We start from the raw sequence: 461,373 nt of genomic DNA, 5'->3' as shown, positions 1-461,373 counted from the left end.
TCCCGCCTTCTTGTGCTTCGGTCCCTCCCGCGCCACGCCCACCACAGTGGCCGCGCCCGTACCGGCCGCCGTCACCGAAGCCGCCGTCGTCGCCGCCACGGGAGGTACGGCGGACGTCGACGCGAGCACCGGCCGGGACACCGATTCCGTCATGTGCTGCCCTCTCTCGCCCCTGGGGCCGGGAGGCGCCGGCGGATCCGGCGGGGCGGGGTCCCCGCGCCGGAGGGGCGCCTCCCGGCAGGCCGACTCACTTCTGGAGCTGTCCTGCGATGGACTTCATCGTCTGCTCGCCCGACTGCTGGCCGTTCACGGCCTGGATCCCGTACTGGAAGAAGAGCTGCTGGAGTTGATCGCTCTGCTTGTTCCCGGGCAGCGGAGTCGACGTCTTCTGCGCCGCCTTGAGGACGGTCTCGACACCCTTGATGTTCGCGTTGTCGTACCACGCCTGCTGCGCCGCCGTACGGCCGGGGAAGGCACGCCCCTGCTCCGCGAGACCCGTCAGCACCTTCTGGCTCGTCATCGTCTTGACCGCCTGGAAGGCCTGGTCGGGATACTTGCACTGCTTGGAGACACCGAATCCGGAGCCCGCCGAGTAGGTGGACGGAGTGGTGCCGGCCTTGCCGACGGGTATCGTCGTGACCCCGATGTCGAAATTGGCCTTCCCCTTACGGTCGAGCAGCGACCAGGGGCCGTCGGGGTACATGGCGACCTTCTTGGCCACGAAGTCGTTGCCCGCGTCCGAGGTGTCCGAACTCGCCTGGGTGGCCCAGCCCTTCTTCACCAGCGATCCCAGCCAGTCGAACCCCTTGGCGAACTTGGGGTCCGACGTGTCGAGCGTGCCGTCTTCCTTGATGACGCGGCCCCCGTTGTAGCCGAGGATCATCGACTCGAGGTTCATGTCCGCGATCGTCGAGCCGAGCATCGTCTTCCCCGCGGCCTTGAACTTCGCCGCGGCGGCCTCGAACTGCTTCACCGTCCAGCCCGGCTCGGGTGCCTTCGCGCCCACCTGTTTGAAGAGGTCCTTGTTGTAGAACAGCAGCATCGGGCCGGTGTCGTAGGGCAGGGCGTAGATCTTCCCGTCGACCTTCAGGGCGTCGAGCGCGGTGGTGTCGAACTGCGACAGGTCGACACCCGCCTTCTTCGCGAGGGAGTCGAGCGGCAGGAGGACGTCGGTGTAGTTCGCCGCGCGGAGGCTCTGCATGCTGACGATGCACGGCGCGCTTCCCGCACTGAGCTGCGTGCGGAGCTTGGTGAAGTAATCCTCGAAAGGCGCACCCTGAATGGTGATTTTCGCGCCGCCGTCCTTCTTGACCGCGTCGGCGACCTTCTGCCAGGCCGCCTTGTCCGCCGATCCGGCGATCCACATCGACCAGGTGAGCTTGTCCTTCGACTGGCCCGATGTGCCGCCGCCGGAGGAGCATCCCGACAAAGTGAGACCCAATGCGGCGGCAGCCGCGGTGGCACTTACGAGGAGTCGTCTTTTCATAGCAGTGTCCACTTCAGTTTTCGTGCTCACATGGACGTACTCCGGCAGCACGAAATGCGCGTGCGGATGCTGGAGAGAAAGCCGCGGATCGCGGCAGGAGTGGAGGAGTGACGTGCTAGGGAATTCAGATGTGGAATAAGACAGGCGCAGGGCATCCGGCGGCCGTCTCATACTGCGCTCGCGGCGTGCAGAAACAGAAGTCCCTGACCGTCACTGTTGTGATCCGACCCACTGTGACTCCTTCGGCCGGTCCCTCTTACCAGGACGCATCGGCATCAGAACATCCGATGTATTGGGGTGTCAAGGCGTCGTACAGCCCTATTTCCTCGACATTCACCCCCTCAGCGGGGAGTCAGAGTTTGGATGTCTCCTCAGGAGTGTCGGAACATCCGATGTGTCGCCGTCCGGGACGTATCAGCCCAGCAGCCGCCGCTCGGTGGCGACGGCGACCGCGCCCGCCCGGGTGTCCACGCCCAGCTTGCCGTAGATCCGCCCCAGGTGGGTCTTCACCGTGGCCTCGCTGATGAACAGGGCGCGGGCGATCTCCCGGTTTCCCAGCCCGCGGGCGAGCTGCTGGAGGATGTCCCGCTCACGCTCGGAGAGGGCGGGGCGGGGCGTGCGCATCTGCGCCATCAGCCGGTCGGCGACCGGGGCGGACAGCGCGGTGCGCCCGGCCGCCGCGTTCCGTATCGCCGCGAACAGCTCCTCCGGCCGCTCCGCCTTGAGCAGATAGCCGGTGGCTCCCGCCTCGATGGCCCGGGCGATGTCCGCGTCGGTGTCGAACATGGTGAGCACCAGCACCCGCGGGGCCGGTTGCTCCGGCGCCGATCCGGCGCCGGAGGCCAGTCGGCGGATGGCCTCCACACCGTCCATGCCGTCCCCGAGCTGCAGATCCATGAGCACCACATCGGGCCGTACGCGCGCGGCCATGGCAAGCGCCTCCTCGCCGCTTCCCGCCTCGCCGACCACCTCGATGCCCGCGGTGCTGGACAGCAGCGCGAGCAACCCGGCGCGCACCACGGCGTGGTCGTCGCACAGCAGCAGCCGGATGGGCGGGGTGGCGTCGGTCGGGGTCATGGTGCGGCGGTCCTCCGTGGGCGGGTGTGCGGGACGTCAGGGGGCGGGGGTGGCGAGGGGAACGGCCGCCGATACGACGGTGCCCTCCCCCCGGGTGGATTCGACGGTGAGCGTGCCCCCCAGCTGGCGTGCGCGCACCCGCATGGCGGGCAGCCCGTGGCCCCGCTCCCGGCCGCTGTCCGGGGCCGCGGGGCTCTCGGGGCCCTGGGGGCGCTGGGGGTCGAAGCCGCGGCCGTTGTCGGCGATGTCCAGGGAGATCTGGTCGTCCAGCCAGGTCAGGGTCAGCGCGGCGCGGGTCGCCCAGGCGTGTTCCCGCACGTTGGCCAGGGCGCCCTGGGCGATGCGCAGCAGCGCGGCCTCGATCCGCTCCGGCACCGGGCCCGGCACCCCGTCGAGGTGGAAGCCGACGGTAAGCCCGTTGCCGCACTCCCGGTCGGCGAGCGTGCGCAGGGCCTCGGCGAGGGTGCGGTCGGCGAGGTCGGCGGGGGTCAGGTCGTGGACGAAGCGGCGGGCCTCGGTGAGGCTGTGGGACGCGATCCCGGCCGCGTCCCGCATATGGCGGCGGGCGGCACCGGGGTCCGTCTCCCAGGTGCGGTCGGCGGCCTGGAGCAGCATCCGCTGGCTGGACAGGCCCTGCGCGAGGGTGTCGTGGATCTCGCTCGCCAGCCGCTGCCGTTCCGCGAGGATGCCCGCGCGCCGCTCGGTGGCGGCCAGGTCGCGGCGGGTGCGGACCAGGTCGTCGATCAGCACGCGCTGCCGGGCCGCCTGCCGCTGCAGATGGACCAGCACGGCGGTGGCGACCGCGCTGATGGCCAGCGGGGCGATCACCACATTCGGGTTGAGCCCTTCGTGGGACAGCCGCAGCTCGGTGGCGACGACCAGCGCGGTGAGCACGGCCGCCAGCGGCACCGCGGTGCGCACGGGCAGCGTCTGCAGTCCGGTGAACAGCAGCGGCATGGCGCACCAGGTGGCGCTCGGGGCGAGGGCGAGCAGCCCGGCCCAGACCACCGACACCGCCCCCAGCCAGGCCAGATGCCGTGTGCTCGGCCGGGCGCCGGGGCGTGGCGCGGGGGCCAGGAGCCGCCCGGCCACATACAGCAACCCGAAGGCGGCGAACAGGGCGACGGCATATCCGGTGTGCGTCCGGTCGTGATCGCGGGTCAGGAAGCGGATCAGTGAGGAGCCGAGCAGCAGGAGGAACGCCCCGTCCATGACCGACCGGAGCCACCGGGCGTCCGGATCGGCCCACTCGCCCTCCCCCGTGGGAGCCTTCCACATCGCCGCCGCACCTCTCACTTCCGTCGCACACGTCCCCGCGGTCAGTCCTATTACGGGTCACCGCGCTCCGCATCATCCGATCGGCTGACCCCGTCATCGCCCGAACCGCCTCCGGCCGGTGGCCGGTCCGCCGACGCCGACGGCCGTCACCCGCACGGATGCTTCATCCCAGGGGCCGCGACACACATCCCGCGTCCCCGGGAAAGGATCTTTCATGCCGGCCAAGAACGTCACCGTCAACCGCGCCAGCCTCGGCCACCGCGTCTCCTACGCGCTCCGCCACCCCGAGCGCGTACCGCGCCATCTGGTGCGGGCCACCCGGGACGCGTGGCTGCGCCACCGCTATCCGGACCACGTCTCGTACTACCGCGCCGTGATGCGCTCCGACACCCGCGCCAACGCGGACGCGGCGGTCGGCGGCCGTACCCGGGAGCGGTGGCTGGCGCTGGGCGCGATGCAGTTCGACTACCTGCTGAAGCACGGGCTGCGCCCCGAGCACCGCATACTGGAGATCGGCTGTGGCAATCTGCGCGCGGGATGGCGCTTCATCCGGCACCTCGAACCCGGCCACTACTACGGCGTCGACATCTCCCCCGACATCCTGATCGCCGCGCAGGACACCCTGGTCCACACCGACCTCCAGGACCGGCTTCCCACCCTCACCCCCGTCCGCGACCTCACCCTGCGCTTCCTGCCCGAGGCGCACTTCGACGTCGTCCACGCCCACAGCGTGTTCTCCCACTCCCCGCTGCCGGTCATCGACGAGTGCCTGGCCAACGTCGGCCGGGTCCTGGCGCCGGGCGGCTGGTTCGACTTCACCTTCGACCGCACCGAGGGCAAGGAGCACCAAGTGCTGAGGGAGGACTTCTACTACCGCACCGAAACCCTCATCGACCTCGCCCGGAAACACGGTCTGGCGGCCCGCTTCATGGAGGACTGGGAGGAACTCCCGCACGGCCAGTCCAAGATCCGCGTCACCCACGGCGGCTGAGCCCGCCGACCGTCACACGCCGACGTGGATGTGGGCAGCCCACAGCAGAGGAAGCCGGGGGTACGCCTGCCGCATGCGGTGGGCGGCCCGGTGGACCACCCCGGCGATGTCACGGTCCTCGGGCGGGCGGCGCAGCAGTTCGGTGTAGATCGTCCGGGCCACCTTCGGGGCCGCCCGGTCATTGATCGTCCAGAGTGTGCCGATGACATGCGGAAATCCGGCGAGCTGGAAGGCCGCCGAGATGTGCACGGCCTCGTCCATCATCTGGCGCCCCGGCTGTGTGGTGCCACAGGCGGAGAGGAAGGCGAGCTCGGCGTGGGGCAGGCGGAGGGCGGAGAGGCGGCGGACGTCGAACGGCTTGTCCTGGTGGTCATGGAGGAGCAGAAGGCTGCTGGAGGGGTCGTCGAAGCGGCTCTGGGCGTGGCAGGCGAAATGGGCCCAGGTGGCTTCCCGGAGTGCGGTGGCGACCCGGTCGTGGGTGGCTTCGGGGCCGGTCAGGACGGTGGCGTCGGGGAGCAGGCCGGTGAGCAGACCGGCCTCGTCGTGGGTGCCGGGCAGGTCGTCGGCGCCCGGGGTGCGGGGCATCGACACGACGAGCTGACGGTGCCGTGCGGCGCGCTCGCCTGTGCCGCGGCGGCCGCGGACGTGGGTGAGGGCTCGGAGGGTGGGGGTGTACGAGGAGATGACCCGGTCGAGGACAGTCCGGCCCGCGGTGTGGTGGTGGCCCGCGGCGTGCAGCGGCAGGTAGCTGAGCGGACCGACCGGCGACCACCACAGTCGTGGCCAGGTGTCCTGCGGGCCGGGTGACCGGGTGAATTCCAGTGCCGTCAATACGGGTTCGGCGATCGTGTCCCACAGCCGGCCCAGGATCGTTTCGAGGGCGTGATTGGCGACGCGCTGGCTCACGTCCAGCGTGCCCACGAAGACGTTCACCCACTCGACGACATCCTCGAGTGTGAGGTCCGGCAGCGGGATGTGCCGCACCCCCGCCGGGGTCAGGGCGAGCGCATCGCACCGCTGCTGGCTGACGTTGACGAGGACGACAGGGCCGGCCCGTCCGGCGTCCCTGAGCTGCGAAAGCGTCGGGGGCAGCAGGAACGACCCGAAGCCGGGCAGTGCCCGAATCTCCTCGATCAGCGCCTCCAGCTCGCGGGCGTGCTCATGCCGTCGCTCGCTTGGCCACTTGTCCTCAGTTTCGAGTTCGGCGCTGAGCCACTGGAAGCGGTCGGCGAGCCCCGGGTCCCGTTCCCGGAGGGCGCTCAGCGCGGTGCGGGCCGACAGGGCACGGTCGAGCAGCACGCCCCTCCCCTGTTCCAACAGGGTCACCGCGCGCTCCGGGTCTCCCGCCTCCAAGGCGCAGGCGGCGGCGTTCGCGGCCAGACCGCTGAAGCGGGTGAGCCAGTGCTCGGCATCGCTGCGCCCCAGGAACTGGGTGACGAGCAGGGGCAGCAGCCCGACCGCCGTCGCGTATCCCGTCAGCGCCTGCTCGGCACGTCCCGCCGACATCGCCAGCCGCCCGGCGTGCAGACCCGCCTCGACGCGTATCGCCGTGGCCGCGCTCGGCGCCGTGGCCGTGGCCAGGTAGGCCTCGATGGCTTCAGTGAGCGTCCCGGGGTTGGCGGATACCTTGTGCAGGGCTGCCAGGGCCCGGCCCAGCGTGAACAGTTGCCGGGCCCGCTGGGGTTCCGTTGAGGCGAGCGCCAGCGTACGGCGCAACACCTCCACGGCCTCCTCGGCCGACGGGCGGTCGCCGGTGCGCTCGCAGCGCACCAGGAGCGGGACGGCGAGGTTCATCAGCAAGCGGGAGTCGAGGCCCGCGGCTCGGCGCGCGATGTCGATGGCCTCGTCCAGGACCGCCGGATCGTCCTTCTCGTGCTCGACGAATGTGACCAGCGCGGCACAGAGATTGGTGAAATGTCTCTCCTCGTCCGGGTTGGCGGCCACGTTCTCCCTGCCGAGGGCGATGGCCTCCTCGATGAGGCTTCGGTCCCGTGACCTCTCGTACTTCAGGCGGAGCGCCAGGGCGAGTCCGGACAGCAGGTCGGGGCCCCGCCCGCTGCCGGGCGCCAGGTTGCGACGGCACAGGGCAATGGCCTCGTCCAGGGTTTCCAGATCGCCCGTGTGCTCATACCAGTCGCGCAACCCGTCGACCTGATTGACGATCCGTCGTCCCCGGTCCGGGTGGTCGGCCGGGGTCTCGGTCACCGCCCGGTGTCCCACGGCGATGGCCTGGTGCAGAACCTCCCGGGTGCCGTACTGGTCGTAGCTCAGCAGGAGCGCGTAGCTGAGCATGGCCAGATGTTGCACCATCCGCGTATGTCCCTCGGGTGTCCGGTCGACGGCCTCCCGGAAGACCTGCACGGCCTCGTCGAGCGCGGGCAGTTCGTCCGTGGCCTCGAACCAGCTCTGGAGCGCGCCGCCGAGGACCCCGAGGCGGTGGGGCCTCCGGGGGTCCTCGGCCGGGGTGGCGCCCACCGCGCGCCGGCCCACCTCGATCGCCTCCGCGAGCAGGTCCTTGTCCTCGGTGCGTTCGTAGGACGTCTTGAGCGAGGACGCCAGGTTCGACAGATACAGCGGATGGGCGAGGTGGTCCTCCCCGGTGAGTGCGACCGCCCGGCGCGCCGTCCGCAATGCCTCGGCTTCCGCTGCGTCATCCCCGGTCCGGTCGGCCCATTCGTGCAGCGCGGCACCGAGGTTGGACAGATACATCACCAGCTGGGGATCGTCCAGGGCCGTCACATCCACCGAGCGACGTCCGGTGGCGATGGCCTCTTCGAGGAAGGTGGTGTCTCCGATGCGCCGGAAGGCGTCCAGCAAGGCATTGCAGAGGTTGCTCAGCGTCATGGGGGATCGGGGGTCGGCGGCGATCGACCGGCGCCCTCTGTCGATCGCCTCGTGGAGGGCGCTCAGCTCCCCGGTCCGCAGATACCAGTCGCGGAACACACTGCCGAGCTGGGACTGTACGGCCGCCCACCCGGCGTGGCCGAGCGGCAGCGCGTCCACCGCGTGCCGGGTCGCCTCCACCGATTCCCACAGCGGGCTCGGGTCCTCGACGTGGTCGAACGCGCTCAACAGCAGCGTGACCAGCAAGATCACCTTGTTCGCATAGCCCGGGTGGTCGGGAGACATCCGGGACACCGCGTCGCGCAGATCGCTCAGCGCCTGGGCGATCCGCCCCGGTTCCAGATCCGCCAGGAGATGACGGAGTTCCGTATCGCTGAACTCATCCCACTCGTCGGGCGACTCCGGCTCGAAGACGGAACACAGCGCTTCCGGCACGCCCTGCGGGTCCGCCTCGTACACCGGGCGCAGCAGCTCCTCGGCCAGGCGCAGCTCCGACTCGTCGTCCAGCAGTCCGTACCGGTGCCAGAACAACCAGCCCACGGCGCACCGTACTTCGAGGTCGCTCCCGGGGTCGTCGCTCGCGGCGAACAGCTCGGCCATCTCACGTTTGGCGTCGGCGCCCAGGACTTCCTGCGGGTCCGCGGTGGCGGCGTACCGGTCCAGCCGGGCGCGCAGCGCCGTCAGCAGCTCTGATCTCACGGTCCGATGATGGCCGACCAGGCATGCGCCCACCGTGGCCCCGACGGTGGGCGGCGGCAACCTACGATCGCGGATCGATCAACTGCACGACCGGCCTCCCGGCCGCCGGGCGCAGGGAAAATACTCACCGTCATCCCATTTCGCCCCAATGCCAGTAGGTTGGGGGCATGGGAGTGTCGGAGAGGGGCCGGGTCCCGGCGGAGTTGCGCGAGGACGCCGTGGCGGCTCTCGCGGCGGTCGCCGGGCTCGTACTGTCGCGTGCGGACTGGGTGCATGTGGAGCGCGCGCTGGGGGCGTTGGAGGCGGCCGTGCGGGCCGGGGACGCACGGGCGCTGGGCGCGGTGACGGGACAGTTGGAGCTGGTGGGGCCGTCGCGGGTGCGGCTGCGCGCGGGCGAGGAGGGCGACGGGCGCGAGCCCGCGCCACCCGATGTCCTGGACCGGCTCAACCGCTTGGTGCACGCCCTGCGGAGCGAGGCCGAGGACGACGATCGCGCGGAGGGCGCACCGGCCGGTGGTGACGCTCACTGACCAGTCGCTCGTCGTCCACCTGTTCGTGGCCACGACCGGACCGCGCCGGAGCGCGTCGTACCGGCGGCTGCGGGAGGTGTGGGCGGCGTGCGGGTCGCATCTGGGCATGACGCACTCCGTCGCCGCGACGGGGCTGCCGGACACGCTCCCCGAGGAGCTGGGCGAGCTGCCGGCGACCGGGGCGGTGGCGGCGCGGCGGGACCGTGCGGGGCTGGCCCAGGCGGTCCTGCGGCGCCACCACGATCTGCTGTGTCTGTCGGTGGCGCTGTCGCCCGCCGCCGGTGAACACGGCTCGTGGGACGCCTGGGACCGGCAGTGGACGCGGGTCGCCGGGCAGGACCGGGACCAGGAGCGGGAGTGGGTGGTCGGCGAGGCGCGGCTGTACGTGGCCTACCGCGAGGTGGCGGGCGGCGCCGCGCCGGTGGGCGTGCGGGAGCTGACGGAGGCGATACGCGCCGAACTGCCCCTGCCGCTCGGGCCGGGCGTCGCGGTGGCCCGCCCCGAGGTCACCCTGTGGGAGGCCACCAGTGACTCCGCCACCCGGCCGTCGCGGCGCTTCGTCGCGGTGGCGGACGACAGTGGCGACGCGCCCCGGGACACCGAGCACTGGCTGTGGAGCCAGGGCGGTGACGCACCGCCACCGTTCGCCCGCTATCTGGCGGACGCGGCCAAGCTGCGGTACGAGATGCGGGTGCACGCCGCGCACGGCAGCGATCTCGCCTCTCCGGCGGGGGCGGTCGTGGACGGTGCCCTCGCGGCCCTGGACCGCGGCACCGCAGACGACAACGGGCCAGACGACGGGCAGGCGCACGACCGTGGCGAGGAACTCGCCCGGTGGCGCACCAGACTGCTGGCGCTCACCGCGGGTTCCGCGGGCCTCACCCAGTGGGTCACCAGGGTCAGGGAGATGCGTACCACCGTGCGGATCGCCGAGTCCAACATGCGCGCCCAGCGGGACGCAGCGGGCGTCCCCGAGGGCGGCCACGGCCCGTTCGCCGAAGACCTCGCGCTGGCCGGGTGGTTCGTCCAGCGGCTGTCCGACGGGCTGGTCTATCTGGAGGCGGATCGGGAACGCGCACGGGACGCGCTGACGGCCCTGACGGTCGAGGCGGAACACGCCCTCCAGCGCCGCCGGGAGCTGACGCAAGCCCAGGAGGCCGCGGCGCAGCAGCGGCAGAGCAAGGTCAATCTGCTGCAGAGCGCGTTCCTCGGCGCGGTCCTGATGGTGCTCGCCGCGATCCAGACCTTCGCCTACAAAGTCCCGTTCCTGCCGCCGCCCGCGGTGCCCGCTCTGATCGCCCTGCTCGGTGCGCTCGCCCTGCTGCTGGCCACGCTGGTGCTGTGGCTGGCCACCCCGCCGGAGAGCCGGGCGCCGGCCCGGCTCGGCTCGCTGCTCACCGGGCTGGTCGGCGCCACGGCCGGATGGCTGGCCAGCACAGTGGCCGTGCACGCGGCGACCGGCCGGGCCGCACCGGCCCTGCTGACCTGGGCCGTGGCGCTTCCGGCGTTCGGCTGCGGATGGCTGGTCATGCGACGGCGGCTGCGCGCGGACGACGCGCCCTGAGGCTCAGCCGGACACGGCTCCGGCCGCGCGCCGCCGCCGGATCAGGGTGACGCCGAGGACGCCGGCCAGCGCGCCACCGAGGGCGTAGGCGGTCAGCACCGCCAGGTTGGCGGCGATGCCGTGGCCGGAGAAGTACATGACGTGGCGTACGGCGTGGGTGGCGGCGCCGTTGGGGAGCGCCGGGCTGAGCGCCCGCCAGAACGGGGGCAGCAGCTCAGGGCCGTAGGCGCCACCGGCGCTGGGGTTGCCGAGGACCACGAACAGCAGCACCGTGACGCCGATTCCCAGGACGCCGAAGAGCACCTGGAAGGCGATCGTCATGGCGGCGGCACCGAAGACGACCAGGGCTCCGATCGCCGACAGGGCGAGGAAGTGTCCGTTCAGGGCGCCGAGCAACGGCCCCACGATCGCCGCGCCGCCCAGGCCGGACAGCACCGCGTACGGCACGGCCGCCAGCAGTCGCCGCCCGGCGCCGCGCGCGGTGGCCGGGCGGGCGCCGAGGGACACGCCCAGCAGCGCGGCGAACAGATAGCCGCCCACCGTCCAGCCCACCACCAGGTAGAAGCTGCTCAAGCCCCGGGCGTCACCCGCCTGCGCGGGGAACGCGTCGACGACGTTCGCGGTGCGGGCCTGGGTCTTCTCGGCCTTCTCGATCACCGTTTCCAGCGCGCTCGCCGTGGAGGCGCCACCGGCACCGGCCACCAGGAGGGTGTCGGTGTGGGATGCGGGCTTCACGATCAGCGCGCCGCTGATCTCCCCCGTACGCAGCCGCTCGCGGGCCGTTGCCTCGTCGGTGGCGGTGGCCTTCAGCGGGTGGCCGGGTATCCCGTTGAGCTTCTCCACCACGTCCGGGGCCATCCGCTGCGGCGCGGCGACCGCGATCGGGATGCGATGCGGCTGGGGATGGTGGAACGCTCCCACGTAACTCAGGACGAATCCCAGTTGCAGCAGCAGCGCGCCGACGAGCATCGCCGCGATGCGCGGCGGGACCGCGCCACGCAGCCGGGCCCACCATCCTCGGGGCGTCGCGCCCTCCTCCTTCGGCCGCACCGCGTCCGGCTCCGCGCTCCGCGTCGCCCGGGTCTCCGCGTGGTCCGTATCCACCTGACTCACTGATCCGCACTTCCTCAATCACCGATGGGTTCGATACATCACTGTATCGGATACACGAGTGTATCGAACTAGGATGGGGCCCATGACGGAAGCCAGTAACAGCGCACTCGACCGCCGGGCGCTGCGCAGCGGACGCCGCGCGGACGGCACACCCACGCGCGTCACCCGGCGGCGGGCCGAGACCCGGGAACGTCTGCTGGCCGCGGCGCTCACGGTCTTCGCGGAGCGCGGCTTCGGCCGCGTGGGAATCGAGGAGGTCTGCGAGGCCGCCGGGTACACGCGCGGCGCCTTCTACTCCAATTTCGACAGCCTCGACGAGCTGTTCTTCGCCCTCTACGAGCGGCAGGCCGCGCTCGTCACGGCCCAGGTGCACCACGCGCTGGACGGCGCCACCCCCGACGAAGGGCTCCCGGCGCTGCTGGACCGGGTGGTGGGCGCGCTGCTCATCGACCGCACCTGGGTGCTGGTACGCACCGACTTCATGCTGTACGCGGCGCGCAACCCGGACACCGCGGCGGCCCTGATCCGGCATCGTGAGGCGTTGCGCGAAACGCTCCAGCCGATCGTGACCGCCTACGTCGACCCCGACACCATGCCGCCCGGGCTGCGCGACCCCGAGTCCCTGACGGCGGCGGTCCTCACCATCCACGACGCCGCGGCGGGCCGGCTGCTGCTCGATCCGGACCTCGACGCCCTGCGGACCTGGCTGCGCGACATGCTCACCGCGCTTCTCACCCCCCGGCGCTGAGCAGGGGGTGCGGGTGCGGCGGGTGGCGAGCGCGCTCGCCACCCGCCACCTGTGGTGTCAGCCCCGGGCCGCCGCGCGGCGGCCCGCGCGGGTGATGAGCACCGCGCCGATGACCATCAGCAGCCCCACGCCCGCCGCGCCGAGGCCGATCGTCACCAGATCCGTCTCCAGGGGCGGATGCTGGGTCTTCGGCGTACCGTCCGGGGTGGCCAGATGCTCCTTGCCCGTGTACTTCACGGGGCCCGTCCCGTCGGCGGGCGGCTTCGAGGAGCCCTGGACGGCGGCAGCCGCGTCGATCGGCCCGTACCCGACCAGCGCGTTGCGCCCGCCGGCCGGGTGGTGCGCCGTCTTGGTCAGCAGGGTGCGGACCTGGGCCGGGGTCAGCTTGTCGTTGTGCGACAGCATCAGGGCCACCACGCCCGAGGTGAGCGCCGCCGCGGGCGAGGTGCCGTCGACCGGCTCGTAGCCGCCCGTGTTCTTCGCGCTCATGATGGCCACGCCCGGCGCGGCCACCGCGTTGTACGTCCGTACCGTGGAGAAGTCGGCGCGGCTGCCGTTCTGCTGGGTGGCGGCCACGGCGATCACGCCCGGATAACCCGCCGGGTACGAGGCGTCGTTGAACATGTCGCCCTCGTTCCCCGCCGAGGCGATGACCGGAATGCCCTTCTGGGCCGCCCGGGCCAGGGCGTCGACCTCGTCCTCGTCGACGCTGTCGCCGAACATCTCGCCACCCAGCGACATGGAGATCACATCGGCGCCATGGTCCACCGCGTAGTCGATGCCCTGGCTGGTCGGGCTCACTCCCTGCCGGATGTCCCCGCCGTGGTCCTTCTTGTCGTCGATCACCCGGACCGACAGGATGCTCGCCTTCGGGGCCACCTTGAGGACGTCCGAGGCCATCGCGGTGCCATGGCCGCCCCAGCGCGGATCGCCGGGCTGCAGACCGTCCTTGAGGAAGTCGGGGCCGGTGGTCACCTTGCCGTGGAGCGCCACATGGTTGGTCATGACGCCGCTGTCCAGGACCGCGACCTTGATGCCCTCGCCCTGCGCGGTGCCCTGCGCCGAGGCGAGGCCGAGCGCCTTCGCCTCCCAGCTGGTGGGGGTGGGATTGGCGGCGGCCGCGGGCGGTGCGGCCGCCACACCCAGCAGCGAGCCGAGGACGAGCGCGGTCGTGGCCGTGGTGAGGCGCGCGGTGGTGTGTCGCCGGACGCTCATGAGATCCCCTCCGTCAGCAGGTCGAAGTAGTGGACCTTCAGGGCGTCGACGAGGCCGTCGGCTGCGCCCCGCCACGGGGCCCGGTCCTGCTTGGCGTCGATGCTGTACTTGCCCCACTCACCCGGCAGCTCGCCCGCCTTACGACCGTCGACCGCACCGGCGGAGGCCACCAGCGCGTACGGCAGGCCGCTGACCGGCTGCCCCGCCGAGCCGTTGGCCCGCGCGTCGCTCCACTTGGCCGCGATCGTGCCGGGGACGGCGTACGCCCTCACACCCGGCCCCGGGTTGTCCTTCTCCTTCTCGGCGTCGAAGAACGTGCTCATCTCCGTGCTCATGGACTCGCTCTCCGGCAGGACGATCAGCGCCACGGTCGCGACCGTGTTGCCCGTCGGGTCCACATAGGTGGCGCGCAGGACGGCCTTGCAGCCGAGCTTCTCCGCCTGGGTCGCGGTGGCTCCGCTCAGCCCGTCGTCACAACCGGTCTTCTCGGATATCCCGATGCGGTGCCACTGGGCGCGCTCGCGGTCGGGCGTCCGGGCCTCGCCGGTGCCCTGCCTGGGCGCGACGAAGTCCGGGAAGAGCTTGTCCGCGGGCTCGTTGCGCCACATCGACGCGCCGTACGCGGTGCGGTTGGGGATGTTCTGGCCGGCGTTCGAGTAGGCGTGCGCGGTCAGCGCGCCACCGCCCAGCATCGCGAGCCCGCCGACGATGCCGAGGAAGGCACTGAGGCAGGTGCGCCCGGTGTTCTTCTTCGGTGGCGCGGGCGGCGGCGATTGCGGGGCGGACATGGCGCCGTACGGTGCGCCGTGGGGCCCTTGCGCGCCGTACGGCGTCCCCTGCGCGCCGTACGGCGCGCCCTGGGCCCCCTGCCAGCCCTGCTGGGGGCCGGGCGGCGGGGACGGTGGCATGGGCGGTGGGGGTGGCATGGGCGCTTGGCCCTGCCGGGGCTGGTGTCCGTAGGGCCCGGCGTTGCCAGGGCCTTCGGGCGGCGGCGGATACGACATGGGCTCCCCTCCTCGGTGTCGGCGTCCGGCGAGCGGGCGCAGATCGGCAGAGGAGAGATCTCCAACGGCACACGCCCCCGCACGTGCAGAGGTGAACACTACAGAGCGTGGCTGGAAATGAAGCAACCGGCCCCCGGGCGGACGACCGGAACGACACCACCCGGGCGTTATGCCCGGCGGAAGACGGTGAGGGAGTGGCCGACCTCGTCGACCGGGCGGCTGTGCTCGATCAGCGCCGCCAGCCGCCCCCGCGCCCCGGCGACCGAGGAGTCCGAGACGACGAGCAGCCCGTGCACCCGGCCCGGGGACACCCTGCGCGGATCGTGGGCGTGGATGCCGTACGCGGACGGCACACCGCTGCCCTTGTAGACCAGCCACACCCGCTCGTCCCGGTAGCGCCCCCGGAGGCGGTCGGCCAGTCGCCCCAGGTCCTGGCCCCAGTCGACGTTCGAGTCGTGCAGGTACCGATGGGTCCTGGCGGGACCGCCGAACGCCTCGTTGGCGTAGGGCAGGTAGTACGGAAAGGCCCGCAGCGAGCTGACCGCCACGCAGGCCACCAGGACCGCCGTCACGCCGAGGGCCCCTCGCCACCGGAGGGTGACCAGCCCGGCCGCGGCGACCGCCAGGAACATGGGCAGGAAGAGCGCGTACCGCACGCCGAGGTCGCGGGCGCCGTTCATGGCCACGGCCAGCAGCACGGCCGCGGGCACCAGGACGTACGGCGCCGCGGGCCGCAGCCGGGGCGCCGCCACCATCGCGACGGCACCGGCGGCCCACAGCGCGAGCATGCCCAGCGGCGTCTTCACCAGCAGTGCGGCGGGCAGGTAGTACCAGAGCGAGCCGTGGTACTGGTGGCCGAACAGGAAGCCGCGCCACAGCTCGTTCTCGAATCCGAACTGGATGCGCATCCCGTCGCGGAACGGCTCGGGGACCGGCAGCAGGTCGACCGCGAGCCCGCGCAAGCCATGGACGGCGGGCACATGGCCGGGCGTGGTCCAGCGCAACCGCGGGTCCACGGCGAGATACGCGGCCCACACCACGGCGAGCGCGACCAGCGCCATGCCCACCGCGCCCGCCACGCCCCGCGCCAGGATCCGGGCTGTGCCGCGCCGTCCTGTGCCACGCCACCCCGTGCCGGGTGTCCGGCGGGCGTACGCGTAACTCAGCACCGCCAGCGGCATCAGCACCGGAACCGCCGGCAGCGCGCTCATCTTGGTGGCCACGGCCGCGCCGAGCGCCGCCCCGGCGAGCGGCAGGTGGCGTAACGGGCGGCGGCGCGCCCGCCACAGCAGCCACACCGAGGTCAGCAGGAAACCGGCCATCGGTACGTCGAGCGTGGCGAGCGAACCGTGCGCGATGACATCGGGCGAGAACGCGTACAGCGCGAGCGCCGCCACCCCGCCCACGGGGCCGGTCAGCTCCCTTGCGAACGCGAAGACGACCAGCCCGAACAACAGCGTGAGCACGATCACCGGCAGCCGCGCCCACAGCATCACCTGCCATGGGTCGTTGCCCGATTCGTACAGCAGACGCCGCCCCAGCGCCCCCTGGTCCCCGGCGAAACCGGGAGCCAGGCGGGGGTGGGCGAACAGCAGCCCGGCGGCGATGACGAGCTTGCCCAGCGGCGGGTGTTCGGGGTTGAACCGCAGGCTGTGTTCCTGCAGATAGGTCTTCGCCGTCCCCACGTACACCGGCTCGTCGATGGTCGGCGTCTGCTCCACGGCCGCGGTCACCATCGCGGCGGCCATCTGCGCGAGCAGCACGGCCACCACGACGGCGACGGCCACGGCCAGGCGGCGCCGCCGCGGCTCCCGGACCCGCGGCTCCACGGCCCGCGCCACCGGACTCACGGCCGCCCTGGTCACCCTGTCGAGGACACCTGCCACGTGCATGGCACCCGACCATAAGGGTGCGCATCCGCGAACGGGCCCAGGAACGTGAACTCAGCGCGTTCCGCAAAAAGCGCGCGGGGCGGTGGGCCTCGGTGGGACTAGCGGGCCGTGCCGAAGTCCTGCGTCCAGTAGTCGCCGTGCTGGGCGAGACCGACGCCGATCTCCTTGAAGTCGCAGTTCAGGATGTTGGCCTTGTGACCGGAGCTGTTCATCCAGCCCTCCATCACGCTCTTGGCCGAGCTGTAGCCGTAGGCGACGTTCTCACCGTAGGTGCTCCACGAGTAGCCCGCCTTCTCGATCCGGTCGCCGGGGGACGACCCGTCGGAGCCGGTGTGCGACATGTCGCTGTGCTCGGCCATGTCCTTGCTGTGGGCCTCGGCGGCCGCGGTGAGCTTCGCGTTCACCTTCACCGGCGAGCACCCCACCTTGGCGCGCTCGCTGTTGACCAGCTCCACGACCTGCTCCTCGGCACCGGCCGCCGCGGACGACGGGGAGGCGGCGGCCTTGGTGGCGGGGGCGGTGGTGGCCGGGGCCTTGGACTTCGCCGCCGCCGGGGCGGTGGCGGACAGGGTCGTGGCGGGGGCGCCGGTCGTGTGGGCTCTCGGCGTGGCGGAGGACGACCGCGACGCCCGCGCCGCCCCCTTCGCCTTCTTCGCCCGGTTCGCCGACGCCGTCTTCTCCGCTTTCTCTGCGTCCCAGTGGTGGCTCTTCTTCTCGTGCCACCGCTGCCCGTGCTCCTGCCCCGCGGAGGCGGAGGTCTCGACACCACGGGCCTCGTCGCCCTTGTCGCCCGGCCCGTTCAGACACGCCATCGCGACCGACGGCACACCCACTGCGGCCACGGCGACGGCGGCGACGACCATCTTCCGGTGGTGCGTCTTCGTGGTCCGGTGCTTGCTCATGCGTGACCCTCACTCGGTAGTCGCGGCACGCCCTCCCCGTGTACGGCCGACTCTGTGCGCGGCGATGCCAGAACTGCCGAGGCGCGGTGTGGGCCGTCAGTCTTGGCGCCGCGGCAAGGCAATGCAACAAATGTTCGCTACTACCGGGTGTCGTAGTGGGGACGGAGCTTGCGAAGGGGCGCCGAGGTGTGCTGTGCAGGTCACGTGAAGGGAATGTGACGGTGACCCATCGTCAGAAACCCCTGTGACCTTAAGGCTGAACATAACACCGGCCCCGCGGCGAACACGGATACGACATGTCGGCAAGAGCCGAAAAGTCTCCGATTTCCCCGAGCGGGTATCTACTATTGCGCCCCGTTCGTTCTGGGGGCCGGTGTGACTGTTGTCATGAGGTGTGACGCGCTCAGTCGGATGTGATCCGGGCGGCCACACAGGGGTCCTCGTTGCGGAAGCCGAGGCGGGTGTAGAGCCGTTCGGCGGGGGCGTTGTCGGCGAGCTGCCACAGGGTGCAGAACCCGTGGCGGCGTACCGCGTACCGGGTCAGCCACGACGTCAGCGCCGCGCCCAGCCCCTGACCGCGCTGGGCGAGGTCCGTCGCGACGGACGCCATCAGCGGAGCCCCGCTGTCCCGCAGGCTGCTCAGGGCGCCACAGGCCACCAGTCGCCCCTGCTCGTCGCGGATTCCGCACCACAGGGTCACGTCCGTGGAGCCGGGGCCGGTCGAGTGGGCGGGGCTGTGTTCGCCGAGGAAGGCGAGCAGCTCGTCGTGGTGGCTCTTGTCGAGGACGACCACGCGCTCCTCTCCCCGCTGCACGGGCGGCTCCTCCAGCGTCCAGCGGAACACCCACTCGACGACGTCGTTCACCGGCAAATGGCGGGCGACCAGGGCCTCGGTGCCGCGCGGCCCGGTGAACTCCCGCACCTTCTCTGGGCGGCGCTGCGCGGCGCGCAGGACGAGCCCGGCGGCCGGCTCCGGGCCGCCCACGGTCCACACATGCCCACGGACATCGTCGAGCCACGCCGCGGCACCATTGCCCGACCAGCTGAAACGGCCGGCCGGTCGCTGCCGCGCCGCGCCGAAACGCAGCAGCGCGGAGCCGGGTCGCAACTCCAGGCCCTGGCTGAACAGGTCCGTGGTCCGGGGAGGAAGAGTCGTTGCCAGCATCGCTCTCAGGAAGGACGTAGTAGGGGACGGCGACAGCCCGGACACGCGCGGGCGCGCCCGGAGACTGTCCTGCTGAGGTAGGGGGAGCCCGTCGGCGGCTGCGCGCGCGGGCGCGCCCGGCCGAGCGGGGCGGTCCACTGTCGCATACGGTCCCCGGCCCGGGGCAAATCGGCAGCCGCCCCCACCAGGGGTTCGTCCGATCGCCGGGGACGTGTCCCCCGCCGTTCAGGACACCGACGCCGCGCGTCCCCTGCCCGGGGCGGGGTCGACTGCCCATGGCGCGGCGCGCCGCCGCGCCTCCACGCCTCCGCACCGCGGGCCCGGCTCAGCGCTCCGCCCCCGGCTCACCGCTCCGGCGAAACGGCAGCGTCGTCCTGCGGCTCGGACAGCCCGGCCCCCAGCCCCTCCGGCAGGGGCCCGGTGTGCACCACGCCCAGCCGCTGGGTCGCCCGGGTCAGCGCCACGTACAGGTCGCTCGTCCCGAACTCCGCCGGCTCGGCCACGATCACCGTGTCGAACTCGAGCCCCTTGGCCTGCCGCGGGTCCAGCAGCACCACCGGGCTGGTGAGGTCCGGGGACCGCCCGGCGGACACGTCCGGGAGCACGGCCGCGAGGGCATCGTGGTGGCCGGCCTGGGCGATCACCGCGAGACGGCCCTCCGTCCCCGACTCCCGCGCCACGGCGTCGGCCACCGCGCCCGGCAGGTCGGCGGTGTGCCGCGCCCACGGACGTACGCCGGTGGCGCGGATCGAGCGCGGCGGTTCGAAGTCGGGGTCCGCGGTCCGGGCCACCTCCGCCGCGACCGCCATGATCTCGGCCGGGGTGCGGTAGTTGACACCGAGCCGGGTGTGTTCCCAGCGGTCCTCGACGTACGGGGCGAGAATCGAGGCCCAGGAGCCGCAGCCACCCGGCTCCGCCGTCTGCGCGGGGTCGCCGACCAGCGTCATGGAACGGGTCGGGGAGCGACGCATCAGCAGCCGCCACGCCATCGGGGACAGCTCCTGCGCCTCGTCCACGATGATGTGGCCGAAGGCCCAGGTGCGGTCGGCGGCGGCGCGTTCGGCGGCGCTGCGGTGGTCGGCCTCCTCGTTCCGGTCGGCCAGGCGTTCCGCGTCGATGAGGTTGTGGGCGGCCAGCACCTCCGACTCGTCGTCGTCGCGGTCCTCGAACTCCTGGGTGCGGGAGCCGTAGGAGAGGTCGAGCACGCCCTGCGCGTACTCGATGCGCTCCAGCCGCTCCCCCTCGGCGGCGGCGCGGGCCGCCGAGTCGTCCTCGCCGAGCAGCTCGGCGGCCTCGTCCAGCAGCGGCACGTCCGCCGGGGTCCACGCGCCGCCGGTACGACGGATCGCGGCGGCGTCGGCGTCGGACACGTGGACGGGGTCGGTGAGGAAGTCCGCGACGAGCCCCTCCGGGGTGAGTTCCGGCCACAGCTCGTCGATGGCGGCGTGCACCTCGGAGCTGGCCGCGATCGCCTTGCCGAGCTGGGCGATGTCGTCCGGGCCGAGGAGGTTCGGGCCGCCGTACGGGTCCGCGCCGATCCGGTCGGTGAGCTGGGCGGTCAGCCCGTCGATGACACTGAACGCGAAATGCGGGCGGGCCAGGTTGTGCGGCAGCCGGGTCTCGCGTGCGCGCCACCGCGCGTCGCTCGCGATGTCCGCGTCCAGGACCAGGTCACCGTCGTCGTGGTCGATCACGATCGCCGGGTCGGGCAGCACCTGCCGGTCCCGTACGAAGCGGGCCAGGGCGTCCGCCATGGTGGCGCGGCCCTTGGCCTCGGCGGCCGCCGGGGTGTCGGTGCCGGTGGCCGTCACCCCGGGGTACAGCTCGCCGAGCGTGGCGAGCAGCACACCGGTCTCGCCGAGCGCGGGCAGCACCTCGCCGATGTAGCCGAGGAAAGCGGGGTTGGGCCCCAGGACCAGCACGGCGCGGCGGGCCAGCAGCTCGCGCTGCGCGTACAGCAGATAGGCGGCGCGGTGCAGCGCGACCACGGTCTTCCCGGTGCCGGGGCCGCCCTCGACGACGAGCACGCCGTGGTGCGGGGCGCGGATGATCCGGTCCTGCTCGGCCTGGATGGTCTGCACGATGTCGTGCATCCGGCCGGTACGGGCCGAGTCGAGCGCGGCGAGCAGCACGGCGTCCGCGTCGCTGTTCTCGTGCCCGGTCCGCACGGTGTCGGACAGGTCCAGGATCTCGTCGTGCAGGGCCGTGACCTGCCCGCGCTCGGTGGTGATGTGCCGCCGGCGGCGCAGCCCCATCGGGGTGTGCCCGGTCGCCAGGTAGAACGGGCGCGCCACATCGGCCCGCCAGTCGATGACCAGCGGGGTGCGTTCCGCGTCGTCGCGCCGGATGCCGATGCGCCCGATGTGATGGTCGCGGCCGTCACGGAACGCCAGCCGCCCGAAGCACAGCCCCCGCTCCCCCGCGTCGAACGCGGCGAGCAGCCCGGACCGCTCGGCCACCAGCACATCGCGCTCCAGCCGCGCCTGGAAATTCCGCCCCTCCATCGACAGGGCGTCACTCACCGCCTCCTCGGCCCCGGCCCGCAGCTCGGCGAGACGCGCATGGAGCAGGGCGATGAATTCCTGTTCCTGACGCAATTCCGCGTTTGACAATTCAACTCCCACTGGATATGATGACTTCATCAAGCTTTTGTGTATCTTTGATGTGCACAGGCACACAAATTACCAATATACGCAGCGGAATCCCCTGGTCGTCAAGGTGACCGGGGGTTTTCTTTTTGCCCCGACGATCGTCAACCGCGTGGCGCAGGAAGGGCTATTCCCTCATCAGCAATGGCGCCATCGAAGCAAAGGCCATTGGTGGTAGGGGAATTGTGGACGGGCAAGCGTTCGTCCCCCCTGACGCCACGAAGCCGGCAGCCCCCTCGCCGAAAGGGCTGCCGGTCCAGTCGTCTGCCCACCCCGATCGCCCGGGGGTCTACGCCTGGCCGGCAGCCTCGAGGACCTCGCGGAGTTGGGAGCGGGCCGTGACGCCCAGTTTGGGGAAGCTGCGGTAGAGGTGGGAGCCCACGGTCCGGGGAGAGAGGAAGAGGCGCTCGCCGATCTCGCGGTTGCTCAGGCCCTTGGCGGCGAGGCGGATGATGTGCTGCTGCTGGGGTGTGAGGGAGGTCAGGGCGTCCGGGGCGGCGGGGGCCGGGTCGACGCCGGCGGCGCGGAGCTCGGCCTGGGCGCGGTCGGTCCAGGGGTGGGCGCCGAGGCGGCGGAAGGTTTCCAGGGCGGTGTGCAGGTGCGGGCGGGCGTCGGTGATGCGGTGGGCGCGGCGCAGCCATTCCGCGTGGTCCAGGAGGATCTGGGCGCGTTCGAAGGGCCATTGACGGCCCGCCGAGTCGGCCAGGGCCGAGTGGAAATGTGGTTCCGCCCGGGAGGGGTCGAGCAGGGCGTGGGCGCGGTGGATCAGTGCGCGCATCCGGGGTGAGGGGTCGTCGGCGAGCCGCTTCTCGGTGCGTTCCACGATGACGGCGGCCTCCGCGTGGTGGCCGGTGCGTACGGCCGCGGCGGCGAGTTCGGCGAGGCCGGCGTGGGAGCACGCGTAGTGGACGGGGTCGCCGTCGGCGGTGAACAGCAGGCGGAACTGTTCGTACGCGGTGCTCTGGTCGCCCTCGGCGACGGCGGCCATGCCCAGCGCCCAGCGGGCGCGGACGGCGACCGCGCGGCTGCGGTGCGGGTCGACCAGGGACAGGGCGGCCGACGCGGCGGTGCGGGCCTCGGCGGTCCGCCCGGTCAGGGCCAGCGGGGCGGCTTCGAGGGACCGTACGGCGGCCTCGAGGTGGGGCAGCCCGGCGACGGAGGAGGCGCTGTTCGCGGCGGCGAGCCGGGCCTGCGCCCAGAGCCCGTGGTCCAGGTATGCCCACCCCGCGGTGCAGCCGAGACCGGTGGGCAGGGTGCCGCGCAGCCGCCAGCGGTCGAGGGCGTCGTCGAAGATCCGTACCGCGAGAGCCGTCTCGTCGAGCAGCCACGCCATCGCGCCGAGCGAGTTGAGCAGCGCCGGGTCGCCGTCCGCCGCCTCCACCAGGGCCGGGAGCGCCGCCACCCGTTCGGAGCGGGCCTCCGTGGGGTCGGTCACGGTGAGCGTCCAGGGGTCGCCCTGCGCCCGTGCCCGTACGGCGAGGCGGTGGTCCTCGTCGCCCGAGTAGAAACCGGCCACGGACGCCAGGACGACGGCCGTCCGGCGCAGCCGGGGGTCCTCCGCCGCCCGTGTCAGCAATGTCAGCGCGGTGTCGTGCTCGGCGCTCAGGGTGAGCACCTGCCCGACCCGCAGCGACGCCTCGGCCACCAGCGCCGGGTCGTCGGTGAGCGCCCGCGCCCGCGCGGCGAGTTCGCGCACCCAGTGGGGCTGACCGGTGGCGACGGCCTCGCGGGCGGCCGCCACCAGGCGGCGGGCGCGGGCGTGCGGTGCGGGGCTCAGCTCGGCGGCGCGTTCCAGCGCGGTGACGGCGGCGGTGTACCCGCCGCGGGTCCGGGCCCGGCCCGCGGACTCCTCCAGCGCGGCGGCGATCTCCTCGTCCGGGCCCTCCGCGGCGGCGGCCAGATGCCAGGCGCGGCGGTCGGGTTCCCCGGTGAGTGACGCGGCGAGGTCGCGGTGCGCCCGGCGCCGGGCGGCCAGCGGTACGGAGTGGTAGATCGCGGACCGGATCAGCGGATGCCGGAAGCGGGCCCGCCGGGTGTCGCCGCCGCCGGTGATCCGGAGCAGCCCGGCGGCCTCGGCCGGGGCCAGCGCCTCCACGCGGCCCGCCACGGCCCGTTCGTCGGCGGCGACCAGGAGCAGGGCGTGGCGGGTGTCAGGGGGGAGGGCGTCGAGGTCGGCGGCGTAGAGCCGCATCAGGCGGTCGGTGGGCGGCAGGAGGTCTTCGCCGGTGGGGTCCGAGGAATGCGTGGCGTCCGTACCGGGCGCCCCGTACGCCCGGGCCAGTTCGACCAGGGCCAGCGGATTTCCGGCGGCCTGGTCGAGGATGCGCATCCGGCGGCTGCCGGTGGGCGGTGACGGCTGCCGGTCCAGCAGTTGGACCGCGGCGGAGGCGTCCAGTGGGCCCAGCGGGAGCGTGGGGAATCCGGAGAACGCCGCCGGGGCCGCCGCGCCCGTCGTGTCCCGGGTCCCCGCGACCACGGCGAGGGGTTCGTCGTCGATGCGCCGTGCGGCGAAGGCCAGCGTCTCCAGCGAGCCGGTGTCGATCCACTGCAGATCGTCGACCACCACGAGCAGGGGCGACCGCTGGGCAAGCTCGGAGAGCAGGGCGAGCAGCGCGACGCCGAGGAGCAGCCGGTCGGGAGGGGTGGCGCGGTTGCGGTCGGCCGCGGGGACGGCGGCTCCGGGACCGACGCCCCGATCGCCGGTGGCCCCGGCACCCGTCTCCCCGCGACCGGTGGCTTCAGGGCCGTTACCCCCGCCTCCGGTCGCATCGACGCCGGCGCCCGCGGCACCGGTGGCACCGCCGCTCGCGGCACCGGCGCCCGGGTCCTCGACCCCGATCGCGCCCAGCAGCGCCGACCGCTGGCGGGCGGGCAGGCGGGCGGTGTCGTCGAGCACCGGCCGCAGCAGCTGGTGCAGTCCGGCGAACGGCAGGTTCGCCTCGCTCTCGCTGCCCGCCATCCGCAGCACCCGGCCCCGGTGCCGGTCCGCGGCCAGACCGAGCAGGGTGCTCTTGCCCGCGCCCGGTTCTCCCGTCACGATCAGCACGCCGCGGGTCACACCGAGCACGGCCGCGCTCTCGCTCTCCCTTCCGACCATGGTCATCACCCGACTGTATCGGCCGGTGCAGTCATGTGACGGATTCCGCCGGCCCCGGGCCGGGGAGCAGGCTGGACGCATGGACACCATGACGCTTGGCGACGTCGACATCACCCGCGTGGTCGAGCTGCCCCCGAAGGGCCTCGCCCGCGACATCATCTTTCCCGACATCCCCATGGAGCACTGGCACGCGAACGAGAGCTGGCTGGCGCCCGCGTTCCTGGACCTGGCCGCCGACGAGGTGCGCACGATGATCCAGACCTGGGTGCTGCGCAGCGAGGGCCGGACCATCCTCATCGACACCGGTATCGGCAACGGCCGCGAGCGGCCGCACATGCCGTTCTTCCACCGCCTGAACACCGACTTCCTCGGCGAGCTGGCCGCGGCCGGGGTGCGGCCGGAGGACGTCGACACGGTGATCTGCACGCATGTGCACGGGGACCACGTCGGCTGGAACACCACGCTGGTCGACGGCGAGTGGCGGCCGACCTTCCCGAACGCGGAGTACGTGATCGCACGCGCCGACTTCGACTACTGGAACCCGGAGAACGGTCACAGGACCCGCTCGGGCTCGCGCATGGCCAACGTGTTCGAGGACAGCGTGGCCCCGGTCCACCAGGCGGGGCAGACCGTGCTGTGGGAGGGCGAGCACTACGACATCGACGCCCAGCTGCGCCTCGAAGCCGCCCCCGGCCACACGCCCGGCTCCGCCGTCGTACGGCTGCGGTCGGGCACGGACCGGGCGCTGTTCGCGGGCGACCTGCTGCACAGCCCGTTGCAGTTCGTCGAGCCCGACGACTGCCCCTGCTTCGACGAGGACGAGGAGCGCGCCCGGATCACCAGGCGCCGGGTGCTGGAGTCGGCCGCCGACGAGGGCGCCCTGCTGTTCCCCGCGCACTTCCCCGGCGCGGGCGCGGCCGAAGTGCGGCGCGACGGCGAGCGGTTCGCGGTGAAGGAGTGGGCGACATGGCGGTGAAGGTCTTCCGTAACATCCCGTACGCCGCCGCCCCGACCGGTGCCGCGCGGTTCGCGGCGCCGACGCCGGTGGACGGCGTACCCGGGCACGACGGACCGGGTCCGACCGCCCCGGCACCGGCCCGGCGGTTCTCGCTGGACCTGAGCCCGGTGCTGGGTTCGGGCTGGGTGCGCGGCGATGACTATCTGACCCTCAACATCTGGGCGCCGGAGGAAGGGGCCGGTGGCAACGCACCGGTCATGGTCTTCGTCCACGGCGGCGGCTTCGTGTCCGGCACCGGCCAGGCGCCGCTGTACGACGGGACGTCCTTCGCCCGTGACGGCGTCGTCCTGGTCACCCTCAACTACCGGCTCGGCGCGCCCGGCTGGCTCGATCTGCCGGACGCGCCGCGCAACCGGGGCCTGCTGGACGTGATCGCCGCGCTGCGGTGGGTCCGCAAGCACATCGCGGAGTACGGCGGGGATCCGGACCGGGTCACGGTATTCGGGCAGTCGGCGGGCGCGATGCTGGTCAGCACGCTGCTGGTGACGCCCGAGGCGGCCGGGCTGTTCCGGCGCGCCATCAGCCAGAGCGGCGGGCTGGACACAGTGACGGGCGAACAGGCGGCGGAGAAGACCCGGGCGCTGGCCGGCCTGCTGGGCGTTCCGGCGACGGTGGCGGGATTCGCCGAGGTCACCGACGAACGGCTGGTGTCCGCGGTGGAACAACTGCCCGATACCGGGGCACGGCTGACTCCGTTCCGGCCGGTGCTGGACGAGGTACCCGAGGCGTCCCCGGTGGACCTGATGGTGGGCACGAACACCCAGGAATCGCTGCTGTATCAGCTGCCACGGCTGAGTGCGGGCATCGACGCGATGTTCCGGGACGCCAGTCAGCGGCTGGTGTCCCTGCACGGCAAGGCGTACACGTACGAATTCGACTGGCGGGACGGCCCGTTCGGCGCCTGCCACACCGCGGAACTCCCGTTCGTGTTCGACAACACCGGCCTGCCCGCCCTCCGTACGCCGGACGGGCTGCTCGGGCCGGATGTGCCGCCGTCGCTCGCCGCGGAGATGCACGGCGCGTGGGTGCGCTTCGCCACGACCGGGGATCCCGGCTGGTCGGGGACGCATAGGTTCGGTGAGAGAGCCGCGGTGGCTCAGTAGCCGCGGCGGACGTTGTCCACGGCCGCCTCGTCGCGCCGCCGGTCCCGCCGCAGCCGTTCGGCCGCCAGCTCGGCGAGCGCGTCGTCGAGGGCGGCGAGCACACGCGCCACCGCGTCGTCGGACACCTTCGGGGCCTCCCCGGTCCCCTCGCCGCCCGGATCGCGGATGCCGATGGCTTCCGTCAGGGCGGCGAGGACCGGCTCGTCCGACCGCTCGCGGTTCGCCGCCCGGCGGCGGGCTTCGGTGTCGACCAGGACCAGTTCGCGGGTCCAGAACACCTTCCAGCGGCGGTTGCGCTGCCGGACGAGCTGCCCGTCCGCCTCCAGCGCGGACAGATAGTCCGCGGACAGCCCGCGGCCCCTGCGCCACAGCCAGTCGCCGATGGACTCGTACGGCGCCTCCCGGACGAGCGACGAGGCGGCCTGGTGCAGCAGCGGGTCGGCGGGCGCGCCCGCGGGCCCCGGCACGATGCGCTCGCCGTCCAGCCCGATCTCCTGGGCGCCCAGGAGGTCGATCAGCTCTGCCGCGGCGAGCGCGAGCGACAGATCGCCCCGCTCCACCATGCGGCTGGGCTCCGCGTCCATGGTGACGATCAACAGGTCCCGCGGTGTGGTCATGAAAGGGCTCCCTGTCACGGTGACCGTTACGACCAGTGTCCTCCCCGTGTCGTACGGATGCATCCTTCCAGGTCGGGACTTGGCTTACGCCACCTGGTGATCGAGACTGTGATCATGCACATGGAACTGGGGTCGGTCCAGGAGTACGTCGTCAAGACCGACCCGGGGGCGGTGGCCCGGGCGCGGGCCTCGTTGCTGCGCGCCCTGCCGCGGACCGCGTGGGCCGGCTTGATCGGCACCGTGTGCGTGCTCCTGCTCTTGGGCGGCGCCTTCTCTCTCGTCTTCGCCTCCGGTGCCGATTCCACCTTCGGCACCGAGCTGGTCCTGGTGCTCGTCCTGTCCGGGGCACTGCTCCAACTGCGCGAGGGCAAGCGCCGGTTCGCCGCGATCCGGCGGCTCAGGCAGACCTGGGCGGTGAAGGAGATCTCCCCGGTCGCGATGCGGGTGACCGGGGAGGGCCTGTGGTGTGTCCTCGACGCGGCGCCCGAGCCCGTATTCCTCCCCTGGGCCGCGGTCACGCATCTCCAGGTGAAGAAGCGTGAACGCCTCAGCGTGCTGATGGTGGCGCTCGTCCCCGATGCCGCCACCGCTCCCGGAGTCACCGGGCTGGACCAGCCCGAGGTCCGGAGCCGCACGCAGCGGAACCGGAAGGGCGTATCGCGGCTGCACCTCGCCGTCTTCCCGCTCCTCCGCCACCCGGTCAGCGAGACCGAGATCGATCGGGCGCTCGGCCATTTCTCGGGCGGTCGCGTGCGCGTCCGCTGACACCATCCGGCTCTCCCCCGTATTCGCGGGGTGCGCGCTCCATGGTGAGCGGGGTGCGGTGAGCGGGAGCCTGCTCACCATGCGTTTACGAATGGTCCGCACCGCCGTCGTCGGTGCACTCGCCACCGCGGTCGCCGTCACGGGACACCTCGCCTCCCCACAGACCGCCTCCGCCGACACCGACCCCCTGCGTCCGTTCACCACCCAGCGCCCGCACTGGACGGCATGCCATCATCCGGAGCTGGACCGGGCCGGGGCCCGCTGCGCCACGATCCGGGTGCCACTGGACTACCGGAAGCCCGGCGGGCGCACCCTGACCGTCGGCTTCTCCCGTATCAAGGCCACCGACACGGAGCACCGCATCGGTCTGATGATGCACAACTCCGGTGGCCCCGGCGGCACCACGCTGGACATGCCACTGCTCGACGCGCCCGCCATGGGCAAGGAGCTGGCCGCCCGGTACGACCTGATCGGCATGGATCCGCGCGGAGTCGGCCGCAGCAGCCCGCTGCGCTGCGGTACCTCCGGGCACTGGCTGCGCTCCGCCGGGTACGACGCCGCGGGGTTCCGGGCCCAGGCCCGTTACGAGGCCGACCTGGTCCGGAGCTGTCAGCGGACGTACGGCAAGGGCCTGTCGTATCTGCGACACTTCACGACCCGGAACACCGCCCGCGACATGGATGTGCTGCGCGCCGTGCTGGGTGAGCCGAGGACGTCGTACTTCGGCATCTCGTACGGCACCTATCTGGGAGCGGTGTACGCGAAGATGTTCCCGGGCCGCACCGACCGGCTGCTGCTGGACAGTGCGATGGACCCGGCGCGCTACCACGTGCAGGCGTTCCACGACGCGACCGCGGCCAATGAGGAGTTGCTGGACACCTGGGCGGCGTGGGCGGCCCGCCGGAGCGACACCTACGGTCTGGGCGACACCGCCGCCAAGGCCCGGGCCACGGTGGAGCGCATCGCCTGGCAGGCCGCCCGCACGCCCCTGCGGGTCGGCCGCTACACGGCCGACGGCCGGCAAGTGCCCCAGATACTGGCCGCGCTGCTGTTCGACGACCGGCGGTTCGCCGACGCCTCGGAGAACATCCGGGTGCTGTACGACGCGGCTGCCGGGCGCCCGGTCGAGCCCACCGAGTGGCTGGCCTCGGAGCTCGGTCCGCCGGACGACGAGGCGGAGGTGCAGAACTCGCTCCAACTGGCCCTGTTGTGCGGAGACGCGACGGCGCCGCACGACCTGTCCTGGTACCGGCGCAACGTCGAGCGCAGCCGGGCCGAGGCGCCGCTGTACGGCCCGCTGTTCAACGGCGTGAACCCATGCGCCTTCTGGCCGAACGCGCCGGTGGAGCCGCCGGTGCGGAGCGGCAACGCCGCACCCGGACTGATCGTGCAGGCCACCGGCGATCCGCGGACCAGCTACAGCAATGGGCAGGGGCTGCACCGGCGGATGCCGAACTCCCGCCTGATCACCCTGGAGGCCGGGGTGCACGGCGTGTACGGCCTGTATCCGAACCGCTGTGTGTACGGCCAGGTCAACGACTATCTGCGGACCGGGGAGCTGCCCGCGCGGGACACGGTCTGCCGGAAGGACCGGCCGGGTGGGTGAGCCGGTGTCCGGCCGCCCCGCCAACGGCCGTTGCGTTGCCCACAGTTACGCGGACCCGCGAGTAACCGGCCGTGGCGGGCGGCCTACGATCCTTGCGGAGAGGCGCCGCGATCGCCACGGATCGCGCCCGGAGACGGAGGAGAACGCCACGTGAGCGCGCAAGGGGTAGCACCCCAGACCGGGAGCGGGCCGGAGCCCCCCAACACCCCGCTCAACCAGGGACGACCGCACAGCGCCCGGATGTACGACTACTTCCTGGGCGGCAAGGACAACTACGTCGCCGACCGCCAGGCCGCAGCCAAGGTGCTCACGCTGTGGCCGGGGGTCATGGTCGCGGCGCGCACCAACCGGGCGTTCATGCAGCGCGCGGTCCGGTTCCTCGCCGCCGAGCGCGGCATCCGTCAGTTCCTCGACATCGGCACCGGCATCCCCACCCGGCCCAATCTGCACGAGGTGGCCCAGTCGGTGGCACCGGAGTGCCGGGTCGTGTACGCCGACAACGACCCGATCGTGCTGGCTCACGCGCAGACGCTGCTCACCAGCCATCCCGAGGGGCGCACGGCGTATGTCGACGCGAATGTCGCCGACCCCGACACGATCCTCTCCTCCCCCGGCGTCACCGAGGTGCTGGACCTGTCCCAGCCGGTGGCACTGAGTCTGTGCGCGCTGCTGCACTTCGTGCCGGACGAGTGGGAGCCGCAGGGAATCGTGCGGAAGCTGGTCGACGCGCTCGCGCCCGGTTCATACCTCATCCTCAGCCACATCACCCCGGACTTCGATCCCGAGGCCACCCAGCGCACCGTGCAGATCTACCACAGCGGCGGCATCGAGGGGAAAATCCGCACCCGGGACGAGGTGGAGCGGTTCTTCACCGATCTGGAGCTGGTCGAGCCCGGCCTGGTGGTGCCGCATCGCTGGCGCACCGACCTGGCCACCGGGGACCCGGGGGTGGAGACCGGCGATGTGACCGACGAGGAGGTGTCCTTCTGGGCGGGTGTCGCCCGTAAGCCGTAGGGCATGGCCGGCGGCCGGTTCCCCGTTCCTGTCCCGTCGCCCCTCGCTTGAGGGGATTTACGTCAAGTCACTGTGCGTGCCTTCCCGGTTCGCTACTGTGACGACATGAGCGCCAGGAACGTGGACCCCGCCGACGAGTGGCCGCTGCCTCCGCCCTGGATGTGGGGGTGCGGCAAGTGCACCGAGCTGTACCGGGCGATGAAACAGGCCCCCAAACTGGTGGACGCCGCGCTGGAGGAGCTGGGCCCGGGGGTGGACTGCGATCCCCACGACTCCATCGTGTCGACCCAGATCCGGCTCGCGCGGCACATCGCCACCCGCCATGTCGCGGAGCTGCCCGAGGCCGACGCGGAGTGCGAGAGGTGCGTGTCGGACGCGTCCGGCAGCCTTCCCGCCGTGCTCGCCCTGGAGCACCGCGCCCGCCATCTCTTCGCCCCGCCCAGCATCGTCGGCATGCTCTAGGCATCCCCTCAGCCTTCCGGCCGCCCTGCGGCTTCCCTGAGCTGTGACATTCTGGTGGGTGGGTGCCCTGCCACTCCTGGGCGGCGCGGTCCGGCATCGCCGGATACGGCACCCCTGCCCCCGCCGCCCGTGTTCCGGGGACTTCCACCTGCCCGTACCTGCGGCACGGAGGGGAGGCAGACGGGAACATGCCCCATGATGCCGGTCCGATGTCCCCGGCGCCGGAACCCACCGGAAGGGAGCGGGTTCTGGCGTTCGCCGGGGTCTCGCTGGCGGCCGTCTACGTACTGGGCGAGGGAAGCGACGGCCTGCGGCTGGTCGAGACCGCGAAGGCGGCCGGGGCCACCGCGGCTCCGCATGCGCTGCCGGAGCACTACACGCTGTCCGACCGCTCCCCCGCCGCCGATGCCCTGTGCACCGGCCGGCCCCTGTGGCTGGACTCGGCGGCGCTCGCCGCCTATCAGCAGGACGGGGCGGCGAAGCGGTGGCCCGGCGCCTCGCTGGGCGCGCTGCCGCTCGGCGGCGAGGGCAGCCGGCTGGGCTGCCTGCTCATCGTGGGCAGCGCCGCGGACGGCTTCGAGACGGAGCAGCGTGGCTTTCTGCTGCGCTACGCCGACGCCATCGCCACCCGGCTCCGCGCGGCCGGTGCGTCCCGCCCCGCGCTCCGCACCGGGGCGACCACGCTGCTGGGTCCCGCGCTGCGGAGTCTGCGCGTGGGATCGTTCGTCCTGCTGCCCGGCGCCGGTCTGATCGAGGCGGACGCGACCCTGCTCGACCTGGTCGGCATCGCCCCGGACGACTTCGACGGCACGGTGGACACGCTGCTCGCGCGCACCGTGCCGGAGGACCTGCCCGCGCTGCTGTCGGTCGTCGAGCCGACCGCGCAGGTGGCCGGGGACCGCGAGTTGGAGTTCCGGGTCCGCCGTTCGACCGGCGAGGTGCGCTGGCTCCGGCTGAGCTGCCGGGTGGGGACCGACGCTGCGGGCCGGCCGGAGCGCGTCGTGGGCGTGGTCACCAGCGCCGCCGCGCTGCGCCCGCGCGCCGACGACGTGTCCAGGGTGCAGTGGCTGACGACCGCGCTCGACAACGCGATGACGGTACGGGACGTGAGCCGGGTGGTGGTCGCGGCGCTGGGCGAGCCGCTGGGAGCGGACCGGGTGGCGCTCGCCGAGCTGCAGGCGGACCGGCTGGTGGTGGTGGGGCTCGATCCGCCGCAGGCCGACGCGTGGCCGGAGCTGTGGCGTTCGGAGTGGCATTCCGAGTGGCCCGACGCGTCGCTGCACGCCCTGCCGAGCCTGCGGGCCGCACTGCGGGAGGGCCGACCAAGGCTGTGGCCCGCGGGTGCGGCGCTGGAGCCGGCGCTCGCGGGCATCGGCCCCGGGGGGCTGGCCGTGCTGCCGCTTCCGGCCCATGGGCAGGTGGCGGGGGTGTGCCTGATCGGCTGGGACGCTCCGCATCCGTTCGGCCCGGAGGAGCGGTCGCTGCTCACCGCGACCGCGGGGCTGGTCGGCCAGACCCTGATGCGGGCGCACGCCTACGACGCCGAGCAGGAGCTGGCCACGATGCTCCAGCGCTCCCTGCTGCCGCGCAGCCTGCCGCCGCTGCCCGGCGGGGTGGCCGTGGCCCGCTATCTGCCCGCGATGCGGGGACTCCAGGTGGGTGGCGACTGGTACGACGTCATCGCGCTCTCCGAGAGCCGGGTGGCGCTGGTCATCGGCGATGTGCAGGGGCACAGCGCGGCCGCGGCGACGATCATGGGCCAGATGCGGACGGCGGTCCGCGCGTACGCCGTGGAGGGGCATCCGCCGGATGTGGTGGTGTCCCACGCCAACCGGCTGCTCGTGGGCATGGAGGCGGACCTGTTCGCCACCTGCGCCTATGTCGAGCTGGACATGGAGGAGGGCAACGCCTGGTTCGTCCGGGCCGGGCATCTGGCGCCGCTGGTGCGCCGCCCGGACGGCACCACCGAGGAAGTGGTGGTCGAGGGCGGGCTGCCGCTGGGGATCGTCGCGGACGCGGAGTTCCCCATGACGGCGGAGCCGCTGGCCCCGGGCACGGTGCTCGCACTGCTCACGGACGGTCTGGTCGAGTCCTCGAGTCTGCATCTGGACGAGGGCATGCGCCGGATGCGCGGCGCGCTGGCCACCGCTCCCGCCGATCTCGGCCGGATGGCCGACGCGCTGCTCGCGGTGGCGGACCGGCGGGACGACGACGTGGCGCTGCTGCTCCTGCGGTACGACGGCATGCGGGTCCGGCCCATCCGGGCCGGCTGGCTGGTGTGGCGGCTGCCCGACGCGGTGATGCACGCCCGCCGTTTCACCGCGCGCACGCTGCGCTCGTGGGGCCTGGCGGACCAGGGCGATGTGACGCTGCTGGTCGTCTCCGAACTGGTCACCAACGCGCTGATGCACACCCACGGCACGGTCCGCCTCGACCTCACGTACGCCGTGGACCGGCTGCGCGTCGCGGTGACCGACTCCTCTCCCCGGGCGCCCGCCAAGCCGGTGATCACGGACTGGGAGGCGACTGGTGGCCGGGGTCTGCTGCTGGTCGAGGCGCTGTCGGCGGCCTGGGGCTCCGTACCGGTCGGCGGCGGCAAGCAGGTGTGGAGCGAGATCGTCGTGCCCCGCCGTGATACCGGTGAGACCGATCCCCGTGTCGGCGAACCCGGCGATGCCGGGCCCGGTGACACCGAGCCCGGGCCCCGCGTCCGGCAAGGGGGTGCGTGACATGAGGATGTCCCGTACGCGCAGCGCCGTCGCCGCCGTGGCCGCGGGACTGCTGGCCGCGTCCCTGGCCGCTTGCGGAGAGGACGGCGGGGCGCAGCACGGGAACAGCTTCACCGTCGGCCTGCTGCTGCCGAGCCAGCAGATCACCCGGTACGAGAGCGCCGACCGGCCGCTGATCGAGAAGCGGGTGAAGGAGCTGTGCCCCGGCTGCACCGTGGACCACGCCAACGCGGGCGACGACGTGGCGAACCAGCAGCGGCAGATGAACTCCATGATCACCAAGGGGGTGGGGGCGCTGATCCTCGACGCGGTCGACGCCAAGGCGCTGCGCTCCTCCGTGCAGGCGGCGCACAAGGCCGGCATCCCGGTCATCGCCTACGACCGGCTCGCCGAGGGCCCGATCTCGGGCTTCGCCTCGTTCAACGGCGGACAGGTCGGCAGGCTCCAGGCCACGGCGCTCCTGAACGCCATGCGGGCCGAGGGGGGCGGCCACCAGATCGTCATGCTGAACGGCGATCCGAGCAGCCCCAACGCGGTCTGGTTCAAGAAGGGCGCGCTGTCCGTCCTCAAGGACAAGGTGAGGATCGGAAAGTCGTACGACGTCATCGAGTACCGGCCGGACAACGCGTACGCCCACATGGCGGCCGCCATCACCGCGCTGAGCCCGCACCGGATCGGCGGTGTCCTGGCGGTCAACGACAGCGTCGCCGCCGGTGCCATCTCGGCCCTCAAGTCCGCGCGGGTCAGGCCGGTGCCGCCGGTCACCGGCCAGGACGCCGACCTCGACGCCGTGCAGCGCATCGTCAGCGGCGACCAGTACATGACCGTCTACAAGCCCTTCAAGGGCGAGGCGCACGCCGCCGCCGCCATGGCCGTCGCCCTGGCGCGGGGCCAGAGCCTGCGCTCCATCGCCCGGACCACGGTCGACAACTCCACCACCGAGAACATCCCGGCCTCCCTGCTCACCCCGATCGCCGTGACGACCGCCAACATCAAGAAGACCCTGGTCAAGGACGGTGTGTACACGATCGGGCAGATCTGCACACCCAAGCTACGGCCCGCCTGCGACAAGGCCGGCCTCACCCGCTGACGGAGGTGATTTCCCGTGCCGGCTCCGCCCCTGCTGGCGCTGCGCGGCGTCTCCAAGCGCTTCGGCGGCGTCCAGGCGCTGGTCGATGTCGACCTGCAGATCCGCGCCGGTGAGGTCGTCGCCCTGGTCGGCGACAACGGCGCCGGCAAGTCCACCCTGGTCAAGGTGATCGCCGGGGTCGGCCCCGCCGACCAGGGCGTCATCGAGTGGGAGGGCCACACCGTCCAGATCAAACGGCCGCATGACGCGCAGGCGCTGGGCATCGCCGCCGTCTACCAGGACCTCGCGATGTGCGAGAGCCTCGACGTCGTCGGCAATCTCTTCCTCGGCCGCGAGGTGCACCACGCCGGCATCCTCGACGAGGTGGAGATGGAGCGGCGGGCCCGCGAACTGATGCACACGCTGTCCATCCGCATCCCCGATGTGCGGGCGCCCGTCGCCATCCTGTCCGGCGGCCAGCGGCAGGCCGTCGCGATCTCCCGCTCGCTGCTGGGCGCGCCGAAGGTCCTGCTGCTCGACGAGCCCACCGCGGCTCTCGGCGTCGAGCAGACCAGCCAGCTCCTGGACCTCATCGAGGAGCTGCGCGACCGCGGCCTCGGCGTGCTCCTCATCAGCCACAACATGGGTGACATCAAGGCCGTCGCGGACCGGGTCGCGGTGCTGCGCCTGGGCCGTAACAACGGGCTCTTCGAGGTGCCCACCACCACCCAGGAACGCATCATCTCCTCCATCACCGGCGCCGCCGACAACGCCGTGGCCCACCGCACGACGGATGAGGAGGGGGCATGGCCGTAGGACAGAACATCCGGGGGTACGCCGACGCGGTCCGGCACCGGCTGCGCGGCGGCGAGGTGGCCCGGCGCGGGCTGCGGGTCGGCGAGCGCGGCCCGCTCCTGGTCGTCCTCGGCCTCATGGTGATCTGGCTCGTCTTCCAGAGCCTGAACGCCAATTTCCTCTCGCCGCGCAATCTGTCCGACCTCAGCGTGGACATCGCCGCCACCGGCCTGGTCGCGGTGGGCATCGTGTTCGTGCTGCTGATCGGGGAGATCGACCTGTCGGTGGGCTCGGTGAGCGGGCTGGCGGGCGCCGCGTTCGCCGTGCTGAACGTGTACCTCGGCATGCCGGAGTGGCTCGCCATCATCGTGGCGGTGGCCGCGGGGACCGCCGTGGGCGCCGTGCACGGGTTCTTCTTCGCCCGGGTCGGGGTGCCCGCGTTCGTGGTGACCCTCGCGGGGCTGCTGGCCTGGAACGGGCTGACCCTCTACCTGCTGGGCGCGAGCGGCACGATCAACATCGACGAGAGCGGTCTGGTCGCCGCGCTGACCAGCCTCTACTTCAGTGGCGGCATCATCGCGTACGGGCTGGCCGCGCTCGGCACGGCCGGGTACTTCCTGGCCGCGCGGCGGACCCGGCGGCGGCGCAGGGACGCCGGGATGCCGTACCGGCCGCTGACCGAGATCGGGGTGCGCACGGGCGTCCTGGCGGTGCTCACGTTCGCCACCGCCCATATGCTCGGCCGGTTCCAGGGCGTGCCACTCGCCCTGCTGATCTTCCTGGCCGTCGTCGTCGGGTCGGATCTGGTGCTGCGCCGCACCCGCACCGGCCGGAAGGTGTTCGCGGTGGGAGGCGGTGTCGAGGCGGCGCGCCGAGCCGGGGTGGACGTGGCGCGGGTGCGGATCGCGATGTTCATGGTGTCGGGGACGCTGGCGGCGGTCGGCGGCCTGTTCGTGGCCTCGGGGCTGACCTCGGCGAGCCCCACGACGGCCCGCGCGGCGGGCTCCGGCATGCTGCTGATCAATGCGGTGGCCGCGGCGGTCATCGGCGGCACCAGCATGTTCGGCGGGCGCGGCTCGGCCTGGTCGGCGCTGCTCGGTGCGCTGGTCATCCAGTCGATCGCCTCGGGCATGGCGCTGCTGGGCATCCAGGACGCCGTCCAGTTCATGGTCACCGGCGGGGTGCTGCTGGCCGCCGTGGCCGCGGACTCACTCACCCGGCGGGCGGCGCGGGCGCGCGGCCCCACCTGATGGTCGTCACGGTCCGGGCGTGACGCTATGCTGCACATGAGCTTCCCATTTTCGGGCAAGCCAGGCATTTTGCCAAGTGTTCTGGAAGGATCCGATGCGCTCACCGTGACCATCGGAGTGCGATGAAACGTCTTCTCCTCACCCGCGCGGCCACCGCGGCCGCGCTCGCCGCGGCTCTGGTGGTCTCCGGCTGCCAGCACGCCGGCGTGCGGTCCTCCCGAGAGGGGAAGGAGAGCATCCGCGTGCTCGCCGTCAAAAATCCCCAGATGGTGACCCTGAAGCAGTACACGAAGAAGTACTTCACCTCGCGGACCGGCATCACCGTCGACTACACCTTGCTTCCGGAGAACGAGGCGCGGAACCGGATGAACAAGGAGTTCGCCCGGCAGGACGCGAAGTACGACGTGGCGAGCGTGAGCGCGTACGAGGTGCCGACGTACTCCAGGAACCACTGGCTCGCCCCGCTGGATTCCTACGAGAAGGCGGACAAGACCTTCGACCAGAAGGACATCTTCCCCAGCCTGATCAGGGCCGTGACCGGCGCCGACGGCAAGATCTACGCGGAGCCCTTCTACGGCGAGGGCTCCTTCCTGATGTACCGCAAGGACCTCTTCCGCAAGACCGGGCTGACCATGCCGCGCCATCCGACCTGGAAGCAGGTCGCCTCGCTCGCGGCGAAGATCGACGGCACCGACGGTGCGAGCGGCATCTGCCTGCGCGGCCTGCCCGGCTGGGGCCAGAACCTCGCCCCCATCAACACCGTGATCAACACCTTCGGCGGCTCCTGGTACGACATGCAGTGGAACGCCCGGCTCACCTCGCCGGAGTTCACGAAGGCGATTCGGTTCTATGTCGACCTGGTGCGCAAGTACGGCGAGCCCGGCGCCGCGCGCAGCGGCGTCCTCGAGATCCTCGCCGACTTCTCCCAGGGCAAATGCGCCATGATGTACGACGCCAGCTCACTGGCGACCTCGATCGAGGCCGACGGCTCCTCGGTCAAGGGGAAGGTCGGTTACGTTCCCGCCCCGCACGAGGAAACCCGCCGGGCCGGCTGGCTGTGGACCTGGGCCTGGGGCATCGAGAACGCGTCCAAGAAGAAGGACGCCGCCTGGAAGTTCATCTCCTGGGCCTCCTCCAAGCAGTACCAGGCGCAGATCGGCGACACCCTCGGCTGGAGCGAGGCCCCGTCCGGCAGCCGGCAGTCGCTCTACTCCAATCCCAACTACCAGCGTGCGGCGGCTGCTTGGTACCGGCAGGAGTACGCGGCGGTGAAGGACTCCGCCGACCCCAGGAACCCGGGTGTCGGCCCGCGCCCCTACCAGGGCATCTCGTTCGTCGGCATCCCCCAGTTCGCCGACCTCGGCAACAAGGTCTCCGCGCAGATCAGCGCGGCCATCGCCGGGAAGAAGTCGGTGCGCGAGGCCCTCCAGATCTCCCAGAAGCTCGCCCAGGACGCGGTGGCGGGCTACCGCACCAGCTGACCGCCTTCAGCGCACACCGCTACTCGGTGACCGACCAGCACGGCATCACACCGGCGATGTGGCAGGCCATGAAGTAGAGGGGGATCGGGGGCGTGTACGGGGAGTCGCCCTCGGGGAGGTGGACGAGGCGGGGATTACGGGACGCCCTGACCGTGCGCGGACTGCTCGGCGGGCCCACGTACGCCCCGACCGAGTAGCTGGTGACGGCCGGCCACACCAGCCCGATGTGCGATCCGGCGGGCACGATCCACCACCAGCGCTCATCGCACGCGAACACACAGCCGATGCCGGGCAGCCGGTCCATGACCCGCTTCCCGTCCTCCGCGCACATCCCGACCGCGTCGTAGCCCAGCCCGGCCGACAGGCCCGCGGGGAGCACCAGCCGAACGCGGCGCGTGCCGCGCGGAAGCCCCGGCGGGCCGCTCGCGGCATGCGCGGACTTCTTCCGCGGCATGTGAGCCGAAGGCAGGGGGAGGGTGGGGGGAACCACGATCGGTCGCCTTTCGTCTGCCTGCGCACTATGGGCAGCGCCGGTCCTGCACTGCCCGGTGCCTACCGACGTACACACGCGAACGTTCCGCCGACAGGGGGCCGTGAATCGGTCCGACCCGTCCGACGTTTCCCCCGGCACCGCGGGCCCAACGGCCGCGGAGTCACACATCGGTGACGGCATGTCCACTGTGACATCTGCCATGAACGAGTTGCAAGAGGTAACTTGAAATTTGCAAGTCGTAGGATGCAGGTGCGGCGGCGATGGATGATCGTGACAGACTGCGACCCTGGAACTCGGCGTGAGGAGGCAGGGAGTGGCGGCGGAATCCGCATGGGGCGGCGCTCCCTCCGTCCTCCGCATGATCCTCGGCAAGCAGCTGGAGGAACTGCGGACCCGGACCGGGCTCAGCTACGACGCGGCGGGCGCTGCGATCGGAGTCAGCCACTCGACCATCCGCAGGATGGAAGCCGCGAAAGTGGCCCGGCTCCGGCTCGCGGACGTCGAGAAACTGCTCCAGACGTACGGCGTGACGGACCAGCACGAGATCGACACCTTTCTGAAGTCGGTCCGCGAGGCCAACAAGCGCGGCTGGTGGCACGTCTACCGCGATGTGATGCCGGACTGGTTCGCCGCCTATCTGAGCCTGGAACAGGCGGCGCTCCAGATCCGCGCGTACGAGCCGCAGTTCGTCCATGGCCTGCTGCAGACCGAGGACTACGCCCGCGCCCTGATCAGTTCGGGCAATCCGCATGTCCCCGCCGAGGCCACCGAACGCAGGATCGCGCTGCGCATGCGGCGCCAGGAGCTGCTGTCCCGCGAGTCCCCTCCCCGGCTGTGGGTGGTGATGGACGAGACCGTGCTGCGGTGGCCGGTCGGGGGCGCGGCCGTGATGCGCGCCCAGATCGACCATCTGATCGCGGTGAACAGGCTTCCGCATGTGACCCTGCAGATCATGCCGTTCAACAACGGCCCGCATCCGGCGATGCCGGCCGGCGCGTTCCACGTCTTCCGGTTCCGGGCCGCCGAGTTGCCTGACATCGTCTATCTCGGCGGGCTGGTCGGAGCGGTCTACCTGGACAAGCCTGACGACGCGGTGGTGTACCGCGAGGCACTGGACCGGGTGAGCGCCCAGTCGGCGCCCGCCCAGAAGACCGAGGCCCTGCTCGGCGAGATCCGCAAGGAGCTGTGACGGGGCCTGGACATGTGACCGACGTTTCAATGGGAGGGGCGGGCGTTGCGCGACAACGGATGGCCGGCCGAACGGATTGACACCGATAACGCACATTCGGCGCGGATCTACGACTACATCATTGGTGGCAAGGACTATTACCCCGCCGACAAGGAGGCGGGCGACGCCATGGCCCGGGAGTGGCCGGCCCTGCCGATCCACATGCGGGCCAACCGCGACTTCATGAACCGGGCCGTGCGCTATCTGGCGGAGGAGGCGGGCATCCGGCAGTTCCTCGACATCGGAACCGGCATCCCCACCTCCCCCAACCTGCATGAGATCGCCCAGGCGGTCGCCCCGGACTCCCGGGTCGTGTACGTGGACAACGACCCGATCGTCCTCACCCTGTCCCAGGGCCTGCTCTCCAGCACGCCCGAGGGGAAGACCACGTACGTCGAGGCGGACATGCGCGACCCCGCCGCCATCCTGAACGCACCGGAGCTGCGGGACACCCTCGACCTCGGCAAGCCGGTCGCCCTGACGGTGATCGCGATCGTCCACTTCGTCCTCGACGAGGACGACGCCTACGGGATCGTGAACCGGCTCCTGGAACCGCTGCCCTCGGGCAGCTATCTGGCGATGTCCGTCGGCACCGCCGACTTCGCGCCGGAGGAGGTGGGCCGCGTGGCCCACGAGTACGCGGCGCGCGGCATGCCCATGCGGCTGCGCACCGAGGCCGAGGCCGCGCAGTTCTTCGACGGGCTCGACCTGGTCGAGCCCGGTGTCGCCCAGGTCCACAGGTGGCGTCCGGACGCCAGGAGCACCGAGGGCATCAAGGACGAGGACATCGCCATGTACGGGGCGGTCGCCCGCAAGCCGTAGCCAGGCCCGTCCTCGGCGTCCCTCAATTCTCGGCGTCGCGGACGAGCAGCGCGACCCGGACGGGGTCCGCCTGCCCGCCGTCACCCGTCGCCTACTCGATGAGGCGGCGGGTGACGGCGGGCGACAGCACCGGATCCCCGGCGGGAGCGGTGATGGTCGTCCTCGGGCTCATCGTGGGACGGCCCCGTGGCCGACTACAGCTGACGGCGCACCAACTCGTGCAGTTTTCCGCCCGGTTGGGCCATCAGCTCGGCCGGGGCACCCTGTTCGACGACCCGGCCCTCCTCCATGACGAGCACGCGGTCGGCGTCCATGACGGTCGACAGCCGGTGGGCGATCACCAGCCGGCTGGCGTTGAGGCGGCGAGTGCTCTCGATGACGATGCGCTGGGTCTCGTTGTCGAGGGCGCTGGTGGCCTCGTCGAAGAAGAGGATGCGCGGCCGGCGGATGAGCGCTTGGGCGATCATCAGGCGCTGGCGCTGGCCGCCGGAGATGGCGCCGCTGCCGGAGATCATCGTGTGGAGCCCCATGGGCATCTGGCGGATGTCCTCGGCCAGGCCCGCGAGTTCGGCGGCCGCCATGGCCTCCTCGGGGGTGAACGGCTCGGCGCCGCGGATGCAGTCGAGCACGGTGCCGCCCAGCGGCTGCGCGTTCTGGAGCACCACCCCGCACTGGCGGCGCACGGCGGCCTGGTCGAGGGCGGCGAGGTCCTGGCCGTCGTAGAGCACACTGCCGGACACCGGCCGCTCGAAGCCGATGAGGAGCCGCAGCAGGGTGGACTTGCCGCAGCCGCTGGGGCCGACGACGGCCACGAACTCGCCCGGCCGGACCTCCAGGGACACGTCGTCGAGGACCAGCGGCCCGTCCGCGCCGTACCGGAAGGTGACGTTCCTGGCCTGGAGGGCGCCGGAGAGGGGGCCGGGCTGGGCGCTGCCGCCGCGCACCTCGGGCGGCTCGTCCAGGATCGGCTTGACCTCCTCGAACATGGGCAGGACGGCGACCACCGACACCAGGGAGTTGGTGAGCTGGGTGACGGAGGTCAGCAGCATGGTGACGGAGGTGTTGAACGTCAGGAAGCCGCCCGCCGACATGCTGCCCCGGGCCGGACCGGCCAGCAGCAGGAACACGGTGAGCGAGCACAGCGGAAGGTAGACCGCGTCGAGGACCTGGGTGAGGTTCTTGATGCGCCCGGTGCGCTGGTGCAGGTCACGGGACTTGGCGAAGCCGCGGGCCCAGTCCGCGTAGGCGTAGTTCTCGGCCGCGGCGACCCGCAGCTTGGGCAGTCCGCGCAGGGTCTGGAACGCCTGGTTGTTGAGCTTGTTCTCGGTCTCGACAAGCCGTCGCTGCCAGCGCACCTGCCACAGGCCCATGGCGAGGAAGATGCCGCAGATGACCAGCAGCATGGCCAGCACGGCGAGCGCGAGCGGCACGCTGAAGAACATCAGCAGCGCGAGGTTCATCGCACCGACCGTGCCCGCCTGGAGCACCACCGGGGCGGTGCCGGACAGCACCCGCCGCATGGTGCTGATGCCCATCGCCGCGCTGGCCAACTCGCCGGTGGAGCGCTCGGCGAAGAACGTGGTGGGCAGCCGCAGCAGCCGGTCCCAGACGGCGGGCTGGAGGGTGCTCTCCAGCCGCCCCTCCAGCCGCAGCAGGGACAGGTTCTGGACCAGCAGGAAGGACGCGGCGACGACACTGGAGATGATCAGCGCCAGGGCGATCTGGACGATGGGGTCCTTCTCGGCGCGGGGCACGAACGTACCGAGCACCTGGCCGGTGGCGACCGGCACCAGCGCGCCGAGCGCCACCGTCACCAGCCCGGCGGCGCACAGGCTGCGCAGGTCCGGCGCGGCACCGCGGGCGGTGAAGCGCAGCAGCCGCCACATCGTCATCGGCCGCTCGGGAAGGGGACGGTAGAACATCACGGCGCGCGGCTCGAACTCCTCCGCGGTGCCACGGCCGATGCGTATGCGCAGGCCCGAGGCCGGGTTGACGGCCTCGTACCGGCCGCGCCGCCACAGCAGCGCCACCGGCGCCCCGGACAGGGCGCGGTAGCCCACCAGGGGCCCGGCGTCCTCGCGCCACCAGCGGCCCTCCAGCCGGACGGCGCGGGTGCGGATGCGGGCGTGGGCCGCGATGCGCTCCACGGGATCAGTGCGGTCGTCGGCCACGGGGCCCTTGGGCGGTTCGGCGAGGGTGATCCCGGCGGCGTCCGCCACGGCCCGGCAGACCGCGTACACGGCGTCGTCGGTGCTGTCGTCCGAGGCGCCGGGCGCCTGCCGCCGGCCTCCGATGGACGCGACGAGCGCCTCGTCGGCGCGCGAGCGGACGTTCTCACCGGCCCGGATCCCGGCGGCCGTCCGGTCCGCGTGGGCCCGCTCCAGGGTGTCGATCCAGCGGTCCACGGCGGTGCCGAGCCGGTACTGCTGGTTGACCATCCGCTGCCACAGCGCGCCGTCGATCAGCAGGTCCCCGGCGGCCTGGGCGCTGTACTCGGCGCCGTAGCGCACGCTGCCGGGCGGCACCGGGAGCCACAGCAGGTCCTCGTCGGCCGCCTCCTCGCCGTACTGCGCTCCCCCGTCCAGCGGGGCCTGGAACAGCACGCCGAGGCTGCGGCTGACGCCGAGCGCCACGGCGTGCTCCAGCGGCGTCGGCGCCACGTTGTCGTACGCGGTGTCGTACGCGGCTTCGGGGTTGCCGTACGCGTCGTACGCTTCCGGCCGGTACAGCTCGCGCAGCGGGATGCGGCGGACCGCGCAGTCCTGCGAGGGCCGCCCCAGCAGGGTGTGGCGCGGGCCCTCGACGGGCCCGGGGAGCGCGGCGCCCGTCTCCAGGCGGCCGAGGAAGTGCCACTGCCCCTCCTCGGCGGCGTCGACCGCGAAGAGGTCCAGGGCGCCTTGGACGACGAGCCAGAGCACCTGCGGGCCCTCCAGCGGGAGGCTGCGCAGTCCGGCGCCGTCGACCGGGGTGCCGAGGGCGCCGAGCGCCCGCACCACCGCGTCTCCGCCGCCCGCGTCCATGGCCTCGGCCGCAGGCGGGTGTACGGACGCCATGTCAGTGCTCCTTCATCAGCTCGGCGTACGGGCCTCCGGCGACCGCGAGGTCCTCGTGTCGTCCGCGTTCCACGATCGTGCCGCGGTCCAGGACCAGGATTTCGTCGCTGTCCCGGACGGTGCTCAGCCGGTGGGCGATCACCACGCACGCGCAGCCGCGGCGGCGCAGGCTGTCCATGACGGTCTGCTCGGTCTGCGCGTCCAGGGCGCTGGTCACCTCGTCCAGGACCAGCACGCTGGGGCGGCGGACCAGGGCCCGGGCGATCTCCAGCCGCTGCCGCTGTCCGCCCGAGAAGTTGCGGCCGTCCTGCTCGACCCGGCAGTGGATCCCGCCGGGGCGGCGGGCGATGACGTCGTCGTAGAGGGCCGCGTCCCGCAGGGCGGCCACCACCGCGTCGTCCGGGATCGACGGGTCCCACAGCGCCACGTTGTCCCGCACGGTCCCCTCGAACAGGAAGACGTCCTGGTCGACGAAGGACACGGAGGAGGCGAGGCGGCCGCGGGGGATGTCCTCCAGCCGCTGCCCGTCGATGCGGATGGCCCCCTCCCACGGGCTGTAGAGGCCGGACACCAGCCGGGACACGGTGGACTTGCCGCTGCCGGAGCCGCCGACCAGCGCCACCTGACGGCCGGGGCCCACGGACAGCGAGAAGCCGCGCAGCAGCGGTTCGTCCAGCGGGTTGTAGCCGAAGGTGATGTCCTCCAGGGTCACATGGCCGGTGAGGCGGCGGGCGTCGTCGGCGTCCGGCTGTCCCTCGTCGCGGGTGTGGAGGCTGTCCGCGGGGAAGCGCTCCACGTCCTTGAGCCGGGCCACGTCGGCGGAGAAGTCCTGGATGCGTCCGGCCACGCCGTTCAGCCGGGTGATGGGCGCGGTGAAGCGGGTGACCAGCGCCTGGAAGGCGACCAGCAGCCCGATCGAGAGATGGCCCTCGACGGCCCGCAGCCCGCCGATCCACAGGATGAGCGCGCTGTTGAGGGTGGCGAGGGTGGGCGCCACCACGCCCAGCGCCGCGCTCGGCACGCCGAGGCGCTGCTGTTCCTCCAGGGTGATGGCGTGCTGACCGGCCCAGCGGCGGAAGTAGCCGTTCTCGCCACCGGTGGCCTTCATCGTCTCGATGAGCTGGAGCCCGGTGTACGCGGTGGTGGTCAGCCGCGCGGTGTCGGCGCGCAGCTTCTGGGTCCTGGTGGCGCGCAGCCGTATCACGATGCGCATCGCGACCACGTTGAGCAGCGCCAGACCGACGCCCACCAGGGTGAGCTGGGGGTCGTACGTCCACAGCAGCACCGCGTACAGGACCACCACGATCCCGTCGACGGCCGCCGCGGCGAGGTCGCGGGCGAGGGTTTCGGCGACGGTGTCGTTGGAGCGCAGCCGCTGCACCAGGTCGGCGGGGCTGCGCTGGGCGAAGAACGTGACGGGCAGCCGCAGCAGATGGCGCAGGAAGCGTGCGCTGCCGAGGGTGGAGGAGATGATGCGTCCGCGCAGCAGATTCGCCTGCTGGACGCCGGTCAGCACCGCGGTCAGCACCACCGCCACGGCCATGGAGGCGAACAGCGGTGGCAGCATCGAGGTCTGGCCGCCGACGATGAAGGTGTCGATGAAGGTGCGGCTGAGCGCGGGCACCGCGGCGCCCACCGCCACCAGCAGCAGGCTGGCCAGCAGCGAGGCCAGCAGGGTGCCGGCCGTGCCGCGCAGCCGCGCGGGCAGGGCGTCCAGGACGCCGGGGCGGCGGCCGCCGCGGCGGAAGGAGTCATCGGGTTCGAAGACCAGGCAGATCCCGGTGAAGCTCGCCCCGAACTCCTCGGTGGTGACGAAGCGGCGCCCCTTGTCGGGGTCGTTGATGTGGACGCCGCGCTTGCCGAACCGCCGCCCCATGCCGTCGTAGACGACGTAGTGGTTGAACTCCCAGAACAGGATCGCCGGGGCCTGAACCTCCGCCAGCGCATCCGGCTCCATCTGCATGCCCTTGGCGCGCAGCCCGTAACTGCGGGCGGCCTTCAGCAGATTGCTGGCGCGCGACCCGTCGCGGGAGACGCCGCAGGCGATCCGCAGCTCCTCCAGCGGTACGTGGCGTCCGTAGTGGGCGAGCACCATGGCCAGCGACGCGGCGCCGCACTCCAGCGCCTCCATCTGGAGCACGGTGGGGGTGCGTACGGTCCGCCGCCGCGGCTTCTTCGGGCCGCTCCCGCGCCGCGGGGCGCGCCGCCGTCCGCGGGCCGGTTCGGGGCGGCGGCGCCCGCTGGTCCCGGCGGGTGCGGGACGGGGCGGTCCGCCGCTCCCGTCCGACGAGTCGGTCGAGTTCGTCGGGTTCGTCGCGGTCACGGGAGCAGCCAATCGACGGGGTGCTTGGCGGCCAGATGGATGGTGCCGGTGGTCAGGGTCATGGAGCCGAGGGCGAACGGCGGTCCCTTCGGCGAGGACCAGCGGTAGCCGGAGCGGGTGTCCGACGACCGGTCGAGGCGTACCGCCACCGCGACCGGCGGACCCTTCTTCGAGAACTCCTCGCCGAGCTGTGCGCTGCCGAGGAAGGAGCCGATCTGCTGGCGCGACTGGGCGGTCCGGCCGATGGCCTGTACGTGGCCGCGCAGCACGCCGTATGTCCGGGAGGGCGCCGACTGCACGCCGAGGTCGACCGCGGCGCCCGCGGGGACCGAAGCGGCCCGGTCCGCCGGTACGTACAGGGTCGCGGTCAGCGGGTCGCGGGAGTTGCGGACGCGCTCCACGGAGGCGACATCCGCGCCGGTGTTCAGGACGGAGCCGATCGAGACGGACAGGGTGGTGAGCCGGCCTGCGGCGAGGGCGCGCACGGCCGTGCTGCCGCCGTCGGGGGCACGGACCTTCACCAGCGGGGCGCCCGCGCGCACCATGCTGCCCTCCTCGGCGAGCACGGCGGTGACCTGTCCCCTCACCGGGCTCTGCAGCACATAGCTGCCCTGGCCGTGGGTGAGGATGCCGGAGGCGCCCAGGGTGTCCGCCACGGTGCCGGTCACGGCCCAGACGGCGGCCGCGGCCATCACGACGAGGGTGACCGTCAGCGCGAGCCAGCCCTGGGGACGGGCGTAGCGGACCGGCAGGTCGATGTCGTCTGCCGACTGCATCTTGGAAAGGGCCTGCTGGCGGAACTGCACGGGAGTCTTTCCTCAACCGGCCGGGGGGCACGAGGGAACGGGTGGGATGCGCGGCCCGGCGGCCTGGTGCGACGGGGCCGGGGAACCGCGCATGCCCCGGACCAGGCAGGCCCGGGGCATGGGGAGCGATCGGCTCAGAGACCGGCGACCGTGCCGACGATGCCGGAGGTGTTCAGGCCGGTGGCGCCGTCGACGGTGCCGGTGACGGTGCCCACGGCGCCGGTGACCGGGCCGGTGACCGGGCCGGTGACGGACTGCACGGTGCCCAGGGCGTCGCCCACAGCGCCGAGACCGCCGGCCACGTTGTCCAGCTCAGCGTCGGAGATCTCCTGGGTCGCGACCTTGGGTGCGTTGTTCATTACTGCGTCTCCCTTGGATACATATCTCTAAATGAGCCTGTAACGGCCGGTGGTTGCCGAAGGGTGTTCGGCTCCTCCACCGGCCACCGCGGCTACGTTCCCGCACTTCCCGGTAACCGGGCTCCGGGGAACGTCTCGGCGCGAAAGGATGTAACCACGCCGGCTGGCCACGTTCGAATCGAGCTAGATCCGGAACTACGCATTCCGACAACTTTCCGATCACATGGCGTGCACCCGTGTCCACGTGACCGGCACCGCCTCCCCACACGATGGTCACCACTCGCGCCGTACCGCCCTCCGTCTCCGCGCGGAAATCGCACATTCCCGGGCGGAGCCGGCGCACACCGGGCCCGCGTGGTGCCGAGGCGTGCGCTACACACGGCTTCTGTGGAATGGATGTGCCGATCACTTGAAGACCTGTCGACGTCCGGTCGCATTTCGCGCCCGACGGAGGATCTCCGATCCGCCACGTGTGGCGGGCCGCTCCGGGGGTACCCGTTTACAACTCCTATGCCTACGCACATGCCGAACCGAGGAGTCGCCGACAGAGGAGTCGCCGTGAAAATTGGCGTATCGACCTTCGTCACCGACCAGGGCATCGGGCCCGCGGCCCTGGGGCGGGCTCTCGAGGAGCGGGGGTTCGACTCGCTCTTCATCGCCGAGCACACCCACATCCCGGTGGAACGCCGCTCGCCCTATCCCGGCGGTGGCGAGCTGCCGGAGATCTACTACCGCACCCTCGACCCGTTCGTCACACTGAGCACCATCGCCGGGGTCACCACACGGCTGCGCTTGGGCACCGGGGTCGCCCTGGTGTCACAGCGGGACCCGATCATCACGGCGCAGGAAGTGGCCTCCCTCGACCTGGTCTCCGGCGGACGGGCCGTCTTCGGGGTGGGCGTCGGCTGGAACCGCGAGGAGATGGAGAACCACGGGACCGACCCGTCCACGCGCGGCCGTCTGGTGAACGAGCGGCTGGAGGCGATCCGCGAGTTGTGGACGAAGGAGAAGGCGGAGTACCACGGCGAGTTCGTGGACTTCGACCCCGTCTACCAGTGGCCCAAGCCCGTACAGCGCCCGTATCCGCCGATCTACGTGGGCGGCGGCGAGTCCGCGTTCCCCCGGATCGCCGCCCTGGGGGACGCCTGGCTGGCGGGCGGCACGCCACCCGGCACCCTGGGCCCGCAGATCGAGCGGCTGCGGAAGGTGGCGGGCCGGGACGTGCCGGTGACGGTGTACGGGGTGCCCGGCGGCACTCCCGGCACCCTCGAGGCGCTGGAGGGGTATCAGCGGCTCGGCGTGGAGCGGGTGCTGCTGTACCTGCCGACGAAGCCGGAGGGGGAGACGCTCGCCCACCTCGACGCGATGGCCTCTCTCGCCGAACGATTCGGTGATGGCGCGGTCGGCGCCGTTCCCGCACGCGGCGCGCCGCCCGCTCGGTGTCCGCCGCCGGCGCCGTCTGCGCCTCCTCCGCCAGTGCGCTGGTCAGCCCCCGGTGGCGCACGGGTCCGCGAGCCGGTCCAGCATCGGCCCAGGCCACGGCGGTCGCCGCCGCGGCCACCGGGCTGGTATTCGCCGGCGAGCCGGGGCCCTGGGGGGCGAGACCGACCGTCAGGGCCACCGCCAGCGGCACCGCCCACACCACCACGCCCGATCCGCGACCGCCACTTCCTCGTATGCGCCGCCAACCGTCCACGCGACTGTCGCCGCCGAGCGGGCACTGGTTGCCGGGTCATCGTGACGTGTTCACCGCGCGGCGCGGCGGGGCGCTCCCATCTTGGGCAGCGGCGCCGCGTGCAGCGGCATCGTGCGCCAGCGCGCCGTGAACGTCCCGTCGGCGGCCGAACACGTCACGTCGAGGTGGTGCGGGGTCTCCAGGAACGCGATGTCGGCCACGAACGTGTCCGGATCCGTCCAGCCGCCGCACGCCGCCGTCGGGACCCGCCCGTCCGCGCCCTCCTCGACCGTCCATCCCTGGGCCCCGAGCCGCACTTCGAGCCGGGACGCGCCCTCCGCCAGGGAGGCGGCCCACGCATCGTCGCCGTCGGCGGTGACCGTCACCTCCGTCAGCGTGGGCTGGTCCGCGCAGCTCCCGCCCGCCGGGGTGAAAGTCATGGGCCCACCCCCGGCTCCCGCCGGAGAGGTGAACTTCTCAAAGGGGGCCGGCAGTTGGAGGCCGTCGAGTCGCCGTCGCAGGGCCGCGTCGTCGTCCTGGCGGTGGTCGAGGGGCGCGGGGCCGAACGCCGGGAGCAGATGCCGCCACGCGGCCTCCAGCACCGCCTGCATGTCCTCGGTGTCCGCGGTCATGGCGACCACCGCGTCGTGTTCGGGCAGCACCAGGCAGAACTGCCCGTAGGCCCCGTCGCCACGGTAGCCGTGACGGGATCGCCAGAACTGGAATCCGTACCCCTGCTGCCAGTCGGACACCGCGCCCTCCGCGGTGCCGTCCGCGTTGTCGATCTGCGCCCGGGTCGCCTCTGCCACCCAGGACGCGGGCAGCAGTTGGCGGCCCTCCCAGACCCCGTTGCCGAGGTACAGCAGGCCCAGCCGGGCGAGGGCGTCCGTGGTGGCATACATGCCGCTGAAGCCGAGGTCGCGGCCGGGCGGACGTTGGATCCAGGCCGTCTCGCCGATCCCCAGCGGGTCGAACAGCCGCGGCCGCAGATAGTCGGTGAGCGACTGCCCGGTCACGCGCTGGACGATCGCGGCGAGGCTGTACGTGGCGGGCTGGTTGTAGGCGAAGACGGTGCCCGGGTCGCGGTCGGGCGGGGTCAGCAGGAACCCGCGCACCGGCTCGGCCGGGTCGCGGGCGAACGCCTGCTCCCGGGTCTCGGCCAGATGCCCGCTGGCCATGGCCGCGACGTGCCGTACGAGCATGGCCCGGCTACGCGGGTCGGTGATGTCGCCCTCGAACTCGGGGAAGTAGGAGATCACCGGGTCGTCGAGGCTCATCAGCCCCTCGGCCACCGCGAATCCGGCCGCCGTCGAGGTGAAGCTCTTGCTGATGGAGTAGAGCAGATGCGGCCGGTCCGCGGTGTACGGCGCCCACCAGCCCGAGGCGACCACATGGCCATGACGCACGATCATCAGGCTGTGCGGCTCGATGCCGGGCGCCGCCTCCAGCGCGTCGAGGAACGCGCCGACACCTCGCGCGTCCACGCCCTGCGCGGCAGGTGTGCTCTCGGGCAGGGGGTGAGCACTCCGAGCACTCATCGCGCCTCATCCTCCAAATGCGGTGGGTCGTGCACGGCCGGTAGTGCTGCGATCATGGACGAAGAAGCCGCACCGCGCCAGAGTGCCTTCCGGCCCCCTGGAGACCTGGCTGCTCAGACCGGCGGCGCCGTGGGCAGTGCCTCCGCCGCCCCCGTCCCGAGGTGCGCGACGCCCGAGCGCACCGCCCACGCGAACACACCGAGCGCGAGGGCGCCCACCGCGACCGTGTCGTACGGCGCCGACAGACGGCCCGAACCGCCGAAGCTGCCGAGCCACGACAGCAGGGTCAGCGCGGCGAGGTGGAACACCAGCCACGCGCCGTGCCGCAGCTCGCCGAGTCCCCCGGTGCCGCCACGCCGCTGGAGCAGGAACAGCGGGACCCCGGCCAGGACGAGCGGCAGGGCGAGCCGCAGGTCGTCCCAGCCGGACCAGAACACGAACTCGCTGGCCACGACGAAGCTGAGGGGAGCGATCCAGCGCACCCCCGCCACCTGCCCTTCCGCCCGGGGCACTCCCCGCTCCCGGTCGTGTGCCCGGAACACCGCGACGGCCACCGCCGAGGCCGCGTAGATGAGCAGATACATGTCCCCCATCACGCTCACGATGTCCTGCCAGCCACCGAACGGCAGCATGAAGATCACGATGACCGCGAGGTTGAGCAGCAGCGCGCGGTGTGCCATGCCGGAGCGGGGGTCGATGCGCATGAAGAAGCGCGGCAGCAGGCCGTTCTTGGCCAGGGCGTAGGTGTGCCGGGCGTTGATCGCCACCCCGACGTAGGCGGAACCGCCCGGGGAGATCACGGCGTCGGCGTACAGCAGCGTGGCCAGCCAGTGCAGATTGAGGATGAGGGCGAGCTGGCCGAACGGCGACTCGAAGTTGACTCCCTGCCAGCCGTCGCCCAGCGCGGAGTCCGGCACCGTGTAGAGGAACGCCAGCTGGAGCCCGAGGTAGACCAGCACGGCCAGGCCGATCCCGGTGAGCACCGCGGCCGGTACGGAACGGCGCGGATTGCGGGCCTCGCCGGAGAAGTCCAGCGGGGCCTGGAAGCCGTTGACGGAGTACACGATGCCACCGCCGGCGAGGGCGGTGAGGCACGCCGCGTAGCCGTACGGTGCGAAGCCGCCGTGTTCGGTGAGGCGCCCGGAGTGGGTGCCCGACAGGAACAGCGCGACGACGGTGACGACGGGGACGATGACCTTGAACACCGACACCAGGTTGTTGAGCCGGGCGAATATCCGCACGGCGAACCAGTTGAGCGCGGTGAGCAGCACGCTCAGTCCGACGGCCACGCCGAGGCCCGGGAGGGTGAGGCGGCCGCCGTCGTAGAGCCCCGGCAGATAGTGCGCGGCGTACTGCATGATCGCGCTGATTTCCGCGGCCGTGCCGCCCACGGACAGCACGACGGACCAGCCGACCATCGTGCCGACCAGCCGCCCGCTCGCGTACAGCGGCCACCGCACGGTGCCTCCGCCCTCCGGGCGGGTGGCGCCCAGCTCCACCATGACCAGGGCGATCAGGGCGCACAGCGCCCCCGCGGCGATCCAGGACAGCAACGCGGCGGGTCCGGCGGTCTGGGCGGCGTACAGGGCCGCGAACAGCCAGCCGGACCCGAGGATGTTGGAGAACCCGATCGCGGTCAGGCCCCAGAAGCCGAGGTCCTTGTGGAGTCTGCGCTCCTCGGCGAGGACCGCCGGGGCGGCGATGGACTCCACCGGCTGGTTCTGCGGCACGTGGCACGTCTCCTCGGGTAGTGCGTAACCTGGCGAAGCCCCCAGGGTGCCACGGCCGCCGCCGTGCCTCAGTGGGTGGTGCGGCGCCGTGCCCTGAGCGGGACGTAGACGAGGAGCGCCGCGAGGAAGGCGGCGTAGTACGCGAGGTCGGCGCCGTGCAGCGCGGCGGCCACCGGGCCCGTGTAGAGGCTGGTGTCCATGAACGGCACCGCCGCGGCGAAGGCGGCGCCGAACGCCAGCAGGGCGGGCCACCACGGCTGCGGGCGGGCGCTCTCGGCGGCCAGGTCGACCGGCGCGCCGCCCCGGGTCCGGGCGCGGACGAACCAGTCGACGGCCACGATCGCGACGAAGCCGGGAATCCAGTAGCCGACGAACAGCAGCACGTTCTGGAAGCGGGCGGTGGTGTCGGCGGCGTGCATCCACAGCACCAGCGGGAAGCCGAGCGCGGCGGCGAGGGCCGCGGCCAGGGGGCGGGGGATGCGAACACCGGCGGTCTGCAGGGCCAGTGAGCCGCTGTAGTCGTTCATGGCGTTGCTGCACAGGGCGGCCAGCGCCACGGCCAGCAGTCCGAACGCGCCGAGCGCCCCGCCGCCCAGGGCCGTATCGACGCCACGGGCGGTCTGGTCGGTGAAGACGGAGGCTCCCCACAGCCCGAGCGCCTGGACGGCCACGAAGGACACGGTGACGCCGAGCAGAGTGCACCAGAACATGCCGACCCGGGAGGTGGCGCGGGGCAGATAGCGGCTGAAGTCGCTGGCGTACGGCGCCCACGACAGCGCCAGGCTCAGGGCGATCGTGCTGGTCAGGACGAAGGCGCCGAGGCGGTCGGCGCCGTGGGCCGATCCGGTGGCGGCGGGGTGGACGCCGCCCTGCAACTTGACGGCCAGGGCGGCGAACGCGGCAGCGAGGACGAAGGTCATCAGCTTCTGCATCCGGTGGATGGCCTCGTAGCCGAGCACCCCGAGCGCTCCCTGGGCGGCCATCATGATCAGCACACCCAGCCAGAACGGCAGGCCGCACAGCCGGGCCAGGGCGTCACCGCCGAACAGGCCGATGAGCGCGTCCCAGGCGACCGAGGACAGCCACTGCAGAACACCCGGCACGGCGACCCCCCGGCCGAAGGCCAGCCGCGCCAGCGGCAGCTGCCCGGCCCCGGTCAGACTGCCCCAGGTGCCCAGATACGCGGTGGGCACGGCGCCGATGAGGGTGCCCAGGACGACGGCGGCCAGCGCGGTGGCGAAGTCCAGGCCGAGGGAGATCCCGACGGTGCCGGTGAACACACCGGTCATGGTCAGGTTCGGGGCGAACCACACGGTGAACAGGCGCCCCGGCCCGCCGTAGCGGTGGCTCTCCGGAACCGGCGCGATACCGCGCGCCTCGACGCGCAGATCGCCGGGCGCGGTGGGCATCCGCCCGTCGAAGACGGATTCCGCGCCGGTGGGTGCCGGGTCGGTGGCAGCATGCGGCAAACGCATCGATGACATCCCTCCGCCAGTGCTAACTGGTTCAGGTTCGACGGGTGTGATCTCAGCCCCGCGTGGGGCACCCCGTGTCGGTTGGAGCGCCCCCAGGCTAACCCCTCGCCGCGTGGACCCGGTCCTGGGGACGGGTCCGGGCCGGCAGCGCGTCCAGGAACAGCGCCCCGGCCAGCAGCGCGGCGCTTCCGCGGGGCGCGATGCCCGTCTCGCGCAGCTCGGCGTCCAGGGTGGCGAGGGCGGCGGCGCCCCGGGCCGTCGCGGTGCCGCCCGCCTCCAGCACACCGCGCGCCCCGTCCTGCACCCGCCGGAGGGCGGGCGGGCCCGCCCGGTACAGCGGCCCGGTGTCCTGGAGGGTGCTCATCACGGTGAGCAGCGCGTCGAGCCGCGCCTGTGTCTCGGTGGCGCCCGCGGCCCGCGCCGTCGCCAGGGCGTCCAGGGCGCGGCGTACGTGCGGGAAGGCGGCCCGCGCCTCGCCGCGCGCACCCGCCGCGCCATAGGTGGCGGACACCTGCGAGCCCGCCGAGGGCTTGCGCGGGGCGCCGCGGTCGGTGTGGGCGGCGAGCTGCCGGGCGGTGGCGGTCAGCTCCCGGGGCGCGGCGCCGGGTTCCAGGGCGGCGGCCGCCACCAGCAGCCCCAGCACCCACAGCGCCCCGTGGTGCAGGCGTCCGGTGACCGGGCCGCCACCGGCCCGCGCCATGGTCCACTCGGCGCAGCGGCCGATGGCGCCCAGCTCCTCGCGGAGCGCCCGCGTCGGCTCGCCGGGGCGGCGGGCGGCGGCCGCCATGGCGGCGAACCCGGGCGCCAGCGACTTGGCCGACCAGCGCAGCGCGAGCAGATCGGTGCCGGTGGCGCGGGCCTGGAGGTCACGGGTGTCCGCGAGGCCCGGTTTGGGGGTCAGCTCCGCCTGGGAGATCAGGGCTCGTACGGCGGTCTGCGCCAGTGCCTCGTCCGTGGAGCGCGTCGTGGGCATGCCCGGAGAGTAAGCGGCGAACCTTTCCCGGACCTGGGTCGTTCCTGTGATCCCGCTGTGTGCTCAATGCGATTCCCTGGCGACGAAGGATCCGCGGGTGCCGACGAGGAAGTCCAGGCCCGCGCCGCGGTCGGCCTGTTCGACGTGGTCGCGGTAGATCTGCTCCCATCCACCGGTGGCCGGTGGCGCGGCGGCGGTCACCGGTTGCCGTGCGGCGAGTTCCTCGTCCGGTACGTCCAGCCGCAAGTGCCGCCGCTCGACGTCCAGTTCTATCCGGTCGCCGGTGCGCACCAGCCCCAGCGGGCCGCCCGCCGCTGACTCGGGCGCGATGTGCAGGACAACGGTGCCGAAGGCGGTTCCGCTCATCCGGGCGTCGCTGATCCGCACCATGTCCCGCACTCCGGCCCGCAGCACCGCGGGCGGCAGCGGCATGTTCCCCACCTCGGGCATGCCGGGGTAGCCGCGCGGTCCGCAGCCGCGCAGGACCAGCACATCGGAGGCGTCGACCTCCAGGTCCGGGTCGTCGATCCGGGCCTTGAAGTCCTCGATCCCGTCGAACACCACGGCGCGGCCCCGGTGGCGCAGCAGTCCCGGTGTCGCGGCGGCCGGCTTGATGACGGCTCCGTCGGGACAGAGGTTGCCACGGAGCACGGCGAGCCCGGCGCCGTGGGCGATCGGGTCCTCCGCGGTGCGGACGACGGTGAGGTCGGCGCTGGACCGGCCGGACAGCTGCTCGGTGAGGGAGCGGCCGGAGACGGTGACGGCGGGTTCCAGGTGGTCCCTGATCTCCCCGAGGACGGCGTCCAGGCCGCCGGCGCGGTGGAAGTCCTCCATGAGGTGGGATCCGGCGGGCTGCACGTCGGCGAGCAGGGGTATGCCACGGCCCGCGCGGTCGATGTCGTCCAGGCCGAAGTCCGCCCCGACCCGGCGGGCGAGGGCCAGCAGATGGACGACCGCGTTGGTGGAGCCGCCGATGGCTGCCACCGCGCGCACCGCGTTCCGCAGCGCCTCCGCGGTCAGGACGGCGCTGGGCCGCAGGTCCTCGCGCACCATGTCGACGATGCGGTTGCCCGCCGCGTGGGACAGCTCCAGCAGTCGGCTGTCGGGCGCGGGGAGCCCCGCGTTGCCGGGCAGGGTCATGCCCAGCGCCTCGGCGGCGCACGCCATGGTGGACGCCGTGCCCATGGTGTTGCAGTGCCCCCGGCTGCGGATCATCGCCGACTCGGCCCGGCGCAGCTCCGAGCGCTCCATCCGCCCGGCCCTTACCTCCTCGCTCAGCTCCCACACCCCCGTGCCGCAGCCCAGCGGGCGCCCCTTCCACGAGCCGTTCAGCATGGGACCGCCGGTGACCATCAGGGTGGGCAGGTCGACCGACGCGGCCCCCAGGAGCAGGGACGGTACGGTCTTGTCGCAGCCGCCGAGCAGGATCACACCGTCGACGGGGTTGGCCCGGATGAGTTCCTCGGTCACCATCGCGGCGAGGTCGCGGAAGAACATCGCGGTCGGGCGGAGCAGGGTCTCCCCCAGCGACGGCACCGGAAGCTCCAGCGGCACCCCGCCGGACTCCCACACCCCCCGTTTCACATGGTCGGCGATTTCGCGGAAGTGGCTGTTGCAGGGCGTGAGTTCGGACCAGGTGTTGCAGATGACGATCTGCGGGCGTCCGTCGAAGGCGTGGTCGGGGAGTCCGCGCCGCATCCAGGCACGGTGGATGAACGCGTCGCGGGTCTCACCCTCGTACCACTGCCGCGACCGGTGCGTGCCACTCATACGAACCTTCCGATCTCTCGACGATTCGTGCGGAGGAACGCTGCCCACCGCAGAGGGGTTTCAGGCCCCCTTCAGGCCCGGCGGTGGGCGTCCTCCAGGTAGTGCAGCACGGCGGCCACGCGCCGGTCGGTGCGGTCGGTGGGGGCCAGTCCGAGCTTGGCGAAGATGCTACGGATGTGCGTGTGGACGGCGCCCTCGGTGACGACGAGCCGCTCGGCGACGGCGGTGTTGCCGAGCCCTTCGGCCATCAGGGCCAGGACGTCGCGTTCGCGGGGGCTGAGCCGGTCCAGCCGGGTGTCGGGCCGGGTGCGGGCGAAGAGCTGCGCGACGACCTCGGGGTCGATGGCGGTGCCGCCGTCCGCCACCCGGTGCAGCGCGGTCAGGAACTCCTCGACCCGGCCGACCCGCTCCTTGAGCAGGTAGCCGAGCCGGGCGCTGCCGTCGGCGAGCAGGTCGGTGGCGAAGGCCTGCTCGACGTAGGCGGACAGTACGAGGACAGCCAGGTCGGGGCGGCGGCGCCGGGCCTCCACGGCCGCGGCGATCCCCTGCCGATCGCACTGCCGGAGCGGGCCAGGGTGCCGGCCGGTCTCGTCGGCCGGGTGGCGAAGCTGCCCGGCGTGGCCGAGGCGGTCGGCGACCGGAGCTTCCCCGCCGCCGTCATCACCCGGGAGGGGAAGACCGTACCGGCGGACGACGATCCGCGCGTGACCGGACACGGGTGGTCCTCGACCGCGCTGCCGGCGCGGCCCCGTATCACCGGCACGCCCCCGGCCGGTCCGCACGACGTGGCCCTGGACCGCCGCACGGCCGCGGCCGCGGGGGCAGGTCCCGGCGACCGCGTCACGGTGACCGCCGCGGGGCGCTCGGCGCGCTACCGGGTGTCGGCCGTGGTCGGCGCCGCCGGAAGCGGCCTGTGGTTCGCCGACGCCACGGCGGCGAAGCTGTCCGGCGGATCGGGTTCCGGGTCCGGCTCCGTCGACCTGATCGCGGTACGGGCGAAGCCGGACGCCGGTGGCTCGGTCGCCACCGAGGTCCGCCGCCTGGCCGGGGACGACGGGCTGACGGTGTCCACCGGGGCGGACCGGGGTGACGCCGAGGCGCCCGGCACGACCGCAGCCCGCTCCCTGCTGCCCACCCTGGCGGAGTCGCTGGCCGGGGTCACGCTGCTGGTGGTCGGATTCATCGTGGGCGGCGCGCTGTCGGTGTCGATCGCTGCCCAGCGGCGCGAACTCGCCCTGATGCGGGCCGTCGGCGCGACGCCACGGCAGATCCGCCGCCTCGCCGGGGCCCAGGCCGCCATCATCGCGGTCACCGTGGCCGTGCCCGGTGCCGCCCTCGGCTATCCGCTGGCCGAGCGGTTCCGGCAGTTGCTGGTCTCCCACGGGATGCTCCCGGACGCGCTACCGCTCACCCGCAGCCCGCTGCCCGCGATCGCGGCCGTGCTGCTGCTGGTCGGCGTCGTGTGGGTGGCGGCCCGGTGCGCCGCGTGGCGTACATCGCGCCGGCCGGCCACCGAGGCGGTCGCCGAGTCGCGCAGCGAACCCCGGGCGCCCTCGAAGGTGCGCACCCAGGCCGGTCTGGCGCTGATCGCCACGGGCACCGGGGCCTCGGTCACTCCCCTGCTGGCCCGGTCGCAGGCCGGGGCGGCGGCCACCGCGCTGGCCGGTCTCATCGCGGCGATCGGACTCGCCCTGGCCGGTCCCGCCCTGGTCGGCGGCGTCGGCCGGCTGCTGGAGAGAAGGCTTACCGAGAAGGCCACGGCACCGACCTGGCTGGCCGTGGCCAACAGCCCTGGGTACGCGCTGCGTTCCGCGGCGGCCATCAGCACCCTCGCGATGGCCGTGGTGTTCACCCTCACCTACACCCTGACCCAGACCACGGTGCGGGCGGCCACCTCCGGTGACCTCCGCGACGCCACCCGGGCGCAGCTCGGGTTGAGCGCGCCCGGACTCGGGGGCGTGCCGGGCGATGTGCTTCCCGCGCTGCGGGACACTCCGGGCGTACGGGCGGCGGCCCCGGTCACCTCGACCACCGTCGTATGGCCGTACCGGCTGCTGGGGGAACCCGAGGTGGACAGCGGTTCCGCGCTGGTGCTGGACGCGCAGGCGCCGGGTGTCCTCGACCTGGACGTGCGTGACGGCCGTCTGGCGAAGCTCACGGGCGACACCGTCGCCGTCTCCACCGATGTGGCCGGGTCCCGCGGCGCGCCCGTGGGCGGCCGGGTGGATCTGCTGCTCGGCGACGGCGCCCGGGTCACCGCCCGGGTGGTGGCCAGGTACGCGCGCGGCCTCGGTTTCGGCCCCGTAGTGCTCTCCAGGGACCTGGCCGCCGGACACACCACGGCGGGCCTCGACCAGAGCATTCTGATCCGTACCGACGGCAGCGAGGAGGCCCGCCACCGGGTGGCCGCGCCCCCGCCGCCCGTCTCCGCGTGGCCGGCCGGTGCGCCGCCGCTGCCGTCGTCGGCCACCGACACCTCCAGCTCCTCCGGGGCGCCGGGGCGCAGCGTGACCCGCACCTCCACCCGGGCGGCTCCGGCGGCGTGTTTGCGGATGTTGGTCAGGGACTCCTGCACCAGGCGGTGGACCGCGGTGGTGATCTCGGGCGGCAGCGGGCGGCCGGTGATCCGCGGGTCGAGGGTCAGTTCGGCGGCGGGGCCCGCCGCGGAGAAGTCCCGGGTGAGGGCGCGCAGTCCGGCCAGGCCGCCGGTGGGGCTGGTGGCGGCGGGCGTGGAGGGGGCCCGCAGGCTGGAGACCATGGCGCGCATCGACCCGAGCGCCTGCGATCCGGCCCGCTCGATGTGGGCGAGCATCTGGTCCAGGTCCTCCGGGGACTGGGTGTGGCCGACGGCGGCGGTGAAGCGCGCGGCCTTGGTCCGGGCGACGATCGCGGTGACGTGGTGCGCCACGAAGTCGTGCAACTCCCGTGCGTGTTCGAGGCGTTGTTCCTGGAGGATGGCCTCGCGCCGCCGGAATCGCAGCGCGTCGTACAGGCGCAGGCACAGCCCCAGCACCATCATGAACGGCACACAGGCCACGATCACGGCGACCATGCCGTTGAGGTGTTCCCCCCGTTCGGCGATCCGCAGCGGAAGGAGGGCGGTGGCGGTGCTGCGCACGGTCGAGCCCTCGACGGCCTCCTCGCTGCGCCGCCGCAACACCATCGGCGTGGCCGTCACGGTGTGCGGTGCGCTGCTGCTCGGTGCCGCGACCGGCGAAACGAACATCCTCTTCATCGCCGTACCCGTCCTGCTCATCGGCCTGATCGTACTGACTCCGCTGCTCGGCCTGGGCGTCACCGGGCTGCTGCGCTCCCCTCTGATCAGGCTGGCGGGAATCCACGGCAAGCTCGCCGTGGAGAACGCCCGCCGCAACCCACGGCGCACGGCGGCCACCGCGGCCACCCTCATGGTCGGTCTGGCCATGGTCACCGCGGTCACGGTGGCCGTCGCCTCGCTGAACCGCATGGACGAACAGGAGGTCGACAGCACCATGACCTCGGACCTGCGCATCACGGCCGTCGACTTCGCGGAGGTCGGCGACGACACCGCCGCGCGGGTCGCACGGCTCGCCGACGCGGAGGCCGTCACCCCGATCGCCGACACCTACTTCGACCTGTCCGGCCACGACTCCCTGCCGGTCACCGCCGTCAATCCCGCCACGGTGGAACAGCTGACGCCGATCACTGTCCGGAAGGGTTCGCTGGCCCGCCTCGGCCACGGCATCGCCGTCACCGAGGCGACGGCCGCCGCCCGTGGCTGGCGGCTCGGCTCCCGCGTCACCGGCGCCTTCACCGGCACCGGCGAGCGGACCGGCCTGCCCGTCGTCGCGCTCTACGACGGCCCGGAGAATCTGACACCCGCCCTCGTCGCCGACAGGTCCCTGCCGCGCACGGGCGGCGCCACGCACCGGCCCTCCGTCGATGCAGTGCTGGTCAAGGCCGCCCCCGGCCGTACGGACGCGCTCCGGGAGGAGATCCGGCGCACCCTGGACAACCCCGCGCTCGTGGTCGAGGACCGCGCCGACGCACGGGAGGCGGTCACCGCCAGGTCGGCCCCGTTCCTGAACATCATGTACGCCATGCTCGGCGTCACCGTGCTGATCGGCGCCCACGGAGTGGTGAACACCATGGGCATGGCCGTCTTCGAACGTGACCGGGAGATCGGCATGCTCCGCGCCATCGGCCTGGACCGCCGGGGCGTGGCCTCCGTCCTGCGCATCGAATCGGTGACCATCTCCCTCCTCGGCTCCGCGCTCGGTATCGCCGTCGGCAGCGTCATCGGTGCGGTGGCCGTCCTCGGCCAGGAGGGTGTCCCCCCTGGTCATCCCGTGGGACAGGACGGCCCTCTTCTTCGTCGCGGCCGCCGTGATCGGTATGCTCGCCTCCCTGTGGCCGGGGCGCCAGGCCGCGCGGGTGCCGATGTTGAAGGCCATCGCCACGGACGCTTCATGGAGTGTGCGGACGTATCCTGAAATCTGAGGTACCGCGACCGGTGAGCGCGGGAGGTTGCGATGACCGCCGACGAGAGGACCGTCGCCGAGAGCCTACGTCCCTGCAAGGCGGACACGCCCCGGTATCTGCCCATCGCGGAGCACGGCCTGATCGGCGATCTGCGGACGGCCGCGCTCGTCGGGACGAACGGCACGATCGACTGGTACTGCCCCACCCGCTTCGACGCGCCCAGCGTCTTCGCGTCGATCCTGGACGCCGACCGCGGCGGTGCGTTCGAGCTGGCCCCGGACATGCCCGCCCGGACGAAGCAGTTCTACTTCCCCGACACCAACATCCTCATCACCCGCTTCTTCGCGGACGACGGTGTCGCCGAGGTCCAGGACTTCATGCCCGTCGAGGACGACTCCCGCGAGGCCGACCGGCACCGGCTGATCCGCCGGGTGCTGTGCGTCCGCGGTTCGCTGCCGTTCACCGCACGGGTGGCGCCCCGCTTCGACTACGGGCGGCAGACGCACACCGTGAGCGTCCGGCAGGGCCACCTCACGGTGTTCGACTCCCCGGATCTGTCCCTCGCGCTGACGTCCAGCGTCACGGTGGAGTCCGACGGTCCCGACGCGGTGTCCTCGTTCAAGCTGGTCGAGGGCGAGGCCGCGGTCTTCGCACTCGACCGGATCGGCGGCGCGGTGCGGCCGCGGTCCTGTCCGCTGACCGAGGCGGAGGACCTGTTCAACGCCACGGTGCGGTACTGGCGCCGCTGGCTCTCGCAGTCCCGCTACCGCGGACGGTGGCGGGAGATGGTGCACCGCTCGGCGCTCACCCTCAAGCTGCTCACCTACGCGCCGACCGGCGCCATCGTGGCGGCGCCGACGGCGAGCCTGCCCGAGCAGATCGGCGGGGAACGCAACTGGGACTATCGTTACGTGTGGATCCGCGATGCCGCGTTCTGCATCTATGCGCTGCTGCGGCTGGGTTTCACCGACGAGGCCGAGGCTTTCGTGCGCTTCCTTTCCGAGGACATCCGGCTGCGGGACGGCCCCGGCGGGCCGTTGCAGATCATGTACCGCATCGACGGCCGCAGCGACCTCACCGAGCACGAACTCTCCCATCTGGAAGGCCATCTGGGCTCGGCCCCGGTCCGGTCCGGCAACGCGGCCGTCGGCCAGCTCCAACTGGACATCTACGGTGCGCTGGTGGACTCCCTCTATCTCTATGACAAATGGGGAAAGCCGCTGGCCAGCGACCACTGGGACGGAGTCTGCGAACTGGTCGACTGGGTCTGCGATCACTGGGACCAGCCGGACATGAGCGTCTGGGAGACCCGCGCCGGACCCCAGTGCTTCCTGTACTCGCGGCTGATGTGCTGGGTCGCGATCGAGCGGGCCATGCGCATCGCCACTCACCGCGGTCTGCCCGCGAACATGCCCCGCTGGTCGCGGGCCCGCGACCAGATCTACCGCCGGATCATGCGGCACGGCTGGTCCGCCCGGCGGCAGGCGTTCGTGCAGCACGAGGGCACCGATGTGCTCGACGCCTCCGTGCTGATGATGCCGCTGGCCAAGTTCATCTCCCCCACCGACCCCAAGTGGCTGTCCACCCTGGACGCGCTGGGCGAGGAGCTGGTGTCCGACTCGCTGGTCTACCGCTACGACCCCCAGGCCAGCCCGGACGGGCTGCGCGGTGAGGAGGGCACCTTCTCGATCTGCTCGTTCTGGTACGTCGAGGCGCTGTCCCGGGCGGGGCGGCTGGACGAGGCGCGGCTCGCGTTCGAGAAGATGCTGACGTACGCCAACCACTGCGGGCTGTACGCGGAGGAGATCGGCCGCACCGGTGAGCAGATCGGCAACTTCCCACAGGCGTTCACCCATCTCGCGCTCATCAGCGCCGCGTTCAACCTCGACCGTGCCCTGGGCTGACCCGGGGGTCGGCCCAGGTGGCTCAGGCGTTGGGGTCGAAGGGGATGCCGGACGGCTTGGCCTTCTGGAGGTGGGCGGCGAAGTTGCCGTCCTTGAGGCCGAAGTTGGCGCTGCCGAAATCGGCCTGGCTCAGCTTGTCGCGCAGGCCCGCGGGGTAGCCGTTCCAGCCGACCAGGGTGGGGAACTGCCAGGTGTGGTGGTCGTTCTCCGGCGGTTCGTCATTGGTGTTCGCGAGACGGAACGCGTGGGTGCTCAGCCCGTCCTTGTGATAGACGATCTTCGGGTGGTTTCCGTCCCACCGGACCTTGTCACCGCTGTAGGTGGTGAACCCGCCGTGGGCGGAGGTGGAGACGTACTGGGCCTGGTTGTTCCGCACCCACACCACGACATGTTCCCAGTCGTGGCGGTGTCCGCCGATCGACGCCTGGTCCTTCTCGAAGTAGAGGCCGTACATGACCGCGCACCAGCCGTTGTTGCACTTCGAGCGCGCGTACCCGTTGGTGTTGTCGAGGTCCGGGGCGTCGTGGCACTGCCCGTTGGGCGCCCCGGACGGGTTGAGCCCGCCGTTCAGCGTGCCGTCGGGGCCGATGGCGGGAGTGGGATAGCAGCCGTCCGTGTCGTAGTCGTAGGCCGGCTGGAACGTCCGCTCCAGCGCGTCCGCGTTGCCGGGCAGGGCCTTCGGCGGGTCGGCGAGAGCGCTTCCGGGTAAGGCGACAACCAGGGCGATGGCGCTGCCGAGAACGAACGAGACCTTGCGGATGCGCGAGCTTCTGGGCACTGCGTCCTCCTGGTTGACCTCGTGCCGCACAGGCGAAGATGTCGACCAGGAGACTACGTCAACTTGCTTTGGATGAGGGGCCGTTCAGGGCCGCCGGGGCGGGATGGGCTGTTCCGTCCAGATGCACTTGCCGTCGGCGGTGTAGCGCGTCCCCCAGCGCTGGGAGAGCGCGGCGACCAGTTGCAGACCGCGTCCTCCCTCGTCCATTTCGGCGGCCCGGCGGATCCGGGGTGTCGTGGCGCTGCCGTCCGACACCTCGCAGACGAGTGACCGGCCGCGGATCAGGCGCAGCCGGACGGGCCCCTTCGCATGCCGGACGACGTTGCCCACCAGTTCACTGGCGAGGAGTTCGGTGCTCATGACCAGCCCGTCGAGATGCCACTCCTCCAGTCGGCCGCGGACATGGTCGCGCGCGAGAGAGGCCGCCACCGGCTCGTCGGGGAGCCGCCAGACGGCGATGTTCTCGGGGGCGGTGCGGTGCAGCCGGGCGAGGAGCACGGCGGTGTCGTCCGCGGTCACCTGTTGGGCGGGCAGCAGGGCGCCGAGGAGGGTGTCGCAGAGGTGGTCGAGCCGCCTGCGATCCGCGCCGTGGTCCTCGCCCGGACCGCAGGCCGGGGGGCGGGGATGGCCGGGAACCGCGAGGCGCCGTCCGAGGTCGGTGGTGAAGACCCGGGAGCACTCGGCTATACCGGCGTCGATGTCGCGGGTGGCCGACTCGACCAGGCCGTCGGTGTACAGCATCAGCAGGCTGTGGCCGGGCAGCCGCAGTTCGGCCGTGCTGAACGGGGGTTCGGCGGCGCCCAGGGGCGGGTCGGGCTCGATGTCCAGGCACTCCACGGTTCCGTCGGGTCCTACCAGGAGCGGCGGGGGATGTCCGGCGCGCGCCATGGAGCAGACCCCGGACACCGGGTCGTAGACGGCGTACAGGCAGGTGGCGAACGAGTCGTCGTCGAGCTCGCTGACGATGTCGTTGAGGCGGGCGAGGACCTCCTCCGGGGGCAGCTCCAGGTTGGCCAGCGTGTGCACGGCGGTGCGCAGCCGTCCCATGGTGGCGGCCTCGGCCAGCCCGTGGCCCATCACATCGCCGATGACGAGCGCCACCCGCTCCGCGGACAGCGGGATGATGTCATACCAGTCGCCGCCGACCTCCGTACCGCTGGTTGCCGGCAGATATCGTACGGCCGCGGTGACGGCGGACGGCGCGGGCAGGTCCTGGGGCAGCAGACCGCGCTGGAGCGCCTGGGCGCGGGCGTGCTCGGCGTCGTAGAGGCGGGCCCGGGCCAGGGAGTGGGCGACCATGCCGCTGAGGGCGGTCAGCAGGGTGCGCTCGTCGCCGCTGAAGCGGTGGGGTTCGGCGAAGGCGACGACGCACACGCCGTTGGGCTCGCCGGAGGCGATCAGGGGCAGGATGGCCCAGGCGTTCTTCTCCGCCAGGGCCGGGTAGTCGGCGAGGCTCGGGGCCAGTTCGACGTACTTCGCGGCCGAGGCGATGAAGCGGGCATGGCGCGAGGCGACCGCGTCGTTGAGGAGCGGGTGGCCGTTTGCCGCCGGGATACCGTCGATCTTGTGCAGGAACGCCTGCGGATATCCGACGGCCCCGACCACGTGCAGCCGCTCGCCCTCCAGCACCTGGATCAGCAGGCCCGAGGCGCCGAACGGGGCCAGCATGTGGGTGGCGGCCACGTCGACGACGTCCTGGGTGGTCACCGCCTCGGCGAGCGCGCCGGTCAGTCCGCGGATCCGCGCGGCCTGCTCGGCGGCGGACCGTTCGGCCGCCTCCCGCCGCGCCACCCGGTTGCGGGTGTCGGTGACATCGGTGAGGTAGGCGGTCAGCCCGTCGGGCACGGGGACCAGCCGTATGTGGTACCAGCGGCCGTCGGTGGGCCACTGGATGTCGAATCCCGTCGGTGTGCCGTCGAGGGCGGCGTGCCGACAGCGGGCCTCCAGGTCGGGGACCAGGCCCGCGGGGCCGTCCCAGAGCGGCCCGCCGAGCACGTCCACGGATGGGCCGGCGAGGCGCTCGGCGGCGACGTTGAGGAAGGTGATCCGCCACTCCCGGTTCACCGCCCAGAACGCGTCGCTCATGAAGCGCAGCGCCTGCCCCACGGACTCCCGCGCGATGCGGCTCTCGGTGGTGTCCCACACCCGGCCGATCATGCGCACGGGTTCGCCGTGCCCGTCGAGCGCCAGATGGGCGCGGCTCTGGACCCAGCCGGTGGTGCCGTCCGGGCGGCACACCCGGTACTCGGCCTCGTATACGCCGTGCCCGTTCAGCGCCTCCTGCGTGGCGGCCATGACCCGCGGCACGTCCTCGGGGTGGATCAGGCCGACCCAGCTCTCGATGCGGCGCTCATAGTCCTGCGGTATGCCCAGGAGGCGCAGCCCTGCCGCGTCCCAGACCATCTCGCCGGTGCGGATGTCCCACTCCCAGGAACCGACCCTGTCCGCCACCAGGGCCTGGCGGACCCCGGAGCCGACCGGCTGCTCCTGCCACCAGGGATGGCCACGGCCTGGCCCGGGAGCGGGTCGCGACAGCCGCCCGGAGGCCCAGCGGGCCATCTCCAGCAGGAAGCCGCGCTGCTCCGCGGTGGGCGCGCCGGGCCCGGTGAACACGGACAGCGCGCCCACGGCGTCGTCCCCGGCGAGAAGAGGGACGGCGGCCACCATGGTCGCCCCGGGGAGGCTCCCATACGTGTGCGTACGGACACGCTGGGCGTCCGGGCGGTGTGCGTCCGGAACGCGTCCGTCGGCGGCGGGCATCCAGACGAACGCGCCGTCCTGTACGGCCCGGGCGGGGGCGAGCGCGGGATCGTCCTCCCGGATCTCCTCCCACCCCTGGAGGGCGGACCGGGGCAGTCCTCCGGCGAGCACCAGACGGAGTTCGTGGCTGCCCGCGGGCCCGCACGACCAGTGCACCGCCCCGGCGATACCGCCCAGCTCGGACACCGCCTGCGTCAGCGCGTGCTCCATCACCTCGCGGTCCGTGAGCTGGACACCGACCGTCGAGAGCAAGGAAAGCCGCTCGTCGCACCAGGTACGCACGGGACCCACCGGATCCGTCGACATATCGGCATATACCCTAAAGCGTGCTCGTGGCGCGATCGAGGGACATGAAGCGATCCATACCGAATTATTAGTGTCCGGTCGGCTATGCCGAACGCCCCGGCCACGCCGAACGCTCCCGCCGGCGGTTCACAGAGGCGGTTCACAGAGCGGACCGGCTGCCTGGTGCCGCGCCCCGACGGCCGTCACAGTGTTCGCCATCGGCGCGCGCCTTCGCTTCCTCGCGTCCGCTTCCGTCCGATGGAACAGGCAGGTCACACATGACGGACTCCTTGCTGCGCGGCTATGTGCCCAGCCCCTTCGGGCAGCTGCACTACGTCGAATCGGGCACGGGCGAGCCGGTGCTGATGCTTCATCAGACGCCGCGTTCATGGACCGAGTACCTGGATGTGCTGCCGCTGGTCGGGGCCGTGCACCGGGGAATCGCCATGGACACACTCGGCTACGGCGCCTCGGCGAAGCCCGAGGAGCCCCATACGATCGAGCGCTTCGCCGACGCCGCAGGGGCGCTCATCGAGGCGCTGGGCCTGGAGCGATTCCATCTGGTGGGGCACCACACCGGCGGCCTCGTCGCGGTGGAGCTGGCCGCGCGCTACCAGGACCGGGTCTCCAGCCTGCTGCTCTCCGCCACGCCCTTCGTGGACGACGAGAAGCGGCGCACCGCCGACCGGCGCAAGCCGGTCGACCATGTGGATCCCCGGCCCGACGGTTCCCATCTGCTGGAGCTGTGGAACCGGCGGCGCGGCTTCTACCGGGAAGGGCAGGAGGCCGCGCTGCACCGCTATGTGATCGACGCGGTGACGGTGCTGGACCGGGTGGAGGAGGGGCACCTGGCGGTCCGCCGCTATCCGATGGAGCCGCGTCTGCCGCACATCACCGCGCGGACGCTCGCGGTGTGCGCCACCGAGGACCACTACTCGCTGCCCGGCCTGGAGAAATTCGCCGCGGCGCTCGGCTGCGACACGCGGGTCATCCCGGCGGGCACGTCCCCGCACCGGAGCAGCTGCCCGAGGCGTACGCCAAGGTCATCACGGAGTGGGTGACGGGCGGCTGACCCGGGGCGCCCCGCGTGATGAGTCCCGGTCCCAGGTGTCCGCCGTGACCCCGCGCTCGCGGAGCACCGCTTTGCGGATCTTGCCGGTCGCGGTGAGCGGCAGTTCGGGGACGATGTCGACGTACCGGGGCACGGCGAACGGCGGAAGCCCGTCCTCGCAGTGGCGTACCAGGTCCCGCGGGTCCAGCACCCGGCCCGGCCGGACCGTCACCGCCACCATGACCTCGTCCTCGGCCAGCTCCGACGCCACCGGGAAGGCCGCTGCCCCGGCCACCGCGGGGTGGGTGCGGACCGCCGATTCCACCTCCGCCGACGAGATGTTCTCACCGCGCCGGCGGATGACGTCCTTGATGCGGTCGACGAAGCGGAACCACCCGTCGGGTTCCCGGATCACCCGGTCGCCGGTGTCGGGCGCCGGGGGCTCGGCGTCTCCCAGGTAGCCGGTGCAGAAGGCGAACGGCTGGTGGCTGCGGACGACCAATTCGCCCGCCGTGCCGTCCGCGACGGGGGCGAGCAGGTCGTCCACCACGCGCGCGGAGAAGCCGTCGCGCACGGTGCCGATGTAGCCGGGGCGGTGGCGGGCGGGGGTCGACCCGATGACGAGATTGGTCTCCGTGGAGCCGAATCCGTCCACCAGGGTGACGCCGAAACGGGACAGGAACGGCTGGTACGCCGGGCCCGGGGTGGCCGGGGACAGGCCGCGCCAGGCCCGGTGCGCACGGTCGTGGGGGCCGGGCGGCCGGGCCAGCAGCATGGGCACCATGGCGCCGAGCAGATACACGGCGGTGGCACCTGCCTCGGCCGCCTGGCCCCAGTACGCGCGCGCGGAGAACCGGCGCCCGAGCGTGTACGCGGCGCCCACGGTCATGGCGTGGGCCAGGGCGTTGAGGGCGTTGGTGTGGAACAGCGGCAGACAGGTGTGGAGCACGTCGTCGGAGGTGAGGCGCAGGGAGTCCGCGACGTTGCGGCCCCACCACACGAACTGGGCGTGGGGGCAGCGCACACCGCGCGAGGCGCCCGTGGTGCCCGAGGTGAACAGGATGGCGGCGGTGTCCGCGGGTCCCACCTGCGCGGGCGGGAGCGCCCCCGTCCGGCCGGGGGCCGGGACGCCGTCGCCGCCGATGGTCCACACCGGGCCCCGGTAACCCGCCGTCGTGACGCGCCCCGTGTACTCCTCCTCGGCGAGCAGGAAGGACGGCTCGGCCTCGCGCAGGACGTGCCGCAGGCCCTCGCCGCGCAGACCGGTGTTGAGCGGCACCAGCACCGCGCCGAGCCAGGCACAGCCGAGGATCAGATCGACGAACTCGACGCGGTTGCCGGACATGACCGCGATCCGGTCGCCCGGGCGGCAGCCGCGCGCGGCGAGCGCTCCCGCCATGGTTGCCGCCGCCTCGCGGGACTGCCGGTAGGTGAGGGTCACCCCGTCCACCCGCAGGAACACCCGGTCGCCGAACGCCCCGGCGGCGGCGTCGAGGAGAGCGGGAAGCGTCATCGCCGTGCTCACCGGTGCGGTCACCGCAGGACTCCCGCGTCGCGCAGCCGCTCGATGCGTTCCGGCGTCAGTCCGGCCACCTCGCGCAGCACGGTGTCGGTGTCGGCACCGAGTACGGGTGCGGGCCTGCGGAGGGAGCCCGGGGTGCGGGTGAGGTGGATCGGCAGGCCTTCGTGGAGGAAGGCGCCCGCGACCGGGTGTTCGGCGCGCACATAGAAGCCGCGCGCCCGCAACTTCGGGTCGTGCTCCACGAGTTCCCGGCCGTCCTGCACCACTCCGGCCGGTACGCCCCGTTCCTGGAGCAGTTCGGCCGCGGCGTCGGCGGGCATGGCGCGTGCCCAACCGGCGAGCGCGCCGTCCACCGGAACGCCGGTCGGCGCCTCGGCGTTCATCCGGCACAGCAGGGCCGAGACGTGGCACCCCGATCCGCGCTTCCTGTTCCAGGAGGGCGGCGGCCCGGTGATGGACATGGGACCGTATACTTCGCCCTTCTCGTCAACCTACTGGGCCCGGTTCGACATCTGGGACACGGACCTGCCCTACGTGGAGGACTACGGCACCGGCGGCACGCTGTCCCTGGCGAACCCGAACCACTTCGACGGCCAGCACCTGCGAACGCCCCGAGCCCCACTTCTCCGTCTGGGCGGTCGTCAGGAACACGACGACGTAGGTGAGCGCCAACGGCATGTGAATGCCCAGCAGATGAATGCCGATGGCGGTGCGGCCGAACCCGACTATGCTGATCACGCGCCGACAGCAGGAGAGAGCAGGCCACTTCGGTGGCGGGAAAGGGGAGGGCATGTCCAAGCCCGTGCGCGCGGCCATCGGAGGCCGACGGATCACATGCATTTTCTGCCAGAGCGATCTTTTCCGGAACCGCCGGGTGAAGCTGAACAGCACCGGGATGGAGCTCATGAACCTCGCCTGGGCCAATGAGTCCGCGATCGGGCTGATCTGCTGGGACTGCGGCTATCTCCATCTCTTCGCGAACGAGGACATCGAGCTGTACAAGGTGAAGAAGGGTGAGGTGTGACCCCTCATACCTGATGGATGGCCAGCTTGAACTCGGCGAGCACCAGCCTCACCGAGGAGCGGCTGTTGTGCGAGACCATCAGCGCCAGCGGCGTCCCCGGATGCACGAAGATCTCGTGGTGCTTGGTGAAGCACTGCACGCCGGGGCTCGGGGGCCGATGGTCGGTGGCGGTCGAGTCCGCGCCGGTCGACAGCCCGAGCGGATCCCGTACGAAGCGGTCCCGTAATTCGCTATAGCCCCCGGCCTCCCACTGGATCATCGCCGTCAGCGCGCCCCATCCGCCGGCCGATGGCCAGATCAGCCCCGCGCGGTCGTCGGTACGCCAGTTCTTGATCCTGTACCCGTCGGGCTGGACCACCTGATGCATGCCCAGCGCGTCATAGGACTCGGCGGTGCCGAAGGGGAAGCGCACCACGCGATACCCGCCGGGCGGGATCACCTGCGGCTCGGCGACGATCAACGAACAGATCTGCACGGCCACGACGCCTCCAACGGGTCGGCCGGGGCGAGCCCCGGGGTGTGCGGGGTGGTCCTGGAACTCGGGCCAGTCTGCGTCCGCACGTGCCACCTGTCCATGAACCCCGTCAAACAGACCGACGAGCCGTTTTTTCCGGGCCGTTGACGTAAGTGCTTGACGCGTGCATGCAGTTCTGTATGCACCCTCAGGACGGCCCACTCAGCCGGGCCGAACTCGGCCAACACACCGGGCTGTCCCCGGACGACGCTGTACGACATCGTCGCCGAGCTGATCGACAGCGGCGCGATCGTCGCCACCGCACCCGAATCGGCCCCGCGCAGGCGGGGACGGCCGGTGGAGACGCTGACGCTCAACCCGCGTGCGGGGCACGTCATCGGCATCGACTTCGCCCGCCGCGCGGTGCGGGTATCCGCGGTCAACGTCGCACACGAGGTCATCGGATCGGCCGGGAAGTCACATGAGCCGGGGCTGCCCTGGGAGAAGCCGATCGCCCTGGCCGAGCGCCTGGTCGGGACGTTGGCCGAGGGCACCCTGCGGCTGGGCGCGCTGAACGCCATCGGGGTGGGCGTGGTCGGTCCGGTCGGCGATCCGGAATCCGGGTCCGGCGCCGCGCACGCCACCGCCGACCTGCCCGCCACCGACCTGCCCGCGCTGCTGCGCAAACAGTTCGAGACTCCGGCCCTGGTGGACAACAACACCCGGCTCGCTGCACCGCACCGCGTACGGGCTGTCCGGCGAATTCGGCCACATCACGGCCGCACCGGGCGGCCGGCCATGTTCGTGCGGCGGGCTGGAGACGGTCGGCACCCATGTCGGCACCGTACTGGCCGCGGTGTGCAACGCGGTCGGCCCCGGAGTGATCGTGCTCGGCGGCGCGCTGGCCGCGGCCTGCGCGCCGCTCTTCGAGCCGGTCGGACGGGCGCTCACCGCGCACCTGATGCCACTCGCCCGGGACCACGTGGACCTGCGTCCGGCGGCGCTCGGCCAGGCCGGCGGCGCCCTGGGCGGTATCGCCCTCGTCCTGCGCGAGTCCCCCCTGCTCAGCCGATCGCCGGCCCGCAGCCGGGCCGGAGAGGAGGACCCATGAACCCCGTGAGGCGCGACCGCTACGTCAAGCTGGTGCACGCCGTCCTCCCGCTGAGCCCGACGGGGCGCTGACGCACGTCACCGAGTTCGTGAAGGAGGGCGAGCGTCCGACCACCACACCGCCGACCCCTCCGGACCGGCCTGGCCGGAATGAACACCGCGGGCGCCACGGCACGCTTCGCCTATGTGCACACCTACGCGGCCGACCGCTGAAACCGGAAGTGCACCAGGTCTTTACAACGATGTAAGCGGGTGATGGCATACCCCTGCCTGCTGAACCGCTCTTCCGCGCCCCGGAGTTGCCCATGCCTCGCCCCGGCATACCGCCGCCCGATATCCCGAACGATGTTCCACGAGCCGAATACCCGCGTCCCGGGTTCGTCCGCGAGGATTGGCTGAACCTCAACGGCACCTGGCAGTTCGCCTTCGATCCCGGCGACAGCGGCCTCGAACGCGAACTGATTCACCAGGAGTTGAGCGGGCGGATCCGCGTCCCGTTCTGTCCGGAGTCCGAGCTGTCGGGGATCGGGGACACCGACTTCCACCCCGCCGTCTGGTACCGGCGCCACGTCCGGGTCCCGGCGTCCTGGGCCGGGCGGCGGGTGCTGCTGCACTTCGGGGCGGTCGACCACGACGCCACGGTGTGGGCCGACGGGCGCGAAGTGGCCCGGCACAGCGGCGGGTTCACCTCCTTCACCGCCGATCTCGGCGATGTGGCGGGCACGGCCGGGGGCGAGGCCGGGGTGGTGGTCGTCGTACGGGCCAGGGACGCCCGGCACGGTCCGCAGGCGCGCGGCAAGCAGGCCACCGAGTACGCCAACAGTGACTGCCACTACACCCGCACCACCGGGATCTGGCAGACGGTGTGGATGGAGCCGGTGCCCGAGGTGCACCTGCGAAGGCCCCGGATCACCCCCGACCTCGGCTCCGGGGCGTTCCACCTCGAACTGCCGCTCAGCGCCAACCGCCCCGGCCACCGGATCACGGCCCGGGTGAGCGACGCGGACGGCGCCACGGTGGCCGAGGCGTCGGTGCGGGCCGACTTCGACCTGGCACCCCGTCTGGTGCTCACGCTACCCGAGGAGGGCGTCCGGCCGTGGGCACCTGAGGACCCGCATCTGTACCGGTTCCGGATCGAGCTGCGGGACGCCGACGGGTCGGCAGTCGACCGCGCCGAGTGCACCGCCGGACTGCGGTCGGTGGCCATCGACGGCAAGAGGCTGCTGCTCAACGGCCGCCCCGTCTTTCAGCGGCTCGTCCTCGACCAGGGCTGGTACCCGGACGGGCTGATGACCGCGCCGGACGACGCCGCCCTGGTCCGCGACATCGAACTGTCGCTGGCCGCAGGCTTCAACGGGGCCCGGCTGCACCAGAAGGTGTTCGAGGAGCGGTTCCTGCACCACGCGGACCGGCTGGGCTATCTGGTGTGGGGCGAGTTCGGCGACTGGGGGGCCGGTACGGGGCGTACCGGCCGGGACAACCAGCAGCCGACCGCCGGTTTCGTCGCCCAGTGGCTGGAGGCCGTGGAGCGGGACTACTCGCATCCGTCGATCGTCGGCTGGTGCCCGCTCAACGAGACGCACCAGGAACTCCACGACCGGCAGACCGTCCTGGACGACGTCACCCGGGCCATGTTCCTGGCCACCAAGGCCGCCGACACCTCCCGTCCGGTGCTGGACGCCTCCGGCTACTCCCATCGCGTGGCCGAGACCGACGTCTACGACTCACACAGCTACGAGCAGGACCCGCAGGCGTTCCGCCGCCGGATGGCGGGGCTGGACAAGGACGATCCGTACGTCAACCCCGACACCGGCGCGGTGTGGTCACTGCCGTACCGCGGTCAACCGTACTTCTGCAGCGAGTTCGGCGGCATCTGGTGGAATCCGGAGGAGGCCGCGGCCGCCGCCGGCGACGACCGCGAGGTGTCCTGGGGGTATGGGCGGCGGCCGAGGAACGAGGAGGAGTTCCACGAGCGCTTCGCCGGGCTGACCGCGGCGCTGCTGGACGACCCCCGGATGTTCGGCTACTGCTACACCCAGCTCACCGATGTGTTCCAGGAACAGAACGGCGTCTACCGCTTCGACCGCGGCCACAAGCTGGACGTGGCGCGGGTGCGCGCCGCCCAACTGCGCCCCGCCGCCTTCGAGCGCCCGTCCGGCGAGGAGGAACGATGACCGGTCCGACCAGGCGTGGCCTGCTGAGAGGGGCGGTGTACGGCGCGGGAGCGGCCGCCGCCGCCTCCGCACTCAGCGGCTGTGGTTCGATCGCCGGGAGCGTGACGAGCCCGGACGAGATCCGTTACTGGAACCTGTTCACGGGCCCGGACGGCGAGCTGATGAAGTCCCTGACGCGGGACATCGAGAAGCGCGTACCGGGTCTCAAGGTCAGGACGACGGTGCTGGAGTGGGGTCCGCCGTACTACACCAAGCTGGCGATGGCCTCGGCCGGCGGCCGCTCGCCGGATGTGGCCATCATGCACCTCACCCGGCTGGCGGGCTACGCCCCGGGCGGTCTGCTCAACCCGTGGGACATGGACCTGCTGGCCGAGTTCGGCCTGAAGCGGGACGACCTCAACGCCACGCTCGTCAAGCGGAGCCTGTACCAGGGCACCCCGTACGCGATCCCGCTGGACACCCACCCCTTCGTCGTCTTCTTCGACCGGGACGTCATGGACAAGGCGGGCCTGCTCACCGGCGAAGGGCAGCTCGTGCCCTTCGAATCGCCGCGGCACGCCCTGGAGCTGATGGACAAGCTCCGCCGGTCCGGCGGCAAGCTCGGGCCGGTCTTCGGCCACGCCAACGACCCGGCCATGAGCTGGCGGATGTTCTGGACGCTGTTCAGCCAGACCGGCGCCACCTTCGACCTCACGGGCGAGCGGGCCGAGATCGACGAGGACACCGCCGTCGAGGTGGTGCGGTTCATGGCCGAGCTGGCGCGCGACAGCCGCACCATGGACGTCCCCACGGCCATCGCCGCCTTCGCCAACGGCCGGTCACCGATGATCTTCTCGGGCGAGTGGGACATGGCCACCTACCGGTCGACCCTGAAGGACAGGCTGGGCGGCGCCCCCATCCCCACCTTCTACGACCGTCCGGCGGGCGCGGCCGACAGCCACGCGCTGGTGCTGCCGCACCAGGAGAACCCGGATCCGGAGCGCCGGCGGCGCACCCACCAGTTCGTCGCCGAGCTGGTCAGGTCGGGGCTGAAATGGGCGGCGGCAGGTCATATCCCGGCGTACACACCGGCCGTGTCGTCCGCGGCGTACGCACGCTTGCGCCCGCAGTCCGAGTACGCGGGCGCCGCGAAGCAGCTCGCGCTCGACCCGCCGGTGTGGTTCGCGGGCTCCGGCTCGGACTTCCAGACCCGGATGTCCCAGGCGCTCGATCCCGCTATCGGCGGTTCGTCCCCGGCGAAGGCGGTGCGCACGATGGTCTCCCAGATCAACACCCTGCTGGCCCAGCCGAATCCGGCCTGATGGCGAGAGAAACGCAACGGAAAGGGAGCATCGTCATGACGCCACGGTCCCCGGGCGCCAGGGGCGCCACCGGCTGGCTCTTCGCCACCCCGTTCCTGGTGTTCTTCGGCCTCTTCCTCGTCGTGCCGCTCGGCATCGGCCTGTGGATGAGTTTCACCGACGCCGGCCTGACCGGGGCCGGTGGCAGCACCTTCGTCGGCCTGGACAACTTCACCGAGGCGCTTGGCGACGGCCAGGTGTGGCAGACCCTCGGCAACACGGTCCGGTTCACCGTCCTGTCCACCGTCCCCCTCGTGGCGCTGGCCCTCGTGATGGCCCTGCTGGTGTACACGGGGGTGCCGGGGCAGTGGCTGTGGCGGCTGTCCTTCTTCGCCTCGCATCTGCTGCCGGTCGCGGTGGTCTACCAGATCTGGAACATGCTGTACCAGCCGGACCGGGGGATGCTCAATGGTCTGCTGGGCGCGGTCGGCCTCGACGGGATCGGCTGGCTGACGGACGAGAAGTACGCGATGTGGTCCATGGCGCTGGTCACCCTGTGGTGGACGGTCGGCTTCAACTTCCTGCTCTATCTGGCCGCGCTGCAGGCCATCCCCGACCACCTCTACGAGGCGGCCGCGCTCGACGGCGCCGGGGCGTGGCGCCGGCTGTGGTCGGTCACGCTGCCGCAGCTGCGCCGGACCACCGGGCTGATCGCGGTGTTGCAGGTGATGGCGTCGCTGAAGGTGTTCGACCAGATCTACCTGCTGACCAGGGGCGGCCCGGACGGCTCCACCCGGCCGATCCTGGAGTACATCTACGACACCGGCTTCACCAACTACCGGCTGGGCTACGCCTCGGCGATCTCGTACGTGTTCTTCGGAGTCATCGTCATCCTCTCGCTCGCCCAGTTGAAGATCTTCTCGCGCAGGGAGGACTGATCGCGCCATGGCCCCCGAGACACTTTCACCCCGTAGCCCGAGCAAGCCGCGCTCGACCATGCCCCGGGAGGTGGCCCGGCGGCGGCGCGCCGGCGGCGGCCGGGCCTGGCACCCCACGCTCGGGGCGGGCCCCCTCCCCCGTGTGCTGACGCTGCTGGCGCTGGTGCTGATGGCGGTGGCCTGGCTGGTGCCGTTCGGCTGGGGCGTGGACACCTCGTTCAAGTCGGAGGTCGACGCGAGCGCGTCGGGCGTCGACTGGCTCCCCGACGCGGGCTTCACCCTCGACGCCTACCGGACCATCTTCGGCCAGGGCAACCTCCCGGTGTGGGCGGTGAACAGCGTGGTGATCGCCGTGGGCGTCACGGCGCTCACCGTGGGCGTCTCGGCGATGGCGGCGTACGCCTTCTCGTGCACCCTCTTCCGCGGCCGCCGGGTGCTGTTCGCCGTCACCGTCGCCTCGATCATGGTGCCGCCGCAGATCCTGATCGTGCCGCTGTTCCGGCAGATGCTCGCGATGAACCTCGTCGACACCTACGCGGCGGTGATCCTGCCGCAGGTGGTGGCGCCCGCGATGGTGTTCATCCTCAAGAAGTTCTTCGACGGCATTCCGCGTGAGCTGGAGGAGGCAGCCCGGATCGACGGGGCGGGCACCTTCAGGGTGTTCTGGAACGTGGTGCTGCCGCTGTCCCGGCCGATCCTGGCAGCAGTGGCCATCTTCGTGTTCATCAACACCTGGAACAACTTCCTGTGGCCGTTCATCAGCACCAGCGATCCGCAGCTGATGACGCTGCCGGTGGGGCTGTCGACCGTGAAGGACTCCACCGGGCTGCGGAACGCCCAGGAGTCGGCGGCCTCGGTCCTCGGGTCACTGCCGCTGCTGGTCGTCTTCATGCTGTTCCAGCGCCGCATCGTGAAGTCGGTGGCCACCACCGGTCTGGGAGGTCAGTGACCGTACATCGCGCCGCCGCCCTCGGTGGACTCGCGGATGCACAGCGTGTGCCCGACGACGACCTCCCGGGGCGGCCTGCCCGGCGCGTCGATCCGCTCCAGCAGCAGACTGACGGCGTGCCGGGCGATCGCGCCCTTGTCCGGTGCGACCGTGCTCAGGCTGGGCGTGCTGTAGTGGGTGGCCTCGATGTCGTCGAAGCCCATCACGGCCACGTCCTCCGGGACCCGCAGCCCGCGCTCGTACAGGGTACGCAGCGCGCCGAGCGCGAGCGCGTCGTTGAAGCAGAACACGGCGTCCGGTGGTTCGGCCTCGTCCAGCAGCGCGTCCATCGCCCGTGCGCCCTCGCGCAGGTGGTAGCGGGGTGTTTCGTGCTCCAGCCGGGGGTCCAGCGGCAGCCCGGCCGCCTCCAGCGCCTGGCGGTAGCCGGTCCTGCGCAGCAGCGGTGTGCCGATGTACGGCTCGGGCTGCGGGCCGATGGCGGCGATCCGGCGGCGGCCGCCGCGGATCAGATGGGTCACCGCCTCCCGGGCGGCGGCCACGTTGTCGATGACCACATGGTCGGTGAGGCCGCCGCTGGGCCGCTCGCCGATGAGCACGAGCGGCACGGCGCCGAAATGGCCCGCGAGCGCGCTGCCGTGCAGGGCGAGCGGGCTGACCACCAGTCCGTCCACGATCCTGTCGCCGAGGCCGTCGATGACGGACGCCTCCCGGTCCCGGTCGCCGAGGGTCTGCTCGATGATCAGGGTGCGGCCGTGTTCCTCGGCCGTGGTGAGGAAGTGCCGCCCGAGTTCGGCGAAGTACGGGACGTCCAGCTCCGGCAGGACCAGCGCGATCATGCCGGTGCTGCCCCGACGCAGATTGCGGGCGGCCCGGTTGGGCCGGTAGCCGAGCTGCCGGACGGCCCGCTGGACCCGTTCCCGGGTCGCGGGCGACACATGCGCGAAGCCGTTGATGACGTTGGACACGGTCTTCGGGGAGACCCCGGCGAGCGCCGCCACGTCCTTGACGGTGGCGCTCCGGGCCGCGCCCGCACGCGTCTCGCCCGGTGACGCCTCACTCTTCGCGGTCTGCTGGTTCGCGGCGGTCACCGGGCGATCCTAGGCGCTGCGGCTGGCGGACGGTACCGACAGCCCCCGCAGGGCTGCCGGGCCCAGGCAAAGGTGGACCGCGTAGCCGATCGGGACGAGGTAGAGGAAGACGAAGCCGAGCTGGAAAGGCACCGTGAAGGCGGCCCCCTTCCAGGGCTGGGAGCGGATCATGCGGGCCCTCGGCTCTTGACGCTGATGCCGCGGACTTCAGGTCTGCCACCGTCCACTTCTGCATGTGGGCCGGCAGGTCGATGACCTTCTGCTGCTTGTTTCAGGACCTTGGCCCAGCCGCTCTGGAGTTCGGTGAACATCGCGGTCCAGTCCGAGCCGAAGACCCGGTGGGTGGTGCCCGGCCGGGGTCCTGGCGGGCTCGCCGGTGAAGGCGTACCAGTGTGCCCCGGCCTGCATCGCGAGGACTTCGAGCGTGCTCGGGTCCTCGCCCGCGTAGTTGGTGATGTGGATGCCGCGCTTCTTCAGCGCCTCGCAAGCCGCGATGAAGTCGCAACGGCGGCGCGGGCAAGCGGAGGGAACGATGCGTTGCGGAAAACGGTTACGACAGTGATGCGTCGGGGTGGTTGGTCAGGAACGGGGGGCCGACGGCTGGACGGAGTTGCGTACGACGACATGGGTGCCCAGCACCAGATGGTCGCCGTCGCCGCCCGCACGGCGCCCCGCGCCGCCCTCGCGCCGGTCGGCCACCGCGCGCAGCGCGGCCCGCCCCATCTCCTCGTACGGCACATGAACGGTCGTCAGCTGCGGGGTGAGCTGGGAGGCCAGCGGGATGTCGTCGTAGCCGACGATGGAGATGTCCTCGGGCACCCTGAGCCCCGAGGCACGCAGGGCCTGCATGGCGCCCGCGGCGACCACGTCGGTCCCCGCCAGCACCGCGGTGAAGTCCGCCTCGCGCCGCAGGCTTTCCTGGACCGCCTCGTACCCGTGGCCGTAGTCGTACGGGCCGTGGAGCACCATACCCGGGTCGAACGGGACGCCGTACGCCTCGAAGGCCCGCCGTGCGCCCCGCAACCTGCCCTGGGCGGTGGTGAGTTCGGCGGGTCCCGGCAGCACGAGGACACGCTGGTGCCCGGCGGACAGCAGGTGGCTCGCCATGGCGTAGGCCCCGCCCTCGTTGTCGTAGTCGACCGTGGTGGCCGCCACGTCGCCCTCCAGCGGCGGCCTGCCGACCAGGACGAGGCGCGATCCGGCCGCGTCGAGGGAGCGGGCGAAGCGGGCCATCCTCAGCTGGTACTCGTCGTAGTCGTACGCGCCGCCGAGCAGGACCACGGCGGCGACGCCCTGCTGGCGCATCAGGTTCACCAGCGCGAGTTCCCGCTCCGGGTCGTCTCCGGTGGTGCCGACCAGCGAGAGCCAGCCGCGCAGCGTGGCCGCGCCCTCGACCCCCTTGGCCACGTGAGCGAAGGCGGCGCCGGTGATGTTGTTGATGAGGATGGCCACGGTGGGCGTGCCGCCGCCGGCCAGCGAGCGGGCGTGGGCGTTGGTGACGTAGTCCAGGTCCCGTACGACCTTCATCACCCGGCGGCGCAGCTCGTCCGACACCGGATAGTTGCCGGACAGGACGCGCGAGACGCTGGCGACGGACACGCCCGCGCGCTCCGCCACGTCGCGAATGGTGGCCCGTCCGGCGCCACCCGACGCCTTGCGCTCGCTCACCGTACCGGCTCCTTCACCGTAGCGACTTCCCCACGGGCCGGGCCGGGTCCCGCCCCGCACCGGCGCGGAAACCGTATCCCATCGTCACTCCGCGGGGCCGGGCCGCCGGTGCGGGTGTCAGGCGACGCGGGTCAGGTCCGCATGCCGCACCTCGTGGGCCAACGGCAGCCCCGCCACCATGCGTTCCAGCTCGTCGGCGACGACGCGGCCGAGGCGGGCCAGCTCGTTGCCGAGCGACCCGGCGATGTGCGGGGTGAGGAACACGTTGGGCAGCGTGTACAGCGGGGACCCGGGAGGCAGCGGTTCGGGGTCGGTGACGTCCAGCACCGCGCTCAGGCGGCCCGCGACCAGCTCGTCGGTGAGGGCACGGGTGTCGACCAGCGCGCCCCGGGAGGTGTTGATCAGCACGCCGCCGTCCCTGATGAGGGCGAGCCGTTCGCGGTCCAGCATGCGGTGGGTCTCGGGGATGTCGGGGGCGTGCAGGCTCACGATGTCGCTGCGGCGCAGCAGGTCCTCCAGCGGCAGCGGTTCGGCGCCGAGCGCGGCGGCCTCGGTGGCGTCCACGTAGGGGTCGTACAGCGAGACGTCGAAGTCGAACGGCCGCAGCAGTTCCAGCAGTCGGCGGCCCACCCGTGAGGCGCCGATGACGCCCACCCGGCGGCCGAGGTTGCCGGTGGCCGCGGTGTCGGCGGGGGTCGGGCGGGCGTGGGTGTCCCGGAAGCGTTCACGGTGCGCGAAGGCGTCCTTGCCCGCGAGCAGGATCGTGGCGAGGGTGTATTCCGCGACCGGCAGCGCGTTGCCGGTGACCGCGCTGGAGACGGTGATTCCGCAGTCCCACAGGGCGTCGCCGATCAGCGAGCGGACCGAGCCCGCGGCATGCAGGACGGTGCGCAGTTTGGGCGCCGCTGCGAGGGCGTCGGCGTCGAGGCGGGGGCAGCCCCAGCCGGTGATGAGCACCTCGGCCCGTGCCAGCGCGAGGGCGGCGGCGGGGTCGCCGAGGTCCCGTACGACGAGCGCGGTGTCGATCTCGGCCACCTGCCGCAGCCGCTCCATGAGCGGCGGCGGGAAGAGCAGGGGCAGGTGCACGGGGTTCATGGCGAACACGGCTCGCGGCGGCTGAGCAGTGGGCATGACTCTCCTGAGGCGCCGGGGAAACGGTTTCAGAAAGCGTCTTCTAACGTAGATCTGACGGGGAGGCGGGTCAATCGGCAGGCCGGACGCCGTCGAGGCAATCTCTGCGGTGTCGACCCTTGCCCAGGTTGCTGCGCGTGGACGCTCCCGGGCAGGACCGCGGGGCTGCGTGCTGCGACATTGCGACCTCGGTCCCCCGGCGGTGCTCGATCCGGAAGGGGTAGGCAGGCCACCCCAACCGTGCTATCAAAGTACAACCAAACGATCAACCCATGGCTTCCCGACGTTGACGCGGATGATTGTTCTTTGATTGCACGACCCACGGTTGAGTGGGTCGCTGTGCGCGGAAGGCAAGGTCCCCAAGCATGAAGATCGTGATCGTGGGCTGCGGCGAGGTCGGTCTGGCCTACGCCGAGAAGGCCCTGCAGCTCAGTTCTGCTCCGCACCTGGAGTTGCTCGATCCCGCTCCGGCATCTGCGGCGGTGGCTTTTGCCGACGGGCGGGGCCTGTCACTGCACCGCGAGACCGGGCAATGGCTGAGCGGGGCGGAGCTGGTGCTGCTGGCCACCCCGGGCGGTGCGCTCCAGCCAGTGCTCGACTCGCTGCTGCCTCATCTCCCTGCCGGTGCCGTGATCGCCGACCTGAGCACCGCCTCCGCGGACGCCAAGCGGGACGCCGCCTCTCGCTGCGCACAAACCTCCGCACGCTACGTCGACATCGCCATCACCGGGTCGGTGGCGGTCAGCAGGGCCGCCACCCCTCTGCTCTACGCGGGCGAGACGATCCCAGAACTCCTCGGCCTGTTCCGGGAACTCGGCGCCCCGGTCACGGTGCTGGACGACAGCCGCCCCGGGGACGCGATGCGAGTGAAACTCCTGCGCTCGGTGCTGATGAAGGGGCTGGAGGCGCTGGCCGTGGAGTGCCTGCCGGCTGCCCGTGCCTACGGCGTGCTCGACCAGCTCTGGGCCGCTCTGCAGGACGTGGACCGCACGGGCTTCACCAACCTGCTACAGGCCATGACCCGCACCCACCCGAGGCACGCCGCCCGCCGCGAGTACGAGGTCGCGCAGGCTGCTGAGCAGCTTGAGCAGATCGGCTACCCGAGCGCGATGACCCGCGCCACCGAGCAGCGCTTTGCGCTGACCCGGGCGGCTGCCGACTCCTCCGTCCCCGAGGACGACACCGTCGACGCAGCGATCGACTGGATCACCGCGACCCGCTCGAACACGCTCTGATCCGTGCCTCCCTCAGCCCGGCCCCCACCTTCCTCATCCACCTCTTCAGCGGAGAGTCATGTCCACGGTCCCCAACGTGTTGACGACGGCGGGCCTGTTCTCGATCGGCTACTTCCTCTTCGAAGTGCCCAGCAACATGCTCATGCGCAAGGTCGGCGCCAGGCGCTGGATCGCCCGCATCCTCTTCAGCTGGGGCGCCCGCGTGGTTGCCCAGTTCATGGTGGCTCTCCCGGTGGCCACCCTGATCGCCGGACCGCTGTCCGGCCTCATCCTCGACCACGTCCACTGGTTCGCGACGCCGAAGCCACACTGCGCGCGCCCACCGACACCGACCACGACCGCACCCCCACGCCTACCCCTGCCGCCGACACCTCCCGCCAGCCGATCCCGAAGGACCGACGTGACCCTCATCCAGGCTCCCCGTCCCCCTCAGCAAGTCCTCACCCGTCTCGGCGAACTCGGCGCCGCAACCGTCTATGAGGCCAACGGCCAGACCGGCGCCCTGGACTCCGGTCTCAAGCCGCTCGACGCCAGCCGCACGCTGGTCGGCACCGCCGTCACCGTCGACCTGGCACCCGCCGACAACTGGTACATCCACGTCGCACTCCTCCAGGCCGGCCCCGGCGATGTCCTCGTCGTCAACGCCCAGGGCTACACCGAAGCAGGGCCCTGGGGCGACGTCCTGACCTGCGCGGCCCAGGAGCGAGGGCTGGCCGGACTCGTCATCGACGGTGCCGTCCGCGACAGCCGCGACATCATCGAGACCGGCTTCCCGGTCTTCGCCCGCGGTCTGTCCATCAAGGGCACCAGCAAGGCCGTCCCCGGCCAGGTCAACATTCCCGTCACCGTCGGAGGCGTCCTCATCCAACCCGGCGACGTGATCCTCGGAGACGCCGACGGCCTCGTCCGCATCGCCGCCGACCGGACCGAGCACGCCCTGTCCGCCTCCGAAGCGCGTGCCGCCAAGGAAGCTGACTTCCGCGACCGCATCCGCGCCGGTGAATCCACCCTTGACCTGCTCGGACTCCCTCACCCGGGCACTACGGAGGCAAGCAGGTAGTCGGCTAGTCTTGCCGGGAGCAACCGGTACGAGGAGGCGAACAGGATTGGGGCGGCCGGCAGACGCGATTTACCTCGCTCTCAAATCCTCCATCCAGACCGGCCGGCTCGCCCCCGGCGAGCACCTCGTCGAAGAAAACCTCCGCGCCGAGTACGGCGTCAGCCGCACCCCGGTCCGCAACGCCCTGCGCCGACTCAGCGAGGACGGCCTCGTCACCATCGAGACCAACCGCGGCGCCTTCGTGGCCTCCTGGACCGACAGCGACGCCACCGAAGTCATGGCGATCCGCTCCATGCTCGAGCCGTACGCCGCCCAACTCGCCGCCGAACGCCGCACCGACTCACAGCTCACCGAGCTCTACACCCTGTGCGACCGGATGGAAGCCTGCGCCACAGAGCAAGCCCCTGACTTCCGCGATGAACTAGCACACAGCAACCACGACTTTCATCTCCTCGTGCTGCAATGTGCCGCCTCACCTCGCCTGTACGGCATCGCCGCCAACCTCGCCCGCGCGCCGATGATGCTGGGCTCCTTCCAGCTCTACAACAGTCACCAACTCGGGCGCAGCCTCCAGGACCACCGCGAACTGACCAACGCCATCGCCCTGCGCGATGCCGCCGCCGCGCGCGCCGTCATGGAGGCCCACCTGCGGCTGTCCTACCTGGCACTGACCGCAGCGCCTGCGCCGCAGTACGAGCGGGAGTGAGGAATCCGCACTCGGGGTCGCAGCGGGTGCACACCGCCATCTCCGCCGCGAGCCGCGGCCAGGTCCGGCCGATCTGGGACCTGCTGTATTACCACTACGACCGCCGCCGCGGCCTGGACGTGCCGTACATCAAGGCCATCGCCGAGAGCGTCCGGCCGGAGGGCGGCGGCGGTGACTACGGCTCGGCCGGCGGCGGCTTCGACCAGACCGGCTTCGGCACCCTGCCGTACGCGAGGTCACCACATGCATCGCGACCCGGCCCGGCGACCCTCGTGGCCGGGCCGGTTCACCTCGTGGCTACCCTGAGTTCCCGAGCTGGGCCCTCCTCACTGCTGACGGCGCCTGAGCCACGACGACGACAGCGAACAGGAGAAGGCCCGACATGCACCCCCGTGACCTCATTTCCTCACGCAGCGCCCTGCTCCGATGGGGACGCCGCGCGGCCCTCGGCCTGGGGCTGGTGGTCTCGGGTCTGGTGGCGCTCATCACGCTCGGTGCGATCGTTCCGGCCTTTCCCGTCCTCGGCTATTACGCGACCACCTGGGTCGGGCCCCGGCCGCTGTGGTACGTGGTCTTCGGCTTGGTCATCGCCGTGGGCGCGGTGGTGGCATGGCGGCGCGGGAAGCGCAGGACAGCGGTGTGGACCACGGCCACCTCGGCGGTCACCGCCATCGGCGCGGCCACCGTGCTGATCACGCAGTTGCTCTACGCCCACTCCCAGAACGTGCCGGTGGCCGCCGCCGACATCCTGGCCGTCGGCCAGCCCACGGCGCCGCCGGACCACGTGATCAGCTTCGACCGCGTCGAGGGCCGCACGCTCAGGGCCGGGCTGTGGACGCCGCGCGCGGAAGATCAGCAGGGCGACAAGCCCGTGGTGGTGTGGATCCACGGCGGCGGGTTCACCACCGGCAGCCGGTACCAGCGGGCGGGCGACTACCGCTGGCTCGCGAACCTCGGCTACCCCGTCCTGTCCATCGACTACCGGCTCACGCCGCCACCGCGCTGGAGGGACGCCTCCGACGACGTCGTCTGCGCCATGTCCCGGCTCGCCAGGCTGGCCCGCCCGTACGGCGTCGACACCTCCCGCACGGTGCTGGTGGGCGGCTCCGCGGGCGGGAGCCTCGCGCTGAACGTCGCGTACGGGCTGAAAACCGGCCGTATCGCCAGCAGCTGCACCGCACGGCTGCCCGCACCGCCGGTCGCCGTCGCCGGGTTCTACCCCGCCGCGGACCTCAAGGGCACCTGGCAGGACAACGGCCTCCTCGGCTACGGACGCGAGATCACCGAGGAGTACACCGGCGGCACCCCCGCCCAGTACCCCGAGCGCTACGCTTACGCCTCCGCCATCAACCGCGTCCGCCCCGGGCTGATGCCCTCCCTCCTGGTCACCGGCGCCTCCGACCACCTCATCCGGGAGCCCCGGGTCCGCGGGCTCGCCGACCGGCTGCGGCAGGCCCATGACGACGTCCGGTTCAACGCCATCCCCTACAGCGACCACGCCTTCGACGACGCGTACTACAGCATCGCCGGCACGGTCGGCCGCCACCTCCTCCTGCGTTTCCTGAACGGCATCGCGTCCCCCTAGTCAGGGAGTCCCGCCGCTGCCCCGGGCGTCGTGCTCGGCAGGGTCGTGTACGGGACGCTCCAGCACCCCGGCCGGCCAGTCGGCGTCGAGGCGCGGGCCGGCCGGCGGGCGGTGAGCCCGATCCGTCGTCGGCGGAGTAGGTCGCGCCCAGCAGGTCGTCGGTCCGGATTCCGGGAAAGAGGTCGGCCGCCTGCCGGGGATCGAGCATCGTCATATCGACGCCGGGAGACCGCTGTAGTTCCGCGTTCTTCTCGAAGACGCGGAGGGTGGCGGGGTCCGGGATCAGGAAAAGGTAACCGTGCCGCCGGAAATGCATCGGCGCCCCGGTCATTTCCTCGAAGTCGCGTCAGAACGGGAGCGAGCGGCGCACCAGCTCGCTATTCACGCGCATCGAGAACTGCTGCCGGATAAATCCAGACCGACCGCCCGGCGATCGGCAGACAGACAGTAATGACATCGGATTTAAGGCTTTTGATCACTTCGGGCGTTCCCGCCCGTGTGCCGCCCGGGAACCTCGACAATGTGCGCATGGCCGAACACTGGAAGCGAAAACTGGACCGGCTCCACGCGGATCTGGTGCGGCGCGACGACCCCGCCGCCTGGGTGACCGAAGCCGACGCCGTGGACGCGTCCTCCCGCTATCCGCATCTCGCACTCCGCGGACCCGTCTTCGGCCTGGCCATACAGGATCCCGCCGCCGGGGAGCACTGGCGGCTGGTGAGGCCGGTGACCAGCGGCATGCCCCAGGAGGCGCGGGACGAGCTGAACTCGCTCCTGTGGTTCAGGGCCAAGGACGACACCGACGACCCCGCCGTCCGCCGGGAGTTGCTGGCGGCGGTCGCCCGGCTCGAGAAGGAGCCGCTCAACGAGGTGACCGTGCTCGGCGTGCGCTACCGGATCGTGCGCGGGGACGAGTTCGCCCGCACCGGCGAGCACAACCTGGAGCCGCCACGGCCCACCGACCCCGAACCGTCGCTCATCTCCTGGGACGGACGGCACGAGGTCCGGTCGCCCGACACCGGGTTCGTGCTGGACCCCGAGCAGGACGAGGCCGGGCTGATGGCGGCCGCCATGAAGCTGGCGCTGAGCACCTTCGCCTACACCGGAGCGCGCTTCCCCGCCGTCGTCCGCAAGCACTCCGAGCGGGCCGTCACCACCCACCCCGACATCGTCCTGCTGCCCGTCGGCTTCGGCGTGGCCGAGCGTGCCGGGCAGCGGTGGCGGCCGCAGGGCGCCCTGATGCCCACGCCGCACGACGCGCGGCGGCTGCTCTACCAGGGGATGGCCGAGATGTGGCCGCTGCTCTACGAGTACGGCGAGAGCAAGCGGGCGGTGTACGCGCGGGCGGCCGAGGAGTTCAGACGCGCCCGCCGGGCCGACGAGGCCCAGGTGGAGGGCCGCCTGTTCCGGATCTGCCGCATCGAGCGGATGGTGCGCAGCGGCCCCGACGGGCCGGAGCCGCCACGCCCCTCGGACCTCGACAACTATGGCCCCATGAAGATGCACCCGACCATGGACGAGCACGGCACCATCCTCGACAGCGACTGAACGCCCATGGCGCGCCACCCCCGCCGGTGGCCGGTCAGGGCCACCGGCGGGGGCGCCGTCATCGGGTGTCCCGCCGTTGGCGTCGACGGGTCCGCCTGGTCAGACCGCCGCGGGGCGGGGTTCGGGCACCGCCGGTGCCAGCCGGCCCGTGCGGTGCAGTCCGAAGAGCGCCGCCGCGCAGGCCAGGCCGAGCGCGAGCAGCACGATCCACGGGACGGCGGGCATGCCCGCTTCGCGTGCCGCGTCCAGCGACGCGCCGGTGAGCAGGTTCCCGAGGGTGATGCCGACCCCGCAGATGGTGTTGTAGAGCCCGTAATGGGTGGCGACCAGCCGCTCCCCCGAGAGCCGGACGATGGTGTCCATCTCGAACGGGTAGGCGATCATCGTGCCCAGCGCCAGCAGGAACGCGGCGAGCGCGGGCGGCACGGCCGCGAGGACCCATCGGCCGGGGCCGCCGTCCGGTACCGGCAGCGCGGTCGCCACCAGCAGTGGCAGGAACGCCACTCCCATGAGAGCCAGCCCCCAGCCCAGGGCGCGGCCGGGCGCCATGCGGGCCTTGCACCACCCGGTCACCCGGGTCTGGCCCACGATGGTGCTCAAGCCCGAGACGGCGAAGAGCAGCGCCACCGCCGCGGTGCCGAACTCCCCCTCGCCGCCGAGCCGTCGTACCTCCAGCGGCAGGGCCAGATAGACCTGGAAGGACAGCACGTACGAGCCGATCATGGCGAGGGAGAACAGCAGGAACGGCCGGTTCGCCATGATCCCGCGCCACTGCGCGAGCACCCGCTCACGGCCCTCCCGCCCGGGGGCCTGGCCGTCATCGGCGCGGCGGGCGGGCAACGACCGGATCTGGACGACGCTCAACAGGGCGAAGATCGCGGCCGAGACCAGGCAGGTGACCTGGAAGTCGACGCCCGTCAGCACCATGCCCACCAGCGGGCCGAGCAGGATGCCGGCCTGGTAGAAGATGTTGAACAGGGCGAACGCCTCCACCCGGCGCTCCCCCGCGTCCGCGGCCAGATAGGCCCTGACCGCCGGGTTGAACAGGGCCCCGGCGAGTCCGGTGGCCGCCGAGGCGGCCAGCAGCGCGGGCAGCGACTCCACGAGTCCGAGCGTCGCGAAACCGGCGGTGCGCAGCACGCATCCCGCCACGATCAGCGGCTTGTAGCCGAACCGGTCGGCCAGGGCGCCGCCGATCAGGAACATGCCCTGCTGGCTGAAGTTCCGTACGCCCAGGACGAGTCCGACCAGCCATCCGGCGAGCCCGAGGGTCCCGGACAGATGCGCGGCGAGATAGGGCATGAGCATGTAGAAGCCGAGGTTGATGGTGAACTGGTTCACCATCAACAGCTGGACGCTGCGCTCGTACGACCGAACCTGGGTGAATGTCGCCCTCATCGGGCGGCCTCCGGTGCGGCGGGAGCGGTCGAAGCGGCCGGGGCGCTCGGGTCGAGCGGGTCGACCACGGTGGTGCAGCGGGTCCAGCGGGCCACTTCCCGCTCGCCGGGGTGTCCCATCGTGTCCGGTTCGGGAGCGGGCGGCTGGTCCAGCAGGCCGTTGGCGGCGCAGTAGTCGTCGTTGTAGACCGTGTCCAGATACCGCTGCGGACCGTCCGGGAACACCGCCACGATCCGGGCGTCCGAGGGGTGGGTACGGGCCAGCCACCCGGCGACCAGCGCGACCGCGCCCACGCTCCAGCCGCCGGTGGCGTAGTGCGACGACGCCAGTTGGCGGCACGTCCACACGGCCTCGTGCGGGGCGACCCAGTGCACCTCGCTGAAGTTCTCGTAGGCGACGTTGCGGGGGTAGATGCTCGACCCCAGGCCGCGCATCAGCCGGGTGCGGGCGGGCTGCCCGAAGATGGTCGAACCGACCGTGTCCACCCCGACCACCGTGATCTCGGGGTAGAGCTGGCGCAGCACACGGGAGACGCCCGCGGAGTGTCCACCGGTGCCCACGCTGCACACCAGGATGTCGATGTGGCCTAACCGGGAGGCCAGTTCGAGGGCGAGCGGGGTGTAGGCGGCGGTGTTGTCGGGGTTGTTGTACTGGTCGGGGCACCAGGAACCGGCGTTCCGGGCCAGGAGTTCGGTCACCCGGTCGCGGCGGGCCTGCTGCCACCCGCCCTCCGGATGCGGTTCGGTGACCATGTCGACCCAGGCTCCGTAGGCGGTCAGCAGCCGGGTCATCGACGGTTCCAGACCGGGGTCGGTGACGAGGGTGACGGGATGGCCGTACACCAGCCCGGCCAGGGCGAGGCCGAGGCCCAGCGTGCCGCTGGTCGACTCGACGATCGCGCCGCCGGGACGCAGGTCTCCGCGGGCGCGCGCCCGCTCGACCATGTGCAGACCGGGCCGGTCCTTGATGCCGCCGGGGTTGAAGCCCTCCAGCTTGGCCCAGAAGCCGCGGCCCGCCGGGGCCAGGGGCTCGGACACCCGCAGGACGGGCGTGTTGCCGACCAGTTCGGACAGGCCGGGGACGGTGGGGGTGGCGTCGTTGAGGGTCAGAGATCGCATCTGTCCGCTTTCGGTGGTTGATGGCTCTTCGGATGCTCATCTCGGGCACGGTGCAGCGGCGTGGGCATGCACCGATCCGCGTCCGGTCGCCGAGGGGCGGCGGCCGGGGCGCGGGCCACGACGGCAACCTCTATATGCGCCACCGACTGGTCGAGCAGAGAGTGGATCTGACCGTCGGCGCGCGCGGCGCGAGCGCGCGCGTGTGGTCCGGATCCGCCACCAGGAACACGGTCCGGCAGACCTCGGCGGCGGAGGAGGCGGGGAGGGCCCATGCCGACGGCTGCGCGGCCCGGACGGACGTTTCATGGGGCACCGGCGCGCAGTGCTCGGGACCCGTCGGAGCGTCCGCGGATGGCGCCGCCACCTGCGGACCCGCGGTGTGTGCCGCACCGCCCCTGTGGCCGAGGCAGGTGGTGCCGGTCAGCAGCAGTGCGCACAGGACGAACGTCAGGAGACGGCGAGGCCACAACGGGCCACGGGCGGCCCGGGGATGGGGGCGTGAGACAGGGATCGGCACGGTATCTCCGCACGGCGGCCGCCCTCCCGCCGCGCGGGACGGGAGGTGGCGAACTGGAGTCGGCAAGGAAACGGAAGACGGGCGCCGGTGGGGGGGGCGCGGGACACGTCGCGCCGCACACCGCACCACGGTGACAGCGGTCACCGGAAACGTCGCGGAGGCGTCGACCAGGTCCGATACCGACCCGTACTAGATGCGCAGAACCACGGTCCGCTGGAAGTCGGGCGGCATGGACCCCGCCGCCCGGGTCGCGGCCGGATGCGAGGACGCCGTGAGCCCCGCACCACCGGGCATGCCCTCGGCCGGGAGAGCCGGACAGGGGGCGGCAAGCTCGGGCCCCTGCTCCGGCTGCGCGAGAACGCATTCGTGCGCGGAATGGGCCGCCACGTCGTCGTGATGCTGCCCGGCGGGCGCGGACTCCGTACCCTCGGCTCCCGCGCTCTCCTCCGGGGCCCCGTCGTGCGCGGCGGACGCCACCAAGACGGATGCGCAGCCGGTCAGATGGCCGGATACCGCTTCGGCGCTCACCGCGTGCAGGGAGACGAAGCCGAGCAGGAGCGCGGCCAGGCACAGCAAACGCAGCGGGCTCGCCACCACGCGAGCCCACCGGATGCCGAAACGCGACCGGGCCGTGACCATGCGGTGATCCTAAGCGCTTCGCATGGCTACGCTGCGATACCACTCGGAAACATGTCGTCAACAAGCCAGACACGACCCACCCGCGCCGCGCACCTCTCCAGGTGGCGGCCGAAATCCCCGGAACTGACATCCGAACGACCAGGGGGATTGCGCTCGACCACGGATGGCCGGAACATGATCCTCCCCGCGTGGAGCGCGGGCGCATGACGCCGCAAGATCTCGCCGCTGTCGGCTGACCGAAGAGAGATGTTATAAATACCGACATGAGCAGTTTTGCTCGTATGCTCCGAGGTCGAATACGGACACTGCTACGGGTATCGAGCGTCGCCGGACAGGTCTTCGTCCTCCAGGTCCTTCTGACGCTCGTCCTGGTCTCCATGGCGGTGGTGGCGCTTGCCCTGGAGGCCCGCAGCCACGCCACGGGTGAGGCCCGTCAGCGGTCCCTGGCCGTCGCCACCACGTTCGCGGGGTCGCCCGGGATCGCCCGGGCCATGGCCGGTGATCATCCGACGTCGCTGCTCCAGCCCCGCGCCGAGGAGGTGCGCAAGCGCACCGGCGTCGACAGCGTCGTGGTCTTCGACCGGCACGGAATGCGGCTCACCCACCCCGAGACGGCGTTGATCGGCAAGCGGATCATCGGCCCCGAGTCGGTGGTGCGGCAGGAGCTGGCCGGAAAGACGATCGCCCAGACCTTCCGGGCCAGCCAGGGCCCCTCCGTGATCTCGGCGGTCCCCGTCACCACGGCCGACGGCACCCTGGCCGGCGGGGTATCGGTCGGGGTCCGGATCGAGAGCGTGAACAACGCGGTGGACCGCCAGCTGCCGCTGCTGCTCGGCGCCGGCGGCGGAGCCCTCACCCTGGCGACGGCCGGGACGGCACTGGCCAGCAGGCGGCTGCGGCGGCAGACCCACGGCCTCGGGCCGGCCGAGATGACGCGCATGTACGCCCACCACGACGCGGTGCTGCACTCGGTCCGCGAAGGCGTGCTGATCATGGACGCCGACGGGCGGCTGATGCTGGTCAACGACGAGGCCCGGCGGCTGCTCCAGCTGACCTCCGACACCGACGGGCGGCAGGCCACCGACCTCGGCCTCGAACCGCGGCTGGCCCGGCTGCTGGCCGCGGGGCAGCCCGTCACCGACGAGGTGCACGCCGCCGGGAGCCGGCTGCTGGCCGTCAACCTCCGCCCCACCGACCGGGCGGGCGGACCCGCCGGGAGCGTGGCGACGCTGCGGGACACCACCGAGCTGCGCACGCTGTCCGGCCGGGCCGAGGCGGCGAGCGAGCGGCTGCGGCTGCTGTACGAGGCCGGTGTACGGATCGGCTCCACCCTGGAGCTGACCGCCACCGCGGAGGAGCTGGTGGAGGTGGCCGTCCCCCGGTTCGCCGACATCGCCACCGTCGAACTGCTGGAACCGGTCCTGCGGGGCGAGGAACCGGCGGCGTCGCACGGCGTACTGCACCGCACGGCGGTCGGCGGCGTACGTCCCGAGCACCCCCTCTTCCGCTCGGGCGAGAAGGCCGTCCATCCGCCGTCCTCGCCGCAGCGCCGGGCGCTGGAGAGCGGACAGGCCGTCCTGGGCGCCGATCTGAGCGACACCGCCGAGTGGCCCGCCGGATACGAGGCCGAGGCCGGGCGCCTGCTCGACCAGGGCATCCACTCGCTGATCACGGTCCCGCTGCGCTTCCGCGACGTCCCCCTGGGCGTGGCCACCTTCTGCCGGACACGGCCGAGCGGACCGTTCGACGACGAGGACCTGGTGATCGCCGGGGAGCTGGCCGCGCGCACCGCGGTGTGCGTCGACAACGCGCGCCGCTACACCCGCGAGCACACCATGGTCACCACCCTGCAGCGCAATCTGCTGCCCGGCGCACTGCCCGACCAGGACGCCGTGGAGGTGGCCTCCCACTATCTGCCCGCGCGGGCCGGGGTGGGCGGGGACTGGTTCGACGTGCTCCCGCTCCCCGGAGCCCGGGTCGCCCTCGTCGTCGGGGACGTGGCCGGACAGGGCCTGCACGCGGCGGCCACCATGGGCCGGCTGCGCACCGCGGTGCAGAACTTCTCGGCCCTGGACCTGCCTCCCGACGAGGTCCTCGCCCTCCTGGACGAGCTGGTCGCCCGGCTCGACCTGGAGCGCGAGACAGACCCCGACAGCGTGCGCATCACCGGCGCCACCTGCCTGTACGCGATCTACGACCCGGTCTCCGCCCGGTGCAGCGTGGCCCGGGCCGGTCACCCGGGGCCCGTACTGGCCTGCCCGGACGGCACCGTCCTCGCCCCCGACGTACCGGCCTCCCCGCCGCTGGGCCTGGGCGGGGAACCCTTCGAGGCGGCCGACCTGCCGGTGCCCGAGGGCACCCGGCTGGTCCTCTACACCAACGGACTCCTCGCAAGCCACGACCGGGACCAGGACACCGGCCTGGACCTCCTGTGCCGCACCCTCGCCGCCGCCCCGGATCTCGGCCCCGGCGAAACCAGCCAGGAACTGTTCACGACCGTGCTCCCGGCCCGTCCGACCGATGACGCCGCCCTGCTGGTGGCCCGCACCCACGTGCTCGGCCCGGAGAACGTGGCCGAGTGGGAGGTGCCCTCCGACCCGGCGGCGGTCGCCCCGCTCCGCGCCGCCTGCGCCCAGCGGATACGGGACTGGGAGCTGGGCGACACCGTCGACACCGCCGAACTGGTCATCAGCGAGCTGGTCACCAACGCCCTGCGGTACGGCGCCCCTCCCGTACGGATACGGCTGCTGCGCGGCCGCAGCCTGATCTGCGAGGTGTCCGACGGCAGCAACACCTCGCCCCATCTGCGGCGGGCCGGTCTGACCGACGAGGGCGGCCGGGGCCTGTTCCTGGTCTCGCAGCTCGCCTGGCGCTGGGGCACGCGCTACACCGCGCACGGAAAGGTCATCTGGGCCGAGCAGACGCCGCCCGGCCCCGGCGGATGACCGTGTGCGCGCCCGCTCCGGCCTCGAAGATCACAGTGAGAAGCCGCGGCTGATCCGGCGTATTGAAGGGCGAGGGGGACCCACCCTCGACGCTCTTCCACGCCGGAGGTACCCCACCCGTGACCCTCACCAAAGCTCCCCCGGCCCGGGACGGCCGCCGGGACGACGCGGACGATCCCCGGGCCCCGCGGTTCAACTCCTCCCTCGTCCTGACCCTGCTGCTGGTCCTGGTGGTGGCGGCGCAGGGGCCGGTCCGCGGGGCGCTGTCCGCGCCGGTGATGCAGAGCTGGATGACGGTGTTCGTGGCGGTGGTCGTCCAGGCCCTGCCGTTCCTCGTCCTCGGTGTGCTGCTGTCGGCCGTCATCGCGGTGTTCGTGCCGCCGTCGTTCTTCGCCCGCGCGCTGCCCGGGAAGCCCGCCCTCGCGGTGCCGGTTGCCGGGGTGGCCGGGGCGGTGCTGCCCGGCTGCGAATGCGCCTCCGTACCGGTGGCCGGGGCACTCGTACGACGGGGTGTCACCCCGGCGGCCGCGCTGGCGTTCCTGCTGTCCGCCCCCGCCATCAACCCGATCGTGCTGACCGCCACGGCCGTCGCGTTTCCCGGCCAACCGCGGATGGTCCTCGCCCGGTTCGTGGCGAGCCTGCTCGTGGCGTGTGTGATGGGCTGGCTGTGGCAGCGGCTGGGCCGCACCGACTGGATGCGGCCACCGGCCCACCCGTCGGTCGACGGCCTCGGCAAGCGTGCCGCGTTCTGGGGATCCATCCGGCACGACGTGATGCACGCCGGCGGGTTCCTGGTCGTGGGCGCGATGACCGCGGCCACCCTCAAGGCCGTGGTGCCCGCGAGTTGGCTGCACACGGCGGCCGGCAACCCCGTGGTGGCGATCCTCGCCCTGGGGCTCCTCGCGGTGGTGTTGTCGATCTGCTCCGAGGCCGACGCGTTCGTGGCCGCGTCGCTGTCGCAGTTCTCGCTCACCGCCCGGCTTGCGTTCCTCGTGGTGGGGCCGATGATCGACCTGAAGCTGTTCGCCATGCAGGCGGGGACGTTCGGCCGCGGGTTCGCGCTGCGGTTCGCCCCCGCCACCTTCGCCGTGGCCGTCCTGGTGTCCGCGCTGACCGGGGCGGTGCTGCTGTGAACCGGCAGGCCCAGGCGGCCGTGCTGTTCCTCCTCGGCGTGGCGGTGCTGCACGCCGGGCTCACCGACCTCTATCTGCGTTACGTGAAGGCCGGGTTGCGCCCGTTGCTGCTCGCGGCCGGTGTCGTCCTGATCGGCACCGCCCTCGCCACCGCCTGGTACGAACGGCGGCAGCGGCGCGAACGGCCCGGCGCGGAGCACGGAGATGGCCACGGCCATCGCGAACCGTGCGTGTCCTGGCTGCTGGTGCTGCCCCTGTTCGCCCTCATCCTGGTCGCCCCGCCCGCGCTGGGCTCCTACAGCGCCATGCACGCGGGCACGGCCCTGCAACGGCCGCCCTGGGGCTTCCCCACCCTCCCCGCCCGCGACCCGATCGCCCTCAACGTGGCCGACTACGCGGGCCGCGCGGTCTACGACCACGGCCGCTCCCTCCGCGGCCGGAACGTCAAGATCACCGGCTTTGTCGCCCTCGACCGCCGTGGCGCGCCCTATCTCGTGCGCATGGCCCTCAACTGCTGCGCCGCCGACGCACTGCCCGTCAAGGTCGGCCTGTCCGGGCGGACTCCCCCGGTCCTGCGGCCCGACACCTGGCTCGAGGTCACCGGCACCTACACCGGCAAGCGCACCAAGGACCCGGTGGGCGGCGGTGTCATCCCGTACCTCGACGTCCGCCGCGCCACACCGGTCCCGGCCCCGCGCGACCCGTACGACGAGAGCTGGAACGGCTGAACCGCCGTCTCGGGCGCGGTCGGGCCGGTGCGGATACGGGGCCCTCAGCGTATGGCCGCGGGGAATCCGCGGATGAGGTCGGCCGCCTTCTCCGCGGCCATGATGACGGGGGCGTTGGTGTTCCCCCTCGGCACCGTCGGGAACACCGACGCGTCGACGACCCGCAGCCCCTCCACGTCGAACACCCGCAGTTCGGGGTCGACCACGGAGCCGATGGCACACGTCGATGTCGGGTGGTAGAGCGTCTGCCCGACCCGCTGTGAGAAGGCCAGCAGGTCCGCGTCGGAGTCCGAGTCCGGCACGTCGAACGGCCCGGTGGTGATCCCGGCCAACGCGTCCTGTGCCGCGATCCGCAGGGCGAGGCGGACCCCCTGGACCATGCAGTACTGGTCCTCGGCCGTCATGAGGTAGTTGTGCGTGATCCGGGGTTCGGCATCCGGCGTTGCGGAGCCCAGCGTCACCCGGCCGCGGCTGGTCGGGGCGAGTACGCACGGGCCCAGCGCGAAACCGTGCTCGGTGGCGGGGCCGAGCCCCTGCTGGTGGAAGAGCACCGGAGCCATGTGGAACTGCACATCCGGGGCGTCCAGTCCGTCCCGGCTGCGGAAGAAGCCACCGGCCTCGCCGATGTTGCACGTCAGCGGGCCGCGCCCCTCGTTCGCCAGCAGCGCGGCGTTCTCCGGGGTCTCGGCGGTCATCAGCGATTCGACATCGGTACGGAAGTTCAGCAGGGCCATGTAGTGGTCCTGCAGGCCCTCCCCCACCGGGAGGTCGCGCACCACATCGACGCCGAAGGCCGACAGCGTGGCGGCGGGCCCGATCCCGGACAGCATCAGCAGCTTCGGGGACTCGTAGGCGCCCGCGGACACGATCACCTCGCGCTCGGCGCGGATCACCTCGACCGCGCCGCCGCGTTCCACCTCCACTCCCCCGGCCCGGTCGCCCTCGATCAGCACGCGGTGGGCCAGGGCCCGCGAGTACACGGTGAGGTTCGGCCGCCCCAGGACGGGGCGCAGATAGGCGGTGGCCGCGCTGCAGCGCATGCCGGCGCGCTGGGTCAGCTGAAATCGCCCGACGCCGAACTGCGTCGCACCGTTGAAGTCCTCGTTGCGCGGGTGTCCGGCCTGCTCGGCGGCCTCGATGTACGCGGTGGCGAGCGCGTGGCGGGACCTGCTGTCGCTGACGGCGAGCGGCCCGCCCACCGAGTGGTACGCGTCCTCGCCACGCTCGTTGTCCTCCGCGCGCCGGAAGTACGGCAGCACATCGGCGTAGGACCAGCCGGTGGCCCCGGCGGCGGCCCAGCCGTCGTAGTCGGCCCGGTTGCCGCGTATGTAGATCATCGCGTTGATCGAGCTGGAGCCGCCCAGCACCTTGCCGCGGGGCAGATAGGTCTGCCGGCCACCGAGCCCCGGTTCCGGTCCCGAGTGGAGATCCCAGTCGACCTCGCTCTTGAACAACTTGGCGAAGGCGGCGGGAACGTGGATCTCCTGCGCCGTGTCGGGACCTCCCGCCTCGATCAGTGCCACGCGGACCTCGGGGTCCTCCGACAACCGGGCCGCCAGCACACACCCCGCGGATCCGGCGCCGACGATGACGTAGTCGTGAGTGTTCATCCCTTTTCCTTTGACCGAGAACTGCGCGGACTGTGGGCCCCCCATTGTCCTGGCGCGCATCATGTGGGGTTCACCCAGGGGGATCTGACGCCAGATCAGGACGTCCCGGCTTCTTGCCCATAAAGCCCTCCGCTGACACACTCCTGCACAGTAAGCGCTTACCGGAACGAGTACACCGGTCGGGCGGGCCTGCGCCACGACGGCGACCGGATCGCCCTGGTGTGCCGCACCGCGGACGAGGGCGCCTGCGAGGTGGACGCCTCCCCACCGGTGCCGCTGGGGAGGGGGCGTGCCGCGGTGCGGCGGAGTTCGACTGGTTCCGGGTGGGCCCGGCTCTCTGACCAGCATGGTGCGGGCTGCCCGATCTCGACCATTTTCGGCCATGTCACTTTAAGCCGAGTACGGCCCGATCACCCCTGGCGGTCGGGCCGCTTGGCACATTTTTTCTCGAGAAATTGCAGGTCGGGCACGGAAGACGGCAGAGAGGTGAATCAATTGGCCGTGAGGGGGAGCCGAGACGGCCGAGACCTGCGAGGCTGTCTGGATGCAAACCCTTTACAGAAGACTGCTGAATGTGCTTCCCCGGCTCGGAGTGCAGGTGCTCGACCTCGGATCGGGCACGTCGGTGCTCTCCCGGCGCGGCAAGCGGAACCGTGTCACCGTGGGGCGGGAGGCCGATCTGGTGACGCGCGGCAGCAGCCGTTACGCGGTGACGCGGGTGCGGCCGGACACCTGGGTGGTGGCACGCGGTCGTGGCGACCCGGCCCCGACATGGACGAACGTCCGGCTCGGTGACACCGGCGCCCACCTGCTCTACGACGCGAAGGCCTCCGACGAACGCTCGCTCCAGCTGGCGGCCGCCGCCTATCTGTGCGGCCACCATGTGGCCGGGCTGCTGGAGAAATACGAGGTGAACTGCGTCTTCGACGTGGGGGCCAACGCCGGTCAGTACGGCAGGCGCCTGCGCGGGCTCGGATATACGGGCAGAATCGTTTCCTTCGAGCCCACCGAGGAGGCGTTCGCGAAGCTGGAGAAGGCCGCCGCGGACGACCCCGAGTGGTGGGTGTTCCCCTTCGCCCTCGGACGCGAGGAGGCCACCCAGTCCATGCACGTGGGCTGGGCCACCATGAACTCCCTGCTCCCCGCCAGCGACTACGGCAAGGACCGCTACCGGCGGTTCGCGAAGGACCGCACGGAGGAGATCGAGATCCGCAGGCTGGACAGCGTGATGGACAAGGCGCTGGCCGGTCTCACCGACCCCCGCCCCTACCTGAAGATGGACACCCAGGGGTACGACCTGGAGGTGTTCGCGGGCGCCGGGGAACGGATCGCGGAGTTCGTGGGGTTGCAGTCGGAGGTGGCGGCCCTGCGGCTCTACGAGGGCAGCCCGGAGATGAGTGAGGCCATCGCCGCGTACGAGAAGAGCGGCTTCGGGATCACGGGCATGTACCCGGTGACCCGCGAGGACACCACGGGACGCGTGGTGGAGTTCGACTGCGTCATGATGCGCGGGGACGCCGCCCCCAAGTGAGGTGACCCGCCTGTACGGGGCCGGTGCGTCCGGCTCCGTGCGGGCGACTTCGGCTGACGACACGGCGCGTCGCATAGGGTGACACCGTGAGGAAGTCCATGCCGCTGCCGACACTGCCCGGCAGCAACCCTTATGGCGCGGTTCCCGGTACGGGGTACGGAGCGGCGCAACCCGTGACCGATCGGCCGGCGCTGCCTGGGTATCCCCTGCGCCCCGCCCCGTCGGCGCGCCGGGCCGGGCCGGAGGCCCCGTACGCCACGCCGTGGCAGCTCGCCTGCCAGATGTGCGGCGGGTCGCCCGCGGTCGAGATGGCGATCCGTCACCACCAGGGCCTGGTCTTCTTCATGCTGTTCCGGAAGCGGAAGGGACACTTCTGCCGGACCTGTGGCACGGCACTGCTCCGGAAGCACACCGCCATGACGATGTGGCAGGGGTGGTGGCATCCGCTGTCCGCGCTGCTGTTCAACCCCGTCACCATCCTGCTGAATTGGCGGGTCCACGCGAAGATCGAGCGCCTGCCGGGCCCCGGCCCCGACCCCTTCGCCAGCCGACTCCCCCTGGGTAAACCCCTCTTGCTCCGGCCGGGCACCCTCGTCGGGCTGCTGCCCGCCGCGGTTGTCCTGCTCTTCCTCGCGAATCTGATCGCGGGGTAGCGCAAGCCCGACCGGCGGCGCTCGGTAGAGTCCTCTGTCATGGGTGACGGGGAGGGAATCACGGTCGGCCGGACGGACCACTGGGCGCCGCCCGCATGGCAGGCGCCGGGTGAAGTCGAGCGGAGGCTGTACGAGGCCAAGGTGCGCGGTGACTGGCCCGCGTTCTTCGATGTGCTGGCCGAGGAAGATCTCTTCTTCGCCGACTCCGTGGCCCGGCTCGAGGCCCGTCCGGGAACGTCTCGGTGCACGCCGTACTGGTACTCCCAGGTCCGGGCCAACTGTCTGCCCCTCCTCACCGATGGCATGCTGCCCGCGCCCGACGCGGAGACCGCCTTCTGCCGCACCGACCTGGAGTGGCTCGTGGACGGGTGGCGGGACAGCGACACCTCATGGATCGTGATCAACCCGGGGAGCCCCTGTGAGGTGTTCTTTCCCGCGACACCGGCCCATCGCGCGCTGTGGCAGCAGCATGTGCGGCGCCTGGAGCAACGCGGCGGCGAGCGGCCCCACTACCTCATGCGGCTGCGCGTTCTGGAGGGAAGCGGGGCGGCGACCGGGGCGGTGGCCCACGGTCTGGGGCTGATCGCGCTGTTGTCCGTCAGCAACGGGGATCTGTGGAACGCCATCGACTACCACGGCACGGGCTACAACGGTGAGAAGAAGCGCCTCAAGGAGTGGTGGGGCATCACCAGCCGCGAGGAGTGGCGGCATTACCAGGAGCAGCTGCTGGAAGCGGACCAGGTCCGCGGCGCTTGGGAGTTCGTCCTCGGGGTCCGGCGGTCGCTGTCCCGGGACTTCGGCGGCCACGTCGAGGTGGACCAGTGGCGGCAGGCGGCCGAGAAGGTACTGCGGCGGGGCGCCGAGGGCACCGAGTACCGGCTGAGCGCCGACGGGGTGACCAAGGTCGGCCCCCGCGACGGTGCCGAGGTGACGGCGCAGATCGCGGGAGTGCAGCGGCTCATCGGCCGCGTCGCCCGCTACGAGAAGCGGTTCCGGGCCGACGGCCTGCTCGCGGAGGGGAAGTTCGTTCCCTCCGTGGAGGCGTGGGATTACGGGCGGGCCGCCGGAATGGCCCGCTGGGGGCTGGGCGCCCGCTACTGCGACCAGCGGGAGGCCGAGAACGCGATCACCCGCGCCGGCAGGCTCGCCCGGCTCAACTACCGCTCCTGGGAAGAGTTTTCCGCGTCCTACATCCTCGGCCGCTGCCTCCACTTCGACGAGGAGGAGTTCGGCAGCTGGTACCAGGACATGCTGGAAGCACACCGCATTCTCACCACCGACCCCGGCAGCCCCTGGCTCACGATCCCCTGGAAATGAGCGACAAGTGAGCCGTCAGCTGGACAGGCCCAGCTTGCGGCGGAGGCCCGCCGCCTTGGACTCGGTGTCGCGGGCGGCACGGTCGCGCAGGGCCAGCATGTAGTTCTCGCGCGTCCGCATGATGTGCGCCTTCAGGATCTCCTCCAGTTCCGCCAGGCGCCCTTCGGAGAAGATCTCGATGATCCGCCGGTGTTCCTCGAAGGAGCGCGCCGGTTCCGTGGTGGCGAGGAAGGTGAGGTGGACGCGGAGGGCCGACACGCGGGCCAGGCTCATCTGGTAGGCGTCGCTGAGGTAGCGGTTGCCGCAGTGGGCGAAGAACGCCTCGTGGAAGGCGGTGTCGGCGATGCCGTACGCCTTGGTGTCGTTGCCCGCCAGGGCGTCGGTCATGGCCTCGACGGCGCGGCGCATGGCGGCGAGGGCGGCGTCCGGGTTGCGCTCGAGCGCCAGTTGGGCCGCGCGGATCTCCAGGGTGGTGCGGTATTCGCACAGCTCGAAGATCTCGTCCTCGGTGGGCTGGAAAACGTACGTCCCGGACTTCGGCACGATCTCGACCAGGCCCTGGAGTTGCAGCATGCGCAGGGCCTCGCGGACCGGTGTGCGGCTCACTCCGAGGGCGGAGGCGAGACCGTCCTCGGAGAGCGCCTCGCCGAGGTCGAATTCGCCGTCCACGATCGCCGCGCGGAGACGGCGTGCCACCTCGGAGGCCAGCGACGCGGACCGTCCGCCGCCCGTCGTGCGTGCCATGCCCCTCCGTCCATGGGTATGTCCACGAATATGTCCCCGCTTATCCCGAACGCTACCGTAGCTGCCGTATCGCCGGATCCGGCCCGGCCTGGGCGAGACGGGCGGTGCGGTGGGCGGCCATGCGGACGGGCGCGTCGGGGGCGCCGTAGCCGGAGTACCGGCCGAGGCGCTGGACGAGTTCGAAGAAGACCGCACCGCCCAGGATCTCCGTGTAGCAGTGGAGGAACGCGCCGTCGGCGTCGCGGTCGTAGAAGATGCCCAGCTCCCGGAGGTCGGTGAGGAGCGCGGGGTCGGGGCCGAGCCGGGCGTCGAGGTCGTCGTAGTAGTTGTCCGGGACGGCCAGCAGGGGCGCTCCGCGGTCGCGTACGGCACGCGCGGTCGTCACGATGTCGTCGGTGGCGAAGGCGATGTGCTGGGGGCTGGCGACCGGTGGCGCCCAGTCCCCCCGGCGCAGCAGGGTGACCGACAGCGCGATGCGGACCCGTTCGGCGGGGTCGGTGAAGGCCCGGCTGCGGACCAGGCCGAAGGGGGCGGCGTATTCGGCGGTGGGCTGGGGGTTAAGGCCGAGGACGGCGCGGTAGAAGAGCGTGGCCTCGTCGAAGTGGTCGAACGGCTGGGTGAGCGCGATGTGGTCGATGCGGGTGACGCCCGCGCCGGGCCGGTCGGCGGCGTCGGCGGCGGGTGTGAAGTCGGCCAGCCAGTCGTCCTCGGTGGAGCAGAAGAAGACCTCGGTCCCGTCCGGGGCCGCGACGGCGGCCAGGTCGGCCTCGGCCGGGCCCCGGGTGCGCGGCAGGACCGGGGCGAGCAGGGCCTCGGCACGGGCGGCCGAGGCGCCCGGGTCGGCGGTGTGCAGGCCCAGTGCGCTGATCGCGCCGCCGGGGCGGGTCACACCGGTGTTGAGGAGCAGCCGGGCCTCGCCCTGGGTCCACAGCTGGACGGGTTTGGTGCGGTGGTGGCCGGTGTGGGTGAAGCCGAGCCCGGCCAGCGCCCGCGCGATCAGCGGCCCGGACTCCGTATCGACGGCGACCTCGGCGAACGCCACACCGCTCGGTGCGGACGCGGCCGGTACGGCGGGCACCGCGCCCGCCGACCGCCCGTCAGCGCGGCGGGCGGTGGCGTCCCACAGCGCCAGCAGCGAGCGGTGGGCGTCGATGGCGGTGCGGCCCGGGTCGGCCTGGCGGAAGACGTCGTTGAAGACTTCCAGCGACAGGGGTCCCCGGTAGCCCGCGGCCAGTACGTGGGTGAGGAACGCGGACAGGTCCCAGGCGCCCTGACCGGGGAAGAGCCGGTGGTGGCGGCTCCACTGGAGTACGTCCATGTCCAGGTGGGGCGCGTCGGCGAGCTGGAGGAAGAACAGCTTCTCGCCGGGGATGTCCCGGATTCCTGCCGGGTCGGAGCCCCGGGAGAGGATGTGGAAGCTGTCCAGGCACAGCCCGAGCGCCGGGTGGTCGGCGCGGGCGACCACCTCCCACGACCCCTCGTAGGTGTTGATGTGGGCGCCCCAGGCGAGGGCTTCGTAGGCGATGCGTATGCCGTGGGCGGCGGCGCGTTCGGCCGCGGTGTGCAGTTGCGCGGCGAGCTGGTCGGGGTCGGGGACGGCGTCCGGGGCGACCGAGGAGCACACCAGCAGGGTGTCGGTGCCCAGCTGCCGCATCACCTCCAGCTTCCGCTCCAGGCGGGCCAGGTTGGCGGCGAAGCGGTCCGGAGAGGTGGAGTCGAGGTCGCGGAAGGGCTGGTAGAGGTCGATGGACAGGCCGAGGTCGGCGCAGCGGGCCCGGATCGCGGCGGGGGCGAGCGGGGAGGCGACGAGGTCGGGTTCGAAGATCTCCACCCCGGCGAAACCGGCGTCCGCCGCGGCGGTGAGCTTGTCGTCCAGGGTCCCCGACAGGCAGACCGTGGCCACCGCTGTACGTGTCATGTGTCTCGTCCTCCTCCTCATCGCGAGATGCTGCGCTGGGCGGGGATGACGCCGTGTTTCACCTCGTGGTTGACCAGGTAGGTGGGCAGCCGCCCCTCGGCGACTTCTACCACGTTGCGGGCCGTCTTTGTGCGGATCTCGATCTCGGAGTCCTCCGAGTACCAGGCGGTGTGCGGGGTGAGGACCACGTTCTCGAGTTGCGCCAGCGGGCTGTCGGGCCCGATGGGTTCGTGTGCGAAGACGTCGAGGGCGGCGGCGGCGATACCTCCCGACCGCAGCGCCTCGAGGAGCGCGGTCTCGTCCACCACCGGGCCACGGGCGGTGTTGACCAGGCAGGCGGTCGGCTTCATGGCGGCGAACTGCCCGGGCCCGATCATCCCTTCGGTCTCCGCCGTCAGCGGGGCGTGCACGGACACCACATCGGCTACGCGGCAGAGGGTGTCGAGGTCCACGAGCCGGACGCCGAGCGCCGCCGCCCGGGCGGCGTCGGGATAGGGGTCGTGGGCGAGGAGTGTCATCCCGAAGCCGCTCATCTTCTCGGCGAGCCGCTGCGGGATGCGGCCGAATCCGACGAGCCCGAGCGTGCGTCCGCGCAGCCGCCGCAGGGGTTTCGCGACGGTGTAGTCCCAGGTGCCCCGGCGGATCGCGGCGTCGTAGTGGTGCAGCCCCCGGGCGAGGGTGAGGATCTGCGCGGCGGCGTGGTCGGACACCTCCTCCAGGGAGCCGTCCGGCACGTTGGCGACGGCGATGCCCGCCGCGGTCGCCGCCGGGACGTCGATGGTGTTGAGCCCGATGCCGTAGCGGGAGATCACCCGGCAGCGGGTCAGGTTGCGGATGACCTCGGCGGTGACGGGGGCGTACTGGTTGATCACGGCGTCGGCGTCGGCGCAGATCTCGATCAGCTCGTCCTCGGTACGGGCCTGGGCGGGTACGACGGTGAGTCCGGCCGCCTCCAGGACCTGCCGCTCGGGCTCCAGGTCGGCGAATTCGTAGTCGGTGACGAGCACGGTGAACATGATGGCGCTCAGCTCCCGAAGCGATGGTCGAGGTCCTGGTGGAAGCCGAGGTCGACGAGGTCGCAGAACTCGGCGTAGGTGTGCTGGGCCGGGCCGCCCGCGGGGGTTCCGGCGGTGCGCAGGTGGTCCAGTGCGTCGGCGACCGCGCGGGTGGCGGTGAACAGCGCCGTGACCGCGTAGAAGACGAGGGAGAACCCCATGTCGGCCAGGTCGTCGGCGGTGAGCCGGGTGGTCTCGTTCCCGTCCACGATGGAGACCACCTTGGGTCCCTCGACGGCCTTGGCGACGGCCTCCACCTCCTCGACGCGTTTGATGCCGTCGACGAAGACCAGGTCGGCGCCCGCGTCCCGGTAGCGGCGGGCGCGGCGTACCGCCTCCTCGATTCCGGCGGCGGGCAGGGCGTCGGTGCGTCCGATGACGAGCAGGTCGTCGCTGCCCCGGGCCTCGACGGCGCAGGCGATCCGGGCGGCGCTCTCGTCCTCGTCCATCAGCCGGATGCCGCTCATCTGGCCGCACCGCTTGGGCGCCACCTGGTCCTCCAGGTGGATGGCCGCCACCTGGGCCTGGATGTACTCGCGCACGGTGCGGTGGATGTTGGAGGGGCCGCCGTATCCGGTGTCGGCGTCCGCGATGACCGGGATGGTCACCGCGCGGGTCATGTTGCGGGCGTGTTCGGTCATCTCGGTCTGGGTGAGCAGCCCGATGTCGGGCGTGCCCAGCCGGCTGGCCGTGGCCCCGAAACCGGTCATGTAGACGGCCGGGAAACCGGCGGCCTGGACGAGGCGGGCCGTGGCCGAGTCGGGCGCGCCCGGGGCCTGGACGATGCCGGGGCCGTCCAGAAGGGCGTTGAGCGACGTGGCGGCTGACACGGTCGGCTCCTTTCGGTGAGGGTCGCGGGGGCGCGGGACGCGTGAGGTGTCAGCGGGCGGTGGCGGGCGCGTCGGCCACCGGCGCCGGGCCGGTTTCGGATCCGGGCTGTCGCGCGGGGCTGCGCCACAGGAGGATCAGCACGACCGACACGGCCAGGGACACGACGGGGACCAGCAGGCCCGCGGTGACGGTGTCGCCGTCGGTCTCCTTGCCGACGATGTACGGGCCGAAGAACCCGCCGAGGTTGCCGATGGAGTTGATGGCGGCGACGCCGACCGCGGCGTGCGTCCTGGACAGGCTGTCGGTGGTGAGCGCCCAGAACGCCGGCAGCCAGGCGAAGGCGCCGATCCCGGTCACCGCGAGCGCGACCACCGCGGGCCCGGGGTGGTGCCGCAGCGCGATCACCGCGGCGAGGCCGACGGCCCCGAGGGCGAGCGGCACGGCGACCAGGTACTTGCGCTCGCGGGCGCGCTTGGACAGCTGGGCGGTGACCATCAGCGAGAGCGCGGCGCAGATGTAGGGGACGGCCGCGGTGAAGCCGATGTTCGTGGCCGAGTAGGCGGGGTTGATCTGCTTGATGATCAGCGGCAGGAAGAGGTTGAACCCGTAGGTGCCGATGGCGAGCGCGAGATGGGTGGCGGCCAGGTGTGCGCCCGCGGAGGCGAGCCGCAGGACGATGGACCGTCCGATGCCGCGTCCGGCACCGGTGACCGCGACGCGGAGACCGCTGAGGTCTGCCACTCTGGTCCCTTTCGTCGGTGCGCCCGGACCGGTTGGGTGGGCACGCCCGGGCCGCTGAGACTGGGACACTAGAGTTCGTCAATCTGGGATACAAGATGTATGCACGAGATTGGCGCACGAATCGGGTAGCCGGGAATCCGTTCTACCGGCGTTGCTTGATGACGGGCCGCGAGTGGTGTCACCCTCCGCCGAAGTCTCCCCCGCCGAAGCCGCCGCCGAAATCGCCCGGGCCGAAGTCACCGCCGGAGTAGTCGCCGCCCGAGTGGTCGCCGCCGGAGAAGTCGCCCGCCGGACCGGCTCCGTAGTAGTCCCCGTAAGCGTCGGGCGAGGCGAGCGCGGTGCCGAGCAGCGTGCCGGTCAGCAGGCCCGGCAGCAGCGCGCCGCCGAAGTAGCCGTACGCCCAGGGGGTGTAGACGGGTCCGGCGTCCCAGTACGGGCGGCGGCCGGCGGAGGTCTCGACCTCCCGTGCCATCGGCTGCTCGCCGTCGTCCAGCCGGGCCGCGTCCGCTGCGCAGACCGGAACGGTGCGCTCGGCCGTGCTGCCCGCCGGGGTCCACTGCCGGTCCTCGACCGAGGGGCCGTGCCGTGGGTCGAAGAAGCACGGAGGCCGACGCTCCGGCAGCGGTTCGCCCTCCAGCCTGGCCTCCAGGGTGGCGAGCGAGAACCGGCCGTCCCCCAGCGCCTCGCTCACGTCCCGGACGTTCCTGGATGCCTGCGCCTTCTCCATCACCGTCTTCGCGCGCTCGTAGGAGTCCAGGGCGCGGGTGTAGTCCTCGCGCATCGCGTCGTCCGCCTTCGGGGACGCCGGGTCGAAGCCGATCCGGGTCAGCTCCTCGCCGAAGGCCGTGATGTCCTCGTCGGCCACCGGGCGGAGTTCCTCCAGCCGGGCCCGCTCCTGCTGCTGCCGCCGCCTGGTGACGCGCCTGCCCACCAGGAAGGTGCCGCCGACGCCGACGACGATCAGTATGCCGAGCGTGATGAGCAGACCCAGGGCGCCGGTGCTTCCGCTGGGCGTGGCGGCGGTGAGCAGCAGCGCGACGACGATCAGCGGAAGCACCGGCGCCGCTCGGAAGACTCGTCGTACGGCCTCCATATCTTCGACGCTAGCCCATATCGCGTGGATCGCGATCCGGCGAAGGCGGTGATCACCGCGCCTCGCCACGGTGGATACGGTGGCGAGGACGCGGTACGGAGACGACGACAAGGCGGGGAGCCGGGCATGCTGATCGAGGAGCTGCGGCAGGAACTGCCGGGCGGGCGGCTGGTCGAGGACCCGCACATCGCGGCCGGGTTCACCCACGACGAGGCGGAGTGGGCGCCGTACGGCACGCCGTGCGCGGTGGTGCGGCCGCACACGGCGGCGGAGGTGCGGTCCGTGGTGCGCGCCTGTCTGCGGCACGGCGTTCCGCTCGTCACCCGGGGCGCCGGAACGGGACTGTCCGGGGGCGCCAACGCCGTCGAGGGCTGCGTCGTGCTCTCCACGGAGCACATGAACACCCTCCACGAGATCGACCCCCTGGAGCGGCTCGCGGTCGTCGGCCCCGGTGTGGTCAACGACGATCTGCGGGCCGCGTGCGCCGAACACGGGCTCTGGTACCCGCCGGACCCTGCCAGCGCGCCCTGGTCCACCATCGGCGGCAACGTGGCCACCAACGCGGGCGGGCTGTGCTGCGTCAAGTACGGCGTCACCCGCGACTACGTCCTCGGCCTGGAGGCGGTGACCGGCACCGGTGAGCTGGTGCGGCTCGGCCGCAGGACGGCGAAGGGCGTGGCCGGGTACGACCTGGCGGGGCTGATGGTCGGCTCCGAGGGCACCCTCGGGGTGATCACCGAGGTCACGGTGCGGCTGCGCCCGCAGCGGGAGGCGGAGCGCACGGTCGCCGGATACTTCTCGTCGGTCGTGGCCGCCGGCCGCGCCGTCACCGCGGTCGGGGCAGCGGGGCTCACCCCGTCCGCACTGGAGCTGATCGACCGGCACTGCCTGGCCGCGGTCGACCGGTGGAAGAACATGGGGTTGTCCGTCGACGCCGACGTGGTGCTCCTCGGGCGTACGGACGCGCCGGGCCCGGCCGGGGCGCGGGAGGCCGACCTCATGCTCGCCTGCTTCGAGGAGGCGGGGGCGACCTGGGCCGCGCAGTCCACGGACCAGGAGGAGGCCGACGCGCTCTTCGCGGCGCGGCGCCTCGCCTACCCGGCGCTGGAACGGCTGGGTCCGGTGCTCACCGAGGACGTGTGCGTGCCCCGGGCGGCCGTGCCGGAGATGCTGGCGCGGATCGAGCGCGCGGCCACCCGGCACGACACGCTCATCGCCAACATCGCCCACGCCGGTGACGGCAACCTCCATCCGCTGCTGATCACCCAGCCCGGCGACACCGCCGCCCGGGAGCGCGCGCAGGCCGCGTTTCGCGACATCATCGCCGACGCCATCGACCTGGGCGGGACGGTCACCGGCGAGCACGGTGTCGGGCTGCTCAAGCGGGACGGCCTGGAGCGGGAACTCGCACCCGCAGTGCTGGAGATGCATCGCGCGGTCAAGACAGCCCTGGACCCGCACGGGATCCTGAACCCGGGCAAGGTCATCGGCCGGAGCTGAGCGGCCCGTCCCAGTCGGTGAGACTGTTCCGGTGACACCTTGAGCCGGGTGTCGGAGGTTGACCATACTGTCGACCATGTCGAATGCCGCCGGCCCGCTCGTGGAACGCCTCCACGTCGATCTGTGCCGCCAGGCCAGCGCCTGCTGTCGCCCCTGATCCCGGCTTCTCTCCCGGCTTCCCCGCGGACAACCGCGCCTCCGACCCCGTAGCGGGCGCCGCTCCCTGACGCCTCGGCGCCTGACGTGAGCGTCATATGACCGTCTGCCCACGGGCGTTCATCTCACAGCGCTGTCTCCCGCACCTGCTCCGGCCACCCCGGCATGCGACGAAACGGTAGTTCCCCCCATGCCCGACACGTCCCGTCGGCCACTTCGCACCGTGGTGCTGTCCAGCCTCCTGGGCACCACGGTGGAGTGGTACGACTTCTTCCTCTACAGCACCGCCGCCGGCCTCGTCTTCGGCGACCTCTTCTTCCCCACCGGCAACGACACCGTCGGAACCATCCTCTCCTTCGCCACCTTCGCGGTCGGCTTCCTGGCCCGGCCCATCGGCGGTCTCCTCTTCGGGCACATCGGCGACCGCATCGGCCGCAGACGCACCCTCGCCGTCACCATGAGCGTGATGGGCGGCTCCACCACACTCATCGGCCTGCTGCCCACCTATCAGCAGATCGGCATCTGGGCGCCCCTCCTCCTGCTCGTCCTGCGCGTGGCGCAGGGCGTGGCGCTCGGCGGTGAGTGGGCCGGTGCCGTGCTGCTGTCCGTGGAGCACGGCCCGCGTGGCCGCGAGGGCCGCTACGGCAGCTATCCGCAGATCGGTCTGGCCCTCGGCCTGGCGCTGGGAACCGGCGTTTTCGCCCTGCTCAGCAACGTGCTCAGCAACGACGCCTTCCTCAGCTACGGATGGCGGGTGGCCTTCCTGGTGAGCCTGCTGCTGGTCGTCCTGGGGATCACCGTGCGGCTCAAGGTGGACGAAACCCCGGCCTTCCGCCGGATCGAGCAGCGGCAGTCGGCGTCCCGGATCCCGCTGGCACGGCTGCTGCGGGACCCGGCAACCCGGCGGCACACCGTGCTGGGCATGCTGGCCCGGTGGGGCGAGGGCGCGGCGTTCAACACCTGGGGCGTGTTCGCGATTTCCTACGCCACCTCGACGCTGCATCTGCCACGTACCCCGGTCCTGCTCGCCGTCACCTTCGCCGCGCTGCTGATGGCCGTACTGATCCCGCTGTCCGGCTCCCTGGTGGACCGGCAGGGCGCGCGCCGGATGTACATGGTCGGCATGGCGCTGTTCGGGCTGAGCGTGTTCCCCGCTTTCTGGTTGTTCCACTCCACCGGCATCTGGGAGTTCGCCGCGGCGATCGCGCTGACGCTGGGCGTGGTCCACGCCTCCTTCTACGGGGCCCAGGGCACCCTGTTCGCCTCCCTGTTCCCCGCGGAGGTCCGGTACACCGGCATGTCCGTGGTGTACCAGCTGTCCGGTGTCTACGCCTCCGGCATCACGCCACTGCTGATGACGACGTTCCTCGCGCTCGGCCACGACACTCCGTGGATCGCCTGCGGATATCTCGCGGCCACCGCGGTCGTCAGTGTCTGGGCGGCCTCGCGCATCCGGCCGTCCGAGGTGCACTTCGCGTCCGGGACCGCCGACCGCCCCGCGCGCCCCACGGCCACGCGGTCGGCGGTGGCCGTGAAGTAGCGCCCGGGGCGCTCGCCGTCAGCGGTAGCCCCCTCGCCCCCAGTCGCCTCCGTGTCCGCCCCAGTTCGATCCCCAGGGCGCCTGCTCGTACTGGCCGTACTGGCCGTGCTGCCCGTACTGCCCGTCCCACCCGCGCTGTCCGTAGCCGTACCAGTCGTACTGCCGCTGCCGGCCGTCCCAGGAGCCCGCCTGCCGCGGGGCCGGATCGGCCCTCGTGGGCTTGGGGCGCTGCGGCGCCTTGGACTTCGGTGGCGCCTTGGACTTCGGCGGCTTGGGCTTGGGCGTGTGCTTCGGGGGCGCGGGGCGGTCGGGCTTCGGGCGGACGGCGGACACCTGGCGGGTTTCCTTCTCCCGCTTCTTGCCCGGGCGGGCCGTCTCGGTCCGGTGCTGGTTGCCGTCCGCCGCGCCGCCCGCCTGCCAGCGCTGGGACATCGCGGAGTCGTCACGTGTTTTGAGGACCAGCGAGGCCCCCTTCTCCGTCGAGTCCGGGGTCAGCGCCAGTTCCTGGTTCCAGCGCGGTATCAGGGTGCCCTGGAGGGTGAAGTCGTACCGCACGTTCGCGGCGTCGCGCCGTGATGTGGTCGCGCAGGGGCCCAGCCGGATGGAGAAGCTCAGCCGGGAGTTGAGGCAGAGTTCGGGGTCGGCGCCGCTGCGCAGCAGGCCGTCGGCCTCGTACGTCCACTGCTGGGTGCCCGCGGAGGTGCAGGGTACGGCCTCGGTTTCGGCACCCGCCGTGGGCTTGTCGCCCACGATGTCGAGGCACAGTCCGCCCGCGGCGACGCGCAGCCGGCCGCGCAGGGCCTCGGCCGGGCGGCCGTCGGCGCCGATCCAGGAGGGCTTCGAGCCGGGGGCCGTCGTCTCGCCCGTGCCCGGCGTCGTGGAGGGGGTGTCGCGGTCGTACGCCGTGTCCTCGGCACCGCCGGACGGGAGGAGGGACGCCACCGCGACTGACACCAGGGCGCAGCCGCTCACCGTGGCCGCCGCCACGACGAGGAGCCGGCCGCGGGTGAGCTGCGGGCGCCTTCGGCGCGCGGCCGGACGCGCCACCGGATGTGCCGCCGGGCGCGCCTTCCACCAGGGGTGTTTCCGCGCCGAGTGGCGAGGGCCGCTGCGACGTGGCGGGGTGGTCGGCATGGGTGGGGGATCCACGGCCGTGTCCGGTTCGGGGACACGGCGGCCCGGCCGGGAGTCGAGATAGTCCCGGGCGCCCCACCCCAGGACCGCTTCGGCGAGCAGGACGGCCGGACGGCCGGCGGAGTGGTCCAACTGGTCGGCGGCGTCATGGCAGTGCTCGCACCGGAGGAGATGCTGCTCCAGATCGGGGTCGAGCCGCGTGTCGCCACGACGGAGCGAGACGTCCAGCAGTCGGCTGTACTGCCGGCACTCCTCCTCGGGGGCCGTGTCACGATGAGCCTCGAGACAGGCCTGACGCCAGCGCAGTCGGGCCCGCTCCAGCTCTTCGGGGGCATCGTCGTGCAAGCCCAACAGCCCTGCTGGTACGGCCAGTTGCTCCGCCTCGACCTCCGTGTGCCACAGCAAACAGCGGGCCGCCTCGGGGAGCCGCTGGAACGCGCGGAACACCAGACGCCGGTTCTCCGGCGGACGGAGCCGCCCGTCCTCGCTTCCCCGCTCCCTGGGGGCGGCCCGCAGTCCGGGATGGAGCAACGCACTCCGCGGACCCGTGTTCCACTCCTCCGCTATGCCCCGCACGGCGGCAAGCACCCGTGGCCGCCACGCGGTGGCCGGTGCGGTCCGCCGCAGCGCGTCGCCGAAGAGCCTGGTGAACGCGGCGGATGTGAGGATCCCCGCCGGGTGGTCGCCCGTGGTGCACAGGCTCGCGTAGGAGAAGGCCGCCTCCCAGTGGCGGCCCAGCAGCTCCCCGACGGGGTGATGCTCGGACAGTTTCCCCGAACACTTCTTGAGTTCGGCCGTGAGCTGTTCATCCGTCACACCGAACAGGGGGGTGGGAGTCAAGAAGTGCGTCAGGGCAGCGTCGTTCACGTCTCTTCCCTTTCACAGGGCAGCGAGAAAAGTCCGTACCAAGTGGGGGCGTCGGCCCTGCCGGCGGCCGAAAACACCTGACCCACGTGGCGACATCTGCACCTTTGCATACGGGACCGATGCGGAACAAGGGACTTCACATTTTTCGAGTTCGAGCGCCTCCAAGGACCACTGACACGTCAGATTGCGTTGCGAAATGCAAAGTGGCGAACGAATTCACCCATTGCGCCGGGCTACCAGACGGTAGGCATTGGACACCTTCCCCAGCCCGGCAAGTGGCTTGAGCAGCAACCGGTCCAGTGTGGTGGCCACGACGAGGGCGGGAATGGCCACCACGAGGCCCGCACAGCGCAGGAGCCATCGCGCGCGACCGGTCGGCCTGGTCAGCCAGGGGGCGTCGTCGGGCGGCAGGAAGGCGTTGAACCCGAGCCACACACCTCCCAGCAGGTCGACGGTGTCCGACGACTCGCGGTGCTGTTCCAGGACCACGGTGAAGCCGAGCGCTTCCAGCTCCTTCCGCAGACCCGCCACCGGGAGGAAGTACAGGTGCTGGGGCTGGAGCCAGGGCAGCCAGAAGCGGCCGAGGAGACGGGCGAACCAGCACTCCGGGTCGGGCACTTCGATGAGCAGATGGCCGCCGGGGCCGAGGGTGCGGTGGGCCGCGCGGAGTTCCGCGCGGGGGTCCGTACTGTGCTCCAGGTAGTGGAACATGCTCACCACGTCGTAGCGCCCGGCCAGCCGCTCTTCGGCCAGCTCCGGGAAGCTGCCCCGGATGCCGTGGTCGATCCGCCCCTCCCGCTCGGCCAGTTCGACGCCCTCGGTGAAGTCCAGACCGTCGAAGACGGTGCCGGGGAAGACGGTGCGGGCCACTTCGGGGAAGTGGCCGTGGCCGGTGCCGACGTCGAGCCACTTCGCCGGGGAGTCGGCGGAGGGCTTCAGGGCCTCCGCACGTCCGCGGTACATCTTCTGCCGCCCGGAGAAGACGTTGCCCATGCCCTCCTCCCCCAGCCCGTCGTAGAAGTCGCGGTAGTAGAACTCCAGCCCGTCGCCGTTCAGCCGGGGGTTCTGGAACACCAGGCGGCAGGCCCGGCACGTGTCCAGCCGGAAGCGGCCCGGCTTGTTCTGGAACCGGTCCCTGGTGAGCAGGCGGCGCTTCAGCCGGGACGAGCCGCACCACGGGCAGTCCGTGCGGCGCGGCTCGAAGAACCGCTCGGTGCCCTGGTCCAGGTCGGCCCGGTAGCGCGGCCGGAGGGCGGCCACGGCCTCGGCACGGGACGGGCGCGGCGCTTCGGCCCCGGGTCTGCCGGCGGTGGCGTTGTCCTGGCTCATCGTTCCCCCTCGGGGGTCGTGGTGGAGTGGGTGGTGGCCGCGCCGGCGGCCAGTCGTTCCAGGTGGCCGGCGGCCGCGCGGGCGCCGCCCGCCGCCCGGAAGGACGCGCCGACGCGCTCGGCGGCGGCGCGGTGGCCCGGTTCGTCCAGCACGGCGTCGATGGCCTCGCCGAGCGCCGCCGCCCGCGCCCTGCCGAACCGGACCCGGACGCCCGCCCCGGCGGCCACCACCTGGGCGGCCACCACGGGCTGGTCGTCCCGGATCGGGGCCACCACGAGCGGGACGCCGTGCCACAGGGCCTCGCAGACGGTGTTGTGGCCCGCGTGGCACACGACCGCGGCCACCCGCTCCAGCAGGCGCAGCTGGGGGATCCGCGGGACCGTCAGCAGGTTCTTGTCGGACTCAGCGTGTCCCAGGACGCCCGAGGGGTCGACGATGACCGTCTGGAAGCGGTCGGCGCGGGCGCGTACGGCCTCCCGGGACGCGGCGAGGAAACGCGCCCCGGCGTCGGTGTTCGCGGTGCCGAGGGTGACCAGGACGGTGGGCCGCCCGGGGTCCAGCCACTCCCACGGGAAGTCCGGTTCGTCCGGGCGCTCGGCGATGGAGGGGCCCACGTACCGGATGTGGCCGGCCGCCCGGACGGGCCGCCCGGCCAACTCCTCGGTGGTGAACGCCAGCACCAGATCGGGCGAGAACCGGGGGTCGGCCGTGCCGCGCGGATCGCCGATCCGGCCCCGCGCCCCGGCCAGCAGCCCGTCCAGCCAGGCGTCGATCTTGGGCATGCCGTCCAGCGCGCCGGTGAACTCCGCCGAAGTGGTGGCGGAGGTGGCCCACCGTACGCCCAGCCGCTCGGCCACCAGCGCGCCCGCCACGGTCTGCTGGTCGGCCACCACCACATCCGGGCGGAACTCCTCGATGGCCCGCGCCACATCGGGAGCCATGGCCTCGGCGAGCGGCACCAGGAACTCCTCCCACAGGAACTTCAGCGCGCCCGGGCCACGCACCTCGGGCGGGCGCTCAGCCCCGCCCTCGCCGATCACCGGCCCGGCGCACCGGTGGACCGTGGCGCCGGGGCCAACCAGCGGCTGGACGACCTCCGGCAGCCCGGCCCAGGCCACCTCGTGGCCGCGGTCCTTCAGTTCGGCCGCGACGCCGACGGTGGGGTTGACGTGGCCGACGAGTGGCGGCACGACGAAGAGGAAACGGCGTCCGGGGGGCGTGGCCGTCATGAGGCATCAGCTCCGTTGAGCCCGGCCGCCGGCACCGGGACGGCGGTGTCCTGTTCGCGGATCCAGGACAGCAGCAGGGCGCGTATCCGCGCGGGCGCCTCGGCCAGCACCGAGTGCCCCTCCCCCGGCAGCATGACCGTCCGGGTGCCGGGCGGCAGTGCCCTGAGCCAGCCGTCCTCACCGGCGAGTTCGGAGTCGGCGCCGTACACGGCCAGCGCCGGGGGGCGCAGGGAGCGGGCCCGCTCCTCGCTCACCGTCCGGCTCGCCGCCACGTCCTCGGCGATCGTGGTCGTACGCACCAGCCGGGCCGCCGACTTGGCCAGCCGCGCGGTGTGCGCGCCCCGGTGGGCAGTGACCCAGGCCAGCGACTCGGCCTCGTGTGCGACGAGTTCGACGACGATGCGGCGCATGATCCCGCTGATGTCCGTCAGCCAGCTCTCGGTGGCGGGTTTCGCCTCGATCGTGGCGATACCGGCCACCCGTTCCGGGTGGCACAGGGCGTACCCGTACGCCACTGTGCCGCCGAAGCAGTTGCCCACCAGGTGGACCGGGGTGGTGATCTCCAGCGTGTCCAGCAGCCGTTCCAGATCGCTGACGAACGTCTCCAGCCGGTAGCCGGATCCGGGGCGCTCGCTGCGGCCGTGCCCCCGCTGGTCGTACATCACCACGTCCAGTCCGGCGGCGGCGAGGTCCGGGGCCACGGTGAAGTACCAGCTGGCCAGGGAGTCGGTGAGCAGGCCGTGTACGAGGACGACGGTGGCGGTGGGCGGGCGGCCGTCGGGCGGGGACAGCCGCTGGACGTGCACGCGGATGCCGTCCGGTCCGTCGCCGGTGCCGGGTGGGCCACCGAGGTGCATCATCGCCATGATCAGCTCCCCTCGGCCACGCGGAGGCACCGCACGATGTACTCCACGAGCCGCCCGACGGTGAGGCCGATGATCTCGTCCAGCTCCAGATCGGCCACGAACTCGGCGAAGTTGACCGCCTGCCCGTATCGGTCCTGGAGGATGCCCGCCAGGGTCACCAGGTCGATGCTCTCCAGCTCCAGGTCATCGGTGAAGCGGGTGTCCATGGCGACCTCGATGTCGTCGAGGCCCTCCTCGTCGAGCATGGTGCGGAGCATTCCGGCGACGTCCTCGAGCACGGCCGGTGCGTCGGGCGCGGGTGCCGGGGCGGTGGGTTCGGCGGTGGTCACTGGTCGGTCTCCTCGTCCTGATCCCGGTGGCCCGGACCGGTCGTCCAGGCCACGGCGTACTCCCTGACCGGCAACCCGGACGGGTTGGCGGTCGTCGTGCAGTGCACCCGGTAGCGGCGCGACCGGTGTCCGGTGGCGGTGGCCACTTCGACGGTGAGGCGTGTGCGTTCCATGTCCCCCTCCGCCGCGCCCGGCTCGGCGCCGACCACCGTCATGTCCTGGCCGGTGCCGTCCGCCTTCGCGACGGCCTGCTTGGCGGCGCGGAAGGCGGTGGCCCACCAGGCGGCGCCGCCGTTCGGGAGGAGCGCACGCTCCGCGGGGCTCAAGGTCCCTTGGTCACGGTCGGCGATCTCCGCGAGGGCGATGCCGGGATTGCCCTGCCCGTCCGAGTGGCGTGGCGCCACCAGGGCGACCCCGGCCTCGGCCCGGTGCGCCAGCGTCAGTTCCAGAGGGGGCAGGGTCCGGCCGTGGACGCCGACGGCGTACGGGCGACCGTGCTCGTCGTCGCACACCCGGATCTCGGCCGGGAAGACCGGCCCCTCGCCGTGCTCCCACAGCCACCGCCGTACCGCGTCCTTGGCCGCGATCCGGCCCAGCAGCCACTGTCTGCGGCCGAGCGGCGGCTGCCGCTCGTACTCGGCTCGTTCCGCGCCGCCGAGGTGGTTGCGCATGATCAGATCGCGCGAGGCCAGGTCCGGCCAGCGCTCGTACACCAGTGACCAGCCACCCGGCTGGGGTTGCGACAGCGTGTTGCGCTGCGGGAAGCGCTCCACCGGGCGGGTCTGCGGATGGTTGTCGAACCGGCGGTCATGCCAGCCGCGCAGCTCCGCCCACACCTGGCCCCCGGTCATCAGCTGGACGTCGGCCTCAAGGGCCGCATCGGTCAGCGCGACGACCCTGACCAGGCACTCCACCTCGGTGCCGGGCCGCGGGGGCGGACCGTAGAAGCGCATCAGGCGCATCCCGACGGGGAAGACGACGGAGCGCTCGGTGCGGGTCGCCATGATCCAGTACCCGAGGAGCTGACCGACGTTGTCCAGAAGCGCACCGGACGCGGCCGGAGTGGTGATCGTGCCGCGCACATGCGTCTCGCCGAGCGCGGTGAGCCGGGTGAGGCCCTGGAACGCCGGGCCGTGGAACATCCAGCGCTCGTCATAGATCTGCGCCGCGGTGTGCTCGGGCGCCCGCTCGGTGGCGGGGTCGATGTGCCACGGCGCGGGGCGCTCGGCGGCATCCGGGTAGCGGGGCGCGAGCTGAACGGTGCCGCGTGCGCTGCGGCCGAACGTGGCGGTGTAGTGGGCGGGGTCGGTGGCGGACGGTGTCACGGTGACCGGGACGGTGCTGGGCGGCGTGGCGGTCACCCACTGATCGAAGCGCGCGTTGTGCACGGCCACGGCCACGCCGCCGCCCGCCCCTTGCTCCGCCGCGTCGATGAGGTGCTGGACGATCGTGGTGGCAGGCACCACGGGCCACCGATCGGCCTCGTCGGGCCAGCCGGGCCGCTGTGGGAAGAAGCAGTGGTCGAGGAGGTAGGGCATGGCCTCGGTGGACACGCGCACGTCGAAGGTACGCGCACGGGGAACCACCCGCCTGTCCCTCCCCACCGCAACCAGCTCGGCCGCCGCCTCGGCCGTCTCGCGGAGAAGCGCGTCGAGTTCGGCGGCCCAGGGCGCCGCGGGGTGAGCTTGCGTGGCGTGGGGCGTGCCCGCCGCCGGGTGCGGCAGCACGGCCTGAGACGGACCCACCGCCGCCGGGCGCGGCGGCGCGTGGTCCGTGCCTGTCGCCGGGTACAGCGGTTCGGCGTGGGGCGTGCCAGTCGCCACGTGTGCGTGCGGTGTGGCGGGGTGGCGCATGGCACCTGCCGCCGGAAGTGGCGGCATGGCCTGGTCCGGCGTCGCCTTACCGGGGCTCAGCAGCGCGGCTCGGCCCGAATCCGGCGTCGCCGGGTACGAGGCAGGCGCCTGACCCGTACCCGCTGCCGGAGAGGGCGGCGCGGCGTACTGCGAGCCCGCCACCGCCGGGTGCGGTGGGGCTGCCTGATCCGGGCCTGCCGACACGCCCAACGAAACGGGGTCCTGCGAACTCACTGCCGGGCGCGTGCCCGCCGAAGCCGGAGACGGCGGCACGGCATGGGTTGCCCTCGCCGCCCCCCGGTGCGGCGCCCCGGCCCGATCCGGGGCCGCCACCGGAGACGGTGGCGCGAGGGGCGTGCCCGCCGTCGCCACGTACGGCTGCGCCGTGTGGCCCGTTCCTGCCGCCGGGTACAGCGGTGCGGGGTGGCGCATGGTGTCCGCCGCGGGCAGTGGCGGTGTGGCCCGACTCGTCATCGTCGGGTGCAGCGTCGCGGCCTGATCCGGTCCCGCCGCCGGGGACGGTGGCGCCATGGGCTGGGGGGCCGGGGGGCGGAGCCCCTCGGTTTCGGGGAGGGGCGGGGTGGGGGAAGACCCCGCCCCCACAGACCCCAGCGCCTCGCGCAGCTCGGCCAGCCGCGGCCCACCGAGCGAGACCAGCGCGCCGTCCAGATTCAGGCGCACCGGAGCCGACCGGGCCCTCGCGCCGGGGCGCGGGAGGGCCGGGTCCACGGGCGCGCCCTCCGTCCACAGCGCGGTGGCGACGCGGCGCAGTTGGGCGACGCCGTCGCGGTGGGGGGAGTTGGCGGCCACCACGACGTGGTCGCGGCCGTGCAGCGTGTCGCCGATGAGCGAGGCCAGCTGGCCGGTGCCCATCTGCACGAACGCGCGGAAACCCGCGTCGTGCAGGGCCTGGGTCAGCAGCCGGAACCGCACCGGTTCCAGGAGGTGACGCACGAACAGCCGCCGCACCTCCGCCTCGGTGTCCGGATACGGCGCGGCGGTGGTTCCGGACCAGACGGGGACGCGGGGCGGCAGGAGCAGTTCGAAGCGCTCCGCCAGGGTCCGGATGGGGTCGAGGAAGGGGGCCAGCATGGGCGTGTGGAAGCCGGATCGGAAGGGCAGGACCTGCGCGATCACGCCCGTCGCGCGCATCGTGCGGACGAACTCCTCGACGTCGGCCCGTGGCCCGCACACCATCGACTGGCTGGGTGCGTTGTCGTGCGAGAGCACGATCCGGCTCTCCGGACACTCCGCGAGCGCGGTGAGGACGCGTTCCGCGCCCGTGCCGAGGACGGCGAAGGTCACACCGGGGACGCGCAGCGCGTCGGGGTCGAAGGAGTCGAGGAAGGCGTCGACGGCCTCGCCCGCGTAGAGCCCGCCCGCGGCCATCGCGGACCATTCGCCGACGCTGTGTCCGGCCACCGCGTCCGGCACGATTCCCATCCGTGCGAGCGCCGCGTTCAGCAGGCGTCCGACGCCGAAGACACCGACCCCGTGGCGGCCGATGTCGCCCGCGCGGGCCGCCTCGCCGTACCGCTCGCCCGGGCGGTCGCCGGTGCGGCGGGACAGGCCGAAGTACTCGGCGATCCCGTCCGTGCGGGGCTCGAACTCGGCCTCCAGGCCGGGGAAGACGAAGACCAGCTTCCCGGAGGCCGCGAGCATCGGCTCGGGGCTGAACCAGACATCGTTGCGGCCACGCCATGGGCGGCCCTTGGCGACCACGCGCCGGGCGAGGGCGAGCCGCTTGGCGGTGGGTTCGACGATGCCGAGCCGCGTACGGGCGTGGCTCCCGGACGCGGGCGCGGTGGCCCGTACGGTCGCGTCGTCGGCGGCGAGCAGTTCGGCCAGCCGCTCCGGTGTGTCCGCCACCAGGGCCAGCACCCGCTCGGGTTCGGTCACCACGGTCGCCGGGCGCCGCTTCACCGTCGCGGTCGGCTCCTGCTCCAGCACCACGTGCGCGTTGATGCCGCCGAACCCGAAGGCGTTGACCGCCGCGCGCCGCACGGGGGCCTCCCAGGGCGTGGCCGCGTCGAGGGTGCGGAAACGGGTGGACGCCAGCCCCGGATGCGGGTCTTCGCAGTGCAGGGTGGGCAGCAGCCACCCGTGGTGGACGGCGAGGGCGGCCTTGATCAGCCCCGCGACACCGGCGGCGGGCATGGTGTGGCCGATCATCGACTTCACCGAGCCGATGACGGCAGGATCGCCACGAGAGGAACCACCGGGTCCGAACACCTCGGTCAGCGTGGTGAGTTCGGCCGCGTCCCCGGCAGGTGTGGCCGTACCGTGCGCCTCCAGCAGCCCGACCGAGCCCGCTTCGCGCGGGTCGAGGCCCGCGGCGCGCCACGCCTGCCGTACGGCGCGGGTCTGGCCGCCCGGGTCCGGGTTGACGAGGCCGGTGGCGCGGCCGTCCGAGGCCACGCCGGTGCCGCGGATGACGGCGTAGACACGGTCGCCGTCGCGCCGCGCGTCGGCGAGCCGTTTGAGGACGACCACACCGGTGCCCTCGCCGATCAGCAGGCCGTCGGCGGCGCGGTCGAAGGGCCGGATGCGCTGGCTCGGCGACAGCGCGCGCAGTTGCGCGAAGACGCTCCACAGGGTGATGTCGTGGCAGTGGTGCACACCGCCCGCGAGCATCACGTCGCACCGCCCGGAGGCCAGCTCCCCCACCGCCTGGTCGACGGCGACGAGCGACGACGCGCAGGCGGCGTCCACGGTGTGGGCGGGCCCGCGCAGGTCGAGCCGGTTGGCGATGCGGGAGGCGGCGAGGTTGGGCACCAGGCCGATGGCCGCCTCGGGACGGTCCGGGCCGAGCTGTTCGGTGAAGGCGTCCCGGATCCGGTCCAGGTGGCCGGGGCCGAGGCCGGGCAGCAGCTCGCCGAGGGTCCGTACGAGCTGGTGCGCGGTGCGAACCCGCTGGTCGAGCCGGACCAGCCCGGGGGTGAGGTAGCCGCCCCGGCCCAGGATGACGCCCACCCGCTCCCGGTCGGGCAGCCGGTCGTCGCCGCCCGCGTCGGCGAGGGCCGCCGCCGCGACACGCAGCGCGATCAGCTGGTCGGGTTCGGTGCCGGACACCGAGTTCGGCATGATGCCGAAGCGGGCGGCGTCCACCTCCGCGTACGTGTCGACGAAGCCGCCCCGGCGGCAGTACACCCGGTCGGGGGCGGCCGGTGTGCCCACGGCTCCCTGCGGATCGTAGAACCCGGCGTCCCACCGCCCGGCCGGGACGTCGGTGATGGCGTCCACGCCGCCGGCCAGGTTGCGCCAGTAGGTGTCCAGGTCCGGGGAGCCGGGCAGCAGGACGGACATCCCGACGATGGCCACCGGCGGCGGGCTCTGGGGTGCCGTCATGGTCACCAGCCCGAGGCGGTGTAGACGACGGCCTGGTCCGGGTCCTCGCCCCAGGCCAGCTCGCGCAGCAGCGCCAGCGCGCCCTCTTCGGGGTCGATGAGCGAGATGCCGCGCCGGGCGTACTCCCGGCCGAGTTCCGGGGTGACCATCCCGCCGTGGGCGCCGGTCGGGGCCCACGGCCCCCAGTGCACGGTCAGCGCCCGCCGGCCGGTGCGGGCCCGCCACCGCGCGCCGAGGGTTTCCAGCGCGTCGTTGGCGGCCGCGTAGTCCACCTGGCCGCGGTTGCCGAGGGCGGCGGAGATGCTGCCGAACAGCACCGTGAACGCCGGGGGTTCGGGCAGTTCGGCGAGTGCGTCCAGCAGGGTCCGCGCGCCGTCCACCTTGGTGCCGAAGACCCGCCCGAAGGACTCGGCGGACTTCTCCGCGATCATCCGGTCCTCGATGACACCGGCCGCGTACACGGCGCCGTCCAGCCGCCCGTGGTCGGCGTGGATCTGCTTCACGGCCTGGAGCAGCGCCGCGTCGTCCCGGACGTCCACCGAGCGGTAGCGCACCCGGCTGCCCAGGGCGCTCAACTCAGCCACTGTCGCGGCGACTTCGCGGCCCGCGAGGATCCGGGCGACCTCCCGCTCGATCGCGGAGGGGGTCGTGCCGCCCCGGGCGGCGAGCGCCGCGCGCAGCGCCGTCTCGTCGCGGGCCGCGGCGGTGTCCGGGTCCTCCGGGCCGGTGGGTTCCGGCGTACGGCCGAGCAGTTCGATCCGGCAGCGGGCGGCGGACGCGAGGGCGAGGGCGCACCGGGCGGTGATGCCGCGCGCCCCACCGACCAGGACCACCACGGAGTCGCGGTCAAGACCGAGCGCGGCGGCCTCCGCCGCGCCGTCCCCGGCGGGCCCGGCGCCCGAGGCGGCGAGCGGCCCGAGCGGGGCCTGCGCCAGATCCAGCCGGTGGCGCCGTCCGTCGGGGTTACGCAGAACGACGGGCGCACGGCCGGTGGCGGACAGCTCGTCGAGCAGTGCGCCGGCCACGTCGTCGGCGGACACCGGCGCGTCGGCGGCCAGCTCCACCAGGGTGGCGGCCGTGTCCGGATACTCCCTGGCCACCGTACGGAACACCCCGCGCAGCCCGGCCGGGCGCGGGTCGAGCGGATCGGCGGTACGCACGGCCAGCAGCCACCGCGGACCGCGCCGCAGCGCCGCCTGGAGCACGGCGAACGCCTGCGGCAACAGGGGTGCACCGGCCCCGGCCAGCGGGTCGAGCAGCAGGACACCGTCCATCGGGCCGTCCTCGTCGGCGAGCAGATGGCCCGCGGCGAAGGGCATGGCCTCGGCGCCGTGCCCGGCCAGCCGGGCGGCGACCGCGTCGGCCACCCCGCCCGTGTCCCCGCCGAGCAGGGCGAAGCGCTTGCCGGTGAGGTCGGTGGGCCCGGCGCCCTCGGACTCGTCCAGGGGTACGGGCACCAGCCGCATCCGCCGGGGTGCCACGCCCGGCACGGCGGCGGGTTCGACCACGGGTTCGGCCTGTGCGGCGGCGGGTGCGAGACGCGCGGTGAGCCAGTCGGTGACGGCCGCCGTCGTACGGGCCTTGGCCAGCTCCTCCAGCTCCTCGTCGCCCAGCGCGGCGGTTCCGGCGCCCGCGATGCCGAGGCGCCGGGCCAGCTCACCGGCGATCTCGGCGCGCTTGATGGAGTCGATGCTGAGGTCGGCTTCGAGGTCGAGATCGGGTTCGATCATGTCGACGGGGTAGCCGGTGCGTTCGCTGATGATCTCGGAGACCGCGCGCAGGACATCGGGGCCGGTGGCGGGCGCGGTGGCGGCTGGGGGCGCGGCCGGTTCGACGACGGCCGGTGCGGGACCGGCCGCCGCGGGCTCCGCCGCCACGGGCAACGCGGTGGCCGGGGCGGCCATAGGCAGGGGTGCGGTGGCAACTGGGGGCGGCGCCGTGGGTCGCTCCCCCGCCGCGCCGCCGAAGTACGTGAGGAGGACGTCGCGTTGCGCGGCGATCATCTCCCGGCTCGTTCTCAGGTATTCGGCGATCAGGGCATCCCGGTCCCCGTAGCCGTCATCGCCCTTGCGGTCCGTCTGGCTCACCGTCGCCTCCACGACACGTCGGGCCGGTGCCAGCGCACCGGGGAGAAGGTCACCGTCCGCGGTGCGGACCAGTTGTCCGTCGACCGTCCATCCCGGCCGCTTCGGCGGTGCGGTGGACGCCGCGTCCACGGCGTCACGGCCGCGGAACAGCCATCCCGTACGCACCGGGACCCCGGCGACGGCCAGCTGGGCGAGGGCGTCGAGGAAGCCGCGCGGTCCCTCGAAGCCACCTCGTCGCCCCTCGGTGCGGCCCCGTCGGGCGTCGCAGGCGACGGTACGGTGCGGTCGGTCGCCCAGGATCTCCGCCACCAGCCGGGTCAGCACGGTGCCAGGACCGGCCTCGACGAAGATCCGGGCGCCCGCCGCGTACATGGCCTCGATCTGTTCCTGGAAGCGGACCGGGGCGCCGATCTGGGCGGCGAGTTCGGCACGGATGGCGTCCGGTTCTGCGCCGTGCGGGGCTGCGGTGCGGTTGGCCCAGACCGGAAACTCCGTTTCTGCCACTGGGTGTTCGGCCAGCGCCTCGGCGAAGCGCGGCCCGGCCCCGGCGACCAGCGGGCTGTGGAAGGCGCAGGCCACCGGGAGACGGCGGACCGTGTGCCCGGCCTCCCGCAGCAGCGTGACCGCCTCCGCCACCTCCCGCTCGGGACCGGATATCGCGGTCTGCCGCGGTGCGTTGTGGTTGGCGGCCACCACGTGCTCGGCGAGCCCGGCCTCCCGCAGCAGCCGCTCTACGGTGCCGGGCGGAGCGGTCACGGCGGCCATGGTGCCCGGTTCGTGTCCGGCGGCCTCGGCGGCGTCGAGGATGGCGGCCGCCCGCTCGGCGCTGAGCCGGGGCAGGGCGCGCGGGTCGAGGGCGCCCGCGGCGCACAGCGCGACCAGCTCGCCGAAACTGTGCCCGGCCGCCATGTCGGGCCGTACTCCGGCCGAGGTGAGCAGGGCGTGGGCGGCGAGCCCCACGATGCCCAGGGCGGGCTGGGCCACCCGGGTGTCGGTGAGGGCGGCGTGCTGCGCCGCCTTCCCGGCCTCGTCGAAGGCGGCCGGGGGGTACAGCACACCGGCGTAGCCGGAGCCGTGGAGCAGATGCCGCCGCAGTTCGGGGAAGGCCACGAACGCGTCCGCGAACATCCCGGGCCGCTGGCTGCCCTGCCCGGGGAAGAGGAACGCCACCTTCCCCACGGGCTCGTCGGGTTCGGTGTCCGGGGCGAGATACAGTCCGTCGTCCCGCCCGCCCGGTCTCGGCGGCCCGGCGAGGGACACGTCGCCCGCGAGCACCCGCCGTAACCGCTCGGCCAGGTCGTCCAGGTCCGCGGCCACCACCGCCACCCGCACCGGTTCGTGGCCGGTGTCGGCCCGCCGCGAGGCGGCCAGCGCGAGGTCGCGCAGCCGCCAGGGCCGCCCCGCCACGTCGTTGGCCTCGGTCTGCCGCAGCGTCTCCTCGACCGCGCGCAGCGCCGCCGCCCGGTCCGCCCCGCGGAAGAGGAAGAGTTCGCAGGGCCAGGCGTCGAGCGTGTGCGCGGGTGGTGGCGCTCCCTTTCCGTGTGCCGCGAGCACCACATGGAAGTTGGTACCGCCGAAGCCGAACGCGCTGACCCCGGCCACCCGGTCCGCGGGCGCCGTGGCCCATGGCCGTGCCTCGGTGTGAAACACGAAGGGGCCGCGCTCCGCGTCCCACGCCGGGCCCGGCCGTGTCAGGTGCAGCGTCGGCGGCTTGACGCCCGTGTGCAGCGCCAGCGCGGTCTTGACGAGCCCGGCCAGCCCGGCGGCGCATTTGGTGTGCCCGATCTGGGACTTGACGGAGCCGAGCGCGCAGCCGCCGGGGGCCGCCCCGGCCTCGGCGAACACCTCGGTGAGGACGGTGAGTTCGGTACGGTCGCCCACCGCCGTACCGGTGCCGTGCGCCTCGACCAGGCCGACCTCGGCCGGGGAGATCCCGGCGCTCGCGTAGGCCCGCTCCAGCGCGGCCCGCTGGCCCTCGGGGCGCGGGGCGGTCAGCCCGAGCGAACGGCCGTCGCTGGAGGAGCCGACGCCCTTGATGACGCCGTAGACCCGGTCGCCGTCGCGTTCGGCGTCGGCCAGCCGCTTGAGGACGACGCAGGCCACGCCCTCGCCGAGCGCGATGCCGTCGGCCGACGCGTCGAACGCCCGGGAGCGGCCGGTCGGGGACAGGGCGTGCACGGAGGAGAAGAGCACGTAGTCGTTGATGCCGTTGTGCAGGTCGGCGCCGCCGCACAGGACGATGTCGCTCGTGCCGGCGGTCAGTTCCTTGCAGGCGACGTCGACGGCGGCGAGCGAGGACGCACACGCCGCGTCCACGGTGTAGTTGGCGCCGCCGAGGTCGAGCCGGTTGGCGATCCGGCCGGAGATGACGTTGGCGAGCATGCCGGGGAACGAGTCCTCGGTGAGCCTGGGCAGCTGCTCGGCCAGGGTCTCCGGCACCTCGCGGAAGTACGACGGCAGGACGGCGCGCAGGGTCTGCGCGTGGGACAGGTCGCTCCCCGCCTCGGCGCCGAACACGACGGACGTGCGCGAGCGGTCGAAGGCCCGGCCGCCCTCGCCGGGGTCGCCGTACCCGGCGTCGTCCAGGGCCCGGCGGGCGGCTTCCAGGGCCAGCAGCTGGACGGGTTCGATGCTGCCGAGGGAGGCCGGGGGGATGCCGTAGCGCAGCGGGTCGAAGGGGATGCGCGGCAGGAAGCCGCCCCAGCGGGAGGCGGAGGCGCCGTCCTCGTCGCCCGTGTAGTGGACGGCGGGGTCCCAGCGCTCGGCGGGCACCTCGGTGATGGCGTCCACGCCGCCCACCACATTGGCCCAGAACGAGGCGAGGTCGGGCGCCTGCGGGAACATGCAGGCCATCCCGACCACGGCCACGTCCAGCGGCGCGGGCGCCGGTGCTGTCGCGGGGGCCGCGTCCACGCCCAGCGGCGCGCACAGCGCCCCGGCTCTCGCGGTGAGGAAGTCCGCCGCGGCCGGGCCCACCGCGTGGTGCAGCGCGGCGATGGTGGTGGTGGCCGAGCGCAGCACCGCGACCTGGCCGGCCATGAACATGCCGTCGGAGAGCTGGCGTTGCTCGTCGGCCTCGGTGAGGCTGCCGTCGGGGCCGCGTTCCAGGCCCTTGCTGGCGATGCGCAGCCGCCCCACGTTCAGTCTCTCCAGCCGCTCCCACAGCTCCCGGCCGGGGGTTCCCTCGTCCCGCAGCCGCTCCTTGAGGGCGCGATAATCGTCGGTGAAGGGGCTCGGCACACAGCGCGTGGCGTGGCCGGGGGCGGTTTCCAGCAGCGCGGTGCGCTCGGCGGCCAGCACCTGGCGCTGGAAGAGGGGGCGCACGGCGCCGTGCGCGACCGCCTCCTCGGTGAACAGGTACGCGGTGCCCATCAGCAGCCCCGCGGCGACGCCGCGCCGGGTCAGCGGGGCGGCGAGCGCGGCCACCATTGCCGCGGACCGCTCGTCGTGCACCCCACCGGCGAAGTAGACCTCGATGCCCGCGGCGTCGGCCTGGTGCGCGGGGTCGTCGAGGAAGTCCTCGATGACCGCGATCTGGGCCTCCCACAGCGGGAAGCTCGCACGCGGACCCACATGGCCGCCGCACTCGGAGCCCTCGAAGACGAACCGCCGCGCCCCGCCCTGCAGGAACTGCCGCAGCAGTCCGGGCGAGGGCACATGCAGATAGGTGGTGATGCCGTCCCGCTCCAGCGCCGCGGCCTGTGACGGCCGTCCGCCCGCGATGATGGCGTGGCTCGGGCGGATCTCCCGCACGGCCTCCAGCTGGGCGCTTCTGATCTCCTCCGGGGCGAAGCCGAGAACGCCCACCCCCCACGGGCGCCCGGTCAGCGCGGCCGCGGCCTCCTCCAGCAGGGTGCGCGCCTGGTCGCGTCCGGCGAGGGCGAGCGCGATGAACGGCAGCGCGCCGTCCGCCGCGACGGCGGAGGCGAACCCCGCCTGGTCGCTGACGCGCGTCATCGGGCCCTGCGCGACGGGCAGCCGGACGGCGGCCTCGTGCGCTGCGTCCCGTACGACGTTCCGTACGGTGCCCCGGATGGCGTCGGCCACGCCCCTCACGGCCCGGCCGACGTCCCGCCAACGAGCGGCGAAGCTCGCGGCAAGGAACCCGTCCTGACCCACCGGCAGGGGCGGCCCGGCGTGCGGGGCGCGCGTTCGCGGGCGCAGCGCGCGATGCCCGTCGACGACGGTGGTCTCCGAACCGTCCATCGGCCGGAGCATCGCGGCCCGGTCCTCGGCGAGCCCCGATTCGGCGAGCAGCGCCAGCTGCGTGTCCAGGACGACCCCGGCCGCGCCCCCGATGACCGCCGCGGCGGCGGTACGCGGGCCGATGCCACCCCAGGCCCATACCGGCACGGACACCTCGGGCTCGGCCAGGAGTCGCTGGAGCAGGACGAAGGTGCTCAGTTCGCCGACCGGCCCGCCGCATTCACTGCCCCGGGCGATGAGCCCGTGCGCCCCGGACCGGACCGCCGCGAGTGCCTGGTCCAGGTCGGTGACCTCGACCAGTACGCGATGGTGGGCGGCGACGGCATCGAGGGGCCAGGGCGCACCGGTGCCGAGGACCACGGTGTGCGGCCCGGGCCCGCCAGCGTCCCCCGGGGGTCCGGTGTCCGGTGGTGCCGCGTACCGCAGATCCGCGGGCGTGAGGGGGCACCTCGGCGTCACGCGCACCCCGTAACGCCCGTCCGGCACCCACTCGTTGACGCGTTCCCACGCGTCCAGGGCTGTGCGGCGCGTCGTTCCCAGGTCGAGGACGCCGAGACCACCCGCGCGGCTGACCGCCGCGGCGAGTCGGGGGTCCGGTTCCCCGAACGGAGTGACGCCTATAACAAGATCGCCAGGATACGCAACGGATAGCATGTTTTCTCCGGATAAATCGCTAGAGCCGCGAAAGGGAGATAATTCTGGCATGCACGTCTAACGTACGGCTTGCGCCTTTTACACAGAACGACGCGGAGGCGAAATTAGCGATTCGGTTACTGAGCCGTCAACAAGTTGCGAGCGCCGTACCTGCCAGGACGGGCTGGATCTCGCCAAGGGCGGGGAGGTCAATCACGGCGGCGCCCTTCTCTTCCTTCGTTAAATATTGATGTACCTTTCGTAAGCCGGGACGGAAGAGAGCGTGCCACCGACGTCCCTTGTGCCCCTCGAATACACCATTTACCCAGCGGGGCTCCCGCCGGGTAAACCGTTCGCGCATGCCGATCGAACCCAATCGGCGGGGCATATTCCGGATTCTGAATTCCGTGCACACGCGGCGCGTCGCCGGAAAGTGCGGCCGGAATCAGTCCGCGGACGCAACCGCTCAGTTGCCCGGTCCGGACCGCCGGGCCCAGACGGCGTCGCCGGAGGAGAGCCGGTGGGCGGCGGAGGGGCCGGGCGGCGTGCGCATCCTCAAGGTCCGCTCCTCGGCGGGTCGTCAACACCGACGGCCACACCGACGGCGGCGCCAGGGCCGCCATCGGTCCGAAGGGGGCCGCTCAGCCGGCGGCGTGTTCGCCGAGCATGGACTGGGCGAGCACCCCGAGGCCGTAGGCGCCCGCGTGCTCCTTCACCACATCCGTGACCGGGCAGTACATCGCCGTGCGGGCCCAGTCGCGCTGCGGTTCCAGCAGGACCTGCACCCAGGCGACCGGGGGCGGCACCGGCCTGCACCATGCGCTGGACGGCGTGCTCGTGGGCCTGCGGGGTGACGCCGCCGGACGCGTCGGTGACCACGTACGCCTCGTAGCCCTGGGCGATGGCGGACAGCACGGGCAGGGCGAGGCACACCTCGGTCCACAGCCCGGAGATGACGAGCTTCCTGCGGCCGGTCGCCTTGACGGCCTCGACGAACGCCACGTCCTCCCAGGCGTTCATCGAGGTGCGGTCGATGACCTTCTGGTCGGGGAAGACGTCCGCGAGCGACGGGAGGAGCGGGCGCGAGAAGGACTCGGCGGCGACGGTGCTCAGCACGACGGGAACGTCGAACACCTTGGCCGCCACTGCCGGTGCAGCTCCGACTCGGCGACCGCCTCTCCCAGCAGCTCTGCCTGGCGGGCACCGGTGGCCTGAGAGCCGCCGAAGCGCGCCACCGGGCTCCACTCCGGGCTGACGGCCGGGAGGTATTCGTCCAGGCCCTGGTACTCGGCGGCGGCGTGCACGATGCGGCCACCGACGATCGTCAGCACCGATTCGATGCGCGGGATGTCCTGCTCGGGCACGGCGAAGCAGTCGTCGGACAGGATCGCCAGATCGCCGTAGAAGCCCGGCCGCAGCACGCCCTTGGCGCCCTCCTCGCCGGTCAGTCGCGCCCCGGACCGGGTGTACATCGTGAGCGCGGTCTCGCGGCCGACCCGGTTCTGCGGGGGACGCAGGGCGAGGTCGCCCACCGAACGGCCGGAGACCAGCCAGTGCGGGGCGGCTCACGGGTTGTACGAGGACACCCGGGCGGCATCGGTTCCGGCGCCGACGCCCCCCCCCGGCCGAGCATGGTCCGCAGGGGCGGCGCCTCGGCCGCGGCTCCGGCGCCGTACCGCCGCACGTACGCCTCGCCCTGGAACGACAGCCGGTTCTGCATGGACAGCGCCCCGCCGAGCGCCGCGATGCGGTCGAGGCTCTCCGGGGAGACGGTTTCCGCGCGGTCGAAAAGCCATCGGCTCCCGCCCGGGAACAGGCCCTCCGCGGCGAGCTTTTCGAAGACGGCGAGATCGCGCCGGATGGTCTCGTCGCAGGTGGCGTGCAGCCGGAAGCCCCAGCCGTTCTCCATGAGCAGGCGCACGGCCTTCTCGAACGCGGCCTCGTAGTCGCCGGTGAGCTGTGGGCGGGGCTGCGCGAAGCTCTCGAAGTCGGCCGCGACCCAGGTCAGGTTCTCGCCCGCGCCATTGAGCCGCAGCCACGCCTCCCCGTCGCCCGCGCTGCACGACCAGCCCAGCCTGACCGATCGGTCCACAAAGATGGCGCGCGTCTCGCCAAGATAACAGTCAAAGCACATCAAAGCCACCCCTGTTTATTGACCGATCGGTCCACGAAGATTTAGGTTGCGAGGCATGACGAGACAGCGCGGCTTCGCGGAAGACGAGGCTTTGCTCAAGATCATGCAGTTGTTCTGGGCGAAGGGTTACGAGGCGACCTCGGTCGCCGACCTGTGCGAGGTGACCGACCTGGGGCGCGGCTCGCTCTACGCGGCCTTCGGCAGCAAGCAGGAGGTGTACGAACGGTCGCTGCGCCACTACGTCGATGTCGTCAACCGCCATCTGCGGGATCAGCTGTCCCGTCAGGTGCCGATCCGGCAGGCGGTACGGGACCTGTTGCTGGAGCGGGTCGACGACTCGCTGACCGAACGGGACCGCCCGGGCTGTCTCCTCGTGGGCGCGATCGTGGAACGGGCGGCGCAGGACCCGACGGCGGCCCGCATCGCCCAGGACGCGATCAACGCGACCCGGTCGGCCTTCGCCTCGGCCCTGCACAGCGCCCGGGCGGCAGGCCAGATCCCGTACGAGGCGGACGTGGAGAGCATCGCCACGTTCCTCACCACGATGGTGCAGGGACTCCGCGTGATGAGCATCTCGCTGCCGGACCGGAATCTGCTCGCGTCGGTCATCGACGCGGCGCTTGAAGCACTCCCCGAACAGGCAACAGGCCGAACAGGCAACAGGCAAGGAGCCACCCCATGAAGACCGCTGTGGTGACCGGCGCGAGCAAGGGCATCGGACTGGCCGTGACCCGCGCGCTCGAAGCGGACGGCATACGTGTCACCGGCGCCGCCCGCACCATCACGCCGGAGCTGAAGGAGGCCGCCTCTTCGACGGTGGCCGTCGACCTGGCCACCCCCGAGGGTCCGGCGGAGCTGATCAGGCAGGCTCAGGCGGAGCTGGGCGGGATCGACGTCCTGGTCAACAACGTCGGCGCGTTCTCCCCGAGGACCGACGGCTTCGCGGCCATCGACGACACCGAGTGGCAGCACACCTTCGAGCTGAACTTCTTCGGCGTCGTCCGCACCATCCGCGCCGCCCTGCCGTCCCTGACGGAGCGTCAGGGCGCCGTCATCAACGTGTCCTCCGCCCGGGCGCGCGGTCCGCAGCCCCCGACGGTGGACTACGGCGCGGCGAAGGCGGCGCTCACGAATCTCAGCAAGGCGCTGTCGATGGAGCTCGGGCCGAAGGGTGTCCGGGTGAACACCGTCTCCCCCGGGCCGACGCGCACGCCCGCCTGGCTGGACTCCGACGGGTTCGGAGCGGGCCTGGCGGCCGCCTCCGGCAAGACGCTGGACGAGTTCCTGGAGGCGTTCCCCGGTGCCGCCGGGCTGACCACCGGCCGGCTCACCGAGCCGGACGAGGTGGCCGAGGTGGTGCGGATGCTCGCCTCCGGCCGCACCCGGGCCGTCAACGGAGCCGATCTGGTCGTCGACGGCGGGCAGCTGAAGACGGTCTAGGGCTGGGCAACCCCGCGCGGCTCAGAGGGCGTTGACAAGGGCCACGTAGACGGCGGTGCCGATGCCGACGCTCAGGATCGTGCGGCGACCGAAGGCGAGGTGGACGCCCACGGTGGCGGCCACGGCGAGCAGCGCGTACGGCGTCGTGTGCGGTGCGGCGGCGACGCTGCCGCGCAGGGCGGTCACCGCGAGGATCGCGAGGATGCCCACCGGCATCCACGCCGACAGATGCCGCACGATCGGCGAGCCGCGCAGGGTGCGCAGCACCGCGAAGGGCACGGCCCGCAGCGCGAGGGTGATCGTGAACACGATCGCGAGGACGGCGACCAGGTACGAAGTGCTAGGCATCGGCGGTCTCCTCGGCAGGGTGGCGGGCGGTGAACACGTGGCGGGCCAGCAGCAGGGCGACGAACAACAGCAGCGCGGTGAACAGGGCGACGCCCGGGGCGAGAAGGAGCGCCACCGTCACACTGACCCCGGCCAGCAGGACGGAGGGGACCTGATGGCGTGAGCGGAACGCGTCCAGAGTGAGCGTGGTGAACAGGGCGCACAGCGCGAACTCCAGCCCCTTGATCGGCCCGGGCAGGGCCGCCGCCAGGGCGACACCGAGCAGGCCGCCGCCGACCCAGTAGATCTCGCAGGCGATCTGCATCGCCAGCAGGCGGGGTGCGGAGCGTTCCGCCTCGGGCAGGGAGGCGCTGACGGCGTATGCCTCGTCGATCATGGCGTAGACGGCGTACGCCTTCGCGAACGGGTTCCTGACCAGGTGGAGAGGGAACGAGAACGCGTAGAACACATGCCGGAAGTTGACCACCAGGACGGTCAGCGCGACCGAGGCCAGGGGCGTGACGGTGGCCACCATGCCCACCAGCAGCAGTTCCAGGGATCCGGCGAACGCGGACAGGGACAGCGCGGGGGCGAGCCACCACGGCAGCCCGGCCTGGATGACCAGCAGGCCGAGCGCGATGCCCAGCGGGAAGATCCCGAGCCCCGCGGAGAAGGAGTCGCGCACCCCCGCGACGATGCGTTGCTTCCGGATGGCGGGGGGCTCCAGCGCTGTCGTCTGGATGAGAACGTCGTGTCGCACCTGCCCATGATCTCGTGGAACGCGCGCCATGTGGTTGCAAATATTGCCGGGCGCACCCGTGGCCGTGCAATGTTTGCGCCATGGATGCCATGGACCGAGCAATCATTGCCGAGCTGGAGCGCGACGGGCGGCTGACCAACGTCGAGCTGGCCCGCCGGGTGGGACTCACTACGGGGCCGTGTCTGCGGCGGGTCCAGCGGCTGGAGGCCGACGGCGTCATCCGCGGCTACCGGGCCGTCATCGACGCCGCCGCCGTGGGGCGGTCCTTCGAGGTGCTGCTCGATCTCACCCTCGACTCCCAGGACGCGGAGACCACCGAACGCCTGGAGCAGACCCTGGCGCGGGCCGAGGAGGTCATCGAGCTGCGCCGGATGTTCGGCAGTCCCGACTTCTTCGTGCGCGTGGCCGTGGCCGATCTGGCCGCCTACGAGACGTTCCTCACCCAGCACGTCATGACCATCCCGCGGGTCAAGAACGTCACGTCGCACTTCACGATGAAGACCATCAAGCCGCTCGCCTAGCGACGGCGTCACCCGACGCCGGTGGGCCGGAACTGGATGCTGATCCGCGGTCCGGTGGTCCGGGAGGTCTTGGGGATGGCGTGCTCCCAGGTCCGCTGGCAGGATCCGCCCATCACGATGAGATCGCCGTGTCCGAGCGGCCGCCGCACGGTCTCCCCGCCGCTCCGGGGACGGAGCAGCAGATCACGGGGCGCACCCACGGACAGGATGGCGACCATGGTGTCCTCGGTGCTGCCACGGCCGGTCCGGTCGCCGTGCCAGGCCACACTGTCGCGGCCGTCGCGGTAGTAGCACAGCCCGGCCGTGGTGAACGGTTCCCCCAGCTCGGCGGCGTAGTACGCGGAGAGCGCGTCCCGGGCCTCGGTGAGGACGGGGTGGGGCAGGGTGTCGTCGGCGCCGTAGAAGGCGAGCAGCCGCGGGACGTCCACGGTGCGGTCGTACATCCGCCGCCGCTCGGCCTTCCAGGGGACGTCGGCGGCGAGCCGGACGAACAGGTCGTCCGCTCCCCGCAGCCATCCGGTGAGCTGATCGATCCAGGCGCCGTCCCGCAGCCCGGTCCTGCGCACCCCGCGCAGCGGGCCGAGGACGGCGGTGTCGGCCTGGTCGAAGAGCGAGCCCTGGAGATACACGCCCATGTCGGCAGTGTACTCAAGAAATCGATCAGATGTGCGATGACGTGGCTAGGAGGTCCACCGGATGGTCGGGTTGAGGTGGCCGGTCCAGTTGAAGACGGCCATGTTGTCCCAGCCGTCCCCGCTGTTGTCGATGTCGGCCGGGTCCCAGCCGTTGCCGGGTACCGCGTACCAGGTGGGCTCCCAGTAGAAGACACCGATCGCACCGGCGTTGCGGGCGGTGTTCTGTACGTCGGTGAAGTTGGCGGCCTGGCCCGTCCAGGTGAGCGGATAGCCCGAGCAGCCGGAGGTGACCGAGTTGCCGGTGCTGTCGGCGTTGGCCGTGGTGAAGGGGTACGCGGTCTCGGCGATGACCACGTCCTTGCCGTACCGCGACCTCATGTCGGCCACCACGTTGGAGAGGTTCGACAGCGAGCCGTGCCACATGCAGTAGTACGACAGCCCGGTGATGTCCCAGCTGACGCCCTTCGCCTTGATCCCGTCGTAGAACCAGCGCGCATGCGCGTCGCTGTCCGCGTTCGCGGTGTGGATGATCACCTGGGTGGCGCCGCTGCACGCCTTGGTGGCGTCTGCGCCCGCCTTGAGCAGGAGGCTGAGGTTGGTGAAGTCGTTGTCGACCACCTTGCCGTCGTTCCACAGCATGCCGACGTTGATCTCGTTGCCGATCTGCACGCTGTCCGGCGTCGTGCCCTGGGCCTTGAGACTGTTGCACACGTCGTAGGTGTAGTTGTAGACGTCGGTCTGCAGCCGGCCGATGCCGTGGCTCGCCCAGGCGGCGGGCTTGCGCTGGTTGCCCGGGTCGGCCCAGGTGTCCGAGTAGTGGAAGTCGACCAGGAGCTTGAGGCCCTTGGCCTTGACCGTCCTCGCGTATGCCAGCACCTTGGCCTTGTTGTTGTAGCCGCTGGCGGGGTTGTTCCAGACCCGCAGGCGGACGTAGTTCACCCCGGCGCCCTTGAGGATGTCGAGCGGGTCCGCGGCCTTGCCGTTGGCGTCGTAGTACGTGGCGCCGAGATCGAGGGCCCGCTGCGCCGTCGACACGTCGGCGCCGCGCATACTGAGCGCGTTCACGGCGGACGCCTTGGCGGGCACGGAGAGCAGGGCCGCCGCCAGGGCGAGCACGGTGGCGAGCAGGGCGGCCCTGAGCGCGCGTCCGCATGCGTACACGGTCACCGCGTCCTCCTCCGGCCCGGCACCGCGTCCGCGCCGGGTGCGTGGCCGGCCGGGGCCGCGATGTGTGCGGCGGCGGCCGTGCCGGGTGCGGTGCACGGCTTGCCGTTCAGGGTGAAGTCCCGTGGTGCGGGGTTGCTGCCGGTGTAGGCGCCGTTGAAGCCGATCGTGGTGGAGCCGCCGGTGGCCAGGGTGGCGTTCCAGCCCGCGTCCTTGACGGTGACCGCGGTGGCGTTCTGGCGCCAGGTGCCGTTCCAGCCGTTGGTCACCTTCTGGTTGCCGGGGAAGGAGAAGCCGAGCTGCCAGCCGTTCACGGTGGGGCCCTTGTTGGTGAGGGTGACGGTGGCCGTGAAGCCGCTGCCCCAGTCGTTGCCCACCGCGTAGCCGACCGTGCACGTGGACGCCGGGGCCTCGGCGGTGGTGACCCGCACCGGGGCCGATGGCGGGGAGCTGCGGCCTGCGGTGTCCTTGGCCACGACGCGGAACGTGTAGGCGGTGGCCGGGGACAGTCCGGTGACGGTGGCGCTCGTGGCGGGGGCGTCGACCGTGGCGACGGGGGCACCCGTGGTGTCCCCGGAGTACACCTGGTAGCTCGCCACCGGGGACGAACCGGCGGTGGACGCGCCCCAGGTGAGGGTGGCCCGGTCGGAGACGACGGCGGTGGCGGCCGGGGTGCCGGGAGCGGTGGGCGGCTTCGCCTCGGAGGATCCGGCGGGCAGGACGTACTCGGTGAGGGAGTAGGCCGGGAAGGTGGCGGTGAAAACGCCGTCGGTCAGCGGCTGGTCGGCCAGGTGCTTGATGGCGGTGACGTCGTCCTGGCCGTACCGGTAGACCTGCGCCGAGCCGCCCGGCGCGGTGCTGCCGGTGACGGAGACCGGGGCGGTCAGATCACCGGTGGTCTTGTTGACGACGAGCACGGTCAGCGCCTTGTCGCTGCTGCGCTCGGCCGCGTAGACCGCGAGCTTGTCCTGGTCGGCGCTGGCGGCGCGGACCGAGGTGTCGCCGAAGGAGCCGCCGTTGCCGTCGTAGTTGCGGAACATCCGGAAGGCGAACGCGCCGGGCTCGTTCGACGTGGGCGGGTCCCACAGCGTGGCGAGGTCCAGCCCCTCCCGACCGAAGATGCCGAGCACATCGGCCTGGGCGAGGGCCCCGTTGATATGGTCCAGCGCGCCCCAGTTGTACTCGGTGATGGCGAGCTTGGTGCCCGGATAGTTCTCGTCGACCAGGGAGCGCATGCGCGGGATGAACTGGACGGGCTGGTTGATCCAGCTCTCGTCCACGTAACTCGGATCCCACAGCTGCCGTGTGGAGCGCAGCCGCAGCTCCTGGGTGGCCGCGTCCACACCGTCGCCGAACACGCCGCTCTGCTGGGGGTAGATGTGCTCGTCGAAGTAGTCCAGGACGCGGCGGCCGTGGCTCTGCTCGTACGCCTTCATCTGCTGGAGGTACCAGGGGGCGAACAGCTGCCCGCCGTGGGCCGCCCGGTCCGGCGGGTTGGACCAGCAGTCGCCGCCCTTTTCGTTGCAGGTCTTCTGGTCGAGACCGGAGTAGATCAGGGAGTTGAAGCCCCAGCCGACCGGGCCGAGGGTCTTCGCCCCCGGGTCGGCGTCCTTGACGGCGGCGGCGGTGGCGTACGTGCTGTCGCGCATCTCGTCGTAGCCCGTGCCCTGCGGGTGGACGTCGCGGTGGGTGCTCGACCACAGGTCGGGCTCGTTGTCGAGGTTGTAGAAGCGGACACCGCCGTCGTCCGCGGTGCCGTAGGTCTGGTTCAGGTACCGCACCCAGCCCTTGGTGAACTCCGGGCCCGCCGGGATGCTGGTTTCCGCCGGGTCGTTGCCGGTGACGTTGGTGCCGTCGGCCTTCACACCGTTGCCGCAGTCCGGGCGCCACTGGGCGTCGTTCGCCTTCTGGGGGCCGTACTTGGCGATGCTGAAGCCGCAGGCGGCGTTGCGCGCCGCTGTCGTCCAGCCGCTCATCGGCACGGTCAGCACGGTGTCGGTGCCGGTGCGGCGGTTCTGCTCGACGAACTTGTCGGCTTCCGAGCCGTCCGGCAGATTGGCGGTGCCGTTCTCGTAGTAGAGGTTCTCGTAGTACCAGTCGGCGCCCGCGTTGTACGCGTCCAACTTGTAGTTGTAGCGGGTGGTGGCATTGCCGCCCCACCGCCGGACCGGCAGGCGCAGCTCCTTGGCCAGCGCCTCGTCGGCGAAGTTGATCCCGTAGATGTGCGGGTCGATCGCCTTGCGGCCGGTGGTGGTGTCGACGCTGAGGGCGGGCCCGTCCGCGGCGGAAGCGGCGGCGGGCGCCGCTCCCCCGTCCGGTAACGCGCTCGCCTGGTGGGGACCGGCCAGGCAGGCGGCGGCCACCAGCAGCACCACGGCCGCCGACGCGGCTCTCGGAGTCATGCGCGTGGGTCTCCTTCTCAACGGCCGTGCTGACGACAGGGACAGAACGACGGACAGGGAGAGATGGGAGCGCTCCCACCTTGCGCATGGTCAGCGAACCCCGCAGGAGTGTCAACAGTCTCGACCGAACCGGCCGCACCGGGCGGCGTGAGGGGCCGTCGGCTCAGCCGCCGCCCCGGACGTCGGGCCGGAACCCGTCGATGTCGGTGAATCGGGCGCGGTGGCCATCGCGGCGATCACCAGCTGCACCCAGACCGCCGACCCGGCGCTCATGGTGCAGGCGGGGCTGCTCGCGGAGCGGGCCGTCGAGGCCGGGCTGAGCGCCGAGCCCTGGGTGAAGACGTCCCTCTCCCCCGGCTCACGGGTCGTCGAGGAGTATCTGCGCGCGGCCGGGCTGCTGCCCGCCCTGGAGCGGACCGGCTTCCACATCGTCGGCTTCGGCTGCATGACCTGCATCGGCAACTCCGGGCCGCTGCACCCGGCGATGGAACGCCTCGCCGAACACCGCGCGATCGAGCCCGTCGCCGTCCCGTCCGGCAACCGCAACTTCGCCGGGCGGGTCAACCCCCGCACCGCCCTCTCCTCTCTGGCCTCCGCGCCCCTGGTCGTGGCCTACGCCCTGGCCGGTTCGATCCTGCACGACTTCGACCACGACCCCCTGGGCAGCACCCGCTTCCCCTGGAGCCCCGGGTCGACGTTACGTCCGCCGGCCACCGCATCTGACCGGCCTGGCGGCCACCGCCCCGGACCGCGTCACCCTGGGCCGGGCGAAGGTGCTGCTGCGCCTCGGCGACGATGTGACCACCGACCACATCTCCCCCGCGGGCCGGATCCCGCCGACAGCGCGGCGGGCCACTGGCCGGCCGAACGTCACGTCGCCCGCCGCGACCGCAACCAGTACTCCACCCGCCGCAGCAACCACGAGGTCATGCTGCGCGGCGCCTTCACCAACCCGGCGGTGACCAACCTGCTGCCCGGCACGCAGTCCGGGGCGGGCGCCCACGCGTACACGGCCGACCGCGCCCGGGTCCTGCCCGTGTACGACGCCGCGCCCACCTACCGCGAGGCGGGCGACGACCTGGTCGGCATGGGCGTGCTGCCGCTGGAGTTCCCCGAGGGCGACAGCGCGGCGGCACACGCGTTCACCGGGGAAGAGGACCTCACGTTCGAAGGGCTCGGCCAACTGCGCGTCGGCACCAACCGGGTGATCCTGCGCCTCCAGGGGAACGACGGCCGCTCCACCACGGCGGAACTGCGGCTGCGGATTCTATCCCGGCAGCAACTCGACCACCTGCGCCACGGCGGAATCCTGCCCTACGTGGTCCGCCGCTCCCTCCAGGGCCCATGATGGCCCTGCGGGCAGATGACGTCGGAGAGAGACGGTGTGCATGGACTGGGAGAGCTTCGCGGAGCAGATGGCCGGGATGGCGCGGGACCTGCTGGCGCAGGACTCGGTGGACGGGACGCTGGAGCGGATCACGGAATGCGCCGTGGAGATCGTCGAGGGCTGCGACGCGGCCGGGATCCTGGTTCTGCACGGCAAGCGGGTGGAGACCCTGGCCCCGACCGACGGGCTGGTGGTCCGCTCCGATCAGCTGCAGGAGCGGACCGGCGAGGGCCCGTGCTTCGACGCCGCTTTCCGCAGTGAGCCCGCCTACCGGATCAAGGACTTCTCCGAGCCGCAGGAGAGGTGGCCCGAGTTCAGGGACCGGGCCGGCACGCTGGGCATCGGAAGCATGATGGGATTCCTGCTCTACACGAGGGAGCAGGAATTCGGTTCGCTGAACCTGTACTCGCGGAGTACGGGCGTCTTCACCAAGGGCAGCGAGATGGCCGGCTGGCTGCTGGCCTCGCACGCCGCGGTCGCGTTCTCCAGCGCCCGCACCGCCGACCAGCTCCAGCAGGCGCTCTCCACCCGGCACACCATCGGCGAGGCCATGGGCATCCTCATGGAACGCCTCAAGATCAGTGAGGACGACGCCTTCAACGTGCTGCGGCGCGTGTCCCAGGAGCGCAACATCAAGCTGCGGGACATCGCCCGGCAGGTCTGTGAGAGCGGCGGCATCGACGACTGACCGCCCCAGGGGGTGTCTCGTCGACGCCGCCGCAGGGCGGCTCCACCGGCCCGCATTCTGGACCGGAAGAGCCTGGCCATCGCGTTCCCCCGGGGGACTCACCGACAGCGTGCGCCGCGAGTACCCGCCGCCCCGGCCCGTATGCGTGGGCGCAGGGCCCGATGACGGCGGGTCGGTGAGCACGAGCCGACCGGCGGGCGACGGACGGTCAGCGGGCCAGGGCCGGGATGATGCCGCCCGCGAGAACCGCCTCGCACTGCCGCGGGGAGAGCCGGTGGCGCAGCGGGTATTCCTCGTTCCGGGTGGTATTGCGTACGCGGAGCGTCGGATCGTCCGTCCGGGCGAGGGCCTGGTGCAGATCCGGCAGGTGCAGCCGGTCGTCGGCCCGGATGCGCTCGTAGTCGCCGGGATCGTCGAATTCGAGGGCGAGGACGCCGAAGTTGGCGAGGTTCTGCCAGTGGATGCGGGCGTACGACTTGGCGATGACCGCCCGTAGCCCCAGGTAGCGCGGGGTGATGGCGGCGTGTTCGCGGGAGGAGCCCTGGCCGTAGTTCTCCCCGGCGACGATGAAGTGCCCGGTGTCCTCCCGGACCGACGCGGCACGGCGGGGGTAGTCGGGGTCGAGCCGGGTCAGGGTGAACTCGGCCAGCTTCGGAATGTTGGACCGGTAGGGCAGGGCCTTCGCCCCGGCCGGGGAGATTTCGTCGGTCGAGACGTCATCACCCGCCTTGAGGAGGACCGGCCCTTCGAGGGTGTCCGGCAGCGGATCCAGCTCGGGCAGGGCGGAGATGTTGGGGCCGCGCCGCAGCCGGACGCGGTGTGCCTCGTCCGGCGGCAGTGGTGGCTCCAGCATGGCGTCGTTGACCGACGGCGGTTCGGGGGCGTCCGGCGCGGGCGGCTTTGCCGACAGCCGGTCGGCCCAGTCGCGCGGATCCGTGATGACGCCGGTCAGCGCGGAGGCCGTGGCGGTCTCCGGCGAACACAGCCACACCGCGTCGTCCTCGGTGCCGGAGCGGCCGGGGAAGTTGCGCGGGAACGTGCGCAGCGAATTGCGCCCCGCCGCGGGGGCCTGGCCCATGCCGATGCAGCCGAGGCACCCCGACTGGTGGATGCGGCCACCGGCGGCGATCAGGTCGAACGTGGCGCCCGAACGCGTCAGGTCCTGGAGGATTTCGCGGGACGTCGGGTTGATGTCGAAGCTCACCTCGGGCGCCGTCTGTCGCCCCGCCACCATGGCCGCCGGTACGGCGAAGTCGCGGAACCCGGGGTTGGCGGAGGAGCCGAGGACCGCCTGCCCGACGGGCTCCCCGGCGGCCTCCCGGACCGGTACGACGTTTCCCGGGGAGGTGGGCCGCGCGATCAGCGGTTCCAGGGACGACAGGTCGATCTCCTCGTCGAGGTCGTAACGGGCGTCCTCGTCCGCGACGATCTCCACGAAGTCCTCGCCCCGCCCCACCCCCTCCAGGAAGGCGCGCACCGCGTCGTCGGAGGGGAAGACGGTGGTGGTGGCGCCGAGTTCCGCCCCCATGTTCGCGATGACGTGCCGGTCCATGGCGGTGAGGGAGGCAAGGCCCGGCCCGTGGTATTCCAGCACGCGGTGGACGCCGCCCTGCACCCCGTGACGGCGCAGCATCTCCAGGATGACGTCCTTGGCGCTCACCCACGGCGGCAGTTCCCCGGTCAGCCGGATGCCCCAGATCTTCGGCATGGTGAGGTGGAGCGGCCGTCCGGCCATGGCGAGGGCGACTTCCAGGCCGCCGGTGCCGATCGCCAGCATGCCCAGGGAGCCGCCCGCGCAGGTGTGCGAGTCGGACCCGGCGAGTGTTCTGCCGGGCGCGCCGAAGTGCTGCATGTGGGTCGGGTGGGAGACGCCGTTGCCGGGCTTGGAGAACCACAGGCCGAAGCGGCGGGCGGCCGAGCGCAGAAAGAGGTGGTCCTCGGCGTTGCGCTCGTCGGCCTGGAGGATGTTGTGGTCGACGTACTGGACGCTGACCTGCGTCCGGACCCGGTCCAGCGCCAGCGCCTCCAGCTCCTGCATCACCAGGGTGCCGGTGGCGTCCTGGGTGAGCGTCTGGTCGACGCGCAGCGCGATCTCCTCCCCCGGCTCCATGCGGCCGGACACGAGGTGGTCGGCGATCAGCCGCTGCGTCACGGTGCCGTGTGCGTGGCCATGGGACAGAGCCATAGCGGGTACCGCCTTCCCGGTGCGGCGCGGCCGGACGGTCCGGGCGCCACCATGCGGGTTCCCGTTCCGCGGCGGCCATTCCGGGCCCGCCCCGGCACTGTCACCCGGACGGGCGCCCGGACCCGGGAGCGGTGTCAGCCGGTTCGGCCGGTGTCAGCCGCCCTCTCCGTCCGCGGTGGCCGGGGCGGTGCGGACGGTCCAGCGCTGTTCGACCTTGGCGATCCGCCAGTAGGCCAGCGCCGCGGCCCACACCACGACGAAGAGACCGACGATGATGTATCCGACGTTGTCCAGGTTCAGGTCGGAGATCCAGCCGGTGACGGAGTCCCGCAGGGCGAGCTTGTCGTGGAGGACGCCGACCAGCTCGATGGTGCCGATGAAGAAGGCCACCGCGATCGACAGACCGGTGATGGCCAGGTTGTAGAACACCTTGCGGACCGGGTTGGAGAACGCCCAGTGGTAGGCGAAGTTCATGAAGGTGCCGTCGAGGGTGTCGAACAGGCTCATCCCGGCGGCGAAGAGCAGCGGCAGGCACAGGACGGCGTACCAGGGCAGCCCCGCGGCGGCGCCGCTCCCGGCCATCACCATCAGCGTGACCTCGGTGGCGGTGTCGAACCCGAGCCCGAAGAGGAAGCCGAGCGGGAACATCTGGCCGGGCCGGGTGATGGACTTCGTGAAGCGTCCCAGGAACCGGTTCATGAAGCCGCGCGAGTCCAGGTGCGCCTCCAGCTCCGTCTCGTCGAACCGCCCGGCACGCATCGCCCGGAAGACCCGCAGGATGCCGAGCAGGGCGACCAGGTTGAGCGCGGCGATGAGGTAGAGGAAGGTCCCCGACACCGTGGTGCCGATGACACCGAGGACCTGGTGGGTGCCGGACTTCTCGTTCACCAGGGTGCCCGCCAGCTGCGTACCGCCGGCGACCAGCGCGGCCAGGACGACCACGACGCTGGAGTGGCCGAGCGCGAACCAGAAGCCCACCGAGACCGGCCGCTTGCCGTCGGCCATCAGCTTGCGGGTGGTGTTGTCGATGGCGGCGATGTGGTCGGCGTCGAAGGCGTGCCGCATGCCCAGGGTGTACGCGGTGATCCCGAGGCCGACCCCGAACGTCTTGGCGCCGACCTCGTAGTGCTGGGGCGCGACGACGAGGAAGAGCAGGCCGAAGGCGACGGCGTGCAGGGCGACGATCACCGCCAGGAGCCCGGCGGTCCGGACGGTGTCCTCGCGCCGCCAGCGCAGTGCGGTGGGCAGGGTCATGCGGTCACGCTCCAGCACCTCGTGGATCACTTCGTGAGATGCCGCGGCCGGTCTCCTGGCTGACGGGTCGACGCGACCGCCCCTGCCTTCCCGGCCGCGCCGTGGCGGCCAGTGGCTCCGCGACCTGGCCCCCAGGCCGCGGAACGGGACGGTAACTCCCCGATCACAGTGGCGAGGGCCGCTCCGGTTTCACACCGGCTTCCCGAACACCACGGCGCGGCAACCATAGATGTCGCCCCGCAAATCCGGCAAGTGGCACTTCATACAGTCCTCAGGCCCGTGAGGTGAGGATGCTGAGCGCGTTGGCCGCCACGATGGCACCGATGCTCGCCCACTCGGTCCACCCCAGGGTCTGGCCGAGGATGATCCAGCCGACAATGGCGGCGAGGACCGGGTTGACGCTCATGAACAGCCCGAAGGTCTGGGCGGGGACGCGGCGCAGGGTGAACAGGTCGGCGAGGTAGGGCACGGCGGAGGAGAGGACCCCGGCGGCGATGGCGTAACCGGCCGCCCCCGGGGTCGGCGGGTGCTGGACGGCGATGACGATGCCGACGGGCAGGAACAGCAGGGCGGAGACCGCGGCGGCCGCCGCCGACCCCTGCGCGCCGGGGACGCGGCGGCCGACGGTGCGGTTGAGCAGGATGTACGACGCCCAGCAGGCGGCGGCCAGCAACCCGAGGCCGAGGCCCAGGTAGTCGGTGGAGGGCTGAGGGCGCATCAGGGTGACGACGCCCGCCAGGGCGACCAGCGCACAGCACGCGTCCGTGCGGCGGTGGGAGGCGGACAGGGCGATGGTGAGCGGGCCGAGGAATTCCAGGGTCACCGCCAGTCCGAGGCCGATGCGGTCGATGGCGCTGTAGAGGGACAGGTTCATGGCGCCGAAGACCAGGGCCAGCAGCAGCACCGGCCACCACTGCTGCTTGGTGAAGGACCGCAGGCGGGGGCGGCCGACGGCCAGCAGGACGAGGGCCGCGACGTACTGGCGTACCGCGACGACGCCGGTGGCACCGAGCACGGGGAAGGCGAGGGAGCCGATCGCGGCCCCGGTCTGGTTGGACAGGCCGCTGCCGGCCATGGTGAGCACACCGGCCGGCGGCCGCCGCCCGGCCGGTTTCCGGTCCGAGGAATCCGGCAGGTCCGGACCGGTGCGGGGTGGCATCGTGGTTTCCCGCGCGGGGGCGGAAGCGGTGGCGTGGGCTGCGTCCATGAGCCGATCGTGGGGTCGTGCGACCGTTGCACATAATGCGTTGAGCGTGGCACCTATACGCTTGGGTTATGGATGTGGAGCTGCGGCAGTTGCGCTGTCTCGTCGCGATCGTGGACGAGGGCACGTTCACCGATGCCGCGATCGCGCTCGGGGTCTCCCAGGCGGCGGTGTCCCGCACGCTGGCGTCGCTCGAACGGGCCCTCGGGGTGCGGCTTTTGCGGCGTACCTCCCGGACGGTGGCGCCGACCGGCACCGGGCTGCGGGTGGTGGCGCAGGCCCGGCGGGTGCTCGGGGAGGTGGACGATCTGGTGCGGGAGGCCAGGTCCGGTCACACCCGGCTGCGGATCGGCTACGCCTGGTCGGCGTTGGGCGGCCACACCCCCGCCTTCCAGCGCCGCTGGGCCGCCGCACATCCGGAGACGGATCTGCACCTGGTCCGGGTCAACGCCGCCACCGCCGGGCTGGCGGAGGGGGCCTGTGACCTGGCCGTGGTGCGCAAGCCACTGGACGATCAGCGTTTCGACTCCGCCATCGTGGGGTTGGAGCGGCGGCTGTGCGCGATGGCGGCGGACGATCCCCTGGCCCGGCGCCGCTCCATCCGGCTCGCCGACATCACCGACCGCACGCTGCTGGTCGACCGGCGGACCGGCACCACCTCCCCCGAGCTGTGGCCGCCCGGCTCCCGTCCGGCCACCGAGGAGACGGCGGACATCGACGACTGGCTCAACCTGATCTCCACGGGCCGCTGCGTGGGGATGACGGCGGAGTCGACCGCCCATCAGTATCCGCGGCCCGGCCTCGTATACCGGCCGGTGCGCGACGCCGAGCCGATCGCGGTGCGGCTGGCCTGGTGGCGGGACGATCCGCATCCCGCGGGACAGGCGGTGATCGAGCTGATCACCGCGCTGTACCGCGCGGGCTGACCGGTCGGGAATGCCGTCCCCGGGAACGCCGCTCCCGGGAACGCCGTCCCCTCCAGCGGTGTAGACACATGTAGAGACGCGTTCACCAGGAACCGTGAGGAGTCATCGATGACGACAGCCGAGTCCCGCGCGTCGGCGGCCGGATCCGCCGAGCCCGTGGTAGGCGCCGCCGCCGGTAGGGTGCGTGGCCGCCGGGAGGACGGTCTGGCCGTGTTCCGCGGCATCCCGTTCGCCGAACCGCCGGTGGGGGACGCCCGGTTCCAGGCGCCGCGCCCGGTGCGCGCCTGGGAGGGGGCGCGGGACGCGTCCGCCTTCGGGCCGCCGCCCCCGCAGGAGTCGGGCTTCATGGGCCGCGCCGGGGTCCTGGAGGCGCCGACGGGCGACGACTGGCTGACGGTCAACGTCTGGACGCCCGAGCCGGACCCGGCCGCCCACCGACCGGTGATGGTGTGGATCTACGGCGGCGCCTACAAGCTCGGCCACTCCGGCAGCCCCGGCTACGACGCGCAGCGCATCGCCCGTGACGGCGATGTCGTCGTGGTCACCCTCAACTACCGGGTCGGCATCGAGGGCTTCGCCCACATCGACGGGGCGCCCGCCAACCGCGGTCTGCTCGACCAGGTCGCGGCCCTGGAATGGGTGCGGGAGAACATCGCGGCGTTCGGTGGCGACCCCGACCGGGTCACCGTGTTCGGGGAGTCGGCCGGAGCCGGATCGGTCGCCTCGCTGCTGGCCATGCCGAGCGCGGCGGGGCTGTTCCGGCGCGCCATCGCGCAGAGCGTGCCGGGCACGTACTTCTCGAGCGAGCTGGCCCGGGACATCGCGGGCGCGCTCGCCGCCGAGGCGGGCCTGCGGCCGACGGCCGCCGATCTGGCCACGGTGGATCCGCGCCGGCTTCCCTCGGCCGGCGAGGCGCTGGGCCCCAAGATGCGCCAGTACGAAGCGCGGTGGGGGCAGGTCGTCCACACGCTGACCCCCTTCGCGCCCGTCGTGGACGGCGAGGTGCTGCCGACCACCCCGTGGCAGGCGCTGGCGGCGGGCACGGCCCGCGACGTGGAGCTGATCGCCGGGCACAACCGGGACGAGTACCGGCTGTTCCTCGCCCTCGGCGAGCAGCTCGGACAGGCCGGTGAGGAGGAAGCCTCGGCGGCGCTGCGCGCGTTCGGGCCGGGGCCGGACGGCGAACGGGCCTACCGTGCGGCCTTCCCCGAAGCCTCGCCCGCCGAACTCCACGAGCGGGTCCAGTCCGACTGGTTGTTCCACATGCCCTCGCTGCGGCTGGCCGAGGCCCAGGTGGCCGGGGGCGGCCGCGCGCACCTGTACGAGCTGACCTGGCCCGCCCCGGCGGGCGGCGGCGTCATGGGCGCCTGCCACGGCCTGGACATACCGCTGCTGTTCGGCACCTTCGACGCCGACCTCGGCCTGCTGCTGTTCGACGGCTCCGGGCCCTCGCCGGAGGCCGAGGCGCTGTCGTCCCGCTTCCGCGCGGCCTGGACCGCGTTCGCCACGACGGGCGACCCGGGCTGGCCCGCGTACGACCCGGGCCGCCGTCTGACCCAGGTTTTCGACACGGCCCCCGAGGTCACCGCCTACCCGGAGGAGGTCTCCCGGCTCCTCTGGCAGGACCACACCTTCCCGGCCCTGCCGCTGCTCGCGTAACGCCCCCGGTCCCACGGGGCAGCGGTGGGCGGCCGTACGCTGGGGGCCGTGCACATCTGCTTTGTCTGCAGCGGGAACATCTGCCGCTCGCCGTCCGCCGCGCTGGTCTTCGCCGAGCATCTGCGCCGTGCGGGGCTCGACGGTGCGGTACGGGTCACCAGTGCCGGTATCGGCCCCTGGCACGCCGGTGAGCCCGTCGACGAACGGGCCGGGGAGGTGCTGGTCCGGCGCGGCTATCCGGTCGAGCATGTCGCGGCGCAGGTCGGTGCCGAGCATCTGGACGCCGATCTGTTCCTGGCGATGGACGGCGGCCACGCGCGGGCGCTGCGCCGACTGGTCGACGATCCGTCGCGGGTCCGCATGCTGCGGTCCTTCGACCCGGACGCGACGGGCGACCTGGACGTTCCCGATCCGTACTACGGAGGCCCGGAGGGATTCGACACGGTGCTGGACATGATCGAAGCCGCGACGCCCGGCCTGCTCGCCTGGGTGCGCGAGCGCGCGGACGCATGACCGCCACTCCGGACCCGGCCGGAATCGGCGACGGCCCGGGCGCGGCGGCGGCCCGCCTCACCGGACGTCCGGTGACCGGTGAGCGCGCGATGTCCGGTGCGCTCGCCGAAGTCACCCTCGACGGCGGGCAGGTGGTGATGGTCAAGCGCGGTGACGACCCCGGCGCGGTGGCGGCCGAGGCGGCCGGGCTGCGCTGGCTGGCCGACAGCGGCACGGTCCGCGTCCCGGTGGTGCACGGCGACGACGCGCGCTGGCTGGTGACAGACCGGGTCCCGGCAGGCCGGGCGAGCGCCCGGGCGGCGGCCCGGTTCGGCCGCGATCTGGCCGCGCTGCACGCGTCCGGCGCGCCCGCGTTCGGCGCCCCGCCGCCGGGCGGTCCCGAGGACGCGTACATCGGGCTCGCCCCGATGCGCAACGTCACCGGCGGCGACTGGCCGCGCTGGTACGCCGAGCACCGGGTGCTGCCTTATCTGCGCCGCGCGGTGGACGACGGTACGGTGCACGCCGCCGAGGCCGCCACGATCGAGCGCGTCTGCGAGCGCCTGCCCGCCCTCGCCGGCCCTGCCGAGCCGCCCGCCCGGCTGCACGGCGACCTGTGGAACGGCAACGTGCTGTGGGGCGCCGACGAGCAGGTCTGGCTGATCGACCCGGCCGCGCACGGCGGACACCGGGAGACCGACCTGGCGATGCTGCACCTGTTCGGCTGCCCGCATCTGGACCGGGTGCTGGAGGGCTACCAGGAGGCGTCGCCGCTCGCCGAGGGCTGGGCCGACCGCGTCGGGCTGCACCAGCTCTTCCCGCTGCTGGTGCACGCCGTGCTGTTCGGACGCGGCTACGCCGAACAGGCCCTCGCGGCGGCCCGGACCGCCCTGGCTAGGTGACCGCCAACCGTCAGAGGAAGCTGACGTTCTGGGCCAGCGCCAATTCGCTGGAGTAGTTGATGGTGTTGGTGGCCGGGCGCATGTAGGCGCGCCAGGAGTCGGAGCCGGACTCGCGGCCGCCGCCGGTCTCCTTCTCGCCGCCGAAGGCGCCGCCGATCTCGGCGCCCGAGGTGCCGATGTTGACGTTGGCGATGCCGCAGTCGGAGCCCTCGGCGGAGAGGAAGAGTTCGGCTTCCTGCTGGTCGCGGGTGAAGATGCTGGACGACAGGCCCTGGGGTACGTCGTTGTGGAGAGCGATGGCCTCTTCGAGGGTGTCGTACGTCATGACGTACAGGATCGGGGCGAAGGTCTCCTCCCGTACGACGTCGCTCTGTTCGTCCACGCGGACGATGACGGGTTCGGCATAGGCGGCCTGCGGCAGTGCCTCGGCAAGGCGGCGGTTGCCGCCCGCCAGGATCTTGCCGCCCTCGGCCTGGACGCGGGTCAGGGCGCTCTGCATGCCGTCGAGGGCCGCGATGGAGATGAGCGGGCCGACGAGGGTGTCCTCGTCGAAGGGGTTGCCGATGGGGAGCTTGTTGTAGGCGGCGGTCAGCCGGGCGATGAGGGTGTCGGCGATGTCCCGGTGGACGATGAGGCGGCGCAGCGTCGTACAGCGCTGCCCGGCGGTGCCGGCCGCGGCGAACACGATGCCCTGGACGGCGAGGTCGAGGTCGGCGGAGGGCGCGACGACGGCGGCGTTGTTGCCGCCGAGTTCGAGCAGGCTGCGGCCGAAGCGGGCGGCGACGCGGGGGCCGACCTCGCGGCCCATGCGGGTGGAGCCGGTGGCGCTGACGAGGGCGACCCGGGGGTCGTCCACCAGCTTCTCGCCGATGGCGCGGTCGCCGAGCAGCAGCCGGTGGACATCGCGGGGCGCGCCGACGTCCTCGGCGGCTTGGGCGAGGAGCCGGTCGCAGGCCAGGGAGATCAGCGGGGTGAGGTCGGACGGCTTCCAGATCACGGTGTCGCCGCAGGCCAGGGCGACGGCGGTGTTCCAGGACCAGACGGCGGCGGGGAAGTTGAACGCGGAGATGACGCCGACCACGCCGAGCGGGTGCCAGGTTTCGGCGAGCCGGTGGCCGGGGCGTTCGGAGGCGATGGTGCGTCCGTAGAGCTGGCGGGACAGGCCGACGGCGAAGTCGCAGATGTCGATCATTTCCTGGACCTCGCCCAGCGCCTCGGAGCGGATCTTGCCCGCCTCGATGGTGATCAGGTCGGCCAGGTCGCTCTTGTGGTCGCGCAGCAACTCGCCGAGGCGGCGCACGAGTTCGCCGCGCCGGGGGGCGGGAGTGGTGCGCCAGGCGAGGAAGGCGGCGCGGGAGGCGGCGATGGCTTCCTCGGCGTCGGCCGGGGTCGCGGCGGCCAGTTCGAAGAGGTTGTCACCGGTGATCGGGGTGCGGGCGGTGAGGCCGCTGCCCTCCGGGACGCTCACGCCGACGCGCTCCAGGGCGGTGCGGGCCCGGCCGCGCAGGTCGTCGGCGGTGGGAAGGGCGGTGCTGGTCATGAATGCTCCCTCGGGAAGTGGGGTGGGGTGGGCCGGGTTTTCAGCCGAGCGGGCCGTCGAGTTGCAGCGCTCGGGCGGCCTGGGCGATGGAGGCGTTCTGCTGCTGCTCGTAGAGGGCGAAGGGGTCGAGGACGTCGCGGCCGATGGCGCCGGACAGCCAGGCGCTGTCGTAGGCGGTGCCCGCGTGGTCGTTGTTGCGTGCGCCTTCGCCGGTGAGGTTGGACTGGAAGATGCCGGCCGCGGAGCGGGGCAGGAAGTCCTCGTAGACGATGGGTTCGGCGCGCAGCCAGCCCCGGTCCACCAGCTCGCCGACGTCGGCGGGCGGGCGGCTGCCATCTCGTGGCCGGTCGGGCACCGCGTGGTAGGTGAAGAAGGCCAACTGCCGCCCAGCGAGCTGCCGTTCGGTGGCAGGGACGTGTTCCGCCCACAGCGCGCGTGCGATGTCACCTCGGTCCGCCTCGGGTCGGGCGGCCGCGTCCTGGTCGATCCGGGTCAGCAGCCGGTCGTACAGGGCGCGGCCCTCGCGGGTGAGGGCGATGCCACGCGCCTCGACCTCGCCGAACCGGACCCGCAGGGACCCGCTGCTCACGTCGCCGTCGGCGGTGCGCATGGGCCGGGGTTCGGCGAGGGCGCGGAAGGACGTCTGGCGCAGCAGCAGATCGGGGCCGTCCCAGCGCGGCGGGCCCTGGATGGTGTCGATCATCTCGATGCCGCGGTCGGTCATGCGCCGGTACAGCTCGTCGATGTCCAGGACGCGCGGGGTGAGGTGGTTGATGTGGGTGCTGCGGACGCCGCCGATGTCCGCGGCGACGGCGGAGACCCGTTCCAGGGTTTCGTACCAGCCCTGGTCGATCGGCTCGGCCGACAGCTCGAAGGCCCGCACGGCCAGGTGGAGGAAGCGGGCCGCCTCCGCCTCGGGCAACTCGCCCTCGGCCTCGGCCCGGTCGGCGAGGGCGAGCAGTTCCGGGGGGAACAGTTCACGCCCTGCGAGGAAGGTTTCCAGGCGGGCCCGCAGATCGGCGTCGAAGAACCGCGGGTCGGCGGGGGTGAGCAGGGAAGTGAAGACGCGGAACGGGTTGCGCGCCAGCTCCTCGCCGTCGGTGGGGCGGAAGGCGGTGGAGATGACGGGCACCGCGCTGGCGGCGGCCTCGCGCAGGTCGTAGAAGCCGGTCGGGTGCATGCCCAGGGCGCCGAAGATGCGCGCGACCTGGCCCATCTCCTGTGGGGTGCCGACCCGGATCGCGCCGTGGCGCTCCGCGGTGACCCGGCCGATGGAGCCCAGCCGCTCGGCGTCGGCGCCCCGGGCGCGCAGCACGTCGTCGTTGACCTCGCGGGAGACGTCCACAAGGGTGGTGTAGGCGGGGACCTCCCGCCCGTACATGTCCGAGAGCCGGGCGGCGAACGCGGCGCGCAGCTGCCACTGGCGATGTGTCCGGCTGGTCATCGAGAGTGCTGCCTTTCGGTTGGCGGTTCACACCACATCGGCGGTTCACACCACATGGGCCTCGGGACGGACCTTCGCCCCGGCCGTGAAGCGGTCAGCGCTGAAAGGTGTGACGTCGAGAAACGGTGTGCGGTCCAGATACAGGTCGCGGACGATCTCGCCGACCGCCGGTGCCTGGAGGAAGCCATGCCCCGAAAACCCGGTCGCGTAAAGAAAATTGCCCAGTTCGCCGGAGCGGCCGATCAGGGCGTTGTGGTCCGGTGTGATCTCGTAGAGCCCGGCCCAGCCGTCGACCGTCTCCATGTCGGCCAGGGCCGGGGCCCGGCGCCGGGCGGCGGCGCGGAACAGCTCCAGCCACTCCGGGGTCCAGGTGGTGTCGTAGCCGTCGGCCTGGGCGGGGTCGGCGAGGCCGAACAGCAGCCCGTCGTCGCTGTTGTGGAAGTAGGCCGTCGAGGAGAAGTCGATGGTGAAGGGGATGCGCGGGGCGGGCGGGGTGAGCGGTGCGGTGAAGGCCACCTGGCGGCGCACCGGGCGCACCGGGAGGTTCACGCCCAGCATGTCGCCGATCTGCGCCGACCAGGCGCCCGCGGTACAGATGACGGTGGCGCAGGAGATCGGCCCGTGGTCGGTGTGCACGGTGGTGATCCGGTCGCCGGCGGTTTCGATGGCGGTGACGGTGGTGTGCGTGGCGAACGTGACACCGGCCCGGGACGCGGCGCGTGCGTAGCCCTCGATGACCAGCCCGGGGCGGGCGTGGCCGTCGGTGGGCGAGTAGACGGCGGCCACGAGCCCGTCGGTGCTGACGTAGGGGCACAGTCGGCGTGCCTCCTGCGGGCCGATCATGCGGCTGGGCACGTCGAGGCTGTTCTGGGTCCTGACGCAGACCTCGAAGTCCGTCGCCTGCTGCTCGCTGGTGAGCAGGAAGAGGTAGCCGACGCTGTCGAGCCGGATGTCGGCGCCGGGACGGTGCGGGAAGTCCTGGTAGGCGCGCAGGCTCCGGCTGCCGAGCTGGATGTTGAGCGGGTCGGAGAACTGGGCCCGGACGCCGCCGATGGGCTTGCCGGAGCTGCCGCAGCCCAGCTCTCCGCGTTCGACGACGACGATGTTTGCCACTTCGGCCTCGGCCAGGTGGAAGGCGGTGCTGGCGCCCATGACACCGCCACCGATGATCACGACGTCGGCGGCGGGCGGGACGGTGCGGAAGGAGGACGAGGAGGACACGTGGCCGATCCCTTCGCGAGGCGGGCGCCGGGGCCGGCTTCAGGGTCTCCGGCCCGGCGCGGCGCGGCTGCCGCTGTGCAGGACGATGCCGATCAGCTATCTGCCGGTCATCGTGCAGCAATCCGACCGTTGACGTCTATGAACAGTTGTTGCTCGTGATCTATTAGGGTCTCTATATGGATTGGACGAGTGCCCAGCTGCGTTCCCTGGTCGAACTGACCCGGCGCGGCACCATCACCGCGGTGGCGGAGTCGCTGGGCTATACGCCCGGCGGGGTTTCGCAGCAGATCGCCGCGCTGGAGAAGGCCACCGGCATGGAGCTGCTGCGGCGGACCGGACGCAGAGTGGAGCTGACCGACGCGGGGATGACGCTGGCCCGGCACGCCGAGCGGATCCTGTCGACGGAGGCCGAGGCGGTCGAGGCGCTGGAGCGCACCCGCAACGACGCCTCGGGCACGCTGCTGGTCGGCCTGTTCGCCACGGCCGCCGCCGAGATCCTGCCGCCGGCCCTGCGCACGGCGCGCGAGGACCATCCGGGGTTGACGGTCCACAGCCGTGACATGGACGTGGACGAGGTGTACGACGCGGTGGCCTCCGGGGCCGTGGATCTCGCGCTCGGGCTCGACTATCCGGACGTGCCGATCCCGCGCGATCCGGCCCTGCGGGTGATGCGGCTGCACCGGGAGCGCTTCTCGCTCGCGGTGCCGACCGGTTCGATGGACGGCCGGGAGACCGTCACCATGGCGCAGACCCGGGGCCTGGGGTGGATCCTGCCGTCCGCCGACAGCTACTACGGGCGCGCCGTGCGCACCGCCTTCCGCCGGGCGGGCGTCGAGCCCGAGGTGCTGCACGAGGTGACGGACACCGCGGCGACACTGGCGCTGGTGGAGGCGGGGGTGGGGGTGAGCACGGTGACGGATCTGATGCTCAGGCTGCGGCCCTCACGCTTCGATGTGGTGCGGCTGCGCGAGACGATCGAGCGACACATCGTCGTGGTGTTCCGCTGTGCCGCGGAGCGCCGTCCCACCGTGGTGGCCCTGGTCGACGTCCTGCGGGCCGTGGCGCAGTCGGGGCTGGGCGGCGGGCGAGCATAAGCGTTCCTTGCTCCCCCGCCTGCCACAGGGCGGGGCTCCAGGGAGCCTCGCCCTGGTCGTGGCGTCCCCGGCCGCTCCCCTGGACCGGCTACGCCCGCTGTACCGGCTCCGCGTACGCGCCGTGGACCTCGGCTCGGCGGCGGGAGGCACGGATGGCACGAACTCACCGACTTCGCCGCGGAGATCGCGGTGGCGGACCAGCCGCACCTGGGCTCGTACCTGACCAGCCGGCTGGGCCGGGGAGACACCCCCGCGTGATCCACTACAGCTGTACGCGATGGTGGAGATCTTTTGAAGAAGTGGAATAAAAGGTGACGGCACATAGGCCGAAGTTAAAGCGCTGTTACCCGAATGCGACACCGGGCACGACGCTCAAAGAGTATTTCGTCCACTGATCAGCCGTCATTCGACACTCCGGATCCGCCGATTACTTGTGAAGACCCGGTGCCGGTCCCGCGACCAGGAGACCGGTCTTCGCGAGGGGAATTACAGACCAGGCGGTAGGGTGACGTTCGCAATCCCGGGTCGGTTCCAGAACAGCACTTGCAGCGCTCCTTACTCTTGCAGTAACCAGATGCCTCATGAAACTTTTTACTCGCAACTTTTTGCCCCGCCCCACGGCCACCCAGGACGCCCCGGCGTCTCCCGACTCCGCCGCCCAGGCGGGCCCCGGGCTGTCGGCCCTCACCGGGGAATGGATCATCGACGCGGCGCACAGCAGGATCGGTTTCTCCGTCCGGCACGCCATGGTGACCACGGTGCGCGGCGCCTTCACCGAATATGAGAGCCGCCTCTACTTCGACGGCCAGAACCCGGCCCGCTCCCGGGCCGAGATCGTGCTGGCCAGCGCCAGCGTCGACACCGGTGTCGAGCAGCGCGACGCCCATCTGACGAGCCGCGACTTCCTGGACGCCCAGACCTATCCGCGCATCAGCTTCCGCAGCACCGACGTACAGCTCGCGGGCCAGGACGTGTACCGCATGGCCGGTGACCTCACCATGAGAGACACCACCCACCCGGTGGTGCTGGAGCTGACCTACATCGGACACGTCACCGACGCCTTCGGCGACGAGCGGGTCGGCTTCGACGGCACCACCACCATCAACCGCTCCGACTGGGGCCTGACCTACAGCGCCAAACTGGCCCAGGGCGGCGCCATGGTGAGCGAGAAGGTCCGCCTCCAGTTCGACATCGCGGCCATCCGCACCCCCTCCGAGGGCTGACCCCGCGTCCCACGCCTCCATGACAACCGCCGCCCGGCGGCGCCACCTGCCATGGGGGCCTCTACACTTCCTTCGCGTCAACGCATCGCAAGCGCTTACGACGAGAATCGCGAGGGCAGCATGACGGCGCGTACCTCCCCCTGCCGGTCCGCGGAACCCACCCTGGACCGCAGGGGTTTCCTCCGGCGATCCGCCTCCCTCCCGGCGGGACTGATCGCCGTCCCGACGGCGCTGTCCCTCCTGCCCGCCGCCCAGGCCCGGGCGGCGGAGAAGACGGCCGAGCGGGCCCTCAGGTCCTTCGTCGACGACTACCGGACCAACACCACGGCCAACCTCACCCCCGAGACCAACGCGGCGTTACGCATCCTGAGCGGTGTGCAGCGGCTCTGGCACACCGGCACGGCCTGGGACAACGGCACCCCGCTCGCGGCCGACGTGCTGCGCGCCAACATGCGCTACTCGATCGCCCTCACCACGCGGCGCACCGACGCGCAGGCCCGCGAATCCTTCATCTACGACCGGCAGGACCAGAGTTACGCGGCCACCGCCGGTCTCGGCCCGCTCACCGATGTCTACCGCACCGGCGCCAAGGCCGTCACCAGCATCACCAGCGCCCCGGACACCACCCCGGCCACCACGGTCGGCGACGCCGTGCCGCCCGGCGCGCCCGCCGGTTCCGCCATCGGGGCCGGGGCCACCGACTCGGACCTGGGCGACGTCGTCCGGCTCGTGCAGACGCTGCGCGGCCCGTACGCGTCGGGCAACCCCGCCAAGTACGGCTACCAGTACCCGCGTCCGTGGCGGATGACGGAGCACAGCGAGGTCGTCGCCACAGGCGCCACGGACGCCTTCGGCTTCCCCGTCTACACGTCCGAGGTGGCCGTCACCCCGCAGTTGCTGCGTCAACGCGGCACCAAACCGGCCGAGGACGGCGGATTCCCGAGCGGTCACACCAATGCTCTTCATCTGGCCGGGCTGGCGCTGGCGTACGCGATACCCGAGCGGTTCCAGGAACTGGTGACCCACGCCTCCGCGGCCTCCCACACCCGGATCGTGTCCGGCATGCACTCCGCCCTCGACGTCATCGGCGGCCGCATCCTGGCCACCGCGCTGGCCGCCGCCGCGCTGTACGACCCGGCCAACGCCGGGCTCAAGGCCGCCGCGCGCCGGCAGGCCGCCGACTACCTCCGCGCCCGGACCGGCACCACCGCGGACACGCTCTGGGCCTACGCACACTCGGCGGGCACGGACACCGATCCGTACGCCGATCGCGCCGCCAACGCGCGCGCCTTCGCCTCACGTCTGACCTACGTCCTGCCCAGGGGCGGCGAACACCGTGAGATGACCGTGCCCAAGGGCGCCGAAGTGCTCATCGAGACCCGGCTGCCCTATCTCACCGCGCGCCAGCGGCGAGAGGTGCTGCGCACCACCGCCGTGCCCTCCGGCTACGCCCTGCTGGAGGGGCCCGAGCAGTGGGGGCGGCTCAACCTCTTCGCGGCGGCGGACGGTTACGGGGCCTTCGACCGCGACGTGACGGTGGAGATGAACCGGAGCGACGGCGGGTTCGGCGCGGCCGACGCCTGGCGCAACGACATCACCGGCGACGGCGGCCTCGTCAAACGGGGCACCGGCGCCCTGACCCTCACCGGCCGCAACCAGTACACCGGCGGCACCCGCGTCGAGGCGGGCACTCTGGTCGCGGCGTCGCCGGAGGCCCTGGGCGCCGGAGAGGTCCACGTCCACCGCGCCACCCTGCGGCTCGCGTCCCCCGGCGCGGTACGGGCGCGGCGGGGCCTCGTCCTGGCCTCCGGTGCCACGCTGGAGGTGGTGCCGAACACCGGCGTACGGGAGGCGGTTGGGGCCCCCGGCGACGGCCGTACGCCCGCGCTCGACGTCGCCCGGTCCGCCGTAGTCGGCGACGACACCGTCCTCGACATCCGGCTGGACGGCCGCCACTCCCCCGCCCGGCACACCCGCGTCACGGTGCTGCACGCCCGTGGCGGGCTGCACGGCCGGTTCGCCTCCATCAGGGTCCGGTGGGGTGGGCACACGTACACCGCCGTGCCGTCGTACTCCCGGACCACGCTCACCGTACGGCTGGCGTAGACCTCGGATCGGCGAACGGGTGGCCGCAGCGCTCCGGCTGCGGCCACGGCAGGAACGACCCGTCCTCCCGCTCCACCAGGAGCCGCTTGTCGTGGGACAGCACACCGCGCGGCCGGAGCCCGGTCAGGCTCGCGGTGGTGTACGCGGCGCTCAGGCTGCCCAGATCGTGCACCAGGCCGATCTTGAACAGGGACCGGGTCTCCGCGATGGCCTCGTGATCCCCCGCGCGCATCACCACGCGCAGCTCGGGCGCCACGGCCAGCGCCGCCACCGACACGGCGATGTTGTCCAGGTCGTCCGACGCCACCGCGGCCATCGCCTGCGCCCGCCCGAGGCGGAGGGTGCGCAGCACGAACCGGTCCGTGGCGTCGGCGACGACGACGGGCACCCCGAGCGCCTTGGCCAGCCGGAGGTTGGGGGCCGCCGGATTCCGCTCGACCGCGATCACACCGATGCCCAGGGCCTGCAACTGGGTGCACAGCCGCAGTCCCACCTGGCCGAGGCCGACGACGACCACATGGCCGCCCCGGGGCAGGGCGCGCGGACCCACGATGCCGACCGCCCGCGGGGCCAGCAGCCGGTCGACCACACCGGCCGTGAAGACGGCGGTGAACACGATGGTGATGAGCATCGCGAGGCCGGAGAACATCAGATACGCGTGCGAACCGTGGGCGAGGGCCGGGCCGACGGCGGACACGGTGCGCGCCGCCTCGAAGAACGCCTCGACGGGTGTGCGGTGGTGCAGGGCCACCAGCCAGACCCAGTCCGTCAGCAGCACCGCGAGCAGTCCGCCGAGCCCCAACAGCATGATCCGCGAACTGCCGTCGTGCGGCCGCAGCTGCCCCCGGATCTTTCCCAGCCACGCCCGGTACCGCAGGGAACGCGGTGGCCGGTACGGCTGGAGGCGCACGGTGTCCCCGTCCCAGCGGGCACCCGCGTGGCCCGAGGACGTCCTGGTGAGCGCGAGCAGATCGGGCTGGAGGCAGCCCGCCAGGAGGACCGGCGCGGCGACATCGGCCGGGGAGGTGACCTGGCAGTTCGGGACCACCCGCACCAGTTGCTCGGCCACCGTCCGGTCGAAGATCGTCACCACGAGGGTGACCTTGGGGTGGATGTGTTCCACCGCGAGTGCGTAGCGCAGGGACTCGGCGTCGTCCTCCAGCAGGATCGCGACGCCCGCCACCTCCCGGTCCAGTGCCTGCCGCAGATCCTCGTCGGTGGGCTGGGTGAAGTGGCGCACCCGGTGTCCGGCCGCCCGCAGGGAGCCGCAGACCTTGCGCGCCACCTCGCTGCCGATCACGACGAAGTACCGCTCACCGAGCGTGTCGGGGGTGTGCTGCGCCTCCCGCATCCGGCTCCTCCTCGACGCGCTCGACCTTGGCTTTTGCCCGCACACGCTAGGGGTGGGGCCCCCGCGCCACCATGAACAGATGGCAAAGGGTCAGGGTCGCTGGTCAGACATATGCTCAACGTCGTCGAGATAGGACGACACCCAGGCCAGCGGCGCGTTCCAGTTGATGGTGATCTCGTTGGTGGAGAACGCCATGATGTCGTCGACGTAGCACATCGCCGGGGCGCAGCCCTTCAGCTTCTTGGCGGCGACCGGATCCTGTAGCCCGGAGTTCGGGCCACCGGCCAGCGAACCGCGGGCCGGGCTCGGCAACTTGGCGTCGAGCTGGTGCGCCCAGAAGCGGTGGTGCTGGCGGTGCGAGTCCCGTTCGCCGTAGCCCGTGACGTAGGACTGGTTGAGCGGATTGCCGCCCAGCAGGTAGTCCATGCCACGCAACACCGCGTCACGGTAGCGGACCTTGCCGGTCAGGTCGTTCGCGGTGGCGAGCACGATCATGTTGTTGAGCACCTGGCTGTTGGAGCCCCACTCGTACTGACCGCCCTTGGGCGCGTACGGAACGCCGTAGGCCGACTTCGCGGAGTCCGCGGCGTAACGGTCGGCGGCCTTGATCACCATCGCGCGCGCGGCGGCGCGCTGCTCGTGGGTGAGCTTGCTGGGCACGGTGGCCAGGTCGAGCGCTCCGAGGCCGGCGGTGGCCGACCAGGACATGGCGCCGCCGCGCGGGAAGAGGGCGTCGACGTCGCCGTGCAGCGGTGAGTGGAGGACCGCCGTGCGGTAGGTGTTCTCACCGGTGGTGAGGAACAGCTCGGCGGCGGCCCAGTAGAACTCGTCGCCGACGTGGCGGTCGCCGTACGCGCCGCCCCCGATGGAGTCCTTGTCACTGGCGTACACCTTCGGATGCCGCTTGGCCGCGGCCCAGGCGGTCCGGGCCGTGTGCAGGCACCGGGCGGCGTAGTCGGGGTCGTAGGGCCGGAAGAGGCGGGCGCACTGCGCGGCGGCGGCCGCCAGGTTGAGGGTGGCCGCGGTGGACGGCGGGCGCAGCACACGCGGCTGCCGGTCCTGGTCCGGCCGCGTGGGGAGCCTTGTCCATCGCTTGTCGTGCACCTTATGGAACGCCATTCCGGCGTACGGCTCGCCCCGGGGCACCTGCATGCGCATCAGGAAGTCGATCTCCCAGCGCGCCTCGTCGAGGATGTCCGGGACGCCGTTGCCGCGCTCGGGCACCCGCAGCTTGCCGTCACCCAGTGCGTCGTGATCGACACCCTGAGTGGTGCGGGTGCGCTCGTACGCGGACATCAGCTGGGCCACGGAGATGCCGCCGTTGACGACGTATTTGCCCTGGTCACCGGCGTCATACCAGCCGCCGGAGACATTCCGCCGGTAGTCGGACCCGTGCCATCGGAACGGGACGTCGGTGTCGCCGCGATGCGGAGCGTTCTTGTCATGGCCCGCGGGACGAGCGTACTTCCGGCCGACGAGATCCTTGTCGATCTTGATGCCGCTGCGGTTGTTGTAGAAGTACGCCAGTGCGTCAGTGCGCAGCGAGCCGTAGAGGCGGTCGCCGATGGTGAACGGCTCGCTCTTCTTCCCGTCGATGGTGAGGGTGTAGCCCTGGCCCGCGTCGGTGACCTTGCTGAAGTCGAAGGTCTGGACGTGTCGCCGGGAGCTGGGGTCGACGCCGGCGGGGGTGGTGACGCCGCTCGCCCGCTTCGTGCCGTCGGCTGCCCTGAGCGTCCACGTCAGGGGCTTGGTGGCACCGGTCACCACGGTGCCCTTCTTGGGGCCGTAGGTCAGATAGCCGACCTGGTTCACCCGCACCGGCGAGCCGGTGTGGAACCGGGGGCCGGGCTTCTCGGCACCCGGCCGGGCCCGGTGGTCCATGGCCCCGGCGGGGGGTGCGGCCAGGGCGCCCAGCGCCAGGCTCGCGGCGACGGCCGCGCCCAGCACGCGCGGGCGTCGTTCGACGTGTATAGCCATGCCCCAGAGCCTAGGAATCCGGCTTGACCTGGGGCTTCGTACGCTTAGTCGAAATCCGGCTACGCACATCGAGCGAGTCCCGGCTACCTCAATTGAGGTAGCCGGGACTCGGTGGCGGTCAGGTCAGGTCAGGTCAGGTCAGAGATCTTCCAGCGCTGGTTCGCGCCGGAAGTCGGGGTCCATACGGTGACGGCGGCGCCGTCGTTCGTGGCCTGGCCGCCCACCTCCAGCAGTCGGCCGGTGGCCGCGTTGACCAGGGTCCAGGTGCCGTCGCCGGTGGTCGACATGATCCATTGGGTGGCCTCGTCGCGCTTCCCGTGGTCCGGCTCCAGCACCGGGGCGCCCTCGCGGACGGCCAGCCGCTTGCCCGCCACCGGGTTGGTGAACACGTACCGCTGCCGGTTGCCGGTGTCGCCGCTGATCTGGCTCAGCTGCCACTTCTGGCCCGGGGTGGCGGTGTCCGTGCCCTTGATGACGAGCTTGGTGCCGTCGTCCGCGACGGTGAGCGCCTTGCCGCTCTGGACACCGGTCAGCTCGTACGTGTGGCCCTTCCGCAGCTCGGCGGCGTCCTTGGCCACCCCGGACACGCCCTTGACGAGGAAGGTCGTCACGGACTGGGCGGGCGCGGTGAAGGTGGCCTTCCGGTCGGTCACCTCGATGGCGTCCTGCCGCTCCAGCTTGCCGTCGGCGCTGGTCACCACGGGGGTGACGGTCGCGTTGCGGCTGACCTTGCCGAACTTGGACAGGTCGAGGGTGACGTCACGCGCACCGGCTCCGCTGTTGACGTGGACGACGGTGGCCGCGTCGCCCTTCTGGGAGACGGCCGCGGCGCTGGAGGTGTCATCGGTCTTGATGAGCCGGTCGCCGGGCTTGATGTAGTGAGTGAAGTTGCGGGCCGTGTCGAACTTGGTGTTCGTGCGGATGGGGCAGGTGTCGAGCGTGTCCTTGGAGGTGCAGTTGAAGGGGAGCTGGATGCTGCCCCAGTTGCCGCCCTTGGCCGATTCCCCGCCGGGCTTCATGTTGTCGTAGTCCTCGACGGGCTGCCAGAACACCCAGGCGCGGGGCTCCAGTTCGCGGAGGTCGTCCACCATCTGCCGGGCGAGCCCGAGGCCGGGCCGCATGTCGGTGAAGCTCTGGCCGTCGCCCCAGTCGCCCTCGACCTCGCTCATCCACAGCGGCTTGTCCGCCGCCTTGGCGAGGTCGCGCACGCTGGTGCGGCCGCCGGTGCCGTAGGTGTGGACGTTCATCTGGCCGACGAGATCGCGGACCGCCTGCGGGTAGGTGTTCCAGTTCTGCGTGAAGATGCTCGGGTTGGTCTCGTCCATCGCGGAGATCTTCGCGCCGGTCCGCGCCTTCTTCAGGGCGGGGGCCAGTGCGCCGATTACCTTCTGCTGGAGTTCCGGGCCGATGTGCGCCCCCTCCTGCCGTCCGCCGACCGGCTCGCCGTCGGCTCCCAGCCGGGTGCCCCAGTAGTTGGTGTTGGGTTCGTTGAACGGGTCGACGGTGTCGACCTTGATGCCGTGTGCCTTCTCCAGCCGCTTGGTGGCGCCGGCCAGATAGGCGGCGAAGTCGCCGACGGACTCCGGCTTGAGCTGGTCGTCGGTGGCGTTGAAGCCTCCGGAGACATAGCCGCTCTTGGTCATGAACCAGGGCGGCGAGTTGCTGAACGTCTCCCAGTGGTCGATGTCGCCCCTGATGCGGTCCACCCACCAGCGCTGGGTGGCGTCGGCGTCGGGGTTCCAGTCGGCCTTGTCATCCGCGCTCCACCAGTCGGTGTCCTCGCGCGTGGTGCCCGCCGGGGCCTTCCACCAGCCCTCGACCGCTCCCCCGGCGCGGAGGTAGTCCTTGACGTCGGGGGCGTTGCCGCCGCCGATGTTGTAGCGGGCGATGTTGAGGGCCAGGCCGCTGTCCCCGAAGAGCAGCCTGGCCAGCTTCTCGCGGATCTCCTTGGGGTAGTCGCCGGTGGCGTTGGCGAACCAGACCAGGCTGGTGCCCCAGCCCTCGAATCTCTCCGCCTTGTACGAGGGATCGGGCGAAACGGTGACGGCGTCGGCCGTCGCCGCCGGGGCCTGCGCGGTCACCGGTGGGGCGGTGATGAGGGCCGCCCCGGTGGCCAGCGCGGTGACCCCAATGGTTCCCAGAAGGCGTCGTGTGCGGGTACGGCGTGCCAACGTGTGCTCCCAACTCGTGTGCGGACACTTCGGTGGACCGGCCGCCGTGCCCGCGGGGGCGACGACGGAGTTTCAGGAGGCTTCAGGAGACGGTGACAGACGTGGCGGATTCCGCCGTCAGGTCGCGGGCTGTCGCAGCACGGCGACACCCCTGGGAGTCAGGAAAAGCATGCCGTCGTCCCCGGCACCGCCGATCAGGGGCTCCCCGGTGAGTCCGGTCAGCGGCACCGTCGTATCGGTGCGGTTGACCAGGAACAGATAGCGGCTGCCGCCGCCGTGGCGCACGGCCAGCTCGACGCTTCCCCGTGCGCCCTCGGGGAGTTCGCTGCCGACACCGGCGGGCGCGAGCAGCCGGGGCAGCAGTCCGGCGAGGCCGTCCGCGCCCAGCCGGGTGGAGACGTACGCGGCCGATCCCCCGCCCACCGCGCGGCGGGTGACGGCGGGACGGCCCGCGTACGTACCACCGCGGTAGTGGGCCAGGACCTCCACCTCGGGGTCGGTGACGGTGATCCGGTCGGTCCACAGGGTGCCGGTGGCCGTGGAGTCGGCCCCGGCCGCGATCTCCACCGTCTCGCCGTCGAGCAGCGGGCCGAACTCCTCGATGCGGATGCCGAGCAGCTCGCTCAGGGCTCCCGGGTAACCGCCGAGCCACACGTGGTCGTTCTCGTCCACGACACCGGAGAAGTAGGTGGCGATCAGATGGCCGCCCTGCTCGGCGTACCGGGTGAGTTCCTTGGCCAGCGCCGTGGGGACCATGTGCAGCACCGGCGCGATCAGCACCTCGTACCGGTCGAGGCCGGACTGCGCGGTGATGACGTCGGCCCGGATGCCGAGCGCGAGGAGCGCGGAGTACCAGTCGAGCGCTTCCTGGCGGTAGTCGAGGCGGGAGGTCGGGTGGGAGTCCTGTTCGCTCGCCCACCACGACTCCCAGTCGAAGACGATCCCGACCCGGGCCGGTTCGCGTGTCGAGCCCGCCACCGGGGCCAGGGTCCGCAGGGTACGGCCGAGGGCGGCCACCGCGCGGAACACCTCACTGTCGGGCCCGGCGTGCGGCACCATCGCCGAGTGGTACCTCTCGGCTCCGGCCGCCGACTGCCGCCACTGGAAGTAACACACGGCGTCGGCGCCGTGGGCGACGTGCAGCAGCGCGTCACGGGCCAGCTCGCCCGGCCGCTTGGCCACGTTGACCGGCTGCCAGTTCACGGCGCTGGTGGAGTGCTCCATGAGGAACCAGGGGCGTCCGCCGGTGATGCCGCTGACGAGGTTCGCGGAGAAGGACAGCTCGTCGCGGTCCTGCGGTCCTGGCCGGACGTAGTGGTCGTTGGAGACGAAGTCGATCTCACCGGCCCAGTCGGCGTAGTTCATGCCCTTGGTGCCGCCCATCACCATGAAGTTCGTGGTGACCGGGATGCCGGGGGTGATCTCGCGCAGGATGTCCCGCTCCGCGCGCAGGTGCTCCTTGAGCGCGTCGGAGGAGAAGCGCTTGAAGTCCAGCTGCTGGGTGGGGTTCGGATGGGAGGCGGCGAGCCGGGGCGGCAGGATCTGGTCCCAGGCGCCGTACCGCTGGGACCAGAACGCGGTGCCCCAGGCGTGGTTGAGGGCGTCGAGGGTGGTGTAGCGGGCGCGCAGCCAGTCGCGGAAGGCGCGGGCGGCGTCGTCGGAGTAGTCGTAGATGTTGTGGCAGCCCAGCTCGTTGGAGACGTGCCAGGCCACCAGGGCGGGATGACCGGCGTACCGCTCGGCCATCTTGCCGACCAGGCGCAGCGCGTGGGTGCGGAAGACGGGCGAGGTGGGCCGCCAGTGCTGCCGCGCCCCCGGCCACACCGTCTCGCCGGAGGCGGTCACCGGGAGGATCTCCGGGTGCGCCGTGGTGAGCCAGGGCGGCGGGGACGCGGTGGCGGTGGCCAGGTCGACCCCGATGCCGCCGGTGTGCAGCATGTCCATGATCTCGTCGAGCCAGCCGAAGTCCCACTCGTCCTCGGCCGGCTGGATGCGGGCCCAGGAGAAGATCCCCACGGAGACGATGGTGACACCGGCCTCGCGCATCAGCCGGATGTCGTCCTCCCACACCTCGCGCGGCCACTGCTCGGGGTTGTAGTCCGCGCCGTAGCCGAGGCGTGGGGTGAGGTCACCGTCCGGCCCATGCGGAGGCTGGGACTGGAGGGTGGAGATCATGGTGGTCCTTCCGGTGAACCGTACGGGGCGGCGCGGGGGGGCTGTTACTTCTGGACGGTGAAACCCTGCTCTTCTCCGTACTTCACGGAGGCGTCCTGCCAGGCCTTCAGACCGGCGGCCAGCTTGGTCTTCGAGACGTAGGCCTTGCCGACGGTGTCGTTGAAGATGTTGTTGGCGTAGACCTGGTAGGGCAGGTACGACCAGCCGCGGCCGACGTTCGCGGCCGACTCGGCGAAGATCTTGTTGGCCTTCTGGCCGCCGAAGTACGGGAACGCGGTGTTCTGGAACGCCTTGGACTCCAGGTCCGCGGTGGTCGCCGGGAAGGCGCCCTCCTTGATCCGGGTCTGCACGCCCTTCCCGGCGCCTGCGTACTCGGCGAAGGCGTAGGCGAGTTCCTTGTGCTTGCCCAGGGTGGGCAGGGCCAGGGAGCTGCCGCCGTTCTCCGCGGTGGTCTTGTCGCCCGCCTTCCACTGCGGCAGGGGTGCCACGCGCCAGTCGCCGGAGGCTTCCTTCACGCCGGAGGCGAAGTTGGCGGGCATCCAGGCGCCGGCGGGCAGGGTCGCGATGGTGCCGTCGCCGAGGCCCTTGTACCAGTCGTCGGTCCAGCCGGTGATGGGCGCGATCAGCTTCTCGTCGAGCAGCTTCTGCCAGGTGTCGGTGTACTTCTTGGCGCCCGCGTCGGAGAAGTCGATCTTCACCTTGGTGCCGTCGACCTTGTACGGGCGGGAGCCGGCCTGCCACAGCATGCTGGTGGCCGTGCCGCCCTCTCCCGTGTCAGCGGTGATGAACGCCTTGGGGTTGGCCTTGTGCAGGTCGCGGGCGGTCTTGACGTACTCGTCCCAGGTGGTCGGTACCTTGAGCTTGTACTTGTCGAAGACCTTCTTGTTGTAGAACATCGCCATCGGCCCGGAGTCCATGGGCAGGGCGTAGACGTCCTTGCCGGACTTCACGGAATGCCACGGGCCCGGGGAGTACTTGCCGGCGAGCTTGTCGGCGCCGTACGGGGCCAGCTTGTCGAGGGCCTTGGTCAGGGCGTACTCGCCCAGCGCGTAGTACTCGATCTGCGCGACGTCGGGGACGCCCTTCTTCGCGGCGATGGCGTTCTGGAGGGCCTTGTACTGGTCCTTGTTGGTGCCCGCGTTGACGAGGTTGACCTTGACCTTGGGGTGTTCCTGCTCGAAATCCTTGGCGACCTTCTTGAGCGTGGGCTCCCAGGCCCACACCGTCAGGGTGCCGCCCTTCTTCAGGGCCGCGTCGATGTCCTTCTCGGACACCGGCTTGCTGTCGGCGGCGCTGTCGTCGGAGCCGCCGCAGGCGGTGGCCCCCAGGGTGAGGGCGGAGACCAGGGCGATGCCGCGCAGCAGGCGGCGGGTGTTCTTGCGCATGGGCGTGCTTTCCACTTCTCTGTGGTGCGGGGCGGTGGGGCTATTCCTTGACGCTTCCGGCGGCAAGGCCGGACTGCCAGTACTTCTGGAGCAGGAGGAACGCGGCGATCAGCGGCACGATGGTGATCAGGGAGCCGGTGATGACGAGGTTGAAGACGGCCTCGCCGCCGGCGGTGGCGGCCTGGGCGTTCCAGCTGTTGAGGCCCAGCGTCAGCGGATACCAGTCCGGGTCCTTGAGCATGATCAGCGGCAGGAAGTAGTTGTTCCAGGTGGCGACCATCGTGAACAGCAGGACGGTCACGATGCCGGGTGCGAGCAGCGGCAGGACGACCTGGAAGAAGGTGCGCACCTCACCGGCGCCGTCGATGCGGGCGGCCTCCAGCAGCTCGGCGGGTACGGCCTCGGTGGCGAAGACCCACATCAGGTACAGGCCGAACGGCGAGATGAGGGACGGGATGATCACCGCCCAGGGGGTGTCGGTCAGCCCCATCTTGCTGAACATCAGGAAGGTGGGCACGGCCAGCGCGGTGCCGGGCACCGCGACGGCGCCGATGACGACGGCGAAGATGGCACGCCTGCCCGGGAAGGCGAACTTGGCCAGGGCGTAGCCGCCCAGGACCGCCAGCAGGGTGGCGCCGCCGGCCCCGGCCACCACGTACAGGACGGTGTTCAGCAGCCAGCGGGTGAAGACACCGTCGTGGTAGGTGAACGTCTCACGGATGTTGTCCCACAGGGCGAAGTCGCCGCTGAACCACAGCCCGAACGACCGGGCCAGCCCCTCCTGGGTCTTGGTGGCGCTGATGACCAGCCAGGCGAGCGGCACCAGCGAGTACAGCAGGACCAGGCCGGTGAGGACGGTCAGCAGCACGCTGCGGCGCGGGCGGCGCCCCGCGGTGCGCTTCCGCACCGCGCGCAGCCGGGGCGCGGAGTTCGGCGAGCCGGCCGTGGCGGGTGCGGGCCGGGAGGCGGTGGTGACGGGGCTGCTCATCGCTTCACGCTCCCTTGCGCATGCCGCGCAGCTGGACGACGTAGGCGATGACCATGGTGATCAGGCCCATGATGATGGCGACCGTCGCGGAGTAGTTGTGCTGCTGGCCGGAGAAGGACAGCGAGTACGTGTAGAAGTTCGGGGTGTAGTCGGTGGTGATGGAGTTCGGGGCCAGCTTCTGGAGGATGTTCGGCTCGTTGAACAGCTGGAAGGTGCCGATGATCGAGAAGATGGTGGCGATGACCAGGGCGCCGCGGATCGCCGGGAGCTTGATGGCGGTGATGACGCGGAGCTGACCGGCGCCGTCGATCTCCGCGGCCTCGTACAGGGAGTGCGGGATGACGCGGAGCGCGGAGTAGAAGATCAGCATGTTGTAGCCGACGAACTCCCAGGTCACGATGTTGCCGATGGACGTCAGCACCAGATCGGGTGACAGCGGGTTCGGCAGTGACACCCCGAGGGCGTCGTTGATGTCGCTCACCAGGCCGAAGCGGGTGCCGTACATGAACCCCCACATGAGGGTGGCGACCACGGCGGGCACCGCGTACGGCAGGAAGATCGAGATCCGGAAGAAGTCCCGTCCGTACAGCCGCCCGCTGTCCAGGGCGAGGGCGACGAACAGGGCGATGCCCAGCATGATCGGCACCTGTATCAGCAGGAACAGCGACACCCGGGTCAGGGAGGTCCAGAACCTGTCGTCCTGCAGGGCCTGCTGGTAGTTGTCCAGGCCGACGAACGTGGTGCCGCCGATGAGCTGGTCGCGGAAGAGGCTGAGGTAGATCGAATAGGCGATGGGGGCCAGGAAGACGAAGGCGAAGACCACCACGAAGGGACCGATGAACCCCCACCCCGTCCAGGAGCGGCGGTCCCGCTTCGCCGGGGGCCGGTCCGGGCGCCGTTTCACGGCGGCGGGGGGTTGTAGCGTCGTCATGTCGTTCCTCGCTCGTCCATCTCGGAACCGGCGTCGTGCGCCGTCGCGATGTTTGCGTAAACATCGCGCCGATCAAGGGGCCGCGGAGGTGTTATGTTTACGTAAACATCTGATGGCGGAATGTCTACACTGCCCCAATGACGGTGGTCAAGAGCCGTCTGGCAAATCCGGGACACACGCAACGAGGGAGAAAGTGGAACCAGCGGACAACCCCTCGGCGGACAGCGCATCGGCGAGCGGCACCCCGACAGGAGGCGGCATCGCCCGGACGCGGGCCGCCCGGCGCGCGCCGCGCGCGTCCATGGCGGACGTGGCCCGGCTCGCCGGTGTCTCCGCGCAGACCGTCTCCCGGGTCTCCAACGGCTACCCCGGTGTCACCGAGGAGACGCGGCGGGAGGTGCTGGCCGCCATGAAGCAGCTCGGCTACCGGCCCAACAGCGCCGCCCGGGCGCTGAAGAGCGGCGAGTTCCGCACCATCGGCGTCATCACCTTCACCCTCTCCACCACGGGCAATGTGCGCACGCTCGAGGCGATCTCCACCTCCGCGGCACACGAGGGCTACGCCGTCACCCTGCTTCCCGTCGCCGTCCCCACCCAGGACGAGGTACGGGGCGCCTTCTCCCGGCTGGGCGAACTCGCCCTCGACGCCGTCATCGTCATCATGGAGGTCCACCTCCTCGACGCGGCGGCGCTCTCCCTGCCGCCCCATGCCCAGGTCGTCGTGGCCGACTCGGACGCCGGAGACCGCTACACGGTGGTCGACACCGACCAGGCGGGCGGCACCCGCGACGCGGTGGACCATCTGCTCGCGCTCGGCCACCGCACCGTGTGGCATCTCGCCGGGCCCGAGGGGTCCTTCGCGGCGCAGCGCCGCGCCGACGCCTGGCACGCGGCGCTCACCGAGGCCGGATGCGTTCCACCGCCGCTCGTACGGGGCGACTGGTCGGCCGAGTCCGGTTACCGGGCCGGGCTCGCGCTCGCGGCCGAGGAGGACTGCACGGCGGTGTTCGCCGCCAACGACCAGATGGCGCTCGGCCTGCTGCGGGCCCTGCACGAAAAGGGCCGGAAGGTGCCGGACGACGTGAGCGTCGTCGGCTTCGACGACATCCCCGAGGCCGGGTCGTTCCTGCCGCCGCTGACCACCGTGCACCAGGACTTCGCCGAGGTCGGACGCCGCTGCGTCGAGGGCGTGCTGCGCCAGATGCGGCAGAGTGCCCCGGGCCGCGGCACCACGCTCGTCCCCACCCGGCTCGTGACGCGCCGCAGCACCGCGCCGCCCCCGCAGTGACCAACGGGCGCGGCCGGCGCGGGGAGCCGATGTGCTCCCCGCGCCGGCCGCGGCGACAACGCACCGTACACGGCTACATCTTGCTGCCGAGTCCGGTCAGCGACCGCACTTCCATCTCCGCCTGCTTCTCGGGGTCCGCGGGCTCCTTGCTGAGGATCGTGCCGAGGAATCCGCAGAGGAAGGAGAGCGGGATCGACACGATGCCGGGGTTGGTGAGGGGGAACCAGTGGAAGTCGACGTCCTTGAAGATGGCCGTCGGCGCACCCGAGATCGCCGGGGAGAAGATGATGAGGATGAGCCCCGACCCCAGGCCGCCGTAGATGCTCCACAGCGTCCCCGTCGTGTTGAACCGCTTCCAGTACAGGGTGTAGAGGATGGTCGACAGGTTGGCGGACGCGGCGAGCGCCAGGGCCAGCGACACCAGGAAGGCCACGTTCTGGCCGTTGGTGACGATGCCGCCGACGATCGCCAGGACGCCGACCGCGAGCGCCGTCAGCCGGGCGACCCGGATCTCGGACCGCGCGTCGGCCTTCCCCTCCTTGATCACGTTGGCGTAGACGTCGTGCGCGAACGAGGCCGACGCGGTCAGGGTCAGACCGGCCACCACCGCGAGGATCGTCGCGAAGGCCACCGCGGAGACGACGCCCAGGAGCACCGCACCGCCGACGTTGAACGCGAGCAGGGGCGCCGCCGAGTTCTCCCCGCCGGGGGCGCCCAGGATCGCCTCCGGGCCGACCAGAGCGGCCGCGCCGTAGCCCACGACCAGGATGCCCAGGTAGAAGATGAACATCGACCAGGAGCACCACACCACCGACCGGCGCGCCTCCTTGGCGTTGGGCACGGTGTAGAAGCGCATCAGCACGTGCGGCAGGCTCGAGATGCCGAGGACCAACGCCAGGGACAGCGAGACGAAGTCGAGCTTGTCCATCGCCCCGTCGCCGTACCAGCCGCCCGGTTCGAGCAGGCGCTGCCCCATCGGGCTGCGCGCCGCCGCCTGGTCGAGGAGCGCGGAGAGGCTGAAGCCGAACTTGCCCACGATGAACACGCTGATGAAGGTCACGCACAGCAGGAGCAGGCCCGCCTTGATGATCTGCACCCAGGTCGTGCCCTTCATGCCGCCCACCAGGACGTAGAAGACCATCACGAGGCCGACGCCGGTGATGACGAGTGCTTGTCCGCCCTTGCTGTGCACGTTGAGCAGGAGAGCGATCAACCCGCCCGCGCCGGCCATCTGGGCGAGCATGTAGAAGAACGTGATCACCAAGGTGGCGTTGGCCGCCGCCGCGCGCACCGGGCGCTGCTTCATCCGGTAGGCCATCACGTCGCCCACGGTGAACCGGCCGGTGTTGCGCAGCCGTTCACCGACGAGCAGGAGGGCGACCAGCCAGGCGACGAGCCATCCCACGGAGTAGAGGAAGCCGTCGTAGCCATGGACGGCGATCGCTCCCGAGATCCCGAGGAAGGACGCCGCGGAGAGGAAGTCGCCGGAGAGGGCGATGCCGTTCTGGACGCCGCTGAAGGCGCTTCCCGCGGCGTAGTAGTCGGCCGCCGTCTGGTTCCTGGTGGTGGCCTTGTAGACGATGAACAGCGTAATCAGGACGAATACGACGAATACGCTGACGTTGATGACCGGGCTGCCGGTCGCCTCACTCGCGATCTGCAATGTCATTCCTTGTCGGCCCCCGCCAACTCGCGCACCTTGTCCACCTGCGGGTCGATCTTCCTGTCGGCGAATCCCCGGTACAGCAGGACGATCACCATCGTCGACACGAATTCCAGCAGGCCGAAGAGGGTGCCCATATTGACCGAGCCGAACACCTTCCGGCTCATGAACCCATGACCATACGCCGAGAAGAGCGCGAAGGTCATATACCAGCAGAAGAAGAGCGCGCTCATGGGGAAGACAAACCGGCGCAGCCTCTTGCGCAGCTGGCCGAATTCCGGGCTCTGCTGAATCGCGGCGAAGTCGGGCTCACCGTTGTCGCCGCGGCCGGCGAACCCCTGTCCGGTGGCCCGCTCGGATGAAATGGGCGCGGGAGGCCGCACCGCTTTCGTCATGGTCCTCTCCCGGGAGTTTCGGGCAGGAGAATTCGTACGATCTGCCTGCAGTGGAGGGTGGGGAGGAGGAGCAACCCGCAGCCCCATGGCGGGGTCAGTGTAGTAAGGCGCCCGATCCCGTCAACGGCCGGGGATACCCAGAGGTCGGCCCGCCCGGGGATGTACCGGGAGCACCCGATCCAGGTGACTGGAGGCCACATATCCGGCTAGGTGGTGTATGTGATCGCCTGTCAGAACTTCTCAGGATGCGCGGTTTTCCCGATCCTTCCTCCTTTCGATCCGTCTGACCTGGTGTCACGTGATGGCCGTAGCCCCTGACCACCGAACTTGCGGATATTTCGTGAACGGGAGATGTATGCAATGTGTCGATGTTGGTGGATCGCCCCATCTATGCGAACGTGTGGGAGGCTGCTCCACTACGGGTCCCCGCAACTAAGTCCCGCCGTTGTTACCGCTGATCAGGGTGCTCTACACTCGCCACCGCCGAAGACGTCTTTGACGTCTCCAGAAAATGAGCCTGCGGTAATGGGTTCCCGAGGACGGAGGTAGGTAATCGGTGGGTTTTCTCGACCGCTCTCGCATTATCGCAGGACCGGGGTGGAATCGATGGCTGATTCCACCCGCGGCGCTTGCGATTCACTTCTCTATTGGCCAGGCATATGCCTGGAGCGTCTTCAAGACGCCGCTGGAAAAAGCCCTTGACATCTCGGGTACCGCCAGCGCACTGCCCTTCCAGATCGCCATTCTCGTCCTCGGCCTCTCCGCCGCCTTCGGTGGCACGCTCGTCGAGCACAAGGGCCCGCGGTGGGCGATGTTCGTGTCGCTCGTGACCTTCTCCTCGGGCTTCCTGATCGCCTCACTCGGTGTGGCCACCAGCCAGTACTGGCTGGTCATATTCGGGTACGGCGTCATCGGCGGAATCGGCCTCGGCATCGGATACATCTCCCCGGTGTCCACGCTGATGAAGTGGTTCCCCGACCGCCCGGGCATGGCCACCGGCACCGCCATCATGGGCTTCGGCGGCGGCGCGCTGATCGCCTCCCCGTGGTCGTCGCAGATGCTCTCCTCCTTCGGCAGCGACACCAGCGGCATCGCCAAGACCTTCCTGGTGCACGGCCTGGCCTACGCCGCGTTCATGACGCTCGGCGTCCTGCTCATCCGGGTGCCGGCCGCCGATTGGCGCCCGGCCGGCTGGGTGCCCCGCGAGGACACCGGCAACGCGCTCGTCACGACCGCGAATGTGTCGGCGAAGAACGCGGTGAAGACCCCGCAGTTCTGGCTGCTGTGGATCGTGCTGTGCATGAACGTCACCGCCGGCATCGGGATCCTCCAGAAGGCCGCCCCGATGATCCAGGACTTCTTCCAGGAGACCGACGCCCCGGTGAGCGCGACCGCCGCCGCCGGATTCGTGGCCCTGCTGTCCCTGGCCAACATGACCGGCCGCTTCGTCTGGTCGTCGGTCTCCGACGCGATCGGCAGGAAGAACATCTACCGCCTGTACCTGGGCGCGGGTGCTCTGCTCTACCTGACCATCCTGCTCGGGAAGAACAGCAGCACCGCGCTGTTCGTGGTCGCGGCCATGGTGATCCTGTCGTTCTACGGCGGCGGGTTCGCGACCGTACCGGCCTACCTGAAGGACCTGTTCGGCACCTACGAGGTGGGCGCGATCCACGGCCGGCTGCTGACCGCGTGGTCGGTCGCCGGCGTGGCCGGGCCGATCATCGTGGACGCCGTCGCGGACGCCGGGAAGAAGTCCGGGAACACGGGTCCCGGCCTCTACGCCGTCTCCTTCTACCTCATGATCGCGCTGCTCGTCATCGGCTTCATCGCGAACGAGCTGGTGCGCCCGGTGAACCCGAAGTTCCACGAACCGGAGCCGGTGGCCTCGGGCGAACGGGCCCCGGGTGACCAGGGCTCGGACGAAGAGGGCGGCCGGGCGGACGACGAGGCAGCGCAGGACGAGAAGGCCGCCCAGGACGAGAAGAACGACCCGGGCGAAGAGGGCGAGACCGACCGCGTCCCGGCCGAGAAGGGCAAGGAGTAACTGATGGCTCACCAGGACGATCCTTCGCAGGGCGGCGCGGCCGTGAAGTCCTCGCCCGTTCTGCTGGCCGTGGCATGGCTGTGGGTGGGGGTTCCCTTCGCCTACGGCCTCTATGAACTCGCCATGACGAGCCGAAAGCTGTTCGAGTAGAGGTGGGCGCGCCGGCACATCACCAGTCCGGCCGTGGGCGTTTCCGCCGCCCCCGGCCCGGCCGGTGTGCCGCCGGTCGTTCGACTTCCTCGCCAGGAGAAATCCCAGGAGAAAGCGCATCGTGATACATCGCTGTGGCCAAGCCGCTCCGGGCGCGGAGCGCGTCTCGTGACCCCGGGCAGGCATGCGGCCGAAGTTGCACGCGGCCCGGGGCTGTGGGCCACCCTCGTGCAATGGCGGAACTGGCGGTTGCCGGTCAAGCTGGGCGCCGTGCTGGTGGTGCCCGCGCTGCTGGCCGTCGCCTTGGGTGTCGTCCAGATCCAACGCGAAGTCGAACGCGCCAACGAGTACGCGGACATGCAGCGGCTGGTCACGCTGCGCTCCGGGCTGATACCGCTGCTCGGGAGCATTCAGGCGGAGCGGACCATGGCCGCCGAACACCTGCGGGAAGGCGGGACGAACGGCGATTCCGCCGCGATGCGGCGACAGGTTCGGTCCACCGACCGCGTCCGGGCCGCCCTCGTCGGCAGCACGCACCGTGTACCCGAGCTCAAGGGCGCCGCGGGGAACCGCTACCAGGACGCGGTCCAGGCCCTGGACGACCTGACCGGCCTGCGCAAGCAGGTGACGTCCGGCAGCATCAACTCCTGGGCAGCGGTGAACAAGTACCGCACCGTCGTCAACAGCCTGCTCGACCTGGACCAGGCTCTGGGCAGCCGCTTCGGTGAACCGAAGCTGTCCGGCCCGGCATCCGCGCTGTACGACCTCGAGGCGGTCCAGGAGGAGGTCCATCTCCAGCATGTGACCCTTCTGGAGGCGATGAAGCCAGGGCAGCCCATGGACGCGAAGCTCGTCCGGGCGCTGGAGGAGTCCGACATCCGCCTGCAGGACAAGCTCGGTGACTTCCAGGCCGTGGCCACCCCCGCGGAGCAGCAGCTCTACCAGCGCACGGTCACCGGGGACCTGGTGACCCGGCGCATGAAACTGGTGCGCACCGCTATGTCCGGGTCGCAGGAGGACGCCACCCAGCAGGGTGTCACCGCGCCGCGGATCCCGGCTTCCGAATGGAGCCGCAGCTCGGAGACGACCGCGAAGCTCCTCGGGAAGGTCGAGAAGAACCTCGCCCACCAGCTGCGGGTGAACTCCGCCCAGTTGCAGGACGAGACCAGCAACCGGGCCGGTGCGTACTCCGTGGCCCTGCTCGCGGCGCTGCTGTTCGCTCTCTACATCGGCTTCGCGATCGGCCGGTATCTGCTGCGGTCGCTGACCGTCCTGCGTTCCACCGCGCTCGACGTGGCCGAGCACCGCCTTCCGGCCGCGGTCTCCAGCATCCGCGAGGGCGAGAAGGCGGACACCGCGGTCAGCGCCGTGCCGGTGCACACCACGGAGGAGTTCGGGCAGCTCGCCCGGGCGTTCGACGCGGTGCACGGGCAGGCCGTGCGCCTGGCGTCGGAACAGGCCGCGCTGCGTGGTGACCTGAGGGACACCCTGGTCAACCTCTCCCGGCGCAGCCAGACCCTGGTGGACCGGCTGCTGCGCCTGATGGAGCAGCTCGAACGCCACGAAGAGGACCCCGACCAGCTGGCCAACCTCTTCCAGATGGACCACCTGGCGACCCGGATGCGGCGCAACAACGAGAACCTGATGGTTCTCTGCGGCAGCACCCTCGTCCGCTCCCACGGCCATCGCGTGCCGCTGGAGGACGTCCTGCGGGCCGCGGTCTCCGAGATCGAGCACTACCAGCGCGCGGAGGTGCAGCCCTCCTCGTCCGTGGAGGTGACCGGCTACGTGGCCGGTGACCTGGCGCGGATCATCGCCGAACTGCTCGACAACGCGACGGCGTTCTCCCCGCCGGAGACCCAGGTGTACGTGAGCACCACACCGCGCCGGGACGGCTCCGCGCTGATCGAGGTGCGCGACCAGGGCATCGGGATGAGCGGCGCCGACCTGGCCAAGGCGCACCGGCGGCTGGAGGCGACCTCGTCCGAGGAGGCCTCCTCCTCCCGGCAGATGGGCCTGTTCGTGGTCGGCCGCCTGGCGAGCCGGCACGGCATCTCCGTGAACCTCAGCTCGGAGTGGGGTGCGGGCCTGCGGGCCGGTGTGCTCGTCCCGGCCAACCTGGTACCGGCGAACCGGCCCGACGAGGCTCCCCGGGGGATCCTGCCCCGGCGCACCGGGCCGACGCCGACCGCTGCCAAGGCCTTCGAACCCGCACGGCCACGGCAGGAGTCCGGCCAGGCCACGGCCGTTCCCGCCGTGCGCGAGTCCCCCAACGGGACCCGCGCGGCGGTCGCCACCGACTCCGATACGGGGTACCCGGGCCAGGGCACCGCCGGGCCGAGCCGGGCCGACTCCGCCGGGACCGGCGCGGACTCCCCGCTGCCGCAGCGGCTGCCGCGCCGGACACCCGCCGGTACCGACGGGCCTGCCGGGAACGGGGCCAACGGGACCGGGCGCCCCGGCCCGGCGGGCAAGGGCGCGCCGGAGGAGCCCCGCAACGGCTCCGAGCGCTCCGGGCACCCCGAGCGCCCAGGGCACGACAGGACACCGGCGGACGGACGCGACGGACAGGCCGCCCAGGACCTCCAGAAGGCCCGTCATCCCGGCCTCGTACCGCCGCAGCGGTCCTCCGCCGAACCGGAGCGGCAGGGCGGTGCGGGACCGGACCAGCGGCGCGCCCCCGGCTCGTCGTGGTTCACGCCGCCCGCGTCGGACGCGGAGGGGGCACCGGCATCGCCGGAACCCCGGCCCTCGTCGGCGAGCCCCCGCCCGCAGGGCTCCGCCCGCCTCTTCACCCCGCCCGGCCGGCAGACGGAGCCCCTGCCGGGGCCCGGCGCGGCCCGCGACGGGGAGAACGCGGCGGACGACCAGGCGGCGGACCGCCGCCCGGGCGGTCCCGCCGAGCCCTCGGATGCCCCGGAGGAGGCCGCCCGCACCCAGTCCGGACTGCCGAAGCGGACTCCCCGTTCGCCCCGGCCCGGTGGTGACCGTGCCGAGCCGCGCACCGCGCCCGGCAAGGCGAAGCCGAACCAGGACGCGGGCAGCACGCACAGCTTCCTCAGCAACTACCAGTCAGGCATCCGTCGGGCCCGTCCCGACGAGCGATAAGATCCCATCGAACGAACGGGCAGGAAGAAGCCATGACCTCACCCCACCCGCGGGAGGTGAGCCAGTTCGGATGGCTGGTCACCAACTTCACCGAACGTGTTCCCAATGTGGCCCACGCCGTGGTGGTATCAGCCGACGGGATTTTGCTCACCGCCTCCAACCGGTTGGCGGGCGATTACGCCGAACACCTCGCCACCATCGCCGCAGGTGCCATCAGCCTGATCCAGGGGGCCGCGTGGTGTCTGGACACCGGTGAGGTGAAGAGCACCGTGATCCAGATGGAGTACGGACATATGCTACTGATGTCGATCAAGGACGGATCGTGCCTGGTGGCCCTGGCTGCGCCGGACTGCGAGATCGGTCAGGTGGCCTATGAGATGGCGGTGCTCGTGGACCAGGTCGGGGAGATGCTGACCCCCGAACTGCGCGCGGAGCTGCAGGGAATCCAGCAGGCAGCAACCCACTAGCCCGGATGAGGAGATCATGAGCACCGGTGAAGGCCCTTCCGGACACCCTCGGAGAGATCAGGGAGCGGAGGACGAACAGACCTTCGCCGACGTGCTCAACGCGTTCAGTTTCGGCAAGGCACGGCGGCCGCGGAAGAGGTCCGGTTCCGACTCCGGCTCGGGGCCGGAGGCCGCGGCCCGTCGGCAGCCGGAGGAGGCGCCACCCCCCGCTCCCCAAGACCCGTACGCGTACCCGCCGCAGGACGAGCAGCACGCCGCGTGGGAGGACGGACACGAGCAGCAACACCAGGGCTCGCCCTCGTTCGTCCGCGCCTATACGTGGACGGGCGGCCGCACCAGGTCCCAGCATCACTTCGAGCTGGAGACCCTGGTGACGACCACCGAACTGGGGCACCAGTCCGCCGCCTTCACGCACGCGGACCACGTTCCCGTGATCTCGCTGTGCCACGAACCGACGTCGGTGGCGGAGGTGTCGGCGCGGCTCTCGGTGCCGCTGGGGGTGGCAAGGGTGCTGCTCGGCGACATGGCGGACCGCGGGCTGATCGCCGTCCAGCAGACCGAGACCAGTGAGGGCGAAGCCCCCAGCGTCGCGCTGATGGAGCGGGTGCTGACCGGACTTCGGCGGCTCTAGCGGTCCTGGCCACGCTGGAGCGGGCCGTCCCGGTGTGCCAGGTCGTAGGGGCGCGGGTAGGTGGTGGGCCGGTAGCCGACGTACCGTGGCTCGGCGGTCGGATCCTCCGCCTTCGCCACGGAGTTGAGCGCGTCCGGCGAGGTGTGCCATCGGCCGGTGGCCAGACGCCGCTCCAGCGTGCGCACGGCGGCGAGGGTCTCACCGGTGGTGAAGGTGCAGTGGCCGGGTCCGTCGACGTACGCCTGGCGCAGCAGCCCCGCCGATCCGCCGGCGGTGGCCGCCCGTCGGTAGGCGCTCTCGGCCTGCACCGGGATCAGCCCGTCGCCGGTGGTGTGGATGTTCAGCTGCGGGTCGGCCAGCCTGCCGGTGAAGGCGCTGGTGTGCCGCATCCAGGCCACGGCCCGCGGGTCGGCGGCGGTGCGGGGAGCACGGTCCAGGGCCGCGAGGTCGTCGCGCAGCGTCAGTCCCGCCTTCTTGTACAGCGCGGTCACCTCCTCGCGGACCGAGGAGTGCCGCAGCATCGCCGCGTAGTCGACGCCCCTGTTCCAGGACGGGTTGCCCCCCGCGCGGGACTCGGCCTCCTGCCGCCACGAGAACGCGGCGGTCTGGAGCAGGCCCGACACCGCCGCGTACTGGTTGGTCTGCTGTCCGGCCCAGTCGGCCGGGGCCGGCTTCGGCTGTGACGGGTCGTTGTGGCCGGGGATGTTGTGCAGGGCGGCGGCGAGCGCGATGCGGGCCCGGCCCTGCGGGGTCCGCTGGGCCTCGGTCAGCTTGCCGGTGAGGGCGCTCGCGGCGCTCTTGGCCTCGGCCTGGTCGGTGAAGCCGGTGAGGCGGATGCCGGAGTCCGGTGCGAGGAGGGTCTTCAGCGCGAAGACGGGGTCGAGGGTGCTGTTCCAGTTGGCGACCCCGCCCTGGACGAGTCCGCACATCGACAGCGAGCCGTCGATCCGGTCGGCGTGCCGTTCGGCGATCGCCGTGGTGACGAACCCGCCGTACGACTGGCCCCAGGCGAGGGTCTGCCGCGCAGCGCCGAACTTCTTGGTGAACAGGTCCAGCGTGGCCAGCTGGTCGGGCACCGCGTCCGTCACGGCCCAGCCGGCGGTGGCGTAGGAGGAGCCGGCCAGCGCGTACCCCTGGTCCAGGAGCCGGGTGCGGGTCGCCGAACTCGGCGCGTTCTGAGCGGGGTTGGGGCTGCCCTGCGGGGAGTAGCCGTGGCTGAACAGCAGCACGGTGCCGTTCCACCGCGCGGGCATGTCCATCACGTACGCGGCCCCGGACGCAAGTCGGCCTTCCACATGTTCGCCCTCCGTGCTCGCGGCCTGCGCGGGGAGGGCGGTGGCGGCGAGCACGGCAGTCGCGGCGAGGGCGAGGGCGCGGGGCTTCACGGGCGGGCTCCTTCGGCAGCGGGGACATCGGCGGAGGTGGAGGTGGCAGCGCGGGCGTCGAGGGTGTCGGCGTGGGTCTCGCGCAGCCGCCACACGGTGAGCGCGGTGATGGCCGCACCGCCGCACAGCAGCAGCGAGAGCGGGGTGCTTCCGCCGCCGTACGCCGCCAGCAGGCTGCTCGCGATCATCGGTGAGAAACCCGCCCCGACCAGGGTCGCGAGCTGGTAGCCGAGGGAGGCGCCGGTGTAGCGGACCCGGGTGCCGAACATCTCGCTGAGCAGGGCCCCGAGCGGTCCGTACATGGTGGACTGCGCCACGCCGTGGCCCAGCGCCAGGGCCAGGATCAGCAGCCCGGGTGATCCGGAGTCGACGAGCGCCAGGACGGGGAAGGCCAGCGCGGCCGACGCGACGGCCCCGGCGAGCACGACCGGGCGGCGGCCCACCCGGTCGGACAGCGCGGAGGCGGCGGGCAGTGCGAAGAGGGCCACGCAGGAGGCGACGGTCACGGCGGTGAGCACCTGCGGCCGGGTGTACCCGTGGCGGACGGCGTAGGAGATCATGAAGCTGGTCAGCAGCGCCTGTGCCGTGAACGCGCCGATGCCGACGCACGCGGCGAGCAGCAGGGGCCGGGGGCGGCGCAGCACCTCCGTGAGCGGAAGCTTGTCCCGCGGGGAGATGTCCGGCTGCCGCCGCGTCCGGGTCTCGGTGAACAGCGGGCTCTCCGCCACGCGCAGCCGTACGAACAGCCCGACGGCGAGCAGCGCCACGCTGAGCAGGAACGGCACCCGCCAGCCCCAGGAACGGAACTCGTCGTCCGGCAGGGTCGAGACGATCGTGACCACGCCCGCGGAAAGCATCGAGCCGAGCGGGGCACCGAGTTGGGTGAAGCTGGACCACAGGCCGCGGCGCCGCCGGGCGCCTCCGGTGCGCTCGGCGTGCTCGACGACCATGAGCATGGCGCCGCCCCACTCACCGCCGATCGCGAGGCCCTGCACGACGCGCAGGGCGACCAGCAGCACCGGCGCCCAGACGCCGATGGCGTCGTAGGTGGGGAGCAGGCCGATGAGGAAGCTGCAGGTGCCCATGAGGACCATCGTGAGCAACAGCATGGACTTGCGGCCGAGTCGGTCGCCGAAGTGTCCGAAGACGATGCCGCCGAGCGGCCGCGCCACGTATCCGGCGGCAAAGGTGCCGAACGCGGCGATGGTGCCGACCGCGGGGTCGGCCTCGGGGAAGAACAGCTCGCCGAAGACGAGCGCGGCGACCGTGCCGTACACGAGGAAGTCGTAGAACTCGACCGCGGTGCCGAGCAGGCCGGACAGTGCGACGCGGCGCAGCTGCCGGTTGTCCGGGGGCGGCGGGGGAACGGGGACGGGGGCTGGCTGCACGGGAAACTCCCTGGTGCCGTCGGGGGTGGCATCGAGGCGGTGCCGGTGTTCCGGTGAAGGTAGGCAGATTCTCGACAGCGGTCAATGTTCTGCACAACTTTTGTCCAGGACGGACAGCGGGCAGCGGGCAGCGAGCCCGATGGCGTCAGGGCAGCGCTCAGCGGGGTGCTCGCAGAGGGATCGCAGGTGGGGCGAGGGCAGCGCCGGGCTACGCCCCGGCTGGTCGGCTAGCGCACCGGCACCAGGTCGAGCAGGCGTTCCGCCGCCGTCCGCGCGCCCGGCGTGAGACGCTCGTGGACCGCGCGGAACGTCTTCTCTGCCTGCTCGGCGGGCCAGTCGTCGGGCAGGTGCTTGACCGGGAGCCGCGGGTCCTGCCGGATGATCCGCAGCCACTCGGTGGACAGCCGCAACCGCGCCACCAGCGCCTCGTCGTCCCCGGCGGACGCGTGCTCCTGGGGCTGCCAGCGGCGTACGAACTCCTCGTACCGCCCGGCCAGGGCGGGCAGCTCCCAGGTCTCCTCGATCATCGCGCCGATGTCCATGCCCGCGTCGGCGTGGGCGCGGAACACCTTCACGTGCGCGGCCAGGCCGAGCTCGTTGAGGGTCGGGCTCACGTCGGCCTCGCCCTGCGCGATCCACAGCCCGCTGAACAGCGGCCCGAAGCCGCTCCAGGTGAGCTGCGAACGGAGGTCGTGGCGCTGGCGCTGCCAGGACTCGGGCAGTGAGAAGCCGAGCAGGGTCCAGGTGCCGTCCCAGTTCCGGTTGACGGCGCCGGTCTGCCAGATGCGGCCCTCGCCGTCCCGCAGGACCGCCTCCGAGCGCTCGGTGAGCCCGAAGTACATGCGCCGGCCCTCGCGCTGCCGCCGCAGCAGGCCGCGCCCCACCATGCGGGTGAGCGTCGAGCGGGTCGCGTGTTCGCCGACACCGGCGCGGCCGAAGAGGTCGATGACGCTCCCCGAGTACACGCACACGTCCCGGCCCAGCACCCAGTCCCCCAGGAACGTGAGCATCAGCGACTGGGGCCGGGGGGCGGCATCAGCAGTGGTCACGCTGCCCACGGTACGCGCACTCCCCGGATCATGGTGCCCGCGGTTGCCCCGCCCGCAAGTTGGGAAGCCTTGTCGTGCGCACCGGGTACGAATGCGGATTTTTTGGCCGATGTGAGAAACGGACAGCGACAGCCATGGACGCGACAGCACATGTTCGTATCGAGCCCGCCCCGGCCGACCTCCACGGGGGCGAAGGAGCAGCCCTCCGGGCGGCGGGGCCGATCGCCACCGTGGCGCTCCCCGGTGGTGTGGTGGCCAAGGCGGTGACCACGCCCGAGGCGGGGCTGCGGGTGCTGACCGACCCGCGGTTCGCCAAGGAGATCCAGCACTGGGAGGCGTACCGGAACGGCCTGATCCCCGCGGACTGGTCCCTGCTGTTCATCGTGGAGGGCAAGGGGCTGCTCACCACCGACGGCGACACCCATCGCCGGCTGCGCCGTCCCGTCCAGCGCGCCATCTCACCGCGCCGGGTGGAGGCCCTGCGCCCCCGGGTCGAGGAGGTCACCCGCCGTCTGCTGTCCGGTCTGGCCGCCGTGCAGGCCGGGCAGGAGACGGATCTGCTGCGCCGCTTCGCCCTCCCGCTGCCGCTGGACGTCATCTGCCTGCTGCTCGGCGTGCCCGACGAGGGGAGGCTGCGGGAGGAGCTGCACGAGCTGTCCATGGCGGCGATGAACTCCGAGGCGAGCGTCGAGGAGTTCACGGGCACCGTGGGGCAGCGTTTCCCCGCCGCCCTGATGTCGCTGATCGAGCGGAAGCGCGCCCAGGGGGACCGGGACGATCTGACCATGGATCTGGTGGCCGCGCTGGACGCCGGGGAACTCACCGAGGCGGAGGTGATCGGCAATCTGGTGATCACCATCATCGGCGGGCACGAGACCACGGTCCATCTGATCTGCCACGCCGTCAGGGGCCTGCTGACGCACCCCGGGACGCTGGCCGCCGTGCGCGCCCGGCAGGAGGCGGGCGAGGATCCGTGGCCCGATGTCGTGGAGGAGGCCCTGCGCTGGGAATCCCCGGCCCGCCATGTGATGTTCCGCTACGCCACGGAGGACATCGAGGTCGACGGCGAGACCATCCGCACGGGGGAAGCGGTGCTCGTCCCGCTCACGGCCCTCCAGCGCTGCCCCCACGCGTACCCCGAGCCGGACCGGTTCGACCCCGGCCGCTACGCGTCCGGCCGCGCCACCGGCCACCTCGCCTTCGGGGCCGGTGCCCACCGCTGCCCCGGCGCGCCGCTGGCGCGGCTGGAGGCGGGGATCGCCCTGCGACGGCTGTTCGAGACGTATCCCCGCCTCGCTCTGGTGGACCGGCCACCCTCCCGTGTTCCGTCCCTGGGCATCAACGGCCACAACGAGCTGCCGGTCGTACTGCGTCCATGAACCGGCAGGGTGCGGTTCACGGACGGCCGACGGCCCCGGCCCCTCGATGGAGGGGCCGGGGCCGTCGGTGGGCCCGCGCCGGTGGGCGCGGGAGTCACCGCGAGCAGGTCACTCCTGCTCCATCGCCAGCACCAGCTTGCCGGTGGTGCGGCCGCTTTCGAGGCGGCGGTGGGCCTCGGCGGCGTCCCGCAGCGGCAGCACCTGGCCGACGTCCACGCGCAGTTCGCCGTCGAGGACGGCGCCGACGGCCTGCCGCAGCACGCCGGACACGGTTTCGGGGCGCTCACCGCTCAGCGCGCCGAGGTTGAAGCCGAGGACGCCCTTGCCGCTGAACCACAGCTCGTTCGCGCTGAACGCGACGTCGTCCGCGGCCGAGGCGCTGGCCCATGGCGACCAGGCGCCCGCCCTGGGCCAGCGCGTCGAGGCTCGCCCGGCGGGCCGCGCCGCCGACCGGGTCGACGGCCACGTCGAAGCCCCGCCCGTCGGTGAGGCCGGCCACGGCCCCGGGGAGGTCGTCGCGCAGGACGACCTCGTCGTAGCCGAAGGCGGTCGCGGCCTCGATCTTGTCCGGCGAGCCCACCGTGCCCACCACCTGGCCCGCGCCCAGCAGCCGGGCCACCTGGCCGAGCTGGCTGCCCACGCCGCCGGCCGCGGCGTGCACCAGCACCCGCTCGCCCTTCCGCAGCCGGGCCACCTCGCCCAGGACCAGCCACGCCGTGGTGCTGTTGGAGGGGACGGCGGCCATCAGCGCCCGGTCGGCGTCGTCGGGCAGCGGGATGTGCTGTTCGCCATCGGTGACGGTCCGCTCAACGGCCCGCTGCCCCGGGACGAGATGATCTACTGCTACAACGCGGGCGGCGCCATGGGCCTCGCGCCGTTCGGCGACGGCACGTTCCGCGTGGCGTGCAGCGTCCCGGTGTGGAACGACGACGACGCGCCACCCCGCGAGCTGTTCCAGGAGAATCTGGACCGGGTCGTGCCCTTCCCGGCGAAGCTCGGCGAGCTGAAGTGGACGACCGTCTTCCGGGCCCGCCGCAGGACCGCCGCCGCGTTCCGCGCGGGCCGCTGCTTCCTCGTCGGCGACGCGGCGCACATCTTCAGCGCGGCGGGCTCGCAGGGCATGAACACCGGTATCCAGGACGCGATCAACCTCGCCTGGAAGCTGGGCGGCGTGATGCGGGGCACGGTCGACGCCCGCGTCCTCGACACGTACGACCGCGAGCGCCGGCACTCCGCCGAGCGGGTTTCCCTGGTGACCGCCAAGCAGACGAGCTGGGGCCTGGTGCAGCAGCCCGCGAAGGTCGCCCTGCGCGACGCCCTGGTGCGCGGGGCGAAGCTGACCGGTGCGTTCCAGCGGCTGGTGACCCCGCTGATGAACCAGCTCAGCGTCAACTACGCTTCCGACCGGGAGGATGTGAAGGCCGACATCCGGTGGCGGCGCAAGCCGCTCGGCGTCGGGGAGCGCCTCCCCGTCTTCGTGTCCGACGGGTACGAGGACGGCGAGCAGGGGCCGTGGCCGGCCGTCGCCGACGACCGTTTCACCGTGCTGACCTGGTCGGGCGGCGCCCGGGGCGTGCAGTGGGAGGCTCGGTGCGCGTCGCTGCGCGCGGCACTCGCCCCGCACCACCCGGTCCGGGACGTCTCGGCCTGGCCGGCGCTGAAGGAGTTCCTCGGCACCAGCCCGCGCGCCGTCGTGGTACGCCCCGACGGCCACATCGCCGCCATCGAGCCGCGCTTGGACCCGGCGCGCCTGCGCGTCGTCCTCGCCGGCGTCGGCGCGGCCCGGCCCGAGGCGGCCTGAGCGCAGGCGGCCTGAGCGCAGGCGTCTCAGCACCACAGGATCGAAGGAGACAGGAACACACATGGAACAGCGCAAGCTCGGCTCGGACGGGCCCGCCATCGGCGCCATCGGCCTCGGCTGCATGGGCATGAGCTGGGGGTACGCCGAGGGTCAGCGGAACGACGACACCTCGGTCCGGGTCATCGCCGAGGCCCTCGACCTCGGCGTGACCTTCCTCGACACCTCCGACGTGTACGGCGACGGGCACAACGAGCGACTGCTCGGAAGGGCGCTCGCCGGGCGCCGGGACGAGGTGGTGCTGGCCACCAAGTGCGGTCTGGTGGTGGACGATCTGGCCGCCCGCGCCATGCACCGCGACGGCCGGCCCGCACACGTGCGGGCGGCGGTGGAGGCGAGCCTCGGCCGCCTGGACACCGACGTGATCGACCTGCTCTATCTGCACCGGGTCGACCCCGAGGTGCCGCTCGCCGACACCTGGGGCGCCATGGCCGACCTCGTCGCCGCGGGCAAGGTACGGCGGCTCGGGCTGTCGGAGGTGAACATCGCGGAGGCCGCCGAGGCCCACCGGCAGCACCCGGTCGCCGCCATCCAGTCGGAGCTGTCGCTGTGGACCCGCGGTCCGCTCGGCCGCCCGGGCGACGAGTTGGAGGGGCTGCCGTCCGCGGAGGACCTGGTCGGCTGGTGCGCGGAGAACGACGTCACCTTCGTTCCCTTCTCACCGCTCGGCCGGGGCTTCCTCAGCGGCGCGTACGTCAGCCCCGACCAGTTCGAGGAGAGCGACTTCCGCAAGACCAACGCGCGGTTCCAGGACGACGCGCTGGCGGCCAACGCCCGCATCGTCGATGTCGTCCGTACGGTCGCCACCCGGCACGGCGCCACCCCCGCCCAGGTCGCGATCGCCTGGACCCTCGCCCAGGGAGAGCACGTCGTGCCGATCCCCGGCACCAAGAACTCCCGCTATCTGAAGGAGAACACCGACGCCGCCGCGATCCGCCTGAGCGAGGCGGACCTGGCCGAACTGGCCGCCGTGCCGGACCCGGTGGGGTCCCGCTACTGACCCGCCCCCTCGTTCCGCCCCGCAGAAAAGGAACCCCGCGATGACATCGGGCCAGGCGACGACGGCGCGCAGCGCCGCGTTCTTCGACGTCGACGAGACGCTGATCACGCGCAAGAGCATGCTCTCGTTCCTCCGCGACTACTACCGATGGCTCGGCCGCCCCGACTCGGCTGCCGACGACACGGTGTCCTCCCTGCGGGACATCGCCGCGGGCCCCGGTGGCCGGGCGGCATCCAACCGCGCCTACTACCGGCTGTTCGCGGGCCACCGGGTGGCCGAGGTGGCCGCCGCCGGGCAGCAGTGGTTCGACGACGGCATGACCGCCGGGGGGCTGTTCCATCCCCCGGCGCTGCTGGCCCTGCGGGTACACCAGCAGCGGGGCGATCTGGTGGTCCTCGTCTCCGGCTCCTTCTCGGCCTGCCTCGACCCGATCACCCGGTACGTCCACGCGGACATCGCGCTCGACACGGTGCCGGAGGTCTCCGGCTGCAGCTACACCGGTGAGGTCCACGACATCCGTATCGGCGCGGGCAAGGCCGAAGCGGTGGCCGAGGTGCTGAGGGAACGGGAGTTGCGCGCCGAGGACTGTCACGCTTACGGGGACCACGCCTCCGACCTGGATCTGCTGCGCCAGGTGGGCCACCCCGCCGTGGTGGGGGACGATCCGGTGCTGCTGGAGCACGCCCACCGGGGCGGGTGGCGGCGGCTGCCCCCCGGCCGTCGGCGCGGCCGAGCCATCGGCCCGCTGACGCTCTCCCGGTGCGCCGGTCCTGCGGGGGACCGGCGCACCGTCGTCTCCGGCTCCGGTGGGGGCCGCAAAGGGCTGCCGGGCCCGTCGCGTCGAAAACTTTCGCTGGGCATGAGGGGCCACACACCGTTGACGCACCGGGTCCCCACTGGACACACTCCGGTGCAACCAGTTCAACAGAACCCACCAGACTCCCACAGGATGTGTCATGGGTCCCCGCACAACCCGCATGCTCTTCCTGCCGCTGCTCGCCGCCCTGCTCACGCTGGCGACGAGCATCTTCGCCGCTCCGCCCAGCCCCGCACTGAGCGGGGCGGCGCCGTCCGCGGCCCAATCGAAGACCAAGTACGCCGGGTATCTCTTCACCTACTTCACGGGTGAGGGCACCGCCGACGGCGAACAGATACGGATGGCGCTCAGCCGCGGCAACGACCCCCTTCACTGGCGGGAGTTGAACGCCGGGAAGCCCGTCCTCACCTCCAGCCTCGGCGAGCAGGGCCTGCGCGACCCGTTCGTCATCCGCTCCCCCAAGGGCGACAGGTTCTATCTGATCGCCACCGATCTGCGGATGTACCAGAACAGCAGCGGCAGCTGGGACCAGGTGCAGCGCACCGGCAGCAAGTCGATCATGGTGTGGGAGTCGAAGGACCTCGTCCACTGGACCGACCAGCGCCTCGTCAAGGTCTCCCCGGACACCGCGGGCAACACCTGGGCGCCCGAGGCGTACTACGACGAGAAGCTCGGCGAGTACGTCGTCTTCTGGGCGTCGAAGCTCTACGCCGAGGACGACCCGCAGCACACGGGCTCGACGTACAACAAGATGCTGTACGCGACGACGAAGGACTTCCGCACCTTCAGCGAACCCAAGGTGTGGAACGACCCCGGCTACTCGGTCATCGACTCCACCGTCATCAAGGACAAGGGCTCCTACTACCGCTTCACCAAGGACGAGCGCGACCCGTCCTCCGGCACGCCCTGCTCGAAGTTCATCACGGCCGAGAAGTCCGCCTCGCTGACGGACACCTCGTACGACTTCGTCTCCGACTGCATCGGCAAGGGCGCGATCGACCGCGGTGAGGGCCCGACCGTCTTCAAGTCGAACACCGAGAACAAGTGGTACCTGTTCATCGACGAGTTCGGCGGCCGCGGCTACATCCCCTTCGAGACCACCGACCTCGCCTCCGGCAAGTGGACGCCGTCCGAGAACTACCAGCTGCCCGCCAGCCCCCGGCACGGCACGGTGCTCCCGGTGACGCAGGCCGAGTACGACCGGCTGCTGCGCACGTACCCCGCGTCCCAGGCCGCGCCCGCCGATGTGACGGCGAAGGGCCAGAAGGGGTACGCGATCGTCACCGAGGCGGCAGCCAAGGCCGTGCTGCTGATGGATCCGAAGGCCGATCTGCGGCGTCTCGCACCCCGCTTCGCACTTCCGGCCGGCGCCACTATCAGCCCGCCCTCGGGCACCCGGCGGGACTTCCGCAAGCCCCGGACGTACACGCTGAAGTCGGCGGACGGTACGACCCGTGAGTGGACCGTCGAGGCCGTGCCGATGCGCAGCCCCATCCTGCCCGGACTGAACGCCGACCCGGACATCTCGTACGCCGACGGCCGCTACTGGATCTACCCCACGACGGACGGCTTCCGCGGCTGGGGCGGGACCAAGTTCACGGCGTACTCCTCGAAGGACCTGGTCCACTGGAAGGACCACGGTGTGATCCTGGACCTCGGTCCGGATGTCGCTTGGGCCGACAAGTACGCCTGGGCGCCCGCGATGGCCGAGCGCAATGGCAAGTACTACTTCTACTTCTGCGCCGAACAGCAGGTCGGTGTCGCGGTCGCCGACTCCCCCGCCGGTCCCTTCAAGGACGCGCTGGGCAAGCCGCTGGTGCCCAAGGGCCAGTTGGAAGGCCAGATGATCGACCCGTCGGTGTTCACCGACGATGACGGCCAGTCCTATCTGTACTGGGGCAACGGCCAGGCGTACGGGGTGCCGCTGAACGACGACATGACGTCCTTCGACTCCTCGAAGATGCGGAAGTTCACCCCGGACAACTTCCGGGAGGGCTCGTTCGTGGTCAAGCGCAAGGGCACCTACTACCTGATGTGGTCCGAGGATGACACCGGCAGCGAGAACTACCACGTCGCGTACGCCACCGGCTCGTCGCCGATGGGACCGTGGACCAAGCGGGGCACGATCCTCTCCAAGCGCCTCGACTACGGGATCAAGGCACCCGGCCACCACTCGGTGGTGAACGTCCCCGGCACCGACGAGTGGTACATCGCCTACCACCGGTTCGCCGTGAACGGCCCCGGCAAGGCCGGCGGCGACGGTACGCACCGGGAAACCACCCTCGACCGCATGGAGTTCGCGGCCGACGGGACGATCAAGCCGGTGGTGCCGACGCTGGAGTCGATCGCCCCGCTCCGCCGACGCTGACGCCGCTCGACGCCGGACCCCGTGCCGTCACGGGGTCCGGCGGGCACCGACCCTGTTGCGCCTCACCATTCCTCACCCACCGAGGAGGAGATCGCCGTGGCGGTCACCCGGAGATCGTTATTGATCGCAGGCACCGCCGCACCGATGGCCGGGGCGCTCGCCACCGCCACCCCCGCATCGGGCGCGCCCCCGTCCCGCGCCCTGGGCGGCCGGACCCTCCCGCTCACCGACGGCTGGCGCTTCGCCCTCGTCAACCCCGGCGGGATCACCGACCCGACCGGTGACTACGACGACGCCCACACCCCCGGCTACGACGACTCCGCATGGCGCGAGGTCGCCATTCCGCACGACTGGAGCATCGAACAGACGCCGACCACCGAGCACGGCACCACGGGCGGCACCGGCTACTTACCGGGCGGTCTCGGCTGGTACCGGAAGTCCTTCACGCTGCCGTCCTCGCTCGTGGGCAAGCGGATCTCCGTCGAGTTCGACGGGGTCTACATGGACGCGTACGTGTACTGCAACGGCAAGCTCATCGGCAACCACCCCTACGGCTACACCGGGTTCGCCCTCGACCTCACCGATGTGGCGCACACCGACGGCACCACCCCCAACGTCCTCGCCGTCCAGGTCCGCAATCAGCTGCCCAGCAGCCGCTGGTACTCCGGCAGCGGCATCTACCGCCACGCCCGGCTCGTCATCACCGACCCCGTCCACGTGGCCCGCTGGGGAACGTACGTCACCACACCCGACGTGAGCCAAAGCCACGCCACCGTGCGGGCACGGACCACCGTCGTCAACGCATCCGGCGACGAGAAGCCCGTCACCGTCGTCTCCACCCTCAAGGACCCCGACGGGAAGACGGTCACCCGGGCCCGCTCGACTCTCACCGTCGGCGCAGGTGCCGGCCGCGACGCCACCCAGGAGATGACGGTCGACACGCCACGGCTGTGGTCCTTCGAGACACCCCGGCTCTACACCCTGGAGACCGAGCTTCGGGTCGGCGACGAGACCACCGACCGCTACCGCACCCCCTTCGGCATCCGCCACGTCACCATCGACCCTGACCACGGGCTCACGCTGAACGGCGCGTACGCCAAGCTCCAGGGCGTCAATCTCCACCATGACCTGGGGGCGCTCGGCGCCGCGTTCAACACCGACGCGTTCGTCCGCCAGATGACCATCATGAAGAGCATGGGCGTCAACGCCCTGCGCACCTCCCACAATCCGCCCGCGCCCGAGGTGGTCGAGGTGTGCGAGCGGCTCGGCATCGTCATGATGGTCGAGGCGTTCGACTGCTGGCGCACCGGCAAGACCGCCCATGACTACGGCCGCTTCTTCGACGAGTACTGCGAGGCGGACACCGCCGAGATGGTCGGCGCGGCCCGCAACTCCCCCGCGGTCATCATGTGGTCCATCGGCAACGAGATCACCGATTCGACCAGCACACCGGGGCTCGCCATGGCTCAGCGCATCATCGACGCCATCAAGAGAACCGATGACACCCGGCCGATCGTGATCGGCTCCAACAAGTACCGCGGCGGCCCGCCAGCGCCCGGCTCCGCCGCCGACCTGATGCTCGCCAAGGTCGACGGGCTGGGCCTCAACTACAACATCGCCTCCTCGGTGGACGCCCTGCACGCACGCTATCCGCATCTCTTCCTCTTCGAGTCCGAGACCTCCTCCGCCACTTCCTCCCGTGGCGCCTATCAGGAGCCCGAACGCCTCAACACGGCCGAGAACCAGACCCCGGGCAAGCGCGAGGCCTCCAGTTACGACAACAACATCGTCAATTGGGCGGCGAGCGGCGAGTACGAGCTGAAGAAGGAGCGGGACCGCCCCTTCCTCACCGGTCAGTTCCTCTGGTCGGGCATCGACTACATCGGGGAGCCCACCCCGTACAAGGTGTTCCCGGTGAAGGCGTCCTTCTTCGGCGCCGTGGACACCGCCGGATTCCCCAAGGACATGTATCACCTGTTCAAGAGCCAGTGGACGAGCGAGCCGATGGTCCATCTGGTGCCGATGAACTGGACCGACCACCGCCCCGGCGAGACCGTCGAGGTCTGGGCCTACGCCAACGTGGACACCGTCGAACTCTTCCTCAACGGCCACTCCCTCGGCACCCGCCGCTTCGACACCAAGAAAACCACCGACGGCCGCAGCTACCTGGAAACCACCGAAGCCACCGACGACGACAAAACCGTCACCACCGGCCCCTACCCCGGCAGCTACACCAGCCCCAACGCAAGCGCCGGCAAACTCCACCTCACCTGGAAAGTCCCCTTCACCCCCGGCGAACTCAAAGCCGTAGCCCGCCACAACGACCACATCGTCGCCACCGACGTCCTGCGCACCGCCGGACAACCCCACGCCATCCGCCTCACCCCCGACCGCAAGACCATCCACGCCGACGGCCGCTCACTGTGCTTCATCACCGCCGAAATCATCGACGCACACGGCGTGACCGTCCCCGACGCCGACCACCCGATCTCCTTCCAGGTGTCCGGAGGCTCGCTGGCCGGCGTCGACAACGGCCGCCAGGAAAGCGCCGAGCGCTACCAGGCCAGCACCCGCACCGCCTACCACGGCAAAGCCCTGGCCATCATCCGCTCCGCCACCAAGCCCGGACACCTCACCCTCACCGCCCGCTCCACAGGGCTGCGTAGCGCCACCACCACTCTCCGCGCCACCGGAGGGACGTCGGACCGGGTCACCCCCACCCCGCCCTTCGCCCCCGACCCCGGACCGGCCGCGCCCGTCTACCCACTGGCCGACGCCGGCTACTCCGGCTCGCCCGAGACGCTGCCCGCCGCCATGCTGGACGGCGACCCCGCCACCGGCTGGTCCAACGCCGTCGCCAAGGCCGCCACCTCGCTGCTGCCCGCCTTCAACGGGGCCCGTGAGACCGACTGGGTCTCGGTCACCTGGGCCAGGAAACGCCGAGTGCGCCGCGTCGAGGTGTCCTTCACCCTCGACACGACGCACACCCTCCCCGCCTCGATCACGGTCTCCGCCTGGGACGGCCACGCCTATGTCCCCGTGTCCGGAGCGAAGGTGGCCTGGGCCACCTCCTCCGACACCCCGACGTCCCTCACCTTCGACCCGGTGCGCACCTCCCGGCTGCGGCTGGATCTGGTGAGCGCGCGTCCTGGGGCCGCGGACGGCGCCCAGCGGATCACCAGGCTCGAGGTCCTGGACGATTAGGACACCTCTCGTCGCGTACGCGGTGCGTGTGTCAAGTTACGCCCGTTTCAGCAGGAGGAGTGGGGATGACGGAGGTTCGCGGGGAGTTCCTCCGTGCATTGCCCGGCGTCCTGGAGGAGGCCCTGTGGCGGCGGGACGAGGAGCTGTTCGCCGAGGTGCGGTGGGAGGAGCCGGTGGGTGTGGACGCCCGGCGGTACGGTATCCATCCCGCACTGCTGGACGCCGCCCTGCACTCGCCGCGCCGCCCGAGGGTGGCGGCGCCCTGCTGCCCTTCGCCTGGCTGCGGCATGATCCTGTTCGTCGGCGGTGCCACGGCCGTACGCGTGCGGATCCGCGCGACCGGCGAGGACACGGTCGCCGTCGACCTCGCCGACCGTAAGGGCCGACCGGTGCTCCGGATCGAGTCGCTCACCACCCGGCCGCTCCGGGAAGCCGGAACGGCGCGGGAACCCCGTACCGCACCCGGTGGACGGGTATCCCGGTCGCCGCCGGACCGGACGCACCCGCGCCGACCGGTGTCCCCACCCTGCTGGTCCGCGCCACGGAGCGGGTGCCGGAGATGCGGACCCACGGCGGGCGGGAGGCACGCGGCGGCGCGCGGCGTACGTCCTGGCTGGAGCCGTACGACACCGTGGACGTGCCCGGTGACCACCGGAGCATGACCGAGACGCACGCGCGGACGACGGCCGAGGCCATCCGCGCGTGGCTCACCGCGCTCGCCACCACCCCCCGCACAGGGCGCCGGGTTCAGACCACCGGGGCCGGGTAGGTCGGGTACTCCACCCCGGACACATGCTGGACGACGCGGATGACCTGGCAGGAGTAGCCGAACTCGTTGTCGTACCAGAGGTAGAGGATCGCGTTGTCGCCCTCGACCTTGGTGGCACCGGCGTCGATGATCGAGGAGTGGCGCGAGCCGATGAAGTCGCTCGACACCGCGTCGGGGGCGCTGATGAAGTCGATCTGGCGCTTGAGCGGCGAGGTCAGCGACACATCGCGGAGGTGGTCGAGCACCTCCGCGCGGGTGGTCTCGCGGTTGAGCTGGAGGTTGAGGATCGCGATCGAGACGTTCGGCACCGGGACCCGGATCGAGCTGCCGGTGATCTTCGCCTTGAGGTCGGGCAGCGCCTTGGCGACGGCGGAGGCGGCACCGGTCTCGGTGATGACCATGTTGAGCGGCGCTGACCGGCCGCGGCGGTCGGAGTTGTGGTAGTTGTCCAGCAGGTTCTGGTCGTTGGTGAACGAGTGGACGGTCTCCACGTGGCCGCGCAGCACCCCGTACTCGTCCTCCATCGCCTTCAGCGGCGGGACGATGGCGTTGGTGGTGCAGGACGCGCAGGACAGGATCTGCTCGTCCGGCTTGAGCATGTCGTGGTTGACGCCATGGACGATGTTGGGCACATCGCCCTTGCCCGGCGCGGTCAGGACGACCTTGTCGATGCCGGGGCGCAGGTGCTTCGACAGCCCCTCGCGGTCGCGCCACTTGCCGGTGTTGTCGATGAGGATGGCGTTCTTGATGCCGTGCGCCGTGTAGTCGACCGACGTCGGGTCGTCGGCGTAGATCACCTTGATCTCGTTGCCATTGGCGACGATCGTGCCGTTCGCCTCGTCGACGGTGATCGTGCCCTGGAACTGGCCGTGGATGGAGTCACGGCGCAGCAGCGAGGCGCGCTTCACGAGGTCGTCGGCGGCCTGGCCGCCGCCTCCGCGGACGACGATGGCGCGCAGCCGCAGGCCGTTGCCGGACCCGGCCTTCTCGATGAGCAGGCGGGCCACGAGCCGCCCGATGCGGCCGAACCCGTAGAGGACGACGTCGCGTCCCTCGCGGCGCTCGATCTTGTTGGCGCCCGTGGCGCCGGCCACGGCCTCGGCGGTGAATTCCTCCACGGACAGACCGCGGTCGTCGGTCTTGTACGTGGCGGCGAGCATGCCGATGTCGATCTGGGACGGGCCGAGATCGAGCGTGGTCAGGGCCTGTAGGAACGGCAGCGTCTCGGTGACCGACAGTTCGTCGCCGGCGATCTGCCGGGCGAACCGGTGGGTCTTGAGGATGCTGACCACCGACTTGTTCACCAGGGAGCGGCTGTGCAGCAGGACGTTGACGTCCCGCTCACGGTGCAGCTTCCCGATGATCGGGATCATCGACTCCGCGATCTCCTCGCGGGTGTTCCAGTTGGTGAACGAGTCCTCGTTGGCAGTCACAGTTCATCTTTCGAGCTAGGCGGTGCTCATATGGTAACCCGCCTGCACCTTTGATCAGCCCGGCGGTCCGGCCGAGGCTCCGACGGACACCCCGGCCGGACCTGTGGAAGCGGGCCCTAGCCCTCCTCGCCCGCCATGCCCGCACACGTCCTGCAGGGACAGTGCGGACAGCCCACGGAGTGCAGGAAGCGCGGCGGACCGGCCGTACACAGGCAGATCATGCAGGTCAACTCGCCGTCGTCGGCGACCACTTCCTCGTACGCCACCGGGATCATCCGGTCGTCCGCGCCGATGCGCTTGTGCGGGGAGCCGACGGCGAGGATGAGGTGGTCGGTGATCGCACCGACCGCGTGCGGAATGCCGCCTTCGATCAGCAGGGTCTGCCCGGCCTGGGTCTCGTGGATCCGTCCGTCGTACGTGATGGTGCCGATACCGGCCACCACGGTCAGGATGTGGTGGCCCGGGTGGGTGTGCGGGACGAACCCGGCGCCCGCGGGCAGCCGGATCAGGTCGGCGCCGATGGCCCCGTTGGTCACCAGTTCGCGCCCGCTGGCCGACGTCGTGCCGTGCACCGGAACCGGCAGCGGGTCGTGCTCGACGTGCAGTCCCGTGTGTCCGGTGCGTATCGTCTTCTCCGCCCATGTGGCGATGTTCAGCGGGGACTTGGTGTCCTGTTCCTGCATGTCACTCCCTCTGTTGTGAATCCCATACGACGCCGCCCAGGTCGTGGCGGCCGGATCGCAGCACGGAGAAGCCCACCGTGGCCGGGTGGCGGGTGCGCGGCTGCCGCACCCAGGTCCAGCGGTCGGCAGGGGCGGTCCCGCGGTCGTCCGCGAGACAGCGCCACAGGTAGTCGAGCGCCCATGGCACGCCGTCGGTGGCGGCAGTGGTGGCAGTCGGGGTTGCGGCGGGGGCGTGGGGCAGCAGGCGCAGCCCTTCGTCCTCGGACTCCCACCACGCGCCGAACTGGGGCACATCGGGCTTGACGTTCGTAATGTTCTCGGCGGCGCAGATCTCCGCGGCGAGTGCCGCGTATTCCGAGAGGGGCCACTGGGACCGCAGATACCCGCGCCACCCCGCCTTCTCGGCCTCCGGCAGCGGCTCCCACAACCCGTGTGCGCGCATGTGTCCGCGCAGGAAGTCGAAGGCGGCGAAGACGGGCTCGTCGCCGGTGGGGACCGGCTCGTAGACGGCGTACGGCGCCATCGCGCGCAGCGCGCGGTGCAGGTCGCCCGAGGGCAGGTCCGGCGGGGGCGCGGGGCCGGTGCCGAGCAGGGTCCGGGCGGTGACGGCGGCGTAGCGCAGCAGCCGTTCGTAACGCACGGCGGAGATCCGGCGCACGGCCAGGGTGCGGCCCATCGCGGTGCGCTGCGGTTTGCCGGTGGCGGTGGCCAGGAAGCCGCCCCACCGGACGGCGGCGGGGCGGACGGCGGCCCGCTCGCACACGGTGCGCACGGCGTCGAGCGTGGCGGCGGGAGGACCGTCGGTGACGAGACCGACCTCATGGCCGAGAGCCGCCTCGGCAACGGGGACGGCGGCGAACCGGCCGCGCAGCCCCGCGTCGTGCCAGGTGCGCTCCACGTCCAGCGGGTAGTGCTTCTCGCCGCCGCGGTCGATGCGCTCCTTGGCGCGGCCCTTGAGGACGAGCAGTCCGTCGCGCAGTTCTCCGAGGTCGCCGGTGCGCAGCCAGCCGCCCGGGGCGAGGGCCTGGGCGGTGGCGGCCGGGTCGCGCCAGTAGCCGTCCATGATGTCCGGTGTTCTGATCCACACCTCGCCGGATTCGAGCCGCACCTCGGTGTCGGGCAGCGGGAGCCCGACCGGCGGGAAGCGGTCGAGGTACTGCGCCGTGAAGTCCTCGCCGGTCAGCTCGGGCATGGTGAGGCTGAAGTTGACCGCTTCGGTGAGCCCGTACCCCTGGCGGAGCCGGGGCCCGTAGCGCCGGTGGAAGCGCCGGGCGAGGTCCCCGGTGAGCGGGGCGGCCGCGGTGATCAGGTAGTCCAGGCCGTCCGGCCAGCCGGGTCCGGCCTCCACCAGCTCGGTGAGCAGGGCGGGGACGATCGAGGCGGTACGGGCGCCGCCCGCCGCCAGCTCGCGCAGATAGCGCTCGGGGTCGAAGGCGGTGTGCAGGATCAGCGGGGTACGCGTGATGTGGGCGCCGATGAGCGACATCACGAGCGCGTTGCAGTGGTACAGCGGCAGGCAGGTGCCGTGCGGGCGGTCGGGGGCGAAGCGGTGCAGCCGCGCCGTCTTGGTGGCGTTGCCGAGGACGGCGCGGCGGCTGAGCATGACGCCCTTGGGGGTGCCGGTGGAGCCGGAGGTGAACATGATGAACGCCAGCTCCGCCGCCCCGGGATCGGGCTCGGCGGGCGCCCCGGGGAGTATCCGCAGCCCGATCGGGTGGGTGCGGTCGGCGGGGGTGTCGATGACGGCCGAGGCGTCCACGCGCCGTACGACGGCGGCCAGTTCCGCGTCGGAGGTGCGCGGGTGCTGCGGTACGGCGACGAGCCGCAGGTCGAAGCAGGTGAGGAGGGCCCCGGCCAGCGGCTCGCCGTGCGGGAGCCGGATGACGACGCGGGCGCCGGCCGGAAGGGCGTCCAGGCCGAGCAGTTCTGCTCGATGGCGTTTCACCAGTTCCGCCGTGTCCAGCGGGGCGCGGTGCGCCACGGATGTCATGGGTTCTCCATCCTTCGGGCGGTGCGATCGTGGCGGCGCAGTTCGTCGGCGAGGATCCGGCCGAAGTCGCCGATGTGCCGGCGCTGCATGATCCGCTCGTGGTCGCTGTTCACTTCGTGGAGCGTGAGCGCGCCGGTGACGAGGGGACGCCACGCCTTCTCCAACGCCGTGCGGTTCCCGGCCGCGGCCACGTGGACGGCGTCGCCATCGAGGACGGGTGGCCGGTAGGCGCGCAGGAGCCGGGCGTTGTTCTTCGCCACCGCGACGATGCGGCCGATGTCGTCCTCGGTGAGGGTCGCGAGCGCGCTGCCCTCGGTGCGGAGCAGAGCGGTGACGGTGGCGAAGTCCAGCTCACCGGGCGGGAACTGGCGCTCGTCGTGTCCGGCGGCGGTCACCAGGATGCGGTGGATGCGCTCCTCGTCGATGGGTGCGCCGGGTGCTTCACCGCCGTCGTCACCGTCACCGGAGGGCGGCAGGGCGTCGACGACGCACACCAGCCCCGGTTCGACGCCCAGCTTCCGCAGCCGTACGGCCATGGCATGGGCGACGACTCCACCCAAGGACCAGCCGACCAGGTGGTACGGGCCGTGCGGGCGTACGGACCGCAGCTCGTCCACGTATCGCGCGGCCATCTCCTCGATGCTGGACGGCAGTTCACCGATGCCACCGGGGCCCTCGCCCCGCAGCGCGTACAGCGGATGGGCAGGGTCGATGTGGTGCAGCAGCCCGGCGTACAGCCAGCCGATGCCGCTGAGGGGGTGCACGCAGAAGACGGGGGCCGCCTCGCCCGTGGCGCGGTACGCGATGAGGTGGCCCCGGACAGCGGGGGTGCCGTCGTCGAGGCGCGCGGCGAGCGTGGCCGGGGTGGCCGCTTCGAACAGGTCGCGGATGGTGGGCCGCAGGCCGAGGACGTCGCGGATGCGGGTGGCGAGCCGGGTGGCGCTCAGCGAGTGGCCACCGAGGGCGAAGAAGCTGTCCGTGGCGCCGACCCGGGGCACGCCGAGCACCTCGGCGAACAACCGGCACAGCGTCTCCTCGCGCAGCGTGCCCGGCACCCGGCCATCGGTGCCGCTCCCCCAGTCCGGTTCCGGCAGCGCGCGCCGGTCCACCTTGCCGTTGCGGGTCAGCGGGAGGCGGTCGAGCGTATGGAGGCGGGCCGGGAGCATATAGCCGGGCAGGCGCGCGGCGAGGTGGTCGCTCACGGAGTCGAGGTCGATGCTGGAGGGGCCGGCGCCGACCCGGTCGTCGGGGACGACGTAGCCGACCAGCCGATGGTCGTCCGGGTCCAGGTCCCACACCGCCGCGGCGGCGGCCCGCACCTGGGGGTGTGCGCCCAACGCCGCCTCGATCTCGCCGAGTTCGACGCGGTGGCCGCGCAACTTGATCTGGTCGTCGTCGCGGCCGTGGAAGCGCAGCGTGCCGTCCGCCCGCCACGAGGCAAGGTCGCCGGTGCGGTACATGAGGGTGCCGGGCGGGCCGGAGGGGTCGGCGACGAAGCGCTGCGCGGTGAGCGACGGGCGGTGCAGATAGCCATGCGCGACGCCCGCGCCCGCCAGATACAGATCGCCGATGGCACCGGGCGGCACGGGCCGCAGCCGGGGGCCCAGGACGTACGCACGCGTGTTGGCGACGGGTCGGCCCAGGGGCACGCCCGGCTCCTGGGGGCCGGTGACGGGGTGGCAGGCGGACCAGACGGTGGTCTCGGTGGGCCCGTAGTAGGCGAACAGACGGCAGCCGAGGCCGGTGAGCGTTTCGGCCAGCGGGCCGGGGACGGCCTCTCCTCCGATCACCGCCCGCATGCCGCGCAACACACCCGGCCGCCGGTCGGCCAGGGTCCGCCAGCGCGAGGGGGTGGCCTGCATGACGGTGACGCGGTGCCGGGCCAGGAGGGCGAGCACAGTGTCCGGGTCGCGGAGCGTCGCCGCGTCGGCGACCACCGTGGCGGCTCCGGTGACGGGTCCGAGGAACAGTTCGGGCACGGACATGTCGAAGTTGGCGGGTGCGGCGGCCAGGACGCGGTCATCTTCGTGGACACCGAGGCGGTGGCGCATGGTCGCCAGCAGGTTGGCCAGTGCCGAGTGGGGGACGACGACGGCCTTGGGGTGGCCGGTGGAGCCCGAGGTGTGGATCGCGTACGCGGTGTCATCGGGCAGCCGGGCCGGGCCGGGTGGGACGGCCGGTCCTGCGGAGAGCGCCCAGGGCTCGCCATCGGTGTCTCCGTTGTCCGGGGCGCGCAGGACGAGGACGGGGCGGGCGTCGGCGAGCAGTGCGGCGATCCGGTCGGGCGGGAGTTCGGGGTCGAACGGCAGATAGGCGGCCCCGGTGGACATCACGGCCAGACACGCCGTGATCAGGCCCGTGTCGCGCGGAAGGCCGACGGCGACCAGCAGGCCAGGGCCCGCGCCACCGTCCCGTAGCCTCCGGGCCAGCTCCGCGACCCGTTCGGCGAGCTGCCCGAAGTCCAGCGTCTCCGTGGCCCCGATCACCGCGGGCGCGCGCGGGGTGCGGCGGGCCTGGGCGGTGAACAGCTCGACCACGCCCGCCCCGGCCACGCCGTGAGCGGTGTCGTTCCAGGTGGTGAGGGTCCGTCGCTCCTCGTCCTCCGTGAGCAGCGGCAGGTCCGCGACGGGCAGGGCGGGGTCGGCCACGGCCGCGCGGAGCAGCCGGGCAAGACGCTCGTTCAGTGCGTCCGCCGTCGCCCGGGTGAAGAGGTCGGCGTTGTACTCCAGCACCCCGGACACGCCCGCGGGCGCGCCGACCGCGTCGTACTCCTGCTGAAGGCTCCACAGCAGGTCCAGTCGGGCCCGGTCGCCGTGTACCTGCACCTGCCGCGCGGTGATCCCCGGCAGGTCGAGGTCGGCGCTCCCGGTGTCCTGGAAGGCCAGCATCACCTGGAAGACGGGGTGGTGCGCGGTGGAGCGCGGCGGATTGAGGAGCCTGACCAGCTGCTCGAACGGCAGCTCCTGGTGCTCGAAGGCGTCCAGATCGGCCGTGCGCACTCGGCGCAGCAACTCGGCGAAGGACGGGGTCCCCGACAGGTCGGTGCGCAGGACCAGCGTGTTGACGAAGCAGCCGATGGTGTCGTGCAGCGCCGCGTCGTGGCGGCCCCCGACCGCCGTGCCGATGGGGATGTCCTCGCCCGCGCCGAGCCCGGACAGCAGGGCGGCGAGCGCGGCGTGCAGCACCATGAACACGCTCGCCTCGTGTTCGCGGGCGAGGGCGGTGAGCCCTCGGTGCAGTTCGGCGTCCAGGGCCAGTTCGACGGTGCCGCCGCGGTGAGAGGTGGCCGGCGGGCGCGGGTGGTCGGCGGGCAGGGACAGCACCTGCGGGATGCCGCTCAGGGCGCGCGTCCAGTACGCGGTGGCGGCATCGGTGGGCAGCTCCCGCTGCCAGAGGGCGAAGTCCGCGTACTGCGCGGGCAGCGGCTCCCAGCGGGGGGCGCTGCCCGCGGCCCTGGCCCGGTAGGCGGCCGACAGGTCGCGGGTGAGCGGGGTCAGCGACCAGCCGTCGGCCGCGATGTGGTGGGGCAGGAGCAGCAGGACGTGCCGGTCGGGTCCCAGCACGTACAGCGTCGCCCGTAGGGGCAGTTCCGTGGCCAGGTCGAACGGGCGGGCGGCGTCGGCGACGAGCCGTTCGGCCATGCCCGCCTCGGCCGCCTCATCCAGCTCCGCGGTCTCGAAGGGCGGTTCGACGGGGGTGATGACGCGCTGCCAGGGCTCGCCGTCGTGGACCTCCACCACGGTGCGCAGGATCTCGTGGCGCGCCAGGACGTCCCCGAGCGCGGTGCGCAGCGCGTCGGTGTCCAGCGGGCCGTCGAGCGTGAAGGCGAAGGGCATGTGGTACGTCGGCCCGGCGTCCTCGAAGTGGTGGAGGAACCACAGGCGGCGCTGGGCGAACGACAGCGGGACCCGGGCCGGGCGCAGTCCGGGGCGCAGCGGCGGGCGCTGCGCCGCGGCCGGGGCCCGGCGGGGCCCGCGCTGCGCGGTGACGCGCGGGGCGAGCGCGGCCACGGTGGGCGCGTCGAACAGCGTGCGGATGGCGAGGTCGATGCCGAGGCCCGCCCGGATCTTGTTGATCAACTGGGTGGCGAGCAGCGAGTGTCCGCCGAGGTCGAAGAAGCCGTCCTCCACGCCGACTTCGGGCACGCCGAGCGTTTCGGCGAAGGCGCGGCACAGGAACCGCTCCAGCTCGGTGGCGGGCGCCCGTCCGGTGCCGGTCCGCAGCCCCTCGGTGGGCGCGGGCAGGGCGCGCCGGTCGAGCTTGCCGTTGCGGGTCAGCGGCAGCCGGGCGATCGGCACCACGAAGCCGGGCACCATGTATCCGGGCAGGTGGTCGGCGGCGTACCGGCGCAGCGCGGCGGGGTCGAGGCTGGTGTCGGCGGTCGCGGGGACGGCGTACGCCACGAGCTGGGCCCCACCGTCCGCGCCGCCCTCCCTGACGAGGACCGTGGCCTGGACGACATCGGGGTGGCGCTCCAGGACGGCCTCGATCTCGCCCGGTTCGATCCGGAAACCGCGCACCTTCACCTGCTGGTCCGTGCGGCCCAGATACTCCAGCGTGCCGTCCTGCCACCGGCGTGCCAGGTCCCCCGAGCGGTACATCCGGCCGCCGGGCGGGCCGAAGGGGTCGGCCACGAAACGGGTCGCGGTCAGGGCCTCCCGTCCCAGGTAGCCGCGGGTCACGCCGGGGCCGGAGAGGTAGATCTCGCCGGGGCAGCCGGGCGGCACGGGGCGCAGCGCATGGTCGAGCAGGTACAGCCGCAGGTCGGCGAGCGGTTCGCCGATGGCGCTGCGGGGGTCGGCCGGATCGGTCAGCTCGGCGTAGGTGGAGTGCACGGTGGTCTCGGTGATGCCGTACATGTTCACCAGCCGGGGGCTCGCACCATCGGGGGTGGCGGGGTACCAGTCGCGGATCCGGCGCGGGTCCAGCGCCTCCCCGGCGAAGACCACGACGCGCAGCGCGTGCCGGGGCGGGCCGTCGGCCTCCCGCGCCATGTCGGCTTCCGCCTGGGCGAGCTGGTAGAACGCCGACGGCGTCTGACACAGCGCGGTGACCCCCTCCCGTACGAGCAACCGCCACATCTCGCGTGGCGTCCGGCTGACCGTGTGCGGTACGACGACGAGCCGCCCGCCACGGCCGAGGGCCGTCCACAGCTCCCATACGGACACGTCGAAGGCGTACGAGTGGAACAGGGCGTGCACATCGTCCGGGCCGAAGCCGAACCGCTCGTCGGTGGTGTCCAGCAACCGTACGACGTTGTCGTGCGTGACCACGACGCCCTTGGGGGTGCCGGTCGAACCGGAGGTGTGGATGACGTAGGCGGTGGTGTGCGGGTCGGTACATCGGCCGAGGTCATCTGCCGGGCCGGTGGCCAGGGCGGCGGCCGTCTCCGGGTCGTCCAGCAGCAACCGGTCCCGTCCGGGCTGCAGCAGGGCCGCGGTGCCGGCCGCCGCCACGGCCAGCGGCGGATCGGCTTCGTCGAGCACATGGCGGACGCGCTCGGGTGGGGTGGCCGGGTCCAGTGGCACATAGCCCGCGCCGGACTTGAGCACGGCGAGGACGGCGGTCACCAGGTCGGCGGCGCGTGGCAGGGCGAGGGCGACGAGTCGGCCCGGGCCCGCGCCGTGGGCCACGAGCAGCCGCGCGAGGCGGTTCGCCCGCTCGTTCAACTCCCGGTAGGTGAGCGTGTGTTGGCCGTCGGTCAGTGCGGGGGCGTCGGGTCGGAGCGCGGCCTGCGCCTCGAAGAGCGCGGGCAGGGTGACACGGTCCGCTGTCCGCTCGGCGGCGGCCAGGGCCCGGGGCGGCCGCTCGTGCGGCAGCAGGAGGCCGATGTCGGCGAGCCGGGCGCCGGGAGCGGCGGAGATACGGCCGAGCAGCGCGCCGAGCCGGTCGAGCAGGCGCCGGGCGGCGTCCGCGTCGAGGACCCCGGTGTGGTGGTCGAGCCGCAGACCCAGTCGCGTGCCGTCGCCGGGGAGGACGATGAGCGACAGGGGGTAGTGCGTACCGTCCATCACCCGCAGCCCGGCGATCTCGATGCCGGGCGCGACGTCCCGCAGGACATCGGCGTCGATCGGGTAGTTCTCGAACACGACGAGGGTGTCGAAGAGTTCACCGTGTCCGGCCAGGCGCTGCAGCCGGGTGAGGTCGGCGTATTGGTGCTCGACGACGGCGAGCTGCTGGTCACGCAGCGCGCGCAGCGTCTCCTCGACGGTGCGGGACGGATCGAGGCGGACCCGGACCGGGATGGTGTTGATCAGGAGGCCGACGATGTTCTCCACGCCCGGCAGCTCGGGCGGGCGGCCGGAGACCGTGGCGCCGAAGACGACGTCGTCACGGCCGGTGTGGGCGCCCAGCAGCATCGCCCAGCCGAGCCGTACGAGCGTGTTGACGGTCAGCCCGTGCGTACGGGCCGCCCGCCGCAGCGCGTGCGTCACTTCGGCGTCCAGCTCGACGTCGGCCTGGCCGTGGTCGCCGGTGCCGTCCCGGCCACGCTCTCCACCGACCAGCGTGGGGCCGTCGAGCCCGGACAGGACACCGCGCCACGCGGCCTCGTCGGCCTCGGTGTCGCGCGCGGCGAGCCAGTCCAGGTAGGCGCGGTACGGCGTGGCGGCCGGAAGTGTTCCGCCCGCGTAGAGCGTGAAGAGCTCCCGGACCGCTATCGGCCAGGACCAGCCGTCCAGCAGGATGTGATGGGCCGTCAGCACGAAGACGTGGCGTCGCCCGGCGGCCCGCAGGAGAGTGGCGCGCAGCGCGGGCGGCTCGGCGAGGTCGAACCGCACCCGCCGGTCCCGGTCGAGGAAGGCGGCCTCCTCCGCGGGGGACGCCACCCGCTCCTCCCGCCACGGAACGTCGATGTGGTCCGGCACCCTCTGCACGGGCCTGCCGACGGCGTCCGGCCGGAACCCGGCGGCCAGATTCGGATGCCGGCGCAGCAGCGCGCGCAGCGCCTCGCGCAGCGCCGTGGCGTCGAGCTCGCCGGTCAGCTCGAAGACGAACTGGACGAGATACGGGTCGGTGCCGCCGTCGTCGCCATGGTCGTACTGGGAGTGGAACAGCAGTCCTTGGGCAAGGGGCGCCAGCGGCAGCGCCTCGCCCTCGCGGTCCGCCGCGGGCCGCTCGGCCACTGCGGCCACCGCGGGACGCTCGTCCGCACCGGCGGCCAGCGCCGCGAGGTGGTCGAACCAGCGCCCTGCCAGGTCCGCCAGGTCCGCCTCGTCCAGCAGGCGACCGGCCCAGGACCACATGGCGGTGAGCCGGGGGCCTTCGGGGTGGTCGACGATGACGGAGTCGAGCTCGACGGTGTGCGCCAACGGCAGATCCGGCGACGCGCCGGACGCGAGGACGCTCCCGTCCGGGCTCCAGTCCCGCTCGCCGTCCGCCTCGAAGCGGCCGAGGTAGTTGAAGGCGACCCGGGGCGGCGCGGGTGCGGCCAGCCGGGTGGCGGTGTCCGGGTTGAGGTGGCGCAGCAGGCCGTACCCGAGGCCATGGGCCGGTACGTCGCGCAGTGCCGCGCGGACCCGAGCCACGGCCACGTCCCAGGGCGTGTCCCCGTCCCCCGCGTCGAGCAGCACCGGGTGGATGACGGTGAACCAGCCGACCGTACGCGACAGTTCGAGACCGGCGGCGAACTCCTCCCGGCCGTGGCCCTCCAGGTCCAGCCCGACGGCCGTCTCCCCCGCGCCCCGCCGGTCCGCGACGGCCCGGACGAACGCGGTCAGCAGCAGGTCGTTCAGCGAGGCGCCGAACGCGGCGGTGGCCCGCTCCGCCAGGGCCGCGGTCAGCGCGGCCGGAAGGGTGCGGGTGTGGTGGCGGCGGGTGGCCTCGGTGTCCCGCGCCGGGTCCGGTCGCGGCTCCGTCTGGAGGTGGCCCACCGCGTTGGCGACCTGAGTCCAGTACGGGAGTTCGGCCAGGACCGACGCGTCCCGGGCGTGCGCCACCAGCGCCCGGCTCCACCTCCCGAAACCCGTGCCGACCGGCGGCGGTGCCGGGGTCCGGCCGTCGGCCAGGGCGCGCCAGCCGTCGCGCAAGTCGTCGAGCAGGATCCGCCACGACACCCCGTCGACGGCGAGGTGATGCACGGTGAGGACGAGCGTGCCGGGCCGATCGGGTCCGGCGTCGAACCACTCCGCGTGCACGACGCGCCCCTCCGCGGGGTCCAGCGCCTCTCCTGCCCGCGCGGCGTGATCCCGTACGGCCTCCTCCAGCGCCTGCCCTTCCAGGCCGGACGCGTCGTGCCGGACCAGTGCGATCCGGCCGTGGGGTTCGGTTCGCAGCTCCCAGGCGGAGTCCCGCGCCACCAGCCGGAGGCGCAGCATGTCGTGCCTGTCGAGCAGCCCTTCGAGGAGGGTGCGCAGCCTCGGCACGTCCAGTGCGGCGGGGGTGCGCAGCGCCATCGACTGCGCGAACCCGGCCACGGGCCCGCCGCGTTCGCGCAGCCAGTGCATCACGGGTGTGGGTTCCACCGCCGGGTCGGCGTCGGTGTCCGTGTCGCTCGGGGCGGGGACGTCCGGGCCCGTGGGAAGCGGGGACCGGTCGGCCAGGGTCGCGGCCAGTGCGGCGACCGAGGGGTGGCGGAAGACGTCCTGGGAGGTGAGCGGGAGGCCCGCCCGCCTGGCCCGGCTGACCAGGTGGATCGCCAGGATGCTGTCGCCGCCCAGGGTGAAGAAGCCGGTGTCCGGCGGGATGTCCTCCTCGCCCAGCACCTCGCGGAAGAGCGCGGTGAGCGTCTCCTCGGTGGGCGTGCGGGGCGGCCGGTCCGCGCCGGTCGCGTCCGCGCCGACTCGCCCCGGGGCGGGTGGCGCGGGCAGTGCGGCGCGGTCGAGCTTGCCGTTGCGGGTGAGGGGCAGCCGTTCGACGGGGACGACCGCCGACGGCACCATGAACGCCGGAAGGTGCTCGGCGGCGTGGCCCATCAGCGTGTCCGCAACCCCCGCCCCTTCCGGTGACGGCTGGGCCGTCACGACGTACGACACCAGCCTGCGCTCACCGGGCCGGTCCTCGCGGAGCACGGTGGCGGCCCGCGTCACGGCGGGGTGGCGGCACAACGCGGCGTCGATCTCGCCGGGCTCGATCCGGTAGCCGCGCAGTTTGACCTGGCTGTCGTCGCGGCCCGCGAAATCGAGGGTCCAGTCCTCGTTCCAGCGGGCGAGGTCACCGGTGCGGTACATACGGGCACCGGGCGGGCCGAACGGGCAGGCCACGAAGCGCTCCGCCGTCCGGCGCGGCTCGCCGAGATAGCCGCGGGCCAGCCCGGTGCCGGACAGGTAGACGTCACCGGTGACACCGGGCGGTACGGGGCGCAGCGCGTCGTCGAGGAGATGCACCCGGGTGCCGTCGAGCGGGGTGCCGATGGGCACCGACGCGGTGTGGTCGGGGAGGTGGTCCACCGGGTGCCGGGTGGCGAAGACGGTGGTCTCGGTGGGTCCGTAGCCGTTGACGACGGCGGGTGCCCGGCGCGCGGAGCGTACGCGTCGTACGGCCTCGGGGGCGACCACGTCGCCGCCGGTCCAGACCTGGCGGACACCGGCGAGACAGTCGGGGTCCTCCTCGGCGACCGCCGCGAACAGGCCCGCCGTCAGCCACAGTCCGGTGACGCGGTGCGCGGCGACGACGTCGCGCAGGACGCCGAGGTCCATGCGGCCCGGCGGGGCGATGACGATCTCGCCGCCGGTGAGGAGCGGCACCCACAGTTCCAGATTGAGCGCGTCGAAGGCGTGCGGGGAGTGCAGCAGCACCCGCTCCGCACCGCCCTCGCTCCACCAGCGGTCGGAGGCGAGCCGTACGAGATTGGCGTGGGTGATCGCGACGCCCTTCGGGGTGCCGGTCGAGCCCGACGTGTACATCACGCACGCGAGGTGCGACGGGTGCACGGTCGGCGGGACTCCGTGGCGCGGGGCGGACGGCTCGTCGCCGAGGACGACGACGCGGTGTCCCCGGTCGCGGAACCACGCCGCGATGTCGTCGTCCCGGGTCGTGGCGTCGGTGATCAGGAACCGCGCCCCGGCTCCGGCGGCGATCGCGGCCAGGCGGCTCGGGCCGTCCGCGCGGTGCAGCGGCAGATACGCGGCGCCCGCCTTGGCCATGCCCAGCACGGCGACGACGAGATCGGGCGAGCGCTCGACGAGGAGGCCGACCGGCGTCTCGGCGGTGACGCCCGCCGCGGTGAGCCGGGCCGCGAGGGCGGTCGCGCGGGCGTCGAGCTGCCGGTAGGTGAGCCGTTCGCCGGTCGCGGCCGAGGTGACGGCGAACGCCTCGGGCGTGGCGGCGACATGGGCCTGGAACCGGGCGAGCGCGGTACGCGCCGTGCCGATGGACCGCTGCGGCTGCCCGCCGCCCGCCGCTCCGATCCGGTCGCGCTCGGCGGCCGAGGTGACGGCGTAGCGCGCGACGGGCGTCCGGCCCGGGCGGGTGGCGGCCTGGCGCAGCACGCGCAGGAAGCGCTCACTGGCGTCGCGCAGCAGCTCCGGGGAGTGGTTGGCCGGGTTGGCGTCGGCGTCGATGGTGAGCGGGCCGTCGCCGCGGTCGTACGCCACCAGGGACAGGTCCTCCGAGGGCGGCGCCTGGACGTTGTGCACGGTGGCGGTGGCGGGCCCGAAGCGCAGGCCGTAGGCGAAGCGCTGGATGTTGAGGACGGGCCCGAAGAAGCGCCGGCCGTCCTGGGGGTATCCCAGGTCGCGGCGGAGTTGTTCGCCGCGGTAGCGCTGGTGCCGCTGGACGAGGGCGACCGCCTCGTCGGCCCGGGCCGCCAGGTCCGTGAAGGGGGCGGCGGGGTCGACGGACAGGCGCAGCGGCAGCACGTTGGCCGCCATGCCGGGCACCTGCCGGCTCCGCTCGCTGACCCGCCCGGTGACCGGCAGGCTGAGGACGACGTCCCGGCTGCCGGTCATCGCGTGGACGAAGACGGCGGTCGCCGCGATGACGAGCCGCGACCAGCGCTGCCCCATGTCCTGTGCGGCCGCCCGCAGTCGGTCGAACTCCGCCTCTGGCAGGGTGCTGGTCAGCCGCAGCGAGGCGGCCGGTACCGGGGCCGGACGCGGGGCCAGGCTGAGGAATTCCGGATGCCCTTCCATATGGCCGAGCCACCACCGCCGGTCGGCCTCCCACCGCGGTGAGGCGCGGTAGGCCCGGTCCTCGTCGAGGACGGCCCGGAGCGGGCTCCAGCCGGTTCCTGGTATCGGGCCGCCGTCGAGGAGGCTGCCGTAGAGGTCCGCGACGCGGCGTGAGAAGAGCGTCATGCCGAAGCCGTCGAGGACGATGTGGTGCACCCGGGTGAACAGCAGATGCCGGTGGTCGCCGATCCGCAGGACCGCGCCGTCGAACAGCTCGCCCTCGGCCAGGTCGACCGGCCGGGACAGCTCCTCGCGCATCCAGGCGAGGGCCGTCGCGTGCGGGTCGGGCTCCTGCCGCAGGTCGCGCACCGGAAAGGGAACGGAGCGCGGGCGCGCCACGTGCTGGACCGGCCGTCCGACCGGCGCCTCGGTGAAGCGGACGTGGAGGGCTTCGGTCTCGCGCACGGCCTGCCGGACGGCGGCCACCAGGACACCGGTGTCGAGCGCGCCGGTGATGTCGGTGTATTCGCCCCAGAGGTAGGGCGAGGACAGGTCGGGCCGGGACCGCTCGGCCAGCCATACGCCTGACTGCGCCTCGGAAAGGGGGAGTTCGGTACCGGTTTCGTCCAGGGCCATGAGGTTCCCGCCCGGTCGCCGTGTGACGACCTCAACGTAGAAGTGGCTTCACAGGGCGATTTGCATCAGTCGTCGGGCTGTTCGGGCACGGGGGCGCAGTCGCGGTGGTCCCCGATCTTGTCCGGTCACCGGAAGACTAACAGGCGAGTAAAGTCATCGCAAAGAGATGGCAATGGAGGGGATCGTCACTCCACACCGCCGGAGCGCGGTGGCACACGCAAAACACGGCAGATCGCGGCAGATCACGATCCTGGAACAGCAATTCGGCCATCACATAGGCCGATTCACATCTCCGCGCCGCCGGGTGCGACCGAGCCCTCGGCCGCCTCTCCCCTCCTCTGCCTGCCCACGCGCCGATCCCTGAACACCCGCTCCCGTCGATCGCCGTTGAGCAACCGTCCCACCCGCAAACACGGCGTCGGGGCGCGTACGCACGAAACCGCCCGCCGAAGGCCACGCGGGGGCCTTCAGCGGGCGGTCGGGGAGTCGGTCGGGCGGTCGGGGTGTTCGGGCGGACAGTCGGTCGGTTCGGCCGTCAGATACGGCCGCCCGTCATCCGCGTGACGGGACCGTGGCCGCTGCGCTCCGCGTGGCGGCCCACGGCGTAGGAAGCCGCGCTGAGGGCGGTGACCCCGGCCGCGGCACCGGCCGCGATGAGCTTGCGGTTCTTCAGGACTGTCCAGGCGGTCGAGGCGGCAGAGGTCACCTGCCCAGCCGCCGAACTCACGCCCTTCAGCGTGGTCGTCACGGCGGTTCCGGCCGACTCGGCCGCCTTGCCCGCCGTGGCACCCACCGAGGTCACGGCGTTGCCGACGGCACTGCCCGCACCGGCCGCGGCGCGTCCCGCGCCCGTTCCGGCGGACTTGGCGGCATCGGCGGTCGACTGGCCTGCGGACTCCGCCTTCGACGCCGTCTTCTCCGCCGCCTTCGCGGAGGTCTCCTTGGCCTTGGCGGCTGTCGCCTTCGTGACCTTGGTGGCGCGGTCGGTCGATTCGTTGTTCGCTCCTGCGTGAGCCATGGTGTGCGAATTGCCCGATCCGGCCGATGCAAACAAGGCATGAAGATTCCGATGAGGTCTCATGGCCATCGGGCGCCTGCACACCCGCAGCCCGACCGGTGCCCTGTCGGCACAGTTCCATTCGTTCGAGTGAACGGCGATCGGTTGCTGCCGTACGCGTGGGTCATCGACCGCATAGTGGGCCGGCGGCCGGACACGCAGCTCCGGTCATGGACCGGAAGGGGACACGGTTGATGCGCACAGAGGCCACCAAGCGGGTCGCGCTCGTCTTCTCCCTGCTCGACGCCGATGCCAACGGTGTCCTGGAAGCCGATGACTTCGAGCTGATGGCGGGCCGCGTCGTCGAGGCGGCGCCCGATGCGGACGAGGCGGCCAAGGACGCGATGCGCGCGGCCTTCCGTCAGTACTGGACGACTCTGCGCAGGGAAGCGGACACCAACGGAGACCGCGAGATCACCTTCGAGGAGTACGCCGCCTGCGTACTCTCTCCCGAGCGGTTCGACGCGACGATCGGCGCGTTCGCCGAGGCGCTGGCCGCGCTCGGGGACCGGGGCGGCGACGGGACCGTCGAACGTCCCGCATTCGTGGCGCTGATGACGGCCATCGGCTTCGATCGCGCGAACATCGACGCCCTCTTCGACGCCTTCGGCCCCTCGGACACGGACCGGATCCGGGTGGCGACCTGGGTCGACGGGATCAAGGACTACTACGCCCCGGGCAAGGCGGGAATCCCCGGCGATCGCCTGGTCCCGGACACCGCGGTCTGACCACGCGTGACGACGGCCGGGGGAGGCGTGGAAAGTGGCGTCGGGCAGACGGCTCTCATGGTCGCCGCGGCGCGGGCGATCGAGGCCCACCGCCCCGACGCGCTCGCGCGGGACCTGTACGCGGAGCACTTCGTACGCGCCGCCGGGCAGGCGTCCGCGCACTGGCCGGTGCGGCCCCAGCAGGTGCCGGGCGGAGACGCCGATCCCCTCTGGGGGCGGCTGGGACGCTACTTCGGCCTGCGGACCAGGGTCCTCGACGACTTCCTCCTGGCCCGGGCGCGCGCGGGCACCAGCCAGGTGGTCCTGCTCGGGGCGGGGCTCGACTCACGGGCGTACCGCCTCGACTGGCCGCCCGGGTGCACGGTCTTCGAGATCGACCACGGGTCGGTCCTCGCGTTCAAACACCGGGTGCTCGACGGACTGGGCGCCATGCATCGGGCGGAGCGCGTCACGGTCGCGGCCGATCTACGGCTCGACTGGGCCGGGGCGCTCACCGCCGCGAGCTTCGATCCGGCCCGGCCGACCGCCTGGCTGGCGGAGGGACTTCTGCTCTACCTGCCCCGCGCCGCCGAACAGCTCCTCATCGACACGGTGGACGGGTTGAGCGCGCCGGGGAGCGCCCTCGCCTACGAGGCGAAGCTCGGCACGGAATCGGCGGCGGTCCGCGACAGCCCGGTCTACTCGGCGGCACGGCACCGGATCGGTGTCGACCTGCTCGCCCTGTTCGACGGCGAGCCACGGCCCGACTCCGCCGGAGCCCTGACCGCGCGGGGCTGGTCCACGACGGTCCGCACCCCGTTCCACTTCACCCGCCGCTACGGACGCGGCCCGCGCCCCGAGCGGCACGACGCCCTGGCCGCCAACCGCTGGGTGTTCGCGCACAGTCCGGGCAGGTGACGCAGTCGCACGCCCAGGCGACTGCGCCACCGCGCCGTCTGCGCCGGATGTACTCCGACAGCGAGATCCCCGCCAGCGCGGAGAACATCCGGCGGAAGTGGTACTCCGACGTCACCGCGATCCGCGCCAGCTCGGTCGCCTCGATCCGCTGATCGAGATGCGACTCGATGTGTTCCAGGGCCTCGTTCAGCCGCTCCAGCACCTCGGTCTCCTTCCCTGACGACCTTCACGTGAGGAAGGCCGCACCCTGCCGGACCCGACATCCTGTGCCCGGTCCGCTCGGGTGGCCTCGACCCGGCCGCGGGGCACAGCCGTGGGTGGGGCCCATCAGGGAGGAGATGGGCCCCAGATGGGCGGTGGCGAGGTTGGCCGGCATGATGACCAGCGAGATGAGTTCGGCGTGTGCCGCGATGCGCAAGGGCCGCAGGTGCACGGTCACACTCCCGTGGTGGAGCCGGGGCGGATGATCATCAGGATGGTGACAGCGGCCCACAGGAGGTTGAACACGCCGGTGAGCATGGCGAGGCGGGCCGGTGCACGGGTGGCGGTGGCGGCGGGGGCCCGGGCCGCGGTGAGGGCACCGTCCTGGGCGGGCAGGATCAGCAGGGCCAGGACGGCGGCGGCCGCGGCGGTCAGGATGATCGAGGCGATCAGCCATGCGCTGCCGAGGACGCCGAGGCTGCCGGCGGTGCCGAACCCGAAGAGGGGTACGGCGATCCCGACGGCGGCGTAGACGCGGCCCGCACCTCGACCGCCTTGATGCGGCCCTGCTCGTGCAGGCTCCGGGCCTGCTCCCACCCGGCGGCGCGCATTCGCCCCTTGGGGCCGGTCGCGGCGAGCGGCAGCTTCTCGGTCAGGGGGCCGTCCACCGGCCCGTAGCCGTAGAGATTGCCCAGCGGTGGTAGGGCGGTGCGGCACAACAGTGGATCGTGGCAGCGCCTTGCGCCGCCGCGATCAGGCTCTTGTGCCGGAGAGTCAGGAGCGTGCTGCAGCCTCGGCCGATACCCTCCACCGCCGCCCTCAGCAGATGCCGTCGCCCGGCTTCGGATTGCCGAGCCCGAAGAGCGGCCGCAGCTTCAGCCCGGCCCAGGTGCCGAGGAGCGCGAAGGCGCCCCAGAGCCAGCCGTGCAGGCTGCCGGAGGCGATGCCCGCGAGGTACGCGCCGATGTTGCAGCCGCCCGCCAACCGGGCGCCGATGCCCATCAGCACCCCGCCGAGCACCGCCGCGACCGCCGTGCGCCACGGCACGCCCCGGTGGAGCGTCCACGTGCCGCCGAGCGCGGCGGCGGCCGCCGCGCCGATCATGATGCCGATGTCGGTGAGGCTGGTCTTGTCGCCGAGCACCGGCCCGGCGAGCATCTCCTTGTTCCCGGGCTGCTGCCACCAGCTCCAGCTCTCCGGGTGGCCGCCGATGGCGCGTACCAGCTCCGATCCCCACAGGCTGAAGGCGCTGGTGACGCCCCACGCACCGCCGGACACCAGCAGCACTCCGGCCCCCAGCACACCCAGTGCCAGGGCGCCGACGGCCAGCGGCCACGAGCCGCGCAGCACGCGGGCGGCGGCACCGCGCGCGGAGGGCACCGGGCCGGTCGGCGGCGGGGTGCGGCGGGCCTGCACACGACGGCTGGCCAGGACGACGCCGGCGAGCACGAGGATCGTCACCGCCCAGGAGCCGAACCAGCCGATGTGGTCGGCCATGAGGACCGGCTCCAGCGCGGGCAGGTCCTTCCACAGGTCGAACTGCCAGGCGGCGAGGGTCGCGCCGCCGATGAAGCCACCGAGGGTGAGCACGATCGAGGACTGTCCCGAGCCGACCGCGAAGAGGGTGCCGGAGGCGCAGGCGCCGCCGAGCTGCATACCGACGGCAAAGACGAACGAGCCGATCAGGAGCCCCAGTCCCAGCGGGTCGGCCGACGGCGCCGGTACGGATCCGAACAGCCCGGTGCCCGTGCCGATGAGCAGGGCGAACAGGGTGGCCGTGGTGCCGAGCAGCAGGGTGTGGGCGCGCAGCCCGGTGCCGTTGCCGACGGCGACCAGCTGCCGCCAGGCGGAGGTGAAGCCGAAGCGGGAGTGGAAGAGGGCGATGCCCAGTCCGAGCCCGAGCAGCAGCAGAACACCGGGCTTGGCGCCTTGGGCGGACCACACGTACGCGGTCAGCGCCACGGCGAGCAGCCCGGACACGGCGAGCGGCGCCCGGCGCACGGGCGGCGCGGCGGGGGCCTCCGGCCGGGGCGCGGAGGTGGGCGAGGGGGACAGCAGTGCGGCGGTCTTCGCCGCCTCGGCGGGCGGGGCGGTGGTCACGGGCGGGCTCCGGGGGGGACGTTCGGGAAGGCGAGCGGGCGACGACGGGGTACGGTGCCGGGCAGCCTTCGAGGATACGTTCCCCCGTCAACTATCCGGAACCGCAGGTCACCGGCCGGGCTGTGGAGTGGGCCACAGCGTGGGGACGGCGGCGCGAAAGAGCCTTGCGGCGGGCCGCCGCCCCATAGTCCGCTGACCCTCATGAGGAGCACGAGGGCCATGAGGGCTTTGAGGAAGCGGAGCGCTGCCACGGTCGTCGCCACCCTGGTCGTGGGCTCGCTGTGTGCGGGCGCACCGCATCCGCGCGCTGAGGCCGCCGAGGCCGGCATCGACCTCGATACGGTGACGATCCCGGAGTTACAGGCGCGCATGGCGGGTGGTTCGCTGACCTCGTCCGCCCTGACCACCGCCTATCTGCGGCGCATCAGGGACATCGACCCCACGATCCACGCGGTGTTGCGCACCGACCCGACGGCCCTGCGCCAGGCGGCCGCCAGCGACGTCAGACATCGGCGGGGCGACACCCGTGGCCCGCTCGACGGGATCCCCGTCCTGCTCAAGGACAACGTGAACACCAGCGGCATGCCCACGACGGCCGGGTCACTGGCGTTGGCCGGCCGCCCGCCGGACACCGACGCCGCTCTGGTGACCCGGCTGCGCGACGCGGGCGCGGTGATCCTCGGCAAGACCAATCTGTCCGAGTGGGCGAACTTCCGTGCGGCGAAGCCGACGTCGGGGTGGTCGGCGGTGGGCGGGCAGACCAACAACCCGTACGTACTGGACCGGAATCCCTGCGGTTCCTCCTCCGGTTCGGCCGCGGCGCTCGCCGCGTCGCTGGCGCAGGTGGCGATCGGCACCGAGACGGACGGCTCGATCGTGTGCCCGGCCGGGATGAACGGGGTGGTCGGCCACAAACCCAGCCTCGGCCTGGTCAGCCAGGACGGAGTAGTGCCGATCTCCGCCGAGCAGGACACCGCGGGGCCCATGGCACGCAACGTGACCGACACCGCGCTCACCCTCGCGGTGCTCAGCGGTGGCGCCACCGCACACCGCCCGGACGAGCCGGCGCGCCCCGGCCGCCTGCGCGGCAAGCGGATCGGTCTGTGGCGGCTGCCCTCGCTCGGTGCGGAGGTGGACGCCGTGATGACCCGTACCGCCAAGGAGCTGCGGCGGGCGGGAGCCGAGGTGGTCGAGGTGACGCCCCCGTACCAGAAGCGGCTCGCCGAGCTGGAATTCCCGGCGCTGCTGAGCGAGTTCCATCGGGACATCGATGTCTACCTCGCCACCCGTGAGGGGCCGCGCGACCTCGCCGAGCTGGTCGCGTTCAACCGCACCCACCCGGCGGAGCGCACCTGCTTCGCCGGTCAGGAGCTGTTCGAGCAGGCCCTTGCCGCGCCGTCCACCGCCGACCCCGAATACCGGGCCATGCGCGCCGAGTTGAAGGACCTCTCCCGGCGTTCCCTCGACGAGACCATGACCGCCCACCGGCTGGACGCCATCACCTCGCCGACGAATCCGCCCGCCTGGACGACGGACTGCGCACGGGGCGACAACGATGTGATCCCGTCCTCGACCCCCGCGGCCGTGGCCGGATACCCGTCCCTGTCGGTCCCGGCCGGGTGGGTGGGCGAACTGCCCGTGGGTCTGCTCTTGATGGCCGGTGACCATCAGGACGGCACGCTCCTGTCGCTGGGGGCCGCGGTGGAGCGGCGGCTGCACGCCTGGCGGGCACCGCGCTATCTGCCGTCGGTGACGCCCTAGGCGGGGTCAGCTCTCGTACGCGCGGATGGCGGCGACCTTCTCCGCCGAGGGGGACGTCTCGTCGAAGCGCTGCGCGAGCCAGTCGTCGGTGAGCGCGCGGGCGAGTTCGAGTCCGATGACGCGCTGACCGAAGCAGAGCACCTGGGCGTTGTTGCTGAGGACGGAGCGGCGTACGGAGTAGCTGTCATGGGCGGTGACCGCGCGGATGCCGGGGACCTTGTTGGCGCTGATGGCCACGCCGAGGCCGGTGCCGCACACCAGGAGGGCGCGGTCGGCTTCGCCGTCGGCGACGCGGCGGGCCGCCTCGACCGCGACGTGCGGGTAGGCGGTGTGCTCGTCGCTGCCCACGCCGACGTCGATGACCTCGGCGACCCGGGAGTCGGCGAGCAGGTCCTGTTTGAGGGCTTCCTTGTAGCCGTAACCGGCGTCGTCGCAGCCGACGACGATGCGGAACGGGGTCGCGGTGGTCATACGGCATCGCTTCCTGTGGTCGCGGGTACGGTGGCGACCGCGGTCAGCACCGCGGCGAGGGAGGTGGCTCCGGGGTCGGGGGTGCCCACGCTGCGGTCGGCGAGGGGACGGGCGCGGCCGAGGCGGGGGCGCAGGACAGCGGTGTGCTCGGCAGCCGCACGGGCCGCGGCCGCGGCCGACGCGTACGCCTCGGTCACCGGGACTCCGGCGCGCAGTTCTTCGGCGAAAGCGGTGGCGAACGGGGCGAGGGCGTCGACCAGGGTCTTGTCGCCCACCTCGGCCCCGCCGAGGGAGGTGACGGCGGTGAGGGCCTCCGTGGCGGCGGACGCCAGCTCCTCGCGCCCGGGCGCCCGGTCCGCCGGGAGTACGGCGCCGAGCGCGCGCAGCGCGGCGCCCCACAGCGCGCCAGAGGTGCCCCCGGCTTCCGCCGCCCAGGCGTCGCCCGCGGCGGACAGCAGCGCTGCCGGGGCGAGCCGTTCGGCATGGGCCTTCTCGGCGGCGGCCAGTGCCGCGTCGACGCCCTTGCACATGCCGCGGCCGTGGTCGCCGTCGCCCGCCACCGCGTCCAGCCGTCCCAGGTCCTCCGCGTCCCGGTGCAGCACGTCGCGGGCGGCGCGCAGGGCGTGGACGGCCAGTCCGGCCACCCCGACCGCCGCGCCGGACGCGGTGGCGGCGGGCCGGTCCCGGCGGCGCGGGGCGGTGGCGGGCCGTACGGCGTCGTCGGTCAGGGAGTCGGCCGCGGAACCGGCCGGGGAATCGGCCCGGGGCTCGGGCGGGGCGCCACGGCGGAAGGCCGGGGTGTCGGCGGGCGCGCGCCACAGCCGTTCCAGCTCGTCGTCCAGCCAGGTCAGGGTGAGGGAGCAGCCCGCCATGTCGAGGCTGGTGACGAGTTCCCCGACCTCGGGGCGTACGGGGGTGAGCCCGGCCTCGGCCAGCAGCCGGGCCACGGCACCCCACAGCACGTACAGCTCCTCGTACTTGGTGGCGCCGAGACCGTTGAGGACGACGGCGACGCGGTCACCGCCGCCCGCGGGCCGTTCTTCCAGCAGCCCGGTCACCAGGGCGCGGGCCAGCTCCTCCGCCGTGCCCAGGACGTCCTCGCTCACGCCCGGTTCGCCGTGGATGCCGAGGCCGAGGCCGAGACGGCCCTCGGGGACGGTGAACAGGGGTGCTTCGCCGCCCGGCAGGGTGCAGCCGTCGAAGGCCACGCCGAGGGTGCGGGTCCGGGCGTTGGTGTGCTCGGCGACGCGGACGACCTCCTCCAGCGGGGCGCCCTCCTCGGCCGCCGCCGAGGCGGTCTTGAAGACGACGAAGCCGCCCGCGATGCCCCGGCGCCGTGCCGTCTGGCCGACGGGTGCGGAGGCGATGTCGTCGGTGACGGCGAAGCAGCGGGCGGGTATGCCATCGCCCTCCAGCTGCCGTGCCGCCAGCCGGAAGTTCATCACGTCACCGGCGTAGTTGCCGAAGAGGAAGAGGACACCGCCGCCCGCCTCCGCCGCCTCGGCGACCGAGCGGGCACGGGCGGCCGACGGCGAGGTGAACACGTCGCCGATGACGGAGCCGTCGGCGAACCCGGGGCCGACCACGCCGCAGAAGGCGGGGTAGTGGCCGGAGCCGCCGCCGGTGAGCACGGCCACCTTCCCCTCGGGAGTGGCGCGGGCGCGCACCACGCCGCCGGGCACGGCCCGTACGTGGTCGGGGTGGGCGGCGGCGAACCCGGTGATCATGTCGTCGGTGAACCGGGCGGGATCGTTGAAGAGCCTGGTCATCGTGTGCTCCAGCCGTCGCGTGCGGCATCGAGTGCGAGCCGGTAGTCGGCGTAGCCCTCGGCGTAGTGGTCGATCAGCCCGGCTGCAGCGCGCACGGTGCGGCGGGGGGCGCGCCAGGCGGCGGTGTCGACGGGCATGCCCAGGGAGTGCCAGGCGGTCTGGGCGGCACCGCGGATGCCCACGGCGTCGTCGCAGACGTCCAGGTCACGGCCGAGGACTCCGGCGAAGATGCGCGCCCATTCCCCGGAACGCGCGCCGCCGCCGCACGCGGTGATGGAGCCGCAGACGCCGAGGGTCTCCATACAGTGCCGGGCCGAGTAGGCGACGGCCTCGCACAGCGCCCGCACCAGGTCGGCGCGGCCCGCCAGCGGGGAGAGGCCGTCGAACCGGCCGCGGGCCCGCGCGTCGACGAAGGGGGCGCGCTCGCCACTGGCGGACAGGAACGGCAGCGCGGTGACGCCGGAGGCGCCGGGCGGGGACTGGACGAGCAGCGCGTCCAGCGCCTCGATCTTCACGTCGAGCAGTTTCAGCAGCCAGTCCAGGCCCGCGGTGCCGATCATGGCGGGCATGACGCGCAGGAACCGGCCCTCGTACGGGGTGGCCAGGACCATTCCGGCGGGTTCGTCGGTGGCGGCCGGGCGTGGCTCGCTGTCGAGGATCTGGGCGGCGAGGGTGGTGCCGATGATGAGGTTGCCCTCGCCGGGTTCGGCCACTCCCGAGCCGAAGGCGCAGGCCGGAATGTCGAACGGACCGGCGGAGACCGGCAGCCCGGCGGGCAGGCCCAGCCGCCGGGCGGCGTCGGGCAGCAGCCGGTGCAGGGTGCCGGGCGGTGCCGGGTCCGGCAGCAGCCTGCGGTGGTCGGACAGTCCGCACAGCTCGAGCGCGGTCTCGTCGTACGTACGCGTGGCGACGTCGAGGAACGGCTGCGAGGCGTCGGAGGCGTCGACGGTCACCGCGCCGGTCAGCCGCTGGACGACGGCGTCCACGCAGTACCCGGCGACGTGCGCCGCCGCCAGCCGCTCCGGCTCGTGTTCGGCGAGATGGGCCAGCAGGGGCGCGGCGGAGCCGGGGAACAGGCCGACGCCGGTGCGCCGGTGCAGGGCGCGCAGGGTGCCGTCGGCGGTCCACCGGTCGAGCCGGTCCGCGGCCCGGCCGTCCATCCAGGACACCGCGCGGCCGACCGGTGCGCCGGTGGCGTCGCGCAGCCACAGGCCGTCGCCCTGCCCGGTGAGGGCCAGCGCCTCGACCGGTTCCCCGTTCATCTGCGCGGCGTCGGCGAGGGCCGCCCGTACGACGGTCTCCACGGTGCCCACGACGTCGTCCAGGTCCTGTTCGACGCGCTGGCCGGGCAGGGTGTAGACGGTGCTGCGGGCCTCGTGTGCGGGGGTGGTGCGGCCGTCCTGGGAGATCAGCTGGGCCTTGGTGACCGACGTCCCGATGTCCACTCCGACGATCATGATCGGCCCCCGGTGGTCAGCACCTCCGGGTTGGCGAGGTGGCGCAGCGGGTCGCCGCGCAGGAAACGGGCGGCCTCGGCGCCGGTGATCGCGGCGGCCCGGTCGGCGGTCTGCCGGGTGGCGCCCGCCAGATGGGGCGTGGTGATGACGTTGGGGGCGCGGTGCAGCGGCCAGTCGGCCGGGGGCGGTTCGACGTCGTAGACGTCGAGGGCGAGCGCGCCGAGCCGGCCGGACTCCAGCAGACCGGGCAGCGGCGCGTAGTCGAGCAGATCGCCGCGGGCCGAGTTGACGAGGACGGCGCCCTCGGGCAGCAGGGCGAGGTTGCCGGCGTTGAGCAGATGCCGCGTCTCGGGGGTGACCCGGGCGTGCAGGCTCACCACGGAGCTGCGCCGCAACAGGTCGTCCAGCTCGGTGAGTTCGACACCGTCGGCCTTCGCCCGGTCCGGGTCCGCGTACGGATCGGATACGAGGACGTGGGCGCCGAAGGCCCGCAGCACGCGGGCGACGATCGCGCCGATGGCCCCGTACCCGACGAGGCCGACGGTGGCGCCGTCGAGTTCAAGACCGGCGTTCTCGTAGGCGTAGTAGTCGCCGCGCCACACGCCCTCCTTGAGGGCGGCGTCGGCGAAGGTGATGCGGCGCAGGGCGGCGAGGATCAGCCCGACGGCGAACTCGGCGGCCGCGGCGGCGTTGCGCCCGGGGGTGAAGGTGACGGGGATGCCGGCGGCGGTGGCGGCGGCCACGTCCACGTTGACGGGGCCGCCGCGGGCCACGCCGATGAACTTCAGCCGGGGTGCCGCGCGGATGACACGGGCGGTGAAGGGAGCCATCTGGGTGAGGGCGACGCTCGCGTCACCGAGCGCCTCCAGCACCTGTTCCTCGGTGCCGCTGGCCTCCTTGACGCCGCCGTTTCCCCGCTCGTCGGCCCCCACGGGGCCGAAGGGCTCGTGGGGCCAGCGGGTGCGCAGCGTACGGAAGTCCAGCTCGGCGGAGGGCAGGGCCTCGCTCAGGGCGGCGGAGAAGAGTTCGGGGGCGACGAAGTCGTCACCGGCTACCAGAACGGTGGTCATGTCCGGTCACTCTCCTCGGGCGTCGAGCTTGCTGAGCAGGAAGTCCCGCACGGCGCCGTGGTCCGGGGAGCGGAAGGCGGCGGCCGCGAGAGCGTCGTCGGCCGGCGGGTACTGCGGGTTGGGGATGGCCACGACGGTCATACCGGCGGCCGCGGCCGCGCGGAGTCCGTTGCTGGAGTCCTCGACCGCGAGACAGCGCTCCGGGGCCACGCCGAGTGCGCTCGCGGCGGCGAGATAGACGTCCGGGCTCGGCTTTCCGCGCGGCACCTCGGCGCTGGAGACGGTCGCCTTGAAGTGGTGGTCGACACCGTGATGGACGAGGACGGCGTCGATGACCCGGCGCGGCGCGGAGGAGGCGAGCGCGACGGGTCCGCGCTCGGCGGTGGCGGTGATCATCTCGCGGGCTCCGGGCAGCAGCTCGATGCGCCCGTCGGTCAGCGCCCGGACCATGCCGTCGACGACGGTCCGCTCGGTGTCGGCGGCGGAGCCGCCCGCCCCGCAGAACGTGGTGAGGTAGGCGGCCCACTCGGGGGCGCTCATCCCCTGGACGTCACGGGTCTGGTCCGGGCCCCAGGATCGGCCATGGGCGGCGGCGTACGCGGTCCACAGCTCCTCCCACAGATGCTCGCTCTCCACCAGCACGCCGTCCATGTCGAAGACCACTGCGTCGGCCATGCGTACCCCTGATCTGCTGGCTGATGATTCCGTCGCAGCGAAATTAACAGCCATGGTGTGAGTTGTCACTGGTTCCATGTGAGAAATTGGCACGGCAGGATGGAGCCATGACTCTCCCGTCTTCGCGCGGTGCGCGGCAACAGCGACACCAACTGATCGTCGACCACGTCCTGGCCCGGGGGGACGCCACCGTGGCCGAGCTGGCCGAGCTGACCGGCGTCAGTCTGATGACGGTCCACCGGGACATCGCCGAGCTGGCGGATCGCGGCATTCTCCGCAAATACCACGGTGGCGTCTCCGCGCAGCCCTCGATGGTCTTCGAGTCCAGTTCGGACTTCCGGCTGCACGCGCACACCGAGGAGAAGCAGGCGCTGGCCCGCGCCGCGTTGTCGTTCGTGGCGCCGGGGATGTCGGTGATGCTGGACGACTCGACCTCGGCGCTGGCCCTGGCGCAGCTGTTGCCCGAGGTGGGGCCGCTGACCGTGGTGACGAACTACCGCCTGATCACGGAGGAGCTGCGGAACGCCGAGGGCATCCGGCTGATCTGCGTGGGCGGCGAGTACTCGCGCACCCATGACTCGTGGATCGGGCTGCCTGCGATCGACATGGTCAGCGGCATCTCCGTCGATCTGACCGTGCTGTCCACCTCCGGGATGACCGCGGACATGACGTTCCATCAGGAGCAGGAGATCGTCAGCATCAAGCGGGCGGCCCGGCAGGCGGGCGCGACGAGCGTCCTGCTCATGGACCACAGCAAGGTGGGCCGCCGGGCGCTGCATCGGCTGGAGAGCGTGGACTCCTTCGACCATGTGCTGCTGACCGGCCCGGTGGACGAGGAACTGCTGCGGGAGATGCGGGAGCTGACCGATGTGCGGGTGATCGAGGTGGGTAATTAACATCGCCGCTCGTTATTTTCACCAAGACTCTTGATATTTCTCTCGGCGCGCTTGAGTATCTGCGGTCATACTCCGACACACCTCAGACACACCTCAGAGTGGAGGTAGCGATGCCGAAAGCCTTGGTCCTGGGCTACGTGGGCGTGCTTCTGTTCATGATCGGCGACGGTGTCGAATCCGGCTTCATCGCCCCGTACATGGCCGACCACGGCGCCGGGACGGACGTCCGGGCCGGTTACGTCATCACGGTGTACGGCATCGCCGTCATGCTGGCGTCCTGGTTCTCCGGCGCGCTCTGCCAGGTGTGGGGGCCGCGCCGGGTGATGTGGGTCGGCCTGGCGATCTGGGCCGTCTTCGACGCCGCGTATCTGCTGTTCGCGCTGGGCACCGAGAACTACCCGCTGATGCTGCTCTTCTACGGCATCCGGGGCTTCGGCTACCCGCTCTTCGCGTTCGGCTTCCTCGTATGGATCACCAACACGGCGCCGAAGGCCCGGCTGGGCACCGCGGTCGGCTGGTTCTACTTCGCCTTCACCGGCGGCCTGCCCACCCTCGGCTCGCTGTGGTCGAGCCTGACGATCCCCTGGTTCGGCCGCCTCGGCACGCTGTGGTCCGCGCTGGCCCTCATCCTCCTCGGCGGCGCCATCGCCCTGGTCGGCGCCCGCCGGAGGCCCGGGGGTGACCGGATGGCGCCGTCGGAGGTCACCACCGGGCAGAGCCTGCTCAACTCGGTCTCCATCGTCTGGACCCATCCGCGCGTCCTGGTGGGCTGCCTGGTCCGGGTCATCAACACCGCCCCCGAGTTCGGCATGCTGGTCTACCTGCCGCGGATCTTCTCCGACGACATCGGTTTCGGCGAGGACAAGTGGCTTCAGCTGCTGGCGATCATCTACGGCACGAACATCTTCTTCAACCTCATCTTCGGTGTCCTCTCCGACCGCATCGGGTGGCGCACGACCATCGCCGGCTTCGGCGCCCTGGGCTGCGCGATCAGCGTCACGACGCTGTACTTCGTACCGGTGTGGCTCGGCCCGGACTACTTCTGGGTCGCGGTGCTCGCGGGCATGTTCTACGGGGCGACCCTCGCGGGATTCGTTCCCATCTCGGCGCTCATCCCGTCGATGGCCCCGGAGAACAAGGGCGGTTCAATGGCCCTGCTCAACCTGGGCGCGGGCGGCGCGGCCTTCGTCGGCCCGGCGCTCGCCAGCCTGTTCTTCCCCCTCGTCGGCGCGGGCGGGGTCACGATCGTCTTCCTCGCCCTGTACCTGGTGGCCTTCGTGCTGACGTTGCTGCTGAAGCTGCCGGAGGAGCGGGACGGCGAGCCGGTGGCCTCCGACGCGTCCCGGAAGGACGCGGCCACGGCCTCGTCGTAACGCGCCGTCCGGTCGCCGTCCGGTCGCCATTCCGCGGCGTCGTGGCCGGAACCTGGTGCTTCTGTGCGCCCCTCCCACAGGGTGGAAGCACGCGAACGAGGAGAGCCCTGATGTCCGGACCGAATGGCGGGACCACGCTCCTGGAGGTCTTACTGGACGCCGCCGAGGTGGCTCCCGACCAGGTGCTGGTTCATGTGCGGGGAGATGGTGGCGAGCGGACCGTCACCTACGCGCAGTTGCGGGACGACGCATTGTGCGTCGCCGGGGGCTACCTCGCGGCCCGGGTGGCCCCCGGCAGCTGTATCCTCCTGCTCGCCGACCGCGGTGACGACTTCCAGGCGATGTTCTGGGGCGCGCTGGCGGCGGGGCTCGTGCCGGTGCCGCTGGCGGGCGACGCACGGCGGGTGCTGCCGGTGTGGGAGCTGCTCGGCCGCCCTCCGGTGGCCGTGGACGAGACCACCGCGACGCTGCTGGACGAACTCCCCTCCGCAGTACGGCCGTTGCGGCTGGGGACGCTTCGGCAGGGCCGCCCGCCCGGCCGCCTGCCGGTGGCCGCCCCCGATGACGTGGCCTTCCTCCAGTTCTCGTCGGGCAGCACCGGGGCGCCCAAGGGCGTGGAGCTGACCCATGCCCGCGTACTGGCCAACCTGGCGCAGATCCGTACCGCCGCGGCCCTCACGTCCGGCGATGTGGTGGCGAGCTGGATGCCGTACTTCCACGACATGGGGCTCATCGGCACCCATCTGGCCCCGCTCGCCGCGCGCGCCGAACAGGTGCGGCTGGAGCCGCTGACGTTCGCCAAACGCCCCGCGCTGTGGCTGGAGACGGCCGCCCGGCACCGGGCCACGGTCCTGTCCGCGGCCAACTTCGCCCTCGCGCTGGCCACCCGGCGGATTCCCGACGAGGTGTTCGGCCGCCTCGACCTGACCGCCGTGCGGTTGGTGCTGGTCGGTGCCGAGCCGATCGCCCCGGCGGTGTGGCGGCGGCTCGACCGCGCCGTACCGTATGCAGCTCCCGTACGGACGCCGCGCTCGTCGGCTATCTCCCCGCGCCCGCGCATCTGGCGGCGCTCGCCGGGGTACCGGCCGCGGGGCTGCCCCGTGAACACCTGCAGGCCCTGCTCTTCCCGGACGGCGGCCCCCGCCTGCTGGAGGAGATCAGCACACCGCTGGGCCGCTCGGCGTTCGTGTCGCTGCCACTGTTCGCCGACGAACTGGCCCCGGGGGACGGGCTCACCGGCCACACCGCCCGCGCCGTCGCCCACGCCGCGTCCCTCGGCGCGCGCTGTGTCTCCCTGGCCGGGATGATCCCCGCGTACACCGGCTACGGATTCGAGGTCGTGCGCGCCACCAGCCACGGGGCGACGACGGTCACCACCGGCCACGCGGCCACCGCGGTGTCCGTGGTCAAGACCGTCCATGCCGCGCTCGCCACGACAGGACGCGACCTCGGGGATCTGACCGTCGCCATGGTCGGGCTCGGCTCGATCGGCACCTCGTCCCTCAAGCTGCTGCTCGGTGACGCCCAGGGCCCACCCGCCCGCCTGGTGCTGTGCGACCTCGCGGGCAGCGCGCCCCGCCTGCGCGCGCTCGCCTCGGAGTTGCGCGGAGACGGCCTGGCCGGGTCGGTGGAGACGGCCGAGTCCGCCCCGGCCCTGCCCGACGTGGTGTACGAGGCCGACCTGATCGTCACGGCCGTCAGCGGTGGTACGGCCGTGCTCGACGTCGACCGGTTGCGCGCGGGTCCCATCGTGGTCGACGACTCGTTCCCGCACTGTTTCGACACCGCACGCGCCCTGGACCGGATGCGCCGGCGACGCGATGTGCTGACGGTCGGCGGCGGGCTGCTCGCGGTCGGCGACACCGAGCGGCACATCGCCGACGACCTGCCACCGGCCGCCGCCTCCGGCTACGCGGCACAGCCGTGGCTGCCGGGTACGGTCGCCTCCTGCCGACTCGAATCCCTGCTGCACACCGCCGTGCCCGGCCTGCCGCTGGTCCACGGGCCGGTCGACGCCTCGCCCGCGCACGCCTACCGGGAGGCGGTCGAGGCGGCCGGGGTGAGCGCGGCGCCACTTCATCTGCTCGGCCACAGGATCGGCGACGAGGGCTGAAAACACCGGTGCCCCGGCCGGAAACATCCCGGCCGGGGCACCATGCTCTCGCCCCGAAGGGCCCTACGGGTCAGCGCTGTCGGGTCAGTCCCGCTGAGCGTCCGCGGGAAGCTTGCGCCACTTCACCTCGGTGTCGGTGTCGAACGCGAAGTCGAGCATCTTCTGCGCGTCCGGGTAGCGGTCCGCGGCGTCGTTGAGGATGACGCCCACGACCGTGCGGCCGTCGCGCTTGGCGGCGAACACCAGACAGGGACCGGCCGGGGTGGTGGTCCCGGTCTTGACCCCGACCGCGCCCTTGTACGAACCCAGGAGACGGTTGGTGTTGTCCCACGAGTAGTACCGGGTACGGCCGTTGGCCGCCGGTGCCTCCTGCTTGGTGGACACCGACTTGACGACCGTCTGGAAGGTGGAGTTCTCCATCGCCCGCTGCGTCAGCTCCGCCATGTCGCGGGGCGTCGAGAAGTTCCCGCTGCTCGCCGAGACACCGTCGAAGGAGTCGTAATGGGTGTTGGTGAGCCCCAGGTCCTTCGCCTTGGCGTTCATCTTGGAGACGAACGACTTGGTGCGCTCGGCCACGGTGTCGCCGGTGCCGAACGTGTCCGCCAGCGCCATCGCCGCGTCGCAGCCCGACGGGAGCATCATCCCGTACAGCAGCTGGTTCACGGTCAGCTTGTCGCCGGCCTGCAGGTCCGCCGTGCTGGCTTCCGTCTTGGTCACATAGTCCCGGTAGTCCTGCTTGACCGTGACCTCCTTGTTGAGATCAACGTTCTTGGACTCGAGGACCACGAGCGCGGCCATGATCTTCGTCGTGCTCGCCATCGGACGCTTGGTGTCGGCGTCCTTGGCCATCAGCTCCTCGTCGGAACCGGTGTCGAGCAGGTACGCGCCCTTGGCGCTGACCTTCGGTGGCTCGGGCGAGGCCTGAGCCACCGTCACCGGGACCGCGATCGCCACGGCCGCTGTGGACGCGACCGCCGCCACCTTCCAGCGACGGGTCACGGTTCCACGACGTTTATGCATTCGCCCTCCGTTTCAGTAGAAGATCGATCGGCGGGCGCATCGTCTCACTGTGTGCAGGGAGAACTTGCTTCGGGGGCACCGTTACCGGAGTAGCCGGGGGCGGGATCCGGGTGCGCGGTGGATGGCGGTGACGGTCCGCGGCGGGCCGCATCGCAGTTCATACAACGGTCCTCCACATACCAGCCGGCCACGGCAGGACCTCTTCCCGTCAGCCCTCGGCCGTGGTTGCCGCCCGCTTGCGGGCGCGGTAGGCCGCGGCTTTGACGCGGTTGCCGCATTCGTCCATCCCGCACCAGGAACGCCGGGCGCCGCGCGAGCGGTCGAGATAGATGCGTGTGCAGCCACCGCGGCCGCACTCCTTGAGACAGGCGTGGGGGTCGGCGAGGACGGCGATGCCGGTTCCGGCGAGCTGGGAGAGCACCGCCGGGAGGTCTCCCGACGTCCGCAGCCCCGCGTCGCCGAGTTCGACCGTGGGCACCGGCCCGGCGGCCGTGGCGTTGATGATGCCGAGGCTGCCCGGGTCGAAGGGCCTGCCGAGCACGCGGTCGAGAGCGAGCCGGTGGACGGCCTCGCGCAGGGCCAGCGCGGATTCGAAGGTCGCGGCGTCGGCGGTGACCCGGTCGGGGAGCGCATCGCATTGAGCCACCCACCGCTCCAGGTCCGCGGGCGCGGCCAGGACGTCGACGGGCTCATCCCGACGGGACAGCACGGTGCCGGCCAGATCGAGGGCCGGGTTGCCGCTCACGTACGCGAAATCCACGTCACCATCTTGACCGGTGACGGGGTCGGTGGCAAGGTCGTCACCTGCTGAGCCGGTGACACCAGTACGAGTACGGGAGAACGCATGGCCGAGATCCGCGACATCGAGGTCGTCGTCCTCGACGTCCTCGGAACGCTGGTGGACGAACCCGGCGGGCTCCGCGCGGCCCTGCGCGAGGCCGTACCCGCACCCGACACCGCGTCCGTCGACGCGGTGCTCACCCTGTGGCAGCAGTACGTCGAGCGCGAGCAGCGACGCATCGCGCAAGGGCGCCGCGCGTACGTCAACACCGACACCATCGACACGGAGGCCGCTCAAACGGTCGCCGACCATGCCGGACTCACGGACCCGGCGGTCATCGCCCGGCTGGCCACGGCGGGGCGACGCCTGCCGCCCTGGGGCGACTCCGTTTCCGGCCTCGAACGGCTCGCGCGGCACTTCCCCGTGCTCGGCCTCTCCAACGCGAGCCGCACCGCTCTGCCGCGGCTCAACGCGTACGCCGGGCTGCGCTGGCACCAGGCCCTGTCCGCCGAAGCCGCCTCGGCCTACAAGCCGGCGCCCGAGGTGTACCGGCTCGCCATCGACACCGCCGGATGCGCACCGGAACGCGTGCTCATGGTGGCCGCCCACGCCTGGGACCTCCGCGGCGCCCGGGCGACGGGCATGCGGACCGCCTACGTCCGGCGACCGGTCGGCGATCCGCCGACCGGCTCCGACCTCTTCGACGGGCGGTTCGGCGGGCTGGACGAACTGGTCACCGCGCTGACGACCGGGTAGCCGGTCAACGGCCTACGGCCGGGGCGGCGCGCTGGTGTCCCGTACCACCGGCTTCGGGTCCAGGACCGCCCCCTGCTGCTCCGAGGCGGCGCCCTCTTCGTGGCGGCGGGCCTCCTCTCCCTCGCGTTCGTGAAGGCTTGCGTCCCCGAGACCAGGGGACGCACGCTCGACGTCCTCGAAGCGGAACTGCGCACCCGGTTCTCCTGAAGCCCCGGTCAGGCGCCGACGTACGCCGCCAAGTGCTCGCCGGTGAGGGTGGCGCGGGCGTCGACGAGGTCGGCGGGGGTGCCCTCGAAGACGATCCGGCCGCCGTCGTGGCCCGCGCCGGGGCCGAGGTCGATGATCCAGTCGGCATGGGCCATGACCGCCTGGTGGTGCTCGATGACGATGACCGACTTGCCGGCGTCGACCAGCCGGTCGAGCAGGCCGAGCAGATGCTCGACATCGGCGAGGTGCAGACCGGTGGTCGGCTCGTCGAGGACGTAGACGCCGCCCTTCTCGCCCATGTGCGTGGCCAGCTTGAGCCGCTGCCGCTCACCGCCGGACAGGGTGGTGAGCGGCTGCCCCAGGCTGAGGTAGCCGAGCCCGACGTCGGCGAGGCAGCCGAGGATGCGGTGTGCGGCCGGGGTACGCGCCTCGCCCGCGCCGAAGAACTCCTCGGCCTCGGCCACCGGCATCGCCAGCACCTCGCTGATGTCACGGCCGCCGAGGCGGTGCTCCAGCACCGACGCCTGGAACCGCTTTCCGTCGCACTCCTCGCAGGTGGTGGAGACACCGGCCATCATCGCGAGGTCGGTGAAGATGACACCGGCGCCGTTGCAGTTCGGGCAGGCGCCCTCGGAGTTGGCGCTGAACAGCGCCGGCTTCACGCCGCCCGCCTTGGCGAACGCCTTGCGGATCGGGTCGAGCAGTCCGGTGTACGTCGCCGGGTTGCTGCGCCGGGAGCCACGGATCGGGCCCTGGTCGATCGCCACCACCCCCGCCTCGGCGGCCTCCCGGCTGCCCACCAGCGAGCCGTGCATGAGCGAGCTCTTGCCGGAGCCGGCCACGCCGGTGACGGCGACCAGCACACCGAGCGGGATGTCGACGTCGACGTCGCGCAGGTTGTGCGCCGTCGCGCCGCGGATCGGCAGGGTGCCGGTGGGCTTCCGCACCGTGTCCTTGAGGGCGGCCCGGTCGTCGAAGTGGCGGCCGGTGATCGTGCCACCGGTCCGCAGCCCCTCGACGGTGCCCTCGAAGCAGACGCTGCCGCCCGCCGTACCCGCGCCGGGGCCGAGGTCGACGACATGGTCGGCGATCGCGATGGTCTCCGGCTTGTGCTCCACGACGAGCACGGTGTTGCCCTTGTCCCGCAGCCGCAGCAGCAGGTTGTTCATGCGCTGGATGTCATGGGGGTGCAGCCCGACGGTGGGCTCGTCGAAGACGTAGGTGACATCGGTGAGCGAGGAGCCGAGGTGGCGGATCATCTTGACGCGCTGCGCCTCGCCGCCCGACAGCGTGCCCGACGGCCGGTCGAGCGAGAGATAGCCGAGGCCGATCTCCACGAACGATTCGAGGGTGTGCTGGAGCGCGGCGAGCAGCGGCGCCACCATCGGCTCGGCCAGGCCACGTACCCATGCGGCCAGGTCGCTGATCTGCATCGCGCAGGCGTCGGCGATGTTGATTCCGCCGATCCGTGAGGACCTGGCCCCCTCGGTGAGGCGGGTGCCGTCGCACTCGGGGCAGGCGGTGAAAGTGACCGCGCGGTCCACGAACGCCCGGATGTGCGGCTGCATCGCCTCCCGGTCCTTGGCGAGAATCGACTTCTGGATCTTGGGGATCAGCCCCTCGTAGGTGAGGTTGACTCCGTTGACCTTCACCTTGGTCGGCTCACCGTAGAGGAAGTCCTGCATCTCCTTCTTGGTGAACCTGCGGATCGGCTTGTCCGGGTCGAGGAAGCCCGACTGGGCGTAGAGCCCCACGGTCCACACGTTGTCCGGCTTCCAGCCGGGGATGGTGAACGCGCCCTCGGAGATCGACTTGGAGTCGTCGTAGAGCTGGGTGAGGTCGATGTCGGAGACCGTGCCCCGGCCCTCGCAGCGCGGGCACATGCCACCGGTGCGGGTAAAGGTCGCCTTCACGGCCTTCTTGTTGCCGCGCTCGACCGTGATCGCACCGCTCGCCCGGACCGAGGGGACGTTGAAGGCGAACGCGCCGGGCGGGCCGATGTGCGGCTGCCCGAGCCGGCTGAAGAGGATGCGCAGCATCGCGTTGGCGTCGGTGGCGGTGCCGACCGTGGAGCGGGGGTCGGCGCCCATGCGCTGCTGGTCGACGATGATCGCGGTCGTGAGCCCGTCGAGCACGTCGACCTCGGGCCGCGCGAGGGTCGGCATGAAGCCCTGCACGAAGGTGCTGTACGTCTCGTTGATCATCCGCTGGGACTCGGCGGCGATGGTGTCGAACACCAGCGAGCTCTTGCCCGAGCCGGAGACACCGGTGAACACGGTCAGCCGGCGCTTCGGGATCTCGATGCTGACGTCCTTGAGGTTGTTCTCGCGCGCCCCGTGCACGCGGATCAGGTCGTGGCTGTCGGCAACGTGCGGCGCAGGCGACCGCGTGTCCGCCCCTCTGGTCATGCTCATCGTGTCTCCATCTGTGGGACGGGCCGCCTTCGCGAGCCCCGTCGGCGTCGCCTGGCTCGACCTGACCGGCTTCGAGCAGTATGTCCCGCCCCGGGCGACCGCGCTTCTCCATCTCTGATCGGTCTCCGGTCGGTCCGGCCGTCCGCTCCTGGGGGTGCCTTCCGGCGCCCTCCAGGAGAACGCGGACCTCCGCATGGCTCAGCACAAGATCTTCGCCGCCACCGCCGACGCGTCGGCGGCGCAGTGGGACAAGTGCACGTACCCCTCGGCGGCCGATCACACCGTCGTGCAGTGCATCATCCCCGAGCCCCTGGGCTCCGACGACTCGACCACCTTCGAGGTCTTCCTCGGCGACGGCCTGGGTGTCCGGGGCGGCCAGGGCGACGACACCATCGTCGGCGCCTGCTCGTACGAGTGCCGCGGCGACGCCGGGAACGACACCCCACCGGAACCGGCGAAGCCGACAATCTGTACGGCGACGACGGCAACGACATCCTGCGCGCCGGGGCCGAGAACGACTACGTGTACGGCGGCAAGGGCACGGACACGCTCTCCGGCGGTCCGGGCTCCAACAAGGTCTACCAGGACTGACGGCTGAGCCGTTCCCCGAGGCCGCGGCGGTCACCGCCGCGGCCTTCTTCACGCTCATGACCATGCTCTCTGGTCCCGGTGCGTGACAGGTGTCTACAACAAAATACCCTGTTTCTCTACTGCTTTGGCATTTCCATGGTCCGGGTGGTGGACACAAGGAATTAACCGCTCCGGAAAGACCCGACCAGGGCTCTTCCCGAAAACCGCGGGGGCCCAGGACTAAGATTTCCCTAGGAACACCTCCAAGGGGTGTTCCGCGGCGTCGCGCCGAATATCCTACGCCCGGACAGTGACCTAATGAAGGTCGCGAACTTCCAGCATTGACGAGTCCGTTCCGTTTCCGGGCGGGCTGGAAAACGGCACCGGCTTCGTGATCAAAGATGCCGACAGGGGGAAGCTCAGCAGTGTTGGTGGAGCGAAGAAAATTACTGGAACAGCTCGATGATCTTCTGATGCAGTCCGCGCGAAGCAGGGGGGCCATCGCCGCTGTCAGCGGTTCGACGGCGATGGGCAAGACCACGGTGCTCAACGCCCTGGCGGAACGGGCCACCGCGGCGGGCAGCACGGTGCTCGGTGTGGTGAGTTCGCCCCACGAGCGCGACGTCCCGTACAGCGCGCTCGCCCAGCTCCTGCACGCGGTGGAGGCCACGCAGGCGGACAGACTCGCCGTTCCCGCCCCGCCCGGGGCCGAGGAGGACTCCCTGGCCGTCGCACAGCAGACGTACCAGATCATCGCCGACCTGGCGGCCCGGCGTCCGCTGCTGATCACGGTGGACGACATCCAGCACAGCGACACGGCCAGCCTCTCCTGCCTGCGCTACCTGGCGCAGCGCCTGAACCGGCTCCCCCTCGCGCTGGTGTTCACGCGTGGCGTGTCCGTGGAGGAGCAGCCGCCGCGCATCCTCCACGACCTCCTGTACCGGACGAGCGTGCGCCGTTTCCACCTGGGGCCGCTCTCGCGGGTGGGCATAAGGGAGCTGGCCGCGGGCCGGGCCCCGTCCGCTCCGTCGTCCCCTCCCTCGGACCGGTTCATCGCCGAGATACACGCCCTGAGCGGCGGGAATCCACTGCTCGCCCAGGCGCTCATCGAGGAGGGAGGGGTGTCGGTCGGGCCCGTCTTCCATCAGGCGGTCCTCACGTATCTGCACCGGATCGGTCCGCGCGCGGTCCTGCTCGCCCGGTGTGTCGCGCTGTTGGACGAGGCGGCCACGCCGCTGCTGCTGAGCCGGTTGAGCGGCATCGACACCGAACTGCTCAAACGTTACCTCCGGTTGCTCGCCGGCATCGGCGTGCTGCACGGTGTGCGGCTGCGGCACGCGGGCGTACGACAGGCGGTGCTCGGCGAGATGCCCCACGACGAGGCGACGCATCTGCGGTACCGCGCCGCCCGCCTGCTGTACGACAGCGGGGCGCCGCCCCAGGCAGTCGCCGCGCATCTGCTCGGCGCAGGTCCGCTGCACGAGGACTGGGTGCTGGACGTCCTGCGGGATGCCGCCCGCCAGGCCCTGGAGGAGGGCGACGTACAACGGGGCATCCGGTGTCTGGAGCTGGCCCGCGAGTGCTGCGTGGACGAGGCGCAGCGCCTGTCGGTGAAGTCGCACTACGCCTGCGGTCAGTGGCAGTTGCGACCCGCCGACTCGGCCCCGCACTTCCTCGCGCTCAAGGCCCCCATCGTCGAGGGAAAGCTGACGGGGCACGACGCGCTGTGGGCCGCCGAGGGCATGCTGTTCCACCTCGACTTCGACGAGGCGCTGATGGCCCTCGAGCATCTCAACGACGGCGACGAGGAGACGGCGGCCGCGCTGCACGGAACGCGGATGCTCATGGCCTCGGAGGTCCCCGGCGTGCTCGACCGGCTGAGCCGTCCGCTGCCGGCCACCGCCGCCCCGGCCATGTCCCACTCCGAGCTGCGCGCCAGACACGCCCTCGCCCTGGTCCTTGAACGGGGGGCCGACGAGTACGCCATCGCCCTGGCCGAGCAGGTGTTCTCCAGCCGCCAGAACGCGGCGACGTCGCAGCTCAGCAGCTTGCCGAAGGCGCTGCTCGCCCTGTGCTACGCGGATCGGCTCGACACCGCGGCCACGTGGCACGACCATCTGGCGGGCGACGCGGGGCGCCATGACGCACCGGCCTGGCGGGCGCAGATCGCCTGCGTCGGCGCGCTCGTCTCGCTGCGGCGGGGACGGCTGGCGGATGCCGTGCGCCAGGCGGAGTCGGCGTACGCCCGGCTGTCCGGACCGAGGTGGAACGTCAGCAGTGCGCTGGCGCTGGCCATACTCATCGAGGCGCACACCGCGATGGGCGACCACCGGGCCGCGGCCGGGTATCTGACGCCGGAGCCGCCGCCGGAGCTGTTCCTCACCCGCGCGGGGCTGCACTATCTGTACGCGCGCGGCCGCCACCACCTCGCCACCGGCAAGACGTATCTGGCGCTGTCCGACTTCCAGGGGTGCGGCAGCCTCATGCGGCGCTGGAACATCGACACGCCCGCCGTGGCGCCCTGGCGGCTGGGCGAGGCGGAGGCGTGGCTGCGGCTGGGCGACCGGGAGCGGGCGGCCCGGCTCGTCGAGAAGCAGCTCGCGAGGCCGGACACCGGGCTCGCCCGGTCGCGCGGGATGGCCCTGCACGGCCTGGCGCTGGTCCAGCCGGTCACCCAGCAACCCTCCGTTCTGCGGGACGCGTTCCGCCTGCTGGAGAGCTGTGGCGCACGGTACGAGGCGGCCGCCGTGCTGGCCGATCTCAGCCGCGCGTACCAGCAGTTGGGGGACAAGCGGGCCCGGCCGACCGCGCGGCGGGCGTGGCGGCTCGCCAAGAGCTGCCAGGCGGAACCCCTGTGCCAGGAGTTGCTTCCGACGTCCGCGCCGCGGAGCATCGGCACAGGAGGGAGCGCGGGGTCGCGCGACGGTGACGGTGCGGTCCAGGACACCTTCGGCAGGCTGAGCGAATCCGAGCGGCGCGTCGCCATGCTGGCCGCCCAGGGATATGCCAACCGCGAGATCGCCGACCGGCTGTTCATCACCGTCAGCACCGTGGAGCAGCATCTGACCCGCGTCTACCGCAAGATGGGCATCAGGAACCGCGAGCAGCTGTTGCAGGGGGCCCACGCCGTCAGCTACGAGTCCGCCTGACCCGTGCCATCGGGCCCGAAGCGAGGGGCCGTCGTCCGCCCGTCCCGTCTCCCGACGGGACGGGCGGACTGTTGCGTGCCGTCGCGCCGTCGCCACCGGAGAGCCGCCGGAGACAGGGCCCTAGGGGGCTCTACGGGTAGCTAGGGGCGGGTTGCGGAGCCGACGATCGTCCCTCAGGACGAACGCCAGCCCGGCGTCTCGACAGCGCGCGATGAGGGAGGCACTCGCCACCATGACGAGTGATCTTGTTCACGGTACTGATGCCATCGCAATCACCGGCGTGTCGTGCCGCCTCCCCCAGGCGCCCGACCCCGGCGCCTTCTGGGAGTTGCTGCGCGCGGGCCGCAGTGCGATCACCGAGGTGCCGCCGGACCGCTGGGACCCGGACGCGGTGCTGCCGGACTCCCCGGAGCGGCATCGGGCCGGGCTGCGCCACGGGGGGTTCCTCGACCGGGTGGACGCGTTCGACGCGGCGTTCTTCGGCATCTCGCCGCGCGAGGCCGTGGCGATCGACCCGCAGCAGCGGCTGTTCGCCGAGCTGGCCTGGGAGGCGCTGGAGGACGCGGGCATCGTCCCGGAGACGCTGCGCGCCACCGCGACGGGCGTGATGGTCGGGGCGATCGCCGCCGACTACACGGCGCTGGCGCAGCGCGGTGGCGCGATCACCCAGCACTCGCTGCCCGGGCTGAACCGCGGTGTCATCGCCAACCGGGTGTCGTACGCGCTGGGCCTGCGCGGTCCGAGCCTGGCGGTCGACACCGCGCAGTCGTCGTCGCTGGTGGCGGTGCACCTGGCGGTGGAGAGCCTGCGCAAGGGCGAGTGCACGCTGGCGCTGGCGGGCGGTGTGGCGCTCAACTTCGCGCCCGAGAGCGCCGAGGTCGCCGGGCGGTTCGGCGGGCTGTCGCCGGACGGGCGCTGCTTCACCTTCGACGCGCGGGCCAACGGCTATGTCCGCGGTGAGGGCGGCGGGGTCGTCGTGCTGAAGCCGCTGGCGGACGCGATGCGCGACGGGGACACGGTGTACGGGGTCATCGTCGGCAGCGCGGTCAACAACGACGGTGCCACCGAAGGGCTCACCGTGCCCAGCGCCGAGGCCCAGGCGGCGGTGGCGCGGCGGGCGTGCGAGGACGCGCGGGTGGATCCGGCGCAGGTGCGCTATGTGGAGTTGCACGGGACGGGTACGCCGACGGGCGATCCGCTGGAGGCGGCGGGCGTGGGCGCCGCGTACGGCAGCGCGCGGCCCGCAGGCTCGCCCGTTCTCGTCGGGTCGGCCAAGACCAACGTCGGGCATCTGGAGGGCGCGGCGGGCATCGTCGGGCTGATCAAGACGGCGCTGAGCATCCGGCACCGGGAGATTCCGGCGAGCCTGAACTACGCGTCGCCGCATCCGCGCATCGACCCCGAGGCGCTGAACCTGCGCGTGCAGACCGCGTGCGGCCCATGGCCGGACGCGCCGCTGCTGGCCGGGGTGAGTTCCTTCGGCGTGGGCGGGACGAACTGCCACGTCGTGCTCGCCGAGGGGCCCGGGCGGACCGCGCCCGAGGAGGACGTGCCGCAGGGCGACGGTTCGGCGGTCCCGCTGGCTCCGTGGCTGGTGTCCGGGCGTACGGAGGCCGCGTTGCGCGCCCAGGCCGGACGGCTGCTGGAGCGCCGAACGGCCGACGGTGGCGGTGATGGGGACGCGTACGACGTGGGCTGGTCGCTGGCCCGCACCCGCACCCACTTCGAGCACCGCGCCGTGGCCCTCGGGCTCGCTCACGGCGCGCAGCTGGAGGCGTTGCGGGCCGGGGCCGATGTGCCCGGGCTGATCACGGGTGTCACGGGCGACCACGGCAAGGTGGCGCTGGTGTTCCCGGGGCAGGGCTCGCAGTGGGAGGGCATGGCGCGCGAGCTGCTGCGTACGTCGGCGGTCTTCCGCGCGTCGATCGAGCGTTGCGACGCGGCGCTCGCCCCGTACGTCGGCTGGTCGCTGCGGGACACGCTGACCGCCGAGCCCGGCGCGCCGTCCCTGGACCGGGCGGATGTCGTCCAGCCCGTGCTGTTCGCGGTGATGGTGTCGCTCGCCCGGGTGTGGGAGTCGCTGGGCGTACGGCCGGACGCGGTGGTCGGGCATTCGCAGGGCGAGGTGGCCGCCGCGCACATCGCGGGAGCGCTCAGCCTGGAGGACGCCGCCCGGGTGGTGGCGCTGCGCAGCCGGACCATCATGACGCTGGCGGGCACCGGGGCCATGGCGTCGGTGCCGCTGCCGGCCGACCGGGTCGCCGACTACCTCGCCCCCTTCGGCGAGGGCCTCGGCATCGCCGCGGTCAACGGGCCCGGCACCACGGTGGTGGCCGGGGCTCCCGAGGAGGTGGCCGCGTTACTGGCCCGCTGCGAGGCGGACGGGATCCGGGCGAAGGCCGTCCCCGCCGTGGACTTCGCGTCGCACTCGCCGCACATGGAGGCCATCCGGGAACGGTTGCTGGAGCAGTTGGCGGGGGTGACGCCGCGTTCGTGTGACATCGCCTTCTACTCGACGGTCACGGCAAGCACCATCGACACGGCCGGGCTGGACGCCGCGTACTGGTACACCAACCTCCGTCAGCCCGTCCTCTTCGAGACGACGCTCCGGGCCATGGCGGAGGCGGGGTTCGGCACGTTCATCGAGTCGAGCCCGCATCCCGTGCTCACCCTCGGACTGCGGGAGACACTGCCGGAGGCTCTGGTGGTGGGGTCGCTGCGGCGGCACGAGGCGGCGTGGCCGCCGCTGCTGACCTCCCTGGCGGAGCTTCATGTGCGCGGCCTGCCCGTGGACTGGTCCGCCGTCTTCGCGGGGCGGACGCCGCGTCGCGTGGCGCTGCCCACGTACGCGTTCCAGCGCGAGCGCCACTGGCCGGAGGTGTCCACCGCGTTCGAGCCCACGGCGCGGGTTTCCCCTCAGGAGATCGAGCACGCGGAGGCCCCCGCGGCGGAGGCTCCCGCGGCGCAGGCGACCTGGCCGGAGCGGCTTGCCGGGCTGCCGGAGGACGAGCGCAGCCGTACGGCGCTGGAGCTGGTGCGGCTGCGCACGGCCATCGTGCTCGGCCATCTGAGCACGGACACGGTGGATGTCGACCGGGCGTTCCGTGAGCTGGGCATGGACTCCACGATGGCGGTCCAGCTGCGGCAGAACCTGGTGGCCGCCACGGGGCTGGCCCTGCCGGAGACCGTCGTCTTCGACCATCCGAGCCCGTCCCGGCTGGCGCGGAAGCTGCGCGAACTCGCCCTGGGCGAGGACGCGTTGGCGGTCCCTGCGCGGGCGGTGGCATCTGCGGTGGACGCCGACGACCCGATCGTGGTCGTCGGCATGGCCTGCCGCTTCCCCGGTGGCGCCGGTTCGCCCGAGGAGCTGTGGCGGCTGGTCGACGGCGGTGTGGACGCCATCTCGGGGTTCCCCACCGACCGGGGCTGGGATCTGGACGCGCTGTACGACCCCGAGCCCGGGGTGCGGGGCAAGACCTACACCCGGCACGGCGGATTCCTTGAGGACGCCGCCGAGTTCGACGCGGAGTTCTTCGGCATCAGCCCGCGCGAGGCCACCGCGATGGACCCGCAGCAGCGGGTGCTGCTCCAGGTCACCTGGGAGGCGTTCGAGCGCGCCGGGATCGATCCGGGCACGCTGCACGGCAGCGGCACCGGGGTGTTCGTGGGCGCGATGTCGCAGGAGTACGGCCCGCGGCTGCACGAGGGCGACGACGGGCTGGGGGGCTATCTGCTCACGGGCAACACCGCGAGCGTCGCGTCGGGGCGGCTCGCCTACACCTTCGGACTCGAGGGCCCGGCGGTGACGATCGACACGGCCTGCTCGTCGTCGCTGGTCGCGATGCACCAGGCGGTGCAGGCGCTGCGCGTCGGGGACTGTGCGCTGGCGGTGGCGGGCGGCGTCACGGTCATGGCGACGCCGGGCATGTTCGTGGAGTTCGGGCAGCAGCGCGGGCTGGCCGCGGACGGCCGGTGCAAGTCGTTCGCGGCCGGTGCCGACGGCACGATCTGGGCCGAGGGCGCGGGCATGGTCCTGTTGGAGCGGCTCTCGGACGCACGGGCCAACGGGCACACGGTTCTGGCCGTCATCCGCGGCTCGGCGGTCAACCAGGACGGCGCGTCGAACGGCCTGACCGCGCCGAACGGTCCGTCGCAGCAGCGCGTCATCAACGCCGCGCTGGCCGCCGCCGGGCTCACCCCCGACCAGGTGGACGCCGTCGAAGGCCACGGCACCGGCACCACCCTCGGCGACCCCATCGAGGCGCAGGCCCTGCTCGCCACCTACGGGCAGGGGCGCGCGGAGCCGCTGTGGCTGGGCTCGCTGAAGTCCAACATCGGCCACGCGCAGGCGGCCGCCGGTGTCGGTGGCGTCATCAAGATGATCCAGGCCATGCGCCACGCCACCCTGCCCAGAACCCTCCACGTCGAGGAGCCCAGCCCCCGCATCGACTGGTCCACCGGCACCATCCAGCTCCTGACCGAGGCCCGGCCCTGGCCCGAGAACGGCCACCCCCGCCGGGCCGCCGTCTCCTCCTTCGGCATCAGCGGCACCAACGCCCACCTCATTCTCGAGGCTCCGCCGAAGCCCCAGGACGCGGAGGAGCGGCAGGAGGCTCCCCACGGCCAGGATGCTCCGCAGGGCACCGTGCTCCCGTGGGTGCTCTCCGCCAAGACCGAGCAGGCGCTGCGGGACCAGGCCCAACGGCTGCGCGGCCACCTGGCCGACCACCCCGGCCTCACCCCCGCCGCCATCGGCCACTCCCTGGCCACCACCCGCGCGCACTTCCCCCACCGGGCCGTGGTGGTGGCGGCCGACCGCGAGGCGTTCGACCAGGCTCTGGACGCCCTCACCCGCGGTGAACCGTCGCCCGCCGTGGTGCGTGGCACCTCCCGCCCCGGCAGGACCGCCTTCCTGTTCACGGGGCAGGGCAGCCAGCGACTGGGCATGGGCCGGGGGCTGTACGGGGCGTTCCCGGTGTTCGCGCGCGCCTTCGACGAGGTGTGCGCCGTACTGCCCGACCCCGCGGTGCGCGAGGTGATGTGGGGCGACGAGGAGGCGCTTCACCGTACGGAGTTCACCCAGCCCGCGATCTTCGCGGTCGAGGTGGCGCTGTTCCGGCTGCTGGAGTCCTGGGGTGTACGGCCCGACTTCGTCGCCGGTCACTCGATCGGCGAGCTGGCCGCCGCGCATGTCGCCGGGGTGTTCTCGCTGGAGGACGCCGCCGCGCTCGTCACCGCGCGGGGGCGGCTGATGGGGGCACTGCCGCCCGGGGGTGCGATGGTGGCCGTCGAGGCCACCGAGGACGAGGTGACCCCGTATCTGACGGAACGGGTGGACCTCGCCGCCGTCAACGGCCCCACCTCGGTGGTGATCTCGGGCGCCGAGGACGCCGTCACCGCGGTCCTCGAACGGCTCGGTGAGCGCAGGACGAACCGGCTGACGGTGTCCCACGCGTTCCACTCGCCGCTGATGGACCCGATGCTGGAGGAGTTCCGCGCGGTCGCACAGACCGTGACGTACGCCGAGCCGCGGATCCCGATGGTGGCGGGCGGCGATGCGGCCACCGCGGAGTACTGGGTGCGACATGTGCGCGGGACGGTCCGGTTCGCCGACGCGGTGACCCGGATGGAGACCGAAGGCGCCACGCATTACGTGGAGTTGGGGCCGGACCGTGTCCTCACCGCCATGGTGCGCAACAGCCTCACCGACCCGGACGCCGCCACCCTCGTCCCCACCCTCCACCGCGACCGCGACGAGCCGCAGGCGCTGCTGGGCGCCCTCGGCCGGCTCCACGCCCATGGCGTCGCCATCGACTGGGCCCGCCTGTTCGGTGACACCGCGCTTCCGGCCGTGGACCTGCCCACGTACGCGTTCCAGCGGGAGCGCTACTGGCTGGAGACGCCGAAGCCCACCCTGGGCGCCGACAGCCTGGGACTGACGGCGACCGGCCATCCGATCCTGACCACCGCGGCCGAACTCCCCGACCCGGGCGGGCTGCTCCTGACCGGCCGGGTGAACGCCACCACCCCGGGCTGGGCGGCCGACCACGCCGTCTTCGGCACACCCGTCATGCCGGGCGTGGCGTTCGTGGACATGCTGCTGCACGCCGCGGCACGGGTGGGGTGTGCCCGCGTCGAGGAGCTGACCCACCACGTCTTCCTGGCGCTGCCCGAGCGCGGCGCGCTCCAGCTGCGGGTCCTCGTCCGGGCGGCGGACGACACGGGGCGGCGGGCCTTCGCCGTCCACTCACGGCCCGAGGACGCCCCGACGGGCGCCGACTGGACCTGCCACGCCACAGGTGCGCTCGGTGGCGTCGCCGAGGACGCCGGGGCCCCCGCCGACGCGGCCTGGCCCCCGGCCTCCGCCGAACCCCTCGACACCGAAGGCTTCTATCGGCGGATCGCCGACGCCGGTTTCGGCTACGGCCCGCTCTTCCAGGGGCTCAAGGCCGCCTGGCGGGACGGCGACACGCTGTACGCCGACGTCGCCCTGCCCGCGGGCACCGCCCCGGGCCCGTACGGCGTCCACCCCGGGCTGCTCGACTCCGCGCTCCACCCGCTGGCCCTGGCCGCGGGTGAGTCGGACGACGACACGCTCCGGGTGCCGTTCTCCTGGAGCGGGGTGACCCTCCACACGACCGGCGCACGCGCCCTGCGGGTCCGGCTCGCGCGCTCGGCGCCGGATGCGGTCGCGCTGCGGGTCATGGACGCGGCCGGGGCGCCGGTTCTCACCGTCGACTCCCTCGTCCTGCGGGCGGTCGGCGCCGAGCAGCTCGCCGCGGCCAGGCCCGACCGCGACGGCGCGCTCCACGAGGTCACCTGGCGCGCGGTGGCCACGCCACCGGACGGCGTCGTATCCCCCGGGGGCGCCGGGTGGGCGGTGGTCGGGGACGCGGACGACCGGCTGGTCGCCGCGGCGCTGGCAGCGCTCGGCCCCGCGACCGCGACCTACCCGGACGCCGAAGCCCTGCGCGCGGCGCTGCGGTCCGGTGCGGCCCGGCCGGAGACGGTCCTCGCCCGGTGCGCCGGGGTTGCCGCAGACGGCGCCGACCCGGCCGAGGCGGCGCACGCCGCGACGCGCCACGCCCTGGAGCTGCTGCAGACGGTCCTGGCCGACGGGGAGCCGGGCTCTCGCCTGGTGGTCCTCACCGAGGGCGCGGTGTCCACCGGTACCGGCGACGAGCCGACCAACCTGGCCGGAGCAGCGGTCTGGGGTCTGATCCGTTCGGCCCGGACCGAGCACCCGGACCGGTTCACGCTCCTCGACGTCGACGGCTCGCAAGCCTCCGAAGAGGCCATCGACGCGGCCCTGTCGACCGAGGAGCCCCAACTTGCCGTCCGCGAAGGCCAGTTGTTCGTTCCCCGCCTCGCCGCTCTGACGTCGGCGCCGCTTTCTGCCGCGACGCCCGCCACTCCGTTCGACCCGCGACGGACGGTGCTCATCACCGGCGGCACCGGCGCCCTCGGCGCCGTCCTCGCGCGCCACCTGGTCACCCGGCACGGTGTCAGGAGGCTGCTGCTGACCAGCAGAAGCGGCCCCGAAGCGGCGGGCGCCCTCACCGCGGAGCTGGCCGCCCTCGGAGCCGAGGCCACCGTCACGGCCTGCGACGTCGGCGACCGCGAGTCCCTGGCCGCGCTGCTGGCGGCCCTGCCCGAGGAACACCCGCTCGGCGCGGTGGTGCACTGCGCGGGCGTCCTGGACGACGGTGTGGTCACCGAACTCGACCAGGGTCGGCTGGGTACGGTGCTGCGCCCCAAGGCCGACGGCGCGTGGAACCTCCACGTGGCGACCCGGGACGCCGACCTGACCGCGTTCGTGCTGTTCTCGTCCGTGGCCGGCACGCTGGGCACCGCGGGACAGGCCAACTACGCCGCCGCCAACGCCTTCCTCGACGCGCTCGCCCACCACCGCCGCGACGCCGGCCTGCCCGCCACCTCCCTCGCCTGGGGCCTCTGGGCGGAGGACGGCGGCATGGGCGGCACCCTGGACCAGCGTGGCCTGGCCCGTATGAGCCGCGAGGGGCTGGCGCCGATGCCCACCGCACGGGCCCTCGCGCTCTTCGACGCGGCCCTCGCGACCGATCGCACGGTGCTCGTTCCCACCGGGCTCGACGTCACCGGCGCACGCGCGCAGCGGTCGCCGAGCCCGCTGTCCCCGCTGCTCGCCGACCTGGTTCCCACCCAGGCCGCGCCCGCCGGCCGGGCGAGCGACACCGGCCAGGACGACTCGCTGCGCGGGCGGCTCGCCGGGCTGAACGAGGCCGAACAGCGCGACCTGCTGCTGGACGTCCTCCGCCTGCACATCGCCACCGTCCTGGGCCACAGCACACCGCCCGCCATCGACCCCGGAACCTCGTTCAAGGACCTGGGTTTCGACTCGCTCGCGGGCATCGAACTGCTCATCGTCCTGGGCGAGGCGCTGGGGCTGCACCTGCCGTCCACCATGCTGTTCGACCATCCCACCCCCGCCGCCCTGATCACCCATCTCAGGGACGAACTGGGCGGCGATGCCCCGCTGCCGGTGGCCCCCGCCGAAGCGACGGACACCGCGAGCACCCCGCGCGCCGCCGACGACGGGGCCACCACGCCCGCCCCCGCCGCGGACGACGCCGAGCCGATCGCGGTCATCGGCATGGGATGCCGCTTCCCCGGTGGCGCGAGCACGCCGGAGGAGCTGTGGCGGCTGGTGGCCGAGGGCCGCGACGCGGTGGGGGCGTTCCCCGACAACCGCGGCTGGGACCTCGACGACCTGTACGATCCCGATCCCGACGTACGTGGCAAGACCTACGCCCGCGAGGGCGGCTTCCTCTACGACGCGGCCGAGTTCGACGCCGAGTTCTTCGGCATCAGCCCCCGCGAGGCCCTCGCGCTCGACCCCCAGCAGCGGCTGCTGCTGGAGACGGCGTGGGAGACGTTCGAGGACGCGGGGCTCCGGCCCGACACCCTGGACGGCAGCGCGACCGGTGTCTTCGCCGGAGTCGTCACCCAGGAGTACGGCTCCCTCGTTCACGAGGGCAGCGAGCCCGTCGACGGCTTCCTGCTGACGGGTACGACGGCGAGCGTGGCGTCCGGGCGGGTGGCGTACACCTTCGGCTTCGAGGGCCCGGCGGTCACGGTCGACACCGCCTGCTCCTCCTCGCTGGTGGCGCTCCACATGGCCTGCCAGTCGCTGCGGAGCGACGAATGCTCCATGGCGCTCGCCGGTGGCGCCACCGTGATGGCCAATGCGGGGATGTTCCTGGAGTTCAGCCGCCAGCGCGGGCTGGCGCCCGACGGCCGGTGCAAGTCGTTCTCGGCCGCCGCCGACGGCACGATCTGGGCCGAGGGCGCGGGCATGGTCCTGCTCGAACGGCTCTCCGACGCCCAGGCCAACGGGCACCCCGTGCTGGCCGTCATCCGTGGCTCGGCGGTCAACCAGGACGGCGCGTCGAACGGCCTGACCGCGCCGAACGGTCCGTCGCAGCAGCGCGTCATCAACGCCGCGCTGGCCGCCGCCGGGCTGACTCCGGAGCAGGTGGACGCGGTCGAGGGACACGGCACCGGCACCACCCTCGGCGACCCCATCGAGGCGAAGGCTCTCCTCGCCACTTACGGGCAGAACCGCGAGGAGCCTGTGTGGCTGGGCTCCTTCAAGTCCAACATCGGCCACGCCCAGGCGGCGGCCGGTATCGGTGGCGTCATCAAAATGATCCAGGCCATGCGCCACGGCACCCTGCCCAAGACGCTCCATGTCGATGAGCCCAGTCCGCACATCGACTGGACCACCGGCAGCGTGCGGCTGCTCACCGAGGCCCGGCCCTGGCCCGAGAACGGCCACCCGCGCCGCGCGGCTGTCTCCGCCTTCGGCATCAGCGGCACCAACGCCCACCTCGTCCTCGAACAAGCCCCCGCTCCCGCGAACCTCGCACCGGTCCCGGACACCTCGCCGCAGCCGATCACGGTCCCCTGGATCCTGTCCGCCAAGAACGAGCAGGCCCTGCAAGCCCAGGCCCAGCAGCTGCGCACCCACCTTGAGCTGAGCCCCGAGCTGCGACCGGACCGCGTCGCGTACGCACTCGCCACCACACGCGCCCTCTTCCAGCACCGGGCCGTGGTGGTGGCGGACGAGCGCGAGGCGTTCGACCGCGCGCTGGCCGCCCTCACCCGCGGCGAACCCTCCCCGGCCGTGGTCCACGGCACACCCCACCCGGGCAAGACCGCGTTCCTGTTCACCGGCCAGGGCGCCCAACGAGCGGGCATGGGACGTCGGCTCTACGACACCTACCCCGCCTTCCGGGACGCGTTCGACGAGGTCTGCGGCACGCTGGACCAGTACCTGGAAGCCGAACAGCCGCTGAAGGATGTCGTCTTCGCCGAGGACCAGGGTCAGCTGAACCAGACCCGGTACACCCAGGCCGCACTCTTCGCCCTGGAAACCGCGCTCTACCGCCTCATCGCATCCTTCGGCATCACCTCCGACTACCTCACCGGCCACTCCATCGGCGAACTCACCGCCGCCCACATCGCCGGAATCCTCACCCTCGACGACGCCTGCTACCTGGTCGCCGCCCGCGGATCACTGATGCAAGCGCTCCCCGCCGGGGGCGCCATGATTTCCGTACGCGCCACCGAGGAGCAGATACGCCCGCTGCTGGACGGACGCGAGCAGGAAGTGGCCATCGCCGCCATCAACGGCCCCACTTCCCTGGTCATCTCCGGCGACGAACACGCCACCACCGACATCGCCGCCACCCTGGCCGAACGCGGCATCAAGACCCGCCGTCTCACCGTCTCCCACGCGTTCCACTCACCCCATATGGACCCCATGCTGGAGGAGTTCGCACGCGTCGCCGCAGAACTCACCTACCGCTCCCCCACCATCCCCCTCGTCTCCAACCTCACCGGGCAGCTCGCCGACCCCGACGAGATCACCACCCCCGCCTACTGGGTCCGCCACGTCCGCGAAGCCGTCCGCTTCGCCGACGGCATCACCACCCTCCACACCCACGGCGTCCGCCACTACCTCGAACTCGGACCCGACGCCACCCTCACCACCATGGCCCAGGACAGCCTGGCCGACGACACCGAAGGCATCGCGTTCATCCCTGTCCTGCACCGGGAGCGGGAGGAGAACCACACCTTCCTCACCGCCCTGGCCACCGCGCACACCCACGGCGTCCACGTCGACTGGACACCCCTGATCGGCGACACCCACGCCCCCACCACCCTCCCCACCTACCCCTTCCAGCGCCGGCGCTACTGGCTGGAACGGCCCAAGCCCACCGCGGGCGCCGACGGTCTGGGGCTCACGGCGACCGGCCATCCGGTGCTGACCACCTTGGCCGAACTGCCCAATGGGGGCGGTCACCTCTTCACCGGCCGCGTTTCCGGCTCCGATCCCGCCTGGGTGGCCGAGCACGCCATCTTCGGCGCGATGATCGTGCCCGGCGTGGCCTTCGTCGATCTGCTCCTCCACGCGGCGCGCCATGTGGACTGCGGCCACATCGAGGAACTCACCCACCATGTGTTTCTCGCCGTACCGGAGCGCGGCGCACTCCAGCTACGGGTCCTGGTCGAACCGGCGGACGAGTCCGGGCGCCGCTCCCTCGCGGTCTACTCCCGGCCGGAGGACGCCCCGGCCGAGAACGAGTGGACCTGCCATGCCACGGGTGTGCTCGCGGCCGAGGAGAGGGAAGCCCCGTCAACGGCAGGCGTGCTGACGGACGATGTCTGGCCCCCGGCCGCCTCGGTCCCCATGGACACGGAGGAGTTCTACCGGCGGGTCACCGGTGCGGGCTTCGGCTACGGACCGCTGTTCCGGGGGATGCGCGCCGCCTGGCGGGACGGGGACACCACGTACGCGGAGGTGTCTCTCCCCACGGACGCCGACCCCGGCGCGTACGGCATCCATCCCGGCCTGCTCGACTCGGCGCTCCAGCCGGCGGCGCTCGTCGCGGGGCGTGAGGCGGCGGAGGACACCATCAGGGTGCCGTTCTCGTGGAGCGGCGTATCCCTCCACGCGACAGGGGCGAGGGCCCTGCGGATCCGCCTCATGTGGCCCACACCGGACACGGTGTCGCTGGTCATCGCGGATCAGACGGGTGCGCCGGTGATGACGATCGACGCCCTCATCATGCGGTCGGTCGGCCCCGACCAGCTCGCCGCCGCGCGAGCGGCCGACGCCGGAGAGCTGTACGAGGTCGACTGGCTCGCCGTCCCGACACCCGAGGACGAGGTCCAGGGCACGGTCGAGGTCCCCCGGGACGCGGTGGCACTCCCGACCGCGCGGCGGGACGACGACACCACCGGCGCCGACGTGTTCGTCACATGGTGTGTCTCCGAGGCCGACGCCGACCCGGCACAGTCCACCCGCTCCCTCACGCATCGCGTGCTCGGCCTCGTCCAGGCGGTCGTGTCCGATGACCGGCCGGACTCCCGCCTGGTGGTCCTCACCAGGGGCGCGATGTCCACCGGCACCGGCGACGAGCCGACCGACCTGGCCGGAGCGGCGGTCTGGGGGCTGATCCGCACGGCTCAGTCGGAACACCCGGACCGGTTCACGCTGATCGACCTCGACAGCTCGGATGCCTCGTTGCCGGCCGTCCCGACCGCCCTCGCCACGAACGAACCCCAGCTCGCCGTGCGCCACGGCGCGCTGCTTGCCCCTCGCCTCGCCCGTACCGCCGCCGACACCGACCCCGGCACCTCCGACACTCCCGATACCCCTGACACCGCTCCGGCAGCGTTCGCCCCGGACAAGACGGTGCTCATCACCGGTGGCACCGGCGCCCTGGGCACGCTCCTCGCCCGCCACCTGGTCAGCACGTACGGCGTCAGGAGGCTGCTGCTCATCAGCCGGAGCGGCCCGCAGGCGGAGAGCACCATCGCCGCGGAACTCGCCGAACTCGGCGCAGAGGTCACGATCGCGGCGTGCGACGCCGCCGACCGGCAGTCGCTGGAGACTCTGCTCGGGAGCCTGCCGGAGGAGCATCCGCTCGGCGCGGTGGTGCACTGTGCCGGGACACTGGACGACGGCATTGTGACGGCCCTCAGTCCTGAGCGGTTCGACGGAGTGCTCCGCCCGAAGGTGGACGCCGCGTGGAACCTCCATCTGCTGACCCGGGACATGGACCTGGACGTGTTCGTGCTGTTCTCGTCGGCGGTCGGCGTCCTCGGCTCTCCCGGACAGGCCAACTACGCGGCCGCCAACAGCTTCCTGGACGGACTCGCCCAGCACCGCCGTGCCTGCGGGCTGCCCGCGACATCACTCGCCTGGGGTCTGTGGGATCAGGGCGGCGGCATGGCCGGAACCCTCGATGAGCAGGACCGGGCACGCATGAGCCGCAACGGGCTGCTGCCGATGCCCGCCGAACAGGCGCTCGGGCACTTCGACGCGGCGCTGCACGCGGCCACTTCGGTGGTGGTCCCGGCCAAGCTCGACCTCGCGGGCCTGCGCGCCCGCGCCACGTCCGCCCCCGTGACGCCGATCTTCCGCGGCCTGGTCCGCGCACCCCTGCGCAGCGCCGCCCAGTCGGCCGCGGCCGGAGGGGACGCGGGCGGCCTGCGGCAGTCGCTCGCGGGTCACCCCGAGCCCGAGCAGGACCGGATCGTGCTGGACTTCCTGCGCCGTCATGTGGCCACCGTCCTCGGACACGGCTCGCCCGACGCGATCGAGCCCGGTCACTCGTTCAAGGACCTCGGTTTCGACTCGCTCAGCTCGGTGGAGCTGCGCAACTCGCTCAACAAGGCGTCCGGGATGCGCCTCCCGTCCACCCTGTTGTTCGACTACCCCACCCCCGCGGTGCTGGCGAGCCACATACGTGGCGAGCTGGTGGGCAGTGGGCAGGCCGAGGCCGGTACCCAGGTGGCCCGGCGCACCGCCCGTACCGCACCGGCGAGCACCGACACGGCCGAGCCGATCGCGATCGTGGGCATGGGGTGCCGCTTCCCCGGTGGCGCGAGCACACCGGAGGAGCTGTGGCGGCTGGTGGCCGAGGGCCGCGACGCGGTGGGGGCGTTCCCCGACAACCGCGGCTGGGACGTCGAAAACCTCTACGACCCCGACCCCGATGTGCGCGGCAAGACCTACGTCCAACAGGGCGGCTTCCTCTACGACGCCGACCGCTTCGACCCGGAGTTCTTCGGCATCACCCCCCGCGAAGCCTTGGCGCTCGACCCCCAGCAGCGTTTCCTTCTGGAAACGGCCTGGGAGGCGTTCGAGGACGCGGGGATCCGGCCCGACACCCTGCGCGGCAGCGCCACCGGCGTCTTCGCCGGGGTGGCCGCCCAGGAGTACGTCTCGCTGACTCATCACGGCGGCGAACCCGTCGAGGGCTATCTGCTGACGGGTACGACGGCGAGTGTGGCGTCCGGGCGGGTGGCGTACACGTTCGGCTTCGAGGGCCCGGCGGTGACGGTCGACACCGCCTGCTCCTCCTCGCTGGTGGCGATGCACTTGGCCTGCCAGTCCCTGCGGAGTGGCGAATGCTCCATGGCCCTGGCCGGTGGCACCACGATCATGGCCAATGCGGGGATGTTCCTGGAGTTCAGCCGCCAGCGCGGACTGGCGCCCGACGGCCGGTGCAAGTCGTTCTCCGCCGGCGCCGACGGCACGATCTGGGCCGAGGGCGCGGGCATGATCCTGCTGGAACGGCTCTCCGACGCCCAGACCAACGGCCACACCGTCCTGGCCGTCATCCGTGGCTCGGCGGTCAACCAGGACGGCGCCAGCAACGGCCTGACCGCGCCCAATGGACCGTCCCAGCAACGCGTCATCACCGCGGCCCTGGACAACGCCGGGCTCACCCCGGACCAGGTGGACGCGGTGGAGGGCCACGGTACCGGCACGACCCTGGGCGACCCCATCGAGGCCCAGGCCCTGCTCGCCACTTACGGGCAGAACCGCGAGGAGCCTCTGTGGCTGGGCTCCTTCAAGTCCAACATCGGCCACGCCCAGGCGGCGGCCGGTATCGGTGGCGTCATCAAAATGATCCAGGCCATGCGTCACGCCACCCTGCCCAAGACACTCCACGTCGATGAGCCCAGCCCGCACATCGACTGGGACTCGGGCAATGTCCAGTTGCTCACCGAGGCCCGCGCCTGGCCCGAGAACGGCCATCCCCGCCGCGCCGGCGTCTCCTCCTTCGGCATCAGCGGCACCAACGCCCACCTCATCCTCGAACAAGCCCCCACCACCCCCGTCGCGGAACCTCCGACGAACACCACGACCGTCCCCTGGCTCCTCTCCGCCAAGACCGAACAAGCCCTCCGCGACCAAGCCCAACGACTCCTCGACCACACCACCGAACACCCCACCCTCCACCCCACCGACATCGCCCACACCCTGGCCACCGCGCGCACCACCTTCGACCACCGGGCCGTGGTGGTGGCGGACGAGCGCGAGGGGTTCGACCGCGCGCTGGCCGCCCTCACCCGCAGCGAGCCCTCCCCGGCCGTGGTCCGCGGCACACCCCACCCGGGCAAGACCGCGTTCCTGTTCACCGGCCAGGGCGCCCAACGAGCGGGCATGGGACATCGGCTCTACGACACCTACCCCGCCTTCCGGGACGCGTTCGACGAGGTCTGCACCACCCTTGACGGCCACCTCGGCGGCGAACGGCCCATCGCGGATGTCGTGTTCGCCGAGGACCAGGGTCCGCTGAACCAGACCCGGTACACCCAGGCCGCACTCTTCGCCCTGGAAACCGCGCTCTACCGCCTCATCGCATCCTTCGGCATCACCCCCGACTACCTCACCGGCCACTCCATCGGCGAACTCACCGCCGCCCACATCGCCGGAATCCTCACCCTCGACGACGCCTGCCGCCTGGTCGCCGCCCGCGGCACCCTCATGCAGGCCCTTCCGGCCGGCGGGGCGATGATCTCGGTGCGCGCCGCCGAAGACGACGTCCGGCCCCTGCTCGAAGGCCGTGAACACGAGGTCGCCATCGCCGCCATCAACGGCCCCATCTCCCTGGTCATCTCCGGCGACGAACACACCACCACCGACATCGCCGCCACCCTGGCCGAACGCGGCATCAAGACCCGCCGTCTCACCGTCTCCCACGCGTTCCACTCACCCCACATGGACCCCATGCTGGAGGAGTTCGCACGCGTCGCCGCAGAACTCACCTACCACTCCCCCACCATCCCCCTCGTCTCCAACCTCACCGGGCAGCTCGCCGACCCCAACGAGATCACCACCCCCGCCTACTGGGTCCGCCACGTCCGCGAAGCCGTCCGCTTCGCCGACGGCATCACCACCCTCCACACCCACGGCGTCCGCCACTACCTCGAACTCGGACCCGACGCCACCCTCACCACCATGGCCCAGGACTCCGTACCGGAAGACGCCGGCGCCACCTTCATCCCCACTCTCCACCGCGACCGGGACGAGAGCCACACCCTCCTCACCGCACTCGCCACCGCACACACCCACGGCGTCCACGTCGACTGGACGCCCCTGATCGGCGACACCCACGCCCCCGCCGCCCTCCCCACCTACCCCTTCCAGCGCCGGCGCTACTGGCTGGAGACGTCGAAGCCCACCGCCGGCGCCCCGAACACCTCCACCCACCCCCTCCTCACCGCGGCGATCACCCTCCCCGACGGGGAAGGCGCCGTGTTCACCGGCGAGGTTTCGCTCAAGGCCCAGCCGTGGCTGAGCGATCACGTCGTACACGGCACGGTGGTGCTGCCGGGCGTGGCCTTCGTGGATCTGCTGCTGCACGCGGCCGGGTACGTCGGATGCGATCAGATCGAAGAGCTGACGCACCATGCCTTCCTGGCCGTGCCGGAGCGGGGTGCCCGGCAGCTGCGGCTCACCGTGGGTGCCGCGGACGAGGCCGGGCGGCGGTCGTTCGCGCTCTTCTCGTCGGAGAGCGAGGCGGCCGAGGAGACGGCCGAATGGACGCGCCACGCCAGCGGTTTCCTCGCCGATTCCGCGCCGGAGCCCACGTTCGACCTCACGGCGTGGCCGCCCGCCGAGGGCGAGTCCGTCGACGTCGAGGAGTTCTACCGCGGGTTCATCGGGCGTGGGTACGAGTACGGGCCGCTGTTCCGGGGCTTCCGGGCGGGCTGGCGCGTCGGTGACACCCTCTACGCGGAGATCGCGCTCCCGGACGGTACGGACCCCGAGGCGTACGGCGTCCACCCCGCCCTGCTGGACTCGGCGCTGCACCCCCTGATGCTGTTCTGGTACGAGTCGGAGCGCGTACGGCTGCCCTTCTCCTGGAGCGGCGCGGCGTTGCACGCCGTCGGGCCGTCCCGGTTGCGGGTGCGGTTGTCCCGCTCGGAGCGGGACATGATGTCGCTGGCGGTGGCCGACGCCACGGGCGCTCCCGTGCTCACCATCGCCGGGCTGGCCATGCGCGAGGTGGCCCCGGATCAGCTCGCCGCCGCCAAGGCCCGGCAGAGCGACGCCCTGTACGAGCCGAGCTGGCTCCCCGTGCCCGCGCCCGCGTCACAGAGCGGCGGACCGTGGGCGGTGGTCGGCGTCGCGGAGGTGGCTGCCGCGCTCCGTACCGCCGGAATCGATGCGGTGAACCACGCGACCCTCGCCGCACTCGGCGTGGAGGACGCCAAGCCACCGCAGATCGTGGTGGCGGGGCCCGCCCGCTCCGATGGCGGTGATCTGGCAGCCGACGCGCACACCGCGGCCACCGAACTCCTCTCCCTGGTACAGGACTTCGTCTCCGACGACACCCTCGCCGACGCGCGGTTGGTCGTGCTGACCCGGGGGGCTGTGCCCGCGGAGGACGGTGAGGGGGTGCCGGATCCGGCGGCGGCCACGGTGTGGGGGCTGATGCGTACGGCGGACGCGGAGTATCCCGGCCGGTTCGTGCTCGTCGACGTGGACGGGGCGGACGCCTCGTACCGCGCGCTCCCGGCGGCGCTCGCCACGGGAGAACCACAGCTCGCCATCCGCGGCGGTGAGCTGCGCGTGCCCCGGCTGGTGCGCGCGACACCGCCCACGCCAAAGACGGACGGCGGAGGGAACGGTGCCGGACTCGACCCCGGGGGGACCGTGCTCATCACCGGCGGCACCGGCACCCTCGGCGGTCTGCTGGCCCGGCACCTCGTGGAGCGGCACGGCGTACGGCACCTGCTCCTGGCCAGTCGGCGCGGCCCGGCGGCGGACGGCGCGACGGAACTGGCCGCGCGGCTGAAGGAACTGGGCGCCGACGTTTCCCTCGCGGCCTGCGACACCGCGGACGCCGAGGCGGTGGCGGAACTGCTGCGGTCGATTCCCTGCGCGCATCCGCTGACGGGGGTGTTCCACACGGCCGGGCTCCTGGACGACGCCGCGATCGCCTCGATGACACCGGAACGGCTGTCGGCGGTGCTGCGGCCCAAGGTCGATGCCGCCTCCCATCTGCACCGGCTGACGGAGGACCTGGACCTGGCGGCGTTCGTGCTGTTCTCCTCCGCCGCGGGGGCGATCGGCAATGCGGGGCAGGCCAACTACGCCGCGGCGAACACCTTCCTGGACGGGCTCGCCGCCCACCGCCGAGGGCGGGGACTGCCGGGTCTCTCGCTGGCGTGGGGCCTGTGGGCGCAGACCAGCGAACTGACCGCGGGGCTCGATCCGGTCGGGCGGGCACGGCTGGGCCGCGGTGGCATCGCCGCGATGCGCACGGCGCAGGCGCTCGGCCTGCTCGACCTCGCCCTGGGCTCGCCCCAGGCGCTCCTGGTGCCCGCGAAGCTGGACCTGGCGCGGCTGGGCGACGGCGATGCCCCCGTCCCGGCGGTGTTGCAGGGGCTGGTCCGTTCCCGGTCCCGGCGGGCGGCCGCCACGGGCGGTGCGGCGGGCCCGGACACGCTGCGGCAGCGGCTCGCCCCGCATGACGAGGCCACGCAGCTGGACATCCTCCTCACCTACATCCGTGGGCAGGTCGCCGCGGTGCTCGGTCACGGCTCGCCGCACGCCATCGACGCCGACAGCGGGTTCCTGGAGATGGGGCTCGACTCGCTCACCACCGTCGAGTTCCGCAACAACCTCAACCACGCCACCGGCCTCCGGCTGCCTCCCACCACCCTGTTCGACTACCCCACACCGGTTCAGCTGGCCTCGATGCTGCGTGCCGAGCTGGCACCCGAACGGGCCCCCGACGAGGTTCCGCAGTCGCTGGTCGCCGAGTTGGACCGGCTGGAGAGCAGTCTGCGGACCGCGGTCCCCGGTGTCCGTACCGCGGTCGCCGCGCGCATGCAGGCTCTCCTGCTGCAGCTGGACGGCCCGGCCCCGGAGGACGCCGAACAGCCGGGGACGGGGCCGGACATGACGATCGAGTCCGCGACGGACGACGAGATCTTCGACTTCATCGACAACGAGCTGGGGCTCTCATGAACGAGGACAAGCTGCGCGACTATCTGAAGCGGGTGACCGCCGACCTCCAGCGCACCCGTCAGCGGCTGGCCGAGGTGGAGTCACGTCACCACGAGCCTATCGCGGTCGTGGGCATGGCCTGCCGGTTCCCCGGCGGTGCCACCACGCCCGAGGGGCTGTGGGAGCTGGTGTCGGAGGGGCGTGACGCGGTGGGCCCGTTCCCGGAGAATCGGGGCTGGGATCTGGACGGCCTGTACGACCCGGATCCCCAGGCCACCGGGAAGACCTACGCCCGCGAGGGTGGCTTCCTGTACGACGCCGACCGCTTCGATCCCGAGTTCTTCGGCATCAGCCCCCGCGAAGCCCTCGCGCTCGACCCCCAGCAGCGGCTGCTCCTCGAGACCAGTTGGGAGTGCGTGGAGAGCGCCGGGCTGTCCCCGGGCGAGCTGCGCGGCAGCCGTACCGGGGTGTTCAGCGGGGTGTCCGGGCACGAGTACGCCTCGCTCATCCACCGGGGTCCGGAGGATGTCGAGGGCCATCTGCTGACGGGTACCACTCTCAGCGTGGCGTCCGGGCGGATCGCGTACACGCTCGGTCTTGAGGGCCCGGCGGTCACCGTGGACACCGCGTGCTCGTCCTCGCTGGTGGCCCTCCACATGGCCTGCCAGTCGCTGCGTAACGACGAGTCCACCATGGCGCTGGCCGGTGGCGCCGCGGTGATGCCGACGCCGGGGATGTTCGTGGAGTTCAGCCGTCAGCGCGGGCTGGCGTCCGATGGGCGGTGCAAGTCGTTCGCGGCCGCCGCCGACGGCACCACCTGGGCCGAGGGGGCGGGCACGATCCTGCTGGAACGGCTCTCCGACGCCCTGGCCAACGGCCACACCGTCCTGGCCGTCATCCGTGGCTCGGCGGTCAACCAGGACGGAAAGAGCAGCCGGCTGAGCGCGCCCAACGGCCCCGCTCAGCAGCGGGTCATTCACGCGGCTCTCGCGAGCGCCGGGCTCACTCCCGACCAGGTGGACGCCGTCGAAGGCCACGGCACCGGTACCACCCTCGGCGACCCCATCGAGGCCCAGGCCCTGCTCGCCACTTACGGGCAGAACCGCGAGGAGCCTCTGTGGCTGGGCTCCTTCAAGTCCAACATCGGCCACGCCCAGGCGGCGGCCGGTATCGGTGGCGTCATCAAAATGATCCAGGCCATGCGTCACGCCACCCTGCCCAAGACACTCCACATCGATGAGCCCAGCCCGCACATCGACTGGACCACCGGCAACGTCCAGCTCCTCACCGAGGCCCGCGCCTGGCCCGAGAACGGCCATCCCCGCCGCGCCGGCGTCTCCTCCTTCGGCATCAGCGGCACCAACGCCCACCTCATCCTCGAACAAGCCCCCACCACCCCCGTCGCGGCAGCTCCAACAACCACCACCGTCCCCTGGCTCCTCTCCGCCAAGACCGAACAAGCCCTCCGCGACCAAGCCCAACGACTCCTCGACCACACCACCGAACACCCCACCCTCCACCCCACCGACATCGCCCACACCCTGGCCACCGCCCGGGCCACCTTCGACCACCACGCCGCCGTCGTCGGTGCCACGCGCGACGAACTCCTCGCCCAGCTCCACACCCTCGCCCAGGACCCCGTCCTCGCCGCCCTCCCCGCCCGGCCCCGCACCAAGAAGGTCGCCTTCCTCTTCACCGGCCAGGGTGCCCAGCACCCGGGGATGGGCCGCCGGCTCCACGATGCCTACGCCACCTTCCGCGACACGTTCGACGAGGTCTGCACCATCCTCGACCGCCACCTCGGCGCCGAACGCCCCCTCAGGGACGTCGTCTTCGCGGACGATCCCACGCTCCTGAACCAGACCCGCTACACCCAGCCCGCTCTGTTCGCGCTCCAGACCGCCCTCACCCGGCTCCTCATCGAGGACTTCGGCATCACACCCAGCCACCTCATCGGCCACTCCATCGGTGAGATCGCCGCCGCCCACGCCGCCGGGGTCCTCTCGCTGGACGACGCCTGCCGCCTGGTCGCGGCCCGCGGAAGCCTCATGCAGGCCCTGCCGCCCGGTGGCGCGATGATCGCCGTCGAGGCGACCGAGGACGAGGTCACCCCGCTCCTCACCGAACGCGTCGGCATCGCGGCCGTCAACGGACCCCGCGCGGTCGTCGTCTCCGGCGACGAGAGCGACGTCACCGCCATCGCCGAGGCGTTCTCCGGTCAAGGGCGGCGCACCCGCCGCCTCACCGTCAGCCACGCGTTCCACTCACCCCAGATGGAGCCCATCCTCGACGACTTCCGTCGGGTCGCCGAGACCCTCACCTACGACGCGCCCCGCATCCCCCTCGTCTCCACCGTCACCGGCCGCCCCGCCGGCCCGGACATGACCGGCGCCGCCTACTGGACCGGGCACATCCGCGGCACCACCCGCTTCCACGACGGCCTCACCGCGCTCCACGACCTCGGCGTCACCACCTTTCTGGAGATCGGGCCCGACGCCGTGCTCACCGCGCTCACCCGCGAGGCGCTGCCCGAGGCGGCCGCCGTCTCCCTGCTGCGCCCCCGTCACCACGAGCCGACCAGCCTGGTCACCGGCCTGGCCCAGGCACACGCCTGCGGCGTCGCCGTCGACTGGAAGGGGTTCCTCGCCGGGTGCGGGGCGCGGACCGTCGCCCTTCCCACGTATGCCTTCCAGCGCCGTCGCTACTGGCTGGACACCCCCGACCCCGCCGGTTCACCCGCGGGCCTGGGCCTGGAGCCCGCCTCGCATCCGCTGCTGGCCACCGCCACCGAACTCCCGGACGGCAGCCATCTGTTCACGGGCCGGGTGACGCTGGCCGACCACGCGTGGCTCGGCGACCACATCGTCATGGGCACCGTCATCCTCCCCGGCACCGCCTTCGTGGAGCTGGCGTTCCACGCCGCCCATAGGGTGGGGACCGACGAGATAGCGGAACTCGTCCTGAACGCCCCCGTCACCTTCGGTGCCCAGGGCGCCGCGCTGCTCCAGGTCATCGTCGGCCCCGAGGACCCGTCCACGGGCCGCACCCTGACCATCAGGTCCCGCTCGGCGGAGGACCACTCCTGGACGGAGAACGCCACCGGCCACCTGAGCGCCCCCGTGCCGGTCGCCTGACCGTACCGCGTACGCGACCAAAGGGCCGGACACCATCCGAGGTGTCCGGCCCTGTCCCGTGTGTCGATCAGGCGGCGCTTCCCAGGCGGAGCGGGGTGAACGGCAGCGCCGAGGTGTGCGGGGCGGTGTCGGTGAGGTAGGCGGCCATGACCTCGGCCGTGATGGGGGTGAGCTGGACGCCCATGCGGAAGTGGCCGGTGGCCAGGTAGACGTCGGGGACGGCGGTCGGGCCGATGAGCGGGAGTGCGTCGGGCGAGGCGGGGCGCAGGCCCGCGCTGATCTCGGCGAAGCGCAGGGCTCCGACGCCGGGGATGATCTCGGCGGCACGGGCCAGCAGGTCGTGGGTTCCGTCGGCGGTGACGGTCTCGTCGTAGCCGCGCTCCTCGTAGGTGGCGCCGATGACGAGTTCGCCGTCCAGCCGGGGCACCAGGTAGAGCGACCGGCCCTTGGAGAGGGCGCGGGACGTCACGCCCAGCAGCGGCCGTTCGGAGTGCAGCCGCAGGATCTGGCCCTTGACGGGACGGATCTCCGGGATGGCGTCCTCGGGAAGGCCCCCGATGTGGTGTGTCCAGCAGCCGGCGGCGAGGACGACGCGGTCGAAGGTCACCGCGTCGCCGTTGTCGAGGGTGACGGTGTGGTGCGCGACCCGGATGGCCTGCCTGCGGATGACGGTGCCGCCGAGGGCTTCGATGGCCGTGAGCAGCGCCGCGTTGAGGGTGCGCGGGTCGACGGCGCCGTCGTCGGGCCCCAGCAGGCCGCCGAGGGTGGGGGCGAAGGCGGGCTGGAGTCTCGCGCACTCCTCGGGGGTGAGGCGTTCGGAGCGGATGCCCAGCGACTCCCGGAAGGACTCCTGGAACTCGAGGACACGGAGGGCGTCCTCGTCGAAGGCGGCGTCGAGGACGCCGTCGCGCCGGAAGCCGGCGGGGGCGAACTCCTCCAGCTCGGCGGCGAAGGACGGCCAGAGGTCGCGGGAGGCCAGGCACAGCCGCAGCAGGTCGTTCATGCCGTCGATCTGCTCGCTGCTGGGCGGGAGCATGCCCGCGGAGGCGTGGGATGCCTTGGTGGCCGGGGCCGGGTCGATCACGGTGACGGTGACGCCGTGGCGCAGGGCCCGCCAGGCGGTGGCGAGGCCGATGATGCCTCCGCCGACGACTACGGTGTTCATGATTCGCTCTCCTGGAGAAGTCGCCGCAGATGGGAGGCGAGGTCTGCGGGCGTCGGATGGTCGAAGGTGAGGGTCGCGGGCAGCCGCAGTCCGGTGGCGGCGGACAGGTGGCGGCTGAGTTCGAGGTTGCCGATGGAGTCGAGGCCGACGGTGTGGAACTCCCGGTCGGGGTCGATGTCGTCGGGGCTGTCGTAGCCGAGGACGGTGGCGGCGGCGGTACGGACGCATTCCAGGGCGGCGCCGTCGTGTTCGGCCTCGGGCAGGTTCGCCAGGCGGGCCCGCAGGGTGTCGGTCGCGGAGGGCCGGGGCGTCGAGGCGGGCGCCAGGTCGGCCAGGACGGGCGGGATGTCCCCGGCGAGGGCCGACTCGTTCAGCCGTACGGGCGCGAGGACGGCCTCGTCCCCGGCGAGAGCGGCGTCGAAGAGGGTCAGGCCCTGGTCGTGGCCGAGCGGGGCGAAGCCGGAGCGCTTGATGCGGGTGAGGTCGGCGGTGGACAGCTCGGAGCCCATGCCGCCCTCGCTCTCCCACAGGCCCCAGGCGAGGGAGACACCGCGCAGCCCGAGGGTGCGGCGGTGGTGGGCAAGCGCGTCGAGGACGGCGTTGGCGGCGGCGTAGTTGCCCTGTCCCGCGTTGCCGGTCAGCCCGGCGACGGAGGAGAACACCACGAACGCGCAGTCCGGGTCGCGGATCAGGGCGTGCAGATGGAGTGCGGCGTCGGCCTTGGGCCGCAGGACGGCGTCGAGCCTGCGCGGCGTCAGGGTGTCGACCGTGGCGTCGGACAGCACGCCCGCGGTGTGGATGACGGCGGACGGCGCGGGGATGTCCGCCAGGGCTCGCGTCAGTGAGGCGCGGTCGGCGGTGTCGCAGGCGACGATGTCGACGCGGGCGCCGAGCGCGGTGAGGTCGGCGGCCAGAACATCGGCGCCGGGTGCGGCCGGGCCGCGGCGGCTGAGCAGCACAAGGTGGCGGACGGTGTGGCGGGTGACCAGGTGCCGGGCGATCAGGCGGCCCAGCGCACCGGTGCCGCCGGTGATGACGACGGTGCCGGTGAGGCTCGTACGGCCCGGTGGTGGCGGGCAGCGGACGAGGCGGGGCCGGAACAGGGCGCCGTGGCGCACGGCGAGTTGCGGTTCGCCGGAGGCCACGGCGGCGAGGAGGGCGCGGCCCGAGTCCTCGGGGTCGTCGACGTCGACGAGGACGAAGCGGCCGGGGTGTTCGGACTGGGCGCTGCGCAGCAGCCCCCACACGGCCGCGCCCGGCAGATCGGACAGGTCTTCCTGGGGGCGGGTGGCGAGGGCGCCGCTGCTGACCAGGACGAGGCGGGCGTCGGCGAGTCGTTCGTCGGCCGACCACTCCTGGACGAGCATCAGGGCGCGCTGTGCGGCCGAGCGCACCGGGGAGTCCTGGTCCGTGCAGGAGACCACGACCACGTCGGGTGCGGGCGCGCCGTCGCGGAGCGCGGCGTCGAGGGCGGCCAGTGAGGGGTAGGAGTCGAACGAGCGGCGGATGGACTTCAGGGCGCCGGTGACGCCGATGTGGTCGGTGCCGAGGAACGCCCAGCGCGGTTGGTCGGTGGCGGCCGGCGGCTGCTCGACGGCCTTCCAGGCGACGCGCAGCAGTTGGGTGCGCTGTGCCGCGGCGTCGAGCTGGTCGGCGGTGACGGGACGTCTGACCAGGGATCGGACCGTGACGACCGGTTCGCCGTCGTCGCCGGTGAGGGCCAGGGAAACGCCGCCCTCGCCGGGCCGGGCGTGGACGCCAAGGCGTCCCGCGCCCGCTTTGTGGAGGCGCACCCCGCGCAGCGCGAAGGGCAGGAACGTGCTGTCGTCGCGGTCGAGGTCCGGTACCAGCGCGGCCTGGAGGGCGGCGTCGAACAGCGCCGGGTGGAGGTGGTAGTCGCCCTCGCCACCGGACGCGGCGCCGTCGAGCCGGGCTTCGGCGTAGACCTCCTCGCCGTCCGCCCATACGGCGCGCAGGCCGCGGAAGGCGGGCCCGTACGGGAGGCCGCGGTCGGCGAGACGGCTGTAGATGTGTGCGATGTCGACCTGACGGGCTTCCTGGGGAAGCTCCGGCCGTTCCGGGTTGCTCATGGTCGCTTCCTCCGCGGGGCCGGGCGGGTCAGTTTTCGGGCGGGTTGGTGATGGCGGCGGCGATCTCGCCGTGGCTCTCGCCGCCCTGCTCGTCCCAGTAGCGGCAGCGGGTGCGCAGCATCACCAGGGCGTCGCGCAGGTCGTTGGCGTCCCATTCGGCGATGTCGGCGATCTCGATCTCGCCGCGGAAGTGGCGGCCGCTCATGGCGGTGCGGAAGGTGCTCTTGAAGTCGGTGATGAACACGTCCGCGAGCTGCCGGGTCCAGAACTGCTCCAGCGTCCACCGGGAGAACGGCGCGACCAGCGATTCCTTCACCGACTTGGCCATCAGGTAGTAGGCCATCTGGTTGAAGCAGATGTTGAACTCGACCGAGTTGAAGTGTCCGGTGTCGTCGATGTAGCAGGACTCGGGGATCAGGAAGGTGCAGGCGGCGCCGAGCCGTCCGCCGTCCAGGGGGTCGCCCGCCACCGTGACCGCGGCCGAGGTGAGGTATTCGCACCGCTTGGCCCGGTAGGGGGTGAGCACGCGGTGCAGCAGTTCCTCGTCGGTGGGGTAGACGCGCTGGTCGATGTCGTCGAGCGGGTCGTCGAGCAACCGGGTCATGTCGGATCTCCTGATCGTTGCGCGGTGCGGAGGAGTTCGGCCAGGTTCATGTTCTGGATGGCCGCGGTGCGGTCCTCCCTGTCCTGCACGTCCTGGCCCGGCTCCGGTCCGTCCGGGGTGGATCCCGGTGTGGATTCCGGCTCGCTCAAGCCCAGTTCGTCCAGCAGGTGGCGGGTGAGGACGAGCGCGGTCGGGTGGTCGAAGACGAGCGTCGCGGACAGGCGCTCCCCGACGGCCTCGCCGAGGGCGTTGCGGAACCGCACGGCGGCGAGGGAGTCGAAGCCCATGTCGCGGAACGACCGTTCGGCGTCGACCTCGTCGGCGTCGGCGAAGCCGAGGGTGGCGGCGGCCCGGGTGCGGACGACGTCGAGCAGGGCCTGTTCGCGGCGGGCGGGCGTCAGGCGGGCCAGCCGGTCGCGCAGGCTCTCGGCGGGTTCGGTGGTGGCGGCGGCGGGGTCGACGGCGCGCCGGGCGGGGCCGCGTACCAGGTCGCGCATCAGATACGGCACGTCGGAGCGGAGCTGCCCGGTCAGATCGAGCCGTACGGGCGCCAGGAACGCCCGGTCGAGCGCCCCGGCGGCGTCCAGCAGCGCCATGCCCTCGTCGGAGGCGAGGGGCAGGACGCCGTCGCGCCGCATACCGGCCAGGTCGGCGGCGTCCAGCGCGCCGGTCATGCCGCTGGCCTCCTCCCACAGCCCCCAGGCCAGGGACTGTGCGGGCAAGCCACGGGCGCGGCGGTGTGCGGCGAGGCCGTCGAGGAAGGAGTTGGCGGCGGCGTAGTTGCCCTGCCCGGCGCCTCCGGTCACGCCCGCGGCGGACGAGAACAGGACGAACGCCGAGAGGTCCTGGCCTGCGGTGAGTTCATGGAGGTTCAGCGCCGCGTCGACCTTGGGGCGCATCACCGTGGCCATCTTCTCCGGTGTCAGCGAGGAGATGATCCCGTCGTCGAGGACGCCCGCGGTGTGTACGACTCCGGCGAGGGTACGGCCCGCCAGCACGGCGGCCAGCGCGTCACGGTCGGCGGCGTCGCAGGCGGCCACCTCGACGCGGGCGCCGAGCGCGGTCAGGTCGGCGGCCAGGCCGTGGGCGCCCGGGGCATCCGGGCCACGGCGGCTGGTGAGCAGCAGGTCGGTGACGCCGTGGGCGGTGACCAGGTGGCGGGCGACCAGACCGCCCAGGGTGCCGGTGCCGCCGGTGATCAGCACGGTGCCGGCCCGGTCGCCGAAGACGGTGGCGGGAGCGCCGGGCCGGTCCGCGGCCACGCGGGTCAGGCGCGGCCGGTGGAGGGTGCCGGAGCGCATCGCGAGCTGCGCTTCGCCGGCGGCCACCGCCGCGCCCAGATCGGCATCGGTGGGGTCCGTGGCATCGGTGGGGTCGAGGTCGATGAGGACGATGCGCCCCGGGTTCTCGGTCTGGGCGCTGCGGACCAGCCCCCAGACCGCGGCCCCGGCGAGATCGGTGACGTCCTCGCCGTCCACCGACACGGCACCCCGGGTGACGACCACCAGCATGGCGTCGTCGTCCCGGTCCTCCTCCGGCCAGGACTGGAGAACGCCCAGCGCGGCAGCGGTCGCGGCGTATACCGCGTCGGCGGTCGTGCCGCCCGCGCAGCGGTGCACGACCGTCCGGGGCGGGGCTTCACCGCCCGTCGCGGCGGGCGCCCAGGCGAGTTGGTACAGCGCCTCGTGGGACGCGCCTACGGAGTGGCCTGTGGCCATCGGCCGCAGGACGAGGGAATCGACGGACGCCACGGGGCGGCCCGCGGTGTCGGTGAGGCGCAGCGCCACCTCGTCCTCGCCCAGCCGTGTCATCCGCAGCCGGAGCGCGGCGGCTCCCGAGGCGTGCAGGTCGACCCGCGTCCAGGCGAACGGGAGGGTGACCCGCTCGGCGTCGGTGGCGAGCAGCGCGGTGGCGTGCAGCGCCGCGTCGAGCGCGGCCGGGTGCAGTCCGAACCGCGCGGCCTCGGCGGCGGCCTGCTCGGGCAGCGCGATGTCCGCGTACACCTCGTCGCCGGAGCGCCACGCGGCGCGCATCCCCTGGAAGGCGGGCCCGTAGACCGGCCCTTCGGCGGAGGACGGCTCGTAGAAGCCGGCCAGGTCGACGGGTTCGGCGCCCGGTGGCGGCCAGGGCGCGGGGTCGGGCGCCGGTTCCGGTGCGGCGTCGGCCAGCGTGCCCTGCGCGTGGCGGGTCCAGGCGGTGCCGGCGGGGGCGTCGTCGGGCCGGGAGTGGATCGACACGGTGCGCAGGTCGGCGCCGACGACGACCTGGATCGCCACGCCACCGCGCTCCGGGAGCGCGAGCGGTGTCTCCAGCGTCAGCTCCTCCACGCGCCCCCGGCCCACCTCGTCACCGGCGCGGACGGCCAGTTCCACGAAGCCGGAGCCGGGGAAAAGGACGGTGCCGCCGACGGCGTGGTCCGCCAGCCACCGCTGGGCGGAGAGCGCCAGCCGTCCGGTGAGCAGCACTCCCCCGGCCCCGGCGACCGGCACCGCCGCGCCCAGCAGCGGGTGGTCGGCGGGCAGCTGGCCGACGCCCCGCGCGTCGCCGGTGTGTTCGGGCACGGGCAGCCAGTACCGCTTGCGCTGGAACGGGTACGTGGGCAGGTCCACGCGCCGGGCCCCGGTTCCGGCGAACTGGGTCTCCCAGTCGACGGTGGCACCGCGTACGTACGCCTCGGCCAGTGAGGTGAGGAATGCGCGCGGGCCTCCGGCGTCGCGGCGCAGGGTACCGACGAGGGTGGCGGCCACCGCGGCCGATTCGGCGGTCTCGCCGAGCCCGGCCAGCAGGCCGGGGTGCGGGCTGGCCTCCACGAAGATCTCGAAGCCGTCGGCCAGCAGCGCGCGCGTCGTCTCCTCGAAGCGGACCGTCTGCCGCAGGTTGGTGTACCAGTACGCGGCGTCCAGACCGGCGGTGTCCAGCTGCCCGGCGGTGACGGTGGAGTAGAACGGGATGGCCGAGGTGCGCGGGGTCAGGCCGGTCAGCTCGGTGAGCAGCCGGTCGCGGATCTCCTCCACGAACACCGAGTGGGAGGCGTAGTCCACGCGGATGCGGCGGGTCTGGACGCCCTCGGCGTCCAGCCGGTCCCGCAGCTCGTCCAGGGCCTGCGGGTCGCCGCACACGACGACGGAGCCGGGGCCGTTGATGACGGCGAGCTGGAGGCGGCCGTCCCAGTCGGCCAGGTGCCCGGCCGTACGGTCGGCGGACAGGGCCACCGACATCATGCCGCCCCGGCCCGCCAGGTCCTGGCGGATGACGCGACTGCGCAGGGCGACGACGCGCGCGCCGTCCTCCAGCGACAGCGCACCGGCGACGCAGGCGGCGGCGATCTCGCCCTGGGAGTGGCCGACGACGGCGGCCGGTTCGACTCCGGCGGCGCGCCACGCCTCGGCCAGCGACACCATCATCGCCCACAGGGCGGGCTGTACGACGTCGACGTCCTCCAGGGGCGGTGCGCCGGGCGCGCCGCGCAGCACGTCGAGCAGATTCCATTCGACGTACGGTTCGAGGGCCTTGGCGCACTCGCCGAGGCGGGTCGCGAACGCCGGTGAGTGTTCCAGCAGTTCGACGCCCATGCCCGGCCACTGCGAGCCCTGCCCGGGGAAGACGAACACGGCGCGCGAGTCGCCGCGCCGCACGCCCTGGACGACGGAGGCGGGCGTCTTCCCGGCCGCCACCGCGTCGAGTCCGGCGAGCAGGCCGTCGCGGTCACCCTCCACGATCACGGCACGGTGTTCCAGGGCGGCGCGGCCACGGGCGAGCGAGGCGGCCACATCCAGGGGGTCGGTTTCCGGTTGGTCGCGCAGATGGGCGGCGATCCGCGCCGCCTGGGCGCGCAGCGCCTCGGCCGACGCCGCCGACACGGTCAGCGGCACGATCGGGGGCCGCTCGCCGCGCGGCTCGCGCGGGCCGGACGGTGGCGCCTCCTCCAGGACCACATGGGCGTTGGTGCCGCTGACCCCGAACGAGGACACCGCGGCGCGACGGGGGCGGCCGTGTCCCGGCCACTCCCTGGCCTCGGTGAGCAGTTCGACGGCGCCCTCGGTCCAGTCGATGTGCGGGGAGGGGGTGTCGGCGTGCAGGGTGCGGGGCAGCACACCGTGCCGCATCGCCATCGCCATCTTGATCACACCGGCGACTCCGGCGGCGGCCTGGGTGTGCCCCAGGTTGGACTTGACCGACCCCAGCCACAGCGGTTCGCCGTCCGCGCGCTCCTGCCCGTACGTGGCCATCAGCGCCTGGGCCTCGATCGGGTCGCCGAGGGTGGTGCCGGTGCCGTGGCCCTCGACCGCGTCAATGTCGGCGGGGGTGAGCCCCGCGGAGGCCACGGCCTGCCGGATCACCCGTTGCTGGGCGGGGCCGTTGGGCGCGGACAGGCCGTTGGACGCGCCGTCCTGGTTGACGGCCGAGCCGCGCACCACCGCGAGCACCGGGTGTCCGGCGCGGCGCGCGTCCGACAGGCGTTCCAGCAGCACCAGTCCGGCGCCCTCGCCCCAGCCGGTGCCGTCGGCGGACGCGCCGTACGCCTTGCAGCGGCCGTCGGCGGCGAGTCCCCTCTGCAGGCTCATCCCGATGAACGTCTCGGGCGTGGCCATCACGGTGACGCCGCCCGCGAGGGCGAAGGCGCACTCGCCCTGGCGCAGCGCCTGCATCGCCCAGTGCATCGCCACCAGGGACGAGGAGCAGGCGGTGTCGATGGTGACCGCCGGGCCCTGGAGTCCCAGGGTGTAGGCGATGCGGCCGGACGCGACGCTGCCGAGGCCACCGCCCGCGGTGAAGCCCGCGAGGTCCTCGGGGACGGAGCCGGAGGGCGGCGCCCAGTCGTGGTACATGACCCCGGCGAACACACCGGTGGGGGTGCCCTTCAGGGACAGCGGGTCGATGCCGCCGCGCTCCAGCGCCTCCCACGCGGTTTCCAGCAGCAGACGGTGCTGCGGGTCCATCGCCTGGGCCTCCTTCGGGCTGATGCCAAAGAAGGCGGGGTCGAAGTCGGCGGCGTCGTAGAGGAAGCCGCCTTCGCGGGTGGCCGTGGTGCCGTGTCTGCCGGGCTCGGGGTGGTAGATCTCCTCGAGGTTCCAGCCCCGGTCCTCGGGGAAGCCGGCGATCGCGTCGGTGCCGTCGGCGACGAGCCGCCACAGCTCCTCGGGGGAGGTGACGCCGCCGGGGTAGCGGCAGGCCATCGCCACGATCGCGATGGGCTCCTCGGCCGGGGCCCGCACGGCGGTCCGCGCCGGGGTGGCGGCGGGTGCGGTGCCGCGCACCTTGTCGAGCACGTGGTCGGCGAGCGCGCTCGGGGTCGGGTGGTCGAAGATCAGGGTGGAGGTGAGCCGGAGCCCGGTGGCCTCGCCGAGCGCGTTGCGCAGCTCGACGGCGGCCAGGGAGTCGAAGCCCAGCTCGGTGAAGGCGCGGCGGGGGTCGATGGCGGTGCCGCTGTCGTGGCCGAGGACGACGGCGATCTGCGCGCGGACCAGGTCGAGGACGATCCGGGCCCGTTCGGCGTCGGGTTTCCCGGCCAGCCGGTCGGCGAGCGCGCCGCCGGGGGCGCCCGCGGCCGTGGTGGCGGCGGCGCGGCGGGCGGGGGTGCGGACCAGGCCGCGCAGCATCGGCGGGATGCCGTCGGGGCGGGCCCGCAGCGCGGGGACGTCGAGGCGCAGCGGCACCAGGGCGGGTGCGCCGGAGGTGAGCGCCTGGTCGAGGAGGGCGAGGTTCTCGTCGGACCCGAGGGCGGGGAGCCCGGACCGTGCGGCGCGGCGCAGCGTCACCTCGTCCAGGCGGGCGCCCATGCCCGCGTCGCCCGCCCACAGGTTCCACGCCAGGGATGTGGCGGGCAGGCCGTGGGCGGCCCGGTGCTCGGCGAGCGCGTCGAGGAACGCGTTGGCGGCGGCGTAGTTTCCCTGCCCGGCGGACTCCAGGGTCCCGGCCGCGGAGGAGAACAGCACGAACGCGGCCAGGGGACGGTCCCGGGTCAGCTCGTGCAGGTGCCACGCGCCGTCCGCCTTGCCGTGGAAGACGGTGCGGACCTGCTCGGGGGTGAGCGATCCGGCCAGCCCGTCGTCGATGACTCCGGCACCGTGGACGACGGCCGTCAGCGGATGCTCGTCGGGGATGGCCTCCAGCAGCGCCGCCAGGGCGGCGCGGTCGGCCACATCGCACGCGGCCACGGTCGCCCGAGCACCCAACCCGCCCAGCTCAGCGGCGAGTTCGGCGGCGCCGGGGCCGTCCGGGCCGCGCCGCCCGGTGAGCAGCAGGTGCTTCACCCCGTACCGGCGGACGAGATGGCGGGCCACCAGGCCGCCCAGCCCTCCGGTGCCGCCGGTGATCAGCACCGTGCCGTCCGGGTCCCAGGCGACGGGCCGCGGCGCGTCCGGCAGTGGCGTACGCGCCAGGCGCGGCACCAGCACCGTGCCGTCTCGCAGGGCGAGTTGGGGTTCTCCGGTGGCCAGGGCGGCGCGCAGCTCGCGTTCGGGTACCTCGCCGTCGGTGCCGACGAGGACGAATCGCCCGGGGTTCTCGGCCTGGGCGGAGCGCACCAGCGCCCACAGGGGCGCGAGCGTCAGGTCGCCCGGCGCCTCACGGGTGACGAGGGCGAGCCGGGTGTCGTCGCGCAGCGCGTCCTCGATGAGCTTCAGGGCGTACAGCGTGGCTTCCCGCGCCGCCTCGGCGGGGGCGCCGGGGAAGGTGGCGGGCACGAACGCGAGGTGGAATTCCCCAGCCTTGGCGTCCGGCTCCGGCGGGGCCTGGATCTCGGTCCATTCGACGCGCAGCAGCGCGCCGTCCCGCGCCGCGGACAGCACCCCGTTCAGCGGCACGGGCCGCTGGACGAGCGACCGTACGGTGGCGACCGGCGCCCCGGTGGTGTCGGCCAGCTCGACCGCGACCTCGTCCGCGGCCGTACGGTGCAGGTGGACGCGTACGGCGGTGGCGCCGGCGGCGTGCAGTTCGAGGCCGAGCCAGGCGAACGGGAGCCGCACCTGACCGTCGTCCTCCGGCCCTTCGGCGGCGTGCAGGCTCGCGTCCAGCAGCGCCGGGTGCAGCCCGAACCGGTCGGCGCCCGGCTCTTCCACGGCGACTTCGGCGAACACCTCGTCCCCGCGGCGCCACGCGGCGCGCACGCCCTGGAACGCGGGCCCGTAGCCGTACCCCTGCGCGGCCTGGCGCTCGTAAAGCCCGTCGACGTCGATGGGCTCGGCGTCGGCCGGTGGCCACTGGGCGAACGCGGCCCCGTCGGCGGTCGCGCCCTCGGCGTGTTCGGCCAGCACACCACTGGCGTGCCGGGTCCAGCTCTCCTCGCTGCGCGCGGGGCGCGAGTAGATCTCGGCGGTACGGCGGCCCGCCGCGTCGGGCGCGCCGACGACGACCTGGACCTCCACCGCCGCGTCCCCGGTCAGCGACAGCGGCGTCTCCAGGGTGAGTTCCTCCACCACGCCGCAGCCCGCCTCGTCCCCGGCCCGCACGGCCAGCTCGACCAGGGCGGTGCCGGGGACGAGGACGACACCGGCGATGACGTGGTCGGCCAGCCAGGGCTGCGAGCGGGTGGACAGCAGGCCCGTCAGGACCAGCCCGTCGACGCCCGCGAGGCTGACGGCGGTGTCCAGCAGCGGATGCCCGACGGTGCCCGCCGGGCCACTCCCGGCGTCCAGCCAGTACCGCTTGCGCTGGAACGCGTAGGTGGGCAGCGCGGTCCGGCGGGCGCCCCGGCCCGCGAAGAAGCGGTCCCAGTCGACGGCGACGCCATGGGCGTGCGCCACGCCGAGCGCGGTGACGGCCTGGCGCTCCTCGTCGTGCCCGTCGCGCAGCAGCGCGGCGAACGCGGTGTCGGGGCCGCCGTCGGCGAGGCATTCGCGGCCCATCGCCGACAGCACGGCATCGGGGCCCAGCTCCAGGTACGTGGTGACGCCGTGGGCCTCCAGCCGGTGCATGCCTCTCGCGAACCGTACCGGCTCGCGCACGTGGCGCACCCAGTGGTCGGCGTCGAACAAGGTGCCGGCCTCCCCGGTCAGGGCGGACACCAGGGGGATGCGCGGGGGTGCGTACGTCAGGGTCTCGGCGACCCGGCGGAAGCCGTCGAGCATGGGGTCCATCAGCGGCGAGTGGAACGCGTGCGAGACCCGCAGCCGTCGCGTCTTGCGTCCCTGCTCGGCGAAGCGGGCGGCGACGGCCAGGACGTCGTCGGTCTCCCCGGACAGCACCACCGCGGACGGGCCGTTGACGGCGGCCAGGCCCACCCGCTCGGTCAGATACGGGGCGACCTCGGCCTCCTCGGCCTGGACGGCCACCATCGCGCCACCGCCGGGGAGTTCGTCCATCAGCGTGCCGCGCGCCCCCACCAGCAGGGCCGCGTCCGCGAGGGTCATGACCCCGGCGGCGTGCGCGGCGGCGATCTCGCCGATGGAGTGTCCGGCGACGAGGCCGGGGGTGACGCCCCACGACTCCAGCAGCCGGAACAGGGCCGTCTCGACGGCGAAGAGCGCGGCCTGTGCGTACCGGGTCCGGTGGAGGAGTTCGGCCCCCGGCGTGCCGGGCTCGGCGAACAGCACCTCGCCCAGGGGCTCGTCGAGGTGGAGGTCGAGGTGGTCGGCGGCCTCCTGGAGCGCCTGCGCGAACGCCGGGAAGGCGCGTGCCAGTTCCCGTCCCATGCCGACGCGCTGACTGCCCTGGCCGGTGAACAGGAACGCGGTCCGGCCCGTCGCCCGCGTCGTGCCGGTGAGCAGTCCGGGCGCGGCCGCGCCCTCGGCGAGGGCGGTCAGGGCGCGGCGCAGGTGGTCGCGGTCGGTGGCGACGACCGTGGCGCGGTGGCGCAGCGCGGCGCGCGTGGTGGCGGCCGAGTACGCGATGTCCAGCGGCGGCGCCGCGTCCACGACCGTCAGGAGCCGGGCGGCCTGGCCGCGCAGGGCGTCCTCGCCTTGGGCGGACAGGACGACGGGGACGGGGCGGTCGGCCGCGGGAGGTCCCGGGATCTCCGGGACGGCAGCGGCCGGCGGCTCTTCGATGATGACATGGGCGTTGGTGCCGCTCGCGCCGAACGAGGAGATCCCGGCCCGGCGGGGGGTGTCCGTGGCCTCCCACGGGACGGGCTCGGTGAGGAGCTTGACGGTGCCGCCGGACCAGTCGACGTGCGGGGTCGGCTCGTCCACGTGCAGGGTGCGGGGCAGCGTACGGTGGCGCATCGCCTGGACCATCTTGATGACCCCGGCGGCCCCCGCCGCCGCGCCGGTGTGTCCGATGTTGGACTTCACCGACCCCAGCCACAGGGGCTTGTCGGGTGCGCGCCCGACTCCGTACGCGGCGACCAGGGCCTGACCCTCGATGGGGTCGCCGAGCGTGGTTCCGGTGCCGTGTGCCTCGACCGCGCCGACCTCGTCGGGGGTGAGCCCCGCGTCGGCGAGGGCCCGGCGGATGACGCGCTGCTGGGCGAGGCCGTTGGGCGCGGCGAGGCCGTTGCTGGCGCCGTCCTGGTTGATGGCGGTGCCACGGATCACGGCCAGCACCGGGTGTCCGTCGCGCAGCGCGTCCGTCAGGCGGGCCAGGACGAACACGCCCGCGCCCTCGGCGAAGGAGGTGCCGTCCGCCGCCGCGGCGAACGCCTTGATACGTCCGTCCGGGGCCAGGCCGCGCTGGCGGCTGAAGGTGGTGAACGTACCGGGGCTGGAGATGACGGTGACGCCGCCCGCCAGCGCCAGCCCGCACTCCCCGCCCTGGAGGGACCGTACGGCCAGGTGGAGGGCGGTGAGCGAGCCCGAGCAGGCGGTGTCGACGGTGAGCGTGGGCCCCTCGAGGCCGAGCGTGTAGGCCACGCGGCCGGATACGACGCTGGGCAGGCTGCCGCCCAGGACGTAGCCGTCGAGGCCGTCCGGGGCCTCGTGGGTGCGGGGCCCGTACTCGTGCGGTTCGACGCCGATGAACACGCCCGACGGGGTGCCGCGCAGTAGGCCGGGGTCGATGCCCGCGCGCTCCAGTGCCTCCCAGGAGGTCTCCAGCAGCAGCCGCTGCTGGGGGTCCATGGCCAGCGCCTCTTTGGGGTTGATCTGGAAGAAGTCGGCGTCGAAGTCGGCGGCGTCCGGCAGGAATCCGCCGCGCCGCACATAGCTGGTGCCGGGAGCGGCCGGGTCCGGGTCGTAGAGGCGGTCGAGGTCCCAGCCCCGGTCGGCGGGGAAGTCGGTGAGCACGTGGGTGCCGTCGGCCAGGATCCGCCACAGGTCCTCGGGCGAGGTCACGCCGCCGGGGTAGCGGCAGCCGATCCCGACGATGGCGATCGGCTCGTCGGACACCGCGGGCGCGGCGGGCGCCTCGGATTCGTGGTGGCTTTCCGGCCCGGTGGCGCCGTGCACCACGGCCACCAGGTGGCGGGCCAGGGCGGCCGGTGTCGGGTGGTCGAAGCCGATGGTGACGGGCAGTTCCACGCCCAGTTCGGCGGTGAGCCGCCGGTGCAGCTGGACCAGGCCGAGCGAGTCCAGGCCCTCCGCCAGGAACGGGCGGTCGGCCGCCACGTCGGTGGGGCCGTCCCCGCAGGCGTCGGGGTCGGCGGCCCGCAGCACGGCGGCGGCCTGCGTCAGCACCAGTTCCAGCATCGCGGCCTGTGACTGCTCGGTCATGTGCATACTCCGCAACGAAGAAGAGGCAGGGAGGCGATCGGGGATCGGGGTGTTCAGATGGCCGCGAGGGCGGTCAGGGCGGTGCGGTCGACCTTGCCGTTGACGGTCAGCGGGAACTCGTCCACCACGTGCAGGCCCTGCGGGATCATGTACGCGGGCAGCGCGGCCCGGCAGAACGCGATGACCTCCTTGGCGTCCGGCGCGGGGCCGCCGGGGGCGCGGGTGACGAACGCGTGCAGCACCGGGTCGCCGTCGGTGCGCGGCAGGAGCATCGCGACCGCGCCGGTGATGCCGGTGAACTGGCCGATGCGGCGTTCCACCTCGCCCAGTTCGACGCGGTTGCCGCGGATCTGCACCTGGGAGTCGGCGCGGCCGTGGAAGTACAGCTCGCCGCCCTCGCCCATGGTGGCCAGGTCACCGGTCTTGAACACGTGCTGTCCCGACCGGGGTTCGAGCGGGTCGGGGACGACGACGGCGCGGGTGGCCTCCGGATCGTTCCAGTAGCCGGAGAACAGCGACGGGGAACGCAGGTAGATCTCGCCGAGCACGCCGGGCTCGTCCACGGGGGCGCCGTCGGGCCCGATGAGCATCATCTCCGCGCCCGCGACCGCGTAGCCGATCGACAGACGTTCGGTGCCGGGCGGCAGCGGGTTGGGCACCTCGGTGATGGACGCGGCCATCGTCTCGGTGGCGCCGTAGCCGTTGGTGAAGCGCACCTTCGGCAGCAGCTCCTGGAGGGCGCGCAGTTCGTCCAGGGGGAAGTCCTCCCCGGAGAACGCGATGCGCCGCAGCGCGCCCTGCTCGCCCAGCTCCGCCAGCAGGTCGGGCTCGTGGCGCAGCACCGGACGCCACGCCGACGGGACGGCGTCCACCTGTGTGGTTCCGGTGTCGCGCAGGAACGACAGGAAGCGGCGGGGCCAGCCCAGCCGGTCACGCGGTACGGGCACCAGCGCGGCGCCGTGGCTGAGGGCGAACCCGATGTCGAACAGCGCGAAGTCGAACTGGAGCGGCGCGGTGCCCGCCACCCGGTCCTCGGCCGTGATCAGCTCCGCGGCCTCCGCGCCGCGCAGGAACGCGATGACCCCGCGGTGGCTCATGACCACGCCCTTGGGCCGGCCCGTCGTGCCCGAGGTGAAGGTGATGTACGCGGTGTCGACGGGCGTGACCGCGCGGCGGCGGCGGACGCGCGGGGCGGGCGGACGCTCCACGGTGAGGCCACCCGCGCCGAACCGGGCGGTGCCGACCGTTTCGGGGATGCCGGTGCGCTGTCCGCGCGTCGGCTGGAGGTACAGCGCGGGCTCGGCGCTGTCGATGATCGTCAGGAGCCGTTCGTCCGGGGTCTCGGGGCTGACGGGGGTGAACGGCAGCCCGAGTGTGGCGCAGGCGAGGAGGGTGGCGATGGCATCGGCGTCCGTGTCGGACTCCAGGATGACGCGGTCGCCGACATCGAGGCCGAGCGCGTCGAGCGCCTCGGCCAAGCGGTCGGTGCGGCGCTGGAGTTCGCCGTAGGTGACCGTCTCCAGGCCGCCGTCCGGCGCTGCCTGGATGACGGCGGGCCGGTCGGGGTCGTTCCGGGCGGCGGCCAGCAGATATGTCCGCAGGTTGTCCACCGATGCGTGCGCCCGGGCTGGACGCGCTCCATTCGGGCTCATGCGCCACCCTTCCGATTCGGGCCTTCTCAGCAAATGCCAGGCTGTTTCTAACAGGGCCCTTTTACGGCCCACAAGAACTCTCGCCCGCCCACCACTGAACTAGGGGGCGTTAGGGGTTATGCCGGTACCGGGGGCCAACAAGACTGGCCGGAAACAATAGATCGAACTTTTGGGCTTTCAGAATGCACACGCGACGCGCGTGACAAAAGGGAGAGCGAGAATATGTCGGCGATTGTCTTTCCTGGAATCGGCCCGACGCGGTTCGCCGACTCAGGCCGGTTCCTGGCGGTCCATCCGGTGGCGCGCCGGCTCGTCGCCGAGGCGGACGGAGCCCTGGGCTATTCCCTGATCGACCGGTACCGGGAGGCCGAGGCCCGCGGCGACCAGGGCGCGTTCCCCGAGCCGGCCCGGATCGCCTTCCTGGTCTCCTGCCTGGCGCTGGCCGAATGGACGGTCGCCGAGCACGAGGTGGCGCCGGTGGCCTGCGCCGGCGCCAGCTTCGGCGGCACGGCGGCGGCGGTGTTCGCCGGTGCGCTGCCGTTCGCCGAGGCCGTGGCGATGACCGCGGCGTGGGGCCGCTTGGTGGACGCGTACTTCGCGCGGGAGCACCACGACCTCGTCGCCCAGTCGTTCGCCCGCGTCCCGTCCGACCGGCTGGACGAGATCCGGGCGGAGCTGGACGCGCGCGGCGAGTGGAACGAGGTGGCCTGCCACGTCGACCACGACTTCCACATGCTGTCGGTGCGCGAGGGGACGGTGGACTGGCTCCAGCGACGGCTCAAGGCGGTGGGCGGCCTGCCGCTGTACGTCATGCGGCCGCCGATGCACTCGGCCGTGTTCGCCGCGCTGCGGGAGGAGATCGAGGCGGAGGTCGCCGCGGCCGTCCCGTTCCGCGACCCCGCGATCCCCGTGGTGTCCGATCACGACGGTTCGCTGGTGCGGACGGCCGCGGGGGTGCGGACGCTGCTGCTGGACGCGGTGACCCGCACGGTGCGCTGGCCGTCCGTCGTCGACACGCTCAAGGGCCTGGGCGTGGAGCGGGTGCACGTCACCGGGCAGGACGGGCTGTGGGGCCGGGTGGACGTCATGACCGAGGCGTTCGAGGTGGTGGCGGTGCGGCCGGAGACGGCCATGCGACCGCGCCGACGCAGCGCGATCGCATGAGCGGACGGAATCGCTTCAGTGGACTTCACGGCGGGTCAGCGCATGGCCGCCAGCGTTTTCCACAGGGTTTCGGGGGTGGCGAAGTTGTCGCCGTTGAGCGCGTCGTCGACGAAGCGGACCCCGTACATGTCCTCCAGCGAGGACAGCAGCGCGACCATTCCCATGGAATCGAGGCCGAAGTCACGCAGACTCAGGTCGGCGGTGAGTTCGTCCCCCGTTTCCAGCAAAGGAAGGTGTTTGCGGAGCAGTTGCCCGAAAGACTCGTCCCACATGCGCGCTCCCCTGTTTTCGCCGGCCCCTGCCCCATGGCAGGTGCCCGAATAACCGGCTGCCGAATAGTCGGCGTCGCGGCCAACCTAAGCCCTGCCTCCCGCGATTCGGCACCCCTATCCACCCCTTTTCCCTCCCCGGAAGAAGGACCATGATCGAGACACCCGTCCCCGGACACGGTCTGCACGAACGGTTTCTGCGCGGCCTGGCGCTGTCACCCGGCCGCGCCGCGATCCGCGTGGACGACGAGACCCTGACGTACGAGGCGATGCACGAACTGGCGCTGCGCCGGGCGGGGGCGCTGCTGGCCCGGGCCCCGCGCGGGCCGCACACCGTCGCCGTGCTGGCGGACAAGAGCCTGACCGCGTACGTGGGCATCCTGGCGGCGCTGTACTCGGGCGCCACCATCGTGCCGCTCAATCCGCGGTTCCCCGCCGAGCGCACCCGCCGCATGCTCACGGCGGCGGGGGTCTCGACGGTCATCGCCGATCCGGTCGGCCTGGCCGCGCTCGCCGAAACGGAGCTGGACCTGCCCGTCCTGGACGAGGCCGCCACCGCTCCCCCGCTTCACGCGCCGGTGGCCGTCCGGCCGTCCGACATCGCGTACGTGCTGTTCACCTCGGGGTCGACGGGCCGCCCCAAGGGCGTGCCGATGACCCACGGCGCCAACGACCACTACTTCACCCTGCTGGACCGGCGCTACGACTTCGGGCCCGGCGATGTGTTCTGCCAGAACGTGGGCCTCAACTTCGACTGCGCCATGTTCGAGCTGTTCTGCGCCTGGGGACGCGGCGCCCCGGTGCACGCCATTCCCCCCGCGGCCCACCGGGACCTGCCGGGGTTCCTCGCCGAGCGGCGGATGACCGTGTGGTTCTCCACCCCGAGCGGTACGTCGTTCATCCGGCGGATGGGCGGCCTGACCCCCGGGGCGATGCCCACGCTGCGGTGGAGCTTCTTCGCGGGCGAGGCGCTGCTGTGCGAGGACGCCGCCGCCTGGCAGGCCGCCGCGCCGAACTCGCGGATCGAGAACCTCTACGGGCCGACCGAGCTGACCGTCACCATCACCGGCCACCGCTGGTCACCGGAGACCTCACCGGGCCGGGCGGTCAACGGCGTCGTCCCGATCGGCCGGGTGCACCCCGGCCATGACCATCTGCTGCTCGACGGGGACACCGAGTCGGCGGTCGAGGGCGAACTGTGCGTCACCGGGCCGCAGATGACGCCCGGCTATCTGGATCCGAAGGACGACGAGGGCCGGTTCCTGGAGCGCGACGGCCGCCGCTGGTACCGGACGGGCGACCGGGTGCGCCGCCTGGACGACGGCGAGCTGGTGTACCTCGGCCGGCTGGACACCCAGGTGCAGATCCAGGGCTTCCGGGTCGAACTGGCCGAGGTGGACCATGTCGTCCGGCGGTGCCCGGGCGTGCAGAACGCCGCCACCGTGACCCGCCCGGCGCCGGGCGGTGGGCTGGAACTCGTCCTCTACTACACCGGCGACCGTATGCACCCGGTGGCGCTGCGCCGCGAGCTGGCCGCGCATCTGCCCGAGCCCATGGTGCCCAAGGTGTTCCGGCATGTGGCGGAGTTCCCGCTGAACGCCAACCACAAGGTCGACCGGGGGCGGCTGGCCCGCGAGGCGGCCGCGCTGTCAGACGGCTGACCCGAAGCGGCGGGCGTCCTCCACGACCGTACGCAGCGCCTCGGCGAGCGATTCGCCCGTCGAGGCGTGCTCGGGGTCGATGACCCACTGCATCATCACACCGCTGAGCAGCGCGTGGTAGAACTGCCCGACCGCGGCCCGGGTGCGCGGGGGCAACTCGACGCCGCCCAGGAGGAGTTCGACCAAACCCTTCTGGGCCTGCTGCTGCGCCTCGACGATGAAGCTGCGGACCTCGGGCACGTGCTCGATCTGGGAGATCGCGTCGAACTGGGCGGCCCACACCGGGCGGTGCCGCTCGAACAGCTCGATCACGCGCGTCCAGGCCAGCTCGAACCGCCCGATCGGATCGTCGGGCAGGTCGCCCGCGTCGGCCAGGACCCGCTTCAGCTCCTGCGCCCACTCCTCCAGCGCCTCCATGAGCGCGGCGTTGAGCAGGGCTTCCTTGGTGCCGTAGTGGTAGCCGATCGAGGCCAGGTTGGTGCCGGACGCCTCGACGATGTCCCGCGCGGTGGTGCGGGTGTACCCCTTCTCGTACAGGCAGCGCTTCGCCCCGGCCAGCAGGTCCGCTCGGTGTCCCATGCGGCCGAGTCTAACCTCCGCTTCAGAGATTTGTCTTAGACAAGCGTCCTAGACAGATTACTTACACAAATCTATAGTCCCGCCATGACTGAGCCCACGAGTCCCCAACGAGCGAGCCGGAAGGACTGGATCGGCCTCGCCGTTCTCGTCATCCCGGTCCTTCTGATGTCGATGGACATGACCGTCCTGTACTTCGCGCTGCCGTTCCTCAGCGCGTCCTTGGAACCGAGTGCCACGCAGCAGTTGTGGATCGTGGACATCTACGCGTTCATGCTCGCCGGGCTGCTCATCACCATGGGCACCCTCGGCGACCACATCGGCCGCCGGCTGCTGCTCATGCTCGGCGCCGTGGTGTTCGGCGCCTCGTCCTTGGCCGCCGCCTACGCGGGCAGCGCCGAACTCCTCATCGCCGCACGCGCGGTCCTGGGCATCTCCGGGGCCGTGCTCGCGCCGTCCACGCTCGCGCTGATCCGCAACATGTTCCACGACCCCACCCAGCGCCGTACCGCCATCGCGATCTGGACGGCGGGGCTGTCCGGCGGCGCCGCTCTGGGCCCGATCGTGTCGGGTCTGCTGCTGGAGAAGTTCTGGTGGGGCTCGGTCTTCCTGATCAACATTCCGGTCATGGCCGTGATCCTGCTGCTGGGCCCGTTGCTCCTGCCGGAGTACCGCGCCCCGCGACCCGGCCGCTTCGACCTCCTCGGCGCCGCCCTGTCGCTGGGCACCGTGCTCCCGGTCATCTACGGCATCAAGGAACTGGCCAACGACGGCTTCGCCTGGAAGTACGCGGCCAGCACGGCGGCCGGGGTGGTCGTCGGTGTGCTGTTCTTCCTCCGCCAGCGCTCGGCCGCCAATCCGCTGATCGACCTGAGCCTGTTCCGCGACCGGGGGTTCAGCGCGTCCATCGGCGTCAACCTGGTCGCCCTGTTCGCGATGGTCGGCTTCCTGCTGTTCTCCACGCAGTGGATCCAGCTGGTCTACGGGCTGAGCCCGTTGAAGGCCGGGTTGTGGACCCTGCCCGCGCCGCTGGCGGTGGCGGTGACGACATCGGTGGCCGCCGCGCTGGCCAAGTCGATCCGCCCCGGCTACATCATCGGCGTCGGCATGGTCATCGCCACGGCCGGATTCGCCGTCATGACGCAGCTGCGCGCCGATTCGAGCCTGGCCATCGCGGTGGCCGGCGCGACGATCATCTCGGCCGGGGTGGGCATGGCGATCCCCCTGACCGCCGACCTGATCGTCTCCGCGGCGCCGCCGGAGCGCGTGGGCGCGGCCTCGGCGCTGCCGGAGACCAGCAACCAGCTCGGCGGGGCGCTCGGCGTGGCCCTCCTGGGCAGCATCGGTTCCGCCGTATACACCCGCGATGTCTCCGACGCCACGTCCCGTCTTCCGCACGAGGCCGCCGACGCCGCCCAGGGCTCGCTCGGTGGCGCCGCGGAGGTGGCCAAGCACCTGCCGGATGGCGCGGGCGAGCCGCTTCTCAAGGTCGCCGGGGAGGCGTTCACCCGCGGCATGAACATCAGTGCCGTGGTGGCCGGGGCCGTCATGCTGGCGGGCGCCGCGGGTGCCGCCCTGCTCATGCGCCACGTCACGACTCCCGCCGGCGCACCGGCGGGGGCCGCCCCTTCGAAGGCCGAGCCCACGCCCGCTCCCAGCTCCGAGTGAGGCCGGACGTACGTGAAGGGTCCCCGCGCGATGGTCACGCGGGGACCTTTGCACAGGGGCCGGTCGGCGGCCGGGTCAGCGACCGAGGATGACGGGGAGCGTGGTGTAGCCGGTCAGGCCCATGACGGCGCGGCGCTCGGGGGTGCCGGCCTGCTCGATCTTCGGGAAGGTGTCGATCAGCTTCGGGAAGAGTTCGGCGCCCTCGATGCGCGCGAGGCTGCCGCCGAAGCAGTAGTGGGCTCCGGCGCTGAAGCTCAGGTGGGGGCCGTTGTCCCGGGTCAGGTTCAGGCGGTGCGGGTCGGGGAACCGGGCCGGGTCGCGATTGGCGGCGGCGAGCAGGGTCAGGACGAGAACGCCCTCGGGTATCTCGGCACCGCCGATGGTGACCGGCCGTGTGGTGACCCGGCTCGCCGCGGTGGTGTGGGTGGTGTGGCGCAGTAACTCCTCCACGGCCGACGGCGTGATGCTCTTGTCCGCGCGCCAGCGGTTCAGCTCGTCGGGGTGGTCGAGGAGCGCGAGCACCCCGGTCGCCACGAGGTTGGTGGTGGCCGCGAAGCCCGCGGTGAACAGGAACAGGATGAGCGCCATCAGTTCGTCCTCGTCGAGACGGCCGTTGGTGGCCTCCTGGACGAGCGAGGACATCAGGTCGTCGCGCGGTTCGGCGCGACGATTCCTGATCACCTCGCGGAAGTACCCGGCAAGTTCCTCGGCCGCGGCGTCGGCACGCGTCAGGTCTTCGTCGGTGTAGAGCCCGGAGAAGACGTGTGACCAGTCGTCGGCCAGCTTCCAGAGGTGTCTGCCGTCCTCGTGCGGAAGGCCGAGCATGTCGCTGATGACCGCGACCGGGAAGGGCACGGCGAGCAGGTCCACGAGGTCGACCGGCGCGCCGCCGTCGGACCGCTCGATGAGGTCGTCGACGAGCCCGGTGGTCAGCCGCTCCACCGCGGGCTGCATCGTCTTGATCTTGTTGGGGGTGAAGACGCGAGCGGCCAGGCCGCGGATACGGCCGTGGTCGGGCTGGTTGAGGGTGACCATCGAGTTCAGGTACATGCGCAGGGAGAGGTGGTCCGCCCAGTCCTCGCGCATCTGGGTGGCGGCGCGGGCGCCGCTCTGGACGTCGGGCAGCCGCAGGAACTCGGTGACCTCCTCGTACCCGGACATCACCCACACGCCGAGCGAGGACGCGTGGTGGACCCGGTTCACCGACTGCAGCGTCTCGTAGAGGGGGAAGGGGTCGGCGGGAAAGGGCGGCGAGATCAGCGCGATCAGCGCTTCGTCGGCCTGCTGGGCCGTCGGGGTCGTTTCGGTGGTCATGTGGGGCGTTCTCCTCGGTGTGGTGCTTCGGTGTGGTGCCTGGGTGTGGTGATGGTCCGGTGTGGCGATGGTCCGGTGCGACGCGCGGCTACGGCGCGGGCCTCGTGTCCAGCTCGTCGTCCAGGACGTCGAACAGTTCGTCGGCCGAGAGCGACGCCAGATCGGTCTCCTCGCTCGTGTCCGGCCGATGCGTTTCGATCCACCCGGCCGTCAGGGCGCGCAGCCGGTCGGCGACGCGGTCGTATGCCTCCTGGTCCGGCGTCGCCGACGTCAACGCCGCCTCCAGCCGGGCCAGTTCGGCTTCCCACGGGGATGTGGCGGGGCCTTGGTCCGCGCTCAGCTGTTCCCGCAGTTCGCCGGCGACCGCGGCGGGCGTCGGGTGGTCGAACACCAGGGTGGCGGGCAGCTTCAGCCCGGTCGCCGCACGCAGGGCGTTGCGCAGCTCCACGGCGGTGAGCGAGTCGAAGCCCAGGTCCTTGAACGCCCGGTCGGACCGGATGGCGTCGGCCCCGTCGTGGCCGAGCACCGCCGCCACCTGTGTCCGCACCAGGTCCATGAGCAGGCTGTCGCGTTCGGCGTCGTCGGCCAGGGCCGCCAGCCTCCGCCGCAGCCCAGCGCCGCCGTCTCCACCACCCGCCGCACCCGGACCCCCGGCCCGGCGGCGGGGGGTGGGCACCAGGTTGCGCAGCATCCCCGGGAGCCGGTCGGCGGGGCGTGCCCGCAGGGCGGCCGTGTCCAGGCGGAACGGCGCCAGCGCGGGCTCTCGCGTACGCAACGCGTCGTCCAGCAGCGCCAGCCCCTCCTCCTGCGACAGCGCGGGCAGGCCCATGCGCAGCATGCGTTTCCGGTCGGCCTCGGCCAGCTCGCCGAGCCCGCTGTCGGCTTCCCACAGTCCGTACGCCAGCGACGTCACCGGCAGACCGGCGTGGTGGCGGTGGCGCGCGAGCGCGTCCAGGAACACGTTCGCGGCGGCGTAGTTGCCCTGTCCCGCGGCCAGCACGAGCCCGGCGAGCGAGGAGAACAGGACGAACGCCGACAGGTCGCGGTCGGCCGTCAGCTCGTGCAGGTTCCAGGCCCCGTCCACCTTGGGCCGCAGGACCGCGTCCATGCGCTCCGGCGTCAGCCCTCGGACCAGCCCGTTGTCCACGACACCGGCCGCGTGCACGACCGCGTCGACCGGGTGCCGGTCCAGCACCCCGGCGAGCGCGGCGCGATCGGCCACGTCGCACGCCTCGATGGCCACGTGCGCACCGTGGGCCGCCAGTTCGGCGCGCAGTTCGCCCGCCCCCGGCGCGCTCTCGCCCCGGCGGCTGGTCAGGACGAGCCGCCGGACACCGTGGGCCGTCACCAGGTGGCGGGCGACCAGGGCGCCGAGGCCACTGGTCCCGCCCGTGATCAGCACCGTGGACGACTGGTCCCATGGGCTGTACGCCTCGTCCACCGCGGCGGCGGGAACGCGGGCGAACTCGGGAACGAGCGGCACGCCGCCCCGGACCGCCGTCTCGGGCGCGTCGGCCACGTCGGCCGGGGGTGGCACGGTGGCGTCGTCATCGATGTCGAGCAGCAGGAACCGGCCGGGGTTCTCCGCCGCGGCCGCCCGCACCAGACCCCACACCGGCGCCTGCCCCAGATCGACGTCCTCCCCCTCGACCGGCACCGCACGGCGGGTGACGACCGCGAGCTTCCGCTCGTCCGTGCCGTGGTCGGCCAGCCACTCCTGGAGACGTGCCAGCACCTCGCCCAGGACCGCGCGTACGGACTCGGGCGTGTCCCCGGCCGCCCGTGGGACCTCGTACACCTCGGCGGGCGCCTCCGGGCGGGGGTGGGCGGCGGCCTTGGCCCAGGTGAGGGCGAACAGCGACTCACGGTGGTCACCGCCCGTCCGCAGCTGCTCGGCCGAAACGGGCCGCGACGCCAGGTTCGCCACGGACAGGACGGGCGCCCCGGTCTCGTCGGCGACCAGCACCTCCGTTCCGTCGTCCCCGTCCCGGTGTGTCAGCCGGACGCGCAGCGTCGAGGCACCGGCCCGGTGGAGGGAGACGCCGCCCCAGGAGAACGGCAGTTCCGGAGCCCCGGTGCCGTCGTCCTCGATCAGCCCGACGTGCATCGCCGCGTCCAGCAGCGCCGGATGCACCCCGAACCGGGTCGCCTCCGCCCCTTCCGGAAGCGCCACCTCGGCGAACACGACGTCATCGCCGCGCCGCCAGGCCGCCCTGAGCCCCCGGAAGGCCGGACCGTAGTCATAGCCGCGGGCGAGCAGGGCCTCATAGGCACCGTCCACCGGAAGCGGCGTCGCGTCGACCGGCGGCCAGACACTCAGATCGGACGACGGTGGGGTGGCGGACGGGGTGATGCCACCGGTCGCGTTACGGGTCCACGTCTCGTCGTCGAGGGACGAGTAGATCTCGAGGGAGCGGGCGGCATCGGAGGCATCCGGGCCACCCACCACGACACGCACCGCGACCCCGCCCGTCTCGGGAACGAGGAGCGGCGCTTCGAGCGTCAGCTCGTCGATCGCCTCGCACCCCACCTGGTGGGCGGCCTGCAACGCCAGCTCGACCAGCCCGGTGCCGGGCAGGAGCAGGGTGCCCAGCACATCGTGATCGGCGAGCCAGGGCTGGGAGTCGAGGGAGAGCCGCCCGGTGAACACGGCCCCGCCGGTGTCCGGCAGCACGACCCTCGCGCCCAGCATCGGATGGTCGAGGGAGTCGGCCCCGGCGAGGGTCGTGGGCTGCTCGATCAGCCAGTAGCGCTTGCGCTGGAAGGCATACGTGGGCAGATCGACGCGCCGGGCACCGCGCCCGGCGAAGACGGCGGCCCAGTCCACCGGCACACCCGCCGCGTACAACCGCCCGACCCCGGCGAACACCCCCTCCACCTCGGGCCGGTCCCGCCGCAGCGTGGCCGCCATCGTGCCCTCGACGGTCTGCTGTGCCATCGCCGTCAGCACACCGTCCGGGCCCACCTCCAGGAACCGCGTGACGCCTTCGTCTCGCAACGCACGTACGTCATCGGCGAACCGCACCGCCTCCCGCACATGCCGCACCCAGTACTCCGCCGACGCCACATCCTTGACGAAACGGATGACCGGCTGGCGGTACTCCACGCTCTCCGCGACCTTGCGGAACTCCTCCAGCATCGGGTCCATCAAGGGTGAGTGGAACGCATGCGAGACGGACAAGCGGCTCGTCTTACGGTCGCTGAACCGGGCAGCAATCGCCGTCACCGTGTCCTCGGCACCGGAGACCACCACCGAGGACGGCCCGTTGACGGCCGCGATCCCCACCTCACCGTCCAGCAGCGGCGTCACTTCGTCCTCGGTGGCCTGGATCGCCACCATCGCCCCACCCGACGGCAACGCCTGCATCAGCCGTCCGCGCGCCACCACCAACCGCGTGGCGTCCTCCAGACTCAGCACACCCGCCACATGCGCCGCAGCCAGCTCACCGATGGAGTGCCCGGCCAGGAAATCCGGCCGCAAACCCCAGGACTCCACCAGCCGATACAGCGCCACCTCCAACGCGAAGATCGCGGGCTGGGTGAACTCCGTACGCTCCAACCCAGCCGCATCATCACCCCACACCACCTCCTTCAACGCCAGCCCCGACGCCTCACACACCCCATCGAACGCCGCCGCGAAAACCGGGAAGGTGTCATACAACTCCCGCCCCATACCGACACGTTGGCTTCCCTGTCCGGTGAACAGAAACGCCAGCTTGCCACCCCCGCCCGCCACCACATCGCTGATCGTCTCCGGCCCGACCAGCACCGCACGATGCTCGAACGCGGCCCGTCCCGTCGCCGCCGAGAACGCCACATCAAGCTCATCGTGGCCTACGGCGAAGGCGCCGATCCGCTGAATCTGGGCTCGGAGTGCGTCATGCGTCTTCGCCGAGACGACGAGGGGCGCCACCGGGAGTTCACGGCGTTCCCCGGCCTGCTCCTCGACCGGCGGGGCTTCCTCCAGGATCACATGGGCGTTCGTCCCGCTGATGCCGAACGAGGAGACCCCCGCGCGGCGCGGACGCTCGCCACGCGGCCACTCCCTCGGCCCGGTCAGCAGCCGGACATTGCCCGCAGACCAGTCCACCTGCGGTGTCGGCTCGTCCACGTGCAGCGTCCTCGGCAACACCCCGTGCCGCATCGCCTGCACCATCTTGATGATGCCCGCCACGCCGGCCGCAGCCTGCGTATGCCCAAGGTTGGACTTGATCGACCCCAGCCACAGCGGCTCGGCGCGGTCCTGTCCGTACGTGGCCAGCAGCGCCTGCGCCTCGATCGGATCGCCCAGCGTCGTCCCCGTACCATGCGCCTCGACCGCGTCCACATCGGCCGCCGACAGCCCCGCGTTGGCCAGCGCCCGGCGGATGACGCGTTGCTGGGAGGGGCCGTTCGGCGCCGTCAGGCCGTTGCTGGCACCGTCCTGGTTGAGGGCGCTGCCTCGTACGACGGCCAGCACCGGGTGGCCGTTGCGGCGGGCGTCCGACAGCCGCTCGACCAGCAGCATGCCCACGCCCTCGCCCCACCCGGTGCCGTCCGTGGAGGACGAGAAGGACTTGCAGCGGCCGTCGGCGGACAGCCCGCGTTGCTCGCTGAAGTCGATGAACGACTGCGGCGTCCCCATGACGGTCACGCCACCGACGAGGGCGAGCGAGCAGTCGCCGGAGCGCAGCGCCTCGCCCGCCCAGTGCAGGGCTACCAGCGACGACGAGCACGCCGTGTCCACGGTCACGGCGGGGCCTTCGAGGCCGAGGGTGTAGGCGATGCGGCCGGAGACGAGGCTGCCGCCGCCGGTGCCGCCCGAATAGTCGTGGTACATGACCCCGGCGAACACGCCCGTCGGGCTGCCCTTCAACGTGCCCGGGTCGATCCCTGCGCGCTCCAGCGCCTCCCACGACACCTCGAGCAGCAAACGCTGCTGCGGGTCCATGTCGCGGGCCTCTCGGGGGCTGATGCCGAAGAAGTCCGCGTCGAACTCCGCCGCGTCGTGGAGGAATCCGCCGTCGCGCACATAGGTCTTCCCGGGCTTTCCGGGCTCGGGGTCGTAGATGTCCTCGACGCCCCAGCCGCGGTCGGACGGAAACTCCGAGATGGCGTCCACGCCCTCGTCCACCAGGCGCCACAACCCCTCGGGCGAGTCCACCCCGCCCGGATAGCGGCACGCCATCCCGACGATGGCGATCGGTTCGTCGTCCACCCGGGTCACGACGGGCCCGACCGCCGTCTTCTCCACGGCGCCGGACAGCTCGTCCAGGACGTGCCGGGCCAGCTCGCCGGGGGTCGGGTAGTCGAAGACGAGGGTGGCGGGCAGCCGGAGTCCGGTGGCGGCGCCCAGGAGGTTGCGCAGTTCGATCGCGGTGAGGGAGTCGAATCCGAGGTCGCGGAAGGCCCGTTCGGGGTCGACGGCCTCGGCTCCGGCGAGGCGGAGGACGGTGGCGGCCTGGGAGCGGACGAGGCCGAGGAGTTCGGCGGCGCGTTCGTCGTCGGTGAGTGCGGCCAGGCGCTGCCGTAGAGCACCGGTCGCGGAGGCGGTGGCGTCGGCGACGCGGCGCGACCGGCCCCGCACGAGGCCGCGCAGAAGTGGCGGAGGCGTGTCCAAGGCCGCCAGGTCGAACCGGGCGGGCACCAGCACGGGTTCCGGCACACCGGCGGCGGCGTCGAGCAGCGCAAGGCCCTCTGCGGGGGCCAGGGTGCGCAGGCCCGCCTGGTCGAGCCCTTCCGCCATGCCGTCCCCGCCCCACGGGCCCCAGGCCAGCGACAGCGCGGGAAGCCCGATCGCTCGCCGGTGGCGGGCGAGGGCGTCGAGGAAGGTGTTGGCGGCCGCGTAGTTGCCCTGTCCGGGCGCGCCGAGGACGCCAGCGACGGACGAGAAGAGCACGAACGCGGTCAGCCCCATGTCGCGGGTGAGTTCGTGGAGATGCCATGCCGCGTCCGCCTTCGGGCGCAGTGCGTGGTCGACGCGGCCGGGCGTCAGCGACGGGATCACGCCGTCGTCCAGCACGCCCGCCGTGTGCACGAGGCCGCCGATGGTCCGGCCGTCGAGCAGCGCGGCCAGGGCGTCGCGGTCGGAGACGTCGCACGCCACCACCTCGGCCTCCGCGCCCAGCCGCGCCAGCTCCTCGACCAACTCGGCGGCTCCCGGCGCCTCGGGGCCCCGACGGCTGGTCAGCAGCAGCCGCCGCACCCCGTGCCGGGTGACGAGGTGGCGGGTGACGGCGGCGCCGAGGGCGCCGGTCCCGCCGGTGATCAGGACGGTGCGTTCCGGGTCCCAGGCGGCGGTGTGCGGGCCGAGCGGCGCCCTGGCCAGCCTCGGTACGCGCACCTCGCCGTCGCGGACACACAGCTCGGGCTCACCGGTCTCCAGGATGAAGCGGGGATCGATCGGGGCATCGGTGTCGGTGTCGACGAGGACGACGCGGCCGGGGTTCTCGCTCGCGGCGGCGCGTACCAGCCCCCGGACGGCGGCGTGGCCGAGGTCGGAGCCGTCGATCGCGCCGTTGGTGACGACGACAAGGGTGGTGTCGCCGTCCACCGCGGCCTGCACGGCCTCCAGCACACCGTCCAGCACCGCGCGCACCGCGGACGGCATGTTCCCGGTCGTCGGCGGGCAGCGGTGGACGACCACCCCGGCCGCCCCGCCGTCGGCCACCTCGGCGTCGTCGGCCGGCGACCGTCCGCCCGTGGCCGGTACCCACGCGACACGGAAGAGCGCGTCCGCGATCCGGGCCGAGGCCAGGGCGAGGCCGTCCGCACTGACGGGGCGCAGCGTCAGGGAGCCGACAGAGGCGACGGGCCGTCCCAGGGCGTCGGCCAGCTCCAGGGACACCGTGTCGTCGCTCCGGATGCGCAGGCGGACCCGGGCGGCGGTGGCGCCTTCGGTGTGCAGGGTGACGTCCGCCCAGGAGAACGGCAGGACCGTCGGGCCGTCGTCCGCCAGGTCGAGCGCGTGCAACGCCGAGTCGAGCAGGGCGGGGTGGAGGCCGAAGCGTCCGGCGTCGACACCTGCCGGGAGGGCGATCTCGGCGAACACGTCGTCGCCGCGCCGCCATGCCGTGCGCAGTCCACGGAACGCGGGCCCGTAGTCGAGCCGTTCGTAGAGCCCTTCGGCGGCGAGGGGTTCGGCGTCGCGCGGTGGCCACGCCCCGAGGTCGGTGGCCGGTTCACCGGCGTCGGGTGCCAGGACCCCTTCGGCGTGCTGGATCCATTCGCGGTCGATCGGGGCGTCGTCGGCACGGGAGTACACGGCCACCGGGCGGCGGCCGGACGCGTCGGGCGCGTCGACGGCGACCTGGAGGTGGACGCCACCGTGTTCGGGCAGGATCAGGGGCGCGCCCAGGGTGAGTTCCTCGACACGGTGGCATCCCACCTGGTCTCCGGCGCGTACGGCCAGCTCCACGTACGCCGTGCCGGGCAGCAGCACGGAGCCGAGCACGGTGTGGTCGGACAGCCAGGGGTGGGCTCCGGTGGCCAGCCGTCCGGTGAACACCACACCGTCCGAGCCGGGCAGCCGCACCATCGCGCCGAGCAGCGGGTGGTCGGGCCGGTCGAGGCCCGCGGAGGTGACGTCGCCGCCCTCACCGCTCTTGTCGAGCCAGTAGCGGGCACGCTGGAAGGGGTAGGTGGGCAGGTCGACGCGCCGGGCGCCACGTCCGTCGAACACGCCCGCCCAGTCGACGCGCAGGCCCGCGCTGTGCAGGTGGCCGAGGGCGGTGAGGACGGCGACGGGCTCGGGGTCGCGACGGCGCAGCGCCGGGACGAGCACCGCGGTGTCGGCGGAGGTGGTGAGGCACTGCCGGGCCATGGCGGTCAGTACGCCGTCGGGGCCCAGCTCCACGTACCGGGTGACGCCTTCGGCCTCCAGCCGGGCCACCGCCTCGGCGAACCGGACCGTGTCACGGACGTGGCGCACCCAGTGGTCGGCGGTGGCCACTTCGCCGTCCGCCATGACCGGGATGCGGGGCTCGGCGTAGGTGACGGTCTCGGCGACGCGGCGGAACTCGTCCAGCATCGGGTCCATCAGCGGCGAGTGAAAGGCGTGCGAGACCGACAGGCGGTTCGTCCTGCGGGCTCCGAACCGTTCGGCAACCGCCGCGACGGCTGCCGCCACGCCGTCCTCGGTACCGGAGAGCACCACGGAGGTGGGGCCGTTGACGGCGGCGATACCGACGCCCTCCCCCAGCAGCGGGGCCACCTCGTCCCGCGTGGCCTCGACGGCCACCATCGCGCCACCGGGCGGCAGCGCCCCCATCAGCCGCCCCCGCGCGGTGACGAGCGCGGCGGCGTCCTCCAGCGAGAACACCCCGGCGACATGCGCGGCGGCCAGCTCGCCGATCGAGTGGCCGGCGACGAAGTCGGGCCGTACACCCCACGACTCCAGCAGCCGGAACAGCGCCACCTGCACCGCGAAGATGGCGGGCTGGGTGAACTCGGTGCGGCTCAGCGCCCCTTCGTCGCCCCACATCACCTCGCGTACGGCAGGGTCGAGCGCGGCGCACACCTCGTCGAAGGCGCCCGCGAAGACGGGGAACGCCGCGTACAGCTCCCGGCCCATGCCGAGCCGCTGGCTGCCCTGCCCGGTGAAGAGGAAGGCCGTCAGCCCGGTGGTCCGGGCGATGCCGCCGAGGGCCGTGTCGTCAGCGGTATCCGCCAGCGCGCTCAGTTCACCGAGGATTTCTTCGCGGTCCCGGCCGATGACGACGGCGCGGCGGGTCAGCGCGGCGCGGCTGGTGGCGAGGGAGAACCCGAGGTCCACGGGGTCCAGGCCGGGCGTGGCCCGCAGATGGTCGGCCAGTTGCCGGGCCTGGGCGCGCAGGGCGGCCGTGGTGCGGGCGGACAGGGGCAGCGGCACGGGCACGGCCGGGGTCGCGGGCCGTTCGGCGGGCAGGGGCGCGGAGACGGCGCCGGTGTCCGCCTGCTCGATGATCACGTGGGCGTTGGTGCCACTGACCCCGAACGAGGAGATGGCGGCGCGGCGCGGACGGCCGGTGTCGGGCCAGGCGCGGGCCTCGGTGAGGAGGCGTACATGTCCGGCGTCCCAGTCCACCTGCGGTGTCGCCGCGTCGATGTGCAGGGTCTTCGGCAGCGTGCCGTGCCGGATGGCCTCGACCATCTTGATGACGCCCGCGACGCCGGCGGCGGCCTGGGAGTGGCCGATGTTCGACTTGATGGAGCCGAGCCAGAGCGGGCGGTCCCGGTCCTGGCCGTACGTGGCGAGCAGCGCCTGTGCCTCGATCGGGTCGCCGAGCGAGGTCCCGGTGCCGTGCCCCTCCATGGCGTCGATGTCGGCGGGCGTCAGCCCGGCCGCGGTGAGCGCCTGCCGGATGACCCGGCGCTGGGAGGGGCCATTGGGGGCGCTGAAGCCGTTGGACGCGCCGTCCTGGTTGACCGCCGAGCCGCGCACCACGGCCAGCACGGGGTGGCCGTGGCGGCGGGCGTCGGACAGCTTCTCCAGCAGCAGGACGCCCGCGCCCTCGCCCCAGCCGGTGCCGTCGGCGGAGGCGGCGAACGAGCGGCAGCGGCCGTCGGGTGAGAGCCCGCGCTGCTCGCTGAACTCGATGAACGTCTCGGGCGTCGCCATCACGCTGACGCCCCCGGCCAGCGCCAGGGTGCACTCCCCCGTACGCAGGGCCTGCGCCGCCCACTGCATCGCCACCAGCGACGACGAGCACGCGGTGTCGACGGTGACCGCAGGGCCCTCGAAACCGAGGGTGTAGGCGACACGTCCGGACACCAGGCTGCCGTCGCTGCTGGTGATGCCGTAGTCGTGGTACATCGCTCCGGCGAAGACTCCGGTGCGGCTGCCGCGCAGGGACGCCGGGTCGAGGCCGGCCCGTTCCACCGCCTCCCAGGTGATCTCCAGCAGCAGCCGTTGCTGGGGGTCCATGGTGAGGGCCTCGCGCGGGCTGATGCCGAAGAACTCGGGGTCGAAGTCGGCGGCGTCGTACAGGAAACCACCGTGGCGGACGTAGCTCTTGCCGGGCTTTCCGGGCTCCGGGTCATACAGGGCGCTCAGGTCCCAGCCACGGTCGCCGGGGAACGGACCGATGGCGTCGCGGCCCTCGGCGACCAGCTCCCACAGCCCCTCCGGGGAGGCGACACCACCGGGGAAACGGCAGGCCATGCCGATGATCGCGATGGGTTCGGTGGCGACACTCGCGGCGGCGCGCAGGCTCTCGTTGTCCTGTCGCAGCCGCTCGTTCTCGACGAGCGAGCCGCGCAGCGCCTCGACGATCTCCTCGACGTTGGCTTCCACCGTCGTCTCAGCCTCCGCTCACCGTCGTGGTCCGCGCGCCGGTGGCGCCGACCGTGTCAAGGAATGTGCCGAGCACCTCGGTGAAGCGTTCCGGCTCTTCGAGGTGCGGGGCGTGGCTGGAGTCCTCGAAGATCTCCCAGCGGGCGCCCGGAATGAGTTCCTGGAAGGGGCGCACGGTGGCCGGGGTGGCCTCGTCGTGGCGGCCGGAGACGACGAGGGTGGGCACATCGATACGGGGCAGGTGGTCGATCACCGACCAGTCCCGCAGGCTGCCGATGACGTGGAACTCGTTGGGCCCGTTCATGGTGCGGTAGACCGTCGGATCGGTGACGGCCTCCAGGTACGAGGCCATGAGTTCGCCGGGCCACGGGTCGAGGCGGCAGACGTGGCGGCTGTAGAACACCAGCATCGCCTCCAGGTACTCATCGCTGTCGGTGGTGCCCGCGGCCTCGTGCCGGCGCAGCGTCTCGTCCACGCCGGGTGGCAGCTGGGCGCGCAGTACGTCCATCTCCGACAGCCACAGCTGGTAGGAGGCGGGGGCGTTGGCGACGACCAGGCCGCGCAGCCCGGCGGGGCGGGTCGAGGCGTGCCAGGCGGCCAGCATCCCGCCCCACGACTGCCCGAACAGGATGTAGTCGTCGGCGATGCCGAGCCGGTGCAGGAGGTTGTCCAACTCGTCACGGAACAGCCGAGGGGTCCAGAAACCGGGGTCGGCATCCGGCAGATGGGTGGAGCCCCCGTTCCCGAGCTGGTCGTAGTGCACCACGGGCCAGCCGCGTTCGGCGAAGTCGGCCAGCCGGATCAGATAGTCGTGCGTGGACCCGGGGCCGCCGTGGACGACGACGAGGGCCGGGCGGCCCGATCCCGGCTGTCCGGTGATGCGGTACCAGGTGCGGTACTCCCGGAAGGGAACGGTTCCTTTGGCCGTTGGCGTGGGCGCCATGTCTCAAACCACCTCGGTTTTTCGGGTCCTGTGCGTCGGTCGCGGTGTCAGTCGAGGGTCGTCAGCCACTCGTCGATGGTCCGGGCGGTCGTCGGGGCGTGGCCCTGTCCGAGCGAGAAGTGGTCGCCCGGCACGGTGCGCAGGGTGTGGTCCGGGTCCCAGGGCCGGGCCCGCATCTCGGCCGGGTCGACGCCCTCGGGCGGCGCCACGAACGGCTCGGCCGCCTGGACGAACAGAGTCGGCGCGGCAAGCGGTACGGGGTCGAAGTCCCCCAGCACCCCGAAGTAGTGCGGCATCGCCGACAGCCGCGCCGCGTCGTACGGTCCGTAGGCCGATTCCATCGCCAGCACCTCCCGCATGAGGTGGTCGAATCCGGTCTTCATCGCCGCGTCGTCGACGCGGAAGGTGTCGATCAGGATCAGTCCGGCGGGCGGGACCTGGGCCACCTCCTCCAGATGCCGGGCGAGGACGTGGCCGATGATGCCGCCGGAGGAGTAGCCGAGCAGCGCGAACGGCTCGCCCTCGGCCGCCTCCAGCACGGCGTCGGCCAGGACACCCGACAGCGCCTCGGCCGAACCGGGCAGCGGCTCGTCCCGGGCGAATCCGGGCAGCGGCAGCGCCGACACGTGGCGGATGTCCCGGAATTCCGCACCCAGCCGGGCGTGCTGGTGCACACCACCGGCCGCCATGGGAGTGGCCAGGCAGATCAGCCGGGTGCGACGCGGACCGTCGGCCAGCCGCACCGCCTTCGGGGCGCGGTCGAGGTCGCCCGGTGCGGTGAACCGGGGCCGCAGCGCCGCGACCGCCGACATCAGCGCCAGCGCGCCGGAGGTGTCACCGGCGTGGACGGCCCGCCGGAAAAGGTCGGTGACGCTCTCGTCGGTCTCCGTCTCCGTGTCCGCGTGCGGCTGCGTCTGTGGCTCGGTGGCGGGGAGCCGTGTCAGCTCGTCCGCGAGGAGGCGGGCCAGCAGGGAGGGGTTCTTGCTGTCGAACACCGCCATCGTGGGCAGCTTCAGCCCGGTGGCGGCGTTCAGCGCCGTACGCAGCTCCATCGCGGTGAGCGAGTCGAACCCCGACTCCAAGAAGTCGCGCTCGGGGTCGACCGCCTCGGGGCCACTGTGCCCGAGCAGGGTGGCGGCCAGGCCGAGCACCAGATCGCGCAGCGCTCCCTCGCGGCGTTCGGCGGGCATGGCCGCCAGCTCGCGCCGCAGCGCCGCCGGGTCGGTGGCCGCCGTACGGCGTCGCGTGGCCGGGACCAAGCCGTGCAGCAGTACGGGGAGTTCGCCGCCCGCCCCGCTGCGCAGCGCCCGCAGGTCCAGCCCCATCGGCACCAGCAGCGGCTCCGTACGGGCGGACGCGGCGTCGAACAGCGCGAGGCCGTCGGCCGCCGACAGCGCGGGCATGCCCTGGCGGCGCAGCCGCCGCAGGTCGGCCTCGCTCAGACCACCGGCCATCCCACCGGTGTCCGCCCACAGCCCCCAGGCGAGGGACTGCGCGGGCAGCCCTGCGGCGTGGCGGTGTTGGGCGAGTGCGTCGAGGAACGTGTTGGCGGCGGCGTAGTTGCCCTGGCCTGGCGCGCCGAGCACGCCCGCCGACGACGAGAACAGCACGAAGGCGCTTAAGTCGTGGTCGCGGGTGAGGTCGTGCAGGTTGAGCGCGCCGTCCACCTTGGGACGCAGCACCTGGTCGAGGCTGTGCGGCGTCAGGTTGGCGATCAGGCCGTCGGCCAGCACCCCGGCCGTGTGCACGACGGCGCCGAGCGGGCGATCGGCGAGCAGCTCCTTCAGGGCCGCCCGGTCCGCCACGTCACAGGCCGCGATCTCGACCGTCGCGCCGAGGCCGGTCAGCTCCTGACGCAGCTCGGCCGCGCCCTCGGCGGCCATGCCACGGCGGCTGGTCAGCAGCAGGTCGCGGACGCCGTGCTCGGCGACCAGATGGCGGGCGACGAGCGCGCCGAGGCCGCCCGTACCGCCGGTGATCAGCACGGTGCCGAGCCGGTCCCAGGCGGGTGCGTGTTCCGGGTCCGCGGGGGTGCGCGCCAGGCGGGGTACGTGGATTCCGGCGCCCTGGACGCGCAGTTCCGGCTCGCCGGACGCGATGGCCCGGCCGATGCTCTCCGGGTCGCCGTCGCCGTCCGTGTCGAGCAGCGCGAAGCGCTCCGGGTCCTCCGCGTGGGCGGCGCGGACCAGGCCCCGGGCGGCGGCGTGCGCGAGGCTGTCGCCACGGGTGACCACCATGAGCCTGCGGTCGGCGAACCGTTCGTTGGTGAGCCAGGTCTGAAGCGCCCGGAGTGTTTCGCCGGTGACCGTTCTGACGTCGTCGGCGGTGTCGCCCGTACCGGCGGGGAGCGTCAGCGCGACCGTGGCGGGCACCGGGTCGGAGAGCTCCGCCAGGTCGGCGACCATCGTCCAGTCGGTTTCGGCAGTGGAGACGGAGGCAGGTGTCCACGCGACGTGGAAGAGAGAGTTGCCCGATCCCATGGGAGCCGGTGCGAGCTGCTCGGCCGAGACCTCCCGCGCGATCAGCGATTCCACGGACGCCACGGGCCGCCCCTGGGCGTCGGCGATACGCAGTTCCGTCGCGCCCTCGCCCTTGGGCGTGAGCCGGACGCGCGCGGCCGTGGTGCCGGAGGCGTGCGGCCGGACGCCCTTCCATGCGAACGGCAGCATCGTCGCGTCGTCGCCGCCCGTGCCGAGCAGCACCGCGTGCAGCGCGGAGTCGAGCAGCGCCGGGTGCAGTACGAAGCGCTCGGCGCCGGCCGCGTCGCCGAGCGCCACCTCGGCGAAGGTCTCGTCGCCGACACGCCAGGCCGCCTTGAGTCCCTGGAACGCCGGGCCGTAGGCGAAACCGGCGTCCTGGAAACGTTCGTACACACCGTCGGTGGGGATGCTCGCCGCCTCGGGCGGTGGCCACTGCGTCAGGTCGGAGGGCGGCGAGGCGGTGTCCTCGGGTGTCAGCACACCCTCCGCGTGCAGGGCCCAGTCCGCCTCCGGGTCGGTGTCCTCGGGCTGCGCGTGGACGGTGAGGGGGCGTCGGCCCGTGTCGTCGGCCGGTTCGCCGACCGTCAGCCGCAGCCGGACACCGCCGCCCTCGGGCAGGGTCAGCGGCGCGTGCAGCGTCAGCTCTTCGAGGACGCGGCAGCCGACCCGGCCACCCGCGCACAGGGCCAGTTCGACGTACGCGGTCCCGGGCAGCAGTGTCGTGCCGAGCACCGCGTGGTCGGCCAGCCAGGGCTGGGTGTCCGTCGACACCCGCCCCGTGAACACCACCGTCTCGGCTCCCGGCACCGCCACTTCGGCACTCAGCAGGGGGTGGTCGAGCGCGGTGAGGCCCATGGACACCGCGTTTCCACCCTCCCCGGCCACCGGCGCCGACAGCCAGTAGCGGCTTCGCTGGAAGGCATAGGTGGGCAGATCGACACGGCGTGCTCCCCGCCCCGCGAAGAAGGCCGTCCAGTCGGGCGAGGCGCCCGTGAGGTGCAGCTGCGCGACCGCCATCAGCAGCGCCCCGGCCTCGGGACGGTCACGGCGCAAGGTGGCCACGGTGGTGGCGTCCGGCACCGTCTGCCGGGCCATGGCCGTGAGGATGCCATCCGGCCCGATCTCCAGGAACCGGGTCACGCCCTCCGCGTGCAGCTGTCGTACGTCATCGGCGAACCGCACCGCCTCCCGCACATGCCGCACCCAGTACTCCGCCGACGCCACATCCTTGACGAAACGGATGACCGGCTCGCGGTACTCCACGCTCTCCGCGACCTTGCGGAACTCCCCCAGCATCGGATCCATCAACGGCGAATGGAACGCATGCGAGACCGACAGACGGCTCGTCTTCCGATCCTTGAACCGCTCGACCACCGCCGCCACCGCGTCCTCGGCGCCCGAAATCACCACCGAGGAGGGCCCGTTGACGGCAGCGAGCCCCACCTCACCGTCCAGCAGCGGCGCAACCTCCTCCTCCGTGGCCTGGATCGCCACCATGGCTCCACCGGGCGGCAGCGCGCCCATCAGCCGTCCCCGCGCCGTGATCAGTCGCGCCGCGTCCTCCAGGTCGAACACCCCCGCGACATGGGCCGCCGCCAGCTCCCCGATGGAATGGCCGACGAGGAAGTCGGGGCGGATACCCCAGGACTCCGCCAGCCGATAGAGCGCCACCTCCAGCGCGAAGATGGCGGGCTGGGTGAACTCCGTGCGGTGCAACGCCGCCTCATCGTCACCCCACGCCACCTCCTTCAACGCCAGCCCCGACGCCTCACACACCGCATCGAACGCCGCCGCGAAAACCGGAAAAGCGTCATACAACTCCCGCCCCATACCGAAACGTTGGCTTCCCTGTCCGGTGAACAGGAACGCCACCTTGCCCTCGCGGGACCTGCCGGTGGCGACGGACGGCGACGGGGTCCCCTGGGCCAGCGCGCAGAGGCCCGCGAGGAACTCCGTACGGTTGTCGGCGACGATCGCCGCACGGTGTTCGAGGGCCGCGCGGCCGGTTGCCAGCGAAAAGGCCACGTCCGCGGGGGCCAGTTCCGGTCGTTCGCCCAGGTGGGAGTGGAGGCGTTCGGCCTGCGCCCGCAGCGCCTCCGGGCTCCTGGCCGACAGGATCCACGGGACGGGCCCCTGGGTGACAGCCGGGGCCGCGTCCTCCTCGGCCTCGACGGGTGGCGCCTCCTCGATGATGATGTGCGCGTTCGTTCCGCTGATGCCGAAGGAGGACACGCCCGCCCGGCGCGGACGCCCCTCGTCCGGCCACTCCCGCGCCTCGGTGAGGAGCCGGACCTCGCCCGACGCCCAGTCCACCTGCGGTGTCGGGTCGTCCACGTGCAGCGTCCTCGGCATGACCCCGTTGCGCATCGCCTGGACGACCTTGATGATGCCCGCCACGCCCGCCGCCGCCTGGGTGTGGCCGAGGTTCGACTTGATCGACCCCAGCCACAGCGGCGCTTTCCGGCCCTGGCCGTACGTGGCGAGCAGCGCCTGCGCCTCGATCGGGTCCCCGAGCGTCGTCCCCGTGCCGTGCCCCTCGATCAGATCGACCTGGTCGGCGGATATCCGGGCGTTGGCCAGGGCCTGCTTGATCACACGTTGCTGAGAGGGGCCGTTGGGGGCGGTCAGGCCGTTGCTGGCGCCGTCCTGGTTGAGGGCGCTGCCTCGTACGACGGCCAGCACCGGGTGGCCGTTGCGGCGCGCGTCCGACAGCCGCTCGACCAGCAGCATGCCCACGCCCTCGCCCCAGCCGGTGCCGTCGGCGGCCGCCGCATACGACTTACAGCGGCCGTCGGGCGCCAGCCCGCGCTGATGGCTGAATTCGATGAACGTCTCGGGCGTCGCCATCACCGTGACACCACCCGCGAGCGCGAGCGAGCACTCCCCCGACCGCAGCGCCTGGACCGCCCAGTGCAGGGCGACCAGCGAGGACGAGCAGGCGGTGTCGACGGTGACGGCCGGGCCCTCCAGGCCGAGGGCGTAGGCGACGCGGCCGGAGGCGATGGCGCCCGTACTGCTGTTGTAGGTGTAGTCGTGGTACATCATCCCGGCGAACACACCGGTCGGGCTGCCCTTGAGCGTCGTCGGATCGATCCCCGCCCGCTCCAGCACCTCCCACGACGCCTCCAGCAGCAACCGCTGCTGCGGATCCATGACCATCGCCTCGTTCGGCGCGATCCCGAAGAACTCGGGGTCGAACGCGGCCGCGTCGTACAGGAACGCCCCTTCCCGGCTGTAGGTCTTGCCGGGGCGTCCGGGCTCGGGGTCGTAGATGGCCGTCTCGTCCCAGCCGCGGTCGGTGGGAAACCGCGAGACCGCGTCCTCCTCGTCGGCGACCAGCCGCCACAGCTCCTCGGGCGAGGCCGCGCCGGGATAGCGGCAGCTCATCGCCACGATCGCGATGGGTTCGCGGGAGGCGGCCCGCAGGGCGCGGTTGCGGGCGCGCAGACTCTCGGTCTCCTTGAGCGACGCACGCAGCGCCGCCACGAGCTTGTGGTCGGTGTCGGCCATCGTGTCCTCAGGCTTCTCGCGTCGCGTCGTCCAGGGCGGTGTCCTGCAGCGCCATGCTGATGAGGGTTTCGGTGTCCATCGCGTCGATCGCGTCCTGCTGCCCCGCCACGGGGGCGGCCGCAGCGGCGGGGGCGGCGCCCGCGAGTTCGAGCAGGGTGTCCATCAGCCCCGCGTCGTGCAGCCGGATGAGCGGGATCGAGGCGAGCAGGCGGCGGACCGTGTCCTCGTCGGCGCCGGCGTCACCGTCGGCGTGGTCGGGCACCAGTTCCGTGGCGAGGTGCTCGGCCAGCACCCGGGCGTTCGGATAGTCGAAGAGCAGGGTGGGCGGCAGCCGCAGCCCGGTGGCGGCGTTGACGGCGTTGCGGAACTCCACCGCCCCCAGCGAGTCGAATCCGAGGTCGCCGAAGGCCCTCTCCGGTTCGATGGCCTCCGGCCCCGCGTGCCCCAGCACGGCCGCCGCATGGGTACGGACGAGGGTGAGCAGCTCGCCGTACCGCTCGTCGGCGGGCAGCGCGGCCAGCCGCTGCCGCAGTGCGGCCGCCCTTCCCTCGTCATGCCGCGCCGACACGGCGCGCCGCGCGGAGCCGCGTACCAGGCCGCGCAGCATCGGGGGCGCCTCGGCCGCGTTCAGCGCCTTGGTCTCCAGGTGCATGGGGACCAGGACGGGGGTGGCGAGTGCGGCGGCCGTGTCGAAGAGCTTCAGCCCTTCGGCGGGCGACAGACCCGTCAGGCCCGTACGGACGATCCGCTGCCGGTCGTGGTCCGCCAGCTCCCCGGCCATACCGGCGTCGGTAGCCCACAGGCCCCAGGCCAGGGACTGGGCGGGCAGGCCCTGCGCGCGACGGTGCGCGGCCAGCGCGTCGAGGAACGCGTTGGCCGCCGCGTAGTTGCCCTGCCCCGGCGAGCCGATCGCACCGGCCGCCGAGGAGAACAGCACGAACGCGGTGAGGTCCATGTCGCGGGTCAGCTCGTGCAGATGCAGCGCCGCGTCCACCTTCGGACGCAGCACCCGGTCCACCCGCTCCGGCGTCAGCGACGCGATCACCCCGTCGTCCAGCACACCCGCCGCGTGCACCACACCCGACAGCTCCCGGCCCGCCAACAGCCCCGCCAGCGCCTCACGGTCCGCGACATCACACGCCGCCACCTCCACCTCGGCGCCCAGCCCGGTCAGCTCCGCCACCAGCTCCGCCACACCCGGTGCGTCCAGCCCGCGGCGGCTGGTCAGCAGCAGCCGCCGCACCCCGTGTCCGGTGACCAGATGACGCGCGACCAGCCCGCCCAGCGCCCCCGATGCGCCCGTGACCAGCACCGCGGCGCCGAAGACGGACGACGGCTCGGACTCCGTCACCGAGGCGGCCCGGAGCCGTGGCGCGTAGACCTTTCCGTCCCGGACCGCCACCTGCGGCTCCCCCACCGCGAGCGCCAGGGCGATGTCCGCCTCGTCCGCCTCGTCCTCCGTGCCGGCCACGTCGACCAGGACGAACCGCCCCGGGTCCTCCGACTGGGCGCTGCGCACCAGACCCCACACCGCCGCACCGGCCAGGTCGGTGACGTCCTCACCGGCCACCGACACCGCACCCCGGGTGACCACCGCCAAAGCTCCGGTCTCCGACTGGAGGGCCGCCAGAGCGGAACGCAGCGTGGACCGGACGTCTTCACCCTCGGCCCGCCACACCGTCATGTCGTCGGTTGCCCGGCCCTGTGCGGCCACCGGTGCCCACTCCACCTGGAAGAGCGAGTCGACGCGGGCGAGTGACGGTGTCGCCATCGGGCGCAGGGTCAGGGTGTCCACGGAGATGACGGGCCGGCCCGTGCCGTCCACGGCGTCCAGGGTGACCTGATCCTGACCCGGTGATGTCACCCGCACGCGGAGCACATCGGCGCCGGAAGCGTGCAGCTCCACGCCCGTCCAGGAGAACGGAAGGACGACACGGTCGTCGTCCGACAGCAGCGGGATCGCGTGCAGGGCCGCGTCCAGCAGCCCCGGGTGCAGCCCGAACCGGTCCGCCGCGCCGGGCAGTACGACCTCGGCGAACACCTCGTCGCCGCTCCGCCAGGCGGCCTTCAGCCCCTGGAAGAGCGGCCCGTATGCCAACCCGGCGTCCGCCAGCGCCTCGTACAGGCCCGCCACTTCCACGGGCTCCGCCCCGGGCGGCGGCCACTGCGCCCTCTCCTTCGCGCCGTCCCCGGTGGCCGGGGCCAGTGTCCCGGCGGCGTGGCGGGCCCAGGGCTGACGGACCTCGTCCTCACCACGCGAATACACCTCGACCGGCCTGTGGCCGGACCCGTCCTCCGGCCCGACCAGCACCTGAAGGGCCACCGCACCGCGCTCCGCGAGGACCAGTGGCGCCTCGATCGTCAGTTCCTCGATCCGGCCGCATCCCACTTCGTCACCCGCGCGAACGGCCAGCTCGACAAAGCCCGTACCGGGGAAGACGATCCCGCCGCCGACGACATGGTCGGCCAGCCAGGGCTGTGTACCGGCCGACAGCCGCCCGGTCAGCACGGTCTGGTCCGTGCCCGCCACTCCGACCGCCGCGTCCAGCAGCGGATGATCGGATGCTTCCGGCCCGCGCCCCGACTCCAACCAGTACGACTGTCGCTGGAAGGGATAGGTCGGCAGATCGACGCGCCGCGCCCCACGGCCGCCGAGAACGGCTTCCCAGTCGACCCGGACCCCGGCGGTGAACAGCCGCCCGACCGCGGTGAACAGGCTTTCCGTCTCGGGATGGCCGCGACGCAGGGTGGCCGCCGTCGTGCCCTCGGCCACGGACTCGGCCACGATCTCCCGCACCATCGCCGTCAGCACGGCGTCCGGCCCGATCTCCAGGAACCGTGTGACCCCTTCGTCCCGCAGTACGCGCACATCGTCGGCGAACCGCACGGTGTCCCGCACGTGCCGCACCCAGTACTCCGCCGACGCCATGTCCTTCGTCAGCCGGATGGCCGGTGCGTGGTAGATGACGCTCTCGGCGACCTCCCGGAAGTCTTCCAGCATCGGGTCCATCAGCGGCGAATGGAACGCGTGCGAGACCTTCAGCCGGGTCGTCCTGCGGTCGCCGAAGCGCTCGGCGAGCGCGGTCACGGCGTCCTCGGCGCCGGAGACGACCACGGACACCGGGCCGTTGACCGCCGCGAGCCCCACCCGTTCGCCGAGGAGCGGGGTGATCTCCTCCTCGGTGGCCTGGATGGCCACCATGGCGCCGCCGGACGGCAGGGCCTGCATCAACTGTCCGCGCGCCGTGATCAGCCGGGCCGCGTCGGCGAGGCCGAACACCCCGGCCACATGTGCCGCCGCCACCTCACCGATGGAATGCCCGGTCAGCAGGTCGGGCTTGATGCCCCACGACTCCATCAACCGGAACAGCACCACTTCGAGGGCGAAGACGGCGGGCTGGGTGAACTCCGTGCGGCGCAGGGCCACTTCGTCGCCCCACATCACTTCGCGCAGCGGCATGGCGAGCGCGTCGCACACCTCGTCGAACGCCGCCGCGAACACCGGGAACGTGTCGTACAGCTCCCGGCCCATCCCCACTCGCTGGCTGCCCTGCCCGGTGAACAGGAACGCCAGTCGGCCTTCGGTGACCGAGCCGACGACGGCCTCGGACGCCCCGACCCGCACCGCGCGGTGCTCCAGCGCGGCCCGGCCGGTCGCGGCCGAGTACGCCACGTCCAGCGCGTCCTGCCCGACGGAGGTCATCCGGTCGAGCTGGGCCTCCAGCGCCGCCCGCGTCCTGGCCGAGACGACCAGCGGAACGACAGGCAACTCCCGCCGCTCCGTGGGCGTTTCCTCGACCGGCGGAGCCTCTTCGATGATGGCGTGGGAGTTGGTGCCGCTGATGCCGAAGGAGGACACGCCCGCGCGGCGTGGGCGGTCGCCACGTGGCCACTCCCGCGCCTCGGTGAGCAGCCGGACCTCGCCCGACGCCCAGTCCACCTGCGGTGTCGGCTCGTCCACGTGCAACGTTTTCGGCATGACGCCGTGCCGCATCGCCTGGACCATCTTGATGACGCCCGCCACTCCGGCCGCCGCCTGGGTGTGACCGATGTTGGACTTGATCGAGCCCAGCCACAGCGGCGTTTCCCGGCCCTGGCCGTACGTGGCGAGCAGCGCCTGCGCCTCGATCGGATCGCCCAGTGTCGTCGCCGTGCCGTGTGCTTCCACCGCGTCCACCTCGGCGGGTGACAGGCCCGCGTTGGCCAGTGCCTGCCGGATCACCCGCTGCTGGGAGGGGCCGTTGGGGGCGGTCAGGCCGTTGCTGGCGCCGTCCTGGTTGGTCGCTGTGCCGCGTACCACCGCCAGGACGGGGTGGCCGTTGCGGCGCGCGTCCGACAGCCGCTCGACCAGCAGCATGCCCACGCCCTCGCCCCAGCCGGAGCCATCGGCCGCGGCGGCGAAGGACCGGCACCGGCCGTCCCGCGACAGGCCGCGCTGTTCGCTGAACTCGATGAAGTTGTCCGGCGTGGCCATCACGGTGACGCCGCCCGCGAGGGCGAGTGTGCATTCGCCCGACCGCAGCGCCTGGGCGGCCAGATGCAGCGCGACCAGGGAGGACGAGCAGGCGGTGTCGACGGTGACGGCCGGGCCCTCCAGACCGAGGGTGTAGGCCACGCGGCCGGAGACGATGGCGCCCGTGCTGCTGTTCTGGCTGTAGTCGTGGTACATCATCCCGGCGAACACACCGGTCGGGCTGCCCTTGAGCGTCGTCGGATCGATTCCGGCGCGCTCCAGCACCTCCCACGACGTCTCCAGCAGCAACCGCTGCTGCGGATCCATGACCATCGCCTCGTTCGGCGCGATCCCGAAGAAGCCGGGGTCGAACTCAGCCGCGTCGTAGAGGAATCCGCCCTGGTCCACGTAGGTGGTGCGCGGCCGGGTGCCGGTGGGGTCGTAGATCCGGTCCAGGTTCCAGCCCCGGTTGTCGGGGAAGGCCGAGATCGCGTCCGTCCCGTCGTCCAGCAGCCGCCACAGGTCCTCCGGCGAGGACACCCCTCCGGGATAGCGGCAGGCCATGCCGATGATGGCGATCGGATCGCCGTCGGCCGGGGTCGTGACCGTTGTGGCGCGGCCCTCGCGCACGGTTCCCGACACCTCGTCCAGCAGATGGCGCGCGAGAACGGCGGGGGTGGGGTAGTCGAACACCAACGTGACCGGCAGCCGCAGGCCCGTCGCCTGGCCCAGCGCGTTGCGCAGCTCCATGGCGGCCAGCGAGTCGACTCCCAGATCGCGGAACGCACGCTCCGGGTCGACGGCCTCCGGTCCGGCGTAGCCGAGCGTCATGGCGGCCTGGGCGCGGACCAGGGTCAGCAGCGTGTCCAGCCGCTGGTCCTCGGACAGGCCCGCCAGCTGCCGGCGCAGCCCGTCCGCGTCGGCCCGGTTCCGGGCGGTTCCGCGGGTGACGACGGGGACCAGGCCGCGCAGCAGCTCCGGCACCGAACCGCTCGCGCGGACCGCCGCGAGGTCCAGTTTCACGGGGACGACCGCCGGGGGTGCGTCCGCCCGTACGGCCGCGTCTCGCACGGCCGTGTCGAAGAGGGCCAGGCCCTCGCGGTGGGACAGCGGGAGGATGCCACCGCGCGTCATGCGGGACCGGTCGGCGTCGCCCAGGCTCCCGGCCATGCCGGAGCTGGTCTGCCACACGCCCCAGGCGAGGCACTGGGCGGGCAGGCCCTGTGCGCGGCGGTGCGCGGCCAGGGCGTCGAGGAACGCGTTGGCCGCCGCGTAGTTTCCCTGCCCCGGCGAGCCGATGACCCCGGCGGCCGAGGAGAACAGCACGAACGCGGTGAGGTCCATGTCGCGGGTCAGCTCGTGCAGATGCAGCGCCGCGTCCACCTTCGGACGCAGCACCCGGTCCACCCGCTCCGGAGTCAGCGACGCGATCACCCCGTCGTCCAGCACACCCGCCGCGTGCACCACACCCGACAGCTCCCGGCCCGCCAACAGCCCCGCCAGCGCCTCACGGTCCGCGACATCACACGCCGCCACCTCCACTTCGGCGCCCAGCCCGGTCAGCTCCGCCACCAGCTCGGCGGCGCCCGGGGTATCCGCGCCCCGGCGACCGGTCAGCAGCAGCCGTCGTACGCCGTACTCGGTGACGAGATGCCGGGCCATCAGTCCGCCCAGCACCCCCACGCCGCCCGTGATCAGCACCGTGTCCCCGAACGTCGGCGTCTGATCGTCCGTCGTATCCGATGGCGATGCCGCCAGCCGGGCGAGCCGAGGCGCGTGGAGGGTGTTCCCGCGCACCACGATCCGGGGCTCCCCGGCCGCCACCGCCGACGCGATGGCAGCGTCGTCCGTCGCGTCCGCAGCGTCCAGGTCGACCAGGACGAAACGGCCGGGGTCCTCGGTCTGAGCGCTGCGGACCAGGCCCCAGACCGCTGCCGAGGCCAGATCGGGGGCGTCCTCGTCCCTCACCGGTACCGCGCCCCGGGTGACCACCACGAGACGCGAGGCGGCGGACTGCAGCGCCTCCAGCACCTGGTTCACCGCCGTACGGACATCGGATCCGGCGGCGACGCGCAGCACCTCGGTATCGGTGAGCGTGTCCCCGCCCGTGATCCCGCCGCTGGGGAGCGGGGTCAAGGCGACGTGGAAGAGCGATTCGGTGCGGGGCTCGGTCGTCACGGCGGTGAGGGGCCGCAGCACCAAGGACTCGACCGTCGCGACGGGTTGGCCGGTCGCGTCGGTGATCGTCAGGGCCGCGACACCGTCCTGGAGCGGGGTGATACACACCCGCAGCGCACCCGCGCCGGAGGCGTGCAGTTCCACGCCCGACCAGGAGAACGGCAGCAGGGCCGCGTCACCAGCGCCCGCCGGGGTGAGGCCGATCGCGTGCAGGCCCGCGTCGAGGAGGGCCGGGTGCAGACCGAAGGCATCCGGCTCGGCGTCGTCCGGCAGGGCGATCTCGGCGAACACCTCGTCCCCGGCCCGCCAGGCCGACCGCAGCCCCTGGAAGGTCGGCCCGTACGCCAGGCCCATGTCGACCAACTCCCCGTACAGGGCCCCGACATCCAGGTTCAGCGGCTCGGCCCCGGGCGGCGGCCAGGCGGTCAGATCGACACCGCCGGACGAGGTGGCCGCGGTCAGCAGACCGGTGGCATGCCGATTCCAGGGCAGGTCGAGGGCGTCCTGGTCACGGGAGTACACCGTGACCGCATGGCGGCCCGCCTCGTCCGCCGTGCCGACGACGACCTGTACGGCCACCCCGCCGCGCTCGGCGAGGACCAGCGGTTCGTGGAGGGTCAGCTCCTCGATCCGGCCGCAGCCGACCTCGTCGCCCGCGCGCATCACCAGCTCCACGAAGCCGGTGCCGGGGAAGAGCACCGATCCGTCGATGACGTGGTCGGCCAGCCAGGGCAGGGCCCCGATCGACAGCCGTCCGGTGAGCACCACCTCGTCCGAGTCCGCGAGCATGACCATCGCGCCCAGCAGCGGGTGGCCCAGCGCGCCCAGTCCCATCGAGACCGCGTCGGCGCCTGCCACCGCATCGGTCAGCCAGTACCGGCGGTGCTGGAAGGGGTACGTCGGCAGTTCCACCTGGCGGGCGCCGGATCCGGCGAACACCTTCTCCCAGTCGACGTCCACGCCATGGGTGTGGGCCTGGGCCAGGACGGTCAGGAAGCGGTCCAGGCCACCGTCGTCGCGGCGCAGGGTGCCGATCGCGGTGTGTTCCATGCTGGGTGCCAGCACCGGATGCGCGCTGGCCTCGATGAACACGTCCACGCCCCGCTCGGTGAGCAGGCCGATCACCCGGTCGAACTCCACGGTCCGCCGCAAGTTCCGGTACCAGTAGGCGGCGTCCAGACCCGTGGTGTCCATGAGGTCGCCGGTCACGGTGGAGTAGAAGGGGATCCGGGCGGCGCGGGGCCGGACCGGCGCCAGCACCTCCAGCAGTTCCTGCTCGATCCGCTCCACCTGCGCCGAATGCGAGGCGTAGTCCACCGGAATCCGCCGCGCCCGCACCTCCTCCGCCTCACACGCGGCCATCAGCTCCTCCAGGGCGCCCACCTCGCCGGAGACCACCGTGGAGGCGCCGCCGTTCACCGCGGCGATGGACATCCGGTCCCCCCAGCGGGAGATCCGTCGTTCCGCCTCTTCCCGGGGCAGGGCGACCGAGACCATCCCGCCCTGGCCGGACAGCGCAGGCAGCGCCTTGCTGCGCAACGTCACCACCCGGGCCCCGTCCTGCAGCGACAGCGCTCCGGCGACGGTCGCCGCGGCGATCTCCCCCTGGGAGTGGCCCACCACCGCGACGGGCTCCACGCCGTAGTGCCGCCACAGCCCCGCCAGCGACACCATCACCGCCCACAGCACGGGCTGGACCACATCGACCCGTTCCAACATGGCCTCGTCGCCCAGCGCCTCGCGGAGCGACCAGTCCACGAAGGCCGCCAGCGCCTCTTCACACGCGGCCATGTGATCCGCGAACACCTCGGACGACGCGATCAGTTCGAGCGCCATCCCCACCCATTGCGACCCCTGCCCCGGGAACACCATCACCGGGCCGGACCCGGAGCGGGCCGACACCACCGGAGCCTGCCCCCGCGCCACTGCGGCGAGGCCCTGCGCGATCTCCTCGCCCTGGGCGCCCACCACCGCGGCCCGGTACGCGTACGGTGCCCGCCGCGCCGCCAGCGACCAGCCCACGTCCGCCGGACGCGGCTCCCCCGCCGCCACGTCCAGCAAACGCCCCGCGTACTCGCGCACCGCGGCCTCGGACTTGCCCGAGATCACCCATGGGACCACCGGCCGGTTTTGCGGCTCCGAGGCGTCCTCGATCGGCGGAGCCTCCTCCAGGACCACATGCGCGTTCGTACCGCTGGCGCCGAACGACGACACGGCGGCGCGGCGCGGGCCTTCGCCCTCCGGCCAGGCACGGGTCTCGGTCAGCAGCCGGACGTTCCCCGCCGACCAGTCCACCTGCGGTGTCGGCTCGTCCACGTGCAGCGTCCTGGGCAGCGTCCCGTGCCGCATCGCCTGGACCATCTTGATGACACCGGCCACGCCCGCGGCCGCCTGCGTGTGACCGACGTTCGACTTGACCGATCCGAGCCACAGCGGCCGGTCGTCGGGGCGCTCCTGCCCGTACGTGGCCAGCAGCGCCTGGGCCTCGATCGGGTCGCCCAGCGTCGTTCCCGTGCCATGTGCTTCCACCGCGTCCACATCGGCGGCCGACAGGCCCGCGTTCGTCAGCGCCTGCTGGATGACCCGGCGCTGGGACGGGCCGTTGGGCGCGGTCAGGCCGTTGCTTGCGCCGTCCTGGTTGACGGCGCTGCCGCGTACGAGCGCCAGTACCCGGTGGCCGTTGCGGCGCGCCTCCGACAGCCGCTCCAGCACCAGCACACCGACGCCTTCGCCCCACCCCGTGCCATCGGCAGCCGCGGCGAACGCCTTGCACCGGCCGTCCGTCGACAGGCCCCGCTGCTTGCTGAACTCCACGAAGGTGACCGGCGTCGACATCACCGTCACCCCGCCGGCCAGCGCCAGGGAGCATTCTCCGCCGCGCAGCGACTTGACCGCCATGTCGAGCGCGACCAGCGACGACGAGCAGGCGGTGTCGACCGTCACCGCCGGGCCCTCGAGCCCCAGGGTGTAGGCCACCCGGCCGGAGACCAGCGCGCCCGTCACACTGCTGCCCGGATAGTCGTGGTACACCAGCCCGGCGAACACCCCCGTCGCGCTGCCCTTCAGCGCCGGCGGATCGATCCCGGCCCGCTCCACGGCCTCCCATGAGGTTTCCAGCAGCAGCCGCTGCTGGGGATCCATCGCCAGCGCCTCCAGCGGGCTGATCCCGAAGAACTCCGGATCGAAGTCCCCCGCGCCGTCGAGGAAACTTCCCTGTTTGACGTAGCTGGTGTTCTCGCCGGCCCCGTCCGGGTCGTACAGCCCGTCCAGGTTCCAGCCCCGGTCGGTGGGGAACTCGCCCACCGTGTCCCGGCCGTCGGCGATCAGCTCCCACAGCCCCTCCGGCGTGGCCGCGCCACCGGGGAAACGGCATGCCATTCCCACGATCGCGATCGGCTCCCGCTCCCGGTCCTCCACCTCGTGCAGACGGCGCCGGGTTTGCTGCAACTCACCGGTAGCGAGCCGCAGATACTCCCGCAGCCGGTCCTCGTTGGAGTCCTTCGACATCGTCATCAACCCATCCGTGAAAGTCCACAAGCAGACGCGGTGTCCGTCAGGACAGTCCCAGTTCCTTGTTCAGCGCCTCGAACAGCTCGTCGTCGGAAGCGGGTGCCAGGGCGCCGGCGCCGTCCGGCCCGGCGTCCGCCACCACGCCGCTCCGGGCGTCCCGTGCCCGCCGTGACACCGCCTCCAGCCGGGCGGTGACCTTGGCGTGTGCCGCGTCGTCGGCCGACGCGAGCGCGGTCAGGGCGGCCTCCAGACGGCTCAGTTCGGCCAGCAGTGACGCGGCGGGGTCGGCCTCGGCCGGCCGCAGCCCCTCGTGCAGAAGACCGACCACCGCGAGGGGTGTCGGGTAGTCGAAGACCAGGGTCGGAGGCAGCGAGAGGCCGGTCTCGGCGTTGAGCGCGTTACGCAGTTCCACGGCGCCCAGCGAGGTGAGGCCCAGCTCGTTCACCGCGCGGTCCGGCGGCACCTCCTCGACACCGTCGTGTCCCAGGATCCGCGCGACGTGGCCACGTACCAGCCCCAGCAGGAGCTGTTCGCGTTCCGGCCCGCTCAGCCCGCTCAGCCGCCGCTCCAGCGACGCCCTGCCGGACGGCGCGTGGCGGTGCGGGGTGCGCACCAGCCCGCCGAACAGGGCGGGAAGTGTCCCCGTCTCGGCCTGTCCGCGCATCACCGCCAGGTCGAACCGTGCCGGAAGCGTCGCGGGGGGCCGCCCGGGCGCGGTTGCCGCGTCCAGCAACGCGAGCCCCTCGTCGGGGGAGAGCGGTGGCATTCCCGTGCGCCGGAGCCGCTGCAACTCGGCCTCGTCCAGCCGGTCGGCCATGCCCCCGACCTGAGTCCAGGGCCCCCAGCCCAGGCACAGCGCGGGAAGCCCTCGTGCGTGGCGATACCGGGCGAACGCGTCCAGCCAGGCGTTCGCGGCGGCGTAGTTGCCCTGGCCGGCGCCGCCGAGCGTGCCCGCGACGGACGAGAAGAGCACGAACGCCGAGAGGTCGTGGTCGCGGGTCAGCTCGTGCAGATGCCACGCGGCGTCCACCTTCGGCCGCATGACCGCGTCCAGCCGCTCTGGCGTCAACGCCCCGATCAGTACGTCGTCCACGATCCCGGCCGAGTGCACGACAGCCGTCAGCGACCGCCCGGACAGCAGCGCGGCCACGGCGTCGCGATCGGCGACATCACACGCGGCCACTTCCGCCTCGGCACCCAACGCCGCCAACTCCGCCACCAGGTCGGCCGCACCCGGCGCGTCCATGCCCCGGCGGCTGGTCAGCAGCAAATTCTTGACGCCGTGCTCAGCAGCCAGGTGGCGGGCCGTCAGGGCGCCGAGCCCGCTCGTGCCACCGGTGATCAGCACCGCGTCGTCCGGGCCCCACGACGGGGTCGCGTCGTTCAGCGCCGGGACGCGAGCCAGCCTGGGCACCCGGATCTCGCCGTCGCGTACGGCCATCTCGGGCTCGTCGAGGCGCAACGCCTCCTCGGGCAATTCGGTGTCGTCGCCGGTGTCCAGGTCCACCAGGACGAACCGGCCCGGATACTCACCCTCCGCCGAGCGCACCAGCCCCCACATCGCCGCATGCCCCAGGTCGGTGCCATCGGTCGCGCCCCGCGTGACGACCACGAGCCGGGCGGAAGCCGCCTGCTCATCGGCCGGCCACTTCTGGATGACGGACAGCACCTGACGGGTCAGCGCGCGGAACCCCTCCGGCGTGGCGTCTGCCGCCGGCGGGCACTCGTAGATCACGTGAGCGCCGGTCTCGGAGGCCGCGGGGGGCGCCGGTGGGGCGATCCACTCGACGTGGAAGAGCGATTCACGGCCTCCGGTGTGCGCCCGCACCTCCTCCGTGGAGATCGCACGTGTCCCGGCCGACTCCACCGACAGGGCCGGACGCCCTTCCTCATCGACGCGCACCGCGACCCCGCGCCACGCGTGGGCGAGTGCCGGTTCGCCATCGGTGTGCGGACCGGCGGCCTCCGCGGCGGCGTCGAGCACCGCGGCGTACGTCACCTCATCGCGTGCCCAGGAGGAGCCGTCGGGCCCGGAGGCGAGGACACCCGTGGCGTGCTTCACCCAGGCCGTCCGGTCGTCACGCCGCGCGTGCACACTCAGGGACCCCGCCTCGGCGACCATCACGCGCAGCGTCATGACGTCCTCGGGGTCGGTCATGACCAGCGGTGTGTGGAGATCAAGCTCCTCGACCCGGCCACGTCCCGTCCGCTCGGCGGCGAACAGCGCCAATTCCAAAAACACCTGCCCGGGCACCACCACCGCGCCGAAGGCGTCGTGGTCGGCGAGCCACGGGTGGGAGTCGAGGGAGAGCCGCCCGGTGAACACGGCCCCGCCGTCCTCGGGAAGCTCCACCATCGAAGTCAGCAGCGGATGGTCGACGGAATCGGCCCCGGCGGGGGCTGCCGGCTGCTCGATCAGCCAGTACCGCTTGCGCTGGAAGGCATACGTGGGCAACTCCAGCCGCCGGGCACCGCGCCCGGCGAAGACGGCGGCCCAGTCCACCGGCACACCCGCCGCGTACAACCGCCCGACCCCGGCGAACACCCCCTCCACCTCGGGCCGGTCCCGCCGCAGCGTGGCCGCCATCGTGCCCTCGACGGTCTGCTGTGCCATCGCCGTCAGCACACCGTCCGGGCCCACCTCCAGGAACCGCGTGACGCCTTCGTCTCGCAACGCACGTACGTCATCGGCGAACCGCACCGCCTGCCGCACATGCCGCACCCAGTACTCGGCCGACGCCATGTCCTTCACCAGCCGGATCACCGGCCGACCGTAGGTGACGGTCTCGGCCACCTTCCGGAAGTCCTCCAGCATCGGATCCATCAACGGCGAATGGAACGCATGCGAGACGGGCAGACGGCTCGTCTTACGGTCCTTGAACCGCTCGACCACCGCCGCCACCGCGTCCTCGGCACCGGAGACCACCACCGAGGACGGCCCGTTGACGGCCGCGATCCCCACCTCACCGTCCAGCAGCGGCGCGACCTCCTCCTCGGTGGCCTGGATCGCCACCATCGCCCCACCCGACGGCAACGCCTGCATCAACCGTCCGCGCGCCACCACCAACCGCGTGGCGTCCTCCAGACTCAGCACACCCGCCACATGCGCCGCAGCCAGCTCACCGATGGAGTGACCGGCCAGGAAATCCGGCCGCAAACCCCAGGACTCCACCAGCCGATACAGCGCCACCTCCAACGCGAAGATCGCGGGCTGGGTGAACTCCGTACGCTCCAACCCAGCCGCATCATCACCCCACACCACCTCCTTCAACGCCAGCCCCGACGCCTCACACACCGCATCGAACGCCGCCGCGAAAACCGGGAAGACTTCATACAACTCCCGCCCCATGCCCAGACGTTGACTCCCCTGCCCGGTGAACAGAAACGCCAGCTTGCCACCCCCGCCCGCCACCACATCGCTGATCGTCTCCGACCCGACCAGCACCGCACGATGCTCAAACGCGGCCCGTCCCGTCGCCGCCGAAAATGCCACATCAAGCTCATCGTGGCCTACGGCGAACGCACGGATCCGCTCGATCTGCGCCTGAAGCGCCTCGGCGGTCGCGGCCGAGACGACGATGGGTGCCACGGGCAGCTCGTGGCGCTCCTCGGGCTCGTCCTCGGCCGGTGGCGCCTCCTCCACGATCACGTGGGCGTTCGTCCCGCTCATCCCGAACGAAGAGACCCCCGCGCGGCGCGGACGCTCGCCACGCGGCCACTTCCTCGGCCCGGTCAGCAGCCGGACATTGCCCGCAGACCAGTCCACCTGCGGCGTCGGCTCCTGCGCGTGCAGTGTCCTCGGCAACACCCCGTGCCGCATCGCCTGCACCACTTTGATGATCCCGGCCACCCCCGAAGCCGCCTGGGTGTGGCCCATGTTGGACTTGATCGACCCCAGCCACAGCGGTTCCGCGCGGTCCTGTCCGTACGTGGCCAAAAGCGCCTGCGCCTCGATCGGATCGCCCAGCGTCGTCCCCGTACCATGCGCCTCGACCGCGTCCACATCGGCCGCCGACAGCCCCGCGTTCGCCAGCGCCTGACGGATCACACGCCGCTGGGACGGGCCGTTCGGCGCCGACATGCCGTTGCTGGCACCGTCCTGATTGAGTGCGCTTCCCCGTACGACGGCCAGCACCGGATGACCGTTGCGGCGCGCGTCCGACAGACGTTCCAGCAGGAGAATCCCGGCGCCTTCGGAGCAGCCGACACCATGGGCCGCCGCGCCGAACGAATGGCAGCGGCCGTCCGTCGCCAGGCCGCGTTGTTCGCTGAAGTAGATGAACATCTCGGGGGTCGACATCACCGTCACCCCGCCCGCGAGCGCGAGCGCGCACTCCCCCGAGCGCAGCGACTGCATCGCCATGTGCAGGGCGACCAGCGACGACGAGCACGCCGTGTCCACGGTCACCGCGGGGCCTTCGAGGCCGAGCGTGTACGACACCCGGCCCGAGACGATGCTGCCGCCGTTGCTGCCGCGCGCGTAGTCGTGGTACATGACCCCGGCGAACACGCCCGTCGGGCTGCCCTTCAGCGACAGCGGGTCGATCCCGGCCCGCTCCAGCACCTCCCACGACACCTCGAGGAGTAATCGCTGCTGAGGGTCGGTTTCCGTCGCCTCGCGCGGGCTGATCCCGAAGAGCTGGGCGTCGAACTCGCCGGCGTCATGGAGGAATCCGCCCTCCCGAGAGGCTGTCTTCCCGGGCTTTCCGGGCTCGGGGTCGTAGATGTCCTCGACGCCCCAGCCGCGGTCGGACGGGAACTCCGAGATCGCGTCCACGCCCCCGTCCACCAGCCGCCACAGCCCCTCTGGCGAGTCCACCCCGCCCGGATAGCGGCATGCCATCGCGACGATGGCGATCGGCTCCCGGTCGCGGTGTTCGATCTCCGCGATGCGCTTGCGGGCAGCGCGCAGGTCCGTGGTCGCGCGCTTGAGGTAGTCAAGAAGCTTCTCCTGGTTGCCCACCACAGCCACCCCGGGTCGAAAGGCGCCCGACACTGCGACGCGCGCTTGCCGGGAACGCTACGCAGGGTGAAATGACCCCCCAACCCCTGATCGCCCCTAACCTCCTCACGCCTCTCCGCGGCCGCGGGCGGGCCTGCCCGTCCCCATCGATGCGGTCAGGTCGACTTCCGGCCGTCGAGCGTCTCGCGCAGGATGTCCGCGTGCCCGGCGTGCTGGGTGGTCTCCGCGATGATGTGCATCAGCACCCGGCGGACGCTGTACACCGCGCCCGGCTCGTGCCAGGGCACCTCCGGCAGCGGATGTGCCGCCGACAGGTCGGGTACGGAGGCGATGACGTCCTCGCTGCGGGCGGCGATCTGCTCGTAGCGCTCGACGATCCCGGCCAGCGTCTCGCCGGGCGGCATCCGGAACTCGCTCTGGTGGTCGATCATCCACTGCGGGAACTCGCTCGCGGTGCCGGCCATGATGTCGGCCCAGGTGACACCCTCGGGCAGGTCGTAGCGCATCGCCGACGGGCCCTCGACCACGAAGCGCATCCACCCTTCCTCCATGGACGCGACGTGCTTGATCAGCCCGCCCAGGCACAGCGCGCTGACCGTCGGCTGCTCGCCGGCCTGCTCGTCGCTGAGCCCGCGGGTGGTGTGGGTGAGGGCGGATCGTGCGGTGGCGAGTGCGGCGAGGAGGTCGGTCCGCTCGGCGTCGAGGGTCGCGGGGGATGTGGTGGTGGCGGTCACGGTGTTGAGGCCCTTCGGTTCGTTGTCGCTGTCCGGTACTCGAGAAGAGTCGCAAGGGAAGCGGCCAGGATGTGTCCGCTTCTCCGGGCACCATGGGGGTCATGCCGAAGACTTCCGCGCGACTGCTGTCGTTGCTCTCGCTGCTCCAGGCGCGCCGGGACTGGCCGGGCGCGCTGCTGGCGGAGCGGCTGGGGATCAGCCCGCGCACCGTGCGCCGTGATGTGGACCGCCTGCGGGAACTCGGCTATCCCATCGTGGCCTTCAAAGGGCCCGACGGCGGCTACCGGCTCGACGCGGGCGCGACGATGCCCCCGCTGCTGTTCGACGATGAGCAGGCCGTCGCGCTGGCCGTCGCCCTCCAGATCGCCGCCACCTCGGGCGCCGGCATCGAGGAGGCCGCGGTGCGTGCGCTGAACACCGTCCGGCAGGTCATGCCCGCACGGCTGCGTCACCGGATCGACGCCCTCCAGGTCACCGCCGTCGAGCGGCCCGCGGTGCGGCCGGAGCCGCGGGTCGACGGCAGCGTGCTCGTGGCGCTCGGCGCCGCCGTCCACGCCCATGAGGTACTGCGTTTCGACTACGCCCCGACGCATCCGCGGGAGGTGGCCGACAGCGGCGTACCGGCTCCACCACGTCGGGTGCAGCCCCATCACCTCGTCACCCGGGGCGGGCGCTGGTATCTCGTCGCCTGGGACCTCGACCGCGAGGACTGGCGCACGTTCCGCGCCGACCGGATCACCCCGCGCACTCCGACCGGGCCCCGCTTCACTCCGCGCGACCTGCCCGGAGGTGATGTGGCCGCCTTCGTGTCCGCCCGGTTCCGGGGCTCGGACGGCTCCGGTGACTGGCCCTGTCGCGGCGAGGTGATCCTCGGACTGCCCGCCGCCGACGTGTCCCGCCATCTCCGCGACGGTGTTGTCGAGGCCCTCGGCCCGAACCGCTGCCGACTCGTCCTGGGTTCGTGGTCATGGATCGGTCTGGCCTCCGACATCGGGAAGTTCGACGCCGACATCGAGGTCGTCGGCCCGGCCGAGCTGAGGTCCGCCTTCGCACACCTGGCCCGTCGCTACGCCGACGCCTGTTCGTGACACCGTCTTGTTTTACGTCTACTTTGCCTTTCGGGAACCCGGCCGGCGCCGGGAGCGTTCACCTTGAACAGACCGCGAAACAGCGCGATTGACGAGCAGAACCGGACGAGCAGCAACAGAAGCCGAGGTGGCACCAATGGCAATGTGGGACCGGCTCAAGGACCAGGCCAAGAACCTCCAGCAGTCCCAGAGCGCCCGGGGAAGGGGCGGGGCCGGGCAGGGGCACGGATCCTTTGGGCAGGGGCAACACGGTGGCCACGGCTCCGGCTCGTCCTCCGGGGGCTCCAAGGCGCAGCTGGTCGGCCTGCTCAAGTCCCAGCTGGCGTCGGTCAAGACCGAGCTGAAGAGCGGCGCCTACCGCGATGCCACCATGGCGATGTGCGCGTTGGTGGCCGCGGCGGACGGTCATGTCGAGCCGGCCGAGCGGCAGCGCGTCGAGGAGCTGATCACCACCAACGACGTCCTCCAGAACTTCCCGGCGGACCAGCTCCGCCAGGCGTTCAACAAGAACGTGGACCGGCTCGTGGCCAACTTCCAGTTGGGCAAGACCGAGGCGCTGCAGGTGATCGCCAAGGCGGCCAAGAAGCCGACGGAGGCCCGCGCGGTCATCCAGACCGGCATCGTCATCGCCGGGGCCGACGGTTACATCGAGCCGTCCGAACAGCAGGCCATCCGCGAGGCCTGCGCCGCGCTCGGGATCGCGCCCACGGAATTCGGCATCTGAGCCTCACGTCTGCTGGGCCCCGGGCTCCCCGGGGTCGGCCGACAGGGTCCGCACCGCTCGGGCGACATCCGCGCGGAGGTCGTCCAGGCTGTGGTCGGGCCCGAGGACCATGCGCCGCAGCTGGGGCATGGCGACACTCCAGCCGGCCAGGGCGAGCGTGAAGAACACGCGGGTGCGCGCGTCCCCCGCGTCACCGCCACGCCCGCCGGATTCGGCGGCGTCGACCTTGTCCTGGTAGTGGCGGGTACGGTCCTCTTCCGCCGGGACGGGCTGGTCGCCGATTTCCAGGGCTTCCCACATCACCAGGCGCAGCGCCTCGGGGTGGGCGCGGTGGTAGTCGAAGAGGCGCTCGGCGTAGGCGGGCAGGTCGTCGCTGGGCGGGACGGCCCGGGCGAGGTCGGCCAGGACGCGTTCGAGGACGGCGGCGAAGAGCTTGTTCTTGTCGCCGAAGTAGTCGTAGATCGCACGCTTGTTGGCCTTGGCGTGGGCGGCGATACGGTCCACCCGGGCTCCGGCGACGCCATGCGCGGCGAATTCCGAGGCCGCCGCGGCGAGGATGCGTTCCTTGGTCGCCGTTGAGTCGTATGCCATGCATCCGATGGTAACGAACTGGTTCGTTTGACGATCCCCGGTCGGCATGCCACGCTCATTAAACCGAACCATCTAGTTCGTTCGACGTGGAGATGTGTGATGCCCCGGAACGATCCGCCCGCCCCGGACCCCAGGGGCGTCGGGCGGAAGCTGCCCCTGATCATGGCACTGGCCTGCGGTGTCAGTGTCGCGAACATCTACTTCCCGCAGGCTCTGACGCCGCTCATCGCCCATGGCCTCGGCATCGCCCCGGCCACGGCCGCGGTCGTGGCGACGGTGACGCAGCTCGGCTACGCGGCCGGGATCTTTCTGCTGGTGCCGCTGGGCGACCGCCTTCCGCGCCGTCCGCTGATCACCGGGCTGCTCGCCGTGACCGGGCTCGCCCTCCTGGCCGCCGGGCTCGCCCCGGCCACCGGCCCGCTGCTCGCGGCCGGCACCGTGGTCGGCGTGGCGACGGTGGTCCCGCAGCTCCTGCTGCCCATGGCGGCGGGGCTGGTCGAGCCCGACCGTCGCGGCAGTGTCATCGGCACCCTGCAGGCGGGTCTGATCGGCGGCATCCTGCTGGCCCGCACGTTCGGCGGAGTGCTGGGCGAGCATCTGGGGTGGCGCGCTCCGTACGTCGTCGCCGCCGCCCTCACCGGACTGCTCGCCGTCGTCCTCGGGTTCGCCCTGCCCGCCACCGCCCCGGCGGTGCGGGACCGCTACCCGACGCTGCTCGCCGACACCCTGCGGATGCTGCGCGGCGAGCGGGAGTTGCGGCGCTCGGTGTACTTCCAGGTCACCGTGTTCGGCGGGTTCAGCGCCGCCTGGACCGCGCTGGCCCTGCTGGTCACCGGCCCCACGTACGGCATGGGCACGCAGGCCGTGGGGCTACTGGCCCTGATCGGCGCGGGCAGCATGTTCTGCGCCCCCGCGGCCGGACGCTGGGTCGACCGGCTCGGCGCCGACCGGGTGAACCTGTGGTGCGTCCTGGCCGCGATCGCCGCCGCGGCGGTGCTCACCGCGGGCTCGCTGGGCGGTGCGGTGGGGCTCGTGGCGCTGGCCGCCGGGCTGCTGCTCCTCGACGTGGCGGTGCAGTGCGGCCAGGTCGCCAACCAGGCCCGCATCTTCGCCCTGCGGCCCGACGCCCGCAGCCGGCTGAACACCGGCTATATGACCTGCTCGTTCCTCGGCGGCAGCGCCGGATCGTGGCTCGGCACCCGGGCCTACGTCCAGCTGGGCTGGGGTGCCGTCTGCGCGCTCATCGCAGTCGCCGCGCTCCTCGCGCTCGCCACGTCCCGTCGGCCGTCCGTACCGTCCGCTCCCGTCAGCTGGTTTCTTCGGCGTCCGCGAGCGAAGTATTCCCGGACGCGGCCGAGGACACTGCCGGTCGTGGCGGCGACGTCGCCACCGGACGCAGGGGGTTGCGGCGCGGCCGCGGCGGCTTCGAGGTTGCCTTGGTGACCGTGTACGTCGGGGCGACGCGGAGCACCCGGATGTTGTACGGGGCGAGTTCGAGCGCCAGTTGACTCGTCGCGCCGCGCGCTCCGTGCTTGGACGCGACGTAGGCGACCAGGCCCGGCGCGACGCCCCTGAAAACCGGCGGTCGAGACGATGTTGACAATGACGCCTCCTCGATCGGCGGCGATCACCCACGCGCGACGGTGAAAGTCCCCGGCCCCGCGGGCAGTTCCTCCACCCGGGCCCGCACCCACCGCGTCTTTCCCGCCACTCCGCGCTCGGCGGCCTCGCGACCGGCTTCGGCGATCATCCCGTGGTCCGGGTCCACGCCGACGATGTCGCCGAACGGGTGCGCCAGGCTCGGAGCGAGGGTACCCGGACCGCATCCCACCATGAGCCGCCCTCGCCCGTCGAGCCGCAGGGCCTCGCCGAGCACATCCGCCGGCCCGGGCGCGTACGGGAGCCGCCCGCGCCCGTAGTAGGCGGCCGTGCCGGAGAACAGCGTCTCGTCCCCTTCCCAGGCGGCCACTTCCCACCCACCACCTCTCACGGCGTCGGACGGACGTCAGGTGAAGGTCACCGACACCGGTCCGAGGCCGCTGAAGCGTGCCTCGATCCGCTGCCCGGCGCTGACGAAGGGGGCGCCCGTCATGGTGCCGGGCAGCACCAGGTGCCCGGGCCCCAGGGCGGTGCCGAACTCGGCGAGGGTGCTGGCCAGCCAGGCGACCGCGGCCGCGGGGTGGCCCAGCACCTAGCTCCCGCTGCCCGAGGCGACCCGCTCGCCGTCGACCACCAGGTCGACCAGGACGGCGGCCAGGTCGGGCGCCTCGGCCAGGGGTGTCCAGGCGCCGCAGACCAGACCGGCGGAACTGGCGTTGTCGGCCACCGTATCGGCCAGGGTGATCTTCCAGTCGCGGATCCGGCTGTCCACGATCTCCAGGGCCGGGGCGACCGCCTCGGTGGCGGCGAGGACGTCGTCGACGGTGACGCCCGGTCCGCTCAGCGGCTCGGCGAGCCGGAAGCAGATCTCCGGTTCGATGCGCGGGGCGCAGTAGCGCGCCGCGGATACGGAGCCGCCGTCGCGGTGGACCATGTCGTCCAGCAGGTGCCCGAAGTCCGGCTCGTCCACGCCGAGGAGCCGCCGCATCGCGGCCGCGGTCAGCCCGACCTTGTGGCCGACGACCGTGGCACCGGCGGCCAGGCGCCGGGCGATGTTGTCGCGCTGGACGGCGTAGGCGTCGGCCACGTCGAGGCCGGGCATCAGCTCCGACAGCGGGTCGATCGGCGCCACGCGCCGCTCGGCCTCCCGCAGCAGTCCGCCGGCTTCCTCGCGCTGTGCGTCGGTCAGGGTCATCCCGGGCTCCTCGTTGCCATGCGGCTCGCCCGCGGCGTGGACGAGCCGCGCGTGCAACGCGAAGATATCCCCCGGTGGGCGTCAGACGGTCGTGCACACCTGACCGTTGAGCATGAAGGCGCCGGGAGCGCCCGTGGCGCCGGTGTGATGGGCCTGGTAGCCGATGGTGACGCTCGCGCCCGGGGCGAGTGTGCCGTTGTAGGCGGCGTTGGTGGCGGTCACGGCCCCGCTCGCGGGGCTGTACGTGGCGCCCCAGCCGCCGGTGATGGCCTGGCCGGAGGGCAGGGTGAAGCCCAACTGCCAGCCGTTCAGCGTGCTCGTGCCCGTATTGGTGACGGTCACGGAGGTGGTCAGGCCGGTGCTCCAGGCGCTGGTGGTGGCCGACACCCGGCAGGCGCCCGGCTGCGGCTGGGGCCCGGGGCCGCCCGCGTCCAGGCCGAAGAACGTGATCACTCGGGCCGCCATGCCGCTGGTGACCAGGTTGTGGTCGACGCCCTGAAGGCTGATGGCCTCGACGGGGGCCCGGTCACCGGTGGAGCCGTAGCGGGTGCGGGTCCAGCCGGACTGGGGGGAGTCGGTGCGGGCCGGAGTCTGGCCGACGCCCTGGACGTTCGTCCACTGCTTGATCTCCTCCCCGAAGTTGGGGTAGCGCAGGACGTCGTCCTGCGTTCCGTGCCAGAGCTGCATGCGCGGCCGGGGCCCGCTGTAGCCCGGGTAGGCGCCGCGGACCAGATCGCCCCACTGCTGCGGGGTGCGGGTGATGGCGCCGTTCGCGCAGTCGCTGTTCCACTCCGATCCGTTGGTCGTGGCGAAGCACGCGAACGGCACGCCCGCGAACGCGGAACCGGCCGCGAACACATCGGGGTAGTCCCCGAGCAGGACGTTGGTCATCATCGCCCCGGAGGAGGTGCCGGTGGCGAAGACCCTGCTGGTGTCAGCGCCATAGGTGCGGACCGTCCAGTCGACCATCGACTTGATGCCCACCGGATCGCTTCCCCCGCCGCGGCGCAGCGCTTGCGGTGAGGAGACGTCGAAGCACTTGCTGGCGCGGGTGACGGACGGGTACACGGCGATGAAGCCGTACCGGTCGGCCAGGGAGGCGAACTCGGTGCCGGAGTACATCGCGGGCCCGGATCCCGTGCAGTAGTGCACGACCACCACCACTGCCGGGTTCGGGGCGACGTTGTTCGGGACGTACAGGTACATCTGGAGGTTGCTGGGGTTGGTGCCGAAGTTCTTGATCTCGGTCAGGGCGGCGGTCGGGGCCTTGGTGGTGGCCGTACCGGAAACCGCCGTACCGGAAACCGCCGTACGGGCCGAGGCCGTGGGCGCGCCCAGCAGCATGACCGCCAGTAACGAAGCCAACGCCCCGACGAGGGCGATGAGCACCGAACGCCGTGGTCCTCGCGGGGTGGTGCGGATCGATGGGGACACGTCCTCATCCCTTCCTGATCGCGGTTGCGGATCGATCGTGATCAGGACATGCCGCTGAGATACGCCCCCGCGCGCGGCCTGCCCGCGCAGCATCGTGGCATGAACACACCCGTCATGGAAGCGCTCCCACGGCTGGCACCCCACACGGCAGCGGCACGATGCCCACGGAGCGGCCGTCGTCGTCGAGCCGTCGCCCCATGTGCTTGACGGTGCGCAGGACCAGCGAACGGTCGTCAATGGTCAGGCGGGGCAGCCGCCGGGCCGGATGCGCCTCGAAGGCGTGGACGTCGCCCAGGGCGCGCAGCCAGACGTCGATCACCAGATTGTGCGGGCCCGCCATGACGGAGGCCGGAGAGCACCCGGCTCGTCTACATACGGCCATCGGCGCCGAGCAGTTCCAGGAGCCGCGCGTCCAGCGCGTCCCAGCCCTCGGCGGCCTCGCTCCCCGGCCGGGCCGGCGGGAGCGACAACCCGGGAGTTGGCCGGCCGCGGATGCGCGGTCACCCAGGCGAGCCCGGAGTCGCCTACCGGAAAGCTTTCGTTGTTCAGGGGTGCGGACCGGGTGACTGAACAATCCCGCACCCCGTTGAACTGGGATCACGGCAACGTGATCACAGCACGGAGAGAGGTCATCGGATGTTCACGAGGGAGAGCGCCGCCGACGCCGACCCGGCCGCCGTCCAAGGAGCTGGTGACGTGGGTCGGCGGCATGTGCGAGTCGACGCGCACGCTCACGAAGCTGCGCACGGACAGCACGGCGACTCTGAAGGAGATCCGGGACCCGGACGACGAGATCTTCGCCGAAGCCCGGGCCGCCGGCTACCTCTCCAGGACACAGATGGTGGTGAACGACGTGGACCGGGACCTGAGGAACCTCGACCCGTCGGGTGTCCCCGCGGCCGACCGACTGCTCGACGCCTGGCTGAAGAAGATGAAGCGCGTCGTGCCCCAGCTCGACGAGATGTCCCCGAGTGCGACCTTCACCGAGGCCGAACGCGCTGCCGCGGACATCGACAAGTTCGTCCAGTCCCTCACCTCGCCCGAGCCGGACCTGCCCGCGCTGACGAAGAAGAATCCGCAGCTCGCGGCCGCGCAGCAGCGCGCGAAGCAGTGCGCCCCGGACCGGAAGCCCGCCGAGGAGCCGGACTCGCCCTCGCCCGACCCCGCCCCCACCGGCCCGCTGCCCAAGGCCGCGGACGGCAAGAACACCGCCGCCTGTTCGGACGGCGAGTGCGAGGTGCTGATCACCTCCGCCGCGGACATCACGGCGAACGGGCTCAGCGTGCATGTCACCGCGGGAGACCACTCCGTCACCTTCCGGACGCCGAGCAGCATCATGAACCTCGGTGGACAGAGCGGTGTGGCGAAGTTCGGCGAGACCACGTGTCGGCGTCGGTGTCGGGTACGGGCAGGAACCGGTCGGCGTGGGTGCGCAACGGGTCCGCGCCGGGCGTGAGGATGCGTACGGCCGCGGGCGCGGCGTCACCGTCCCCGTCGCCTTCCGCGCGCCGCGGGGTCCGCAGCCGGGGGATCAGTCCGGCGCGCAGCAGCGAGGACTCAGGCCGTACACCTGGATCTTGACGTCGAACTGGTCGGTCCAGAAGTACGGCACCGGGGTGTACGGGCGGCTCTCGCCGAGGATGGCGGCAGCGACGTGGCCCGCCTGCTCGGTGGCGTTGGTGCGGTTCTCCAGCCGCAGCAGGGCACCCAGGCCCTCATGGTGCCAGCGGGCCACGTCCCCGACCGCGTAGACACCGTCCGCGACACGGCACGAGGAGTCGCACACCACCCCGTTGTCGACTTTCAGGCCGCTGCCCGCCAGCCAGTCCGTCGCCGGGGCGGAACCGAACGCCACCACGACCACATCGGCGGGCAGCACCTCACCGGTGGCCAGACACACGCCCGCCACACGTCCATCCTGTTCGGCCAGCCCGGTGACCGCGGCGCCGAGCCGCAGGTCGACGCCGTGCTCGGCGTGCAGTGCGGCGAGCCGGCCCGCTATGAGCGGGCCGAACTGGCTCTCCAGCGGGGCCGGTTGCGGTCCGGCCAGCGTGACCGACGCCCCCATGGTCCGGGCGGTGGCGGCGATCTCCGTACCGAGCACCCCGTCCCCCACCACCACGACACGCGAGGCGCCCAACAGCCCGGCCCGCAGCGCCACCGCGTCATCGAGCGTACGCAGCACATGGACCCCGGCCAGACCGTCCTGTCCGGCGAACATACGGGGCCGCAGCCCAGTCGCCACGACGATCGCGTCAGCCCGCAGCACACGCCCGGACGCGGTGTGGACGGTACGCGCCTCCGCGTCGAGGCCGACAGCCGCATCCCCCAGGACGAACTCGGCGTCCAACGAGGACAGTTGCTCGGGCAGGCGCAGCGTGACGCGGTCCGGTTCCCAGGCGCCGGAAAGGACCTGCTTGGACAGCGGCGGCCGGTCGTAGGGCTGGTGCGACTCGGCACCCAGCACGGTCAGACCGCCCTGGAATCCCTTGCGTCGCAGGGCCTCCGCGGTGGAGAGCCCACCCGCCGAGGCCCCGACCACCAGGACACTGGAGGGAGCGCTCACGCGTCCTCGCTCACCTGGATCGCGCCCGCGGGACACACCTGCACACACTCACGTACCGCATCGTGATGCTCCGCGGAGGGCGCCGCGTCGAGCAGGATCACGATGCCGTCCTCCTCACGCTGGTCGAACACCTCCGGCGCGATCATGACGCAGGTGCCCGCGGCGCAGCACTTTTCGTCGTCCACAGTGACCTTCATCGCCGATGCTCCTTTGCCGATCCGTTGACCCACATAAGTAAACCCGACGATTTAATACAGTCAAGCGGATGGTTTAAGCGATCCTGAGCGATGAACCGGGCGTACCAGCTGGGAGCGCCCAGAGCCTCGAGATGCCCGGTGACCGGGCGGACCGCCGCGCTCACCTGCTCGTCCCGATCAGTCAGACGGCGGCCCAGGCGTCGTCGACCGGGAGGACGGCACCGTTGACGAAGGACGCGGCGTCGGAGGCCAGGAAGACGATGGCGGCGGCCTGCTCCTCCGCCGACCCGTACCGGCCCATGGTGGCGGCGCTCAGCTTGCCGATGACGGCGGGCCCATGGGCTTCCTGGACGGCGTCCACCCGTATACCGGTCAGGGTGGGGCCGGGGGCGATGGCGTTGGCGCGTATGCCCTGGCCCCGGTACATGACGGCCAGGTTCTTCACCAGGCCGACGATGCCGTGCTTGGAGGCGGTGTACGCGGCACCGGCCGTGCTGCCGCGCAAGGCTGCCTCGGACGCCGTGAAGACGATCGACCCGCGTCCGGCGGCGAGCATGTGCGGCAGCGCCGCACGGGTCAGCAGGAACGGCGCCGTCAGGTTGATCCGGATGACCCGCTCCCACTCGGCGTCGTCGGTCTCGCCGAGCGCGGACATACGGTCCATGATCCCGGCGTTGTTCACCAGGACGTCCACGCCACCGAAGGCAGCGACGGCCCGCTCGACCACGGCGTCCACCACCTGCTGATCGCTCAGATCACCGACGACCGCCAGGGCGCTTCCCCCGGCGGCCTCGACCTCCCCCACGGCCTCCTCCGCACCCGCCCGGTCGACATCCGCGACCAGCACCTTCGCGCCTGCCCGCGCGAATTGCAGCGCCGCGGCCCTGCCGATGCCGGACGCGGCGCCGGTGACGACGACACTCCGGCCTTCAAGACCCGTACCGCTCATATGACCGCCTTCTCCCTGTGTCCCGTCTTCAACTGCCATACCGTTCCCTCCCCATTGGCCGAGAGCAGGAGCGAGCCGTCCGGACCGCTGGCGAGCCCGGCGAACGGGCGGGGAGCGCCGACGATGCCGTGGGTGAAGAGCGCGGGCGCGGTCCGGGTAGCGGTGCCCGGGGGCTGTCCGACCGGCAAGTCCTCGGCTTCGGTCCGGCGCTCCCCCGTGCTCAGCGAGATCGCCGTCAGCCTGCGCGGCCCGGTCTCCACCGTGAACAGCGTGTCGCCGAGGACTGCCAGCCCGTGGGGCGCACCGAGGCCGTCCGCGACGACCGTCGTCGTCCCGTCCCCGCCGATCCGGAGGACGGCCCCGAGCCGGTCGTCGCTCACATGGCAGCGCCCCACGGTGTCGAAGGCCACGTCCACCGGATGGCCGAGCCCTTCGGCGAGGACGGTGACGGTGTCTCCGTCGTCGATGGACACGACCCGGCCGGCGCCCGCCTCCGCGACGACGAGTGAGCCGTCCGGTCCCACGGTGATGCCGACCGGCTCGTTCAGGCCCGTGGCCCGTTGCCGCGTGGTCCGCCGGCCGGGATCGTGGGTGTGGACGTCGCCGTACTGGGACGTGAAGTGCACGAGTCCGTCGGCGGTGGTCACACCGTGCGCGAAGGGCATCAGGGTGAGCGAGGTGACGCCGCCCGCCCCGCCCGACGCGTCTGCCCCGTCGGCGGCGACCGGATCGCCCTCGTCGGTGAGCGCGGGGCCGGCCAGCCGGTAGTGGTCGGCCACGTACACCGTGCCACCGAGGTCGACCGTCACACCGTACGGGCCGTCGAGGCCGCGGGGGACGACCTCCCGGGTGCGGCCGTCGGGGTGCAGTTCGGTGATGCCGCCGCTGGCGTAGCTGGAGACGAACATGCGGTTCTCCGCGTCGAACGCCGCGTTGTCCAGACCCACCAGGCCGCTGGTGAGAAGCGTGCGCGAACCGCTGCCGTGCAGGTCGATCCGGGTGACGATGCCCTCCACCCCGCGCGAGAGCACATGCAGCTCCCCGCCCTGGTCGAAGCGGACCGCGACCGGCTCGTGCACCTCCTCGGCGACCACCTCGGGCACACCACCGTCGGGCGGGATCCGCCACACCTGGTTCGTCATCATGTGCGGGTAGTACAACCAGCCGTCCGGACCGAGCTGCATCGCGTTGCCGAGGGCGAGCCCTTCGGTGAGCACCACGGGCTCGCCGCCGTCCGGGAACAGCTCCAGCAGCCGGCCGCCGGGCCGCATCTCGTTGACGAAGAGCCGGTCACCGACGCAGGTGATGCCGTTGACCACCTTCACCTCGTCCGAGACCAGGGTGAACGCGCCCTGCGGGCTGCGCCGCCACACGCGGCCGGGGATGAGGTCGGCGATGTACATCGACCCGTCCGCGCCGAAGGCGAGGTCGTCCGGGGACTGCACCGGGCCGTCCATCGGCACGACCACCTCGATGTCCCCGGTGGCCGGGTCCACGGCGCTGATCTGCCCGGCGAGGTACTGGGCCACGTACAGCCGCCCGTCGGGGCCGAAGGCGACGCCGTTCGAACCCCACAGCGGGCTGGGCGGGTTGAGCCGCCGCGCGCGCAGGCGTGAGCCGGAGAGGGCCAGGTCGCCGCCGGTGCCACCGGTGTCGCCGAACCGGTTGTGGCGCGGTGTGTTCACGCTTCCTCCGCCTCGACCAGTACGTCGTCCATGCCACCGCCGGCGCGCCAGTGGCGGAGCAGGTCGTGGAAGGCCACCGGCCCGTCGGCGTACGCGTTGCGCTTCCGGGGCATGCCCTCGTTGTTGTAGTAGCCCGGGGTGCACTCCGCCTGGAACGCGTGCAGGTCAGGTGCGTTGTCCCGGAGAGCGGCCAGCCACGCGTCCTGCGCCGCGGAGGTGGGTTCGACGTACCGGGCGCGGCGCTTGTGGGCCTCGGCGACCATCTCGGCGACGTGGTGGGCCTGTTCGTCCAGGACGTGAACGAAGTTCACGGAGGACGCGTTCTGCAGCGGGCCCAGCTGGAAGAGGTTGGGGAAGCCGTGGGTGCAGAAGCCGTGGAGGGTCTTGGGGCCGTCCGCCCACGCCTCGAAGAGCGCCACGCCTCCCCTGCCGTACACCGGTAGCTGTCCGGAGAGGATTCCGGAGACCCCCACCTCGAAGCCGGTCGCGAAGATGACGCAGTCCACCTCGTACTCGGTGCCGCCGACCACGACAGCGGTTTCCGTCATCCGCTCCACGCCGTGGGTGTCGGCGGTGTCGACGAGGGTGACGTTCGGCCGGTTGAAGGTCTGGAGGTAGTGGTCGCTGAACGTGGGCCGCTTGCACATGTAGCGGTACCAGGGCTTGAGCTTCTCCGCCGTGGCCGGGTCCTGGACGATGGCGTCGACCCGGTCGCGGATCTCGTTCATCTTCTGGAAGTCGGCGATCTCGTACAGCCGTTCCCGGTCCTCGGGGGGTACGTCCGCGTAGGCGTTGGTCGGGATCAGCTTCTCCTGGAGCCGGGCGCTGCTGGTCCAGGAGTCGTTCACCAGGTCCTTGTCCGTGCGCACGCCGGTGACGACCTTCAGGAAGTTCTCCATGCGGCGCCGCTGCCAGCCCGGCTGGAGCGACTCGGCCCACCCGGGGTCGGTGGGGCGGTTGTCGCGCAGGTCGACCGAGGAGGGCGTGCGCTGGAAGACGTACAGGTGCTCGGCGTCCTCCCCGAGGTGGGGCACGACCTGGATGGCGGTGGCGCCGGTGCCGATGAGGGCGACGCGCTTGTCTGCCAGCTTGCGCAGCCCGCCGCCCGCGTCGCCGCCGGTGTAGTCGTAGTCCCAGCGGCTGGTGTGGAAGGTGTGGCCTCGATAGGTCTCGATGCCGGGAATGCCCGGGAGCTTGGCCTGGCTCAGGGTGCCGGTGGAGGTGATCACGTAGCGGGCCCGTATGCGGTCGCCCCGGTCGGTGGCGACCGTCCACTCCAGCTGGTCGTCGTCCCAGCGGAGTTCGGTCACCTGGGTCTGGAAGCAGGCGTCGTCGTAGAGGCCGAAGTGGCGCGCGATGGCCCGCGCGTGCTGCCGGATCTCCTCCCCGGGCGCGTAGCGCCACTTCGGGACGTAGCCGACCTCTTCCAGCAGCGGCATGTAGATGTACGACTCGATGTCGCAGTGGATGCCCGGGTAGCGGTTCCAGTACCAGGTGCCGCCGAAGTCCCCGCCCTTGTCGATCACCCGGATCGACTCCACGCCCGCCTGTCTCAGCCGGGCGGCGGCCAGCAGACCACCGAAGCCGCCACCGACGATCGCCACCTCCACGCGATCGTGCAGCGGCTCTCGCGTGAACCCGGGGTCGGCGTAGGGGTCGTCGGCGTAGTAGCCGAACTCGCCGCCGACGCCCCGGTATTGGGCGCTGCCGTCGGGGCGGACGCGGCGCTCGCGCTCGGCACGGTAGCGAGCGCGTAAGACCTCCGGGTCGAAATCGAGGTCCTGCGGCGGACGGGGCGGGGTGGCGGACATCGGCGTCCCCCTTCCGGTAGCGGACGCCGAAAATCTATCACCCTAAAAATTTATTGGTCGTCGGCCGAAGGCGCGAGCATCCGCGCGAACGTCTCGGCGATCGCCGCGATATCCACCGTCGGGTCGTGCATCCACTGGAGTTGCAGACCGTCCATCACCGCCAGTACCACCCTGGCCAGGTGGTCGGCGGGTTCGTCGGCGCGGATCTCACCGGTCCGCTGCCCCTCCTCGAAGTCCTGCGCGGCCTCCCCCGCGAGGCTCCGGTAGCGCTCGGCGAAGTGGCTGTGCACGGGGCTCTCCGGATCGGTGGCCGCCGCCGAGAGCGTGACGTACAGCTTGGCCAACCCGGGGTGGTCGGTGATGAGGCGGGTGCCCGCCACCATGCCGTCGGTCACGGTCTCGCCGTCCCCGGCGGCACGGGCGAACGCCTTGCCCAGCACGTCCCGCCGCTCCAGGACCGCGAGGAGCAGTTCGTCGCGGGTGGGGAAGTAGTACGTCAGCGCGGGCTGCGTCACCCCGACCCGGGCGGCGATGTCCTGCAGGGAGGCCCGCTCTCCGTACTCGTCGATGGCCTCGTAGGCGGCCTGGAGGATCTGTTCCCGTCGCTCCGCGCTCTTGCGGTACGGGCCCCGTGGCTTTCGCTGATTCGTCACTCTCCCAGACCGTACTTCACCCCCGGCTCACGCCTCGCCGCGCGCCTTCATCACCGCCCTGTTGAGCACCCACAGCCCGATGCCGACGGCCAGCAGCACGCCCGCCCTGATGTACACGTGTGCGGGCCGGTCGGCCAGCGGACTTGCCAGCACCAGGGCCGTGATCGCGCCCAGCACGGGCAGCGGGGTCGGCGTACGGAAGTGCCGGTGTTCGACGCGGTCGCGGCGCAGCACGAGGACGGCGACGTTGACGATGACGAACACGCACAGGAGCAGGAAGGCCGTGGTGTCTCCGAGCCCGGCGATCTCCCCGGTGGACACCAGACCGATGGCGAGGAGGGAGACGAACACGATCCCGACGACGGGGGTGCGGCGCCCGGCGAGCACGCGGCCCATGGCGCGCGGCAGGATGCGTTCGTTCGCCATGCCGTAGCAGAGGCGGGACGCCATCATGACGTTGATCAGGGCCGAGTTGGTGACCGCGAACAAGGCGATCAGCGCGAACAGCTTGGGCGGGAAGTCGAGCCCGCCGACCTCGACGACCTCCAGCAGGGGGCCGCTCGAGCCCTCCAGCACCCGGTAGTCCACGAGCAGGGAGGACACCAGGGCGATCAGGACGTAGAGGGTGCCGGTGACGGCGACCCCGGTGAAGATGGCGCGGGGGAAGGTGCGCCGGGGGTCCTTGGTCTCCTCGGCCATGTTGACGGAGTCCTCGAAGCCGACGAAGGCGAAGAAGCCGAGGGCCGTCGCGCCCAGCACGCTGGTGAGCAGCGCGTAACCGCCGCCCTCCGCCCGGAACTCGCCGAGCCGGGACGGATCGCCCTCCCCGGCCAGCACCGCCCAGGCGCCGGTCACGAGAATGATGAGCAGCCCGGTCAACTCGACCAGCGTGAGCACCACATTGGCCTTCACGGACTCCGACACACCCCGCAGATTGAGCGCGGCCAGGGCGAGGATGAACAGGATCGCGACGAGGGTGGGCGGGAGGGCGTCCGTGAACTCGGCCAGATAGTCGCCGCTGAAGGCCCGGGCCGCCGCGCTCGCCGAGGACAGGCCCGAACACATGACCATGAAGGCGACGATGAACGTCAGAAAGGGCGCCTTGAACGCCTTCTGGGTGTAGAGCGCGGCACCTGCGGCCTGCGGATACTTGCCGACCAGCTCGACATACGAGGCCGCCGTCAGGATGGCCACGACGAACCCGATGACGAACGGCAACCACAGCGCCCCGCCGACCTTGCCCGCCACCTGACCGGTGGTGGCGTAGATCCCCGTGCCGAGGATGTCGCCGACCACGAAGAGGATCAGCAGCTTGGGTCCGATGGCCCGCTTCAGCCGTGTGTCTTCCCCGCTCCCCGGCGCACCGGGGGCATCGGCGGCATCGCTTCTGGCTGCGGGCACGACGGCTCCCCTGGGGCGTTCTGCGGCGAATAAGGTGATTCCTTCCCGGCGGGCCGATGGATGATGCGCTACGGACCGGATCGACCCAAGCCGCCCTCGTCGCCACGTGGATGCCGCTCGACATGGTCCGGGACGGATCTGACGGTAGGTCAATGGGCCGTCGGCGGCGCATGATGGAGGCGCCCGTCCCCTCAGAAGCGAGGTGCCGCGTCTCATGAAGCGCAAGACCAGAATCCTCCTGGCAGGCCTGGCTTCCGTGGGCGGCGTCGCCGCCGCGGGCATGCTGCACAACCGCCGGCCCGATCGCAGGGAACGCCTCCATGTCACGGTCTTCAGCGAGCCCGGCTACAGGGGCCGCAACAAGAGGCTGACCTGGGCCGGAAACGCGCGCGAGGTCGTCCCGCTCAACCGGATACAGCTGCCACGCATCGGCTCGATCAGGCTGGAGCGGCTCGTGTACCGCTTCCAGCCCGACGTGCGGCTACCGAACCCGTACTTCCTGTGGCACGCCCTCACCGAGCGCCCGGACCGCACGGACCCCGAGAGCGGTATAGCCAGCTTCATCGCCATGCATCAGCTCGCCGGCATGTTCTCGGCGGGCCGGTGGGAGCCGGTCCGCGAGTCCCAGGCGCGGTCGGGAGTGCGGCTCTGGGCCGGGCGCCCCGACCGTAAGGCAGCTCCCGGCGAGGCGGCCGCTCCCGGCGCCCAGCCCTGGCACGACGTCCTGGCCAACACACCCGACCTCGGCTCCTGGAGCACCCGCGCCCGCTACCTCGAACTCGGCTACCACGACGAGAGCCGCCCCCGCGGCTGACCGGCGGCGCCCGGCGCGGTGGGTTCGGGCAGGGTGCGGAACAGCAGCCAGCTCAGGGCGGGCATCACGATCAGCGGGGCCAGGGCGGTTCGCAGAGAGGTCGCGTGGGCGACGCTGCCGATGAGCGGGGCGGCCAGGCCGCCGACGTTGACGGTCAGCCCGAGGGTGACCCCGCCGGCGGTGCCGACGCGAGTGGGCAGGCAGTCCTGGCCGAGGGTGACCTGCAGGGAGAACGGGACGTACAGGCCGACGGAGGTCAGCGCCACGAACACGTAGAACGCCGGGCCGGGCACGAACACGATCCCCGCGACGGCGGCGACCGTCACGAGGTACGACCGGTGGGCGACGGTGACCCGGTCCCAGCGGTCGGCCAGATGGCCGCCCAGCACGGAGCCCACCGCGCCGCCGAGGTAGAGCACGAACAGCGCCGCGGTGCCCGCGACCGTGCTGCCACCCGGGCGCGCTTGAGCGTACAGCGAGATGAACGTGCTCAGGCCGATGAACACGATGGACCGGCAGACCACGGCCAGCGACAGCTTCACGAACGAGGCGATGTCCTCGGGGCCCCTCGCCACCGCGGCGCCGGGGCCGCCACGTCCCGGCGTGTCCAGTGCGCGCAGGACGGGCAGGCACAGCGCACTGCCGACGAGCGCCGGTACGGCGAGCAGCGGCGACAGGCGCAGACCGCCGGTGGCGACGACGGCGCCGACCATGAGCGGTGCGGTGGCGAAGCCGAGGTTGCCGCCGAGGGAGAACCAGGCCATCGCGCCGTGGCTGCCCTCGCTGACGCGCCGCGCCACGCGGGCGGATTCGGGGTGGTACGCGGCGACCCCGACGCCGGACACGGCCACGAACGCGAGCGTCCAGCCGTAGGAACCGCTCACCCCGCTCAGGGCGATGCCCAGCCCGCCGAGGACCGTACTCACCGGCAGCAGCCACGGCATCGCCCAGCGGTCGGTGAGCGCGCCGAACACCGGTTGCGCCACCGAAGACAGCAGCGACGCGGCGAGCACCACGCCGGACACCGCGGCGTAGCCGTAGGCGCGCTCGGCGACGAAGAACGGAACGAGCGACGCGACGGCGCCTTGGTAGACGTCCACGCAGGCGTGGCCGACCGACAGCATGATGAGGGATCTCTTCCTGGGCACATCGCCATGGTCATCGCCGGGCGCCCTGTCGTGCTTCCGGTAATCTGCCAACCAATGCCGGAAATCCGCCACGAGCCCGTGGCGCCGACCCGCACCCAGTGGCTGGCGCCCGGAGCCGCCATCGACGCCCACCGCCACGACGACCACCAGATCGTCTACGCGGGCCGCGGTGTGCTGGCCGTGACGACCAGCACCGGCACCTGGATCGCGCCGGGTACGCGCGCCATCTGGGTACCGGCCGGCACCGTGCACGCCCACCAGGCCCACGGCGAACTCGAACTGCACCTGGTCGGCCTGCCCGCGAGCGACAATCCGCTCGGTCTGGACGAGCCGACCGTGCTGGCGGTCGGGCCCCTCCTCCGTGAACTGATCCTCGTCTACACCCACACCCCGCACGACCGCAGTCCCGAACGCGGGCGGCTGCGGGCCGTGTTGCTCGACCAGTTGCGGGCCTCGCCCCAGCAGCCGCTGCACCTGCCCACCCCGACCACCCTGCTGCTGAAGGCGGTGTGCGAGATCCTGCGCGCCGATCCGGCCGACGGCCGCACGCTGGCCGCACTGGGCAAAGAGGTCGGGGCCAGCGACCGCACGCTCTCCCGCCACTTCAAGGCCGACCTCGGCATGACCTTCCCGCAGTGGCGCACCCAACTGCGCCTGCACCACGCGTTGATCCTGCTTGCCGAGGACCTTTCGGTGACCACCGTGGCGCACCGGTGCGGCTGGTCGTCCGCCAGCGCGTTCATCGATGTGTTCCGCCGTACGTTCGGGCACACTCCGGGCACCCATCAGCCGGGGCCCGGCTGAGCCGTCACGAGCTGGTGAGAATGACGAGTTGCCGCGTCGCCCGGGTCATCGCCACATAGCGGTCGACCGCTCCTTCGATGCCCTCGCCGAACTCCTCCGGGTCGACGAGCACGACCAGGTCGAATTCGAGCCCCTTCGACAACTCCGGGGTGAGCGACCGGACGCGGGACGTCGCCCGGAAAGAGGGCTCGCCGATGACGCAGGCGGTCCCCTCGGCGTGTGCGGCGAGCCACGTGTCGAGGATCGCGCTCAGATCCGCGGCGGATCCGTGAGTGACGGGGACGTTGCCACCGCGGATCGACGTGGGCACGTTGGCATCCGGAAGCGCGGCCCGGATGACCGGCTCGGCCTCCGCCATGATTTCCTCCGGCGTCCGGTAATTGACGCTCAGGGAGGCCAGGTTGATCCGGTCGAGCCCGACCCGCTCCAGCCGTTCCCGCCACGACTCCGTGAACCCGTGCCTGGCCTGGGCACGGTCCCCGACGATGGTGAAGCTCCGGGACGGGCACCGCAGCAGCAGCATCTGCCACTCCGCGTCGGTCAGTTCCTGGGCCTCGTCCACGACGATGTGCGCGAACGGACCGGCCAGCAGGTCCGGGTCGGCGCCGGGCAGTGCGGCCTCGTCGACCAGGGCGTCCTGGAAGTCCTCGCCACGCAGCATCGTCACCAGACCTACGCCGTACTCGTCATCCGCGGCCTCCCTCAGGTTGTCCACGACACTGGCCATGTGCTCGCGTTCGGCGGCGGCAGCGGCCTCCTGCCGACGCTTCCGCCGGGCCGCCTCCGGGTCGCCGAGCCGCTGCCGCGCCGCGTCCAGCAACGGCAGGTCGGACACCGTCCAGGCTTGGGGAGCCTCCTTGCGCCGCAGCTTCGACACGTCCTCGGGGCCGAGCCAGGGAGCGCACATCCGCAGGTAGGCGGGCACGGACCACAGGTCGCCGACGAGGTCGGCCGCTTCGATCAGCGGCCACGCGCGGTTGAGGGTCGTGACCAGTTCCTCGTCGTGCTGCAGCGACCTCCGGAACAGGTCGGGCGAGATCTCACCGTCGAGGCCGTGGAGCTTGTCCAGCAGGATCGTGGCCAGCTCCGCCCAGATCTGCTCGCGCGCCTCGTTGTGCGGGGTGCCCGGCTCCGGTGCGTCGAACGCCTCGGCCCAGTCGTCGGCGCTCAGCCAGATGTCGGCCCAGTCGGTCGTGACCGTCATTCCCTCGTCGGGCGGCTCCTCGTAGAACCTCACGGCCTTCTCGATCGCCGCCACCATGTCAGCGGACGACTTCAGGCGGGCCACCTCCGGGTCGGCCTCGATCGCCGCTCCGGCTCCCTCGGCGACGAGGTCCCGCAGCGTGCAGATCTGCACGCCCTCCTCTCCGAGGCTGGGCAGGACGTCGGAGACATAGGCCAGATAGGGCTGGTGCGGGCCGACGAACAGGACGCCGCCCCGGCGGTGCCCGAGGCGGGGGTCGGAGTAGAGGAGGTAGGCGGAGCGGTGCAGGGCGACGACGGTCTTCCCCGTGCCCGGGCCGCCGTCCACGACGAGAGCGCCGCGGGATCCCGCCCGGATGATGGCGTCCTGGTCGGCCTGGATGGTGCCGAGCACATCCCGCATCCGTGGCGACCGGTTGCCGCCCAGGCCGGCGATGAACGCGGACTGGTCGTCCAGCGCGGCGTGCCCGGCGAACCCGTCCGGGGTGAACACCTCGTCCCAGTAGTCGCTGACCCGTCCGAGAGTCCAGCGATATCTGCGGCGGCTGGCCAGCCCCATCGGGTTGGCGTGGGTGGCCCCGAAGAACGGCTCGGCCGCGGGGGAACGCCAGTCGAGCAGCAGCTGACGGCCCGCGCTGTCCTTGAGGCCGAGCCGCCCGACGTACACGGGCTCGGCGTCGCCCTCGCCGACCATGTGTCCGAGGCAAAGATCCAGCCCGAAGCGACGCAGTGCGCGCAGGCGGGCGCTGAGCCGGTGGATCTCCGTGTCCCGGTCCATCGCGTGCCGGCCGATGCCGCCGGGCGCCTTGCGCGCGGCATCGAGGCTGTCGGAGAGATCGGCGATCGACTGCGCGAGACACTCCGCGATGGCCGCGAAGTGCCGCTCATCCCCGGCGATCAGCGCCGGGTCGGCCTTGGGCGAGAGGCGGTCGGGAAGATCGAACGCGTTGCTGGGTCCGCTCGCCCCGTGCTCCGACAACAACACACGCACGTCGCGCTCCGTTTCCGCAGGTCCTGGCTTCGGACGGGAAATTCTGCGGCACGATGGGGGCCTTGCCGCAAGGCCCCCGGTGCGCTATATGTTAAGAGTGGCGGGGAGTGGGTTGCGTCTACACGCCCCCTGTCGCCTGAGCTGTGCACGCCGGATGGCCCCGTGCTCCGTTGGCCTCGCGCCCGCGTCGATCCCGCTTCGCTTCCGTCCTGCTCCGCCTCGATTCGGCTTCGCTTTGTTCCTGCTTCGCCTTGATCCTGCGTGGACGCCCCCGAATAGGACAGAATCAAGGAGACCGTCGTCACAAGGGTGGCTTGGTGCGGATCGACGTAGCGGTGAGTGGCGGCGAGGAGGAGCTGCGTTCGCTCCACGACTGGCTGAGACGGGATCCGTCCGTACGCCGCGGCGCCCAGGTGGAGCTGGCCCGAGCCGCGCCGTCGCCGGGCCAGATGGGTGTGCTCACCGACGTGCTGCAACTGGTCACCGACAACGCCGAGCACGATCTGGCGCGGCTCCCGGCTGACCAACGTCCATACGAGCGAGGCGTGGGAAGGCGACTACGACTTCGCCTCACTGGGTGTTGACGACTAGGTTCCGCGTTCCACCCCACCGGCCACTGACCCCGGGCGGGCGGAACTCCCTATGCTGACCGCGTGATCGATTTACCGCTTTCCGCGCTGGAAGTCGCGATGGTCCAGGCCGGTACGCGGGCGGTGGACACGTTACGTGACACCACCGCCTTTGCCCGGCGTCTCGACGCCCTCGGCTACCGGCGGCTCTGGTACGCCGAACACCACCACTCCCCCGCCATCGGCGCGTTTCCGCCCGTCGTCCTGACCGCCCATGCCGCCGCGTCGACGTCGGCCATCCGCCTGGGCTCCGGGGGCGTGCTCGCCCCCAACCACGCCCCGATCATGCTGGCCGAACAGTTCGGCACCCTTGCCGCGCTGCACCCCGACCGGATCGATCTGGGCATCGGCCGCGGCCCCGGCACCTTCGACGAGCCGACCGCCCGGGCGCTGCGGCGTGGCGCAGGGCCGACGACGGACGACGCGTACCGGGACGACGTGGCGGCGACGCTGCGATTCCTGGTCGACGAAGTGGCGCTCGGTGCGCTCCCCGAACCGTGGCTGCTGGCGTCCAGCACCGCCGGTGCCGCGCTCGCCGCGGAACTCGGCCTGCCCCTCGCCTTCGCGCACCACATCCGTCCCGACAACACCCTCGCCGCACTCGGCCACTACCGGGCCCACTTCTCTTCTTCCGCGTGGTGTGCACGCCCGCGCGTGCTGGTGTGCGTGGAAACGATCTGCGCCGAGACGCAAGAGGAGACGGACCGGCTGGCCGGCCCGATGAACGTCGTCAAGGCCGGACTCCTCAAGGGACGGAGCGAGGCCCCCTTCCCCTCGCCCGAGGAGGCAGCCGCGCACCCCTTCACGGCGGAGGAGCGGCAGGCGCTGGCGGCCTTCCTGGCCCATCAGGCACACGGCACACCCGAGACGGCCGTACGCCGCCTGGCGGACGTGGCGGAGGCGACCGATGCGGACGAACTGATGCTCGTCACGCCGGTCCACGCGCTGGCGGCCCGCCTGCGGTCGTACGAACTCGTGATGCGGCACGCCACGGACTACTCCGCCCCGGGCTCGAAGTCTTCCACGAAGTAGCTGTCGTGCCGGATGCGGAACTGCTTGAGTTCCTCGCCCCCGCGCTGTGACATCTCCGCGACCCGCTCGAAGTACTCCTCGCGCGGGGCGCCCGGGGAGAAGAGCAGGAGCATGGACGTGGGCTCGTCGGTCACGTTCTTGAAGGCGTGCAGGCCGCCGACGGGCACGTGCAGGAAGTCACCCGCGCGGCCCGTGACCCACTTCTCGCCGTTGTAGAGCTCCAGTTCGCCGGAGAGAATGTAGAAGGACTCCGACATCGCCTTGTGGAAGTGGGTCTCGGGGCCACCGGCCCGAGGCCCCAACTCGACCTTGTACAGGCCGAATTCGCCACCGGTCGAGGCGCTGGTGGCGAGGTAATGGGTGGAGCTGCCGCCGGGCGCGGAGATGTCCGGCGGGGTGTCGGCCCGCCGGAAGACCGCGTTCACCTCGCCCTCGGTGCCGTGGTAGCGGGGCTCCGGGTATGCGAAGTGTTCCGGGTACGACATGATGCGCTCCTCTCGGCAGATCTCCGCACATGGTGCCTCTCACCACGAAAAGGAGGCATCGGACTCGCGGATGATCTCGAGTCCCGCGGGCCGAGGGCCAGGGACCCAGTACGTCCATGCCGGGCGGCGGCGACACGACCTGAGGGGAGTTGCCCCGTTACGCACCATCCGTTGCCCTAGCATGCTCCCTAGGCTCGCGTCTGACCTGTCTGCCCGTTTCCGGAGGTGCCGTGCGAGAGCAGAAGATGTACTGCTACACCTGCCGATCCGACGAACAACACCGGCGCCTCACCCCCGACGAAAAGACCTGGCTCAGGAACCGCACAGGCCGTAAGACGGTCGAGGAGTTCTTCATGTGCACGGCGCCGGACTGCCGCAACCTGCGGACCGGTTTCCACCAGCACCCCTTCGATCCGGTGATCCGGGTGCCTTTGCCCGACTGACCCTCCACGAGCGCAATCGATAGGTTGTGCGCATGAATGCGCATGACGGTGTGGCCGCCGGTACACGGGCCTGGGTGGAGCAGCGGGTGGGCGGAGGGTGCCGGGTCGACGGTGCAGAACGGCTGCGCGGCGGGTGGACCTCGGAGATGCGGCGGCTGCGCGTCAGCGGCCCCGGAACACCCCAGTGGCTCGTGCTGAGATCGTTCGTCAAGCCCTTCTTCGTCCGCGCCGCGAAGGGGTTACTCACGCGCGAGGCGGACATCTTGCGTCTGCTCGCGGAGACCGATGTGCCGGTGGCCGCCTTCAAGGGTGTCGATGCGACCGCGGCGTACTGCGATCACCCGTCCTTGCTGATGTCACTCCTGCCGGGAACGGTGCGGCTGGACGAAGAGGAGGCGGGGCTGCGGGCCGAACTTCTGGCGCGCCAGCTGCTCGCCATTCACCACGTGCGGGTCCCGGCCGAGTCCCGGCCGCGCGTCTACGAGGCCTGGACCTCACCCGAGCACGTGCGACTGCCCGAATCCACCGGGCGACCGGAGGTGTGGCGGCGCGCGGTGGACATCATCCGCCGCGATCCCCCGGCCTACCAGCCCTGTTTCCTGCACCGGGACTTCCACCCCGGCAATGTGCTCTTCACCGGGCAGGGCCCCGATCTGGAGATCAGCGGTGTCGTCGACTGGGTGGAGACGTCCTGGGGGCCGGCCGATCTGGACGTGGCGCACTGCTCCACGAATCTCGCGCTCCTGTACGGCGCTCAGGAGGGCATGCGGTTCGCCGAGCGCTATCTGGCGTCCGGTGGCACATTGACCGAGGACCCGGCGGCTCACCTCTACTGGCGTGTCCTGGACGCGCTCGCGTTCGCTCCGGACGCCGAGATGGTCGCGGGCCCGTGGCAGGATCTGGGGCGCGACGACCTGACTCCCGCTCTGCTCACCGGCAGGCTGGAGGACTATCTCGACGCACTCCTGCGCCGGTTCGACCGCTGATCTTCAACCGGTCGTGGCCGGGCGGAGGGTGCGGCAGGAGCCGATGAAGTCGAGCAGGTGGTCGACGCGTTCGCTGCGGGGGGTGTCGACGGCTCGGTTGATGACCTTGATCAGGTGCTTGCGGTGGTAGTCGGCGGTGAGGTGGGCACCGCGCGGATGGACAGGCCCGCTGCCTCGGCGGCGGCGACGAGTTCGGACAGCGGGTGCAGATCGCCGGAGCCGAAGATGCGGTGGCCGATGAAGTCGGTGACGGGGCGTTCGTCGAACGTCCGGCGGATGTGGGTCGCGCCCAGCGGGCGGCCGCCCGCGCCGTCCACGACGGTGGCGCGGCCGTGGCGAGTTCGGCTGCTCGGACCAGCCCCGGAGTGGCCGGCACCAGCCGACGCAGCGCCGTGTCCATGGCGGTCAGCCTGGCCCGGAGGACGTCGTGCGGGGTGGCGTGGTCCCACAGCGCGGGCGCCGACCGGGACACGGGCGCCGGGTGGTAGCACACCGAGGTCGCGGCGGCGCCGATGGCGCCCAGCGGCGCGGCCCGGCAGCCGAAGGGCGCGCGGTCCGCGTTGTCAGTGCCCGCTGCGATGCTGCCGGCATGACTCCGTTAACCCTGCTCGACCTCGACAAGGCCCTGCGAGCCGGCTGGGCCGCCGACACCTGTTCGCCCGACGACCTGGCCGACTGGCAGCCGGGCAACCCGGCCAAGGGCCACTGCGACATCACCGCTCTGGTCGTCTGCGACGTCTTCGGCGGTGATCTCGTGGTCGGGGAGGTGTACCGCGCCGACGGGTCCCGGCGCGGATCCCACCGGTGGAACCGGCTGCCCAGCGGCGTCGAACTCGACCTGACGCGCGAGCAGTTCACGGACGGGCAGACGGTCACGGCCGCCCGTGTCGTCCCGCGCCCGCCGGGCCCCCTGCCGCGCCGCTGGGAGGAGTACCTCCTGCTGCGTGAGCGGGTCATCGAGCGCGTGGGCCCGCTCCCGGAGCCCGTCTGACCGCCTGCGTACCGACCACGGGCGAGGCGGTCAGCGAGCCGGTCACCACCTCGGCGGCGGCGATGCCGGAGACCCGGGTGGCGCCGTAGGTGACCAGATCGGCGGGGTCGCCCGCGCCGTCCAGGGGGAACCCCATCTCCACGACGACGGCGTCCGGGCGGCCGCGCAGCAGGCCCGTCACGGCCTCGGACATCCAGCGGTGCCGGGCCGCGTCGCGCACCACGACGATGAGGACACGGCCGACGGCGGGGGCCAGCACCTCGCGTTCCAGCGCCCGGCCGGCGTGATCGATGTCGGCCTCCGTCAGGCGCACCGATGTGGTCGTGGGCCGCAGCCGGCACAGCGGTGCGGCGAGCCCCCAGGGCGTCCGGCCGTCCACGGCGAGGCTCATCACCGGGCAGAACTCCACCACATGGACGTCACCGGACACCGGCAGCACCTCGGGGGCGCCCGGGCGACGGCGCACCCGGACGGCCCGGCGCGCGGCGGCCAGGCCGATGTCGGAGCGCGTGGCATCGGGTGTGACGGCTCGCGCCCGCTCCCCGGACCAGGCGGCGAACCGCCGCATCCGTTCCGCCGCTTCGGCCAGCCGCTCCTCCGCCAGGTCGCCTTCGCGCACGGCGCGGACGACGGCGTCGACCAGCCCTTCGGTGACGGCCTGCCCGGCGTTCTCACCGCCCACGCACACGGCGTCCGCGCCAGCGGCCAGCGCCTTGACGGTGGCTCCGCCGATGCCGTAGCGATCGGCGACCGCGCCCATCTCGATGGCGTCGGTCACCACCAGGCCGGTGAAGCCGAGTTCCGTCCGCAGCAGATCCACCAGTACACGGCGGCTGAGCGTGGCGGGCAGCTCCGGGTCGTACGCCGGCACCAGCAGATGTGCCGTCATCACCGCGCGGACGCCCGCCTCCAGCGCGGCGATGAACGGCGGCAGCGCGGTCCGGGCGATCTCCTCGGCGCCGGCGGCCACCGTGGGCAGGCCGTGGTGGGAGTCGACGGCCGTGTCGCCGTGGCCGGGGAAGTGCTTCGCACAGGCGGCCACCCCGGCGGACTGCAAACCGCGGATCCATGCGGCGGTGTGCCGGGAGACGACATCGGTGCGCGCGCCGAAGGAGCGCACGCCGATGACCGGGTTGAGCGCGTTGGAGTTGACGTCGGCGCTCGGCGCGTAGTTCATCGAGATCCCGGACGCGTGCAGTTCGCGGCCGACGTCACGGGCCACGCGCTCCGTCAGGTCGACGTCGTCCACCGTGCCCAGTGCCAGGTTTCCCGGCCGGGTGGCGCCGGACAGCGCCTCGATGCGGGTGACGTCTCCCGCCTCCTCGTCGATGGCGATGACCAGGTCCGGGTTTTCCGCGCGGAGTTCCGCGGTGAGCGCGGCGACCTGCTCGCCGTCCACGAGGTTCCGGCCGAACAGCACGACCGAGTGCAGGCCCTCGGCAATCCTGCGGCGCACCCAGTCCGGAGCGGTGGTCCCCGCGAAGCCGGGTTGCAGCACGGCATGCGCCAGCCGCGCCAGTTCCGGCTTGCTACTCGCTCCCATGGCAGGGCCTCCGAGGCATAAAGAGCGCGCCGCCGCCGCGGACTCGACGGCTCGACACAGATCACCAGGATGTTGGCCTAGACCATTAGGGGTGTCAAGGTGTCTCCTCCATCGGTGGGGACAGCCAACCGACTCTCACCCGCCCCGGATGCCCTGCCCGTTCCGGCCCCGGGACCACGGTGCGGATGCGCGGGCAACTGACCGAGCTGTGAGCGTCGGCCCGGGACTCGCGTATTACGCCGCCGGAAAAATGTGAGCACAGTTTCTGCGTCCCGTGCGCCCCTGGCCGGTGAGCGGAGTCCCAGATGAGGTTCGGCCTCGCGATCACGAACGACTTTCCTCCGGGCGTGATCCCCGCGCAGCGGATCGACGCCCTGCGCGAGCAGGTGGCGGCGGCCCGGGAGGCCGGGTTCTCCTCGGTGTGGATGCTGCCTCGACCATCTCTCCGGAGGCCGTGTCGTCGCGGGCTTCGGCATGGGCTACGGGAGAACGAGTTCCGGTCGTTCGGGATCCCGATGGACGAACGCAAGCCCCGCTACGAGGAGGCCATCGAGGTGATCCGCGCCCTGTGGTCCGGCGAGCCGATCCACCACACGGGCGCCCTCGGACCGGGGCCCCTCCGTGGTGAACGCCTCGTCGGTGGCGGGACTGACGGGATACCCGGCGGCCGCGTACGCCGCCGGCAAGGGCGGGGTGATCCAGCTGACCCGCGCATGCGCCATCGACCTGGCGCCCGACGTGCGGTGCAACTGCTACTGCCCGGGCTCCGTGGACACCCCCATGAGCCGCGCCCGCCTGTGCATCGCCGAGGACCGCGCTGCGCAGGAGCGGCGGATGTCGGGCACCCACCTGATCCCGCGCATGGGGCGGCCGGAGGAAGTGGCCAAGCTGGCCTGTTTCCTGGCCTCGGACGACGCGTCGTTCATCACCGGCGCCGCCCACGCCGTGGACGGCGGTACGACGGCGTGGCGCGGCATGCGCGACTGACGCGCCGCGGAGCACACCCCAGAACTATGCGCATGGTTATTGACTTGGGCTGAACCCACACGTCATGTTGGGGCGACGAACCGGACCGCACGACCGAACGAGGAGCCGTGGCGATGTCTGAGCAGATCCGGCAATGCCCCGTGAGTCACACCGACTACCGGGCCACCACCGCTCCCGCCGGACACTACGCGCTCCTCGACCACGAGCGTGAGGCGAGCCGCTACCTCTTCAACAACACCACGGAGCGCGGTTTCTGGATGCTGAGACGGTATGACGATGTCCTCGAGGGCTTCCAGAACCCGGACACGTTCACCAACGAGGTCACCAGCGCGCTCAACCCCGAACGCGGCATCGACCTGCTTCCCCAGCAGCTCGGCGGGGAGGAGCACGCACGACTCCGCCGCGTGGTCAATCCGTATTTCTCCCCGGCCGCGGTCCGCCGCATGGAGCCCTTCGCCACCGCACGCTGCATCGAGCTGATCGAGGAGCTGAGACCCAAGGGGATGTGCGACTTCGTGGCCGAGTTCGCCATCCGCTACCCCACCGACGTCTTCCTCGACCTGCTCGGCCTGCCCACCTCGGACGGGGCGTTCTTCGTGCCCTGGGTCGAGGACGTCTTCGGCGGAATCTTCACCGGCGACGCGGAGCGCGCCCGCGCCGCGTCGGCCAGGATCACCGACTACTTCGACGCGCGGGTCAAGGAGCGCCGCCGCAACCCGCTCGACCCCTCCGTGGACCTCGTGTCCCGCCTGGTCCAGGCCCGTCGCGGGGCCGACGAGGAGCCGCTCACCCACGACGAGATCCTCACCGTCTGCCTGACGCTCACGATGGCGGGGCTCGACACCACCCGCAGCGCGCTCGGCTACATGTTCTGGCACCTCGCGCAGCACGACGACGACCGCGCGACCCTCACCGGGGACCCGGACGTCGTGCCCGCCGCCGTGGAGGAATTCATACGGCTCTACCCGCTCGTCATCCAGGCCGGGCGCGAGGTGTCCCGCCCCGTCGATCTCGACGGGCTGCATCTGGACGCGGGCGAGGTGGTCTGGCTCGGCATCGGGTCGGCCAACCGCGATCCGCGCAAGTTCCCCGAGCCCGAGACGTTCCGGCTCGGCCGCAAGGGCGTCAACCAGCACCTCGGGTTCGGCGCCGGTCCGCACCGCTGCCTCGGCATGCACCTGGCCCGGGTCGAGCTGGCCATCGTGCTGCGCGAATGGCACAAGCGCATCCCCCACTACCGCATAGCGTCCGGCAGACCGCTCGTGGAGCGGGGCAGTCAGCTGACGCTCATGAGCCTGCCGCTGGAGTGGGACGCATGACCGCCAGGCTCCGCCTCGACGCGGCCCGCTGCACCGGCCACGGGCGCTGCTACGCCGTCGCACCCGATCTGCTGAGCGACGACGAGGAGGGGTTCGTCGAGCAGCGCGGCACCGACCTCCCCGTGCCCGCCCCGCTGCTGGGCCAGGCGGCCGAGGCCGAGAGCGCCTGCCCCGAGATGGCGATCACCCTGCTCGGTGAGACGTCCGAGAGCACATCTCCGGGCAGGGAGCCGTGACCGGCCGCCTCGAAGGCCACGTGGCCGTCGTCACCGGGGGCCTGTCCGGGATCGGCGCCGCGACCGTACGCCACTTCCTGGACGAGGGCGCCGCCGTCGTCGCGGGCGATCTGCGCGGCCCCGCCCCGGACGATCCCGGCGGCATCCCGGCCGACCACGACGGGCGCCTCACCGTGCTCACCGCGGACGTCGCCGCCGAGGACGACGTCCGGGCGCTGGTCGACGAGGCGGTACGGCGCTACGGGCAGCTCGACATCATGTTCAACAACGCCGCGGTCCTCGGGGCCATCGGGCCGATCGGCACGGCCGACATGGCCGAGGTGGACCGTACCTTCGCGGTCGATCTGCGCGGAGTGTTCCTCGGCATGAAGCACGCCGCCCGGGTGATGCGGCCCAGGCAGGCCGGCTCCATCATCTCGACCTCCAGCCCGGCGGGGCTCTCCGGCGGCCAGGGGCCGCACGCCTACAGCGCGGCCAAGGCGGCGGTCATCGGCCTCACCCAGTCCGTGGCCGCCGAGCTGCGCGGCGACCTGATCCGCGTCAACGCCGTCGTCCCCGGCGCGACCGTCACCGCGATGATGGCCGACCTCACCACCGGGGACGCGGCCGACCTCGCGGGTGCGGAGCGGAAGATGGCGGAGACCGCGTGGAGGGGACGGCCCATCCAGGCCGACGACATCGCCGAGGCGGTCACCTTCCTGGCCTCGGACGCCGCGCGCTTCATCACCGGGGAGACCCTGTGCGTGGACGGGGGCATGACCAGCGCGCCCGGGTCCTCGCCCTTTCTCGCCGAGCGCTTCGCGGACACCTCCGCCATCTTCGAAGCCGGACGCAGGAGCCCGCGCCGATGATGCCGGAACACGTACGGGTCCTCGACGGCTGCTGGGCGCCCATCCGTACCTGATCTACACCTCCATCACGCCGTTCGGGCTCACCGGCCCCAAGGCGCACTACGCCGACAGCGACCTCGTGCTCTGGGCGGCCGGAGGCCCGCTCGCCCCGCACCGGGCGGGCGACCGGCCGCCCGGTGCGGATCAGCGTCCCGCAGGCGTATCTGCACGCGTCGCAGTGCGAGCGCCGCCAGGTGCGCACCACGGTGGGCCGGGTGGAGTTGCGCTGCCACCGGTACGAGCCGGGCTCGGGCGACCCCGAGGCGGGCACGCCGCTGCCCGGCCTCGCCGGCCTTCCCCGGACGGATAAGGGCATGAGCGCAACCCTGATAAGGGTTCCGGTATACTCCGTCCCATGGAGGGACCTTGGCTGTCAGGTGAGGAAATGGCGCCGACGAAAACACTGAAACGCGGAGCCAAGGTCGCCGAGGCGCTGGCGCAGGAGATCGTCCACGACATCGTGAAGCGCAAGCTTCCCCCGGGCACGCTGTTGCCCTCCGAGGCGCAGATGATCGAGGACTACGGCGTCGGGCGCGGCTCGCTCCGCGAGGCGCTGCGGATCCTCGAAGTCCACGGGCTCATCACGATGAAGCCGGGGCGCAACGGCGGCCCGATGGTCATCGAGGTGCGCACCCGTGACTACGGCCGGATGTCGACGCTCTTCTACCACCTCGGCGGCGTCACTTTCAGTGAACTGCTGGAGGCGCGGCTGGTGATGGAGGCGACGATGGCCCGGCTCGCCGCCGAGCGGAACGCGCCGGAGCTGGGTGAGCAGCTGGCCGAGTCGTGCGAGAAGTCCGTGGTGGACGACGACGATGAGTACTTCGCCGCCACCCACGACTTCCACCGCAAGGTGTCGTCCATGTCGGGGAACCCGATTCTCAACCTGGTGAGCATGTCGCTCGAGGACATCTTCCACGACCAGGTCAGCGGTTTCCTCTTCCCGCCCGACCGGCGTGAGGACGTGCAGGCCACGCACGCGGCCATCGCGCGGGCCATCGCCAAGGGCCAGGCCGCGACGGCGGAGCGGCTGATGCGCCAGCACATGCAGGAGTACGGGGACTACGTGCGCAGGCGCCATCCCCACCTCGTCGACCAGGTCGTCAACTGGCGCTGAGCCCCGGATCACGTTCTACACCGGGCTCGTCCGCGCCTACGAGCGGGCCGCCGCCGAGGGCAGCGGCGCGGTGCGCTTACCAGGGTCTGCACATCGACAGGGCCCACTACGACAAGGCCGTCCGGTGGCTCGCGACGCGGCGAGACCGGTTCACGGGGTGAGCCCGGTGGCATCGGCGGTGTGGTCGAAGGTGCCGTCGATGACGTCACGAGCCCCAGATCTTCCGGTACGCCGCTCGGTAGCCCCGGGGGTTCCAGCTCGTCGCCCCCGCGCTGTTGGCGGCCGTGGCGACGTGGACCGGGGCCTTGTACCCGCTGGGTCCCCGGCCGGAGAACGCCCGGTTGAACTCGTCGATCATCTGCCAGCCCTGCTGGGTCAGTGGCTCGGGGACGGTGGCGGCCTGGTACTGCCGGTGGTTGATGCGCTGGAAGGCGGACGGGTCGCCGTCGCCCGCGCCGATGTTGAAGGGCGGCCCGGAGCCCTGCCTGCCGCCCGCGCGGAGGGCGGGGGCCGCGTCCGCGAAGTACAGGTCGTTGATGGCGACGGAGAAGTTCCAGTCGTGCGGGAAGCGGGAGAGCAGGGAGGAGACCTCCTGGGGGGTGCGGCTGCCCGTGTCCGGGATCGGAATGTTCTCGTACGCCAGCAGCCTGACGTCCCGGCAGCTCGCCAGCTCCTTCCTGATCAGCTCGGACTTGTTCCGGGCGAAGGGGATCGAGGCGTCGGTGAAGATCACGACCCCGGCCCTGCCGTTGGATCTGGCGATCACCCAGTCCGCGCTGATCCTGGCGGTGTCCTCGACCTTGGTGGTGACGTTGGTGAACAGCCTGGGCTTCGTGCTGGGGCCGGGCCTTGCGACCGCGTGCCAGCCGACGAGCGGGATGTGCGCCGCCTCGGCCTGCGCGACCTGCCGCGCGGTCGAGTGGGGGTCGAAGCCGCCGATGACGATGCCCGAGGGCTTGAGGGTGACGGCCTCGCTCAGCGCCGCCTGGATGCCGGCGGGGGTGCCTCCCCCGTCGATCACCCGGACCCGCCAGCCGATGACCTTCGCCGCTTGCCGTACGCCCTGCGCGGTGCCCGCGACTCCGGGATTGGTCATGGTCTGCGCGACGTAGACGATGGTCTTGCCGGGCACCGCCCGGGGGCCGCGGGTCGGACCGTTCCAGGGGACGTCGGTCCGCTCGGCCCGCGCGACGGCGGCCTTGGCCCGGGCGAGGACGGCGGGGCAGCCGCGCGGCCCCGCGGTGGCCTCCCCTCCCCCGGCCGACGAGCCGCGCTCACAACCGGCGAGGGCGCCCGCGGCCAGCAGCACGGCGGCGGTGAGGGCGGTCCTACGGCTGGGCCGCACGGGAATCCCTCCGCCGGTCCGCGGTGATGCCCGTCCGCAGCCGGCGACGCGCGGAGTAACCGGCCAGGCCGACGACGACCAGCAGGGTGCCGCCGTTGAACAGCGGCGTCACCCAGAACTGCGCACCCAGCTGGCCGATGCCGGAGAGCCCGATGGCGAGGACCGCCACGGCGACGAGCGTGCCCATGGCGTTGGCGCGGCCGGGTTTGATCGCGGTGGAGCCGAGCAGGGCGCCGGCGAAGGCGGGCAGCAGATAGTCGAGGCCGACGCTCGGGTTGCCGAGCTGCTGCTGCGCCGCGAGAAGCACCCCGGCGAAGCCGACGACCAGACCCGATACGGCGAACGCGCAGACGGAGTACCGGCGCGCGGGAATGCCGACGAGGTCGGCGGCGCGGCGGTTCGAGCCGATGACGTACAGATACCGGCCGAGCGGCAGCCGCTCCAGCAGCAGCCAGAGGGCCACCGCCAGCGCGAGCACGTAGAAGGCGGGGACCGGCAGGCCGAGGAAGGTGGCGTCGTAGATGTCGATGAAGGCGTCCGGCAGGCCCGCCGGGCCGGGAACGATCCTGCCGCCGCCGGTGATCCAGCCGGTGACGGCGTAGAGCATGCTGCCGGTCCCGAGGGTGGCGATGAAGGAGTCGATCTGGCCGAACTCGGTGATGACCCCGTTGAGCACCCCGACCACCGCGCCCCCGGCGATCACGGTCAGGCAGGCCGCCGGCCAGGGCCACCCCTCGTGGACGATGAGCTGTATCACCATCACATGGGCCAGGCCCAGGCCGTATCCGATGGAGAGGTCGAAGTTGCCGGTCACGATGGGGACCGTCGCGCCGAGCGCGAGGATGGCCGGGATCGACTGATTGGCCAGGATCGCGGAGATGTTCTCCAGGGTCGGAAAGGTGCGCGGCAAGGTCACGGAGAAGACCAGGAACAGCAGCGCGGTGAGGGCCAGCAGGCCGTACGTACCGATGAGGTGCCCGCCCGCCCGGCCCTGACCGTGCCCCGGTCCTTTGAACGGGCCCCACCGGGATCGGGGCGGGGGCGGCGGCGGGGGGCTCATCGCGGGGGCCGCCTCATGCTCCGGACGCGGGCAGCGCCGACGCCGCCCGGGTGAGTTCCGCGACGGTGAGCGACGTACCGCTCAGCTCGGCCGTCACGGCACCCCGGACGAACACCAGGGCGCGTCGGCACACCCCCGCGACCTCCTCGAAGTCGGTGGAGATGAGCACCGCCGCGAGACCGGCCGCCAGCGCGTCGTCGAGCAGGCGGTAGAGCGCGGCCTTGGCGCCGATGTCCACGCTCGCGGTCGGCTCCTCCAGGATCAGTACGCGCAGGTCCCTCCGGAGCCAACGGCCGAGCATGACCTTCTGCTGGTTGCCGCCGGACAGGGTGGCGATCGGTGCCTCGCTGTCGCGGGGCTGTACCGAGAACCGTTCGATCAGGGCACGGGCCTCGGCCCGCTCCCGGCGGGGGCTGATCCAGCGCCGCCCGCCCTCCGCCAAGTTGGCCAGCAGGTTCTCCCGTACGGTCAGTTCGGCGGCGCACCCCTCCTCCACCCTGTTGCCGGTCACCAGTCCGACCCCGGAGGCGACGGCGGCGGCTACCGTACGCGGGCGGTACGGCCGCCCGTCCAGGAGCGCCCGCCCGGCGACGATCGGCCCGGCGCCGGCGAGGGCACGGCCCAGCTCCCGGTGCCCGGCGCCGGTGAGCCCCACCAGGCCGAGGATTTCCCCGGCCCGCAGGTCGAGGGAGACGGGTCCGGCCCCGTCCGTCCGGACGCCGTCGAGGGTCAGCACGGCCGGGCCTCCGACGGGGGCCGTGGCGGGCCGGTAGCCGGTCGGTTCGTCGCCCACGATGTCCCGCACCAGGCGGGCGGCGCCGTGTTCGGCCAGCGGGCCCCGGCTGACGAGGCGGCCGTCGCGCAGCACCGCGAAGGCGTCCGCGACCTCGTACACCTCGTCCAGGCGATGGGTCACGTAGAGGATGGCGTGCCCCCGGTCGCGCAGGGTGTGCAGGACGTCGAAGAGCCGCGCGCAGTCGGCGGCGGGGAGGCTGGCGGTCGGCTCGTCGAGGACGATGAGCCGCGCCCGTGCCGCGAGGGCGCGGGCGATGGCGACCAGTGAGCGTTCGGCGGGGGCGAGGTCGGCGATCCGGGTGTCGGCCGGGAGGTGTCCGGCGACTGCCGCCAAGACCTCCGCGCCGCGCTCCCGGGTCCGCCGCCAGGAGATCAGCCCGCCACGGCGTGGATACCCGGTGGTCAGGGCGATGTTCTCGGCGACCGTCATCCACTCCACGAGGCCGAGGTCCTGATGGGTGAAGGACATGGTCCGGGAGGCGGCCTCGGTCCCGAGCGGGTGCCCGGCCACCGTCACGGTCCCGCCGTCGGCGGGGTGGTATCCCGCGAGCACCTTGATGAGGGTGGACTTCCCGGCGCCGTTGGGGCCGAGCAGTGCGAGCACGCTGCCCCGGTGGATGTCGAGATCGACGCGGTCCAGCGCGAGCGTTCCGCCGAATCGCTTGCTGAGGGCCCGGATGCGGACGAGCGGCTCCGCTCCCGCGGCCGGGGATGTGGATTCCCACCTCACATCCGAGACCTTAGCGGGACTGATCATGGCGTTTACCGAATGAGACCGGCCCCGATGCCGCTGTTACTCCAACGGGCCAACGCTCCGGCGCGGCTGCCTCACTGGGTGGCGAGGGGGCATTCGGCCCAGATGATCTTCCCGTCCGGCGTGTGGCGGGTGCCCCAGGCCAGGGCCAGCTGGGCGACGAGGAACAGACCGCGGCCGTCCTCGTCGGTGGTGGCCGCCCGGCGCAGATGCGGGGCGGTGCTGCTGGTGTCGAAGACCTCGCAGATCAGGGTACGGCCGTGGAGCAGCCGTACCCGGATGGGCCCGCTGCCGTGCCGCAGGGCGTTGGTGACCAGCTCGCTCAGCAGCAGCTCCGCCACGAACGAGACCTCTTCCCGGCCCCAGTCGGCCAGCTGCCGCCCGGCGGCGGCCCGGATCTCGCTGACGACGGCCGGGTCGGTGGGCAGCTCCCAGGTGGCGATCCGGTCGGCGTCGAAGGCATGGGTACGGGCGACGAGCACGGCGATGTCGTCGCAGGGGTGGGCGGGCGCCACGTCGTCCAGGACCGCCTGGCAGGTGCCCTCGGGGGTGCGCTCCGGGTGGGCCAGGACCTCGCGCAGCCGGTCGAGGGCCGCGTCGATGCCACGGTGCCGGTCCTCGATGAGCCCGTCGGTGTAGAGCACCAGCCGACTGCCCTCGGGGACCTCGATCTCGGCGGTTTCGAAGGGAAGACCGCCCAGGCCGAGCGGGGGCCCGGCAGGCAGATCGGGGAACGACACGGCGCCGCCGGGGCGGACCAGCGCGGGCGGCGGGTGGCCGGCGCGGGCCATGGCGCAGCGCTGCGAGGTCGGATCGTAGACGACGTACAGACAGGTCGCGCCGATGATGCCGAAGCCGTCGCCGCTGTCCTCGCTGCTCTCCTCCCGGTCGAGGCGCAGCACCAGGTTGTCGAGGTGGGTCAGCACCTCGTCCGGGGGGAAGTCGAGTTCGGCGAAGCTGCGCGCGGCGGTACGCAGCCGGCCCATGGTGGCGGCGGAGTGCATGCCGTGGCCCACGACATCGCCGACGACGAGACCGACGCGAGTGCCGGGCAGCGGGATGACGTCGTACCAGTCCCCGCCCACCCGCGACTCGGCGGGCAGATAGCGGTGGGCGACCTCGACGGCGTCCTGACCGGGCACGCCGTGCGGGAGCAGGCTGTGCTGGAGGGCCAGGACCATGGTGTGCTCGCGGGTGTAGCGCCGGGCGTTGTCCATGGACAGGGCGGCGCGGGTCGCCAGCTCCTGCGCCAGCGAACGGTCGTCGTCGCCGAACGGAGCCTGGTCGAGCGAGCGATAGAAGCTGACGATGCCCAGCACGGTGCCGCGGGCGACCAGGGGGACGGCGATGAGGGAGCCGACGTGGGACAGCAGCCGTGCGGTGTGCTCGGGGTCCTGGATGAGCCAGCCCGCGGCGGTCCTCAGGTCCGGTTCCAGTACCGCGTGCCCGGTGTTCACGCACCGCAGCTGGGGCGTGATGGGGTGGTAGTCGATCCGCTTGTCGACCGGATAGAAGGGGCAGTCGCCGCGGATGCCGTGGACCACCGCGCGGCGCAGGTCGTGCCGGGGGTCGAGGGGTTCGTCGCCGCGCAGCACGGCGTCGGGCAGGTCGATGGTGACGAAGTCGGCCAGCCGGGGAACGGCCGTCTCGGCGAGTTCCTGGGCGGTGCGGCGCACGTCCAGGGTGGTGCCGATGCGCGCGCTGGCCTCGGACAACAGTTCCATGCGGCGTCGCGCCGCCAGGGCGTACTTCCCCACCTCCGGCTCGCCGACCAGCACCAGCCCGGCCAGGCCGTCGATGGCCCCGGCCGCCGTGCCGCGCGCCTTGGCGGCCGGTGTCTCGGCAGGCGGTGCCTCGGCAGGCTGGGTTTTGGCAGGCGGGGTTTTGGCAGGCGGGGCGCCCCGGTCGATCGGGGCGCCGGTGAGGTGCGAGGGGAGGGTGAGGGGCGGCCTCGGTGTGTGGTCGGGGACGAGGGCCTCGACGGCCATGCCCTCCACTCCCGCCGCGCTCGTCACCGGTCGGCTCACGAGGGTGACCCGCCGCCCGTCGGACAGGGTCACATCGATGGCGGCCCGCTGCCCGTGGGACAGCAGCTCGGCGGCCTTCTCCTTGATCATCATCTGATCGCCGCGGCGCAGCCCCTGGGCGAAGGCGTCCACCCCCACGCTGGGTCCGCCGCCCTCGCCGATCCGCGACGCGCCGCCCGCGTCCAGGTACGCACGCAGCAGCCCGCGCTCCCGCGCCGAACTCTGCGCCAGCAGCCGCCGTTCGATGGCCTGGGTCGCCCTGCTCAGCACGGCGTCCAGCGCCGGATACCCGGAGCTGCGCGGATAGGCGAGGCACAGGACGCCGTCGACGCGCCCGCTGAGCGGGTCGCGGACGGGTATCGCGCTGCAGCCGTTCGACAGGCCGCGCTCGGAGAAGTGCTCGGCGCCGTAGACCTGGATGAGCTGCCGTTCCGCCAGGGCGAGGCCGATGCCGTTGGTACCGGCGAACTGCTCGGCGAAGACGAAACCCGGCACCTGCTGGATGGGCGGGAGGGTTCTGGCCCACGACTCGTCGCCGAAGCGGCGCTGGAGCACGGTGCCGCTTCCGTCGGCGAGCGCGATGTTCATCGGGCTGCCCTGGAACCTGGTCCGCAGCCGGTCGAGCACCGGGCCGGCGGCGCGGACCAGCCGGTCCTCGGGATCGAACTGCCGATACGGAAGCTCGAATCCGCCCAGCGGCAGGCCCAGGGTCCGGCAGCGTTGCCACGAATTCATGATCAGGTTGCGCACGCCGCCCGCCTGGACCGCCTCCCCCTCCAGGAAAAGCTCACGGGAACGCGCGGGCCCGATGCCGCCTGCCACGAGCCCTGTCAGGACTGCTTCCTCACCGGCCAGAATCACGCCGCTCCTAGCCATTCATCATGATTAGCCCCAAAAGTCCACTCTTCGACAATAACGGGTACCAGCCGTGCTGCGACGAGCAGGAGAGACATGCGTTCGATATATCGCATACGGTGACCGGCCCGGGCCGGCGGGTCACAGCACGGCGACCGGGGTGACGGGTGAGCCCGTTCCGCCCGGAACGTTCAGCGGCGCCACGACCAGCAGGAACGTACAGCGGTCCGCCTCGGCCGTGGCGGCGGAGAGCGCTTCGAGATCGAGGTTGTCCAGCAGCGGCACACCCATCGCGGCCAGGGCGAGCGCATGGACCGGAGAGTGCACACCCTCGACCGGCGAGGGCCGTACGTCGCTGTCACCGTCCCCGCCGAGCAGGGCGATGCCGCGCTCGGCCAGCAGCGGGACGGCATCCACATGGAGCCCCGCGCTCGCCGTGCCGGGATCCCAGGCGCCGCGCTCCGCTCGACGGCGGGGGCTCCCGGAGCGCAGCAGCACCGCGTCCCCTTCGCCGATGGTCACCCGCAGCGCCCGTTCGGCGGCAGCGATGTCCTCGGCGTGCACCGCCTGCCCCGGCTCCAGCCAGGCGGTTCCCAGGACGGCGGGGAGGTCGAGCAGGACACCCGTCGTGACGAGCGGCCCGAGCGCGCCGACCGCCCCGTAGTGCGCGCCCGCGGCGTCGATCGCCTCATGCGCCGCCCGGCCGCCGTAGAGCAGCCCCCGGTAGGCGGCGTGGCACAGAGCGTCGAGATGGGTCATGCCCTTGCCGTGGTAGTCGGCGGCGAGGAAGTCCTTGTGCACGGACGGCTCCGGCGGTTCCACGTCGCCGAGGTCCGTCATGTGGTGCAGGGCGGGCCGGGGGTTGTCCGGCGCGGACCGCGTGTCCCAGGGCCGCGCCAGCGGGACGACCGCCCCGGACCGCACCCGGGCGACGGCCCGCCGCACCTGCTCCGGGGTCACCCGGTTCCAGGCGCCGCGATCGGCGGGGGTCCAGCGCCCCCACGTCCGGACCGTCTCGAAGAGCGCGTCGAACTCCTCGCGGGAGACGGCGGGTCCCGTGCTGCTGGTCATCCGTGCTCACCCCGATGGGGTTCGGAACGGCTTCCGTGAAAAGTCTATAAGTTCCAGATGCGTGAGGCGGGGCGGTGCGCCCGGCGCGCGCGGAGCCGGATCCGTCCGCCCCGGGCGGGCACGATCGTCACCGCGAGGAGCCGGGCGGGCTCCAGCGGGCCGGACGGTTCGGGAAGGGCGGTCGCGAGGATTTCCGTCAGGACGGTCTCGACCTCCAGCTGCGCCAGCGACACCCCGATGCAGCGCCGCAGGCCGCCGCCGAACGGGGTCAGCGCGTAGGGCACCGGGTCCGGGCCCAGATGGCGCCCGGGCCGGAAGGCATCGGGTTGCGGCCACAGCCCGGGGTCGAGGTGGGTGACCGGGAACAGCGCCGCGACGAACGCGTGCCGGGGCACCGGGTGGCCGCCCAGCTCCGTGTCGTGTGCCGCGGTGCGCATGGCGTTGTAGACGGCGGGGCGCAGCCGGGAGGACTCCTTGACGGTCGCCTTGAGCAGCCGGTCCGAGCCCGCGTCGAGGTCGGCGACCAGGTCGTCGCGGGCGGCGGGATGGTGGGCGAGCAGGTGCAGGGTCCAGGCGATCGTGGTCGCCGTGGTCTCGTAACCGGCCAGGACGAGGCCCGTCAGCTCGTCCAGCAGCTGTGCGTCGGTCAGCCCGGCGCCGTGTTCGTCGCGGGCGTCCAGCAGCATGGACAGCACGTCGTCGCGGTGGGCGCGGTCGGGCGCGGCCCGGCGGGCGGCGATCTCCTCACGGGTCAGCTCCCGCACGGCCGCGCGGAGCCGGAGGAAGCGGCCGCCCGGCGAGAGCGGCCCGAAATCGCGCCGCAGCGGCCCCGGAAGGAACAGGACGGCGAGGTTGCCCGTGTCGACGAACGCGTTCAGCGCGCGGCGGAAGGTGGCGACGCGGGCCGGGTCCGTCAGGCCGAAGACGACTCTCAGGATGACGTCGAGCGTCAGCCGCTGCGCCCATGGCCGCACGGGAACGCCGTCGCCGCCCAGCAGTTCGGGCAGGCCGCTGTGCACGAGCTCCCGCACCCGCTGCCCCCAGCGGGTGATCCGCTCCCCGTGGAAGGGTGGCAGCAACAGTTTGCGGTGGGTCAGATGCAGGGGCGGTGGCGTGCAGATCAGCGAGCCGGCGCCGACCGCGGGCGCCAGCAGGGCGGCGCCGTCACCGCCGGTGAACCGCTCGTGGTCGGTCAGCACCGCCCGGTTGGCCGCGGCGTCGGCCGCGCAGACGAGGGCACCGCGGTAGGGGTACGTACGGAGCGAGAACACCGGCCCGAACCGGTGGCGCAGGGAGCGCGCGTAGCCCTGGGGGTCCCGGAGCATCCGCGCCGTCTGCACGGGCCGCGGCGCCCGGGAGGCCGGTGGGAAGCGCCGGGGATCCCACGTCGGCTCCCGGGTGAAGGCGTCGCTCATGACTGCCAGGGCCCGGCCGGGTCGTCGTAGGCGGCGGCGTAGCCGTCGGTGGCGATGGGCGCCTGGAGGAGGCCGTCCGGGATGGCGAACGCCTCCACGAGGGCGAGCGCGTGAGGGGCCAGCCCGGCGCCGACGCGGTCGACGGCGGGGGCGAGCTCGCGGACCGTGTCGGCGGTGAGGTGCCCGTCCGCCAGCAGCAGGCCCGCGTGCGGGGCCAGGCGCTCCAGGACGAACAGCTGGAAGACCTGCTCCAGCAGGCTCCGGGTGGCGTCGTCGGCGATGCGGTCGACGGCGGCCAGGAACGCCTGGGCGGCGCGCCGGGTGGCGTACGCGTCGACGAGGTCCAGGGCCGGGTTCACCGCCTGGTTCCAGCGGTCCAGCGGGCCTTCGCTGGGCAGGCTGACCCGGCTGCGGGCGTGCTGGAGACAGTACAGCTCGTGCCGCACGAGCAGGTCGAGCAGGTGGGCGCGGTCGGTCAGCGGGCCGGTCGGCGGGCCGGTCCGCGTGGCGGGGACGGCGGGCGGGCCGTAACCGCGGCCGGTCAGCATGTCGGCGGCGGCCTTCGTCCAGATGACGAGGTTGTCCCCTTCGGCGGTGATGGTGGACTCGATCGGCGTGATCAGGTCCACGATGCGGTTGGCCGACAACAGCCCCTGGGCGCCGCAGCGTTCGCGGCATTCGATCGCGATGTCCCTGGCCTGCCAGGTGATCCAGCCCTTGGCCGCCGCGACGAGGACCTCCGCCTCGGCCGATTCGGGGTCGTCCCGCCCGGTGCAGTGGCGGGTGGCCTCGCGCAGCAGGAAGGTCGCCGCGTAGGCGTGGGCCGCCGCGCCGAGCAGTCGGGTCTGGTTGCAGCGGTAGGCGAAGAGCGGGACACCGGTCCGGCTCGCCGGGGCGAAGGTGTGCCGCCGATGGGCGTAGCGCACGGCGATGACGAGTGCCGCCCGGGCTCCGCCCAGCGCCGCTGCGGCCAGACAGAGCTTGCCCGTGGTGACGCGCTGGATGGACCGCAGGAACCGGCGGCGTCGGCTGCCGATCCCGCTGCGGAAGGCGCCTTCGGCAGTCAGGTCCGCGTGGTCACCGGCCAGCAGCGCCGTACGCTCCAGCACGACGCGGTCGAACGAGGTGATGGCGTGGTCGACCGACGAACCGGGGGTCTCCGAGAGGGGCCGTATCCGGATGCCGGGCAGCGGCCCCCGCTCGTCGCGCAGCGGCACCAGGAACAGGAACACGCCGCAGTCCTGGCCGCGGACGATCAGCCGGGCCGCGACCAGTCCGCTCTTGCTGCCACCGGCGGGGCCGGTGTTGGGCATGAACTTCTGGGCCCCGGCCGACGGGGTGTGCAGCACGAAGGTGTCGGCCTCGGGCTGGTGGACCGCCGTGGTCTCCAGCTCGGCGGCGTTGTTTCCGTAGCCGAGCTCGGTGATCAGGACGGTGCCGTACCGCAGCAGCCGGGTGAAGGGTGCGAGGTCCACGGTGCGGCGGGGGTCGAGGCGGAGGAGGCTGCCGAGAAACAGGTTGTAGTGAATGGTCGCCAGAGTGGTCAGCGAGCCGTCGACCATTCCCAGCCACTCGTGCAGCGACACCAGCCGGTCCGTCGCCGTGACGAACTCCTCGACGGACTCGACGGATGCGATTCCTTCATTGACGACCCGCAAACGCTCATAAGCGAGCGCGGAACGCTCCGACGGCGACAATCCGTCGCGGTATCGGAAAATGTCCCGACGGAAATGCTCCGTCCAGGGTTTGTGCAGATCGTCGAATCGCCCGTCGAAGAGCACCTCGGTCAGCAGCGACACCTGTGCCCGGCCCACCATGACGGCAGTACCCATCTCCGCCTTCTCCCCCGCCGGCCGTGGACTCAGGTCACAGGGTGCCGAAGAGCAGATGGCTCGCCGTGTTGGCCGGGTCCTCGTCGCGGTAGAACTGCGCTGCGGCGGTCATCAGCTGGTCCTTCGTCAGCTGCCCGTCCTGCTCGGCCAGCCGGTCGAAGGCCGCCCCGGCCTCCGCCTCGGGGACCCCGACGGCGGAGATGACCGCGACGAAGTCCTCCTTGCCGACCAGGCCGTCGTCATCCCGGTCGGCGAGGTGGAAGCCCGCCCGGTAGAGCGGGCCGATCAGCAACTCGAAGTGGTCGCTGACCTGGTGCAGGGCCTGACGGAACTCGCCCTTGTCGATCCGGCCGTCGCCGTCGGCGTCGGCGGCCTCACGCAGGGCCCGCCAGTACGTCATCAACGCGTCGGCGTATTCCTTGCCCTTGGCCCCCGTGCGCTCCTCGTCGACGGCGGCCAGAACGCGGCCGCCCATCAGTTCGAAGTCGTCTTCGGCGATCACGCCGTCGCCATTAGCGTCCAGCAAGGCGAACAGCTTTTCGTACTTCTGGTCCAGTAGTGCGCCCATGCGGTCCCCACCCTCCAGTGCCGACAGTTCGCCGCGGCTCGAGTATTTTCCGAAGCGCATGAAATATTACCGAGAGCGGCCGGGAGAATTCACCCGTCATGGATTCTCTTTGGAGTGAAAAGCGCGCCTCATACGTGACGTTCAGGCATCGCGTCGGCGCACGGCCTGCCAACCGGCCAGAAGTGCGGCCGCCGCCCACAGCGCCGTCACCGCCAGGCCCGCCCAGGGGCCGACGTTGCCCTCCGGGACCTGGTGCAGCACTTGTTGTCCCGCTCGGTCCGGAAGATAGTCGGCGGCGCTCCCGGCGATGTCTCCGACCACGAAGCCCACGATCAGGATGAACGGGATGAGCAGGCTCAGGACCGCGGTGGCGCTGCGCAGCAGGAAGGTGAGACCCGCGGCGAACAGCGCCATCAGGGCGAGGTAGATCCCCGCGCCGAAGCAGGCCCGCAGCGCCCCCGGTTCGCCGAGGCCGATGGCGTCCTCGCCCAGGAACGCCTGGCCCGCGAAGAAGGCGGCGAAGGCGGTGGCGAGCCCCACGGCGAGACCGGCACCGGCCACGGCCGCCGTCTTGGCCGCGTAGAACAGTCCCCGCAGCGGGACGGCCGACAGGGAGATCCGCAGGGCGCCGTTGGCGTACTCGGAGGAGACGGCGGTGGCCCCGAAGGAGATGGCGGCGATCTGCGCGAAGTTGATCCCGTAGAACGCGTCGAAGACGTGGTCCTTGCTGTCGCCCAGCTCTGCCTCGCCGACGGTGGCATAGACCAGCACGGTGATGGCGAGCGTGGCGGCGAAGACCGCGATGAGGGAGCCGAAGCTCGCACGGATGGATCTGATCTTGAGCCACTCGGAGTGCAGTACCGCTGTGACGGACATGGTCGGGCCTCCTCTTCAGGGGGTCGGGGACGTCAGGGAAGTCACGTGGACGGGGACGCGGCGGCGGCAGCGGTGGCGGAGAACTCCGCCTCGTCCGCGGTGAGGGCGAGGTAGGCCTCCTCCAACGAGGCGCGCTTATCGGCCAGTTCCAGGACCGGGATGCCCTCGCGGGCGGCGACGGCCCCCACCTGCTCGGCCCTCGCGCCCTCGACCACCCACCCCCCGTCCTCATCACCCACGACCGTGTAGCCGTCGCCCAGCAGCGTGGCCCGCAGCCGGGCGGGGTCGCCCGCGCGCACCCGTACCCGCGCCTGGCTGTACTGCTCGATGAAGTCGGTCATGGAGACGTCGGCGAGGAGTCGGCCCCGGGCGAGGACGACGAGGTGGTCGGCGTAGGTGGCGGTCTCGTTCATCAGGTGGCTGGAGACCAGGACCGTGCGCCCCTCCTGGGCGAGCCGTCGCAGCAACTGGCGGATCCAGACGATGCCTTCCGGGTCGAGGCCGTTGGCGGGTTCGTCCAGCAGGAGCACGGGCGGGTCGCCGAGGAGCGCGGTGGCGATGCCGAGGCGCTGGCGCATGCCGAGCGAGAAGGTCTTGATGCGGCGGCCCGCCACGGTGGCGAGACCGGTCTCCTCCAGCACCTCGTCCGCGCGGTGGCCCGGAAGGCGGTTGCTGACGGCGAGGCAGCGCAGATGGTCGCGGGCGGTCCGGGAGCCATGAGCCGCCTGGGCGTCGAGGAGCGCCCCGGCCGTGCGCAGGGGTTCGCGCAGTGTGGCGTACGGGCGTCCGCCGATGGTGGCCGTGCCGGAGGTGGGGCGGTCGAGGCCGAGGATGAGGCGCATGGTGCTGGACTTGCCGGCGCCGTTGGGGCCGAGGAATCCGGTGACCCGGCCCGGTTCGACGCTCAGCGTGAGCCGGTCGACGGCCCGGGTACTGCCGTATTCCTTCGTCAGGTCGTGCACGTCGATGGTGGTCATGGCGTCAAGCCTGGCCGGGCGGCCGGGGGCGGGCATCCCCCGCCGGAGGAGACCGTCTCCCCCGCGCGGGGGAGCCGCCGCCCCGCCCGCTCTGCCACGATGACGGCATGCCGCGCCTCCTGCTGCCGCTGACGCGTGCGGTCACCTACACCCGCTGGCTCCATCTGCTGGTGGGGTCGATCGTGCCGTTCGTCTGCGCCATGATCTATCCGGGGCTGACTCGTCCGTCGGCGGCCGACTGGGCGCTGATCGCGGCCCTGCCGATCCCCCTGGTCCTGGCGGCGGCCGTGGTGCCCGCGACGCGCCGGGCGGAGGGGCTCCAGGCGCGGCTGATGCTGTTTCCCGGGCCGCACGCGCGCGTGCCCGGTGAGGAGGATCCGGGGGTCTCGGCCGCTCCGTCCGCTTCGTGGAGCGACCGGACCAGGACCGGTGTCTGGCTGGTGCTGCGCCTGGAAGCGGGGCTCGCCGTCGCGCTGGTGACGGGACAGCTGATGGCCTTGTCCCTGTCGTTCGCCGGGGCGGCCGCCGGGGATCCGGGCATGGCCGACGCGCCATTGCGGGTGCCCGGTACGGGCTGGCCGTACGCCCTGCTGATACCGGTTCCCCTGCTGGTGCTGGTCGCCCTGGCCGCCGGGGTCGGTGCCCTCATGGCGGTGGCCGCCCGCCGACTGCTCGGCCCGTCGCCCAGGGAGCGGCTGGCGGAGCTGGAGGAACGTACCGAGCGGCTGCTGGAACGCAACCGCATCGCCCGGGAGTTGCACGACTCCCTCGGCCACGCCCTCACCCTGGCCGTGGTGCAGGCGGGTGCCGCCCGAGCGGCGCGTGACCCGGACTTCACCGATCGGGCGCTGGAGACGATCGAGGAGTCGGGGCGTGCCGCGCTGGAGGATCTGGAACGGGTTCTGATGGTGCTGAGGGAAAGGGCGCCGCCGCCCGGCGCCCGGCCGGCTCTCGGCGACGCGGGCCGGCTGCTGGACTCCGCCCGGTCCTCGGGGGCGCGGATCGACGCCGACGTGACCGGTCCGCTGGAGCGGGTACCGGGCCCGGTGTCCCGCGAGGGCTACCGGATCCTCCAGGAGGCGCTGACGAATGTGCTGCGGCACGCGGGTCCCGTCCCCGTCCGCGTCCGCATCGCCGTGGACGAGACACGGCTGCGGCTGGAGGTGCGCAATCCCCTCTCCCCGGCGGCAGCCGTGGCCGCCACGGGCGATGGCAGCGGGCTGCGCGGGATCCGCGAGCGCGCGGCGCTGCTCGGTGGCGAGGCCCGTACGGGACACGACGAGGGCCAGTGGCTGGTCCACGTCGATCTGCCGCTGCGGTGACGCCGTAGTGCCGCTGCGGTGATCAGGACACCACCTATGCTGGGCGGATGCTCACCGTTCTCCTGGTCGACGACGAGCCTCTGGTGAGGGCGGGCCTGCGCGCCGTACTGGAGGCGCAGCCGGACATCGAGGTGGTGGGCGAGGCGGCCGACGGCGCCGCCGTGATCCCCCTGGTGCGGCGGCTACGGCCCGACGTCGTCGCCATGGACGTACGGATGCCCCTGATGGACGGCATCGAGGCCACCCGGACCGTCCTGCGCACGGTGCCGGACCCGCCGAAGATCATCGTGGTGACGACCTTCGAGAACGACGAGTACGTGTACGGGGCGCTGCGCGCGGGCGCCGACGGGTTCCTGCTCAAGCGGGCGCGACCGGCGGAGATCGTGCACGCGGTGCGGCTGGTGGCCGAGGGCGATTCGCTGCTGTTCCCCGCGGCGGTACGCCAGTTGGCCGCCTCGCACGGCGAGACCCACGGCAGCGCGGCCATGGAGCGTGCGGGGCTGACCGAGCGGGAGGAAGACGTACTGCGTCTGGTGGCCCGCGGGCTGTCGAACGCCGAGATCGCGGCGCGGCTGGTGGTGGGCACCGAGACCGTCAAGTCGCATGTGAGTTCCGTCCTGACGAAACTCGGTGCCCGGGACCGCACCCAGGCGGTCATCGCCGCGTACGAGTCGGGTTTCGTGTCGCCGGGCCACTGACCCGGCGACCCCCGTCAGGTGAAGAACCCTATGTAGGACGAGGCGAGACTCGAGACCAGCCAGAACACCCCGAAGGCGATACCGATGATGATCAGTACCGCCAGTACTCGGTCCGTTCTGCCGACCGGCGTAAAGGGAGATTGAGGCTCCGGGTCACGTGGGCTCATTCGCCCAACATACGTCACCATGGCGATGAACACAGAAAGTCGTTGACGTCTCGGTAACCTGCGGTCCACCTGGGACGACTAGCTCAGTTCAACGCTGTCGACCGTCCAGGCCGCCACTTGGTCGCCGAGGGAGAGGCCCAGGCCGGGGCGGTGTACGACCACACCGGGCTGCCGGCGCCCGCGGTCAGCAGCTGCCCGGCCAGGATGGGCTTGCGCCGTCCGGTGCGGTCGCCCACCCGGGCCAGGCCGAACATCGCCACCATCGCGCACAGCCAGGGCAGCGAGGAGAGCCCGAGAGCGAGAAGGCCGGTGACGCGCCCACGGCGTGGCGGGCATTGGCGCGTCCGCGTCAGGCGTTGGGCGGACTTCGCGCCGAACCGCGCCATGAGCAGGTTCGGGGGGGGACCTCGCACAGCATGCATGTGATGAAGAACAGCCCGGCGCCCAGACCGTACGCGGCCGGGGAATGCGTACTGTGGGCACGGTCAACATAGGAGCGGCGCAGGGGGGGTGTCATGGGTCGGACCAAGGTGGGCCGCTTCGCGTACGGGTCGGGCGCCCAGCCGGGGGACGACCTGGTACGTACGTGCGCTGGACTGTTGTCCCGTTGATGGTGGATGATCCAGCACGATCAGCGGGATCGCGTGGGATCCAGGGGGATCCAGGGGGAGGAACAGTGGCCGTGGTGAGAGAACACGTGGCGAACGAACGATCAGACGGGTTGCGTTCGCCCCGCACCCTCGCCGCCGTGTCGGCGGTGCTCACGGGAACGATGGCGCTCTACATCGCGCTCGTCGCGTTCGGCAACATCACCGACTTCGGCACCAACCAGCAGTTCGTACGGCATGTCCTGGCGATGGACACGACGTTCAAGGACGACGACCTGATGTGGCGGGCTATCACGTCGGCCACGCTCCAGGACGCGGCCTACATCGCCATCATCGCCTGGGAAACCCTCGCCGCTCTCGTCCTCCTCGCCGCGACGGCCCTGTGGTGCATGAGCCTGCGCGGAGGCGGCATCCGGCGCGCCCGACGGGCCGGCACCGTGGGGCTGTTGATGCTGATGCTGCTGTTCGGTGCCGGGTTCATCGCCATCGGCGGCGAGTGGTTCTCCATGTGGCAGTCGAAGACGTGGAACGGGCTGGACGCCGCCACGCGCGTCTTCCTGCTCTCCGGGATCGTCCTGGTGCTCACGCACCTGCCCTCCTCAACCGAGCAGGACTGATCCCACCGTTGCGGCGTCGCCGTCCAGGAAGGCCAGCAGCTCGGCGCGGGTCGGCCCGGTGGCCGGCCCGTGCCGGGTGACCGCGAAGGCGGCTGCCGCGTTGGCGCCCCGTACGGCGTCGAGCGGATCCAGCCCGCTGCCGAGGAGGGCCAGAAACGCGCCGGTGTGGGCGTCGCCCGCGCCGTTGCTGTCGACCGCGGTCACCTCACGGCCGGGGACGTGCACGGGCTCGCCGCCGGAGGCGACGAGCCGGCACCCGGCCGCGTCGGCCCGTACGATCACCCCGGTGTCCGGGCCGAGCCGGGCGGCGAGTGCGGCGGCGGTTTCCCGGGCGTCGTCCAGACCGGTCAGCAGCCGCCCCTCGCGCTGGTTGCAGCTGATCCAGTCGCAGCGGGCCAGGGCCACGCGCAGCACGTCCTCGGGGATGTCGGAGACCAGCGGCCCCGGGTCGAGGAACACCCGCGTGTCCGCGGGCAGCCGCGCGATGAGCCAGGCCAGGACCGGGCCGCCCGCCGGGTGGGCGAGCCCGTACCCGGAAACCTGCACCAGGTCTCCGGGCCGCAGCGCGGCGAGCACCGCCGCCGCGTCGGCCTCGGTCAGCCGGGCCTCCGCGCCGAGGCTGGTGGCGAAGGTGCGCTCGCCGTCGTCGTCGACGAGGGCGACGCAGAAGCCGGTGTCGATGTCCGGCAGCGGGGGCAGCAGCACCTCGATACCCTCCCGCGCGAGGTCGGCACGGACGCGGTCCGCGAACGGCCCCGAGCCATGGCCTCCGGCGTAGACGGCGGGCAGGCCGAGGCGGCGCGCGGCCGCGAGGACGTTGAAACCGCCACCGGTGACGAAGGTGGTATCCGTGGAGACGACGTCACCACCGCGTTCGGGCAGCGCGGGGACCCGCATGACCAGGTCGACGATGGCGTTGCCGACGAGCACCAACCGGCTCATGCGTGCTCCTGCGCGGTCGTCGCCTCGGGCAGCGTGGGATGCTCGGACGGCTTGTCGTAAGCGTCGGAACGCGTCGTGGCGCCGCCCCATCGCCGCAAGCCCGCGTAGACGCCCGCCGCGAGGGCGAGGGTCACGACCCAGCCCAGGCCGTTCGTGCCGATCCAGGTGCCGGAGAGCGGTCCGGCGAACCAGACGTCCTTCGCGCTGGTGGCGGCCTCGGTGAAGAGCAGTCCCACCACGATGGCCAGCACCCACGCGGCCAGCGCGGACCAGCGGACGCCGCCCCGGAACCAGTAGCGGCTCGTGCGGCTCACGTCCATCAGCGCCACCCGGTCGTAGGACTGGCGGAGCATCAGGTCGACCGCGAAGACCCCCACCCAGGCGGTGATCGGCACGGCCAGGAGGGTGAGGAAGGTGATGAACGGCCCGTAGAAGTCCTTGGCGATGAGAAGGAAGTAGATGCCGCCCGCGAAGGTGACGACCACGTCCAGCCCGACGGCCACGGTGCGCCGGACACGTATGCCCAGGGTGATCATGGTGAGCCCGGCGGAGTACACGGACAGATGGTTGGAGAGCAGCAGCCCGCCGAAGGCCGCGATCAGATACGGGATCGACATCCACGAGGGCAGCATCGCGTTGATGGCCGAGACCGGGTCGGCGGCCGAGGCCAGGTCCGGCTGCCCCGCCGCGAGCAGCGAGCCGAGCGAGATGAGCACGACCAGCGGGATGCCCGCGCCGAACGCGGAGGCGGCCACCAGCCTGCGGCCGGGGATCTGCCGGGGCAGGTAACGGGCGTAGTCGGCGCCCGCGTTGGCCCAGCCGATACCGGTGCCGGCGGCGACCATCCCGGTGCCCACGACCATCGCGCTCACCGGGCCCGCCGGGGCCTGGAAGACCTTGTGCCAGGCCACGGTGGCACCGAGGAAGGCGATGACGACGAGGTTGAGCACCCCGAAGGCGTAGGTGGCCCACTTGTTGATCCACATGATGGTGGCGTGGCCGAGACCGCTGATCAGCAGGGTGCAGCCGATGAAGACGAGCAGGCAGACCACGGTGAGGACGGCGTTCTGGTGTACGCCGAACGCCACGTTGAGCAGGGCCAGCAGGGCGAAGGCCGCCGTGGTGGTGTTGATGGTCTCCCACCCCAGGCGGCTCAGCCAGGTGATGAGGGTGGGGCCCGCGTTGCCGCGCACGCCGAACACTGCGCGGGAGAGGGTGAGGGCGGGCGCGCCACCGCGTTTGCCCGCGATGCTCAACCCGCCCACCAGGGCGAACGAGCCGAACGAGCCGATGACGGCCACGAGAGCCGCTTGCCAGATGTTCAGGCCGCGGAAGCTGACGAGGGCGGCGCCGAGCGGCAGACCCAGAATGCTGATGTTCGCCGCGAACCACGTCCAGAACATCTGCCCGGGGTGGCCGTGGCGCTCGGTGTCGGGCACCGGCTCGATGCCGCGTGTCTCCACCGCGCCGACGCGGTCGTCCTGCGAAGCGGCCATGGTCGTACCTGTCTTTCTGTGCGGGACTGCGAGCCGTCCGCGCCGCCCCGCGGGGACGGGGTGCCCCGGGGAAGGAGCATGTGGCGCGGATGCGGCACGTGGTGTCACCCGGCTGCGGCGGCCCGCAGCGCGAGGAGGGAGGTGGCCTGCGACTCCAGGTCGAGGCCGTTGACGGAACGGAGGGTGGTGAGCGCGTCGGCGGGGAGGGCCGAGGCGCCGCTGAGGGAACCGGCGATCGCGCCGGCGATGGCGCCGATGGTGTCGCAGTCGCCGCCGAGGTTCGCCGCCAGGAGGCAGGCGCGCCACGGTTCGCCGTCGGCCAGGGCGAGGACGGCGAACGCCGCGGGCACCGACTCCTGGCTGGCGACGCTGGTGCCCACGAGATCGCTGATGCGGTCCAGGGCGCGATCCTCGGGCAGGCCGCGGACCAGGTCCACGGCCCATTCGATACGGGCCGCGATGGCGGCGCCGTACACCCAGTGGCCGCGCTCGGCGCCGGCCGCCGCGGCGGCGATCGCCGCGGCGAACACGTCCTCCAGACCGCCACCGCCGACGCCACGGCTCACCGCGGCGCCCACGGCCGCGGCGGAGGCGATGCCGAGGGTGGTGTCATGAGTGACCCGGCAGGCCGCCACCACGTGGTCGACGAAGGATTCGAGCGGCTTGTCGGGGAAGGCGATGCCGACCGGGGTGATCCGCATGGCGGCGCCGTTGGTGGAGCCCGAGCGGCCCGCCTCCTCGGGCGGCACGCCGCGCGAGACGGCCTCCAGGGCGGCCTTGGTGGAGGGGCCGAGCAGGTCGTACGAGCCCTTGGCCTTCATGGCGCGCTCCCACTCCAGCAGCTCCTGGGCGAGCCGCAGCGGGTCGATGTGCCCGTTGCCCTCCACCAGCAGCCGGCCCACGATGAGGGCCTGATCGGTGTCGTCGGTGACCGACCCTGCGGGCATGCCCGCGCTCACCGGATTCTCCGCCGGGCCCGGCTCGAAACCGGTCACGGTGCCGAACCGGGCGACGATCGACCGCCGGGGCATGATCTGGGTCGGCATGCCGAGGGCATCGCCCATCGCCAGGCCGTACAGGGCTCCGAGTGCGCGGTCGTGCTGGTGGTTCATCGAGACTTCCCGTGGTCGGTGTGGGGGGTGGTGGCGGGCGCGGGGCGGTTCACTGAGGCGGTTCGCCGAAGCCGAGGTGCAGCTGGAAGCGGGCGGGATCCAGCAGGCTGGTGACGTGTTCGACGACGCTGCCGTCGGCCCCGCGGCTGACCCTGCGGGTACGCAGGAACAGGTCGCCCTCGGCGCGCCGCAGCAGGGCCGCCTCGTCGGCGTCCAGCCCGGCCACGGACGCCCACTCGTCGCCGTGGGTGGCCCGTACGCCCGCGGCGGCCAGGGTCTTGGTCAGCGAGCCGTCCACCAGTCCGCGCAGCGGCACGTCGGTGAGCGGCGGGAGCAGCGGAACGCTGCTGCGCTCCAGCGAGACGGGGGTGCCGCCGGGCAGGATCCGCAGCCGGTCCAGGGCCAGGAACTCAGGCCCGTCGATGCCCAGCTCCCCCGCGAGCCCGTCGTCGCGCACCACCTCCAGGCGCAGCACCTCGGTGGTGATCCGGGCCCCCTGGTCGGCCAGGGCCTTGGTCCAGCCCAGCCGGTTGTCCAGCAGGCCGCCGTCGAAGGTGACGAACGAGCCGACCCCCGCGTGCGTGGAGATCAGCCCGCGCTTGTTCAGCTCGTCCAGCGCTTGCCGGACGGTGTTCCGGCTCACCTCGAAGCGCCGGGTCAGCGCATGCTCACCGGGCAGCCTGCTGCCCGGCTCCAGGGCCCCGCTGTGGATCTCACGGGCCAGGACACCGGCGATGCGCTGATGCTTGAGGACCTGTTGGACTTGTTCAGTCATGTCCAGAAGCTAGCCATACCTGTTCAGTCCTGTCCAGTGCCTGGAGCAGACTTCCGTCCTCGATGCGTATGCCGATGCCGCAGACCAGCCAGCGGCAGTGCTGCTGGCCGCGGCCCGAGAGGGCCTCGTCGACGGAAGCCGGGAGCAGCCCCCAGCCATGGAGGCCGGGTGCGATGACCTCCGAGGGGCGCTGTGTGACATCGCACTGGTGCTCATGACGGTGAAGGGCGGGCGGGAAGTTGCCAAGATGCCCTGTTGCCACCTGAGTTGAAGCCCCCGGCACGGGCCGGGGGCCGTGCCGAAAGGACCTAGCGGCCGCAGCGCAGGGCGCGGAGGGCGATGGCGTCGCCCATCACCCGCATACCGGCGTCGTTGGGGTGGAGGTGGTCGCCACTGTCGTAGGACGGCAGCATCCGGGTGGGCGCCGCGGGGTCCCGGACGGCCTGGTCGAAGTCCACGACCGCGTCGAACTCGCCGCTGGTGCGGATGAAGGTGTTGACCTGTTGACGAACCGTCTCGTCAACGGCCTCGTACTCCCGCCAGCCCTCGTACGGCATGACGGTCGCCCCGACCACGCAGACGCCGCGCGCGTGGGACCGGGCGATGATCTGACGGTAACCGGCGATCAGGTCGTCGGCCGTGGGGCCCGGCGTGGCCTTGATGTCGTTGATCCCCTCCAGGAGGATCGTCGTGCGCACACCGGCCTGGGAGAGCACATCCCGGTCGAGCCGCTTGAGCGCGCTCTCGGCGGAGCCGTCGGCGAGGACCCTGTTGCCGGAGATGCCCTCATTGGCCACGCCCTTGAGCCGGGAGCGGGGGTCGGCGAGCAGCCGGCGGGCGAGGAAGTCCGGCCAGCGGCGGTTGGTGTCCGCGGAGGAGGCGGAGCCGTCGGTGATCGAGTCGCCGAAGGCGACGACGGCGCCGGTGCCCGGACGCGGCCGCACGACGGCCGCGTCCAGGTAGTACCAGGAGGTGATCTGCTGGGAGTACGCCGTGGCGCCCTCCTCCGCGGCGTGGTCGCCGGCCGGTGCGACGTACTGGGTCGAGCGGGCCCCCTTGTGGCCGGTCGCGAGGGTGCCCGCGCCTTGCACGTAGAGGCTGATCGCGAGGTCCGATCGGGCGCGGACGCCGCCCGGCAGCGGATCGCTGTAGACGACGCCGCCCGTCGGCACGGTCACCGACGAGGCGCCGCGGAACGTCAGCCGCCGGTTGCTGCCGGGCACGACCGCGGCACCGGACGCGCGGACGCCCGCGTAGGCGCGGCCGAAGGTCACCGGCTGGTCGCCGTAGGCGTTGGAGAGCCGGATGCGCAGGTCCCGGCCGCCGACGCTGGTGTGGATGACGAACCGGTAGGTCAGGTCCTGGGTGGCGGTTCCGGCCGGGTAGGCGCTGGAGCCCCAGGTGACGACGGAGGAGCGCGGGGCGGAAGGGACGGCGGCACGGACGGTGGACTGGGCGGCGGAGGACTCGGTTCCGGTGGCCACGACGACCCCGAGGGCGGCGGCGGTCGCGACCAGGATGCCGAGGGCGCGCAACGATAAGCCAGGTCTCTGCATGATGGGGCGTTTCCCTCTCTCGAGGTGGGTGATCGGATGAATTGATGCGCATTCCGATCTGCCTGTCGAGAGAGCGCGCCCAACTCCGAAACTTTCGACGCCCGCCATCTCATATCATCGGATCTATTTGGCGCCCCTGAGATCCGCTCGGACAGCGGCCGCCACGCCCCCCTCCCGCTCGGCGCGGGACCGGACCGAGGGGGCCCGGGCCGCGCTCGCCGACGCCGGTCTCGCGCTCGTCGGCGAACCGCGGTACGGGGAGCGGTCGGAGGGCTGGGGCGGCCGCCGCGATGCTGCTCGACCGGCATCCGGACGTGGGACGCCGTGCCGTGCGGCAGCGATCAGATCGCCCGCGGCGCCGTCTCAGGAAACCGTCCGGCGCGTGCGCGGGGTGAAGGCGTACAGGTCCAGGATCTCCGGCCGCGGCGCGACGCCGGGACCGCCGGCCAAGACCCACGCGGCGATGTCCTCGGTCGCGTCCGGGTCGTTGACCAGTCCCAGCCAGACCGGCCGCGCACCGGCGGCCCGGCCCTCGGCGGAGGGCTGTACGACGACCACGTTGGCCTGGTCGCAGACGTCGAGGCAGTCGGAGATCCGCACCGGCGCCACCTCGCGCAGCCGCTCGGCCTGGGCCGCGTGATCGACGCGGGACAGCTTGGGGCTGCCGCAGCAGCAGTCCCGGCACACGACGAGACGGCACTGCACCGAGCCGGTGTTCATCGGCGTGATTTACCTTTCCTTTGACAACGGATGATCTCTCCGCATAGTTTCAAGGTCGCCTGTATCGCACAAGGATCCGAGGGGGCGGCCGTGCGAACTCCGCTTCTCACCAAGCGCCGGTATCTCGATCTCCGCAGGTCCACCACCACGGGATGTTGAGCGGTCCCTTCCCGCACCGTTCGCTCCGCCCTCGCGCATCCCCTGGACCACCATGCCTCCCGCCCGCATAGCGCGGCGTGGCCTGCTGTCGCTGGCCGCTGCCTCCTCCGGTGCCGCCCTGCTGTCGGCGTGCGCCGGCGCCGAATCCGGCGGCTCGGTCGTGCCGTTCTACACGACCGAGTCGGACCCCACATCGCTTGCCTTCTACCGCTCCGTGATCAAACGGTTCGAGCGCAACCACCCCGGTGTCACCGTCAAGATGACGCTGTACTCGGACGAGAACCAGCTCCAGTACCTCCAGACGGCCATGCAGACCGGCACCGACATCGGCGTCTTCGCGCCACCCGCCGCGAACATCCTCGACTGGGCCGTCAAGGGCTATCTGCTCCCCCTCACCGGCATGATCGAGGACATCGGCGAGGACGACTTCCTGCCCGGCACCCGCATCGTGCACCGCGGCGAGGACTACGCGATGCCGTTCCAGGCCAACGCCTCCGTCCTCTACTACCGCAAGGACCTGCTCGACAGGGCGGGCATCGAACCGCCCCGCACCTACGGCCAGTTCCTCGGCGCCGTGCGCGAGCTGCACGGCAGGGACGGCATCGACGGCATCTCGTCCGGCGCGGGCAACACCCCCGGCATGACGACCCAGTTCCTCGCCCCGTACGTCTACCAGGCGGGCTGGGACTACTACGGCCCGGACGGCGAGGTCCTGTTCGGCAAGGACGAGGTGCTCGACGCCGTGAAGCGGCACGTGGCCATCATGCGGTACGCGCGCAAGGGCGCGTACAACACCAACTACCCGGACCTGATGAACACCTACATCTCCGGGAAGGCCGCCTTCGCCACCATGGCGGGCAGGCTCGGCGTCAACCTCGCCGAGCAGAACCCACGGATCGCCGACGTCACCGGCGTCCTGCCGGTCCCCGCGGGCCCGTTCCGCACCGGGCGGCTGGCGTACGGGGGCAAGAACCAGTACAGCGTCTTCGCGCACACCCGGCACAGACGCGCGGCCAGGGCCTTCCTCAAGGAGCTGACCACCGGCGAGAACGCATTGCGGTTCGCCCTCACCGTCCCAGGCCACCTCGTGCCGCCGCTGAAGTCCGTCAAGGCCCGGCTCCGCGAGGAGACCAGAGCGTCGGACGACCCGTACCTGAAGAAGCACGGCGACTGGGTGCGCACCATCCTCGACCTCGTGCCGCACGCGCTGAGCCCCGACATGGCCATGGGCTCGGTCGTGAACGGGCGTTACGACGGCAAGCTGTCCAACCCCTGCCCCTGGGCGGGCAAGGCGTGGGCGCCGCCCCCGGCCGACGCCTCGATGGTGCAGTCGATCCTGCTGCGCGGCGACGACCCCGAGGAGGCGTGGCGGCGGGCCGTGGACCAGTTCGCCTTCGCGGCCCGCGACTGGAAGTCGGCCAACCCGGAGTGGAGGCCCGCGGCATGAAGACGCTCCGCCTCGGGCGTGCCTTCCAGTACGTGGCGCTGGCCGCCGTCGTGCTCATCGCCGATCTGCCGCTGCTGTGGATCCTGTTCACGGCCGTCAAACCGGACGAGGAGATCATCTCCTATCCCCCGACGTTCCTCCCGCACACGCTCACGCTCGACAACTTCCGGGCGCTTTTCGAGATCTCGTCCTTCGGTACCTATCTCACCAACTCGCTGATCGTGGCGGCGGTTTCGACGCTGCTGGTCGTGGCCTTGGGCACCTGCGCCGCGTACGCGCTCGTCCGGTTCCGGATACCGGGGCTGCGGTGGATCGGGGAGCTGTCGCTGTTCGCGTATCTGGTGCCGCCGATCCTGGTGCTGGTGCCGGTCTCCCAGCTCGTGGCGCGGTTCGGGCTCGCCAATAACCTTCTCGCGCTCATCGTGATCTACACGGCCACGCTGCTGCCGTTCGCGCTGTGGACGCTGCGCTCGTACTTCCACGGGCTCACCGTCGAGCTGGAGGACGCGGCGATGGTCGACGGCTGCACCCGGTTCGGCGCCTTCGTCCGCGTGGTGCTGCCGCAGTCGGTGCCCGGGCTGATCGCGACCGCCGTGTTCGCCTTCAACGCGGCCTGGAGCGAATATCTCTTCGCCTCCACGCTCATGGCGGAGCCGGACAAGCTGACGCTCAGCCCGGGGCTCTCGCTGCTCATGGACCAGACCAGCGTCTACTCGTGGGGTGTGCTCATGGCCGCCGCGCTGATCGTGGTGGCACCTGTGCTGGTGCTGTTCGTGGTCGTCCAGAAGTTCCTCGTCGGCGGCATCGGACAGGGGGCCGTGAAGTGACTGCCGTGACCAGGAAGGCAGGACGCCGGGGCCTGTCCGACCGCGCGCTCGGCACCCTGATGCTGGTGCCCGCGCTCCTGCTGCTGCTCGTCTTCGCCGTCTATCCCTTCCTCGCCTCCGTCTTCGACAGCTTCTTCCGCGTCGACTTCCTCACCCGTGAACACACCTTCCTCGGCCTCGACAACTACCGCCGCCTGTGGGAGGACCCGGCGGTGCGCGGCGCGTTCGGGCGCAGCGTGCTGTGGGTCGCGGGGAACATGGTGATCCAGGCCGCCGCCGGGGTCGCCGTGGCGCTGCTCCTCAACGCCGGGCTGCGCGGCCAGACCCTGGCCCGCGGGCTCGTGCTCTTCCCGTACGTCGTGCCCGCCGTGGTCGCCGCGATGGTGTTCCGCTTCGCGTTCAACGACACCTCGGGCATGGCCGGCTATCTGCTGCGGACGCTCGGGCTGAGCGACACCCTCGTGAACCCCTTCGCCGACCCCGCCACGGTGATGTTCGCGCTGGTCGCGGTGAACTGCTGGAAGTACGTGCCGTTCATCGTGATCGTCGTCCTCGCCCGCCTCCAGACCCTGCCGGGTGAGCTGCGCGAGGCCGCGGCGCTGGACGGCGCCGGGCGGTTCGGGATCTTCCGGTACGTGACGCTGCCGTGGATCGCGCCCGCGCTGATCGTCGCCATGTTGATGCGCACGATCTGGACGGCGTACGACTTCGACCTGCCGTATCTGCTCTCCGGCGGCGGCCCGATGGACACCTCGACGACCGTCCCGCTGGAGATCAAGAAGCTGGCCTTCGCCGACCAGGATCTCGGCCTCGCCTCCGCGCTGGCGGTGTGCGTGGCCATCCTCCTGGTCGCGGGCGCGTGCCTGTACCTGCGCGCGTACCGGGCGAGCGAGGACGCGGCGGGCTGAGCTCCGGCATTTCCGAGAAAGGCACCCACCGTGTTCGCAACGTATGACGTGATCGACACCCTCGCCGGTACGCCCGCCACGTTGCGGACGTACCGCGAGAAGGCGTACGTCCACACCCAGGGCGCCCATGACGCGCTGCTGACCGGCACCGACGGCCTCCCCCGTGCCGAGCGCGCCGAGCTCGCCGCCCACGCCGCCGAGTTGGACGGCGCGCGGGCGCTGGCCGCGCACTACCGGGGCCTCGCCCCGGCGCCCGCCCCGTCTTCGCGCCTCGCGGCGCTGCTGCGCCACGCCGAACTCCTCGTCCTCGCCCCGGCCACGGCGGGGCCGAAGGACATCGCGGCGCTGACGGAGGCGGGCTGGGGCGCCCCCGATGTCGTCGCGGCCTCGCAGCTCATCGCGTTCGTCACGTACCAGGCGCGGCTCACCGCCGGGCTGCGGGCGCTCGGCGGGCTCCCGGCGGAGGACGGAGAGGCCCCCGCGTACGGCGTGGCGAGCGAGGGGCGCCCGTTCACGCTCGACGCGCTGGCGTGGGACGCCTGGGTGGAGACGGTGGACATCGACCGCGCCACGCCCGAGCAGATCGCCGTACTCGAGGAGTCGCTGCCGACGGCGAAGACCTCGCCGTACTACCTGGCCCTCGTCCACGACGTGACGGCGCTGCGCGAGCGGTCGCGGCTCTACAACGCCATCATGTACGCGCCGCGCGGGCTCGACCGCCGCGACCGGGAGATCGCCGCGCTCGCCGTCTCGCGCGTCAACGGCTGCGTGTACTGCGCGTCCGTGCACGCGCGGCGCTTCGCACAGCTCGCCAAGGACACCGGGCCGGCGCGGGCGATCCTCGACGCGGGTCCCGGTGCGGACCTGGGCACGGCGCGGCGGCGTGCCGTGGCCGACTTCGCGGTACGCCTCACCCGCGAGCCGAACCAGCCGCTCGACCTCACGGCGCTGCGGACGGACGCGGGCCTGGACGACACGGAGATCCTGGACCTCGTCCACGTCGTCGCCGTGTTCGCCTGGGCCAACCGTTTGATGCTCACCCTGGGCGAGCCTCGTATCCCCGCAGAGAGCACAGAGAGCACAGAGAGCGCAGAGGAGCACTCCGCATGACCGCCACGCCCGACCACCCCCTCGTCGCCGCGGCCCGCCGGCTGGCCGACGGCGTCCTCTCCCCCGCCGCCGAGGCGCACGACCGGGAGGGCGTCACCCCCGAGGCCATCGACGCCGTCAAGGCGTCCGGGGTGCTGGGGGTCAACGCGCCGGCGGCGTACGGCGGCGCGGAGGCCCCGGCGGCCGTCGGCCGGGAGATCGCCGAGATCCTGGCGGGCGCCTGCTGCTCGACGTTCTTCGTCCAGGCCCAGCACCACACGCCGGTGCGGACCCTGGCCACGGGCGAGGAGGCGGCGCGCGAGCGGTGGCTGCGGCCGCTGAGCGACGGCACGCTGCTCGCCGGAATCGCCTTCTCGCATCTGCGTGCCCACCCGAAGCTGCCCGTGCGGGCCACCCGGGTGGCGGACGGCTGGCGTTTCGACGGGCGCGTGCCCTGGTACACCGGCTGGGGGCTGAACGACCTGTTCCTGCTGGGTGGTGCCACCGAGGACGGCGAGGTGGTGTTCGGCGTCGTCGGCGCCCACGAGCAGCCGGGCCTCACCCCCACCGGCCCGCTCCAGCTCGCCGCGCTCACCGGTTCGCGCACGGTCGGGCTGCTGCTCGACGGGCTCGTCGTGCCCGACGAGGCGGTGGCGGTGCGTCTCCCGCACGAGCGCTGGGCGACGGAGGACCGCCCGAAGAACACCAACACCAACCCGGCCGTCTTCGGCGTGGCACGCGCCGCCCTCGACCTCCTGGACGCGTCCGGCGACGCCGAGGCGAAGGACACGGCGGGCGTCCTGCGGACACGCCTGGACGCGGTACGCCGCGACGCCTACGCCCTGGTCGACGAGGTTCCGCCCGCCGAACGGCTGGACGACCGGCTCGCGGCCAAGACCCGGGCGTACGACCTGATGCGCGCCGCCACCACGGCCGCCATCGCCGCGGGCGGTGGCCGCGCCTTCGGCCTCTCCCACCCGGCCCAGCGCCTCGCCCGGGAGGGCCTGTTCCTCGTCGTCCAGGGCCAGACCCCCGAGGTCCGCACGGCCCACCTGGCGGCACTGCGGTCCTGACGGACAAGTGAATGGCCCTCACCGACGGGGGATGCGGTGAGGGCCAGCGCATTCAGTGTGGCACGGATGAGGGGCGGATGTACCCCTTCCGGACAACAAACTTGGCATATATCTACCACTTGATTCCCCATCACCTCATGAGCACCAGTGGTTTCAGCCGCCGATGGGGGTGCCGTCGACGGTGGCACCGACGCGGTCCGCCTGTGCGCACACCGGGTGTGGCGGCGGCGTAGCGGGGCAGTCGGGCGGGGTGATCTTGATGCCGATGCGCAAGGGGACCACCGCCCATGACCACTCCCGACCGCCGGCCACGTAGCGGTCGCCACTACACCTTCAGCCTGCGGAGGCTGTCGTTCTGCTTCGGGCTCATCGCCCTTGTTCTCCTCGCGGCGGGGACCGCCGTGAGAGCCGGTGCGCGGGCGGCCGAGGAGCATCCCGTCGCCGCCGTGGCCTTGGGGCTGCTGGCGCTTGCGGCCGCCGTCACCGTTCGCCGCCGCCGCGTTCGCGTTGCCCGGGGCGCGGGTCACGTGCCGCAAGGTCCCGCTGCCGAGGCCGAGGAGTTCGAGCAGGCGGTGGCGGAGCTGTGCGAGCGGGACGGTTGCCGGGTCACCCGCGTGGGCGGCGGCGCGGGCGACCTGGGCGCGGACGTTCTCGCCACCACCCCGGACGGACAGCGCCTGGTCATCCAGTGCAAGCGGTACGACGCGACCCACAAGGTCGGCTCGCAGGACGTCCAGCGCTTCGGAGGAACCTGCTTCGCCGTTCACGACGCCCACATCGCCGCCGTGGTCACGACCAGCGCGTTCACCGGACCCGCCGTCGAGTACGCCGAGCAATGCGGGATCTGGTGTGTCGACGGGCAAGAACTCGCCACCTGGGCGAGCACGGGCCCGGCCCCCTGGAGGGAATAGGCCCTCGACCGTCCGCCACCGCGGGCGAATCCGGGGGTGAGAGGCACGCAGAGGGGTACTGGGGCGCGGGACATCGGACCGTGACCGAGGGAGAGCCGGTGAGCGTCGCGAACATCTTTGTGATCGGCATGGACGAGGCCAACCTGGGCGCAGGAGGCGCTGGACGCCTTCGACGGCAGTATCGACGCGATCGTCGGCTACTGGGACCTCCCGGTGAGCACCCTCGTACCGCTCCTGAGCGAGCGTTATGGCACGCGCAGCACGAGCCTGGAGTCGGTCGTCAAGTGTGAGCACAAGTACTGGAGCCGACTGGAACAGCAGAAGGCCATCGATGAGCACCCCCGCTTCGGGAAGGTCGACCTGGCGGCGCGGGATCCGCGCCCGCCCGAGGGCGTCCGCTTCCCGATGTGGCTCAAGCCCGCCCTGGCGTAAGGACGAGTACCTGGAGCGGGAGCAGACCGACACCGAGGAGATCCTGGCCTGGCTGGCCGAACAGCCCTGGTGTGACGGGCGGACCGGGATGATGGGGGTTTCCTGCGGCGCCTTCGCCGCCCTCCAGGTCGCCGCCCGGCAACCGCCGAGCCCGCGCGCCATCGTCACCGCCTCCTTCACCGACGACCGGTACGCCGATGACATGCACTACATGGGCGGCGCGCTGCTGTCGGACAACCTGGCCGAGGCGGGCACCATGTTCGCCTACGCCACCTGTCCGCCCGACCCGGCCGTCGTCGGTGAGCGCTGGCGCGAGATGTGGCACGAACGGCTGGAGCACACCCGACCCTGGGTGCTGGAGTGGCTGCGCCACCAACGCCGCGACGACTACTGGCGCCACGCCTCGGTGTGCGAGGAGTACCAGGCCGCCCGGCTGTCCGATGTGGCCCCCGACGGACGCGCCACCCGCGTCACCTACGGCGTACTGAACCTCACCCACCGGGGCGGTACCGGCGCCCCCGAGCCGCTGGAACCCGGCCGGCGGTACCGGGCCACGGTCCGGCTCAACGGCGTGGCACAGGCATTCCCGCCCGGTCACCGCATCCGGCTGTCGCTGTCCACGTCCTACTGGCCGCTCGCCTGGCCCCCGCCGCGCCCGGTCCTGCTGACGGTGTACGAGGGCTCCAGCGCCCTCACCCTGCCCCTGCGCGGAAACCACGAACCGGACGAGGTCCCTCAGCGCCCGTTCGGCGAGCCGGAGGGCGCACCGCCGCTCGCCACCACTCAGCTGGATCCGCCGGAGATGCGGTGGGACGTCACCCGTGACCTGGTCGGGTACCGATCCGGGCTGGAGATCGTCAAGGACGCCGGCACGGTGCGTTACGAGGACATCGGCCTCGATGTCGGCCGCCGCGCCTACGAGCGCTATGCCGCCGTCGCGGACGACTTCGCCTCGGTCAGGGCGAGTCCACCTGGGCCATGCGTTTCCGGCGCGACGACCGGGACGTACGCGTCGTCACCCACACCGTCCTGCGCTCGGCCACCTGGAACGAGACGGTTCCCCGCGACTACTTGTAGGCCACGTTGTAGGCCAAGCGGGCGGGCCCGGTCCGTGTTCCGTTTGTCCCGGACGCACACGGGGCACTCGGCACTGCCCGATCTTTCCCGGAACCTGGAGGCGGCATGGCTCTGACCCGTAGTCCGGTGGCTCGCGCATGGCGTCGCTGGCGTCGGCCACGCGACCTGTACGTGCCGCGGGAACCCATGGATGTCGAGGACGCCAACCGGCGCTTCCTGATGTACGGGGTGCTGCCGCTGTGGTTCGTACCGGCCGTGGCGGACTGGGCCATGCACCGCCGGACCCGGATCGAGGAGACGTCGGGCACGCGCGAGTCGGCGCTGCACGCGCTCATGATGACGGAGGCGGGCGTCCCGGTCGCGATGGGCCTTCTCGCCCGGGTCAACCCGCTCGTCCTGTCGGTCATGGGTGGCGCGGCCGTGGTCCACGGCGCGACCGCGCTGTGGGACGTCAGCCTGGCCACCGGCGAGCGCGAGGTGAGGCCGGTGGAGCAGCACATCCACAGCTTCCTGGAGGTGCTGCCGCTGTCGGCGCTCGCCTTCACCTCGTGTCTGCACTGGAAGCAGGTGCGCGCCACGCTGCGCGGGGGCGACACGGCGGAGGACTGGAAGCTGCTGCCCAAGGAGAACCCGCTGCCCGCCCGCTATCTGGTGGCGATCGGAGCGGCCATCGGCGCCTTCGTCGCCCTGCCCTACGCCGAGGAGATGACCCGATGTGTCAAGGCGGCCAGGGCCCGTAAGGCAGCATGAGCCCGTGCACCGTACTCCGAGGACCGCGTCCGACGGCATGATCGAGCCGCTGCCCCGCCCGCGCGTCGTCGCCCGTGACGCGCGAGGGCCCGAGCACGTGGCCCTCGACGACGCGGGCCGGATCCTCACCGGGACCGCGGACGGGGCGATCTGGCGGCTGACCCTGTCGCCATCGGCATCGCCATCGGCATCGCCATCGGCGGGCCTCGCCCGGGCCGAGGTGATCGCCGAGACCGGCGGCAGACCGCTGGGCCTGGCCCCCTCCCCCGACGGCGAACTGCTGGTGTGCGACGCCCGGCGCGGCCTGCTGCGTGTCGACCCGCGTGGCGGGACGGTACGTGTCCTCGCCGACGAGGTGGACGGCGTCCCGCTGCGCTTCTGCAGCAACGTCGCCCCGGCGGCGGACGGCACCCTCTACTTCACCGTGTCCAGCCGTCGTCACGCCCTGGAGGACTGGCTGAGCGACATCCTGGAGGACACCGCTACCGGGCAGCTCCTGCGGCTGCGGCCGGGTGGCGAGCCGGAGGTCCTGCGGGACGGTCTGCGGTTCGCCAACGGCGTCGCACTGGCCCCTGACGAGTCGTTCGTCGCCGTGGCGGAGAGCGGCGCCCGCCGGATCCGCCGCCACTGGCTGACCGGCCCACTGGAGGGGAAGGACGACATCCTCGTACGCGACCTGCCGGGCTACCCCGACAACCTCTCCCGGAGCGCCGGCGGGGTCTTCTGGGTCGCCCTGGCCGGGCCCCGGGAATTCGCCGTGGACGCCCTGCACCACGCCTCCCCCGCCCTCAGAAGGGCGGCCTCGGCCGCCACGAAGCGGCTCCGCCCCCGCCCCCGCCCCACCGTGCGTGTGCTGGCGATCCGCCCCGACGGAAGCGTGGCCCGCCACCTGCTGCGCCGCCGGTCCCCGTACCGGATGGCCACGAGCGTGTGCGAGGACGGCCACCGTCTGGTGCTGGGCAGTCTGCTGGAGCGAGGCATCGCGGTGTGCGCGCTCCCGGCCCTCCAGGGCTGATTCCCCTTCAGAGGAGGCTGACCACGATCTTTCCGTGGACGTGGCGCCCGGCCTGCAGCTCCACGGCCTCCCGGATCCGCTCGAGGGGAAAGGTGGCCGCGATCGGCACGGTGATCTCGCCGGCGACGATGGCGTCGGTGATCCGCTTCAGGTCTTCGGGCCGCGCGTCGACGCCGCCGGTCGCCCGCACGCCTCCGGGCGGGTGGGGGCCGGCGGCGACCGTGGAAATCCTCTCCGCGGGAACGTCGAGCGCGAGCGCCGCCACGGCTGTCTCCGTGCCGAACAGGTCGGTCGCCGCGCTCACACCGTCAGGAGTCATCTCGCGCACCCGCTCCTCCAGGCCGGGACCGTAGGCGACAGGTTCGGCGCCGAACTGCCGTAGGAAGTCGTGGGTGCCTTCGGAGGCGGTTCCGATCACTCGAGCACCGGCGAGCTTGGCGAGCTGGACGGCGAATACGCCCACACCGCCGGCGGCGCCTCCGATCAGGACGGTGTCGTCAGCCTTCACGTCGATCGCCGCGAGCGCCGCCGAAGCGGTCAGCCCCGCCACCGCGAGCGTGCCGGCGACCTCGTCGCCGATCCCCGCCGGAGTGCGAAGGAGGGTATCCGCCCCGGCGGGGTCGACCACCAGGAAGTCGGCGGCGGCCCGGCCCGTCGCGGCTCCGTGGACGCGGTCGCCCACGGTGAAGCCGGAGACGCCTTCGCCCACCTCGTCCACGGTGCCGGCGAAGTCGGTGGCGAAGCCGGACGGCAGGGTGACGCCGAACTGCCGGGCCACCTCCGGCATCGAGGACAGTACCCAGTCCATGGGGTTGAGGCCGACGGCGGCCACCCGCACGCGCACCTCACCTGCTCCCGCGTGCGGCTCCGGGATCTCACGCAGCTTCAGGACCTCAGGTCCTCCGAACGTCTCGTACATGACGGCTCGGCTCATGGCGTGCCTCCACACCCAGTGATGAGACTTGGTCCCATCACCATACCCCAGTGATGGGACCAAGTCCCGTAGTCTGTGTTCATGGCCCGCTGGGAACCCAACGCATCGCAACGGCTCGCCGACGCCGCCCTCGAACTGTTCGCGGAGCGCGGTTACGAGAACACGACCGTGCTCGACATCGCGAAACGCGCCGGACTCGCGAAGAGCACCTTCTTCCGGCACTTCCAGGACAAGCGTGCGGTGCTCTTCGGCGAGGACGCGCTGACCGGGCGGCTCGTCACCGCGATCGCGGCCGCGCCCGCGGAAGCGGCCCCGCTCGAAGCGGTGGCGTGCGGCCTCGACGCACTCGGACGGGACGTCTTCACGCCCGCCCGCCGTGCGTTCACCGCCCGCAGACGAGCGGTGATCGACGCCCATCCCGACCTCCAGGAGCGCGAAGCCCTGAAGGGCGTGAGCCTCACCGCTTCGATGGCCCGGGCCATGGCGCACCGCGATCTCCCCGACCTCGTCGCCCGAGCGACAGCAGAACTGGGGTCACTCGCCTTGAAGATCGCCTACGAGCGGTGGAGCGACGTGGGCAACACCGACGAGTTCAGCGCCATCGCCCGACAGGCCCTCAGCGAGGTACGAGCCGCCGCTTCGATTTGCGCCGGAGCCGCAAGGGGATGACGTACCAGCAGACGGCGAACCAGAGCATGACCAGGCCGACGATCACCCCACCGATCGCGCTGTCGGTGACGACGTTGAGGATGAGCAGCAGAGTGCACGCGATGGTGAGCGCCAGCAGCACCATTCCGCACACCATGAGCCGGCCGGCGGCTTCGACGATCTCATCCTTCATACGCAGGCCGGAGAGAAAGCGGTGGATCGATACGGGAGCGATCAGAGCGGCGACCGAGGAGGCGCCCAACGCCACCGTCACCACATAAAGAGTGCGGTCGAAGACTTCCAGGTGCCCGAACGCCGGTGTGAAGGCGAGGGAGAGCAGGAATCCGAAGAGAATCTGCACACCGGTCTGCGCGACCCGCGTCTCTTGGAGGATCTCGTTCCATTTCCGGTTGACGCGCTCGCGGGCAGTTTCCGGCCGCTCGTGCTCTTCGGATGACGTCGCGCTCGTACACGACGGGCACGAGGAACGCGCCGCCGAAAGGCGCGGGCTTGCAATCGCCATGTCTCCTCCGCAGTCCAGAGAAGTTTCGATTTCCCCGCCCAGCGACAAATACGCCCACATGGCGGTCGACACACCTACGGTCAGCCACCCGCTCCTACTGGTTTGCACTCGCCGCCAACAGGGCACTCGGGGCATCTGTTATCTCTGCCCTTCTCTGGCCTCTGGAGTAAATCCCATGACCGGACAGGATCAGCGCCACCCCGGAAAGCAGTACCCGCGGCCGGAATTCCCCCAGCAGGATCAGCCGCACCCCGGCGCCACGGAAGACATGGCACCACGGCCCGACCACGGAGAAAGCACCTACGAGGGCCATGGGTTGCTGGAGGGCCGCCATACCGTGATCACCGGCGGCGATTCCGGGATCGGACGGGCGGTGGCCCTCGCATTCGCGCGAGAGGGCGCGGATGTCCTTTTCACCTATCTTCCCGAGGAAGAGACCGACGCCCAGGAGACCGTGCGCCTCGTCGAAGAGGCCGGACGTCGCGCGGTGCCGGTCGCATGCGACATCCGCGAGGAGGCCGCATGCCGGGATGTGGTGGACCGCGCGGCCGACGCCTTTGGGTCGATCGACGTCCTCGTCAACAATGCCGCCTTCCAGATGGCGCAGTCCGAGGGCCTGGAGGGCATCTCCACCGAGCAGTTCGACCGCGTCATGCGGACGAATCTGTACGCCATGTTCTGGCTCTGCAAGATGTCTCTGCCGCATATCCCGGAAGGCGGCAGCATCATCAACTCCACATCGGTCCAGGCGTACAAGCCCAGCCCGCACCTGCTCGACTACGCCACGACCAAGGGTGCCATCGTGACCTTGACCCAGGGCCTCGCCGGAAACCTCGCCGAACGCGGCATCCGGGTGAACGCCGTGGCTCCCGGCCCGGTATGGACACCCCTGATCCCCGCCACCTTGCCCGACACGTCGTCGTTCGGCCGGCAGAGCCCCCTGCAACGCCCGGCCCAGCCCGCCGAGATGGCCCCCGCATATGTCTTCCTGGCCTCCCAGAAGGCCAGCTACATCACCGCCGAAATCCTCAACGCCACCGGGGGCACGCCGCTGCCCTAGCGGATGGTGACGGTGAACGCGTTGCTGTGTTGCGTTCGGACCTCTTGGGCACTCGTCGCGGATGCGACCAGGAGTGCTCGACATCGGTTCCCGTTCCGTCCACCTCCAGATCGCCGACCTCGTCCCGGGCAGCCCGCCCGAGCACGTGGCGACGCTGAAGCGGTCGGTGCGCCTCGCCGAGGCCACCGACCGGCGGGGAGTGATCGACCAGGCCGCGGTGCGCCATGTCGTCGGCGCGGTGACCGAGGCCGGAGCGGTCGCGGGCGCCCGCCACGTCGACGACCTGGTCGCCTACGCCACCTCGGCCCTACGGGACGCCACCAACCAGGAGGCCGTCCTCGCCGAGATCGAGGCCGCCACCGGAATCCACGCGAGCTTCATGAGCGGGCTCGAAGAGGCGCGGCTGACCTTTCTGGCGGCCCGCGGCTGGTACGGCTGGTCCGCCGACCGGATGCTGCTCCTCGACATCGGCGGCGGCTCCATGGAGATCGCCTCCGGCGGCCGCGCCGAGCCCGACGCCGCCATCTCCGTCCCCCTGGGAGCGGGGCGGCTCACCCGCCACCACCTCCCGGAGACCGCCCCGGTGAAGAAGCGGCAGGTCGAGGAGTTGCGTGCCTACGTACGCTCCGTGCTCAGCGAGGCGACGGCCGAACTGCGCGAACTCCCGGCACCCGCCTCCTGCGTCGCCACGTCCAAGACCTTCACCCGGCTCGCCCGTCTCACCGGCGGCCCGAAGCCGAAGCCCGGAACCTTCCCCTCCAGCACCCTCAGCGCGGACCGGCTGCGGCCGTGGATCCCCCGGCTCGCGGCCAGGACGGACACCCAGCGCGCCAAGCTGCGCGGCATCTCCGCCTCCCGCGCCCATCAGTCCCTGGCCGGTGCGGTCGTCGCGGAGGCCGCCATGGACGTCATGGGCGTACGGCAGCTCACGATCTGCCCCCTGGGCCCTGCGCGAGGGCATCCTCCTGGACCGCCTCCACTCCCTGGACGAGACGGCCCCCAGGGTCGCCGCTCCCGGGGCCGCGTGACATCCGGCCCGGGAGCGGGTGTCATGCCGCCTTGGCTTCGATCTGGTCGTGCAGTCGGGCGCAGGTTCGGGTGATGAGGCGGGAGACGTGCATTTGGGAGATGCCGAGTTGTTCGGCGATGCGGCCTTGGGTTTCTTCGCGGAAGAAGCGCAGGTAGAGGATGTGGCGTTCGCGTTCGGGCAGGGCGCGGAGCTTGGGTTTGAGGGCTTCGCGCTGGATGACGCGGTCGTAGGAGGGTTCGGTGGTGCCGAGGGTGTCGGCGAGGGAGTATCCGTCCTCGGCGCCGGGCAGTTCGGCGTCCAGGGACAGTGCCGAGAAGCTTTCCATGGCCTCCATGCCCAGCAGGACGTCCTCTTCGCTCATTCCGGTGTGGCGGGCGATGTCCGCCACGCTCGGGGAGCGGTCGTCGGGGGTGCGGGTGAGGTCCTGGGCGGCGGCGCGCACGCGGTTACGCAGTTCCTGGACGCGGCGCGGTACGTGCACGCCCCACATGTGGTCGCGGAAGTGGCGCTTGATCTCGCCGACGACGGTGGGCACGGCGAAGCTGGCGAAGGCGCTGCCGCGGTCGGGCTCGTAGCGCTTGACGGCCTTGACCAGGCCCAGCATCGCGACCTGCCGCAGATCCTCCGCGGACTCACCGCGGTTGCGGAACTGCCTCGCCAGCCGGTCCGCCATCGGCATCCACGCGCGGACGACATCCTGCCGCAGCGCCTCCTTCTGCGGGCCATCGGGCAGCGTGGCGATGCGCCGGAACTCGGCGGTGGTGTCGGGAGCATCGTCGTGCGAGTGCTTGCTGCGGGTGCGTACGGCAGTCATGCTCCGGTCTCTCCCTCGTCGTGCGGTCGGTATCACGGTGGGAGAAATCCGCCTGCTGGGGTGCCGGACAGAGCACACCCCGAGCAGCTGAACTGCTCCCATGGGCGTGCCTCCAGTCCGAAGCACACTGAGCGCCTGCCCGCCGCACACACCCCCAAACAACTTCACGCGTGGCCGGGGGACGGCGCCGAGACAGGCGTCCTGTGGCGGGCGGGGCGCCAGGTGGCGACAAGCGCACCGGCGAGCAGGAGTTCGGCGATGTCACCGCCGTAGTACATGATTTCCGCCGCCCCCCGGACTTCGACGGCGGGGGCGGCGATGTCGATCCCGAACCCGCCGTACATCAGCTGCGACACCCCGGCGTGGAGGGCGATGGCGCAGCCGAGCCACACCAGTCGGACAGGTACACCGGGCCGCCGGGCGGCGGGGTCGGGGCCGGCGATGACGTGGGCGAAGAGGCAGCCGGACAGCAGGAAGTGGACGTGCAGCAGCCAGTGCCCGGGCGGCCATGCGGTGGCGGCGCGGTAGAGCGGGGTGAAGTAGAGCGCCACCAGGCTGCCGGAAGCCAGCAGCAGCGCGGTGGCCGGGTGTGTCAGGAGCCGGGCGGGGCGGCTGTGCAGGGCCGTGGTCAGCCGTCGGCCGTGGGCGGCGGGCAGGTTCCGCAGGAGCAGGGTGACGGGGGCGCCGAGGACGAGGGCGAGCGGGGCGTACATGCCGATGAGCAGGTGCTGGGCCATATGGCCTCGGAAGTCGGCGTGTGCGAAGGGGGCCAGGGGCGGCAGCAGCGCCACGGCTGCCAGGACGGCGCCGGTTCCGAAGGAGGCCGACCGCCACCGGTTCCAGCCCCGCGCCGGGTTGCGGAGCCTGGCCCGATGGGCCAGCCGAAGATAGCCGCAGACGCACAGGAGCGTGACGACGGCGGGCAGCGCGGTCTCCAGAACGCCGCTTCCCTCGCCGTGGCCGGTGTGCGGTTGGTGGCCGCCGCCCATCAGGCAGACCGCCCGCTCCGGTCGGCGTCCGGGGCATCGGGGGCATCCGGGGCTTCGGGGTCGAAGGGGCGCCCGCTCCGCTGGAGCCCGTATCCGCCGACGAGCAGCAGAGCCCCCAGCACGAGGAAGCCGATGTCCCACCACATCTGATGCGGCCCGCCGTGCACATGGTGGATTCCGAGAAGATGGTGGTCCAGCACGCCTTCGACGAGATTGAACAGGCCCCAGCCGGCCAGGATCCACCCCCACAGCACCCGGGAGGACCACACACGGCGGCGATGATGGGTCACGCGGGAGTACAGGACCCCCAGCCCCGTCAGGACGGCGAGCCAGCACACGGTGTGGAAGATGCCGTCCCAGACCGTGTTCATCTCCAGACCGGAGACGGAGTGCGGGCTGTAGTACTTCACCCCGATGTGGTCCTGATTGGTGCTGCTGAGCATGTGGTGCCACTGGAGGAGCTGGTGCAGCACGATGCCGTCGACGAACCCGCCGAGGCCGATCCCCAGGATGATGCCCGGCAGTTGCAGCCCGCGGGCCGACTTCTCCTCGCTCTCGGGTAAGGCCCCGTCAGCAGTCGTTGCCATCAGCTGTCTCCCATCCTTCAGCAGGGCGCGGATCATCACCCTCCCGTGTGTCCATCTTCGAACCGGGCACTCGGCCGCGGCGCGAACGAAACCCGACTGACACGGACCCCGACCCATACGGACGAGGAGACGCGATGAAAGCCCTGACATGGCACGGCACGGCGGACGTGAGAGTCGACACCGTTCCCGACCCGGTGATCGAGCATCCGACCGATGTCGTCGTCAAGGTGACCACCACCGGAGTGTGCGACTCCGACCTGCACCTTTACGAAGTCTTCGGCCCCTTCCGACGGCCCACCGGACGACCGGTTCGTCTACCTCTCCGATCGCCGAAGTCACCCTCGCACAAGGCGATGTGGATGTCGGTCAGGAGCCCTGACAGGTCATCCGCGAGGGCATGGATGCCTACCTCGGCCCTGCGGTAGCGCATCGGCGCCCACAGGAGGAAATTGACCGTCACGCCGATAGCGCAGCCGATCCCGACCAGGAGGATGATCTGGCCGAGTTGCTCGATGCGCTCGGCGTCGCCGGCGGCGGCCGAGAAGGTGGAGAAGGCGAAGAACGCCGCCGTCGCCACCTGGGTCCCCTGAGCCCCCAGGTGTCGCCATCGGCCGATACTCAGTGCGATCAGCGCCACCAGCAGGAACGTGATCAGGTCGGGCCCGGCCAAGAAGCCCGGACCGGCCTGCACCAAGACGCCCGCACACACCGCGCCCAGATACCGCAGCGCCTGCAGCAGCGACTGGTAGACGGTCACCTGCATGATCAGCACGGCCGAGTGCCCCACGTTTTACTCCTATAACAGACATTCCGCAGGCCCACGGCCGGCACTGTCGGCCGTGGCGCCCGTGGCCGGTGCGGGGGTGTCGAGGCGTGGTTTCGCCGCATGATTCGATGGACTCCTGACTTCCGGGAGGTCCAGCGCGTCCATGATCCGACGAGTACTCGCGGCCGTCGTGACCTTGGCCGCGCTGATCACCGTCCCCTCGGCGGCACCCACGGTTTCGCGCCCCCTGACGGTGGCCACCGACAAGGGCCTGGTCAAGGGAGCGGCGGCGCACGGTGTCGGCCGGTTCCTCGGCATCCCGTACGCCGCGCCACCGGTCGGCGACCGGCGCTGGCAGCCGCCCGCGCCCGCGGCCGGGTGGTCGGGTGTCCGGTCGGCGGGCCATCCCGGTGCTACGTGCGTCCAGACGGCCACCGGCAGGGGCCCGGGCACGAGCGAGGACTGCCTGTACCTCAACGTCTACGCCCCCGAACGGCGCACGGACCGTCCGCTGCCGGTGCTGTTCTGGATCCACGGCGGTGGCTTCATGAGCGGTTCGGGCGACCTTTACGACGGCTCGACGCTCGCGCGGACCAACAACATCGTGGTCGTCACGATCAACTATCGGCTCGGCGTGTTCGGCTTTCTGGACCTGCCCGGGCTGAGCGAGCGGGGCGCGGGCAACTACGGCCTGCTCGACCAGCAGGCGGCGCTGCGCTGGACCCAGCGGAACATCGCCGCGTTCGGCGGGGACCCCGGCCGGGTGACGGTGTCCGGCGAGTCGGCCGGCGGCCAGTCGGTGTGCGCCCTGCTGGCCTCGCCCCCGGCCCGCGGCCTGTTCGACCGCGCCATCATCCAGAGCGGCGGATGCCCGAGTCTCACGCCCGCGCAGTCCACCGCGCGGGGCAGGAGCTACGCCACCGCCGCCGGCTGCCGCAATCCCACCACCGGCGTGTCGTGCCTGCGGGCCAAGCGGCCGGAGGAGTTGCTGGCCGCCGGGCGCGACTTCGGCGGCATCCTGAACGGCCCCCTGCCCGTGTCCGGGGTTCCCGAACTGCCGGTCGCGCCGGGCGTGGCGGTGCGGTCCGGCAGATTCGCCGACGTACCCCTTCTCATCGGCACCAACCGCGACGAGATACGCACGTGGGCGCTGCCGTTCGCGCACGCGACCGAGAACCAGTACGAGCGGGTGATCAGGCAGCAGTTCGGCCCGCACGCCGGCGGAGTGCTCGCCCGCTACCCCTACGGTGCCCACGGTGGCCCGTACGACGCGGCGTACGCCCTCGGCGCGGTGTGGACCGACAGCAGCGTCTTCTACGGGATGGGGGGCTGCCAGTACCAGCGCCTGGCGGGCCGGTTCGCCTCCGTACAGCCGCGAACGTACTTCTACGAATTCGGCGACCGCAACCCGCCCGCGCACGGCCCCACCCAGCCGGGTTTCACCGCGGGCGCGGCCCACGCCGCCGAGCTTCCCTACCTGTGGCCCAGCATGGCCCCGAAGCCACTGACACCGGAGCAGCAGCGACTGTCGCGGACGATGATGCGCTACTGGGGCGCGTTCGTACGCGACGCGAATCCCACGACGCCGAAGCAGGCGGCGTGGCCGCCGTACCGCAGCGGCAAGCTCATGTCGCTGCTGCCCGGTGACCGCGGCGGGGCCGTCGACTCCGAGGCGTACTCGGCGCGCCACCGGTGTTCCTTCTGGAACGGGATCGGCTACGACTGGCTGACCACCGACCCGATGTACCTCGCCAAGCAGGCCGGGGTCCCCGCACGCTGAACCCCGGCCACGGGCGCCCGGCCCCGGTGCGTGTCACCGGTGGCGTGCGAGGGTGGCGATGTCGATGACGAAGCGGTAGCGCACGTCCGAGGCGAGGACCCGTTCGTACGCCTCGTTGATCTTGTCGGCCGGGATGACCTCGACCTCCGAACACACGCCGTGCTCGGCGCAGAAGTCCAGCATCTCCTGCGTTTCGCGGATGCCGCCGATCAGCGAACCGGCGAGTGTCCGGCCCCGCAGGAGCAGGGAGAACACGTTGAGCGACAGGGGCTCGGCGGGGGCGCCGACGTTGACCAGGGTGCCGTTCACGGCCAGCAGGCCGAGGTAGGCGTCCAGGTCCAGCGTGGCGCTGACCGTGTTGACGATCAGGTCGAAGGCCCCCGCCAGCTGCTCGAAGGTGGCCGGGTCGCTGGTGGCGTGGTAGTGGTCGGCGCCCAGGCGCAGGCCGTCGTCCATCTTCTTCAACGACTGTGACAGGACGGTGACTTCGGCGCCCATGGCATGTGCGAGCTTGACGGCCATGTGGCCGAGGCCGCCCAGGCCGACGACCGCGACCCTCGTGCCGGGGCCCGCGCCGAAGCGGTGCAGCGGTGAGTACGTGGTGATGCCCGCGCACAGCAGCGGTGCCGCCTCGTCCAGGCCGATGCCCTCGGGGACGCGGACCACGAAGTCGTCGTTCACGACGACATGAGTGGAGTAGCCGCCCTGGGTACGGGTGCCGTCCTCGTCGATCGCGCCGTAGGTGAGGGTGTTCCCGTTCAGGCAGTACTGCTCCTCGCCCCGCCGGCAGGGCTCGCAGGTCCGGCAGGAGTTGACCATGCAGCCGACCCCGACCCGGTCGCCGACGGCGTGCCCGGTGACCTCGGAGCCGACCTCGGTGACGATGCCCGCGATCTCATGACCGGGAACGACCGGATAGGTCTGCGGTCCCCATTCGCTGCGGGCGTGGTGGATGTCGGAGTGGCAGATGCCCGCGTACTTGATCTCGATGAGGACATCATGCGGGCCGACGTCGCGGCGATCGATGGTCGTGGGGGTGAGCGGTTCGGTCGCGGAGGTGGCGGCGTAGGCATTGACGGTGAGCATGGTTCTCCGTTGGTGTGTTGCTGGTTGAACTGGTGCGGTCCAGCCTGCTGGCCGGGGGCGCGGGGCGGCAGGCCGCGTTGTGCCGGGGACCGGCGTTCCGGGGTGTGACAGGGCCCCCCACAAGGCGTTCGCCCAGGTCACCGCCGGGTCAGTGCCGGAATGCGACACTGGGCGGATGGAACGCGAGCGGCAGCACGGCAATGGCGGTACACCACTGGGAACCTTCCTGCGGGCCCACCGCGCCAAGGTCACTCCCGAGGAGGCCGGACTGCCGCCCGGCACCGGGCTGCGGCGCACCCCGGGGCTGCGCCGCGAGGAGCTGGCCACGCTCGCCGGGGTGAGCGTCGACTACTACGTCCGTCTGGAGCGCGGCAGGGAGTGGAACCCCAGCCCATCCGTGGTCGACGCCCTCGCCCGTGCCCTGCGTCTGCACCCGGCCGAGCACGAGCACCTGCGCGACCTGGTCGCCCGCGCCGGGGGCAGCTCCCCCGTGGAGCCGGTGTCCCCGACCCGGGACATCCCGCCCGGCACCGGGCTGCTGCTGGAGAAGCTGCGGCCCTTCCCGGCGTTCGTGGTCAGCCGGACCATGGACATCCTCGCGTGCAATCCGAGCGGACTGCGGCTGTTCGCCGGGATGGCGGACTGGCCGGAGAAGAAGCGCAACGTGGTGCGCTACGTCTTCCTCCACCCGGCGGCCCAGGATCTGTTCGACGACTGGGACGAGCAGATCCGCGCGGCCGTGGGCCGCATGCGCGCCCTGGCCGGGGTCGAACCGGACGCGCCCGACCTGACCGAGTTGGTGGACGAACTCCTGGCCAAGAGCCCGGAGTTCACCGCGCTGTGGGACGGCTACGGTCTGCGTACGCACGCCCAGGGCAGCAAGACCTTCCATCACCCCGATGTCGGCGACCTCACCCCCGGCTACCAGTTCATGCAGCTCGAGGGCACCCCGGACCACCGGCTCATCGCCTACTACGCCGAGCGGGACACGCCGGAATACGACGCGATGGTCCTCCTCGACATGCTGGGCTCCCCGTCCTCACGCCCCACACCGACGCGTACCGGCCGTCCGCCGGCCACCGCGGAGGACGAAACCACCCGCTGAGCGAGACCGGTCCCACCGAAGGAGACCCCGCGACGGCGCCGCCTGGACGATACCGATGGCGCTGGCCATCGACGCCCTCGGCACCGGGCTCTTCCTCCCGCTGTCCATGGTCTGCTACCGCCGCCACCGCAGGCTCGCTCCTGCTGCCGCTGCTCGTCGGGCGGATCGTCGACCGCATCGTACTGGTCGTCGTTCTTCGCGCTGATCCGAGCAGGCGGAGGGCGACGCCAGGGACCAGTGGTTCGCCCGGGCGGGCCGGCGACGCGATGGCCTCGGCGGGCCGCCTGTGGGCGGTCTGGTGCGCGGCCACCGCCGTGGCGGTGCTCCTGCCGCGGGGTCCGCTGCTGATCGCCTACCTCGCAGTGGTGGTGCTGCTGTGGGCGACGGCGGAGATGATGCACGGACCGGCCTCGAACGCCCTCTCCGCGGAGGCGGCACCGGAGGGGGCGCGAGGCACCTATCTGGCGGCGTTCCAGTACTCGTTCGCGACGGCGGACATGGTCACCCCCGGCCTCTTCGGCGTCCTCTACGGCGTGGACCGGGTGCTGCCGTGGGTGGCCGTAGGCTGCCTGGCACTGACGGCGAGTGTGGCGATCCGACCCCTGGAGCGGCGGCTGAGCGACAGGAGCGCGGCACGGATCGCGGCCGAGGAGATGTGCGCGAAGCGCCCAGGAATCCGCATCTCGATCGTCGTTTCGGACAGCGGATCCGAGAGCTTCGCCGGCGGCGCCGCTCGTCACTGCGCATCAGCCCCAGGTAGCCCAGGCCCTGCGCCCAGCCGATGAGGAACGGCACCACCAGGAACGACGGCGGCGGGTAGTTCCCGTACGCGGCCGGCTCGATGACCAGCGGCCACACCAGGACCGTGGTGGACAGGGCCACGTGGAACCAGCGCAACAGGTGTGCCCAGTACGCCCACCGGTTCAACGGCAGGTAGCGCATGCGCCAGATCGAGCGGATCGTGGAGCCGCACATCCACCGGAGGTACATGCGCAGGAGGTGCCCGGTCTTCTCCGGCATCGCGGTGCACACGACCGCGGACGGCTGCTGGACGGTCGTCGGAGAACATCACGGGGCGGCCCGTGAAGGTCTCCGTTGAGGTAGCTGTCGAGGTTGTCGCGGCGATGACGCTCCCGGTGACGGAGAGGATCACCCAGCCGGTGACGCCCCGCGCGCGCCCGGCCGCGTCAGACGCGCGCCTTCGCCAGGAGCGCGCGTATCTCGGCTGCCGAGGCGGGGCCCGCCTTCAGGGAGAGGAACCCGGGCGGGGCGGTGCCGGCCGCGAGGGGGCCGAACGACTCGGCGGACAGTTCCGTGTAGGGCGCGCCGTAGGCGGGCGTGCCCGGTGCGAACAGCCTGCCCCGCGCGAGTGGTCCCGCGTCGACGGTGTCGTACCCGAGGGTGTCGAGGAGTTCGGTGGCGTGCCGCTTCGCCTCGGCGTTGTCCCCGGCGATGGGGAGCGCGGTGCGGTCGTCGGCGCCCGTCGGCCGGTTCAGTACGGCCAGGTGCTGGTGGTGGATGTTGTTGAACGCCTTGACGACGTGCGCCGATTCACCCAGGTGCCGCTGGAGCAGCTCGCTGCTGGTGGTCGAGTCGTTTTCCAGGGCCTCGACCCTTCCGTCGCGCCGGGGAGAGTAGTTGCCGGTGTCGATGACCGTCCTGCCCGCGAGGGGTTCGCGGGGCAGGGAGTCGTACGCCTTGAACGGCACGCACACGACCACCCAGTCGCCCGCCGCCGCGGCCTCCGCGGTGGTCGCCGCCCGGGCCCTGGGGCCGAGTTCCGCGACCAGGCCGGTCAGCGTCTTGGGGCCGCGCGAGTTGCTGAGTACGACGTCGAGTCCGGCATGCACGGCCAGTCTCGCGAGAGAGCTGCCGATCATTCCACTGCCGATGAGTCCTAAAGTAGTCACGCCGAGCCAACCCGAAGGGGTCCGGGCGTATTCCGTCAGCGGGGCCGCCCGACACGGCGCTCGTCCCACACCGGCTCCGGTGTCTCCCGGATCACGCCGTCCGAGCCGAAGACCAGGAAGCGGTCGAAGGAGCGCGCGAACCAGCGGTCGTGGGTGACGGCCAGCACCGTGCCCTCGTACGCCTCCAGGCCCTCCTGGAGCGCTTCCGCCGACTCCAGGTCCAGGTTGTCGGTCGGCTCGTCCAGCAACAGCGCGGTCGTTCCGGCCAGTTCGAGCAGCAGGATCTGGAAGCGGGCCTGCTGGCCGCCGGAGAGCCGGTCGAAGAGCTGGTCGCCCTGGCGCTCCATCTCGTACCGCCGCAGGGCGCTCATCGCCTTGCCGCGGTCCCGGGCGTGCTCGGTCCACAGGATCTCGACGAGTGTGCGGCCGACGAGTTCGGGGCGGACATGGGTCTGCGCGAAGTGGCCGGGCACGACGCGCGCGCCCAGTTTCCACTCCCCCCGGTGGGCGACGTCCTCGCCGGCCAGCAGCCGCAGGAAGTGGGACTTGCCCGACCCGTTGGACCCCAGCACGGCCACCCGCTCGCCGTAGAAGACCTCCAGGTCGAAGGGGCGCATCAGCCCCTCCAGCTCCAGACCCCGGCAGGTCAGCGCCCGGACCCCGGTGCGGCCGCCCGCGAGGCGCATCGTGATGTCCTGCTTGCGCGGTGGCTCCGGGGGCGGGCCCGCCTCCTCGAACTTCCGCAGCCGGGTCTTCGCCGCCTGGTACCGGGACGCCATCTCATCGCTCCGCGCCGCGTAGCGCTGCATGTCCAGCACCAGGCGCTTCAGCTGGGCGTGTTTCTCGTCCCAGCGACGGCGCAGTTCCTCGAACCGTGCGAACCGCTCTTCCCGGGCCGTGTGGTACGTGTCGAATCCGCCGCCGTGGACCCATACGTCGCTGCCCGCCGGGCTGGGCTCGACGCTGACGATCCGCTGCGCCGCGTGGGACAGCAGTTCCCGGTCATGGCTGATGAACAGCACGGTCTTGGGTGTCTCCCGCAGCCGCTCCTCCAGCCACCGCTTGCCCGGCACGTCCAGGTAGTTGTCCGGCTCGTCGAGCAACAGGACGTCGTCGGGGCCCCGCAGCAGCGCCTCCAGCACCAGCCGCTTCTGCTCGCCCCCGCTGAGCGTGCGCACCTCGCGCCACTGCGCCTTCTCGTACGGCACCCCGAGCGCCGCCGTGGTGCACATGTCCCACAGCGTCTCGGCCTCGTAGCCACGCGCCTCGGCCCAGTCGCTGAGCGCTTGCGCGTAACCCATCTGGGCCGCCTCGTCGTCCCGCTCCATCACCGCGAGTTCCGCCTCGTCGACGGCCCGGGCCGCCTGCCGTACCGCGGGCCGGGCCACCGAGACCAGCAGATCCCGCACCGTCCGCCCGTCCCGCACGGAACCGACGAACTGCGGCATCACGCCCAGTGAACCGCTGACGGTGACCGTCCCCTCATGCGGCTCCCGCTCCTTGGAGAGGAGCCCCAGCAGCGTGGTCTTGCCCGCCCCGTTCGGGCCCACCAGGGCGGCGACCGCGCCTTCGCCCACCCGGAACGAGACATCGCCGAGCAGCAGCCGCCCGTCCGGCAGGAAGTAGGTGAGATGCGCGGCCTCCAGATGTCCCATAACCCGGCATTCTCCGGTCGCCACGTCCTGACCAGCAAGGCATTTCTCTACTCGCGCAGACCGATGGCGTGCACCGGCGCCGTACGCAGCGCCCATCGGGTGGGCAGCAGGATCGCCAGTGCGCCGATCGCGGCCGTCGCCGCGACGATCCCCAGGTACAGCAGCGGGGGAATGTACAGCACGGGCGATCCGGTCAGTCCGAGGCTGACGGTGACCAGCGGAAGCAGGGGCACCACGCTGCCGATGACCACCGCGGTGATGACCACGATGACCGTCTCCACCCTCATCATGCGGATCACCTGCCCTGCGGGGGCGCCCACCAGCCGGAGCAGGGCGAACTCCCGTATGCGGCTCAGGGTCGCCATCACCAGCGTGTTGGCCACCGAGATGGCCAGGTATCCGAAGACCAGGGCCAGCGGCAGGGCACTGGTGAGCACGCTGGACGTCGCCTGGCTCTCCTGAGCGGCCGACAGGCCCGCGTCGTCGAGCACATCGGTCCCGGGGTAGCGCTTGCCGAGGTCCTCCAGCGCCGCCTTGATCTTGTCCTTGTCGGCATCGGGCGCCGCCTTGACGAACACGGTGTCGTCCAGACGATGGCTGCTGTGGTCGAGAACGGTCTGCTGCGGCAGGGTGACGTCTCCGAACCCCAGCCCCCGTTTGTAGACCGCCACCACGACCGGTTCGGCCTCGACACCGTCGGGCAGGTGCAGCCGGGCCCGCTCCCCCACTCCCACGCCCAGCGTGCTCGCGGCGCCGCCGGAAAGGGCCACGGTCCCGTCGCGCAGCCGGCTCACGCTGCCGTCGGTCACCTCCAGGTCCATGTTCTTCTCCAGCCCCCGTGGGGTGACCCCCTGGGCCTGGTACTCGAAGATCTCCGGCGAATCCAGCACCGCGCGCGAGGCGGACAGCTCCACCCGCATGACTCCCGTGGCCGCGGCCACGCCGGGTAACCGGGCCGCGTCCTCGACCGCGGGCATGGGGACACCGCCCGCGCTGCCGACCAGGGTGAAGTCGGCCACGATGCCCTGCTCCGCCTGGTCCTGGGCGGCCTCGGCGGTCGTGGTGGGGATCACCAGCTGCACCATCGCGAATCCGATGGCCAGCGTCAGCGGGCCGATGCCGGCCGCCAGCCGACGGGCGTTCGCCCGGGTGTTGGCCACGGCCAGCCAGCCGTGCGGGCCGGTGCGCTTGCGGACCGGCCGGGCCAGCAGACGGGTCGAGAGGGCCACCACCGGAGGGCTCAGGAGCAGCACCGCGATCACCATCACCAGGCCGCCGGAGCCCGCTCCGGCCACGGCGAAGATGCTGCCGAAGAACAACGGCAGCAGGGAGGCGGCGACGCCGAGCAGGAACAGCAGCACACCCAGGAACACCCGGCCCTTGCCCAGTTTCGGCTGGTCCATGGCCGCGTCGCCCATCGCCTCCACCGGGCGGATGGCCACCGCCTTCCGGGCGACCCCGAGCGCCGCCACCTCGGCGGCGACGATTCCGGCGAACACGGCGACGAGCATGGGAAGCGGCCCGTAGGAGAACGAGAAGTCCTCGGGCACCATGCCGATGGTGGTCAGCGCCGCCCGCATCAGCTGGGCGACCAGGATTCCGGGGAAGCAGCCGAGCACCGACGCCACCGACGAGACGAGCAACGCCTCGGCGGCCATCATCTTGTAGATCTGCCGGGGAGTGGCGGCGACGGCGCGCAGCAGCGCCAGCTCCCGCCGCCGCTGGTGCACGCTGAGCGCGAGGGTGCTGGACACCACGATCATCGCGATCAGGATGACGACGGCGCCGAGCGATCCGGCCATCTCCTGGAGGTCGCTCCGGGCGGTGGCCACATCCGGGTTCTCCACCTGGCTGCGGTCCGAGCCGGTGCGGGTGTTGATGTCCTGCCCGTCCAGCTTGTCCTTGATCCGATCCGCGAGCTCCCCCGCGTCGGTTCCCGGCGCGGCGACGACTCCGACCGCCCGCACCCGGCCGGGGTCGCCGGACAGCCGCGCCGCGTCGGACTCCGTGAAGAAGACGGGCGCGGAGCGCAGCTCTTCGTCCGTGGACTTGAGCGTGGCGACGCCGGTGACCTTGAACCAGGCGGCGGCCTCGGTGGTCGCCAGCTTCACCCGGTCCCCGGGAGAGAGGTCCGCCCGGTCGGCGAGGTGCGCGTCGAGCACGACCTCACCGGACCGCTCCGGCGCCCGTCCGTCGCTCAGCTCGAAGGGGCCGAGGGCCGCGCTCGCCCAGCCGTGCCCCGTGGACGGCCGGCCGTTGTCGCCCTCCACCAGGTCGCCGGAGTCGTTCACCACCTGGGCGGGGAAGCTGACGTCGCCGACGGCCTCGCGGACGCCCGGTACCCGGGCGATCCTGCGGACCAGGTCGCGGTCCAGCGCGGCCGGCTCGGCCAGCGGCTTCTCCTTGGTCTTGCCGTCATGGACCTTGAAGGTCTGTCTGCCGCTGACGACGACGGCGGCTCCCGCGTAGCGCTGGGTCGGGACGCCGGACCCGATACCCGACTGCAGGAGAATGCCGAACGCGGTGATCAGGGCGGACGCCCCGACCAGCGCGACGAAGGCACCGACGAGCCCCGCCTTGCGCTCCCGGAGCGTCATGCGCACGAGTCGGAAGATCACCGGTCACCACTCCCCGAGGCGGGTCATGCGCTCGGCCACGCGCTCGGGTGTCGGGGACTCCATCACCTCGGCGAAGCGGCCGTCGGCGAGGAAGACCACCCGGTGCGCGTGGGAGGCCGCGACGGCGTCGTGCGTCACCATGACCACCGTGTGCCCGGTGGTGTCCACGACGTGGCGCAGGAGCTGGAGGACCTGCCGGCCGGTGCGGGTGTCCAGGGCGCCGGTCGGTTCGTCGGCGAAGATGACTTCCGGACGGGTGATCAGGGCCCGGGCGATGGCCACCCGCTGCTGCTGGCCGCCGGACAGCTGGGAGGGCCGGTGGCCCATGCGGTCGGCCAGCCCGACCTGGTGCACGACCTGCTCGAACCAGGCGGGTTCCGGCGACTGCCCGGCCAGCATCATGGGCAGCGTGATGTTCTCGGCCACGGTCAGCGAGGCCAGCAGGTTGTACGCCTGGAAGATGAACCCCACCCGCTCCCGGCGGAGCATCGTCAGCTCGGCCTCGTTCAGCCTCGCCAGGTCCGTACCGCCCAGCCGCACCGAACCGGAGCTGGGCCGGTCGAGCCCCGCCGCGCAGTGCAGGAAGGTGCTCTTGCCCGCGCCGGAGGGGCCCATGACGGCGGTGAAGCTGCCCCGGTCGAAATCGATGGTCAGATCGCGCAGGGCCGAGACCTGTCCCGCGCCCCGGCCGTACGTCTTGCTCACGCCCTGCAGCTGGACGGCCCAGCGGCTTTCGGGTCCCGGCACGCCGATCCCCATGGTCGCGTCCCCCTTGAAAGAAGTGTTCACCTGCTGCCCGCACTCACGCTAGAGACGTGGAACACCGCGGAACACGGCGTGCGCTGGTAGAGAGAAGGTGCAGTTTGCTGCCCCTCCATCAGCCGCTCGCGGGCACAGGGCAATGACCGGAATTCCGGTGATAAAGTGCGCACGGTTCATGCGGAGGGGCGGGGCGGGAGATGACCGTGGATTCCCACAGAACGATCTGCGTGGGTTCCTTCCGCACCATGACCTGGCAGTCCTTCGTCGGCCGGTTCCTCGCGTCCGTACCGTACGTCCTGGTCAGTGGCGGCACCGCGCTGGCCGGCCTGTTCGGTCTCTACGCCCTGGTCCTCGTCTTCGCGCTGAGCCTGCTGGGCCCGGGGCTGCTGCTGTTGCCCGCCTCCCTGATGCGATTACGCCGCAGCGCCGACGCCCATCGCCACCGGGCGGCGGCGGTGCTGGGCACCGGGATCCGGTCGGACTACCGCACGCCCAAGGGCGGTGTGCTGGTCCGGGCGCACACCCTGCTGACCGACCGGGCCACCTACGCCGATCTCCTCTGGCTGCCGCTGCACGCGCTCTTCGGTCTGTTCAGCTGCGCTCTGACGCTGGGTCTGTGCGTGGGAGCGGTGAGCTGGATGACCACTCCGCTGTGGTGGTCTCTGGTGCCGAGGGCGGAGTTCCTCGCCTGGGAGATCAACTCCTGGGCGGATTCGCTGGGAGCGGTGCTCGTCGGCCTGGCCTACGCCGCGCTGGCCGGGTTCCTCGTACCGGCGCTGGCACGGTCGCACGCGCGGATGACCCGGTTACTGCTCAAGGCCCGGCGCCGGAAGGTGACGCTCGCACGGCGGATCGAGGAACTGACGGCCTCGCGTGCGGAGGCCCTGGACGCCCATGCCGCGGAGCTGCGGCGCATCGAGCGCGATCTGCACGACGGCGCGCAGGCCGGTCTGGTGAGCATCTCGCTGCGGCTGGGCCTGATCAAACAGGCGGTGGCGCAGCGCCCGGAACAGCTGCCGGAAATGATCGACCGCACCCATGAACTGGCCGAGCAGGCCCTCACCCAGCTGCGTCAGGCCGTGCGCGCCATCTACCCGCCGATCCTCATCGACCGCGGGCTGGCCGAGGCGGTGCGGTCGCTCGTCGCCGCCTGCCAGGTACCCACCGAGCTGGACGTCGACATGGCCGCGGCGGACGGGCGCGCTGCGGTCGCCGTCGAGTCCGCCGCGTACTTCGTGATTTCGGAAGCCCTGACCAATGTCGCCAAACACAGCGGCGCCACCCAGGCCCAGGTCCGGTTGCATGCCACCGGGACCAGCATCCTGATCTCCGTGTGGGACAACGGCCGGGGCGGTGCGTCGGAGGACGCCGGAAGCGGGCTCCGGGGCATCAGGCGCCGCGTCGCGGCCTTCGACGGGACCACCGAGCTGACCAGCCCCGACAAGGGGCCGACCACCCTTCGAGTGGAGCTGCCGTGCGGATCGTGATCGCCGAGGACAACACCCTGCTGAGGGAGGGACTTTCACTGCTGCTGACCAACGCCGGGCATGAGATCTGCGCAATGGTGGCCGACGGCGACAGCCTCCTGCCCACGCTGTTGGAACACCGCCCGGACATCGCCGTCCTGGACGTCCGGCTGCCGCCGGCCTTCCGGGACGAGGGGCTGCGCGCCGCGATGGCCGCCCGTGCGGAGATCCCCGGACTGCCGGTGCTGGTGCTGTCCCAGTACGTCGAGCAGGCGTACGCGTCCAAGCTGCTCGCCCAGGGCGCCTCCGGGGTGGGGTACCTCCTCAAGGACCGGGTCGGCCGCATCGAGGAGTTCCTCCAGGCGCTGGACCGGGTCGCGGACGGTGGTGTGGCGATGGACCCCGAGGTGATCTCGCAGCTCATGGTCCGCAGAACGCGCGACGACCCGCTGGCCGTGCTCAGCGCGCGGGAGCGCGAGGTGCTGTCGCTGATGGCCGAGGGGCACGGCAACACCACCATCGGAGAGCTTCTGTTCATCGCCGAGACCTCGGTGAACAAACACATCGGGAACATCTTCAGCAAGCTCGGCCTGCCCACCACCGACGGCGGCCACCGACGGGTGCGCGCGGTGCTCACGTACCTCGACGCCGGCAACGCGTGAACGAGGGGCAGTTTTCTGCACCTCGGAAACGGGAGGTCACTCTCCTCCGCCGGGCGCCGACTCCGCGTACGGTCCCAGGTGTCGGCGCAGCCGCGCCGGACACTCACCTTCGTACCGCACGGAGACCCGTCATGTCCCAGACCCCAGGTTGGAAACCCGGCAAGGAACGCCCCTTGTGGCCATGGATACTGCTGGTCATCATCGCGGTGGGCGTCTGCGTCAACGTGGCCCTCACCGTCTGACGATCCCGGGCCCGCTCTGTGAGTTTCTATGAGCCACCGGCCGGCCGGCTGCCGCGGCCTGCCGGTTTCGTCGCGATCGTCGACTCCCTGGTGGCGGCCCACCACGGCCGGGTGGAGGTCCGTACGGCCCCGGACGTGAGCGCCACCTTCCGCATTCTGCTCCCCCTGCACGACTGAGCGCCCGGCTGAGCCGGTTCCTCAGCCTTTCGGGCGCGCTCCCGCCGTGCCGAGTCCGGGCGCGGCCGCCAGGAAGGTGTCGAGCACTCCGTCGGCGACCCGGACCGGGCCCTCGGGGCGGGTCTCGCCCGGGATCGTGCGGATCCGCCCGGCCTGCCCGGCCAGCGACGACGCCTCGGCGAACCACCGTGTCGCCTGCGAGGTGTTGCCGTCGAGCCGGGCGCCCAGCGCGTCCAGGGTGCGTAGGAACGCGCGGCCCCACAGCGCCAGCGCGTCCAGCCACGGCGCGCTGTCCGCCACGAAGCCGCGGTCCGCCACGCCCGCCCTGAGCGTGGCGGACGCGGTGGCCAGCAGCGTCGCGGAGGGGCGCAGGGCGTTCAGCGCCGCCCGCCGCGGTCCGGCGTCCCAGTGGTGACGGAACTCGGCCAGCCGGGCGGCCAGTTGGGGCGCCTGGGGCTGCCAGGGCCCGGTGCCGAAGGTGGGCGCGAGGTGCTGGGTGTCGAAGAAGGCGAGCAGCGCGGACACGGTGGCCGGGTCCGGATCGTCCCCGGCCAGATACGCGGCGGCGGCCCGCCAGGTGCGGTCCGGGTCGTACCCGGTGTCGTTCCAGGCGAAGTCCGCCCCGCCGAACAGGGCGACCTTGCTGGCGGCGGCCTGGTTCATCGGGTTGAGGACCAGGCCGGAGAGCTGCTGGTGCAGACCGGCCTCACGGGCGTCGTACGGGGCGAGCAGCAGCCGGCCCTCGGCCTGGCCGTAGTCGTTGACGGGGTAGTTGTCCCAGACGAACACCCTGCGCCCCCACACGGCGGCGGCCCGCGTGGCGTCGGCCACGGTGATCCGCGGCGGCACCACGTCCGTCCCGGTCCACATGATCTCGACCCGCGGGTCCAGCCGCTCGCGCAGGGCCCGCTTGTACGCGGTGTCGGTGACGTCGCCGTACTCGGTGGGCACCGTCTGGAGCGGCGCGGTGCCCTCGCGGGCGTCCAGGAACTCCTTCTGCACCCGGTTCAGCAGATCGGCCTGCGCCTCGCCCGCGGCCCGCTGCGAGGGCTCGCCATAGGCGGCGCGGTCGGCATCGCAGTTCCACCGGGTGTAGCTGATGTCGTCCAGCGGCACCGAGAAGCTGCGCACCCCGAGGTCGTACATCGCCCCCAGCTTGGCCCGGAGGGCCGTGAACTCGGCGGGGGCGCTGTAGCACAGGGAGTTGCCGGGCGAGAGCGCGAAGGTGAACCGCACATGGTGGCCGACGGCCTGCCGGACCAGCTCGCCGAGCTGGGCGAGCTGGTCGGCCGGGTACGGCTCGCGCCACTTCTCCCGGTGGTACGGGTCGTCCTTGGGCGCGTAGACGTACGTGTTCATCTTCACGTCCCCGTAGAACGCCAGCTGGTCCATGCGCTCGGCGTGGGTCCACGGGCTTCCGTAGAACCCCTCGATCACGCCACGCAGCGGCATCAGCGGATGGTCCACGACCGACACCGAGGCGATCCTCCGGGCGCCGGTGATCAGCTGACGCAGCGTCTGCGCCGCGTAGTACGTCCCGTCGGCGTCCGCGCCCGCGAGCGCCACCGCGCCACCGCGCGCGGCGAGCGCATAGCCTTCCGCGGGCAGTTCCCCGGGCACCCGGCCCCCGGCGGCCCGCAGCGCCGCCGCGACCGAGGCATCGGCGATCCGCCCGACGGTCACCGTCAGCTGCGGCCCGTAGCCGCCGCGCAGACGCTTCGCCCCCGCGCGGCGCAGGACGGAGGCGATGAGATCGCGCGTGGGCCGGTCCACCCCGTCGCCGTAGACCACGCGCACCTCCCGGGGCACCACGACGTCCGGGCCCAGCCGGGCCATCGCCTGCGGCCGCGGCACGACGGACGGCAACGGCCCCGCCCCGGCGGTGGCGGCGGTGGCGCCGACGGGCAGCAGCAGCCCGAGGAAGGTGAGGAACGCGATCACGGCGGCCAGAGGCCGGGAACTTCGGCGCATGGGACTTGTCCTCCGTGGCGTGAATGCCCCACCCAGCCCCTCCGGCGTTCGGCGGAGCCGCATATCCGGTGCTGCGGGGAGGGGCGGGGTGGGGAATCGTGCCCGGTGCGTGGTGCTCCGGGAACACATACCCACGCCCCGGCACGGGCCAATCCCGCACCGTCCGCTGGAAGTTGCGCAGCGGCCGGGGACGGCAGCGCGAGGTCCGATTTCCGCCAGCGCACCGCCACCGGCCGCCGCACAGTGGGAGCGTGATCACCGACGAAAGCAAGTACGAGGCGGTGTGCGGCCGCGATGCCCGCTTCGACGGCGCGTTCTTCTTCGCCGTCATCACCACCGGGATCTACTGCCGGCCCAGTTGCCCGGCCACCACGCCCAGGCGCCGGAACGTGCGCTTCTTCCCCACCGCGGCCGCGGCCCAGGGGTCCGGCTTCCGGGCCTGCCTCCGCTGCCGCCCGGACACCGTGCCCGGCTCCGCCGAGTGGCACGCCCGTGCCGACGCGGTCGGCCGCGCCATGCGGCTGATCTCGGACGGCATCGTCGACCGCGAAGGGGTGGCCGGGCTCGCCGCGCGGCTGGGGTACAGCACCCGGCAGGTGCAACGGCAGCTGAACGCCGAGGTGGGCGCCGGGCCCATCGCCGTGGCGCGGGCCCAGCGCGCGCACACGGCGCGGATCCTGCTGGAGACGACGGATCTGCAGGCCGCCGAGATCGCCTTCGCGGCCGGGTTCTCCAGCGTGCGGCAGTTCAACGACACCGTCCGGCAGATCTACGCCGCCACCCCCAGCCGTCTGAGGGACCCGAGGCCGGGGCCCGCCGCACGCTCCGGGGCGGCCGGAGTGCCGCTGCGGCTCGCCTACCGCGGCCCGTACGCCGTCTCCGAGGTGTTCGACTACCTCGGCAACCGGGCCATCGACGGCATCGAGGAGTTCACCGGGGAGCGCGGTGCGCGCGTCTACCGGCGCACTCTGCGCCTGCCGCACGGCACCGGGATCGCCGAGGTCGGCGAAGCGCGGGGGGACGGCTGGCTGGAGTGCCGTCTGCACCTGAGCGATCCGCGTGACCTGACCACGGCGACGCAGCGGATGCGCCGGCTGTTCGATCTCGACGCCGACCCCTACGCGGTGGACGAGCGCCTGGCCACCGCCCCCGCGCTCGCCCCGCTGGTCTCCCGGCGCCCCGGGCTGCGCGCGCCGGGCGCCGCTGACCCGCATGAGCTGGCTGTCCGCGCCGTGCTGGGCCAGCAGGTCTCGGTGGCGGCCGGGCGCAGGCTGGGCAACGCTCTCGTGGCCGCGTACGGGCAGCCGCTGCGGGCGCCCAGCGGTGCGCTGACGCACCTCTTTCCCACGGCCGAGGTGCTGGCCGACGCCGCGCTGGGCGAGCTGGGGATGCCCGAATCCCGCCACCGTACCCTGCGCACGCTCACCGTGGCCCTCGCCGACGGCACCGTCGCGCTCGACCCGGGCGCCGACCGCGACCATGCCGAGAAGACGCTGCTCGGCCTGCGCGGTATCGGCCCCTGGACGGCCGGCTACATCCGCATGCGGGCCCTCGGCGACCCGGACCTGCTCCTCACCGGCGATGTGGCCATCCGGGCCGGTATGCGGCACACGGGCACCGGGCCCATGGACGCCGAGGCGTGGCGGCCGTGGCGCACCTACGCCATGCACCACTTCTGGAAGGCCGCCGCCGACCGGCGCCGGACCACCCAGCGTGATGTCCGAATACCGCCAGCATTCCCCGTCGCGACCCCCCATCGTTGACAGTGAAGCGAAAGAGGACGAGAGAGCGCGACGATGACCATCTACACCACACTGGACAGCCCCCTGGGCGAACTGCTCCTGGTGGGCGAAGAGACACCGGACGACACGACACCGCACGGCACCACGCTGACCTCGCTGTCCATGCCCGGGCAGAAGAACGCGCCGGCGGTACGGCCCGAGTGGCGCCGCGCGCCCGACCGGTTCGCGGAGACCGCCCGGCAGCTGAGCGCGTACTTCGACGGCGGGCTCACCGCCTTCGACATTCCGTTCACGCCCGGCGGCACGGACTTCCAGCAGCGCGTGTGGCAGGCGCTGGAGGGGATCCCGTACGGCGCCTCGACCACCTACGGGCAGCTCGCCGAAGGGCTGGACGTACCCCGGGGGCAGGTCCAGGCGGTGGGCGCGGCGATCGGCGCGAACCCGCTGCTGCTGGTACGGCCCTGCCACCGGGTGATCGGCGCGGACGGGACCATGCGCGGCTACGCCGGAGGCGTCGACCGCAAGGTGTGGCTCCTCACCCACGAGGGCGCGCTGCAGCCGACACTCATCTGACGTGACGCCGCAATCTCGACAATCTCCGGAGGAACCAGGCCGATGACGGTCTTCACCACGATGGACAGCCCCCTGGGCGAACTGCTCCTGGTCGGCGAGGAGTCGGCGACCGCGAAGGGCGGCACCGCGCTCGTCTCCCTGTCGGTGCCGGAGCAGAAGCGCCGCCCCACCGTCCAGGACGACTGGACCGAGGACGCGGACGCCTTCGCCGGCATCGCCCGACAGCTCCGCTCGTACTTCGACGGCAAGCTGACCCGCTTCGACATCGAGTACGTCACCGGCGGCAGCGCCTTCCAGCAGCGGGTCTGGAAGGCCGTGGACACCATCCCGTACGGCACGACCCTCAGCTACGGCGAGATCGCCACCCTGATCGAGGCGCCGCGCGCCGCGGTCCGCGCCGTCGGCACGGCGATCGGGGCCAACCCGGTGCTGGTCGTCCGCCCCTGCCACCGCGTGATCGGCGCCACCGGCGCGCTGACCGGATACGCGGGCGGCCTGGAGCGCAAACGAGCGCTGCTGGACCTGGAGCACGCCCACCCGGCCGCCTGACGAACCACACCGAAGGAACCGCAGCTCATGACCGACCTCATGACCGACACCACCCTCTCCGCGAGCCAGGTGGCCGACCGCGTCGCGGCGGACGACTGGAGCGCGCTCACCGACGAACTGGGCGAGCACGGCAGCGCGCTCACCGGACCGCTCCTCACCCCCGGCGAATGCCACCGCATCGCCGGGCTGTACGACGAGACCGAGCGCTTCCGCACGACCATCGACATGGCCCGCTACCGCTTCGGTTCGGGCCAGTACCGCTATTTCACCCACGACCTCCCCGACCTGGTGCGCGAGCTGCGCGAGGCGTTCTATCCGCACCTGCTGCCGATCGCCCGCGACTGGGCCGGGAAGCTGGGCCGGCCCGCGCCCTGGCCGGACACCCTCGAGGAGTGGCTGGCGATGTGCCATGAGGCAGGGCAGGCCAAGTCCGCCCAGATCCTGCTGCGTTACGGCCCCGGCGACTGGAACGCCCTGCACCGGGACGTGTTCGGCGACATGCTCTTCCCGCTCCAGGTCGTCGTCGGGCTCGATGCCCCCGGCGAGGACTTCACCGGCGGCGAGTTCATCATGACCGAGCAGCGCCCCCGCGCGCAGTCGAGGGGATCGTCCACCACCCTGCCCAAGGGCCACGGGCTGATCTTCACCACCCGGGACCGCCCCGTGGCCTCCAAGCGCGGCTGGGCGAACGGCCCCATGCGGCACGGGGTGAGCACCGTACGTTCCGGACACCGCCACACCCTCGGGCTCGTCTTCCACGACGCCGCATGACCCCCGCCCCGGCCGATGCACCCACCAGGCGCCACACACTGATCGGCCCCGACGGGGCGCCCTACCGCAGCGCCACTCCGGGCAGTCTCGGCGGACACCGGGGCCTGCGGCTCTACGGGCGTCTGGACTGCCCCTCCGCGCTGCGGGCCATCGCCCGCGGCCACTACGTGAAGCACCGGGTGTTCTTCGCGGACGAGGCCACCGCGGTCGCCGCCGGATACCGGCCGTGCGCCGTGTGCCTCCCGCAGAGGTACGCCCTGTGGAAAGCCAACCGGGAGAACACCACCACACCATGAGCAGCCCTCTCACGGGACCACCGGCCTCCCGATCGCCCCTGATCGGCGCGGAGGAGCTGACCGCGTACGGCGATCTGCCCCGCCCCGCCCCACACACCGTCCCCGAACTCGACGCCCTCATCGGCCTGTTGGCCGCCAGGAAGGGCCGCGTCGAGACCGTCGCCATCGGCCACAGCCGTGACACGGCCTCCCGCGCCGCCGCCGACGCCTTCGCGGCCGCGTGGAAGGCGCGCGACGGGAAGGTCCTCACCAGGGTGGACTGGCCGGAGAGCGCCGCGTCCTGGCTGCGGCCCGCGCGCCGGCTGACCGCCGAGGAGCCCGACGCCTGGGTCATGGCCGCGGCGCCTCTCGGCTTCGCCCAGCTCGCCCGCCGGCTGCGGCACTCCACCGACTGGGACCCGGCCCGCACGGTCGCCTTCGCCGCCCTGAAGGACTCCCGCCTCCCCGCGCTGGCCGGGCCGGAGACGCTGCACGGCCTGCGCGGCGCCACCGCCGACGGCGGCACCTGGGAGGTACGCAACCGCTGGGTCACCTCCTACCCGCCGGCCGGGAGGAGCGCATGACCGCCCTGATCCCCCGCCCGCCCATGGAGATCGCCCCCGGGGCCGTGCACCTGCCCGGCTGGCTCACCCTGGAACAGCAGCGCGAACTCGTCACCGCCTGCCGTGCCTGGGCCACCGGCCCTGTCCCCATCCGCCACACCCGCCTGCCGCGCGGCGGCGTCATGTCGGTGCAGACGGTGTGCATCGGCTGGCACTGGCAGCCGTACAAATACACCCGCACCGCCGGGGACGTGAACGGCGAGCGCGTCGCCGAATTCCCCGACTGGATGGTCCAGTTGGGGCGCCGCGCCCTGCTGGACGCCTACGGCGACGCACCGGGCGCGGCCGTCTACACCCCGGACACCGCCCTCATCAACTTCTACGACGGCCAGGCCAAGCTGGGCATGCACCAGGACAAGGACGAGAAGTCCTCGGCCCCGGTCGTCTCGCTGTCCATCGGCGACACCTGCGTCTTCCGCGTCGGCAACACCGAGACCCGCACCAAGCCCTACACCGACATCGAGCTGGCCTCCGGCGACCTGTTCGTCTTCGGCGGCCCCTCCCGGTACGTGTACCACGGCGTGCCCAGGATCCACGAGGGCACCGCCGACCCCGCCACCGGGCTCACCTCCGGACGCCTGAACATCACCATGCGCGTCACCGGCCTCACGGACTGACCCGGCTCAGGTCAGCGGGCGTTGTGGAAGATGATGCCGAGGGTGGTCCGGCGCCCCGAGGCCACGGCGTTGGTGCCGTGGCGCATGGGGTGGCGGCGGTGGCCGTGCGGTCCCCGCGCGGGCCGGTGGCGGACGGGGAAGATCATGCCCTGGCCGAGCCGTGGCGTGAGGACGATGGCGCGGGACTGGGAGCGGGGGCGCTGTTCGACGAAGACGTTCTCCCCGCCGGTGAAGTCCTGGCCCGGCTCGCTCAGCATGAAGGCGATCTGGAGCGGGAAGACGATGTCGCCGTAGATGTCCTGGTGCAGACAGGCGTAGTCACCGGCGCGGTAGTCGAGGATGAGCGGGGTGGGCCGGCTCTGGCCGTTGTCCGCGCATTCGGCGAGCAGGTCGTCCAGGGCGGTGGGAAAGGTGCGTTCGTTCAGCAGGGGCGCCCACTGGTTGGCCATCCACGCCATCGGGGGGTACAGCTGCTCGCGCAGCGTCCGGACGAGCGGTACGGCGGCGGGGTCGGCGTAGTACTTGTAGGTGCCGCGGCCGAACTCGTAGCGCTGCATCACCACGGTCGAGCGGAACAGCCCCGGGTCGTCGAAGGTGTCGATGAGCGTCCGGCACTGCTCACGGGAGAGCAGCGGAGGGGTGAGGGCCACGCCGTCCTCGTTCAGCTGGGCGTACAGCCGGGGCCAGTCCAGGTCCGCGAGGGCGGGGACGGCGTCGTGGGCGGTGCGCGGTGCGTCCCCGGTACCTGGGTCGAGGCCGGGCAGGTCGAGGAAGAGTTCGGTCTGGTCCATGACCGACAGTCTTTCCCGGCCGGACGCGGGCGCGGAGCGCGATGGCCGAATCCCGCCAGCAATAGCGGCGCCAGGGCGCTTGGCTGGGACATGGACACGAAGCGTCTTGAGTTTCCCGGGAGTCGTCACACCATGTCTTCGAACGACAGCGCCATTGCCGTGATGCAGCGGTTCTACGAGGCCGAGCGCGCCTATGTCATGGCGGGCGGCGCCGGGCGGGCCGGATTCGAGGAGATCGCCGCGTGCCTGGACCCGCAGGTGGAGCTGCACCAGGCACCGGGCCTGCCCTTCACCGGCGTCTGGCACGGCCCCGAGGGCATGGAGCGGTTCATCGCCGTCATGGGCGAGCTGTGGGAGTCGATGGAATTCCTCGAACAGCGGCAGCTCGTGGACCGCGACACCGTGGTGGCGACCAACCGGGTGCGCTTCGTCGCGCGGGCGACCGGCCGCGAAGTGGTCACCTCGATCGTGCAGACGGTGACCCTCCGGGACGGCCGCATCCGCGAGATCCGGCCCTACTACTGGGACCCCGCCGCGATCAGCGAGGCGTGTGGCGGACGGGTCGTGGCGCCAGATTCCGATGGATCTCCAGCGCCGCGGTCGATCGGTTGAGCGTGATGTAGTGCAGGCCCGGGGCGCCCTCGTCCAGCAGCCGCCGGGCCATGGCGGTGGCGTGGTCGACCCCGATCCGGCGCCCCTCCTCGGCGTCGCCCTGGGCGGCCTCCAGCCGCCAGGCGAGGTCGTCGGGGAAGTGGGCGTCGCTCAGCTCGGCGAAGCGGCGCACCTGGCGGAAGTCGGTCGCGGGCATGATCTCCGGAATGATCGGGATCTCGCAGCCCGCGGCCGCCACCCGGTCGCGCAGCCGCAGATAGTCCTCGGCGTCGAAGAACATCTGCGTGATGGCGTAGTCGGCGCCCGACCGGCACTTGGCCACGAAGTGCCGGACGTCGCTGTCCCAGTCCGGGGAGCGCGGGTGGCGCTCCGGGAAGGCCGCCACTCCGATGCTGAAGCCGCACGACTCACGGATGAGCGCCACCAGTTCGCCGGCGTAGGTCAGCCCGTCCGGTTCCGGGAGCCAGGGCCCGCGGGGGTCGCCGGGCGGGTCGCCGCGCAGGGCGAGGACGTCGAGGATCCCGGCGTCCGCGTACTGGCCGATGATGTTTCGCAGTTCGCCGATCGAGTGCCCGACCGCCGTGAGGTGGGCGACCGGCCGCACGGTGGTCTCCGCGGCGATCCGCTTGGTCAGCCCGATGGTCCGGTCGCGCGACGAGCCGCCCGCTCCGTACGTCACCGAGACGAAGGTCGGCGCGTGACTCTCGATCCGCCGGATCGCGTTCCACAGGGTCCGCTCCGCCGCCTCGGTCTTCGGCGGGAAGAACTCGAAGGAGTACGAGCGCTCGCCCGCGGCGAGCACTTCGGCCAGGGACCGGCGTGGTGCGCGCGCCCGCGTCGCGGAAGCGGTCGCCGGAGCGGTGGCGGGAGCGGTCGCCGCCGTCATGCCGACCGCGCCAGGTGTGGTGCGAGGTCCTGGGCGGCCTCGGCGCCGTAGCCCTTGTCGAGCCTGCTCAGCAGGTCGTCCGCGGAGAGCTGGTATTCCTGGGTGCCGACCGACTCCAGGACCACCGTGGCCAGCGCGCAGCCGAGTTGGGCGGCCCGCTCGTGGCCGAGCCCCCAGGCGACCCCGGCGAGGAATCCGGCGCGCAGCGCGTCGCCGCCGCCGGTGGGGTCGGCCACCCCCGACGTCGGGGCCGCGGGGATGTGCAGCGTCGGCCGCCCCGCCGCCTTGATGCGGACGCCCTCGGCCCCGTCCGTGGTGATCCAGGTGCCGACCCGGTCCAGGATGTCGCCGTCGCTCCAGCCGGTGTGATCCCGGAGCAGCGCCGCCTCATAGGCGTTGGTGAACAGGTAGCGGGCGCCCTCGACCAGCCTGCGCGCCTCGTCACCGGTGGTACGGGCCAGTTGCTGCGAGGGGTCGGCGGCGAAGGCGTACCCCTGCCTGCGGCACTCTTCGGCGTGCCGCAGCATGGCCTCGGGGTCGTTGGGGGCGATCACCACGAGGTCGATCGCCCCGGCGCGCCGCACGGTCGGTTCGAGCGCGATCTCCTTCGCCTCGGTCATGGCACCGGCGTAGAAGGTCGCGATCTGGTTCTGGTCGGCGTCCGTCGTGCACACGAAGCGCGCGGTCCTGCGGGTCTCGCTGACCCGTACGGACTCCGTGTCCACGCCGTTGGACCGCAGGAAGCAGCCGTAGGCGGCGAAGTCGACCCCGGCCGCGCCGACGAGGAGGGGGGCGAGCCCGAGCCGGCCCAGGGCGAGAGCGATGTTCGCGGCGACGCCTCCCCGCCGGATGTCCAGATCGTCGGCGAGGAAGGACAACGAGACCTTGTCGAGCTGTCCGGCGATCAGTTGCTCGGCGAACCGTCCGGGATAGACCATCAGATGGTCGATCGCGATCGATCCGGTGACGGCGATGCGCACGTCGGTCTCCTCCTTGGGAGAGGCGGTCGGTGGGGGATCGAGGATTGACGGACTACAGACCGACCGCCGCGCGGAGGGCGTCGACGCGGTCGGTGCGCTCCCAGGTGAAGTCGGTCTCCTCACGGCCGAAGTGACCGTAGGCCGCCGTCCGGGCGTAGATCGGACGCAGCAGGTCCAGGTCGCGGATGATCGCGGCCGGGCGCAGGTCGAAGACCTCGGAGACGGCCTTCTCGATCTTCTCCGCGTCGACCGTGGCGGTGCCGAAGGTCTCCACGAACAGACCCACCGGCTCGGCCTTGCCGATCGCGTACGCGACCTGCACCTCGCACCGCTGGGCCAGGCCCGCGGCGACGACGTTCTTGGCGACCCAGCGCATCGCGTACGCGGCCGACCGGTCGACCTTGGACGGGTCCTTGCCGGAGAAGGCGCCGCCACCGTGACGGGACATGCCGCCGTAGGTGTCGATGATGATCTTGCGGCCGGTCAGACCGGCGTCGCCCATCGGACCGCCGACCTCGAAGCGGCCGGTCGGGTTGACCAGCAGCCGGTAGCCCTCGGTGCCCAGCTTGATGCCGTCCTCGACCAGTTCCCGCAGGACCGGCTCGACGACGAAGGTGCGGATGTCCGGCGTCAGCAGGGCGTCGAGATCGACGTCGGAGGCGTGCTGTGAGGAGACGACGACGGTGTCCAGGCGGACCGCCTTGTGGCCGTCGTACTCGATGGTGACCTGCGTCTTGCCGTCCGGGCGCAGATAGGGGATCGTCCCGTTCTTCCGCACCTCGGACAGCCGGCGGGAGAGCCGGTGCGCCAGGTTGATCGGCAGCGGCATCAGCTCGGGCGTCTCGTCGCACGCGTAGCCGAACATCAGGCCCTGGTCGCCCGCGCCCTGCTGGTCCAGCTCGTCGCCCAGGTCACCGTCAGTGGCTTCCCCGACCCGTACCTCGTAGGCGGAGTCGACGCCCTGGGCGATGTCGGGGGACTGCGAGCCGATGGACACCGAGACGCCGCAGGAGGCGCCGTCGAAGCCCTTCTTCGACGAGTCGTAACCGATGTCGAGGACCTTGTTGCGGACGAGCGTCGCGATATCGGCGTACGCCTTGGTGGTCACCTCACCGGCGACGTGCACCAGGCCGGTGGTGATCAGGGTCTCGACGGCGACCCGGGAGGTCGGGTCCTCCTTCAGAAGCGCGTCGAGGATGGTGTCGCTGATCTGATCGGCGATCTTGTCGGGATGACCCTCGGTCACGGACTCCGAGGTGAACAGGCGCAGTGTCATGGTGAGTTCCTCCGCTGAGGTGATACGGACGGTTGGGGTGGGTCGAGCGGGTGCCGGTCAGCGCTTGAGCGCGCGGTCCACCAACGGCCCCGCCGCGCCCGTGTAGTGGGCCGGGTCCAGCAGTTCGCGCAGGTCCTCGGCGCCCAGGTGGGCGGCCACGTCGGGGAGCGCGGCGAGTACCTCGGCGAGCGGGAGCCCGTCCCGCTCGGCCTCCGCGGCCGCCTCGGTGAGCAGATGCTTCGCCCGCACCTTGCCGAGCCGGGGCGCCAGCACGGCCGCGACCCGCTCGGACGCCACCCGGGCACCGGTCAGATCGGCGTTGTCCCGCATCCGCTCCGGACGGACCGCAAGGCCCTTCGCGAGTTCGACGGCGGTGTGGGCCGCCCCGCCGACCAGACGCAGGCACTCGCGCAGCAGCAGCCACTCGGCGTGCCAGCCACCGGCGGACCGCTCGTCCTCCGACAGCAGACTCTGCGTCAGCCCCGTGGCGATCACGGGGACCTGGAGGGCGGCGCTGCGCATCAGGGTGGAGAGCACCGGGTTGCGCTTGTGCGGCATGGCCGAGGAGCTGCCGCGCCCGGGCGCGGCCGGTTCGGTGACCTCCTGGACCTCGGTCCGGGTCATCGACTGCACATCCACGGAGATCTTGCCGAGCGCCCCCGCGGTGAAGGACAGCACGGCGCCGAGGTCGGCGAGCGGCGTACGGAGTGCATGCCACGGCAGCACGGGTCGGGCGAGCCCGGTCTCCTCGGCGAACGCGGCGCCCAGCCGGTCGAGGTACTCGGCTGTGCCGGACTCCCCCTGCGGCCCGTCGCCCAGCGCCGCGTATTCGAGGTACCCGGCCAGGGTGCCCGCGGCGCCGCCGAGCGAGACCGGCAGGCCCCCGTCGAGGAGCCGGTCGATCCGTGCGACGGCGTCCAGCAGCAGATGGCGCCAGCCGGCCGCCTTGAGCCCGAAGGTCGTGGGGACGGCGTGCAGGGCGAGGGTCCTGCCGACCATGAGCGTGTCGCGGTGGTCCGCGGCGAGCACGGCCAGCGCGGCGCACGTCCGCTCCAGATCGGCCCGTATCCGGCGCAGGGCGCGGGTGGCGACCAGCATGGCCCCGGTGTCGAAGACGTCCTGGCTAGTGGAGCCGCGGTGGACGTACTCGGCTGCCGCGGGGGCCGTGGCCGCCACCGCCCGGGTCAGCACCTGGACGAGGCCCACGACGGGGTTCGCCGTCTCGCGGGCGACGAGGGCCAGCGCCCGCGGGTCGAACCGGTCCGCGCGGGCCTGCGCCGTGATGGCGGCCGCGGCCTCCGCCGGGACGGTGCCGAGCCGGGCCTGGGCCCGGGCCAGGGCCGCCTCGGCGTCGAGCATCGCCTGGAGCCATGCCTCGTCCGCCACGTCCGCCTCGATGGGGGTGCCGGCCCGTACGGGTGAGAGCAGCCCGGTGTCCCGGCCGCCGTCGAACGTCGCGGTCATGCGGTCGCCTCCCTCTGGCCGCCGTGCAGCCCGTCGTGGTCCCCTTGCGACGCCCCGCCCCACACCGCCTGAAGCGGAGAGTCCGCGGCGCGGATGTTCAGCAGGGCGCGTGCGATGGCGTCCGAGTCGCCGAGCGTCACGGAGTTGACGCCGGGCCGGATACCGGCCGCGGTCACCCAGTGCACGGCCTCGGTGGGGACCCCGTAGGCGAACCGCCGCGGATGAGGGCTGCCGTGGACGTCGACGGTCCGGTACGGCCGCTCGGTGACCGCGAGTCCGCCCGTCCGGTAGCTCGTCCCGCAGGTGCCCGGGATGTCGTACGGACGGCACTGCCCCGTGGTGAGCAGATGGCGCAGCAAGGGGTCGGCGGTGCGGCGCAGGTCCGGCTCGGGCAGCCGGGCCTCGATGAGGACGCTCGCCCGGACCCGCCCGCCCCGCACGGTGTCCGACCCGGCGACGAAGGACGGGAGGGTCTCGTCGACGGTGAGCTGGAGGCCGGGCCCGATGATCCGGACCACGCCCGCCTCGATGAGGGCGACGAGTTCCTCGATGCGCGAGGCCGGGGGCCCGATCGAGAGGAAGGCGTTGAGCGGGGTGTACCAGGCCGTCAGCTCGTCGCGGTACGAGTTGCCCTCCAGACCGCCGTGGTCGACGGCGAGCCGGATCTCGTTGCGGAGGTCGCGCAGCACGTCCAGGGCCGCCTTGAGCGGACCGCTCACATTGCCCGCGCGGGCGGCGCGCACGTCCTCGCCGAGGTAGTCCAGCAGCCACTGTTGGAACGCGGCCGGGCCGGGGAACGTCCGGTTGCCCTGCGGACGGGCGAGGGCGTCCCAGCTCCAGTGGTCGTCCGGCGCGAAGCCGAACGTGTCCAGCAGGCGGCGCTCCGCCTCGCCTGCCGGGGCGGCCAGATACCGCTCGGTGAACACCTCACGGTCGGCGGCGCGGCCCCGTACCTCCAGCAGGGTGCCGTAGTAGACGCTCTCGACCTCCTTGGCGATCAGCGGCCACAGGTCGGTCCCGAAGTGCACCCGCTCGCCGTCGACGGCCCGCCGCCGGAACCCGGCGATCGTCGCGGGGGTGAGCAGCCGCGGCATGTAACGCCCGTGGGCGCCCTTCTCGTTCTCTCCGCGGGCGTGGTACGGAATGCCCCTCCGGGACCCCGCGTAGATCCTGGGCTCCCGGCCGGAGGGCTCGTAGACGAGGCGGCCGTCCTCGGTCCGGAAGGTGCCGCCCCGGCCGGCGGTGAGCAGGGCCATGTGGTCGAAGAAGTTCAGCCCGAGGCCGCGCAGCAGCACGGTCTGTCCCGGCTCGATGCCGCTGAGGTCCACATCGGCGGGGTTGGCGGGCGGGATGTAGAGCAGGCCGTGCTCGGCGGCGGTACGGGCGAGTTCCTCCTCGTGGGGCTCGGGCAGGGCGGGAACGTGCCCCTGGGCGAGGACGACCGTGTCCAGGTCGGTCAGTTGGACGCCGTTGTCGAGGGTGAGGGTCTGCGGACCGTCGGCGAGCGGTCCGCTGTTGTCCAGGGCGGTGGCCTGGACCTGGTGGACCGTGACGGTGACGTGGCGCGGGGCGTCGGCCACCACCCTGCGGAAGACGCTCTTCAGGTAGACGCCGTAGAACGCGCGGGTGGGGTACGCGTCGGGGCCGAGCCGACGGGCCTCGGCCAGCGTGCGGTCGTCGGCGCCGTCCCCATCAGCGTTCCGGCCGAGTTCGCGGGCCCACTCGTAGAGGCTGGGGCCCGGTGCCACCGGACCGTCCATCTCGACGCTGTCGTCGGTGAACAGGGTGATCTGCGAGGCGACCGTGTTCATCAGCAGCTGGTCGGACTGGCTGGTGCGCCAGACCCGGCCGGCCCCCACCGGGAACGGGTCCACGACGTGTACGGACACCTTGCGGTGCGAGCCGGACTTGCGCTCGTTGGCGCAGATCCGCTCCAGCACCGACAGACCGCGGGGCCCGACGCCGACGATTCCCACCTTCAGTTCGCCGCGGCTCATGCGGAGTTCCCGTCGCGCCCCGGGCCCGCCGGTCGCTGTCCCGTCACCCGGGTCACGAGCTCGCCGGGGTCGGTGGGCAGGGCGTTGCCGCGCCAGGCGACGTGCTGGTCGGGGCGGATGAGGACGAGGTCGCGCTCGTAGAGGTCGCGGACGACCGGATCCTCGACGTCCAGGGTGCGCAGGGGCAGTCCGGCGGCCTGGGCCGCGGCCTCCAGCCCCTTGACGGGCGGCGGCTCGGGGCCCAGCCGGAGCACGGTGTAGTAGGGCCCGAAGCGGTCGAAGAGCGAGCTGCCGGGGCCACGCCAGTCGTCGAGCCATACGTGCGGGGCGCGTCCGCCGGGGATGGCGGTGGGCGTGTAGGTGCCCATGGAGTCGCTCGGCGGCTCCTCGTCGGAATCGATGAGCGGGGAGCCGTCGTACCGGGCGCCGAGCTGCACGCCGATGGAGTGGGTGCGCTCGCCGTAGGCGCGGACGAGCGCACCGACCCGGGCCCGCGCCTTCGCGCCCTCCGGTGAGTCGGCCTCCATGACGCCGGGGCGCTCGATGTCGGCGAGGCCGGTGTTGAGTTCGCGGGCGGCGGCGGTGTTGCGCAGGGCGATCGGGCGCCGCTCACTCTCGTACGAACGGAGCAGTCCTGGTCCGCCCCAGCCCTGGATCGTCCCGGCCAGCTTCCAGGCGAGGTTGGCGGTGTCGTCCACCCCGGTGTTCATGCCGAAGCCGCCGTTGGGGGTGAACAGATGGGCCGCGTCGCCCGCGAGGAACACCCGGCCCACGGTGAAGCGCTCGGCGACCAGGGCGGCGCCCGGTGTCCACGGGCGGTGGCTGAGCACCTCGACGGGCAGCTCGGTGCCCGCCGCGCGCCGTACCAGCGAGGCCAGTTCGGCGGGGTTCGTGGTGTCCGGATCGACGGAGCTGGTGAGCAGGAAGAACTCGTCCCGGCCGTTGAGCGCGATGAGGTTCATGACCAGCTCGGGATTGAGCGACCAGTAGCTCCAGGCCCGCCGGCCGGTGAAGACGTCCGTGTGGAACGTCGGCAGCCGCAGATGGGCGGCGGTGGCACGGCGCCCCAGGATCTCCTGTTCCAGCGATCCGGGACCCTCGTAGTGCACGCCCAGGGCGCGGCGCACGAAGCTGCGGCCGCCGTCGCAGCCCACCGCGTACGGCGCCTGCCAGCTCTCCCGGGCCCCGCCGGCCACGCTCTCGGCCTCCAGGGTGACGCCGGTGGCGTTCTGCTTGAGGCCGGTCACCCGCCAGCCGAAGCGGAAGGTGATGTTGGGGCGGGTCATGGCGTGTTCGAAGAGGAACTTCTCGACGTACATCTGGTTGGCGCGGTGCACCGGCTCGGGCGTCTGGTCGGTGCGTGGCGTACCGGCCAGCGCCCGCATCCGCTCCCCCGGCGAGGGCAGCGTCAGCCGGGACAGCTCGAAGCCGCTGTAGCGGGTGAAGTAGGCGATGTCGAGGGTGTGATCGGCGGGCGGGCCCAGCCGCCGGATCTGGCCGGAGATGCCCAGGCGCCGGTAGTGCTCCATGGTGCGGGCGTTGTGGGTGTTGCCCCGGGGCTTGTCCTCCATGGTGGGCTCGGCGTTGAAGAGGACCGACTCGATGCCGTAGCGGTCGAGAAAGAGCGCGAGCATGATGCCCACCGGGCCGGCGCCCACGATGGCGACGGGAGTGCTTGGGACGTCGGCCATGTCAGCGGTCCCCCTCCCCGCCCGGCGCCGCCGTCACGGGGACGGCGTGGCCCAGAGCGGCGTCCAGCCCCTGGCGCAGGTCGCGCACCGGGTCCGGGGACGCCGAGGGCATCCGCATGGCGACGAACCCGTCGGGCCTGACCAGGACTGCCCCGTCCTCGCCGTGGCCACGGAGGGCGGCCCAGACCCCGTCGGGGTCGGTCAGTTCGTGGCCCGGACCCACGGCGTGGGCGGTGACGGCCGGACCGTGGGTTCCGGAGACCTCGGCCGCGGCGCGCACCCAACTCTCGCCCCGCGCGCCGGTGAGGAGCAGGAACGCCCCGTGGCCGATGAGGTCGTGGGTCGCCGTCCGCTCCCCGCCGCGCCGCAGCCAGGCGTGCGGCATCCGGCTGCCGGGGCGGCAGGACTGGACGTAGTCGAGGCCGAGCGGATCCGGCTCGGGCCGCTCGGTGCCGTCGCCGGTGACGAACCCGGCGTCGCCGTAGTCGTAGCCCATCTCCAGGCCGAGGTGGGCGGTGGTGATCCGGTTCGTCTCGAAGTACTCGGCGAGGACCGCGCGCCGCGTCCGGCCGTCGGGCGTGTCGGAGAACAGGGCGGTCATCTGGGCCCGGTTCCACTCGGGGCGGGCCCCCGGGACCACGCCGGTGCCGGCGGTGAAGGCGATCTGGTTGAACAGCGAGAACAGCGCCCGCTCGACGACGCGCTCGGCGACCGGGCGCCGCTCGGCCTCGTAGCTGTCCAGCAGGGCGGGCGCTGCGTCGCCGGAGAGCACCCGGGCCAGCTTCCAGGCCAGGTTGTGGGAGTCCTGGACGCCGGTGTTGAGGCCGAGTGCGCCGGACGGCGGATGGCGGTGGGCGGCGTCGCCGACGAGGAAGACGCGGCCGGCGCGGAAGTGCTCGGCGACCGTGCCCTCCACGGGCCAGCGGCTGATGCTCTGCACCTCCATCGCGTGGTCCTGGGGGAGCTTCAGCGTCCGGCGGACCATCTTGACGATGGTCTCGTCGTCGAGTTCCGCCGCTCCCTTCGCGCCCGGCGGCCGGGAGAACATCAGCGTCCACTCCTCGGAGTGGCGTCCCCAGCGCTTGGGACCCATGGGCACGACGCCGCAGTGCTCCAGGGTGCCGTCGTCGGCGAGGCTGGAGACCCGGTTGACCACCGTGTCGTCGAAGGGGATGAACTCCGAGAAGTCGGCCCGGATGTGAAGGTTGATCCACTCCAGGAAGGTGGGGGTGCCCAGCATGCGGATGCCGAGCCGCTTGCTCACCGAGCGGCCGCCGTCGGCGGCGATCAGGTACCCGGCGCGGACGTGGTAGGTACGGTCCTCGGCGCGGTCCAGGATGGTCGCGGTGACGCTGTCCCCGTGGTCCTCGAACTCCACCATCTCGTGTCCGAAGCGGATCCCGCCGGGATTGCGCTCCTCGGCGTGGCGGCGGATCAGCGGCTCCAGCCATCGCTGGCCGAGGTTCGCGTGCGGGTACGCGGAGGCGGCCGCGTACCGCTCGGCCAGCGCCCCGCCGCCGTAGGCATCGGCGCGGTGGAGCACCTTGCGGTCGTACGGCTCGTCGCCGCCGAGGCTGGTCAGCCAGGCCATGGCGCCGCAGTTGACGGGCGGGGAGCCCTCGGCGTAGATGTCCCGGGCCAGTCCGTGATGGCCGAAGATCTCCATGGTGCGGGCGTTGAGGATATGGGCCTTGGGCTGGATCGACGTCGTCGCGTGGCGCTCGACGAGCAACGAGCCGACGCCGAGGTCGGAAAGGAAAACGGATGCCGTCAGGCCCGCGCCGCCGCCGCCGATGATCAGCACGGGGACGTCCAGGACGCGGGGGTCGTCACTCGGTCGGGATGGAGGTGAGAGGTTCATCGCGTGCCTCGTATTCGCCTTCTCGTGAGTCGTCGGCGCGGGGGCATGGGGCGGCGCCTAGGCGGCGGCCGCGACCAGTAACGTGGTTTCGAGGGCCAGCGGATGTACGGACTCCAGGCGCAGCCCGGCCGCGGTGAGGACATCGCCGTAGCCGTCCAGCGTCCGCCCGCGCCCTCCGGCGGCCATGAGGAGATGCAGGTCGTACAGGAGTGGCAGCAGTTCCGGGGCGCCTTCCTCAGGGATGACCCGCTCCACGACCAGCAGGCGACCGTTTTCGGGCAGCGCCTTGCGGATGTTGGACAGAAGGGTCACGGACCGGTCGTCGTCCCAGTCCTGGAGCACCCGGGAGAGGAGGTAGGCGTCGGCGCCCTCGGGCACCGAGGCGAAGACGTCCCCCTCGACGGCTTCGTAGCGGTCGGGGCCCACGGCGGCGTCCAGGTGGTCATGAGCGACGGGAATCATGTGCGGCAGGTCGAGAAGCACCCCGTGCAGATGCGGGTGGGCGCGCAGGATCATCGAGAGGAACTGACCGCTGCCGCCGGCGACGTCCATCACCGTGCGGCAGTGGGAGAAGTCGAAGGCGTCCAGGACATCGGGGAAGAAGACATTGCCCGCGTTCATGGCGCGCTGGAACTTGGCGCCCGCGCCGGGATCGCTGGCCAGATAGGCGTGGATCGAGGTGCCGAGGGCGTGTTCGAAACCGGAGGATCCGGTGCGGACAGCGGGCACCACCGCCCCCCACGCGGTGTGGAACTCCTCGCCGTAGAGCTGGATCATGTCGCGCATCGACGAGTCGCTGTCGGCGCGCAGCACCTCGCTCACCGGCGTCAGCTCGTAGCCGTGCTCCGGCGACCGGCCGAAGACACCCATGGCCAGCAGCAGCCGCATCAGCCGGGTGATGCCGTCCGTGCCCGAACCGGTGGCCGTGGCGAGGGCCGCGTCGGTGGTGTGTCCGGCGGCGATGTGGTCGGGGATCTCCAGGGCGACCGCGGCGTAGAGCGCCTGTGACTGCCAGGAGCCGGTGATGATGTCGACAACTTGGCGCGCGGCGTGTCCGTCGTGCATGACTGGCCCTTCTGATCGGGTGGGGCGGTGGTGATGAGGCCGCGCGTACGTCGGCGAGCGGCGTACGGCGGCGACGGTCAGTTCGCCCGTGGCGCGGCCCCGTGGGCGGCGGCGTCGTGCAGCAGCGTGCGGTGGCGCTCGCGGAGCTCCCGCTTGAGCACCTTGCCGGTGACGCCCACGGGCAGTTCCGCGCGGTCGGCGGCGATGAGCAGCGCGCGGAGCGGGGACAGCCCCTTGCGGGCGAGTTCGGTGTTGACGGCCTCCAGCAGGGCGCCCTCATCGGCGTCTTCGCGGTCGTGCCGGTCGTCGCGGTCGTCGCGGAAGAGGACGATGCCGATGGGGGCCGACTTCCCCGGGGCCTCGGGATCCTCCACCCCCACCACGGCGGCGTCGAGCGCCTGGGTGGCCAGCAGCAGGACCTCCTCGAGGGGGAGGCTGTGCACGGGCCCCGCGGCCGAGTGGATCACGTCCGGGGTGCGGTCGAGGTGGAAGAAGCGGCCCTGGCCGTCGCGCCGGACGATGTCTCCGGTGAGGAAGTAGCCGTTCAGCAGGGACTCCTGGCTGAGCTGGGGATCGTCCCAGTAGCCGGGGGTGACGCTGGGGGTGCGGACGCCGAGCATCCCGGCCTGTCCGTCGGGCAGCTCGTTCCCCTGTTCGTCGAGGACGGCGGCCTTCTGGACCACACCGGCGGGCCGGCCGATGAGCCGTCCGTACTCGGTCGACTCGGGGAAGTACACCTGCCGGAAGAGCACCATGCCCATCTCGGAGGAGCCCAGGCCGTCGTTGTACTGCGAGCCGGTCTTGCCGGGGCGGGAGCCGAGGCCGAGCAGGGGCCTGATGTGCCGCTCGTGCGAGGCGTCGCCCATGCCGTTCCAAGCGTGGATGTTCCGGGCGGCGCGGGGGTCGATGTCGGCGACGTCGATCTCCGCCAGGGTCAGCGGGAAGCCAAGGACGAACGTGGGATGGAACTGGTTGATCGCCCGGACCACGGACGGCCCGCTCGCATCGTCCAGGATCATGGTCGGGATGCCCAGCAGCAGCGCCATGCTGAGGTAGCTGATGCCCGACGAGTGGCTGTGCGGCAGGGCGGTGAGCATGCGGTCGGTGCGCAGGGACGGGAAGCTCCACAGGCGCTCGCGCTTGCCGACGAAGAACCCGCGGTGGGTGAAGATCGGCGCCTTCGGGCGGCCGGTGGTCCCGGAGGAGTGGGAGACCATCACCAGATCGTCGGGGCGGTGCCGGTAGGGAAAGCCGGGCAGCGGGGCGGGCGGCAGCGGGGCGGTCTCGTCCAGCTCCCGGATGTCCTGCAGCACGGGGGTCCGGGCGACGGCGAGGCCCTGCCCCGACCAGGCCTCGGTGCAGCCGTCGAGCAGGTCCTTGTCGCCGACGAGGAGCGTCGTCTGCGTGCGCCGGAAGTATTCCGCCGCGGTCGGGGACGCCATCCTGGGGTTGCAGTGCACGGCGGCGGCGCCGAGGCTGTTGATCGCTATGTGGTGGAGCAGTCCGTACAGCCCGTCGCGCGTGTAGACCCCGACGTGGGAGGACGGCCCCACCCCGTGGTCGCGGTACCAGGTGGCGTACCGGATGACGGTGATGCGCATGTCGTTCAGGGAGACGCCGGCCGGCTCGGTCTCCGCCCAGCCGGGGACGGTGACGTCCGGGTGATAGAGGAGCGGCCTGTCACGGTCCCGGGCGATCGACCAGGCGCGCCAGAAGAAGTTGCCCGCGCCGAGCCCGCGATCGGCGTGCAGCCGCAGGCGCTGGGCCGCCGACCGTTGAGTGCCGAAGATCAACATGACGAATCCTCTTTCACCGTGTCTGGACGGATGGTTCGCTCGGTAGGTCGCGAAGCGCCTTTCTGAGGCGCTCGCTCATGGCCGTGACGCGGATGCCCAGCGGCAGGTCACGGCCCGGCTTCGGCGGCTCCGACTGGCGTACGGCGGCGGCGACCCGATCGTCGAACTCCCGGTCGGCCCGGATGAGATGAGCCTTGGGGAAACGGTCCCTCAGCCGCCCGACGAGCGCCGCTGCGTCGTCGCCGGTGAGCACGGAGCAGATCCCCTTCTCGGTCTTCGCGACCAGGACGGGGCCGAGAGCGCTGTCCGAGACGGAGAAGCTGATGGCGATGGAGTTCGCGCCGGTACGGAAGTTGGTCGGCGTCATGCCCAGAATCTGCTGGGACACGGCGTAGAAATTGCCCTGCGAGGTGAAGCCCGACCGGTAGATGGCCTCCGTCACCGTCTCGGCCTCGGAGATCACCCGGCGCAGCCGGTCGGCCCGGCAGCCGGCCACGTACGCCTGCGGGGTCACTCCCGTCAGCCGTTTGAAGACCCGGTGGAAGTGGAAGCGGCTGAAGCCGGCCGCCTCGGCGAGGGTGTCGAGGTTCGGTGTCTCGCTCGCCTCGTGGATCAGCTCGCAGGTCCTGGCGATGGCGGTCACATAGGAGTTGTGCGCGCCGTCCTCGCGCGGTCTGCACCGGCGGCATGGCCGGTATCCGGCGCGTTCGGCCGCCTCCGGGTCGGTGAAGAAGACGGTGTTCGCCCGGCGCGCCGGCCGGGAGACGCAGGAAGGCCGGCTGTAGATGCCCGTCGTCCGCACCGAGTAGTAGAAGATTCCGTCCGCCTGCCGGTCCCGGCGCTGAACGGCTCGCCACCGCTCTTCGTCGTCGACGTAGGAGGACACTGTCCCGTCCAAGCCTGTTCCTCCGGGATGCGCTGATTCCGTTGTGGGGGGGTCTGCGGAGGTACGCGTGCGGGAGGTGGTCCCGCGGTCCCGCCGGGGCGGGCCGGTGGCGCCGTGCGTGCCGCCGGCCCGCCGCGGGGCGGCTACTTCTCCAGGCAGAACTCGTTGATCGGGTAGCCGACGTGGCGGTCCTCGACCGGCAGATAGCCGAGCACCTTGTCGCCGGGCTTCAGCTCGGTGCTGTTGAGCACCGTGCCGCCCGGGCCGAGCACCCGGACGTGCCAGTCGTCCTGGAGGATCAGATTGGCCGTACGGCCGTCGGGGCCGACCGCGTCGATGGAGAGCAGCGGGCGCGTCTCGATCTTGACCCGGCCGACGGTGACCAGGCGGGTTTTGCCGTGGATGTCCACGGCGGTGACCTTGCTGCCGGCCTTCAGCTCGCTCAGGTAGTTCGTGCGCTCGTTCTCGCCGACGGTGTACGAGTGGATGGCGCCGGCGTTGACCCGGAACGGGCGGGTCGGCATGTACGGCAGCGGATGGGTCTCGCTGACGCAGAGGATCATGCCCTTGGAGTGCGAGCCGACGAGGATGCCCTCGTCCTTGCCGAAGTAGGTGGCGGTGTCCACGCAGGCCCGCTCGCCCATGCCGACGTGCGCGGTGGCCGTGACCTCCAGCTCGACCAGTTCGAGGTCGGGTATGCCGCCTTCGGCGGCCGCCTTGAGCGCGGTGACGTCACCGACCTTGGCCGGGGCCATCAGCACGCCGTCGGAGCCGAGTTCCAGCACGCCGAAGATGATCTCGGCTTCCTCCACGTCCTTGGCGACGGTGACGAGGCTGCCGTTGGCACGGGCGGCGGCCGCGATCACGATCTCCAGCGGGATCTTGGTGGGGTCGCGGAAGAGCAGCACGCTCCACTTGTCGACGCGGCCGGACTGGCAGGCGTCCTCCAGGGTCTCGGCGTCGATGATCTCGACGAACCGGCCGAACTCCACATCGGGGTGGGCGAGCGCCAGTTCGGCCGGCTCCCCGTGCTTGGCGGGGTCGACGATGACGACGTCCGCGGCGCCGAAGCTCTCGGGGAGCGTCTGGCCCTGCGGGAAGAGGACCTTCTTCACCGTCGGCGGCAGCTTCTCGAGGTCCGCCGGGTCGGCGGCGAGAATGCCCTCCACGCGGGCGTGAATCGCCTCCTGGACGATGGCGTCCTTCGCCGAACCGACCGAGCGGATGTCGACCCAACTGAGCTTCACAGTGCACCTGCCATTCGCGGAGTTTGGATGAGGGGAGAGCCCTTGGGCCCGTGAACGATCCCGGCGAGTTCCGAGACGGTCGTGCGGGGATCGGCCGAGTTGAAGACCCGCCGGCCGACGGCGAGTCCGCTGCAGCCGACCGCGAGCGCGGAGACCGCGAAGTCCTGGAGACTCTGCGACGCGTCGCCGCCGCCCGCGACGATGATGGGGAGCGGGGAGCTTTCGACCACCTCGGCCATGCGCTCCAAGGGAGAGGCGAACACGGTCTTGACGATGTCGACGCCGAGGTCGGCGGCGATGTTGACGACGTGCGCCACCAGCGCCGGGTCGGCGGGGTCGGTGACCCGCGGACCCCGTGGGTAGATCATCGCCAGCAGCGGCATCCCCCATCGGTCACAGGCCGCGGCGACCGTGCCCAGGTCGGCCAGCTGGTCGGCCTCGGTATCGGAGCCGATGTTGACGTGCACGCTCACCGCGTCCGCGCCGAGGCTGATGGCCTCGTCGACGTCGCCCACGAGCACCTTGGCGTTGACGTCCGGACCGTGTGCCGTGCTGGCGCTCAGGTGGATGAGCAGCGAGCAGTCCGAGAGCAGCTCGGGGGCGAGCACCCGGGCCCGGCCCTTGTGGACGACGATTCCGTCGGCCCCGCCCGCGACCACGTCACGGACGAGCGTCTGGAAGCCGCTCACCGTCGCGATCGGCCCGTCGGAGACGGAGTGATCGAGTGGCACGAAGAGATAGCGATCGTCGCCATGCCCGGAAAGTCTGGCTAGTCGTAGTGATTTACCCGATGAAGACGTGCTCGGCATCAGACACTCCCTTGTGCTGACGAAGTGTGGGCGTCAGGTCCTTTTGCGGACCATCGTCAATCCGTCGCCGATCGACAGAATGACGGCCTCGACTCGCTTGTCCGCCGCGACATGAGCGTTGAAGGCGTGCATGGTGGCGCCCTCTCCGTCCCGGTCGTCGACGACGGTTCCGAACCAGAAGACGTTGTCGACGAGGATGACGCCGCCGGGGCGCATGCGGGGCACCAATTCCTCGTAGTAGGCGATGTAGCTCTGCTTGTCCGCGTCGATGAAGGCCAGATCCACGACCGGATCGGCCGGCAGGGAACGCAGCGTCTCCAGGGCGGGGCCGAGGCGGAGTTCGATTTTGTCGTCGACGCCGGCCTCTTTCCACGCCTCCCTGCCGAGGCTGGTCCATTCCTCGCTCACATCGCAGGTGAGGAGGTGGCCGTCGACCGGAAGGCCCTTGGCGATGCACAGGGCGGAGTAACCGGTGAAGGTCCCGACCTCGATCGCGTTCCGCGCCTGCATGCTCTGCGTGAGGAAGGTGAAGAACGAGCCCTGCGGAGTGCCGATCTGCATCCGTGACCGCTCACCGACGCCCGCGGTCCGCTGGATGAGATTCCGCTGCGACTCATCGACCGGGACGCTGTTTTCGACCATGTACGCATACAAGCGCTCGGATACCGTCGTTGGTCTCATGCGAGAAGTCTTGCAGAGGCGGCACTAGAGGCCGTCTAATAACTGTCTAGAAAAGTGGAGTTAAGCATTTCGCTTGACTCGGAGCATGAAAAAAGGCAGCACAGACCAATTGATGGTCCGTGCTGCCCTTCCCGGATCTGCGAGCGGCCGATTCAGCCCGGGAAACCCCAGGTCAGACCTGAGACATACCCCAGGTCAGTAGTGCCAGGCCAAAACCTCCTCGGGGAGGTCCTCCAGGACCGCCACCTCCGACGGCTTGCGATTCATGTACTCGGGATTGCACCCCATGTACCCCAGGCGCCGGGCGACCGGTGCGAGGATCTCGTAGAGAATGCGCTGCCGCTTCCAGGACGGCTGGACGAACCGCAGCACGTCCTTGAACTCCAGGGAAGTCACCGCTCGCTGGAGCAGCTTGGGCATCCCCTCGGCGTTCGTCTTTCCGTCCTGAGCCAGACAGAAGAGCTGACGCATGACCATCTGCTCGAAGCGCGTCCCGTTTCCGATGACCTCGCAAATGGCGTAGGTCTTGTCACCCGTCGGGTTCCACCAACGGTGCTCGATTCCCGGCTGGATCAGGATGCTCTGTCCCACCTTGTCGAGCACCGTCTTGCGACCGCCCTGGATGACGGCGAGCTTTCCCCGCACGAGGGTGAAACGCTCATGGCTGATCGGATGAATGTGCACACCCGCGGCAAAGCCGCCGGGTTCGACATACAGATCCATCACCGAGCGCTTGCCCCCGCTTTCCGAGGCCGGCGTGCGGACCACGATCCGTTCGCCGCAACGGGGGTTCTCGTAGACCTCTCCAGGGCTGACGTTCACCGGAATCTCTCCTTCGTCCACGACGCTTCTCGCAACGTGACTACAGCCTGCGCGCCAAGGCCCTGGGCACGCACTCACATTCTTGCCCTCGCATTCACCACCACCGTCCGGCTAGACGATGGCCGCCGCTCCCGCACGAGCGACGATCAGGTCCTCATCGCCCATTCCGCCGCTGACGCCGATGGCGCCGACCGGCGTGCCGTCGGAAACCAGCGGCAGACCGCCGGAGAAAAGCGCCATACCGGGCTGGCTGGCCAGGCTGCTCACCAGGACCGAGTCCTGCTTGATGGCCTCCGCGAATTCATTGGTGGGCGTACGGACGACGAGCGCGGTGCTCGCCTTGTTCTGCGCGACGCTGGTGGCCACGGCCGGGGCACCGTCCATGCGCGACAGCGCCTGAACGTGGCCGCCCGCGTCGAGGACGACGACCGCCACCCGGGCGCCCAGCTCTGCGGCCTTGCGCAGCGCCGCGGTGATGCCCTGCTGGGCACCGGCGAGAGTGATCGTGCGGGTCTCGACGACGGTGGCTTCGAGCTGCTCGACAGAGGAGGTCATGGGCGTGCCTTTCTTAGGACCGGCCGGAGCCGGAGTGGACAACAGGGGAGAAAGAACAGGGCGGGCGCAGGAGCCGGGCTCCGGACGGGATCAGGCGGTCGACTCCTCGCTCCGGGCCGCGGCACCGGAGCGGAAGAAGGCGGCCAGGAGAGCGGCGACCGCCAGGCTCGCCACCGCGCCCACGAGCACGGCCAGGTGCATGCCGTCGAGGGTTTCGGCGATGCTCGCCTTCGCGCCCTCGGTCGCGTCGGCGCCGAAGACCGCGACGGCTGCCAGCACCGGGGTGCCGAGGGTGAGGGCGATCTGCTGGCTCATCGTGCTCAGACCGGTCGCCAGGCCCTGCTCCTCATTGGGCAGGCCGGAGGTGGCGATGACCGTGTAGGAGACGAGACCCATGGCGTGGCCGAAGAAGGCGACCGCGACGGCGACGAGAACGATGTAGATCCCGGCGGCGCCCTCGTCCACGGTGAGCAGCCCCAGGAGGCCGAGTCCCTGGACGGTGAGGGCGGTGACGAGGGTGCGCTTGCTGCCGATGGCACCGATCACCTTGGGGGCGACAAGTCCGCCCACGATGGCCGCGATGCTGGACCCGCCGAACGCCAGCCCGGAGGCGAGCGGCTTGTAGTCGAGCACGTCCTGCAGGTAGAGCGTCATCTGGAAGACGGCCGCGCTGGGCATGCTGACGACGAGGAGCCCGGCGAAGTTGCCCCAGCGCACGGTGGGCCGCTTGAGCACGCTGACCGGCGCCAGCGGGTTGGAGCTGCGCAGCTCGATGAACCAGAAGGCGACCAGCAGCGCCGCGGCGAGGATCAGGCAGCCGATGACGACGGGGTCTCCCCAGCCGTCCTGCTCGGTCGCGGAGATGCCGTAGACCAGGCTGACCAGACCGCCGGTGACCGTGACCGCGCCGGGAACGTCGAGGCGGCTGCGGGTCCGCTCGCTGCTGTCGCTCAGGACGCGCGGGGCGAATACCAGGATCAGCACGACGACCGGCAAGTTGATCAGGAAGGCCCAGCGCCAGCTGAGCAGCTCCGTCAGCACTCCGCCGAGCACCGAGCCCAGCGCGAAGCCGCCGGTGAGAAGCGTGCCGTTGAGCCCCAGGGCGCGCTGGCGGAGGGGGCCTTCGGGGAACGAGGTGGTGAGCAGCGACATCGCGGCGGGCGTCGCCATGGCCGTGGCGAGCCCCTGGCCGGTGCGGCCCGCCAGGAGCATGCCGGGCGACTGGGCGAGGCCGCCGACCAGCGACGCGACGCCGAGGATGACCATGCCCACCAGGAAGAGGTTTCGCCGGCCGAAGAGGTCGGCGATGCGCCCGAACAGCAGCGTGAAGCCCGCGGCGGGCAGCATGAAGCCGGTGACGATCCACTGCAGGGTGCTCAGCTCGAAGCCGAGGTCGGACCCGATGGTCGGCACGGCGATGTTGAGCACGGAGAAGTCGACCGCGAGCATGAACTGGGCACCGAGCAGAAGGACGAGAATGAGCCGGTGCCGGGGCGTCATCCGATCCTCGGCGGGTTTGTCCCGCGCCTCACTGATGGCATCGAGCTCCGTCATCGTTTTCCTCTCCTCTGGCGTCTCATGTCCGTCGGCTCGCACCGCGCCGCTGTGATGTTCCGGGGCCGCCAAGGGCCCACGGCGCGGCTCGTGATCGATCCGACGGTGGAGAAACACCGCGGGGCGCCGGGGGGTTGCATCGCCGCGGAAGCGGCCTGGCCGACGGCTGCCGCCGGAAAATTGCGGAGCAATATTCCGGGTGAGGGTCCCGCTCGGCGGCAAGTAGCGTCGCCCGCGGCCGTCGCGTGCTGCGCCGGAACCGGCTCACAGCCTCCTCGACGACGGCCAGAGAGGCCATGCGATGACAGACGACAGAGGCGGGATGGAACGGCGACGTTTCCTTTACGGGGGCGCCTCCGTTGGTGGAGGAATGCTGCTCGGCGGCGCGGCCGGCACCGCGGCGGCCGCCACGCCGCGGGACGCCACGACGCGTGCCGCGGCGGCGCGGGACGGCGTCGCGATCACACCCGGCGACCGGAACTACGCGGATGTGGTCAGAGGCTGGAACCAGCGGTACATAGGCAAGCCGGAGAAGGTCCATCTGGTCACCACGACCGACCAGGTCGTGGCGGTCACCCAGCAGGCGGTGAAGGAGGGCAAGCGCCTCGCGGTGCGCAGCGGCGGGCACTGTTTCGAGGACTTCGTCTATCACCCGGACGCGAAGGTCGTGGTCGACCTGTCGGAGATGCGCCAGGTCGCCTTCGACGCCGAGCGCAAGGCGTTCATGGTCGAGTCGGGCTGCCAGTTGCTCGACGTCTACGAGGCGCTCTACCGCCGCTGGGGCGTCGTCATCCCGGCGGGCATCTGCCACCAGGTCGGCGCGGGCGGTCATGTCAGCGGCGGCGGCTGGGGCATGCTGTGCCGTCTGCTGGGCCTCGTCGTGGACCATCTGTACGCGGTCGAGGTGGTCGTCGTGGACGCTTCGGGCACCGCCCGGGCGGTCGTCGCCACCCGGGAGGAGTCGGACCCGAACCGCGACCTGTGGTGGGCGCACACCGGTGGGGGCGGCGGCAACTTCGGCATCGTCACGCGCTACTGGTTCCGCAGCCCCGACGCCAAGGGCTCCGAGCCGTCCGCCCTGCTCCCCCACCCTCCGGCCGAGGTGCTCATCAACGCCGTTTCCTGGCCGTGGAGCTCGCTCACCCGCAAGGACTTCGACACCCTGGTGAAGAACTACGGCGCCTGGCACGTCGCGCACAGCGCCCCGGGCGACCCGTACGCCGGGATGTGCAGCTACCTGGGGCTGAATCACCGGTCGAACGGCGCCATCGGGATGATCACCCAGATGGACGCCACCGTGCCGAACGCCGAGCAGATGCTCGCGGACTTCGTGGCCGCCATCGGCAAGGGCGTCTCCGTCGCGCACGAGGCGGCCACCACCAGGACCGGTGAGCTGGCCGCCATGCCCGAGCTGGTGAAGCCGCGCCGCATGCCCTGGCTCCAGGCGACCCGGTACCTCGGCACCGCGACCCTGACCCTCAACGACCCGACGCTGAAGGGAGACTTCAAGTCGGCCTATATGCGGGCCAACTTCCCCGACACGCATCTTGACGCGCTCCACAAGCATCTGACCAGCGACGCCATCGACAACCCCACCGCATCGGTGCAGCTCAGCTCGTTCGGCGGCCAGGTCAACGCGGTCGCCCAGAACGCGACGGCCTCCTCGCACCGCAGCTCGGCGTTCAAGATGTCGTGGATGCTGTACTGGACGGAAGCGGCCGACGAGGCCAAGTCCCTGGCCTGGATACGGGACTGCTATCACGAGGTCTACGCCGAGACCGGCGGCGTGCCGGTGCCGAACGACATCACCGACGGCGCTTACGTCAACTACCCGGACATCGACCTCGGTGACCCGAAGTACAACAGGTCGGACGTTCCGTGGCACGACCTGTACTACAAGGACAACTACCCGCGGCTGCAGGCGGTCAAGAAGAAGTACGACCCGCGGAACGTCTTCCGGCACAGCCAGTCGGTGCAGCTGCCCGGCTGACCCGGACGAACGCGCGCTGACACCGCACCGGCCGCCGGATCCGGCGGCCGGTGCGGTGCTGTGGCATACCGGTCCGGCTCCGCTCCCGGGGCATCCCGGCCCGCGCTGTGCAACCATTGCGGAAGTGCCGGTGTTTCTGTAGCTGATGGACGATATGGCGGAGCAGCTGACCGAGCGCCTGGCGTCTGACCTGGATGACGGCTTCACGGAGCTGGTCCGGGTCCACGCCTCGGCGGTGCGTGCCTTTCTGTTCCGGGTCTCAGGATCGGCCGCCGAGGCGGACGACCTGGGCCAGGACACCTTCTTACGCGCCTATTCGGCGCTGCAGACCTACTCCCCGGAGCGCCGGCGCAAGCTGAAACCCCGGGCATGGCTGATGACGATCGCGGCGAACGTCTGGCGCAATCATGTGCGTACCAGCGTCCGTCACCCGGTGTCGGCCACGCGTGCGGAGGACGCCTGCGGCAGCTGGCCGGACGAGAGTCCGGGACCGGAGGAGCGGGCGGCGACGTCCGCCGACCGTACGGTTCTGGTCAAGGCGCTCACCGAGCTGCCCGAGAAGCACCGCGTCGCGGTGGTGATGCGCCACGTCATAGGGATGAGTTACAGCGACATGGCCGAGGCCCAGGGCTGCCCTGTGGGTACGGTCAAGGCACAGGTATCCAGAGGGATCGGCACGCTTCGTGAGATCTTGACACCCGAGGCGGCGGTGTTGGGGGAGGTGACCAGATGAACTACCGGAATGATGAGGAAGAGCGGCCCGCGGAGGGACAGTTGGAGCACGCCTTGGCCGATCTCGCGGCCCCCGCACCGTCAGACTTCGCTCTGAGGGTACTGCAGCGCGTAGGAATTCCGCGAGAGCGCTACGACACCTACAGCCATCTCGACAGCGCGGCGGGCGGCCTCTATGTGGCCTGCAGCCCGGACGCGGTGACCGGCTCGGCCAGCGACACGATGGTGACCGGCTCGGAGGAATTCGAGCGGTTGCATCACGCCCGCACCGGCCGGACGGCCATCCGCGCCTCGGTGCCCTTCCCCGGGCTGCGCCCCGCCCTGCGCACCGGCCGGGCGAAGCGGCTGCCGATCGATCTGGGGGGCCTCACCGACCTGGAGTGCGCCGTGCTCCACGCGGTCCGGTCCATCCCCTCCGGCCAGCTGCGGCCGATCACCTGGCTCGCGCGAGAGGCGTCGCTGCCCTCCGCCACCCGGCCGATCACCGAGGCTCTGGCCAAGAACCCGGTGCCCGTGCTGATCCCCTGCCACCGCGTCACCTATGAGAGCGGCGCGCCGTGCGACGCGGCCTATCCGGAGCGGGTCGGGGATGCCCTGCGGAGCGCGGAGGGCATCGATATGCACCGGCTGGAGGAGCTGACCGAGCGCGGGGCCGTCTTCCTCGGCAGCGACACCACGCGGATCTACTGCCATCCGACCTGTGCGCACGCCCGCCGGATCACCCGGCCGCACCAGGTGCCGTTCCGTACCGCCGGGGATGCCCGGCAGGCGGGCTACCGTGCCTGCAAGAGCTGTCGTCCCGCTACGGTCTGAGTCTCCGGCGCGGAAAAGGCGGAGAAGGAGGAGATCCATGCAGTCCGAAGCCCGTGCCCCGGTGACGTCCGTGGCGCTCGCCGAGGAGCCGAGCCCCTGTGGCCGGCTCGTCCTCGCGGCCACGAATGAGGCGTTGCTCGCCTGCGCGTACGACACCGCGGAGGCCGTGCGCCGGCGCGTCACCCGCGCGGGAGGCAGCGCGGTGGAGTTCCGCACGGAGGCGGAGGCGACATCCGAGCAGCTGGCCGTGCTGACCGAGGCGCGCGCCCAGCTCGCCGCGTATCTGGCCGGGAATCTCCGGTCGTTCTCCCTTCCCCTGGATCTCTCCCTCGCCTCCACGTTCACCGCGCAGACGGTGCTCGCGCTGGAGTCGTTCGTGCCCTACGGCCGGACCGCGACCTACGGCGAGCTGGCCGCCGTGCTGGACCGCCCGCGCGCCGCGCGGGCGGTGGGGATGGCGCTCGGCTCCAATCCGCTGTGCGTCGTGCTGCCCTGCCACCGCATCGTCGGAGCGAAGGGTTCACTGACCGGATACGCCGGCGGTGTCCCCGCCAAGCGCTTCCTGCTCGCGACGGAAGGGGCGGCCTGACGGGGAGTCTCCCGGCCGTCGGCCGCCTCCCCCGCACACCGATTCCCTCCGGATGCAACCTTCGGCGGCTCTCCGGTGTTTTTCCGGGGGACGGCGCATGAGGTCCTCTCGGGCGCCGAGCGGTGAAGCGGGAAGGGGAACCCGTCATGGCTGCATATGTGGACCCGGAGCCCGACTGGTGGGGCGCCGATCTGCTGGGCGCACCACCGGGCAGCGCCCTCTGGGCCCAGGCCGGGCATGGCGTCACCTATCACACACTGCGGACCCAGGTCGCCCAGATGCGTCGGCTCTTCGACGCCTATGGGATCCGTTCCGGACACACCGTGGCCCTGCAGGGCGCCCATAGCTTCAGCCAGCTGTGGGCCCTGTTCGCCCTGTGGTCCTGCGGCGCCCAGGTCATGCTCATGGGGCCGCATGTGCGCGGCAAGGAGCTGGCCCGCCAGCTGGACTGGTGCCGGCCGCAGTTCCACGTCTCCTTCGACGCGCCGGGCCACGGCAAGGAGACCTTCCACGATGAGTGCGAGGTGTTCGTCCGCCGCCTCCGCGGAGGCCGCCCCGCCGCCACCGATCACTGCTTGATCCAGTTCACCTCCGGCAGCACCGGGTTCGCCAAGGCCATCGGCCGGACCCCCGAGTCACTGCTGACCGAACTGGAGCGGTTCAAGGCCGTCGGCGGCATGCCCGAGCCGGGGTCCCGGGTCCTGGTCCTCGGACCGCTCGCGCACTCCTTCAGCCTGGTCGGCGGCGTGCTGTACGCGACGAGCACCCGGAGCACGATCCTGTTCGCCCCCCACTCGGGCCGCCGCACCGTCCTCCGCACGGCCATCCGGTCGGGGGCCGACACCCTCCTCGGGTCGCCCGGGCACTTCGCCGCTCTCACCCAGATCGACCGCCCCTTGCGGATACCTCGGCTACGGCTGGCGATCTCCGGCGGCGAGCAGATGGCCCACCAGGTGTACACCCGCTTCGCCGAGCGTCATCGGGTACGGATCGGGCAGGCCTACGGCACCACGGAAACCGGGATCATCGCCACGGACCCCACCGGCTGGTACGGACCCGACACCGTCGGGATGCCGGTGCCCGGCCTGGAACTGCGGCTGGTGGACGGGGAGTTGCAGGTGCGCCTCGACAGCTCTCCGTATCTGCCGCAAGGGGGCCCTCCCGGCCGCTTCCTTCCCGATGGTGAGCACACCCGGGCCGGCTGGCTGCGAACCCGTGACCTGGTGGAACAGGATCCGGCGAGCGGAGCGCTGCGCGTCCTCGGCCGTTTCGACCCGCTGGCCGACCGGCGTGCGCTCACGCGCGGTCTCGACCAGATGCTGCTCGCCGACCGCACCCTGGTCCGGCACTTCGAGCGGAATGGCGACCCCGTGGGCTGACAGAGTTACTCCGTGGTTACTTCTGCCTGATGTCCCGCTTAACGGTGCGCAACCCCCCGGGCGCATACGGTGTTCCTACCGTGACAGCACATTGCCGATGCAGCCAGGGAGAGCTTTTCGATGGAGTCCACCTTGACCGGCAAGACCGTTGTCATCACGGGCGCCGGCAGCGGGATCGGGCGCGCCACGGCGCACGCTTTCGCTGACCACGGGGCAAATGTGCTGGCCGTGGGGAGGACGTCCGAAAAGCTTCAGGCGACCGCGAAGGGGCGGCCGTCGATCAGGCCGATGGCGGTGGACATCAGCGAGCTGGGCGCTCCCCAGGCGATCATCTCGCAGGCGGCGACGGCCTTCGGCGGCATCGACATCCTGGTCAACAGCGCCAGCGTCTTCCGGCCGACCCACCTGGGCGTGATCGCTCCATCGGAGTTCGATCATTTCATCGCCGTGAATCTCCGGGCTCCCCTGCTGCTCACACAGGCCGCGCTGCCCTTTCTGGAGCATGCGGAAGGCACCGTGGTGAACATCAGCGCGGCCATCGGCCAGCACGGCTGGCCGGGCTTGTCCGTGTATGGCGCCACCAAGGCCGCGCTCGACTTCTTCACCCGCTCCTGGGCAAGCGAATTGGCCGGGAGCTGCATCCGGGTGGTCTCCGTGGCTCCGGGGCCGATCGAGACGCCGATCCTGAAAAACAACGCGCTTGATGATCGCGCGGTGATGACCGTCCACCAGACCCAGGAGCAGATACCGATGGGCCGGTTGGGCACGGCGGAAGAGATCGCATGGTGGATCCTGAACTTCACCGACCCCTTGGCCAGTTATGCGACGGGCGCCATCCTCGCCGTGGACGGCGGATACACCGTCGCCTGAAAAGAGCGGATCTTGGGAGGGCCGGAGAACCGGGCGTATCCGGGCGCGTCAGACCCCGTTGATCGGGGAGGAGTTGAGAATGCTGAATTGCACACGGCTTATCGTTTGGCCGGGCTCGATACCCAGCTCGGACACGAGCCCGGCGCGCAGCCGATGGAACACTTCGAGTGCCTGCGCCCGGCGCCCGGCCTTCTCCAAGGCGCGCATGTATTGGGAGTGCAACCCCTCATGATAGGGATACTCAGCGGTAAGGGCGGCGAGATCCGCGGTGACCTCCAAGTGGCGCCCGCTCCCGATCTTCGCTTCGGCCAGCGTCTCCAAGGCTCCCAGCCGGGACTCCTCGTACTGTCGCCGGCGGGATTCCAGCATCCTTCCGACGACGACATCAGCGAACGCCGACCCTCGCCAGATCCCCAGGGCTTCCCCCAGGCAGCTGACCCCGGCGGCAAGATCACCGTTCACCAGCGCCCTGCGTCCCGAGTCGACCAGCTCTTGATAGACGTGGTAGTCGAGCCTGGCGAACGACTCGCTGAACATGTAGCCGCCGGCATGAGTGGAGAGGGCCTCTTCGATGATGACCTTGATAGGAAGCCGGGTGGCCTGACTGAGAGCCTTCCGCGCCTGAAGTATGTAGGTCTGAACAACCCTCAGAGCGCTGGCCGGAGGGTTGTCACCCCATAATTCACGAACGAGCGTGGGCAGCGACACCACCTGATCGGGGTGAGCCACCAACATCGCCAGCACGGTACGAGGCTTGTGGGCCAACGTCAGGCTCTCGACCTCGCCGTCGCGAGTGATGCGCATCGCACCGAGAACCTGCACACTCTTTTCCCACGAATTTCCCATCCAAGCTCCCCCTGTCGTTGCATATAGTGCAATGCTTTTTCAGAGGCCTGCAATGGGCAGGCATTTGCCGCATCCCCTTAGCAAGGGACGGTACGACCGCCAAGTACATGTGTCAACCAACGTAGCCGATCATGGGCACCGCAACGCATTTTAGGATAAAAATCACCTGAATCGGTTTTTCTGGCACGCAACCGCTCCCACCAGGCCGGATAACCTGGCGAAGCCGTATTGGCAGACGGAAATCTACAGCATGAACTTCCGGGTCCCGGGAAGTGAATCGAGTCAAGGAGAACGAATCAGCCAGGTACGTACCCATTGCTTCACGGAGGATCGACAAAGGGAAAATATATATTTTACCTCTCCCGGAAGTAGGGGAACACTTAGAAATCCTGGCCGACGGCGATCGATCAATCAATGCGGATTTCTTTGGGAGAGCAGCCTCCATGGGCTGGCGCACAGCACCTCGGCGATCTCCGTGGCGCTGAGCTGTTCCGTGAGCCAGGCCAACGTGCCGAGGTAGGTCCGGCCCTCCTCATGCTGGGTCCAGGGCCAGTCGCTCCCCCACAGCGTCCTGGCCGGCCCGGCCGTCTCGAGCACGTGGTGCAGCATGGCCGACGCAGCGACGTGGGCCGATCGGTAGGGCGCGGACGCCTTCACCCACACATGATCGGCCGTCAGCAGCGAAACGAGCGCCTGTGCCCCGGGGTGGGTAAGGGTCGTGTCGAGCGGAAGGCCCAGGTGGTCGACGACCACCTTTCCCGGCCAGCGGAGCAGCCACGGCGACAGCGCGTCCCACTGCTCCGCGCGCGCCTGGACTTCCAGGTGCAGATCCCGGACCGCGAGCGCGCGGCCCAGGCGCTGCCACACGGCCTCGTCGAGAGGCGGGACCGGGCGTCCGACCAGGTTGAGGCGTATGCCGCACACGCCCGCCCGCGCGAGCCGGTCGAGTTCGTCCCGAGGGGTCCCGGGGTCGATCACGGCGACACCCCACAGCCGTTGGGGGGCCTTGCCCAGGGCGTCCAGCAGGTACGAATTGTCCGTGCCGAGGAAGCTCGGCTGCACCAGCACTCCGGCCGCCAGTCCATGAGCGTCCAGGAGTTCCAGGTACGCGTCCGGCGTCGCGTCGTAGTCCGGGGTGTAGCGACGAGTGGGGGCGAACCGCATCTCTCGTGTGAAGACGTGGGCGTGCGTATCGACGGCTCCGTCGGGAACGAGGGCAGGCTTGGTCGCAGTCACCTCAGAAGAATAGTCCTATGGAGGACTAGACGTCTGCCGGAAAGGGGGGCATGGTGTGGGGCATGCAGCCGATGTCGCCCGCCCCTGACGATGCCGTGAGCCCAGGTCAGGCCGCCCTCGCCAGGACGGATCCACGGCTTCCCCTGCACGCCCGCCTTCGTGAGGCGATCGCGGAACGTGTCCGGTCAGGAGAGTGGGCCCCGGATCAGCCCCTGCCGGCCGAGTCCACTCTGGTCGCCTACTACGACGTGTCCCTGGGCACCATCAGGCGGGCCTTCCGGGACCTGGTCGAGGAAGGGCTCCTGGAGCGGCGGCAGGGTTCGGGCACGTTCGTCCGGCGCGCTTCCCTGGCGGCTTCCCTCTTCCGGTTCTTCCGGTTCGGCAGCGCGGGGAGCGGATTCCCGCAGAGCCGCATCCTCTCCATCGCCCGTCAAGTGGGCACGCAGGCCATCACCTCCGCCCTGGACCTCGAAGCCGGCAGCGAAGTGCTGCATATGCACCGGCTGCGGCTGTACGAGGAGAAACCGGTCCTGGTCGAGGACATCTGGCTGCCGCTCCCCCTCTTCGAACCGATGGAGCGCATCGACCAGGACGACCTGGGGGACCTTCTCTACCCCCTCTACGAGCGCACGTGCGGGCAGATCGTCGCGGCCGCGACGGAGGAGCTGACCGTCGACGTGGCCACCGCGGGGGACGCCTTGCTCCTGCAGTGCGCCCGCCACGACCCCGTCGTCGTCATCGACCGCGTCGCCCGGTCCCACGACGCCACTCCGCTGGAATTCCGCCGCTCGCGCGGCCTGGCCCGCACCTTCCGCTACCGCATCGACCTGCACTGACGCTCGCCCACCGGCGCGGGCACTCCCGCACGAGAAAGAGCCGCCCATGTTCGCCTGGTACCGGGACACCGACACACCCCAACGAAGAGCCCTCTGGGCCGCGTTCGGAGGCTGGACGCTGGAAGCGGCCGATGCCCAGATGTTCGGGCTCGTCCTGCCCACCCTGATGGCCGCCTGGCGCTTGAGCACCGGCGCCGCCGGCGAGCTGGCCTCCGTCACGCTCATCTGCACGGCGATCGGCGGCTGGCTCGCCGGGTGGGCCTCGGACCGTTACGGCAGGGTCCGGGTCCTGCGGTGGACCATCCTCGTCTACTCCACGGCCACCGTGCTGATCGGCTTCACGACCGGCTATTCCCAGCTCCTGGTGTTGCGCAGCGTCCAGGGCTTCGGCTTCGGCGGCGAGTGGGCCGCGGGAGCGGTCCTGGTCAGCGAATACATGGGCACCCGCCACCGCGGCCGGGCGCTGGGCACGGTGCAGAGCGGCTGGGCCGTGGGCTGGGGCGTCGCCCTGGCCGCCTACACGTTCCTGTTCACGGCCATCCCCGAGCAGTGGGCCTGGCGTTCGATGTTCTGGCTGGCCGCGCTGCCCGCCGTCCTCGTCATCGTCATCCGCCGCAAGGTCACCGACCCGCCGATCTATCAGCAGCGGGTGGCCACGTCCGGGAACCGGGTCTCGCTGCTGCGCATCTTCCGGCCCGACCTGCTGCGGGTCACCCTTCTCGGTGCCCTGCTCGGTCTCGGCAGCCACGGCGGCTACTACGCCCTGACCACCTTTCTGCCGACGTACTTGCGCGCCGAGCATCATCTGTCCGTGCTCGAGACCAGCGGTTACCTGGCCGTGTTCATCGCCGCCGCGTTCTTCGGATACGTCGCCTCCGGCTACCTCGCCGACCGCATCGGCCGCCGCCGCAACATCGTCTTCTTCGCGGCGATGTGCCTGATCGCCGTCGTCGGCTATCTCTTCGTGCCGATCACCGACACGCAGATGTTCTTCCTCGGCGTCCCTCTCGGCTTCTTCTCCGCGGGCATTCCCGCCGGCCTCGGCTCGCTCTTCGCCGAGCTGTATCCCACGGCCGTTCGCGGTACCGGGCAGAGCTTCTGCTACAACTTCGGCCGTATCGTCGCGGCCGCCTTCCCCGCCCTCGTCGGCTACCTCGGCGACCGGATCGGGGTGGGCCCCAGTATCGGCCTGTTCGCCGGCACGGCTTACGGCATCGCCGTACTGGCCGCTCTCCTGCTCCCCGAGACCTCTCATCGGGAACTCGATCGTCCGGCAGCGCCCCGTCCGCACGACGAGCAGGCCCCACAACCCACCCGGGTCTGAACCACCCCCGGCCCGCTGACGGCCGGACATCGAAAGGCACTCCCCGTATGACCGCCCACGCCTGGTTTCTGCTGCTCACCCTCATGGTGGGGTTCTCCGTGTTGATCTATTTGATCAACTCCCGGCTGCGCGTCCATCCGTTCGTCGCGCTCATCGTGGTCGCCGTCGGCACCGGGCTCGCGGCCGGTGAACCCGTCGCCAAGCTGACGGAGTCCATCGAGGAAGGGGCCGGGAGCACACTCGGCGACGTGGGCCTCACCCTCGCGCTGGGTGCCATGCTCGGACGGCTGCTGTCCGACTCCGGGGCCACCGACGCCATCGCGCACGCCATCGTCGACCGGTCCAGCACGCGGCGGCTCCCGTGGCTCGTCGTCGCCGCCGCCTTCGTCATCGGCATCCCGATGTTCTTCGAGATCGGGCTCATCGTGCTCCTGCCGCTGATCTTCAGCGTGGCCCGCAGGCTGGAAGACCGGGGCGGCACGAACGGCTCTCCGTACGTCCTGCTCGGGGTGCCCGCCATCGCCGCGCTGTGCACCCTGCACGGCATGCTTCCTCCCCACCCCGGCCCGCTGACCGCCATGACCGGCCTCCACGCCGACCTCGGCCTCACCCTCGCCGTCGGCATCGTCTGCGCCATCCCCACCGTGATCGTGGCCGGCCCCGTCTACGCCCGCTGGATCGCGCCCCGGCTGGCCGACGTACGCCCGGATGCCACGCTCGTGGCCCAGTTCACCGGCACCGGCCGGCCCGCCGGGTCCGAGGCGGCGCCGACCGTCCCGCCGGCCGGTCCGGGGGCCCAACTGCGCGACGACATACGGCCCCGCGCCGGCATACCCACCGGGCTGGCCGTCGCCTCCGTACTCGTTCCCGTCGCGCTCATGCTGCTGCGCGCCCTGGCCGAAACCGTGCTCGACGAGTCCAGCCCGCTGCGCTCCGCCCTCACCTTCGCGGGGGAACCCCTGGTGGCGATGCTCGGCGGTTTCCTCTTCGCCCTGGGCGTGACCCTCTTCCACCAGGACCGCCCCGGCGACGAGACCCGCACCTCGCTGAACGACAGCCTCAAATCCGTGGCCTCCATCCTGCTCATCATCGGCGGCGGAGGCGCGTTCAACCAGGTCCTCCAGGATGCCGGCATCGGTGACGCCATCGCCTCCGCGGCCAAGGGTGCCCACGTCAACGTGATCGTGCTGGGCTGGCTGATCGCCCTGCTGCTGTCCCTGACCACCGGATCGGCCACCGTCGGGATCGTCTCCGCCACCGGCATCGTCGCTCCGCTGATCGGCACCGGCGGCGGCCTGGAGGCCTCCCTGCTCGTGGTCGCCATCGGCGCCGGTTCCCTCGGCCTCAACTACGTCAACCACGCCGGGTTCTGGCTGGTCAAGGAGTCCTTCGGCATGAACCTCACCCAGGCCGCCAAGACACAGACAGCCGTGCAGACACTCGTCAGCGTGCTCGGCCTGGGGATGGCGCTGCTCCTGTCGGTCCTCGCCTGAGACCTGAAGACCTGGGAGAAGGCACCCGGCGCAGGTTGATCGCCGTGGAAAGCATTCCTGTCATGAGCATTGTGGCATGCCTGGTGTGCCTGGTGTGCCTGGTACTTCCCATGACCTCTTGGAGCGCATCGACGACCGCCCCTTCGAGCAGCACCGACGAGGCGGGTCTGCGCATCCGCGAGCGGTTGCCGTCGGGCACCCTTCCGCCCGGAACCCAGCTGTCGGAACGGCAGTTGGCGACGGAGCTGGGCATGAGCCGCACCCCGGTGCGGGAGGCGCTCACCCGGCTGGAGCGGGACGGCCTGGTGATGCGCGGACGAGGCGGCGCCGGCGCCTTCGTCAACCTGGCCGGTTACCTCATCACCTCCGTACGCGCCGACCTCTCCAGCCGCGCCTCCGGGCTGTTCATCACCGCGATTTACGTCCCGGCCGCGTTTGCCGGCTATCTCCTCGGTCAACTCGCCGGGTACACCGGCTGGCGGACGGCCGGCCTGCTGCAACTCTCCGCGCTGTCCGTCCTTGCCGGGCTGCTGTGCGCCTTCGGCCTGCGGCCGGAGAGATTCAGCCGCCCGGCCGCCACCGCCGCCTCGGCCGGCCCCGCACCACACGAACCCGCCCACCCCGACCTTCAGGAGTCCGACCATGGCCAGGCAGTACATCACCGCTGGGGCGGACCCCGATGAGATGCCCTTCTCCCCCGCCATCGTCACCGAGGGAGGCCGGGATGTATGGCTGTCCGGCGCGACCGCCTACCCATTGGTCCACAAGCACCCACACGACCCGGAAGAACTCCGCGTACCCGACGGCATCGCCGACCAGACCCGGGCCTGCCTGACGAACCTCCGGACGGCGCTCGAAGCGGCCGGGGGGACGATCAACGACATCGTCGAAGTCACCATCTACAACACCGACATGAACGCGCAGGACGAGGTCAACGCGGTCTACACGGCCTTCTTCGGCGATCACCGGCCCACCCGGACCCACATCGGCGTCAACGCGCTGGTCGGCCCCGCCCTGAAGATCGAAATCAGCGCCCACGCCGTACTCGACGGCTGACGGCGGTCGACGATGTGCCCCGCTGATTCCGGCTGGCGGAACGAGGGGTGCGGGCCACACCCCGCGCCATCGTGGCCGCACGGCCCAAGTAACGGGCGGGGTCGCACAGTTCGCCGATCCGTCGGCGCCGAGCTGGTTCATCAGCTCGGCGTGGTCGCGGAGTCCGTCCCAGATACACCTGCGCCCAGGACACGACCTCATCGGGGCTCCCGGGGTCCCGCCGGGTGGAGGTGATGCACACCTGCCTGGCTCCCTCGGCCGGGCCGGTGACGGCGGAGAGCGCGGCGTCCACCGTCACCGGCTCCACCGACACGAGGCTGCGCACGGCGGCCTCGCCGTATTGCGTCAGATGCCCGGCGCTCCCCCACTGCGTGGTGAACGCGGCCACCGGTGTCGCACGTTCCACCCGGGTACCCGTCCCCGGATGCCAGGAGATGAGACCGGCCACCTCCAGACGCTGCAGCGCCCGCCGCAGCGTTTCCCGCGAGACGCCGTACTCGGCCACCAGCTCGGGCTCGGTGGGCAGCAGCCCACCCACGACCCACCGTCCGGCGGCGATCTTCCTCATGAGGTCGCCGGAGATCGCCACGTACCGCGGCTCATCCACAACGAACTCCTTGCCTGTCCCGGACCCCGATCACCGGAAGTCCTAGAACACCGGCCGCGGGCATCGAGGGGGCGCCGGGGCTGCGCGGGTACGAGGACACCGGCTTCGACATGTTCTCCACGATGCGCACCGCCTTCTTCGTGCAACGTGGCCTGGACGGCGGCCTGCACTCCCGGGACCTGCTGGAGTTCGCCGTCACGGCAGCCGCCGGTATCGCGCTCGACGGCGCACCGTCAGTGGTGTTCCAGGCGGTGGGCGTCGGCCTCCAGCGCCGCGCGGTCCCAGTGGGCCAGTTCGGCGGTTGCCGCGTAGGTGGTGTGCAGGAATTCGCTCAGGGCCCGGTCCGGGTCGGGGGCGGTGGCGACCGCCTCGTAGGGCAGCACGAATTCGCCGAATTCCCGCTGGTAGGACGCGGCGGCGGGGCGGACCGGGCAGTCGGCGAGGCCGGCCGGCTCGGGGTAGGCGTAGGCGTAGAATGCGCCCTCCTCGCCGCCGCCGGGCCAGAAGCCGCAGCTGGACAGCTCGTCGGAGTAGGCCTCCCTGGTCACCCAGTCCGGCAGGTTGGGCATGCCGTCGGGGGGATGCGGTGGTGCGGGACGGCCGGAGAAGCGGGTGGTGGCCAGGTCCATGGAACCCCAGAAGAAGTGCACGGGGCTGGCCTTGCCGACGAATACGGACCGGAACTCCTCGAAGGCCCGGTTCGCCCGCGTGAGCTGGCCCCAGAAGAGGTGCGCGGCGTGCGGGTCGTACGTCGCGTGGCGGTGGTCCTCCGCGAACGGGATCGCCGGGTCCACCTCGTTCGGGCGTGGGTGGATGCGGGTCTGGATGCCGAGTTCTCCCAGGGCGCCCATGACCTCGGCGTAGAACTGGGACACCGGTTTGGACTCCAGCGCCAGCTCGCGGCGGCTCCCGTCGCTGACGCGCAGGCGCAGCCGGTGGTCGATGAAGTCGAATTCGATGTCGAACATGCCGGTCCGGTACGGGATGGCGGACGTGCTCAGCCCTCGCGGCGTGACGTACAGGGTGACCTGCCACCAGTGGTTGGCCAGTGGCGCATGGGCCAGCCGGACCTTGCCGACGATCTGGGTCCACATGTGGAGGGTGTCCCGGGCCTCGGCCCAGTCCGCCACGCGGAGCCGTGGCCAGGCACCGGACCGTCGTGTCGTCTGCTCGGCCATCTCGCCTCCCGCCGCGTCGGCGACTCGCAGTCGGGGCACTCGAGTACCCGTGTCCCGGCGAGTGAAAAACCGCCCCGGCGCCACGCGACAAAAGCGCAGGTCAGGGCCCGGATCATGGGGGCTGCTGGACAGCGGTCGTACGAGGGTCCCGGCGTCCCGGTGATCCGGCCTTGATGCAAGGCGATCTGCTGGGCGACCAGCGTCAGGCCGAGCCCGGAACCGGTGCCGCGGAGGCGCGTACGGACACCTCGGCCTCCGGGTGTGCGCGGCGCAGGTCGGTGGCCGGGTCCTCCACCAGCTCGACCAGGTCCACGGGGGTGAACGAATCCGCCTCGCCCAGGTCGCCAACAGCCCGAGCAGGCGGGTGTGTTCACGCTCCAGGTCCTCCAGCACCTGGGACGGCGCGCCACTGGGGGCGCGGGTCCAGATCGCCGACCGGGCGCCCGAGGCGGTCGGCGATGATCGAGCGCGCGAATGTGCGGACCTGCCCGGTACAGCGCGAACGTCTCGTGGGGAGATCTGTTTCGGGGATGAGGGGTTCGTCTACGCTGTCGCTCGCTCGAACGGCGAGAAACGGGGTGACGGGGAGCATGTCCCGACCGAACCATGGTCGACCGGCAGTACCACCCGTTGGTGAGGGGCAGCGAACGGGGTGGCCGACGACTCCGCCACCCCACCGCCCGCTGGGGGCCGCGGATCCTGCCCAGGCCGGCCGGTACCGGCTGGAGGCGGTGTTGGGCGCGGGCGGGATGGGCCGCGTCTACCTGGGACGTACGCCCGCCGGCAGCGCGGTGGCGGTCAAGGTCGTACACCGCGAATACGCGGCCGATCCGTCGTTCCGCAAACGCTTCGAGCAGGAAGTGGCCGCGGCCCGGCGGGTCCAGGGGCTCTACACCGTGCCGGTCGTCGACGCGGATCTGCGGGCCGATGAACCCTGGCTGGCCACGGCCTACGTTCCCGGGCCGTCGCTGCAGCACGCGGTCGCCGAGAGTGGGCCGTTGGCGGCCGACGCGGCACTCGGGCTGATCGCCAGGGTGGCCGAGGCGTTGCAGTCCATCCATGCCGCCGATGTGATCCACCGCGACCTGAAGCCCTCCAACATCATCCTCACCGCCGACGGGCCCAAGGTCATCGACTTCGGCATCGCCCGGGCCGCGGATGTGACCAGCGTGACCGCCACCGGGATGCGCACCGGAACGCCCGCCTACATGGCGCCCGAATACATCAGGGGGCAGAGCGTCACCGAAGCCGGAGACGTGTTCGCCCTCGGAGTCGTCGCCCACTTCGCCGCCACCGGACGGCTCGCCTTCGGCGGCGGCACCGATCACGGTGTGGTCTACCGCATCCTGGAACAGGCCCCCGACCTCGACGGCTGCCCCGAGCCCATCCGGACCATCGCCGCCGGATGCCTGGAGAAGGCCCCGGAGCGGCGGCCGACCACCACCGAGATCATCGAGCAGTGCCGCCGCGACTCCACGCCGGACATCGCCGACGTCCACACACGCACCGCCGTGTCCCCGGCAGAAGGCGAGCTCGCCACACTCAGCCCGCCCGTGGCACCGGGCGCGCCCGACGCCGACACCCACACCGCCCCGGCGCCGCGCGGGTCCGAGCCCGTCGCACCCGGCCCACCCCCTACGGCACCCGGCTCGCCGGACGTCCGGACACCGCCGGCGCCTGCCGCGGTCGGCCACGACCCGGAACCGGCCGACGCGTCCGACGAACCCATGGTTCCGCCGGTCATAGGCGTCCTGCCGTACTCCCCCACCGCACCGGCCTCGGGATTCGCCCTCCTGGCGGGCGGAATCGGGCTCCTCACCCTCGTCATCGTCCTGATCATCGTCCTCCTTCCCCCGTCCGCTCCCTCGCGCCCCAAGCTTGCCTATCGCTCGTACGAGCCCACGGCCTCCCTCTCCCCCACCGGCCGGTCCAGGACGGCCGAAGGCATGGCGTTCAGCCCGGACGGCAAGACGCTGGCCACCGGCAACTTCGAGGGCACGGTCTGGCTATGGGATGTCGCCCGCCGCAAGCAAAAAACCTCCTTCACCCAACGCGACGGCATCGGCCAGGCGTACGACTTCCGGACCCGCGACGTGGTGTTCAGCCCCAACGGCAAGCTCCTCGCCGCCACCAACCAGATCGGCGCGCTGACCCTGTGGGATGTGGCCAAGCACCGGCAGCTTCGTTCCCTCGACGGCACCGACGGCGGCGAAAGCGTGGCGTTCAGTCCGGATGGCAAGCTGTTCGCCACCGGCGATGGGCCCGGCTCGGTGATGCTGCGGGATGCGGGCAGCCGCATGGGCAAGCTGCTCGCCTACTGGAACCAGGAGGCGGATGTGACGGCGGTGGCCTTCAGCCCGGACGGCAAGACGTTGGCTTCCGCGGGCGACGACTCCGACAGCAACCTCACGCCGCAACACTCGGTGCGGCTGTGGAACGTGGCGGACCGCGCCCCGGATCCCTACGGCCAGGACGACGCACGGGCCACCCTCGAGCACACTTCGGGAGTCCGGAGTCTGGCCTTCAGTCCGGACGGCCGGACGCTCGCCACCGGCAGCCTTGACGGCAAGGTGCGGCTGTGGGACGTGAAGACCGGCCGCCAACGGGCAACCTTCGGCGACAGCTACGTCTCATCGGTCGAGCACCTGGCGTTCAGCCCGGACGGCCGGACGCTCGCCACCAACGCCGACGTCGGACTGTTGCTGTGGAACGTGGCCGGCCGTAAGCCCCGCGCCATCCTGACGAATGACGCGCAGGGGTCGAATGTCAAGATCAACGAGGTGGCCTTCAGCCCGGACGGCAAACTCATCGCGGGCAACGACGGCAAGCACCGCGCGGTGCGCCTGTGGAAGAACCCCCGCTAGAGCGCGCCTTGTGATGTCGGAGCAATGGCCGGGGCCGGTCCGGGGCACACGCCCCGGACCGGCCCCTGTGATCTGTCTCAGCCTGCCGTGGGCACGGGAGCACGGTCCGTTCCGGCCGCCGCTGTCAGGTCGGACTCCACGGGATCCTCCCCCGGCGCGGGTCCGGCCTGCGGCTCGGAGGTGTGCTCGGCCTCGGGAGCGGAGGTGTAGGGGATGTCGCCGCGGAGGACGGCCCTGGCCCGGGTCTCGTCGAGCTGCCCCTCCCACTTGGCCACCGCCAGGGTGGCGACGCCGTTGCCGACCACGCTGGTCAGGGCGCGGGCCTCGGACATGAAGCGGTCGACGCCGAAGATGAGCGCCAGCGCGGCGACGGGTACGTGCGGAATCGCGCTGAGGGTGGCGGCCAGGGCGATGAAGCCGGAGCCGGTGACACCGGCGGCGCCCTTGGACGTGACCAGCATGACGGCGAGCATCGACAGTTGCTCGGCGAAGCTGAGGTCGATGCCGAGGGCCTGGGCGAGGAAGACCGCGCCCATGGTCAGGTAGATCGCGGTGCCGTCGAGGTTGAAGGAGTAGCCGGCGGGCATGGTGATGCCGACGACCGGCTTGGAGGCGCCCGCGTGCTGCAGCTTGCCCATCATGCGCGGCAGCACCGGCTCGCTGGACGAGGTGCCCAGGACGATCAGCAGCTCTTCCTTGATGTAGCGGAGGAAGGGCAGCAGGCGCAGGCCGTTGAGGCGCATGACCGCCCCCAGGACGACCAGGACGAAGAACAGGGCGGTGAGCCAGAAGGAGCCGACCAGCAGGAAGAGGTGGCGCAGGGTGTCCAGTCCGTAGTTGCCGATGGTGAAGGCCATGGAGCCGAAGGCGCCGACCGGGGCCAGCCGCATGATCCAGCGGATGAGCGTGAACAGGACCTTGGACAGCTTCTCGATGCCCTGGGTGATCCCCGAACCCGCCTCGCCGGCGGCGTTCAGGCCGAAGCCGAACAGCACCGAGATCAGCAGCACCGGCAGGATCTCCTGGCCGGTCAGCGCGCTGATCAGGGTGTCCGGGATGATGGCGAGGACGAACGCGGCGAAGCTCTCATGGCTCGCGGTCGCCTCCGGTGGCAGGCCCTCGGTCGAGAGCGTGGAGACGTCGACGTGCAGTCCGCTGCCGGGCTGGACGACGTTGACGACGACCAGGCCGATCACCATGGCCACGGTGGTCAGCACCTCGAAGTAGATCAGCGCCTTGAGGCTGACCCGGCCGACGGCGCGCGCGTTGCCCATGGAGGCGATGCCGTGGACGACGGTACAGAAGATGATCGGCGCGATCATCATGCGCACCAGGGCGATGAACCCATCCCCCAGGGGTTTCAGCTCGGCTCCGAAGGACGGCCACAGCCAGCCGACGGCGGCCCCGGCGAGGACGCCGATCAGGCACTGGACGTAGAGCAGGGACAGCAGCCGGCGGATGCGGCGCGGGGGAGCGGTGCCGGTACCCGGGGCGGCGTCATTGCGGCTCATGCGGGGCGTCCTTCCAGGACGGGAACGAGAAGTTCGGCTCGGGCGATGCGGCGGGCGGCGCGGTGCAGCAGCACCGTGGGGGAGGCGCCGTCCACGGCGGGGACGGCTTGGGCGGTGATGACACCTGCCGGAGTGCCCAGCCGCAGCGTGCCGTCGGCGGTCTGCCGGGCGACGCGGTGGGCGAGGGTGCCGGGGATGGCGGCTGCGGTGGCCAGGGCGACGGCCGAGGTGAGGCCGACCGCCGGGTGGGGTGCGTGCATGGAGACCATGCGTACGGCCAGGTCGTACGCGTCCTGTCCGACGAGGGTGCCATGGGTGGTGCGGTACGCGGCAGGTCGTGCGACGACACCGACCTTCGGCACGGCGTGGCTGACGGGATCGCTCTCCTCGGCCAGGCCCATGGCCAGGGCGGCCCGGCGGCGCAGCACGGTGAGCGCGGGCACCGCCGCGGAGAACTCGGCCAGGGACTCGGTGCCGTCGAGGCCGAATGCCTTGGCCTCGAACAACGCTGCCGGAGCGCCGGCGTCGACCAGGGACGCCTCGACCGGACCGGCGGACCCGGTCAGGGCGTCCACGGCGTGGCCGGTCGGCAGGGCGCGCCCCGTGGCCGTACCCGCCGGGTCCTCGAAACCGAGCAGGACCGGCACACCGAGCGCGGCTGTGCCGGGTACGGCGGCCGTGCCCTCGTCGGGGGCCGTACTGCCCGGGGTGGGGATGGTGCCGCTGAGGCGGGCCCCGGTGTTGACGTTGAGCATGCGCACCGTGGTGGAGTCCGGCGTGATGCGCACCAGGCCGTTGTGGACGGCGTACAGGGCGACGGCGGTGGCGCAGTTGCCGCAGTTGCTGGTCCACTCCACGCGCTCGTCGCCGATACCGACCTGTGCGAAGGCGTACTCGACGTCGACGCCCGGCTCGGCCGACGTCCGTACGATCGCCGCCTTGGAGGTGGTGGAGGAGGCACCGCCGACGCCGTCGATCTGACGGGGGTCGGCAGCGTTGTAGGCGGCGAGCAGCACGGTGTCGGCATCCACGCCGGTCGCCACCACATCGTGGTGGTCGAAGATCCAGCACTTGCTGGTTCCTCCGCGGATCATCTCGCCCTGCAGACGCAACACAACAGACTCCTCATGGAAACCCCGACGGCACTTCCGTGCTGGGTGTGATCCACAGTGGGGGCGGAGAGAGTGAAGTACAATCTCGAAAATCTGCATGGCTATTAAGTTGAAATTAACTCTGGAGGTGGGGCGATGCTCGATGTCCGGCGCATCCTGCTCTTCACCGAGGTCGCCCGCCGGGGCTCGGTCACCGCGACCGCGCGGGCTCTGAACTACACTCCGTCAGCGGTATCACAGCAGGTCAGCCGCCTGGAAGGGGAGGCCGGGCAGCCCCTGCTGGAGCGCCATGCGCGCGGCGTCACGCTCACCGACGCGGGACGCGCCCTGGCCGAGCGCGGAGAGCGGATCAAGCGCGAACTGACCGCCGCGGAGAACGAGCTGGCCGACTTCGCGGGACTGCGTACGGGCACCCTCCGCATCGGAACCTTTCCCACCGTCGGCGCGTCCCTCCTCCCCCGGGCCGTGATCGCCTTCCGGGAAGCACACCCCGACGTCACGCTGACGGTGCGCAGCGCCCGCATCGCGGGCCTGTGGGCGATGCTGGAGAACCGGGAGATCGAGATGTCCCTGATGTGGGACTACGACTGGAACCGCATCGACCGCGAGGACATCGTCGTCACCTCACTCGCCGACGACCCCCCGGCCCTCCTCGTCAGCAAGGACCACCCCCTCGCCGGCCGCCCGATGGCCGCCCTCGCGGACTTCGCGAACGACCCCTGGATCACCCGCGCCGACCACCACCCGGTGGCCGAAGCCCTCGCCCGCAGTTGTCACACCGCCGGATTCGAGCCGCAGATCGCCTATGAGGCCCACGACTACCAGGAGGCCCAGGCCATGGTGGCCGCGGGCATCGGCGTCGCCCTCGCCCCCACCCTGGCACTGGAAGGCATCCGGGACGGCGTCGGTGTGCTGCCCCTGCAGCCCCCCGCTCCGGTACGCCGCATCCTCCTCGTCCGCATGAACGACCACGCCCTCACCCCTGCCGCGCAGTCCTTCGCGGGCTTCCTGCACGACAGCGCGACAGCCGGCGCGTCGTCGTGACGCAGATTCCACGCGGCACAAAGTGGTACTCGTGACGACGTAGCAGGCCACACTGCGCCGGCCAACACCGACGTCAGGCAGTGGCTGCTGCAAACCGACTCACTCGAAGACTTCCTGCAGACACTTGCCGACGCAGCGCTCGAACTGTCCCTCGCCCAAGGCGCCGGGCTCACACTGCAACGGGACGGTCGGCCACTGACCGTGGTCAGTTCCGGCGTCGCGGCACCGGAACTGGACGAGAAGCAGTACGGCCAGGACGACGGCCCTTGCCTGCAGTCCCTGCGCACCGGAGAAGAACTCCTCGTCAGCGACATGTACGCGGAGACCAGGTGGGGCGACTATCCCGCCTACGCCGTCACCTGCGGGATGCGGTCCTCCCTCTCCTTGCCGATAGCCGCCCGCACCCACACCGCCGGCGCCCTCAACCTGTACGCCGCCCCGCCGGAGGCGTACGAGGAGACCGATCTCACCCCCTTGCGCTCACTCGCCGCTCAGGCAACCGGCGCCATCGCACTGGCCCAGCGCATCACCGACACAGAGCGCGCCCCTGGACCTCGAGGACGCGCTGGACGAACGCGGCTACGACGACCTCCTGGAGGAGGGGTACTCGCCACCGGAAAAGCCCCTGGGAGTCACCAAGGCGGGCACCACGGCCGCGGAACAGCACGAGGGAGAATCCCTCGACCAAAGGCTCGCCCAGGAGAATCCGGACGTCGGGCCGAAGGAAGGCGACGGTGTCGGTGACCTGCCCGGCGGCGAGGGGGAATCGCTGGATCCCGAGGCCGGTGAGGAGCGGGCAGGGCGGCTGCTGGCTCCGGACGAGGGAACCCACGCGGACACGGACAAGGAATTGTGGGCTTCCGATGTCGGCATCGACGCCGGTGCCGCTGGTGCCGAAGAAGCGGCTGTTCACGTCGTGGACGAGGAGGTCCTCTCCGAAGAATCCCCGGATCGGAGCCCGGACGAACGGCCGTGACCGGCGGCTGGCCGACGTGGGCCGTATGGGCGTCCATTCCGGCCGGGCACGCCTGCGTGCGGCACCGCGCCACCCACGACGGAGCCATCTTCCGCACACGCCTCAGTTCACATCGATGCCGATGAGACAGGTGTCGTCGTCGGTGTCGGAGCGCGCGTGCGTCAGCAGGGCGTCGAGGTGTGCACCGAGTTCCGGGGTGGCGGCGCCGACGGTGGCCAGGAGCTGTTCGAGCGCCTTCTCCACGGAGCGGTCCCGGCGCTCGATCAGCCCGTCGGTGTACATCAGCAACCGGTCGCCCGGCGCCAGGGCGAGCCGGCTCTCCTCGTACTCCGCCTCGGCGGCCGCGCCCAGCAGGATGCCGCCGGGCAGCGGCAGGACGGCGGCGGTGCCCTCGTGGATGAGGACCGGCGGCGGGTGGCCGGCCCGCGCCCAGTCCAGCACCCGGGTCTGCGGATCGTAGATGCCGCAGACCACGGTGGCCGTGACGTGTTCGGTGAGATGGTGGGCCACGGTGTTCAGCCAGTCCAGGAGCCGGGCCGGGCCCGCCCCCGTCGCGGCGAGACCGCGCAGCGCGTTGCGCAGGACCACCATGCCCGTCGCCGCCTCGATGCCGTGGCCGGCCACGTCGCCGACCGCCAGCAACACCTTCTTCTGGGGCAGGGCGACGGCGTCGTACCAGTCGCCGCCCACCAGATGCGTCTCCTCGGCAGGGCGGTAGCGCACCGCCACGTGCAGTCCCGCGATGTCGACCGGGGCGGGGGACGGGGGCATGATGGCCCGCTGCAACTGGAGGGCCAGCCGGTTGCGTTCGGCGGCCTCCTGCTCGGTGTCGGCGAGCCGGTCCCGCGTGGCCGCGAGCGCCACTTCCGTCCAGTGCTGGCTGGAGAAGTCCTGGTAGGCCCCGCGCACCGCGAGCAGGTGCCCGGACGGATCGGTGACCGGCTCCGCGACGACGCGGATGTGGCGGACGGCTCCGTCGGCCGGCTGCAGGCGGAATGCGGTCGAGGCGGCGTGGCGATGGTGCAGAAGGGTGCGCAGGAAGCGGCCGATGGCCACGGAGTCATCGGGATGCGCATGGTGGCGCAGCCGCTCCACCGGCACGGGGGGCGCGGTGGGCGGGAGGTCGAAGAGCGAGAACAGATGCCTGTTCCACAGGATCTCGCCGCTGACGGCGTCCTCCTGGAAGCCACCGATCCGGCCGAGCCGCTGGACGTGTTCGAGCAGGGTGCCCAGCCGCGCCGTCTCGTCCTCCAGCCGCCAGCTCAGCAGCACCGCGTCCCCGTGGCGGCCGATGCCCACGGTGACGAGCCCGGTCCGGGACACATCGTCGGCCAGGACGCGCAGGGCCATCCGTTCCGCGCGGAACGGCTCGCCCGTCGCGTGGACCCGCAACACCTCCTCGTACAGGCCGCCTTCGCGAGCGGTACGGGGGTAAGCCTCCAGCAGCCGCATGCCCGTGATCACGGTGCGTGGGCGGCCCGCCGGATCGGCGAAGCGCTCGTTGGCGTAGGCGATGGAGAAGTCGGCCACCTGGTCGTGGTCGTCGAGCACCGGCCGCAGGACCAGCACCGGATCGAGCAGGCCGTCGGCGAGATCCATCGCGGGGCCGCCCGGCAGCGCCGGGTCCGCCGCGGCGCCGGTCGCCGTCTCCTCCGTGCGGGGAAGGGCGTGGGCGCACAGGTCGGCCAGCGCGTTCAGCTGGCGGCGGACCGGGCCGGACAGCGGGGGCTGCGGATGGCGCCAGCACACCTCCAGAACACCGAGGACGCGGCCGCCCCACTCGGCCGGAAGCGCGGTACGTGCGCCGTGGCCGCCCTGGCGCCCACCGATGCCCGCCGCGTCGGCGGGCATCGCCGCGCACCACTGCGCCCGCCGTTCGGCCAGGGCGCGTTGAGGGAGCACCCCGAGGCCCGGCGGTACGTACCGCCACCGCTCGCCCTCGCCACGGGGAAAGCCCGCGTGCCCGGCGAGGGCCAGCGCGCCGCCGGGGGCCACGGACCACAGGGCCACCGCGCTCACCCCGAGGGGGGCGAGCGCCTGCTCCAGCAGCGTGTCCACCACCGTCTGGGCGTCGCCTGTGAGCGATCCGGCCTCCGCCGTCCGCAGCCGCAGGACGTCGGGAGAGCCGTGGTGTGCGCCGCCGGGCCCGTGCGGCGCGCTGGGCAGTGCCCGGGCCACCGTGTCCCCGACCGCTCCGTTGACCACGTCGGCGGCCAGCTCCGGAAGCGGCAGCCCGGCGGCCCTGGCCAGTTCCTCCAGATGGCGGGCAGCCTGCGTCGGGCCGCCGTGGCCGCGTTCGACCAGGATTCCGGTGGCGATGCCGATCAGAGCCCGCTCGTCCGCGGCCTCCCGCGCGGCGGTCAGCTCGCCGCGCAGCCGCTCGACGGTGGCCGCCAGCGCGTCCAGACGCCGTTCGCGCCTCGTCATCGATGCAGCCAGCGGCGCACACAGGCCACCAGCTCATCGGCGTCCAGAGGCTTGGTGATGTAGTCACTGGCCCCGGCGGCCAGCGTCTGCTCCCGGTCGCCCGCCATGGCCTTGGCGGTCACCGCGATGATCGGCAGATCGACGTACTCGGGCATGGCCCTGATCGCCGCGGTGGCCGCGTAGCCGTCCATCTCGGGCATCATGATGTCCATCAGCAGCAGCTCGACCGCCCCGTGCCGGGACAGCATCTCCAGCCCCATGCGCCCGTTCTCGGCGTGCAGGACGTGCATGCCGTACAGCTCCAGGATGCCGGTGAGCGCGTACACGTTACGGGTGTCGTCGTCCACGATCAGTACCACTCGCCCGGCGAGGTCGCTGTCCGCGCCCGTGCTCGCGGGACCGGCCGCGAGGACGGCCGGCGCGGAGGCGGCGGGTGGCGCCAGGGGCAGGACGCCGGACGGCCGATCGGCCGTCAGATGCAGGATGATGCGCTCGCGCAGCTCGTCCAGGCTCGTCAACAGCTCCCAGGGCTCGCCCTGGAAGCGATCCGTCAGCCGCCGGTTCCAGCGGGGGTCCAGCCGCCGGGCGTGGTGGGCCAGGACCGGCACGTGCCGGGCGGCCGGGACGCGGTCCAGCTCGTCGAGCAGGCGCAGGGCCGCCTCTTCGGGCATGTCGAGGCCGAGGACGACGCAGTGGCACGGCTCGTCGGCGAGCGCCGCGGCGGCCTCCCGCGCGTCGGCCACGGTCCGCACCCGCACCGCGCCGGTCGCGTTGCCGCCGTCCGCCAGCTCGGCCACGGCGCTCTCGGCCAGGAGCGCCAGCAGCCCGTGCGGCTGCTGTTCGACCACCAGCAGGTGGCGCTGGACCACGGCATCGGCGGCCGGTGGTGCCGGAGCGGGCTCCTGCTCGTCCTCGCCCCGCGGTGCCGCGCCGGGGAGGGCGGAGCTGCCGACGGGCAGATAGAAGGTGAAGGTGCTGCCCTCGCCCAGGGTGCTGGCGGCGTGCAGTGTCCCGCCCAGCAGTTGGGCGATCTCCCGGCTGATGGAAAGGCCGAGACCGGTGCCGCCGTACTTGCGGCTCGTGGTGCCGTCCGCCTGCTGGAACGCCCCGAAGATGGCCTCGAGATGCTGTTCGGCGATCCCTATGCCGGTGTCCACGACCTTGAACGCCAGCACGGGCCCCCGGCCGCGGACATCCTGCGGGAGATCGGATTCCTCGGCGGGCGCGATGCGCAGCTCCACGCAGCCGGACTCGGTGAACTTCACCGCGTTGGACAGCAGATTGCGCAGCACCTGGCGCATCCGGGAGTCGTCCGTGACGAGTTCGGCGGGGACGGCGGGCGAGACGCTGATGCGGAAGTCGAGGCCCTTCTGCGCCGTCATCGGGCGGAAGGTGGCTTCCACATAGTCGAGCAGCCGCCGCAGCGGCACCCGCTCGGGTGCGATGTCCATCTTGCCGGCCTCGACCTTGGACAGGTCCAGGATGTCGTCGATGAGCTGCAGCAGATCGGATCCCGCCGAGTGGATGACGCCCGCGTACTCGACCTGCTTGGGGGTGAGGTTCCGGGACGGGTTCTGCGCCAGTAGCTGGGCGAGGATCAGCAGGCTGTTGAGCGGGGTGCGCAGCTCGTGGCTCATGTTGGCCAGGAACTCCGACTTGTACTTGGAGGCCAGCGTGAGCTGCCGGGCCCGTTCCTCCAGCTCCTGCCGGGCCTGTTCGATCTCCCGGGTCTTGGCCTCGATGTCGCGGTTCTGCGCGGCCAGCAGGGCGGCCTTGTCCTCCAGTTCGGCGTTGGAGTTCTGCAGTTCGTCCTGGCGTGCCTGTAACTCCTGGGAGCGCGCCTGGAGCTCGGCGGTCAGCCGCTGGGACTCCTCCAGCAGCTCGTCGGTCCTGGCGTTGGCCACGATGGTGTTGACGTTGACCCCGATGGTCTCCATGAGCTGATCGAGGAAGTCCCGGTGGACCTGGGTGAAGCGGCCGACCGAGGCCACCTCGATGACGCCGAGGACCTGCTCCTCGACCACGATGGGCAGCACGAGGAGGCTGGACACCTCGGCCGCGCCGAGCCCGGAGGAGACGGTGACGTAACCGGGCGGAAGCTGCTCGACGCCGATGGTGCGGCGGCTGCGCGCGGCCTGCCCGACGAGCGACTCGCCGAGCCGGAACGCCACCGGCCGGTCCCCGGCTTCCACGGCGGGCAGCCCGTAGGAGCCGAGAAGCCGCAGTTCCGTCCCGCGCGGGGTGTCGTGGGCGAGGTAGAAGCCGCCGTACTGGGCGCCGACCAGCGGGGTCAGCCGGTCCATGACCAGCTCGGCGACCACCGCCAGATCCCGCCGGCCCTGCATCAGCCCGGAGATAAGGGCGAGGTTGGTCTTGAGCCAGTCCTGCTCCTGGTTGGTGCGGGTGGTCTCGCGCAGGGACTCCACCATGGCGTTGATGTTGTCCTTCAGCTCGGCGACCTCGCCGGAGGCGTCCACCGTGATGGAGCGCGTCAGGTCCCCCTCGGCCACGGCGCTGGTGACCTCGGCGATGGCCCGGACCTGGCGGGTCAGGTTCCCGGCCAGCTCGTTGACGTTCTCGGTCAGCCGCTTCCAGGTCCCGGACACGCCCTCGACCTCGGCCTGACCGCCGAGCCGCCCTTCGCTGCCCACCTCGCGGGCCACGCGCGTGACCTCGGCGGCGAACGAGGACAGCTGGTCCACCATCGTGTTGATGGTGGTCTTCAACTCCAGGATCTCGCCCCGCGCGTCGACATCGATCTTGCGCGTGAGATCGCCCTGGGCCACCGCCGTGGTGACCTGCGCGATGTTGCGGACCTGATTGGTCAGGTTGTTCGCCATGGAGTTGACGTTGTCGGTCAGGTCCTTCCAGGTGCCCGCCACGTGGGGCACCTGCGCCTGGCCGCCGAGCATCCCCTCGGTGCCCACCTCGCGGGCCACCCGCGTCACCTCGTCCGCGAACGCGGAGAGGGTGGTCACCATGGTGTTGATCACGCCGGCGAGCGCGGCCACCTCGCCCTTGGCCTCGACGGTGATCTTCTGCGACAGGTCGCCGCGGGCCACCGCCGTCGCCACCTGGGCGATGGACCGCACCTGGCTGGTGAGGTTGGACGCCATCACGTTGACGTTGTCGGTCAGGTCCTTCCAGGTGCCCGAGACGCCCCGGACGGTGGCCTGACCGCCGAGGTTGCCCTCGGTGCCCACCTCGCGGGCCACCCGGGTCACCTCGTCGGCGAAGGCCGACAGCTGATCGACCATCGTGTTGATGGTGGTCTTCAGCTCCAGGATCTCGCCCCGCGCGTCCACCCGGATCTTCTGCGACAGATCGCCCTGCGCCACGGCGGTGGTGACCTGGGCGATGGACCGGACCTGGGCGGTGAGGTTGTCGCCCATCACGTTGACCGACTCGGTGAGGTCCTTCCAGGTGCCCGAGACGCCCTGGACATCGGCCTGACCGCCGAGGCGGCCCTCGGTGCCGACGTCGCGGGCCACGCGGGTGACCTCGGCGGCGAACGAGGACAGCTGGTCCACCATCGTGTTGATGGTGGTCTTCAACTCCAGGATCTCGCCCCGCGCGTCGACATCGATCTTGCGCGTGAGATCGCCCTGGGCCACCGCCGTGGCCACGCGGGCGATCGACCGCACCTGGGCGGTGAGGTTGCCTGCCATGAAGTTGACCGAGTCGGTCAGGTCCCGCCAGGTGCCGCCGACGCCCGGCACCTGGGCCTGGCCGCCCAGGATGCCCTCGGTGCCCACCTCGCGGGCCACCCGCGTCACCTCGTCCGCGAACGAGGACAGTTCGTCCACCATCGTGTTGATGGTGTTCTTCAGCTCGTGGATCTCGCCCCGCGCCACGACCGTGATCTTCTGCGAGAGGTCACCCTTGGCCACCGCCGTGGCGACCTGGGCGATGTCGCGCACCTGCGTGGTCAGGTTGCCGGCCATGGCGTTGACGGAGTCGGTGAGGTCCTTCCAGGTGCCGTCCACCCCGGGCACCGCTGCCTGGCCGCCGAGACGGCCCTCGGTGCCCACCTCCCGGGCCACCCGGGTCACCTCGGAGGTGAACAGCGACAACTGGTCGACCATGCCGTTGAAGACCGTGGCGATCTCCCCCAGGAGGCCGTCCCGGTCGGTCGGCAGATGGGTGCCGAAGTCGCCGTCCCTGACCGCCGTGAGGCCGACCAGCAACTGCCGCAACTCCGGCTCCGCGACCGTTCCGGCGCCACGGCCCGCAGCCGTACGCGCACCCGTGCGCTGTCCCGCGCCGGAACTCACCGCCATGGTTCTCCGCCCCTCGAGTAGCGGTCCCGCTCACCGGGTGCCCCCGGGTGAGGGGCCGGTGAGCCTTCGGCCCGGGAGTGATCAGGTGCTCCGAGCCGCCATACTGCCACAGTTGCCGCCTGGCAACTATTGACGAACCGGCCCCACCTACCCGGAAGCTGACACGTTCGAGTGTCACCGCGACAGTGATGAGCGAACGCCCGACGCCTGTGGTACGAGAGCCCCGGAGATAATTGTCGTACGACAATTGTTGTCGCCATGGTGCATAGAATGCGCTCGCGGTGATCACGGACCCGGCCGCACCCCCGGCGCGTTTCGAGAAGCAGGACGATGTGGACACAATTTCTACGGTCGAGCGGGCGCTGCGCACAGCCCCACCCCACGCTCTGCTCGATGTCGTCGCGGCCGCCCTGGCGGAGCAGTGCGGCGCCGAACAGGTAGAGCTGCGCCTGGCGGACTACGGCATGCGGTCGCTCCAGACCGTGAATCCGGGGGCACCCGGCGCCGAGCCGGTGTCCATCCAGGACAGCCCCCAGGGCCGCGCCTTCGGGTCGCAGGAGCCGTGCGTCGTCCGGCACGGCGGGCAAGGCCGGCAGGGCCGACACGGCGCAGTGACCGTGCACCTGCCGATGACCATCCGCGGCGGCCGGATGGGGGTGCTGTCCGTACGGCTACCCGCCGAGCAGGACGCACGGGCCTGGACGCCCCACCTCCAGGCGGTCTGTGAGGCCCTCGGCCATGAGATTCTCGTCGCCGAGCGCGACACGGACCTCTATCTCCTGGCCCGGCGCACCACCCGGCTGACCCTGGCCGCCGAGATGCAGTGGCAGTTGCTGCCCGGCCGCTCCTGTTCACGTCCCGAGTTCTCGCTCGGGGCACATCTGGAGCCGGCGTACGCGATCTTCGGCGACAACTTCGACTGGTCCGCCTCCGCCGACCATCTGACGCTCACCATCACCAATGGCATGGGGGAGGGCATCGAGGCGTCGCTGCTGACCAGCCTCGCCGTCAGCGCACTGCGCAACGCGCGGCGCGCGGGTCTCGGCCTCTGCGATCAGGCAAGCCTGGCCGACCAGGCGGTCTACGCCCAGTACCGGGGTGAGGCCCACGTGTCGGCGCTGCTGCTGCGGTTCGACTTCACGACCGGGGACGTGGAGGTCGTGGACGCGGGGTCGCCGCGGATGTGGCGCCAGCGGGAGCGCGCGGTGGAGTCCGTCCGGTTCGACGCGCAGTTGCCGCTCGGGATGTTCGAGGACACCGTCTACGTCGCCGAGCACTTCACCGCCCACCCCGGCGATCGCTTCCTGTTCGGGAGCGACGGGGTGTACGAGGCGCTGTCCGTATCGGGTGAGAGCTACGGGGAGCGGGCGCTGACCCGCGCCCTGGGCAACACCCGGCTGCTGCCGCCCGCCCAGGTGCCCCAGGCGGTCCTGCGCCAGCTCGCCGACTTCCGCTCCGGCACCCCGCTCGTCGACGACGCGCTGGTGGTCTGCCTCGACTGGTACGGGCGGATGGAACGGGAGAAACCGCAGGAATCAGAAGAACCAGAAGAAGGGGCACCGGAAGCGGAATCTCCGGAAATCGTTGCTATGTGACAACCATGCCCGGATGACAACAATCCGGTGCCCGGATGCGACAATCGGGGGACGGGCGGGGAGGGACGGGGGACGGGCCGTGGCGCATGAGGCGATCAGGCACGCGGGCCCGCGCCCGGCGAGGGGTTCAGGCGGACCGCACCGCGCCGTCCGCGTCGTCCGCGTCATCCGGCCGGCGGACCGGCGCCGTCGCTTCCACGGCTTCCTGGAACCCCTTCAGCCCCTCCAGCAGCGCCTTGCGGGCGGTCGGGGTCATGGCGGCGATGGCGGTCAGCAGGGCCTCCTCCCGGCGGGCCCGCAGTTCGAGCAGATACGCCTTGCCGTGGCTGGTCAGCCGCAGTTCGAGCTCCCGGCGGCTGACCGGGCTGGGCGCGCGCTCCACGAATCCGAGGGCCTGCAGCCGGTCGCACAGACGGCTCACGGACGAGGGCGCCGAGCCCAGCAGCTCCCCGAGCGTGCGGAGGTTGATGCCCTCCTCGCGGTCCAGGCTGTACAACACGCGCAGCTGTGACGCCGACACCGGGGACGAGGAGACGGCGTCCCGTCCCCGCTCCCACAGCACCTCGAGCAGTTCGATCACCTCGCACGCCATCCGAGCGGCGTCCCGGGACCGACGGTGAGAGGGTGCCGGATTCACGCCCATAACAGTGCACTCCGAATCAGCGTCTTCGGCCCCCTTGGTGCCGACCTTGCGCCTTGCTCCCGCTGCAACCTTATCCCCGGTCCGGCACCTGCCTCCCTCGGACATGCACACGGCCGCGCAGGGCACCCCTTGGGTAAAGTGGGGCGGCCCTCCGGCCACTCCCCCGGCGACTCGCCCGGGCCCTGCCTTTCCGCGATCGGGGTGACGCCATGGTGAGCACCGAAGCCGTCACCGGCCCCTACGCCCGCGATCCCTTCGTCCACCCGGCCCTCTTCTACCGGGACGACGAGGACTATCTGACCGGCACCGTGCCCTTCGTGCTCGACGGGCTGCGCGCCGCCGAGCCGGTGGCGGTGGCCGTCCCCGGTGCCAACCTCCGGCTCCTGCGGACGGCTCTCGGGCGGGACGGCGCGCGCGTGCGGTTCCTCGACATGGCCGAGGCCGGGCGCAACCCCGGGCGGATCATCCCCGCGGTGCTGCGGGAGTTCGCCGACCGGCACCCCGGCGGCCGGGTGCGGATCATCGGCGAACCCATCTGGGCCGGCCGCACCGCGGCCGAGTACGGCCCGTGCGTCCAGCACGAGGCGCTGATCAACCTGGCCTTCCGCGGCCGCACGGTCACCATCCTGTGCCCGTACGACACCGGCGGGCTCGACGCCGACGCGCTCGCCGACGCGTGGCTGACCCATCCGGTGATCATCGAGAACGGCCGGGAGCGCCCGAGCCACGCCTACGCCCCCGAGCGCGCCATCGCCGCGCACAACGAGCCGCTTCCCCCGCCCGCCGGGGCCGCCGCCTTCTCCTTCGACGCCGAACGTCTGCCCGTCGCCCGCGAGTTCGCGGTCTCGACCGGTGAGCGGCTCGGCCTCACCGGGCAGCGCCTGGGCGATCTGGCCCTGGCGGTCTCCGAGTTGACCACCAACAGCATGATGCACGGCGCCGGCCGCGGCACGGTGCGGGTCTGGGCGTGGGCCGGGCAGGTGCTGTGCCAGGTCGAGGACGGCGGCCGCCTCGGCGATCCGCTCGCCGGCCGCCGCCCGGCCGCGCCCGGTCAGATCGGCGGCCGGGGGCTGCTGATGGTGCACCAGATCGCCGACTTGGTCCGGGTGCACACCGGACCGGCCGGCACCGCCATCCGGTTCCACCTCGGCGGGTAGGGCCCTGCCGGCACCTCGGATGTGCGGCGAGCGGTGCGGTGACAGAACTGTGACGCGGTGCGGCCACAACCAACCCAGGGGCCATCTGGTCTCACCACACGTGTGGGTGAGGGCCGGTCGACCGACCGGCCCTCACCGTCGGACACGCGTTTACGGACCACACGAACGAGGGGAACCCCATGAAGCTCGCCCGTCGCACAGCCGCCGTCACGGCCGTCACCGTCGTCGTCAGTGGCAGTGCCCTCGCCCTTGCCGGGCCCGCGTCCGCGGCGGAGTCCGTCGGCCCGGTCGCGACGTACAACGGGGCCTGTGGCACCGGATACAAGGTCATCGACTCCGCCGACATGGAGAACCTGGGCACCACCTTCCTGACGTACAACAAGACGACCGGCGAGAACTGTGTGGTCACCGTTCGGGCCAGGGCCGGGGCGCCGGTGTACATGTTCGCCTCGCTCAGCTCGCCGAGGGAGGGGAAGGCGACCGACAACGGCCGGTTCACGACCTACGCCGGACCCGTCTACCTCCAGGCCCGCGGCCAGTGCGTCACCTGGGAGGGCGGCATCACCACCTATTCCACCAGCGCCACCGGTCACTGCGGCTGACCCGCGGGGTGCCCCGGCCGGGCCGTTCCGGCCGGGGCACCGCCACGAACGTATGTATGCCTGCCGTGCCGGGCCTCGTACAAGCGGTACGACGTCGGTGACCACGACCGGCAGTGCCCGCGCCACCGGGGAGCCGTTCAGTCGGGCGCTGGGCCGCCGCGACCTTCCCTGAGCCCGTCGGCCACGGCCCATTTCGCCCGCGTGGACAGCGTGGCGAGTGCCTTCGCCGACTCCTTGCCGATCGCCTTCAGCAGGCGCCTGCCGTGCGCCATCGTCGCCCGTGCGAGTTCCGCGTCGCCTTCCTCGACCGCCGCGAGCGTCAGCTCCATATGCTGCTCGGTGATCATTCGGCCGAGTCCCCGGCGGTGCCACTGCTCCACCGTGCCGTCCGGCGCCGGGCCGTCGGCGCCGACCGTGCCCGCTCCAGCGCCCGGGCCGCTGCCGCGAGGTCGCCCTTGCGGCGCTCCAGACGGGCCAGGACGTACGCCTCCGCGGCCCGGTCCCATGCCCTGGCCTGCAACGAGAGGAGAAAGAACTGGGCGCGGGCCTCCTGCGGGTGGTCGCCGATACGCTCCAGCGCGCGGCTCAGCTCCCGCAGGCGGTCCGCGTCCGGCCCCGTGTCGTCCAGCATGCGGATGAGCGCGACCCGGGCGTTCTCGACGCGCCCCTGCCGGTGGGCCAGCTCGATCCAGGTGAACTCGCTCTCCGCGGCCATGTCCCGCCCGTACCGCCGCACCTCCTCGGCGCGGGCCCACGCCACCGCCCCTGCGACGCCACCCGCGTCGCGGCCGGCCGCCGCTCCTCGAACCGCTCGGTCCGTGCGGCATTCACAGGGCGAGGAGTTCGACCAGCGGCCGGTCCGGCAGACCCGGACCGTGGATCAACTCCGCTCGCTGGGCGTCCAGGTCGGGGGCGAAATCCTTCCGCGCTTCGTCGTCCGCCGCACGCATGGCGGCGCGCAGGTCCTCCTCGTCCCTCTCGTCGGTCATGGTCTCGCACCACCAGGGCAGCCGGACGGCGATCTCGAGAGCCTCGCCGACACTGTCGGCCACGAGCGAGGCGTGCCCGTCGTCGGACGCGTGGAGGACGGCCGTTCCCCTGGACAAGAAGTACGTGCCGCCCATGTCGTCGCCGGCGATCGGCTCCAGCGACGCACCGGATGCCAGGTGCACCTGTTCTCCGTGGCGCGCCCTTCGCACGTCGAAGTCGCACAGAAACGCGGCAAGTCCGGCCAGGTCGGGGCGGGTGCGAAGGAGTTCCAGCACGCGGTCGGTCATACAGCCGAACCCTACGGTGGGCGCGCCCATGGGGGCACGGGTGCGGCGGCGGGGCGGCCGGCTTCGGCGTCACGACCTCGCGCCGCTCGGCCCCGGCTCCTCGTTCCTGCGGATCGCGATCGCCCTGCAGACCCTGACCATCTTCCCGCAGGCCGTCTCCGCCGGACTGCTGCTGACCTCGTCCTACGGGGAGACGCTGCACAGTGCCGGGGCCCGGGTGATGTACGGGGCGTCGATGCCGGCACGCGTCGGGTTTCCTCGTGCTCGCCTCGGTCCAGGTCATGCTCGGCATCGCGCACGTCGCGTCGGTCCATCTCCCCCTGGGTGTCCTGATGTTCGGGCCGAGTGTGCTGGCGTCGGCCCGGCGCTGAGGTCACCTCAGCCGTTGTCGTGAGCGGGCGTGTAGGCCGTGAGCCCGGTGCCCGGCAGGGGGTGGGAGGCCCAGGTACGGGCGTAGTCGGGAGGACCCGCGCGGGTCCTGGCGAGGGCGGCGGTGGGCTCGCGGGCGGCGCGCCGGAGCAACGTGTGCACGGTGGTGTCGCGGTTGTTGCCGGAGACGTCGGCTGAGGAGCAGCCGGCGTAGTAGCCGATGGGCGGGGCGTGTACGCCGCTGACCAGGCAGGGCGGCGTGAGTCCGAGGCGGCGCAGGTCATGGGCGGCCGTGCGGTAGCGGTGGGCGGTGGCGCGGGCGTCGGCCGCGTTGTGGTCGAGGATCTGGACTTGCGCGGTCAGGTGCAGGGCGAGCAGCACGGCCGCCGAGCCGGCGGCCAGGGCGCGCACGCGGGGAGGGCGGATGGCCCGCACGCCGTGTACGGCCAGCGTGGCGAGCGGCAGGGAGAGCAGGGCGTAGGCGGGCAGGAAGAAACGTGGCGCGGAGTAATCGATGAGCAGCAGGTACGGGATGCTCAGCGCGGCGGCGCAGGCGACGGGGAGCAGCGTGGCCGCGCGGCGCCGGGTGC

319 protein-coding genes, 23 pseudogenes and 2 riboswitches (2 of these 344 only partly in view) are annotated in these 461,373 nt (G+C 72.0%); of the genes and pseudogenes, 151 read left to right on the top strand and 191 right to left on the bottom strand.

Going from position 1 to position 461,373, the window contains the following annotated elements; translation table 11 throughout:
* From ACH4SI_RS02910 to ACH4SI_RS02895, 4 genes are all read right to left on the bottom strand, one after another.
* On the bottom strand, positions 1–99 hold the 5' end (the start) of the coding sequence (locus tag ACH4SI_RS02910; RefSeq protein WP_398291792.1) for a carbohydrate ABC transporter permease. Its footprint begins 900 nt before the window's first position; only the first 99 of its 999 coding nucleotides appear in the window; it begins with the start codon at positions 97–99; its stop codon lies beyond the left edge, outside the window.
* Positions 100–247: 148 nt separating this feature from the next.
* Positions 248–1,429 (bottom strand): ABC transporter substrate-binding protein, encoded by a 1,182-nt coding sequence (locus ACH4SI_RS02905; RefSeq protein ID WP_398291789.1) that lies wholly within the window; start codon positions 1,427–1,429, stop codon positions 248–250.
* Positions 1,430–1,900: 471 nt separating this feature from the next.
* Positions 1,901–2,563 (bottom strand): response regulator, encoded by a 663-nt coding sequence (locus ACH4SI_RS02900; RefSeq protein WP_398291787.1) that lies wholly within the window; start codon positions 2,561–2,563, stop codon positions 1,901–1,903.
* Positions 2,564–2,599: 36 nt separating this feature from the next.
* Positions 2,600–3,841 carry a sensor histidine kinase gene (locus ACH4SI_RS02895; protein ID WP_398291785.1) on the bottom strand — a complete coding sequence of 414 codons (1,242 nt, stop codon included), beginning with the start codon at positions 3,839–3,841 and terminating at the stop codon, positions 2,600–2,602.
* Positions 3,842–4,055: 214 nt separating this feature from the next.
* On the opposite strand from ACH4SI_RS02895, the gene ACH4SI_RS02890 reads away from it, so the two are divergent.
* A complete protein-coding gene (locus tag ACH4SI_RS02890; RefSeq protein WP_398291783.1) occupies positions 4,056–4,832 on the top strand; it encodes a class I SAM-dependent methyltransferase in 777 nt (258 codons plus the stop codon).
* A gap of 12 nt (positions 4,833–4,844) precedes the next feature.
* Here ACH4SI_RS02890 and ACH4SI_RS02885 read toward each other — a convergent pair whose 3' ends face one another.
* Positions 4,845–8,375, bottom strand: coding sequence for a CHAT domain-containing protein (locus ACH4SI_RS02885; RefSeq protein ID WP_398291781.1), 3,531 nt, complete (start codon positions 8,373–8,375; stop codon positions 4,845–4,847).
* 167 nt (positions 8,376–8,542) lie between these two features.
* Here ACH4SI_RS02885 and ACH4SI_RS02880 point away from each other — a divergent pair, with 167 nt between their 5' ends.
* Together ACH4SI_RS02880 and ACH4SI_RS02875 are read left to right on the top strand one after the other, a co-directional pair.
* Positions 8,543–8,905, top strand: a complete 363-nt coding sequence (locus ACH4SI_RS02880; RefSeq protein WP_398291779.1) for a CATRA system-associated protein — start codon at positions 8,543–8,545, stop codon at positions 8,903–8,905.
* Complete coding sequence (locus ACH4SI_RS02875) at positions 8,892–10,469, top strand: CATRA conflict system CASPASE/TPR repeat-associated protein (RefSeq protein ID WP_398291777.1); 1,578 nt, start codon at positions 8,892–8,894, stop codon at positions 10,467–10,469. The genes ACH4SI_RS02880 and ACH4SI_RS02875 overlap by 14 nt, the downstream gene beginning before the upstream one ends.
* 3 nt (positions 10,470–10,472) lie before the next feature.
* On the opposite strand, the gene ACH4SI_RS02870 is transcribed toward ACH4SI_RS02875, so the two are convergent.
* On the bottom strand, positions 10,473–11,582 hold the full coding sequence (locus ACH4SI_RS02870) for a DUF3533 domain-containing protein (RefSeq protein ID WP_398291774.1): 1,110 nt from the start codon (positions 11,580–11,582) through the stop codon (positions 10,473–10,475).
* An 82-nt stretch (positions 11,583–11,664) separates the two neighbouring features.
* Here ACH4SI_RS02870 and ACH4SI_RS02865 point away from each other — a divergent pair, with 82 nt between their 5' ends.
* Positions 11,665–12,330: a TetR/AcrR family transcriptional regulator gene (locus tag ACH4SI_RS02865; RefSeq protein WP_398291772.1), complete on the top strand. Its 666-nt coding sequence runs from the start codon at positions 11,665–11,667 to the stop codon at positions 12,328–12,330.
* 57 nt (positions 12,331–12,387) lie between these two features.
* On the opposite strand, the gene ACH4SI_RS02860 is transcribed toward ACH4SI_RS02865, so the two are convergent.
* The 7 genes from ACH4SI_RS02860 to ACH4SI_RS02830 all read right to left on the bottom strand — a co-directional run bounded on the left by ACH4SI_RS02860 (position 12,388) and on the right by ACH4SI_RS02830 (position 24,253).
* Positions 12,388–13,545, bottom strand: coding sequence for a S8 family peptidase (locus ACH4SI_RS02860; protein WP_398291770.1), 1,158 nt, complete (start codon positions 13,543–13,545; stop codon positions 12,388–12,390).
* Positions 13,542–14,549 (bottom strand): hypothetical protein, encoded by a 1,008-nt coding sequence (locus ACH4SI_RS02855; RefSeq protein ID WP_398291768.1) that lies wholly within the window; start codon positions 14,547–14,549, stop codon positions 13,542–13,544. The genes ACH4SI_RS02860 and ACH4SI_RS02855 overlap by 4 nt, the downstream gene beginning before the upstream one ends.
* A gap of 167 nt (positions 14,550–14,716) precedes the next feature.
* Positions 14,717–16,441: a glycosyltransferase family 39 protein gene (locus tag ACH4SI_RS02850; RefSeq protein WP_398291766.1), complete on the bottom strand. Its 1,725-nt coding sequence runs from the start codon at positions 16,439–16,441 to the stop codon at positions 14,717–14,719.
* A 98-nt stretch (positions 16,442–16,539) separates the two neighbouring features.
* A complete protein-coding gene (locus tag ACH4SI_RS02845; RefSeq protein ID WP_398291764.1) occupies positions 16,540–17,343 on the bottom strand; it encodes a CAP domain-containing protein in 804 nt (267 codons plus the stop codon).
* 403 nt (positions 17,344–17,746) lie between these two features.
* Entirely contained in the window at positions 17,747–18,508 is a 762-nt protein-coding gene (locus ACH4SI_RS02840; protein ID WP_398291762.1) for a GNAT family N-acetyltransferase, read from the bottom strand.
* Between the two features lie 344 nt (positions 18,509–18,852).
* Entirely contained in the window at positions 18,853–21,105 is a 2,253-nt protein-coding gene (locus tag ACH4SI_RS02835; RefSeq protein ID WP_398292344.1) for a HelD family protein, read from the bottom strand.
* 340 nt (positions 21,106–21,445) lie between these two features.
* Complete coding sequence (locus tag ACH4SI_RS02830) at positions 21,446–24,253, bottom strand: ATP-binding protein (RefSeq protein WP_398292342.1); 2,808 nt, start codon at positions 24,251–24,253, stop codon at positions 21,446–21,448.
* 79 nt (positions 24,254–24,332) lie between these two features.
* Here ACH4SI_RS02830 and ACH4SI_RS02825 point away from each other — a divergent pair, with 79 nt between their 5' ends.
* Together ACH4SI_RS02825 and ACH4SI_RS02820 are read left to right on the top strand one after the other, a co-directional pair.
* A complete protein-coding gene (locus tag ACH4SI_RS02825) occupies positions 24,333–25,229 on the top strand; it encodes an MBL fold metallo-hydrolase (protein WP_398291760.1) in 897 nt (298 codons plus the stop codon).
* On the top strand, positions 25,220–26,374 hold the full coding sequence (locus ACH4SI_RS02820; RefSeq protein ID WP_398291757.1) for a carboxylesterase/lipase family protein: 1,155 nt from the start codon (positions 25,220–25,222) through the stop codon (positions 26,372–26,374). The genes ACH4SI_RS02825 and ACH4SI_RS02820 overlap by 10 nt, the downstream gene beginning before the upstream one ends.
* Here the strand turns inward: ACH4SI_RS02820 and ACH4SI_RS02815 are convergent.
* Complete coding sequence (locus ACH4SI_RS02815) at positions 26,368–26,991, bottom strand: GPP34 family phosphoprotein (protein ID WP_398291755.1); 624 nt, start codon at positions 26,989–26,991, stop codon at positions 26,368–26,370. The genes ACH4SI_RS02820 and ACH4SI_RS02815 overlap by 7 nt on opposite strands.
* A gap of 114 nt (positions 26,992–27,105) precedes the next feature.
* On the opposite strand from ACH4SI_RS02815, the gene ACH4SI_RS02810 reads away from it, so the two are divergent.
* From ACH4SI_RS02810 to ACH4SI_RS02770, 9 genes are all read left to right on the top strand, one after another.
* Complete coding sequence (locus tag ACH4SI_RS02810) at positions 27,106–27,756, top strand: hypothetical protein (RefSeq protein ID WP_398291753.1); 651 nt, start codon at positions 27,106–27,108, stop codon at positions 27,754–27,756.
* A 79-nt stretch (positions 27,757–27,835) separates the two neighbouring features.
* Positions 27,836–29,362: an alpha/beta hydrolase gene (locus ACH4SI_RS02805; protein WP_398291751.1), complete on the top strand. Its 1,527-nt coding sequence runs from the start codon at positions 27,836–27,838 to the stop codon at positions 29,360–29,362.
* A 150-nt stretch (positions 29,363–29,512) separates the two neighbouring features.
* The gene (locus ACH4SI_RS02800) at positions 29,513–30,376 is read left to right on the top strand and encodes an SAM-dependent methyltransferase (protein ID WP_398291749.1); all 864 of its coding nucleotides are present in this window, start codon (positions 29,513–29,515) and stop codon (positions 30,374–30,376) included.
* A gap of 105 nt (positions 30,377–30,481) precedes the next feature.
* Positions 30,482–30,838 (top strand): hypothetical protein, encoded by a 357-nt coding sequence (locus tag ACH4SI_RS02795; RefSeq protein ID WP_398291747.1) that lies wholly within the window; start codon positions 30,482–30,484, stop codon positions 30,836–30,838.
* Positions 30,839–31,047: 209 nt separating this feature from the next.
* A complete protein-coding gene (locus ACH4SI_RS02790) occupies positions 31,048–33,567 on the top strand; it encodes a SpoIIE family protein phosphatase (protein WP_398291745.1) in 2,520 nt (839 codons plus the stop codon).
* A gap of 1 nt (position 33,568) precedes the next feature.
* Positions 33,569–34,657 (top strand): sugar ABC transporter substrate-binding protein, encoded by a 1,089-nt coding sequence (locus tag ACH4SI_RS02785; RefSeq protein ID WP_398291743.1) that lies wholly within the window; start codon positions 33,569–33,571, stop codon positions 34,655–34,657.
* A 15-nt stretch (positions 34,658–34,672) separates the two neighbouring features.
* Positions 34,673–35,452 (top strand): ATP-binding cassette domain-containing protein, encoded by a 780-nt coding sequence (locus tag ACH4SI_RS02780; protein WP_398291741.1) that lies wholly within the window; start codon positions 34,673–34,675, stop codon positions 35,450–35,452.
* Entirely contained in the window at positions 35,443–36,681 is a 1,239-nt protein-coding gene (locus tag ACH4SI_RS02775) for a sugar ABC transporter permease (protein WP_398291739.1), read from the top strand. The genes ACH4SI_RS02780 and ACH4SI_RS02775 overlap by 10 nt, the downstream gene beginning before the upstream one ends.
* Positions 36,682–36,803: 122 nt before the next feature.
* Entirely contained in the window at positions 36,804–38,162 is a 1,359-nt protein-coding gene (locus ACH4SI_RS02770; protein WP_398291737.1) for an ABC transporter substrate-binding protein, read from the top strand.
* Between the two features lie 19 nt (positions 38,163–38,181).
* On the opposite strand, the gene ACH4SI_RS02765 is transcribed toward ACH4SI_RS02770, so the two are convergent.
* Positions 38,182–38,616 carry a hypothetical protein gene (locus ACH4SI_RS02765; protein WP_398291735.1) on the bottom strand — a complete coding sequence of 145 codons (435 nt, stop codon included), beginning with the start codon at positions 38,614–38,616 and terminating at the stop codon, positions 38,182–38,184.
* A 352-nt stretch (positions 38,617–38,968) separates the two neighbouring features.
* On the opposite strand from ACH4SI_RS02765, the gene ACH4SI_RS02760 reads away from it, so the two are divergent.
* A complete protein-coding gene (locus tag ACH4SI_RS02760; RefSeq protein WP_398291733.1) occupies positions 38,969–39,844 on the top strand; it encodes a helix-turn-helix domain-containing protein in 876 nt (291 codons plus the stop codon).
* A 45-nt stretch (positions 39,845–39,889) separates the two neighbouring features.
* A complete protein-coding gene (locus tag ACH4SI_RS02755) occupies positions 39,890–40,705 on the top strand; it encodes an SAM-dependent methyltransferase (RefSeq protein ID WP_398291731.1) in 816 nt (271 codons plus the stop codon).
* Positions 40,706–40,899: 194 nt separating this feature from the next.
* On the opposite strand, the gene ACH4SI_RS02750 is transcribed toward ACH4SI_RS02755, so the two are convergent.
* The 4 genes from ACH4SI_RS02750 to ACH4SI_RS02735 form a co-directional block, all read right to left on the bottom strand.
* Positions 40,900–43,758: an NHLP bacteriocin export ABC transporter permease/ATPase subunit gene (locus ACH4SI_RS02750; RefSeq protein WP_398291729.1), complete on the bottom strand. Its 2,859-nt coding sequence runs from the start codon at positions 43,756–43,758 to the stop codon at positions 40,900–40,902.
* A gap of 1 nt (position 43,759) precedes the next feature.
* Positions 43,760–45,898: an NHLP family bacteriocin export ABC transporter peptidase/permease/ATPase subunit gene (locus ACH4SI_RS02745; RefSeq protein WP_398292340.1), complete on the bottom strand. Its 2,139-nt coding sequence runs from the start codon at positions 45,896–45,898 to the stop codon at positions 43,760–43,762.
* 179 nt (positions 45,899–46,077) lie between these two features.
* The gene (locus ACH4SI_RS02740; protein ID WP_398291727.1) at positions 46,078–46,887 is read right to left on the bottom strand and encodes an HlyD family efflux transporter periplasmic adaptor subunit; all 810 of its coding nucleotides are present in this window, start codon (positions 46,885–46,887) and stop codon (positions 46,078–46,080) included.
* Positions 46,888–47,021: 134 nt separating this feature from the next.
* Positions 47,022–47,246: a hypothetical protein gene (locus ACH4SI_RS02735; protein WP_009720215.1), complete on the bottom strand. Its 225-nt coding sequence runs from the start codon at positions 47,244–47,246 to the stop codon at positions 47,022–47,024.
* A 558-nt stretch (positions 47,247–47,804) separates the two neighbouring features.
* On the opposite strand from ACH4SI_RS02735, the pseudogene ACH4SI_RS02730 reads away from it, so the two are divergent.
* Positions 47,805–48,635 (top strand): annotated as a pseudogene (locus ACH4SI_RS02730) (LLM class F420-dependent oxidoreductase); the annotation flags it as partial.
* A 357-nt stretch (positions 48,636–48,992) separates the two neighbouring features.
* Here the strand turns inward: ACH4SI_RS02730 and ACH4SI_RS02725 are convergent.
* The 6 genes and pseudogenes from ACH4SI_RS02725 to ACH4SI_RS02700 form a co-directional block, all read right to left on the bottom strand.
* Positions 48,993–50,459, bottom strand: a complete 1,467-nt coding sequence (locus ACH4SI_RS02725; protein WP_398291724.1) for a serine hydrolase domain-containing protein — start codon at positions 50,457–50,459, stop codon at positions 48,993–48,995.
* Between the two features lie 113 nt (positions 50,460–50,572).
* Complete coding sequence (locus ACH4SI_RS02720; RefSeq protein WP_398291722.1) at positions 50,573–52,189, bottom strand: APC family permease; 1,617 nt, start codon at positions 52,187–52,189, stop codon at positions 50,573–50,575.
* Between the two features lie 68 nt (positions 52,190–52,257).
* Positions 52,258–53,664, bottom strand: a complete 1,407-nt coding sequence (locus ACH4SI_RS02715; RefSeq protein WP_398291720.1) for a purine-cytosine permease family protein — start codon at positions 53,662–53,664, stop codon at positions 52,258–52,260.
* Positions 53,656–53,749: riboswitch (TPP riboswitch) on the bottom strand. Its footprint overlaps the gene before it by 9 nt.
* Positions 53,750–53,761: 12 nt before the next feature.
* Positions 53,762–54,637, bottom strand: coding sequence for a triphosphoribosyl-dephospho-CoA synthase (locus tag ACH4SI_RS02710; protein WP_398291718.1), 876 nt, complete (start codon positions 54,635–54,637; stop codon positions 53,762–53,764).
* Positions 54,638–54,700: 63 nt separating this feature from the next.
* Complete coding sequence (locus ACH4SI_RS02705) at positions 54,701–56,407, bottom strand: IlvD/Edd family dehydratase (RefSeq protein WP_398291716.1); 1,707 nt, start codon at positions 56,405–56,407, stop codon at positions 54,701–54,703.
* Positions 56,408–56,478: 71 nt separating this feature from the next.
* Positions 56,479–56,955 (bottom strand): annotated as a pseudogene (locus ACH4SI_RS02700) (LuxR C-terminal-related transcriptional regulator); the annotation flags it as partial.
* Between the two features lie 27 nt (positions 56,956–56,982).
* Between ACH4SI_RS02700 and ACH4SI_RS02695 the strand changes: the two are divergent.
* Positions 56,983–57,903, top strand: a pseudogene (locus ACH4SI_RS02695) (ABC transporter permease); the annotation flags it as partial.
* Between the two features lie 362 nt (positions 57,904–58,265).
* Here the strand turns inward: ACH4SI_RS02695 and ACH4SI_RS02690 are convergent.
* Positions 58,266–59,423, bottom strand: a complete 1,158-nt coding sequence (locus ACH4SI_RS02690; protein WP_398292338.1) for a histidine kinase — start codon at positions 59,421–59,423, stop codon at positions 58,266–58,268.
* On the opposite strand from ACH4SI_RS02690, the gene ACH4SI_RS02685 reads away from it, so the two are divergent.
* Complete coding sequence (locus ACH4SI_RS02685; RefSeq protein WP_398292336.1) at positions 59,362–60,879, top strand: ABC transporter permease; 1,518 nt, start codon at positions 59,362–59,364, stop codon at positions 60,877–60,879. The genes ACH4SI_RS02690 and ACH4SI_RS02685 overlap by 62 nt on opposite strands.
* A 39-nt stretch (positions 60,880–60,918) precedes the next feature.
* Positions 60,919–62,772, top strand: a complete 1,854-nt coding sequence (locus tag ACH4SI_RS02680; protein WP_398291714.1) for a glycoside hydrolase family 15 protein — start codon at positions 60,919–60,921, stop codon at positions 62,770–62,772.
* A gap of 22 nt (positions 62,773–62,794) precedes the next feature.
* Here ACH4SI_RS02680 and ACH4SI_RS02675 read toward each other — a convergent pair whose 3' ends face one another.
* Both ACH4SI_RS02675 and ACH4SI_RS02670 read right to left on the bottom strand, forming a co-directional pair.
* Entirely contained in the window at positions 62,795–63,550 is a 756-nt protein-coding gene (locus tag ACH4SI_RS02675; RefSeq protein ID WP_398291712.1) for an NPP1 family protein, read from the bottom strand.
* Between the two features lie 84 nt (positions 63,551–63,634).
* A complete protein-coding gene (locus tag ACH4SI_RS02670) occupies positions 63,635–66,592 on the bottom strand; it encodes a SpoIIE family protein phosphatase (protein ID WP_398291710.1) in 2,958 nt (985 codons plus the stop codon).
* A gap of 281 nt (positions 66,593–66,873) precedes the next feature.
* Between ACH4SI_RS02670 and ACH4SI_RS02665 the strand changes: the two genes are divergently transcribed.
* The gene (locus ACH4SI_RS02665; RefSeq protein ID WP_398291708.1) at positions 66,874–67,656 is read left to right on the top strand and encodes an alpha/beta fold hydrolase; all 783 of its coding nucleotides are present in this window, start codon (positions 66,874–66,876) and stop codon (positions 67,654–67,656) included.
* Here ACH4SI_RS02665 and ACH4SI_RS02660 read toward each other — a convergent pair.
* Genes ACH4SI_RS02660 through ACH4SI_RS02650 form a run of 3 tightly spaced genes read right to left on the bottom strand, consistent with a single transcriptional unit; the run spans position 67,642 to position 69,906 of the window.
* Positions 67,642–69,183: an AMP-binding protein gene (locus tag ACH4SI_RS02660; RefSeq protein WP_398291706.1), complete on the bottom strand. Its 1,542-nt coding sequence runs from the start codon at positions 69,181–69,183 to the stop codon at positions 67,642–67,644. The genes ACH4SI_RS02665 and ACH4SI_RS02660 overlap by 15 nt on opposite strands.
* A complete protein-coding gene (locus ACH4SI_RS02655) occupies positions 69,180–69,629 on the bottom strand; it encodes a CoA transferase (protein ID WP_398291704.1) in 450 nt (149 codons plus the stop codon). The genes ACH4SI_RS02660 and ACH4SI_RS02655 overlap by 4 nt, the downstream gene beginning before the upstream one ends.
* A 25-nt stretch (positions 69,630–69,654) precedes the next feature.
* Complete coding sequence (locus ACH4SI_RS02650) at positions 69,655–69,906, bottom strand: hypothetical protein (RefSeq protein WP_398291702.1); 252 nt, start codon at positions 69,904–69,906, stop codon at positions 69,655–69,657.
* A 136-nt stretch (positions 69,907–70,042) separates the two neighbouring features.
* Between ACH4SI_RS02650 and ACH4SI_RS02645 the strand changes: the two genes are divergently transcribed.
* Positions 70,043–70,192 (top strand): hypothetical protein, encoded by a 150-nt coding sequence (locus ACH4SI_RS02645; RefSeq protein ID WP_398291700.1) that lies wholly within the window; start codon positions 70,043–70,045, stop codon positions 70,190–70,192.
* A gap of 4 nt (positions 70,193–70,196) precedes the next feature.
* Here the strand turns inward: ACH4SI_RS02645 and ACH4SI_RS02640 are convergent, their stop codons facing one another.
* Together ACH4SI_RS02640 and ACH4SI_RS02635 are read right to left on the bottom strand one after the other, a co-directional pair.
* Complete coding sequence (locus ACH4SI_RS02640; protein WP_398291698.1) at positions 70,197–70,673, bottom strand: hypothetical protein; 477 nt, start codon at positions 70,671–70,673, stop codon at positions 70,197–70,199.
* A 450-nt stretch (positions 70,674–71,123) separates the two neighbouring features.
* Complete coding sequence (locus ACH4SI_RS02635) at positions 71,124–71,477, bottom strand: hypothetical protein (protein WP_398291696.1); 354 nt, start codon at positions 71,475–71,477, stop codon at positions 71,124–71,126.
* Between the two features lie 25 nt (positions 71,478–71,502).
* On the opposite strand from ACH4SI_RS02635, the gene ACH4SI_RS02630 reads away from it, so the two are divergent.
* The 5 genes from ACH4SI_RS02630 (at position 71,503) to ACH4SI_RS02610 (ending at position 77,097) form a co-directional block, all read left to right on the top strand.
* Positions 71,503–71,757 carry a hypothetical protein gene (locus ACH4SI_RS02630; protein ID WP_398291694.1) on the top strand — a complete coding sequence of 85 codons (255 nt, stop codon included), beginning with the start codon at positions 71,503–71,505 and terminating at the stop codon, positions 71,755–71,757.
* Positions 71,758–72,061: 304 nt separating this feature from the next.
* Positions 72,062–73,930, top strand: coding sequence for a glycoside hydrolase family 2 protein (locus ACH4SI_RS02625; RefSeq protein ID WP_398291692.1), 1,869 nt, complete (start codon positions 72,062–72,064; stop codon positions 73,928–73,930).
* On the top strand, positions 73,927–75,231 hold the full coding sequence (locus ACH4SI_RS02620; RefSeq protein ID WP_398291690.1) for an extracellular solute-binding protein: 1,305 nt from the start codon (positions 73,927–73,929) through the stop codon (positions 75,229–75,231). Before ACH4SI_RS02625 ends, ACH4SI_RS02620 begins: the two co-directional genes overlap by 4 nt.
* A 35-nt stretch (positions 75,232–75,266) precedes the next feature.
* Positions 75,267–76,148 carry a carbohydrate ABC transporter permease gene (locus ACH4SI_RS02615; RefSeq protein WP_398291688.1) on the top strand — a complete coding sequence of 294 codons (882 nt, stop codon included), beginning with the start codon at positions 75,267–75,269 and terminating at the stop codon, positions 76,146–76,148.
* 58 nt (positions 76,149–76,206) lie between these two features.
* Entirely contained in the window at positions 76,207–77,097 is an 891-nt protein-coding gene (locus tag ACH4SI_RS02610; RefSeq protein ID WP_398292334.1) for a carbohydrate ABC transporter permease, read from the top strand.
* Here the strand turns inward: ACH4SI_RS02610 and ACH4SI_RS02605 are convergent.
* The 4 genes and pseudogenes from ACH4SI_RS02605 to ACH4SI_RS02590 form a co-directional block, all read right to left on the bottom strand.
* Positions 77,091–78,185, bottom strand: coding sequence for a LacI family DNA-binding transcriptional regulator (locus ACH4SI_RS02605; RefSeq protein ID WP_398291687.1), 1,095 nt, complete (start codon positions 78,183–78,185; stop codon positions 77,091–77,093). The two genes, ACH4SI_RS02610 and ACH4SI_RS02605, sit on opposite strands and share 7 nt — an antisense overlap.
* Before the next feature lie 33 nt (positions 78,186–78,218).
* Positions 78,219–78,356, bottom strand: a pseudogene (locus ACH4SI_RS02600) (sugar ABC transporter permease); the annotation flags it as partial.
* Between the two features lie 408 nt (positions 78,357–78,764).
* Positions 78,765–79,853: a LacI family DNA-binding transcriptional regulator gene (locus ACH4SI_RS02595; RefSeq protein WP_398291685.1), complete on the bottom strand. Its 1,089-nt coding sequence runs from the start codon at positions 79,851–79,853 to the stop codon at positions 78,765–78,767.
* Between the two features lie 117 nt (positions 79,854–79,970).
* Positions 79,971–80,984: a hydroxyacid dehydrogenase gene (locus tag ACH4SI_RS02590; protein ID WP_398291683.1), complete on the bottom strand. Its 1,014-nt coding sequence runs from the start codon at positions 80,982–80,984 to the stop codon at positions 79,971–79,973.
* A 365-nt stretch (positions 80,985–81,349) separates the two neighbouring features.
* On the opposite strand from ACH4SI_RS02590, the gene ACH4SI_RS02585 reads away from it, so the two are divergent.
* From ACH4SI_RS02585 to ACH4SI_RS02565, 5 genes and pseudogenes are all read left to right on the top strand, one after another.
* Positions 81,350–82,219: a DUF1932 domain-containing protein gene (locus ACH4SI_RS02585; RefSeq protein WP_398291681.1), complete on the top strand. Its 870-nt coding sequence runs from the start codon at positions 81,350–81,352 to the stop codon at positions 82,217–82,219.
* 58 nt (positions 82,220–82,277) lie between these two features.
* Positions 82,278–83,279: a 4-carboxy-4-hydroxy-2-oxoadipate aldolase/oxaloacetate decarboxylase gene (locus ACH4SI_RS02580; RefSeq protein ID WP_398291679.1), complete on the top strand. Its 1,002-nt coding sequence runs from the start codon at positions 82,278–82,280 to the stop codon at positions 83,277–83,279.
* Between the two features lie 46 nt (positions 83,280–83,325).
* Entirely contained in the window at positions 83,326–83,985 is a 660-nt protein-coding gene (locus ACH4SI_RS02575; RefSeq protein ID WP_398291677.1) for a GntR family transcriptional regulator, read from the top strand.
* Between the two features lie 17 nt (positions 83,986–84,002).
* Positions 84,003–84,221, top strand: a pseudogene (locus ACH4SI_RS02570) (cell wall anchor protein); the annotation flags it as partial.
* A 146-nt stretch (positions 84,222–84,367) separates the two neighbouring features.
* Positions 84,368–85,570, top strand: a complete 1,203-nt coding sequence (locus ACH4SI_RS02565; RefSeq protein WP_398291675.1) for an alpha/beta hydrolase — start codon at positions 84,368–84,370, stop codon at positions 85,568–85,570.
* Here the strand turns inward: ACH4SI_RS02565 and ACH4SI_RS02560 are convergent.
* Positions 85,458–85,886, bottom strand: coding sequence for an FAD-dependent oxidoreductase (locus ACH4SI_RS02560; protein ID WP_398292332.1), 429 nt, complete (start codon positions 85,884–85,886; stop codon positions 85,458–85,460). The genes ACH4SI_RS02565 and ACH4SI_RS02560 overlap by 113 nt on opposite strands.
* A 212-nt stretch (positions 85,887–86,098) precedes the next feature.
* Here ACH4SI_RS02560 and ACH4SI_RS02555 point away from each other — a divergent pair, with 212 nt between their 5' ends.
* A complete protein-coding gene (locus ACH4SI_RS02555) occupies positions 86,099–87,118 on the top strand; it encodes a DUF5954 family protein (protein WP_398291673.1) in 1,020 nt (339 codons plus the stop codon).
* Between the two features lie 99 nt (positions 87,119–87,217).
* Here the strand turns inward: ACH4SI_RS02555 and ACH4SI_RS02550 are convergent, their stop codons facing one another.
* From ACH4SI_RS02550 to ACH4SI_RS02540, 3 genes are all read right to left on the bottom strand, one after another.
* Entirely contained in the window at positions 87,218–88,516 is a 1,299-nt protein-coding gene (locus ACH4SI_RS02550; RefSeq protein WP_398291671.1) for an MFS transporter, read from the bottom strand.
* Complete coding sequence (locus tag ACH4SI_RS02545; protein WP_398291669.1) at positions 88,513–89,634, bottom strand: PLP-dependent cysteine synthase family protein; 1,122 nt, start codon at positions 89,632–89,634, stop codon at positions 88,513–88,515. Before ACH4SI_RS02545 ends, ACH4SI_RS02550 begins: the two co-directional genes overlap by 4 nt.
* A 706-nt stretch (positions 89,635–90,340) precedes the next feature.
* Positions 90,341–90,790 (bottom strand): hypothetical protein, encoded by a 450-nt coding sequence (locus tag ACH4SI_RS02540; protein ID WP_398291667.1) that lies wholly within the window; start codon positions 90,788–90,790, stop codon positions 90,341–90,343.
* A 281-nt stretch (positions 90,791–91,071) separates the two neighbouring features.
* Here ACH4SI_RS02540 and ACH4SI_RS02535 point away from each other — a divergent pair, with 281 nt between their 5' ends.
* The 3 genes from ACH4SI_RS02535 (at position 91,072) to ACH4SI_RS02525 (ending at position 95,596) form a co-directional block, all read left to right on the top strand.
* A complete protein-coding gene (locus tag ACH4SI_RS02535) occupies positions 91,072–93,735 on the top strand; it encodes a SpoIIE family protein phosphatase (RefSeq protein ID WP_398291665.1) in 2,664 nt (887 codons plus the stop codon).
* Between the two features lie 119 nt (positions 93,736–93,854).
* Positions 93,855–94,868: a permease gene (locus ACH4SI_RS02530; protein ID WP_398291663.1), complete on the top strand. Its 1,014-nt coding sequence runs from the start codon at positions 93,855–93,857 to the stop codon at positions 94,866–94,868.
* The gene (locus tag ACH4SI_RS02525) at positions 94,865–95,596 is read left to right on the top strand and encodes a TIGR03943 family putative permease subunit (RefSeq protein WP_398291661.1); all 732 of its coding nucleotides are present in this window, start codon (positions 94,865–94,867) and stop codon (positions 95,594–95,596) included. The genes ACH4SI_RS02530 and ACH4SI_RS02525 overlap by 4 nt, the downstream gene beginning before the upstream one ends.
* A 44-nt stretch (positions 95,597–95,640) precedes the next feature.
* On the opposite strand, the gene ACH4SI_RS02520 is transcribed toward ACH4SI_RS02525, so the two are convergent.
* The gene (locus ACH4SI_RS02520; protein WP_398291659.1) at positions 95,641–97,206 is read right to left on the bottom strand and encodes a GMC family oxidoreductase; all 1,566 of its coding nucleotides are present in this window, start codon (positions 97,204–97,206) and stop codon (positions 95,641–95,643) included.
* Between the two features lie 544 nt (positions 97,207–97,750).
* Between ACH4SI_RS02520 and ACH4SI_RS02515 the strand changes: the two genes are divergently transcribed.
* From ACH4SI_RS02515 to ACH4SI_RS02505, 3 genes are all read left to right on the top strand, one after another.
* Positions 97,751–98,737, top strand: coding sequence for an FkbM family methyltransferase (locus ACH4SI_RS02515; RefSeq protein ID WP_398291657.1), 987 nt, complete (start codon positions 97,751–97,753; stop codon positions 98,735–98,737).
* 173 nt (positions 98,738–98,910) lie between these two features.
* The gene (locus ACH4SI_RS02510; protein WP_398291655.1) at positions 98,911–99,390 is read left to right on the top strand and encodes a hypothetical protein; all 480 of its coding nucleotides are present in this window, start codon (positions 98,911–98,913) and stop codon (positions 99,388–99,390) included.
* 39 nt (positions 99,391–99,429) lie between these two features.
* Entirely contained in the window at positions 99,430–100,707 is a 1,278-nt protein-coding gene (locus ACH4SI_RS02505; protein WP_398291653.1) for a DUF1266 domain-containing protein, read from the top strand.
* Between the two features lie 15 nt (positions 100,708–100,722).
* Here the strand turns inward: ACH4SI_RS02505 and ACH4SI_RS02500 are convergent, their stop codons facing one another.
* The 6 genes from ACH4SI_RS02500 to ACH4SI_RS02475 form a co-directional block, all read right to left on the bottom strand.
* Positions 100,723–101,451, bottom strand: a complete 729-nt coding sequence (locus ACH4SI_RS02500; RefSeq protein WP_398291651.1) for a GntR family transcriptional regulator — start codon at positions 101,449–101,451, stop codon at positions 100,723–100,725.
* Positions 101,452–101,503: 52 nt separating this feature from the next.
* Positions 101,504–103,369 carry a bifunctional sugar phosphate isomerase/epimerase/4-hydroxyphenylpyruvate dioxygenase family protein gene (locus ACH4SI_RS02495; RefSeq protein WP_398291649.1) on the bottom strand — a complete coding sequence of 622 codons (1,866 nt, stop codon included), beginning with the start codon at positions 103,367–103,369 and terminating at the stop codon, positions 101,504–101,506.
* Positions 103,370–103,386: 17 nt separating this feature from the next.
* Complete coding sequence (locus ACH4SI_RS02490) at positions 103,387–104,385, bottom strand: C-terminal binding protein (RefSeq protein ID WP_398291647.1); 999 nt, start codon at positions 104,383–104,385, stop codon at positions 103,387–103,389.
* Between the two features lie 8 nt (positions 104,386–104,393).
* On the bottom strand, positions 104,394–105,254 hold the full coding sequence (locus ACH4SI_RS02485) for an oxaloacetate decarboxylase (RefSeq protein WP_398291645.1): 861 nt from the start codon (positions 105,252–105,254) through the stop codon (positions 104,394–104,396).
* A 49-nt stretch (positions 105,255–105,303) separates the two neighbouring features.
* Positions 105,304–105,996, bottom strand: a complete 693-nt coding sequence (locus ACH4SI_RS02480) for an MFS transporter (protein WP_398291643.1) — start codon at positions 105,994–105,996, stop codon at positions 105,304–105,306.
* 178 nt (positions 105,997–106,174) lie between these two features.
* Positions 106,175–107,089: a hypothetical protein gene (locus ACH4SI_RS02475; protein WP_398291641.1), complete on the bottom strand. Its 915-nt coding sequence runs from the start codon at positions 107,087–107,089 to the stop codon at positions 106,175–106,177.
* Positions 107,090–107,215: 126 nt separating this feature from the next.
* Here ACH4SI_RS02475 and ACH4SI_RS02470 point away from each other — a divergent pair, with 126 nt between their 5' ends.
* The 3 genes from ACH4SI_RS02470 (at position 107,216) to ACH4SI_RS02460 (ending at position 110,285) form a co-directional block, all read left to right on the top strand.
* Entirely contained in the window at positions 107,216–108,589 is a 1,374-nt protein-coding gene (locus ACH4SI_RS02470; protein WP_398291639.1) for an FAD-binding oxidoreductase, read from the top strand.
* A gap of 76 nt (positions 108,590–108,665) precedes the next feature.
* Positions 108,666–108,746 (top strand): putative leader peptide, encoded by an 81-nt coding sequence (locus ACH4SI_RS02465; protein WP_398292330.1) that lies wholly within the window; start codon positions 108,666–108,668, stop codon positions 108,744–108,746.
* Positions 108,747–108,935: 189 nt separating this feature from the next.
* Complete coding sequence (locus tag ACH4SI_RS02460; RefSeq protein WP_398291637.1) at positions 108,936–110,285, top strand: MFS transporter; 1,350 nt, start codon at positions 108,936–108,938, stop codon at positions 110,283–110,285.
* An 18-nt stretch (positions 110,286–110,303) separates the two neighbouring features.
* On the opposite strand, the gene ACH4SI_RS02455 is transcribed toward ACH4SI_RS02460, so the two are convergent.
* From ACH4SI_RS02455 to ACH4SI_RS02415, 9 genes and pseudogenes are all read right to left on the bottom strand, one after another.
* A complete protein-coding gene (locus ACH4SI_RS02455; RefSeq protein ID WP_398291635.1) occupies positions 110,304–112,286 on the bottom strand; it encodes an RICIN domain-containing protein in 1,983 nt (660 codons plus the stop codon).
* A 216-nt stretch (positions 112,287–112,502) separates the two neighbouring features.
* A complete protein-coding gene (locus tag ACH4SI_RS02450) occupies positions 112,503–113,615 on the bottom strand; it encodes a class I SAM-dependent methyltransferase (protein WP_398291633.1) in 1,113 nt (370 codons plus the stop codon).
* Entirely contained in the window at positions 113,612–114,844 is a 1,233-nt protein-coding gene (locus tag ACH4SI_RS02445) for a glycosyltransferase (protein ID WP_398291631.1), read from the bottom strand. Before ACH4SI_RS02445 ends, ACH4SI_RS02450 begins: the two co-directional genes overlap by 4 nt.
* On the bottom strand, positions 114,841–115,710 hold the full coding sequence (locus tag ACH4SI_RS02440) for an alpha/beta fold hydrolase (RefSeq protein ID WP_398291629.1): 870 nt from the start codon (positions 115,708–115,710) through the stop codon (positions 114,841–114,843). Before ACH4SI_RS02440 ends, ACH4SI_RS02445 begins: the two co-directional genes overlap by 4 nt.
* A gap of 2 nt (positions 115,711–115,712) precedes the next feature.
* On the bottom strand, positions 115,713–116,039 hold the full coding sequence (locus ACH4SI_RS02435) for a phosphopantetheine-binding protein (RefSeq protein WP_398291627.1): 327 nt from the start codon (positions 116,037–116,039) through the stop codon (positions 115,713–115,715).
* Entirely contained in the window at positions 116,036–121,240 is a 5,205-nt protein-coding gene (locus ACH4SI_RS02430) for a beta-ketoacyl synthase N-terminal-like domain-containing protein (RefSeq protein ID WP_398291625.1), read from the bottom strand. The genes ACH4SI_RS02435 and ACH4SI_RS02430 overlap by 4 nt, the downstream gene beginning before the upstream one ends.
* A 2-nt stretch (positions 121,241–121,242) precedes the next feature.
* Positions 121,243–128,187 (bottom strand): SDR family oxidoreductase, encoded by a 6,945-nt coding sequence (locus tag ACH4SI_RS02425; RefSeq protein WP_398291623.1) that lies wholly within the window; start codon positions 128,185–128,187, stop codon positions 121,243–121,245.
* 620 nt (positions 128,188–128,807) lie between these two features.
* Positions 128,808–129,315: pseudogene (locus ACH4SI_RS02420) on the bottom strand (isochorismatase family protein); the annotation flags it as partial.
* Positions 129,276–130,219 (bottom strand): annotated as a pseudogene (locus tag ACH4SI_RS02415) (amidohydrolase family protein); the annotation flags it as partial. The pseudogenes ACH4SI_RS02420 and ACH4SI_RS02415, both read right to left, overlap by 40 nt.
* Before the next feature lie 136 nt (positions 130,220–130,355).
* On the opposite strand from ACH4SI_RS02415, the gene ACH4SI_RS02410 reads away from it, so the two are divergent.
* The gene (locus ACH4SI_RS02410; protein WP_398291621.1) at positions 130,356–130,982 is read left to right on the top strand and encodes a TetR/AcrR family transcriptional regulator; all 627 of its coding nucleotides are present in this window, start codon (positions 130,356–130,358) and stop codon (positions 130,980–130,982) included.
* Complete coding sequence (locus ACH4SI_RS02405; RefSeq protein ID WP_398291619.1) at positions 130,979–131,740, top strand: SDR family oxidoreductase; 762 nt, start codon at positions 130,979–130,981, stop codon at positions 131,738–131,740. Before ACH4SI_RS02410 ends, ACH4SI_RS02405 begins: the two co-directional genes overlap by 4 nt.
* Positions 131,741–131,761: 21 nt before the next feature.
* On the opposite strand, the gene ACH4SI_RS02400 is transcribed toward ACH4SI_RS02405, so the two are convergent.
* Both ACH4SI_RS02400 and ACH4SI_RS02395 read right to left on the bottom strand, forming a co-directional pair.
* Positions 131,762–132,088 (bottom strand): branched-chain amino acid transporter permease, encoded by a 327-nt coding sequence (locus tag ACH4SI_RS02400; protein ID WP_398291617.1) that lies wholly within the window; start codon positions 132,086–132,088, stop codon positions 131,762–131,764.
* The gene (locus ACH4SI_RS02395) at positions 132,081–132,827 is read right to left on the bottom strand and encodes an AzlC family ABC transporter permease (protein ID WP_398291615.1); all 747 of its coding nucleotides are present in this window, start codon (positions 132,825–132,827) and stop codon (positions 132,081–132,083) included. The genes ACH4SI_RS02400 and ACH4SI_RS02395 overlap by 8 nt, the downstream gene beginning before the upstream one ends.
* Before the next feature lie 80 nt (positions 132,828–132,907).
* On the opposite strand from ACH4SI_RS02395, the gene ACH4SI_RS02390 reads away from it, so the two are divergent.
* Positions 132,908–133,348 carry an Lrp/AsnC family transcriptional regulator gene (locus ACH4SI_RS02390; RefSeq protein ID WP_398291613.1) on the top strand — a complete coding sequence of 147 codons (441 nt, stop codon included), beginning with the start codon at positions 132,908–132,910 and terminating at the stop codon, positions 133,346–133,348.
* A gap of 8 nt (positions 133,349–133,356) precedes the next feature.
* On the opposite strand, the gene ACH4SI_RS02385 is transcribed toward ACH4SI_RS02390, so the two are convergent.
* Genes ACH4SI_RS02385 through ACH4SI_RS02375 form a run of 3 tightly spaced genes read right to left on the bottom strand, consistent with a single transcriptional unit; the run spans position 133,357 to position 137,549 of the window.
* Entirely contained in the window at positions 133,357–133,983 is a 627-nt protein-coding gene (locus ACH4SI_RS02385) for an alpha-ketoglutarate-dependent dioxygenase AlkB (RefSeq protein WP_398291611.1), read from the bottom strand.
* A 45-nt stretch (positions 133,984–134,028) separates the two neighbouring features.
* A complete protein-coding gene (locus ACH4SI_RS02380; RefSeq protein ID WP_398291609.1) occupies positions 134,029–135,150 on the bottom strand; it encodes an arabinogalactan endo-beta-1,4-galactanase in 1,122 nt (373 codons plus the stop codon).
* Positions 135,147–137,549 carry a glycoside hydrolase family 44 protein gene (locus ACH4SI_RS02375; RefSeq protein WP_398291607.1) on the bottom strand — a complete coding sequence of 801 codons (2,403 nt, stop codon included), beginning with the start codon at positions 137,547–137,549 and terminating at the stop codon, positions 135,147–135,149. The genes ACH4SI_RS02380 and ACH4SI_RS02375 overlap by 4 nt, the downstream gene beginning before the upstream one ends.
* Before the next feature lie 220 nt (positions 137,550–137,769).
* Here ACH4SI_RS02375 and ACH4SI_RS02370 point away from each other — a divergent pair, with 220 nt between their 5' ends.
* Complete coding sequence (locus ACH4SI_RS02370; RefSeq protein ID WP_398291605.1) at positions 137,770–138,897, top strand: aconitase family protein; 1,128 nt, start codon at positions 137,770–137,772, stop codon at positions 138,895–138,897.
* Positions 138,898–138,937: 40 nt separating this feature from the next.
* Positions 138,938–139,624: a GAF and ANTAR domain-containing protein gene (locus ACH4SI_RS02365; protein ID WP_398291603.1), complete on the top strand. Its 687-nt coding sequence runs from the start codon at positions 138,938–138,940 to the stop codon at positions 139,622–139,624.
* 208 nt (positions 139,625–139,832) lie between these two features.
* Here ACH4SI_RS02365 and ACH4SI_RS02360 read toward each other — a convergent pair whose 3' ends face one another.
* The 3 genes from ACH4SI_RS02360 to ACH4SI_RS02350 all read right to left on the bottom strand — a co-directional run bounded on the left by ACH4SI_RS02360 (position 139,833) and on the right by ACH4SI_RS02350 (position 144,270).
* The gene (locus ACH4SI_RS02360) at positions 139,833–141,809 is read right to left on the bottom strand and encodes an aconitate hydratase (RefSeq protein WP_398291601.1); all 1,977 of its coding nucleotides are present in this window, start codon (positions 141,807–141,809) and stop codon (positions 139,833–139,835) included.
* Between the two features lie 153 nt (positions 141,810–141,962).
* Positions 141,963–143,063 carry a HoxN/HupN/NixA family nickel/cobalt transporter gene (locus tag ACH4SI_RS02355; RefSeq protein WP_398291599.1) on the bottom strand — a complete coding sequence of 367 codons (1,101 nt, stop codon included), beginning with the start codon at positions 143,061–143,063 and terminating at the stop codon, positions 141,963–141,965.
* Between the two features lie 27 nt (positions 143,064–143,090).
* Positions 143,091–143,318: riboswitch (cobalamin riboswitch) on the bottom strand.
* A 16-nt stretch (positions 143,319–143,334) separates the two neighbouring features.
* Positions 143,335–144,270 (bottom strand): EamA family transporter, encoded by a 936-nt coding sequence (locus ACH4SI_RS02350; RefSeq protein ID WP_398291597.1) that lies wholly within the window; start codon positions 144,268–144,270, stop codon positions 143,335–143,337.
* Positions 144,271–144,338: 68 nt separating this feature from the next.
* Here ACH4SI_RS02350 and ACH4SI_RS02345 point away from each other — a divergent pair, with 68 nt between their 5' ends.
* The 4 genes from ACH4SI_RS02345 to ACH4SI_RS02330 all read left to right on the top strand — a co-directional run bounded on the left by ACH4SI_RS02345 (position 144,339) and on the right by ACH4SI_RS02330 (position 148,246).
* Complete coding sequence (locus tag ACH4SI_RS02345; RefSeq protein WP_398291595.1) at positions 144,339–145,193, top strand: LysR family transcriptional regulator; 855 nt, start codon at positions 144,339–144,341, stop codon at positions 145,191–145,193.
* A gap of 108 nt (positions 145,194–145,301) precedes the next feature.
* Positions 145,302–146,852, top strand: a complete 1,551-nt coding sequence (locus tag ACH4SI_RS02340) for a carboxylesterase/lipase family protein (RefSeq protein ID WP_398291593.1) — start codon at positions 145,302–145,304, stop codon at positions 146,850–146,852.
* Positions 146,853–146,900: 48 nt separating this feature from the next.
* Positions 146,901–147,365, top strand: coding sequence for a low molecular weight protein-tyrosine-phosphatase (locus tag ACH4SI_RS02335; protein ID WP_398291591.1), 465 nt, complete (start codon positions 146,901–146,903; stop codon positions 147,363–147,365).
* Complete coding sequence (locus ACH4SI_RS02330) at positions 147,362–148,246, top strand: fructosamine kinase family protein (RefSeq protein ID WP_398291589.1); 885 nt, start codon at positions 147,362–147,364, stop codon at positions 148,244–148,246. Before ACH4SI_RS02335 ends, ACH4SI_RS02330 begins: the two co-directional genes overlap by 4 nt.
* A 10-nt stretch (positions 148,247–148,256) precedes the next feature.
* Here the strand turns inward: ACH4SI_RS02330 and ACH4SI_RS02325 are convergent, their stop codons facing one another.
* Genes ACH4SI_RS02325 through ACH4SI_RS02315 form a run of 3 tightly spaced genes read right to left on the bottom strand, consistent with a single transcriptional unit; the run spans position 148,257 to position 152,451 of the window.
* On the bottom strand, positions 148,257–149,786 hold the full coding sequence (locus ACH4SI_RS02325) for an aldehyde dehydrogenase family protein (protein ID WP_398291587.1): 1,530 nt from the start codon (positions 149,784–149,786) through the stop codon (positions 148,257–148,259).
* A gap of 40 nt (positions 149,787–149,826) precedes the next feature.
* Positions 149,827–151,230 carry a 2-oxoadipate dioxygenase/decarboxylase family protein gene (locus ACH4SI_RS02320; RefSeq protein WP_398291585.1) on the bottom strand — a complete coding sequence of 468 codons (1,404 nt, stop codon included), beginning with the start codon at positions 151,228–151,230 and terminating at the stop codon, positions 149,827–149,829.
* Positions 151,231–151,275: 45 nt separating this feature from the next.
* Positions 151,276–152,451, bottom strand: coding sequence for an NAD(P)/FAD-dependent oxidoreductase (locus ACH4SI_RS02315; RefSeq protein WP_398291583.1), 1,176 nt, complete (start codon positions 152,449–152,451; stop codon positions 151,276–151,278).
* A 176-nt stretch (positions 152,452–152,627) separates the two neighbouring features.
* Here ACH4SI_RS02315 and ACH4SI_RS02310 point away from each other — a divergent pair, with 176 nt between their 5' ends.
* The 3 genes from ACH4SI_RS02310 to ACH4SI_RS02300 all read left to right on the top strand — a co-directional run bounded on the left by ACH4SI_RS02310 (position 152,628) and on the right by ACH4SI_RS02300 (position 156,874).
* A complete protein-coding gene (locus ACH4SI_RS02310; RefSeq protein WP_398291581.1) occupies positions 152,628–153,545 on the top strand; it encodes a LysR substrate-binding domain-containing protein in 918 nt (305 codons plus the stop codon).
* 581 nt (positions 153,546–154,126) lie between these two features.
* Positions 154,127–154,768: a YceI family protein gene (locus ACH4SI_RS02305; RefSeq protein WP_398291579.1), complete on the top strand. Its 642-nt coding sequence runs from the start codon at positions 154,127–154,129 to the stop codon at positions 154,766–154,768.
* 120 nt (positions 154,769–154,888) lie between these two features.
* Positions 154,889–156,874 (top strand): phosphatase PAP2 family protein, encoded by a 1,986-nt coding sequence (locus ACH4SI_RS02300; protein WP_398291577.1) that lies wholly within the window; start codon positions 154,889–154,891, stop codon positions 156,872–156,874.
* Here ACH4SI_RS02300 and ACH4SI_RS02295 read toward each other — a convergent pair.
* From ACH4SI_RS02295 to ACH4SI_RS02265, 7 genes are all read right to left on the bottom strand, one after another.
* Entirely contained in the window at positions 156,855–158,225 is a 1,371-nt protein-coding gene (locus ACH4SI_RS02295; protein ID WP_398291575.1) for an NAD-binding protein, read from the bottom strand. The genes ACH4SI_RS02300 and ACH4SI_RS02295 overlap by 20 nt on opposite strands.
* Positions 158,226–158,315: 90 nt before the next feature.
* The gene (locus ACH4SI_RS02290) at positions 158,316–160,202 is read right to left on the bottom strand and encodes a glycoside hydrolase family 9 protein (RefSeq protein WP_398291573.1); all 1,887 of its coding nucleotides are present in this window, start codon (positions 160,200–160,202) and stop codon (positions 158,316–158,318) included.
* A 128-nt stretch (positions 160,203–160,330) separates the two neighbouring features.
* Positions 160,331–162,373, bottom strand: coding sequence for an RICIN domain-containing protein (locus ACH4SI_RS02285; RefSeq protein WP_398291571.1), 2,043 nt, complete (start codon positions 162,371–162,373; stop codon positions 160,331–160,333).
* A 117-nt stretch (positions 162,374–162,490) separates the two neighbouring features.
* On the bottom strand, positions 162,491–164,548 hold the full coding sequence (locus ACH4SI_RS02280; protein ID WP_398291569.1) for a beta-galactosidase: 2,058 nt from the start codon (positions 164,546–164,548) through the stop codon (positions 162,491–162,493).
* Between the two features lie 44 nt (positions 164,549–164,592).
* Positions 164,593–165,933 (bottom strand): ABC transporter substrate-binding protein, encoded by a 1,341-nt coding sequence (locus ACH4SI_RS02275; protein WP_398291567.1) that lies wholly within the window; start codon positions 165,931–165,933, stop codon positions 164,593–164,595.
* A gap of 40 nt (positions 165,934–165,973) precedes the next feature.
* Complete coding sequence (locus tag ACH4SI_RS02270) at positions 165,974–166,921, bottom strand: carbohydrate ABC transporter permease (protein ID WP_398291565.1); 948 nt, start codon at positions 166,919–166,921, stop codon at positions 165,974–165,976.
* Between the two features lie 4 nt (positions 166,922–166,925).
* Positions 166,926–167,852, bottom strand: a complete 927-nt coding sequence (locus ACH4SI_RS02265; protein ID WP_398291563.1) for a carbohydrate ABC transporter permease — start codon at positions 167,850–167,852, stop codon at positions 166,926–166,928.
* A gap of 301 nt (positions 167,853–168,153) precedes the next feature.
* On the opposite strand from ACH4SI_RS02265, the gene ACH4SI_RS02260 reads away from it, so the two are divergent.
* Positions 168,154–169,140 (top strand): LacI family DNA-binding transcriptional regulator, encoded by a 987-nt coding sequence (locus ACH4SI_RS02260; protein WP_398292328.1) that lies wholly within the window; start codon positions 168,154–168,156, stop codon positions 169,138–169,140.
* Between the two features lie 73 nt (positions 169,141–169,213).
* Here ACH4SI_RS02260 and ACH4SI_RS02255 read toward each other — a convergent pair whose 3' ends face one another.
* Together ACH4SI_RS02255 and ACH4SI_RS02250 are read right to left on the bottom strand one after the other, a co-directional pair.
* Positions 169,214–170,809, bottom strand: coding sequence for a cation acetate symporter (locus ACH4SI_RS02255; protein ID WP_398291561.1), 1,596 nt, complete (start codon positions 170,807–170,809; stop codon positions 169,214–169,216).
* Complete coding sequence (locus tag ACH4SI_RS02250; protein WP_398291559.1) at positions 170,806–171,198, bottom strand: DUF485 domain-containing protein; 393 nt, start codon at positions 171,196–171,198, stop codon at positions 170,806–170,808. Before ACH4SI_RS02250 ends, ACH4SI_RS02255 begins: the two co-directional genes overlap by 4 nt.
* 556 nt (positions 171,199–171,754) lie before the next feature.
* On the opposite strand from ACH4SI_RS02250, the gene ACH4SI_RS02245 reads away from it, so the two are divergent.
* The 5 genes from ACH4SI_RS02245 (at position 171,755) to ACH4SI_RS02225 (ending at position 177,598) form a co-directional block, all read left to right on the top strand.
* The gene (locus tag ACH4SI_RS02245; protein ID WP_398291557.1) at positions 171,755–173,242 is read left to right on the top strand and encodes an OFA family MFS transporter; all 1,488 of its coding nucleotides are present in this window, start codon (positions 171,755–171,757) and stop codon (positions 173,240–173,242) included.
* Positions 173,243–173,245: 3 nt separating this feature from the next.
* Positions 173,246–173,392 (top strand): hypothetical protein, encoded by a 147-nt coding sequence (locus ACH4SI_RS02240; protein ID WP_398291555.1) that lies wholly within the window; start codon positions 173,246–173,248, stop codon positions 173,390–173,392.
* 168 nt (positions 173,393–173,560) lie between these two features.
* A complete protein-coding gene (locus ACH4SI_RS02235) occupies positions 173,561–176,500 on the top strand; it encodes a nitrate- and nitrite sensing domain-containing protein (RefSeq protein WP_398291553.1) in 2,940 nt (979 codons plus the stop codon).
* Between the two features lie 32 nt (positions 176,501–176,532).
* Entirely contained in the window at positions 176,533–176,967 is a 435-nt protein-coding gene (locus tag ACH4SI_RS02230; RefSeq protein WP_398291551.1) for a roadblock/LC7 domain-containing protein, read from the top strand.
* Between the two features lie 16 nt (positions 176,968–176,983).
* Complete coding sequence (locus ACH4SI_RS02225) at positions 176,984–177,598, top strand: DUF742 domain-containing protein (RefSeq protein WP_398291549.1); 615 nt, start codon at positions 176,984–176,986, stop codon at positions 177,596–177,598.
* Here ACH4SI_RS02225 and ACH4SI_RS02220 read toward each other — a convergent pair.
* The 3 genes from ACH4SI_RS02220 to ACH4SI_RS02210 form a co-directional block, all read right to left on the bottom strand.
* Entirely contained in the window at positions 177,595–178,983 is a 1,389-nt protein-coding gene (locus ACH4SI_RS02220) for an alpha/beta hydrolase family protein (RefSeq protein WP_398291547.1), read from the bottom strand. The two genes, ACH4SI_RS02225 and ACH4SI_RS02220, sit on opposite strands and share 4 nt — an antisense overlap.
* A complete protein-coding gene (locus ACH4SI_RS02215; protein ID WP_398291545.1) occupies positions 178,980–180,371 on the bottom strand; it encodes an MFS transporter in 1,392 nt (463 codons plus the stop codon). The genes ACH4SI_RS02220 and ACH4SI_RS02215 overlap by 4 nt, the downstream gene beginning before the upstream one ends.
* A 227-nt stretch (positions 180,372–180,598) precedes the next feature.
* Positions 180,599–181,381, bottom strand: a complete 783-nt coding sequence (locus ACH4SI_RS02210; RefSeq protein ID WP_398292326.1) for a PaaX family transcriptional regulator C-terminal domain-containing protein — start codon at positions 181,379–181,381, stop codon at positions 180,599–180,601.
* 173 nt (positions 181,382–181,554) lie between these two features.
* Here ACH4SI_RS02210 and ACH4SI_RS02205 point away from each other — a divergent pair, with 173 nt between their 5' ends.
* Positions 181,555–182,799: a cytochrome P450 gene (locus tag ACH4SI_RS02205; RefSeq protein ID WP_398291543.1), complete on the top strand. Its 1,245-nt coding sequence runs from the start codon at positions 181,555–181,557 to the stop codon at positions 182,797–182,799.
* 108 nt (positions 182,800–182,907) lie between these two features.
* Here the strand turns inward: ACH4SI_RS02205 and ACH4SI_RS02200 are convergent, their stop codons facing one another.
* On the bottom strand, positions 182,908–183,060 hold the full coding sequence (locus ACH4SI_RS02200; RefSeq protein WP_398291541.1) for a zinc-binding dehydrogenase: 153 nt from the start codon (positions 183,058–183,060) through the stop codon (positions 182,908–182,910).
* A 22-nt stretch (positions 183,061–183,082) separates the two neighbouring features.
* Positions 183,083–183,544 carry a zinc-binding dehydrogenase gene (locus ACH4SI_RS02195; RefSeq protein ID WP_398291539.1) on the bottom strand — a complete coding sequence of 154 codons (462 nt, stop codon included), beginning with the start codon at positions 183,542–183,544 and terminating at the stop codon, positions 183,083–183,085.
* Between the two features lie 33 nt (positions 183,545–183,577).
* On the opposite strand from ACH4SI_RS02195, the gene ACH4SI_RS02190 reads away from it, so the two are divergent.
* The 6 genes from ACH4SI_RS02190 (at position 183,578) to ACH4SI_RS02165 (ending at position 192,708) form a co-directional block, all read left to right on the top strand.
* Positions 183,578–184,600: an FAD-dependent monooxygenase gene (locus tag ACH4SI_RS02190; protein WP_398291537.1), complete on the top strand. Its 1,023-nt coding sequence runs from the start codon at positions 183,578–183,580 to the stop codon at positions 184,598–184,600.
* 61 nt (positions 184,601–184,661) lie between these two features.
* Positions 184,662–185,657, top strand: coding sequence for an aldo/keto reductase (locus ACH4SI_RS02185; protein WP_398291535.1), 996 nt, complete (start codon positions 184,662–184,664; stop codon positions 185,655–185,657).
* A gap of 40 nt (positions 185,658–185,697) precedes the next feature.
* A complete protein-coding gene (locus tag ACH4SI_RS02180; RefSeq protein WP_398291533.1) occupies positions 185,698–186,786 on the top strand; it encodes an HAD family hydrolase in 1,089 nt (362 codons plus the stop codon).
* Entirely contained in the window at positions 186,671–188,842 is a 2,172-nt protein-coding gene (locus tag ACH4SI_RS02175) for a family 43 glycosylhydrolase (RefSeq protein WP_398292324.1), read from the top strand. The genes ACH4SI_RS02180 and ACH4SI_RS02175 overlap by 116 nt, the downstream gene beginning before the upstream one ends.
* A 96-nt stretch (positions 188,843–188,938) precedes the next feature.
* Positions 188,939–192,046 carry a glycoside hydrolase family 2 TIM barrel-domain containing protein gene (locus ACH4SI_RS02170; protein WP_398291531.1) on the top strand — a complete coding sequence of 1,036 codons (3,108 nt, stop codon included), beginning with the start codon at positions 188,939–188,941 and terminating at the stop codon, positions 192,044–192,046.
* Positions 192,047–192,111: 65 nt separating this feature from the next.
* The gene (locus ACH4SI_RS02165; RefSeq protein WP_398291529.1) at positions 192,112–192,708 is read left to right on the top strand and encodes a polyketide synthase dehydratase domain-containing protein; all 597 of its coding nucleotides are present in this window, start codon (positions 192,112–192,114) and stop codon (positions 192,706–192,708) included.
* A gap of 85 nt (positions 192,709–192,793) precedes the next feature.
* Here ACH4SI_RS02165 and ACH4SI_RS02160 read toward each other — a convergent pair whose 3' ends face one another.
* The 5 genes from ACH4SI_RS02160 to ACH4SI_RS02140 all read right to left on the bottom strand — a co-directional run bounded on the left by ACH4SI_RS02160 (position 192,794) and on the right by ACH4SI_RS02140 (position 209,623).
* On the bottom strand, positions 192,794–194,248 hold the full coding sequence (locus tag ACH4SI_RS02160; RefSeq protein ID WP_398291527.1) for a glyceraldehyde-3-phosphate dehydrogenase: 1,455 nt from the start codon (positions 194,246–194,248) through the stop codon (positions 192,794–192,796).
* A 116-nt stretch (positions 194,249–194,364) separates the two neighbouring features.
* Positions 194,365–194,931 (bottom strand): cupin domain-containing protein, encoded by a 567-nt coding sequence (locus ACH4SI_RS02155; protein ID WP_398291525.1) that lies wholly within the window; start codon positions 194,929–194,931, stop codon positions 194,365–194,367.
* 1 nt (position 194,932) lies between these two features.
* Positions 194,933–196,921: a class I adenylate-forming enzyme family protein gene (locus ACH4SI_RS02150; protein ID WP_398291523.1), complete on the bottom strand. Its 1,989-nt coding sequence runs from the start codon at positions 196,919–196,921 to the stop codon at positions 194,933–194,935.
* Positions 196,918–208,605 (bottom strand): amino acid adenylation domain-containing protein, encoded by an 11,688-nt coding sequence (locus tag ACH4SI_RS02145; protein WP_398291521.1) that lies wholly within the window; start codon positions 208,603–208,605, stop codon positions 196,918–196,920. Before ACH4SI_RS02145 ends, ACH4SI_RS02150 begins: the two co-directional genes overlap by 4 nt.
* Before the next feature lie 535 nt (positions 208,606–209,140).
* Positions 209,141–209,623 carry a hypothetical protein gene (locus ACH4SI_RS02140; protein WP_398291519.1) on the bottom strand — a complete coding sequence of 161 codons (483 nt, stop codon included), beginning with the start codon at positions 209,621–209,623 and terminating at the stop codon, positions 209,141–209,143.
* Between the two features lie 233 nt (positions 209,624–209,856).
* On the opposite strand from ACH4SI_RS02140, the gene ACH4SI_RS02135 reads away from it, so the two are divergent.
* Positions 209,857–210,390, top strand: coding sequence for an EF-hand domain-containing protein (locus ACH4SI_RS02135; protein ID WP_398291517.1), 534 nt, complete (start codon positions 209,857–209,859; stop codon positions 210,388–210,390).
* Between the two features lie 57 nt (positions 210,391–210,447).
* The gene (locus ACH4SI_RS02130) at positions 210,448–211,287 is read left to right on the top strand and encodes a class I SAM-dependent methyltransferase (protein WP_398292322.1); all 840 of its coding nucleotides are present in this window, start codon (positions 210,448–210,450) and stop codon (positions 211,285–211,287) included.
* Positions 211,288–211,321: 34 nt separating this feature from the next.
* On the opposite strand, the pseudogene ACH4SI_RS02125 reads toward ACH4SI_RS02130, so the two are convergent.
* The 3 genes and pseudogenes from ACH4SI_RS02125 to ACH4SI_RS02115 all read right to left on the bottom strand — a co-directional run.
* A pseudogene (locus ACH4SI_RS02125) lies at positions 211,322–211,489 on the bottom strand (AraC family transcriptional regulator); the annotation flags it as partial.
* Positions 211,490–211,722: 233 nt separating this feature from the next.
* Positions 211,723–212,085, bottom strand: a complete 363-nt coding sequence (locus ACH4SI_RS02120; protein ID WP_398291515.1) for a hypothetical protein — start codon at positions 212,083–212,085, stop codon at positions 211,723–211,725.
* A gap of 222 nt (positions 212,086–212,307) precedes the next feature.
* A complete protein-coding gene (locus ACH4SI_RS02115) occupies positions 212,308–213,588 on the bottom strand; it encodes a YeeE/YedE family protein (protein WP_398291513.1) in 1,281 nt (426 codons plus the stop codon).
* Between the two features lie 228 nt (positions 213,589–213,816).
* Between ACH4SI_RS02115 and ACH4SI_RS02110 the strand changes: the two genes are divergently transcribed.
* Entirely contained in the window at positions 213,817–215,349 is a 1,533-nt protein-coding gene (locus ACH4SI_RS02110) for an amidase (protein ID WP_398292320.1), read from the top strand.
* A 6-nt stretch (positions 215,350–215,355) separates the two neighbouring features.
* Here ACH4SI_RS02110 and ACH4SI_RS02105 read toward each other — a convergent pair whose 3' ends face one another.
* Genes ACH4SI_RS02105 through ACH4SI_RS02085 form a run of 5 tightly spaced genes read right to left on the bottom strand, consistent with a single transcriptional unit; the run spans position 215,356 to position 220,791 of the window.
* Complete coding sequence (locus tag ACH4SI_RS02105; RefSeq protein ID WP_398291511.1) at positions 215,356–215,820, bottom strand: ribose-5-phosphate isomerase; 465 nt, start codon at positions 215,818–215,820, stop codon at positions 215,356–215,358.
* A complete protein-coding gene (locus tag ACH4SI_RS02100; RefSeq protein WP_398291509.1) occupies positions 215,817–217,589 on the bottom strand; it encodes a dihydroxyacetone kinase family protein in 1,773 nt (590 codons plus the stop codon). Before ACH4SI_RS02100 ends, ACH4SI_RS02105 begins: the two co-directional genes overlap by 4 nt.
* Complete coding sequence (locus ACH4SI_RS02095; RefSeq protein ID WP_398291507.1) at positions 217,586–219,046, bottom strand: FGGY family carbohydrate kinase; 1,461 nt, start codon at positions 219,044–219,046, stop codon at positions 217,586–217,588. The genes ACH4SI_RS02100 and ACH4SI_RS02095 overlap by 4 nt, the downstream gene beginning before the upstream one ends.
* Entirely contained in the window at positions 219,043–220,116 is a 1,074-nt protein-coding gene (locus tag ACH4SI_RS02090) for a 2-hydroxyacid dehydrogenase (protein ID WP_398291505.1), read from the bottom strand. The genes ACH4SI_RS02095 and ACH4SI_RS02090 overlap by 4 nt, the downstream gene beginning before the upstream one ends.
* A gap of 6 nt (positions 220,117–220,122) precedes the next feature.
* Positions 220,123–220,791 carry an HAD family hydrolase gene (locus ACH4SI_RS02085; protein ID WP_398291503.1) on the bottom strand — a complete coding sequence of 223 codons (669 nt, stop codon included), beginning with the start codon at positions 220,789–220,791 and terminating at the stop codon, positions 220,123–220,125.
* 107 nt (positions 220,792–220,898) lie between these two features.
* On the opposite strand from ACH4SI_RS02085, the gene ACH4SI_RS02080 reads away from it, so the two are divergent.
* The 4 genes and pseudogenes from ACH4SI_RS02080 (at position 220,899) to ACH4SI_RS02065 (ending at position 225,173) form a co-directional block, all read left to right on the top strand.
* Positions 220,899–221,687, top strand: a complete 789-nt coding sequence (locus tag ACH4SI_RS02080) for a DeoR/GlpR family DNA-binding transcription regulator (RefSeq protein WP_398291501.1) — start codon at positions 220,899–220,901, stop codon at positions 221,685–221,687.
* 110 nt (positions 221,688–221,797) lie between these two features.
* Positions 221,798–223,060 carry an MFS transporter gene (locus ACH4SI_RS02075; protein ID WP_398291499.1) on the top strand — a complete coding sequence of 421 codons (1,263 nt, stop codon included), beginning with the start codon at positions 221,798–221,800 and terminating at the stop codon, positions 223,058–223,060.
* A gap of 110 nt (positions 223,061–223,170) precedes the next feature.
* Positions 223,171–224,043 (top strand): annotated as a pseudogene (locus ACH4SI_RS02070) (AMP-binding protein); the annotation flags it as partial.
* 203 nt (positions 224,044–224,246) lie between these two features.
* On the top strand, positions 224,247–225,173 hold the full coding sequence (locus tag ACH4SI_RS02065; RefSeq protein ID WP_398291497.1) for a hypothetical protein: 927 nt from the start codon (positions 224,247–224,249) through the stop codon (positions 225,171–225,173).
* Between the two features lie 84 nt (positions 225,174–225,257).
* Here ACH4SI_RS02065 and ACH4SI_RS02060 read toward each other — a convergent pair whose 3' ends face one another.
* Positions 225,258–226,193: a D-alanyl-D-alanine carboxypeptidase family protein gene (locus ACH4SI_RS02060; protein ID WP_398291496.1), complete on the bottom strand. Its 936-nt coding sequence runs from the start codon at positions 226,191–226,193 to the stop codon at positions 225,258–225,260.
* 208 nt (positions 226,194–226,401) lie between these two features.
* A complete protein-coding gene (locus ACH4SI_RS02055) occupies positions 226,402–226,953 on the bottom strand; it encodes a CGNR zinc finger domain-containing protein (RefSeq protein ID WP_398291494.1) in 552 nt (183 codons plus the stop codon).
* Between the two features lie 84 nt (positions 226,954–227,037).
* Between ACH4SI_RS02055 and ACH4SI_RS02050 the strand changes: the two genes are divergently transcribed.
* Positions 227,038–227,730 carry a haloacid dehalogenase type II gene (locus ACH4SI_RS02050; protein ID WP_398291492.1) on the top strand — a complete coding sequence of 231 codons (693 nt, stop codon included), beginning with the start codon at positions 227,038–227,040 and terminating at the stop codon, positions 227,728–227,730.
* A 215-nt stretch (positions 227,731–227,945) separates the two neighbouring features.
* Here the strand turns inward: ACH4SI_RS02050 and ACH4SI_RS02045 are convergent, their stop codons facing one another.
* Positions 227,946–230,345 (bottom strand): ATP-binding cassette domain-containing protein, encoded by a 2,400-nt coding sequence (locus ACH4SI_RS02045; protein ID WP_398292317.1) that lies wholly within the window; start codon positions 230,343–230,345, stop codon positions 227,946–227,948.
* Between the two features lie 420 nt (positions 230,346–230,765).
* On the opposite strand from ACH4SI_RS02045, the gene ACH4SI_RS02040 reads away from it, so the two are divergent.
* The 4 genes and pseudogenes from ACH4SI_RS02040 to ACH4SI_RS02025 all read left to right on the top strand — a co-directional run bounded on the left by ACH4SI_RS02040 (position 230,766) and on the right by ACH4SI_RS02025 (position 256,507).
* A complete protein-coding gene (locus ACH4SI_RS02040; RefSeq protein ID WP_398291490.1) occupies positions 230,766–230,942 on the top strand; it encodes a hypothetical protein in 177 nt (58 codons plus the stop codon).
* A 380-nt stretch (positions 230,943–231,322) separates the two neighbouring features.
* Complete coding sequence (locus ACH4SI_RS02035) at positions 231,323–234,070, top strand: AAA family ATPase (RefSeq protein ID WP_398291489.1); 2,748 nt, start codon at positions 231,323–231,325, stop codon at positions 234,068–234,070.
* A 259-nt stretch (positions 234,071–234,329) separates the two neighbouring features.
* A pseudogene (locus ACH4SI_RS02030) lies at positions 234,330–253,394 on the top strand (SDR family NAD(P)-dependent oxidoreductase); the annotation flags it as partial.
* A gap of 32 nt (positions 253,395–253,426) precedes the next feature.
* The gene (locus tag ACH4SI_RS02025; protein WP_398292315.1) at positions 253,427–256,507 is read left to right on the top strand and encodes a type I polyketide synthase; all 3,081 of its coding nucleotides are present in this window, start codon (positions 253,427–253,429) and stop codon (positions 256,505–256,507) included.
* Between the two features lie 67 nt (positions 256,508–256,574).
* Here the strand turns inward: ACH4SI_RS02025 and thiO are convergent, their stop codons facing one another.
* The 5 genes and pseudogenes from thiO to ACH4SI_RS02000 all read right to left on the bottom strand — a co-directional run bounded on the left by thiO (position 256,575) and on the right by ACH4SI_RS02000 (position 272,607).
* Positions 256,575–257,672 (bottom strand): glycine oxidase ThiO, encoded by a 1,098-nt coding sequence (gene thiO, locus ACH4SI_RS02020; protein ID WP_398291488.1) that lies wholly within the window; start codon positions 257,670–257,672, stop codon positions 256,575–256,577.
* A complete protein-coding gene (locus ACH4SI_RS02015; protein WP_398291486.1) occupies positions 257,669–259,762 on the bottom strand; it encodes a type I polyketide synthase in 2,094 nt (697 codons plus the stop codon). The genes thiO and ACH4SI_RS02015 overlap by 4 nt, the downstream gene beginning before the upstream one ends.
* A gap of 28 nt (positions 259,763–259,790) precedes the next feature.
* Positions 259,791–260,366 carry an FcoT family thioesterase gene (locus ACH4SI_RS02010; RefSeq protein ID WP_398291485.1) on the bottom strand — a complete coding sequence of 192 codons (576 nt, stop codon included), beginning with the start codon at positions 260,364–260,366 and terminating at the stop codon, positions 259,791–259,793.
* A pseudogene (locus ACH4SI_RS02005) lies at positions 260,363–270,946 on the bottom strand (SDR family NAD(P)-dependent oxidoreductase); the annotation flags it as partial. The pseudogene ACH4SI_RS02005 and the gene ACH4SI_RS02010, both read right to left, overlap by 4 nt.
* 62 nt (positions 270,947–271,008) lie before the next feature.
* Positions 271,009–272,607 (bottom strand): AMP-binding protein, encoded by a 1,599-nt coding sequence (locus ACH4SI_RS02000; protein ID WP_398291483.1) that lies wholly within the window; start codon positions 272,605–272,607, stop codon positions 271,009–271,011.
* A gap of 222 nt (positions 272,608–272,829) precedes the next feature.
* Here ACH4SI_RS02000 and ACH4SI_RS01995 point away from each other — a divergent pair, with 222 nt between their 5' ends.
* The gene (locus ACH4SI_RS01995; RefSeq protein ID WP_398291481.1) at positions 272,830–273,771 is read left to right on the top strand and encodes an ACP S-malonyltransferase; all 942 of its coding nucleotides are present in this window, start codon (positions 272,830–272,832) and stop codon (positions 273,769–273,771) included.
* Between the two features lie 35 nt (positions 273,772–273,806).
* Here ACH4SI_RS01995 and ACH4SI_RS01990 read toward each other — a convergent pair whose 3' ends face one another.
* Complete coding sequence (locus ACH4SI_RS01990; protein ID WP_398291479.1) at positions 273,807–274,043, bottom strand: acyl carrier protein; 237 nt, start codon at positions 274,041–274,043, stop codon at positions 273,807–273,809.
* A 149-nt stretch (positions 274,044–274,192) separates the two neighbouring features.
* Between ACH4SI_RS01990 and ACH4SI_RS01985 the strand changes: the two genes are divergently transcribed.
* Positions 274,193–275,701 (top strand): AMP-binding protein, encoded by a 1,509-nt coding sequence (locus ACH4SI_RS01985; protein WP_398291477.1) that lies wholly within the window; start codon positions 274,193–274,195, stop codon positions 275,699–275,701.
* On the opposite strand, the gene ACH4SI_RS01980 is transcribed toward ACH4SI_RS01985, so the two are convergent.
* Positions 275,690–276,280, bottom strand: a complete 591-nt coding sequence (locus ACH4SI_RS01980) for a TetR/AcrR family transcriptional regulator (protein WP_398291475.1) — start codon at positions 276,278–276,280, stop codon at positions 275,690–275,692. The genes ACH4SI_RS01985 and ACH4SI_RS01980 overlap by 12 nt on opposite strands.
* Before the next feature lie 84 nt (positions 276,281–276,364).
* On the opposite strand from ACH4SI_RS01980, the gene ACH4SI_RS01975 reads away from it, so the two are divergent.
* On the top strand, positions 276,365–277,945 hold the full coding sequence (locus ACH4SI_RS01975; protein WP_398291473.1) for an MFS transporter: 1,581 nt from the start codon (positions 276,365–276,367) through the stop codon (positions 277,943–277,945).
* A 75-nt stretch (positions 277,946–278,020) separates the two neighbouring features.
* Here the strand turns inward: ACH4SI_RS01975 and ACH4SI_RS01970 are convergent, their stop codons facing one another.
* From ACH4SI_RS01970 to ACH4SI_RS01940, 7 genes and pseudogenes are all read right to left on the bottom strand, one after another.
* Entirely contained in the window at positions 278,021–279,259 is a 1,239-nt protein-coding gene (locus ACH4SI_RS01970) for a cytochrome P450 (RefSeq protein WP_398291471.1), read from the bottom strand.
* A gap of 88 nt (positions 279,260–279,347) precedes the next feature.
* Positions 279,348–289,511, bottom strand: a pseudogene (locus ACH4SI_RS01965) (SDR family NAD(P)-dependent oxidoreductase); the annotation flags it as partial.
* A gap of 7 nt (positions 289,512–289,518) precedes the next feature.
* On the bottom strand, positions 289,519–290,454 hold the full coding sequence (locus ACH4SI_RS01960; protein ID WP_398291469.1) for a proline iminopeptidase-family hydrolase: 936 nt from the start codon (positions 290,452–290,454) through the stop codon (positions 289,519–289,521).
* Between the two features lie 47 nt (positions 290,455–290,501).
* A complete protein-coding gene (locus tag ACH4SI_RS01955) occupies positions 290,502–296,420 on the bottom strand; it encodes an SDR family NAD(P)-dependent oxidoreductase (protein ID WP_398292314.1) in 5,919 nt (1,972 codons plus the stop codon).
* A 31-nt stretch (positions 296,421–296,451) separates the two neighbouring features.
* Complete coding sequence (locus ACH4SI_RS01950) at positions 296,452–306,588, bottom strand: SDR family NAD(P)-dependent oxidoreductase (protein ID WP_398291467.1); 10,137 nt, start codon at positions 306,586–306,588, stop codon at positions 296,452–296,454.
* Positions 306,589–306,628: 40 nt separating this feature from the next.
* Positions 306,629–311,548: pseudogene (locus tag ACH4SI_RS01945) on the bottom strand (SDR family NAD(P)-dependent oxidoreductase); the annotation flags it as partial.
* Between the two features lie 155 nt (positions 311,549–311,703).
* The gene (locus ACH4SI_RS01940; protein ID WP_398291465.1) at positions 311,704–312,282 is read right to left on the bottom strand and encodes a DinB family protein; all 579 of its coding nucleotides are present in this window, start codon (positions 312,280–312,282) and stop codon (positions 311,704–311,706) included.
* A gap of 101 nt (positions 312,283–312,383) precedes the next feature.
* Here ACH4SI_RS01940 and ACH4SI_RS01935 point away from each other — a divergent pair, with 101 nt between their 5' ends.
* The gene (locus ACH4SI_RS01935; protein WP_398291464.1) at positions 312,384–313,370 is read left to right on the top strand and encodes a helix-turn-helix transcriptional regulator; all 987 of its coding nucleotides are present in this window, start codon (positions 312,384–312,386) and stop codon (positions 313,368–313,370) included.
* A 136-nt stretch (positions 313,371–313,506) separates the two neighbouring features.
* Positions 313,507–314,094 carry a tellurite resistance TerB family protein gene (locus ACH4SI_RS01930; protein WP_398291462.1) on the top strand — a complete coding sequence of 196 codons (588 nt, stop codon included), beginning with the start codon at positions 313,507–313,509 and terminating at the stop codon, positions 314,092–314,094.
* A gap of 3 nt (positions 314,095–314,097) precedes the next feature.
* On the opposite strand, the gene ACH4SI_RS01925 is transcribed toward ACH4SI_RS01930, so the two are convergent.
* Entirely contained in the window at positions 314,098–314,685 is a 588-nt protein-coding gene (locus ACH4SI_RS01925; protein ID WP_398291460.1) for a TetR family transcriptional regulator, read from the bottom strand.
* Positions 314,686–314,784: 99 nt separating this feature from the next.
* Between ACH4SI_RS01925 and ACH4SI_RS01920 the strand changes: the two genes are divergently transcribed.
* Entirely contained in the window at positions 314,785–316,128 is a 1,344-nt protein-coding gene (locus ACH4SI_RS01920; RefSeq protein ID WP_398291458.1) for an MFS transporter, read from the top strand.
* Between the two features lie 31 nt (positions 316,129–316,159).
* On the opposite strand, the pseudogene ACH4SI_RS01915 reads toward ACH4SI_RS01920, so the two are convergent.
* The 6 genes and pseudogenes from ACH4SI_RS01915 to ACH4SI_RS01890 all read right to left on the bottom strand — a co-directional run.
* Positions 316,160–316,288 (bottom strand): annotated as a pseudogene (locus ACH4SI_RS01915) (hypothetical protein); the annotation flags it as partial.
* Between the two features lie 33 nt (positions 316,289–316,321).
* A pseudogene (locus ACH4SI_RS01910) lies at positions 316,322–316,654 on the bottom strand (class I SAM-dependent methyltransferase); the annotation flags it as partial.
* Positions 316,655–316,690: 36 nt separating this feature from the next.
* A complete protein-coding gene (locus ACH4SI_RS01905; protein ID WP_398291456.1) occupies positions 316,691–316,876 on the bottom strand; it encodes a fumarylacetoacetate hydrolase family protein in 186 nt (61 codons plus the stop codon).
* On the bottom strand, positions 316,877–317,479 hold the full coding sequence (locus ACH4SI_RS01900) for a 2-keto-4-pentenoate hydratase (protein ID WP_398291454.1): 603 nt from the start codon (positions 317,477–317,479) through the stop codon (positions 316,877–316,879).
* 81 nt (positions 317,480–317,560) lie between these two features.
* On the bottom strand, positions 317,561–319,006 hold the full coding sequence (locus ACH4SI_RS01895; RefSeq protein ID WP_398291452.1) for a PHB depolymerase family esterase: 1,446 nt from the start codon (positions 319,004–319,006) through the stop codon (positions 317,561–317,563).
* 19 nt (positions 319,007–319,025) lie between these two features.
* Complete coding sequence (locus ACH4SI_RS01890; protein ID WP_398291450.1) at positions 319,026–319,253, bottom strand: hypothetical protein; 228 nt, start codon at positions 319,251–319,253, stop codon at positions 319,026–319,028.
* Positions 319,254–319,604: 351 nt separating this feature from the next.
* Here ACH4SI_RS01890 and ACH4SI_RS01885 point away from each other — a divergent pair, with 351 nt between their 5' ends.
* A complete protein-coding gene (locus tag ACH4SI_RS01885; protein ID WP_398291448.1) occupies positions 319,605–320,369 on the top strand; it encodes a hypothetical protein in 765 nt (254 codons plus the stop codon).
* Positions 320,370–320,444: 75 nt separating this feature from the next.
* On the opposite strand, the gene ACH4SI_RS01880 is transcribed toward ACH4SI_RS01885, so the two are convergent.
* The 7 genes from ACH4SI_RS01880 to ACH4SI_RS01850 all read right to left on the bottom strand — a co-directional run bounded on the left by ACH4SI_RS01880 (position 320,445) and on the right by ACH4SI_RS01850 (position 328,109).
* A complete protein-coding gene (locus tag ACH4SI_RS01880) occupies positions 320,445–321,479 on the bottom strand; it encodes an NAD(P)/FAD-dependent oxidoreductase (RefSeq protein WP_398291446.1) in 1,035 nt (344 codons plus the stop codon).
* Positions 321,476–321,676, bottom strand: coding sequence for a ferredoxin (locus tag ACH4SI_RS01875; RefSeq protein WP_398291444.1), 201 nt, complete (start codon positions 321,674–321,676; stop codon positions 321,476–321,478). The genes ACH4SI_RS01880 and ACH4SI_RS01875 overlap by 4 nt, the downstream gene beginning before the upstream one ends.
* A 181-nt stretch (positions 321,677–321,857) precedes the next feature.
* Positions 321,858–322,625, bottom strand: coding sequence for an SDR family NAD(P)-dependent oxidoreductase (locus tag ACH4SI_RS01870; RefSeq protein WP_398291442.1), 768 nt, complete (start codon positions 322,623–322,625; stop codon positions 321,858–321,860).
* Complete coding sequence (locus ACH4SI_RS01865) at positions 322,622–324,310, bottom strand: hypothetical protein (protein WP_398291440.1); 1,689 nt, start codon at positions 324,308–324,310, stop codon at positions 322,622–322,624. The genes ACH4SI_RS01870 and ACH4SI_RS01865 overlap by 4 nt, the downstream gene beginning before the upstream one ends.
* Complete coding sequence (locus tag ACH4SI_RS01860) at positions 324,307–326,121, bottom strand: flavin-containing monooxygenase (RefSeq protein WP_398291438.1); 1,815 nt, start codon at positions 326,119–326,121, stop codon at positions 324,307–324,309. The genes ACH4SI_RS01865 and ACH4SI_RS01860 overlap by 4 nt, the downstream gene beginning before the upstream one ends.
* A 50-nt stretch (positions 326,122–326,171) precedes the next feature.
* Positions 326,172–326,774 (bottom strand): TetR/AcrR family transcriptional regulator, encoded by a 603-nt coding sequence (locus ACH4SI_RS01855; RefSeq protein ID WP_398291436.1) that lies wholly within the window; start codon positions 326,772–326,774, stop codon positions 326,172–326,174.
* A gap of 27 nt (positions 326,775–326,801) precedes the next feature.
* Positions 326,802–328,109 carry an APC family permease gene (locus ACH4SI_RS01850; protein ID WP_398292312.1) on the bottom strand — a complete coding sequence of 436 codons (1,308 nt, stop codon included), beginning with the start codon at positions 328,107–328,109 and terminating at the stop codon, positions 326,802–326,804.
* A 280-nt stretch (positions 328,110–328,389) separates the two neighbouring features.
* On the opposite strand from ACH4SI_RS01850, the gene ACH4SI_RS01845 reads away from it, so the two are divergent.
* Positions 328,390–328,989 (top strand): hypothetical protein, encoded by a 600-nt coding sequence (locus tag ACH4SI_RS01845; protein WP_398291435.1) that lies wholly within the window; start codon positions 328,390–328,392, stop codon positions 328,987–328,989.
* Here the strand turns inward: ACH4SI_RS01845 and ACH4SI_RS01840 are convergent.
* On the bottom strand, positions 328,959–330,113 hold the full coding sequence (locus ACH4SI_RS01840) for an MFS transporter (protein WP_398292310.1): 1,155 nt from the start codon (positions 330,111–330,113) through the stop codon (positions 328,959–328,961). The genes ACH4SI_RS01845 and ACH4SI_RS01840 overlap by 31 nt on opposite strands.
* Before the next feature lie 78 nt (positions 330,114–330,191).
* On the opposite strand from ACH4SI_RS01840, the gene ACH4SI_RS01835 reads away from it, so the two are divergent.
* Positions 330,192–330,941: an AraC family transcriptional regulator gene (locus ACH4SI_RS01835; protein WP_398291433.1), complete on the top strand. Its 750-nt coding sequence runs from the start codon at positions 330,192–330,194 to the stop codon at positions 330,939–330,941.
* 4 nt (positions 330,942–330,945) lie between these two features.
* Here the strand turns inward: ACH4SI_RS01835 and helR are convergent, their stop codons facing one another.
* On the bottom strand, positions 330,946–333,129 hold the full coding sequence (helR, locus tag ACH4SI_RS01830) for an RNA polymerase recycling motor ATPase HelR (protein WP_398292308.1): 2,184 nt from the start codon (positions 333,127–333,129) through the stop codon (positions 330,946–330,948).
* Positions 333,130–333,452: 323 nt separating this feature from the next.
* On the opposite strand from helR, the gene ACH4SI_RS01825 reads away from it, so the two are divergent.
* Together ACH4SI_RS01825 and ACH4SI_RS01820 are read left to right on the top strand one after the other, a co-directional pair.
* Entirely contained in the window at positions 333,453–333,719 is a 267-nt protein-coding gene (locus ACH4SI_RS01825; protein WP_398291431.1) for a hypothetical protein, read from the top strand.
* 69 nt (positions 333,720–333,788) lie between these two features.
* A complete protein-coding gene (locus ACH4SI_RS01820; RefSeq protein WP_398291429.1) occupies positions 333,789–334,796 on the top strand; it encodes an MsnO8 family LLM class oxidoreductase in 1,008 nt (335 codons plus the stop codon).
* On the opposite strand, the gene ACH4SI_RS01815 is transcribed toward ACH4SI_RS01820, so the two are convergent.
* Positions 334,760–335,281, bottom strand: coding sequence for a cupin domain-containing protein (locus ACH4SI_RS01815; protein WP_398291427.1), 522 nt, complete (start codon positions 335,279–335,281; stop codon positions 334,760–334,762). The genes ACH4SI_RS01820 and ACH4SI_RS01815 overlap by 37 nt on opposite strands.
* 245 nt (positions 335,282–335,526) lie before the next feature.
* Here ACH4SI_RS01815 and ACH4SI_RS01810 point away from each other — a divergent pair, with 245 nt between their 5' ends.
* Together ACH4SI_RS01810 and ACH4SI_RS01805 are read left to right on the top strand one after the other, a co-directional pair.
* Positions 335,527–335,724 carry a hypothetical protein gene (locus ACH4SI_RS01810; RefSeq protein ID WP_398292306.1) on the top strand — a complete coding sequence of 66 codons (198 nt, stop codon included), beginning with the start codon at positions 335,527–335,529 and terminating at the stop codon, positions 335,722–335,724.
* Between the two features lie 32 nt (positions 335,725–335,756).
* Positions 335,757–336,710 (top strand): phosphotransferase family protein, encoded by a 954-nt coding sequence (locus ACH4SI_RS01805; protein ID WP_398291425.1) that lies wholly within the window; start codon positions 335,757–335,759, stop codon positions 336,708–336,710.
* Positions 336,711–336,820: 110 nt separating this feature from the next.
* Here ACH4SI_RS01805 and ACH4SI_RS01800 read toward each other — a convergent pair whose 3' ends face one another.
* Positions 336,821–337,027, bottom strand: coding sequence for a hypothetical protein (locus tag ACH4SI_RS01800; RefSeq protein WP_398291423.1), 207 nt, complete (start codon positions 337,025–337,027; stop codon positions 336,821–336,823).
* Between the two features lie 5 nt (positions 337,028–337,032).
* A pseudogene (locus tag ACH4SI_RS01795) lies at positions 337,033–337,224 on the bottom strand (hypothetical protein); the annotation flags it as partial.
* A gap of 75 nt (positions 337,225–337,299) precedes the next feature.
* Here ACH4SI_RS01795 and ACH4SI_RS01790 point away from each other — a divergent pair.
* Positions 337,300–337,701 (top strand): hypothetical protein, encoded by a 402-nt coding sequence (locus tag ACH4SI_RS01790; protein ID WP_398291421.1) that lies wholly within the window; start codon positions 337,300–337,302, stop codon positions 337,699–337,701.
* On the opposite strand, the gene ACH4SI_RS01785 is transcribed toward ACH4SI_RS01790, so the two are convergent.
* Positions 337,664–339,244 (bottom strand): glycoside hydrolase family 3 protein, encoded by a 1,581-nt coding sequence (locus tag ACH4SI_RS01785; RefSeq protein WP_398291419.1) that lies wholly within the window; start codon positions 339,242–339,244, stop codon positions 337,664–337,666. The two genes, ACH4SI_RS01790 and ACH4SI_RS01785, sit on opposite strands and share 38 nt — an antisense overlap.
* A gap of 305 nt (positions 339,245–339,549) precedes the next feature.
* On the opposite strand from ACH4SI_RS01785, the pseudogene ACH4SI_RS01780 reads away from it, so the two are divergent.
* From ACH4SI_RS01780 to ACH4SI_RS01750, 7 genes and pseudogenes are all read left to right on the top strand, one after another.
* Positions 339,550–339,834 (top strand): annotated as a pseudogene (locus ACH4SI_RS01780) (LLM class flavin-dependent oxidoreductase); the annotation flags it as partial.
* A gap of 49 nt (positions 339,835–339,883) precedes the next feature.
* Positions 339,884–340,231: an SDR family oxidoreductase gene (locus ACH4SI_RS01775; RefSeq protein ID WP_398291417.1), complete on the top strand. Its 348-nt coding sequence runs from the start codon at positions 339,884–339,886 to the stop codon at positions 340,229–340,231.
* Between the two features lie 113 nt (positions 340,232–340,344).
* Positions 340,345–341,550 (top strand): cytochrome P450, encoded by a 1,206-nt coding sequence (locus ACH4SI_RS01770; RefSeq protein WP_398291415.1) that lies wholly within the window; start codon positions 340,345–340,347, stop codon positions 341,548–341,550.
* On the top strand, positions 341,547–341,786 hold the full coding sequence (locus tag ACH4SI_RS01765; RefSeq protein ID WP_398291413.1) for a ferredoxin: 240 nt from the start codon (positions 341,547–341,549) through the stop codon (positions 341,784–341,786). Before ACH4SI_RS01770 ends, ACH4SI_RS01765 begins: the two co-directional genes overlap by 4 nt.
* Positions 341,783–342,637: an SDR family oxidoreductase gene (locus ACH4SI_RS01760; RefSeq protein WP_398291411.1), complete on the top strand. Its 855-nt coding sequence runs from the start codon at positions 341,783–341,785 to the stop codon at positions 342,635–342,637. Before ACH4SI_RS01765 ends, ACH4SI_RS01760 begins: the two co-directional genes overlap by 4 nt.
* Before the next feature lie 25 nt (positions 342,638–342,662).
* Positions 342,663–342,986: pseudogene (locus ACH4SI_RS01755) on the top strand (CoA transferase); the annotation flags it as partial.
* 75 nt (positions 342,987–343,061) lie between these two features.
* A complete protein-coding gene (locus ACH4SI_RS01750; protein WP_398291409.1) occupies positions 343,062–343,793 on the top strand; it encodes a FadR/GntR family transcriptional regulator in 732 nt (243 codons plus the stop codon).
* Positions 343,794–343,998: 205 nt separating this feature from the next.
* Here the strand turns inward: ACH4SI_RS01750 and ACH4SI_RS01745 are convergent, their stop codons facing one another.
* The 10 genes from ACH4SI_RS01745 to ACH4SI_RS01700 all read right to left on the bottom strand — a co-directional run bounded on the left by ACH4SI_RS01745 (position 343,999) and on the right by ACH4SI_RS01700 (position 357,368).
* Entirely contained in the window at positions 343,999–345,138 is a 1,140-nt protein-coding gene (locus tag ACH4SI_RS01745; RefSeq protein WP_398291407.1) for a substrate-binding domain-containing protein, read from the bottom strand.
* Complete coding sequence (locus tag ACH4SI_RS01740) at positions 345,122–346,198, bottom strand: ABC transporter permease (RefSeq protein ID WP_398291405.1); 1,077 nt, start codon at positions 346,196–346,198, stop codon at positions 345,122–345,124. The genes ACH4SI_RS01745 and ACH4SI_RS01740 overlap by 17 nt, the downstream gene beginning before the upstream one ends.
* A gap of 13 nt (positions 346,199–346,211) precedes the next feature.
* Positions 346,212–347,723 (bottom strand): sugar ABC transporter ATP-binding protein, encoded by a 1,512-nt coding sequence (locus ACH4SI_RS01735; RefSeq protein ID WP_398291403.1) that lies wholly within the window; start codon positions 347,721–347,723, stop codon positions 346,212–346,214.
* A gap of 98 nt (positions 347,724–347,821) precedes the next feature.
* On the bottom strand, positions 347,822–350,650 hold the full coding sequence (locus ACH4SI_RS01730; protein WP_398291401.1) for a SpoIIE family protein phosphatase: 2,829 nt from the start codon (positions 350,648–350,650) through the stop codon (positions 347,822–347,824).
* Between the two features lie 120 nt (positions 350,651–350,770).
* Entirely contained in the window at positions 350,771–351,700 is a 930-nt protein-coding gene (locus ACH4SI_RS01725) for a cyclase family protein (RefSeq protein ID WP_398291399.1), read from the bottom strand.
* A gap of 44 nt (positions 351,701–351,744) precedes the next feature.
* Positions 351,745–353,115 (bottom strand): cytochrome P450, encoded by a 1,371-nt coding sequence (locus ACH4SI_RS01720; protein WP_398291396.1) that lies wholly within the window; start codon positions 353,113–353,115, stop codon positions 351,745–351,747.
* A complete protein-coding gene (locus ACH4SI_RS01715; RefSeq protein WP_398291394.1) occupies positions 353,112–354,947 on the bottom strand; it encodes an acyl-CoA dehydrogenase in 1,836 nt (611 codons plus the stop codon). Before ACH4SI_RS01715 ends, ACH4SI_RS01720 begins: the two co-directional genes overlap by 4 nt.
* A gap of 34 nt (positions 354,948–354,981) precedes the next feature.
* A complete protein-coding gene (locus tag ACH4SI_RS01710) occupies positions 354,982–355,515 on the bottom strand; it encodes an EF-hand domain-containing protein (protein WP_398291392.1) in 534 nt (177 codons plus the stop codon).
* A gap of 141 nt (positions 355,516–355,656) precedes the next feature.
* Positions 355,657–356,391, bottom strand: coding sequence for an ABC transporter permease (locus ACH4SI_RS01705; RefSeq protein ID WP_398291390.1), 735 nt, complete (start codon positions 356,389–356,391; stop codon positions 355,657–355,659).
* Between the two features lie 41 nt (positions 356,392–356,432).
* Positions 356,433–357,368 carry an ABC transporter ATP-binding protein gene (locus ACH4SI_RS01700; protein WP_398291388.1) on the bottom strand — a complete coding sequence of 312 codons (936 nt, stop codon included), beginning with the start codon at positions 357,366–357,368 and terminating at the stop codon, positions 356,433–356,435.
* Between the two features lie 107 nt (positions 357,369–357,475).
* On the opposite strand from ACH4SI_RS01700, the gene ACH4SI_RS01695 reads away from it, so the two are divergent.
* Together ACH4SI_RS01695 and ACH4SI_RS01690 are read left to right on the top strand one after the other, a co-directional pair.
* Positions 357,476–358,690 (top strand): sensor histidine kinase, encoded by a 1,215-nt coding sequence (locus ACH4SI_RS01695; protein ID WP_398291386.1) that lies wholly within the window; start codon positions 357,476–357,478, stop codon positions 358,688–358,690.
* A 47-nt stretch (positions 358,691–358,737) separates the two neighbouring features.
* Entirely contained in the window at positions 358,738–359,388 is a 651-nt protein-coding gene (locus ACH4SI_RS01690) for a response regulator (RefSeq protein ID WP_398291384.1), read from the top strand.
* A 250-nt stretch (positions 359,389–359,638) separates the two neighbouring features.
* Here ACH4SI_RS01690 and ACH4SI_RS01685 read toward each other — a convergent pair whose 3' ends face one another.
* Positions 359,639–359,968, bottom strand: coding sequence for a hypothetical protein (locus ACH4SI_RS01685; protein WP_398291382.1), 330 nt, complete (start codon positions 359,966–359,968; stop codon positions 359,639–359,641).
* A 308-nt stretch (positions 359,969–360,276) separates the two neighbouring features.
* Between ACH4SI_RS01685 and ACH4SI_RS01680 the strand changes: the two genes are divergently transcribed.
* On the top strand, positions 360,277–360,780 hold the full coding sequence (locus ACH4SI_RS01680) for a DUF2165 domain-containing protein (protein ID WP_398292304.1): 504 nt from the start codon (positions 360,277–360,279) through the stop codon (positions 360,778–360,780).
* Here the strand turns inward: ACH4SI_RS01680 and ACH4SI_RS01675 are convergent.
* The 6 genes from ACH4SI_RS01675 to ACH4SI_RS01650 all read right to left on the bottom strand — a co-directional run bounded on the left by ACH4SI_RS01675 (position 360,763) and on the right by ACH4SI_RS01650 (position 367,381).
* Complete coding sequence (locus tag ACH4SI_RS01675) at positions 360,763–361,722, bottom strand: PfkB family carbohydrate kinase (RefSeq protein WP_398291380.1); 960 nt, start codon at positions 361,720–361,722, stop codon at positions 360,763–360,765. The genes ACH4SI_RS01680 and ACH4SI_RS01675 overlap by 18 nt on opposite strands.
* On the bottom strand, positions 361,719–363,218 hold the full coding sequence (locus ACH4SI_RS01670; RefSeq protein WP_398291378.1) for a purine-cytosine permease family protein: 1,500 nt from the start codon (positions 363,216–363,218) through the stop codon (positions 361,719–361,721). The genes ACH4SI_RS01675 and ACH4SI_RS01670 overlap by 4 nt, the downstream gene beginning before the upstream one ends.
* Before the next feature lie 104 nt (positions 363,219–363,322).
* Complete coding sequence (locus ACH4SI_RS01665; protein WP_398291376.1) at positions 363,323–364,330, bottom strand: ADP-ribosylglycohydrolase family protein; 1,008 nt, start codon at positions 364,328–364,330, stop codon at positions 363,323–363,325.
* 49 nt (positions 364,331–364,379) lie between these two features.
* Positions 364,380–365,105: a GntR family transcriptional regulator gene (locus tag ACH4SI_RS01660; protein WP_398291374.1), complete on the bottom strand. Its 726-nt coding sequence runs from the start codon at positions 365,103–365,105 to the stop codon at positions 364,380–364,382.
* A 308-nt stretch (positions 365,106–365,413) separates the two neighbouring features.
* Positions 365,414–366,661, bottom strand: coding sequence for an SGNH/GDSL hydrolase family protein (locus tag ACH4SI_RS01655; RefSeq protein WP_398291372.1), 1,248 nt, complete (start codon positions 366,659–366,661; stop codon positions 365,414–365,416).
* A gap of 363 nt (positions 366,662–367,024) precedes the next feature.
* Positions 367,025–367,381, bottom strand: a complete 357-nt coding sequence (locus ACH4SI_RS01650; protein WP_398291370.1) for a (2Fe-2S) ferredoxin domain-containing protein — start codon at positions 367,379–367,381, stop codon at positions 367,025–367,027.
* 211 nt (positions 367,382–367,592) lie between these two features.
* Here ACH4SI_RS01650 and ACH4SI_RS01645 point away from each other — a divergent pair, with 211 nt between their 5' ends.
* From ACH4SI_RS01645 to ACH4SI_RS01600, 10 genes and pseudogenes are all read left to right on the top strand, one after another.
* A complete protein-coding gene (locus tag ACH4SI_RS01645; RefSeq protein ID WP_398291368.1) occupies positions 367,593–368,987 on the top strand; it encodes an ABC transporter substrate-binding protein in 1,395 nt (464 codons plus the stop codon).
* A complete protein-coding gene (locus ACH4SI_RS01640; protein ID WP_398291366.1) occupies positions 368,984–369,814 on the top strand; it encodes a carbohydrate ABC transporter permease in 831 nt (276 codons plus the stop codon). Before ACH4SI_RS01645 ends, ACH4SI_RS01640 begins: the two co-directional genes overlap by 4 nt.
* A gap of 5 nt (positions 369,815–369,819) precedes the next feature.
* A complete protein-coding gene (locus tag ACH4SI_RS01635) occupies positions 369,820–370,722 on the top strand; it encodes a carbohydrate ABC transporter permease (RefSeq protein WP_398291364.1) in 903 nt (300 codons plus the stop codon).
* Between the two features lie 30 nt (positions 370,723–370,752).
* Positions 370,753–371,832 (top strand): peroxidase-related enzyme, encoded by a 1,080-nt coding sequence (locus ACH4SI_RS01630; protein ID WP_398291361.1) that lies wholly within the window; start codon positions 370,753–370,755, stop codon positions 371,830–371,832.
* On the top strand, positions 371,829–372,884 hold the full coding sequence (locus tag ACH4SI_RS01625; RefSeq protein WP_398291359.1) for an acyl-CoA dehydrogenase family protein: 1,056 nt from the start codon (positions 371,829–371,831) through the stop codon (positions 372,882–372,884). Before ACH4SI_RS01630 ends, ACH4SI_RS01625 begins: the two co-directional genes overlap by 4 nt.
* Positions 372,885–373,171: 287 nt before the next feature.
* On the top strand, positions 373,172–373,795 hold the full coding sequence (locus ACH4SI_RS01620; protein WP_398291357.1) for a restriction endonuclease: 624 nt from the start codon (positions 373,172–373,174) through the stop codon (positions 373,793–373,795).
* Between the two features lie 147 nt (positions 373,796–373,942).
* Positions 373,943–374,224: pseudogene (locus tag ACH4SI_RS01615) on the top strand (biotin carboxylase); the annotation flags it as partial.
* On the top strand, positions 374,127–375,419 hold the full coding sequence (locus tag ACH4SI_RS01610; protein WP_398291355.1) for a CocE/NonD family hydrolase: 1,293 nt from the start codon (positions 374,127–374,129) through the stop codon (positions 375,417–375,419). The pseudogene ACH4SI_RS01615 and the gene ACH4SI_RS01610, both read left to right, overlap by 98 nt.
* Positions 375,410–376,054, top strand: a complete 645-nt coding sequence (locus tag ACH4SI_RS01605; protein WP_398291353.1) for a diguanylate cyclase — start codon at positions 375,410–375,412, stop codon at positions 376,052–376,054. The genes ACH4SI_RS01610 and ACH4SI_RS01605 overlap by 10 nt, the downstream gene beginning before the upstream one ends.
* A 37-nt stretch (positions 376,055–376,091) precedes the next feature.
* The gene (locus ACH4SI_RS01600) at positions 376,092–377,069 is read left to right on the top strand and encodes an SMP-30/gluconolactonase/LRE family protein (protein WP_398292302.1); all 978 of its coding nucleotides are present in this window, start codon (positions 376,092–376,094) and stop codon (positions 377,067–377,069) included.
* Positions 377,070–377,076: 7 nt separating this feature from the next.
* On the opposite strand, the gene ACH4SI_RS01595 is transcribed toward ACH4SI_RS01600, so the two are convergent.
* Positions 377,077–378,003 (bottom strand): NADP-dependent oxidoreductase, encoded by a 927-nt coding sequence (locus tag ACH4SI_RS01595; RefSeq protein ID WP_398291351.1) that lies wholly within the window; start codon positions 378,001–378,003, stop codon positions 377,077–377,079.
* Between the two features lie 81 nt (positions 378,004–378,084).
* Here ACH4SI_RS01595 and ACH4SI_RS01590 point away from each other — a divergent pair, with 81 nt between their 5' ends.
* On the top strand, positions 378,085–378,672 hold the full coding sequence (locus ACH4SI_RS01590) for a helix-turn-helix domain-containing protein (protein ID WP_398291349.1): 588 nt from the start codon (positions 378,085–378,087) through the stop codon (positions 378,670–378,672).
* Here ACH4SI_RS01590 and ACH4SI_RS01585 read toward each other — a convergent pair.
* The gene (locus ACH4SI_RS01585) at positions 378,620–379,174 is read right to left on the bottom strand and encodes a DUF6328 family protein (protein ID WP_398291347.1); all 555 of its coding nucleotides are present in this window, start codon (positions 379,172–379,174) and stop codon (positions 378,620–378,622) included. The two genes, ACH4SI_RS01590 and ACH4SI_RS01585, sit on opposite strands and share 53 nt — an antisense overlap.
* 175 nt (positions 379,175–379,349) lie before the next feature.
* Between ACH4SI_RS01585 and ACH4SI_RS01580 the strand changes: the two genes are divergently transcribed.
* Both ACH4SI_RS01580 and ACH4SI_RS01575 read left to right on the top strand, forming a co-directional pair.
* Positions 379,350–380,234 (top strand): SDR family oxidoreductase, encoded by an 885-nt coding sequence (locus tag ACH4SI_RS01580; RefSeq protein ID WP_398291345.1) that lies wholly within the window; start codon positions 379,350–379,352, stop codon positions 380,232–380,234.
* 61 nt (positions 380,235–380,295) lie between these two features.
* A complete protein-coding gene (locus tag ACH4SI_RS01575) occupies positions 380,296–381,336 on the top strand; it encodes a Ppx/GppA phosphatase family protein (RefSeq protein WP_398291343.1) in 1,041 nt (346 codons plus the stop codon).
* Here the strand turns inward: ACH4SI_RS01575 and ACH4SI_RS01570 are convergent.
* The 3 genes from ACH4SI_RS01570 to ACH4SI_RS01560 form a co-directional block, all read right to left on the bottom strand.
* On the bottom strand, positions 381,284–382,078 hold the full coding sequence (locus ACH4SI_RS01570) for a SigB/SigF/SigG family RNA polymerase sigma factor (protein WP_398291341.1): 795 nt from the start codon (positions 382,076–382,078) through the stop codon (positions 381,284–381,286). The genes ACH4SI_RS01575 and ACH4SI_RS01570 overlap by 53 nt on opposite strands.
* A gap of 164 nt (positions 382,079–382,242) precedes the next feature.
* Positions 382,243–383,067, bottom strand: coding sequence for a cytochrome c oxidase assembly protein (locus ACH4SI_RS01565; RefSeq protein ID WP_398291340.1), 825 nt, complete (start codon positions 383,065–383,067; stop codon positions 382,243–382,245).
* Entirely contained in the window at positions 383,067–383,654 is a 588-nt protein-coding gene (locus ACH4SI_RS01560) for a DUF2243 domain-containing protein (RefSeq protein WP_398291338.1), read from the bottom strand. Before ACH4SI_RS01560 ends, ACH4SI_RS01565 begins: the two co-directional genes overlap by 1 nt.
* 134 nt (positions 383,655–383,788) lie before the next feature.
* Here ACH4SI_RS01560 and ACH4SI_RS01555 point away from each other — a divergent pair.
* A pseudogene (locus ACH4SI_RS01555) lies at positions 383,789–383,941 on the top strand (glutathione-dependent formaldehyde dehydrogenase); the annotation flags it as partial.
* Positions 383,942–383,991: 50 nt separating this feature from the next.
* On the opposite strand, the pseudogene ACH4SI_RS01550 reads toward ACH4SI_RS01555, so the two are convergent.
* Positions 383,992–384,432 (bottom strand): annotated as a pseudogene (locus tag ACH4SI_RS01550) (hypothetical protein); the annotation flags it as partial.
* Between the two features lie 151 nt (positions 384,433–384,583).
* Between ACH4SI_RS01550 and ACH4SI_RS01545 the strand changes: the two are divergent.
* Entirely contained in the window at positions 384,584–386,200 is a 1,617-nt protein-coding gene (locus ACH4SI_RS01545; protein ID WP_398291336.1) for a carboxylesterase/lipase family protein, read from the top strand.
* A gap of 33 nt (positions 386,201–386,233) precedes the next feature.
* Here ACH4SI_RS01545 and ACH4SI_RS01540 read toward each other — a convergent pair whose 3' ends face one another.
* Positions 386,234–387,286, bottom strand: coding sequence for an NAD(P)-dependent alcohol dehydrogenase (locus tag ACH4SI_RS01540; RefSeq protein ID WP_398291334.1), 1,053 nt, complete (start codon positions 387,284–387,286; stop codon positions 386,234–386,236).
* A gap of 175 nt (positions 387,287–387,461) precedes the next feature.
* Between ACH4SI_RS01540 and ACH4SI_RS01535 the strand changes: the two genes are divergently transcribed.
* Complete coding sequence (locus ACH4SI_RS01535; RefSeq protein ID WP_398291332.1) at positions 387,462–388,391, top strand: helix-turn-helix transcriptional regulator; 930 nt, start codon at positions 387,462–387,464, stop codon at positions 388,389–388,391.
* Positions 388,392–388,657: 266 nt separating this feature from the next.
* Positions 388,658–389,176: a hypothetical protein gene (locus ACH4SI_RS01530; RefSeq protein ID WP_398291330.1), complete on the top strand. Its 519-nt coding sequence runs from the start codon at positions 388,658–388,660 to the stop codon at positions 389,174–389,176.
* Between the two features lie 402 nt (positions 389,177–389,578).
* On the opposite strand, the gene ACH4SI_RS01525 is transcribed toward ACH4SI_RS01530, so the two are convergent.
* Genes ACH4SI_RS01525 through ACH4SI_RS01510 form a run of 4 tightly spaced genes read right to left on the bottom strand, consistent with a single transcriptional unit; the run spans position 389,579 to position 395,333 of the window.
* Positions 389,579–390,301, bottom strand: a complete 723-nt coding sequence (locus ACH4SI_RS01525) for an NADPH-dependent F420 reductase (RefSeq protein ID WP_398291328.1) — start codon at positions 390,299–390,301, stop codon at positions 389,579–389,581.
* Positions 390,302–390,336: 35 nt separating this feature from the next.
* Positions 390,337–391,956: an ABC-F family ATP-binding cassette domain-containing protein gene (locus tag ACH4SI_RS01520; protein WP_398291326.1), complete on the bottom strand. Its 1,620-nt coding sequence runs from the start codon at positions 391,954–391,956 to the stop codon at positions 390,337–390,339.
* Positions 391,957–392,003: 47 nt separating this feature from the next.
* Positions 392,004–394,553, bottom strand: coding sequence for an FtsX-like permease family protein (locus tag ACH4SI_RS01515; RefSeq protein ID WP_398292300.1), 2,550 nt, complete (start codon positions 394,551–394,553; stop codon positions 392,004–392,006).
* 24 nt (positions 394,554–394,577) lie between these two features.
* A complete protein-coding gene (locus ACH4SI_RS01510) occupies positions 394,578–395,333 on the bottom strand; it encodes an ABC transporter ATP-binding protein (RefSeq protein WP_398291324.1) in 756 nt (251 codons plus the stop codon).
* Positions 395,334–395,539: 206 nt separating this feature from the next.
* Here ACH4SI_RS01510 and ACH4SI_RS01505 point away from each other — a divergent pair, with 206 nt between their 5' ends.
* The 3 genes from ACH4SI_RS01505 to ACH4SI_RS01495 all read left to right on the top strand — a co-directional run bounded on the left by ACH4SI_RS01505 (position 395,540) and on the right by ACH4SI_RS01495 (position 397,883).
* Positions 395,540–396,823, top strand: a complete 1,284-nt coding sequence (locus ACH4SI_RS01505; protein WP_398291322.1) for a sensor histidine kinase — start codon at positions 395,540–395,542, stop codon at positions 396,821–396,823.
* A complete protein-coding gene (locus ACH4SI_RS01500) occupies positions 396,811–397,464 on the top strand; it encodes a LuxR C-terminal-related transcriptional regulator (RefSeq protein WP_398291320.1) in 654 nt (217 codons plus the stop codon). Before ACH4SI_RS01505 ends, ACH4SI_RS01500 begins: the two co-directional genes overlap by 13 nt.
* A 260-nt stretch (positions 397,465–397,724) precedes the next feature.
* Positions 397,725–397,883, top strand: coding sequence for a hypothetical protein (locus ACH4SI_RS01495; protein ID WP_398291318.1), 159 nt, complete (start codon positions 397,725–397,727; stop codon positions 397,881–397,883).
* Between the two features lie 21 nt (positions 397,884–397,904).
* On the opposite strand, the gene ACH4SI_RS01490 is transcribed toward ACH4SI_RS01495, so the two are convergent.
* Positions 397,905–399,854, bottom strand: coding sequence for a beta-N-acetylglucosaminidase domain-containing protein (locus ACH4SI_RS01490; protein WP_398291316.1), 1,950 nt, complete (start codon positions 399,852–399,854; stop codon positions 397,905–397,907).
* Positions 399,855–400,108: 254 nt separating this feature from the next.
* Between ACH4SI_RS01490 and ACH4SI_RS01485 the strand changes: the two genes are divergently transcribed.
* The 7 genes from ACH4SI_RS01485 to ACH4SI_RS01455 are packed head-to-tail and all read left to right on the top strand — an operon-like array spanning position 400,109 to position 405,004.
* Positions 400,109–401,617 carry an AlkA N-terminal domain-containing protein gene (locus ACH4SI_RS01485; protein ID WP_398292298.1) on the top strand — a complete coding sequence of 503 codons (1,509 nt, stop codon included), beginning with the start codon at positions 400,109–400,111 and terminating at the stop codon, positions 401,615–401,617.
* Between the two features lie 33 nt (positions 401,618–401,650).
* Entirely contained in the window at positions 401,651–402,169 is a 519-nt protein-coding gene (locus ACH4SI_RS01480; protein ID WP_398291314.1) for a methylated-DNA--[protein]-cysteine S-methyltransferase, read from the top strand.
* A 42-nt stretch (positions 402,170–402,211) separates the two neighbouring features.
* On the top strand, positions 402,212–402,718 hold the full coding sequence (locus ACH4SI_RS01475) for a methylated-DNA--[protein]-cysteine S-methyltransferase (protein WP_398291312.1): 507 nt from the start codon (positions 402,212–402,214) through the stop codon (positions 402,716–402,718).
* 27 nt (positions 402,719–402,745) lie between these two features.
* The gene (locus ACH4SI_RS01470) at positions 402,746–403,489 is read left to right on the top strand and encodes a 2OG-Fe(II) oxygenase (RefSeq protein ID WP_398291310.1); all 744 of its coding nucleotides are present in this window, start codon (positions 402,746–402,748) and stop codon (positions 403,487–403,489) included.
* Positions 403,486–403,785, top strand: a complete 300-nt coding sequence (locus ACH4SI_RS01465) for an Ada metal-binding domain-containing protein (protein ID WP_398291308.1) — start codon at positions 403,486–403,488, stop codon at positions 403,783–403,785. The genes ACH4SI_RS01470 and ACH4SI_RS01465 overlap by 4 nt, the downstream gene beginning before the upstream one ends.
* Positions 403,782–404,348 carry an ABC transporter substrate-binding protein gene (locus ACH4SI_RS01460; protein WP_398291306.1) on the top strand — a complete coding sequence of 189 codons (567 nt, stop codon included), beginning with the start codon at positions 403,782–403,784 and terminating at the stop codon, positions 404,346–404,348. Before ACH4SI_RS01465 ends, ACH4SI_RS01460 begins: the two co-directional genes overlap by 4 nt.
* Positions 404,345–405,004: an alpha-ketoglutarate-dependent dioxygenase AlkB family protein gene (locus ACH4SI_RS01455; protein WP_398291304.1), complete on the top strand. Its 660-nt coding sequence runs from the start codon at positions 404,345–404,347 to the stop codon at positions 405,002–405,004. Before ACH4SI_RS01460 ends, ACH4SI_RS01455 begins: the two co-directional genes overlap by 4 nt.
* 11 nt (positions 405,005–405,015) lie before the next feature.
* Here ACH4SI_RS01455 and ACH4SI_RS01450 read toward each other — a convergent pair whose 3' ends face one another.
* Positions 405,016–405,795 carry a 2OG-Fe(II) oxygenase gene (locus tag ACH4SI_RS01450; protein ID WP_398291302.1) on the bottom strand — a complete coding sequence of 260 codons (780 nt, stop codon included), beginning with the start codon at positions 405,793–405,795 and terminating at the stop codon, positions 405,016–405,018.
* 132 nt (positions 405,796–405,927) lie between these two features.
* On the opposite strand from ACH4SI_RS01450, the gene ACH4SI_RS01445 reads away from it, so the two are divergent.
* Entirely contained in the window at positions 405,928–406,407 is a 480-nt protein-coding gene (locus ACH4SI_RS01445) for a nuclear transport factor 2 family protein (RefSeq protein WP_398291300.1), read from the top strand.
* On the opposite strand, the gene metF is transcribed toward ACH4SI_RS01445, so the two are convergent.
* The 16 genes from metF to ACH4SI_RS01365 form a co-directional block, all read right to left on the bottom strand.
* Positions 406,334–407,293, bottom strand: coding sequence for a methylenetetrahydrofolate reductase [NAD(P)H] (metF, locus tag ACH4SI_RS01440; RefSeq protein WP_398291298.1), 960 nt, complete (start codon positions 407,291–407,293; stop codon positions 406,334–406,336). The genes ACH4SI_RS01445 and metF overlap by 74 nt on opposite strands.
* Positions 407,290–408,273 carry a carbohydrate kinase family protein gene (locus tag ACH4SI_RS01435; protein ID WP_398291296.1) on the bottom strand — a complete coding sequence of 328 codons (984 nt, stop codon included), beginning with the start codon at positions 408,271–408,273 and terminating at the stop codon, positions 407,290–407,292. Before ACH4SI_RS01435 ends, metF begins: the two co-directional genes overlap by 4 nt.
* A gap of 52 nt (positions 408,274–408,325) precedes the next feature.
* Positions 408,326–409,549, bottom strand: a complete 1,224-nt coding sequence (gene metK / locus ACH4SI_RS01430) for a methionine adenosyltransferase (RefSeq protein ID WP_398291294.1) — start codon at positions 409,547–409,549, stop codon at positions 408,326–408,328.
* A gap of 57 nt (positions 409,550–409,606) precedes the next feature.
* Positions 409,607–411,013, bottom strand: a complete 1,407-nt coding sequence (locus tag ACH4SI_RS01425; RefSeq protein WP_398291292.1) for an adenylosuccinate lyase family protein — start codon at positions 411,011–411,013, stop codon at positions 409,607–409,609.
* A complete protein-coding gene (locus tag ACH4SI_RS01420; RefSeq protein ID WP_398291290.1) occupies positions 411,010–413,010 on the bottom strand; it encodes an FAD/NAD(P)-binding protein in 2,001 nt (666 codons plus the stop codon). Before ACH4SI_RS01420 ends, ACH4SI_RS01425 begins: the two co-directional genes overlap by 4 nt.
* A complete protein-coding gene (locus ACH4SI_RS01415; protein WP_398291288.1) occupies positions 413,007–414,701 on the bottom strand; it encodes an FAD-dependent monooxygenase in 1,695 nt (564 codons plus the stop codon). Before ACH4SI_RS01415 ends, ACH4SI_RS01420 begins: the two co-directional genes overlap by 4 nt.
* Position 414,702: 1 nt before the next feature.
* Positions 414,703–416,562: an FAD-dependent monooxygenase gene (locus ACH4SI_RS01410; protein WP_398291286.1), complete on the bottom strand. Its 1,860-nt coding sequence runs from the start codon at positions 416,560–416,562 to the stop codon at positions 414,703–414,705.
* A 57-nt stretch (positions 416,563–416,619) separates the two neighbouring features.
* On the bottom strand, positions 416,620–417,627 hold the full coding sequence (locus ACH4SI_RS01405; protein WP_398291284.1) for a methyltransferase: 1,008 nt from the start codon (positions 417,625–417,627) through the stop codon (positions 416,620–416,622).
* A 77-nt stretch (positions 417,628–417,704) separates the two neighbouring features.
* The gene (locus tag ACH4SI_RS01400) at positions 417,705–419,423 is read right to left on the bottom strand and encodes a class I adenylate-forming enzyme family protein (protein ID WP_398291282.1); all 1,719 of its coding nucleotides are present in this window, start codon (positions 419,421–419,423) and stop codon (positions 417,705–417,707) included.
* Positions 419,424–419,436: 13 nt separating this feature from the next.
* Positions 419,437–420,321, bottom strand: coding sequence for a bifunctional transcriptional activator/DNA repair enzyme AdaA (locus tag ACH4SI_RS01395; RefSeq protein WP_398291280.1), 885 nt, complete (start codon positions 420,319–420,321; stop codon positions 419,437–419,439).
* 131 nt (positions 420,322–420,452) lie between these two features.
* Positions 420,453–421,556, bottom strand: coding sequence for a 3-dehydroquinate synthase II family protein (locus tag ACH4SI_RS01390; RefSeq protein ID WP_398291278.1), 1,104 nt, complete (start codon positions 421,554–421,556; stop codon positions 420,453–420,455).
* The gene (locus ACH4SI_RS01385) at positions 421,553–422,365 is read right to left on the bottom strand and encodes a 2-amino-3,7-dideoxy-D-threo-hept-6-ulosonate synthase (protein WP_398291276.1); all 813 of its coding nucleotides are present in this window, start codon (positions 422,363–422,365) and stop codon (positions 421,553–421,555) included. The genes ACH4SI_RS01390 and ACH4SI_RS01385 overlap by 4 nt, the downstream gene beginning before the upstream one ends.
* A gap of 33 nt (positions 422,366–422,398) precedes the next feature.
* The gene (locus ACH4SI_RS01380; RefSeq protein WP_398291274.1) at positions 422,399–423,007 is read right to left on the bottom strand and encodes an O-methyltransferase; all 609 of its coding nucleotides are present in this window, start codon (positions 423,005–423,007) and stop codon (positions 422,399–422,401) included.
* 234 nt (positions 423,008–423,241) lie between these two features.
* A complete protein-coding gene (locus ACH4SI_RS01375; RefSeq protein WP_398291272.1) occupies positions 423,242–423,889 on the bottom strand; it encodes a cupin domain-containing protein in 648 nt (215 codons plus the stop codon).
* Between the two features lie 90 nt (positions 423,890–423,979).
* Positions 423,980–424,423: a heme-binding protein gene (locus ACH4SI_RS01370; protein WP_398291270.1), complete on the bottom strand. Its 444-nt coding sequence runs from the start codon at positions 424,421–424,423 to the stop codon at positions 423,980–423,982.
* Between the two features lie 90 nt (positions 424,424–424,513).
* Positions 424,514–425,977 (bottom strand): MFS transporter, encoded by a 1,464-nt coding sequence (locus tag ACH4SI_RS01365; RefSeq protein ID WP_398291268.1) that lies wholly within the window; start codon positions 425,975–425,977, stop codon positions 424,514–424,516.
* 301 nt (positions 425,978–426,278) lie between these two features.
* Here ACH4SI_RS01365 and ACH4SI_RS01360 point away from each other — a divergent pair, with 301 nt between their 5' ends.
* From ACH4SI_RS01360 to ACH4SI_RS01335, 6 genes are all read left to right on the top strand, one after another.
* Positions 426,279–427,967: an FAD-binding oxidoreductase gene (locus ACH4SI_RS01360; protein WP_398291266.1), complete on the top strand. Its 1,689-nt coding sequence runs from the start codon at positions 426,279–426,281 to the stop codon at positions 427,965–427,967.
* Between the two features lie 145 nt (positions 427,968–428,112).
* The gene (locus ACH4SI_RS01355; protein ID WP_123098834.1) at positions 428,113–428,700 is read left to right on the top strand and encodes an RNA polymerase sigma factor; all 588 of its coding nucleotides are present in this window, start codon (positions 428,113–428,115) and stop codon (positions 428,698–428,700) included.
* Complete coding sequence (locus tag ACH4SI_RS01350; protein ID WP_398291263.1) at positions 428,697–429,512, top strand: MGMT family protein; 816 nt, start codon at positions 428,697–428,699, stop codon at positions 429,510–429,512. Before ACH4SI_RS01355 ends, ACH4SI_RS01350 begins: the two co-directional genes overlap by 4 nt.
* A 37-nt stretch (positions 429,513–429,549) precedes the next feature.
* Positions 429,550–430,101 carry a methylated-DNA--[protein]-cysteine S-methyltransferase gene (locus ACH4SI_RS01345; RefSeq protein WP_398291261.1) on the top strand — a complete coding sequence of 184 codons (552 nt, stop codon included), beginning with the start codon at positions 429,550–429,552 and terminating at the stop codon, positions 430,099–430,101.
* Positions 430,102–430,247: 146 nt separating this feature from the next.
* Positions 430,248–431,480 (top strand): class I adenylate-forming enzyme family protein, encoded by a 1,233-nt coding sequence (locus ACH4SI_RS01340; protein ID WP_398291259.1) that lies wholly within the window; start codon positions 430,248–430,250, stop codon positions 431,478–431,480.
* 132 nt (positions 431,481–431,612) lie between these two features.
* Positions 431,613–432,350, top strand: coding sequence for an SDR family NAD(P)-dependent oxidoreductase (locus ACH4SI_RS01335; RefSeq protein WP_398291257.1), 738 nt, complete (start codon positions 431,613–431,615; stop codon positions 432,348–432,350).
* A 48-nt stretch (positions 432,351–432,398) separates the two neighbouring features.
* Here ACH4SI_RS01335 and ACH4SI_RS01330 read toward each other — a convergent pair whose 3' ends face one another.
* Both ACH4SI_RS01330 and ACH4SI_RS01325 read right to left on the bottom strand, forming a co-directional pair.
* Positions 432,399–433,196, bottom strand: coding sequence for a BTAD domain-containing putative transcriptional regulator (locus ACH4SI_RS01330; RefSeq protein ID WP_398291255.1), 798 nt, complete (start codon positions 433,194–433,196; stop codon positions 432,399–432,401).
* A gap of 411 nt (positions 433,197–433,607) precedes the next feature.
* Positions 433,608–434,432, bottom strand: coding sequence for an amidohydrolase family protein (locus ACH4SI_RS01325; RefSeq protein ID WP_398291253.1), 825 nt, complete (start codon positions 434,430–434,432; stop codon positions 433,608–433,610).
* A 95-nt stretch (positions 434,433–434,527) separates the two neighbouring features.
* Here ACH4SI_RS01325 and ACH4SI_RS01320 point away from each other — a divergent pair, with 95 nt between their 5' ends.
* From ACH4SI_RS01320 to ACH4SI_RS01300, 5 genes are all read left to right on the top strand, one after another.
* A complete protein-coding gene (locus tag ACH4SI_RS01320) occupies positions 434,528–435,268 on the top strand; it encodes a GntR family transcriptional regulator (RefSeq protein ID WP_398291251.1) in 741 nt (246 codons plus the stop codon).
* A gap of 46 nt (positions 435,269–435,314) precedes the next feature.
* Complete coding sequence (locus ACH4SI_RS01315) at positions 435,315–436,592, top strand: MFS transporter (RefSeq protein WP_398291249.1); 1,278 nt, start codon at positions 435,315–435,317, stop codon at positions 436,590–436,592.
* Positions 436,593–436,639: 47 nt separating this feature from the next.
* On the top strand, positions 436,640–438,085 hold the full coding sequence (locus tag ACH4SI_RS01310; protein WP_398291247.1) for a GntP family permease: 1,446 nt from the start codon (positions 436,640–436,642) through the stop codon (positions 438,083–438,085).
* 62 nt (positions 438,086–438,147) lie between these two features.
* Complete coding sequence (locus tag ACH4SI_RS01305; protein ID WP_398291245.1) at positions 438,148–438,768, top strand: GntR family transcriptional regulator; 621 nt, start codon at positions 438,148–438,150, stop codon at positions 438,766–438,768.
* The gene (locus tag ACH4SI_RS01300) at positions 438,728–439,141 is read left to right on the top strand and encodes a RidA family protein (protein ID WP_398291243.1); all 414 of its coding nucleotides are present in this window, start codon (positions 438,728–438,730) and stop codon (positions 439,139–439,141) included. The genes ACH4SI_RS01305 and ACH4SI_RS01300 overlap by 41 nt, the downstream gene beginning before the upstream one ends.
* On the opposite strand, the gene ACH4SI_RS01295 is transcribed toward ACH4SI_RS01300, so the two are convergent.
* Positions 439,113–439,748: a GntR family transcriptional regulator gene (locus ACH4SI_RS01295; protein ID WP_398291241.1), complete on the bottom strand. Its 636-nt coding sequence runs from the start codon at positions 439,746–439,748 to the stop codon at positions 439,113–439,115. The two genes, ACH4SI_RS01300 and ACH4SI_RS01295, sit on opposite strands and share 29 nt — an antisense overlap.
* Positions 439,749–439,981: 233 nt before the next feature.
* Positions 439,982–440,926, bottom strand: coding sequence for a DUF5996 family protein (locus tag ACH4SI_RS01290; protein ID WP_398292296.1), 945 nt, complete (start codon positions 440,924–440,926; stop codon positions 439,982–439,984).
* 590 nt (positions 440,927–441,516) lie between these two features.
* Here ACH4SI_RS01290 and ACH4SI_RS01285 point away from each other — a divergent pair.
* Positions 441,517–443,790: a WD40 repeat domain-containing serine/threonine protein kinase gene (locus ACH4SI_RS01285; RefSeq protein ID WP_398291239.1), complete on the top strand. Its 2,274-nt coding sequence runs from the start codon at positions 441,517–441,519 to the stop codon at positions 443,788–443,790.
* A 77-nt stretch (positions 443,791–443,867) separates the two neighbouring features.
* Here ACH4SI_RS01285 and dctA read toward each other — a convergent pair whose 3' ends face one another.
* Together dctA and ACH4SI_RS01275 are read right to left on the bottom strand one after the other, a co-directional pair.
* Positions 443,868–445,301, bottom strand: a complete 1,434-nt coding sequence (gene dctA, locus ACH4SI_RS01280) for a C4-dicarboxylate transporter DctA (protein ID WP_398291237.1) — start codon at positions 445,299–445,301, stop codon at positions 443,868–443,870.
* Entirely contained in the window at positions 445,298–446,416 is a 1,119-nt protein-coding gene (locus tag ACH4SI_RS01275; protein ID WP_398291235.1) for a PrpF domain-containing protein, read from the bottom strand. Before ACH4SI_RS01275 ends, dctA begins: the two co-directional genes overlap by 4 nt.
* A 132-nt stretch (positions 446,417–446,548) precedes the next feature.
* Between ACH4SI_RS01275 and ACH4SI_RS01270 the strand changes: the two genes are divergently transcribed.
* From ACH4SI_RS01270 to ACH4SI_RS01260, 3 genes and pseudogenes are all read left to right on the top strand, one after another.
* Positions 446,549–447,457, top strand: coding sequence for a LysR family transcriptional regulator (locus ACH4SI_RS01270; RefSeq protein WP_398291233.1), 909 nt, complete (start codon positions 446,549–446,551; stop codon positions 447,455–447,457).
* An 84-nt stretch (positions 447,458–447,541) separates the two neighbouring features.
* Positions 447,542–447,910 (top strand): annotated as a pseudogene (locus ACH4SI_RS01265) (GAF domain-containing protein); the annotation flags it as partial.
* Positions 447,911–448,004: 94 nt separating this feature from the next.
* Positions 448,005–448,433 (top strand): DUF5709 domain-containing protein, encoded by a 429-nt coding sequence (locus ACH4SI_RS01260; protein ID WP_398292294.1) that lies wholly within the window; start codon positions 448,005–448,007, stop codon positions 448,431–448,433.
* A gap of 102 nt (positions 448,434–448,535) precedes the next feature.
* Here the strand turns inward: ACH4SI_RS01260 and ACH4SI_RS01255 are convergent, their stop codons facing one another.
* Positions 448,536–450,860 carry a SpoIIE family protein phosphatase gene (locus ACH4SI_RS01255; protein ID WP_398291231.1) on the bottom strand — a complete coding sequence of 775 codons (2,325 nt, stop codon included), beginning with the start codon at positions 450,858–450,860 and terminating at the stop codon, positions 448,536–448,538.
* The gene (locus tag ACH4SI_RS01250) at positions 450,857–455,140 is read right to left on the bottom strand and encodes a HAMP domain-containing protein (protein ID WP_398291229.1); all 4,284 of its coding nucleotides are present in this window, start codon (positions 455,138–455,140) and stop codon (positions 450,857–450,859) included. Before ACH4SI_RS01250 ends, ACH4SI_RS01255 begins: the two co-directional genes overlap by 4 nt.
* Positions 455,141–455,472: 332 nt before the next feature.
* On the opposite strand from ACH4SI_RS01250, the gene ACH4SI_RS01245 reads away from it, so the two are divergent.
* On the top strand, positions 455,473–456,735 hold the full coding sequence (locus tag ACH4SI_RS01245) for a PP2C family protein-serine/threonine phosphatase (RefSeq protein ID WP_398292292.1): 1,263 nt from the start codon (positions 455,473–455,475) through the stop codon (positions 456,733–456,735).
* A 127-nt stretch (positions 456,736–456,862) separates the two neighbouring features.
* On the opposite strand, the gene ACH4SI_RS01240 is transcribed toward ACH4SI_RS01245, so the two are convergent.
* Positions 456,863–457,378 (bottom strand): MarR family winged helix-turn-helix transcriptional regulator, encoded by a 516-nt coding sequence (locus ACH4SI_RS01240; RefSeq protein WP_398291227.1) that lies wholly within the window; start codon positions 457,376–457,378, stop codon positions 456,863–456,865.
* Between the two features lie 209 nt (positions 457,379–457,587).
* Between ACH4SI_RS01240 and ACH4SI_RS01235 the strand changes: the two genes are divergently transcribed.
* Positions 457,588–458,535 (top strand): anti-sigma factor RsbA family regulatory protein, encoded by a 948-nt coding sequence (locus tag ACH4SI_RS01235; protein WP_398291225.1) that lies wholly within the window; start codon positions 457,588–457,590, stop codon positions 458,533–458,535.
* 179 nt (positions 458,536–458,714) lie between these two features.
* Positions 458,715–459,137 carry a spore-associated protein A gene (locus ACH4SI_RS01230; protein WP_398291223.1) on the top strand — a complete coding sequence of 141 codons (423 nt, stop codon included), beginning with the start codon at positions 458,715–458,717 and terminating at the stop codon, positions 459,135–459,137.
* Between the two features lie 137 nt (positions 459,138–459,274).
* On the opposite strand, the gene ACH4SI_RS01225 is transcribed toward ACH4SI_RS01230, so the two are convergent.
* From ACH4SI_RS01225 to ACH4SI_RS01215, 3 genes are all read right to left on the bottom strand, one after another.
* Positions 459,275–459,484 carry a hypothetical protein gene (locus ACH4SI_RS01225; protein WP_398291221.1) on the bottom strand — a complete coding sequence of 70 codons (210 nt, stop codon included), beginning with the start codon at positions 459,482–459,484 and terminating at the stop codon, positions 459,275–459,277.
* Positions 459,481–459,897, bottom strand: coding sequence for a hypothetical protein (locus ACH4SI_RS01220; RefSeq protein ID WP_398291219.1), 417 nt, complete (start codon positions 459,895–459,897; stop codon positions 459,481–459,483). The genes ACH4SI_RS01225 and ACH4SI_RS01220 overlap by 4 nt, the downstream gene beginning before the upstream one ends.
* 67 nt (positions 459,898–459,964) lie before the next feature.
* Complete coding sequence (locus tag ACH4SI_RS01215) at positions 459,965–460,414, bottom strand: hypothetical protein (RefSeq protein ID WP_398291217.1); 450 nt, start codon at positions 460,412–460,414, stop codon at positions 459,965–459,967.
* A gap of 40 nt (positions 460,415–460,454) precedes the next feature.
* Here ACH4SI_RS01215 and ACH4SI_RS01210 point away from each other — a divergent pair.
* Positions 460,455–460,785 (top strand): annotated as a pseudogene (locus ACH4SI_RS01210) (hypothetical protein).
* Positions 460,786–460,792: 7 nt separating this feature from the next.
* Here the strand turns inward: ACH4SI_RS01210 and ACH4SI_RS01205 are convergent.
* On the bottom strand, positions 460,793–461,373 hold the end of the coding sequence (locus tag ACH4SI_RS01205; RefSeq protein WP_398291215.1) for a glycosyltransferase family 39 protein. 889 nt of this gene lie beyond the right edge of the window; the window shows 581 of its 1,470 coding nt (coding positions 890–1,470); the start codon falls outside the window, past its right edge — the gene reads right to left on this strand; it ends in the stop codon at positions 460,793–460,795.

Source organism: Streptomyces sp. NPDC021212, from assembly GCF_044332925.1.
Classification (GTDB): Bacteria; Actinomycetota; Actinomycetes; order Streptomycetales; family Streptomycetaceae; genus Streptomyces.
This window is presented reverse-complemented; position numbering and strand designations above follow the sequence as displayed.

Excerpts from the sequence above, each read along its gene's own strand:
- ACH4SI_RS02900 (WP_398291787.1), bottom strand. The coding sequence starts at position 2,563 with ATGACCCCGACCGACGCCACCCCGCCCATCCGGCTGCTGCTGTGCGAC.
- ACH4SI_RS02895 (WP_398291785.1), bottom strand. The coding sequence starts at position 3,841 with ATGTGGAAGGCTCCCACGGGGGAGGGCGAGTGGGCCGATCCGGACGCC.
- ACH4SI_RS02890 (WP_398291783.1), top strand. The coding sequence starts at position 4,056 with ATGCCGGCCAAGAACGTCACCGTCAACCGCGCCAGCCTCGGCCACCGC.
- ACH4SI_RS02880 (WP_398291779.1), top strand. The coding sequence starts at position 8,543 with ATGGGAGTGTCGGAGAGGGGCCGGGTCCCGGCGGAGTTGCGCGAGGAC.
- ACH4SI_RS02865 (WP_398291772.1), top strand. The coding sequence starts at position 11,665 with ATGACGGAAGCCAGTAACAGCGCACTCGACCGCCGGGCGCTGCGCAGC.
- ACH4SI_RS02860 (WP_398291770.1), bottom strand. The coding sequence starts at position 13,545 with ATGAGCGTCCGGCGACACACCACCGCGCGCCTCACCACGGCCACGACC.
- ACH4SI_RS02855 (WP_398291768.1), bottom strand. The coding sequence starts at position 14,549 with ATGTCGTATCCGCCGCCGCCCGAAGGCCCTGGCAACGCCGGGCCCTAC.
- ACH4SI_RS02850 (WP_398291766.1), bottom strand. The coding sequence starts at position 16,441 with ATGCACGTGGCAGGTGTCCTCGACAGGGTGACCAGGGCGGCCGTGAGT.
- ACH4SI_RS02845 (WP_398291764.1), bottom strand. The coding sequence starts at position 17,343 with ATGAGCAAGCACCGGACCACGAAGACGCACCACCGGAAGATGGTCGTC.
- ACH4SI_RS02840 (WP_398291762.1), bottom strand. The coding sequence starts at position 18,508 with ATGCTGGCAACGACTCTTCCTCCCCGGACCACGGACCTGTTCAGCCAG.
- ACH4SI_RS02830 (WP_398292342.1), bottom strand. The coding sequence starts at position 24,253 with ATGGTCGGAAGGGAGAGCGAGAGCGCGGCCGTGCTCGGTGTGACCCGC.
- ACH4SI_RS02825 (WP_398291760.1), top strand. The coding sequence starts at position 24,333 with ATGGACACCATGACGCTTGGCGACGTCGACATCACCCGCGTGGTCGAG.
- ACH4SI_RS02820 (WP_398291757.1), top strand. The coding sequence starts at position 25,220 with ATGGCGGTGAAGGTCTTCCGTAACATCCCGTACGCCGCCGCCCCGACC.
- ACH4SI_RS02815 (WP_398291755.1), bottom strand. The coding sequence starts at position 26,991 with ATGACCACACCGCGGGACCTGTTGATCGTCACCATGGACGCGGAGCCC.
- ACH4SI_RS02810 (WP_398291753.1), top strand. The coding sequence starts at position 27,106 with ATGCACATGGAACTGGGGTCGGTCCAGGAGTACGTCGTCAAGACCGAC.
- ACH4SI_RS02805 (WP_398291751.1), top strand. The coding sequence starts at position 27,836 with ATGCGTTTACGAATGGTCCGCACCGCCGTCGTCGGTGCACTCGCCACC.
- ACH4SI_RS02795 (WP_398291747.1), top strand. The coding sequence starts at position 30,482 with ATGAGCGCCAGGAACGTGGACCCCGCCGACGAGTGGCCGCTGCCTCCG.
- ACH4SI_RS02790 (WP_398291745.1), top strand. The coding sequence starts at position 31,048 with ATGTCCCCGGCGCCGGAACCCACCGGAAGGGAGCGGGTTCTGGCGTTC.
- ACH4SI_RS02785 (WP_398291743.1), top strand. The coding sequence starts at position 33,569 with ATGAGGATGTCCCGTACGCGCAGCGCCGTCGCCGCCGTGGCCGCGGGA.
- ACH4SI_RS02775 (WP_398291739.1), top strand. The coding sequence starts at position 35,443 with ATGGCCGTAGGACAGAACATCCGGGGGTACGCCGACGCGGTCCGGCAC.
- ACH4SI_RS02770 (WP_398291737.1), top strand. The coding sequence starts at position 36,804 with ATGAAACGTCTTCTCCTCACCCGCGCGGCCACCGCGGCCGCGCTCGCC.
- ACH4SI_RS02765 (WP_398291735.1), bottom strand. The coding sequence starts at position 38,616 with ATGCCGCGGAAGAAGTCCGCGCATGCCGCGAGCGGCCCGCCGGGGCTT.
- ACH4SI_RS02750 (WP_398291729.1), bottom strand. The coding sequence starts at position 43,758 with ATGGCGTCCGTACACCCGCCTGCGGCCGAGGCCATGGACGCGGGCGGC.
- ACH4SI_RS02735 (WP_009720215.1), bottom strand. The coding sequence starts at position 47,246 with ATGAACAACGCACCCAAGGTCGCGACCCAGGAGATCTCCGACGCTGAG.
- ACH4SI_RS02725 (WP_398291724.1), bottom strand. The coding sequence starts at position 50,459 with ATGAGTGCTCGGAGTGCTCACCCCCTGCCCGAGAGCACACCTGCCGCG.
- ACH4SI_RS02715 (WP_398291720.1), bottom strand. The coding sequence starts at position 53,664 with ATGCGTTTGCCGCATGCTGCCACCGACCCGGCACCCACCGGCGCGGAA.
- ACH4SI_RS02710 (WP_398291718.1), bottom strand. The coding sequence starts at position 54,637 with ATGCCCACGACGCGCTCCACGGACGAGGCACTGGCGCAGACCGCCGTA.
- ACH4SI_RS02705 (WP_398291716.1), bottom strand. The coding sequence starts at position 56,407 with ATGAGTGGCACGCACCGGTCGCGGCAGTGGTACGAGGGTGAGACCCGC.
- ACH4SI_RS02685 (WP_398292336.1), top strand. The coding sequence starts at position 59,362 with ATGGCCTCGCGCCGCCGGAATCGCAGCGCGTCGTACAGGCGCAGGCAC.
- ACH4SI_RS02690 (WP_398292338.1), bottom strand. The coding sequence starts at position 59,423 with ATGGTGCTGGGGCTGTGCCTGCGCCTGTACGACGCGCTGCGATTCCGG.
- ACH4SI_RS02680 (WP_398291714.1), top strand. The coding sequence starts at position 60,919 with ATGACCGCCGACGAGAGGACCGTCGCCGAGAGCCTACGTCCCTGCAAG.
- ACH4SI_RS02665 (WP_398291708.1), top strand. The coding sequence starts at position 66,874 with ATGACGGACTCCTTGCTGCGCGGCTATGTGCCCAGCCCCTTCGGGCAG.
- ACH4SI_RS02655 (WP_398291704.1), bottom strand. The coding sequence starts at position 69,629 with ATGTCCATCACCGGGCCGCCGCCCTCCTGGAACAGGAAGCGCGGATCG.
- ACH4SI_RS02625 (WP_398291692.1), top strand. The coding sequence starts at position 72,062 with ATGCCTCGCCCCGGCATACCGCCGCCCGATATCCCGAACGATGTTCCA.
- ACH4SI_RS02620 (WP_398291690.1), top strand. The coding sequence starts at position 73,927 with ATGACCGGTCCGACCAGGCGTGGCCTGCTGAGAGGGGCGGTGTACGGC.
- ACH4SI_RS02615 (WP_398291688.1), top strand. The coding sequence starts at position 75,267 with ATGACGCCACGGTCCCCGGGCGCCAGGGGCGCCACCGGCTGGCTCTTC.
- ACH4SI_RS02610 (WP_398292334.1), top strand. The coding sequence starts at position 76,207 with ATGCCCCGGGAGGTGGCCCGGCGGCGGCGCGCCGGCGGCGGCCGGGCC.
- ACH4SI_RS02590 (WP_398291683.1), bottom strand. The coding sequence starts at position 80,984 with ATGCCCACTGCTCAGCCGCCGCGAGCCGTGTTCGCCATGAACCCCGTG.
- ACH4SI_RS02585 (WP_398291681.1), top strand. The coding sequence starts at position 81,350 with ATGAAGATCGTGATCGTGGGCTGCGGCGAGGTCGGTCTGGCCTACGCC.
- ACH4SI_RS02580 (WP_398291679.1), top strand. The coding sequence starts at position 82,278 with ATGTCCACGGTCCCCAACGTGTTGACGACGGCGGGCCTGTTCTCGATC.
- ACH4SI_RS02565 (WP_398291675.1), top strand. The coding sequence starts at position 84,368 with ATGCACCCCCGTGACCTCATTTCCTCACGCAGCGCCCTGCTCCGATGG.
- ACH4SI_RS02560 (WP_398292332.1), bottom strand. The coding sequence starts at position 85,886 with ATGCATTTCCGGCGGCACGGTTACCTTTTCCTGATCCCGGACCCCGCC.
- ACH4SI_RS02555 (WP_398291673.1), top strand. The coding sequence starts at position 86,099 with ATGGCCGAACACTGGAAGCGAAAACTGGACCGGCTCCACGCGGATCTG.
- ACH4SI_RS02550 (WP_398291671.1), bottom strand. The coding sequence starts at position 88,516 with ATGAGGGCGACATTCACCCAGGTTCGGTCGTACGAGCGCAGCGTCCAG.
- ACH4SI_RS02545 (WP_398291669.1), bottom strand. The coding sequence starts at position 89,634 with ATGCGATCTCTGACCCTCAACGACGCCACCCCCACCGTCCCCGGCCTG.
- ACH4SI_RS02540 (WP_398291667.1), bottom strand. The coding sequence starts at position 90,790 with ATGGTCACGGCCCGGTCGCGTTTCGGCATCCGGTGGGCTCGCGTGGTG.
- ACH4SI_RS02535 (WP_398291665.1), top strand. The coding sequence starts at position 91,072 with ATGCTCCGAGGTCGAATACGGACACTGCTACGGGTATCGAGCGTCGCC.
- ACH4SI_RS02520 (WP_398291659.1), bottom strand. The coding sequence starts at position 97,206 with ATGAACACTCACGACTACGTCATCGTCGGCGCCGGATCCGCGGGGTGT.
- ACH4SI_RS02515 (WP_398291657.1), top strand. The coding sequence starts at position 97,751 with ATGCAAACCCTTTACAGAAGACTGCTGAATGTGCTTCCCCGGCTCGGA.
- ACH4SI_RS02505 (WP_398291653.1), top strand. The coding sequence starts at position 99,430 with ATGGGTGACGGGGAGGGAATCACGGTCGGCCGGACGGACCACTGGGCG.
- ACH4SI_RS02500 (WP_398291651.1), bottom strand. The coding sequence starts at position 101,451 with ATGGCACGCACGACGGGCGGCGGACGGTCCGCGTCGCTGGCCTCCGAG.
- ACH4SI_RS02495 (WP_398291649.1), bottom strand. The coding sequence starts at position 103,369 with ATGACACGTACAGCGGTGGCCACGGTCTGCCTGTCGGGGACCCTGGAC.
- ACH4SI_RS02490 (WP_398291647.1), bottom strand. The coding sequence starts at position 104,385 with ATGTTCACCGTGCTCGTCACCGACTACGAATTCGCCGACCTGGAGCCC.
- ACH4SI_RS02475 (WP_398291641.1), bottom strand. The coding sequence starts at position 107,089 with ATGGAGGCCGTACGACGAGTCTTCCGAGCGGCGCCGGTGCTTCCGCTG.
- ACH4SI_RS02470 (WP_398291639.1), top strand. The coding sequence starts at position 107,216 with ATGCTGATCGAGGAGCTGCGGCAGGAACTGCCGGGCGGGCGGCTGGTC.
- ACH4SI_RS02465 (WP_398292330.1), top strand. The coding sequence starts at position 108,666 with ATGTCGAATGCCGCCGGCCCGCTCGTGGAACGCCTCCACGTCGATCTG.
- ACH4SI_RS02460 (WP_398291637.1), top strand. The coding sequence starts at position 108,936 with ATGCCCGACACGTCCCGTCGGCCACTTCGCACCGTGGTGCTGTCCAGC.
- ACH4SI_RS02450 (WP_398291633.1), bottom strand. The coding sequence starts at position 113,615 with ATGAGCCAGGACAACGCCACCGCCGGCAGACCCGGGGCCGAAGCGCCG.
- ACH4SI_RS02445 (WP_398291631.1), bottom strand. The coding sequence starts at position 114,844 with ATGACGGCCACGCCCCCCGGACGCCGTTTCCTCTTCGTCGTGCCGCCA.
- ACH4SI_RS02440 (WP_398291629.1), bottom strand. The coding sequence starts at position 115,710 with ATGGCGATGATGCACCTCGGTGGCCCACCCGGCACCGGCGACGGACCG.
- ACH4SI_RS02430 (WP_398291625.1), bottom strand. The coding sequence starts at position 121,240 with ATGACGGCACCCCAGAGCCCGCCGCCGGTGGCCATCGTCGGGATGTCC.
- ACH4SI_RS02425 (WP_398291623.1), bottom strand. The coding sequence starts at position 128,187 with ATGCTATCCGTTGCGTATCCTGGCGATCTTGTTATAGGCGTCACTCCG.
- ACH4SI_RS02410 (WP_398291621.1), top strand. The coding sequence starts at position 130,356 with ATGACGAGACAGCGCGGCTTCGCGGAAGACGAGGCTTTGCTCAAGATC.
- ACH4SI_RS02405 (WP_398291619.1), top strand. The coding sequence starts at position 130,979 with ATGAAGACCGCTGTGGTGACCGGCGCGAGCAAGGGCATCGGACTGGCC.
- ACH4SI_RS02400 (WP_398291617.1), bottom strand. The coding sequence starts at position 132,088 with ATGCCTAGCACTTCGTACCTGGTCGCCGTCCTCGCGATCGTGTTCACG.
- ACH4SI_RS02390 (WP_398291613.1), top strand. The coding sequence starts at position 132,908 with ATGGATGCCATGGACCGAGCAATCATTGCCGAGCTGGAGCGCGACGGG.
- ACH4SI_RS02385 (WP_398291611.1), bottom strand. The coding sequence starts at position 133,983 with ATGGGCGTGTATCTCCAGGGCTCGCTCTTCGACCAGGCCGACACCGCC.
- ACH4SI_RS02375 (WP_398291607.1), bottom strand. The coding sequence starts at position 137,549 with ATGACTCCGAGAGCCGCGTCGGCGGCCGTGGTGCTGCTGGTGGCCGCC.
- ACH4SI_RS02365 (WP_398291603.1), top strand. The coding sequence starts at position 138,938 with ATGGACTGGGAGAGCTTCGCGGAGCAGATGGCCGGGATGGCGCGGGAC.
- ACH4SI_RS02360 (WP_398291601.1), bottom strand. The coding sequence starts at position 141,809 with ATGGCTCTGTCCCATGGCCACGCACACGGCACCGTGACGCAGCGGCTG.
- ACH4SI_RS02355 (WP_398291599.1), bottom strand. The coding sequence starts at position 143,063 with ATGACCCTGCCCACCGCACTGCGCTGGCGGCGCGAGGACACCGTCCGG.
- ACH4SI_RS02350 (WP_398291597.1), bottom strand. The coding sequence starts at position 144,270 with ATGGACGCAGCCCACGCCACCGCTTCCGCCCCCGCGCGGGAAACCACG.
- ACH4SI_RS02345 (WP_398291595.1), top strand. The coding sequence starts at position 144,339 with ATGGATGTGGAGCTGCGGCAGTTGCGCTGTCTCGTCGCGATCGTGGAC.
- ACH4SI_RS02340 (WP_398291593.1), top strand. The coding sequence starts at position 145,302 with ATGACGACAGCCGAGTCCCGCGCGTCGGCGGCCGGATCCGCCGAGCCC.
- ACH4SI_RS02330 (WP_398291589.1), top strand. The coding sequence starts at position 147,362 with ATGACCGCCACTCCGGACCCGGCCGGAATCGGCGACGGCCCGGGCGCG.
- ACH4SI_RS02325 (WP_398291587.1), bottom strand. The coding sequence starts at position 149,786 with ATGACCAGCACCGCCCTTCCCACCGCCGACGACCTGCGCGGCCGGGCC.
- ACH4SI_RS02320 (WP_398291585.1), bottom strand. The coding sequence starts at position 151,230 with ATGACCAGCCGGACACATCGCCAGTGGCAGCTGCGCGCCGCGTTCGCC.
- ACH4SI_RS02310 (WP_398291581.1), top strand. The coding sequence starts at position 152,628 with ATGGATTGGACGAGTGCCCAGCTGCGTTCCCTGGTCGAACTGACCCGG.
- ACH4SI_RS02305 (WP_398291579.1), top strand. The coding sequence starts at position 154,127 with ATGAAACTTTTTACTCGCAACTTTTTGCCCCGCCCCACGGCCACCCAG.
- ACH4SI_RS02300 (WP_398291577.1), top strand. The coding sequence starts at position 154,889 with ATGACGGCGCGTACCTCCCCCTGCCGGTCCGCGGAACCCACCCTGGAC.
- ACH4SI_RS02295 (WP_398291575.1), bottom strand. The coding sequence starts at position 158,225 with ATGCGGGAGGCGCAGCACACCCCCGACACGCTCGGTGAGCGGTACTTC.
- ACH4SI_RS02290 (WP_398291573.1), bottom strand. The coding sequence starts at position 160,202 with ATGGCTATACACGTCGAACGACGCCCGCGCGTGCTGGGCGCGGCCGTC.
- ACH4SI_RS02280 (WP_398291569.1), bottom strand. The coding sequence starts at position 164,548 with ATGATCTCCACCCTCCAGTCCCAGCCTCCGCATGGGCCGGACGGTGAC.
- ACH4SI_RS02275 (WP_398291567.1), bottom strand. The coding sequence starts at position 165,933 with ATGCGCAAGAACACCCGCCGCCTGCTGCGCGGCATCGCCCTGGTCTCC.
- ACH4SI_RS02270 (WP_398291565.1), bottom strand. The coding sequence starts at position 166,921 with ATGAGCAGCCCCGTCACCACCGCCTCCCGGCCCGCACCCGCCACGGCC.
- ACH4SI_RS02265 (WP_398291563.1), bottom strand. The coding sequence starts at position 167,852 with ATGACGACGCTACAACCCCCCGCCGCCGTGAAACGGCGCCCGGACCGG.
- ACH4SI_RS02260 (WP_398292328.1), top strand. The coding sequence starts at position 168,154 with ATGGCGGACGTGGCCCGGCTCGCCGGTGTCTCCGCGCAGACCGTCTCC.
- ACH4SI_RS02255 (WP_398291561.1), bottom strand. The coding sequence starts at position 170,809 with ATGACATTGCAGATCGCGAGTGAGGCGACCGGCAGCCCGGTCATCAAC.
- ACH4SI_RS02250 (WP_398291559.1), bottom strand. The coding sequence starts at position 171,198 with ATGACGAAAGCGGTGCGGCCTCCCGCGCCCATTTCATCCGAGCGGGCC.
- ACH4SI_RS02240 (WP_398291555.1), top strand. The coding sequence starts at position 173,246 with ATGGCTCACCAGGACGATCCTTCGCAGGGCGGCGCGGCCGTGAAGTCC.
- ACH4SI_RS02230 (WP_398291551.1), top strand. The coding sequence starts at position 176,533 with ATGACCTCACCCCACCCGCGGGAGGTGAGCCAGTTCGGATGGCTGGTC.
- ACH4SI_RS02225 (WP_398291549.1), top strand. The coding sequence starts at position 176,984 with ATGAGCACCGGTGAAGGCCCTTCCGGACACCCTCGGAGAGATCAGGGA.
- ACH4SI_RS02210 (WP_398292326.1), bottom strand. The coding sequence starts at position 181,381 with ATGCTCACGTTCCTGGGGGACTGGGTGCTGGGCCGGGACGTGTGCGTG.
- ACH4SI_RS02205 (WP_398291543.1), top strand. The coding sequence starts at position 181,555 with ATGGACGCGACAGCACATGTTCGTATCGAGCCCGCCCCGGCCGACCTC.
- ACH4SI_RS02195 (WP_398291539.1), bottom strand. The coding sequence starts at position 183,544 with ATGGCCGCCGTCCCCTCCAACAGCACCACGGCGTGGCTGGTCCTGGGC.
- ACH4SI_RS02185 (WP_398291535.1), top strand. The coding sequence starts at position 184,662 with ATGGAACAGCGCAAGCTCGGCTCGGACGGGCCCGCCATCGGCGCCATC.
- ACH4SI_RS02180 (WP_398291533.1), top strand. The coding sequence starts at position 185,698 with ATGACATCGGGCCAGGCGACGACGGCGCGCAGCGCCGCGTTCTTCGAC.
- ACH4SI_RS02165 (WP_398291529.1), top strand. The coding sequence starts at position 192,112 with ATGACGGAGGTTCGCGGGGAGTTCCTCCGTGCATTGCCCGGCGTCCTG.
- ACH4SI_RS02155 (WP_398291525.1), bottom strand. The coding sequence starts at position 194,931 with ATGCAGGAACAGGACACCAAGTCCCCGCTGAACATCGCCACATGGGCG.
- ACH4SI_RS02150 (WP_398291523.1), bottom strand. The coding sequence starts at position 196,921 with ATGACATCCGTGGCGCACCGCGCCCCGCTGGACACGGCGGAACTGGTG.
- ACH4SI_RS02145 (WP_398291521.1), bottom strand. The coding sequence starts at position 208,605 with ATGGCCCTGGACGAAACCGGTACCGAACTCCCCCTTTCCGAGGCGCAG.
- ACH4SI_RS02140 (WP_398291519.1), bottom strand. The coding sequence starts at position 209,623 with ATGGCTCACGCAGGAGCGAACAACGAATCGACCGACCGCGCCACCAAG.
- ACH4SI_RS02135 (WP_398291517.1), top strand. The coding sequence starts at position 209,857 with ATGCGCACAGAGGCCACCAAGCGGGTCGCGCTCGTCTTCTCCCTGCTC.
- ACH4SI_RS02130 (WP_398292322.1), top strand. The coding sequence starts at position 210,448 with ATGGTCGCCGCGGCGCGGGCGATCGAGGCCCACCGCCCCGACGCGCTC.
- ACH4SI_RS02105 (WP_398291511.1), bottom strand. The coding sequence starts at position 215,820 with ATGACCACCGCGACCCCGTTCCGCATCGTCGTCGGCTGCGACGACGCC.
- ACH4SI_RS02100 (WP_398291509.1), bottom strand. The coding sequence starts at position 217,589 with ATGACCAGGCTCTTCAACGATCCCGCCCGGTTCACCGACGACATGATC.
- ACH4SI_RS02095 (WP_398291507.1), bottom strand. The coding sequence starts at position 219,046 with ATGATCGTCGGAGTGGACATCGGGACGTCGGTCACCAAGGCCCAGCTG.
- ACH4SI_RS02090 (WP_398291505.1), bottom strand. The coding sequence starts at position 220,116 with ATGACCACCGTTCTGGTAGCCGGTGACGACTTCGTCGCCCCCGAACTC.
- ACH4SI_RS02085 (WP_398291503.1), bottom strand. The coding sequence starts at position 220,791 with ATGGCCGACGCAGTGGTCTTCGACATGGACGGCGTGCTGGTGGAGAGC.
- ACH4SI_RS02080 (WP_398291501.1), top strand. The coding sequence starts at position 220,899 with ATGACTCTCCCGTCTTCGCGCGGTGCGCGGCAACAGCGACACCAACTG.
- ACH4SI_RS02075 (WP_398291499.1), top strand. The coding sequence starts at position 221,798 with ATGCCGAAAGCCTTGGTCCTGGGCTACGTGGGCGTGCTTCTGTTCATG.
- ACH4SI_RS02060 (WP_398291496.1), bottom strand. The coding sequence starts at position 226,193 with ATGCATAAACGTCGTGGAACCGTGACCCGTCGCTGGAAGGTGGCGGCG.
- ACH4SI_RS02050 (WP_398291492.1), top strand. The coding sequence starts at position 227,038 with ATGGCCGAGATCCGCGACATCGAGGTCGTCGTCCTCGACGTCCTCGGA.
- ACH4SI_RS02045 (WP_398292317.1), bottom strand. The coding sequence starts at position 230,345 with ATGACCAGAGGGGCGGACACGCGGTCGCCTGCGCCGCACGTTGCCGAC.
- ACH4SI_RS02035 (WP_398291489.1), top strand. The coding sequence starts at position 231,323 with ATGCCGACAGGGGGAAGCTCAGCAGTGTTGGTGGAGCGAAGAAAATTA.
- thiO (WP_398291488.1), bottom strand. The coding sequence starts at position 257,672 with ATGAACACCGTAGTCGTCGGCGGAGGCATCATCGGCCTCGCCACCGCC.
- ACH4SI_RS02015 (WP_398291486.1), bottom strand. The coding sequence starts at position 259,762 with ATGAGCAACCCGGAACGGCCGGAGCTTCCCCAGGAAGCCCGTCAGGTC.
- ACH4SI_RS02010 (WP_398291485.1), bottom strand. The coding sequence starts at position 260,366 with ATGACCCGGTTGCTCGACGACCCGCTCGACGACATCGACCAGCGCGTC.
- ACH4SI_RS02000 (WP_398291483.1), bottom strand. The coding sequence starts at position 272,607 with ATGAGCCCGAATGGAGCGCGTCCAGCCCGGGCGCACGCATCGGTGGAC.
- ACH4SI_RS01995 (WP_398291481.1), top strand. The coding sequence starts at position 272,830 with ATGTCGGCGATTGTCTTTCCTGGAATCGGCCCGACGCGGTTCGCCGAC.
- ACH4SI_RS01990 (WP_398291479.1), bottom strand. The coding sequence starts at position 274,043 with ATGTGGGACGAGTCTTTCGGGCAACTGCTCCGCAAACACCTTCCTTTG.
- ACH4SI_RS01985 (WP_398291477.1), top strand. The coding sequence starts at position 274,193 with ATGATCGAGACACCCGTCCCCGGACACGGTCTGCACGAACGGTTTCTG.
- ACH4SI_RS01980 (WP_398291475.1), bottom strand. The coding sequence starts at position 276,280 with ATGGGACACCGAGCGGACCTGCTGGCCGGGGCGAAGCGCTGCCTGTAC.
- ACH4SI_RS01975 (WP_398291473.1), top strand. The coding sequence starts at position 276,365 with ATGACTGAGCCCACGAGTCCCCAACGAGCGAGCCGGAAGGACTGGATC.
- ACH4SI_RS01970 (WP_398291471.1), bottom strand. The coding sequence starts at position 279,259 with ATGACCACCGAAACGACCCCGACGGCCCAGCAGGCCGACGAAGCGCTG.
- ACH4SI_RS01960 (WP_398291469.1), bottom strand. The coding sequence starts at position 290,454 with ATGGCGCCCACGCCAACGGCCAAAGGAACCGTTCCCTTCCGGGAGTAC.
- ACH4SI_RS01950 (WP_398291467.1), bottom strand. The coding sequence starts at position 306,588 with ATGACGATGTCGAAGGACTCCAACGAGGACCGGCTGCGGGAGTATCTG.
- ACH4SI_RS01935 (WP_398291464.1), top strand. The coding sequence starts at position 312,384 with ATGCCGAAGACTTCCGCGCGACTGCTGTCGTTGCTCTCGCTGCTCCAG.
- ACH4SI_RS01930 (WP_398291462.1), top strand. The coding sequence starts at position 313,507 with ATGGCAATGTGGGACCGGCTCAAGGACCAGGCCAAGAACCTCCAGCAG.
- ACH4SI_RS01925 (WP_398291460.1), bottom strand. The coding sequence starts at position 314,685 with ATGGCATACGACTCAACGGCGACCAAGGAACGCATCCTCGCCGCGGCG.
- ACH4SI_RS01920 (WP_398291458.1), top strand. The coding sequence starts at position 314,785 with ATGCCCCGGAACGATCCGCCCGCCCCGGACCCCAGGGGCGTCGGGCGG.
- ACH4SI_RS01900 (WP_398291454.1), bottom strand. The coding sequence starts at position 317,479 with ATGACCCTGACCGACGCACAGCGCGAGGAAGCCGGCGGACTGCTGCGG.
- ACH4SI_RS01895 (WP_398291452.1), bottom strand. The coding sequence starts at position 319,006 with ATGCTGCGCGGGCAGGCCGCGCGCGGGGGCGTATCTCAGCGGCATGTC.
- ACH4SI_RS01890 (WP_398291450.1), bottom strand. The coding sequence starts at position 319,253 with ATGGCGGGCCCGCACAATCTGGTGATCGACGTCTGGCTGCGCGCCCTG.
- ACH4SI_RS01875 (WP_398291444.1), bottom strand. The coding sequence starts at position 321,676 with ATGAAGGTCACTGTGGACGACGAAAAGTGCTGCGCCGCGGGCACCTGC.
- ACH4SI_RS01870 (WP_398291442.1), bottom strand. The coding sequence starts at position 322,625 with ATGAGCGGTACGGGTCTTGAAGGCCGGAGTGTCGTCGTCACCGGCGCC.
- ACH4SI_RS01860 (WP_398291438.1), bottom strand. The coding sequence starts at position 326,121 with ATGTCCGCCACCCCGCCCCGTCCGCCGCAGGACCTCGATTTCGACCCG.
- ACH4SI_RS01845 (WP_398291435.1), top strand. The coding sequence starts at position 328,390 with ATGAAGCGCAAGACCAGAATCCTCCTGGCAGGCCTGGCTTCCGTGGGC.
- ACH4SI_RS01840 (WP_398292310.1), bottom strand. The coding sequence starts at position 330,113 with ATGCTGTCGGTCGGCCACGCCTGCGTGGACGTCTACCAAGGCGCCGTC.
- ACH4SI_RS01835 (WP_398291433.1), top strand. The coding sequence starts at position 330,192 with ATGCCGGAAATCCGCCACGAGCCCGTGGCGCCGACCCGCACCCAGTGG.
- ACH4SI_RS01815 (WP_398291427.1), bottom strand. The coding sequence starts at position 335,281 with ATGTCGTACCCGGAACACTTCGCATACCCGGAGCCCCGCTACCACGGC.
- ACH4SI_RS01810 (WP_398292306.1), top strand. The coding sequence starts at position 335,527 with ATGTACTGCTACACCTGCCGATCCGACGAACAACACCGGCGCCTCACC.
- ACH4SI_RS01805 (WP_398291425.1), top strand. The coding sequence starts at position 335,757 with ATGAATGCGCATGACGGTGTGGCCGCCGGTACACGGGCCTGGGTGGAG.
- ACH4SI_RS01790 (WP_398291421.1), top strand. The coding sequence starts at position 337,300 with ATGACTCCGTTAACCCTGCTCGACCTCGACAAGGCCCTGCGAGCCGGC.
- ACH4SI_RS01785 (WP_398291419.1), bottom strand. The coding sequence starts at position 339,244 with ATGGGAGCGAGTAGCAAGCCGGAACTGGCGCGGCTGGCGCATGCCGTG.
- ACH4SI_RS01770 (WP_398291415.1), top strand. The coding sequence starts at position 340,345 with ATGTCTGAGCAGATCCGGCAATGCCCCGTGAGTCACACCGACTACCGG.
- ACH4SI_RS01765 (WP_398291413.1), top strand. The coding sequence starts at position 341,547 with ATGACCGCCAGGCTCCGCCTCGACGCGGCCCGCTGCACCGGCCACGGG.
- ACH4SI_RS01750 (WP_398291409.1), top strand. The coding sequence starts at position 343,062 with ATGGCGCCGACGAAAACACTGAAACGCGGAGCCAAGGTCGCCGAGGCG.
- ACH4SI_RS01740 (WP_398291405.1), bottom strand. The coding sequence starts at position 346,198 with ATGAGCCCCCCGCCGCCGCCCCCGCCCCGATCCCGGTGGGGCCCGTTC.
- ACH4SI_RS01730 (WP_398291401.1), bottom strand. The coding sequence starts at position 350,650 with ATGGCTAGGAGCGGCGTGATTCTGGCCGGTGAGGAAGCAGTCCTGACA.
- ACH4SI_RS01725 (WP_398291399.1), bottom strand. The coding sequence starts at position 351,700 with ATGACCAGCAGCACGGGACCCGCCGTCTCCCGCGAGGAGTTCGACGCG.
- ACH4SI_RS01720 (WP_398291396.1), bottom strand. The coding sequence starts at position 353,115 with ATGAGCGACGCCTTCACCCGGGAGCCGACGTGGGATCCCCGGCGCTTC.
- ACH4SI_RS01715 (WP_398291394.1), bottom strand. The coding sequence starts at position 354,947 with ATGGGTACTGCCGTCATGGTGGGCCGGGCACAGGTGTCGCTGCTGACC.
- ACH4SI_RS01710 (WP_398291392.1), bottom strand. The coding sequence starts at position 355,515 with ATGGGCGCACTACTGGACCAGAAGTACGAAAAGCTGTTCGCCTTGCTG.
- ACH4SI_RS01705 (WP_398291390.1), bottom strand. The coding sequence starts at position 356,391 with ATGTCCGTCACAGCGGTACTGCACTCCGAGTGGCTCAAGATCAGATCC.
- ACH4SI_RS01700 (WP_398291388.1), bottom strand. The coding sequence starts at position 357,368 with ATGACCACCATCGACGTGCACGACCTGACGAAGGAATACGGCAGTACC.
- ACH4SI_RS01695 (WP_398291386.1), top strand. The coding sequence starts at position 357,476 with ATGCCGCGCCTCCTGCTGCCGCTGACGCGTGCGGTCACCTACACCCGC.
- ACH4SI_RS01690 (WP_398291384.1), top strand. The coding sequence starts at position 358,738 with ATGCTCACCGTTCTCCTGGTCGACGACGAGCCTCTGGTGAGGGCGGGC.
- ACH4SI_RS01675 (WP_398291380.1), bottom strand. The coding sequence starts at position 361,722 with ATGAGCCGGTTGGTGCTCGTCGGCAACGCCATCGTCGACCTGGTCATG.
- ACH4SI_RS01670 (WP_398291378.1), bottom strand. The coding sequence starts at position 363,218 with ATGGCCGCTTCGCAGGACGACCGCGTCGGCGCGGTGGAGACACGCGGC.
- ACH4SI_RS01665 (WP_398291376.1), bottom strand. The coding sequence starts at position 364,330 with ATGAACCACCAGCACGACCGCGCACTCGGAGCCCTGTACGGCCTGGCG.
- ACH4SI_RS01660 (WP_398291374.1), bottom strand. The coding sequence starts at position 365,105 with ATGACTGAACAAGTCCAACAGGTCCTCAAGCATCAGCGCATCGCCGGT.
- ACH4SI_RS01655 (WP_398291372.1), bottom strand. The coding sequence starts at position 366,661 with ATGCAGAGACCTGGCTTATCGTTGCGCGCCCTCGGCATCCTGGTCGCG.
- ACH4SI_RS01650 (WP_398291370.1), bottom strand. The coding sequence starts at position 367,381 with ATGAACACCGGCTCGGTGCAGTGCCGTCTCGTCGTGTGCCGGGACTGC.
- ACH4SI_RS01645 (WP_398291368.1), top strand. The coding sequence starts at position 367,593 with ATGCCTCCCGCCCGCATAGCGCGGCGTGGCCTGCTGTCGCTGGCCGCT.
- ACH4SI_RS01640 (WP_398291366.1), top strand. The coding sequence starts at position 368,984 with ATGAAGACGCTCCGCCTCGGGCGTGCCTTCCAGTACGTGGCGCTGGCC.
- ACH4SI_RS01625 (WP_398291359.1), top strand. The coding sequence starts at position 371,829 with ATGACCGCCACGCCCGACCACCCCCTCGTCGCCGCGGCCCGCCGGCTG.
- ACH4SI_RS01620 (WP_398291357.1), top strand. The coding sequence starts at position 373,172 with ATGACCACTCCCGACCGCCGGCCACGTAGCGGTCGCCACTACACCTTC.
- ACH4SI_RS01610 (WP_398291355.1), top strand. The coding sequence starts at position 374,127 with ATGAGCACCCCCGCTTCGGGAAGGTCGACCTGGCGGCGCGGGATCCGC.
- ACH4SI_RS01605 (WP_398291353.1), top strand. The coding sequence starts at position 375,410 with ATGGCTCTGACCCGTAGTCCGGTGGCTCGCGCATGGCGTCGCTGGCGT.
- ACH4SI_RS01600 (WP_398292302.1), top strand. The coding sequence starts at position 376,092 with ATGATCGAGCCGCTGCCCCGCCCGCGCGTCGTCGCCCGTGACGCGCGA.
- ACH4SI_RS01595 (WP_398291351.1), bottom strand. The coding sequence starts at position 378,003 with ATGAGCCGAGCCGTCATGTACGAGACGTTCGGAGGACCTGAGGTCCTG.
- ACH4SI_RS01590 (WP_398291349.1), top strand. The coding sequence starts at position 378,085 with ATGGCCCGCTGGGAACCCAACGCATCGCAACGGCTCGCCGACGCCGCC.
- ACH4SI_RS01585 (WP_398291347.1), bottom strand. The coding sequence starts at position 379,174 with ATGGCGATTGCAAGCCCGCGCCTTTCGGCGGCGCGTTCCTCGTGCCCG.
- ACH4SI_RS01580 (WP_398291345.1), top strand. The coding sequence starts at position 379,350 with ATGACCGGACAGGATCAGCGCCACCCCGGAAAGCAGTACCCGCGGCCG.
- ACH4SI_RS01575 (WP_398291343.1), top strand. The coding sequence starts at position 380,296 with ATGCGACCAGGAGTGCTCGACATCGGTTCCCGTTCCGTCCACCTCCAG.
- ACH4SI_RS01570 (WP_398291341.1), bottom strand. The coding sequence starts at position 382,078 with ATGACTGCCGTACGCACCCGCAGCAAGCACTCGCACGACGATGCTCCC.
- ACH4SI_RS01565 (WP_398291340.1), bottom strand. The coding sequence starts at position 383,067 with ATGGGCGGCGGCCACCAACCGCACACCGGCCACGGCGAGGGAAGCGGC.
- ACH4SI_RS01560 (WP_398291338.1), bottom strand. The coding sequence starts at position 383,654 with ATGGCAACGACTGCTGACGGGGCCTTACCCGAGAGCGAGGAGAAGTCG.
- ACH4SI_RS01545 (WP_398291336.1), top strand. The coding sequence starts at position 384,584 with ATGATCCGACGAGTACTCGCGGCCGTCGTGACCTTGGCCGCGCTGATC.
- ACH4SI_RS01540 (WP_398291334.1), bottom strand. The coding sequence starts at position 387,286 with ATGCTCACCGTCAATGCCTACGCCGCCACCTCCGCGACCGAACCGCTC.
- ACH4SI_RS01535 (WP_398291332.1), top strand. The coding sequence starts at position 387,462 with ATGGAACGCGAGCGGCAGCACGGCAATGGCGGTACACCACTGGGAACC.
- ACH4SI_RS01530 (WP_398291330.1), top strand. The coding sequence starts at position 388,658 with ATGGCCTCGGCGGGCCGCCTGTGGGCGGTCTGGTGCGCGGCCACCGCC.
- ACH4SI_RS01520 (WP_398291326.1), bottom strand. The coding sequence starts at position 391,956 with ATGGGACATCTGGAGGCCGCGCATCTCACCTACTTCCTGCCGGACGGG.
- ACH4SI_RS01515 (WP_398292300.1), bottom strand. The coding sequence starts at position 394,553 with ATGACGCTCCGGGAGCGCAAGGCGGGGCTCGTCGGTGCCTTCGTCGCG.
- ACH4SI_RS01510 (WP_398291324.1), bottom strand. The coding sequence starts at position 395,333 with ATGGGGATCGGCGTGCCGGGACCCGAAAGCCGCTGGGCCGTCCAGCTG.
- ACH4SI_RS01490 (WP_398291316.1), bottom strand. The coding sequence starts at position 399,854 with ATGCGCCGAAGTTCCCGGCCTCTGGCCGCCGTGATCGCGTTCCTCACC.
- ACH4SI_RS01480 (WP_398291314.1), top strand. The coding sequence starts at position 401,651 with ATGACCATCTACACCACACTGGACAGCCCCCTGGGCGAACTGCTCCTG.
- ACH4SI_RS01475 (WP_398291312.1), top strand. The coding sequence starts at position 402,212 with ATGACGGTCTTCACCACGATGGACAGCCCCCTGGGCGAACTGCTCCTG.
- ACH4SI_RS01470 (WP_398291310.1), top strand. The coding sequence starts at position 402,746 with ATGACCGACCTCATGACCGACACCACCCTCTCCGCGAGCCAGGTGGCC.
- ACH4SI_RS01465 (WP_398291308.1), top strand. The coding sequence starts at position 403,486 with ATGACCCCCGCCCCGGCCGATGCACCCACCAGGCGCCACACACTGATC.
- ACH4SI_RS01460 (WP_398291306.1), top strand. The coding sequence starts at position 403,782 with ATGAGCAGCCCTCTCACGGGACCACCGGCCTCCCGATCGCCCCTGATC.
- ACH4SI_RS01455 (WP_398291304.1), top strand. The coding sequence starts at position 404,345 with ATGACCGCCCTGATCCCCCGCCCGCCCATGGAGATCGCCCCCGGGGCC.
- ACH4SI_RS01450 (WP_398291302.1), bottom strand. The coding sequence starts at position 405,795 with ATGGACCAGACCGAACTCTTCCTCGACCTGCCCGGCCTCGACCCAGGT.
- ACH4SI_RS01445 (WP_398291300.1), top strand. The coding sequence starts at position 405,928 with ATGTCTTCGAACGACAGCGCCATTGCCGTGATGCAGCGGTTCTACGAG.
- metF (WP_398291298.1), bottom strand. The coding sequence starts at position 407,293 with ATGACGGCGGCGACCGCTCCCGCCACCGCTCCGGCGACCGCTTCCGCG.
- metK (WP_398291294.1), bottom strand. The coding sequence starts at position 409,549 with ATGACACTGCGCCTGTTCACCTCGGAGTCCGTGACCGAGGGTCATCCC.
- ACH4SI_RS01425 (WP_398291292.1), bottom strand. The coding sequence starts at position 411,013 with ATGACCGCGACGTTCGACGGCGGCCGGGACACCGGGCTGCTCTCACCC.
- ACH4SI_RS01420 (WP_398291290.1), bottom strand. The coding sequence starts at position 413,010 with ATGAGCCGCGGCGAACTGAAGGTGGGAATCGTCGGCGTCGGGCCCCGC.
- ACH4SI_RS01415 (WP_398291288.1), bottom strand. The coding sequence starts at position 414,701 with ATGGCCGACGTCCCAAGCACTCCCGTCGCCATCGTGGGCGCCGGCCCG.
- ACH4SI_RS01410 (WP_398291286.1), bottom strand. The coding sequence starts at position 416,562 with ATGAACCTCTCACCTCCATCCCGACCGAGTGACGACCCCCGCGTCCTG.
- ACH4SI_RS01405 (WP_398291284.1), bottom strand. The coding sequence starts at position 417,627 with ATGCACGACGGACACGCCGCGCGCCAAGTTGTCGACATCATCACCGGC.
- ACH4SI_RS01400 (WP_398291282.1), bottom strand. The coding sequence starts at position 419,423 with ATGTTGATCTTCGGCACTCAACGGTCGGCGGCCCAGCGCCTGCGGCTG.
- ACH4SI_RS01385 (WP_398291276.1), bottom strand. The coding sequence starts at position 422,365 with ATGCCGAGCACGTCTTCATCGGGTAAATCACTACGACTAGCCAGACTT.
- ACH4SI_RS01380 (WP_398291274.1), bottom strand. The coding sequence starts at position 423,007 with ATGGTCGAAAACAGCGTCCCGGTCGATGAGTCGCAGCGGAATCTCATC.
- ACH4SI_RS01370 (WP_398291270.1), bottom strand. The coding sequence starts at position 424,423 with ATGACCTCCTCTGTCGAGCAGCTCGAAGCCACCGTCGTCGAGACCCGC.
- ACH4SI_RS01365 (WP_398291268.1), bottom strand. The coding sequence starts at position 425,977 with ATGACGGAGCTCGATGCCATCAGTGAGGCGCGGGACAAACCCGCCGAG.
- ACH4SI_RS01360 (WP_398291266.1), top strand. The coding sequence starts at position 426,279 with ATGACAGACGACAGAGGCGGGATGGAACGGCGACGTTTCCTTTACGGG.
- ACH4SI_RS01355 (WP_123098834.1), top strand. The coding sequence starts at position 428,113 with ATGGACGATATGGCGGAGCAGCTGACCGAGCGCCTGGCGTCTGACCTG.
- ACH4SI_RS01350 (WP_398291263.1), top strand. The coding sequence starts at position 428,697 with ATGAACTACCGGAATGATGAGGAAGAGCGGCCCGCGGAGGGACAGTTG.
- ACH4SI_RS01345 (WP_398291261.1), top strand. The coding sequence starts at position 429,550 with ATGCAGTCCGAAGCCCGTGCCCCGGTGACGTCCGTGGCGCTCGCCGAG.
- ACH4SI_RS01340 (WP_398291259.1), top strand. The coding sequence starts at position 430,248 with ATGGCTGCATATGTGGACCCGGAGCCCGACTGGTGGGGCGCCGATCTG.
- ACH4SI_RS01330 (WP_398291255.1), bottom strand. The coding sequence starts at position 433,196 with ATGGGAAATTCGTGGGAAAAGAGTGTGCAGGTTCTCGGTGCGATGCGC.
- ACH4SI_RS01315 (WP_398291249.1), top strand. The coding sequence starts at position 435,315 with ATGTTCGCCTGGTACCGGGACACCGACACACCCCAACGAAGAGCCCTC.
- ACH4SI_RS01310 (WP_398291247.1), top strand. The coding sequence starts at position 436,640 with ATGACCGCCCACGCCTGGTTTCTGCTGCTCACCCTCATGGTGGGGTTC.
- ACH4SI_RS01305 (WP_398291245.1), top strand. The coding sequence starts at position 438,148 with ATGAGCATTGTGGCATGCCTGGTGTGCCTGGTGTGCCTGGTACTTCCC.
- ACH4SI_RS01300 (WP_398291243.1), top strand. The coding sequence starts at position 438,728 with ATGGCCAGGCAGTACATCACCGCTGGGGCGGACCCCGATGAGATGCCC.
- ACH4SI_RS01290 (WP_398292296.1), bottom strand. The coding sequence starts at position 440,926 with ATGGCCGAGCAGACGACACGACGGTCCGGTGCCTGGCCACGGCTCCGC.
- ACH4SI_RS01285 (WP_398291239.1), top strand. The coding sequence starts at position 441,517 with ATGTCCCGACCGAACCATGGTCGACCGGCAGTACCACCCGTTGGTGAG.
- dctA (WP_398291237.1), bottom strand. The coding sequence starts at position 445,301 with ATGAGCCGCAATGACGCCGCCCCGGGTACCGGCACCGCTCCCCCGCGC.
- ACH4SI_RS01270 (WP_398291233.1), top strand. The coding sequence starts at position 446,549 with ATGCTCGATGTCCGGCGCATCCTGCTCTTCACCGAGGTCGCCCGCCGG.
- ACH4SI_RS01255 (WP_398291231.1), bottom strand. The coding sequence starts at position 450,860 with ATGACGAGGCGCGAACGGCGTCTGGACGCGCTGGCGGCCACCGTCGAG.
- ACH4SI_RS01250 (WP_398291229.1), bottom strand. The coding sequence starts at position 455,140 with ATGGCGGTGAGTTCCGGCGCGGGACAGCGCACGGGTGCGCGTACGGCT.
- ACH4SI_RS01240 (WP_398291227.1), bottom strand. The coding sequence starts at position 457,378 with ATGGGCGTGAATCCGGCACCCTCTCACCGTCGGTCCCGGGACGCCGCT.
- ACH4SI_RS01235 (WP_398291225.1), top strand. The coding sequence starts at position 457,588 with ATGGTGAGCACCGAAGCCGTCACCGGCCCCTACGCCCGCGATCCCTTC.
- ACH4SI_RS01230 (WP_398291223.1), top strand. The coding sequence starts at position 458,715 with ATGAAGCTCGCCCGTCGCACAGCCGCCGTCACGGCCGTCACCGTCGTC.
- ACH4SI_RS01225 (WP_398291221.1), bottom strand. The coding sequence starts at position 459,484 with ATGATCACCGAGCAGCATATGGAGCTGACGCTCGCGGCGGTCGAGGAA.
- ACH4SI_RS01215 (WP_398291217.1), bottom strand. The coding sequence starts at position 460,414 with ATGACCGACCGCGTGCTGGAACTCCTTCGCACCCGCCCCGACCTGGCC.